Origin of the sequence: Ralstonia sp. Ralssp110, from assembly GCF_047325135.1 — a bacterium.
Classification (GTDB): Bacteria; Pseudomonadota; Gammaproteobacteria; order Burkholderiales; family Burkholderiaceae; genus Ralstonia; species Ralstonia mojiangensis.
This window is the reverse complement of record NZ_CP168609.1, coordinates 744,205-1,189,117: the sequence shown is the minus strand read 5'-3', so window position 1 is coordinate 1,189,117 and position 444,913 is coordinate 744,205. Positions and strand designations below refer to the sequence as shown.

Here is a 444,913-nt window from a genome sequence, read left to right as displayed (position 1 = left end):
TCGGGCGTTTCCGGCGTGCCGAAGCGCTTCACCAACGCGGGGGAAGCGCAGACAAAGCGTGCATTCGGCGCAATCGCATGGCCGACCAGGTTCGACACCTGCAGCGCGCCGATATGCACCACCACATCAAAGCGGTCCGCCGCCTCGACAAGGGGCGCGTCGGACAGCGCCAATTCAATGTCGACATCAGGATGCTGCTGCTGAAAATCGGCGATGACGGGCGCCACGTAGCGCCGCCCAAACCCGAGCGGCGCATTCACCTTGAGCGTGCCAACCAGGCCGCCACGGCGCGTGTGCAAATCCTCCGACAGTGCATCGAGCTGGCGGATCAGCTCTGCTCCACGCTCGCACAGCAGCGCGCCCTCTTGCGTAAACCGCAGGCTGCGTGCCGTGCGATCGACCAGCCGTGTGCCCAGCTTCTTCTCCAGCTGCTGCAGCCGCTGCGACACGGCGGATGGCGTCAGATCCAACGCCCGTGCAGTCGCCACCAGGCTGCCGTTGTCCTGGATGGCGAGCAGGAAGCGCAGGTCGGCGGAATCCGTCATGGGTTACTTGCCGACAAAGCGGTCCGTTGCGGCCAGCAGTTGATCGAGAATGCCCGGTTCCGACCACGCATGGCCGGCGCCTTCGATCAGGTGGAAGTCCGAATCCGGCCACGCCTGATGCAACGCATACGCATAGCGCGCGGGGCACGGCATGTCGTAGCGGCCATGCACGATCACGCCGGGAATGCCCGCCAGCCTGTGCGCCTCGCGCAGCAACTGGCCCTCTTCCAGCCAGCACTGATGCGTGAAGTAGTGATTCTCCAGCCGCGCGAAGGCCAGCGCGAAATGGTCGTCGGCGTGCTTGGCGCTATTGCTCGGGTCGGGCAGCAGCGTGATGGTCTCGCCTTCCCACACGCTCCAGGCGCGGGCGGCTTCGATCTGCCTGGCGGTGTCGTTGCCGGTCAGCACTTTGCGATAGGCCGCAATCATGTCACCGCGCTCGGCCTCCGGAATGGGCGCCTGGAAACGTGCCCATTTCTCGGGGAACATCTCTGACACGCCGTACTGGTAATACCAGCGCAGCTCGGCTTGCGTGACGGTGTAGATGCCACGCAGCACCAGTTCGCTCACGTACTGCGGATACTTCTGCGCGTAAGCGAGCGCCAACGTCGAGCCCCACGAGCCGCCGAAGACGAGCCAACGTTCCGCACCGGCAATTGCGCGCAGGCGTTCGATATCGGCCACAAGGTGCCACGTCGTGTTGGCCTCCAGGCCCGCGTGCGGCGTGGACCGCCCGCAGCCGCGCTGGTCGAACAGCATCACGTCGTAGCGTGCCGGATCGAACACGCGGCGGTGGTCTGCCGAAACACCACCGCCCGGCCCGCCGTGCAGGAACACCGCCGGCTTGGCACCGGGCGTGCCGACGCGCTCGTAGTAGATCGTGTGGCCATCGCCCACATCGAGCATGCCGGTTTCATACGGTTCGATTGGGGGATACAGCGTGCGCAGTGCAGGCATGGTCGGTCCTGTCGAAAGGTTGCCGGAAGAATGGGCTGATTCTACAGACGGGTTTCCGCTTGCACATATTTTTAAACGACGTATAAAATTGCACGTCGTTTAATAATAGCGAGCCCACCATGTCGTCCAGTCCGTCCCCGATCGAAGCCGGCCGCCGCGAACGCAAGCGCACCCAGACGCTGGACCACCTGGCGGCCACGGCCTTTTCCCTGTTCGAGCAGCACGGTTACGACGCCGTGACGATGGAGCAGATTGCCGCGCAGGCCGATGTGTCCAAGGGCACGCTGTACAACCACTTTCCAGTCAAGGAAGCGCTGCTGGCGCACCAGTTCCACGCCGAGCTGGCGGCTGGCGGCGCCCAATTGCGTGCGCAGATCGAGGCGCAGCCGGATTTCGCCTCCCGCCTGGCGGTGCTGCTTTCCGCCTCGGCCAATTGGTGCAACGTGCGCCGACCCTATCTGGCCGCGTATTTCCGCTACCGCTTTGCCAGCGCCGACCTGGCCGCCCGCAACCGCGACAGCGACAAGCGCAGCGGGCTCGAAGCGGTGTTCATGATGCTCATCGATGCGGCGCAGCGCTCGGGCGAACTCGATACCCGGCTTGATGCCGAGCACCTCGCTGGGCTCTTCGAGTACTTGTATCTCGGCGCGCTCATGCGCTGGCTGGCACGTCCCGAAACAGACCTGCACGCGGGCTTCTCCGCCGTCATCGACCTGTTCCTGCACGGCATGGCCCGCAAGGAGGCGTGATGAATCCGCTCGTGCTCGATTGGCCAGCTGCGGCGCAGGCCGGTGCCGCAGTGGCGGGTGGCAAGGGTTGGCAACTTGGCCGCATGGCGAGACTCGGCGTGCCGGTGCCCGATGGTTTCGTGCTGGCCGCAGAGGCCAGCCTCAGCCGAAAGCACGGAGATGCGGTGCCCGATACGGTGCTGGCTGCCATCGCGCAAGCGCTGGCCGCGCGCGGCTGGCAGAACACGCCGTTGGCCGTGCGCTCGTCCGCGCCGCAGGAAGATTCCGCGCAACGCTCGTTCGCGGGCATTCACGAGACGCGACTGAACGTGATTGGCGTGCAGGCGCTGTCGGAAGCGGTGCGCGCCGTGTGGGACTCCGCGCAGGCACCGCAGGCGCTGGCATACCGGGAGCGCTTCGGCATCGACACCACCGACCTGGCGATGGCCGTGGTCATCATGCCGATGCTGCCGGCGGTGGCCGCAGGCATCGCGTTCACGGGCGACCCGCTGACCGGCCGCGACGACCACATCGTCATCAACGCGCACTGGGGCCTGGGCGAAGCGCTGGTGGGCGGCCACGCCGACGGCGACGTCGACCGGCTGGAAATCGCGCCGCAGGACGACACGCTGCGCGTGGTCGAACGCCAGATCGGCACCAAACGCCGCATGACGCGCGCGCTGGCCGAAGGCGGTACCGTACTCGCGGACACCGCCACGGCAGACGCCCGCCGCGCCGTGCTGGACGACGCCAAACTCATCGCCCTTGCCACGGTGGCGCGCGACGCGGCACGCGCGCTGAACTTTGCGAAGCCGCGCTATGACATCGAATGGGTCTGGGACGGGCAGCGCTTCTGGATCGTGCAGGCTCGCCCGATCACCACGGCAGCCCGCCAGACTTACGCCGCCCTGCAAACCCAGCCGACGTTCTGGACGCGGGGCAACACGCGCGAGGTGTTTCCCGCGCCGCTGTCGCCCATCGACTGGGTGCTCTACGGCCACGCGGCCAACCGCATGCTGACGCTGGCGTACTCGCTGGCAGGCTACGCGCTGTTGCCAGGGCTGGAGCGTGCCAGTCTGCTTGGCGGCCATGTGTACCTCGATGTCTCGTTGATGCAGTGGGAGGCGTTTGACGCATTCGGCATTGCGCCGGAGGCCATCAATCGCATGCTGGGCGGCACGCAGCCTGAGATTGCGCTGCCGCGCGCCACATGGCCGCAGCGGCTGGCACGCGGTGTGCGGCTCGTGCGCTATCTGTGCAGTGCCGGGGCCGCACGCCGCCATGCACAGAGCGATCTGAATCGCGCCCGCAAGCAAGCCGCGCAATGGTGTGAAGACGCGTGGCCGGAAGCAACAGCGGAGTTGGCCACCTGCGTGCGTGAACGCTTCAACGTCGCGCGCAGCGCTGATGGCCTGTTCTTCCTCCAGGGCTCGGCGGGCGGCTCCGTTTCGGGCCTGGTCGACGTGATCGAAAAACAGTGCCCCGGCGAGGGCCACGCCTTGGCCGCCGCGCTCATGGCCGGCGCTGAACCCAGCGTTACCGCGCAGCAAAGCTACGAATTAATGGCCCTGGCGCAAACGGCCGCCGCCGATGCCGAAGCCCTCGCCTGGCTTCGCGCCGACAACCGCATCGGCGCGCAATGGGCGCAGCAGTTGCCGGCGCACAGCGCGTTCCGCCAGCACTTCTGCACATTTCTGGAGCGCTACGGGCACCGCGCCATTGAAGAGAGCTACTTCCGCCGCCCGCGCTGGCGCGAGCAACCCGACTATTTGCTCGATCTCGTCGTCGGCCTGATCGGCAGCGACGCGCAAGCTATGCGGCAACGGCAGTTGGCGGCCTCTGAGCGTGCGTGGGCGCGCCTGCCGTTCTGGCTGCGCCCGACTGTGCGGGGGATGCTCAAGAGTGCCGTGCGCGATAGCAACCAGCGCGAAGCCGCGCGCAGCGCGCTGGTGGCGTATCTGGAAGCACTGCGCATCGGTCTGCTAAGGCTGGCTGACAGGCTTGTCGGCGAAGAAGGACTCGATGTGCCCGAAGACATTTTCAACCTGACGTTGGACGAATGCGTGGCCGCCGCCACCGGCGCGTTACCGCTGCGCTTCGCCGCCCGGCGCGCGCGTGAACGCCGCCGGCAACTAGGCGAGTGGACCGTCTTGCAAGCGCCGGACATCGTCACCGAGCATGGCGAAGCGCCGGTCGCCTCCACCATGCCCATCGCCCTCACCGGAGATACCTGGAGCGGCACTGCCGTGGGCGCAGGCTCGGCACAGGGCCGAGCAAGGCTGGTCGATCATGCTGTTGCCGGCACGGCGCTTCAGGCTGGCGATATCCTCGTCGCCCCCAGCGCCGACCCCGCCTGGACGCCGCTGTTTCTGAAGGCCGGCGGGCTCGTCATGGAAACCGGCGGCTATCTCTCGCACGGTGCCATCGTGGCGCGGGAGTTCGGGATTCCGGCCGTGGTGAACCTCCCCGGCATCCGGGCCCAGTTGAAAGATGGCGAGACGATCTGTGTGGACGGCAACGCCGGCACGGTCAGTAGGGTGATGAATTAGGCGCCCATATGTGGCGATGACGCGACACGGGCAAATGCGGTTTGCTGCGCTGCAATATTCGGACTAACATTCGGGTATTCCCTACTAGGGTTATCCCTAAATCAGTCCTCAAAAGGAATCGCCATGAACACCGTCGCTCTCAAAGCCGCCCCCGCCTCGCGTTTCGCCCGTTTCTGGCAAATCGTGCGCCGTGAAGCCAGCCGCGCCATTGCGTTGCACGTGGAAAGCTGCGGCATGATGGCCGAGCTGTATCGCCGTTCGGGCCACTGAGCCGAAGCGCACAGCAGACTCACATCAGGTCTCGCTCCACTGCCGCATCAGGTTGTGATACACGCCGATGAGCGTGCGGCGTGCTGTGGCATCCGCGTCGGTCTGGTTGAGCGTCTGGATGGCGTTGTCCAGGTCGAACAGCATGGCGCGCTGCGCGTCATCGCGAATCAGGCTCTGGATCCAGAAGAAGCTCGCCACGCGCACACCGCGCGTGATGGGCGTCACCTGATGCAGGCTCGTTGCCGGATAGATCACCAAGTCACCGGCATTGAGCTTGACGCTGTGCATGCCATAGGTGTCTTCAATCTGCAGTTCGCCGCCGTCGTAGCTGGCGGGGTCTGACAGAAACAGCGTGGCCGAGATGTCGGTACGCAGCTTTGTGCCGTTGTGCGGATGGATACGCACGCTGCCATCGACATGCGCGCCGAAGGTCATGCCCTCGCCGTAGCGGTTGAACATCGGCGGGTACACCACGTTCGGCAACGCCGCACTGATGAAGCGCGGGTGCCGCTCCAGCACGCTCAGGATGAGCTGCTGGCACTGCAGGGCCACTTCCGCGCTCTCATCGAGTTGCTGGTTGACCTTGACCGGCGCGCCCGAGTACCCGGCTGACACGCGGCCATCGACCCAGGCATCGCCTGCGCTATCGAGCAGATCGCGTAGCGCAGACACCTGCGCGGCGTTGAAGACGTTGGGAATGCAGACGAGCATGGCGCTGGAAGGAAACGGGGATGCAGCCGAGGGCCCATCCCCCAGCCATTACATCCGATACACCACCGACAGCATCGCCGCACGGCCGGTGCCCGGCACAGCGCGACCGCCATCGGACGGAATCAGCGCATCGTAATACGTCTTGTTGAACACGTTGAACAGGTTCAGACGGACGTCGTATTTCGGCTGGTGGTAGGCCAGCATCGCATCCCAGCGCACGAAGCCGCCCACCTGCACCGTGTCGGTGTTGTTGGCGTAGCGCTGCGACATGTAGAACGCGCCTGCGCCCACTTCCCAGTTCGGCATGAAGGTGTAGCTCGTCCACACCGTCGCGGCGTGCTTGGGCGTGTTGGCCGGCGTCATGCCCTGCGTGCCCGCAGCAATGCCGTTGACGATCTGCGCATCCAGGTACGTATAGCCTGCAAAGATCTGCAGCTTGTCGGTCACGTGGCCGGTGGCACCCAGGCGCGCACCGCGCACGCGGATCTTGCCCGCCGAGGTGTACGTCGTGCTGTCGATCTGTGTGCGGGCGTTGTCCTTGGTGATCTGGAACAGCGCCGAGCTGACCGACAGGTCGCCGTTGAGCAGATCCCACTTGCCGCCGGCCTCATACGACTTGTTCTTCTCCGGGTCCAGACCCTGCTGGCCCGTGGTGCCCACGAGTTGTTCCAATGACGGGTTGAACGACGTGCCATACGACACGTAGTACGACTGCCAGTCCGTCGGTTGCCAGATACCGCCCAGGCGCGTGCTGACAAAGTTCACGGTCTGCTGCGCGTACGGCAGCGCGGTGATCTTGGCCGACGCCGGCGTATTCGCCGAATTCAGCGAGTTGGAAATGCTCGCCACGTAGCGGTCATAGCGCAGGCCGGCGACTGCCTTCCATTGCTTGGTGAATTCAATCGAATCGTTGAAGTACGCCGCCACCGTGTTGGCCGAGCCGCCCTGCAGGTTGCCCAGGCTCGACGGTGTGCTGGCCGGCGATGTGGTGTAGCTGGGGCTGACCAGCGGCTCGCACGAGACAAAACCGCTCGTCATGCTCGACTGCGCCAGCGGCGTGCCGTTGCACGAGCCGTTGCGGTAATAGTTCTGGTTGTCGTAACCGTCGTGGCCGAATTCGGTGCCGACCAGCAGCGTGTGCTTGACCGAACCCGTATCGAACTTGGCCGTCAACTCGGTCTGGTTGAACAGAGAGTAATCACGGATGCGGCGGTCATGGCTTTGCAAACGCACCGATAGCGCAGAGAGCGGCAGATTGCTGTTAGTCAGCGCCGTGAACACACCCGACGAATTGACCGTACCCACCGCGTTGGGCGCTGTCTCGCGCGCGTCGGTCTGCACGTAATTGAACTGTGTCTGGTTGCGCAGCCGCAGATTGGGCGAGAACTTGTGATCGATATTCGCCGAGAACGACGCCACGTCCTGCGTGGTGCGGTCGTCGGTGTAGCCGTAGTAGGTCTTCGGGCTGACGTTGACCGGGTGGCCGTTGAGGTTCGGCAGGCCGTAATCGGGCATGTCGCGGTTGTGCTGCAGCAGCGCGGACAGCGTCACCTCGGTCGGTGTGCCAATGCCGAAACGCCACGACGGCGCAATGCCGAAATCCTGCGCGGTCATCTCGTCGCGCGTGCTCGTCTTGCCGTTCTGCGCCATCGCGGCGATGCGGAAGGCCGAAGTGTCCGACGTCGGCGTGTTGACGTCGGCGGTGGCACGCACGAGGCCGTTGGTGGTGACCGAACCGGTGATTTCCGTGGCGGCCTTCAGCTTCGGCTTCTTCGTCACCTGGTTGATGACGCCGCCGGTGGAGCCGCGGCCGAACAACATCGACGACGGGCCCATCAACACTTCCACCGAATCGAGGGCGAACAGGTCACGGTAGTACTGGCCGCGATCCCGGAAGCCGTCGAGGTAGATGTCGGTGCGCGCAGAGAAACCGTTCAGGTTGATGTTGTTGCCGATCTGCCCGCCTTCGGCCGCACCGATGGTGATGCCGGGCACGTTGCGCAACGCATCGGCCAGCGAGCTACCGCCTTGCGCATCGGTCAGCGCCTTGGGCACGACCGTCACCGATTGCGGCACATCGCGCAGGTTCTCGGGCAGCTTGGAAATGGAGCTTTTGGCGGCGTTGTAGTCGTCGCGCGGGGCGGCGCCCTTCACAACGGCTTCCGGCAACGTGGCGGTGGCGGTGGCGGGTGCCTGTGCAAGCGTAGCCTGCTGGGCGAGTGCGACGGTGGGCGTGGCAAACAGGGCCAACAGGGCGCTGGCGACGGGCGTGCGGCGGTTCATTGCGTGGTTTCTCCGGCGGCGCTCTTCTATTGAGTGCCAGCCGGGACGGAACGCCCTCCTGCGCCCGTGCCGCCGTGCACGAGAGCGCACTACGTATTGCGGACGCAAATATAAATGATAACGATTCGCAACAGCAACAAATTGTCGCAGTATTTCTTGAAAGTTCCCCGGAGCGCACACTTTAAGGCGATCTATAGATCGCTTTTCCTTCTATTTAGCTGACAAGGCAAGCTTGTCACCACCAAATATTTCTAGGCGACACTCTGGAGCCGGCAAAGCGTACCTATTTCTGCGTGCTGTCTGATGGCGATGGAAGGTGCCTCGCGTCGTCGCCGGCATCCTGACGATTGCGCGCCAGCGCACGCGCATATACCGACGGCGCGCCCGCCGCATGTGCCGTCACATAGCCGGTAATGCATGCCAACATGAGCGGCAGCACCACCTGGTACGACAGCGTCATCTCGAAGATCATCAGGATCGACATGAGCGGCGCATGCGTGGTGGCCGCCAGCAGCGCGCCCATGCCGACCACCGCATAGCTGACTGGTACTGGCGCCGCATCTGGCAGCAGCGCGTGCATGCCCGTGCCGTACAGCAAACCCAGCGCAGCACCACAGAACAGCGTGGGGGTGAACACACCACCCACGGCGCCCGAGCCCGCGCTCGACGCCGTCGCCACCACTTTGCAGATCAGCACCAGCGCCACGGTCTGCCATAGCCACGGCTCATGCAGGAAGCCATTGACCACGCTGTAGCCGTTACCCCAGACCTCGGGCACGCCCGTGGACAGCGCACCGACAATCAACCCACCTGCGGCCAATCGCAGCGTGAGCGGCAGCTTGGTACGTGCAAACGCATCGCGCACGCGGTCGATCAAACCGAGCAGCAGCGGCCCCACCATCCCCGCGGCCAGACCCAGGCCCAGATACGTCAGCACTTCCCAGCCGGAAACGAAATCGAAGTGCGGCATCTCGTAGACCGCCCCGTACCCGAAGAATTGGCGCACTACGATGTCAGCTGTCACAGCCGCCACCAGCAGCGGCCCGAGCGTTGCCGTGGTGATGACGCCAAACACGATTTCGCAGACGAACACGGCGCCCGAGATAGGCGCGTTATAAGCGGAGGTGATGCCTGCGGCCGCACCGCACGCGACCAGTAGACGCAATTGCTCGATCGGCACGGGCGTCCAGCGCCGCAACACGCGGCCGACAAGCGAGCCGCACATTGCCGCCAATTGCACCATCGGCCCTTCGCGCCCGATCGACGCGCCACTGGCCACCGAGCACAACGACGACGCACTGCGTACCAAGCTCTGCCGCGCGCTGAGCACGCCATCGCCCACGGCAATGGCTTCCATATAGTCTTCCGAGCCCTTTCGAGGGATCCACTTCAGGCCCACCTGCAAGGTGATGCCTGCCAGCAGTCCACCCACGGTCGGCACCAGCAGTCGCGCCCACCACGGCAGCGCGCGCGCCGTGGCCACCAGGCCCTGGTCCGTACCCGAGAGCCACCATTGCAGATGACGCAGGCACTCGCGAAACAGGATCGTCGAGAGGGCGCCCGCGCAGCCGATCACTCCGGCAATCACAAACACCAGATGCTCGCGACCGAACGGCAGCCGGGCAATCGCGCGGCGCCACCATGGCTGGTGCGGCACATCAGGTTGAGGCGGCGGCGTGTCGGTCATGTCGATTCGCGCAAGGACAGATCGACATGATAGCGGCGGCGCCGCGCCAGTTTTAGGTCGATGCCGCGACCACGGCCTCTGGCAACCATGCCTGCGGTGTGTCAGCGCTGCGGCGATTCGGGCCCCAGGCAATGACGCGCACCTGTACGAGGTTTTCGATCACGAAAGGGTCGCGCGCAACGATGGCGTCGATTTCTTCGCGGGATTCGCCACGCGCGAGGATGCCACCGCCCTCCCGCGGGAAAAACGGTCCTGACATCAGAAAGTGGCCGCTCGCATAGTGGGCGTCCAGATGCGCGCGGTGCGCAGGCAGCACACGATCGAGAGCTTCCAGCGGTGCGGTGTAGTTGAAAAGAATCAGGTACAGCATGCGATGGCTCCTTGTGGGGTGAGGTAAAACCTTCGAAACGCGAGACCCGGCAGCGTGAAGCAACGACGATGAGTGTCCCGCAGAAATGGGTACGCTTTGCACGTAAACCCTTCGGCGCGCAGGGTTCTCAAGGGCGCAAGAGCAGTGCGCCCGAGGTCTGTCCGGCTTCGAGCGCGGTGTGGGCGGCAGCCGCATCTTCCAACGCATAGGTGCCGCCCAGCGGCACGCGCACGCCATCGAGCATGCGCTGCAATGCCGCCTGCGCTCCTGCCCGGTAGTTCGACAGATCGGCCATGTAGCGGAATACGCCTGGCCGCGCCAGCGCAATCGAGCGCGACGGTCCAAGCGCTGCAAGATCGACGACGTTCGTTTGAGTGTTACCGACATCGCCCGCCTGACCGATGCTGGCCACCATGCCGAATGGCCGCGTCACTGCCAACGACGTCTGCAGCATGGCGCCGCCAATGCCATCGACCACATAGTCGACGCCTTCTCCGCCAGTGAGCTGCAGCACGGCCTCGCGCACGTCCTGCTGGCGATGCAGCACAACGTGGTCTGCGCCATGGCCAAGCGCGACGGCGGCCTTGGCCTCGCTGCCAACCGTGCCGATCACGCGTGCACCCTGGCGCTTGGCCCACTGCACCAGCAATACGCCCAGGCCGCCGGCTGCCGCGTGCACGAGCACCGTTTCGCCGGCGCGCACCTGCCGTACCCGCGTCAGCAGCATGTGTGCGGTAATGCCGCGGACCAACGTGGCCGCAACGGTTTCGTCATCCAGCGCATCCGGCAACGCAATTGCCCGTTCGGCCGGAATGTTGCGATGGCTGGTGTACCCACCGGGCGCGCCATCCACCAGGCCGGCCCAGGCCACGCGCTGGCCAACCACAAAGCCGCGCACATCCGTACCCAATGCTTCCACCACGCCGACACCCTCCACCCCGAGCACCGCCGGGAATGCCGGCACCGGATACAACCCAGCACGGTGATACACGTCGACAAAGTTCACGCCGACGGCGGTGTGCCGCACCGTCAACGCATTCGGGCCGGGGGGCGCCAACATCAGGCTGGCGGGCCGCAAACCCAATGCTGGTCCGGGTTCGCGCAGTTGGATCACCTTGGCGTGCATGGCAAAAGTCCTCGCAGAAATGGGTACGCTTTTCGGTTTGGGCGATGACGGGTACTGCGTTCGTCACGTTGTGAAACAAGCGTAATCCGTTCAGAATCACACGGGAATTCACAAAAACTGATCAGCTTCTGTGCAAAAACGCCCAGATCGGCCAAAAAACGTGCGTGCCCTGGGGCGTGCGGCGGCGGCCGAACCTTCTTCTTCCTTGCAGTGGGATGACGTGCGCTACTTTCTCGTGCTGGCACGCGAGGGCAGCTTGTCGGCCGCTGCGCGACGGCTGGCGGTGGAACACACCACGGTGGCGCGGCGCGCAGACGCACTGGAGCAATCGTTGGGCGTGCGCCTGTTCGACCGCCTGCCGCGCGGCTGGCGCCTGACCGCCGAAGGCAACGCGCTGGCCGAGCGCGCTGAACGCATGGAGCAGGAAGCCGCGGGTTTTGCACGTGCAGCAGCGGGGGCGGGAAGCTTGCGTGGGACGGTGCGTATCTCTGCGCCGCCCACGGTGGCCAGCCACATCATTGCGCCAAACCTGGCGACATTGCGCCGGCAATGGCCCGGCATCGATCTCGTGCTGCTGGGCGAAAAGCGCAACGCCAACCTGATGGCGCACGAAGCTGATCTGGCGGTGCGCTTGTCGCGCCCGACGTCATCTGCGTTGGCGACGCGCCCGCTGGGCGACCTCGGCTACGGCCTGTACGCCACCGCAGAAGTGCTCGCCCGCCCCGAATCCGAATGGGAATTCATCGGCTACGACGAAAACCTGCGTCACGTCCCACAGCAGCGCTGGCTGGACAACTACGCAGGCGACCGTCGCGTGGTCTTACGCTGCAGCGATCTGGCAGCGATGCATCAGGCGGCGTTGGCCGGACTGGGTGTCGCGGCGCTGCCTCACCTACTTGGCGCGCCCGCAGAAACGGGTACGCTTTTGCGTCGATTGCCCGTCGACGACCCCGCGCTGCATCGAGAAATCTGGCTGGTGATCCACCCCGACGTTCGACGATCACCGCGCGTGCGGGCCGTGGCCGACGCATTGATCGCCTTGTTCGAGGCACAGCGACACGTCTTGGCGGGGATTTGAACGTACGCAGAAACGGGTACGCTTTTGGATGAAAATGAACCGCAAACCCAATGGATATGCGGTTCTTACACCTCGGCAATATTGCATGCCGAGGCGTGTTCTAAACACTCAGCCGCCAAGGTAGGCTTCGAGCACGCGCGGATTGCCCAGCAGATTTTTGCCGCTATCAGCCAACACGATCTCGCCAGTTTCCAACACGTAGCCGTGCTGCGCGATCTTCAACGCCTGGCGCACGTTCTGCTCGACCAGGAAAATCGTCAGGCCCTCGGCATTGATGGTGCGCAGGATGCGGAAGATCTCCTGGACGATGATCGGCGCAAGGCCCATCGAGGGTTCATCCAGCAGCAGCACGCGCGGGCGAGCCATCAACGCGCGGCCGATCGCCAGCATCTGCTGCTCGCCGCCCGAGAGGTTGCCCGCCAGACCATCGATACGCTCCTTCAGGCGCGGGAACAGGTGGAACACGCGCTCCAGGTCGGAGGCGATCTGGCCCTTGTCCTTGCGCGTATAGGCGCCCAGCTCCAGGTTTTCGCGCACCGTCATCGTGGTGAGCGTGGCGCGCCCTTCAGCCACCTGCACGATGCCGCGCTCCACACGCTTGTGGGCAGACAACAGCGTGACGTCTTCGCCCTCGAACAGGATCTGGCCGCGCACATCACCCTGCGACTTCGGAATCAGCCCCGACAGCGCCAGCAGCGTGGTCGATTTGCCCGCGCCGTTTGCGCCAACCAGCGAGGTGATCTCACCGGCCTTGAGCGCAAAGTCGATGCCCTTGACGGCTGCGATGTGCCCGTACGACACATCCAGCCCTTTGACTTCCAGCAAGGTGGTCATGCCGTCTCCTTCTGCGCGGCATCGCCGTTCGTTTCATCGTCATCATCGCGGCCCAGGTACGCCTCGATGACCTGTGGATCGTTGCGGATCGCTTCGGGCGGCCCTTCGGCAATGATGCGGCCGAAGTTGAGCACCGCGATGCGCTCGCACAAGCCCATCACAAAGCGCATGTCGTGCTCGATCATGAAGATCGTGTAGCCGCGCGCCTTGATGTTTTCGATTTCGGTCATCAGGTCGACCTTCTCGCCCGTGTTCATGCCGGCGACGGGCTCGTCGAGCAGCAGCAGTTTGGGCTCGGTCGCCAGCGCGCGCGCCAGTTCGAGCTTGCGCTGGTCGCCGTATGAGAGGTTGTCGGCAATGTCATGCGCCTTGTGGTCGAGCTTGACCCACGAGAGCAGTTCGAGCGCACGGTCGCGCGCGCGGCGCTCGGCGGCGCGGTACTTGGGCAGCGACAGCAGCAGGCCCGGCGCACCGTAGTCGAGATGTCGGTGCATGCCCACCACGACGTTTTCCAGCAGCGTCATCTCCTTGAAGATGCGGATGTTCTGGAACGTGCGCGCAATGCCCATCTGCGTGATCTGGTGGGGCTTCTTGCCGACCAGGTTCTCGCCATTGAACGTGAGCGAGCCACCGGTGGGTGCCAGCAGACCCGTGATCAGATTGAACACCGTCGTCTTGCCGGCGCCGTTCGGGCCGATCAAGCCAAAGATGCTGCCCTGCGGCACTTCAATATTGACGTCCTGCAAAACCGACAGGCCGCCAAAGCGCTTTGAAATGGAAGTGAGTTTCAGCATGGCGGCCTCAGTGCGATTCATTGGAAGCAGCCGGCGTGGTGCCCGTACCCGGCATGGTGCCGCCGCGCTTGATGCCGAACCAGCGCGCGAAACGCGCCGGATCCCAGATGCCCTTAGGCAGGAACAGCACGATCACCATCAGGATCACGCCGTTGACGACCAGGCGGAAATCCTTGAACGCACGCAGCAGCTCGGGCAGCAGCGACAGGATCAGGCTGCCGAGCACCGGGCCCGTCAGGCCATTCGTGCCGCCCAGAATCGTCATCGTGAGAATTTCAACGCCGCGGTCGAAGCCGAATTCGTTGGGGCCGATGAAGAACGTCAGGTGTGCATTGAGTGCGCCCGCGAGTCCGGCGATGGCCGCACCGAGCGTGAACGCCAGCAGCTTGGTACCGGCCACGTTGATGCCCATGAGGCCTGCGGCGGTTTCGTCTTCCTTGATGGCCTCGAATGCGCGGCCCACCTTCGACCGCCGCATGCGCGCCAGCACGAACAGCGTGGCCAATACGGCCAGCGCCACGTGCCACCACTGGGTCAATTGAGGAATGCCGTTCAGGCCCAGCGCGCCGCCGGTCCAGTTCTCGGTGTTCAGGATCAGCACGCGCACGACTTCGCCAAAACCAAGCGTGGCCATGGCCAGATACACACCGGAAAGACGCAGCGTCGGCCGGCCAATGACAACGGCCACCACGGCCGGTGCCACCATGCCGCCCAGCAGCGCGACCGAAAACGGCATATCGGCGTTCATCGTCAGCAGCGCGGAGGTATACGCGCCGATGCCCATAAAAGCCGCATTCGCCATCGCCAGCAGGCCGCACGACAGCGTGAGATAAATGGACAGCGCCAGCAACGCGTTGATGCCGAGCGTGAGCACCAGGTTGCTGTAGACCGACCAGAAGTTGTCGAACCATTCCATGTCGTCGGTCTCCTTATGCCTTGCGTTCGAGCACCTTGCCGAACAGCCCTTGCGGCCGCACCAGCAGGATCAGGAACAGCAGACCGAACGCCACCGCGTCGCGCATGGTCGAGCCGATGTAGGCCACCGACAGCACCTCGGCAAAGCCGAGGAACAGCCCGCCGAGCATCGCGCCGCGAATATCACCCAGGCCGCCCAGGATGATGACCGCGATGCCCTTGTGCAGCATCGGCTGGCCCATCAGCGGGAACACGGCGTTGGAGTACAGGCCGATCAGCACGCCCGACAACCCACCCAGCGCCGCCGCTGCAAACGAGGTCAGCAGGAACAGCCCTTCGACGTTGATGCCGAGCAGCGCCGCCGCCTTGGGCGACTCCGCAATCGCGCGCAGTGCGCGGCCGAGCTGCGTGCGCTTGAGCAGCAGCATGAGCGCCGCCATCAGCGCGAAGGACAGCACGATGATGCTCAGCTCCAACGGCGTGAGGTGAATGCCCCCCAGGTCCAGCGACGCATCGGACACGAGGCCTGCCGGGAAGCGCAGGTTCTCCGCCCCAAACACGCCCTGCATAGCGTTATTGATAGCGATGCCCGCACCGATGGTCCCGATCATCGGAATCAGGTGGGGCGCATTGCGGCGGCGCAGCGGGCGCAGCAGCAGCACATCGATGACGAGACCGGCCACGCCGCTCACGACGAAGCCGACGGCCAGCGCCGCCCACAGCGGCAGTTCGAAGTGGAGGACGACCTGCAGCGCCGCATAGGCGCCCAGCATGAAGACCGCGCCGTGCGACAGGTTGATCACGCCCAGGATGCCGAAAACCAGCGTGAATCCCAGGGCGAACAACGCATACACGCAGCCGAGCGACAGCGCATTGACGAGTTGCTGTTCCAGCATGATGAATCAGAGTAAGGTGCGGCCGAATGTCACCAAAGCAGCCGCAAAAAAAGCGATGGGGCGTAGGTTTAGCTACGCCCCGCCTGTCTCGTTCAAAGGGTTTCAACGAGAACCGAAGGTTACTTCTCGATCGTGTACTTGCCGTTCTTGGTTACGCTCACGATCGGCGTCTGCACGGCGTCGTAGCCGGCCGGCTTACCACGTGCCGTCACCTGACGGAAGGCAAACGCACCGGTCGCGCCGGTGTGCTTGACTGCCGGCAGTGCATCGCGGATCGCCTTGCGGTCGGCTTCGAGGTTGCCGCTGAACTTGACCGTCTTCAGCGCCTTGCTCGCGATGTACATGGCGTCGTACGCCTGCGCCGCAAACTGGTCCGGCGCTGCCTTGTACTTGGCGGTGTAGGCGGTGATGAACTTGCTGTTCTCGGCCGTGTGGTTCTCGATCGACCACGGGCTGCCCACCCACAGGTTGTCGGACTTGTCCTTGGCCAGGTCGAACACCTTGACCGAGTTCATCCCATTGCCGCCGATGATCGGCACGTTCAGGCCAAGCTGGCGCGCCTGCACCATGATCGGACCACCTTCGGCAATCAGCGCCGACAGCACGATCGCGTCCGGGTTCGTCGCCTTGATCTTGGTGAGCTGGGCCTTGAAGTCGACATCGCCCTTGGCGAAGGTCTCGGTGGTCGTCACCGGAATCTTCAGGTCTTCGAGCGCCTTCTTGAAGTTGTCGTAGCCGCTCTTGGTGAAGACGTCGTCGTTGCCGTAGAGCACGGCCACCTTCTTCACGCCGGCCTTCTTCACAACGGTCTGGATCGTGGCCGGCAGCACGTCGGCTTCGGTCACGGAATTGCGGAAGACGAAATCGCCGATGCTGGTGATGCCGTCTGCGGTGTTGGAGGTACCAAAGGCAACCGTCTTGGACGCCTGTGCGATCGGATCGGCCGCCTGTGCCGAGTTGGACAGCGTGGGGCCGAACACCATCGCCACCTTGTCTTGGAAGATCAGCTTCTTGAAGACGTTGATGGCCTCCTCCTTCTTGCCCTGCTCGTCTTCGATCACCAGCGCGATCTTGCTGCCGTTGATGCCGCCCGCAGCGTTGATCTCATCAGCAGCCAGCTGGAAGCCGTTGCGGATGGCCACGCCGTACTGGGCTGCGCCGCCCGACAGCGCTTCGGCCACACCGATCTTGATGTCCTGGGCCGCAGTTGCCGCGCCCGTTGCGATTGCCGCCCCCGCAGCCACTGCCGTCAACAGCAGCCGTTTGATCATTTTTTGCATGCGAACCTGCTCCTTGTTTGTCCGTCGCGATTGCTTGAATGCGATTCGTCTCGAAGATGCGCTGGCCCAACACCGTCGCTCCCCCCGCATGCGCCCTGCATCGCGTCCGGACGCTCGCCTGCCGGGTTTCGCGCCACAAAGACAAACAACGTTGGCGAAACGGCGGAAGACCTGCCGGGCGAGCGATGCCGGATCGGGCATGCGTGCGCCGGGAGTGCGTCGGAGTGTGAAGCGAAGGCGCCATGGGTACAGCGCTCTTGTGCGACGCGCCGGGGTGGCCGGCACGTGCAGTCAGTCGCCGGACTTTACCGGAAAGCGCACGACCGTGCGATAGGGGATTGTCCGCCGCCCGGCCTGGGGGACGGCTATTGCGGCGCAATATCGCCTGCGCGATACCGTCCAATCGACGTGGAGCGTACCCGTTTCTGCGTGACTTGCGGCACCGCGAAATTAGCCTGTCGAGAGCTCGTCGGCGCTCACAAACAACCCCTTGCCACGCGATTTGGCTTCGTACAGCGCCTCGTCGGCGGCTTCGAAGACGACGCTCTGCGCCAGCGTGCGCGCGTCGAAGGTCGCGATACCGATGCTCGCGCCAACCTGCACCATCGCCTCACGCAAGCGAAACGGCTTGTTGCAGGCGGCAAGAATATTGGCGGCGACCGTCTTCGCGTCGTCCGGGTGCGACAGGTGCTCCAGGATGACGGCGAACTCGTCACCGCCAAAACGCGCCACGCCGTCGTACGGGCGCACGGCGCGCGCCAGGCGCTGCGCGAAGGTACGCAGCAGCACATCGCCCACGGCGTGCCCGTGCGTGTCGTTGACCACCTTGAAGTGGTCGAGATCAATCAGCAGGAGCGCTCCGGTGGATCCGTTCACACGCGCCTGGTCCAGCGCCGCCAGCAAACGCTCTTCAAAGCCGGCCCGGTTGGCCAGACCGGTGAGGTGATCGGTGGTGGTCAACGCGCGCAGGTGCAGCTCCTGCTTCTTGCGCTCCGTGATATCGAGCGTGACCGAATGCACGCCCGTCACGCGGCCTTGCGCATCGAACTGCGGAAGGTAGCTGACCTCTTCGCACCGGTACAGATCGCGGCCGCGGAGCTCGCGCTCGAAGACCATCGTCTCGCCACCCAGCGCACGCCGCAACGCATCGCGAAGGCTGCTGTAAGCATCGTCACCCACGACTTCACGCAGGGTCTGTCCGAGCACGCTCGCGGCCGATCGCCCATACGCTTTCTCGTAAGCGGCATTCAGGAAGCGGAAGCGCTCGTCGATGTCGATGAAGGCCACCAGCGCGGGCAGCGCGTCGGTCACGGTCTGCAGCGTTTCGCGGCTGCGCTGCAGCGCTTCCTTGGCGGCCCTGTCCTGCGTGATGTCGCGCATGACCGACGAAAAGTACTCCATACGCCCGGCTGGATCGCGGTGCGCGATGATCATGTGGTTGATCGGCACGACCTGACCTTCAGCACCTCGCGCGGTGGTTTCGCCAATCCATACCCCATCGCGCGCGGCCGCAGGCACGGCCACCTCGCGCAGCCAGCCCATCGTCTCGGGTGGGTAGAAATCCGCAACGGTCAGGCCTTGGAGATTAGCATCCAGCGCAATGCCGGCAAACCGGCGGCCGGCCGGATTCATGTAGGTGATGTTGCCCTGTACGTCGCTCTGCGCAACGAAGTCGGTGGTGGAGTCGAGAATCTTGGTCAGCACGCGCGAAGCCTGTTGCGCCCGCGCCCGTATGGTGATGTCTTCCATGACACCAACGTGGCCGACCACCTCGTCGTCTACCCGCACCGGCGCCGTCGTGACCACCAGCAATCGCTCGCCGATGCCGGGCACGATCACACGCTGCTCGGCGTTGTAGCCGGCGCCTCGCGCGACCGCATCGCGCCAGCCGGCCATGGTGGCATCGCGGTCGTCCGGATGCAGGCGCGCGAGCCATACATCGGCCAGCGCCTCTTCATGCGTGGCACCAAGCAGGCGGCGGTACGCCTCGTTGGTATAGACGGTCCGGCCATCCGCATCCGAGCGAAACAGCCCGAGCGGCGAAGCATCGTTCACGGCTTCCAGCTCGGCACGCTGGCGCATGACCTCGCCCATCAGCCTATGGAACGCTGTCGATACGGCATCGATTTCCGCGGAAGCACCGTCCAACTGGAGCGGCGGCGCGTTGCGCAAGTCCGTGGCCGATAACTGCGTCATGGCGGCATGCAAGCGGCCAAGCGGGCGCAACAGCCACAGCATCGCCGCCCACACCGATACGCCAATCAGCGCCGCCAGCACCAGGAGCGACCAGCGAAAACGCTGACGCATGAGGAATAGCTGGCGGTTTGCCTCGGCGCCGGGCAGCACGGCAGCAAGCGTCCAGCCCGCCGCGATGATGTCTTGCGTGGTGACCACGTCACCGCCAGGCTCAGGCAGCGCATCCGGGTCCGCGCGGAAGGCCGCAGCCGCCACAGGATCGGCATCCAGCGGCGCAAGCGTCTTGTCGGCCTCGGGGTGCACGATATAGATAGGGTTGTCGCCTCGCGTGATCAGGTAGACGTGGCCGGTCTGGCCCACGCGCGTGTCGCGCAGGTCGCCCAGAAAGTTCGGCTTGAGGAGGTACAGCGACGCGCCGATCAGCCCGACGAGATTGCCGTCCGGATCGTGCACAGGCGCGGCCATGATGACGATGGGCTCTCCGCCCACGCGGTTGCGAAGCGGCGCGGAGATGGTCGGCTGATCGACGACCATGACCTGCTTGAAGTAATCCCGATCTGAAATATCGATGCCGACCACGCCCTCGCGGTGCGGCGAAGTGGCCGTCACCTTACCCTCGGCCGAGGCCAGGAACACGCCGTCGAACAGGCCGCTGACCGGCTGGATGGATCGGTAGAACGCCGCTTCCTGCGCGGGGCTGTCGAACCGCACGGTGCGCATCTGCTGCGCGGTGCGCTCGAGCACACCCAGGTAGGTGTCCAGCCGCTGCTTGAGATCTTCCGCCGACTCCTTGACCAGGGCCGTCTGTTGCACCTTGATCTGCGCCATCACCTCGCGGCGGATCGGCTCGCGCTGCGACCAGCCGAACAGGCTCACCACCGTCACGCTGATGACGGTCGCCATGATGGCCGCCTGCGACTTCAGGGTCAGTTTCATCGGACCGTCGGCTGGCACCGGCGCCCCTCGCGACCGGTGTCTTGTTGTGATGGGAGGGCAAACACCATAGTGCTATGCCCGCCGGTCAATGTCGAGTCGCCGCGGTGTCTAACGGCGGCTGCAGACGTACGCGGCGGAGCGCGCAGCGAGCGTACCGGAGCGGATGCGCATCCAGTGCGCGCCGGCGGCGGTATCGGTATCGAGCGTGGCGCCGTCGGGGCCGCGCACCACATAGTCGACCAGGCGGATGCGTTGGCGATGGCAGTCGATCTCCTGGCGCGAGAGGATCACGGTGCCGGGCCGGTAGCGGGCCCCATGGGCGCGGCGTTCGCTGCGCCTGAGCACCGTGCGCGCCAGAAAGGTCTTATGGCCGGTACGGTTGGAGCGCAGCGACGTGCGATCGATGGAAGCCACGACGGATGTCGTCGTCAGGTATTCGTGCCAGCGTCCAGCCTGGGCAGGCACCGCCATGCCAAAGGCGCCCACGCCGACACCGCATATCCAGATCCACCGCCACATCATGCGTTTCACGACCGTCCGTCCTGCCATATCAAGAAGCCAAGAAGCGGCACTGCTGCCGCAGGCACATATTGTAACAATCGGTCCGCAAGACTCGCGCCCGCGCCCTCAGGTAGCATGCGGCCACCTTCATTGCCTCAGCTGCGCCATCCGCCATGCCCACCGTCGCCGTGTCTGCCCTCGTTGCCCATGCCGTCGCCGCTTTGCTTATCGCAAGCGTGCCGGTCGTGGCGTGGTTCTGGTTGCGGCGGCGCTTTGACCTGGCGTGGCGCGACATCGGCGTGGGCGCGGCGGTGTTTGTCGTGTTTGCGCTGATACTGGAACGCACGCTGCACCTGTATCTGCTGCAGCTCAACCCGATCACCGCGCGCTGGCTGCGCATGCCCGTGCTGTTTGTCATCTACGGCGCGCTGATGGCCGGTTTGTTCGAGGAAAGCGGCCGCTGGCTTGGCCTGCGTTTTCTCGTGCGCAAGCCGGGGGGTGCCGCCACACCTGTGGCCTACGCGCTCGGTCACGCGGGCATCGAAGCGTGGCTGGTCGGTGCGGCATCGCAGGCGCAGATGGTGATGTTCGGCATTGCCGCCAACCGCGGCGAGCTGGAATCGCGCCTCGCGGCCAGCGGCGCCGATGCCATGGTCGGGACCATCCACGCCATGCTGGCGCAGCTCTCGCCGTGGCTGGCGCTCGGTGCGGTGAGCGAGCGCATTGCCGCGATGCTGATCCAGTTCACGCTCACGCTGGTGGTGTGGCACGCCGTGCGGCAGCGGCGGTTTGTGATTGTCGTGCTGGCGGTGCTGCTGCACGCGCTGGCGGACGTGCCCGCTGCGCTGTACCAGGTACGTGTGCTGCCCTTGGCAGTGACCGAAGCAATCTATGCCGTGGCGGCCGTGCTGCTGGCAGCAACGTGCTGGCCCCCGCAAGGCGGCCGCAAGATCGGCGAATCCTCGCTGCGCTAACTGCTGCGGAAGCGGTCCGGCTCGATCCCGTGCCGGTTGAGCTTGTCGTACAGCGTCTTGCGCGGCACGGCCAGCAGATCGGCCGCACGGGCAACGTTGCCCTCCGTCGCGCGCAGCGCTTCCTCGATGGTGGTGCGTTCGACCGCCATCATCCGGCCCGCCAGGGAATGCTGGCTCGCTTCTGAAACCACGAGGCCGTCGTCCAGGCCGAGGCAAAAGCGCTCGGCCACGTTCTTGAGCTCACGCACGTTGCCAGGCCAGTCGTGGTGTTGCCAGCGCATCATGTCCTGCGCAGACCAGTCGGGCGCCGCACGCTCGTAGCGCACCGCGGCCTGCTGCAGAAAGTGGGCCATCAGCAGCGGAATGTCTTCGGCACGCTGGCGCAACGCCGGTAGCGCAATCGACACGACATTCAGGCGGTAATACAAGTCCGCGCGGAACTGCCCGTGATCGGATGCATCCTTCAGGTCGACCTTGGCGGCAGCCACCACACGGCAATTGACCGGCACGCTCGCGTTGCTGCCCAGCCGTTCGATGCTGCGTTCCTGCAGCGCGCGCAGCAGCTTGGCCTGTAGCGACAGCGGCATCGATTCGATTTCATCCAGAAAAAGCGTGCCGCCATCCGCATATTCCATCTTGCCGATGCGGCGGCGGTTAGCCCCCGTAAATGCGCCCGCCTCGTGGCCGAACATCTCGCTCTCGAACACGGATTCCGGCAGCGCCGCGCAGTTGAGCGCGACGAACGGCCCGCGACGTCGGCTGCCTTCGTGAATGGCACGCGCGAGCACTTCCTTTCCCGAGCCGGTCTCGCCCGTGACGAGGATGTCCGCATCGGTCGGTGCCAGTGCGGTGACAAGCCGGCGCACGTTCTGCATGACGGCGCTCTGGCCGATCAACGGGTACGCCTGCCGGCCCTGCAGCGCTTCGCGCAGACGCAGGTTTTCGGACGTGAGCCGGCGTTTTTCCAACGCGCGCCGCACCACATCGACGAGGCGCTCGGAGTGGAACGGCTTCTCCATGAAGTCGTAGGCGCCGGCGCGCATGGCAGCCACCGCCATCGTCACATCGCCATGACCGGTGATGAGGATGACGGGCAACTGGCGGTCGTGCTGCAGCATCTCTCGCAGCACAGCAATGCCGTCGCGGCCGGGCAGGCGCACGTCGGTGACGACCACGGCGGGCGTTTGCGCGGCGAGTGCGGCCAGCGCGCTTTCCGCATCGGCAAAGGATTGCACGGGCACATCCGCCAGCGTGAGCGCTTGCTCGCAGCCCAGGCGCACCACGTCATCGTCTTCGATCAGGAAGACGGGCGCGTGGTCGATGGGGGAAGGGTCCGGCGTACCGTGTTCAGTCATGTCGGTTTCACAACGCGTTCAAGCTCGATGATGAATTCTGCGCCACCCGCATCGTCAGCCGCATTGCGACCTTCGAGCCGGCCGCCAAAGTCTTCGATGATCGCCAGCGAAATCGCCAAGCCGAGCCCCAGGCCCTGGCCATCGTCCTTGGTGGTGAAGAACGGCTCAAACAGGCGCGGCAGCACGTCGGCGGGAATGCCCGGGCCGAAGTCCCGCACGGTGATGCGTACCCATTTCTCGATGGGTTCGACGCTCACGCGCACGGTAGCCGAGTCGGCTGCGGGGGCCTCGGCGGTGGCATCAATGGCGTTGCGGATGAGGTTGACGAGCACCTGCTCGAGCCGCACAGCGTTGGCCCAGACCGCAAGATCGGCCGGCACCGGCTCGGCCATCACCGTCACGCCGGCCTGGCGGCGACGGGTCTCAACCAGCATCAGTGCTTGGCGGATGGCCTCGTCCACCGACACGACCGCGCGTGCCGCATCGCCCTTACGCGAGAACGCCTTGATGTGCGAAACGATACGCCCCATGCGCTCGGCAAGCTGGCTGATGTGTGTGAGGTTGCCGCGCACTTCGTCGATGCGGCCGCGCTCGGCAAGCTGGTTGGCGTTGTCGGATAACGTGGTCAGCGCGGTGAGCGGCTGGTTGAGTTCGTGCGTGATGCCGGCGGCCATCTGGCCGAGCACGGCGAGCTTGCCGGCCTGCACGGCGGCATCGCGCGTTTCGCGCAGGATGCGTTGCGCGGCATCGAGCGCTTCGACCTTGCCGGCCAGCGCGGTGTTGGCGGAGGTCAGCTCCGCAGTGCGCTGGGCGATGCGCGCTTCCAGATCACGCTGGATCTCGCGCAGCGCGGCGCGCGCGCGGTGCTGCTCTTCACGCCGGCGCGTACGCAAACGCAAAGCAACGAGTACGGCGAAGATCAGCGCCATCGCAAACGCGGCGCTTGCACCGGCCACCAGCGCGGTGCGCTGCTCGTCGCGCGGGTCGATCAACACGGCGACTTGCCAGCCGAGCAGGCCCACCGGGCGGTACTGCACACGCAGTGTCGATACCGATTTTCCGGGCAACGCCACGCGCACGGTCTGCGGCGGCTGGTCCGCAGAAAAGGGTACGCTCGCAGCTTGCCCATCGCTCATCCCGAGCGGCGTGAGGATGTGTGGGGCGTACTGGCGCGTCGCGTCGAGTGCGGCGCGCTGGTCCGCGCTCAAGGTGCCGAGCGTGCGGTATTTCCACTCGGGTACGGACGACAGGAAGATCACGCCGTGCCGATCCACCAGCAGCACCGTATCGCCGCTGCGCGACAACGTGGCCTCGAACGCATCGAGGTTGACCTTCACGACCACCACGCCGATCGGCTTGTTGTCTTCGCGCACGGGAGCGGCGACGAAATAGCCCGTCTCGCCCGTGGTGTTGCCGACGCCGTAAAAGCGACCGAGCCCTTCGCGCATGGCCTCGACAAAGTACGGGCGGAATGCGTAGTTCTGGCCGACGAACGAGGTCGGCAGATCCCAGTTGCTGGCCGCAATCGTGAGGCCGGTCGTATTGATCAGATGAGCGGCGGCCAAGTCGGTGGCCGCCTGGACTTCTTTCAGATAGGCGTTGGCCGCGCGACGCATGACGGCGTCGCCAGCCTGGGGATTCTCTTGCAGCGCGACGTGCAGCACATGCTCCAGCGCCGCCAGCCTCGGCAATGACTCATAGCGCGCCAGCGTGCTGCGTAGGTTCTGCGCATAGAAAGTGGTGCGCTGGCCGGCCTCTTCAGCACGCGTGGCGACGTAGCGCTGCAGGGCGACGGCGTACGCGCCCCACCCCGCTGCTGCGCAGCACGCCGCCATGGCCAGCGCGACGGCCACGCGCCAGCCACGCCCGCGTGCGGGTTGGGCAAGGTCGGCATGGCCGTCGGTTGGCGACATGGGTTCAATGTTCGATGCGGGAATGCTCGCGAGTATCGCGCATGAACACGTACACCAACAGCGACAGGAAGATCGTGCCCGTCACATACCAGTAGAACAGCGATTCGTGGCCCGCCTGCTTCAGCCACAGCGCAATGTACTCGGCCGTGCCGCCAAAGATCGACACCGTGAGTGCATACGGCAGACCCACGCCCAGGGCGCGGACCTCCGCGGGGAACAGTTCCGCCTTCACCACCGCGTTGATCGACGTGTAGCCCGAGACAATCACCAGCGCGGCCATGATCAGGAAGAAGGCCGTCCACACGTTGGTGGTCTGGCTGATGCCGGTCATGATGGGCACGGTGAACAGCGTACCCAGCACGCCGAACGCAATCAGGATCGGACGGCGGCCAATGCGGTCGGACAACCCGCCCACGATCGGCTGCAGCATCGCGAACAGCAGCAGCGTGGCACCGGACACCAGCGTCGCCGTGTCCTTTGACAATCCCACCGTGTTGGCCAGGAACTTCTGCATGTAGATCGAGTACGTGTAGAACGCCACCGTACCGCCCATCGTCAGTCCCACGACCGTTGCAACGGCGCGCGGATGCTTGGCCAGTTCCGACAGCGTGCCGCGCTTCTTGTTTGCCTTAGCGGCAGTAAAGGACTGCGTTTCCTCCATGTGCGAGCGCATGGCCATTGCCACCAGCGCACACAGCGCGCCGATGAAGAACGGAACGCGCCAGCCCCACGCCTCAAGCTGTGCCGGCGACAGCACGAACTGCTGCAGCACGATCAGCAGCGCCAGCGCCGTCAGTTGGCCGGCGATGAGCGTGACGTACTGGAAGCTTGAATAGAAGCCGCGGTTTTCCTTGTTGGCGACTTCGCTCAGGTACGTGGCCGAGGTGCCGTATTCCCCACCGACTGACAGGCCCTGCAGCAGACGGGCCAGCACCAGCATCACCGGTGCCGCAACGCCGATGGTCGCGTAGCTGGGCGTGAGCGCAATGATGAGCGAGCCCGCGCACATGAGCACCACCGAGAAGAACAGTGCGCGCTTGCGGCCGTAGCGATCGGCGTAGATGCCCATCAGCCAGCCGCCCACCGGACGCGCCAGGAAGCCCACCGCAAACACCGCCGCCGTATTGAGCAGCTGCGCGGTCTGGTCGCCCTTGGGGAAGAAAGACTTGGCAAAGTACAGCGCGAACGCCGAGTAGACATACCAGTCGTACCACTCGACCAGATTGCCAACCGAACCGGAGAAGATGGAACGCAGACGACGGCGTACGTCTGCGGGAGTGTCTTTGGTGGGGGCCTGCGCGGGCGAAAAATCGCCCGTGACCGCACCAGCCTGAGGCTGCGTCATGGTGTCTCCTTGGAGCGTTGGCGGCGGCCTTTGCTGGTGACATGTCGCACATAGAACTGCATGTGCGACGTCCGAGCGGTCCGCCGGTTTATGGGTGGTCGCTCTTACTCAAGAAGCATTCCATGCGAAAAGCAGACGCGCAGATCCGCCGCAAAAGCCCGTGGCGCAAGGCTTTGCAGGAAATCGACGGAACGGTGGACGACGGGAGGAGTGTGCGGTTTCTCAGAATCGACCGCGGCGACCTGTGCGGAAACCCGCACGATCGATTCTGAGAAAGGGAGAGGCGAAGCTCAGGCGGCCACGCTCAGCGGAATGGTGTCGCGGACCAACGAATCCAGTTCGGCGGACACCTCTTCATGCGTTGCGGACAGGCCTAGACGGTCATGCAGATACGCTTCAAAGTCAGCGCGCACTTCCGGATGGCGCAGCGCAAACTCGACCGTCGCCTGCAGGTAACCGAACTTGCTGCCGCAATCGAAACGCTGACCACGGTAGCGATAAGCCAGGATCTGCTCTTCAGCGAGCAGGCTCTGGATGGCGTCGGTCAATTGCAACTCGCCGCCTGCGCCCGGCTTCAGATTGCGCAGATGATCGAAGATGCGCGGCGTCAGGATGTAGCGGCCGACCACGCCCAGATTGGACGGCGCATCCTTGGGCGCCGGCTTTTCGACAATGGCATCGAGCTTGACCAGACGGTCATCCCATTCGCGGCCGGCGACCACGCCGTACGAACGCGAGGCTTCCGGCGCAATCGTCTCCACGCCCACGATGGAGCAACGATAGTGATCGTAAAGCTCCGTCATCTGCTGCATGACGGGCGGCTGGTTGTCCAGCAAGTCGTCCGCCAGGATCACGGCGAAGGGCTCATCGCGTACCAGTTTCTGCGCACAAAGCACGGCGTGGCCGAGACCCAGGGTCTCGGGCTGGCGGACATAAAAGCACTCGACGCCGGACGGTTTGATGGACTGCACCATCTCCAGCAATGCGTGCTTGTTCTTGGCGGCCAGCTCAGTTTCCAGTTCGTAGGCCTTGTCGAAATGGTCTTCGATAGCGCGCTTGGCGCGGCCCGTAATGAAGATCATCTCCGTAATACCCGCAGCGGCAGCCTCTTCCACCGCATATTGGATCAGCGGCTTATCGACGATCGGGAGCATCTCTTTCGGGCTCGCCTTGGTGGCGGGTAGAAAACGTGTACCGAGTCCTGCCACGGGAAACACGGCCTTGGTGATCTTCTCGTTCATGACAACTCCATTGGTGAGACGTAGCGTCATGAGCAAGTCATATGCCAGCGCAAGCCCAATGCCTCAACCCTTTGATGGAGCAACCATTTGGCGTGCCGCCCGCAGTATCGCGGGCACCGCATCGGCGCCATTCCTACAACCCGTTGCAACTCCGTCGCACCAACTTTCAGCGCCGAAAGTCGAAAAGCGTACCCAATTCTGCGTGCCGGTTTGTGCTCAATTTGCCGTCGGCCGGACCAATAAGCACCCGCCGACAAGACATTAGAAATCAGGAAGATGGCTTGACCCAGCCGCGCGAGACGGGCGCGTTGCGCTCCGGCGTGCGGCGGTAGGCATCAATCTGCGCGTTCAATTGCGCGACTTCGGCCTCCAGGGTGCGGATACGCTGGCGCAATTGATCGGCTTCGTTTTGCGTCTGCTGGCGCACCGCATCGTTCTGCAAACGCAGAAAGCGCTCCGTACCCGCCAGCGCGCTGGCCGCCCCTTCCAAGCGCGTCACGGTCTCCATGGTCTGCTCCAGGCGCTCAAGGGTCGCATCGGTCAACTTGGGCGGCACGGCAGGCGCGGTGGCAAGCGCCTCGCCAAGACGGCGCTCCAAGTCGGCCATGGCAGCCTGCAATTGCCGATTGCGGGCAGCTTCGTGCTCCAGAGCGCGCTCGGCCACCTCGGCGCGAATGCGCGCTTCCATCCATTCGGCGCCTGCACCGGGCGCGCCAATGGCGCGCGAGGCGATGCGGTTTCGCTCATCACGTGCCGAAAGCGTACCCGTTTCTGCGTGAGCCAACGGGATCGGCCACGTCTCAATCGCGTCCGCGGCGACACCGTTTGCAACCGGTCCGCGCCCCTGCGCGCGGTCTACCGCCTTCTGCAACGTCGTATTGCTCGGACGTCGGCGCACTCCCGCCTCTGCCAACCACTGTACGTAGCGCCGAACGCCGTAAATACGACGTGTCACGGCCTGAACGGCTTCGATCACCTCATCCAAGAACACCGCGTTGTCGTGCGGGAAGGCGATATCCAGCCTCCGGATCGCTTCAACGATCCGCTGCTGCTGCTCAGCCGAGAAATAGAGACCAGGGCGTGCCATAAGGGCTATCAGGTGTACTTGCAGTGTACATCAAGGGTTAAAAACCTCAAATACCTTGTTAAATGCTACATTATTTATTTATTGCTTAATTGTAGTTGCAGTCCAGTTCTGGATCGTCGGCTTGGCCTGCCGACATCAAATCTGCTCATTTCGGCGCACGTTGGGTGGTGCCGCGCACGGCTCTGCGTGGCATCTCCGAACCTGTCAGCCAACGCAGAAACGGGTACGGTCCACGCACTGACAAGCTTCTGAGCCGTCGAAAATTGAGGCAAAAAAAAGCGCCCCATTGGGCGCTTTCGGATGAGCAAAGCTGTGGCGGAACTACAGTAAAGCGACGTCCAGGCCGAAACGGCTCTTCAGTGCCTCAACCAACGATTCCCGGGCGCCACGATCCCCTAGCTTGACATCGAGCATCACGCGGCCGGAATCCCACTCCTTGATTGTGCCGAGAAGATCACCTTCAGCACTTCGAATCTTGTACTGGCGGCTGACTTCCTTGACCTTTCGGGTGCGCCCTTCCTGAGCCACTTTGCGGATCTGCTCCACATCGCGGCTGGAGAGTCCCTCTTCCAGTACGCGATGCACCAGCTCACGCGTGCGGTCTTCGCCGGCGCTCTTGAAGTACAGCGTCAACTCATATCCGGTCGCGATACCGATGCCAGCTGGTCGCTCCTTCATTACTTCCAGCACCGATTCCGGCAGCTTCAACAGTGCCAACGTCTTATTGACCGTTCCTGCGGAGACGCCGGTAATCTCACAAATATCTTCTTCTTTTTTAACTTTTCCTTCATCTAGTAACTGCCGCCAGGCGATAGCGTTGTCCAGCACAGATTGCCCGGAACGCTGCTCGTTCAAGACGAAGGACAGCCGGTAGAAATCGATGTCTGACAGGCCGTCTTCGATGAAGCAGTCCATCTCGACCTTCCCCGCAGCGGCCAAGGCGCGCTTACGGTAATGGCCATCGATCAGAACATACCAGCCTGGCCGCGCCGGATCTGGCGCCGCCAACCCTGGTGTCTGCTGACCGTGCGTAGCGATGGATGCCGCCCGTTCCTGAACGATCTGCGGATCGTAGATGCGACGGGCGTTGAGCGGATTTTCTTGCAGCCGTTCAAGCGGAACCTTGATCACCCGGCGTTCGGAAGTATTCGCAGGTGAGGGACTTTCAGCGCTGAAAGCGGGATCTGGGGCGGCTTGCCCGAGCAGACCGCGGGGGTGAGAGGTAATCGCTTTTTCTGCCAATGCAAAGCGATCGACCGGTGTCGTTTTGGTCTTTTCTGCGGCAATGCCGGCCAGCATGCCGTCTTTGAGCGATTTCAACTTCGCGCTCATACACGTTCCTCCTGCAACAACTGCAACACCTCGTCGATCAAGGTGTCGACTTCACTCACGGCTTCTCGGGCACCGTACACCCCGTGCACCGTCGCCCCGATCGCTTGGCACTCCCGAAATGCGGAGCGCGAACCGATCATGGATTCCATCAAAGGGATATCACCATCATCACCAAGAATTTCAATTGCTTGCTTCGCGAGCGAGACGCGCCGCTGAACCATGTTCGCCAGCACGCGAATACGCAGCGTTTCGTTGGTGACTTGTGCCTGCTGCGCAAGCGCTTTGGCAGCCACGGCAGCCCACAAATCAGGCGGCGACGGCACAACGGGGATCAACGCAATATCGGAGATAAGAAGTGCACTTGACGATGACGGCGAGTGAACCGCCGGCGGACAATCGACCACGATGTAATCGTAATCCGCCACAAACTTACGGACCTCTCGATGCATGGCGCCACCAGAGGGGGCTAGGCCGATCACCGAAGCCGGAAAGGGCTTGTCTTCCGGCGCTTGAGCGGCCCAGCGTGTGGCCGTTCCTTGCTCGTCCATATCGACAAGCAGCGTCTTACTCCCTCGCAAACCAAGGGTTCCGGCGATGTGCATGCTGACCGTGGTCTTGCCGCATCCGCCTTTCTGATTGAATACCGTTACGATCTTGGCGCTCACTGGGCCTCCACTTTCAGCGCTGAAAGTCAGCAGCGCTCATCTTAGGGAAGACCGCAAGAAAACACAAGATCGATAAAATTCAATTTATACAAATCGCATCGTTGAGACGGGTGGGCGATGCGTAGAACAAGCGATTTTCAATTCACCTAAATTGAGATGTAAATGCGGTCTTTAGCGCATAACTTCATGCGTTCGACCCTGCATTTACGGGCTTCCTAGGTGTTTACCAGTGAGATGCATAAAAGCGACATTTCGGAAAAATGCCGCCCATCGACACTGTGGCTCAAACTGGTTATGATGCTTAGACAGTCGTCTGAAGACTTTGTCTACGCAAGATTCGGAATCAGCCGGTTCTTCGTGCGATGTCCGGATCGGCTGGACGACGTGTTTTTTGTTTTTTAAAGGAATTTTTGCATGGCCACGGGTACTGTCAAATGGTTTAACGAAACCAAAGGCTTCGGCTTCATCACTCCGGACGGCGGCGGCGCAGATCTGTTCGCGCACTTCTCCGAAATTCAGGGTTCGGGCTTCAAGACCCTGAAGGACGGCCAGAAGGTCACCTTCGAGGTGAAGCAAGGCCCGAAGGGTCTGCAAGCCTCGGCGATCAAGCCGGAATAAGTTTCGGGCTGATCGCCTGAGATGAAAAAGGGGAGCTTCTGCTCCCCTTTCTTTTTGTCTGCCGCTTCCGCTGTGCTTCAGGCCAACTTCCGTACGCTGGTGCGCGACGGCTGCAGAATCAACGCCTTGGATGAATCAGCATCCACCTTCGCGTCCGGATAAACAACCAGCACGTCCTTCAGCGCCTTGCGGAACAACGCCCGGAATTTCCGCTCGCTTTCGGTCTCGGTGCCGAATTGCATCTGCAGCGCTTCCCAAGGGATCTCTGTACGCTTCTGGATCGTAAAGAAGCGGTATGTCAGCCACGAATACACATCCAGCGCAAACGGCGATTGTTTGAGCGCCTTCAACGCACGCATATCCACCGGCACAGGCCGATTCACAAGCTCGTTGAAGAATGGCTCAGACAGCACCACGAAGCTCTCGAACATCGAGCCCTGACCCGGCTGCATCGGATCCCACCAGGTCGATAGCTGATCGGCCAGCAAGTAGCCGATGCGATCGATCGACAGCGGTTCCTGATTCTGATTCTGGCTGCTGGGCGCCGACTTGTTCTGCACGATGGCAATCGTGGCAGAGAAGAGCCGAATCATCTGCTGGCGCACCAGCGTCATGGTGCCCCGCTTGCCGCCCGTGGCCATCGGGATGCCCAGGTTGTACATGAACTCGGACAACGAGTTGCCCAGGGAAATGCGCCGATCTTCCACTGTGCCCTGGAATTCGCCGCGCTTCTTTTTGGCCATGATCTCCTTGCCGATCCAGGCCAGCATCAGGCGCGGATACGAGCCATAGGGATAGCCAAAGGAGACGGTCTCGGAGACGATGCGCTGCCGGCCGTTGCTCGCCCGCTCGGAACGCTGTTGCGTGAAGTAGCCGGGCTGGATCATCAGCGAGATGTTACCGCTCGAGCGCGTCCAGACCGGCGGTGCACCTTTGGGAGCCCGATAGGGCAGGGTGACCTGCACGCTGGCACGACTGAGAAAGCCGACTTCGCCGCTCTGCCAGGCGTCTTCGCGCTCCATCGCCTGCGCTTCGTCGAACAGGCGCTGAAACTTCTCTGGCGCGGCAATGACTTGCCCTCCCGAGGGGACGATGATGCGGCCGGGCGAATTGTCGTCCGGTTTCCCATTGGGTGTGAGGCGTTTGGTGACCATGGTGGGCAAGAATTGTTCAGAGCCTTTGTACTAAAACGCCTTCGCCTTGTCACGCAGAATTGGGTACGTTTTCTGATTTTTACTCGTTGTCGCGGGAAGGGCATCGGTGGGCAACCGTTAAGGTTGTCCACGGAAGACCTTTCCTCACTACAAGCTATATATACCTTCTACGTTTACTACAGGTAAACCGTATACGCGGCCCGCAAAGCCTTGCCAGCATTGGGTTCAGTGGGGTAAACCGAACCAGATTCTGCGAGGGTGCGAACCAGATTCTGCGCAATGGCGTACCCGCTTCTGCGCGAAACCGTACCCGCTTCTGCGCATTGGGCGTACCGGAATCTGCGGGGACAACATCATGTTATCCACAGTGTTATCCACAGAAAACAGGGGGCTGGCCCGGCCGTTTCGATGTGTTTCCGCAAGTGCGTACCCGTTTCTGCGGCCGATCTTGCGATTTTGGGGGCTCGTGCAGCTAGTCGGCCACCGAAGCGTACCTGTTTCTGCGTGAATAAGGGCAAATTCCGCGTGTACCTGCGTACCCAAATCTGCGTGTGCGACGAAGCTCGTGATTTTCTTGTCCCAACTCTTGCGCCATTCCAACGAGAGCGAGTGCACGCTTCGAGCCGTCGGACCTGGCGCCATGCGTACCTGTTTCTGCGTGACGGTTCGCCAGCTGCGTACGGCTGGCATTTCAACTGGCCTTCGCACCGGACTGACGAATTCTGAACTTTCATCGCTGAAACCAACACGAGAGGATGCTGTTTGCCGGGGGCCTCGTGGCTCCGCGTTCTGATCCCCGTACCTGTTTCTGCGGGTAAAAAGCCTTATTGGCCAAGGGCTTGGCGAGGCGGCCTGCAGATAAAGCGTACCCGTTTCTGCGGAGCATCGCGCAGAAACGGGTACGGCCGATCCAAAGAGGTTTCCGCAGAAACGGGTTCGCTGTGAGTCGCGGCGTGGCGCCGTCATGCGCAGAAACGGGTACGGTGCGCACTTCAATGGCGCGCAGAAACGGGTACGCCTTTGCGCTTCATCACGCGCCCCTGCTCCTGCAGAAGCTTGTACCCATTTCTGCGGAAGCAAGCGCAGAAATGGGTACGCCAATCGCTAAGCACGCCGCATGGCTCCGGGTTTTCGCAGAAACGGGTACGGTTTGTTGGCCGGGCCCGGCCTCCCGTTGCCGAGGCGATGCGTCTTGCCGGGCGAGTGCACACGCCCGGCGTTTCGGGCATCATGCGCATCCCGCGCGCCGGCCTGGCACTTGGCTGGCGCGTTTTCCATCATTCGATTCGCATGAACAGTATTTCGACCGTGCCGCCTTGGGGCGCCGGAATCTTGCTAACAGTAGCCTCGCCCCGTGGTGGGCGTGCATCGGGGGAGCCACGCGCAAGACAGCGCCGGCCGGCGATGACACTTCACAACAAGAGGAGACAACCTGAATGACCTGGCTCGCGCGCACCTTCAAGCTCGAGGAACACCAGACCAACGTTCGCACGGAAGTGCTCGCGGGGCTGACGACGTTCCTCACGATGGCGTACATCATCTTCGTCAACCCGAACATCCTGGCTGACGCAGGCATGCCGCACGACGCGGTGTTTGTCGCCACCTGCATTGCCGCGGCGATCGGCACGATCATCATGGGGATGTATGCGAACTACCCGATCGCGATGGCGCCGGGCATGGGGTTGAACGCCTACTTTGCGTACGCGGTGGTCAAGGGCATGGGTTTTACGTGGCAGGCGGCACTGGGCGCGGTGTTCATTTCCGGCTGCCTGTTCTTGCTGGTGAGCGTGTTCCGCATCCGCGAGATGATCGTGAACGGTATTCCGCATTCGATTCGCGTGGCGATCACCGCGGGTATCGGCTTGTTCCTGGGCATCGTGTCGTTGCGCGGGGCCGGGCTGATCGTCGGGAATCCGGCGACGCTTGTGACGCTGGGCGACGTGCACCAGCCTTCGGTCATCCTGGCGGTGATCGGCTTCTTCTTGATCGTGGCACTGGACCACCTGCGCGTGAAAGGCGCCATCCTGATCGGCATTCTGGCCGTGACGGCGGCGAGCTTCTTCTTTGCGGGCAACACCTTCCACGGCGTGGTGTCGATGCCGCCGTCGCTCGCGCCTACGCTGATGCAGCTCGACATCATGGGCGCGCTTTCGGTGGGCATTCTGAACGTGGTGCTGGTGTTCTTCCTGGTGGAGCTGTTTGACGCAACCGGCACTCTGATGGGCGTGGCCAACCGCGCGGGCCTGCTCAAGCAGGGCAAGATGGACCGCCTGAACAAGGCGCTGCTGGCCGACAGCACGGCCATCATGGCTGGCTCACTGCTGGGCACCTCGTCGACCACCGCCTATATCGAAAGCGCTTCGGGTGTGCAGGCCGGCGGCCGTACCGGGCTGACGGCGCTGACGGTGGCGGTGCTATTCCTGCTGTGTCTGTTCTTCTCGCCGCTGGCTGGCGTGGTGCCGGCCTACGCGACGGCGCCCGCGCTGCTGTATGTGTCGTGCCTGATGTTGCGCGAACTGGTGGACCTGAACTGGGAAGACACCACCGAAGCGGTGCCGGCCGTGCTGACGGCGTTGATGATGCCGTTCACGTATTCGATCGCCAACGGCGTCGCGTTCGGCTTCATCACGTACTCGGGGCTGAAGCTGTTCACGGGGCGCATGCGCGAGGTGCCAATCATCGTGTGGATCATCTCGGCGGTGTTCCTGTTCCGCTTCTTCTATCTGTCGGGCGGTCACTGAACGCCAGAGTCTTCAGGCAACACACAATGAACGCGGACTCTCGGGTCCGCGTTTTTTTTTGGGAGCATTTGCGCCAAAGCGTACCCGTTTCTGCGTGCGATTTCAGGGCCGAACGTACCCGTTTCTGCGTGCCACTGTCGACGATTCAGTGGCTGAGCGTACCCAATTCTGCGGACGACGTAAGCGACAACTGTCACGCGAATCGTGCCAACAATTGCTTTTGACAATGCGTGAATGTGGTATCCGCGCAGGCGGTACGTACCCGTTTCTGCGCAATGTATGGAGGATTGTCAGGCGGACGGCAGGGCCAGTTTGCGGGCTGCGTCGGCAATGCTGGCGGCCAGATCGGCTTCACGTGCGCGTACGGCGATGCTCGGCAGGGCGGCCAGGCCAAGCGCATGGGCGACGTTTGCTGCGGCCTCACCTGCGGCAAGCCGCTCGCGTAAGTGAGCGCCGCGCACGCCGCGCAACGAGGCATTCGCCAGGCGGACGGCCGCATCGGCGTGGCCCGTGGCGCGAGCGTACTCAGCGGCTTCGCCGAGCATGGCCTTGACGATGAGCAGCAGTTGCGAACGCGAGGCGATGCCCTTGCGCTCGCCAAAGTCGCGACGCAGGGCAGGCGAGTCGATGATGGTGCCGTCCGCGCGTCGCGGCGAGCGCTTGCGCACCGACAGCAGCAGCGGCGTGGCTTCGTTCGGTAGCGGCAACGGTGACAGGCCAAAGGCCGCACGGTATTCGCGCAGCGCAGACATCAACGCATCGCATGGCAGCCAGCGCTGTGAGCGGCCTGTGCCGATCGCCAACAGCCAGACCGACGCCGGCAGCAGTGCGTCGGATGTTGCGTGCTCGGCCGGCACGGCGTGCAGCGCCACGTCGCCCATGCGTGCAGACACCAGCTCCGATACACGCATGCCCGCCTGTGCGAGCAGCACGGCGAGGAAGTGGTCGCGCGCCTGACGCAAGCGCGCTTCACGGCCCAAGGCGACACGGGCGCGAACGGCATCGATCATCAATGCCATGTCGGACGCGCCGAGTGCAGTGCCCGGTTCGGGTGTTGCGACGTACCTGGCTGCAGGCGCGCTTGGCGCCGGCACGGTAATGACCATCGCATCGTCATCGAGAAACGGGTTCACGCGCAGATAGCCCGCACGCTGCAGCCAGCCGCAGAGGTTCGCCGCGATGATGCCGCTCTGCCGTGTGGAGCGCGCCGAGAGCGGGCCCCGCAACGGCGTCCAGTTGGCATCGTCGCGTTCAATGCCGCGCGCACTGATCGCCCAAGCGGGCGGTTCTTGCAAAAAGCGCAGATAGGCCGACGCGTCCTCGCGCGCCCAGCTTGCGATCGGCTTACCGAATGTGCGCGCGTACCAGCACACGCGCTCGGCTTCCACGCGGTACTGCGACAGCGTGGAAGCGCTCACCGCGCGGGCGCCAGACGCCCGCGCAGCGAGCCACGCCTGCACGCGTTCGCGCTCTTGCGCGAAAGCCTGCAGATCGGCCTGGGAAGCGGCGTTATCGGGAAGGGGCACGGCATCGGCCGGGCGCGGTTCGAGCATGCGGAGCGTGTGTAGCGCACGAAGACAAAACAGATCGCGCAAGTATAGCGACCCGTATTCAAGCCCAGGCCGCGAGACCGGATTGGAGTGGTCATTCAACCGCTGTGGGCACGCGCCATGCTCAATGCGGGAACGTCGCTTCGTGTGTCGGACGCTTCCGACAAAACGATCGGAACCGGTTCGATAGGCGCGCCTGGATGTGCGCGGCTATCGTCGGCTCCACAAGTCGGCAACAACGTACACGGGCATGCGATGTATGCAGCCCGTTCATGACAGGACTCTCCCTCCGAGGTGGAAGAATGAAGATACAGATCAGGAAGATCGTCGCCGTGCTGGCGCTGGGTTCGTTGGGTGTGCTTGCCGGATGCGGCGGCGGTGACGACGACATCGGGCAGATCATCGGCACCAGCTCGCCGCAATACCGCACGGTGCACGCCAACCCGTTCATCGGCAACGTTGACTTTGGTGTGAACGGCACCACAAAGATCACCAATGTCGGTTTCAAGAACGTCAGCAACTATTTCGGAATTGACGCGACGGCGAGCACGGCCACGGTGTCGAACACGGGCAGCAGCACGCCGCTGGCCTCGACCAGCTTCACGCCCGCAAACGGCCACCGCTACACCGCACTCGCCATTGTGGGTGCCAACGGATCAGCGACGAGCCTGGCGCTCATCGATGATCCGTATAACAAGTCCATCCTCTCAGACAAGGCGCGCGTGCGCACCTTCAACGCTTCGTACAACGCCCCCAACGTCGACGTCTACGTGACCGCGCCGAATGTGGATCTTTCGGCCATTGCGCCGACCATGAGCGGTGCAGCGTATGGCGGTGCTGCACCGGCCAGCACGCAGGATTCGATCTACGTCGATGGCGGCACGTACCAAGTGCGGGTGGCGACGGCGGGGACGAAAAACATCATCTTCACGTCGCAGCCGTTCAGCTTGGCCAACAACGCCGACTGGCTGATCACCACGCTGCCGGCCGGCGGCGTCGGTGCCGTGACGCCCAACGCCATTCGCGTGCTCGTGGCCCAGGCCAACGGCGCTTCGCAAACGGCGTCTGAATTGCCCTCGCAGTAACTTCGCTCCACGCCCTATGATGCGGTGCTGCGGCACCGCATTTTTTTCGGCCACCTCGGGAATGAAAACTGCTAACGAAGGGCGCAATGAGTGAATCCGTAACGGGCTGGTCCGCACCGGTGCGCGCCGCGCGCGAGGCGCGTACCGCACTGGCCGCAAGGAAGCAGGTTGATGTGTTCTGGGTAGACGATCCGTTGACGGGAACACGTCTGCACGTAAGCGCCGGGGCGCAGACGTGGGGCGTGCAGCCCGATTCCTTGTGCGGCGTCCGTGACCGCTGGCTTGTCCATGTGCATCCGGATGATCATCGCGCGCTGCGTGCCGCCTGGGAGGGCTTGGCGCGCGGGCAGGAGTTCGTGCTCGAGTACCGCTGGCTCGGTGTCGACCACGGCGAAGCTCGCGAATATCGCGTTCGAGAACGTGGCTACCTTATGCCCAGCCTCGACGGTGCATCCCCTCATGCCGTGGGCGTGATCGAAGACGTGACCCAGGGCCAGCAGACCCTGGCAGCGCTCACCGAGTCGGAGTTCCAGTTGCAATGGCTGACCGAAAGCGTGCCGTTTCCGCTGGTGCAGATCGACCCTGAGCACCGCGTGCGCTTTGCCAACCGCGCTTACGCACAACGCTTTGGCTTGCGGTCTGAAGACGTTCTGGGCCGGCATCTGCGCGAACTGATGGGCGAGGCGGCGTATGCGCGCGTCCTGTCACGCCTGAACGACGCATTCGCTGGGCAGCGCATCGAGTTTGAAATGGATTTGCAGTATCCGGCCGATGTTGGCCGCCGCTTTGTGCACGCCGCGTATTCGCCGCAGCATGGGCCAGACGGTAGCGTACAGGCGCTCGTTTGCGTGGTGGAAGACATCACCGAGCGCAAGGAGGCTGAACACGAGCGCTTTCGCCATCAGCGCGAATTCGTCACGCTGGTGGAGAACGCGCCCGACGTGATTGCGCGGCTTGATCGCGAACTGCGTTGCGTGTATGTCAACCGCGCCGTAACCGAAGCCTTTGGCGTGACGCCTGCCGTGATGATCGGCCAGACGCTGGCGGCATCGTCCCTTTCCGCCGAGGTCACGCGCCCACTGGAGGACGCCGCACGCCGCGCGTTCGTCCTGGGCGCCGAACAGACACTTGCGTTGCATCTGGCCGTGCAGGAGGGGCGCCCGCGCATTGCGCATTACAACGCGCGCGTCATTCCGGAAGCAGATCGGAATGGCACGATGGAATCTGCGCTGCTCATCATCTACGACGTGACAGAGCGCACCGAGGCTGAGCGCGAACGCGATGCGCTGTTGCTGCGCGAACAGGCCGCGCGCGCGCAGGCGGAGGCCGCAGCGCTTGCGCGCGATGAGTTCCTGGCGGTGGTGTCGCACGAACTGCGCTCGCCGCTCAACGGTATCCAGAATTGGGCGTATGTACTGGAGAGCCAGATCGCGGGGGGCGCGCCGCTCATGCAGCGGGCGCTGGCGGGCATCAAGACCGGCGTCGAGCAACAGGTGCGCTTGATCGAAGACCTGCTGGATGCCACGCGCGTGATGAGCGGCAAGCTGCGGCTGACACGCGAACCATTCGTGCTGCGCGCGGCGCTGGAGAGCGCGCTCAACAGCGTGCACGCGCTGGCCGCCGAGCGCCACATCACCCTGCACACCTCCATCGAACTGGACGATCACGAGATTGACGGCGATGCCGATCGTGTCGAGCAGATCGTGTGGAACCTGCTGACCAATGCCATCAAGTTCACGCAGGAAGGTGGCGAGGTGTGGTTGTCGGCCGATCTGCTGGGCGAGGTGGCGCGCATTGTGGTGCGCGATAACGGCCGCGGGATTGCACCGGCGTTCTTGCCGTATCTGTTTGATCCATTCCGGCAGGCTGACGGCGCGCATACGCGGCGCACAGGCGGTCTCGGTCTAGGTCTGGCCCTGGTCAAACGGTTGACCGAGTTGCACGGCGGACGCGTGTATGCGCGCAGCGAGGGCGTCCAGCAAGGCGCCACGTTTACCGTGTATTTGCCGCTGCATGCCGGCGCCGATCTGATCGCGCCGCTGGCTGAAGACCCTGAACGCACTGGGCCCTTGCCGTCGCTGGCGGGTCTGCGCGTCCTGCTGGTCGACGATCAGGAAGATGCGCGCGATGCGCTGGCAACACTGCTGACGCAGGTCGGTGCCGAAGTCGGCAGCGTGGGCTCGGGGCACGAGACCATGGCGTTGCTCGACGTGTGGAGCGCACGGGGCGAGGCAGGCCGCTTGCAAGCGGTGGTGTGCGACATCGCGCTGCCCGATGAAGACGGTTACGCGATCCTGCAGAGAATTCGTGCGTGGGAACACGAACACCTGCCCGCCGGCGCTGCGCCGATGGCGGCCATTGCACTGACCGCATTTGCGCAGCCGCACGATCGCGCTCGGGCGCTGGCTACGGGTTTTCAGGAACACCTGATCAAGCCGGTGTCCCCGTACGATCTGGTGCGCACGTTGCGCATGCTTGCCATGCCTGTTTCCGCAAAGCCATAGCGCCCCGGCACAACTTTTGCGCAGAGAACGGTGAACCACATTCTCTGCCATGCCCGCCGAACTCAATCCATCCCCCACGCAGCCGGAACCCTTGCACGGCAGTCTGCTCGACGGGCTACGGCAACCGGCTTGGCGTGTGGCCATGGTGCTGGTGGCCATTGGCGGCACATTGGTCTTCTTGCAATGGGCGCGGGGGTTTCTGGTGCCGTTCACCCTTGGCGTGGTGCTGGCGTTTGCGCTGAACCCGGTGGTCGTGTGGCTGCGGCACTGCTATGTGCCGCGCACCATTGCGGCAGCCATCGTGGTGCTCGGCCTGTGGATTGCCGGTGCGGTGCTGGTCTTCGGGATGCAAGACGGCGTCTCGGCCATGGCAGACCGGTTGCCCGTTGCGGCGGAGCGCATGGCCGAAGCCATCGACGGTATGCGTGGGCATATGGGCGGCGCGTTCGACAAGATGCGCGATGTGACTGTCGCACTCGAACATGCCGCCGAAGGAGTGCAGGGCAAGCCGGCGCCGGCACTTGCCAAACGGCCGCCCGCGGTCGCGGCTCCTGCCGCGCAGCCGGTGCTGCCGCTGCGCGAGTTTCTATGGATGGGTTCCGCCAACCTCTTCGCGCTTGCGGGCCAACTCGTCGTGGTCTCGTTTCTCGTCTATTTCCTGCTCGCTTCAGGCCAGGCACTTAAACGCAAATGGGTGCGCGCGGTGGGCAACACGTTGAGCGAGAAGAAGCGCGCGGTGCGCATGATGGCGGTCATCGGCACGCAGATTCAGTATTCGCTGCTGGTGCTGTTTGCAACCAACATCGTGCTGGGCGTACTCACCACGGTGGCCTTCGTGCTGCTCGGCATGGAAGACGCAGCAGTCTGGGGGCTGGCGACGGCCGTGCTGCACTTCGTGCCGTATCTCGGTTCGGTGGTGATTGCCGTGGCCAGCGGCATCGGTGCGTACCTACAGATGGGCGCGTGGTCGGATGCGCTTGTCGTGGCAGGTGTCACGCTGCTGCTGGCCACCCTGGTCGGCACGCTGCTCGTGACGTGGCTGCAGAGCCGGGCATCCAAGCTCGATCCGTGCGTGGTCTACATCGGCCTGCTGCTGTGGGGCTGGCTGTGGGGCTTGTGGGGCTTGCTCCTTGGAACGTCGATCACGGCAATGATCAAGGTTGTATGTGATCACGTCGATCGATTGCGCCCGCTCGGTACGCTGCTTGGCACCACGGACGCGCCGGCAGGTGTGTCGCAGCGCTTGCTCGACCGACTGCGCGGCCGTCCCACACGGCGTCCGGAACGCGTACGTCTCCCGCGTTGATCGCTTTCGGATCACCTTGCGCAGCAAGCGTTACAAGCGCGCATGTAACCCTTACGCAACGATCACGTCGCGACGCGGGTGGATCCATTGGTACGTTGCCTTGTCTGCGTCGCGGTGTTGTGCAGGAGTGGTGCAGGTCTTGTCGATTGTGTGGAGCATGCGGGCGTCGTTGGCACGTCGGTTGCGGTGCGCAAGGCAACTAGATCACGTCCGCAGGAGGGCGCCATGAACCGACTACGCCCCACCTTACGTGGCCCGCATCAGCGCGGCGAACGACCGGCAGGGACTACGCCGCCGCGTGCGCCAGACACGGGTCGAAACGCTGAAAACATCGACAAAATGCTCGGCAAGCCGGAGTCGGGATCGCAAGAGCGGCTGCCTCACGAGCGCGATCAGAACCTTGAAGAGCAACGTTCCGAACCGCGAAGCAATGTCGAGCAGGCCGCACGCGACATCGAAAGCGGGCAGCTTGACACCGATCTGCACAACACCCCCGGCGTAGAACGCGTCGTGCGAGAACGCCATGCGGCCAACCGTAACGACAGCGATCGCCAGGTCGCCAATCGCAGCGCAGACGATCTTGCTCACAAGCGAGGCCAGACGGGCGGTCCTTCGCACAGCCGCGATAAGCACAAAGACTGATCGACCCATGCGCATCGCTTATGTGACTGAAACCTGGCCGCCGGAACTCAACGGCGTATCGCTCACTGCCGCGCGCACCGTGGCGTTTCTGCAGGCTCGCGGGCATGACGTGATGCTGGCGCGGCCGCGTCAGAGGGCCATCGACGCTGGCAAGCCTGCGTTGGCGGAAGACACGCTGCGGGTTCCTGGCGTGCCAATTCCGCTGTATCCGGATTTGCGCATGGGATTGCCTGCACGGCGGCGCCTGCTTCGCGCATGGGGCGCGTATCGGCCCGACCTCGTGCATGTCGCCACGGAAGGACCGCTCGGCTGGTCGGCCATTCGGGCCGCACGGCAACTCGGGGTGCCCGTGACTTCGGATTTCAGAACGCGCTTTGACGAGTACGGCCGGCACTACGCCTGGGAGGGCGCCGTAACGCTGGTGCGTGCCTACCTGCGCGCCTTTCACAATCGCACAGATCGCACCTTCGTCCCCACGCGCGAACTGCAGCGGCAGTTGAGCGACCTCGACTTCGAACGCCTCACGGTCAGTACGCGCGGCGTGGACGCACACAGGTTCACGCCGCAAGCCCGCAGTCACGCATTGCGTGCGCAATGGGGGGCTGGCGCTGACACGCCGGTCGTGCTCACAGTCGGGCGTCTTGCGTTGGAAAAGAACCTGGGTGTTGCGCTGGATGCGTTTGATGCCGTACGCGAGCGCGTGCCCGAGGCGCGCCTCGTCATGGTGGGCGATGGTCCGCAACGCAGCGCGCTGCGCCGTCGCTGTCCCGATGCCATCTTTGCAGGCACGCAGCATGGCGAGGCATTGGCCGCGCACTATGCATCGGCAGATGTGTTTCTCTTTCCAAGCGTGACCGAGACCTTCGGCAACGTGGTGGTCGAGGCGATGGCCAGTGGCTTGCCCGTGGTGGCGTTCGATACCGCCGCGGCCGGCATGCACGTGCGTAGCCACGAGAACGGTTGGCTCGCGCCCGTCGGCGATGCCGCGTCGTTCACGCAGGCTGCCGTCACGCTTGCCACGGATGCCGGCTTGCGCCAACGCTTGGGTCAAGCGGCGCGGTTGACCGCACAGGCTCTGGATTGGCCGCGCGTGCTCGAACGCTTTGAAGCGGCGCTCATCGCTGTGCACGACGCTGCCACCAACGGGGAGGCCTACCATGGCGACCCACGCGTGGCCTGACTGGAAGCGCTGGCGCGAGCGCGATCGGCAGCTCGCCGTGGCACTCAATCACGTGGCGGGCGACGCGTCGGCCATGCGCTTTTATCGTGGTGTCAGTCGCCTGGGCGACGGCATGCTTTGGTATGCGTTGATGGCGGCGTTGCCCGTGGTAGGCGGTGACACCGGCTGGGAATGCGCCAAGCAGATGGGGCTCACGGGGCTGCTGTCGCTGGTCATCTACATCCTGCTCAAGCGCGGCGTGTGCCGGCCTCGGCCTTACCTCTCTTGCGAAGAGATCCACCTGTGCGGGCGAGTGCTCGATCAGTTCAGCTTTCCGTCGGGCCACACGCTGCACGCGGTGTCGTTCAGCATCGTGATGGCCGCGTATTACCCGCGCATGGCGCTGGCGCTCGTGCCGTTTACGCTCATGGTGGCCGTCTCTCGCGTCGTGCTTGGCCTGCACTATCCGAGCGACGTGCTGGCAGGTGCCGGGCTCGGCATGCTGATCGGTGGATTGTCGGTGTGGTTGTTCTAGCGCTTGCGCTCAGTACGACGTTTGTGCGTGCCCGGCGACGGTGGTTTCCGGGCCGCCCATCCACGCCTGGGCCAGCACCTGCGCAAAGCCGTTCTTCGTGACGGGCGTGCGCGTCGCCAGGCATGCAGCGAGCAATTCCTGCCAATGGCGAATGACGTCGGGATGCGCCGCGTCGGCCGGATGCAGGCCCAGACGCAACAGCGGTGTCTCGGCGTGCCGCTGCGCCAGCCAGCGCAGGTAGTACCGTGACACCAGCCGGCGCGCCGGCGAACGCACGCTGTACGTCAGGCAGGGCGCCTTGAGCGGGCGCCGAGGGTGCAGTAGGTAGAAGCGTTGCAGCGTGGTCGTATAGCGCAGGGGCAGACCGTCCAGCGCCTCCCAGGTTGCCGGGTTCATCAGCCACGCCGGGGCGACAAAGCCATGCAACGGCCAGCCGTTGGCGGCAAACCATGCAGCTCCAGCTTCAATGCGCGCGCGCGCCGCCGCCAGCGGAATGGCAGAGAATTCGCCTTCGCCGGCGGTATAGCGCGTGCGGATCAGTTGGTTGATCACCCCGCCGGGGGGCTGGTCGTCCAGGTGCGCGTAGCCGTGCAGGACAAGCTCATCGCCTTCGGTCAGGCACTCGCTCATCACGCGGCAGAAGCGCTCGCTACTGCGTGCGGTCGGGCCGCGATAGAAGTTCGGAATGACCAGCAGCGACTTGGGTACGCGCGCCACCTCATCCAACGCAGAGAGCAACACCTTGCACGCAGGCCAGGTGGCGGGCGTGACGTCGTGCATGGCAAGAACGAGATAGCGCGACATGATGAACAGAATCGATCAGGGCTACCGGCCGCGCGAAGCACGCACGGGCTCGCGAGCCGGTTGTGGAGTTGTCTGCGCAGCGGCGCTGGTTTGCCGGCCGAGCAGCGCGCGGTAGCGTTGCAGAAGTTGCGGCAGGACGGCCTGCCAGTCGTACTGCATCGCATGGCGGCGCGCCGCGTGCGCCAGTGCGACCGGATCGCGTTGGCGCAGCGCCTGGAGTGCCTGCGCGAAATCGTCAGCGCGGCAGCGCGGCACGGCATAGCCGACACGCTCGTTCACCAACTCGCTTAAACCGCCGGCCGCGCAGGTGACGACCGGCACGCCGCTGGCCATCGCTTCCAATGCGACGAGGCCGAATGTTTCCTGATCGCCCGCATGCACAAACACATCGGCACTTGCCATGGCTGCGGCCAGGTGCTGCGTGTCGCCTTCATATGCGAGTGCGCGTACGTGCTTGCCACGTGGCGGTGTCGGGCCCGAACCAATGGTGACGAGCACGCTGCCGTCGTCCAGCTTGTCCACCGCGTCGCACAGCACGTGCAGATTCTTCTCAGGCGCATAGCGGCCGACGTACAGCAGCACGCGTGCATCGCGCGGCAGGTCGAGTTGTTCGCGCCAGCGCAGCGAGCGCCGCGCGGGATGGAACAAGCGCGTGTCTACGCCCAACGGCTGCAGTTCTATGCGTTGCACACCCAGGTCGGCCACTTTCTGCGCGATGTAGCGGCTGGGCACGAACACCGTATCGAAGTGCGGATACAGCTTGCGGGCGTACGCGGCAGCGGCCAGTTCGGCGGGCGGGCCGCCCAGGCGGCGGAAGAACGCGGGCAGATCGGAGTGATAGAACGCCGCCACCGGCACCTGCAGCTGCGCGCCGGCATGCACCGCCGCCCATGACAGCCGGTACGGGTCACCCGCTTCAATCAGATCCGGCGACAGCGCACACAGCGCCCGCATGGCTGGCCCGGTCCGCAAGGGAATGCGATAACCATGCGACAGCGGCAGCGGCACGCCCGGCACTACGGCGATCTCATTGGTAGCGTCGTCCGCTGTGCCGGGCACGACCAACGTGTGCCGCCAGTGCGTGGAGCGCAGGAAGTCGTGCTTGGCGCGCAGGTAGCGTTTGACGCCACCGCTTTCCGCCGCCCAGAACATCGTCACGTCAGCCAGATGCAAGGACGCGGTCGTCGCATCGCCGTCATCGCGGTGCGGGTAGTGATCGGTGGGCAGCTTGCGCACGGGGCTCCTGTCGGTAGCGGGCGCGTCAGACCTGGCGCCGCATTTCCGCCGGCGCAATGCGCATCAGCCCGCGATACTTGGCCACTGTGCGGCGCGCAACGATCACGCCCTGCTCGGCGAGCATCTTGGCGAGCGACACATCGGAGAGCGGTGCGTCCGAATCTTCAGCTTCGATCATCTCCTTGAGCAACGCCCGCACCGACGCGGCCGAGCACGCGCCGCCGGTGTCGGTTGCCAGTTGGCGCGAGAAGAAATACTTGAACTCGAAGATGCCGCGCGGCGTGGCCATGTACTTGTTGCCCGTTGCGCGCGAGATGGTCGATTCGTGCAGGCCGAGTTCTTCGGCCACGTCACGCAGCACCAGCGGCTTCATGGCCACCTCGCCGTATTCCAGGAAGTGCTTCTGGTGCGCGACGATCGCCTCGGCCACGCGCTGGATGGTGGCGAAGCGCTGCTGCGCGTTGCGGATCAGCCAGCGGGCTTCCTGCAGTTGGTGCGCCAGCGGCGTGCGATTGTGGCCGCGCGTCTGGGCAAACAACTCCGCGTAGACCTTGTTGACGCGCGCGCACGGTGCCACCGCAGGGTTGGTCACGGCAACCCACTTGCCCTTGATCTTGGCGACGATCACGTCGGGCACGATGTAGCCCGCATGCGCTTGCGAGAAGCGCAGCCCCGGGCGCGGGTCCAGCATGCGGATCAGTGCGCAGGCATCGCGCAACTCCTCTTCGGTACACCCCAGCGCGCGACGCATCTGCGTGAGTTCGCGTTTGGCCAAGCGCGGCAGGTGGCTACGCACGATGTCTTGCGCGATCTCCTGGATACGTTCTTCGGCTTCGGTGTCAGCGGGGCGCGCTTCAATCTGCAGGCGCAGGCACTCCGCCAGATCACGCGCCGCGACGCCCGGCGGATCCAGGCTTTGCACGAGCGCCAGCGCAATCTGCATTTCCTTCTCGGTCGGCGGCGGCTCCACTGGCGCCAGCGGAATCAACTCGGAGAGCAGCTGGCGCAGGTAACCGTCGTCATCCAGCGCTTCAATCAGCGTCTGTGCGAGGAGGCAGTCGCGGTCTGACAGGCGATAGCTGCGCAACTCCTGATGCAGATGTTCGCGCAGGCTCGGCGTGGAGTGCACCCATTCGCCGATGTCACTGTCTTCACCATCGCCATGGTGGGCACCACCGTGGCTGTAGTAGGTGCTGAAGTCGGTGGGGAAATCTTCCGATGCGGCCAGCGTCGGATCAGTCTCGATGGCGCTCGTGGTGGTTTCCAGCGGAGCGTCGTCTGCAGGCGTGTGGTCGGCCGCGGCGCCGTCCCGATCGGCAGCAGGAATGGCTATGTCGCCGGTGCGTGCAGCATCGGGCTGCGCACCCGCTTCTTGCTCGACCTCTTCCAGGAACGGATTGCTTGCGAGCGCTTCTTGCATTTCCTGCGCAAATTCGGTTGCAGACAACTGCAGCAGCTTGACGGATTGCTGCAGTCGCGGCGTTAGCGCGAGATGCTGCTTCGCACGCATTTCCAGAGCGGCCTTGACCATTCGCCTTGCCTCCTTTGGTGAGTGGGCGTCGACAATTACGTCGACCGGTCACCGCATCGATGCAAAGGATATGCCATGTCAAAAAAGCTAGCCGCCACAAGGCTTTACGGGCGGCTGGCACGCCGTTTCTACATGGTCATGTCGTTTTTATATGCCCATTGTTGCCGGCACATGACAGCGCCGACGGTGGTTGCGGGCTGCGTGCGCGGTGCAGATGGGTGGCACCGCAGGTACATGCGTTGCTGCGACGAAGGCGGGCGACGCGCCGCAGTGCGCTTCCATTGCCTTCTTTTCGAAGCATCACATTCCAGGAGAAACCACATGCGAACACGTTTCCTGACCGCTGCGCTCGCCAGCGTCATCTTCGGGCTTGGCATCGGCACGGCCGTCGCCCAGACGACGACCGCGCCGGTCGACAACCAGGAATCTAGCAACCCGACCAAGGCGCCGGGCAAGCGCACCGATCCGCCATCTTCAACTGCCGACCGCACGGCCAATACATCGATGCCAGGCAGCCAGGCGACACCGGCCGCGGGGAGTGACAGCGATACCAACAAGCCGATGCACAAGAAGCATCGTCATCACAAGAAATCGAAGTCGGACGCAACCGTGCCAGGCGGCACCAATAGCGCGGGCGACATGTCGCACTCGGGCGTGCAGGCCGGCGGCAACGATGCTGCAACGACCACCGGGAATTCGTACCCCGGCAGCTCGAAGCAAGGCCAGTAACGTTGAAAGGGAAGGGCTCGCCATGCCGATGACATTGACCACCGCCGTTCGCACGGGGCCGCGCGCCCGCGCGGAAACCGAACCCGCACCCCGTCGGCCGACACCGGAACCACAGGAGCGCCGCCGCCATGAGCATCCCGGCGAACGCGCGCACGCGCATCCGCGCTAGAACGTCAGCGCGGATGCAGCGGGGTATGGCAGGGTCGGAAGCGTCGAGCTTGGAGAAGCAGCGCCGTCAGGCCGCCATGGCGGCGGCCGCGGTGCTTTGGTAGAGGTCGAGGCGGTTGTACAGCGTCTTCAGGCTGACACCAAGCGTCTTGGCGGCCTGGCGCTTGTCGCCATGAAAATGCTCCAGCGTGGCCAGGATCATTGCGCGTTGCGCATCCGCCAGCGTCACGCCCACCGACAGGCTGAGCACGCCTTCCTTGACGGTTGGGCGCGCCGGGCCGCGTGCGGGCGCCAGCGGTGCGGCCAATTCGACAGTTTTCTCGCCGAGGATGTAGCCGCGCTGCACGGCGTTGCGCAACTCGCGCACATTGCCGGGCCACGGCTGGCCTCGTAGTGCCGCCAGGGCCTGGCGCGAGAACACCTTGTCGGTCTGGTGCGCAGCGTTGAACTGGGCAAGGAAGTGCAAGGCCAGCTCTTCGATGTCGTCTTCGCGATCGCGCAGCGGCGGTACCTGCAGCGGCACCACGGCCAGGCGATACATCAGATCTTCGCGGAAGGCGCCTTCACTCACCGCTTCCAGCAGGTTGCGGTTGGTGGCCGCGATGATGCGTGCGCGCGTCTGGATGGGCTCAGTGCCGCCCACCCGCATGAATACGCCGGTCTCCAGTACGCGCAGCAGCTTGACCTGCATCTCGACCGGCATCTCGGTAATTTCATCGAGGAAGATCGTGCCGCCGCAGGCATGTTCGAAATAGCCGATATGCCGCTGGGCCGCCCCAGTAAAGCTGCCCTTCTCGTGGCCGAACAGTTCCGACTCGATCAGGTTGGGCGAGATGGCGCCGCAGTTCACCGCGATGAAGGCCTGGTCTGCGCGCGGGCTCATGTCATGCACCGTGCGCGCGATCAACTCCTTGCCCGTACCCGATTCGCCCATGATGAGCACGGTGGCCAGCGTGCCCGACACCTTGCCGATCTGATCGTACAGCGCGCGCATCACGGGCGAGCGGCCGTAGAGGTGACCGAAATCCGGCTCGGCGATCGATTGGGTGGGGGATGTTTCGGCGTCGGACGGCACGCGTTCGGTGTCGTCAAAGTCGGCCAGGGCAGGGGGATAGCTCAGGCGCCCGACGGTCACTGCACGATCGTCGGCGAAGGCTTCGCTCAAGGACATGGCTCCCTCGTGGTTGGTCGCGACGGGGACGTCCTGGCGAGCGGCTGCATCTTCAGCGATGCAGTCTTCGAAAGGCAGGGTACGTCGTCATCCCGTCACATTGTGTTGAAAAGTTGAGCCATTATCAGGGCCGCCCAAGCGCGTTGTATGTCGGGCATGCGCTGACGTTTCTTCCATCCTGTCGGCCAAACGCTGACAAGAAACGGGCCTGAGACGCAGATGCCGCGCGGGTTTCACATTTGTCATGCGGCGTACGATGTCCATTTCGGCCCGCAGGTGGCGAAGCGCTGACCTTCTCAACTATGCTGACTGCTGCGTAGTACCCGAGGTGCTCCCTGGAGAGTGACGTATTCGATCCATTTCTTGCATGCGTGCGTGTAAAAATTACCGACGTCCACGTTGCCGACGTGGGCTTGCCCGCACGATGGCGCAGTTGTATTGGATGGAATACTTTTTGCACCTGCCGCCGCTTCTCCAGTCGAGCGCGTCGTTGCGCCCTGCATGACCGCCGGCACATACCGGCACATCCAACCAAATCGAGATGCCACATATCCTGATTGTCGAAGACGATGCCAATGCACGTGCCGCTCTGGGTGAGCTGGTGGGTGCCGAAGGCTTCACCACCGCGCTGGCCGGGTCGCTGCGCGATGCGCGCATTCAGATGTCGCGTCACAGCCCCGATGCCGTGCTCATCGATCTTGTCCTGCCCGACGGCAACGGCATGGATCTGATGGAAGACATCGCGCCGCACTCTGGCACCGAGATCATCGTCATGACAGGCCACGCCAGCGTGGAAACCGCCGTCGAGGCCCTGCGCATGGGCGCGGCCGACTACCTGGTCAAGCCCGTCAATTTCCAACGTTTGAAATCCGTACTGGCGCGCATCCCGCGCCCGGGCGATCTGAAAGCCGAGATCGGCAACCTGCGCGGCGAACTGCGGCGCCTGGGCCTCTTCGGGCAGATGCTCGGCAACTCGACGGTGATGCAGACGTTGTATGACCAGGTCAGCCGCGTGGCGCCCACCGAGGCGACTGTGCTGCTGATTGGCGAATCCGGCACCGGCAAGGAACTGGCCGCGCAGACCATCCACGACCTCAGCCTGCGTCGCAAGCAGCCGTTTCTGCCGGTCAACTGCGGTGCCATTTCGCCCAACCTGATCGAGTCGGAAATGTTCGGCCACGAGCGCGGCAGCTTTACCGGCGCCGACCGCCAGCACAAGGGCTATTTCGAACGTGCCAATGGCGGCACGCTGTTCCTCGATGAAATTACCGAGATGCCGATCGAGCTGCAGGTGAAACTGCTGCGTGTGCTGGAAACCGGCGTGTTCATGCGCGTGGGCACCAACCGCGAGATCGACTCCGATGTGCGCGTGATTGCCGCTACCAACCGCGACCCTGAAGAGGCCGTTGCCGACGGCAAGCTGCGCGCCGACCTGTATCACCGCCTGAACGTGTTCCCGCTGCAATTGCCGCCGCTGCGCGAGCGCGGCAAGGATGTCGAGCTGCTTGCTCAACATTTCCTCGACCAGCTCAACGCGCAGAGCAATACCAAGAAGGCATTCCTGCCGCCGGCCATGGAAACGCTGCGCGGCTATCACTGGCCGGGCAATGTGCGCGAACTGCGCAATTACGTGCAGCGCGCGTACATCCTGTCGGACGACGCCGGCATCGATACGGCCAATGTGCCGCTGCAGGTGTCGAGCACGCAGGTCTCGTCCGGTTCCACGCTGACGATTTCGGTCGGCACCTCACTGGCGAGCGCCGACAAGAAGATCATTCTTGCCACGCTGGAGCAGTGCGGTGGGGTGAAGAAGCGCGCGGCTGAACTGCTCGGTATCAGCCTCAAGACGCTTTACAACCGGCTGGAGGAATACGGCAACAGCAACGCCGACGACAGCGGCGATGGCAACAGCGCTGGCTCCGGCCGCGCACATGCCACCGAGGCATAACCAGATTTCCTGGCGCGGTACGCGGCTTGCTGGACCAGTGGGGCATCCGCCCCATGGCGGCAAGCTCACTCAACTGCACAGGAGGTCACCATGCTGCGTTATGCAGTCGTCTTTTTCATCATCGCCCTGATTGCGGCCGTGCTCGGGTTTGGCGGCATCGCTGCCGGTGCAGCGAGCATCGCCAAGATCCTCTTCATGATTTTCGTGGTGCTGTTTGTGGTCAGCCTCATCTGGGGTCTGGTCGCCGGCAGAGGATGACGCCGGGATGATGCGCACAGCTTTCAACCCGGCTCTCACGATGCCACGCAACTCCAGGAGCGCTGATTGATGGAACCGTCTCAAACCAACCCGTTTCCCAAATCCGATGCCAACGGCAACCTCATCCGCGGCGACGTGGCGCAAGCCGCCGAGCGTGTGAAGGCGACCACGGCACAGGCTATCGACCGCACTGCCGACGCAGCGGCCACCGCACTTGACGAGGCCGCTGCCAAGCGCGATCAATGGCGTGCCTCGCAGCAACGCTTGATGAGCGATGCGGCGGACTGCATGCGATCGCACCCGCTTGCGACGATCGGCCTGGCATTCGGCGCGGGCTTTCTCATCAGCCGGCTGCTGGGTAGCGGTAACGACTGAGGGCGCAAGCCCTCAAGATTCCTCGCAGCCACGGCCGCGCTTGCGTGCGTGCCGTGTGCTGACTAGGCTCAAGGTCGAGGCCGGCACTGCGCTGGCCGCATCGCCTTGCAAGGAACCTCCATGCGCCCGGCTGCCTGCTTCGACCGCGACCTGCTCAAGCGCTCCGCCCAGGTGCTGATGGGGGCGGTGCGGCAATGGTCTGCACATCGCGCCGCGAGCAAGGGCGCGGCGTTGTCGTTCTATACGTTGTTCTCAATGGCGCCAGTGTTGGTGCTGGTCATTTCCATTGCCGGCTTGTTCTTCGGCGAACAGACCGCGCGCGGCGAAATCTTTGGGCAGATCCAGGGTCTGGTGGGCGCGCAGGGTGCCTCCGCAGTGGAAGCGGTGCTCGCCGCTACCCGGCGCTCGGGCAGCGGCCTTTTCGCTGCAGCCACGGCCGTCGCGCTGTTGCTGGTGGGCGCCACCACGGCCTTCTCCGAACTCAAGGACAGCTTGGACGAACTGTGGGAAGTGCCGCCGCGCCAGCAGGCAGGGCTGTGGGGCCTGTTGCGTTCGCGTCTGCTGTCGTTCAGCCTGATCCTGGTGCTGGCGTTTCTGCTGCTGGTGTCGCTCACCATCAACGCAGCGCTGGCGGTGGTGGAGCGCTTCTGGGGGGCGTTGTGGGCGGGCTCCACCTCGGGCATCGCGTTGCTGGTGGCGCAGGTGTTGTCGTCGGCGTTTTCATTTGCGGTCGTATCGCTGCTGTTCGGCACCATTTTCAAAATGCTGCCGGAAACGCGTGTGGCTTGGCGCGACGTTGCCCTCGGGGCCGTCGTAACGGCGCTGCTTTTCACGCTGGGCAAACACCTCATCGGCCTGTATCTGGGCAACAGCGCCGTGGCGTCGTCTTACGGGGCGGCGGGTTCGGTGGTGGCGCTGATGCTGTGGATCTACTACTCCGCCCAGATCTTCTTCTTCGGCGCGCTGGTCACGCGGCAATACGCGCTGCGATTCGGCAGTCGCCAGTACGAAGCCTCGGGTCAAGCCGGTGCGGCCGCGCAGGCTGCGTTGCTCAACCCGACGCTGGCGGCAAATCTCTCCAGTGGTGGGGCCGGCGGCAACGCAAACGCGGCGCGCGGCAGCCGCTAAGCCCCAAGACGCCGGCTCAATCCCGCGTCAACTGTTCCAGCAGCATGCCTGCCACGAACGCCAGACCGATCGTAATGACCGGATGCTGACGCACGGAACCGCTTGCCTGCTCTGACACATTCGCGTGCAGGTTCTTCAACTGTTCGGTGCGTTTATCGAACTGTGTGAGCGCCGTGGAAAGAACGCTCGCCAGCCGGTCGATGCCTTCTGCCGTGGCATCTTTGACGCGCTGGGCAGTGTGATCGATCTGCGGATGGAGCGTGGTGATGGTCGCACCGTTGGCGCCATTTGTGCCGTTGGTGCCATTGCTGCTGCCGGGCGGCTTGGGGGTCAATTCGGTCATGTCGGCCTCCTGAACTGATGCATGTCAGCCAATTCATAAGCAACCGCCATGCCCCACCGTTGCGTGCCACCCAAAAGAAAAGGGCCACGACTGTGGCCCTCGACACGGTGAGGAACTGCGTGGCTAGCCGACCGTCACCACGGTCTTGCGCACAGCCCAGATTTCAGCTTGCAGGGCGAGTGCGGCGAGTGCCTGCAGGCTGTCCTGCGGCAAAGCCTTGATCCGTTTGCGGCGATTGGCGGCACGCTGCTGACGCGCCGCGCGCACGCTTTGCTCGTCGAGTTGCCACGCCTTGCGGGTGGTCTCGATGATGCGTTGCACTGCCGGATCGACAGGGATTCGACTACGCACGATGTTGGACTCCTTGCTTCTTTGCTTCTTTCAATGTCGCGGCGTACCCAAAGGCGGGTTTCGCGACGGACTCCACAATACGGGAGCTTCATGACAACTTCGATAACACCGACTCCGAAAGGGTTGTCAGTGCATTCCCACAACGGGTTGGTCTCCTCCGTCCGGGGGACGGTTCCTAGGGAGTTTCCCCCGCTTGCGGCTCGGATCAGTTGATCCTAAGCAAGGGCGCCGATCGCGTACAATCTCGGCTGCCCCGGATTGACAACTCCGTTCGGGCAGTCCATCGGCCGCCGGGATGACCCCGCCAGCCAGCGCCCACGCCATGGGCGCATTCATCACTTCTCCCTTTCGGTTTTTGCCCGTGAGTACGCTGCAGCAGGAGATCCGGCGCCGCCGGACGTTCGCCATCATTGCCCACCCGGATGCGGGTAAAACCACGCTCACCGAGAAACTGCTGTGGTTCGGCGGCGCCATTCAGATGGCCGGCGCCGTGCGTGCGCGCAAGGCCAACCGCCACGCCACCTCCGACTGGATGGAGATGGAAAAGCAGCGCGGCATCTCCGTCACGTCGTCGGTGATGCAGTTTCCGTACCGGAATGAGGGCGGCGACTACATCGTCAACCTGCTCGACACCCCGGGCCACGAAGACTTCTCGGAAGACACGTACCGCACGCTGACGGCCGTCGACTCTGCCGTGATGGTGATCGACTCCGTCAACGGCGTGGAAGCGCAGACCATCAAGCTGCTCAACGTCTGCCGCCTGCGCAGCACGCCCATTCTCACGTTCATCAACAAGCTCGACCGAGAAGGCCGCGCGCCCATCGAGCTGCTCGATGAAATCGAAAGCGTGCTGCAGATCCAGTGCGCGCCGATGACGTGGCCGATCGGCATGGGCAAGTCGTTCAAGGGCGTGTATCACCTCGTGAACGATACTGTCCAGCTGTTCGACCCGAATGCCGACAGCGAGAAGGGTGCCACCGCCGGCCTGATTCAAGGTCTGGACAACCCCGAGCTGGACCGCGTCCTGGGCTCGCAGGCGGAAGAACTGCGCATCGACATCGAACTCGTGCGTGGCGCATCGCACACGTTCGACAAAGAGGCCTTCCTGGCCGGCAAGCAGTGCCCGGTGTATTTCGGTTCGGCGGTGAACAACTTCGGCGTGCAGTCGCTGCTCGATGCGCTGGTTGACCAGTCGCCCGAGCCGCTGGCACGCCCCACCGAAACGCGCGAAGTCAAGCCGATGGAAGAGAAGTTCACCGGCTTCGTCTTCAAGATCCAGGCCAACATGGACCCGAAGCACCGTGACCGCATTGCCTTCGTGCGCGTGTGCTCGGGGCGCTTCGAGCGCGGCATGAAGCTGCTGCAGGTGTCGACCGGCAAGACGGTCGCCATCAACAACGCCATCACGTTCATGGCGCAGGATCGCAACACCACGGAAGAGGCATTTGCCGGCGACATCATCGGCGTGCCCAACCACGGCACGATCCGGCTAGGTGATGCCTTCACGGAAGGCGAGGCGCTCAAGTTCACGGGCATCCCGTCGTTTGCGCCGGAGTTCTTCCGCCGCGCGCGCCTGAACAACCCGCTTCGCCTGAAGCAGTTGCAGAAGGGTTTGCAGCAACTGGCCGAAGAAGGCGCCACGCAGATGTTCCGCCCGCTGGCATCGAACGATCTGGTGCTGGGCGCCGTCGGTATCCTGCAGTTCGACGTGGTGGCGCACCGCCTTGAGCACGAATACGGCGTCGATGCCATCTTCGAACCGCACGAATGTTCCACGGCCCGCTGGCTGCGCGGCAAGCAGGAAGATATCGACAAGCTGATCGACAAGGCTGGCCACAACGTGGCCCTGGATGGTGCGGGTGACTACGTGTACCTGGCGCCGAGCCAGGTGAACCTGCGTCTCACGCAGGAGCGTTTTCCGGATATCCAGTTCATGGAAACGCGGGAAATCGTCTAAGCGGCAAGCAGCAAAAGGAACGGGGCCATGTGCCCCGTTTTTTATTGACCTGTTCGGCGCGCCACCGGGCAAACCGCTTCAAGCTGGCGGGCACCGGTGTCGGCGTTTCGCGGTGAGAATTGCAGGAGCTGCTGCGTCTGCGGGTCTGCGCCGGCCACTTTGACCGTGATCGGCTTGCCTGTATGGAACAACGCGTAGAAGCGCGCCCGCGACTTCACGTCACCCCCGGCATACGCTTCCATGTCGGACACCTCAATGCGCGCGGGGATCGTCAAACGGAGGGGGCCGGAAGCCAATTGGATGCGGACGGCCTTTCCGTTTTGCTCCGGTTGCGCGTTCGTGAATACCGCCACGTGGAGCCGCTTGTCGTCGCAGTTGGCGTAAAAGCTCAGGCCTTCGGTTTCGTAGCCGCCGTAAGTCAATGACTGTGCGACGTAGGACCAGCTTGCGAGTTCTTCTTCGGCGGTTTCCGTGGTGGCAGCCAACGCGGAAGTGGTCAACAAGGTGGCGATGGCAGCAATGGACAGGACGCGCAATTCGGAGCCTCTCACGAGCGATGAAATCCGGCGCGCAACGATGCCGAAATGCCGCTGAAAAGTCCATGCAGCAGACAATTCAAAGGCCGTCCCCGCGGCGTTGTCGCTGTATCCGCACCCGTACCGCATCCAGTCCGCTGCCTGCATCCAGCACCGCATCGTCCGCAAACACACCTTTCGCCAGACGTGCCAGCGTGCCGCCGCCCGGCACCTCCACCGCCATGCGTGCGCCGCGTTCCAATGCATGCTGAAGCGTGTCATGCCACAACACCGGCCGCGCCATGTTCCACGCCAGGTCTTCAACGATGAGGTTCGCGCGGAAGAGCGCACGGGCGCGACTGCTGCTGACGTAGGTGAGTTGCGGCGTGTGGGCCGTGACCTTTGCGGCGGCGGTCGCCAACTCGCCGGCCTGTGCGTCAAGTAGCGGGCAGTGCGACGGCACTGCCATGCACAGCCGCGTTGCCGTTGATGCGCCCGCGCTTTGCGCGCGCGTCATGACTTGCGTGAGCGCCGCATCGCTGCCCGCCACGACAATCTGCCGTTCCGCATTCAGGTTGGCGACATAGGCTGGCGTGGCCGCCGAGTTGACCTGCGCAACGATGGCAGCGACCTCCGGTTCAGTCAGTCCGGCCGTGACGGCCATGCCGTAGCCGCTCGGATATGCGTCTTCCATCAGTTGGCCCCGCAGGCGAACCAAGCGCAGTGCATCGGAGAAATCAAGCACACCCGCTACGACCGCTGCAGGCCACGCGCCGATCGACAGGCCGGCCACCATGTCGGGCGCGGCGCCCTGACGTGCCAACGTACGCGCCACCGCAACACCGGCAATTAGCAGGCAGAGTTGGACGGCCACGGTCGACCGCAGCGCCTCTGCCGCATCCAGCGTGAGCGGATCCGTACCGAGCACGTCGCCCGCTTCGGCCAGGGTCTGCACGACGGCCGGATCGACAGGCAACGCGTGCAGCATGCCCACGCGCTGACTCCCCTGGCCAGGAAACATGAAGAGCACGCTCATGCGAGTTCGCTCCACGGGTCTGCCACGAGGTGGGGGCCGTGATCGGTCTTGAGCAAGGTCTGGCGGGGCGAGGTCAGCCAGTCGCGCCACGCGAATCCACCGCGCCCGGTGTCGATCTGCAGGTCGACGCGGCATTCGGTTTCGGCCAGTACGTGCAGGAGCTGATCGCGCTGCGCGGCTGACGGTGCGTGCGGCATGCGCACAACGAGGTCGAGATCGCTGTCCGCATGCAACACCGGCAAACCGCTGGCGAGCGCAAAGCCGGCGCCGCCCGTCGGCCCCCACCCCCAGCCGAGTGCATTGAGTCCGGGCGCCAGCGCGCGCAAAGTGCGCAGCGCAGCGAACGGTGCGTCGTGGGCGATGGAGACGGCTTGCGCTGCCAACCCCTCGGGCGAGACCACGCGCGTGACGCTGTTTGCGGCTACCGTCGCTGCGCAGCGTTCATGCCGCGCGCCGCCGCGCAGGCCGACCGGCACGGAACCATCGGTGCTGCGCGGGGCGCGTCGCACCACGACAGGCGCCCCTTGCCGGTATGCCGTGATGGCCCAGTCCGGCAAGGGTGCGCCATCCGCCGCCATGGGTGTCTCAGACACCCAAAGCAGATCGTGCGCGCGCAGTTGCGTCTGTGTCATCGCAGCAATGCCTGCGTGGCCAGGAACAGGATCGATGGTCCGAGCAGGCACCCGAGGCCCGTATGGAACGTCGCCACCAGGGAGCCGTACGGCACCAAGCGCCGATCCGTGGCGGCCAGACCCGCCGATACCCCGCTGACCGTACCCGCCAACCCGCCGAACACCATGGCAGCGCGCGGGTTGTTCAAGCCCAGCGCCTTGGCCGCGAACGGCGTGCCGACCATCACCAGGATCGCCTTGACGAGGCCTGTCGCAATCGACAGCGCCATCACATCGGAGGTGGCACCGAGCGCCGCACCGGTCACCGGCCCGACGATGTACGTGACGGCACCCGCGCCGATTGTGGTGACGCTCACCGGGTCGGTATAACCGAAGGCGTAGGCAACGCAGGCGCCGACGATGAACGGCAGCACCGTTCCCAGCAGCAGCGAGATGGCGCCGATCATGCCCGCCTTGCGGGCCTCGGTCACCTGCACTTCAAAGGCCGTGGCAACGATGGCGAAGTCGCGCAGCATTGCCCCGCCCATCAGGCCGATCCCCCCAAACAGCTTCAGGTCAGCCAGGCCGCGTTCGCCACCGGTCTGGATGCCGCCCCAATAGGCGAGCACCAGCCCGATCATGATGGCGATGGCCGAGCCGTGCACGCGCCCGAACGTCAGCTTCTTGGACACCCACATCGACAGGCCCATGACGATGCCGACCAGCGCGAACGCCGCGACCAGTCCGTTGTGCTGCAGAACTTTCTCTAGCATTGACAGCATGGTGGGGCTCCTTAGGCGCGGGCTTGTTCGGATTCAGGCAGTGGGGGCAGGGGGCGCCGGTCTTCCGCGTTGCCTGTGCGGTTGATGAGGGCAATGCAGACACCGCACACGAGCACCGCGCCGATGGCGCCCAGCAGTGCGACAGGGCCACCGCGCAGTGCCGTGACGACGTTCTGTGTGGCAGCCATCGCCACCACCACGGGGATGTACATCGCGCCCCAGAACGAGACGCCCGCCTCTGTGGCGGCAGGCATGAGCCCGTGCCTGTGCAGATAGAGCCGCGCGAAGATGAGCAGCAGCATGGCGATGCCCACGCCGCCCACATTGGCCTTCACGCCGATGGCCTGGCCGAGCAGGTCGCCCAGGAAGAGGCCGGCGATATGACATAGCGCCAGCAGGGTTGTACCGTAGATGATCACGTCTTTGTCTCCTGAAGGAACGGCGATGGGTCGCCTGTTGTGGTGTTTGGTGATCGAGGGTTGAGGACTTTGTTTTGCTTTGCTGGTGCATCCTTTGTTTCATCCCCCGCCGGGGCTGACTCACTTTCTTTGTCTTGCCAAAGAAAGTAGGCAAAGACAGGCGCGCTCGAGATGGCGAAAGACTCCTTGAATTTCTGTCGCAGGGAGGGAGAGGAGGCAAACTCGCTTCGCTCAAACAGCCTCCTCTCTTCTTCCTCCCTGCAACACAAATTCAAGGCGCCATCTAGGGCAGGTACGGCCAAACCATCTGGGCGCATGTGCTCGCGCCGCGATGTGCCTCCTATTTGTTATGCGCTTTCTGGCTGCGTGTTCCATTGCTCGCGCAGGCGTTTGCGTACCTCTGAGGACGCGCTGCGCAGCGGTGCGCCCAGGCGGCCTTCCAGCCCGCGCGAAGGGTCGGCTGCGATATTGACCAGCGCCGCTGCAAGCGCCGTCTGCACGGTATCGATGTCACTTGCATCTGGCGCGTCGGCGGACTTCACCTTCAGCAGTTTCCACAGCAACCCGAGCGATGCGAAGCTGGCAATGTCGTACGCCATGGGCGGAATCTCTTGCGCGAGGCGTTCCAGGTCGGCAACGGAGCGCAGCGTTACGCGCGCGGCAGCGGCCTTGCCCATCGCGTGCACCATCACGTCGGCATCGTCCAGGGCGAGTAGGCGGTTGGCCTGGTAGCCGTGCGCCAGCAAGGCGCCCGACATGGCACGACCGACGATAAGACCGATTACGGGGTGGCCGGCCAATCGGGCGGCCGCGTAGGCATCCGCCGCCGCAGCCAGTGCGAGGTGGATGCCGTAGGCCTCTTCCCGGCGCCCGTAGGCCTGGCTTGCTACATCGATGACGGCGACGATGGCGCGCTTCTTTTCCTGCCCCGCATCCGCAGTCATGGCATCGCGCACGGCACGCGCGAGCTGCCAGCCTTCGATGAGGCTGACTTCACCGTTGCGTGCGCGGGGGAAGCGGTTCTGGGCATCGGGCACCACGGCGATGTAGCGCGCGGGCTGACCTGCCAGCACGGCATCGACGACTTGCAGCGTGCTGCCGTAGCCCGCCACCGGCGTGCCGCCGGCAAGCGCGCGCATCCAGGTCGCGCCGCGCGTGGAAAGTTCGTTCTGGCTCATGCGGCGTCCTTTGCATAGTGCGTGCGCACATCTTCGGCCATGGCTTGGCGCGATGTGTCGACGGCGTTGAGACGTTCGAGGTAGTGATCGATCTGCTCGCTGCGCTGGTGCTTTGGCGCGCCGGCACGCAGCCACTCGATCACCTGCGCGCGGATCGTGACGGAATCGTCTTCAATGCAGACATCGGCCAGGCCGGTGGCGGCGCGTTGCTCTCCACCGGTGAGGCTCCAGATGAAAGGGCGATCGCGCGAGTCGTATTCTTCAATGCCGGCTTCCTGCTCGATCACCTGCGGGCCGTTCAGGCCGAGGCGTGCCTCACGTGTCATCAGCAGGTAGCTGCACAGGCCCGCGGCGATGCTCATGCCGCCAAAGCAGCCGACCACGCCCGCCGTGATGCCGATCACCGGCCCATACTCGCGCAGCGCACGGATGCCCGCGTGGATTTCAGCAATGGCGGCCAGGCCCAGGTTGGCTTCCTGCAGCCGCACGCCGCCGGTTTCGAAGACGATGACGGCGCGTGTGGGAATCCCGTTGCGATTGTCTTCTGCCGCCAGTTCCAGCGCGCCCGCAATCTTGGCGCCGGACACTTCGCCCATGCTGCCGCCCTGGAATGCGCCTTCAATGGCAAGCACCACGGCGGGCTGCCCGCCCAGCGTGCCGCGCGCCACCACGACGCCATCATCGGCCTGGGTGACGATGCCCTGACGCGGCAGCCACGGCGAGGTCAATTGTTCGAACGGGTCCAGTAGTTCACGGAAGGTGCCGGGGTCGAGCAGGGCGATGGCGCGTCGGCGCGCATCGCGTTCGATAAAGCTGTCGCGTTCAATCGGATTGCGTGACATGGCTTCTCCTCAAGATTGCGCGAGTGCTTCGAGCGCCTGCTCAAGCCGCAACCGCACCACGGCCGGTGTCGCGCCGAAATCGTTGATGATGATCTTGGCCGCCGGCCACGCGTGCGAGCCGAACACACGTGCAAGCTGCGCCTGCCATGTCGCGCTCATGCCATTGACGGACGTGGTGATGGCCACGTCGATCTGCCCGGCGCTGCCCGGGGTCAGCAGCACTTCAAGGTCGCCCGAGCCGACTACGCCGGCATACGCACGGCGCCCCGCGGGTGCACCGCCGGTGAACTGAAAATCAAGATGCTCCATGTTCGGTTTCCTGATGAGCGGATTCGATGTCGGACGCTGCGTGCGCGTTTGCGGGCAAGCGGTCAAGGAAGAGCGCGGCGGCCAGCAAGTCGGCTGCGCCGCCGGGCGACACGTGCAGCGCCAGCATGTCTTGTTCAAGCGTGCGGAAAGCGCGGCGGCCTTGTGCTGTTGCCAAGCCGCCTTCTGCACGCACGGTGGCGGCGCCCGTTTGCACGACGTGCAGTGCCTTGGCGCCGCCGCGTGCGAGCACACAGGTGTCGTCCAGCGCGGCCATGACGGCAAGCAATGCATCCACGCGTGCGTGGTCTTCGCGAATGCCGGCCGCACGCGCCTCGCGCAGCGCCGGCAGCGCCACCTTGATCACGTGCGGGAAGCCGGCACAGGCCTGGCCCTTGGCACCGCCGACGCCGTAATCGTTGCAGGCGCGCTCGCCTTTGTGGCCAGTCGAGACGGGGGCAAAGCGATCGGGAATGTTCGCCAGGCGCGCGGCGCGGCCCGCAACAGCGGCCGCGTTTAACGCATGCGGCGCCTGGCTCGCAGCCGTGACCAGCAGGCCGAGCGCCCAGATGGCGCCGCGGTGCGTGTTGATGCCGCCTGTGGCATCGAGCATGGCCGCTTCACCTTCGCGCCCCAGGCGGCCGATGCGCTCGCGCAGGGCAAGTTGCGCACCGGCCTGCATTTCGATTTGCGCGCCGGCCAGCGCCATGGCTTCAAACGCTGGGCGCAGCGTCTGCGCGGAATGCACCATCAGCGTCCAGTCCAGATCGTGATGTGCGCCGTTGCCACGCACATCCACAAGACCGGGCTTGGGCGACAGCGTCACCTCGTCGATGAGGGCGGACTCGACCAGCGCGGCTAACCGCTTCGCACGCGCTTTCTGGCTGGCCGGCAGAGGCCGTTGCAATGTCTTCTCCATTACCAGCTCCGGAAGCGTGCGGGCGGCTCGTACAGCCCGCCGGACCATTCGACCAGGTCGGCGATGCTCTTGGCGGCGAGCAATTCACGGCTGGCATCGCTGCGGCGCACGTCGAGGTCTTCGGGCAGGGCGATCAGGCCGTCGCGGCGCATCTGCGCGGTCTTGGACGTGTCGTGGCGCAGTCCAATCGACGTGACGCCCGCCACGGCGGCAATCATGGCGCGCCGCTCTTCCAGCGAGCGGGCCTTGTAGAGATACGCAATGCCGTCTTCGGTCAGCAGGTGCGTGACGTCGTCGCCGTAGATCATGATGGGCGCGAGCGGCATGCCGCTTTGCTTGGCCACGGCCACCGCGTCGAGCGTATCGACGAAGGTCGGTTTGCCGCCTTCCTGGAACGTCTCGACCATTTGCACGACGAGCTTCTTGCCGCGCTCCAGCATCGTCACGGGTTCGGTCATGTCCAGCCACGCCGGCGTGGCGTGACGGCGGCCGCGCGGGTCGTGACCCATGTTGGGCGCGCCGCCAAAACCGGCCAGCCGCCCGCGCGTGACGGTGGACGAATGCCCGTCGCCATCCACCTGCAGCGTCGCGCCAATGAACAGGTCCACCGCATATTGGCCGGCGAGCTGGCACAGCATGCGGTTCGAGCGCAGCGAGCCGTCGCGGCCGGTGAAGAACACATCGGGGCGCGCGGCCACGTAGCGCTCCATGCCCAGTTCGGTGCCGAAGCAATGCACGCTTTCCACCCAGCCGGATTCGATGGCGGGAATCAGCGTCGGATGCGGGTTCAGTGTCCAGTTGCGGCAGATCTTTCCCTTGAGGCCCAGGCGCTCGCCGTAGGTTGGCAGGATCAACTCGATGGCGGCCGTGTTGAAGCCGATGCCGTGATTGAGCGACTGCACGTTGTGGCGCTGGTAGATGCCACGAATCGCCATCATCGCCATCAGCACGTGCACGGGCTTGATGAGGCGCGGGTCGCGCGTGAAGAGCGGCTCGATGTAGAACGGCTTGTCGGCCTGCACGATGAAGTCGACCCACGAGCCCGGAATGTCCACGCGCGGCAGGTCGGCCGTGTCATCGACGATCTCGTTCACCTGCACGATCACGATGCCATCGGAAAACGCGGTGGGCTCCACCAGCGCGGGCGTGTCTTCGGTGCTCGGGCCAGTGTAGATGTTGCCGTCGCGGTCGGCCTTGAAACCGGCCACCAGCGATACGTTCGGAATCAGGTCCACCACCAGTCGTGCATACAGCTCGATGTAGGTGTGGATGGCGCCGACTTCCAGCAGCCCGTCTGCCAGCAACTGGCTGATGCGCAGGCTCTGCGGCCCGGCAAACGAGAAATCGAGCTTGTGCGCGATGCCGGCTTCGAAAATGTCGAGGTGTTCGGCCCGGCTCACGCTCGGCATGATCATGTGCAGATCGTGCAGGCGCTCGGGGTTCACCTTGGCCAGCGAGCGCGAGAGGAAATCCGCCTGCTTCTGGTTGTTACCTTCCAGCACGACGCGATCGCCCGGGGCGAGCAGCGCTTCGAGCGCGGCGACGATATCGCTGGTGGGAATGACCTTGCCGTTGGCAATGCGCCGGGCTGCAGTCAGGCGGCGTTCTTTCTCGTCGCGCCGGCGGCGCCATTGGGGCGGGATGGGTGCGTTGGCCCCGTTTGCCGATTGGGTGGGCATCGGTTGCATTGGGTGGCGTCTCCAGCCTTGATTGATTTGATGCCCTGTACCGTAGGCTGTAAAAAGGTGCACTTCAATCAACCTAGGCGCGGTTTCATTAACTTGAAGTTAATGAAAGAATGGCCAATTCTGATAGCAGCGCGCCGCCAGAACGCGCCCGGAGGAGCCCCTGCCATGGCAATCGATGAAGACATCACCCTGAAGAAGCTCGAGGTCTTCCAGTCGTTCATGACGCTGGGCAACATGGCCCGCGTGTCGGAAGCGCTCGGGCAAAGCACCGTGAGCGTGCACCGCGCGCTGCATTCGCTGGAAGAAGGGCTGCGCTGCCCGCTGTTCAAGCGCGACGGCCGGAAGCTGATTCCGCTGTCGACCGCCTATGTGTTTGCGGAACATGTGGAGCGCATCCTGGCTGAGTGTGAAGCTGGTGTGCGCCGCACGCGCGAAGCGGCCGGGTTTTCGTCAACGACGCTGAAGATCGGCGGGCTCTATTCGATGACGGTCGGCACGCTGCCGCGCATCTTTGCGGGCCTGAAGACGCGCCGCTCCGCGCTCGACATCGAACTCACGCTGGGCTCGAACCGCAGCCTGCTTGCCAAGCTGGAAGACGGCCAGCTCGACGCCATCGTCATCGCGCTGGGCGAGCCGCTGCGCAATCCCGATCTGCTGACCGTGCCGATGTTCGACGATGAGATTCTGTTTGCTGCACCGCTCGCCTCGCCGTATGCGTCGTCAGCGGAGATCGACTTGCAAACCGTGCGCAGCGAAAAGTTTGTCGCACTCGGCGACGATTTTGCGACGTATCACGATTTCATGGCCGCCTTCGACAAGGCCGGCTTTGCCCCGCAGATCGCGCTGCGCGTGGGCGACATCTTCTCGCTCATGAACCTCGTGAGCGGTGGCATCGGCTACGCGCTGCTGCCGCGCCGCGTGGCCGATTTCAGCCCCAAGGTGCAACTGATTCCCCTGGCCGCGCGCTATGCGATCAGCCAGCACATCGTGCTGGTGATGCAGCGCAATCGCGAGCGCGATCCGAACCTGCTGGCGTTATCGGCGGAGTGTCGGTTGCTGGGGGGCGAGGTAGCGCGGGTGTAAGGGTGGGCGAGCCCAGGCAAGCCGTGGCACCGATGCTGCAACATCGGCACGCAGACCTCATACGCCTGGGTCGCCCATGAAGTCAGCGTGGTTGGTCCGGATGTTCTGACGCAGGCGTCGCGCATGTATCGCACGTGTTGCCCGCGGCGTTGCGGCTGAACACTGCGCGCAGGAATTCACGCGCAGACAGCACGCCTTTCTGATATTCGCTAAGCGCGTCGCCAGCCGGTGAGTTGGTGGCGTGGGAGATCGAGCAGGTCACGGCATTCCTCTTCATGTGATGAACGGAACCGCGCCCAACCCTTGGGAGGGGTGGGCGAGCACAGGCAGGTTTGGAACACCGAGACATAACGATCGGCACGGCCGAAGCCGTACAAGCCTGGCTCGCCCCAGGAAGGAGACGAAGCCAAGCCATAGCGGTTGAGGACAAGCACCTATGCTCGGCGCTTGCCCGTTATGCCCGAGGGTTCCAAGCCTCGATCGCTTTCTCTATGGCACGGAAAACGATGGCGCAGAGTGTACCGATGGCTGCTTCGTCTGAGCAGGGGCGAAACTATAAATCAGAATTGGCGTATGACCAGCCGAGGCCCGTCACACTTGGAAGCGTTGGAATCGAACGGGACAGGCGATAGGTCTTTTCGCGTGATGAATTGGACCGCTGGTCAACGGTTTAGCCTGTCAGACATCTACGCTCACAGACCGCTCGACAGTAGCCATCCCGCCAGCCATCAACCGCGAAATCCTACCTTCCTCAATGTCGAGAATGACTTTGATCACACTTGGAGATGGGGGCTGCATCAATTGCCCTTGTTCTATTGTCATCGCCCGGTTCTTGACGCCCATCTTCTCGTATAGAAAGCAAGCCAAGGGGCCTGCTGCTGTTCCGGTTGCAGACTCTTCATCAATTCCGAATCTTGGCGCGAACATTCGCGTTCCCGCTTGGCGACCAGCAGTCCTCGTCGATGTCGAAAAGAGGTAATAACCGATCAGGTTGAGCTCCTCGCTGATCGCCTCGATAGCCCGTTGATCTGGGCGGACCGCAGCGACGGAGCGTTCGTCGGGCAATGCAAGAATAAGGAAGCTATTGCCCGTGTTGACCACCATCGGGTCTGCAGTGCGATAGATTTCCGCAGGCTCCACCCCGATCGATCTTGAAATTCTTGAGGCGAGATCGGATTCCCGCTTGATGGGGTGATACACGGGCGGCTGCTGCTCCATCAAGATGATGTCACCGTCAACGAGAATGGTCCTGCAGCCATCAATCGTTTCTTTCGACAGCGTCCCATTGCCGACCCTGGCGAGTTTCCTAAGCAGCGAGAAGGTGGCAATCGTTGCGTGCCCGCAATGGGCAATCTGGCGCGTTGGCGTGAAGAACTCCAGTTTGATCGTCGCTATGCTCGACTTCGACACGAAGGCTGTTTCTGACAACCCGACTTGCCGCGCAACCTCCAGCTTCTGGCTCACGTCAAGTGCATCAGCATCAATCACAACACCTGCCGGGTTCCCCCCGCTTTCTCTATCAGTCAACGACTTAACGATCTGCACATCGATTTGCATTGATTCTCCACACGCTCCAAGCACGCAATATCTGCCGAAATATCGTGCGGATTGTCGACCATCTGAGAGTAGGCGTCGAGCATCGAAAGCAGAGCGATTGCCGCTATCCGCAGCTACTGCCGCAGGCCAAACAGTCCCTGCCAGAACGTCTCGAACGCGCTTGAGTGCCGCTGGGGCGAAGTCGCTTCATCGGGTTGGACCGTCGTTTCACTGTCGGGCGTGTCAGCGGCGGCCACTGTGTTGCGCCGTGCTTCCTGCAAGGCCCACACGCTGTCGGCAATGCGCGCGGCAAGTTCTGCATCGCAGTCCCGCCCAAGCAGCACGCCGAATAGGACGTCGCGATTGTGGCCCTCGTCGGCAAAGCGCATTGCGATGGCGACCATCTTTTCGTAATGCTCCTGTGCAACGCGTTCGCGCTCGCGTTGCGCTTCCCGCTCCTGTGCTTCCTGCGCATCACGCTCGGCCTGCCAGCGCTGCATTTCCTGCGCGAAGACCTCGTCATAAACGCGGCGCTGTTCAGCGTCGGAGAGGATGGCGTAGGCTTCGCGAATTTCCTGGAACGCCGCATAGGCTTCGGCTTCGCGGCCGAGGTTGCGGTCGGGATGCCACTTCATCGTGGCGCGGCGGTAAGCGCGCTTGATTTCGTCCAGGGTCGCGTCGGGCTGCACGCCGAGTGTCGCGTAGATGGTCGTCATGTGCGGTGTGGCTGCTGCCGGGGGGAAGGTCATCCTAGCATGGGGGTGTGTGCGTGCTGACCGGCCACCCGCCTGCGTTACAACATGCTGTCGAACCCGGTTGCATCAACGCATTCTCACGTATATAGTTAGCCAAATGGATAACAATGGAATTGCGCTAGACGCGGTATTTCACGCGCTTTCTGACCCAACGCGCAGGGCAGTTATTCAGCGGCTCGGCAAAGGGCCCGCGACGGTGAGTGAACTGGCAGAGCCATTTGACATGGCGCTGCCATCGTTCATGAAGCACATGCGGGTGCTGGAAGGCGTCGGGCTGGTCCGCTCGGAAAAGAGCGGCCGAATCCGGACGTGCATGCTCGAGCGCAAGAAGCTGGCCGCAGCCGAGCGCTGGTTTGAGCAACAGCACGCGATCTGGGCGAGCAGGTACAGCAATCTGGACAACCTCTTAGAGAAACTCCAAGGAGAAAACAATGAAGGCTGATCTTCGGTTTGATTTCCTCGTCGACATGCAAAAGAGCAGCCTCACCGTGAGGCGAGAGTTCGCGGCAAAGCGCCAGCTTGTGTGGGATTGCCATACGAAGCGCGAACTGCTCGATCAGTGGTTTGCGCCCAAGCCGCTCACCACTAAGACCCAGCATATGGAATTCAAGGAAGGCGGCTACTGGCTCTACGCGATGATCACCCCCGATGGACAGTCGTTCTGGAGCCGTCTGGACTATCAGAAGATCAACCCGATCGATGGCTATGCGGCCCTTGATGCTTTTTCTGATGAAGCCGGCGCCGTGAATCCGGATATGCCCCGCGCCCGCTGGGATGTCACCTTTGCCGATGCGGACGAACGCACCCTCGTCACGACTGTGGTGCTGTACAACTCGCCGGAAGACGTGCAAAAAGTCATCGACATGGGGATGAAGGACGGCATGACCTCCACCATGGAGCGGCTCGACGAACTGCTGCTGACCCTGGCTGTGCCGGACGCGCTGGCTTAAGGCGGCACTCGCAGATGAAAACGCCCCGACTTGTTCGGGGCGTTTTGCGTTGGCCTCGGGCGGTGCGCTTCAGGTGACGGTCAATGTTCCATTCATCGTCTCGTGGCCCGAGCCGCAGAAGATGTCGCACAGGAAATCAAACGTGCCGGTCTTGTCGGGTGTGAGCGCCAGCCGCACGGTCTGCCCAGGCACGAACGCCGCAGGGGCGCACATTGCCTAGCGCGCCTGAATCTGCACCGCAGTCCCAAGCTTGCCGGACACCACCGGTGCAATCACAAGATACCGGCGCGTGTTGCCAGCGTCCGCGTTGCCAGGCGTGACCACCTGCCGAATCTGCCCGATCGAGTTGACGATGGCGCCACCGGCCGGGTTGGTCATGAAGCTCGCCAGGGTCTCAAGCGGGCCGCTGCCATCCGCATTCTGTGACAAGGCAATCGCATAGGGCTGCTTCGGCTGCAATCCGGTCACCGATGCCTGGAACACCTGGACGAGCCCCTGATCGAACAGCGCCACGCTGGTGGGGGCCGCCGATGCGTCGGACTTGTCTGCGGTGGCCGGCACGAGTGCGAGATGGCTGACCTGCCCCGCTGTGCCAAGCGGTTGCAGGTTCTCCGTGCCGTTGCCATCAGGCACAGCGTTCGGCACGTACGTCAGCGCCTGCGGTGCCTGCCCAATCGGAACAGTCGATACCACCTTGTTCGTCAGTGTGTCGATGACGGCCAGTGCGTCGTCATTCTCCAGGCCGACATAGATGCGGGTGCCGTCACCGGACGGCCATAGACCGTGCGGAAGCTTGCCGACGGGAATCGTCGCGACCCGTTCGAAATTGTCGGTCCGGAATACCTTGACCTGGTTCGTGCCGCCAATCGTCACATAGGCAAACGTGCCCTTGGCGTTATGCGCGAAGTTGACGTGGTTGGTGATGGGCCCGGTCTCGAACGACGTGATCGCATTGAACGGCGGGTGGGCGTTGAATACCTGCACCTTGCCGATGTCCTTCAATGTGAACCACACCTGCTTGCCATCCGGCGTGGCGGCAATGTTGGGGCAGAACGGCGATTCCTGTTTGATGTGTCCCACGATCTTGTGATCGGCCGTCGAGATCACGACCGTTTCCGGATTGAACGACGAGCACACGTAGCCGTACTTGCCGTCCGGCGAAAAGATCGTCATGCCGGGGCCCGCCGGTACGGTAACGCGCGCATTCTCTGCATAGGTATTGGCATCGAGCACGGCGATGTAGTTTTCGCCGCGCACGGTCACCCAGACCTCGCTGCCATCCGGTGTGTAGAACGCTTCGTGAGGCGAGCGGCCAACATACGTGGTGTGTTTGACGGCGTTGGTCTGCGTATCGATGAACGTGACTGAGTTGGAGCCGATGGAGACCACCGCCAAGGTCCGGTGATCTGGCGAGAAGCCCATGCCGTGCACCAGCACCTGTCCGCGATAGAGCGGGCTGAAGTTGCCGGGCGCAGGATCGCCCAGCTTGATCACACCCAGGATCGTGTTGCTGGCGGGGTCCGTGACGGACACCGTGTTCGAGAATTGCTCGGCCGCGTAGACGCGATCCCTGTGGCTGATGGGAATGTCAGGCGAGGCAAGGGATGCGGGCGCCTGCCCGGCGCTGGCGCTCGCGGCGCACGTGATGGCCGCTGCGGCAAGCGCCGTGGCAACAAACAGTCGGTTCTTCATCGGTCTTCCTGTTGAGGGGTGGCGGTGTGAGCGTGATGCGCCGCATGGGATGCGGGCGCAGTCGTTGCGGAGGCCGGGCGGAACTGCGTGGGGACCGGTGCCGACGGGGGCGGCGGCTGGCCAAGCGCCAAGCGCATCGCTGCAATCTCTTGCTGTTGCGCGACGACGATTTCCTGCGCGATGCGGCGCAGTTGTTCGTTCTGGCCGTAGCGCAGGTAGGCCACGGCCATGTCGATGGCGCCCTGGTGATGTGGCGTCATCATCGCGACGAAATCCTGGTCGATGTTGCCGCTGGGCTTCGGGACCATGCCGTCCATCATCTTTGTCATGGCGACATCGTTTTCGGCGAGGAAGGCCTGCTCGCGATTGGCCTGTGGCGGTGCTTCCTGCGCAACTGCAGCGTGCGCTCCGATGCCTGACATGAGTGTGAACACAGCAAACAGCAACGTACGTAGGCGACGCTGCGAACGTGACGACATATGGGTCCTCCAGAGTGCGGGTCGATGGCGTGCTAGTGGAGTAAACACCGCAGGCCGACGGTTTATTCCCGCGCGTCGTAAAGAATGTGTATGCCGCTGCAAGCACGTCATGCGTGCATCCTGTCAATGAAAACGCCCCGAACAGGTCGGGGCGTTTCACTTCGCTTTCTTCTTTGCTCTTTGCGCTTCAGGTGACGGTCAACGTTCCATTCATCGTCTCGTGGCCCGAGCCGCAGAAGATGTCGCACAGGAAATCGAACGTGCCCGTCTTGTCGGGCGTAAGCGCCAGCCGCACGGTCTGCCCCGGCACCACGTCGGCACGCACGTTGAAGTCCGGAATGGCAAAGCCCATCAGGATGTCTTGCCCAGTCAACTCGAACACCACAGGCACGCCGCGCTTGAGCGTGATCTTGTCTGGCGTGAAGGTGAACTTGCGTGCGTGCACGCGAATGACCGTGGGGCCTTCGCCGTGCGCAACACAGGCGAGGGCCGCACCCGCCGCGAGCACGGTGAACTGACGCAGCGCCAGTCGGCGCTTGGGGTTGTGTGCAATGGGAGGGCGCATGTCAGGTGGTCTCCGGCGTCTTGGCGGCAGTGGCTTCGCTGTTGGGTTGGATCGGCTGCTCGGCCAGCGCCCAGGTGGCGGCGTCCTGCTTGCCGTGCTCGGTGATGCTGCGCCAGCCCAGGCCGCGATAGGGCGCTGCGGCATCCCACGGGACCGGGTTGCGTTTTGCCTGCGATCCCGGTGCGGGGGGCGCGGGCAGCGGGAACATCAGCGAGCGCGCCGAGTGGTGGGCAATGTGCCCGGTCATGTGATGGTGTTCCTGGTGGATGTGGCCGTAGAACACGGTCACGTTCGGGTGCGGCATCAGCAAGTCGATGACCTGCTGGCCATCGCGCGTGGCCCAGTCCCATTGTGGGTACAGATCGAACAGCGGCCGATGCGTGAACACGACGATGGGCGTGTGCTCGGGCACGGAACGCACATCCGCCGCCAGCCACGCGAGCTGTGCCTCCCCCACGCGCGCGGACGGGTCCGACACGTTGTCGATGGCGATGAAGTGCACGCCCTTGTGATCGAATGAATAATGCGTGCGGCCGAAGAGTTCGATATAGGCCTCGCCGTTGTCGAGCGAGGCGTCGTGCTCGCCCGGCATGTAATGCACCACCGGCACCTTGATCTTGGCGGCAATGTCGCGAAACTCGGCCAGGCGCTTGCGGCGCTCGGCAGGGTCGTCGCTGATGTGACTGAGGTCGCCCGTGAAGATGACAAAGTCCGGCGCGGGCGACAACGCATTCACCGCCGCAATCGCCTTGGGCAGCGTGCCTTGCGAATCCGGATTGGGCGCGCCCTTGAAGCCCCAGTGGGTGTCGGATAACTGCACGAAGTAGAAATCGTCCTGCTTGGTGCCGGCGGCGCGCGTGGTGGCCGCCATCGCCTGCCAGCCGGGCAGGCCGGATGCGTACACCAGACCGCCGACCGCGGCCAGTTGCAGGAACTGGCGTCGTCCGGGTTGCTTGCTCATGGGTGTCCCCTGCAATAGATGACCGAGTTGGATAGCGGCCCAGCGCGATGGCAATGAAGGAAGCGCTGGTCCTGCCTGTCATACCGGCTGGGGTGCCCGCGTATTCCATAAGATTCGCGTTTTCACAAAATTTCTTCGGGGCGGGAATAAACTGAATTGCACCCCGGTATACGGAGGTCAACCGCCTCCAGGCCGCCATGCCCGACCTGCCAGACCCCACGCTCGATCTGCCCACCGACGCCCAGCGCTTTGCGCAGGCGGTGCTGCCGCATGTCGACGCCGCTTACAACCTGGCGCGCTGGCTCTCGGGCGACGCACAAGACGCCGACGACATCGTTCAGGAAGCCTGCCTGCGCGCGTTCCGGCTGTTTGGCGGGTTTCGCGGCGGGGACGGCCGCCCATGGCTGCTGGCCATCGTGCGCAACACGTGGTTCTCGGAATGCGCGCGCCGCAAACAGGCACCGGCCCAGCCGTGGGATGACGACGTGGCGGTCGGCCAAGCGAACGACGACAGCGCCACCTATGGCGTCGACCCCGCTGCGCTGCTCGCCCGCATCGACGATGTGCGCCGCGTGCATGTCGCGCTGGCGCAGTTGCCGGTGCCGTATCGCGAGGTGCTCGTGCTGCGCGAGCTGGAAGACCTGCCGTACCGCGACATTGCCGCCGTGGTGGACGCGCCCGTCGGCACGGTCATGTCGCGGCTGGCACGTGCGCGGCAGCAGCTCGCACGTCTGCTTACGGAAGACAACGCACCGCTGCGCACAAATGTGACACCCATCCGGGCGTCGGGCGGTCTGGGAAACAGCACCAAGGAGTTCCGCCATGAACTGTGACGACATCCGCGCGTTGCTGGCTGCCCGCGCCGATGGCGAACTCGGAGTGGCCGACAGCCTGCGCATGGAAACGCATCTGGCCACGTGTGCCGCATGTACCGACATTGCGGCGCGCCACGATGGCGTGGTGCGTGCGCTGCGGCAGGGGCTGCGTGCGCCGGCGCTCTACAGGAAGGCGCCGCCTGGTTTGAGCGAGCGTGTATTGCAGGCCGTGCAGGGGGAGGCTGGCGTGCGCCCCGAATCGCCCCGCCCGCGCGCGCCGCGCCAGTCGGAATCGCCATGGCAGCGCTTGGCTAATTGGTTGATCACGCCATCGCGGGGGCTCGGCTTGGGATTGGGCGCTGGCGCGCTCGCGGCCGTGGCACTCGGTGTGGGCGTGCTGGTGGGCCGGCCCGATACGGCTGCGCTCACCGCGCACGACATCACCGCCAGCCACGTGCGGGCGCTGCTGGGCGCGCGGGAGACCGATGTGCTGTCGTCCGATCGGCACACGGTCAAGCCGTGGTTCAACGGCCGCATCGACTATGCGCCGCCCGTTACCGACCTTGCAGCGCGCGGGTTCCCCCTCATCGGCGGCCGGTTGGACTACATCGACGGCCGCCCGGTGGCGGTGCTGGTCTACCGCTCAGCGCAGCATCCGGTGGACCTGTACGTACGCCCCGAGGCCGGCAGCGACACCGAACCCGCGCTGCGCACCGAGCGCGGCTACCAGTTGATGGCCTGGCGCAGCGCCGGCATGGGCTACTGGGCCATCACCGATGCGTCTGCCGACGTGGTGCAAGCGTTTGCGCGGGCAGTGCGCGGCCGCTGAGGGCTCCGGCGGGGAGGGCCCCGAGTGCTCGCCTGTGCTCAATCGGCGGCGCTTCACCCTTGACCAGGCAGGGGCTTACCCTTGTATTGACGCGGAATCACACAGGTTTCGGTTCCGGTGACCGATACGTTCCTTTACCATTCCAAACACTTCTGTGTGGCGCGCTTTGGGCCGCTTTCACGTCTTTTTCGCCACGGCTTTCTTGTCGGTTTCTTCTAGGTTTCAAACATGGTCTCTGCGACGCCCCGCATCAGCAACGCAACCCTGTCAGGCATGCTTCGCGGCGGCCGCTTTTCACTCGGCAACCGCATCGTCTTGAGCTTCGGTGTGCTGTTCATTTTGATGGTCATCATGGCGGCGGTGTCGTACACGCGGCTTCGCGCGATTGACGAAGAGGCCATGAGCCTGGAGCGCGATTCGGTACCGGGTTTGTATTTGTCCACATCGCTGCGCGCAGCGACGCGCAATAGCCAGGCGATGCTCGAACGTGCATTGTTTGTCGATACCGATGCGGATGTCGTGCGGCGCGACCTGGATCGCGCGGCCAAAAGCGTGCGAGAGCTGGATCAATACTCGGCCGCCTACGAGGCCACCATCTTCCGTGAGGATGACCGCCAGCGGTTCCGCACGTATCGCACCGCCATCGACAAATACCTGGCCATGTTCAACGACGCTGTGCAACAGGCAGCCAAATCCCGGCCGGCTGCGCAGGCTGTGGCGCAACATGCCATACCTGCCTGGGAAGAGGCCGTGAACCTTGCCGAACAGCTCGTGACGGATAACCGCGCGGTAGCCGACCAATCGGCGCAGCAGATTCGCAGCTCGGTACAGAGCACCGAGATCACGCTGGCCGTAGCGCTGGGTGTGGTGCTGCTGGCCGCGGTGGTGTTGGGCTATGCGCTGTTCAAGGCAATTACGGTGCCGATGGCCCGTGTGGTGGGTGCCCACGACGACATGCGCACCGGTAACCTGTCGGGCCGGCTCGATCTGCGCCGCAATGATGAGTTCGGCACGCTGGAAGAAGGTTTCAACCGCATGGCCGAAGAGCTGGCGAGCCTGGTGTCGCAGGCGCAGAAGTCGTCCCTGCAGGTGACGACGTCCGTGGCCGAGATTGCCGCCACTTCCAAGGAGCAGCAGGCCACCGCCGCCGAGACCGCCGCGACCACCACCGAGATCGGCGCAACGTCGCGCGAGATCTTTGCCACCTCGCGCGACCTGCTGCGCACGATGAACGAGGTATCGAGCGTGGCCGAGCAATCCGCCACGCTGGCCGGCGCCAGCCAGAGCGGCCTGACCCGCATGGAAGACACCATGCGCGGCGTGATGGAAGCTGCAGGTTCGGTCAACGCCAAGCTGGCCATCCTCAACGAGAAGGCGACCAACATCAACCAGGTGGTGTCGACCATCACCAAGGTGGCCGACCAGACGAACCTGCTGTCGCTCAACGCGGCCATCGAGGCGGAGAAGGCTGGCGAATACGGCCGCGGGTTTGCGGTGGTGGCCACGGAAATCCGCCGACTGGCTGACCAGACGGCAGTCGCCACCTACGACATCGAGCAGACGGTCAAGGAAATCCAATCGGCCGTCTCCGCTGGCGTGATGGGCATGGACAAGTTCTCGGAAGAGGTGCGGCGCGGTATGCGTGACGTGCAGCAGGTCGGCACGCAGCTCTCCCAGATCATTACCGAGGTGCAGACGCTGGCGCCCCGCTTCCAGATGGTGAACGAAGGCATGCAGACGCAGGCGACGGGTGCCGAGCAGATTACGCAGGCGCTGTCGCAGTTGTCCGAAGCTGCACAGCAGACGGCGGAATCGCTGCGCCAGTCGTCGCAGGCGATTGACGACCTGACGCTGGTGGCCAACCAGCTTCGTACCGGCGTGTCGCGCTTCAAGATCGAAGCCTGACCCGCAGCGCATCCGCATTGACGTGTTTTTGCCGTAGCGAGAATCGCCATGCTTTACCTCCTGTTCCAGCTCGATGGCGACCGCTATGCGCTCAACGTGGCGCAGATTGCTGAAGTGCTGCCCTTGGCCGCCACCAAGTCGATTCCGGGTGCGCCTGCGTGGGTGGCGGGCGTGATCGAACGGCATGGCGCACCTGTGCCGGTGATCGACGTGCCGCAGCTTGCCTTGGGCCGCCCTGCGCGGCCGTTGCGTTCCACGCGTCTGGTGCTGGTGCGCTATGAATCCGGTTCCCGCGGCGACGAAGCACCGCTGCTCGGCCTGATGCTCGAACACGCAACGCACACGCGACGTATCGACGATGCGCACTTTGCCGACAGCGGTGTCGCCACGCCCAATGCACGCTGGCTCGGCCCCGTGGCAAGCCTGGGCGATGGCCTCGTGCAGCGGGTCGATACCGAGGCGATGCTCGACGCGCAAGTGCGTGCATTGCTGTTTCCGGCTACCGTTGGCTGATCGTCATGGTGGCCGTCGATCCCCGCTTTGGAGCCTGGCTCTCGCACGAGACGGGCATTGATGCGCCGTCGCTCGGCACGAACGCGCTGGAGCGCGCCGTGCTGGACCGCACGCGCGCAATGCTGGCCGGGCGCGGCATGCCGACGACGCTGGACGCGGCGGCGCTCGACGCGTACTGGCTGCGCCTGAACACCGCACCCGAAGAACGGCAGTCGCTGATCGAAGCGCTGGTGGTGCCCGAGACTTGGTTTTTCCGAGACCGCGAAGCCTTCGTCACGCTGGCGCGCGTGGTGGGCGAAAAACTTGCGCGCGAGCCGATGCGGGTACTGCGCATCCTTAGTGCGCCATGCTCGACGGGCGAAGAGCCGTACTCTGCGGCGATGGCGTTGCTCGATGCCGGCATCGATCCCGCTCGGTTCACCATCGACGCCATCGATATCAGCGCGCGCGCCATTGAGCAGGCACGGCGCGCGGTGTATGGGCGCAATGCCTTCCGGGGCCATCCGCTGACCTTCCGCGATCGGCATTTCACCGAGGCCGACGGCATCTGGCAGTTGAGCGATACCGTGCGCGGACTGGTGCGCTTTGCGCAAGCCAACCTGGCTGACGCACCGGCGGACGACACACGTTACGACTTCATCTTCTGCCGCAACGTGCTGATCTACTTCCACCGCGACGCGCAGGACCAGGCGATTCGCCGGCTCGATTCACAACTGGCGGAAGACGGCATGATCTTCGTCGGCCCTGCTGAAACGGGCCTGATGATGCGTCACGCGATGAGTTCAGCGCGGATTCCGTTGGCGTTTGCATTTCAACGCACGGCCTCAAGTGAGACGGGTGCGCGGGCGCCGTTGCCGTTCCGTTTGCCGCTGCCGCCCGAGCATGCGGCTTCCGTGGTGGGATTGCCCGGCGTGGCGTTACCGTCGGTGCCGGTGCGCCCCGTGGCGGCGCGCCTGCAGACCCCGCCCCGGCCCAACCCAGCGCCCACTTTTGCGGTGCGGCCCTTGCCGCCCGTCATTCCCGAGGTGGAAGCCATGCTGCGCGAGCGGCCCACGGTGGCCGACGCACGGCGGCTGGCCGACGCCGGCAATCTTGACGAAGCCCAGCGCGTGGCGCTGGAGATCGCCAACCTGCGCGCACCCGAAGCCGATACGTTTTACCTGCTCGGCCTGATTGCCGATGCACGCGGGCGCCACGCGGATGCAGGCGACTTTTACCGCAAGGCGCTGTACCTGGAACCCGCGCACTACGAAGCGCTAACCCACCTTGCCGCGCTGCTCGACGTGGCCGGCGATACCGTGGCCGCACGCCAGCTGATGCTGCGTGCGGAGCGCGCGCTGGCACGCCAGGGCAAGACACCATCCGCATCATCCGAATCCGAAACACCGGAGCACACACGAGGAACGCATGGCGCACGCCGTCCATGACCACGCGGGCGTTACCACGCTCGTTGATGACTGCTGGAACCGCATCGGCACGCGCGGCGATCAATCCTGCCCGCGCCTGGCCGAGTATTCGCGCTGCCTGAATTGCCCAATCTTTGAAGACGGGGCCGCCGCGCTGCTGGATCGGGCGCTGACCGATGCCGACCTGGAAGCTGCCGCGCGGGCGCATCGCACGGCTGCTCCGCTGCGTACCCCGGAGCACGCGGGGACGGAGTTGGCCGTGCTCGTATTCCGTATCGCTGACGAATGGCTCGCACTGCCGGCCACCGCGTTGCGGCAGATCGACACGCCGCGCGCCATCCACACGTTGCCGCATCGGCGTAACCGGGTGGTGCTGGGGCTGGTCAACATCCGCGGGGCGCTTACGGTGGCGGTATCACTGGGCGAGCTGCTGGGCCTGGATCATGCGGGCAGCAAACACGCCGGGCGCAATGGTTATGCGCGGCTCTTGGTGGCTGCACACCGTGACGAATCGGCCGTCTTTCCGGTGGACGAGGTGGAAGGCGTGCTGCGCTTTCCAGCCACCGCGCTGCTGCCGGTGCCGTCCACACTCACGCACGCCACCACGGCCCACGCACGTGGCGTGCTGGCGTGGCGCGATGCCACCATTGGCCTGCTCGACACCGATCGCGTGTTCGACTCGATTGCCCGGAGTCTGCGATGAGCGTGGATGACGATCTGGGCCGCCAATCCTTGCTGGCGCTGTTCCATGAGGAAGCGCAGACGCAGACGCGTGTGCTGTCGACTGGCCTGCTGACGCTGGAGCGCGCACCCACCGATGCCGCCGCGCTGGAAGCCTGCATGCGCGCCGCGCATTCGCTCAAGGGCGCCGCGCGCATCGTCGGCCTGCAGGACGGCGTTGACGTCGCACACCGCATGGAGGAGTGGTTCGTGGCTGCACAGCGCGCCACGCTCGTGCTGACCGCCGCGCATATCGACGTGCTGTTGCGCGGCACGGATCTGTTGCTGCGCGTCGGCCAGCCCGGCACCGCAGGCCAGCTGCCGCGCGCCGAAGTAGAGGCCGTGCTGGCTGCGTTTTCTGCGCCGGAGCGTGCCGCCGCTGCGCCAGTCGCTGCAACGTTTGCCAATCCTGACGCGGCTGCCGAAGATGCCACGATGAAGGCGGCGATGGCGCTGTTGAACGCCGAGGTGGCCGCCTTGTCGACTGCGCCCGTACCAGCGCCAGAGCCGGCCGCCCCCGCACCGCATCGTGCGCCCATCGACAGTACGCGCGATCCGCACCGCATGCTGCGCGTGCGTGCCGATAACCTCGACCGTCTGCTCAGCCTGTCGGGCGAATCGCTGGTCGAATCACGTTGGCTCAAACCGTTCGGTGAATCGATGCTGCGCGTCAAACGCAGCCACCGCGCGGCCACGCTGGCGCTCGACGCACTCTACGAAACGCTGGTCGAACGGCTCGACCAGCATGCTGACGCCGACATGCACGCAGCACTCAACGACGTGCGCCAGATGCTCGGCCACATGCAGCAGACGCTGGGCGAGCACATCGACGACCTTGACCGCTTCGACCGTCGCAGCACCCACCTTGCACAGCAGTTGTACGACGAGGCATTGCAATGCCGCATGCGGCCGTTTGGCGACGCGACGCACGCCTATCCGCGCGTGGTGCGCGATCTGGCACGCTCGCTGGGCAAGCAGGTGCGCTTCAACATCGTCGGCGAAGCCACGCAGGTTGACCGCGACATCCTCGATATGCTCGACGCCCCGCTGGGCCATCTCCTGCGCAATGCCGTCGACCATGGCGTGGAAACGCCCGAAGCCCGCGAGGCGCAGGGCAAGCCGCCCGAAGCCACCATCACCCTGGAAGCGCGCCACAGTGCCGGCAAGCTGCTGATTACCGTGGCAGATGATGGCGCCGGCATTGATCTGGAAGCCGTGCGTGCTGCGGTGGTACGGCGCGGTCTGTCCGACGCCGACACCGCCACCCGTCTGTCGGATCACGAGTTGCTCGACTTCCTGCTGCTGCCGGGTTTTTCGATGCGCGAACACGTGACGGATGTGTCCGGCCGCGGTGTCGGGCTCGATGCTGTGCACGAGGTGGTCAAGGCGGTGCGCGGCACCGTTCGCATCCACAACGAGCCGGGGCGCGGCACGCGCTTCATGCTGCAGTTGCCGCTCACGCTGTCCGTCATCCGCAGCCTGCTGGTGGACGTGGGCGGCGAGGCCTATGCGTTTCCGCTGGCCTACGTGCGACGCACACTCGAGCTGGCCCGCCCCGAGATCGACATGCTCGAAGGGCAGCAGCATTTCAGCTTCGAAGGTCGTCCGGTGGGTTTGGTGACAGCGCATCAGTTGCTCGGCACGCAGCCGCCGGGCGAGGCGCGCGACAGCGTGCCGGTGGTCGTGATTGGGGAGGGCGCCGAAACTTACGGTATTGCCGTCGACCGCTTCCTGGGCGAGCGCATGCTGGTGGTGCAGCCGCTGGATGCGCGGCTTGGCAAGGTACGTGATATCGCCGCGGGTGCGCTGATGGAAAACGGCGACGCGGTGCTGATCGTTGATGTGGACGACCTGCTGCGTTCGGTCGATAAGCTCGTGCGCGGTGGCCAGCTCGACAAGGTGCAGCGCGCGCAGGGCGTGGCCGTGCAGCACCGCAAGCACGTGCTGGTGGTGGACGATTCGCTCACCGTGCGCGAGCTGGAACGCAAGCTGTTGGAAAAACGCGGCTACGCCGTCACCGTAGCGGTGGATGGCATGGATGGTTGGAACGCTTTGCGCGGCGCAGACTTTGACCTCGTCGTTACCGACATCGACATGCCGCGCATGGACGGCATCGAGCTGGTCACGCTCATCAAGCGCGACGCTGCACTGAAGGCGCTGCCGGTGATGGTGGTGTCCTACAAGGATCGCGAGGAAGACCGCCGTCGTGGCTTGGATGCCGGCGCGGATTATTACCTCGCCAAAGGCAGTTTCCACGATGAAGCGCTGCTGGACGCAGTGCGTGACCTGATTGGAGAAGCGCGGACATGAATATCGGCATCGTCAACGATATGCCGCTGGCGGTGGAAGCCATGCGCCGCACAATCGCACGTCGGCCCGAGCACCGTGTGCTGTGGGTGGCGACCGATGGGGCACAGGCAGTTGAATTTTGCGCCGCGCAGCCGCCCGACGTGGTGCTGATGGACCTGATCATGCCGCGCTTTGATGGCGTGGAAGCCACCCGGCGGATCATGGCGTCGCGCAATCCGTGCGCGATCCTGGTGGTGACCAGCAGCGTGGGCGCCAACGCGTGGCGTGTGTACGAGGCGATGGGCGCGGGCGCTCTGGATGCCGTAGATACGCCCACGCTCGGCGGTGGCTCGGATGCCGACGCCAACCATCCGTTGCTCACCAAGATTGACCAGATCGGCCGCCTGCTGGAAAAGCCCGTTGCGCCTAGGCCGCGCGTTTGCACCAACGCGCTGGACGGCGCGGTGTCGCTGGTGGCCATCGGCGCCTCTGCCGGCGGGCCCACGGCATTGGCCGCCGTGCTGGGCAAACTTCCGGCAGAGTTTGCCGCGGGCATTGCCGTGATCCAGCACGTTGACCAGGCCTTTGCAGCCGGGATGGCCGAATGGCTGAATGGCCAGACTGCGCTGACGGTGCGCGTGGCCGCGGAAGGCGACCGCCCGCGTGCAGGCGAGGTGCTGCTTGCCGCCACCAACGACCACATGCATGTGCTGCCCGGCGGCACCTTCGGCTACACGCCAGAGCCGGTCAGCACGCCATATCGCCCGTCGGTAGACGTGTTCTTCCACAGCGTGGTTGAACACTGGCGGGGTAGCGCCATCGGTGTACTGCTTACGGGCATGGGCCGCGACGGTGCCATCGGCCTGAAGGCCATGCGCGCCAAGGGTTATCACACCATCGCGCAGGACGCGGCGACCAGCGCGGTGTACGGCATGCCCAAGGCCGCGGCAGCACTCGATGCGGCGCGCGCCATCCTGCCGCTCGACCGCATCGCCGACGAACTCATCACGCTCGTGCATGCCTGAAGCACGCACGGCCACGACCATCACACATACATAACCAGAAACGGGGAGCATCACATGACCAACCACCCTTCTGAGATGCCGGATGATCCGGACGGTCCGGACGAAACCAAGCCCATCCCTGCAGCGGACGCCGCGCTGGAAGCCGCACGCGCGCTGCTGCGTACGCCGGCGGCCGCCGATGTTCCGGTGATGGTGTTGCTGGTAGATGACCAAGCCATCGTGGCCGAAGCCATTCGTCAGGCCCTGGGCGGTGAAGATCGCATCGATTTCCACTACTGCGCGCGCTCGGACGAAGCGATGATTGCCGCCATCCAGACGCGCCCCACCGTCATCCTGCAAGACCTGGTGATGCCGGGTACCGATGGCCTGACGCTGGTGCGCGACTACCGCGCCAACCCGGTGCTGCGCGACGTGCCCATCATCGTGCTGTCGACCAAGGAAGAGCCGGTCATCAAGAGCGCGGCGTTTGCTGCGGGCGCCAACGATTACCTCGTCAAGCTGCCGGACCGCATCGAGCTGCTTGCGCGCATCCGTTACCACTCGCGCTCATACGTCAACCTGCTGCAGCGTGACGAGGCGTACCGCGCGCTGCGCCAATCGCAGCAGCAGTTGCTCGAAGCCAATCTGGAACTGCGCCGCCTGACCAACTCCGATGGTCTGACTGGCTTGGCCAACCGCCGTTATCTCGACGAATATCTGAGCGCGGAATGGCGGCGCGGCGCGCGCGAGGGCACGGCGCTGTCCTTCCTGATGATCGATGTCGATAACTTCAAGCTCTACAACGACACCTACGGCCACGTGGCTGGGGACGAGGTGCTCAAGCGCATCGGCAGCACGGTGGAAGCATGCCTCGGCCGCCCCGGTGACCTGGCGGCGCGTTTTGGCGGCGAGGAATTTGCTGTCGTCCTGCCCGGCAACAGCGCCGAGGGGTTGACGCTGCTGGCGGAAAAGATCCGCAGCGCGATCGAGGCCCTGCAGGTGCCGCACATGCATTCGTCCACGGGCGGATATGTGACGGTCAGCATTGGCGGCGCGGTGGTGAGTCCGGTGCACGACGTGCCGACCACCACGTTGATCGAAGCCGCCGACATTGCGCTGTACCAGGCCAAGCACGAAGGCAAGAACCGCACAGTGGTGGGCACTGGCACCGGTGCTGGCCGCGGCGGCTAATTGATGGAAGCAAGATAGGCGCCGAATGAACGAAGTGGCGTGCCCTGCGCCGCCTAAGTCTCCGCAAGCTGGTTTTTGGCCACAAAGGCTTCAAACGCTGCCGGCGGCACCGGCGGGCAGAAGAGGTGGCCCTGGCCGTAGTCACACCCGGCCGCGACCAGAATCGCCTTCTGCTCTTCGGTCTCGATGCCCTCGGCAATGACCTTGATACGCAGTGCGTGCGCCATGCCCACGATAGCGCTGCACAGAGCGATGTCCTTCGGGTCATGCGCGAGGCTGCGCACGAACGACTGATCGATCTTGATGTAGTCGATGTCGAACCGCTTCAGGTATGAGAGCGACGAATACCCCGTGCCGAAATCATCGAGTGCGATGTCCACGCCCGCGCGCCGGAATTCGTGCAGGTGTTCGACCACCTCCGCGCTATCGGCCATCAATGAGCCTTCGGTAATTTCGACGACCAGGCTGTGCGGTGGAAGCCCTCGGCGCTCCACCACCTTGGGCCATGATTCGGTGCCCGACTGGTGCGCGCGGAATTCAAGCGGTGACTTGTTGACCGACACCTGCAGCGTGCTGTCGAGCGTGGTGTGCCATTCCGTGAGCTGATCCAGCGCTTTGTTCAGCACCCATTTGCCGATCTCGACGATCAGCCCGCTGTCTTCAGCCACCGGAATGAAGTCTGCCGGATCGATCTCGCCCCGCACGGGATGCCGCCAGCGGATCAGTGCCTCTGCCTTGCGGACCTTGCCCGTCAGCAGATCGACGATGGGCTGGTAATGCACCGTAAGCTGGCCCTGCGCCAGCGCCACGCGCAAGTCGCTTGTCACGCGCAGGCGCTCCTGTTCGGCGCGCTGCAATGCCGGGGTAAAAGCGGCCCATTGATTGCGTCCCGCGCTCTTGGCCGCAAACATGGCCTGGTCTGCGCGCACGAGCAACGATTCCGCGCTGTCGGCGTCGCGTGGGTACAGCGCCACCCCGATGCTGGCCGACACTTCCACGCTTTCCTCGCCAAGCTGCAGGGGTGCGGCAATGCGCGCGAGCAAGCTACGGATGATGGGCGTGGCCGCCGAGGCATCGGGCAGGTCCGGCAGGATGATGGTGAACTCGTCGCCGGCCAGCCGCGCGACCGTATCGGTGCCGCGCACGATGGCCGAGATGCGCCGCGCGATCTCCTTGAGCAGGATGTCGCCCTGGTCGTGGCCGAGCGTGTCGTTCACTTCCTTGAAACGGTCCAGATCGATGAACAGCAACGCCAGTTGTGTAGACGTCTGCCGCGCCCGCGCAATCTCTTGTCGCAGGCGGTTGTAGAACATGTGCCGGTTGGGCAGATCGGTGAGCGCATCGAAGTTGGCCTGCCGCCAGATGACCTCTTCAGCGCGCTTTTTCTCCGTCATGTCGTGGATGAGCGCCACCCGGCGCGGCTCGCCCAGCGTGCTGTCTGCAAACGTGTCGACGGTGAGCAGCGCAGGGAACTCGCTGCCGTCCTTGCGGCGGATCAGGTATTCGCCGCTCCACGAGCCCTTGGTTGAAACGCCGTCGCGCATCGCTTCAATCACGGCGCGCTCGTTGCATTCGGAGCGGATGGCGTCGCTCGACTGGCCCTTGAACTCCTGCGCCGAATAGCCCGTGGTGACCGTAAAAGCCGGGTTCACGTCGATCACGCGGCCGTCGAGCGTCGTCACCATCATCGCTTCGCTGCTCGATGCATAAACCATGGAGGCCAGGCGCATGTCTTCGATGTGCCGCTTGCGCTCGGCGCCCTGGTGGCGCAGCGTGAAATACAGCAGCGCGAGCAGTAAGGTGGAAGCGGTCGCCTCGACCAGCGCGGTGCGCCGATAGCCGTCGTAGGGCTCCAGCACCGATGCCACCGACTCGCCTACCAGGAAGTAGAGCCCGATCTCCGGTACGTGGTGATAGCCGATGAGGCGCTCGATGCCGTCGGTGCCCGACACCACCCGGTAGCTGCCTGTTTCCAGCGCGCCCGGCTTGTTGAACTGGCGGCGGCGCGGCGGTTTTTCGATGCCCGCGCTCGGGTTGGGTACGCGCGCCAGGATCTGGCCGGACTCGCGGATGATGGTGGCAGCCCCGTCCTTGCCAATCGCAAGCGTATTGGCAAAGCTGGCGAACTGTTCCGGGCTGACGGACACCACCACGACACCGGCAAATTGGCCAGCCTTGAGAATGGGGCGCGTGAACTGGATCGACCACTTTTTCGAGACCTTGCCCTGCACCGGGTCGCTGATGAACAGCACGTCGCGTCCGCCCGATTCCTTGTGCACGCGAAAGTGTTCGCGCTGGCTCAGGTCGACGCGTTCCGTGGTGGGGCCAATGCTGGAGTAGAGCAGCATCCCGTTCTCGTCGATCACGGCCACCTGGAAGGTCAGGTCACGCACCGCCTCCTGCCGTTCGTGGATGACCTGCTCAAACACGTCCCGACCGGATAACCAGCTCGCGCGCAGATCGAGCAGGAATTCCGATACGCGCCGCACGCTGCCGAGTGAGTACTCACCAAATGCCTGGGCTTCAACCTGCGTGCGCGCCTGCGCATCGCGGATCAGCCTGTCGCGCTCCTGGGTGAGTTGATGGAACGTGAACGTCCAGATGAACAACAGGATCAGCACCGCCCCGACATTCAGCGGCGATAGCAGCCTGCGCCGCCACCCTGGCTGCGGCGTGATATCAGTCGTACCACCAGAAGAAGCCTTCGATTGCTCTGCGGGCATCCCCACTCCAGCGTTTGCGTGTCCAGTCGTTTTGGGCACGCGCGCAGCGTGCCTGAATATCGGCCGTTTCATGTGCCTCTCACTCTATATCGGAGCGGAGCCCCTGTGTCTGAAGCCGAGCGAACGCGGTAATGACTGGACGCGCAATCGTTTGCTTTTTGGGGGGAACTCGGATTTACCCTCGGGTGCTGTTTGTGCGGCGCAACGCCTGTACGTTGCGAGGCGCCGCGCAAGGTTTACCCGCGCGGCGCCTGAGCGTCAGCGTTCGTAAAACGCGGTGTGTTTGTCTGCCATGTCACGCAACAGGGCGGGCGGCGCGAACCGGCGGCCGTGCTCCGCAGCCAGCCGGTCGCACAGGTCAATAAAGGCCCCCACCCCCATGCGATGGATGTGCGACACCGGCCCGCCCCGGAATGCCGGGAATCCCCAACCGAGCAGCGCGCCCACGTCGGCGTCGCACGGATCGGTCACCACGCCTTCATCCAGACAGCGCGCCGTTTCCACGGCCTGCACGGTGATGAGGCGATCGACCAGCGCCTGAACGTCAGGCTGCGCCGCGGCTTTTGGGTATTCGGTCGCCAGCCCGGGCCACAGCGTTTTCTTGCCGCTCTCCGGATAGTCGTAAAAGCCCTGGCCGGCTTTGCGGCCGATGCGGCCCAGCGTCACCATGCGCTCGGCCACGGCTTCACCCGGGCGCTCGATGTAGGCGACACCCAGGTCGGCGCGGGTCTGCTGGTTGACCTTGTGGATCAGCTCGCTCGAAACCTCGTCGATGAGCGCGAGCGGCCCGACCGGCATGCCGGCCAGTAGCCCGGCGTTTTCGATCAGCGCAGGCGCTACGCCTTCGGCGAGCATTGCCAGGCCTTCGAGCACGTAGGTCGAAAACACGCGGCTCGTATAAAAGCCGCGGCTGTCATTGACGACGATGGGCGTCATGCCGATGGCCTTCACGTAATCGAGCGCCTGCGCAAGCGTCGCCCGCGTGGTCTGCCGGGCGACGATCACCTCCACCAGCGGCATCTTGTCGACTGGCGAGAAGAAATGCAGCCCGATGAAGTTGCCCGGCCGCTGGCTTGCTTCGGCCAGCCCCGTGATCGGCAGCGTGGACGTGTTGGACGCGAAGATGGCATCGGGCGATAGCACCGCTTCGGCCTGGCGCGTGACGTCGGCCTTGATGTCGCGCTGCTCGAACACGGCTTCAACGACGAGCCCCGCGCCATCCAGGTCGGCGTAGGACGTGGTGGGCTGAATGCGCGCGAGCAGCGCTTCGGCCTGGTCAGCATGCAGGCGGCCGCGCTGTACCTGTTTCTCGACGAGCTTGCGGGAATAGTCTTTACCGCGTTCGGCGGCTTCTTGCGTGGTGTCGAGCAGCACGACCGGCAACCCCGCCTTGGCGGTGACGTAGGCGATGCCGGCGCCCATCATGCCCGCGCCCAGCACGCCGATCTTGGCGTAGCGACGCGTGGGCACATCGGCGGGGCGCGCGGCCAGTTTGTTGGCGGCGTTCAAGCTGAAGAAAAGGGTACGGATCATCGCGCGGGCCTCCGGCGACAGCACCGCCTGCACGAAGTAGCGCGCCTCGGTCTTGAGACCTGTATCGAGATCGGTGATGAGCCCTTCATACACGCACGACAGGATGCTGGCCGCGGCCGGATAGTTGCCGTAGGTTTTCTGCCGCAGCATGGCGTTGGCCGCAGTGAATAGCTGCTGCACGGCGGGGCTGGAGATACCGCCCCCGGGCACCTTGTAGCCCTTGATGTCCCACGGTTGCTGCGCGCGGATCTGGCCTTCGCCCAGCAGCCACGTGCGCGCAGCATCGGCTTCTTCCCCCGCGTTGACGACTGCATCGACAATGCCGAGCTTGAGCGCCTCAGCCTCCTTGATGCGCTTGCCTTCAAGCAGCATCGGCAATGCCTTCTGCACACCAATCAAGCGCGGCAAACGCTGCGTGCCGCCGCCGCCCGGCAAGAGGCCCAGTGTGACTTCCGGCAAGCCGAAGCGTGCGCGGGCGTTGTCGGCCGCCACGCGGTAGTGGCAGGCGAGGGCAATCTCCAGCCCGCCGCCCAGCGTGGAGCCCGGCAGCGCCGCGGCCACGGGTTTGCCGCAGGTTTCCAGCTTGCGCAGCATGCGGTGCAGCTCACACGTGCGTTCAAACAACGTGGCTGCGTCGTCGCTGGTCTGCAGCCATTCGAGGTCGCCGCCGGCAATGAAATCCGCTTTGGCGGAGGTGACCAGAATGCCTTTGACGCTTGCATCTGCGCACACGCGATCGATAGCGGCAAAGAAGGCGGCGCAGGTTTCGCCGTTGAGCACGTTCTGTGCACGGCCCGGCTGGTTCCACGTCAGCGTGGCGATGCCGTCGGTGTCGATGGTGATGTCGATCATGTCAGCACGCTCCTTAAACGCGTTCGATGATGGTGGCGGTGCCCATGCCGGCACCCACGCACAACGTGGCGAGGCCCGTGCTCGCCCCACGGCGCTCCAGCTCATCCAGCAGCGTGCCGAGAATCATGGCGCCCGTTGCACCCAGCGGATGGCCCATCGCAATGGCGCCGCCGTTGACGTTGATGCGGTCATGCGGCACGGCCAACACCTCCATGAAGCGCAGCACGACGGAGGCGAAGGCTTCGTTCAGTTCGTACAGGTCGATGTCGGTCGCCGACATGCCCGCGCGCTTGAGTGCCTTCTCGGCCGCGTACGAAGGGCCGGTCAACATGATCGACGGCTCCGAGCCGATGCTCGCAAAGCTGCGGATGCGCGCACGCGGTTTGAGGCCCGCGCGCTTGCCGGCCTCGCGGCTGCCGATCAGCACGGCTGCGGCGCCATCGACGATGCCCGAGCTGTTGCCCGCGTGATGCACGTGTTCGATGCGCTCCAGTTCCGGATAGCGCTGGCGGATCACGGCGTCAAAGCCGTATTGCTCGCCTAATTCCGCAAACGAGGGTTTGAGCTGCGCGAGTGTGTCCACGGTGGTCTGCGGGCGGATCATCTCGTCGCGGTCGAGGATGGTCAGGCCGTTCTGGTCGCGCACCGGCACGATGGAACCTGTGAACCAGCCAGCCGTGCTGGCCGCATGCGCACGGCGGTGGCTCTCGGCGGCGTAGGCGTCGACGTCATGGCGGCTGTAGCCCCACTTGGTGGCAATGGTGTCGGCCGACACGCCTTGCGGCACGAAGTACAGCGGGATGGCCGCGGCCGGGTCCACAGGCCATGCACCGCCGCTGGCACCCATCGGCACGCGCGACATGCTCTCCACGCCGCCGCCGATGGCGAAGTCGCTCTGCCCGGCCATCACCTGCGCGGCGGCCATGTTGCAGGCTTCCAAGCCCGAGGCGCAGAAGCGGTTGATCTGCACGCCGGCCGTCGTCTCGGCATAGCCGGCTGACAGCACTGCCACGCGGCCGATGCACGCGCCTTGTTCGCCCACGGGTTCCACGCAGCCGAGCACCACGTCATCCACGAGCGATGTGTCGAGCTGATTGCGGTCGCGGATGGCGCGCAGTGCGGTTGCGGCCAGGCGCAGCGGCGTGACACCGTGCAGGTTGCCGTCTTTCTTGCCCTTGCCGCGCGGGGTGCGAACGGCGTCGTAGATATAGGCTTCCATAGCGTTGCGTCCTGAAGGTCGTGCTGGTTAAAGGGTGCGGGCGATCAGTTCTTTCATGATCTCGTTGGTGCCGCCGTAGATCTGTTGCACGCGCGAATCGGCCCACGCGCGGGCGATGGGGTATTCCCACATGTAGCCATAGCCGCCGTGCAGCTGCACGCAGCGGTCCATCACCTTGAATTGCAGGTCGGTGGTCCAGTACTTGGCCATCGATGCGGTGGCGGCATCGAGCTTGCCAGCCAGCTTGAGCGCGATGCACTGGTCAACAAACACGCGCCCGATCTGCACTTCGGTTTTCAGTTCCGCCAGTGCGTGCCGCGCGGTCTGGAAATCGAGGATGGATTTGCCGAAGGCCTGGCGCTCGCGCACGTAGCGCAGCGTCCAATCAAGCGCGCCCTCGGCCGAAGCGATGGCACCGATGGCGATCTGCAGGCGCTCCCACGGCAGTTCCTGCATCAGGTAGGCAAAACCGCGATGTTCCTCGCCGAGCAGGTTCGCGGCAGGCACGCGCACGTTGTCGAAGAACAGCTCCGCGGTGTCCTGCGCCTTCATGCCGACCTTCTTCAGGCGCTTGCCTTTGCTGAAGCCCTCCATGGTGGTGTCGACGACAAAGAGGCTCGTGCCCTTGGCGCCGCCTTCCGGCGTGGTACGCGCCACGACGATCACCACATCTGCGTGCCAGCCGTTGGTGATGAAGATCTTTGAGCCGTTGAGCACGTAGTGGCTGCCGTCGCTGCTCCGCGTGGCGGTGGTGCGCACGCCTTGCAGGTCGGAGCCGGCTCCAGGCTCGGTCATGGCAATCGCGCCGATCATCTCTGCGCTCGCCAGCTTGGGCAGGTAGTGCTGTTTCAGCGCCTCGCTGCCGTAGTGCAGCAGATACGGCGCGACGATTTCCGAGTGCAGGCCGAAGCCCAGGCCCGTGGCACCCGCGCGGGCAATCTCTTCGATCAGCACGGTGCTGTAGCGGATGTCGGCACCCGCGCCGCCGTAGGCCTCGGGCATGCTGGCGCAGTGGTAGCCGGCGGCGGCCGCCTTTTCCCAGATGGCGCGGTCGACGTAGCCCTGGTCTTCCCAGCGCTCGTGGTGGGGCAGGACTTCGGCGTCGATAAAGCGGCGGACGGATTCACGGAAGGTGTCGTGTTCAGCGTCGAACAGCGTGCGGGCAATCATGGCGGCTCCAGAATGGGCGGCAGATGGGTTGCCGTATTTCAACAAGGCCGCGACAATTCCGGTTGATCTGGATCGCCACTTTATTGATATGAAGCGCCAGCCGAAAGCTGCCTCCAAACGCGCCGGTTTGCACACGCGGGCGCGCATTGGCATCCTGCTGCCGCCGCGCCTGTTTGCCGGTTACGTGTTTCTGACCCAGGAGATGTTGCTGGTGGCCGGCACCATGCAGGCGCGCAGCGTGGATGTGATGGGCAGCCGGCTCTTCGATATCGATGTGTTGTCAGCCGATGGGGCGGCCGTCCGAAGCTTTGGCGATATGCCTGTGCCCGCCACCGCCGCGTTGACCGATGCGCCCTACGACGTCGTGATCGTGCCCGCACAGTTCGCTCCGGAGGCGACATTGGATGCCGAAGAAGCGCACATCGCCGATTGGCTGCGCAGGCGTTATGAGGCCGGCGCCCTGGTGGTCGGCATGAACGCAGCGCCGCTGTTCGCCAAGGCGGGCCTGCTGGATGGTTGTAGAGCGACTGGGCTGGCGAGCGAGCGCGCCTGGTTCGCACGGCATTTTCCAAACGTGCATTACACGCCCGACCGGCCGCTTGCGGTGGATGGCCGCATCATCACCGTCAGCGGCATCAACCCCGCTGTGGACGCGTGCGCGTACGTCATCGATCACTGCCGCGGGGCAGGTGCGTCGCGGCGGATGCTGCGCACGGCGCTCACGCAATCCCTGCCGTCATACGAACACATGGCCGTGTGGACGGCTCAGTTCAAGCGCCACGGCGATGCGGCCATGCTCGCCATCCAGGACATCGTCGAACGGGAACTGGCAGCGCCTCCAACGCTGGCGGAGCTGGCCGCCCAGGCAGCAATGAGTGAGCGGACCTTGACGCGCCGGTTTGCCGCCGCCACCGGCAGTAACCTGCGGCGCTACGTGGCGACGCTGCGGCTGGAACTGGCGGCGTTTCTGCTGCGAACGGGCCGGCAGCCGCTCGATCACATTGCCGATGAATGCGGCTACGGCAGCGTCAGCGCACTCAGCCGCGCGTTCTCTGCCGGCCAGGGTTGCAGCCCCTTGCAGTACCGGGCGCAGCACCGCACCCGCTGAAGTTTCACGGACGCAGCAGATCGAAGCCGGCCAGCAACACCACACCCGACAGCGCGGTCAGCGGTAACGAATGTTGGCCAAAGTACAGCAACGCGGCGGCCAGCCAACTGGCCGCGAAGAAAGCGCTCATGCGGTTCATGATGTCACCTGTTCTTTAGTTGGTGGGAGAGACGCGATCGGCACATTTACGCGTGGTGGTAGCGGTACTCCTGCGTCTTGCCGCCGTAGCCGTAAGCTGCGGCGCGAACGTCCTGCACATAGATATAGCTCTCTTCGTGCAGATTGCCGAGCAGCTCGGCAAACGCCGTGAACGCCTCGGCGATGTACTGCGCCTTCTCCGCCTTGGTGTTCGTTTCGTCCGTCACCTTGATGTCGAAATAGACGCTGTTCTTGCCCTGTGCGGCCAGCGTCTGCCCGCCGACGATCCAGTCTTCCGGGTCGACATAGTCGATGGCAATGGCCGTGACCTTGGGGTCTTTGCCCAGGATGCGGGAGGTGAGTTCCAGCAAGGTGCTGGCGATCTTCTGCGTCATTTCTGCAGAACGTTTGGCGCTGACTTTGACGTTGAGGATGGGCATGATGGTTTCCCTTATTAGTTAGCAATGCAATTATTTAATCAAAAAAAAACGGACGCTCATGTCAGGGTGGAGCGCACACCTCGGATCTTCGTCACCGTATCGGTGAATTCGTTACTGCCAAGCACGCGCTTCAACCTTGCGGTGACGGCGCCGCTTGCCTCGTTCAACGCTGCACCGATCTTGACCGCTTCCCGCGTCGGAAAGATGGCGGTCTCGCGGCCGTCGGCTTCCGTTTTGCGGCGTTCGATCAAGCCCTTGGCTTCCAGGCCATCCAGCGCGCGCGTTGCCGTGGGACGCGTGACCGACATCGCTTCCGACAGCTCGCTTTGCAGCATGCCCGGGCGGTCTACGATCGCACGGAGCATGAAGCCTTGCGGCGGCGTGAGATCGAACGGCGCAAAGGCGTCTGCCCAGACGCGGTCGAGTTTGCGGGCCAGGGCGGTGGTGTTGAAGTAGAGGCAGTGGTCGAACATGGTGATGTGGATGGTAGGGGATGATGGTTAGATATGCAACTTGTTTTTTTGTGTGTTGGTGGTCCACCTCTGTTTCGTTCCCTGCCGGGACCGACCTACTTTTCTTTGTCTTGCCAAAGAAAAGTAGGCAAAAGAAAGGCGCGCCCGAGATGGCGAAAGACTCCTTGAATTTGCGTAACCGGGCGGCGGTGGGGAAAACTCGCTTCGCTCAGACAGTTCCCCACCTTTTTTCCGCCCGCTTACGAAAATTCAAGGCGCCATCAAGGGCTCAACGTCAAAAGAAAAAGGCCAACCCGTCGCGAGGCTGGCCTTTTCGTTTGGGCTTGTGCCCCGACGGTTTGGCTGTTGTCGTTTGACTTTCCCTGCCCTAGATGGCGCCTTGAATTTCTGTAAGCGGGCGGAAAAAGGAAGGAGGCTTGTCTGAGCGAAGCGAGTTTGCCTCCTTCCCCGCACGGTTACAGAAATTCAAGGAATGGGTCGCCATCTCGGGCGCGCATTTCTTTGCTTACTTTCTTTGGGCAAGACCAAAGAAAGTGAGTCAGCCCCGGCAGGGGATGAAACAAGGGGCGCACCAACAACACGAAACAAAAGCAAAAACAGAAAAATCAAAAATAAACCGTAGCACTAGCCCTAAACGTCCGAGGCGCCCCCTGCACCAGAATGAACCCCCAACTCGGCAACCAGTACTTCTCATTTGTCAGGTTGTCGACATTGAACCGCAGCGTCACCGGCTTGCCGCCCACCTTGGTCGAATACCGCGCCCCCACATCAAACGTGTGATACCCCGGCACGATGTTGCTGTTGTCGGCTTCAAGCGCCGAGTTGCCGACGTACTGGCCACCTGCCGACAGCACGAGCCCCGGCACCGGCGGCACGGCATATTCCACATATGCCGTCGCCTTGAAGCGTGGCGATCCATAGGCGCGTTTTCCCAGCACGGAGGCATCGGATTCCGTATTCTCGGAATTCATGAACAGCACCCCGCCCAGCAGCGTCCAGTCACGCGCGAGCTTGCCGCGTGCGCTCAATTCGAGCCCGCGATAACGCGTCATGCCGTCTTGCGTATAGACGTTGTCCGGCCGCAGATACGCCAGCCCGCGCTGCACCTGGAACAGCGCCGCGCCGAATGTCCAGTCGTGCAGTTCGGCCTTGGCACCTACCTCCACCTGCTTGCTCTTGAGCGGCCCGAATACCGTGCCCGCGTTGAGTGCTGTGATCGGTGCGCTGGCACCTGCCTCCAGCGATTCCACATAGCTCGTGTACAGCGTCACCGGCTGCACGGGTTTGAACATCACCGCCAGCGTGGGCGTGATCGGTTCACGGTCGTACTGGGCTGAGGTGCTGCCGTCGGTGTTGTAGCCGGTCTGGTTGAAACGCGTATAGCGCAACCCGCCAAGCACCGACCAGTGCTCGTTGAACTTGGCCGTGTCGCTGGCAAAGACGGCGGTCTGGTCGATCCTGGATGTGCGAGCCAGACCGTCGGACGAGGGCACCCGCATCGGTGTCGCCCCCGACGACACGAACGCGGACGTGTCGTACAGGTTTCCGGTGCCGAGAATCGTGGAAGCAAAGCCGCCCGTGGCTTGCGTGAGACTCTGCCATGACGTGCCGAAGACAAGTTCATGCTCGATCGGGCCCGCGCGCACCTTGCCGTTGGCCATCACCTGCGCCTGGCTGTATTGGTAGCGCTGGTACGAGCTGTACTGCAACTCGCTGAAGTTGCCCGCGTTGTCCGTCAGCTGGATCGCGCTGTCGGCATTGCCTCGGTTCTGCTGCGTGTAGCGATAGGCGGCGCGCACGTTCCAATCTGGCGTGGCGGCCCAGTTCAGTTCGGTGCCGACGGATTTGATCTCGGTCTCGTAATACGACCCGCGCGATGACACGCGTTGGCTGCCGTCAATGGCGCGCGGCGTGCGTACGAACTCCGTGACCGGCACACCAAAATCCTGGCCGGGGATGATGCCGTAGTAGGCGCCCTGTACGTTGCGCTGCATGTACAGGCCGTCGAACGACCACTGCAGATCAGGCGTGATGCGCGCATCGAGCGCGAGCGATGCGGAGTCGCGCTTGATATGGCCGCCGTCGACAAAGGTGTCGCCTTCTTCATGCACCACACCCAGGCGCGCGCCCAGGGCCTTGGTCGGGCCGAAGCGTCCGCCGACATCGAGCGATTCCTTGAGCGTGCCGCCGCTGGTAAAGCCGAACGTCGCGCTGCCGCCAAAGGTGTTGGTCGGGCGTTTGGTCACGAAATTGGCGATGCCGCCCGGGGTGCCGAAGCCATACATGAAACCCGATAGCCCCTTGAGCAGTTCCACACGTTCGAAGTGTTCGAGCGGAACATCGCTGCCCCAGTTGGGGACGGCCAGGCCGTCGACCTTGTAGCCCTCCAGCAGGTCGAGCTGCAAGCCGCGGATGGTGATGTTCGACGCCTCGCCGATGTAGCCGTCGTTGTTGGCGGTGACCGCCGGATCGCCCTTGAACACCTCCCCGATGGTCTGCGCCTGACGGTTCTGGATCAGCTCTTGCGTGGCAACGTTGACGGTGAACGGCGTGTCGAGCACGGCCTTGTCGCCCAGTGCGCCGGTGCTGGCCTGTTTCGCACCGTAGGCGGCGGGTTTGCCTGCGGTGACTTGCGTGGCGGGCAGGTCGACCTGCGTGGTTGTCTGCTGCGCGTAGGCCGATGCGGCTGCGCCCATGGCGGCGAAAGCCAGCGCGAGCCGGCGTGCCAGCGGCGTTGGACGAAGGCGGTTGATGGAACGGCGTGAAGCGGGTGGTAAGGCAGCGGCTCGCATGATCAAGCTCCCCTGGATCAATGTTGTGTGCAGGCGTGCGCAGTCGCGTGCGTGCCGGCGAGCGGCATGCGCGAGTCCTGTGCGGGTGGTTGTGGTTTCTTGGTGGCGGCGTGTAGAGCTATGGCTCTCTGGCGACGCTCGGATGCAGGTCGTTGCCCACGCGCGATTCACGCGCCGGCATCGCCCAGACAGAATCGGGCGCACCGTGGCGCGCCCGGCGCAGCGTCGCGCGCGCAAGGCCGACAAAGCCGCACGCGAGCGCTAGTGCGCCCAGGTCAAAACCGGCCACCATCCAGTCGCCGCGCGCCATCGTGCGCAGCAGGTGGTCGCCGGTCACGACGGCGTTGGTGATGGGCGCAAGCACAGCCGCGATGGCGGCAGCGCTCAGCAGTTCGACGGCGCCGCGTGCTGGCGGCCGCAGCATCGCCCAGGCAATCGCCGCGAAGAACACGGTGTAGTACGTCACGCCCACCGAACGCTCGGGCCACAGCAGCGCCGCCGGGAATGTCGCCATGACGCCGACGCAGCATCCGATGCACACGCCAACCGTGGCGCGCGCCAGCAGCTGATGCACGCGTGGCTGATCGGCCTTGCGTTGCTTGCGGCGCGATTCGATCCACAGCAGGTTGCCCGAGTAAAAGACGAACGCCCCCGCCAGCCCCATCACGAGATACGCGAGACGCAGGACGATGTCGCCGTAAGTGCCGAAGTGCAGGCCGTAGACAAGGCTGTAGACGGCGTGATTGGTGTCGCGCGCATCGGGCGTCTGGTTGCCGACGAGCTTGCCGCTGTCGGGCTGGTTGGCAGCCGCGCGAATCGCCAACGACCCGTAGTCGCCGACCGCTCGTGTGCTGCTGCCGCGCAGTTCCGCCACGGCATTTGCATCGCCAATGTGCTGGTAGTGGATCGACTTGACGGTGAAGTTCGGATCGGCCAATTCGCGTGCACGGGCGAGCAGTTGCTCAGCCGGCAACATCGGCGCCGCATGATTGGCCGCAACCACAGTGCCGGCCGCCGTCGTCACACGCGGCACCGCATCGAACAGCTTGCCGTTGAGCGCTACGGTGTTGAACACGGTCATCAGTACGATGCTCAGACACAGCACCGGCGCGGTGATCGCAAAGATCAGGTGGAAGGGCAGGCTGAACAGTCCGAGCACGTTGTGCATGTCCATCCAGAAGCGCTTGAGGTTGCGTCCCGGACGCACGGCCAGCAGATCCTTCTTCAGGCGGGGCAGGTGCAGTAGCACGCCCGATATGAGCGCCACGCCATAGAGCACCGAAATCGCGCCCATGAAGTACATACCCGGTTCTTCTAGACCCAGCGAGTAGTGCAGCCGATTCAGGAAATTGGCCAGCTCGCCCTTCGACGGCTCGATCGACAGGTCTTTCGGTGAGGTCTTGCCGGCAGCGAGCCCACTGCCGGTCGTCATTTGCCAATCGCCCTTGCTGTTCTGCCAATACGCGGAGAAATCCGGCTCGCCCTCGTTGGGGAATATGACGTACGCGCTCGCGGCAGCGGCCGGGTGCGTGCGCACCAGCGCGTTCACGAAGTGATCGATATCGGCCGGCTTGGTGGCAATGGCGGAATGGTCAGCGCGCAGCGGGTTCTGCCACGCATGCAGTTCTTCATGGAACACAGTGAGCGCGCCCGCAAAGAACGCGATGAACAGCGCCCAGCCCGCTATCAGGCCCATCCAGGTATGCAGCGTCTGATACAGACGTAAGGTCGTCGATTTCATGGCGAGGTCAGGCCACCAACAGGCGCGGCAGCCACAGCGCGCCGTATGACACGGCATTGGCGGCCGCCAGCACGGTCCACGCGCGGGCACTGGTCGGAAACAACACGCTTACGCTGATGATCACGGCCCACAGCGGCAGGCACACGAGCAGGGCGCCGATGACGCCGCTTTCCCAGCCGCCCGGCAGCCACAGGATCGCCAGCGTGCACAGCGCGACCGACAGCGGCAGCCCGAGCACGGTACCGGCCAGCCACTTGGTGCCCATGCCGGTCATGACCGTGCCCCAATGCCTGCACGCCGTTGATGTGTCCACGCACCCAACATGGGCCATAGCGACAAGGCCCCCGTCACCACCAGCACCACCGCGATGGTTGCCCCCGGCCAGCCGAGCGCGTCGTTCCACAGCGCGACGGCAATGACCGACAACGCAACGGCGGCGCTACACAGCGCGCGCCCACGCAGGCGCGAAGCGGGCGCGAGCAGCACTTGATTGGGCGCGGCCGCATACAGGCAGCCCGCCGCCAGCAGCCCGAGCAGGAGGGCAATACCGTGCATGGCAGTGTTCAGTTTTGTTGAGAATACAAATGATAATGATTCGTATTAAATTACACAAGCCAAGAGGATTCGCGGATTGGGATGGGGGAATTGACGTGCTACCGCGAGTGCGGACGTTGGCCATGCCGCGCCCGCGCCCTGGGTGGCGGGCGCGGCAGGTGTGACGGGTTACTGCTGCAGAACCTTGTATTCGATCTTCTTGAGCACGCCGTCCGCATCGTCGAAGTAGAACGACGCGATCTTCTTCGAACCAATCGGAATCCCGACAAACACCACGCCGATTGCCGCATTGCGCGCGTAGCGATAGTTCCAGATGTCGAGACCGCCGGCCGTAGCCTTGTCGCTTGGTGCACCCAGTTCGAGCGCTACGTCCTCGCGCTTGGCGACGCCCGGCACGAATTGCTTTTGCAGCGATTCCTGCGTGGCGTCGGCAATCTTGTCAACGCCCGTTCCACTGCCGACGCTGACCGCGCAGCCCGACAGGGCAAAAGAGAGCGCAATACCGGATGCGAAAATGCGAAACATGAAAGTCCTTTTTGTTGATTGGAGTTTGGAAAGCCGCTTCGATGCCACAGCGCACATGGCTGCTGCGCTGCCCCCGCACCGAATGCGCGCCCGCATCGTAGAGAGGACGCGCAGAAAGCGCATCCCCCAGAACGGCTCGTTCTCCAACAATCTGAGGTGAAACTTTCTAATGTCTCGTCTGATTGACGCTTAAGTCAGCGTCCGCGGGCGTCTACGCGAGTGCCGCTTCCACAAAGTGCAGACGATCCTGCCCCCAGAACATCTCGTCGCCGACAAAGAACGTGGGCGCACCGAACACGCCGCGCGCCACAGCTTCCTCGGTCGTTTTGCGCAGCGTCTGCTTGATGCGGTCGTCCTGCACAAGCTCCAGCATCAGCGCGGGTGAGATGCCGGCCGCTTCCAGCACCGCAGCGAGTTCCTGCAGATCACCGAGATTGCGGGGGTGCTCGAACATCGCGCTGAAGATGGCGGTGAGGTAGCGGTGGAATTCCGCATCGCTGCGCAACTGCATGCCCACCGCACCGCGCATCAATTGCAGCGTGTTGATCGGAAAATGCGGGTTCTGCTGGATCGGCACGCCAAAGTGTTTTGCCCAGCGTTCCAGATCCACATTGGAGTAGCGGCCCTTGGCGGGAATCGTCGCCGGGCTGCTGTTGCCAGTGGCTTGGAACACGCCGCCCAGCAGCATCGGCCGCCAGACAATGTCCGCGCCCTTGGCTTGCGCGATCTTCGGCAACTGGTGATACGCGAGGTAGCTGTAAGGGCTGCCCACATCGAAGAAGAATTCGACCTGCTTCATGCGTGTGTCTCCTGGTGTCGTGATGTTGCGATGGGCTTGGAACAGGCTTCTACCAGCGCTCGATCCAGGGCCGCAGGTCGAGTTCATGGGTCCACGCATCGCGGGGCTGCGTGTGCAGATACCAGTAGTTCTCGGCGATGTGCTCGGGGTTGAGGATGCCGTCCTGGTCTTTCAGCGCGTAGCGCTCGGGAAAGTTCTCGCGGATGAACGCCGTGTCGATCGCGCCGTCGACCACCACATGCGCCACATGTATCCCCTTGGGGCCCAGCTCGCGCGCCATGCTCTGGGCCAGCGCGCGCAACGCATGCTTGGCGCCCGCAAACGCCGCAAAGTTGGCCGCGCCGCGCATGCCGGCCGTCGCACCCGTGAAAAGGATCGTGCCGCGCCCGCGCGTGACCATGCGCCTGGCCACTTCGCGCCCCGCCAGAAAGCCCGAAAAACACGCCATCTCCCAGATCTTGAAGTACTTGCGGGCGGTCTCCTCCAGGATGCTGCTCGGTACGTTGGCGCCAATGTTGAAGACCATCACTTCGATGGCCCCGACGTCGCGTTCGATGTCGTCGATGAGCTTGATGACGTCGTCTTCCTTGCGCGCGTCGGATGCGAAGCCCTGCGCCTGCCCGCCTTCCGCGCGGATCGCCTCGACCAGCGGCTGCAGCTTGTCGGCCGAGCGACGCGTGACGCAGGCGATGTAGCCCTCGCGCGCAAAGCGTCTGGCGATGGCGCCGCCCGTGGCATCGCCCGCGCCGATGACGAGGGCCGCCTTGTTCTTGCTTGTCTCCATGTCCACCTCGTTTATAGAATAACGATCGTTACCGAAAACAAAATTATGCTACTGGTTGCATAGTGTCAAGCGGGGAAAAGCAGGGGAAAACATGCGATACCAGCCCGGTCACAAGGAAGAAAAGCGCAAGGAGCTGCTGAAGGCCACGGGCCGCAAGGTCAAGGTGAACGGCTTTGCCGCGACCGGCGTGGACGCGCTTGCGCAGGCGGCCGGCATGACCAGCGGCGCGTTCTACAGCCACTTCGGCTCCAAATCGGATTGGCTCAAGGCGTTGATCGAGGCCGAACTTGCCGCCAGTCGCGAAATGTGGGCCGGCAATCCGCACGATACGGCCGAAGATTGGCTGCGCTTCGAGCTGGATCGCTACCTGTGCCTTGCCCACGTGAAGCATCCCGAGGCGGGTTGCGCCGTGCCCGGCCTTGCAGCCGAGATCGCGCGCGCAGATGCCTCAGTGCGCAAGCTGTATCAGGAAGAGATGTGCAAAGGGCACGCGATCCTGGCGCGGCGCCTGGGCGACGACGATGCCGCGTGGGCGATGATTGCGCAGCTCGTGGGTGCCATCCATATCGCGCGTGCCATGCCGGAGGAGGCCATGCAGCGCACGATTGTCGAGGCGAGCAAGCGGTTTCTGCAGGACGCTGTGACGCGCCTTGCCGCCAGGTCCTGACGTACGAGGCGCGCTATTGCAGGTTGCCCCAGCGCGGCACGGCGGGTTCCGCGTTCGCCCATTGCCACGTGGTGCCGTTCTGGCACGCATAGATCGTGTAACCGGCGCCGGACGCATTTTTGGGAGCCAGGGCTTCCTGAACGGTCAGGACGGCCTCGCGGCACGTGGCCAGCGGTGTCGTGAACGTGCGCACCAGCACGACCTGCCCGTGCGCCTTGGTCAAGCCCATCATGCGTTCGAGCGACCAGTTGAGCGAAGGTGTGCTGTCGCTCAATCGCCCGACTGCCATCGCCAGCGCATCCTGCTCGCTGGCGGCCCATTTGCGCGTTGCGTATTTGATGGAGGCATCGGTCGCAGCGTTGACCGACACGGCCACGCCATAGGCCACCGCCGGGTTGCCCGTGACAGTGCCCGTGGCCACGCCCGCTGCCGCGCCGGTCAACGGCCCCACCGACGAGCAGCCGGCCATCAGGCCCGCACATCCTGCTACAAGCCAGCGCGCGCGGCTCATTGCAGCGAACCCCATCGCGCCGTGGCCGGTTCCGCGGTCGCCCACTTCCATTGCTTGCCGTCGTGGCAGATGGAGGCGACGAAGAAGTCGACCTTTGCGGCGCCATCTTCCATTCCGTCGACGGTAAAGAGGATTTCCTTGCAGTTGACGAGCGGCCCGTTGATCGAACGCGTGACCACCACGCGGCCGTGTTCGTCGGGCTCCAAGGGGATGCGGTGCTTCACCTGCCAGTTGCCGACGGTGTTGTCGGTCAGCGCGCCGGCAATCTGCGCGATGTGGTCTTGGGTTTCTGTGTGGACGACGCGCTGGCTGTGTTGCAACGCGGCCCGTGCGCCGGCTTGCACGCCCAGGCCGATGCCCGTGGCCACCGCCGCGTTGTCGGTCACCTTGGCAGCGAGAGCTGCCCCGCCGATACCCGCTGCGGCGGTCGTGCCTTCCGACATCAGTGAACTGCAACCGCTGAGTGCCAACGTGCTCAGGGCGAGCGCGCTGCCCAGCATCCGGGCAGATGCGAACCGAGGTGTGCGCATGTGTGGACTTCCAAATCTGCAACAGAGCGAATTCTAAAGGACACTGCGGCCCGCAAACGGCGTTGCGGCGCGGTTTCTCACAATTGTTTTTAGTCGCTGTGGCGCGGTATTGCCTCTGTTCAGCTGGGGCAAAGCGTTTTCAACTGCGTGGCCAACGCATCAAAGACCACCCGCACCCGCGTTGGCACCGGCCCTCGCTGGGGGCGATAGACGTGGAGCGTCCAAGGTGGGGGTTCGAACCGCCGCAGCACGCGTACCAGTTCGCCGCGCTCCACGTGCGAGCGAGCCAGGTACTCCGTGGTCTGCGTGAAGCCGAGGCCCGCACAGGCCGCTTGTATCTCAGTTTCCGGGTCATCAGTCACGAAGACGGTGCGGTGAGGCTGGAGCTGGGTGTCGTCGCGAAAAGCCCACGGCCAGGCGCGGCCGTCGCTGCGGTTAATGAGCGTGGTGACGGGCAATTCCAGCAGTGCATCGAGCGTCTTGGGTTCGCCTACGCGGGCAAGCAGCGCGGGCGCGGCCACCACCCACAGCGCTACGCTACCGGCCGAGCGCGCCACGAAGCGGTTGTCCCCGATGAAGCCAATGCGTACCCCCACGTCGATCTGCTCATCCACCACGGCGGAAGGCACGTCCGACAGGCGAAGGTCTGCGACAAGACCCGGGTGTTGCTGCATCAGCGCCGTCAGCACGGGCATGACATAGGTGCGCCCCATGTGCGCAGTCGCTGTGACACGTACGATGCCGCTCGCCTCCGTCGCCTTGGCGGAGGAACGCTCGAACAGGCCATCGACGGTCTGTAATGCGGCCTGGGCTTGCGCGGCAAGGTCTTGCCCGTAGCGGGTGATCTGCACACTGCGGGTGTTCCGATGAAAGAGCGTTTCGCCCAGCGTGTCTTCCAGCTCGCGCACCGCTCGCGTGACGGCCTGCGGAGACACGCCGAGCCGTGCAGCCGCCTCGCGGAATGTCGGTGTGCCGGCGGCCGTGGCAAAGATGCGCAGCAGTTCGAGACGGTCTTGCATGGCGTTGTTGAATTCCAGAAATGGGAATTTTGTTTGCCGAATTATTCCATTTATTTGCCGGGTTGGCCTATCCATACTTGGCTCCAAGTCTGGCAGCACGGAAGAACCGAGCGCCAGCTCACCCACTCACGGCAAGGAGCCGGCAATGAACGCAGCAACGCAAATCAACACGCAATCCGCGCAATCCGCACAACTCAAAGAGAAGGTTGCGCTCGTGACGGGCGCCAGCTCGGGCATCGGGCGCGCATCGGCAATTGAACTGGCCCGGCGCGGCGCCAAGGTGGTCGTGGCGGCACGGCGCAAGCCGGAACTCGACGCGCTCGTCGAGGCTATCCGCACGCAAGGCGGCGAGGCGGCCGCCGTTGAAGCCGATGTCACACGCGAAGACGACATCCGCAAGATGGTGGACTTCACCGTCGCCACGTATGGGCGCTTGGACATCGCCTTCAACAACGCAGGCACCGAAGGCGTATTCGCACCGCTCACCGAACAGACCGACGCCACCTACGACAAGGTGTTCGACCCCAACGTGCGCGGCGTCTTCCATTCGATGAAGTACGAGGCCGAGGTGATGCTGCGCCAAGGCTCGGGCAGCATCATCAACAATGCGTCGATGGGCGGTGTGATTGGCTTCGAGAACGCGGGCCTGTACATCGGCACCAAGCACGCGGTGATCGGCATGACGAAGACGGCATCGATCGAATGGTTTCGCCGAGGCGTGCGTGTCAACGCGCTGGCGCCGGGGCTGATCGAGACGCCGTTCCACCATCGCGGCATTTGGCCGTCTGCAGAAGCGATGTATGACTTTGCGGCGGGCACCCCGGCGGGCCGTGTCGGCAGCGCGCAGGAGATGGCGACCATCGTGGCCTTCCTCGCGTCGGACGATGCGAGTTTTGTCTCGGGCCACGCCTTGGTAGCCGACGGCGGCTATTCGGTCGCTTGATGCCAATGGTCTAGGCGGTGGGGCGTTCAGTCTCGCCGCACATCTGCCGGCGATAGCGCTCGGGCGAAAACCCGACCTGCTTGCGGAACATCGCAATAAATGCCGAAGGCGTTCCATACCCGAGCGCGAGCGCAATGTCCTGCACCGGGCGGTCTTCCTTGAGCCACACCAGCGCGCGCAGCAGGCGCACGCGGTTGCGCCATTGCAAGAAGCTCATGCCGAGTTCGGTCTGGAAGCGGCGCGCAAGTGTGCGTTCGGTGCTGTGCACGCGTTCGGCCCATTGCTGCAGCGTGGTGGTGTCGGCGGGGTCCAGGCGGATGGCTTGCAGGATGGGCTCAAGCTGGCGATCGGTGCTGTCTGGCAGGTAGCTGTCAGCGTGACCGGCGCGCACCAGCATTTCCACCAGCAATTCGAACTGACGCAAGTCCCACGCATCGGTCATGGCGGTGACGCGGCGCGTGGCGAAGTCTTCGAACAGTGCGCGCACCAGTGGCGTCTGCGGAATCAGGCAGGCCATGGGTGGCAGCCTCTGCGCAAGCGGTTCGGCCATGTACACAGAGAGGAAGTCCGTCGCCTGCCGGATCGATGCCGAATGTGGCTGATTGGCCGGCACCCAGATCACGTATTCGGCGGGCGCGGTCAGCCGGCGGCCATCGACCACCACTTCCATCAACCCCAGGCTGATGCGGTTGATCTGGCCCCACGGGTGCGTGTGCGGCTCGATATCGGTTTCGGGCTCGAAATGGTCGTAGCGAAAGTAGAACGGGGCGCCTTGCGGCACGCGTAGGTCGGCTTCGCGGTAGGCGGTGTACAGGGTGTCGGCCACGGTTGTCGCTTTCGAGGGGTGAAATTGTCTGGTTTGAAGTATATGTTTTGAACCGGACATTACTAAACTGCCTTCTTCCATTGTTCGAGGAGGCCGTCGTGCCTGTGCTGTATCCCTTGCTGGCGGTGCTGATCTGGGCTGCCAACACCATCGTGTCGAAGGCCGCGGCCGGCGTGGTGGACCCGGCGGCCATTTCGTTCTACCGGTGGTTGCTAGCGGCCATTGTGCTGACGCCTTTTTGCGTGCGGCCGCTGTGGCGCCAACGTCGGGCTGTGCTGGCGCAGTGGCGGCGCTTTGCGGCGCTCGCGCTGCTGGGCATGGTGATGTACCAATGCCTGGCGTATTACGCGGCGCACAGCACGAGCGCGACCAACATGGGCGTGATCGGGGCGCTGGTCCCGATGCTGGGGCTGATCCTGAACGTGGTGGTATTTCGTCAGCCTGTCGGCGCGCAGGCAGTGACGGGCGTGGTGGTGTCGCTCCTGGGCGTGCTGTATCTGCTGGGGCGCGGAGAACCTGCCAACCTGTTCGATGGCGGCATCAACCATGGCGACGTGCTGGTGCTTGCCGGCGCCACTGCATACGCGCTGTACAACATCCTCTATCGCCGTTGGGCGCTGCCGTTCGGGCAGTGGCTCAACCTGTACGTGCAGGTGCTGGTGGCCGTCGTGATGCTCGTGCCCCTGGCCATGACAGCACACAGCCTGGCCGTGCCGGCCAAGGGCATCGGGCTGGTGGTCTATGCGGGCATCGCCTCGTCGATCGCCGCGTCGTATTTGTGGATGCAGGGGCTCAAGCGCATCGGCAGCGAGCGTACGGCGGTGTTGATGAACCTGATGCCGGTCTTCACGGCGGGTATGGCTGCGGTGATGCTGGGCGAGACGGTGCACGGCTATCACTGGATCGGCGGCGGCCTCGTTCTGCTGGGCGTGAGCCTGGCGCAAGGCATCGTTCGGCTGCCGATTGGTCGTTCGGGGTTGAGCGCCCGTTAGTTTTTTTGGCCGCGCGGCTTGGGGGATGGCGGTAAAATCAAACACATTGGCGGGCGCGTGATAGCGCCCGTTCCGTGTTCCAGAACCACTCTCGCCAGACCATCGTCAGACCATGAAGCGCAACGCAGGAGCTGTCACCGTCGATGATGTTGCCGCGCATGCGGGCGTGTCCATCAAGACCGTCTCGCGCGTGCTGAACCACGAGCCCAACATCAGCGAGAAGACGCGCGCGAAGGTGGTCGAGGCGATGCAGACGCTCGACTATCGGCCCAACCCGGCTGCCCGTCGACTGGCCAGCAAGCGCGCCGACATCATCGCGCTGGTCTACGACAACCCCTCCGACAACTACATCGTCAACATTCAGCACGGCGCGCTCGAAGCCTGCCAGGCGCTCGATTACAGCCTGCTGCTGACCCCTTGCAACTACCGCGATCCGAACCTCGCCGAGCAGATCATCCAGAGTGCGCGCCAGCGTGCACTGGCCGGCATCATCCTGACGCCGCCGGTGTCGGATGTGCCGTCGCTCATCACAGCGCTGGATGAAGCTGGCATCGACTACGTGCGCCTTGCCCCCGCCGATCGCGAGCACAAAGGGCTGTCCGTCAATACCGAAGACCGCGCTGCCGCGCGTGACATGACACTGCACCTGATCGGGCTCGGGCATCGCCGCATCGGCTTCGTGGTGTGCGATCCCGCCCACGGCGCGGCGTATCAGCGCGTATTCGGCTATCGCGACGCGATGGCGCAGGCCGGTATCGAAGTCGACGAACGACTGGTCGAGCAGGGCGAGCATTCATTCGAGTCGGGCGTTGCCTGCGCTGAACGGTTGTTGTCCTGCGAGCCCCGTCCGACCGCCATCTTCGCAGGCAACGACGACATGGCTGCCGGCGTGCTGCGCGTGGCGCAGGCGCGCGGCATCAAGGTGCCGGAAGAGCTCTCCATTTGCGGCTACGACGACACGCCGCTCTCACGCCAGCTCTGGCCGGCGCTCACCACCGTGCGTCAGCCGATCCAGGCGATGGCGCATGCAGCGGTGGAGCAGCTCATTGCGATCCACCGCCCGCATCTACCGGGCCTGAAGCCGCATTCGGTGCACGAAAATTTGCAGTATGAGTTGGTGATTCGGGAATCGACTTGTGCGCCGGCGGCGCGTTGAGCAGTTCGGCCGCCGGTTAGGTGGTGATTAGGCCGGTTGCGTGATCAACGCATACAAATCATCCTGCGGCTCATACCCCAGCAGTTCGCGCCCGGTCTCCAGGCCCCAATCCATTCCGCGATTGTTCGACACGCCATTCACGACGATGGCCGGTGCGGGCCAGCGCGACGGGTCGGCCGTAATGGAGCAGAGGAACAGCCGGCGCAGATCCCCATTCGAGAGCCACATGTTGCGGAACCAGCGCAGCGCGACGCGGCTGGCTTCATCGGGCAGTTCGGTCGGCACGGGTGCGTCAGCGGTGCCGGAATAGTTGATGTCGTTGGGGTCGTTTTCGTCGGGCAATGCCCAGCCGATGCGCAGCGACACGATCGAGAGCTTGCCGCCGTTGGCTTCGGAGACGGCGCCCACTGCTTTGCAGAGCCTTTCGCCCATGGCCTTGGACGTTCCGTAGGCAAGCGAGTAGACGTCTTCTGTGCCGTTATTCCAGCGCGTTCCTGGGGCGGGGGGTAGTTCGGCGGTGAGTTTGCCGGGGCCGATGGTGCCGGCCAGGGGTTGATCCTTGTATGCGCCCATCGCGTGGTTGGACGAGGCAAACACGAAGCGGCGCACACCGTGCGTGGCCGCAGCCTGCAGCACGTTGAGCGTCATGCCGTAGGAGGCCAGCGCTTGCTCCCAGGTTGCGTCTGGCGTGGAGTGGATGGCGGCCAAGTGAATGACCGCATCGACGTCGCTCAGCAGATTCGTCCATGCGCCATCGGCTTGCGTGAGGTCGGCCTTGACCCATTGAAAACGTTGGGCCGCTTGCGGCGAAAACTCGAGGTTCTGTGCAACCCAATCGACGCCGATGATGGAGGTGCACCACGGGGCGGAGGCCAGCGCCTCGACGACCTTGCGGCCCAGGTTGCCAGCTACGCCGGTCACAAGAACGCGAGCAGGGGTTTGGTAGTCAGCCACGATGTGGAAGTCCGTTCGGGATGAAGGAAAGAAAGGCGCGACCGGCGGCTGGCGCTGCAACATCATCGCGCGCCGCCGTGTCGTTCCAGATCAGGAAGGGGGCCGGATGGGCCCAGAAGTTGTGTGGCGTTTGCCGACGGGTCAGCCGCCGAGGTCAGCCGCGATTGGAGCCCGACAGCACGTCGATCAGCACCGCGACCACCAGCACCACGCCCTTGACGATCATCTGCCACGAGGCGTCGACGTTCATTTGCTGCATGCCGTTGTCGAGGCTGGCCATGACAAGTGCGCCGATCAGCGCGCCGTACACCGTGCCCGATCCGCCGCGCATCGACGTGCCGCCGATGAAGCAGGCGGAGATGGCATCCAGTTCGCCGCCCACCCCGGCGGAGGGCGAACCTGCCGCCGAACGTGCGGTGGTGATGATGCCCGCGAAGGCGCACATTAGGCCCATCAGCACGAACACCAGCAGCTTGACGCGACCGACGTTCACGCCGGATAGGCGCGTGGCTTCCATGTTGCCGCCCACTGCGTAGACGTGACGGCCGAATACCGTTTGTGTCGCGACGTACGAGAAGATGGCCAGCAGCACGAGCAGGATCAGCACCGGCAGCGGCACACCGCTGGCGTCGTTGAGCACCGAGACGAAGCCAAACGAGGCGGCAGCGATGGCCAGCAGCTTCAGCCCATCAGCCCAAATCGGCGTGAGCGAGAGCGACAGGCGGGCACGCTCGCGACGTCGGCGCACGGTCAGCACAACCGAGCCGATAACGATGACAGCAGCCAGCGACCACGACAGCCATGCCGGCACGAAGCTTTGCGCGAGGTTGCCGAGGTCATCGGGCACCGGGGCAATCGTCACGCTGTCCGTGCTCCACTGCAGCAAGCCGCGGAAGGCCAGCATGCCGCCCAGGCCAACGATGAACGAGGGCACACGCAGCTTGGTCGTGATGAAGCCGTTGACCACACCGATGGCCGCGCCCGCCACGAGCACCGTGCCCACGGCCAGCCAGGTGTTCCACCCGAGGTTGACGGTGAGGATGGCAACCAGCCCGCCCAGCAGGCCAAGCAGCGAGCCGACCGAAAGATCGATCTCACCCGCGATGATGACGAACACCATGCCGCAGGCCAGCATGCCAGTCACCGACATCTGCAGGAACAGGTTGGAGATGCTGTTGGGCTTGAGGAACGTGCCGTTGGTCTGGAAGTAGAAGAAGATCCAGATGAGTGCGACGGCGAGCAGCAGCGCCAGCACCTTGTAGCGCACGAACAGTTGCTGGATGGCGCGACCATCCAGACGCGGGCCGCCATTGCCGCCGTTTTGGCGGGCGAGTTGGGATTGCAGGATATTGGACATGGCAATTCAAGCCGCTTGGCGGCCGGGTTCAGCGTTGATTGCAGCAGCCAGGATGCGCTCCTGGGTCAGGCCTTGATTGACGAAGTCGCCACGCAACTGGCCTTCGCCGATGACCAGGACACGATCGCTCATGCCAAGGATTTCCGGCATCTCGGAAGAGACCATGATGATCGCCACGCCGCTGGCGGCGAGGTCGGCAATCATCTTGTAGATGTCGTATTTAGAGCCAACGTCGACACCGCGCGTCGGCTCATCGAGGATGAGCACCTTCGGCATCGCCAGCACCATCTTCGTGACCACGGCCTTCTGCTGGTTGCCGCCGGATAGGCTGGCAATCGCCAGTGCGGGGCTTGCGGTCTTGATGCGCAGGCGTTTGATTTCGCGGTCGACGGTGGTGAGTTCGGCGCCCTTGTCGACACGCAAACCGCGCGCGTACTGAGCCAGCGTGGCAAGCGTGATGTTCTCGCCCACGGCCATCAGCGGGACGATGCCGTGGCGCTTGCGGTCTTCGGGCACCAGGCAGATACCGTTGGCAATCGCCTGTGCGGGCGTGCCGACCTTGACCGGCTTGCCGTCCATGATGATCTCGGCGCTGGAGCGGCCAGGGTAAGCGCCGAACAGCGCGGACACCATCTCCGTACGCCCGGCGCCCACCAGGCCGGCAATGCCGAGAATCTCACCGCGGCGCACGGCAAAACTCACGTTGTCGGTGCGCTTGCGGTTGGGGTTGGTGACATCCCAGCAGGTGACGTTGCGCGCTTCCATCACCACTTCGCCTACGGTGTGTTCCACCTTGGGGAAGAGCGATGTCATTTCGCGGCCGACCATCATCGTGATGATGTTGTCGATGGTCATGTCGGCGGCGGGGCGCGTGCCGATGTGCTTGCCGTCGCGGATGACGGTGACGGTATCGCACACGCGCTTGACCTCATCGAGCTTGTGCGAGATGTACACGCACGCCACGCCGCTGCGCTTGATGTCGTCAATGATCGACAGCAGCACCTCGATTTCCTTGGCGGACAGCGATGACGTCGGCTCGTCCAGGATCAGCAGGCGCGCGTTTTTGGCGAGCGCCTTGGCAATCTCGAAAAGCTGCTGGTGGCCGCTGCCGTAGTTCATCACGGGCGCGGCCACGTTCACATCGGTCAGACGCAGTCGGGCGAGCAGTTCTTCCGCTTTGGCGTGCATGGCGTCGTAGTCCATGCGGCCCCCCGGCTTGGTGATCTCGTTGCCGAGGAAGATGTTCTCCGTCACGGAGAGCTGCTGCACCAGCATCAGCTCCTGATGGATGATGACGATGCCGGCGCGCTCGCTGTCACGCACGGAATGCGCGTGCAGCGGCTCACCTTCCCACAGGATCTCGCCTTCGAAGGTGCCGTAGGGGTAGACCCCCGACAGCACCTTCATGAGGGTCGATTTCCCGGCGCCGTTCTCCCCGCACAAACCGACGCACTCGCCCGGCTTCACTGCCAGGCTGACGCCGTCGAGCGCGCGCACACCGGAGAATGACTTCACGATGTTGCGCATCTCGAACAGGGTGCCGTTACTGCTCATGGCGTTCTCCTACTGACTACGACTGACCACTGACCGCCGGTGACCGACGACCGACTGCTGCACCGGTTGCTTACTTGCCGAAAATCTGCTGATGCGTATAGAAGCCGTCCTTGACGACGGTGCTGTCCAGGTTGTCCTTGGTCAGCAGCGTCGGGGTCAGTAGCACGGTGTCGACATCCTTCTTGCCGTTGTTCAGCTTGGTATTGAACTTCGGCGCTGTGCCCTTCACGAAATCGACGGCCATCTCGGCTGCGGTGGAGGCAATTTCCTTGATCGGCTTGTACACCGTCATGGCTTGCGTACCTTCAGCCACGCGGCGCACGGCGGCCAGATCGGCGTCCTGGCCCGACACCGGCACTTTGCCCGCCAGCTTCTGGCGTGCCAGCGCCTGGATGGCGCCGCCGGCCGTGCCGTCGTTGGATGCGACGATGCCCTGGATGTTGTTGTTGTTTGCGGTCAACGCATTCTCAACAATGTTCTGCGCCTTGGAGGGGTCCCACTCCGGCGTCCACTGCTCGCCGACGATCTTGATGTCGCCCTTGTCGACGTACGGCTTGAGGACCTTCATCTGGCCTTCGCGCAGCAGGCGCGCGTTGTTGTCGGTCGCGGCGCCGCCCAGCAGGAAGTAGTTGCCCTTCGGCGCGATCTTCACCACGCCCTGCGCCTGCAGCTCGCCCACCTTCACGTTGTCGAAGGTGACGTAGCCGTCAACGTCGGCGTTCAGGATCAGGCGGTCATACGACACAACCTTGATGCCCTTCTTCTTGGCGCTGGCAATGGCGTTGCCCAGCACCTTGGAGTTGAACGGCACGATCACGAGCACGTCGACGTTCTGGGCGATCAGGTTTTCGATCTGGGCGATCTGCTTGGCTTCGTTGGCGTTGGCCGACTGCACGTTGACGGTCGCGCCCAGCTTCTTGGCCGATTCGACGAAGTAATCGCGGTCATGCGTCCAGCGCTCCACGCGCAGGTCGTCGATCGAGAAGCCGATCACCGGTGCTTCCTTGCTGGCGTGGGCCGAAGTGGCTGCGAAGGTGAGGACCGCGGCGGCGGCAATGGTGTTCAGTACGCGGGAAAGCATGAATGTCTCCTTCTTCATTGATGTTGTCGTTCAGAACGCTATGCCGGCTGTCAGCCCGATTACGAACGCGTTCTTGTTCTGGCTGGTGCCGTCCGGATGCAAGATGTACTGCAGATTAGGACGGAAGTACATCGACGGCTCTGTGGCTAGCCGCAGGACGGCTCGCGCACATGGAGGTTCGTCGCCATCACGCGCAAGGGCGTTTTGGCCGGCACCGGCATCCGGTTCACGGGCCGGTTGGGACTGCAGAATGGTCAAAATTGACAGCGCTGTCAATCTCGGGATTTGCCCTAGGTCCGAGCCATCACACGCGATCGTCTCCGGCGCCTTGCAGTGACGTGCCTTGGCTAAAAACTAGGGCAACTCCCTACATTGACAGCGCTGTCAATTCTCCTCATTCTCCTGTCCGGGCCCGCCAAGAGACTCGGCTCGAACGAACAAAGACAACGCCAAATTGAGGAGACGAAAGCTATGCGTATCAAGAACCCATCCCAGCGAATTGCCATCGCGGCCGCTGCAGCCCTGCTGGCAGCCACTAGCGGCCTGGCTGCCGCTCAGAGCAGTGTCACGCTGTATGGCCGCGTCGGCGGCGGCATCGACTACACGAACAAGATTGCGACGGCGAACGGCACCGCCAGCAACCTGCAGTACGGCGGCAACCAGTGGGGGACCAGCATGTGGGGCCTCAAGGGTTCTGAGGATCTGGGTGGCGGGCTGTCTGCTGTGATGAACCTCGAGAACGGCTTCAATTCCGGCTCGGGTTCATCGGATGCGCTGTTCAATCGTTTCGCTGTCGTGGGGCTGTCGAGCACCACATACGGCACGCTGTTGCTCGGCCGGGCCATGGGCATTCCCGATGGCGAGACATGGTCGATTGACCCGATGGGCCTGCAGAATATGGGCGCCGAGACGCTGCAGGCCAACCGTACCTGGGGCTCACGTCAAAAGGCGATCACCTATAACTCGCCGACCTGGGGTGGCTTCTCGTTCCGCGCGCAAGCCGGCCTGAACGGAACGGCGGGGCACTTCAACGCTGGCAGGCAGCTTGCCGGCGCCATGGCCTACCAGAATGGCCCGCTGATGCTTAAGGCCTTCTACGAAGAAATTCGCGACACCAACGGCGAGTTCACCAACCTCTATACCGCTTCCCGCTTGTTCACGGCAGGTGGCACGTATCAGATCGGCGACCTCAAGCTGTTCGGTGGCTACAGCCGTATCCAGTCGGGCGGCGCTACTGTTGCGGACGCGGACAACCCGAGCGGCGCGACCCACCAGCAAACCTACTGGCTGGGGGCCAACTATCAGGTCACCCCGGCTTTGACGCTGATCGGCGGTGCATACAGGGCGAACCGCAACCAGGGCGGCGGAAACGGCACGCTGCTGACGGTGGGCGCCAACTACTACTTCTCGAAGCGCACGTTGCTGTACGGCACCATCGGTACCGTGATGAACGGCAGCAATGCGTCCTTCTCGGTTGAGGCGGGTGGCGGCAAGCCGGCCCCGGGTTCTGGCCAGCAAGGCGTGTACACCGGGATCATGCACTGGTTCTGACGCGCTTCGCGTCGACGTCCGAAGCGCGATGGCGGCATGGCCGTCATTGCGCAACCCTTCAAGGGGCGGCGTTCCCGGGTTGGCATCGACCTTGCTCATGTCGCGTGCTGTTTTCTCACCCAACCCAGGGAGCCGCCATGCAACGCGAAGACGTAACTGATCTGATCGTCCTGCAGAAAATCAAAAAGAAACTGACGTGGACGCAATTGGCCGAGGTCATCGGCCACAGCAAGGAATGGAGCACCGCCGCGTTGCTCGGCCAGATGACGCTGACCGAAGCGCAGGCAAAGGCCATTGGCACAGCGCTGGATCTGCCCGAAGAGGCCATCGCGCTGTTGCAGGTGACGCCGTACAAGGGGTCGCTGCCCACAGCGGTGCCAACGGATCCGCTGATCTATCGCTTCTATGAACTCATCAGCGTGTACGGCACGACCTTCAAGGCGCTGATCCACGAAGAGTTTGGCGACGGCATCATGAGCGCGATCGACTTCAACATGGATCTCACGCGCGAGCCCGATCCCAAGGGCGATCGCGTTCGCATCGTCATGAGCGGGAAGTTTTTGCCCTACAAGACCTACTGAGCCGTCACGCGCTGTGGCCGCTGTCGTCGTGGTCGTCCAGCTGCGGTCGATTGCGGCGCGGCATCTCGGAGTCGAGCACAAGACGGCCGTGCACGCGGCCCTTCATGCGCGTGACGTGATGCGTGCAATCTTCCATGTGCGTGCTCATGAGTTCGCGTACAGTCTCGGCGTCGCGCGCGCGCGCTGCATCCAGAATCTGCCGGTGGAACTTGACGTTGGACGCGCCGAACTTGGCGTGGTCCTTCGGTGAGGTTTCATTGCCGAACACCACAAGCTGCCGAATCATTTCGTTGATCAGCTCGCAGCAGAACCGCAACATCGGGTTGGGATTGGCCGCAGCCAGAATGTCGTGAAAGCTCAGGTCTTCCTGTCGCTGATCGAGCGGTGCGGCGGCCTTGGCAGAAGCCGGGTCGCACAGATCGATGGTGTGCTCGAGCGCGCGGAAGTCGTCTTCGGTCAGATGCGGCACCGCACCGGCGGCAAGCTCCGGCTCCAGCAGCCGACGCACGGTGTACACGTCTGCAATCCCGATGTCTTTGAAGAACAGATAGTTCTGCATGAGCTGGAACGTGCGGTCCAACGGGACCTCGACGATGGTGCCGCCGCCGGCGGGCCCCGTGCTCACACTCACCAGACCCTGCACCTCCAATGATTTCAGCGCCTCGCGGATGGTGCCTTTGCTCACACCGAAGGTCTCCTGGAGCTTGATCTCCTGCGGGAGCTTGTCGCCGGGCTTGAGGTTGCGCTGCGTGATCAGCCGCTTGAGTTCTTCGGCCACGAGGTCGGCGCGCTTCTGCTTGCGGATGCCGATCGACGCCGTCTTGCCTGGTCCGAGTGTGGCCATGGATGTCCGTTCCTTGTTGCGCGCATTCTAACTTCAGGGGTGTGTCACCCGGCTGTCCGGCGTGGTGCATGCATGCCCTTCGATCGTGCGCACGCACCGCATTCCCGCATCGTCACCCGGCATCTTCATCACGCACACCTTGGCGTAAACACCGACCTCTTCGTCGTTGACGCGGCGTGGACGCGGCTTCTATGATGATTTCGCCTATTTATCATAACAAATATAAGAAACTGGTCTGGTTCTTGCTCGACGCTACCGTCGGCGAAAACCTCGCCGGTCAGGCTAGGAGGAAGCCGCCCCAGGTGGCTCCAGGCGCTTGTTGTGTCCCATACACGAACCCCAAGGAGTGCGCTTTGAATCGTCGAGACTTGCTCAAACTGGCGGCGCTGTCCGCCGTGCCCGCGTCGCTGCTGCAGGCCCGCCTTGCGTTGGCGGCGGATGCCATCGAACTGGGCTGCCCGGTGCCGATGTCTGGTCCGTTTGCTGCCAACGGCAAGTTCGCCGACCTGGGCATGAAGCTGGCCGTGGAGCAATACGGCAAGGTGCTCGGGCGGCCGCTGGCGTACAGCGTGCTCGACACCGAGGGCAAGCCGGCCACCGCTGTGCGCAAGGTGCAGGAACTCGCGCAGCAGAAGAACGCGCGCTACTTCGCGGGCGGCATCCTGTCGTCGGAGTCGCTGGCGATGGGCAAAGAGGCAGAGAAGTTTGGCGGCGTGTTCATCACCACCGCGGGCGCCGATGAAATCACCGGCAAGGACTGCAACCGCGCGACCTTCCGCTGGTCGGTGCCCACGTACGGCGCCATCGAGCGCACCGTGCGCCCGCTGATCGAATCGATGCCCAAAGCCAAGCGCTGGTACACCATCACGCCGCAATACGTCTTTGGCGATGGGCTGTTGTCAGCTGCCAAGAACATCTTCAAGGAAAAGGGCATCGAGCATGTGGGCAACAGCTATCACGCGCTCACCGAGAAGGAATTCAGCGGCTACCTGACCAACGCGATGGCCGCCAAGCCGGACGTGCTGCTGATCCTGAACTTCGGCTCGCAATCTTCCGACACGCTGCGCCAGGCGGTGAGCTTCGGCATGAAGAAGAACACGACGATCCTGGTGGCGTGGGCATCGGGCCTGGAGCAGTTCGAATCGCTGGGCGCCGACCTGTGCGACGGCGTGTACTTCGGTGCGCAGTACTGGCACGACGTCGATACGCCTGCGAACCGCGATCTGGTGAAACGCACGCAGGCCGCGTTCAAATCCAACCCGAACTACAGCCTTGCAGGCTCGTACACCTGCACGAAGATCTTGCTCGACGCGATGGCCAAGGCTGGCAGCGCCGATCCGAAGGCTGTGATCGCCGCGCTGCAGGGCATGAAGTATGACGGCCTGACGGGTCCGGAAGAGATTCGCGCGGCCGACCACCAAGTGCTCAAGAACTACTACCTGCTCAAGGGCAAGCCCAAGAGCCGCATGAAGGACAAGGACGACTTCGCTGAAGTGGTTGCCGTCGGCAAGGCGTTCCTGCCGATTGAACAGACGCAGTGCAAGCTGGCCTGAGGGTCTGATCTGCCTCTCGCCCGGCTTCAGTTGCTGAAGCACGGGCGCCTGTCTTCCTGAGTGCCATTTCGATCAACGCAATGAACGTCTACCTGCTCCAGGTCGTCAACGGCGTGGGGATCGGCATGCTCTACTTCCTGCTGGCGGTAGGGCTGTCGATCATCTTCGGGCTGTTGCGCTTCGTCAATTTCGCCCACGGCGCGTTCTATGCGCTGGGTGCGTATCTCTGCTTTCAGGCCCTGCAGATGGGCATGAATTTCTGGCTGGCGCTTGTGCTCGCGCCCATCGTCATCGGCGCGCTTGCCTGGGTGACGGAGAAGGTGCTGCTGCGCCATGTGTATGCGCAGGCGCACGAGTTCCACATCGTCATCACCGTGGGGCTGGCGCTGGTGGTGCAGGAACTGATCATTGTGGCGTGGGGGCCGCTGGGCGTGGATGTGCCGGCGCCCGATGCGCTGCAGGGCGTTGTGATGTGGGGCGATTTCGTCTATCCGAAGTACCGCCTCTTCGTGATCGGTTTTACCGCCGTGCTGGCGCTCGGGCTGTGGTGGCTGCTGGAAGGCACGCGGCTGGGCAGTGCGGTGCGCGCAGGTAGCGAATCGACCGAGATGGTGTCGCTGCTCGGTATCAACGTGTTCCGCCTGTTCAGTCTGATGTTCGCGCTGGGCGCGGCTACGGCGGCGGTGGCCGGTGTGCTGGCGGCGCCCATTCGTGGCGCGGAGCCCTTCATGGGCGTGGAGGCCCTCGGCGTTGCCTTCGTTGTGGTGGTGGTGGGTGGCATGGGCAGCTTCGCGGGCGCGCTGGTCGGCGGCCTGCTGGTGGGCATCGTGCAGAGCCTGATGAGCACGCTGTGGCCCGAGGGCGCGCGGTTGATGATCTACGTGGCGATGGCAGCCGTGCTGCTGCTGCGCCCGCATGGCCTGCTGGGGAGGGGATGATGCAAGCCGCATTCCATGGACTCTCGCGCTACCGCTTCTGGTGGCTGGCGCTGAGCGTGACGCTGTTGCTGCCGCTGGTGCTGACGTCAGGCACATTGGCCACCGAAGTGCTCGTCTATGCGATGGCCGTCATGGCCTGCAACCTGCTGCTCGGCTACACGGGGCTGCTGTCGTTCGGGCAGGGCATCTTCTTCGGGCTGGGCAGCTATGCCGTGGGCATCGGCCTCACGCAGCTGTCGCTCCCGATGCCTGTGGCGCTTGTTTTGGCCGTTGTGGTCGGTGCGATCGTGGCGGCGGTGGTCGGCTGGTTTGCCATCCGCCAGCGCGGCACCTACTTCGTCATGCTCACGCTGGCCTTCTCTCAGATGTTCTATTTCCTGGCCTACACCACGCCGTCACTCACGGGCGGGGATAACGGCCTGCTCGACATTCCGCGCCCGGCGTTTGCGGGCTCACCCTGGGCGTTCTACGCGTTTGTGGCGGTGCTGTTCCTTGTTGTGTTCTTCCTGGTGCAGCGCGTGACGGAATCGGTATTCGGCCGCACACTCCTGGCGATTCGCGACAACGAAGAACGTGCGCTTGCTGTCGGCTACAACGTGCGCGCGTTCAAGCTGCTGGCGTTCGTCATCTCGGGCGCGGTGACCGGGCTGGCCGGTGCACTGCACGCCATGCTCACGGGCATCGCGCCGCTGGCCAATATCGACTACCACGTCAGCGAGATGATTCTGGTGATGACCGTCATCGGCGGTACGGGCAACGTGTTTGCCTCGGTGCTGGGCGCGGCATTCTATGTGCTGCTTTCGGATTGGCTTTCTACGTTGTGGCCGCGCTGGCTCATGCTGCTCGGCTTCCTGCTGATTGCGGTGAGCTTGTTCATGCAGCGCGGGCTGTTCGGGCTCGGGCAGAAGCTGTGGCAACGCGTGCGTGCAACGCGTAATGCACCGGCGGTGCAGGAGGAACGCGCATGACCACCACGCCCATCCTGCAAGCCACCGGCATCGTCAAGCAGTACGGCAAGTTCACCGCACTGGGCGGCGTCGATCTACGTGTGATGCCCGGCACCGTGCACTCCGTCATCGGCCCGAACGGCGCGGGCAAGACCACGCTGTTCCACATGCTCACGGGCACGCGCATGATCACCAGCGGCACCATCGTCTTCGATGGCCACGACGTGACGCGCGAGGCCGACTTCCAGCGCGTGCAGCGCGGCATTGCGCGTTCGTTCCAGGTGACGAGCCTGTTCCCGAGCTTGTCCGTGCGCGAGAACCTGCGCCTCGCCGCACTCGGTACCACGCCGCGTCGTGCCATGCACGGCTGGCGCCTGCCACAGGGGGATCTGGCGTGCACCGATACGGTCGACCGCGTGCTTGATCGGCTTGAATTGCCGCGCCTGGCCGATACGCCGGCCGCCGCGCTCTCGCATGGCCAGCAACGCCGGCTGGAGGTCGGCATGGCACTGGCCGCCAACCCGCGCGCGATCTTCCTCGACGAACCCACCTCCGGCATGGGCGTAGACGATTTGCCCGCTATGAAGGCGCTCATTCGCGGTTTGGCGCAAGACCATACCGTCGTGCTGATCGAACACAACATGGACATCGTGATGGACATCTCCGACACGATCACCGTCATGCAACAGGGCAAGGTGCTGATGGAAGGCACGCCCGACGCCGTACGAGCGGACCCGCGCGTGCGTGCCGCATATCTCGGCAACATGATCACGGGAGGCAAGAAATGACGACAACGGCGATTCTCGACGTTGCAGACCTCCACGGCTATTACGGCAAGAGCCACGTGCTGCAGGGCGTGGCGCTATCGGTGGGCGAGGGCGAACTGGTGACACTGCTCGGCCGCAATGGCGCGGGCAAGTCGACCACGCTCAAGGCGGTCGCCGGTGTGGTGGCGCCGCGCGGACATGTGCGCTTTCGCGAGAGGGACATTGCCGGCCAGCCGGCGCATCGCATTGCCGCGCAGGGTTTGTGCCTCGTGCCCGAGCATCGCGGCATCTTCAAGCTGCTGACAGTGGAAGAGAACCTGAAGCTCGGCGCGCGGCGCGATTCTCCGTGGCAGCTGGCCGACATCTACCGCATCTTCCCGCGCCTGCACGAGCGGCGGCGCAACGGTGGTGCCAACCTCTCCGGTGGCGAACAGCAGATGCTGGCTATTGGCCGCGCGCTGATGAACCACCCGCGCCTGCTGATGTTGGACGAGCCGGTGGAGGGCCTGGCGCCCGTCATCGTCGAAGAGATCGTCGCGCAGCTGAAGGTCATCAAGCAGGCGGGCGTATCCATCCTGCTCGTCGAACAGAACCTCGAAGTCTGCACGCAGCTCGCCGATCGCCACGTGATCATCGAACAGGGCCGCGTGGTCTACACCGGCACCAACGAAGCCTTCCGCGCCGACGACGCCATCAAGGACCGCTACCTTGGCGTCGGCCTGGCCGCTTAAACGTACGCATCATGACGACCACCCAACTCGATACCACTTTGCGCATCAACGGCGCGCGCCTGTGGGACACGCTCATGCAGCAGGCCAGCATTGGCGCGACGCCCAAAGGTGGCGTGCGCCGCCTCGCACTGACCGATCTCGACCGGCAAGGCCGCGACTTCTTCGTTGCGCAGGCCGAAGCCGCAGGCTGCACCGTGCGTGTGGACGCCATCGGCAACCTCTTCGCGCGCCGGCCGGGGCGCAACAACGCGCTGCCACCCGTCATGACTGGCAGCCACATCGACACGCAGCCCACTGGCGGCAAATTCGACGGCAACTACGGCGTGTTCGCTGGCATCGAAGTCGTGCGCACGCTCAACGACGCGGGTGTTCAAACCGAAGCGCCCATTGAAGTGGCCGTGTGGACCAACGAAGAAGGTTCGCGCTTCGTGCCGGTGATGATGGGCTCCGGTGCGTTCATCGGCGAGTTCGCGCTGGACGCCGTGTTGGCCGCGCAGGACCGCGACGGCGTGGCTGTGGGCGAGGCGCTGCGCAGTATCGGTTACGCCGGCACCGAACCGGTTGGCGGCCGGGCCGTGGGAGCCTACTTCGAAGCGCATATCGAACAAGGGCCGGTGCTGGAGGCGCATGCCACGACGATCGGCGTGGTGACGGGCGCGCTTGGCCAGCGCTGGTACGACGTGGTCTTGACCGGCATGGAGGCGCACGCCGGGCCCACGCCGATGGAGCTGCGCCGCGATGCGTTGCTGCCCGCGGCGGAGCTGGTCGGCATTGCCAACCGCATCGCGCTGGAGCGCCCACCGCATGCGCGCGCCACGGTGGGCTGTCTGAGCGTGCATCCGGATTCGCGCAACGTGATTCCGGGCCAGGTATCGATGACGATCGACTTCCGCGCGGCCGACGACGCGGTGTTGTCCGACATGGATGCGGCACTGCATGAGGCGGTGGCGGAGTTGCGCACACGCAGCGGCATCGACATCGCATTGCGCCAGGTCGTCTACTTCCCGCCGCAGCCGTTCGACGCCGCGCTGGTGAATGCGGTGCGCAGGGGTGCGCGCCAACTCGGATTGTCGGAGATGGACGTGATCAGCGGGGCGGGCCATGACGCGGTCTACCTTGCGCGTGTGGCCCCCACGGCGATGATCTTCGTGCCGTGCAAGGACGGCATCAGCCACAACGAGATCGAAGACGCCCGCCCCGAACATCTGGAGGCCGGCTGCAACGTGCTGCTGCACGCGATGCTGCAGGCCGCCGGCCGCGTTTGACACCATCCCCCGACCGCCCATGCGCATCCTGATCGCTCGCTTCAATCACGAGACGAATACGTTCTCGCCGGTGCCGACGCCGCTGGCATCGTTCCATCCGCACTACGGTGCCGACGCGTACCGCGCCGCCAAGGGCACGCGCACGGCGGCCGGTGCGTTCATCGAACTGGCAGAGGCGGCGGGCGCGGAAATCGTCGTGCCCGTCGTTGCCGGGGCCAACCCCAGCGGACGCGTCGCTGCCGAGGCGTACACCACGTTGTGCGACGCCATCGTCGCGGCTGCGCCGGGGTGCGATGCGCTGCTGCTCGATCTGCATGGCGCGATGGTCGCGGAGAACAGCGACGACGGCGAAGGTGATCTGCTCGAACGCCTGCGCGCGGTCGTGCCCGATGTGCCGATTGCCGTCGCACTGGATCTGCACGGCAATCTCACACAGAAGTTCATCGACCTGGCCGACATCGCAGTCAGCTTCAAGACGTATCCGCACGTCGACATGTACGAAACCGGCGAGCACGCCGGCCGCTTGCTGTTCGACAAGCTGGCCGGCCGTGCGCGCCCCGTGCTCGCGTGGCGCCGCTTGCCGCTGGTCACGCACACGCTGCGCAGCCGCACCGATGAAGGCGCGATGCACCGCGCCCTGGCGTTGGCCAAGCAGGCGGAGAAGGACGGCATGCTGGCCGTGTCGATCCTGGCCGGGTTCGGGCTGGCGGACATTGCTGCGCCGTGCCTTTCCATCGTGGTGGTTGGCAACGGCGACAAGCACGCTGCGGACGCTGCGGCGCAACGCATTGCCGATGCCATCTGGGCCGACCGCGAAGGGTTCGTCTACCGCTCTGAACCGCTGACCGAATCGATCGCGCGCGCGGCCAAGTTGGCAGACGCTCCGGGCAGCGGCCCGGTGCTGCTGCTCGACCACGGCGACAACTGCATGTCCGGCGGCACGTGCGATGACATGCACGTCTTGCACGAAGCGTTGAAGCAAGGCTTGAGCGGCATCGCCGTCGGGCCGGTGTGCGACCCCGAGGCCGTCACCGCAATGATCGAGGCCGGCGTTGGCGCCACCGTCACGCTGCCCGTGGGCGACAAGGTGCCGCTTGCGCAGCTGGGCATCTACCCGGTGCCGCGTGCGCTGACGGGTAAGGTCGTCGCCATCAGCGACGGTGAATACACGATCACGGGGCCGACCTACACCGGGCAGCGCATCCGCATGGGGCGCACGGCGCTGCTGGACATTGGCGCGGCGCAGGTGGTCGTCACCGAGACGCCGCAGGAGCATTGGGACCTCGGCATCTTCACGCACATCGGCGTGGACCCGCATGCCGCGCGCTTCGTGCTGCTGAAGTCGCGCATGTATTGCCGTCCCGTGTTCGTGCCCATCGCAAAAGCCGTGGTGGAGTGCGATGGCGGCGGCGTGACGAGTTCGGACTACGCGCGCTTTCCGTTTGCGAAGGTGCAGCGGCCCGTGTTTCCGCTCGATGCGGAAGCGGCGTCTGCGTGAACGCTACGCGCTGTCGCGCTCAACGAGTGTGAAGCCCACGTCGACCGTGCGGCGTTCTTCATCGCCGTGTTCGATGCGATCGATCAGCAACGTTGCCGCCAGCTTGCCGATGCCCGTGCCGTCGATGCGGATTGTCGTAAGCGCAGGCGTGGTGTCCTTGGCGAACACCTGGTCGCCGTAGCCGACCACGCGGAGTTGCCCGGGCACGGCAACGCCGCGATGTTCCGCTTCCATCAGCACCCCGAGCGCGAGGATGTCGGCGCCGCAGAAGATGGCGTCGGTGTCCGGATGCTGCGCGAGCAATTCGCCCAACGCACGCCGGCCATCGCCCAGGTTGGCGGGGGATTCAGCGGCAATCACGGGAATGTCGATATCCGGGCCGAACGCCTTCACGAAGGCTTGCGCGCGTGCCTGTGCGCGGCGGTCGCTCGGCGTGACGACGGCGGGGTGCTTTGCGCCGCGCTGCTTCAGATAGCGCGCCGCCGCTTGCCCCACCTTCTGGTGTGAGAAGCCCACGAGCATGTCCAGCGGGTTGCGCGTGATGTCCCACGTTTCCACCACCGGCACGCCGGCGGCCAGCAGCTTTTGCCGTACGCTGGCCGAATGCACCACGCCGGTCAGCACGATGCCCGCAGGGCGCCGTCCGACGATGGCATCGAGCAGCGCATCTTCGCGTGATTCGTCATAGCCGCTCTGACCGATCAGCAATTGATAGCCCGCCGCCGCGAGTTCCGTGGTGAGTGCGGCAACCGTTTCCTGGAACACGCTGCCCGCAATCGTGGGGATGAGCGCGACGATCAACCGGCTGCGGTTGGACGCCAGTGATCCGGCCACCAGGTCCGGCGTATAGCCCGTCTGCCGCACCGCTGCGCGCACGCGTTCCAGCGTGTCGCTCGATACCAGCTCCGGCGTGTTCAGCGCGCGTGACACCGTCACCTTGGTCACGCCCACAAGCTTGGCAAGGTCGCTCAATGTGACGCGCCCGGTGTTCTTGCGCGCACGGCGTGCGGCGGCAGGCGCGGTTTCTAAGAGGGACACGGCGGGGGTCTTGGTCACGTGATCGAGAGGCCGATTAGGGAAACACAGGGGAACGAAGGGGCTAGCAATTATCGCAAAACCCGACTACGATTGCGCCAATGTTACCGGTTACATAAACCGGTAACATCAAAACTGGCGATAGACGGCGGCTGCACCAGAAGGCAGCCCGGAGGAGCAAAGGATGTTGCAGGCAACCCCAACGTACGCGGGGCCGCTGATTCAGCTGAACGCGGCAGACAACGTGCTGATTGCGCGCGAAGGGCTGTCGCTGGGGGCGAACCTGTCGATCAACGGCATCGCGGTGCGCCTGCGCGCGCAGGTGCCGGCCGGCCACAAGATCGCCGCGCGGCGGATCGCGCAGGGCCAAGCCATCCGCAAGTACGACACGATCATTGGCCGGGCAGCGCGCGATATCGAAGCGGGCGAGCACGTTCATACGCACAACGTGGAGCTGATCGACTATGCGCGCGACCCGGGTTTCGGCCTGGATGTGCGCCCGGTCGATTACATCCCGGAGGCGCAGCGCGCAACGTTCAATGGCATCGTCCGCCCCGACGGCCGTGTGGCCACGCGCAACTTCATCGGCATCCTCGCGTCGGTCAACTGCTCGTCCACCGTCATCAAGAACATTGCAGCGTGGTTCACGCCGGAGCGCTTGGCGCCGTTTCCCAATGTGGACGGCGTGGTGGCGTTTGCGCAGACGAGCGGTTGCGGGATGTCGTCGCCATCGGAGCATTTCGATGTGCTGCGCCGCACGCTGGCGGGCTATGCGCGGCATCCGAACCTGGCGGGTGTGCTGATCGTCGGCCTGGGCTGCGAGCGGAACCAGGTGGCGGATTTGATGGCGAGCCAAGGGCTGGAAACCGGCAAGCTGATGCACACGCTCGTGATGCAGGACACCGGCGGCACGCGCGCCACCATCGAGGCTGGCATCGCCGCCATCCAGAAGATGCTGCCGGCGGCCAATGACATCGTTCGCCGTCCGGTATCGGCCAGCCATATCAAGATCGGCCTGGAGTGCGGCGGCTCCGATGGTTTCTCGGGCATTACCGCCAACCCGGCGCTCGGTGCGGCAATGGATTTGCTGGTGCGCCACGGCGGCACGGCCATCCTGTCTGAAACGCCGGAGATCCACGGCGTGGAAACCATGCTCACGCGCCGTGCGGTGTCGCCGGAAGTCGGCCAGAAGCTGCTCGATCGGCTCGCGTGGTGGGAGAACTACACGCGCGGCCACAACGGCCAGTTCAACGGTGTGGTTGGCCCCGGCAACCAGCAGGGCGGTCTGGCCAACATCTTCGAAAAATCACTCGGCTCGGCCATGAAGGGCGGCAGCACGCCGCTGCAGGCCGTGTACGAATACGCCGAGCCCATCGACCGCGCCGGCTTCGTCTTCATGGATTCCCCCGGCTACGACCCCGTTGCCGTGACGGGCCAGATTGCCAGCGGCGCCAATCTGATCTGCTTCACCACGGGGCGCGGCTCGATGTTCGGCTCCAAGCCCGCACCGACGATCAAGCTCGCCAGCAACACGCCCATGTTCCGCCGGCTTGAAGAAGACATGGACATCAACTGCGGCCGCATTCTCGACGGCGAACGTTCGGTGGATGAAATGGGCCAGGATATCTTCGAGCACATCCTGCGCACCGCTTCGGGCGAGCGCACCAAGAGTGAGTTGCTTGGTCTTGGCGACCATGAATTCGTGCCCTGGCACATGGGCATCGTGAGTTAGCGCCTCGACTCGAAGGCACGCATCACCTATTACAAAACAGGAGACAAACCATGCAGGACACGTCACAGGGCGGCCCGCGCTCGAAAGTGCGCTGGGTCGTCGCCGGCCTCATGTGGGCGGCGATTGCCATCAACTACATCGACCGTACCGTGCTGTCGGCCGCCGCTCCGCACATCCAGAAAGAATTCCAGCTGAGCACCGTCGAAATGGGCGTCGTCATGTCGGCGTTCTTCTGGTCGTATGCGCTGCTGCAGTTGCCGGCCGGCATTCTGGCCGATCGTTTCGGGCAGAAGAAGGTGCTCGGGTTTGCGGTGCTGTGGTGGTCCGTTGCGACGGCGTTGACGGGCCTGGCAAACGGCTTCAAGTCGCTGGTGGGCTTGCGTGTGGCGTTGGGCATCGGTGAGGCAGGTGCGTACCCCAGCAGCGCGGGCATTACGGGGCGCTGGTTCCCCAAGCAGGAACGCGCCACGGTGGCCGCCATTTTCGATAGCGGCTCCAAGCTGGGTAGCGCTGTCGCCTTGCCGCTCATCGCGTGGCTGCTGGTGATGTTCGATTGGAAGATCACCTTTGCGGTGACGGGCGCGCTCGGCATCGTGTGGGCAGTGGTGTGGTGGGCGGTGTTCAAGGAAACGCCCGAAGCGCACCGGGGCGTGAACGCCGCCGAGCTTGCCCACATCCAACGCGGCCTGCCGCCAGCCCGCAAGGATGAACCCAAGGTGCCCTGGACGAAGCTGCTCACGCACCGGAACATCTGGGCGATGTGCATCGGCTTCTTCATGATCAACTACAACTCGTACTTCTTCATCACGTGGCTGCCGACGTACCTCGTCAAGGAGCGCGGCATGGGCCTGATGGAGATGGGCTTCATGGCGTCGCTGCCGCTGTTCGTGTCGATGTTCGTGGAGGTGTTTGCAGGCTGGGCGTCAGACCGCGTGTATGCATCGGGCAAGCTTTCGCTCACGGCCACGCGCAAGCTCTTCCTGGTGATCGGGCTGGTGATGGCGTCGAGCATCGGGCTCGCGGCGTTTGCACAATCCGAGGTGGTGGCGGTCATCCTGCTGTGCATCGCCAAGTCGGGCACGACCGTGGCGGCGTCGCAGGTGTGGGCGCTGCCGGCGGACGTGGCACCGGGCAACAACGTGTCGATGGTCGCGGGCCTGCAGAACAGCGTGTCGAACATGGGCGGCGTGGTTGGCCCGATCGTCACCGGCGCCATCGTGGGCGCCACGGGCTCGTTCATTCCGGCGCTGGTGTTTTCCGCCGCGCTCATCGGCCTGGCGATCCTGAATTACCTCTTCTTGCTCGGCAAGGTGGAACCCATCAGCTTCGAGCCCACTTCTGAAACACTCCATTCGCATGACCAACGCAATGCAAACGCCCGCGCTTAACCGCCCGAACAGGTTCAAGGCCGCGCTGGCCGCCAGGCAACGCCAGATCGGTTTCTGGCTGGCGATGAGCGATCCGTACCTGGCGGAGGTGAGCGCCACCGCTGGCTTCGACTGGCTGCTGATCGACAGCGAGCACGCCCCGAACGACGTGCGCACGATCCTCGCGCAACTGCAGGCCGTGGCGCCGTACCGCGCCGAGCCCGTCGTGCGCCCGTACAACGGCGATCCGTCGCTCATCAAGCGCCTGCTCGACATTGGCGCGCGCACGCTGCTCGTGCCGATGGTCGACACGGCGGAAGAGGCGCGCGAGCTGGTGCGCGCGGTGCGCTATCCCCCGCACGGCATTCGCGGCGTGGGCAGTGCAGTGGGCCGCGCATCGCGCTGGAGCGCCCGCACCGATTACCTGCAGACTGCCGACGACGAAGCCTGCCTGCTCGTCCAGGCGGAGACCGTTACCGCGCTGCAAAACCTTGAAGCCATCTGCGATGTGGATGGCGTGAACGGCGTGTTTATCGGCCCGGCGGATCTGGCTGCATCGATGGGCCACCGTGGCAATGCAGGCCACCCGGATGTGCAGGCTGCCATCGACAAGGCCGTGCGCACGATTGTTGCGTCGGGCAAGGCCGCCGGCACGTTGACGTCCGATGCGGCGCTGGCACGTCACTATCTGGAGCTGGGCTGCACCTTCGTCGCCACCGGCGTTGATATCCTGATGTTCGCCAACGGCGCTCGCAAGCTCGCCCGTGAGTTCATCGCGCCGCAAGGTGCCTGATTCTTCTTCCTCTTTCTACCGGATCTGACATGACCCGCAAGACCTACCGGATCGCCGTGATCCCCGGCGACGGCATCGGCCGCGAAGTGATGCCCGAAGGCCTGCGCGTGCTCGAAGCCGCCGCGCGCCGCTTCGGCATCAGCCTCGAAACGCAGCACATCGACTGGGCCAGCTGTGACTACTACCAGCAGCACGGCGCGATGATGCCGGATGACTGGAAGCAGCAACTGCAGGGCATGGACGCCATCCTGTTCGGCGCGGTCGGCTGGCCGGCCACGGTGCCCGATCACGTCTCGCTGTGGGGCTCGCTGCTCAAGTTCCGCCGCGAGTTTGATCAATACATCAACCTGCGCCCGGTGCGTTTGTTCGAAGGCGTGCCGTGCCCGCTCGCCAATCGCAAGCCCGGCGACATTGATTACTACGTCGTGCGCGAGAACACCGAGGGCGAATACACGTCGCTCGGCGGCATCATGTACGAAGGCACCGACCGCGAGATCGTCATCCAGGAATCGGTCTACTCGCGCAAGGGCGCTGAGCGGCTGCTCAAGTTCGCCTTCGACCTCGCACAAAGCCGTGAGCGAAAACACGTGACGCTTGCCACCAAGAGCAACGGCATCGCCATCAGCATGCCGTGGTGGGACAAGCGCGCTGAGGAAGTCGCGCAAAACTATCCCGACGTCACGCTCGACAAGCAGCACATCGACATCCTGACCGCGCGCTTCGTGCTGCAGCCGGGCCGTTTCGATGTGGTGGCCGCCACCAACCTGTTCGGCGACATCCTGTCCGATCTTGGCCCCGCGACGACGGGCACGATTGGCCTGGCGCCTTCCGCCAACCTGAACCCGGATCGCACCTTCCCTTCGCTGTTCGAGCCGGTGCACGGCTCGGCGCCGGACATCTACGGCAAGAACATCGCCAACCCGATTGCGATGATCTGGTCGGGTGCGCTGATGCTCGATTTTCTGACGCAGGGGCAGGGTGCCGGACGCGCCGCGCACGACGCCATTGTCGCGGCCATCGAGACCGTGTTGAAGGAAGGCCCCCGCACGCCAGACCTGGGCGGCACCGCCAACACCACGCAGGTGGGCGAGGCGATTGCCGCGCACCTCGGTTGAACGGCTTGAAGGACTCGACGATGGCTTTCAGCTTCGACCAACTCCGCCAGGCGGGGCTCGTGCGCACCGACAACCTGATCGACGGCCAGTGGGTTGCCGGCACCGACGGCGCGCGCTTTGCCGTGACGGACCCCGCCACCGGCAGCCTCATCGCCAACGTGCCCGACAGCAGCGCCGCTGATGCGCGCGCCGCCACCGACGCGGCCGCGCGCGCCTTTCCCGCGTGGCGCGACACGCTGCCGGCCGAGCGCGCGGCCGTCCTGCGCCGCTGGCACGCGGCCATCGTTGCCAATGCCGATGCGCTGGGGCGGCTGATTTCGCTGGAGCAGGGCAAGCCGTTTGCCGAAGGGCGCGGCGAGGTCATGTACGGCGCCTCGTACGTCGCGTGGTTTGCCGATGAGGCCACGCGCATCTACGGCGATCTGATCCCGCAACAGCAGCGCGGCAAGCGCATGAGCGCCGTCAAGGAGCCCGTGGGCATCGTGGCTGCCATCACACCGTGGAATTTCCCGCTGGCGATGATTGCGCGCAAGATCGCGCCGGCCCTGGCAGCGGGCTGCACCGTGGTCGCTAAGCCGGCGGAAGACACGCCGCTCACGGCGCTGGCACTGGCGCAGCTCGCGCAGGAAGCAGGGCTGCCCCCCGGCGTGCTGAACATGATTTCCGCCTCGCGTGATCGGGGTATCGAGGCCGTAGCCGATTGGCTGCACGACAGCCGCGTGCGCAAGATCACCTTCACGGGCTCGACGCCGGTAGGCAAGTATCTGGCGCGCGAGTCGGCGGGCACGCTGAAGAAGCTGTCGCTGGAGCTGGGCGGCAACGCGCCGTTCATCGTGTTTGACGACGCGGACCTCGATGCGGCCATCACGGGTTTGCTGGCGGCCAAGTTCCGCAACGGCGGCCAGACGTGCGTGTGCCCGAATCGCGTCTATGTGCAGGCCGGCGTGTATGAGCGCTTTGGCGCCATGCTGGCCGAGCGGGTTTCCGCGCTGAAAGTCGCACCCGCCACCGATCCGGATGCGCAGATCGGCCCGATGATCAACGCTCGCGCCGTCGACAAGATCGAACGCCACGTGCAGGACGCCGTCGCCAACGGTGCGCGCGTGCTGGCCGGTGGCAAGCGCTTGCCGGAAGTTGGCGAACACTTCTATGCGCCCACCGTGCTGGCCGACGCCAACAGCGGCATGGCCCTGTGCGGCGAAGAAACGTTCGGCCCCGTTGCGCCGCTGTTCCGTTTTGTCGATGAAGCCGAAGCCGTGCTGGCCGCCAACGACACGCCGTTCGGCCTCGCGTCGTACTTCTACACGCAGGACATCCGCCGCATCGAGCGGGTATCACGCGCGCTGGAAGCGGGCATTGTCGGCATCAACGAAGGCGCGCTTGCCAGCGAGGCGGCGCCCTTTGGCGGCGTGAAGGAGTCGGGCTACGGCCGTGAGGGCTCCAAGTACGGGCTCGACGACTATCTGTCGATCAAGTACCTGTGCCAGGGCGGGTTGAACTAGCGCGCTGAATCCCAGAAGCGTTGTGCACGGAACGGGCGAACATCCACGGTGGGTGTCTCGCCCGCCATCATTTCCGCAATTAATCGCCCAGTAATCGGCCCCAGCGTCAGGCCGTGGTGTGCATGGCCGAACGCGAACCACAGGCTTGGATGGTGGGGCGCCGGCCCGATGATCGGCAGCATGTCGGGCGTGCAGGGGCGAGCGCCCATCCACGGTTCCGCATCCACCCGTTCTGCCAGTGGAAAGAGCTTGCGGGCGACGGGCTCGACGGCGTTGAGTTGCACGGGCGTCTTGGGTGCATCGCGGTGCGCGAGTTCCGCGCCGGTGGTCAGGCGGATGCCCCGCGCCATTGGCGCCAGCACATACCCGCCGTCGGCATCAAGCACGGGATGGTTCAACTGCGCACCTTGCGCAGGCGCGTAGTGCATGTGGTATCCGCGCTTGACGGCCAGCGGCAGGCTGTAGCCCAGGCGTGAGGTGATGACGTCCGCCCAGGGGCCCATGGCGATGACGACGTTGTCGGCGCGCAGCTCGCCTACTTTGGTTTGCAGCAGCCACGGTGCGTTGGGCGTGAGCGTGTTGGCATCAGCCTCAAACAGGCGGCCGCCGAGTTGCTCGAAATACTTTGCGTAGGCCGTGACCAGCGCGTTTGGGTCGCTCACGGAATCCGCTTCCGTGTAGCGCAGGCCGCCCAGCAGCGATGTGTCCAGATGCGGTTCAACGCTGCGCAGGCGCGCCGGGTCGAGCGCTTCAAAGGCGACGCCGTATTCGCGCTGCCAGCGCTCGACGTTGCGCGTTTCCTTGTCCTGCGTGGCCGCATTGCGGAAGACCTTGATCCAGCCACTGGGGCGGATCAGATGCGTGGCGCCGGCGGCTTCGGCCAGCGCGCGGTGCTCGCTCACGCTATGCGCGATCAGCGGTGCATACGCACGTGCAATCGCTGCGTGCCGCGTGGGGTGCGAGTTGCGCCAGTACTGCCACAGAAACGGCAGCAGCCGGGGCAGATCGCCGGGGTGGTAATGCACGTCGGCCGACGTATTGCTCGCATAACGCAACAGCGTCGAGAGGTCGCGCGGGAACGCATACGGATACACACCCTCGCGCTGGATCAGCCCGGCATTGCCGAACGACGTCTCAAAGCCCGGCGCACGGCGGTCCACAAGGGCGACGGCGCGCCCGCGTTGCTGCAGATGCACCGCTACCGATACGCCGACAATGCCGGCGCCCAGCACAAGGGTGTCAAAGCGCATGGCGAGCCGCTCCTTAAGGCTTGGCCAATGCCGTGACGGCGATCTCGACGTCAATGCCCGGGCGCATCAGGCCCGACTGCACGCAGGCGCGCGTAGGCGCGTGGCCGACCGGCACCCAGGCTTCCCAGGCGGCGTTCAGCTCGGCAAAGTGCTTGGCGTCGGTCAGCCAGATGTTGGCGGAAATCAGTCGCGTCTTGTCCACGCCGGCTTCGGCCAGCAGGGCGTCGATGCGCTCGAGGATGTTGTTGGTCTGCTCCGTCACCGACTTGAAGTCGACGTCGGGCACTTGCCCGGCCAGATGCACGATGCCATTGGCGATCACGATCTGGCTCATGCGGGCGTTGGTGTGGAGGCGTTGGATATCGGTCATGTCGAGGAGGTTGTTATAGGTTCAGACGGCCGAGGTGCCCATGCCGCTCGTGGCGGCATCGAACACCGGCGGTGCGGTGACGATGGATTGGAGTGCCCGCGTCGGCTGCGTGAGCTTGGCGAGGTCCGGCCGCGGCCGCCGCAGCGTAGCAGACGCGTCGAAAGCCTGCTCGAGCGCATGCGCCACGGCAAGCGTCTTGCGGTCGCCGTGGAACGGCCCGACGATCTGCAGGCCGAACGGCATGCCAGCGTGGTCAACACCGCATGGCAATGAGATCGCCGGGTGCGTGGTCAGCGTGACGACGTACGTCAGCGCCAGCCAGCGGTAATAGTTCTCCTGCGCGCGGCCGTCGACGTGCGTGGCATACAGCTCGCTCCACGGAAACGGCGACACCGGCGTCGTCGGCGACAGGATCACGTCGTACTGGCCGAAGGCCGCCTGGAAGCGCTGGAGGATGCGTGTTTGCTCCGCCTGGGCCCACGCGCAGTCAGCGAGCGTCATGGCGGCGCCCAGCTCGTAGTTGGCGCGCGAGTTCGGCCCGATCGAAGCCGGGTCGCGCGTATAGGCATCGTGCAGGCCGGCCACAAAGCTCTCTGCGCGGATCACGTCAAAGCAGCGATGCACCTCGCCGAGGTCGAACTGCACGGGTTCGCACGATTGGAACATCGGCGCGATGGCGGCAATGCGCTCGCGGAAGACCGTGCGGATGCTGGCATCGACATCGCAGCAGCCGAAGTCTTCCGTCCAGCCGACGCGCAGCGAGGACAGGTCGATGGGCGCGAGCGTGGCAAAGCTCAGTGGATCGACGTGAAAGCTGAGCGGATCGCTTGCCGACAGACCCGCCGTGGCGGCCAGTTGCAGGCAGGCTTCGGCCACGGTGCGCCCCATCGGGCCGACCACCGAAATGGGTGTCCAGCCGAGTTTCTTGCGCGAATTCGGCACCAGCCCCGGCGATGGCCGAAAGCCGACCACACCGCATTTGGAGGCCGGAATGCGCAGCGAGCCGCCGGTGTCGGAGCCGGTGCAGACGGGCAGCATGTCGCACGCCAGCGCGGCTGCCGCGCCGCCGGACGAACCGCCCGCATTCAGCATCGGGTTGAACGGGTTGCCTGTTGCGCCCCACACCGGGTTGCGCGTGTTGGCGCCGGCACCGAACTCCGGCACGTTGGTCTTTGCCACCAGCACGGCGCCCGCAGCGCGCAGGCGCTCGACCAGCAACACATCCTGCATCGGCACATTGCTGCGCGCGGTGGGCGAGCCGTACGTCGTAAGCAGGCCGGCGGTGTCTTCCAGATCCTTCACGCCCAGCGGCAGGCCGTGCAGCAGGCCCAGCGGTTCGCCATTGAGCACGGCGCGCTCTGCGGCTTTTGCGGCTTCGCGTGCTTGCGGAAAGCACGTCGCTGTGACGGCATTCACGGCAGGGTTGATGGCTTCGATGCGGGCGATGCAGGCGTCGAGCAACTCGACGGGCGAGATTTCCTTGGCGCCGATCAGCCGGCGCAGTTCCACTGCAGAACGGCTGACGAGTGTGTCGTTGTGCGACATGAACATTCCCTTTAAAGCGCTTCGCCCGTGCGGTCACGCAGCCAGATCACCGGCACCAGTGACACCAGGCATGCTGCAGCCACATACCAGGCCGGTGCCAGCGGGTTGCCCGTGCGTTCCACCAGCCAGCTCGCGATGAACGGCGAGAACCCGCCGAAGAACGATGCGCTCACCACATACGTGAGTGCAATGCCGGTGGCGCGCACATGCTTGGGAAACAGCTCCGGGATCATCACCAGCACGGGCACGATCTGCGCGGCCACGAACACCGCCAGCAATGCGGATACCGCATACAGTGTCAGCGGCGTTGGATGCGCGCCCAGGAAGGCAAACGCCGGGTACACCGCCAGCAGCATGATGACGCGCGAGGTGACGAGCAAGCGCTTGCGGGTGTAGCGATCTGCCAGGCGCCCCGCAATCGGAGCGGCCACAAACAGGACGAGCGAACTGACCACGCCGGAAGCCACCGCCGCCGTGGGCGACATATGCAGCGTGCGCACCGCGTGGCTCGGCAGGAAGAACGCTGTGATGTACACCGACACCGAGCCGCCTAGCTCCGCAAAGGTGCCGAGAATGGTCAGCTTCAGATGTGTGGTCAGTGCGGCCTTGAGGGCACCCTGCGGTTTGACATGGCCGGGCGCCGCGTCACGGCGGTCGAGCGTTTCTTCCAGTCGGCGGCGGATCAACATACCGGCCGGGGCCGCAAAAATGCCCAGGAGGAACGGCAGCCGCCAGCCCCAGGCGAGTACCGCCTCTTTGGACAGCGTCACGTTGATGAGCGTGGCGACCGCCGCGCCCAGCGCGAGCCCCAATGCGGTTGCGGCAAAGTTCCAGCTCGCAAAGAACGCCCGCGTGCGGTCGCTGGCGTACTCGACCAGCAGCGTGGTGCCGGGCCCGAATTCGCCACCTGCTGCAAAGCCCTGCATCAGGCGCGCGGCCAGCACGATCATCGGCGCGAAGATGCCGGCCGTGGCGTAGGTGGGCGCCGTGGCGATCAGCGCGCACGACAGCGCCATCATCATGATGGTCAGCACCATCGCCTTCTTGCGGCCTGCACGGTCGGCATAGGCACCGATGATGACGCCGCCCAGCGGTCGCACCACAAAGCCCACGCCAAACACCCCGATCGACAGGAGGAACTGGTTCACCGGCGATGCCGATGGAAAGAACAGTTGCCCGATCTGGATGGCGAAGTAGCTGTAGATGGTGAAGTCGTAGAACTCCAGCGCTGTGCCGATGGTGGTAGCGGCAATGACTTGCGTGCGTGACAGCGCGGGGCGGCTGTCGAGGGCGAGTGTCGACACGGGCTGCTCTCCTAGGTTGGAGGCTGGGGAGGGTTTGAGTTATCGTATACGAGAAAAATCAAATTCTCGTATACGAGAAAACCCGGAGACATGCGTGGCATCGAGCGCAAAAGCGGCTATCCAGGCCCATCCACCCATTGAAGAGGCACCGGCGCAGCTCAATCACCAAGAGGTCGGCGCGCGCATTCGCGAGGCACGCAAGGCGCGCGGGCTGACGCTGCAAGAGCTGTCGGAGCGCTCTGGCGTGGCGCTGTCGACCATTTCCAAGGCCGAGCGCGGCGACATTGCACTGACGTATGAGAAGTTCGCCGGACTGGCGCAGGCGCTCGGGCTGGAGTTCGAGCAACTGCTCGGCCGGCGCCGCACGCCGGATGCCGGACCATTACGTCCGACCTTCACGCCCTCGGGCGGCCAAGTCATCTATGACACGCCGAATTACGAGTACGGCATGCTGGCCGACGCGTTGACCGGCAAACGCATGTTGCCGATGCGCGCGCACATCCGCGCACGCTCGGTCGATGATTTTCCGGATTACATCCGCCACCCCGGCGAAGAATTCGTCTTTGTGCTGGGCGGCGAGATCGAACTGCGCTTCGAAAACGGCGACACCTTCCGCCTGGCACCCGGCGACAGCCTGTACTTCGACAGCGCAGTCGGGCATGTCTATCTGTCCATCAGCGAAGAGCCTGCCGAGATACTCGCGTGCTGCACCGGCACCGACGTGCGCGAACTTGGCGACGTGATCTGAACGGCTGGCTTGCGTAGGGCCCGGCCCGCCAGAACATCCGGCACAGCCTTGCCGTCGGCCACCGCCACCGTGCCGTTGACCAGCACCCAGCGCACGCCCACGGGCGGCAGCCCCGGCTGTTCATAGCTCGCACGGTCGGCGTAGGTGGCGGGGTCGAAGATGACCAAGTCGGCAAACTTGCCTGCCTCCACAGTGCCGCGGTCTTTGATGCCGAAAATCTCAGCGGTGCGCGCGCTGGCCTGGCGAACGGCAAACGGCAGCGTCATCACGTGTTTGCGCGTCACGTATTCGCCGATGCGGCGTGCGAAGGTGCCGGCCTCGCGCGGGTGCCCGGCAATGCCGTCGGAGCCACCCACCACGAAATCCTCCTTCATGAAGGCTTCCAGATCGGCGTCGCTCATGTTGAACGACACGATGTTCGTGCCGCCGTGCTGGATCACGCTGATGGCCGCATCGACGGGGCTCACGCCCAGCTTCTTGCCCAGCGCTGCGAGCGATTGCCCGTTGTATTCGGGCTTGGTGGAAATCAGCACCTGCGCCGCCGGCCCGTTGCGCTGTTGCATGGCCTTTTCCATGTCGGCGGCAATGCGCGCACGCGTGGCGGGATCTTCCAGCCGCTTGAGCAGCGCATCGTTGCCGCCGTCGCGTGCCCAGCCCGGCACCAGCGCCGGAATGATGTGTGTGCTCGACGCTGTGTACGGATATTGGCTTGCCGATACGTTCATGCCGCCGGCCTGCGCTTCACGCATCAGCCCGATGACCTCCGCACTCTTGCCCCACGAATCCACACCCAGCGCCTTGATGTGCGAGATGTGGATCGGGATGCCCGACTGCCGGCCGATGTCCAGCGCCTCTTTCACCGCGTTGACAAGGCCAGTGCGGAAGTTGCCCTCATCGCGCAGGTGCGTGTCGTAGATGCCGCCACGCGCGGCCACCGTCTTGGCCAGCGCCACCACCTCGTCCGTTTTGGCGAACACGCCGGGCGTGTACACGAGGCCCGTCGACATGCCAAATGCGCCGTCGCGCATGCCGTCTTCCATCAGGCTCTGCATGGCTTTGAGTTCGTCAGCGGTGGGGGCGCGGTCCGCGTCGCCCATCACGCGGTGGCGCACGGCGTTGTGGCCCACCAGCATGGCTACGTTGGTGCCGATGCGATTGGCTTCCAGCGCCTTGAGCGTCGGCCCGATGCGATCGAGGTCCGGCCCGTCAGCTTCGAGCACGATGCCGTCGTTGCCGATCACCACCGTCGTCACGCCCTGCAGCAGATAGGGCAAGTTCTGGTGACGGTCTTTGGAGACGAGGTTGTGATAGGCGTGCGTATGCGGATCAATAAAACCCGGCGCCACCACCAGCCCGCGCGCATCGAGCACCGTCTTCGCCTGCACGCCCGCGGCGGAGGGCTGCACCAGCACGATGCGGTCATTGCGGATGCCAACGTCAGCTACGAACGGCGCGCCACCGCTGCCATCGACCACGGTGCCGTTGCGGATCAGGATGTCGACCGGTTCAGGCCCCGGCGCGGCACTGGCGGCGCCGGCGAGCGCAAGGCTCAGGGTGAGGGCGGACAGCAGGCACTGCGGCAGACGGTGTGGGCGCATATCGGCTTCCTTGTGGTTTGCAGCGAGTGTAAAGAGCCTGGTTGCCCACATGACATGCAAATGGTTCGGCCCGGTATGCGGAGCGGACATGCACGGGTTCACCGTGCTGGAGCGCTTGCGCGCAGGCGCCAATACAACACTCAGCGTTTTCAATATCTGAATTAAGAACAACTAATCACCCGCAAAGCCTTGCCAGCATTGGATGCGGCAAGACATTGGCGACAATGTGCGGCTGTCCCCACTTTGGAGGGGGGCAACTGACTTGCCCCGGTGACACAATCGCGAAAATTCCGAAGTCATGCTGCGCCACATGCGACGCATGGCAGACCCGGTCGGGGAGCTTCATGCAAGAGAGTTGGATGGCAATTTCGGCGGCGCGCGCACGGGCGCATCGCCTGTACGGCGTGCGCGGCTGGCTCGTGACGCTGCTGTGGCTGAACACGCTGCCAGCGCTGGCGATCGTGCTGGCGATGGGCATGATGCTCACGCTCGGCGAAGCCAATGGAGGGCCAATCGGGGCGGTACCGGCGCTCGCTGGGCTCGTTTTCCCGCTGGGGCTCGTTACCCTGGCTTTCTTGCGTGTGCGCTGGTTTCCGATGGTGTGGCTCGGATACGGCCTGCTCCAGTTGCTGGCTACGCTGGCCATGAGCGGCGGCATTCATGCGTGGACGACACAAGCCTCCGGCGGCACGGCAGGGCGCATGCCGATCACGCTGCTGCTGGCAGCGGAGGCGCTGCTGCTCATCGGCTCGGCAGCGTACATCTGGTTTTCGCGCCGCGTGCGTGTGACCTATCGGCATGAGGTGCGGCTGACCGATCCTGCTGCAGCACCGGCCGTGTTCGACAAGCCCGCCCCCAATGAAACGCCCTCTGACGCCACCGACCACGCACGCGAACGCGCGGCGCTACGGCGCGTTGCCCAAGAACTGAGTTCCGGTGTGCTCGACACCCGAACCTGGATGCACGTGATGCGGCATCACGCCGATGCCACCGACGGCACCCGCACGGCGGCCTATGTGCGGGCGCGCATGTCTGAGCTGTGTCCGCCGGCGCATGTCCATCCGCCGGTCGTGCGCACGTTGTCGACCGGGCTTGGTGCGTTGCTTGTGAGCGTGCTGGCTGCGGGCGTGCTGATGGCTGCGGTGATTGCGCTGGCGCTGCGCGTGCCTGGCGACGGCACCGATCTGCTTGAACTGCTCGTTGCCGTGGCGCTCACGCTGAGCTGGCTGGGCGGCCTCTTTGTTGGCGCGGGTTTCCTGCGCCGCGTTGCCTGACGCCTACCGCGTGGCCGCCGGCGCGGCTGCGGCGTGGTTCCAGTCGCCGCCCACCGCCTTGACGAGGAACACGCTCGTCGTCATCTGCTGGCCGAGAATCTGCACGGCCGTGCGCTGGTTGTTCAACAGCGATTGCTGCGCGGTGATCACGTCCAACGAGGTTGCGAGCCCGCCCTCGTAGCGCACGCTCGCAATGTCATAGACCTTGCGGGCGCTTTCCACGGCATGGCGCGCCTGGTTTGCCGCACGGTCCAGCGATTGCAGGCCGGCAAGGCCATCTTCCACTTCCTGCAACGCGCCCAGTACCGTCTGCCGGTAGTTGGCGATCGCGCCCTGGTAGGCCGCGTTGGCAAAGTCCACACGCGCCCGCGTGCGGCCGGCGTCGAACACCGTCTGGGCGATCTGCGTGCCGAACGACCACAACAGCGTGGGCGCAGAAAACAACAGCGCAAGATCGCGGCTTTCCCAACCGGCGCCGCCGTTGAGCATCACGCTCGGGAAGAACGCAGCGCGCGCCACGCCGACTTGCGCGTTGGCGGCAGCAGCGCCCCGTTCAGCGGCGGCGACGTCGGGGCGCCGTTCGATCACGTCGGAAGGCAGCGCCACCGGAATCTGCGGCGCGGTGCCCGCAAGCGGTGCAGGGTCCAGATGAAAGGCCGGTGCCGGTGTACCGACCAGCGTAGCCAGCGCGTGTTCGTACTGCGCGCGTTGCTTGGTCAGCAGTTCGGCCTGCGTGGCGGTGCTGTCCACCAGCGCCTGTTGCTGGGCCAGATCAAGCCCCGAGGCCACGCCGTCCTGATGCCGTGAGGTAACGAAATCGAGCGCCTTGCGCTGCAGCGCCAGACCTTCCTGCACCACGGCGATTTCCGCGTCGGTTTCGCGCAGGTTGTACCAGGTGGTAGCCACCTGTGCGGCGAGCAGCAGGCGGAAGTTCTCGAGATTGGCGCCGGCCTGCTCTTCACTGGCGGCAGCGTTGGCGACGGTGTTGCGCACGCGGCCGAACAGATCGGCTTCATAGCTCGCGTCGGCGCGCAGGACGAAATCGCTTTGCACCGTCGACATCGTCGGGCTCGTGTATGAAGAGAGCGGCCGTTCCGACGACGTGCGCGTACGCGTGTCGTTGCTGGTGGCTGTGATGGTCGGCAACAGGCTTGCGCGGGCCACGCGCGTCTGAGCCTGCGCCTGCACCAGGTTCGACAACGCGACCTTGAGCGATTGGTTGTGCGCCAGCGCCTGTGTGACGAGCTTGTCGAGCTGCGGATCGTTGAAGCGCTGCCACCATGGCCCTTTGGGCGCGGCGTCTGCGGGTTGCGCGGCGCGCCAGGGCGCTTCGGTTTGCCAGTGCGCGGGCACGTACATGGCCGGGCGCTCGTAGGTCGGCGCGAGCGAGCAGCCGACCAGCGCGGCGATCATCGATGTCGCCAGCGCGGTGGTACGCAGTCGCGGTCGGCCGATCATGATGCGTGCGGCGCGGAAGCCGCGGGCGTTGATGCCGGGGCCGGCGTGACGATGGTCACCGCTTCGCCCTGCTCGATGGAATCGGCCGGGTTCAGGATCAGCGCGTCCGTTGCTTTCAGGCCCGAGACGATTTCAACCGTACGGCCGTAGTCGCGTCCGATGGTGACGGGGCGCAGGTCGACGTGGCCGTTTTCCGCCACGGCAATGCGCGGGCCTTCCTTGCGGAAGAGCAGCGTGTTGGTCGGCACCGTGAAGGCAACCTGTGCATCTGGCTTCGCGCTGGCGCTGGCTTCGTCGCCGCTGGCTTTGCCCTTGATGGCAACCTGCACATAGGCGCCGGGCAGCAGACGCCCGTCCTTGTTGGGCAACTGCACTTCCACCTGCATGGTGCGCGTGGTGGCGTCGATAGCGCCCGAGGCGCGCGCGATGGTGCCGTGGAAGGTTTGGCCCGGCAGTTCCGCCAGCGTCACGGCCACGTCCTGCCCGACCTTCACCTGTTGCGAATATGCCTGCGGCACATAGAGGTAGATGCGCAGCGGATCGGTCTGCGCAAGCGTGAACAGCTCGCGATTGGCCCCCGCATTGCCGGCATTGACCAGCGTGCCCACATCGACATTGCGCTTGATCACCACACCCGCAAACGGGGCCACCACGCGGCGGAAACCTTGCAGTTCCTGCAGACGGCGCACGTTGGCTTCAGCAGCAGCCAGGTCGGCCTGGGCCTGATTGGCGGCGCTGGTGCGCTCGTCCAGTTCCTGTTGCGAGACGGCGTCTTTCTGGCGCAGGTTCTGCCAGCGCGTGAGCGAGGTCTGCGCCAATGCCTTGCGTGCGGCGGCCTGATTGCGTGTCGCCTGTGCCTGGTTCAGTTCCTGGTCGACTTCCGGCGTGTCGAGCAGCGCCAGCACTTCGCCCTTGTCGACGTGCGCACCGATGTCTTTGAACCACCGCAGCACGTAACCGCTGGTGCGCGCATAGATGGGCGACTCAACGTAGCCCTGCAGCGTGCCCGGCAGCGTCAGTTCGCGGTTGGCGCCGGCCGGTTTGGGGGCGATGGTGGTGACGTAGCGGCTGGTCTGCGCGTTCACCTGCCGTTCCAGCGCATGCGCGTTGTAGTACCGGCCGACCAGCGTGCGCGCGGCGCCCAGCGCGAGCACCACCCCGACGGCAATCACGACCCAGCGTGCCCGGCGCATGGCGGGGCCGCGGTCGACCTGTTCGATCGGGTCAACCGTGACGACGTGGTGGGGCGGGCCGTCCGCTGGATGCCCAGAATGCGGCCCAGAACGCGGCCCTGAATGGGCACCGGATGTTTGTTCAGACATGTCCTTCGCTTCCCCGCAAATCGTGACTACGCCGGGCGGCGCGCCGCTGCAATCTGTTGTGCACGCTGGCAAACACCACCGGAACAAAGAAGAGGGTCGAGACGGTCGCAAACAGTAGACCGCCGATCACCGCGCGCCCAAGCGGCGCGTTCTGTTCTGCGCCTTCGCCCAGGCCCAATGCCATGGGCACCATGCCGATGATCATCGCCAGGGCCGTCATCAGCACCGGGCGCAGGCGGGTGGCCCCCGCTTCCAGCGCAGCCTGCACAGGCGCGATGCCTTCGGCCAATCGCTCACGCGCAAACGAGATCAACAGAATCGAGTTGGCCGTCGCCACGCCCATCGTCATGATGGCGCCCGTGAGTGACGGCACCGACAGCGTGGTCCCCGTCACGAACAGCATCCACGCGATGCCCGCCAGCGCTGCCGGCAGGGCAGTCACGATGATGAGCGGGTCGATCCACGATTGGAAGTTCACGACGATCAGCAGGTACACCAGCACGATCGCCATCACCAGCCCCACACCCAGGCCGAGGAACGACGACTCCATCGTCTTCACTTGGCCGCGTACCGTGACCTGCGCGCCGCGCGGCAGCTTGGGGCGGATGTCGTCAACGGCTTTCTGCACTTCCTTGGCGACGGCGCCAAGGTCGCGGCCCTGCACGGCGGCGTACACATCCACCACGGGCGTGATGTCGTAATGCGAGACGACCTGCGGCTGCACCCCGGGGCTGACTTGTACGAGGTTGCCCAGCAACTGCGGACCGCCTGCCTGTGCAGCGCCACCGCGCGAGCCCGCCACCGGCGTGCGCAGCAGCGCGTCGAGCGAATCGACGCGGTACTGCGGGCTGGTGACGGCCACCTGGTACACCACACCGTTGATCGGGTTGAGCCAGAACGTGGGCGAGGTCTGGAAGCTGGAGCTGAGCGATACCAGCAGGTTCTGCGCTACGTCGCGCCCTTCCAGGCCGACCTGCTGGATGCGGGTGCGGTCCATGTTCAAGGCCAGCGTGGGCTGATCGAAGCGCTGGTGCACATGTGTATCCACCGCGCCCGGAATCTGCTTGATGCGGTTGGCCAGCACGCCCGCGAGCTGCTGGTTGGTGGCCACGTCGGCGCCGGAGAACTGCACGTCGATGGCCGACGGCAGGCCGAAGTTCAGGATCTGACTGACGATGTCCGCAGGCTGGAACGCGAACTCCACGCCGGGAAACCGCTTCGGCAATTCTTCGCGCAGGCGGCGGATGTATTCGGCGCTGGGTTTGCGCTCGCCTTCGTGCAGGGCGATCAGGATTTCGCCATCCAGCGTGCCGATGGTGCCCGCGTTGCTGTACGACAGGTTGATCCCCGAGTTCGGCACGCCCAGGTTGTCGAGAATGGTCGACAGCTCTTTCTTGGGAATGATCTGTCGGATGGCCGTTTCCACTTCGTCGGCCAGGCGCGCTGTCTCTTCAATGCGCATGCCCGACGGTGCACGCATGTGCAGGCGGATCTGGCCCGCATCCACATCCGGGAAGAAGTCGCGGCCGAGCACCAGGAACAGCGCGCACGATGCCACGCAGAAGCCCAGGAACGACAGCGCGAACACGCGGCGGTATTCCAGCAGGCCGCCCAGGATGGCGGCGTAGTTGCCGCGCATGTGCTCGAACTGTGTGTTGAACGCCCGATAGATGCGGCCGAACGTGCTCGGTTTTGCGTCGGCTTTCCCGGCGCCATGCGTGTGCCCGGTCATGAGCATCATCACCAGCGTCGGCACCAGCGTGCGCGACAGCACATACGACGCCAGCATCGCGAAGATCACTGCTTCGGCCATCGGCACGAACAGGTAGCGCGCCACGCCCGTGAGGAAGAACATCGGCACGAACACGATGCAGATGCAAAGGGTCGACACGAAGGCCGGCACGGCAATCTCGGCGGCGCCGTCCAGGATGGCGGTAACAGGCTCCTTGCCTTCGTGCAGGTGGCGCTCGATGTTCTCGATGGTGACGGTGGCATCGTCCACCAGAATCCCGACCGCGAGCGCCAGGCCGCCCAGTGTCATCAGGTTGATGGTCTCGCCAATCAGATGCAGCACGATGATCGACGAGAGGATCGACAGCGGAATCGACACCGCAATGATGGCCGTGCTGCGCCAGTTGCCGAGGAACAGCAGGATCATCGCGGCCGTCAGGCACGCGGCGATGATCGCCTCCCGGATCACCCCTTCGATGGCCGCCTTCACGAACAGCGACTGATCGAACAGTGGCGTGATCTTCAGGTCTTGAGGCAGCGCGGCGGCCGCGGCCGGCAGAAGCTTGTGGATGTTGTTGACGATATCCAGCGTTGATGCGCCGCCGTTCTTCAGGATGGACAGCAGCACGCCGCGCTGGCCATCCTGGCGCACCACGTTGGTCTGCGGCGAGAAACCGTCGCGCACATGGGCCACGTCGCCCAGGTAGAGCGTGGCGCCGTTGCTGGTCTTGACCGGAATGGCGTTGAGCGCGGCGATGCTGCCCGGCGTACCGTTGAGCGTGACACCGTATTCGGTGGCGTCGATCTTTTGCGTGCCGGCCGGCAGGATCAGGTTCTGCGCGCCCACCGCGTTGACGATGTCCACCGGTGTCAGGCCCTGCGCCAGCAGCTTCTGCGTGTCGAGATCGACCGTGATCTGCCGGCTCTTGCCGCCATACGGGAACGGCACGGCGATGCCAGGCACCGTAATCAGGCGCGGGCGCAGGAAGTTCAGTGCCGCATCATTGAGTTCCTGCTCCGACAGCGTGTTGCTCGACAGGCCGAGTTGCAGGATCGGAATGCTCGACGCTGAATACTTGATGATCAGCGGCGGAGTCGTCCCCGGTGGCAACTGCCGCACCTGCGCCTGCGACACCGAAACGATCTGCGCCAGCGCGGTCTGGATGTTGGCCGTCGGCTGGAAGAACACCTTGACGATCGAGATACCGTTCAACGATTGCGACTCGATGTGCTCTATGTCGTTGACGGTGGTCGTCAGGCTGCGCTCCGTGACTGACACGATGCGGTCGGCCATCTCCTTGGCGGGCAGGCCGTTGTAGTTCCAGATGATGCTGACGACCGGAATGTCGATTTCCGGAAAGATGTCCGTTGGCGTACGCATGAGCGTAAACGGCGTCGCCAGCAGGATCAGCAGCGCGAGGACGATGAACGTCAGCGGCCTTCGCAGCGCGAGTTGGACAATCCACATGGAGGCGTTTCAGAACCGCGGTGCGTTGATGGAGGGCGACGGTTGTTCGATCCGGCCCGACAGGCAGGGACCAGCCATTCTAGCGCCGGGGGCCGCCGATCAATATGTCGCTTTGATCTGACTTTATTACATTGCATAACGGCAACTGCCGTGGCAACTGAAGGCCCCGCTCAGCGCAGATTGCGCCCGCATTGCAGCAGCAGATCGTGCAGCAACGCAGCGTGCGCAGCGTCGATTCCCTGCAGCATTTCCTGCTCGAGCCGGCTCACGGCTTCATCGCACAGCGCCAGCAGCGCGAGCGCTTCGTCGGTCAGGCCCAGCATGACGATGCGGCCGTGCGTCGGATCGGGCGTGCGCGTCACCCAGCCCCGCGCCTCCATCGTCTTCACCACTTCATTGGCCGATTGCGGCGACATGAAAGAGCGCTCCGCCAGTTGCGCGTTCGACAGGCTACCGCGCGCGTGCAGCACGGACAGCGCCGTGAATTGCGGCACCGTCAGCCCGTGCGGGGCGAGCGCCTCGCCCAGGCGACGCTTGACGATGCGGTCGGTGCGCCCAATCAGGTAGGGCAGTCGTGCAGACGTTGCTGGTGCGCCGTCTTGTGTGGGCTGAGGTGTGTTGCGTTTGGTTCGGGTGGCCGCCATGGATGTGAGTGGGTGTGCACCTATGCAGATGCGCACATTCTGCTACGTGTCGTTCGGGTCAGGGTTTACGGCAATGATAATCTCCTTGTTATATCAGGTTACCTGATATTAAATTGGCACCAAGCTGAGACGCGCCGCACACAAGACGGCGGGCGTCTCAAGCAGCCGACAGATCAAGGAGACGGAAATGGCTGATTACCAAGGGCGCTGGCAAACCGTGGACGTAAAGGTGGACCAGGGCATTGCATGGGTGACGTTCAACCGCCCCGAGAAGCGCAATGCTATGAGCCCGACGCTCAACTCGGACATGATCCAGGTGCTCGAAGCGCTGGAGCTGGATGCCGATGCCAAGGTGCTGGTGTTGACCGGCGCCGGCGATGCGTGGACGGCAGGCATGGATTTGAAGGAGTACTTCCGCGAAGTCGACGCCGGCCCGGAAATCCTGCAGGAGAAGATCCGCCGCGACGCCTGCCAGTGGCAATGGAAGCTGCTGCGCATGTATGCCAAGCCGACCATCGCGATGGTCAACGGCTGGTGCTTCGGCGGTGGCTTCTCGCCGCTGGTGGCGTGCGATCTGGCGATTGCGGCGGACGAGGCCACCTTCGGCCTGTCGGAAATCAACTGGGGCATCCCGCCGGGCAACCTCGTCAGCAAGGCCATGGCGGATACCGTCGGCCACCGTCAGGCGCTCTACTACATCATGACCGGCGAGACCTTCACCGGCCAGCAGGCCGCCGCCATGGGCCTCGTCAACGAGAGCGTGCCGCGCGCTCACCTGCGTGCGCGCACCGTGGCGCTGGCCGAGAAGCTGCTCGAGAAGAACCCGGTGGTGCTGCGTGCCGCCAAGCACGGCTTCAAGCGCAGCCGCGAGCTGACGTGGGAGCAGAACGAGGACTACCTGTACGCCAAGCTCGACCAGGCCACGCTGCGCGATCCGGAGGGCGGCCGCGAGCAGGGCCTCAAGCAGTTCCTGGACGACAAGTCCATCAAGCCGGGTCTGCAGGCATACAAGCGCGCCTGATCCGCTCCCTCCAACGCCCCCGGAGACGAACCCATGCATGATGTGACCCTGCTCATCGGCGGTCAAAGCCGGCCAGCCGCAAACGGTGCCATCTTCGAGCGCCGCAATCCAGTCAACGACGCGGTCGCCTCGCGTGCGGCGGCTGCCACGCTGGAAGATGCCGACGCCGCCGTGCAGGCTGCCGCCGGTGCATTCCCCGCGTGGGCAGCGCTACCGCCGGGTGAGCGCCGCAAGCGCCTGCTCAAGGCGGCCGACTTGATGGACCAGCACACCGAGGCATTCATCCGCGCGGGCGCCGCCGAAACCGGTGCCAGCCCCAACTGGATCGGCTTCAACGTCATGCTGGCGGCCAACATGCTGCGCGAAGCCGCCTCCATGACCACGCAGATCGACGGCAGCGTCATCCCGTCGGATGTGCCGGGCAACTTTGCGATGGCCGTGCGCCAGCCGTGCGGTGTGGTGCTCGGCATCGCGCCGTGGAATGCGCCGGTGATCCTGGGCACGCGTGCGCTTGCGATGCCGCTGGCATGCGGCAACACGGTCGTGCTCAAGGCATCGGAGATGTGTCCGGGCGTGCATCGGCTCATCGGCACCGTACTGCAGGAGGCCGGCCTGGGCGATGGCGTGGTCAACGTGATAAGCAACGCCCCGGCCGACGCCGCCCAGGTGGTGGAACGCCTGATCGCGCATCCGGCCGTGCGCCGCGTGAACTTCACGGGTTCGACGCATGTGGGGCGCATCATTGCGCAGCACGCGGCGCGGCACCTGAAGCCCGCGCTGCTGGAGCTGGGCGGCAAGGCGCCGGTGCTGGTGCTGGACGATGCCGACCTCGATGCCGCGGTGGAAGCAATTGCATTTGGCGCATTCTTCAACCAGGGGCAGATCTGCATGTCGACCGAACGCGTCATCGTCGATCGCAAGATTGCCGATGCCCTCGTCGACAAGCTGGCCGCCAAGGCACGCACGCTTCGCGCAGGTGACCCGACCGACGCCACCGCGCAACTGGGCGCGATGGTGAGCGTGGATGCGGCCCGGCGCGTGCAGGCGCTGGTGGAAGACGCCCGCGCGCACGGCGCTGCGCTGCCCGTCGGCTTGCACATGGATGGCGCCATCGTGCAGCCGGCCATCGTGGATGGCGTGACGCCTGCCATGCGGTTGTACAACGAGGAATCGTTCGGCCCCGTGGTGACGGTGGCGTGCGTGGATGGCGATGAAGAGGCAATCTGCCTGGCAAACGACAGCGAATACGGCTTGTCGGCCGCCGTGTTCAGCCGCGATGTGTCGCGCGCCATGCGGGTCGCGCAACGTATCGAATCGGGCATCTGCCATATCAACGGCCCCACCGTGCACGACGAGGCGCAGATGCCGTTTGGCGGCGTGAAGAGCAGCGGCTATGGCCGGTTTGGCGGCAAGGCGTCGATTGCGGAATTTACCGAGCTGCGCTGGATCACCTTGCAGAATACGCCGCGCCACTATCCGATTTAACCGATCTGAAGTTCGGCAGCCGCCCACCACAACCATAAAACGGGCGGCGCATTCAGGAGACAAGACGTGAATCACGTCGAAATGCAGGCTCAAGGCCGGCAGGTTCAAACCGGGCATCACACGCCGCCCCCGGCAGGTATGCCAAATCACCCATACAGGCAGGTTGCCGTCAGCGATGCGCCTGCGCGTTGCGAGATGGACGCGCGCGACGGCGCTGTCTGGCACGTGCGCAATACCGAGGCGCTTGCCGAGCATCCGCAACGCATGACCGATTGCCTCGTGGCGGGCGCTCAGCGCCATCCGGATCGTGTGCTGGCTGCACGCCGCGGGGCAGACGGCGCGTGGATCAAGCTGACGTATCGCGAGATGCTGGAGCGCGCCCGCGCCATCGGCCAGGCGTTGCTGGATCGCGGTGTCTCCACGGAGCGCCCGCTGGCGATTCTTTCCGGCAACGATCTTGAGCACTTGCAGCTGGCGCTGGGCGCCATGTGGGCGGGTGTGCCGTATGCGCCGGTGTCGCCGCCGTATGCATTGGTCTCGACGGACTTCGGCAAGCTGCGGCACGTGTTCGACGTGCTCACGCCGGGGCTTGTCTATGCGGCAGATGGCGCGGCCTTCGCCAACGCCATCGATGCGGTGGTGCCGGAGGGCGTGGAGGTCATCACGCGCGATGGCGTACTGCCTGGCCGCACCGCCACGGCGTTCGACACATTGCTGCAGACGCCAGTGACGACGGCAGATGCCGCGCAGGGCGCAACGGGCCCCGATACGCTGGTGAAGGTGCTTTTCACCTCCGGCTCGACACGCGCACCGAAGGCCGTGCCGACCACGCACCGCATGCTGTGCAGCAACCAGCAGATGCTGCGCCAGACCATTCCCGAATTCGCCAAGGAGCCGCCGGTGCTGGTGGACTGGCTGCCCTGGAACCACACGTTCGGCGGCAGTCACAACGTCGGCATCGTGCTCTACAACGGCGGCACGCTTTACATCGATGACGGCCGGCCCGTGCCCGGCAAATTCGACGAGACCCTGCGCAACCTGCACGAGATCGCACCCACAGCGTATTTCAATGTGCCCAAGGGGTGGGAAGAACTCGCGCTGGCGCTGGAACGGGACCCGGCGTTGCGCGAGCGCTTTTTCTCGCGCGTGAAGCTCTACTTCTTTGGCGGTGCCGGGCTGTCGCAAGAGGCATGGGACCGGCTGGAGCGCGTGACCGGCCAGCACTGCGGCGAGCGCATCCGCATCATGGCCGGGCTGGGCATGACCGAGACCTCGCCGTGCTGCCTGTTTACGACCCGGCCAATCATGCGTTCGGGTTATGTCGGCACGCCGGCGCCGGGGTGCGAACTCAAGCTCGTGCCCGTGGGCGACAAGCTGGAGGCGCGCTTTCGCGGGCCGCACGTCATGCGTGGCTACTGGCGCCTCGGCGAAGAGCCTGCCGCGCCGGTCTTCGATGAAGACGGCTACTACTGCAGCGGCGACGCGCTGCGTTTCTACGATGCGGAGCACCCCGAGAAAGGCCTCGTCTTCGATGGCCGCATCGCGGAGGACTTCAAGCTCAGCTCCGGAACCTTCGTGAGCGTGGGGCCGTTGCGCGCCCGCGTAATCGCGTCGGGCGCGCCGTATGTGCAGGACGTGGTGATTGCCGGCATGAACCGTGACGACATCGGCTTGCTGGTGTTTCCGCAAGTGGAGCGATGCCGCAGCCTGTCTGGCCTGCCGCCCACCGCGGGCGTGGCCGAATTGTTGGATGCCCCCGCCGTGCGCGCCGCGTTTGCCGCGCTGCTGCACGAACTGAACGCCACAGCCACCGGCAGCGCCACGCGCGTGGCGCGACTGCTCTTGCTTGACGTGCCGCCATCGCTCGACCGCGGCGAGATCACCGACAAGGGCACGCTCAACCAGCGCGCCGTGCTGGCCCACCGTGCCGAGCAGGTCGACACGCTGTATCGCGATGGCGATCCCGCGGTGATTCGCGCGGGCTGATTCCAACGCAGCACTACGCCCAACCGGCAAAGACCGGTTCATCCACCCAGGAGGAGACTCATGAAGACCGTCATGTCACGGGGCATGGCGCTGGCCGCGCTCGCCCTCGCGCTGAGCTGCGCCGGCTGCAACGACGACAGCACAGGCGACACATCAACGTCGCAAGCATCGCAACTGCCCCAGCTCACGCCCGCCACCGGTTTGACGCTCGCCAGCGCGTGCGAGAGCTTTGCCGGCAAGCTGAGTTTTGCCAACACCAGCATCACTGCCATCTCCACCGTGGCGGCAGGCACGTTGAGCGTGGGCGGTAACGCCGTGCCCGAGCATTGCCTGATTACCGGAACCATGAACACGCGCGTGAGCCCGGTAGACGGCAAGACGTACGCCATTGGTTTTGAAATGCGCCTGCCCAAGGCGTGGAACGGTCGCTTCTATTACCAGGCCAACGGCGGGCTGGATGGCGCGGTGGCCACCGCGCTGGGCGCGTTGGGTGGCGGGCCCGTCAGCAGTGCGCTGGGCTCGGGGTTTGCCGTGATCAGTTCGGATGCGGGGCATAACGGCAGCCAGGTGCCGCTGTTCGGGCGCGACCCGCAGGCGCGCCTCGATTACGGCTATAACGCCGTCGCCACTCTCACGCCGATGGCCAAGTCGATGATCGCGCAGGTGTACGGCAAGACGCCGGACCGCAGCTACTTTGGCGGGTGCTCCAACGGCGGGCGCCACGCGATGGTGGCTGCCGCACGGTCGGCCAATGCGTATGACGGCATCGTGGCAGGCGACCCGGGCTTCCATCTACCCAAGGCGGCCATCAACGAGGTGTACAGCGCCCAGCAACTGGCGACGGTGGTCACGGCCAACACCAGCGCCGGCTTTCCGGACATCACCACGTCCCTGAGCGCGGCGGAGCGCGCCATGGTCGCCAGCCACGTGCTCGCCAAGTGCGACGCGTTGGATGGCACGACCGACGGCATGATCAACAACCTCAAGGCGTGCCAGACCGCCTTCAGCCTCGCCAACGATGTACCGACCTGCACCGGGGCACGCGACGGCACCTGCCTGACCGCCGCGCAGAAGACCGTGATGGCCAACCTGTTTGCCGGCGCGCGCAACAGTGCGGGGCAGGCGTTGTACTCGGGCTTTTCGTTTGACGCCGGCATCAGCGGCAGCAACTGGGCAGCCTGGAAGCAAGGCAACTCGATCCAGCTGGATCCCGCAGCCCTGGCGTTCGTGTTTACGACCACGCCGCAGCCGGCGTCCGCCATAACGTCGCTCACCGCGTATGGCCTGGCGTTCAACATGGACACCGACGCGCCGAAGATCTTCGCCACAGACGCCACGTACTCCGAATCCGCCTGGTCGTTCATGACGCCGCCGGATGAAACCAACCTCGGCACGCTCAAGGGGCGCGGCGCCAAGCTGATGGTCTATCACGGCACGAGCGACCCGGTGTTCTCGTCCGACGACACGACCGACTGGTACCAGCGCCTGGCTGCTGCCAACGGCGGCGACGCCAGCAACTTCGCGCGCTTCTATCCGGTGCCCGGCATGAACCACTGCGCGGGCGGCCCCACCGCTGACCAGTTCGACATGCTCACGCCGCTGGTGGCCTGGGTGGAACACGGCGTGGCGCCTGACAGTGTGGTCGCCACCGCGCGCGGCCCTGCCAACGCCGTGCCCAATGCCGAAGTGCCCAGCGACTGGAATGCCGCTGGCCACGACCGCACACGCCCCCTGTGCGCATACCCGAAGAACGCCCGCTATACGGGCACCGGCAACATCAACGACGCGTCGAGCTTCAGTTGCCAATGACGGCCGCCCAACATCCGGAAGGAGACGCCATGCAAACCACCACCACGACATTGACCCGGGAGAACGTTGGCCCTGGTGTCGCCATGACCCTCGGGCTGTGCTTCATCGTTGCACTGCTTGAAGGGCTCGATTTGCAATCCATCGGCGTGGCTGCGCCGCGCATGGCGCGTGAGTTCGGCCTGTCGGTCGGGCAGATGGGCCTGGCCTTCAGCGCCGGCACGTTCGGCCTGTTGCCGGGCGCCATGCTGGGCGGCCGGCTGGCCGACCGCATCGGCCGCAAGCGCGTGCTGATCCTGGCGACGGCGCTGTTCGGCATCTTTTCGATCGCCACCGCGCACGTGTGGGATTTCAACAGCCTGTTGGCGATCCGCGTGGCCACCGGCATCGGCCTGGGTGCCGCCATGCCCAACCTGATCGCGCTGTGTGCCGAAGCGGTACCCGTGCGCCTGCGCAACACCGCCGTGAGCGTCATGTACTGCGGCATCCCATTTGGAGGTGCCATCGCCGCGGTGGTCGGCATGTTGAGTGCAGGCGATTCCGGCTGGCGCCACATTTTCTACGTGGGCGGCTTCGGCCCGCTGGTGGTGGTGCCGTTGCTGCTGACGCTGCAGGAATCGCGCCGGTTTGACCGCAGTTTCGACGGTCAGCAGCGCGGCGCCATCCAACCGCCGCCGGTGTCTTGGGCGCTGTTTGGCGAGCGTCGCATGGCGGCCACGCTGTTCCTGTGGGTCAGCTATTTCTTCACGCTGATCGTGCTGTATTTCCTGCTCAACTGGCTGCCCTCCCTGATGGCCGCGCAGGGCCTGAGCCGGCCGCAGGTGGGCATGGTGCAGATCCTGTTCAACATCGGCGGCGGTGCGGGCGCGCTGGGTATTGGCATGCTGATGGACGCCGCGCGCCCGCGCTGGGTGGTGTCGGGCATGTATGTCGGCATCATCGCGGCGCTGTCGTTGCTGGCTGCGGCGGGCGGCATGGCGTCGATGTCGGCCGGCGCCTTCATGGCGGGGCTGTTCGTGATCGGCGCGCAGTCGGTGCTGTATGCGCTGGCGGCGGCGTACTACCCGACCGTCGTGCGCGGTACCGGCGTGGGCGCTGCGGTGGCGGTGGGCCGGTTGGGCTCGATCGCCGGGCCGCTGCTGGCCGGTCAACTGCTGGCGATGGGGCAGCACGCCACCACCATCATCGGCGCCAGCATCCCGGTCACCATCATCGCGGCGCTGGCTGCGCTGCTGCTGCTCAAGCGGCCGCGCGTGCAGGACTGACACAGCGGTTCTGTTTTTCGCGCCGTCCGGCCGGATGGCGCCTTCCACATCCACGTATTCCAAACTGCCGGCCCGCCAGACATGGGGGGCGGGACCGGCTCGACCCTAGGAGGGGCCCCACATGCAAACCACCACCTTGCGTACGCACTGTCTCGTGCTGGCCGCTGCCACGTGCGCGCTCGCCAGCGGCGCGGCCAATGCGCAGAGCGTCACGCTCTACGGCCTGATCGATACCGGCATCGAATACGTGAGCCATGCCAATACCAATGGCAACGGCCTCACGCGCATTCCGTCGGTCACGGGCACGCTGCCCTCGCGCTGGGGCCTGCGCGGCGCTGAAGACCTGGGCAACGGCATGAAGGCCGTGTTCACCCTGGAGAGTGGTTTCAACACCGACACCGGCACTTCCGGTCAGGGCGGTCGTCTCTTCGGCCGGCAGGCGTGGGTCGGGCTCGCAAGTGATTACGGCACCGTCACGCTGGGCCGGCAGTACAGCATGGTGTTTCTGTCGCTGGCCGATGCTGACATTCTCGGCCCCAGCCAGTACGCCATCGGGTCACTGGATGCCTACATTCCCAACGCCCGCACAGACAACACCATCGCCTACAAGGGCACCTTCAGCGGGCTGACAGTCGGCGCCACGTATTCGTTCGGCCGCGATGCGGCGGGCGGTGTGCCGGCGTCCGGCACCTGTGCGGGAGAGGTAGCGGGCAATGCATCGGCATGCCGCGCCATGTCGGCCATGGTGAAGTACGACGCCGCCACCTTTGGCGTGGCCGGCGCCTACGAAGAGCAACGCGGCGGCACGGGCGCCACCGCATCGTTCTTCAACGGCAGCGCGCCCATCGCGTTCACCGATGCGGGCGACAAGGACCGCCGCATCGTCGCCAACGGCTACGTGAAACTCGGCAACGCCAAGCTCGGCGTGGGCTGGATCGGTCGCCACGTGCAGGCCGTTGCCGGCGACGTCCGTTCCAACCTGTACTTCGTCAACGGCAGCTATCCGCTCACGGGTGCACTCACGCTTGATGCAGGCCTGATCCGCCTGGTCAATGCTGACCAGAGCCGTAGCGCTACGATGGCTGTGCTGCGCGGCGTCTATGCGTTGTCCAAGCGCACGGCGCTCTACGCGCAGACGGGCTATCTCTGGAACAGTGCCAACGCGCAGTATTCCGTCAGCGGCGGCGGTGGCGGCACCACGCCGGCCAAGGGCGTCAACCAGCTCGGCGCGATGGTGGGGATGCGGACGGCGTTTTGATGAGGTGGAAGGGGGAGAGCCCCGTCACCCATTGACGATCTCCCCCCCATTCGGATGCAGCGTTTGCCCCGTCATATAGCTCGCATCGGCAGACGCGAGAAAGATGTAGCAGGGCGCCACTTCATCCGGCTGGCCGGCCCGGCCCAATGGCTCCTGGCTGCCAAACTTGGCGACGTGCTCGGCATCGAAGGTGGACGGGATCAACGGTGTCCAGATCGGTCCCGGTGCCACGGCGTTCACGAGGATGCCCTTGTCCGCCAACTGCTGCGCCAGTGAGCGCGTGAACGCCACGATCGCGCCCTTGGTGGCGGCGTAGTCCACCAGATGCCCGCTGCCGCGAAACGCCGTGACTGACGTCGTGGTGATGATGCGCGCGCCTTCATGCAGGTGCGGCAGCGCCGCGCGAATCAAATAGAACATCGCAAAGACGTTCGTGCGGAACGTGCGTTCCAGCTGCGCGGCATCGATGTCGGCCAGGCTCTGCTGTGGATGCTGTTCTGCTGCATTGCTGACCACGATGTCGATCTTGCCGAACATGGCCGCCGCCTGCGTGACCACCGCGCGGGCATGCGCTTCGTCGCCCAGGTCGCCAGCAATGGCTTCGCAGCGGCGGCCGGTCGCGCGTACGAGGCGGCAGGTCTGGTTGGCATCGTCGTGTTCGTCCAGGTAGGCGATCAGCACGTCGGCGCCCTCCTTGGCAAAGCCGATGGCGACGGCGCGTCCGATGCCGCTGTCGCCGCCGGTGACGATGGCCACCTTGTCGGTCAGCTTGCCGCTGCCGCTGTAGTTTTCCATCTCGGCACGCGGGCGCGGCGTCATGTCGCCCTCGGTGCCGGGCTGACGGTCCTGATGCTGTGGCGGTTGCTGCTGTGGCTGGTCTGGCATGGTGGGCTCGCTATGAAAGGGTGGATACACCGTTTCAGCACGCCGCATGCCATTGCGCCTGAACGCGGCGTGAGGAGCACTCTCGCGCGCATGCCGTGCGGCACGCCGTTTGCTCTCCTGGTGGAACAGACTCCACATCGACGACGGGAGGCGCCATGGACACGCTGCTGTTCCTGTTTGGCGAAGGCAAGGATCTCAACGCGCTGCAAACCGCGATGCGCGCGGTGGTTGTGTTCGCCATCGGGCTGGCGCTGGTGCGTCTGTCGGGCCGGCGCTCGTTCGGGCAGCGTGCGCCGTTCGACTTCGTTGTCGCCGTGTTGCTGGGGGCGACGCTGAGTCGCGCGATTGTCGGGGCCTCGCCGTTTGTGGCCACGGTGTCGGCCTCGCTCGCGCTGGTGGCCGTGCATCGCCTGCTGGGCTGGGCGTGCGTGCGGCTGCCGAAGCTGGATCGGCTCATCGCGGGGCGCGAACGCGAGGTCTATCGCGAAGGACGCTTCGACCAAGGACAGATGGATGCGGCGCTCATCACCGTCGGCGACTTGCAAGAGAGCGTGCGCCAGACCTTGGGCTCGCGCACGCTCGATGATGTAGAGGCCGCCATCCTGGAACGCAACGGACAGGTCAGCCTGATCCGCAAACGCCGCTGATTTTGCACACCCGCACCCGCACACCGGAGCCAATCATGCGAGACAAGCAACAGAAGGAAAACCGAGACGCCGAACAACGCAAGGCTGATTGGGGACAGGCCGAATCGCACCGCAAGCCCGGCGACCGGCCGGCCATTGCGGAAGTGGGCCGCACGGGCAGCACGGCACCCAAGCCGCAAAGCCGGCACGACACGCTGCGCCGCATGCGCCAGGGCGAGGTGCCACCTGGCATCACACGCGACAAGCTGCACGACCCGGGCGACCAGACCACCGACGCGCCGCTCACAGACAATCGCAGCTGAGCGCAACGTGCCGGCCGCAGACGACGCCCCGTGGTACCGCCGGTTGGGGCCCGGCCTGATCACCGGCGCGGCCGATGACGATCCGAGCGGGATCGCTACCTATGCGCAGGCCGGCGCGCAGATGGGTACCGGCATGCTGTGGACGCTGTTGCTGACCCTGCCCCTGATGATTTCCATCCAGCTCGTCAGTGCCCGCTTGGGGCGCGTGTCCGGCCAGGGCGTGGTCGCCAACATCCGGCGGCATCAGTCGCCGTGGCTCGCCTATGCATTTGTGGCACTGGTGACGCTTGCCAACATCATCAACGTGGGGGCTGACATTGCGGCCATGGGCGACAGCGTGCGCCTGCTTCTGGGTGGTTCGACAGCGTGGTATGCCTGCCTGTTTGCCATCTTCACGCTCGCGCTGCAAGTCTGGATGCCGTACCGCCGCTATGCGCGCTATCTGCAGTGGACGGCGCTGTCACTGCTGGCATATGTGGCCACGGCGTTTGTCGTGAAGGTGGACTGGGCGCACGCGCTGCACGACACCGTGGTGCCCCGGCTGCATTGGTCGAAAGACTATGCAATGACGCTGGTGGCGGTGTTCGGCACCACCATCAGCCCCTATCTGTTTGTGTGGCAGGCCGCGGGCGAAGTCGAAGAGACGCGGCTGGCCGAAGACGAAGCGCCGCTCAAGAAAGCGCCTTGGCAGGCGAAGGATCAGCTTGCACGCATCCGTATCGACACCACGGTCGGGATGGTGGTATCGGCGCTGATCGCCTTTTGCATCATGCTGACGGCCGCTTACGCACTGCACACGCACGGCGTCACGCAAATCGAGACCTGCGCCCAGGCCGCCGAAGCGCTCAAGCCCGTGGCTGGCCCATTTGCGCAGGCATTGTTTGCCGTGGGCGTGATCGGCACGGGGCTGCTGGCGGTGCCGGTGCTGGCGGGCTCTGCCGCCTATGCCGCTGCTGAAGCCTTCCAGTGGCACAGCAGCCTGGAGGCCAAGGTGCACCGCGCGCCCAAGTTCTATCTGTTCCTGGCGCTTGTGATGGCGGTGGCCACGGTGATGGTGTTCCTGCCCATCGAGCCGTTCAAGCTGCTGTACTGGGCAGCCGTGCTCAATGGCGTGGCGGCCACGCCCGTCATGGTGATGTTGCAGTTGATGTCGCGCCGCAAGGCCGTGATGGGGCCGTTCCCTAGCTCCCGGCTGCTGCATGGCACTGCTTGGGTGGCGACCCTGTGCATGTGCGCCAGTACGTTGCTGTTCTTCGTGCTGGCCGCGCGAGGGTCTTAGGGAGACAAGGAAGACAGTTGGCGGCCGCGCAGGCACTGAGGTTGCGTGTCTAGGGCGAAACCGCGCACCAGGCGTGGAATCCGGTCAGTCTTGCAACGCGAGGTGTGACGCAAGCCACGTTCCACGCCTGCCGGGGCTTTGCTGGTCAGGCGGCCCCGGAATCGCGCGATAATGCAGGACTTTCCTGCCGTCCCCCCGCCTTTTCTGCTGCCCCCGCCATGACCGGACTGACCACCGCCCTCCTGCACGCCGACCGCGAAGCCGGCGTCGAGCACTACGCCATCCACAAGCCGCTGCACACGTCCACCACGTACGGTTATACCGATACGCGCGAGCTGATCGACGTGTTCCAGGGCAAGCCCGGCTACACCTACGCGCGCCAGGGCAACCCGACCACGGCGGCACTGGAAGCCAAGATCACGATGATGGAAGCCGGCGTGGCAACCGCGTGCTTTGCGACCGGCATGGCGGCCATCATGGCGGTGTTTTCCACCATGCTCCGTGCCGGCGACCACGTGGTCTCCAGCGCCTTCCTGTTCGGCAACACCAACAGCGTGTTCGAAACGCTGCGCAACCTGGGCGTGGACGTGACGTTCGTCGATGCCACGTCGGCCCAGGCGGTGGCCGACGCCGTGCAGCCGAATACGCGCCTCGTCTTCGTGGAAACCATTGCCAACCCGCGCACGCAAGTGGCGGATCTGAAGGGCATTGGCGACATCTGCAAGGCACGCGGCCTGATTTACGTGGTCGACAGCACGATGACGTCCCCATGGCTGTTCCGCGCGCGCGACGCGCAGGCCAGCTTGGTGGTGCATTCGCTCTCCAAGTACATCGGCGGGCACGGCAACGCGCTGGGCGGCGCGGTGGTGGATACGGGCCTGTTCGACTGGGCGGCCTATCCGAACATCTATCCGGCCTACCGCAAGGCCAAGCCGGAAATGCAGGGTATCCAGCAGATCCGCAAGAAGGGCCTGCGCGACCAGGGCGCCACGTTGATTGCTGATGCCGCGCACCGCATTGCCGTGGGCGCCGAAACAATGGCCCTGCGTGTCGACCGCACCTGCAGCAACGCGCTGGCGCTGGCCCGCACGCTGGCGGCGCACCCGAAGGTGGCACGTGTCTACTACCCCGGCCTGCCGGAGCACCCCCAGCACGCCCGCGCCACCGAGCTGTTCCGTCACTACGGCGGCCTGCTGAGCTTTGAGCTGGTAGACGGCGCTGATTACGTCGACATGCTCGACCACCTGCGCTACGCGGTGCGCGCCACGCACCTGGGCGACACGCGCACGCTGGTGATTCCGGTGGCGCCCACCATCTACTGGGAAATGGGCGCTGAGCGCCGCGCGTCGATGGGCATTGCCGATTCGCTCGTGCGCGTGTCGGTCGGCATCGAGGATGAAGCCGATCTGGTGGCGGACTTCACGCAGGCGCTGGACGCTACGGCCATCGGCTGAGCCGGCACCGTTCTGGCTTTGAAGTTCGAAGGCCCGCCCACTCGCACAGAGTGGCGGGCCTTTTTCATGGCAGGTCAGAACACGTGCCGGATGCCGACCATCGTGCCGAGCTGGTTTCCACCGGCGGCGGGTGCGGCGCCCGTGGCGGCACTGTCTACAGACAGCGCCAGGCTGCCGCGGTTGTCGATATAGCCGACCGTGGCATACACCGACGAGCGCTTGCTGAACGCGTAGCTGGCGCGCACCGCCCCCAGCCATGCCTTGTTGGCGCTGTTGTGGAACCGCAGGTTGAAGACCTCGCCGGTCAACGTGAGCGCAGGTGTCAGGTCGTATGCGGCGCCGGCGTAGAAGAGGTCGCTGCGCGGCGTGGTGGATGCGCCATTGCGGCGGCCGATCCAGCCCAGGCCGATCTTTGCGCGATCGAACAACGCATACCCACCGATGGCCAGGCGGTCATCCTTGAGCGAACTCGATGTCAAGCCGGCAAACGCACCCGGGCCGCCGCGCTGCGAGTCATACGCGGCGGACACCCCCCACTTGCCGGTCTCGTACATCAGCAGCGCAGACCACTCGCGACAGGCTCGCGTGTCGGCAGGGTTTTCGCCTGCGCAGTTGGTGCCGGACGGGCTGGGCCCGGCGTTGACGGCATCGCGGCCAAAGCTGTAGGTGGCACCGACCGTGAACCCGCCGAACTTGCCCTTGTAGGCAATGGCGTTGTCGGCGCGGGCGTTGGGCAAGTAGGTGTCGAGCGAACTCGAACCGTACGCGTTGGGGCCGAGCAGGTCGGCATCGAGCGTGGCCCAGAACAGCATCGTGTACTGACGCCCGAGGCTGATCTGCCCCCAGTTGTTGGACAGGCCCACCCACGCCTGCCGACCGAACAGGCGGCCGCCCTGGTTGCTCGTGCCGCTGTCGGGTGCGAAGCCCGATTCCAGGGTGAACAGTGCCTTGGCGCCGCCGCCCAGGTCTTCAGTGCCGCGCAGCCCCCAGCGCGAGGGCACCGTGCCGCTCAGGTTGGGCATGCGCACGACGCTATTGCCGGTCGAGCCGATGCGGTTGACGTATTCGACGCCCGTATCGATGACGCCGTACAGCGTCACGGACTGGGCTGCGGATTGTGCGGCGGCAAGCGCGGGCGCTGCCAGCAGCAAGGGGAACGCCAGGTGGCGCAGGTTCATGAGGTCTCCTCCGTTGTGATTGTTTTTCAGCGATGCGTGACGTGCATCAGGCGACGAAATCTGGTTGTTGTGCCGGCGCGGCAGCCTTGAAGGCCGGATGCGCACTGGCGTGTTGGTAGATCGCCATCGCGCGGTCGTACTGCCCCAGCGAACACCTCATGCGCAGCGCGTTGGCGACCTGCGGCACCAGCGCCGCGTCGGCCAGCGTCGGTGCATCTCCAAAGCACCATGGGCCGGTGCCGTACCGCGCGAGCAAACGCTCGACGGTGGCCATGCCTTCATTGATCCAGTGGCGATACCACGCGTCTTTCTGCTCGGGCGTGACCTTCAGCACGTCTTGCAGATAGCGCAGCACGCGCAGGTTGTTGATCGGGTGGATGTCGCAAGCGATGGCGTTGGCCAGTTCCAGCACGCGTGCCCGCCGCAATGGTTCGAGCGGAATGAGTCGTGGCTCGGGGTGGCGCGCATCGAGGTAATCGATGATCGCGAGCGACTGGCTCAATTGCATCTCGCCATCGATGAGCGCCGGTACGCCCGCCGACGGGTTGACGTGCTCCACATAGCCTGCCGCGCGATGCTCGCCGGTGCGGATGTTCACCGGCAGCGTCTCGTAAGGCAGCCCTTTGAGCGCCAGCGCAATGCGCACCCGATACGACGTCGAGCTGTTGAAGAAGCTGTAGAGCTGCATGGCGCGCCCGCTCAGACGATGCAGGCCTTCAGCTCGCCCAGGCCATCCACGCCCATGACGATGCTGTCGCCGGGCTTGACGGCCCCCACACCCTCCGGCGTGCCGGTAAAGATCACGTCGCCGGGTTCCAGGCGGAAGAACTGCGAGAGGTACGCGACCGTTTCCGCCACCGACCAGATCAGGTGCGATACATCGCTGCGCTGCTTGGTCTCGCCATTGACGGTCAGCCAGATGCCGGCTTGCTGCGGGTGCCCGATCTTGCTGACCGGATGGATGGGCCCCATCGGTGCGGACACATCGAATGCCTTGCCGATTTCCCACGGGCGGCCCATCTCACGCATCTTCATCTGCAGATCGCGGCGGGTCATGTCCAGCCCCACGGCGTAGCCCCACACATGGTCGAGCGCGGTGTCCACGGAGATGTCGGCGCCGGATTTTCCGATCACGGCCACCAACTCGGCTTCATAGTGGTAGTTCTGCGTTTGCGAGGGATACGGCAGTTCAAGTGTCTGACCATCCGCCACCGGCACGATGGCGTCGGTGGGCTTGCAGAAGAAGAACGGCGGTTCGCGGTCAGGGTCGTAGCCCATCTCGCGGGCGTGGGCGGCGTAGTTGCGGCCGACGCAATAGACGCGGCGGACGGCAAACTGGTTGCTGCTGCCTGCAACGGGCACGGCGGTGAGGGCAGGGGGCGTGAAGACGTAGGTCATGGTCGGTTCTGTCGGATGGTTCAAATCGTTCGGATGCGTGGGGCCAGCGGCGGTGCTGTCTGGCACGCCGCAAGAGCAATGGAGTGGGTTCTTGTCAGGTACGCGCTTCGCGCAGCAGATTCAGTGCAGACAGCACGGGCCGGTCGGAATAGCTGAACAGCACCGCATCCTCCGATGCGTTGAGTTGCACCGGCGCCCACGACGGCGCGACAAACACGTCGCGCGGCTCGAACTCGAATTGCGCCTCGCCAATGTGTGCCGTGCCGCGGCCTTCCACCACGCTGTAGACGGTGGCGTCGGTGCTGCGGTAGGTCTTGCCCGCAAAGTCCTTGGGCAGGAACTGCATGAAGGTGGCGATGGTCGGCATCGGCCAGCCGCCGGTGGCGGGATTCACATAACGCAGCTTCACGCCGTCCCAGGGGTCCAGTTCGCCGTGGCGGTAGAGCGTGTCGAGCGCTTCGAGCGAGCGCGCATACGGGTAGCTGAAGATCGGCGACGTGGGGTCGGTCACGCGATGGCGCACCGGCACCATGTTGTGGCCGAAACGTGCGTAGCTGTCGCCTTCCGGGCGCGTCACGGGTTGCTGCGCTTCCGGGTAGTTCTCGGCAAAGCCGCAGTCGAACTGCTGCACCAGCGGAATGTCGAGGCCGTCCAGCCAGACGACGGGTTCGCCACCATCCTCAAGCGTCGGGCAGCCGTGGTCGTGCCACGTCCACGAAGGCGTAATGATGAAATCTCCGGGGTGCATTGTGGTGCGTTCGCCGTTGACGGCCGTCCACGCGCCACGGCCTTCGACAATGAAGCGCAGCGCCGATTGCGTATGCCGGTGGCTCGGCGCGATCTCGCCAGGCAGGATCAACTGCAGCCCCGCGTACAGCGTGGATGTCACGCTGGCCTTGCCCGGCAGCCCCGGGTTCTCCAGAATCAGAACGCGGCGCACGGCCTCTTCGGCGCTGATGATGGTGCCGGCCTGCATGACCAGCGGGCGCACCTCGTTGTACTTCCAGATGGCGGGCACGATGCGCGGCTTGGGCTCGCGCGGCACCAGCGAGTGCAGCGATTCCCAGAGCGGCGCCAGTTGCTTGCCATCGAGTTGCGCGTAGTACGCGCCGCGCTCGGTCTGCAGCGTGGTTGATGTCATGGCCATCCCCTTACAGCTCGACAAAGACGTGGCCGTCTTCGATCTTGATCGGGAACGTGCGCACGTCGGTCGTGAGCGGTTCGCACATCGCCTTGCCCGAGCGCACGTCGAACTTGCCCTGGTGCAGCGGGCATTCGATCTCGTAGCCGTCGAGAAAACCGTCGCACAGGCGCGCGTGGCCGTGGGTGCAGACGTTGTCGGTGGCAAAGACTTCACCGGCAACGCGGTACACCGCGATCTCTGAGTCGCCCGCACTGACGGCAATCACGTCGTCGTCCGGCAGGTCGTCAATGCTGACGAGCTTGAGCCAGGTGGTGGTTGATGTATTGCTCATGGGCAGACCTCAGATCGGATAGATGATCGAGTTCGGGATCATTTCGCTGTCGAACACGCAGGTGCGCGACTTCAGCTTCAATCCCGCTTCGGTGCGGACGATGGTGTCGATGTAGCGGCCGACGTTGAACACCGTCGACAACGCATCGGGCTTGGTGCGGAATACGGCGTAGTTCGCCTGCGCTTCAATGCGGTCGCCTTCCACGTGCGTGACCTCGGGCAGCCCCACCACATGGCGCTGGTAGTACGGGTCGTGGAAGATCGTCTCTGTGATGCCGTAGATGCGGTCCTTCAACATGCCCTTGCTTTCGAACGACAGCGTGGCGAGCGGAAAGCCGCGTTCGTAGTTTTCGCGCGGCTGGACTTTGTAGGTGCAGTCGTCGACGAAGAGGTCCGTCCATTGGTCCCACGCTGCGTTGTCCACGGCGCTGGCGTAACGGGTATAGAGGGCCAGCAGTTGCTGGTAGGTCGAGAAATCGAGCGTGTTAGTCGCGTCCGCCATGTCAGATCTCCATCACCTTGCGCCAGTATTCGTACATGCCGCGGATAAGCGTTTCCGTGACCATGTGGTCGGTGTCGCCCACCTCGCGGCCGCCGAGTTCGGCCACGGTGCGGTGGCCAGGCTTCTGCTCGAAGCCTTCCTGTGAGAACTCGATGACCTCGCCGTCGTCTGCCGAGACAAAACCGGCGGGCCCGAACAGGTTGGCCTGGCGCAGGCGGCGCTGCGTCATCTCTTCGGTGTCGTCTTCAAAGCCGAAGTGGGTCCAGACGAAATCGAATGAGCCGTGGCCGTTGGGCTGGATGTGTCGTGTCGACACGGAATTGACCTGCTGCTGGATGATCACGCTCGGGAAGACGGTCATCATCACGGCCGTCGGGCCGCCCCACCAGGGTTCCTGCACGACATCGAGAAAGCGGTCGTCGTGCAGCGTCATCTTCTCTTTGAAGCTGGTGACGCCGCTGGTGACGGCGCCTTTACCGCCGGTGCCGCGCGTGGAGATCATCGCGGCGTGGCGATGCAGCGCATCCATCTTCAGCTCCGATTTGTTGTCCGCCCGCCAGAGCCCGAACGTGACGAACCATGTGTGCAGAAGCCCCGGGTGATACGGGTCTTTGATGTTCTCCTGCATCAGCTTCCAGTTGCCCGGAATGCGCTGCTTGTTGTAGCCAAGAATCTTCAGCTTGCGACCGTCGAACACGCGGTCGAAGTAACCGAGGATGGTGGGCCCAAGAAAGTCCTCCAAAGACGGCAGGTCATGGTCGAACGAGGCAAAGATGACCCCATTGCGCACGGCCACGCTGAGCTGCGTGAGGCCGTGTTCCTTCGGATCGAAGTCGGCAGGCATGCCGCCCTGCACCTTGCCTTCGGACTTCACGCCCCGCCGGAACGGCACGCCGATCAGGTTGCCTTTGAGGTCGTAGTTCCACTGGTGGTAGGGGCAGGTGAAGTCTTTGCGGTTGCCGGATCTCTCGCGGCAGAAGCGCACGCCGCGGTGCGCGCAGACGTTCTCCACCACGGCTATCGAGCCGTCTGGCGTGCGCGTGACGATCACTGAACGTTCGCCCACCACCGTGCGCTTGAAATCGCCCGCGTTGGGTATCTCCGCTTCCAGACCGACGTAGCACCAGTGCCCGTTGTAGAACAGGCGTTCCAGTTCGCGCTGGTGGATCTCGTCGTCGGTGTAGGCGCGGAATGGAATCCGGCTGGAGCCATCGTCCTTCCAGACGGGTCTGGAAAACGTGAGGGTCGACTCTTTCATGGGTGTCTCCGAGGCTTGTAATGGGCGTGCTGCTTCAGACGCCAACGGCGTAGAAGGCATCCGCGTAGATGTGTTCGGGCAGCACGCCGCGCTGGCGCAGCAGCAGGCTCGCGGCGTCCACCATGACGGGCGCGCCGGCCAGGTAGGCGCGCCAGCCGGTGAGGCTCGGCCAGTCGCTCGCCACGGCATCGGTGACGACGCCCGAGCGGTAGCGGCGGTTCGTATTCGACGTGGCAACAACGACGTGCGTGTGCAGGTTCGGTAGGCGCTCGCGCAGCGCATCCAGCCAATGCGTGCCGTACACGTCGATGGGTGAGCGCACGCCGAAGTACACGTGTACCGGGTTGGTCATACGCGCATCGGCCATACCGCGCAGGATGGAGAGGATGGGCGCGAGGCCGGTGCCGCCCGCAACGCAAAGGATCGGGTCTGCATTGCGGCGGCGCAGATACGCCGTGCCCAGCGGCCCGCTCACGCGCACGTCATCACCCACCTTGAGTTCGCGGGCGATGTACGAGGTGACACGGCCATCCGGCACCACACGCACATGGAACTCAAGCGTGTTCCCTTCGTTGGCAACGGCCATCGAATACGGCCGCACATGCTTGGGCGTGAACTGCAGCGTGGCGTACTGGCCGGGCGAGTAATCGAGCGGCTTGGCGAGGTCCAGACGTATGCGCTTGATGTCGTGGGTCATGTCCTCGATGGACGCGACCTTCGACTTGACGATCCGGGCGGCGTGCACGACAACCTCGTCCACTTCCGGCAATTCGATCGCGCAGTCTTCCACCAGCGTGGTCTGGCAGGCCAGCACGATCTGGCCCGAGGCCGAGGGGCTGTTCATGTCGGCACCACCCGTGACGGCCACATTGCCGGATACGACCCGGCAGCGGCACGTGCCGCAGCGGCCGGCCATGCAGCTGTACGAGATAGGGACTTCGTTGGTGCGAAGGACTTCGAGCAGGTTATCGCCCGAGCGCGCGCTGACGATGCGCTGCAGTGGGGTGACGGTGACGTCCATGCCGTGTCTCCGGGCTAGTCGTTTTTCTGTGTGGAAGCATCATGGTCCGCTTGACGACATACATAAATAGAAGCAACCTGATGTCTCATATCACTCGCAGTGATAATGCGAGAACACGAGGAGACACGCGGTGGAACTGCAGGACATCGACCTGAACCTGTTGGTCGTCTTCAATGAATTGCTTCGGCAACGTCGTGTCTCTGCCGTGGCGGAAACACTGGGCATCTCGCAACCGGCTATCAGCAATGCGCTGAACCGCATGCGCAAGTTGTTTGGAGATGAGCTGTTCATCCGCACATCCAAAGGCATGGTGCCGACGCCTTTTGCCGAGACGCTTGCCGAGCCCATCGCCTACGCGCTTGGAGCGATCTACAACTCGCTCAACGCCACGACCAAGTTCGACCCCAAGACGAGCACACGCGCCTTCACCATTGCGATGACGGACATCGGCGAGATCTACTTCCTGCCCAGTCTGATGCGCCGCTTGGAGAAGGACGCACCTGGGGTCACCATCAGCACGGTGCGCAACCATGCCGACACGCTGCGCGATGAGATGGAGGCCGGCCGTGTGGATCTCGCCATTGGTTTTCTGCCGGACCTGAAGGCGGGGTTCTTCCAGCGCAGGCTGTTCAAGCAGCGCTATGTGTGCCTCTTCCGAAAGGGCCATCCGCTCGCCAGGAACGGCATGACCATGAAGAGCTTCCTGGAAGCCGAGCACGTGTCGATCGTGGCCGAGGGAACGGGCCACGGCATGGTGGATTCAACCATCCTACGGGCGGGGATGTCGCGGCGGGTGAGCCTGCGTGTGCCGCACTTCGTGGCGCTGGGGCACATCCTGCAGTCGACCGACATGATTGCGGTGGTGCCCGAGGCCTATGCCACGCGCACGCTCAAACCGTTTGACCTCGCCACGGCACCGTGCCCGGCCAAGATTCCGGATATCACCATCAATGTGCTGTGGCACGGGCGCAATCACCGCGAGCCGGCCAACCAATGGCTGCGGCAGCTGTTGTTCGAGATGTTTGCTATCTAGGTGGGCAGTGGGGGGCGCGCCGCCTCGTTGCCTGCGAGTGCTGGAGCATCGCTCCACCGTCGAACATTCGAATTCCAACTGGGGATCGTCAGGACTGAGGCTCGAACACTGACGCTCCAACGTCCGAGGGTCGAGCATCGGGCTCGATCGCTCGACGATGGCGCTCTGATGGACAAGCTTCACCGTCTGGGTGGCGTGCCTCACTCTCGAACACTCGGCTGCCGCGTGCGGAGGCTGACGTTTCAGTCTCGAAGGCCCGAACGCGACTGTTGGAGGCTCGCGCTCCGCCCTGAAACATTCGACCCTTCCGTGCTCCGAGGCTCGCAATCCGCCTTCGGACCGTCGCGCTCGGCTGGTTGTGGCTGGCGTTCGGCTCTCGGACTGTCGAACGCCGCGCTCTGAGGTCGAAATGTTCGACCTCAAACAGTGACACTCCACTGTTTGAGGTCCGTAATCCGCCCGCAACAGGCCGAATGCTTACGTGCCTTCCGGGGCAATGGGCAATGCCTGCCCGCCGCCGGTACGTTTGGCTTGGCTGCCGCATAGGAAGATGGCCACCGCCGCAATTGCTGCCGGCACCGCCACGATCAGGAACAGCAACTGGAATCCGATGTTTGCCGTCAGCAATACGCCGCCCACCAGTGCACCGCACACCGAACCGAGACGGCCCACGCCCAATGCCCAACTGATTCCCGTCACACGGTTGGCGGTGGGGTAGAACTGGGCCGCGAATGCGTTCGCGCCGATTTGCGAGCCGCTGATGCAGAAGCCCACACCCGTGACGGCAAAAGCGAGCATCGTGCCTTGCGTCACGCCTGTCAGGGCAAGAAATATGGCACCCAGGCCGTAGGTGCCGCACAGCACGATCGTCGCGGGGTACCGATCCATCAACCGTCCGATGATGAGCGCGCCGATGGTGCCGCCCACTTGGTACATCACCGCAATGCGCGACGCCAGCGCGAGCGACACGCCCCCCGCGTGAATGAGCGTCGGCAGCCAGTTCGTCAGCAGATAGACGATCAGCAGGCTCATGAAGAACACCGTCCACAGCAGCAGCGTGCCCGTTCGGAAAGCCGGCAGGAAGAGCTGCCGCACCGGCGAGCCCGGCGCCTTGGCTTCATGCAGCGCGAAGCGCGTGTCGGACGTGACGGCCAATGGCGCAATGCGGTTGAGCAGCTTGCCGACCGTGGTGTTGTCTGCACCACTGGACACCAAGTAGCGTACCGACTCCGGCAGCGCAAAGGCCATCAACGGCACCAGCACCAGGGGCACGACGCCGCCAAACAGCAGCACGCTGCGCCAGCCAAAATCGGGCACCAGTTGCGCTGCGACGATGCCACCAAAGCCCGAGCCCAATGTAAAGCCGCAGAACATGACCGTGGTGAGGAAGGACCGTCGGCGCTCCGGGCAGTATTCGGACGTGAGAGCGATGGCGTTGGGCATGGCGCCACCCAGGCCAAGGCCCGTCAGGAACCGCAAGGCGATCAGCGCGCTCACGTTTGGTGCAAACGCCGATGCAACGGTGGCAAAGCCAAACGCCGCTACCGTGATCAGCAGCGTGCGTTTGCGCCCGATGCGGTCGGCCAGTGGGCCAAAGGCAAGCGCTCCAACCATCAGCCCCGCCAGGCCGGCACTGAACACGGTGCCCAACACGCCGGGGGTGACGTGCCAGTCCTGCACGAGCGCCGGCGCGATGAAGCCGACGCAGGCGGTGTCGAAGCCGTCAATGGCGACGATGAAGAAGCACAGCGCAACGACGCGCCACTGGAACGCGGAAAAGCGTTGGCCGTCGAGCCACGCTCGCACGTCGATGGTTGCAGGGTGGGGCAGCATGGTGTCTCCTCAGTTTTTTTGTAAGTGTGCGCTGAAGGTAGCGGGCACCGAGGAGGCACGCCAGTCGGCTGGTGAATGCGCGACATTCACCAGATTGATACTGGACGGAAAAGGTAGGTGTGGCCGGCCTGGGCCGGCAAGTCAAGCGACCGCCGAGAGGCGGCTCAGTGGAAGAACAACATGCGCATCCCGAACGTGTGATGCGCCTCCGCCGCCATCAGCACCATCAGCACCAGCAACGCCAGCGGCGGCAGCAGGATCGCGTACACCAGGGCCAGCCGCTCCCACATCATGTGCATGAACACAGAGACGATCAGCCCGGCCTTGGCGATCATGAACACGATGATCAGTGTCCAGCGCATCAGCCCCTGCACGTGGAAATAATCGACCAGGTACGACATCGTGCTCAGCACGAACAACAGGCCCCAGATCTTCAGGTAGATGCCGATGGGGTGTTGTTGCCCGTGGGCAGAAGGTTCTGTGTGGTCCATGACAGGCCTCACCACAGGTAGAACAACGCAAAGATGAACACCCAGACGAGATCGACGAAGTGCCAGTAGAGGCCCGCGATCTCCACGATCTGGAAATTGCCGTGTTCGGCAAAGCCCGGCTGCAGGATCTTGCGCGCGACCAGCAACAGGTAGATCACGCCGCACGTCACGTGAAAGCCGTGGAAGCCGGTGATCATGAAAAAGCATGCGCCAAACTGCGCCGCGCCCAGCGGGTTGCCCCACGGGCGGATGCCCTCATGCACGATCAGCTTGGTCCACTCGAACGCCTGCATCGACACGAACGCCGCGCCCAGGATGGCGGTCGCCAGCATGAGCAGCGCCGCCCGCTTTGCCTCGCGCCGGTAGCCGAAGTTCACCGCCATGGCCATCGTGCCGCTGCTGCTGATGAGCACGAACGTCATGATGGCGATCAGCAGGAGCGGCACTTCCACCCCGCCCACCGAGAGCCCGAACACCTTGGACGGGTCGGGCCACGGCACGGTGGTCGACATGCGCACCGTCATGTAGCCAACCAGGAAGCTGCTGAAGACAAAGGTGTCTGACAGCAGGAAGATCCACATCATGGCCTTGCCCCACGGCACCTTGAAGGTTTCGCGGTCGGCCGACCAGTCGTTGACGATGCCGGGCCAGCCTTTGGCGGCGTCTGCCGAGACTGCCGAGTCGGTTGGAAGCGTGGAGTGGCTCATGGCGTGGCTCCATACAGCGGCCCGCAGATGGCGCTGACGAATGCGGGCGTGATCCACCACATCGCGGCCAGCAGCACGAGCCACACGGCCAGCAGAAAGTGCCAGTACGTCGCGCAGAGGGCAACGGCGCGCTGGGTGCGCTCGGCGTTCTTGCGCAGGCGCGCGACCGTCACCGCCCAGACGACAAGGCCGCCGATCACATGCGCTGCATGCAAGCCGGTGAACACATACAGAAAGCTGTTGGACGGGTTGACCGCCACGCCTTGCCCGGTGGCAGACAGTTGCTGCCACGCTGCCCATTGCCCGAGCACGAACAGCGCGGCAAGCGCGCCACCGGCCAGCAGCCAGGGCGTGCGGCGCGCGTCGGAGCGCCTTGCCCTTTCCATGGCGACGCTCGCCAGCGCCAGCACGCCGGTGTTCCACCACAGCAGCACCGGGTGGGGAACCGGCATCCAATCCGGCTCGCGCATGCGCATGGCGTAGGCCAGGATCAGCAGCGAGAACAGCGCTGTCACCACGGCCATGAAGACGCGCAGGCCAATGCGTCCTGCGTGCGGCGGCAATGCAGGCGATGTGTCGGGCGCGAAGTGGCGGGGCAGGGTCGTCATGTGCGCACCCCGTTGGTGTGGAGGTGGCTGGTTCCCGGCTGCGCTTGCACCCCCGCTCCCATGTCGGGTGCGCCGGTGGGCGGTTCGTTCTGCGGCACGAAGTCATCCGCGCGGCCCGGCGGGCTGTACTCGTACGCCCAGCGATAGACCACCGGCAGTGTGGGCCCCCAGTTGCCGTGCACGGGCGGCGTCTGCGGCGTCTGCCACTCGAGCGTGGTTGCACGCCACGGGTTGGCCTCGGCCTTCCTGCCGCGCACGAGGCTCCACGCCAGGTTGAAGAGGAACAGCAACTGCGCCACGCCCACGATGATGGCGATGACGGTGATGAACGTATTCAGCGTCTGCGCCGAGGGCGGGATGAAGCTGTAACCCTCATATGCGTAATACCGGCGCGGCATGCCGAGCACACCCAGGTAGTGCATCGGGAAGTAGATCAGGTACGTGCCGATGAAGGTGATCCAGAAATGCGCGTGGCCGAGCGTGTCGTTCAGCATGCGGCCCGTCACCTTCGGGTACCAGTGATAGAGCCCGCCAAACACAACGAGGATCGGCGACACGCCCATCACCATGTGGAAGTGCGCCACCACGAAGTACGTGTTGGACAGCGGAATGTCCACGCTGACGTTGCCCAGGAACAGCCCCGTCAACCCGCCGATGACGAATGTGCTGATGAAGCCGATGGCAAACAGCATCGGTACGGTCAGGTGGATGTCGCCGCGCCAGAGCGTGAGCACCCAGTTGTAGACCTTGAGCGCCGTCGGGATGGCGATGATGAGCGTGGTGGTGGCAAAGAAGAACCCGAAGTACGGGTTCATGCCCGACACGAACATGTGGTGCGCCCAGACGACGAACGACAGCACACCGATGATCAGGATGGCCCACACCATCATCCGGTAGCCGAAGATGTTCTTGCGTGCGTGCGTGCTGATGAGGTCCGACACGATGCCGAAAGCGGGCAGCGCGACGATGTAGACCTCGGGGTGGCCGAAGAACCAGAACAGGTGCTGGAACAGCAGCGGGCTGCCGCCGCTGTGCTTGAGCTGTTGCCCCATCGACACCACCGCCGGCACGAAGAAGCTGGTGCCCAGCGTCTTGTCGAGCAGCATCATGATGGCCGACACGAACAGCGCCGGAAATGCCAGCAGGGCCAGCACCGTTGCCGTAAAGATGCCCCACACCGTGAGCGGCATGCGCATGAGCGTCATGCCGCGCGTGCGCGCCTGCAGCGTGGTGGTCACGTAGTTCAGCCCGCCCATGGTGGCCGCCACGATAAAGATCCCAAGCGACACCAGCATCAGCACGATGCCCCATTCGGTGCCAGGCGTGCCCGGCAGGATTGCCTGCGGCGGATACAACGTCCAGCCCGCACCGGTGGGCCCTCCCGGCACGAAAAAGCTCGCCACCAGCACCAGCACGGCCAGCAGATACACCCAGTAGCTGAGCATGTTCAGAAACGGAAACACCATGTCGCGCGCGCCCAGCATCAGCGGGATCAGGTAGTTGCCGAAGCCACCGAGGAACAGTGCCGTGAGCAGGTAGATCACCATGATCATTCCGTGCATGGTGACGAACTGGTAGTAGTGGTTTGCGTCGATAAAGGCGAACTTGCCCGGAAAGCCCAACTGCAGCCGCATCAGGTTCGACAGCACGAGCCCCACCAGCCCGATGGCGATGGCCGTGAGCGAATACTGCACCGCGATGACCTTGTGGTCCTGGCTCCAGACGTAGCGTGTCCAGAAGCTTTGAGGTGCGTGACCCTGGTCGTGGTCAGCGTGTCCGTAGGACATGGTTTCTCCTCGCTACGGTTTTGCGGCGGTCGCCGCAGCGTCGCCACCTTGCGCTTTGATGTACGCCACCAGCGCTGCGAGTTCCTGCTCGCTCAGGTCGAAGTTCGGCATGATGGGCGCGAAGCCTTTGACCACACGCGCTTTCGGATCGCGGATGAAGGCGCGCAGATAGGCTTCATCGGCCACTGCGGTCGAGCCGTCGGCCATGGTCTGTGTGGAGCGGTACAAGCCCTTCCATGTCGGGCCGACGCCAGGGGTGCCATTCACCGAGTGGCAGGCGACGCAGCCTTTGGCCTGGGCGAGCGCCTGGCCCTGATCGGCCAGCGCCTGCGCGCTTCCACCGGCCGCAGCCGGTGCGGCCAGGACTTTTGCTCGCTGGCTTTGTTCGAAGGTGGTCTGCTGGGCGAGCCAGCGTGCAAACGATGCCTCGTCTTCCACGACCACCACACCGCGCATGTTGGAGTGCCCGATGCCGCAGAGCTGCGCGCACAGGATGTCGTAACGCCCCGCCTTGGTGGGCGTGAACCAGAACGTGGTGATCATGCCCGGCACCATGTTCATGCGTGCACGGAACGGCGGCACGTAAAAGTCGTGCAGCACATCGCGCGAGCGCGCCAGCACCTGGATCGGGCGGTTGATCGGCAGGTGCAGTTCGGGGGTTTCGATCAGGACGTTGTCGCGTCCGTTCGGGTCAGCCGGGTTCATGCCGAACGGGTTGTCGTTGCTCATGTAGCGCACGTCGGTCGTGCCGAGCTTGCCGCCGGGGCCGGCAAAGCGGAAGCGCCATTGCCACTGCTGGCCGAGCACTTCCATCTGCAGGGCGTTCGGTGGTGGGCGTACGTAATCGGCATAGACGAACAGGCCGGGCGCGAGCAGCGCGGCCACACCCACGCTGGTGACGCCGATCAGCCACCATTCCAGTCGCGTGTTGTGCGGCTCGTAGGCGGCGCGTTGGTTGGGTTGGCCATCGCGATGGCGATAGCGCAGGAGCGCCGCGACGACGAAGAGGTTGATGGCGACAAACAGCACGCCGGTGATGACGATGGTGATCGTCAGCGTGTCGTCCATGCGCACCCAGTTGGAGGCGATCGGGGTGATCCACCACGGGCTGGCAAAGTGAAACCCCACCGCCAGCACGACGATCAGCACGAGCGCAATCGCAAGGGCCATGGGCACCTCCGGCGAGGGACTCCCTCAACACGCTAAAGACAGGCTAGGTCGCGCACTCGGATCGTGCAAGGCAACGTAAGGACGAGGCACACCCCGCGTACGGATCGCGCCGACGCGCCGTCTGCATGCTGCGCCGCAATGCAAAACGGCCGCCTCCGGCATGTGTTGCCAGAGGCGGCCGCCTCCTGATGACGCCGCTCAGCTTGCGGCGCCGCAGGAAAAAGGTTGTGTCAGCGCATCGGTTCGCGCACGCGCCGCTCCAGCATGCCGTAGGTGATGGCCGTTACCACCCCGAACAGCAGGTTCGCGAGCAGTGGCCCTGAGCCGCGCTCCGAAACAAACCACGGAAACACCGCCGTCATGCCATAGAAGTTCACCACGTACGCCACGATCCCGAAGGCCACGCCGACGGCCGTCAGCATGCCGGGGCTCGAATCGAAGTGAAACGGCGCGATGATGGCGCCAAGGATCATCCCCATGATGGCGCCCAGTACGAAGTGCAGCACGAGCGCCGTCGCCACGATGCTGTAGCTGAACAACGACATCTCTTCCAGTGCGCCCCGGCCCATGACCATGGCGGCGATCTTGTGGGTCGGGCGCCAGGGGCTTTCATTGAGCACCATGGTCGACCAGAAGAATTCGAGCACGATGACCAGTGCGCCGCCCACGAGGCCGGCCACGCTGGCGGCGAGCCAGTCGGGCATGCGGCGCTCCCAATGATGCGATTGCATGTGCAGTTCCATACGAACCTCCTGCTGATGTATCCACGCAAGCACTTAGGAATCGGAAGCGCCACTTACGGTGCTGCAAAGCGCTGTGCGCCAAGTGCCCTGTGCAGAATCAGTCTGGCAGATACGGGTGCCAACGCAAGGTACAAAATCCATGCGCATCGCACAGCACTACGGCGTTTTGCTCGAACGTGAGCATCAAGGTATCGGCAACCGAAGGGTCTTCGATGAACAGAAGCAGGCTCGGTTCGGATGACCACGCGTTCGCCGGGGCATCTTCCGGCGGGCCGCCTTCGCCCGAGAGCCAGGCCATGCCGCGTGCGATGGCCCAGGCAAGCAGCTCGGCCTGCCGCGCGGCGTTTTCATCGGCAGACACCGCGTGCGAAAACGGCTGATGCGCCGTCACGAAGACGGCCCACGGCACGTTGGCTTGCGCGAGCAATGCCGCCACGCACGGGTTGATGGCATCGACGCGCAACAGCACATCGCCCTCCGGTGCGCTGATGCGATACCGCGCGCTGCGATAAGCGGCAATCAATTCGGGCGTGGGGGCGGGCGGATGACGGTGCATTGTTGCGTCGCATGGTCGCGGCCATCTGATTTGGCGCAACGCAAAAGGGCGGTCGATGTCACAGAATAGCGTGTGGGTGGCCCAAGCGCTTCCCCAGCACAGTCAGCACAGTATTCCAACAACCACTCTCCTGCGAGGCTTGAACCATGTACAAGAAGATCCTGGTCGCCATTGATGGCAGCGAAACCAGCAAGCTGGCCCTGGCCGAGGCCGTGCGCCTTGCCAAGGCATTCCAGAGCACCATCCGCGCCGTCTATATCGTCGACAGCCCCGCCATGCTCTTCGACGTCGGCTATTACGACCCGACCGAGCTACGCAAGTCGTTTATCGAAGCCGGCACCGCGTTGCTGGCCGACACCGCCGCAACGCTCACCTCCGCGGGTTTGCAGCAGGAAACGGTGCTGGTGGAAACCCAGCACGTGGGTGAGGATGTGGCGGGTGCCCTGCAGGCCGAAGCGGTGCGAAGCGGCGCCGATGTGGTCGTGATCGGCACGCACGGCCGCCGTGGCCTGGCGCATGCGATGCTGGGCAGCGTGGCCGAGAAGTTCATCCGCCAGGCGACCACGCCGGTGTTGCTGGTACGCGGTCCGGCCAAGGGCTGAGCCTCGGTTGTCATTGCGCAGGCAGGGCTTCCTGCCTGCGGGTGCCGGATATGATGTCGGGATTCGATTTGCCCCAACCCAGCGTATCCGTCGCCGTCCCATCATGAATATCAATCCCGACGCTGTGCAGCGTCGCGCCATCCGTACTCTGACCGCCCTTGAGGGACGCGTGCTCGGCGTTCTGGTCGAAAAGCAGCACACGGTGCCCGACACTTATCCGCTGACGCTCAACGCGCTGGCGGCCGGCTGCAATCAGAAAACCGCACGTGCGCCGGTCATGTCCGTTACCGAAGCCGAGATCCTCACGGCCATCGACGGGCTGAAGTCCCTGAGCCTGGTCATGGAGGGCAGCAGCAGCCGCGTGCCGCGCTTCGAGCACAACATGAACCGCGTGCTGGGCGTGCCAAGTCAATCCGTCGCTTTGCTCACGGTGCTGTTGCTGCGCGGCCCGCAGACCGCAGCCGAGTTGCGACTGAACGCGGCGCGGTTCCACGCCTTTGCCGATATTTCATCCGTTGAAGCGTTTCTGGATGAACTGGCAGAGCACGATCCGCCCTATGTCGTGAAGCTGCCGCGCATGCCGGGCGAGCGTGAAAGCCGCTGGATGCACTTGCTGTGCGGTGAAGTTGCGCAGGCTGAGATTCGGCAGGCCGGCGCCGTTGACGACTCGATCGCGCCGTCGGAGTTCGAGGCGCTGAAAGCGGAGCAGAAGCAGTTGGCCGACAAGGTGGCCAGGCTGCAGGCACTTGTCGAGCAGATGGCCGGTGAGCTGGGCATCTCGATCGACAAGTCGATGCTGTAAACACAACCGGCCAAGGCATCGGGCCTCGGCCGGTTGGATCGGCCTGGCTTATGCGCCGGCCGATACGAACAACGTGCAGGCGCCTTCTTCCGCTGCCGACACATTGCGGCGGAAGCCCGAGAACAGATCCCGCCCAACGCCTGCGTGGTAGTGCGAGAGATCGGGCGCGGTGACCTCGCGGGCATTCCACTCCGCCTCCGGCACGCGCACTTGCAGCGTGCCCGCTTCGGCATCCAGCACGACGATGTCGCCATCGTGCACACGCGCCAGCGGCCCACCGTGGAGCGCTTCCGGCGTGATGTGAATGGCGGCCGGCACCTTGCCCGATGCGCCCGACATGCGGCCGTCCGTCACCAGCGCGACCTTGAAACCGCGCTCCTGCAGCACCGACAGCGTTGGCGTGAGCTTGTGCAGTTCGGGCATGCCGTTGGCGGCCGGGCCCTGATACGGCAGCACGGCCACGAAATCGCGCTCCAGTTCGCCGGCTTTGAACGCGTTGATCAGATCGTCCTGCGCCAGGAACACGCGCGCCGGCGCTTCCACAAAACGATGTTCCGGCTTGACCGCCGACACCTTGATGACCGAGCGCCCGATGTTGCCGTCCAGCACGCGCAGGCCGCCGTCCGGCGAGAACGGCTCGGCCACGCCGCGCACGATGTTGGTATCGAGCGAGGCGGCAGCGCCATCGCGCCACACGAGCTTGTCACCGTCAAGGAATGGCTCCTGCGAATGGCGGCGCAGGCCCTTGCCCATGATCGTCGTCACATCGTCGTGCAGCAGGCCCGCATCGATCAGCTCGCGAATCACGATGGAGAGGCCACCCGCGGCCTGGAATTCGTTCACGTCGGCCTTGCCGTTCGGGTACACACGCGCCAGCAGCGGAATCACGCCCGACAGGTCGTTGAAGTCGTCCCACGTGAGCAGGATGCCGGCCGCACGGGCCATCGCCACCAGATGCAGCGTGTGGTTGGTCGAGCCGCCCGTGGCCAGCAGGCCGACGATGCCATTGACGAAGGCGCGCTCATCCAGCACGTCGGCAATGGGGGTGTATTGGTCGCCGCTGAAGACAAGCTTGAGCGCCTGGCGCGCCGACTCACGCGTGAGCGCTTCGCGCAGCGGCGTGTTCGGGTTGATGAAGGCGGTGCCCGGCAGATGCAGGCCCATCACCTCCATCAGCATCTGGTTGGAGTTGGCCGTGCCGTAGAACGTGCAGGTGCCGGCGCCGTGGTACGACTTGGATTCGGCTTCGAGCAGGTCGGCGCGCGAGAGCTTGCCCTCGGCGTAAAGCTGCCGCGTGCGGGCTTTTTCATCATTGCTGATGCCGGTGGTCATCGGACCGGCCGGCACGAACACGGCGGGCAGGTGGCCGAACGACAGCGCGCCAATCACCAGCCCTGGCACGATCTTGTCGCACACGCCCAGGTACAGCGCCGCGTCGAACATCTGGTGCGACAACGCCACGGCCGTCGACAAGGCAATCGTGTCGCGCGAGAACAGCGACAGCTCCATCCCGTCCTGGCCCTGCGTGACGCCATCGCACATGGCCGGTACGCCACCGGCAAACTGCGCGGTGCCGCCGGCTTCCAGCGCAGCCTGCTTGAGCCACGCCGGAAACGCCTCCAGCGGCTGATGCGCCGACAGCATGTCGTTGTAGGCGGAGACGATGCCGAGGTTCGGCCGCTCCAGCGCTTTCAGGCGGATCTTCGCTTCGCCCGGCATGGCCGCAAAACCGTGCGCGAGGTTCGTGCACGAGAGCAGCGTACGCTCGACCTTGCGGCCGGCATTCTTGCGGGTGACATCCAGATAGGCCTGGCGGGGGCCGCGGCTGCGGTCGATGATGCGCTGTGTGACGGCGGCCAAAGTGCGGTGCAGGGCCATGCGGGTTCTCCTGGGGGGTAGGTCCGGGCAGGACGGAATGCTGTAATTTTCCTACAAATGCGCCGCATGTGGTGCAGGGTTTTCCACAGGTATCGCATCCGATGCAGCGCCGATAACACGGGCGAGCACGCGAATTGCGTGCCAGAAGTCGCGCCGAAGCCCACGCCCTGCGGCAAAAGTCTCGCCGGAAACGCTTGCCCGGGCAGTTTCACGAACGCCTTGCTCGCGATGTAGTAATACTACAAAATGAGCTTAAAAGACGTGGCTTTGCTAGTCAGCTAGGCTAGCCTAATCGATGGCTCACACACAGGAGATGACGATGTCGGTGCCCGCATTCGACATGGTGTTGTTCGGCGGTACGGGCGATCTTGCCCGCCGCAAGCTGATTCCGGCCTTGTTCGATGCGCATCAGGGCGGCGAACTGCACCCCCGTGGGCGGATATTCGCCATCGGCACGCAGCCGCTGGAGACAGCCGGCTACCTTGCCCTGCTGGAGCGCGAAACGCGCCCGACCATGCGCCTGTATTCCGGCGCGCCTGTCTCCGATGACGCCTGGGCCTCGTTTGCCGAGCGCATCGTTTATCAGCAGGTCGACGCCCGCAAGCCCGAGCAGTTCGACGGATTGGCCGCCGCGCTGGGTGAAGACCGCGCCCCGGTAACCGTGTGCTACTTGGCCACCGCCCCGGGCTTCTTCATCGACATCTGCGCGCAGCTCGCCCGTGTCGGGCTGAATACGCCGAATGTGCGGCTGGTGCTGGAAAAGCCGCTGGGCACCGATCTCGCATCAAACGAGCGCATCAACTCCGCCGTGGCCGAGTTCTTTGCCGAAGACCAGATCTACCGGATCGACCACTACCTCGGGAAAGAGTCTGTCCAGAACCTGATGGCGATCCGCTTTGGCAACGCGCTGTTCGAGCCGTTGTGGCGCCGCGAGTGGATCAAGGACGTGCAGATCACCATTGCCGAGCAGCTTGGCGTGGAAAAGCGCGGCGACTTCTACGACGGTGTCGGCGCGCTGCGCGACATGGTGCAGAACCACCTGCTGCAACTGCTATGTATCGTCGCCATGGAACCGCCGTCGAGCCTGTCGCAAGACGCCATCCGCGATGAGAAGCTGAAAATCCTCAAGGCGCTCAAGCCGATCCCGCTGCAGGAGGTGCCTGAGAAGACCGTGCGCGGCCAGTATCAGGAAGGCGCCATCGCGGGGCAGCCGGTGCAGGGCTACCTGCATGAGCAGGGCATTCCGCCGGACAGCCGTACGGAAACCTTCGTCGCCATCAAGGCCGAAATTGCCAACTGGCGCTGGGCCGGCGTGCCGTTCTACCTGCGCACGGGCAAGCGCATGCCGCAGCGCCTGGCGGAGATCGTGGTGCGTTTTCACGACGTGCCGCACGCGCTGTTTCCCAAGCCGCTGATCCAGTTTCCGGAAAACCGTCTCGTCATCCGCCTGCAGCCTGAAGAGAGCATCCGCCTGCAGTTCCTGACCAAGACGCCGGGCGCGGCGCTCGGCCTGCAGCCGTCCACGCTGGACCTGGACTTTACCGACCACGGCGGCGTGCGCCATGCCGGCGCGTATGAGCGGCTGTTGATGGACGCCGTCAACGGCAAGCTGGGCCTGTTCGTGCGCCGCGATGAACAGGCCGAAGCGTGGCGCTGGGTCGAACCGATCATTGAAGCGTGGAACGAAGCACGCATTCCGCCCAAGGGCTACACCGCGGGTAGCTGGGGCCCGGCGGCATCGAGCGCGCTGCTCTCGCGCGACAACGCTGCCTGGCACGAGGAGATGTAATGGCGATGCGCTGGCACGCAGTTCCAGACGCCGAGGCGCAGGTGCAAGCGTTGGCAGCGTCCATTGCCAACACGCTCACGCATGTGATCGAAGAACAGGGCAGCGTGTGCCTGGCCGTGTCGGGCGGGCGTTCGCCCATCGCGCTGTTTTCCGCGCTGCGTGTGTTGCCGCTGCGCTGGGCCGATGTGTCGATCACGCTGGTCGACGAGCGTGCCGTGCCGCCCGAGCACGCCGACAGCAACGCGCGCCTCGTCCGCGAGCACCTGTTGCAGGACGCCGCGGCTGCGGCGCGCTTTTTTCCGCTGGTGTTGCCACCGCACGTGCACGGTGAATCGGTTGACGTGGATGCATGCGTGGCGACTGCCAATGATCCGTTTCAGCAACCCGACGTAGTAATTCTCGGCATGGGCGACGACGGGCATACCGCATCGTTGTTTCCCGACGCGCCTGAATTGAACGAGGGCATCGATCGCACGCAGGCTCCGGCTTATCTGCCGGTGCGCCCGGGCACAGCGCCGCATCGGCGTATCAGCCTGAATCTGTCTGCGCTGTGTGCGGCGCGGCGATTGTTCCTTTCGATCTCAGGACCGGTCAAGCGCGGTGTGTTCGACGATGCCGCGCGAGGCGTGGCACAGCGTGCGCTGCCGGTGAGCTACGTCATTCATCAGCGGGAGGTACCGCTCGATGTCTATTGGACTACATGAGGTGAACGCGGGCACGGGGGCTGACCAATTGGCCGACATGCTGGCCTACCCGCGGCTGGTGGCCGATGTGGGCGGCACCAACGTGCGCTTTGCGGTGGAGATGGCGCCCATGCGCCTGGCCCACATCGGTGTGCTGGCCGGCGATGATTACCCTTCGCTCGAAGCGGCCATGCGTGCGTACCTGGCATCGTTGCCGCCGGAAATCGCCACCGCCGGCGTGCGCCATGCGGCCATCGGCATCGCCAATCCGGTGCTGGGTGACCAGATCCGCATGACCAACCGCGATTGGGCGTTCTCGATCGAGGCGATGCGCCAGTCGCTGGGCTTCGACACCTTCGTTGTGCTCAACGACTTTGCCGCGCTGGCGCATGCGTTGCCGTATCTGCCTGCAGAGGAGCTGGAACAGGTGGGTGGCGGTGCGAGCCTGGCCGATGCACCGCGGGCGCTGCTCGGCGCCGGCACCGGCTTGGGTGTTGCATCGCTGGTGCCGACGTCGGATGGCCGCTACATCGCCGTGGCAGGCGAGGGCGGCCATGTCGCCTTTCCGCCGATGAACGACGAGGAAGCGGTCATCTGGCGCTTCGCACGCGAGCGCTTCGGCCATGTGTCGGCCGAGCGGCTGATCTCCGGCATGGGTCTGGAGCTGATCTACGAGGCGCTGGGTGCATGCTTCGACCTCTGGCAGCAAGGCCCCACCTTGCGCCGCGCGGCGGACATCACCGCCATCGCATTGGGCGAGATGGAAGATGCCGCTGGCGACCACGCGCGCTGCCGCTATGCCGTCGATACGTTCTGCGCGTTTCTCGGCACCATCGCGGCCAACCTGGCGGTCACGCTGGGTGCGCGCGGCGGCGTGTACATCGGCGGCGGCATCGTCCCGCGTCTGGGGCCGGCGTTTGCCAACTCACCGTTCCGGCGCCGCTTTGAAGACAAGGGCCGCTTCTCGGCCTATGTGGCATCGATGCCGGTGTACGTGATTCATTCTCCGTACCCGGGGCTGATCGGCCTTTGCGCTGCCATGGACCACGCGGTGGCCCAGGGGCACTGACGCAACGCTCGCGTTACTCAGACTGATCGGCGTGATGGAGTGCGCTGCCCTTGCGCAGCGCCACTTCCAGCACCAGCGCGTCGAGCAGCGCCAGGTGCAACAGGCGAGCGACCATCGAGCGGTCGGCCACGGCATCGTCCACGCCGGCGGGCAGCACGACATCGGCCAGTGCCGCGAGCGGGCTGCCGGGCGCTGTCACGGCAATTACGTGCACGCCCAGTTCGCGCACGCGCTCCACCGCCGTTTGCAGTTCGGGCAACGCGCCCGATTTGGAGATGGCGATCACCACGTCGCCCGCCTGCAGCACATTCAACGACATCGACACGAGATACGGATCGCTATACGCATTCGCAGGAATGCCGTAGCGGAAGAATTTCGTCTGTGCATCGAGCGCCACCACGCCCGAGCTGCCGAAGCCGTACAGGTCGATGCGGTGCGCGTTGTCGACCAGCGCCACCGCTGCATCAAGCGTGCCCGGGTCGAAGCGGTCCTGCAGCGTGGTGAGCGAATCGATGGCGTTCTGCAGGACGCGCATGCCCGAGGGGGATGCGATGCGCGCCGGCGCGGTATCGCGAGCCACGTTGCCTTGCGCCAGCCGCAGCTTGAAATCCGACAGGCCATGGCAGCCCATCGAGCGGCAGAAGCGGATCACGGTCGGCTGGCTGACACCGGCCTCACGCGCGATGGCGGCTACTGGCAGGCTCAGCACCGTTCCGGGCTGGCGCAGCACCCAATCCGCCACTTGGCGTTCGGCCGGCGAGAGCGACGGGCGCGCCGCGCGAATGCGCTCGCGCAGGTCGGTCGGTGAATCCGGGGTGGCGGGGGAAGTGGCTTGCTGGGCGCTCATCTGCGCGCGGGTTCGAATGGCGGATCGCATCACGATAAAGGCAAGCGCTGCCTTGCGCAACCGCCCGGCGAGGGGTTGCTAGATGCAGCGCGCTCCGGATGCAACTGACTGTTTTCGCACTGTTGAGAGGGCGGTGCGTTGGATACGGTGAACGACGCCCACGTCGTCACAAGCGGCGTGGTCCTGCAACGTCGTACTCCTCAAAAGGACATCCGATGCTCCGTACTGCTCTCCCCTTGCAGCGCTTCTCCACCCTGTGCCGTCAGCTGGCGTATGCATGGCCGCTGGCGCTTGCAGCCGGCCCGATGCATGCCGCCACCGATTGGGTCGACACCCACACCAAGGCCTTCGTCACCGGCCCGCAACTCATGGCGCGCGGCGCCGCCAACGAGGTCGCACCCGGCCAGACCACCGATGTGCTGATCAGCCTCAAGCTGCGCAACGAGGCCACGCTGAAAGCGCTCGCGCACGATGTGAACGACCCGCGCAGCTCGCGTTATCGCAAGTACCTGACCAGCGAACAGTTCCTGGCCGACCACGCGCCCACGCAGGCGCAGGTGGATGCCGTGGTGCGCTATCTGCGGCAGAACGGCTTTATCGACATTGATGTGGCGCCCAACCGGCTGCTGGTGTCGGCGCGCGGCACGGCCGGCACGGTCAAGGCGGCGTTCAACACGCCGCTGGTGCATTACCAGCTGGCCGGCCGCAGCGGGTTTGCGAACAGCGGCAAGGCGCAGGTGCCGCGCGCGCTGGGCGGTATCGTCGGCTCGGTGCTGGGCCTGCAGAACGTGGCGCGTGCGCGTCCGCTGCTGCGTGTGGGCGATGTGGCCGAAGCGCGCACGCTGGTGGCGGGTACCGCGACGGGCCACTACCCGAAGGAATTTCCGGCACTGTACGGCGCGACCGGCGTGCCGACGGCGGCGGGCACCACCGTGGGCGTCATCACCATCGGCGGTGTATCGCAAACACTGCGCGACCTGCGCACGTTCACGAGCAACAACGGCTACGCCGCGGTGTCCACCTCCACCATCAAGACGAACGGCACCAGCGGAAACTACACCGATGACCAGGAAGGCCAGGGCGAGTGGAACCTCGACAGCCAGTCCATCGTGGGCGCGGCCGGCGGCGCGGTCGGCAAGCTGGCTTTCTACATGGCCGACCTGAATGCGCCGGGCAACACGGGCCTGACCAAGGCCTTCAACAAGGCGGTGACCGACAACACCGCCAAGATCATCAACGTGTCGCTCGGCTGGTGCGAGAACGACGCCAGCGCAGACGGCACGCTCGACGCAGAAGAGGCCATCTTCACCACAGCCGCCGCGCAGGGGCAGACGTTCTCCGTGTCTTCCGGCGACGAGGGCGTCTACGAGTGCAATAACCGCGGGTATCCGGACGGCGGCAACTACAGCGTGTCGTGGCCGGCATCGTCGCCGCACGTGCTGGCCATTGGAGGCACCACGCTCTACACGAGCGGCTCCAGCTTCGCCAGCGAGACCGTGTGGAACGAAGGCCTCGATGGCAACGGCAAGCTGTGGGCCACCGGCGGCGGCATCAGCCAGATCCTGCCGGCCCCGAGCTGGCAGGGCGGCAATGCGCGCCTATTGCCCGATGTGTCGTTCGACGCGGCGCAAAGCACCGGTGCCTACATCTATAACTACGGGCAACTGCAGCAGATTGGCGGAACGAGCTTGGCATCGCCCATCTTTGTCGGTTTCTGGGCACGGTTGCTGGCGGCCAACGGCAACCTGGGCTTCCCGGCGGCGCGTCTGTACAGCGCCATTCCGGCCAACGCGTCGCTGCTGCGCTATGACGTGGTCTCGGGCAACAACGGCTACCAGGGCTACGGTTACAGCGCCGCCAAGGGCTGGGACTACCCGACGGGTTGGGGCAGCCTGAACATCGGCGCGTTGAATCAACTGATCAAATCGGGCGGATTCTGATGCGGAGGTGAGTTTGCGGGCGGTTTCGCACAAAGCGTGAGCCGCCCGCGCGGCGGTTCTACAATGAGCCTTCCCCGGCTTATTTTTGATTCGTCATGCGCGTACTGCTCGTAGAAGACGACGACATGATCGGCGACAGCGTGCGCAAGGGTTTGCGCCACGACGGTTTCGCCATCGATTGGGTGCGCGACGGCGAGGCTGCCGTGCACGCTATCACGGCGCCTGGCGCCGCCGGCGCAGAGTCCGGCGCCACCATGTTCGATCTCATGCTGCTCGACCTCGGCCTGCCCAAGCGCGACGGGCTGGATGTGGTGCGCGAACTGCGCCAGCGCGGCATCGCCATCCCCATCCTGATCCTGACCGCGCGCGATGCGGTGGCCGACCGCGTAGCCGGCCTCAATGCCGGCGCAGACGACTACCTCGTCAAGCCCTTCGACCTTCAGGAACTGGCGGCACGCATGCACGCGCTGCTGCGCAGGCAAGGTGGCCGCGCCGATCCGCTCATGCGCCACGGCGAGGTGCTGCTCAACCCCGTCACCCGCGAGGTGCTGCGTGCGGGGGTGCCAGTCAAACTGTCGGGCCGCGAGTTTGCGGTGCTGCATGCGCTGCTCGCGCGGCCGGGCAAGGTGTGGTCGATCGCGCAGTTGCAGGACAACCTCTACGGCTGGGATGAGGAAGTCGGCAGCAACACGGTCGAGGTCTACATCCACGCGCTGCGCAAGAAGCTCGGCAGCCATTTCATCCAGAACATCCGCGGTGTGGGGTATGTGATTCCACGTGAGGCGTCGACGTCGCCTGCGGAACCTGCCGGCGGCGACGCGCACCAATAACCCATGCAATCGATCCGTAAAACCCTGCTGTGGTGGCTGGCCGGCGGCCTGCTGGCGGGCATTGTCATCGCCACCGGCCTGATCTACGCGCAGGCGCGCCAGGAAGCCAACGCGCTGTTCGACTACCAGATGCAGCAGGTGGCCGCCGCGCTGCCGAGCCAGTGGATCGACCCGCCGCCGCCGGCACTCGCGGGCATTGCGCGTGACGACGACGTCGTGATCCGCATCTGGGACGGCACCGGCCGCAGCCTGTATCTATCACACGCAAGGCCAGATCTGCCGGACCAGGCGGAGCTGGGCTTTTCCGATGCGAATACGCCGGAGGGCCCGTGGCGCATCTACAGCGTCGCGTTCGGGCCCGCCGTGGTGCAGATCGCGCAGCCATATAGCGCGCGGCACGAGGTAGCGGCGCGCATGGCGTTGCGTACGGTGGCGCCGCTGTTGATCCTGCTGCCGCTATTGGGATGGATCGTGTGGCTGGCGGTCGGGCGCGGTCTGGCGCCGCTGGGCTCCGTGGCCAAGCAGGTGCAGGCGCGCGATGCGGCAGCGCTGTCGCCGTTGCCCACGCAGGGGTTGCCCGACGAGATCCGCCCGCTGACGAACGCTCTGAATGACCTGCTTGCGCGACTCGGCACCGCTCTTGCGCACCAGCGTGCGTTCGTCGCCGACGCTGCACATGCGCTGCGCACGCCGCTGGCTGCGCTCAAGCTGCAGTTGCAGGTGGCCGACCGCGCCGAGAACGAAGACGAACGCCGCGCCGCGCATGCCGATCTGCATCGCGGTGTGGAACGCATGATCCGTCTCGTTGGCCAGTTGCTGACGCTCGCGCGGCAGGAGCCGGGCGCTGCCGATACGCAGCGCGCAACGGTTGCACTCGAGGCGGTGGCGGCCGACGTGGTTGCCGAACTGTCGCCGGCGGCGGTGCACAAGGGCATTGATCTGGGGATGGCGATGGAGTCGCAGCCGGCATCCGTCATCGGCAATCACGATGCGCTGCGCGTGCTGCTGGTCAACCTTGTCGACAACGCGCTGAACTACTGCCCGCGCGGCGCGCGCGTCGATGTGTTGACGGGGCACACGCCCGACGGTGGGGTGCAGTTGGTGGTGGAGGACAACGGCCCCGGCATTCCTGCGGAGGAACGCGAACGCGTGCTCGATCGATTTTATCGGCCAGCGCAGGCCCCCACGGGCGGCAGCGGCCTCGGCCTCGCCATCGTCCGGGAGATCGCGCAAGCGCATGACGCAACCCTGGCGCTGGAAGCGCGCGAGGGCGGCGGCTTGCGCGTGGTGCTGCGCTTTCCATTCAAGGCTAACGCGTAGAAACATTTTGTTTCGTGTGACGGCCGCGTGCGCCTTGCACCTTTAAGTCTCGTTTAAGTCTGCCCGCCTACGATGTCTTCAACCGATGGGCACGACAGGCGACTCCGCAGGCCGTGACCCTCGTGCAAAGCAAGAGAGGACACGACAATGACGCGTCAAACCCTGGCACGCAGTGCGGCTGGCCTGGCCGCTGTGATCGCCGTTGCAGGCGGCTATGCCTATCTGCAGAAAGACATGATTTCGCGCGCGGTGGCGGCGCCCGTGGCCACCGCGACGGCAACGACCGCGCCTGCTCCCGGTGCAGCTCCGGTGGCTGTGGCGGCGCCAATGGACTTCTCAGGCATCGTCGATCGCTACGGCCCGGCGGTGGTCAACATCAGCACCACCGCGCACGCGCAACGCACGAGCATGCAGGGCTTGCCGCCCGGCATGAGCCCGGATGATCCGTTCTCCGAATTCTTCAAGCGCTTCATGCCGCAGATGCCGCAACAACACGGCGACCAGATCGTGCGCGGTCTGGGCTCGGGCTTCATCGTCTCGGCCGATGGGCTGATCCTGACCAACGCCCACGTGGTGGACGGCGCCCAGGAGGTCAACGTCAAGCTGACGGACCGCCGCGAGTTCAAGGCCAAGGTGCTCGGCGTCGACAAGCAATCCGACGTGGCAGTGCTGCGCATCTCGGCCAAGAACCTGCCGGTGGTGCAGATTGGCAGCCCCGCCAACACCAAGGTGGGTGAGCCTGTGCTGGCCATTGGCTCGCCGTACGGTTTCGAGAACACCGTCACGGCGGGCATCGTGAGCGCCAAGTCGCGCTCGCTGCCGGACGATACCTATGTGCCGTTCATCCAGACCGATGTGGCCGTGAACCCGGGCAACTCCGGTGGCCCGCTGTTCAACCAGCGCGGCGAGGTGATCGGCATCAACTCGCAGATCTACAGCCAGACCGGTGGCTACCAGGGCCTGTCGTTTGCCGTGCCGATCGATGTGGCGATGAAGGTGGAGCAGCAGCTTGTGTCCACCGGCAAGGTCACGCGCGGCCGGCTTGGCATTGCGGTGCAGGAGGTCGACCAGTCGCTGGCCGATTCCTTCAAGCTGCCCAAGCCCGAAGGCGCATTGGTCAACTCGGTGGAAGACGGCGGCCCCGCAGCCAAGGCCGGCCTGCAACCGGGCGACGTGATCCTGCAGATTGGCGATGCGCGCATCGACCGGTCGGGCGATCTGCCCGAGCAGGTGGCCGACATCAAGCCGGGCTCCACTGTGCCGCTGCAGATCATTCGCCAGGGCAAGCCGACCACACTGACTGTGACCGTTGGCGCAGCGAAGGATGCGAAGGTGGCGTCCAGTGAAAAGGCGGCGCCGGACCAAGGCCGCCTGGGCCTGGCGGTGCGACCGCTGCAACCGGAAGAGAAGCGCCAGAACGGTCTGCCCGGCGGCCTCGTGGTGATGGATGTGACCGGCCCGGCCGCGAAGGTCGGCATCCAGCCGGGCGACGTGATCCTGTCGCTCAACGGCACGCCGGTGTCATCGGTGCAGGAGTTGCGCACGCTGGTGGACCGCGCCGGCAAGCATGTCGCGCTGCTGGTGCAGCGTGATGACACGAAGATCTTTGTGCCTGTGGATCTGGGCTGATATCTATCTCCGGCGCTGCCGCGCTGAAGACATTGCATCTGCTCAGACAGCCGGTCCGCTCGGGCCGGCCTTTCTTTTTATTTGCGCCCGCTACATACCTGCCGGCGCTATTTTTTATTGGATCAGCGGGTGGTGGTGCACAGCCGTGCGGTTGCACGGTCCAGTGCAATGCGATGCAAGCTGTCGAGCGATTTCTCCTGCGCCACACGGCCGATTTCGTTCGCCACCTGCATCGGGCAATCCGCGTGGCCGCGTGCCGGTGCAGCATCGCGCAAGGCTTGCAGGATGGATTTCTGCAGTCCGTCCAGCTTGGGCCGGATCACATCCGGCAGGCTCTGCCGCTGCGCGGTGGGCGCAGCACCGGCCCGTCGCCAGTCGTTCAGCAGGGCGTACTGCACTTCCTTGTTCGCCTCGATCTGGTCTGTGAATACATCGCTCACGTCTGGGGCCGCCAAGCCGTAAGCGGGCGCTTGCGCCGAAGCATTGGCGATGACCTTCGCTTCGCGCGCCGGGTCGTAGACCGACTGTCCGCTGTCCCATTTGCTCAGCGCAACCTGGTCAGCGGTGACCAGGCGATCGGCCAGATGGCGGAGCAGCGGGGCGAAGGCGCCTTCCTGAGCGTGAGCCTGGGTGGCGAAGCTTGCCGCCAACAACAGGGCGCAGGCGATTCGGGGTGTCATCAAGGTGTTAAAGGCGTTCTTCATGCTGGTACCGGTCGATTGCCGCGTGTCATGAGACTGGGAGCGGCCATCATACCGAAGCGTCTACTGTCTGGCGCGTGCAACGTTGTTCCGATGCGCGCCGTTAGGGCGTTTGCACGTGCCGTCTGCCATAAACCCAGGTATCATGCGGCCTACGCGCCGTTTTTGTCTGCAAAGCCTGCGGCGGCGCGGCTAGCTGAGCATACGACGATGGATTTTTACCCCGATCTGGAAGGTTTGCCGCTGTTCGCCAAACCCGCTTTCGGCTGGGAGGAACCACTGTCGGCATCACCAGCCGAAACTCCCCCCACCAAACCCCGCCGCTTGCGCCGATGGCGCGGCCCGATCACGCATTGGGAACGCGGCTACCGCTCCCACTACTACCGTGACAAGCGCGGCAAGAAGCTCGGTGAAATCCACCTGAGCCCGCGCGGTCAGGCTCCGCTGCTCTACCGCTGGCTGGCCGGTACGCTCTCAGGCATCGAAGGGTCGCTCACGCATGCCCGCATGCGGGTGGAAGAGGCCATCGGGTTTGGGGTGCGGCAGATGGCGCTGTTCTGAGGCAGTCGCCCGACGCATCGCCGGGCACGGCCGATGCGTCAACTCTGGGTTCACCACGACGAGGAGAACCCCCATGCCGACCATCGTCCGCATCTTCACAGACCATGCCGCTGCTGAGGCGGCCCGCCAAGCCGTGTTGAACACCGGCCTCACGCTGGAGCGCGTCGCGCTGTCACATCAAGGTGACGAAGCGGGTGCCGTGTGCGGCAACTTTCTTTGTGGCGACCACGAGGCCGGTGGCGAAAATGCCGAGACATACGAGCGCAAATTCCAGAACGTCGTGATCGGCGGGCGCTTTCTGCTGACCATCGAGGCCGAGCCCGCACAGGTGGACGCCGCCGAAGCCGCGTTGCAGGCCACCGGCGGACACGCCGTAGACGATCTCGGACCCAAACCCTGACCTAGCGCGGCGGTTCCTGCGTGCAAGGGCTGCCGTCACCATAGAAGCGACCAGCTGCAGTTGAATTGCGGCGTTCGGCCCAGGATTGAGTTTGGCTGTGATAAGGCGCGCCGTGCCCCACCACCCGGTGATGTCCGCAACGCGCCACTTTTCGTAGAATCCCCGCCACAGAAGATTTGCGGGAGTGCTCATGCTGGATCCAGGCGTCGCCATTGCCACGTCGGCGCTGATGAGCTTTGTGCTCCTGGGGCTGCTGGGTTCGTTGCTGCGCGCCAGCAAGCCTGGCATTGCCGAGTGGTTTGGTGCCAATCTGGCCGTGGTGCTAGCGCTGCCGTTGATCCTGCTGCGCGGGAAGATCCCCGACAGCCTTTCGGTTGTTGTGGCGAATGTCCTGTTGGCACTCGGTGGTGCTGCGTACTACGCGGGCTGCGCACGGTTTCTCGGACGGCGCCCGCAGTGGCCCATCCTACTGGCAGGCGTGACGGCGGTGGGAGTGGCGGTCATCTACTGGCGCTACGCCGTCGATAGCATCCCCATGCGGGTGTTTTCGACCACGCTGTTTTCGGCCGCCTTCTGCACGGCACTGGTGTGGATGCTGTTGCGGCATTCGCCCGCCGGTCGACCGACCTATCCGTACCGGGTAACGGCCGTCATTGCTTTCGTGTTCGGCGTCTGTCAGCTCGTACGCGGCATCTATTTCCTGACGCTGGGCGCGGCGTCCAGCCCGAGCATGTTTGCCACCGCCGGCAGCGTGCTGCTGCTCGTGGTGGCGGCGGCCATCATGCCCATCCTGTCGATGTCGGCCATGTTGATGGTGCATGACGCACTGCTGGCGGACGCGTGCGATGCCGCCAATCGTGATTTCCTGACCGGCGCGCTGTCGCGCCAGGGCTTCGAGGTGCTGGCACGCCGCCATGTCGGCCGTGTGCAGCGGCACGCCAAGCCGCTGGCATTGCTGATTCTCGATCTGGACCACTTCAAACGCATCAACGATACCCTCGGCCATGCCGCCGGCGATGCCGTGTTGCGCGCGTTTGTGCAGATGGCGCAAGCGCAGTTACGGCCGACCGACGTGCTCGGGCGTATCGGTGGCGAAGAGTTCGCGCTGCTGCTGCCCGACACAGACAGCGGCAACGCCATGCATCTCGCAGAACGCTTGCGCAAGGCAGCTGCCACGCACGTTGTCTCGGCCGGAGCGCAGTCTTGCTGCTACAGCGTCAGCGGTGGCGTGGCGGCGTGGCAACCCGGCGAATCGTTCGACCGGCTGAGCGCCCGCGCAGACCGTGCGCTGTACGACGCCAAACACCGGGGGCGCAACCGCATCTGCGCAGCCGATGTGGTCAACGTGGCTGCGGTGGCGTAGCGCTGTGCGCAAGGTCACGGCAATACGCAGCGCCGACTTGCGCCGTGCCGTAGAAGAACACCTTCGTGCAGGCGTGCTATGAGGCGGTGCGCGGGGCACCTGTGCCCGCAGCGTTGGTCGCTTCCACCATCCGCTTGCGCGTCTGCGCATCCAATAGCCCGCGCAACGTGGTGAACAACGGTGCGGCCTGCATGTAGCGCTGCCCATACCCGAGGTTGAATGCGTAATCGAAGTCCGGGGGGTTTGCGCCCTGGTTGTGCTGCAGGATGGTCTCCAGCTTGTCCAACGCCTTCACGGCCCGTGCTTCCGGCGTAGCCGCCGCTTCATATTCATCCCACAGCCTGACGAGGGTGTTGCGCACCTGGGTGTCCAGCATGTGTGTGAGCTGCAACAGGTCACAGCGCTCTTGCGCGCTCTTGTCTGGGTGCGCGTGTTGATGGATGGCCGGGACGTCGCCGTGGATGGCTTCACCCAGATCGTGCACCACGCACAGTTGAAGCACCTTCAAGAGATCGAGGTCTTGCAGCGCATCGGCAAAGACGATGGCCATCAGGCTCAGACGCCAGCTATGTTCTGCAGTGCTCTCGGGGCGGCCTACTGACGTGTGGCCGCTGCGCAGCACGTTCTTAAGACGCTCGGCTTCGCGCAGGAAATCAAGCCGGGCGACCAGGGTGTCGGTGGTCATGATGTGGGAGCGTTCGTTCATCGGCTGAGCCTAGGCGTTTGGCCAAGCGCTGTCCACGCATGAAACATGCGCGCAACCGGATTTAGTCCGATCGCAGTGTTTCCACAAGGCGTACGGCCGTGCCGTCAGAGAGCGTCATACGTGTCCAGCGGCACACGCTTGGGCGAATCGGCACGACAACGGAATCGTTGGCCCCGGTGCTGAACTCCACGCCCGGCGGGGCGAGATCGTCATACCAGCCCAGCGCATCCAACGACGCTTCCCGCTGGGCGATGGCCTCCGTTGCGTAGCGCCATAGTGAGTGTCCGATCAGTTGCACGATCGGCCGGCCGAATTCGGCTGCGCGTGCCGGTGAGCTTGCGAGCAGCCGGTGCGTGAGATCGCAGACGAGGTGCATCGCGCCTGTGTGTGTATCGATCAGTCTGGCCAGCGCATGATCGGCGGACGAACTGAGGCGCGCTCGTAGCAGCGATTCCGCCCGCAGGCGCTCGTCCGGCGCCATGTCTTGCATGCCGGCCTCCCACCGTGAGATGGTCGACTGCGTGACGCCAAACAGTTCAGCTGCGTGCAACTGCTTGATGCGGTGCAGGGTGCGCCAGCGCCGCAACATTGGCCCGAGCGGGCGTTGGGCAAGTGGAGAATTGACCATGTTGGCGAAGGCGCAGATGGACCGTCAAACTGCTGATGGTATGGGAGCTTGCGAACCGAGGTCATACGGCCGCGTCATGATCTCTAGAAAGTGCCCATCTGGATCGTCGAAGTACACCCCGCGCCCGCCGTTGTGCTCGTAGGTTTCGCCCTGCCGCTTCTTGGCTGGGTCCGCCCAGTACGTCAGCCCCTTCGCCTGGATGCGGGCGAACGCCTGCTCGAATTCGGTGTCGCTGACGAGAAAGGCGTAGTGCTGCATGGCGATGGGCGCATCGCTGTCGAAAAAGTCGAGCGACACGCCGTTCGATAGCGGGACGACCAGCATCTGTCCGAACGGGACCGGCTCGGGCAGGTCGAGGATGTCGCGTAGAAAGCGCGTGGACTTCTGCTTGTCGCGGCACCAGACGATGGTGTGGTTCAGTTCGATGCGCATGCGGGCTCCCCGGTGTAGCTTGCGATGCAAGCGTATGGTTAGACGATAGGCCACGCATGCCCGCCTGCAAAGCATCGCCGCACATCAGCAAGTTGCTTGCCCGCAGAGTCCAATACGGCGCCATTTCTTGCGCTTCGGTACGCCGCCGTTTTGCGCAAAACCTGTCGATTTGACAACGCTGTGGGCGTCTCCTTTTCTGGACTGGCTTTCCGTCCACCAGGCAGGAGATGACGATGCATCGACAGGCTCACTTTTTGATCCGGCGCCGTGCGGCCAATGTTGCTGCATGGCTGGCGTTCGGTTTTGCGGCGTCGTCCGCATTGGCCGATGTGGGCGTGGGTGCCGCGCTGCCGCCGTCGCCCGACAAGCTTTACGGCGACTTGTTCGTGGCCGTGCAGACCGCGCAGGTGTATCCGGATCAGAAGACGTTTGTCGATGCCGTGCCCAAAGCCGCACCGGCCGCGATCCTGCAGGCATACCAAGTACAGAAGAACGTGCCGGGTTTCTCGCTCAAGGCGTTTGTCGATCAGTACTTCACGCCGCCGGTGGAGACGCCCGTGACACCGCCCGCGGGGCAGTCCTTGCGCGCGCACATCGACTGGCTCTGGCCGGCGCTCACGCGCACGACGACCACCGCCCCTGACAACAGCTCGCTCATCCCGCTGCCCAAGCCTTACGTGGTGCCCGGCGGCCGCTTCCGCGAGGGCTACTACTGGGATACCTACTTCACCATGCTCGGCCTGCAGGAGGCCGGCCGCGAAGACCTGGTCGACAACATGCTCGACAACTTCGCCTATGCCATTGATCAGTTCGGCCACATTCCCAACGGCAATCGCACGTATTATCTGAGCCGCTCGCAGCCGCCGTTCTTTGCGTTCATGGTCGAGCTGGCCGCGCAGCAGGAGGGTGATACGGCGCTCAAGCGCTACCTGCCGCAACTGCGCAAGGAGTATGCGTACTGGATGCGCGGCGCCTCGACTACGCCCGCAGGGCAGGCGAGCAGCAACGTCGTCGTCATGCGCGACGGCACTGTCCTCAACCGCTACTGGGACGACCAGGACACCCCGCGCCCCGAGTCCTATCTGCAAGACGTGACCACAGCGCAGCAAACACCCGCGCGCCCTGCCAACGAAGTCTGGCGCGACCTGCGCGCAGCGGCTGAAAGCGGCTGGGATTTCAGCTCGCGCTGGTTTGGCGAAAACGCCACCCTAGGCACCATCCGCACCACGTCGATCGTGCCGGTGGATTTGAACAGCCTGATGTTCCAGCTGGAGAAGACCATCGCGCGCGGTTGCACAGCGGCGCGCGATTTTGCATGCACGGTCGAATATTCCGTGCGCGCCGGAAAACGTGCCGTCGCCATCGAGCGCTATCTATGGCACCCCGCTGGCTACTACGCAGACTACGATTGGCAGCTCGGCCGCATTCGCGACAACAAGTCTGCCGCGATGACGTATCCGCTGTTTGTGGGTGCCGCACGGCCGGACCGCGCGTGGAAGACATTGCAGTGGACGCAGCAGGCGCTGCTGCAGGTGGGTGGGCTGTCCACCACCACCTTCAAGACCGGCCAGCAATGGGATGCCCCCAACGGCTGGGCGCCGCTGCAATGGATCGCGCTGCGTGGTGCGCAGCGATACGGCTGGCAACCGCTCGCCCAGGCAATCGGCGAGCGCTTTCTCGGCAGCGTCGAGCAGCTCTACGCCAGCCAGCAGAAGCTCGTCGAGAAATACATCGTCGACGGAACGGGCACGGGCGGCGGCGGGGGTGAGTATCCGTTGCAGGATGGCTTCGGCTGGACCAACGGTGTCACTCTCAAGCTGCTGGATGCATATGGCCGTGGGCAGTAAGCTGGCGGTTTCATCCGCCACCACGAGCGCCTCGCATGCCCATCGAACTTGACCGCGACGTCCGCGAAGAGGCCGTTCAATCCATCCAGCGCTACTTCACCGAGCAGATGGACGAGCGCATCGGCAACATCCAGGCCGGTGCGCTGCTGAGTTTCTTTCTGGAAGAGATCGGCCCGGTGGTCTACAACCTCGCCGTGCAGGAGGCGCAGGAACGCCTGCACACGCGTGTGGCCGAGCTGGACTACGAGTGCCACCAGGAGCCGTTCGGATACTGGAAGAAATTCGACAAGCGCCGATAGTTCCCGGCTACCATGCCCGGATTCCATCGGGCAGCTTCGCTTCCATGTCTTCCTTGCGCGCATTCTTCGGCACGGCCTTCCGCTGGCAGCGCGGCCGCCAGGGCACCGGCTACGACAAGATGCTGCTGGCCACCGCGCTGTGGCCCATCCCGTTCGATAGCTACCTGATCCTCTATCCAGACGGTTCAGAAATTCCGCCGCATACCGACCCCGTAACGAACGGCCGGCACTATCGACTGAACATCGTGCTGAAGTCGCCGCGGGCGGGCGGCGAGTTCGTCTGCGCCAACCCGATCTTCCAGACCCGGCGCATCAAGCTGTTTCGCCCCGATGCGTGCGAGCACAGCGTGACGCGCGTGGTGGGCGGCAGCCGCTATGTGCTGTCGGTTGGGTGGGTGTTAGGGCGGCGGGCTCGAGGGCCAGGAACTGACTCATGACGCACGCATTTGCCGCCAACCCCTGGTTCCAGAGCCTGCCGCCGCACGCGGCCGATGCGCTGCTCGAAGCCGCGGTGCCCCTGCACATCGGAGCCGGCGCGTTTCTCTTTCGCCAGGGCGATCCGATGGACGCCGGTTCGCACGCGTTCTTTGGCGTGGCCAGCGGCGCGCTCAAGCTCTCCATCTTCAATGCTGACGGAGATGAGGCCATCCTCACGTTGGTGGAGCCTGGCAACTGGTTTGGCGGGGTGTCGACGCTTGATCAACAACCGCGCGGCCACTGCGCAATCGCGCTGGAAGATTCGGACGTGCTGGGGGTGAGCGTGGCGCGCTTTGAAGCACTGATGCGCGATGCCGCATTTGCCGGAGCGATTGCGCGGCTGGTGGCGACGCGCTTGCGCCTGGCGTATGGCTCGCTGGCGAGTGCGGCGCTGCACGGTACGCGGGCGCGTGTGGCACGGCGTATTGCTTCACTGGCGCACGGCGATGTGTCGCAATCGGCAGAAGGCCGCGCGAGCATCTCCACCTCGCAAGACGCGCTGGCGATGATGTTGGGCATCAGCCGGCAGACGCTGAGCAAGGAGCTGCAGGCGCTGGTCAAGCTCGGCGCGATCCGACTGCGCTATGGCCACATCGAGATTCAGGACATGGCGTTGTTGCTGGACGCGAGCGAAGCCGGCGCCGACTAACCCGCAGCCCGCAAGGCCGCCAGCAGATCAATGCCCGACCAGCTCGGGCGCGAGGCGGCAGATTCGGCGGCATGCACCATCGCGCACAGTTTCGCGTTCACGGGGGCGCGTTGCCCCAGGCGCTCGGCCAAGCGCACCACTTCGCCGTTGATCCAGTCGACTTCGGTCGTGCGCCCGGCGCCCAGATCGTCGGACATGGACGAACGCGCGAGCGGATCGATGGCGAGCATCTTGCCGGCGAGTCGCGCAAATACCGCATCGGGCGTGGTGAGCAGGCGCGGAATCCAGGCGGGCGGTATGGGCGTCAGCTTGGCGGGTTGGATGCCCGCACGCGACAGCAGCCGCAGTGCCTCCATTTGCGCCAGGGCGAGGCAGCGCCGGTACGCACGCTGCGATAGTTCTTCCTTCAGTGGCCGGTTGGCCAGTGCGTTGATGGCGTTGTTCAGGTTGAGCAGCAGCTTGGCCCATTGCACGGCTGCCATGTCGGTCCGTTCCGTGAGCGGCAGACCTGCGCGGAGAAAGTCACCCAGAAACGGCTGCAGCATGGGTGACGCTGCCACTTCCAGCTCACCGCCCGTGCCTTGATGGAAAGCGCCGGGGCCAGGCTGCATCACATTGAAGGGCACCATGCCCGCCAGCACGGTGTGCTGCGGCAGAGTGGCCCGCAGCACGTCGGCATTGCCAAGACCGTTCTGGAAGCTGATGACGATGGCACCCGTGCGCAGCACGGCCTGCAGCTCATCTGCCACGGATTGCGTGGCAGCAGATTTGACCGTGACGAGCACGAGATCGGCATCGGCAGCGGCGCCGGGGTCTGTCACGAAGCGCACCTCAGCCGGCGGTACCTGCCAGCTGCCGTTGCGGTAGTCCGTCAAGGTGAGACCGTGCTCGCGCAACTCGTTGCCGATGCGTGCGCGGCCGACCAGCGTGACGTGGGCACCGGCTGCCAGCAGGCGGCCTCCCAGATAGCAGCCGATCGAGCCGGCCCCCACGATGCAGATCTTCGCCATGCGTCTCCTTGTTGTTGCGCTGGCACCTCAAGCCAGGCGCGGCACCTCGTACACCAGCGCCGGCTGCAGTGTATCGATGGCTTCCACCGGCTCGGGCGGGCGCCACATGAACAGCGAGAAGGTCATCTTCTCGGGCGTCACGTCGATGATGGTAAAGCCGTTTTTCTCAGTCGGGCGTAACGCCTCCTGCATGGCGACGGACAGCGCCGGCGTGGTCTCGATGCTGCGGAATGCCGAGGGGAAGGCGAGGTCGCCGGTGCCGAGCGTGCCGGTCATGACCGTATGCACGGGATGTGCGAATGCCAGATCGCCCGAACGCGACATGGACCCAACTGCCGATGCATGGAAGTCGCCCTGCACGATCACGGCCGCGCGCTGTTTCTGCTGGGCAAGCGCAGCCACCAAGCGCTGGTGCTGCGCGTACCAACCGCTTTGCCAGCCAGCTTTGGGCTGGTTGGCCACGAGGCGGCCGGTCTTCCTGTCGAGCAGATCCGGATACCAGTCGCCCAGCTTGCCCGACGAATACGCAAACGGCAGCGACGGCACGTGGAAGAAATGCGCGGTGTCTTCAGCGCGCGTGCGTGCCACGAGCCAGTCTTCCACCCATTGCGGCACCACGCGTGCATGGATGCCCTTGTTGTCGAGAAAGCGCCGGCAGTCGTACAGCACCGCTTCGAGCAACGCGCCGTAACGCAGCGTGCCGAAGGCGCTGTTGGTGTCGACGGGCATGCCGGCCTTGTCGCCCCCGGGCAGCCACACGGGGCGGTTCGTGTCGGGCAGGAACTCGGGGTAGTAGCGATGTTGCGTCAGCTCTGCACCCACCAGGCCGTAAGGCTCCGGCGGCAGGGTGGCAACCTTGTCGTCAAACTCGTCGTTCTCGAACGTGTCGTGATCGTCGGTCAGGAAATACGCGGGCGTGGAGCGCAGCGTGGTGCCGTACAGCCCGCTGATCTGGTAGTCGCAAACGCGTGTGAAGATGGCTTCGTTCTTCGGGTGCGACATCGGCACAGCCGTGTCGAGCGCGCCGCCAAACTTCTCCCACATCAGTTCGCGCACCTGCCGTGCGAAGGGCTTGTTCTGCGAGGTCTGCAGATCCCAGTAGATGTGGTCGCCGTTGGCGATGACGGTGTCGGGCGCGAACGACATCCCGCGTGCGAGCAGGCGGCGGCGGGCGGTCATGTCCAGCCATGCGGTCTTGCCGGCCACCGGCGGCCCGTCAAAACCGCCAGCGCAGGTGTAGGCCAGGATGCGCAGCTGTGCGGGCGTGGCGTCGGGCGCGGGGAATGTACGCAGCGGCCACGCGTCGGCCAGCGGCTTGCCGCCTGCATCGACAATGCGCAGCGTGTATTGGGTGGCGGGCTGCAGGCCGCGCGCATCAAAGCGCCAGAAGCGACCGGCGGCATCGGTTCGTTCGCCGGCGACGCGCTTGCCGTTGACCACTAGCCATGGCGCACGTGCAAGCGGTGCCTGGAACGACGCCTTGATGAGAAAGCGGTCGTGGCTCGCCGCCGGAATCAGATGCGCGAGCTGGCCGGCATGCCAGTTGGCGTCGGCCGCTTGCGCGCCTTCCGGCAGGCTCAGGCCCAGCGCGCCAAGGCTGGCAGCGGCAGTGCCTAGCGTCAGGAAATCGCGCCGGCTCATGCCGTGCGCGGGGGTATGCGGCGATTTATGGGAGGGCATCGTCCATCCTCTGGCGTGGTGCGGAGACGCCATCGTGCCGAGCCCTGCGCAGGCTGAATGTTCAGCTTTTGACAATTTAGGGGTAGGCCCCAATGCGGTCGGCTCGTCGCACCAATGACAAACGCCCCGATGGCCGAAGCCACCGGGGCGTTTGTCATGTCAGGCGATGCTGATACTGGAGCTGCCGCTTAGTAGCCCCACACCTGCATTTCATCCAGCGAGTAACCCCACTGCGTAGCGCGCTGCGTGCCGTACATGCGCACATAGCGGCCGCTGCCCTTGAGGTTGGCCAGCGATGTGTGGCCCCACGAAGCGCCGCTCGAAGTCGAGTAGATGTTCGTCCACGTCACGCCGTCATTCGAGGTCTGGATGTAGTAGACCTTGGCGCCTGCGTCCCAATACAGGTCAACGCCGGTGATGGTGCGGGTCGAGCCCAGATCCACCATCAGCCATTGCGCGCCGGCAACGCCTTCCACCGAATCCCAGCGCGTGCTGGTGGTGTTGCCGTCAAACGCATAGGCCGGGCCGAGGCTGGCGCTGTAGCTGGTGGACGCGCTGGCGGGCTTGCCTTGCGAGAGCAGCGTGATGGCCTGTGCTGCGGCCGTCGGCGTGCCCGGGTAGTAGTTCGAGCCGAGCTTCGCCTTGGTCGTGTCCGAGTTCACGCCAAACTGCGACAGGCTCCAGCGCTGGCCATTGCTCGCATCGCCCAGGTAGAGCTGGTAGCCACCGGCGCTCGTCGACGAGAAGAACACGTAGTTCGTGCCGTTCACGGGCGACGGGTCGGAGTTGTTGCTGTTGCAGTCGTTGAGCGTGAGCTGGTTGGGCGTGTCGCTTGGGTTGACCTTGGTGTAGATCTGGTCGGCCTGGCTGGTAGCGTCGTGCCAGCGGGCATAGAAGACGGTGCCGTCCGCGCGCACGATCGGGTAGTACGTCGCCAGGCCCGCCGGCGTGTCAAACGCCACCTTGGTGGTGCTGCCCACGGTCTGCTTGTAAAGGCCCATGCCCGAGCCCGTGCCCGTGGTGTAGTAGACGGCCGTGCCGTCCGGCGTGGCAAACGGCATCGAGTTTTCCAATGTCGGTGCCGTGCGCGTGAGGTTCACAGTCGAGGTGAAGACGGGGCCTGAGCTGGTGTACGACAGCGCGGCCTGCATGACATCGCCGTTCTGCTTGAAGAACAGCGATTTTCCGTCGGTGCTGAACTTCGGATCTTCATTGCGCGTCTGGCCGGTGCTGTTGGTCAGGTTGATCGGCATGTTGGTCGAACCGACTTGCCAGAAGAACACGTTCCACGCATTGTTGATGATGCCCATGAAGGCGATCCACTTGCCGTCAGGGCTGAACACCGCGTTCATCGGGTCCTGGATGCCCCAGGCCGCCTTCGACACCTGCTGCAGCGTGCGTGCCGAAAAATCGTAGATGAAGAGTTGGCTGGTGCCATCGCCGTAGCTGACGTAGCTGTGATACGCGAGCTTGCCAGTCAGGCTGGCGGGGAACGTCGTGTTGGATTGCGTGGGCGGATTGGCAACGCAGTTGGCCTGGGCACCGGCAGAGAACAGACCGAGGGCCGCGGTGGCGACAAGGCCAAGAGAAATCAGAGTGGAGCGCATGAAACGGGACTTCCTATGCAAATGGGTCAGTGGGGCGGGGGCAGCCGCCGCATTAAGTCCACGTCACTTTTTTGAATTTGGGCAAAGCTCCGCCAATTCCGGGGCATCCGGATTTGAAAAAGCGCCACAAACCGGGGGAGTGACGAGGATGAAGACGCGCCAAAAAACCCTGTTGCTTCGTACCGTCGTGTTTCTTGTCGGGGTCTCGACTACATCGAGAGGGCGAGTCGCGGACCAGACTGTAAGGCTTTCGCTGACACTGCGAAACCCCAATAAGAAAGCCGTTCTTGCCCTAATTCTCTGCCGTGGTAGTGAATCGCCACATGTGCGTGTAAATCTGACACGTCAATTTTTTGCGACGTTGATCAAACTGCACGTGAAACGTCATTATTGTTATTTTTACTGCGACGTTTTGTCGCGTCACCGAGGTGCAATCCTTGCTGTGTGTCGCACCTCCGCATCACCGCAATGTGGCGTCGGCGCGCGCTTTGCGGCGTTGTCGGCACTGCAATCCGGCTATGCGCATGAAGATGCACCCGCGGCAGTGGAGGCAAGCGATGACGGAAGCCGACGATACGAATTCCGCCTACCCAGGCCCTGCAAGAAGGACGCGTCCCGTGGGGAGATGGCAATGCCGACGGCGACATGCCGAACATAAATAGCAGATTTAAATAATGGGTGTGTTTTTGCGCAAAGCCATTTGGCTATCAGATAATTTATTGCTGTATTGCGTTATTCCAATATTCGAGAAAATCTACTAATTGCATGCGCTATGCGGGGCGCGCAATTCGTTTCGGATTATGTATAGTTCCGGCACGCCAACGACTGCCTCAGCAAAACGCAAGGCTGATCGCGCTTTTCGCCAAATTTGAATTGAGGGAAGCCGGTTAGCTGGAGTGGGCACCGGTATGGCGATTCAGCGCGTGTTTTGGAGGCCGATGGGATGGGCGTTCACAACCAATTGCCGCTTGGCTATGCAACATCCTGGCGTGCGGCATTGCTGCGCGAGCTGAATGCACTGCGCGACGCCGATGCTGTCATCCGTAGCCTGCAACCGGCGGTGACTCTGCTCGGCTTCGACTATTGCGCCTACGCCCTGCGTGCAGCGATTCCGATCACGCGCTTCAACACCATCTGCTGGAGCACCTACCCGGAACATTGGCGCGAGCACTACCGGGTGTGCGGCTACTTGGCTATCGACCCCGTGTTGCAGTTTGGTCAGCGCTGCGTCAAGCCAATGCTGTGGTCCAGCATCGCCACGGCAGACGCGCCGTTCTGGATGGACGCGCGCCGCCACGGGCTCAACCACGGGTGGTCGCACACCATTCGCGATCACACCGGCATCTTCGGTACCTTCAGCCTGGTGCGCCGCGCCACGCCCATCACCGAAGACGAACTGGCCGCGAGCGAGCCTGAAATGATCTGGCTGAGCCAGCGCGCACACGCCAGCATCGGCACGCTGATGGCCGAAAAGGTGTTGCCCGATGCCGCCACGCGCCTGAAAGAGATTGAACGGCGGACACTGCACTGGACGGCCGAAGGTAAGACGGCGGCTGAAGTCGCGGCCATCCTGGAAATGACCGAGCGCAACGTGAACTTCCACATCCGCAACGCCATCACCAAGCTCAATGCCGCCAACAAGACGCATGCCGTGGTAAAGGCCGCGTTGCTCGGGCTGATTCCCGCGATGCTGTAGCGCAGGCGCAGAGATGTCAGGCCATGGCCCGCGCGGCAGGGGCGGGGTGCATGGCTTCCAGATGGAAACCGTTATCGCTTTGCTTGGCGCGCCGCTTGGCCAGGGCGGCGGCGGTGCCGATGTCATCGCTGTTGTGCGCGGCGCCGGGGTGCACGTGCAGCGCGCCCACCGCCATCGTCACGAAGCGGAAGAACGCCGGCAGGCCCTTGCGGTCTTCCGCATGGATGCCGCCTGCCGCGCGGTCAGCCGGCGTATACATGGCAAGCGCGTTGGCGTTGAACGCCGTCATCGCCTGCGTGATGCGTGCGTGCCAGTCGGCGCTCTGGAACAGGATCAGGAAATCGTCGCCACCCACATGGCCGAGAAAATCGCGCGTGGGCTCGCATGCGGTGGCCAGCACGGCGGCGGCCATCTTCAGCATCTCGTCGCCCTGCCAATAGCCGTACTGATCGTTGAAGGGCTTGAAGTGGTTCAGGTCCACGTAGCATGCATAGAATTCAGCGTGCGCTTCCAGCAAACGTTCAATGTGCAGGTTCAACGGAATGTTGCCCGGCAGGAATGTGAGCGGATTGGCGTAGCGTGCGGCCTCGATGCGGATTTCGGTCACGGTGCGCACCAGCTCTTCACCGGTGCCCAGGCCCAGGTAGCGGCCGTGCTCCGTGATGATGAAACCATCGGTCAGGTAGCGTTGGTCTTCGCTCATCAGCAGCGCCGACATGTCCTCCAGCGAGGCGGATTTTTCCACCAGCACAGGCTGCCGGTTGGCAAACGCCAACGCCGGTTTCTTGCCGTACAGCTCGCGGTGATACGGCATCGCATAGCGGTCGATGAACGCTCGGCGTGCGATGAGCGCGAGCGGGCGTTCGCCTTCGTCGAGCAGCGCCACGGCGTGCAGATCGGGGTGGCGGTTGAACAGGTGCAGCACGTCGTCGTTGCTGCTGCGCAAGGGCAGCGTGGGAGCGACGCGCAGCAGCTTGCTGGCCGTGATGGCGCGCCAGCCCACGCGAACCGCCTGCGGAAACACCGCAATCTGCGAAGACTGCAGCACGCGGGCTGCCTGGCTCGACATGTCGCTCGCGGGTTTGTCCTGCGGGCGCGCAAGAAAAAAGCCCTGGCCGAAACGGATGCCCAGGTCGCGCACCACGCCCAGTTCGTCCTCGGTCTCCAGCCCTTCGGCAATGATGCTGGTCGCGCCGCCCTTGAGCGTCTGTTGCAGCGTGCGCGCCATGTCCAGCTTGGCCGGATGCTTGGCAATGTCACGCAGGAAATACTTGTCGAGCTTGATGAAGTCGGGCGTGAGTTCGATCAGCAGGTTCAGGTTGGCATTGCCGGTGCCGAAATCGTCCAGCGCGCATTGCAGGCCAAAGTCGCGTGCTACCGACAGCGCCTCGGCAAAGCTCGCCAGATCATCGATGGGCGTTTGCTCGGTCAGTTCGATGACGATGCGCGAGGGGTGCAGGTCGTGATCGGCAATCGCGTGCAGCAGGCGGGCGTGGTCTTGCAGCAACTGGCGCACGCCTTGCGCGCTGAAGTTCAGGAACAGCTTGCCCGGCAAGCGCATGGCCGAGAAATTGGCGATGGCCAGACGCGCGGCGGTGGTCTCCAGGGCAATCGTGCCTGCCGTGTCCGAGGCTGCGGCAAACAGGGCCGCCGGCGATTCCATGGCCGAGCCCACCGGCCCGCGTAGCAGGGCTTCGTAGCCGAGCACCTCGGTGGTGGACAGGCGGAAAATCGGTTGGAACACCGTGCGCAGCATCTCGGGCGCAATGCCCGCGGGCAAGGGAAGCGGTGAGAAAGTCATGACGTTGGCGGCAGACGCAAGATCGGACATTCCGCTATACGACCCGCTGAACACAGAGTTGAATGAACTTTTTGTGACGCACGCAGCCGCGCGGGTTCGCGGGGCATGTTCCCCACCACAGAGGGGCCTGGTTCAGAATGCAGGATGCGCCTGCGTCTTCACGGGGCGCTGCCTATTGCCGTCCATTCACGCCGTGCTTGACCCTCACATTGTGTGAGGTCCTAGCCTGTGTCCAAGCCAGAAGACAGGAGCCACCATGTTGTTGAAAGTGGGCGATCTCGCCAAACGCTGCGGCCTCTCGGTGCGCATGCTGCATCACTACGACACCATCGGCCTGCTCACGCCTTCGGCCCGCTCCGACAGCGGTTACCGGCTGTACGACAAGGCTGACGTCGCCCGCCTGCACAAGATCCAGGCGTTGCGGCGCTTCGGCATGTCGCTGGCCGATGTCGGGGCTTTCCTGGCCAATCCGGACATCCCCTTTACCACGATCGTGGAACGGCAGATCGCGATGCTCGATCAGCAGATCACGCAGGCCAGCGTGCTGCGCGATCGGCTGTCGCGGCTGCACGGCCAGCTCGTGCGCAAGGAGGAGCCCGAATTGACCGAGTGGCTCACAACCTTGGAATGGATGACCATGTACGACAAATATCTTTCGCAGGAAGAACGTGCCCGCGCCGAACGCATGGACGCCGATACGGCGCGTCATGAACGGTGGGCGGCGCTGGTGTCGACCGTGCAGGATGCAATGACGCGCCAGGTGGCCTCACGCAGCAGCGAGGCGCAAGCGCTCGCCAAGCAATGGATGGCGCTGCTCGCGCAGGACGCGGCGCTGGACCCGGTCCTTACGGCCAAGCTGCACACGATGCACATCAACGAGCCGGCGTTGCAGGAGCGCACCGGAATCAGCCTGGAGATGCTCGACTTCATCATGGAGGCGGCCAACGAAAGCAAGCTGGCGATCTACGCGAAGTATCTGTCGGCGCAAGAGCTGCAGTTCATGCGCGAGAACTTCGGCAAACGCGCCAACGAGTGGCCGACCCTGATTGCAGAGGTGCGGCAGCATCTGGCCAAGGGCACGCCGGCGCATGCGCCTGCCACGCAGCAGCTTGCGCGGCGTTGGATCGAATTGTTCCGCTCATATGCGGGAGACGATCCGCAGACGCAGGCGAAGGTGCGCCTGGCGATGGAGCGGGAGCCCGAACTATCTGCCAGCCCGTGGATGGGCCCGGACCTCATCGCGTATGTGCGTGAGGCGATGGAAGGTTTGAAGGCGGCAGCGTAAGCCGCCGCTTGCGCAATCCGAGGCGTCTGCGGGTCAGGCAGGCGCCTTGGTCGCGCGATGTTGTGTATGCAAGAGGCCACCATCAGGCGCCAGCGTCTGGGCTCACACACCGCAGATCGAACAGTGCTTTCCGCCGCAGACATGGAGGACGCTGTTGCGGCGGCCAGAGCCACCCGCGCTGCCCGGCCCCGTAATCGGTTTGCCCGCCAACTGCTCATGCAGAGAACTGGGTTGCCAGCGTGAAACTGACTTCAATGCAACGCGCCCCCCGGTCGGCATTGGCGCGGCGGGCGTGTCTTCGTCGCAATAGGGGCAGGGTGTGGGCGCGTGCAGTTTCGCAGCCGGAATCAACCGTTCGAAAATGCCGTCGCAAGCGGTACAGCGGATGTCGTATAGCGGCATGCATGCCTCCGTGCAGCGCCGGCCGTAGCGGTGCGGCCATGGCCGGCGCATATTGACCCTCAGCGTCAGTCGGGCTTGCGGCCCCAGTGCGACTTGTCGTTCAGCATGCCCTTGGGGGTGATGTCCTGATCGAAGATCGCCGTGGGAATCGACACCGTGCAGGCGCAGTTCGGGATGTCGACAATGCCGCCGATGCGTCCCTCCACCGGCGCAGCCGTCAGCAGCATGTAGGCCTGGCTGGCGGTGAAGCCGAAGTGCGTGAGGTAGTCGATGGCCTTCAGGCACGCTTGCCGATAGGCGACGGTGGCATCCAGATAGTAGTTGGTGCCGTTTTCTACGCTGATGCCCTCGAAGGTCAGCCACTGGTCGTAGCGCGGCTTGACGGGGCTTGGCATGAAGATCGGCGCGCTCAGGTTGTACTTGGCCATGCCGCCCTTGATGAGGTCGAAGCCGACGCGCGTGGCGCCGTCCATTTCGATCGCGCCACAGAAGCCGATTTCGCCGTCGCCCTGGGAGAAATGCAGGTCGCCCATCGAGAAGCCGGCGCCCTTGACGTACACCGGGAAAAAAATGCGGGTGCCGATCGACAGGTCCTTGATGTCGGTGTTGCCGCCGTGCTCGCGTGGCGGCACCGTGCGCGCAGCCTCGCCTGCCATGCGATCGAATTCCGCGCCGGAAACGCCGCGCAGCACGGCGGTGCGCGGGTCGGGCGGCTGGGCCAGGCCCTTGGCGGCCAGCGGTGCTTCGCGGCGGTTCCATTCGTCCAACAGTTCGCGGGAGGGCAGGCAGCCCATCAACCCAGGGTGCGTCAGGCCGGCCAGCCGGACCCCGGGAATATGGCGCGACGTGGCATAGACGCCTTTCAAGTCCCAGATGGCCTTGTCGGCATCGGGAAAATAATCCGCAAGGAAGCCGCCGCCGTTGGATTTTGCGAACACGCCAGAAAAGCCGATCGGCGTGACGGGCTTGATGTCGAGCAAGTCCACCACCAGCAGGTCGCCCGGCTCCGCGCCTTCAATGTAGAAGGGCCCCGTGAGCGGATGCGCGCGGGTCAGGTCGACATTGCGCACGTCGTCGACCTTGTCGTCGTCGCGAATCTGCGCGTCGAGAAAATCCAGCGATTCGATGATGATCTCTTCACCGGGCTTGACCTTGGAAAGGAACGGGATGTCCGGATGCCAGCGGTTGTGGCCGAGTTCGGCCTGCTCTGCCAGCGGCTTGCCGGGCTGGATCTTGAAATGCTGCATGGTGGTTTCTCCTCAGGGAAGTGGCGTCAGGCGTGGGGGATGCCATCGATGGGGCATTCGGGCGTGCCGGCGGTGCGGCGGGTGAGGGCCTCGACCTGCGCGCGCGCGGCGGCCGGATCGTTCACCCAGGTCTTGTAGAAATCGAATGGGCAGGCGGCCACGCCTTCCGGTGTTTCACCGGAGTTGATGGTGCCGGTGTAGCCGCGGTGCAGCAGCTTATAAAGATGGTTTTGCGATTGCAGGTGCTTGCGCGCATCGCGGATCAGCCCGACCGACAGCTCGGCGTACTGGATGCCCATCTCTTCGGTGCCGCATTCGCCCAGCGTGCGGCCGTCGAATCCAACGATGGCCGAGTGCCCGAAATACGAATACACGCCGTCGAAACCGGCCGCATTGGCGACCGCCACGTAGACGTTGTTCATCCACGCCATGGCTTTGGACACCATCACCTGCTGCTCTTTGGCCGGGTACATGTATCCCTGGCAGCGGACGATCAGCTCAGCGCCCTTCATCGCGCAGTCGCGCCAGATCTCGGGGTAGTTGCCGTCGTCGCAGATGATCAGGCTGATCTTCAGGCCCTTGGGGCCTTCCGATACGTAGGTGCAGCCGCCGGGGTACCACCCCTCGATCGGGCACCACGGCATGATCTTGCGGTACTTCTGCACGATTTCGCCCTGGTCGTTCATCAGGATGAGCGTGTTGTAGGGCGCCTTGTTCGGGTGGTCTTCATGACGCTCGCCGGTGAGCGAGAACACGCCCCACACCTTCGCCTCGCGGCATGCCGCAGCGAAGATGGCGGTCTCGTCGCCGGGGATGGTGGCCGCCGTCTCATACATCTCGGCGTCGTCGTACATGATCCCGTGGGTGGAATATTCGGGAAACACCACGAGGTCCAGCCCGGGCAAACCTTGCTTCATGCCGACCAGCATCCGGCCGATGTTGCGCGCGTTCTCCAGCACCTCGGCGCGCGTGTGCAGGCGCGGCATCTTGTAGTTGACGACGGCCACGCCAACGCAGTCCTGGCTGCTTGAAATGTCCCCGTGACGCATGCTTGCTCCTATGGTGTGAGGTGAGTCAAACCGAGAGGTATCGGCTGATGGTGGCGGCATCGACCTTGTCGCGCGTTTCTTCGTAGACGAAGCGCCCTTTGTCGATGACGAGAAAGCGGTCGGCAACATCAAGGGTGAAGCTGAGCACCTGTTCCGACACGACGATGGTGAGCTGGCGCAGCTTGCGGATCTCCTTCAGCGCCCGTGCGATGTCCTTGATGATCGACGGCTGGATGCCCTCGGTCGGCTCGTCCAGCAGCAGGACCTTCGGGTTGGTGGCCAATGCACGCGCAATGGCGAGCTGCTGTTGCTGGCCGCCCGACAGGTTCCCGCTCTTGCGCCCGCGCATGTCGTAGAGAACGGGAAACAGCGCATACAGTTCGTCCGGGACGCGCCCGCCGGCAGACGCCGGCAGACCGGTCTGGATGTTCTCCAGCACCGTCATGCTCGAGAACATCATGCGGCCCTGCGGCACGTAGGCGATGCCGCGCGCCACGCGCTGGAACGAGGGCAGGGTCGTCAGTTCCTGGCCGTCGATCGACACGCTGCCCGAGCGCGTCGGAAGAATGCCCATCAGGGTCTTGAACAGCGTGGTCTTGCCCATGCCGTTGCGGCCCATCACGGCCACGATCTCCTGCGGTGCCACCTGCAGGTTGAGGGCATGGAGCACCTGGCTCTGGCCGTATCCGGAAACGAGGTCGGTCACGTTGAACATGTGCGGCTCCGGGGCTCAATGGCCCAGATAGACTTCAATGACTTTCGGGTCGGCCTGCACCGCATCCATGCTGCCTTCGGCCAGCACCTTGCCCTGGTGCAGCACGGTCACGCGGTGGGCGATGCTCTTGACGAACTCCATGTCGTGCTCGATGACGAGCACCGACCGCCCCTGGCTGATGCGGCCGAGCAGTTCGGCTGTCTTCTCGCGTTCCGACACGCTCATGCCGGCCACGGGTTCATCGAGCATCACGAGTTCCGGCTCCTGCATGAGCAGCATGCCGATCTCCAGCCACTGCTTTTGCCCGTGCGAGAGCAGGTCCGCCTGCTGGTGCAGCAGCTCGTTCAGGAAGATGTCGCGGGCCACCGCTTCCACGCGTTCCACCACGTCGGGCGTGCGGCGAAAGGCGAGTGCCCCGAGCACCTTGCGCCCGCGCGGGAACGACATCTCCAGGTTCTCGAACACCGTCAGGTTTTCGTAGATGGAGGGGGTCTGGAACTTGCGGCCGACACCCGAGCGCACGATGTCGTGCTCGCGCATCTTCGTCAGCTCCAGGTTGTTGAAGCGGATGCTGCCGGAGGTGGCGCGCGTCTTTCCGCAGATCAGGTCCAGCACCGTGGTCTTGCCCGCGCCGTTGGGGCCGATCACCACGCGCACTTCGTTGCGGTCGACATACAGGTTCAGGCTGTCCACCGCCTTGAAGCCATCGAACGACACCGTCAGGTCTTCGATCGCCAGCACGGGCTTGGGCATTTCCACGCCGATCGGTTGGGTCATGGTGGGCTCCTCGTTTAGCCTTGCGCGGTGGCGCTGGGCGCCGGTTTTGCCGCCGTGCGGCGGCCTTGCAGCAGCCGTGCGATCCATTTGCGGCCGTGGCTGTCGTACAGGCCGGCCAGGCCGTTGGGGAAGTACATGACCACTGCAATGAACAGGCCGCCCATCAGGAACAGCCACAGCTGCGGGAAGGACTCAGAGAAATACGTCTTGCCGAAATTGACGAGCAGCGTGCCGTACACCGCGCCCAGCAGCGACAGGCGGCCGCCCACCGCGGCATAGATGACCATCTCGATCGACGGCACGATGCCGACGAACGACGGCGACATGAAGCCCACCTGCAGCGTGAACATCGCCCCGCCGATGGCCGACATGGCCGCCGCCACGCAGAACACGAACACCTTGAAGCTGGCGACGTCGTAACCGGAAAAGCGCACGCGCTCTTCCTTGTCGCGCATCGCCATCAGCAGGCGGCCGAGTTTGGAACGCAGGATGAAGCGGCCGAGCACGATGCAGCCCACCAGCAGGCCGGCGGTGACGAAGTACAGGATCAGCTTGGCGGAGTCGGTGCGGATGTCCCAGCCGAGCAGCGTCTTCAGATCGGTGATGCCGTTGACGCCGCCCGTCCAGCCCTGCTGCCCGATGATGAGGATCGACAGGATCGCCGCGATGGCCTGCGTGACGATGGAGAAATACACGTCGCCCACGCGCCGCTTGAACATGGCGATGCCGATCAGCAGTGCAAGCAGCGTGGGCACCAACACCACGGCGACCACCGCGAAGCCGAAGTGGCGGAACGGCTCCCAGAACAACGGCAGGGCGGTCAGCTGGTTCCAGTCCATGAAGTCGGGAATGCCGGGCGTGGACTGGATCTTGGTGCTGACTGGGTCGGATGCTTCGAGCTTGAGGAACATCGCCATGCAATAGCCGCCGAGCCCGAAGAACACGCCCTGGCCAAGGCTCAGGATGCCGCCGTAGCCCCAGCACAGCACCAGGCCGACGGCCACGAAGGCGTAGCTGAGGTACTTGCCGATCAGGTTCAGGCGGAATACATCAAACGCCAGCGGCATGACGACGAAGATGACGGCGCAGAGTACGGCCAGGCCGAGCCAGTCGCGCTTGCGCTCTAGCCATGAATGAAGCGTGGGGTTCATGTCGGACTCCTTATTTGCGGACCTTGACCGAGAACAGCCCCTGGGGCCGCATCATCAGGATCAGGATCACGGCCGAGAGCGTCAGCACCTTGGCCATCGAGCCTGTGAGGAAGAACTCGGTGGTCGATTGCGTCTGGGCGATGGTGAAGGCCGACGCGATGGTGCCCAGCAGGCTTTGCGCGCCACCGAACACGACCACCAGGAAGGTGTCGACGATGTACAGCGACCCCGATGTCGGGCCGGTCGAACCGATGGTGGTGAACGCTGCGCCCGCCACCCCGGCCACGCCACAACCGAGTGCGAACGTCATGCGGTCCACGCGCCGCGTGTCAATGCCGACCGCACCGCTCATCACGCGGTTCTGCACCGTGGCACGCACCTGCAGGCCCCAGCGGGAGCGGAACAGCAGGAGGAACAGCGCACCGGTCAGCAGCGTGGTCAGGGCCATCACGAACAGGCCGTTGATCGGGATATCGATGCCGCCGCCTGGCGAGAACGATCCCATCAACCAGTCCGGCAGCGTGGGGCTGACCTCCTTGGCGCCAAAGATGGAGCGGAAAGCCTGCTGCATGGCCAGGCTCAGGCCCCAGGTGGCGAGCAGCGTGTCGAGCGGGCGGTTGTAGAGCCGCGAGATCATCAACCGCTCGACTACGTAACCGATAGCCGCTGCCAGGACGAACGACAGCACCACGGCCGCGAAGAAGTAGTAAGGCTGCAGTGCCGGCGCGTAGCTGGCGGTGAGCGTCGACAGCAGGTACGTGGTGTAGGCGCCGATGGTGAGGAACTCGCCATGGGCCATGTTGATCACGCCCATCTGCCCAAAGATGATGGCCAGGCCCAGTGCCATCAGCAGCAGCACGCAGAAGAACGACAGGCCGTTGAAGCCCTGCATGGCGAAGATCGCCCCGAATTCCGACAACGAGGTCATGGCGGCTCCACGAAGACGATGGATGCGGTGGGAAGCGGTCCGTCCGGCTTGCAAACCGTGCTGCGGCCGGACCGCGTCTACGGCGGGTTACTGGTAACCCTTCGGGAACGGATTCGGTTCGATCAGACCCGATTCGTAGACGACCTTGAACTGGCCGTCCGTCTGCACTTGCCCGATGCGCGTCTTGCTCCACAGGTGGTGGTTGGCGTGCACCTTCACGTAGCCTTCCGGCGCGGTGTTCAACTCGATGCCGGGCGAGGCCGCGACCACCTTGTCGACGTCAAAACTGCCGGCCTTTTCCACCGCCGCCTTCCACAGCCACGGGCCGAGGTAAGCCGCCTGCGTGACGTCGCCGATGACAGCCTTCGCGCCGTACTTGGCCTTGAAGGCCTCGACAAACTTCTTGTTGTTGGGGTTGTCCAGGCTCTGGAAGTACTTCATGGAGGCGTAGAAGCCGGCCATGTTCTCGCCGCCGATGCCGAGCAGCTCATCTTCCGTGACGGACAGCGTCAGCAGTGTCTGCTTGTCGGCGGTCACGCCCGCGGCCTTCATCTGCTTGTAGAAGGCTACGTTGGAACCACCCACCACGGCAGCGAAAATCACGTCGGGCTTCTTCAGCTTCATCTTGTTGATCAGCGAGCCGAACTGTGTGTTGCCCAGCGGGTAGTACTCCTCGCCGACCACCTCGCCGTGCAGCACGTTTTCGATGTGCTTGCGCGCGATCTTCATCGACGTGCGCGGCCAGATGTAATCGGAGCCGACCAGATAGAACGTCTTGGCCTTCTTCTCCTTGGCCACCCAATCCAGCCCGGCCAGGATCTGCTGCGTGGCTTCCTGCCCGGTGTAGATCACGTTCTTGGATTGCTCGAGCCCCTCGTAGAACGTGGGGTAGTACAGCAGGCCGTTGTCTTTCTCGAACACCGGCAGCACGGCCTTGCGCGAGGCCGAGGTCCAGCAGCCGAACACGGTGGCGACGCGGTCAGCTTCGAGCAGCTTCTTCGCCTTCTCGGCAAAGGTCGGCCAGTCCGATGCGCCGTCCTCCTGGATGATCTTGATCTTGCGGCCCAGCACGCCGCCCGCAGCGTTGATCTGGTCGATTGCCAGGCGCTCGGCCTGGATCGATCCGGTCTCGCTGATCGCCATGGTGCCGGTGGCCGAATGCAGTTGGCCGACCGTGACCTCGGTGTCGGTCACGGCAAGCTTGGTGGTGTTGACCTTGGCGGTCGGGTGCGACTGGGCGAGCGCGGCAAGCGGCGTCGCCAGCAGTGGCATGACGGCAAGACACAAGGCGAGGCGCCGAAGGCGCGAGGGGTGGCGTGACATCGTGGTTTCTCCCGGTTGCGGATGGTGGTCGTTGTGAGCAGGCATGGAGGCAAGCCTAGGCGGGAGCCCCGATTGCCGGAATACGTCAACCGACGTACAGCGCGGCCGCATTGCGCGGCGCAGCCATCCGCAATCAAAAACACGACGACATCACAAGGGTGGACCGGCCGAGTGCGAGGGCGGAACGGAACTTGCATCGCCCGCCGCGCCTTCTCGCCTAGAGCATGAAGCTCAGGCGCGGTTCACCGAAACGGGGAGCGTTCGTGCACCAATCCGGCACCCAGCGCATCGTCAAGATCCGTCGTGACTACAACACGTGGGTCGCCGACGAGACGCTGGAAGACTACGCATTGCGCTATACGCCGCGCGGATTCCGCAAATGGTCGGAATTCCGCGTGGCGAATACCGCGCTGGGAGCCACGTCGTTCCTGGCGCTGGAGGCCATTGGCGGCTCGCTCGCCATCAACTACGGCTTTACCAACGCGTTCTGGGCGATTGTGGTGGTGAGCGTGCTGATCTTCCTGACCGGCCTGCCGATCAGCTATTACGCAGCGCGCTTCGGTGTCGACATGGACCTGCTCACGCGCGGTGCCGGCTTCGGTTACATCGGCTCGACGGTCACCTCGCTCGTCTACGCCACCTTCACGTTCATCTTCCTGGCGCTGGAGGCGGCCATCATGGCGCTGGCCGTGCAGCTTTACGTCGGGTTGCCGCTGCCCATCGCCTATGTGCTCTGTTCGCTGGTGATCATCCCGCTGGTGACGCACGGCATCACGGCCATCAACAAGCTGCAGAGCTGGACCCAGTTGCTGTGGCTAGTGTTGCTGGTGCTGCCTTACGCTGCGGTGTTGTTGCGCAATCCGCGCGCCTTTGCCGACTGGCCGAGCTTTGGCGGCCTGTCGGAATCGGGCCGCGATTTCAACCTGCTGGCCTTTGGCGCGGGCTGCACCGTGGCCTTTGCGCTGATCGTGCAGATTGGCGAGCAGGTCGACTACCTGCGCTTTCTGCCCGAGAAGACGCGCGCCAACCGCGGCAAGTGGTGGCTGGCCCTGCTGGCGGCGGGGCCCGGTTGGGTGGTGCCGGGCGCGCTGAAGATGCTGGGCGGCTCCTTTCTCGTCTTCCTCGCCGTTCAGCACGAGGTGGGCACGGCGCGCGCCGTGGAGCCCACGCAGATGTACCTGGTGGCCTATCAGTACGTGTTCGGCTCACCTGCGTTGGCGATGGCGGCCATGGCGTTGTTCGTGGTGGTGTCGCAGATCAAGATCAACGTCACCAACGCCTACGCCGGTTCACTGGCGTGGTCCAACTTCTTTGCGCGCCTCACGCACAGTCATCCGGGGCGTGTGGTCTGGCTGGTCTTCAACGTGCTCATCGCGCTGCTGCTGATGGAGCTGGGCGTGTTCGAGGCACTGAACGAGGTACTGGCGCTGTATGCCAACGTGGCCATCGCATGGATCGGCGCGCTCGTAGCGGATCTTGTCATCAACAAGCCCTTGGGATACAGCCCCGCACACATCGAGTTCAAGCGCGCCTACCTGTACGACGTCAATCCGGTGGGCGTGGGCGCCATGCTGATCGCCTCGGTGGTCGCGACGCTCGCTCACCTCGGGTTGTTCGGTGCCGTGACGGAAGCGCTATCGCCGTTCGTCGCATTGGGCGTGGCGTTCCTTTGCGCGCCGCTCATCGCCGTGGCCACGCACGGGCGGTTCTACCTCGCCCGCAAGGTGCACGCGCCCGCCGACGCCGAACATGCGCACGCCGGCGCCATGCGCTGCGTGATCTGCGAGAACGTGTTCGAGCGGGAGGACATGGCGCAGTGCCCCGCCTACGCCGGCAGCATCTGCTCGCTATGTTGCTCGCTGGATGCGCGCTGCGGCGATGCCTGTAAGCCGCACGGCAGACTGTCTGCGCAAATCGCGCAGGCGTGGCGCCATTGGTTTCCAAACACCGAACTGCCGCGACTGCATGTGCGCGTGGCGCAGTACGCCGCCGTGCTGCTGATCGTGCTGGGCTTGCTGGCAGGCGTGTTGACGCTGATCTACTACCAGACCGCCGTCACCCTGAGCGCGGACCAATCGCCGTTGCAATTGCTGGCGCGCGGTTACATCAAGGCGTTCTTTGCGCTGGCGCTGGTCGGCTGCGTGGGCGCCTGGTGGCTGGTGCTGGCCAAGGAAAGCCGCAAGGTCGCGCAGGAAGAGTCCAACCGCCAGACCATGCTGCTGATGCGCGAGATCGAAGCGCACCGCAAGACCGACGCCATGCTGCAGCAGGCCAAGCAAGCCGCCGAGTCTGCCAACCGGGCCAAGAGCCGCTACGTGACGGGCTTGAGCCATGAACTGCGCACGCCGCTCAACAGCATCCTCGGCTATGCGCAACTGCTGATGCGCGACGCGTCGATTCCACCTGCGCGTCGCGAGGGCCTTGCCACCATCTTCCGCAGTGGCGAGCACCTCTTGGCCTTGGTCGACGGGCTGCTGGACGTTGCGCGCATCGAGGCCGGCAAGCTGCAACTCGACGTGAGCCAGGTGGCGTTTCCTGCGTTCCTGACGCAGATCGAAGCGATGATGGAACCGCACGCTTCCGAAAAAGGACTGGCCTTCCGCATGGAGCATGTGGGCCGCATTCCCGATGCGGTGCGCATGGACGAGAAGCGCGTGCGCCAGATCCTGATCAATCTGCTGGGCAACGCGGTGCGCTTTACGGACAGCGGTACGGTGTCGCTGCGCGTGGCCTACGCGCGTGAGATTGCCACGTTGGAGATTCTCGATACCGGCATCGGCATCGCCTCGGACGAACTGGAGCGCATTTTCCTGCCGTTCGAGCGGGGCGCCGCAGCGCACGCGCAGGACAACGGCGCTGGCCTCGGCTTGACCATCTGCCGCATGCTCACCACGCTGATGGGCGGCCAGCTGAGCGTGGACAGTGTGCCCGGCGAGGGCACGCGCTTCACCGTGCGACTGTTTCTGCCGGAGGTGCGCGAGCCTCGCGCGGTCGACCGCATCCGCCATGTCAGCGGCTATCGCGGTGCGCGGCGGACCGTGCTGGTGGTGGATGACCAACGCGAGCAGCGCCGTATCGTGGTGGGCGCGCTCGCGCCGCTGGGTTTCACGCTCGTCGAAGCCGCCAGCGGGCCCGAGGCGATGCGCCAGCTCGGCACATTGCAGGTCGACCTGATCGTGATGGATGTCTCGATGCCATCGATGGACGGCTTCGAGGCCAGCCGGCTGATCCGCAAGCAGGCGCTCAGTGTTGCGCCAATCCTGGTGTTGTCGGCCAATGCGTTTGCCGGTGACCGTGCACGCGGTGCCGCTGCCGGATGCGACGACTACCTTGCCAAGCCTGTGCACCTGCCGCAGCTGCTCGACAAAGTGGGCGAGCTGCTCAACCTCGAATGGATCGTCGACAGCGAAGCGGTTGAGGAAGCGCCGCCGCCGGCACGCTCGCATGCGCCGCTGCCGGCAGAGCTGGTCGCACAGTTACGGCCGCTGCTCGAGATCGGCTACATCCGCGGGCTCATCGAATTGCTGGATGAAGCCGAACATCGCGATCCTGATCTTGCCGGCGTGCTGCAACCTGTGCGTTCGGCCGCGCGGCGCTTCCGGTTGACGGAACTGGACATGTTGCTCAAAGGAGCCCCTTCAGATGAACACAGCGTGGATTGACCATGCCGGCGCTGCGGCGCTGCATATGCCATCGGCCTCGCAGGGGATCGGTGCGGCCGCTGCGGGCTCCGGCGTCGTGCTCATCGTTGACGATACGCCGGACAATCTGGCGCTGTTGTCCGATGCGCTCGACGCGGTCGGCTACACCGTTCTGGTGGCGCTGGACGGGCCCAGCGCGCTGGATCGCATCGAGCGCTTGACCCCCGACATCATCCTGCTGGACGCCGTCATGCCCGGCATCAGCGGCTTCGAGACCTGCGAGCACATCAAGGCCAATGCGCGCCACGCGCAGATTCCCGTGATCTTCATGACGGGACTGACGGAGAGCGAGCATGTTGTGCGCGGTTTCCGTGCCGGCGGAATCGACTACATCACCAAGCCGATCCGCCCGGAAGAGGTGCTTGCGCGCGTTGCCGCGCATCTGGAACGCGCCCGTGCGCACCGGCAGGCAGACGAAATCGTTGGCCTGGGCGGGCGTGCGGCGCTGGTGGCCGATGTGCACGGCGCGATCCACTGGCGCAGTTCGCGGGTCGCCCCGTTGTTTGCACGCTTTTATCCGGACCACGGCGACATGCAGCGGCTGCCCTCGGTATTGCAGCAGTGGCTGGCGCAGAGCGTGGGGCCCGTTGGCGCGCCTGAGGCCGGCCGGATGGCGGAAGACGGCGAGGGCGTGCGGCTGGTGGCAAGGTTGGCTGGCCCCGCGCCGCACAGCGCTTGGGTCATCCAGCTGGAAGAGCATGACGACCGCAAGGTGAGCGATCGCCTCTGCGCAAGGTTTCGTCTGACCGCGCGCGAGGCGGAGGTGCTGCTGTGGATTTCACGCGGCAAGACCAATCGCGACATCGGCGACATCCTCGGTATGCGCCCGCGTACGGTCAACAAGCACCTCGAGCACATCTTCGAGAAGCTTGGTGTGGAAACGCGCGCCGCGGCGGCCGCGCTTGCTTTGCAGTCTCAGCCGGGCTGAGGGTCCGTCAGGCTGCGCCGGTTTGTTGGCGGCACATCGCCAGCGCTGCTTCCACAAGCCCGTGGCGGGCACGCTTGTAGCGCTAGCCCTGCCCACGCACGTAGCGCCATTCGAAACCGTCTCCTGAACGCTGCACCTTGCCCGCGGACGTTTCCGGAAAATGGGCGGCGAAGACCGTCGCGTCGGTTTCTGCCGCCCGGTCCAAAAGCCAGCGGCGCGACTCACGCGCCTGCGCCTGATCCAGGCAGAACACGGAGTTCCATTCTGGCCGGTGCACCTGGATCGCGCTGTGCATGACGTCGCCGGAGAAGAGCGCCGTTTCGCCGCGCGATCGCACCTCGATCGCCATATGGCCGAAGCTGTGCCCGAACGTGGGCACGAAGCGGATGCCGTCAAGAATCTCTTCGCCCGCGTCGCGCACCGCTCGGGCCTGCCCGGCTTCAATCAGCGGCAGCACGCTGTCTTCAAACACGATCCGTCGCGGCTCGCCTTCCGGCATCGCGAAGAAGTCCTGCTCGCGCTGGCCGAACACATAGGTCGCGTTGGGAAACACCGGTACCCATCGCCCGTCCTGCCAATGCGTGTTCCAGCCGACATGGTCGACATGCAGGTGCGTCAGCAGGACGTAGTCGACCTGTTCCGGCCGAAACCCCGCAGCCGCAAACCGCTCGAGCACGGGATTGTCGAGCCGATCGAACAACGCGTTGAACGGCCGCGACTTGCCGTTGCCGATGCCGGTATCGACCACGATGGTGAGCCCGTCGACCTGCACGACCCACAGATGGGTTTTCAGCGGTACCCGGCGGTTGGTCAGGTCGATGCTGGCAGTGGCAAAGCGCGCTTCGAACGTACGGCCCGCGTCTTCATTCCAGAGCGGGAACAGGCGTTCCGGTGGCAGCGCAAAATCGGTCTCGTCGACGCGCGTGATGGTGGCGGCACCAACGTGATGGATGGGGGAAGCGGATGTCACCAGCATGACGGTTCTCCGAAAATCAGCGAGTGTTGGCGGCCGGCACCCGCCGTGTGGCGATCGTGTAAAGCACCGCGCTGGCAAGCGCAGACACGCCGCCGACCACCGCAAGTGCCATTCCCAGGCTGCTGCCAGTTTGCCCCAGGCGCTCATTCAGGTAACCGACCGACAGCGGACCGACCCCCCCGCTGATGGCGTTGGTCATGAACACCAGCAAGGCAAGCGACCGGCCGCGCATGCGGTTGGGCATGGCAATCTGTAGCGGTACGGGCGCCAGGCCCATCGCAATGCTGGCCGCAAACGCGCACGTGCCGTAGAGCAGCACCGCCACGCCGCTGTTGCTGACGAGCGGCATCGCAATGGCTGCGGGCACCAACACGGCAACAGCGCATGCCGAAAAGCCCAGTACGCGCCGCAAGGCCGTCTCGTCGGTGACGCGCGTGGCCAGCATGCCGGCACAGGCCACGCCCAGCATGCCACCGATCATGTAGGCGGGCGCGGCCATCTGGCCGACCACATTCGGCGCAAGATCAAACCGGCGCATCAGCAGCGTGGGAAACCACGCCGCGTGCGAATAGAACAGCGTGATGAGCGCAACGTACGCAGCAAAGTACGCGAGGCAGAAGCGGTTACGAACGAACAACTCGTTCAGCACGTCCCTGAGCGATGGCACTTCGTCTTCTGCGCGCGCAGTGTGGGCCAGCACTTCACGCCGCTGCGGCTCGCGCACGGTCAGCGCAACCAGCGCGGCCAGCCCCAGCCCGGGCAGGCCGACCGCAATGAACACCGCTTGCCACGGTGCGATGTCGTGCGCGGCAAGCCATGCATTTCCGCCACCGGCTGCTGCCGCTGAGAGCAGCATGCCGCCACCGAACAACGCCAGGCCGCCGCCCACGTACGGCCCAAGCATGAAGATGCTGCTAGCACGTGCGACCCGGCGCGGCGCAAAGATGTCGCTGAAGATCGATAGCGCAGCGGGGCTTAACGCCGCTTCGGCAATGGCAGTGCCCGCACGCGCGACCAGCAGCTCCGGAAAATTCGTCGCGAAACCGCACGCGGTGGTCGAGATGGCCCAGATGGCAATGCATGCGGCGATCAGCTTGACGCGATTGGACCGGTCGACGAGCCGGGCGACGAACACACCCGCCGTTGCGTAGCACATGGTGAACGAAAACCCTTGCAGCAGGCCGATCTGCGTATCGGTCAGAGAGAGCGATTGCTTGATCGGCTGCACGAGAATGCTGACGACCTGCCGATCGAGGTACGAGAACGCAAAGCACACGAAGAACAGCAGGACGATGTAGGCGGGGTGGCCGACATTGCCAGCAATGCTGCGCGGCGCAGCGTCCTCCGGCGGCTCTGTTGAAAGGGTTTGGCTGGGCATGATGGGTCTCCGTCTTGTCTTGTTATGTCGTGATGTGAATCGAATGGCAGCCAGCTCAGTCGAGACTGGCTTCCGTAGCGAGCAGTGCGATGCAGTCGCCCGGTTCGACGCGTGCAAACGTGCGCATGCACATGACCGTGCCGTCGCCGCGGAACGCGATGTCCTCGGGCGCCGCCCAGGGGCGGTGCGGGTCGAAGAGGCGGCCTGCCAATTGCCCGGCGCGAACCTGGTCGCCCAGCGCGAAGGTCGGTTCGAACACACCGGCATGCGGCGCGTACACGTAGTGGCGCGCACCTTCCACGCGCAGCAAGCGTGTCTGCTTCGGCGCCGACGCTGCGGGCTCCGGCATCACGCCGAGCCGATGCAGCACACGCTGCAAGCCGGCTTCGACGATTGCGAGGTTGCCGGCGTCGCAGCCGGCATGGCCGCCAAACTCTCCGCAGAAGAACAACGTGCCGTGGCGTTCAGCGGCAGCGGCGAAGGTCCGGTCTTCGCCAAGCAGATCCATGATCATGGTGTGCGGTGCGCCGAACTCGCGCACGAGGTCGAGGTACAGCGCGCGTTGTTCACCGTGCGCCGGCGGGGATGCCAGCAGCGTCGGCAGGTGATCGAACGATGCGCCGCCGGCATGAAGGTCGATCACGATATCTGCACGCGGCAGCAGTTCGGTCTCGACATAGTGCGCAATCATTTCGGTCGGCTGCCCGTTGCGCGCACCGGGAAACATGCGGTTCAGGTTGCCTCGGTCGATGGGGGACGTGCGCGAGCCGTTGATGAAGGCCGGGAAATTCAGCCCCGGAATCACGATCAGGCGCCCGCGCGTTGCCATGGACGGCAGCCGCTGGAGCAGCTTCATCAGGGCGACGGGGCCTTCATATTCGTCTCCATGATTTCCGCCGGTCAGCAGCACGGTCGGGCCGGTCCCTGCGCCGGCATTGCACACCGCAATGGGGATCGGAATATGCCCGTAGGCGGAGCGGTCATGTGACCACGGCAGGCGCAGCGTTCCGGTCTGGAAACCGACGCGTTCGAAGTCGATGTCGGTAGCGATGAGGGAGGCAGAATTTGTCATGGCGGCAAGCGTGAAGACGAGGTGTCTTCACTATCGCCGACGCCGGAAAGCGCGGCCAATGCCGATTTCTGCGGCGGCCGATGCCTTGCAGGCATCGCTCTTGGAACGCGCCGGGGGTCTACTGCAACTGCGCGATAAAACGCTGGAGTGCCGCGTTGGTGTGCGCCGAAAGGAAACAGAATTCCAGCGGCAGCGGCACCGACAGATCGCGCAGTTCGACAAAGCGCACGCGGGCGGGTGGCCGATGACGATTGGCGGCGTTGACGATGGCCGCACCCATGCCGGCAGATACGAGCGACAAGATAGCGGTTTCCGTCGATGCTTCCTGGCGGATATCGAGCGTGAGTCCGCGTTCGGCACAGACTGACAGGAGCCGGTCGTAGTAGGCAGGATAAATGCGGCGCGGAAACGCGATGAAAGGCGTGCCGGCAAGCTCGCTGGCGAGGACCGCATCCTCGCTGCCAAGAGACCACGACTGCGGCACCGCCAGCACGACGTTCTGTTCCAGCACGGGCACGCCCGCGATGCCCTGCGGCAACGTGCCGAGGCGGTAACAGAAGCCGCCGTCGAGCTGACCCGCTGCAATCGCCTCAAATTGCTCCGGCGTATTCATCGGCGTCAGTTCGAGCGCGACGTCGGGCGCGGTCTGCTGGAAGGCGCTGAATGCCTGCGAGACGATGCCGATCCACGCGGCGTTCTCGACAAAGCCGAGCCGCAGTTGGCCGTGCACACCTTCTGCAATGCGCCGCGCCAGACGGTTTGCCGCATCGACGCGCGCGAGGATGTCGCGCGCTTCATCAAGGTATGCAGTGCCTGCGGCCGTCAGCTTCAGGCCGCGTGGCGTGCGCTCGAACAGCGCTGCGCCGATGGCGTCTTCAAGATCCTGGATCTGGCGCGAAATGGCCGGCTGCGTGACGTGCAACTGCTCCGAAGCGGCCCGTACGCTGCGTAGCTCGGCAACAGCAATGAAATAGCGAAGATGCCGAAGCTCCATGATGGTCCCGCGCAGTCAGGTCGTCGGCAATGATAGTGCAGCACCTGAGCGGAATCGACAGGTGCTGCTGACATTGCGCGGTGCCGCCATGCGCAGAATCACGCCGCCTGGGGCGAGGCATGTGCAACGGCGTCGAGTTCGCGCATCGCATCTTCCGGCAACGTCATCGCCGCCGCGCCCAGGTTCTCGCGCAGGTGGGCGACCGACGAGGTGCCCGGGATCACCAGGATGTTGGGCGACCGGTGCAGCAGCCAGGCCAGTGCGGTCTGCATTGGTGTTGCACCCAGCCGCGCTGCGACATCGTTGAGCGTGGACGACTGCAGCGGGCTGAACCCGCCCAGCGGGAAATACGGGACATACGCAATGCCGTCGCGGGCAAGCGCGTCGATCAGGCCGTCGTCGTTTCGGTGGGCGAGGTTGTAATGGTTCTGCACGCAGACGATCTTGCACATCCGCCGTCCTTCTGCGATCTGGCTGGCTGTGACGTTGCTCAGCCCGATATGCCGCACCAGCCCCTGCCGTTGCAGTTCGGCCAGGGCCGTGAGCGGCGCCTCGATGGATCCTTCGGCGGGGCCGTGCGTGTCGAACATGATCCGCAGGTTCACCACGTCCAGCACATCCACGCCGAGGTTGCGCAGGTTGTCGTGCACGGCTTCGGTCAACGCCTGCGCAGAAAACGCAGGCAGCCACGCGCCCTGGGCGTCACGCCGAGCACCGATCTTGGTGACGATGAGCAGGTCGTCGCGATACGGACGCAAGGCTTCGCGAATCAACTGATTCGTGATGTGCGGGCCGTAGAAATCGCTTGTGTCGATATGGTTGACGCCCGAGGACACGGCCTCGCGCAATACGGCAAGCGCCGCGTCGCGATTCTTGGGCGGGCCGAAGACGCCCGGGCCGGCGAGCTGCATGGCGCCATAGCCGAGACGGTGCACCTGGTGGCCGCCGACGGAAAACGTGCCGGACTGAACGATGAGAGACATGGTCACACTCCTGTGTCGAAGATCGACGAAGAAAAAGGGCATGACGGCAGAGTAGGCGCAAGCGCGGTGCGCGATAAGCGGGCATAATCCGCACGGGTTGTACGAAAGGGCGAACAATGAAAGTCGATCTGGGTGATCTGAATGCCCTCGTGGCGGTGGCGCAGGCCAAGGGCTTCCGCGAAGGTGCAAGGCTGATGGGCGCGAGCGCATCCGGGCTCAGCGAGGCGGTGCGGCGGTTGGAAACGCAACTCGGTGTGCGCCTGCTGAACCGCACGACGCGCAGCGTCTCACCCACTGAAGCGGGGCAGCGTCTGCTGAGCCGTCTGCGGCCCGCATTGAGCGAGGTGGAAGCCGCGCTTGATGTCGTCAACAGCTTTCGCGAAAGACCCGCCGGCACGCTGAAGCTCAATGTGCCGATGAGCGCCGCGAGGCTTGTGCTGCCCACCATCATCCCGGGCTTTCTCGACGCTTATCCCGAGATACAGCTGGAGGTCGTGGCCGAAGAGAGCTTTGTCGACATCCTGGCTGCAGGTTTCGATGCAGGCATCCGTTATGACGAGCGGCTCGAACAGGACATGATCGCCGTCCCGATCGGGCCTCGGTCCCAGCGGTTCGCAACGGCAGCGGCACCCGGCTATCTCGATCGACGCGGCCGGCCCGCCCATCCGCGCGACCTGCTCGGCCACGCTTGCCTGCGCGGTAGGTTTGCAAGCGGTGCGATGCCGCCGTGGGAATACGAGCGTGATGGTGAAGTGGTTCGGGTGGAACCGTCCGGTCCGCTGCTCGTTCGCATTGGGGGTGCGACCGATCTTGTCGTGGACGCGGCCTTGGCCGGCGTGGGCATTGTCCATCTGTATGAAGACTGGCTGCGTCCCCACCTGGCGAGCCGTGCGCTCGAACCCGTGCTCGAGGGTTGGTGGCGGCCGTTCCCGGGGCCCTATCTCTACTATCCCGGGCGGCGCCTTGTTCCGGCGCCGCTCAGGGCGTTCATCGATTTCATCAAGGCCGCTTCGGACTAGCACGGCACTTCCAGCTCTTGCGGCAGAGCCGGCTTACTGCTCGCGCGCCCACCGCGGCACTGCTTGGGCAACGGGGTTCCATCGAGTTTCCGTGATGGCTTCGTAGGACGCGCGCGCCTTTTGCACAATCCACGTAGTACGCGGTGGCGGTCATGGCTCGCACACTTGGGGCCGTTGTCCACTTGGCCATCGGCCGTTCGCACCATGCAGCACGTTCGCCTCATGCTTGAGTACTTTCACCCGTGGACGAATGCTGCCGGGTTTTACCTCGCGCGTGCCAAGGGCTGGTTTGCGCGTGCAGGGCTGGACGTGGAAATCGTCGTGCGTGACGACGCCCGAGGCGACACGCTCGATCATGTCATGCGCGGCGACGTGCATCTGGGCGTGTGCCCGACCCGGCGCGTGCTGGGCCGTTTTGAGGCAGGGGAGCCGGTCTGCGGTGTGGCCGCCGTCAACCAGCGCAGCCTGGAAGCCATCCATTCGGTGAGCGGGCGCGGCATCACCCGCCCGCGCGATCTCTGTGGGCGCCGTGTGGCGCTCAACCCCACGGTGCGTGCGCGCGCCTTGCTGGCCGACATCGTTCGCGCAGATGGCGGCGACCCCGATGCCGTGAAGCTGGTCGACGCTGGTGTGCGCGAGCTGACCTTCGATGAACTGTGTGACGGCGCGGCCGATGCGAGCTTCGGCAGCTACTGGGCGTGGGAGGGCGTGATGCCTTCATCCCTGCCTGATGCGCAGCGCCAGGTCTGGCCGATCGATGAGATCGGCGCACCGTCGTATCACAGCTACCTGCTGGCTGCGGATGCGCGCTGGCTGGAGCGGAATGCAGGCGTGGTCAGCGGTTTGCTGACCGCCGCCTCGCGCGGGTTTGCCGCAGCCCATGCAGATCCGGCCAGTGCGCTGCTGCTGTTCGAGCGCGTGATCCCGTATTTCCCGCGAACCACGATTGCCCGATCGTTGCGCGCGGTGTCGACCACGTGGCTGAGTGATGGCGTTTGGGGCCGGCACGATGCGTCGCTCATGTCGGGCTACGCCGCGTGGCTGGCCCGGCACGGCATCGTCCGCCGGCCGCATGCATGGTCGGCCGCGGTGACGGATGCGTTCCTGCCGCCGCGCGCCACGCGTGTCCCCGAGAAGCCGTGCCTGCAGGCACCACCGGGCGCATTGGCATACGCCGGCCCGTAGTTGTCGGGTGCGATCGCGTTCCGATACTGAAGCGGCGGACGGTTTCCCCAACCGTTTTCATCCATCACTCATCACCCATCACCCAAGACGACGCCTGCGCGGCGTCAGGAGACGGTCATGACACTAGCGTCAGTGGCATCGGTATCGGTCAGCGGGCCGAGCTGGTCCGGCGATTTCCTGCGCACGCTGCAGGCCCCCGCAAGCGGTGTGAGGCGGGTGGGCGGCGATGCATGGTTGCGGGTCGAGCCAGGTCGCGCCGCTGCGCCGCGTGCCGACGAAATCGTCGTCAATGATGTGATGTTCGGGGTCGATGAGGTTGATGTCGCGCATCGCCGGGCAGTGCGTGCCGGCTCGGCCGATCTGGCACCGCCGCACTGGGGCGTTCTGCCCACGCCGCATGGGGAGCGCCCTGTGCGCATGGCACGCGTGGGCGGTATCGGCCATGTCACGCACACGTTTGTCGAGCGCGACCCTGTCGCCCGCGATGCCGCCTTCGATGGAAGGCAGGGGCTTGACCACCTCGCGCTGTGCCTGCCTTGCGGAACCATGGGCGCAACGGTTGCGCGTTACGAAGCGGGCTTTGGCCTGCATGTCACGCAAACCGAGCACATCCAGACGCGCAGTCTCGGCATGATCAACACGGTGCTGCAGAACGCCAGCGGCAGCGTGAAGCTCGTGCTCTCGGCGCCCACACCGACCAGCCAGACGACGCAACTGCACCGCTTTGTCGACGTGCACGGCGGCGCGGGCATTCAGCACCTGGCGCTGCGTGTGCCCGCATTGTTGGCGCATAGCCTTGCACTCAATCGCCACGAGGTGAACTTTGCGGGCTCCATGCCTGAAGTGTTCGACGCCATGCTGGCGCGGATCGGGCACTGCCCGGTCCCGCGCGACGCTGCCTTGGCGCTTGGCATCATGGCCGACCGCGATGCCGATGGTCTCTTGTTGCAGTCATTTCTTGCGCCGTCCCGAACGGCCGAGCCAGTGTTCTTTTTCGAACTGATCGAACGTCAGGGCGCACGCGGATTTGGCGCGGCAAACATCCGCGCCCTGTTCGAGGCGGTGGAGCGTGTGCAGGGTGCGCCCGTGGTGGCGGCTGAGTCGCAACGTCAGCCGGCCACGGTCTAGCGCCCCGCGCGATGGCTCATTGGGCTGTCTTGCGCTGGCGCCATTTGCGCCGCAGCTTGATGAACAGTGCCACCAATACCGACAGCACGATCCCCCACGGCAATAGATAAGCCACCGCTTCAATCACGCTCGCACTGGCGCGCACCAGTGAAGGCAGGAACTCGCGCAAGGCATTGCCGATGGGCGCCCATAGGCTGCGCGCTGCCGTCTGCCGCGTGCTCAGGTCGATTGACAGCAGCTCGCGGTTGACGCGGTCCATGAGGTGCGTGTTCTGGCCAGTGGCGGCCTCCAGTTCCGATTGCGTTTCCGCGAGCTTTTCTGCGATCAGGATCAGGTCTTCCACCTTGGTCGCCTTGCGCTGCAGGTCGAGCAGGCTTGCACGGTAATTCTTCAGCATCTCCAGGCGCTTGCCGACTTCGGCAATCGGCTGGCCGAGGTCGTCCACGTGGGTGCCCTGGCTGACAACGCCACCGCTATCGGTCAGGCGTTTGCGCATGGCTCGGACCCCCTCGGGGCTGGCGCGCAGGTTCAGATGGGCGGTGCCGCCGCGCTGGTCGCGTTCGAGCTGGATGCTGGCGTCCATGACCGTGCAGTGCCATGTGGCCTCATTCACGCAGGTGTCCTGCAGCTCGCGGTACAGGCGCGCGAGCTGCGGCGCGTCGACTTCCAATGAGACGCGGTGCTCGTAGGCGAGAAAGCGCTGCTCGGCGCGATCGGCCATCTTGGCGCTTTCGGCGGGCGCCGGCGCGGCAGCCGTCATCGCGGGCGATAGGCCGCCGCTGGGGCCGGATTCTTCTTTCTTGCTGCAAGCGCTCAGGGACAGCGCGATCAGGAGCAGGCCGAGGAGTCGAGTCATGGGCAAATGAAATGGCGTTGGGTTGTACGCAAAGTCCGGTGGGTTGCGGCGCAGTCTAGCGCACACAGCTGAGCAGATCCCGACAGCGCGCAGGCAAGAAAAAACGCCCGCCGGCAGAACCGGTCGGGCGTTTTTTCTTGCGAACAACAGCGGTGTCAGGCGCGTTGCGGCACGGCGCGCGGCGCACGCTTGGTGTCGTGCGCTGGCACGTCGTCATGTACGTGTTCGACCTCATCCAGATAGCGCGTGTGCCAGCCGCTGGCCACGCCCCAGTGGTAGAAGAACAGCGAGAGCACCGCCACGATGCCCATGTCCCAGCCGTAGGGGATGTAGCCGTGGCCGCCAAACTCCGTGCTGCCGCAGTACGACAGCGCAGCGATGGTCGGCAGGTAGGCGATCATCCACCACGCGCCTTTGAGTTCCGTCTTGAAGTCGGGCCAGCCGGCCTTGGCCTGGTAGTAGAAGTACACGGGCAGCGCCACCAGCATCAGCACGATGATCTCGCCCGTCAGCGGCCACTTGGCCCAGTACAGGATGAGCGACGCGCACACAAACGCGAACGGCGCGATGAGCAACAGCCCCGGCAGACGCAGCGGGCGATGCAGTTGCGGCGACGTGCGGCGCAGCGACATCACGCTGATCGGGCCAGTCAGGTACGAGATGACGGTGGCCACCGAGATGACGGCAGCCAGCGCGCCCCAGCCACGGAAGAAGAACAGGAAGATGAACGACACCGCCAGGTTGAACCACATGGCCGGACGCGACACGCCAAACAACGGGTGCACGCGGCCGAAGATGGCGGGCATGGTGTTGTTGCGCTCCATCGCGTAGATCATGCGCGTGGTGGTGGCCATGTACGTGCTGCCGGTGCCCGACGGGCTGACGAACGCATCGATGTACAGCACGATGGCCAGCCAGTTCAGGTTCAGCGCAATCGCCAGTTGGGCGAACGGCGAGTGGTAATCAATGCCATGCCAGCCATTGACAAGCGACTCAGGCGGCACTGCACCCAGGAATGCCACCTGCAGCGCCACGTAGATCACCGCGGCCAGCAGGATCGAACCGATCACCGCGATGGGCACGTTGCGGCCCGGGTTGCGCGCCTCGCCCGCGAGGTTGATCGGGCTCTGGAAACCGTTGAACGCGAACACGATGCCGCTGGTGGCGATGGCGGTCAGCACTGCGGACCAGCCGTACGGGGCGAACCCTTGACCTGCCACGTTCGTGCCCGCGCTCGAGCCAAAGTTGCCCGGGTGGAAGCCCGCTGCAACCAGCGCCACCGCCGTTGCGGCCGGAATGATGAACTTGAAGATCGTGATGGCGTTGTTCGCCTTGGCAAACACCTTCACGCCCCAGTAGTTCAGCAGGAAGTACACGACGACGAGCACCGCCGACAGGACCAGCCCCGGCGGCGTCAGCTCACCGTGCTGGAACAGCGACTGCGCCCAGGGCCACGGCCAACTGCTCATGTATTGGATGGAGGCCTCAGCCTCGATGGGGATGACGGTGACGATGGCGATCCAGTTGGCCCAGGCCGCCACGAAGCCCACCAGCGACCCGTGCGAGTAGCGCGCATAGCGCACCATGCCGCCGGATTCCGGGAACATCGCGCCCAGTTCGGAATACGTCAGGGCAATGGCCAGGATGACGACGGCGCCGATGATCCAGGTGAAGATGGCAGCGGGGCCCGCCACCTTTGCAGCGTGGCCGGCGCCGAACAGCCAGCCGGAGCCGATGATCGAGCCCAGCCCGGTCAGCATCAATGCCCAGGCGCCGAGATTGCGTTGTACGTTTTTTTCCAAGAGGAGTCTCCGCCCCGGCGAGTCGGAAGTTCGACAGGGCATCGCGGTTGCTTACCAGTCCGCTTAGTTCTACCGAGGCGACGCTGTTTGGGCGTCGCCCGCCGTCCCATGTGGTGGGTGTCACCAGCCTAGGACATGCGTGTGCCGGATGATGCGTAGCATCAACCGCACCCGTCCGGCCGCGATGAAAGGCAAAACACGGTGTCTGCCTTCCGGGGGGATTCGCGTATAGTCGTCGGCGACGTTGTGCGGGGTGCCGCACTTGCCGCCCGATTCCGGAGCCCGCAATGGGGCGCAATGATAGCGAAATCGTGAGCGGTTGCACCGCCTTTTTCATCGTTCCTCGCAGTTTTTTCTCCCCATGGAGTCCTCTTTCGCCACTTCGGTTGCACCTGCGTCACCTGCGCAGTGGCACCGGCGCGTGCTGACGCTGGCGTTTCCCATCGTGCTGGCCAACCTGACGCAGCCGATCCTCTCGGCGGTGGATACCGCCGTGGCTGGGCATCTGCCGGGCCCGGAATACATTGGCGGCGTGGCGCTGGGCGGGGTCTTCTTCAACTTCGTGTTCTGGGGGTTTGGCTTCCTGCGCATGGGCACCACGGGGCTGGTGTCGCAGGCGCACGGCGCGGGCGACACGCAAGCATTGCGCGCGAGTGTGGTGCGCGCGCTGCTGCTGGCATTTGCCATTGGAGCGACATTGCTGGTGCTGCAGGTGCCGGCGATCCGCATCACGCTGGCGCTGCTCGGTGCGAGCGAATCCGTCACCCGCATGGCCGAGGTGTATTGCCACACGCGCATCTGGTCGGCGCCGTTTGCGCTGGCCAACTACGTGGTGCTCGGCACGCTGCTTGGGCGCCAGCAGGTGCGGCGCGCTTTGCTGCTCCAGGTTTTCATCAACACCGTGAACATGGTGGCAGTGCTGACCTTGGTGCTGGGAGCCGGCATGGGCGTGGGAGGTATCGGCGCGGCAACGGCGCTGGCTGACATTGCCGGATTTGGGCTCGGCATGCTGCTGCTCTGGCTGCAACGGCCCGTGGGCTTGCCGCCGCTCACGCGCGCCGAACTGCTCGCCCGCGACGCCTGGCGCCGGCTGATGGGCTTGAACACCGACATCTTCCTGCGCACGCTGTGCCTGCTGGCCGCCTTCGGCTGGTTTGCCCACGCGGGCGCGAAGCAGGGCGATGTGGTGCTGGCGGCCAACGCACTGCTGCTCAACTTCCTGACCTTCATGGCCTACGGGCTGGACGGTTTCGCGCACGCCGCCGAAGCGCTGGTGGGCGCCGCCATGGGCGCCCGGGACCGCGCCGCGCTGCGCATGGCGATTCGCGTGTCGACGTTCTGGTCGGTGCTGGGGGCAGGGCTTTTTGCCGCTGTGTACGCGCTGGCGGGCGCCGGCATCATCGGCGTGCTGACCGATCAGCCTGCCGTGCGTGAAGCCGCACGTCACTATCTGGTGTGGGCGGCGCTGCTGCCCGTCGTGTCGGTATGGGGCTTCCAGTTTGACGGCGTGTTCATCGGCGCGACGCGCACACGTGAACTGCTGGTGACGATGGCCGTGGCGGCTGCCGCGTTCTGGGGCTTGTCTGTCACGCTGCAGCCGCTGTGGGGCAACCACGGGCTGTGGTTGTCGATGCTGGGGTTTATGGCGCTGCGCGGGCTGATGCTCGGGGTGCTGCTGCCGCGCGTGTGGCGAGCGCCTCAACTGCAGGCCGCCTAGGCAACGTCGAGCTGCAGCGCCTACTGCGCGTATTCGACCACCAGCAACGCCGTCGCCACCGTCTTGCCGGCGTTCGAGATGGCGTGCTGCACATCCACCGGATAGCGCGCCGATTCCCCATGCCGCACCTTCTTCTCGCTCGGGCCGGATTGCACCGTCACCGTGCCGCTGAGCACCGAGATGTGCTCCTTCGAGCCCAACTCGTGCGGCTCTGACGCGAGCACGCCGCCGGGCTGGATCGCCAGTTCATACCATTCAAAGCGCGCCGCCAAGTCCACAGGGCCAAGAATCTTCAATTCGCACTTGCCATCCGGGCTTTTGATGACTGGGATGGAGTGAGCGGGGATGACCGTCACAGCGGGCGCGGTGTCGGCCGCGCCTTCGGGCGACAGGAAATCGGCCAGCCCCACGCCAAGCGCGGTGGCCAGGCGCCACAGCACCGCGACGGTCGGGTTGGCCAGATTGCGCTCGACCTGCGAGAGCATGGATTTGGACACGCCTGCGCGCCGCGACAGTTCATCGAGCGACAGCCTGCGGGCCTGGCGCAGCGCTTGCAGCTTGGCACCAACGGCGGGCGGGCCGTCGGCGAGGACATCGGTGGCGGGGGCTTGTGCCATCGGTTGGTATCTTGTAAATTGAACGAATTATTCGATATATCGAACATGTTCGATTTATCGATCAACGCAGTCTACAGGAGCAGCACCATGGGGACAACGCAAGCCAATGCTTCCACCGACGCCTTCTACGCGCACATCCGGCGCGAATTGGAGGCGATCGAGGAAGCCGGTCTCTACAAGACCGAGCGCATCATCACCTCGCCGCAGGGCGCTGTGATCCGCACGGCTGACGGCAAGGAGGTCATCAACCTCTGCGCCAACAACTACCTCGGCTTGTCGTCGCACCCGGAGGTGCTGAAGGCCGCGCACGAGGCGCTCGACACGCACGGCTTTGGCCTCAGCTCGGTGCGCTTCATTTGCGGCACGCAGGATCTGCACAAGACGCTGGAAGCGCGGCTGGCGAAGTTTCTCGGCACGGAAGACACGATCCTCTACGGCTCGGCGTTCGATGCCAATGGCGGGTTGTTCGAGACGTTGCTCGGCGCGGAAGACGCCGTCATCAGCGACGAACTGAACCACGCGTCGATCATCGACGGCATCCGCCTGTGCAAGGCGCAGCGCTATCGCTACAAGCACAACGATCTGGACGATCTGCGCGCGCAATTGCAGGCCGCCGACGCGGCGGGCGCTCGCTTCAAGCTGGTGTTTACCGACGGCGTGTTTTCGATGGACGGCACCATCGCGCGGCTGGATGAGATCCGCGCCATCTGCGACGAATTCGGCGCGCTGCTCGGCATTGACGAATGCCATGCCACGGGCTTTCTCGGCAAGCGCGGCCGCGGCTCGCACGAGCACCGCGGCGTGTTCGGCAAGATCGACATCATTACCGGCACGCTGGGCAAGGGGCTGGGCGGCGCGTCGGGCGGCTTCACGAGCGCGCGCAAGGAAGTGGTGGCACTGCTGCGCCAGCGTTCACGGCCGTATCTGTTTTCGAACACGGTGGCGCCGTCCATTGTCGGGGCGACCATCAAGGTGCTCGACCTGCTGGAAGCCGACACCGCACTGCGCGACAAGCTGGAAGACAGCGCGCTGTATTTCCGCCGCAAGATCGTCGAGCTGGGTTTCGATATCAAGCCGGGCGACCATCCGATCGTGCCGATCATGGTGTACGACGCGCAGAAGGCGCAGGCGCTGTCCAAACGTCTGCTTGAGCTGGGCGTGTACGTGGTCGGCTTCTTTTATCCGGTGGTGCCCAAGGGGCAGGCGCGCATCCGCGTGCAGATCAGCGCGGTGCACGAGCGCGCACAGCTCGACGCGGCGCTCAAGGCGTTTGAAACCGCCGGCAAGGAACTGGGGATCATCTGATGAGCACGGGTACCAGCGCGAATATTGGAACGGCGCCGCGCATCCTCATCATCGGCGCCAACGGGCAACTGGGCACGGAGTTGGCGGCCGCGCTGGCCGAGCGCTACGGCACGGGCAACGTCGTGACCAGCGACATGGTGCCCCGGGGCCGCCACCCGCAGATTCGCCACGAAACGCTGGATGTGACCGATCGCGGCCAGTTGCGCGAGATCATCGAGCGCCACGGCATCACGCAGATCTATCACCTGGCGGCGGCGCTGTCGGCTGCAGCAGAGCAATCGCCGACATGGGGCTGGGCGCTCAATATGAATGGCCTGCTGAACGTGCTGGAAGCCGCGCGCAATCATCAGCTTGAGCGTATCTTCTGGCCCAGCTCGATTGCCGCGTTCGGGCCCACCACGCCTGCGGACAACACCCCGCAGAGCACGATCATGGAGCCCAAGACCGTCTACGGCATTTCCAAGCTGGCGGGCGAGGGCTGGTGCCGCTGGTACTTCGAGCACCACGGCGTGGATGTGCGCAGCCTGCGGTATCCGGGCCTGATCTCGTACAAGACCGCACCGGGCGGCGGCACGACCGACTACGCCATCGACATCTTCCATTCGGCCGTGAAGGGTGAGCGCTATACGTGCTTCCTTGATCACGACGAGGCGCTCCCCATGATGTATATGCCCGATGCCGTGCGCGCCACCATCGAGTTGATGGAGGCCCCGGCCGAGCGCATCACCGAGCGCGGCAGTTACAACCTGGCAGGCGTGAGCTTTACGCCGGAGCAGCTGGCAGCGGAGATCCGCCGGCATCGTCCGTCGTTCGAGGTGGCGTATGCGCCGGACTTCCGCCAGGCGATTGCGGCCAGCTGGCCGAACTCCATCGACGACTCGGTCGCCCGGCGTGACTGGGGCTGGAAGCCCGAATACGGTGTGGCGGAGATGACGACGGACATGCTGCAGAATCTTGCCCACTTGGCTGCACATCCAGCCTAGGCAGCTTCAGTTAGGGGAATTGCGGGCATTGCAGGGCGCTGTTTTGTGTTTCGCTTCGATCGGTTGTGTTCAACAATGCAGCATGGCCATCACATCTCGTCCCTGCCGCATGTCTTCTTCGACGCCTGATCCTGCGCCGCGCCATCGCGACGATCCGCCGCCAGCCAAGCGCACATGGTGGGTGCCGGTGCTGCGCATGTCGGTAGCGGCGGGCGCGGTGGCGGTCATTCCTCACACGTCCATCCAACTGCCGTTTGCCGACGGCGCCTGGATGCTGCATGCGGCTGCGGGGCTGATCTTCATGGTGGGCGCCATCGACAGCCTGTTCCTTTTTGCCATGCGCCATAGGCACTGAAGGGGCGCATCGGTCATCTACCCGCTGCCGGGCATGCCGGCAATGTGGCGCCTGCAGCGCCCGCTCGGTAAGTTTTAAAACAGGTTGTAAAAACGTTCAGTGGACAACCGATGGCATGATCGGGTCTGTCGCCACACACCGCGAATTCGTAACTAAATCGTTACAGAAATAGAGTGGATTTGCGGCATCGCACCAATCGAGGCCGCTGCCCGCTGATCCTTTGCCACTGCGGGTTTCGCCCGCCTTCTGCACGACGTCATTTGTGCCGCAAGTGTAAGCAGATGTTGCGCTGCACGGAGGTGGCCCGATGCTTGCTCTATGTCGTGCGGTCACTCTGGATGTGCAAGGCAGTTCCGCCACATCCAGAACATGTTTTTCCAATAAGCGAATCCGGAACCGGCTTGATCCTCACGGTCCACGGTCCCCACGGCATTCGCACTTCGCTTCTCCAGAACCGGCACTCCGCCGGCGGCAGGGCGCTTCTCTCGGACGGTCCCGGGGTTTCGACGGTCACATGCGTGCTCGCCCGCAGCGGCTGGCCTGCGCGCGCCTGACCGGAATCGCTTCACAAGAAAACGAGGAAACCATGAAAGCAGTCCTGCTGGAGAATCATCCGTTGCTACGAGCCGGACTTGCGCAGTTGCTCGCGCATCCCACCCTCGGCCTGGAGGTCGTCGCCCCGGCATTGCCCGCGGGCATTCCTGGCGAACTGCACGCGTTCGATGAGCGAGCCGATCTGCTCGTCATCGGCATGGACGAGGCCGAGGGCCCGATCAACGCCGGTGAATTCGCTGCCCAATTGCGCGAGGCTATCGACGCCAGCGAGGCCAGCCGTGTGGTGCTGCTGGCCGCCAGCCTGTCTGCCGAAGAAGCGCACGTCGCCATGACGTGCGGGGTGGACGCCTACTGCGCCAAGTCGCAATCGCCGGAAGTCTTGCTCGCCACGCTGCGGCTGGTACTCGCCGGCGGCCAGTCGTATCCGGCGCTGATGCCGCGTGCGGCCAATGCCGCCATGCCGATGCTCTCGCTGGATGCATCGGAAGCGGCGCAGCGGCTGAATGTTTCGCTGCGACAGTACGAAGTGCTGGTGCTGCTGTCACGAGGTCACTCCGTCAAGGGTGTCGGCCGCTTGCTGGGCATTTCGGAAGCCACCGTCAAGACGCACGCGTGCACGCTGTATCGACGCCTGAACGTGCGCAACAAGAGCGAAGCGGTGTATGCCGCCATGCGCCTGGGGATTCCACTGGAACTGCAAGGCGGGGCTGCCGCCACGATCAGCGCTGCATCTGCGCAGACATCGGTCCAGGTGTCTGGCGATGCGCAACACGCAGACGTGTTCGTGCAAACCGCTGCACGCACACCGACTCCGCTCCAGGCCACTGCACCGGCCCGAGACGCGGTGATGGCGTCTTCATCCCCCCAGCCGGGGGCGTCCGAGCGGACCGCGGCATCGGTGACCGCATCGGGCGCTGAACTGGGCGCCGAGTCTCGCTGGGCTGCCATGACGCGTGCCTTCGGTGGCGTGACGCCTGCCAAGCCAATGCGCGCCCCGGTGCGCGCCGCTAACGGTACGGCCCGCCTCGGCTGACTCAGCCCGGTCCGCCCTTCATGCAATTGCGGATGGCGTGCGCCCGCACGTCCCGCTCACTGGACATGACAACAATGACAACCCACGAGCCAATCTCTTGGAGCCTACCGGCCGAGCGCACCAGCGCGGCCGCGGCATGGCATCCCCGCCGCTGCGCGATTGCTGCTGCCACCGTTGTGGTGGTCGGCACGGTGCCGATGATCGCGCACGCCGCGACCGACGATGCTTCCAACGCGGCCACGCGCCGCTTGATCGATACGCAGCTGACCGACGCCGCGGCCAAGGGCCCGGCCGCGTTTGCATCCACGACCGTCATCGCCGGCGGTGATGACGTGCCGGCGTCTCCGGCCAACACGCTGCTCGTGGCGCAACAGGCGGTGCCGCCTGCAGATTCGTCCGTTATGAAATCGCCCGCGGCAACTGCGCCGGCCGCCACGTCGCCGATGCCTGCTGTTGAGGCAGCGCCTCCGCCTGCGCCGCCGTCGCCCACGGTGATCCTGCCCCCAGGCGCCCCCGCACCGGATACGGCTGCACAGGCGCCGGCCGTGCCTTCGGGCCCGAGCGCTCAAGGGCCCGGCGCGCTCGAACCGCTGCCGGTGTCGCCGGAAGCAGCCAATGCAGCGGCGACCCACGCCGCCGGCAATGCGCCCGACAACGCGCCCGTCGGCCCGATGCCGACCGACCGCCAGGCCTTTCACGACGAGGTCATGCGCGAGGCGCGCGAGGGTGCGGCCACGCTTGCGCAAGAAAACCTGCGCCAGCATCCGGACTGGTTCAAGGAAAGCGAATCGTGGCACGTTGACCATGCCGCCGCCGCACAGCGCATCCGCTGGGGGCGTCAGCAGTTGAAGGTCATCAACGGGCCGGAACGCTTTGTCATCATCGATCAGGCGGTGGCCGAGATCGAGGCGCTGCTCAAGAAGGTGCCCGATACGCCCGAGAACGCAGAATTTCGCCAGGAAATCGTGGCGGATGAAGTGGTGGCACTGGCTTCGCGTGGGCGCATGAAAGACGCCGTCAAACGCTACGAAGCCATGTCGCAGACGGGCAAGGTCCCCGCCTATACACGCGTAGCCGCAGGGGATGCCTATGCGTATCTCGATACGCCGGACAAGGCCGCTGCGGCGTACGCGCAAGCGCTCAAGGATGCGAGCCCGGGCGAGATCGAAACGGGCGACGTCCAGGAAGGCCTCTTCTACGCCATGCTCGACACGGGCCGCTTCGAAGACGCCCGCGCGCTGCTCGACAAGATGAAGGCCGACAACCCGGAATACGTGCGCCTGGCGCCCGAAGCCGGTACGCCCAATCCCGATTACTCGCGCATCAAGCGTCTGGAAGCGCAGTACCTGATCCTGACGGGCCGCACGCACCAGGGCATTGCCGAGCTGGACAAGTGGCGCCACGAAGCACCGTTCGCCGCATCGCTCGTCAGCGCGCGTGCCGATGGCGCGATGGTGCAGACCGAGCCGTATCGCTCGCGCGACATGTACAAGACGGCGCTTGCCGAGCACCCGGATGACCTGAGCGTTGTGGCGGGTTACGGCCGTGCGTCGTTGGCGGTAGACGATCTGAAGACCGCCAAGGATGTCGCCAACGGGCTGGACGAGCGCTTTCCGGAGAATGGCTCGGTGCATGCGCTGCGCAAGGATCTGGATGTTTATCAGAGCCCGCAGCTCATCATCCAGTCGACGGCGGACAAAGGCAATTCGGCGTTCGCCAACAACGAATACGGTATCGATACCAAAGCCTACACCGGCCCGTTTGCCGATCACTACCGCCTGTTCTTCCATAACTTTGCCGGCCGCGCGCAGTTTGACGGCGCATCGCAGAGCCGCGTGCGCAACGGCGCAGGCCTGCAGTGGTTCGACACCGGCGTCGAGGTGAACGGCGAGGTGCACCAGTCCGTCGGCGCGGTGGGCAAGACCGGCGGCACGCTGGATGCCACCTGGATTCCGAGCGACCACTGGAAGGTATCGGGCATGGTCACGAACGATGACCTGGAGGTGCCCTACAAGGCGTACCAGGTGGGCGTGACCGGCAAGACCGTCAGCGGCAACGTGCGCTACACCTGGGACGAAACGCGCTACGCCTCGCTCACGTACGGCGTGTCGCGCTACACCGACGACAACCTGCGCCAGCGCGTGGCAGCCAACTTCTACCAGCAGGTGTTCACCTCGCCGCGGCACACCATCGGCGTGCTGTTCGGGGCCGATACCAGCCGCAACACGATGACGGGCCTGAACTATTTCAGCCCATCGCGCGACTACAGCGGCCAGGCCACGGCCATCTGGTCGTGGACACCCTGGCGCTACGCCGACAAGTCGTTCACGCAGCGCGTGTACCTGACCGGCGGCATGTACAACCAGCAGTCGTTCGGCAACAGCCCGATGTACGAAGCGCGGCTGGAGCACGTGTGGCAAATCAATCGCAAGACGCAGGTGTCTTACGGCATCGGCTTTGGCCGCCATCGCTATGACGGCCAGCCTGAGAACCGCAAGTTCCTGTACCTGAACCTCAACATTCCGCTGTGATGCCCATGCAAGCTCTCCGACAACCGTCATTGCGACGATTCTTCGCCTGGATGGCACCGAGACTGGCGTTGGCCCTGACGTTGGCTTTTCTTGCCGCCGTCCGGCCTGCCGCTGCCGTTCAGGTGGACTTCCTGCCCAAGCCCGATCCGGACGACGGCAAGACGTTCCGCGTGCTGTGCTTTCACGACATTCGCGACAACCTGCGTGCCAGCTTTGAGACATTGCCCGACGGGTTTGCCGTCGACACCAAGATGCTGACGAATATGTTCAGCTGGATCCAGGCCAACGGCTACCACCCGGTCACGCTCGCGCAGATCGACGCGGCGCGCCATGGCGGCAAGCCGCTGCCCAAGCGCCCGATCCTGCTGACGTTTGATGACGGCTATGAAAGCCACTACACGAAGGTCTTCCCGCTGCTCAAGCAGTTCCGCTTTCCGGCGGTGTTCGGCCTGGTGACGGAATGGACCAACGCCCCCCCCGGTGCAAAGGTCAAGCTGTCGGACAAGCAGATCGTTCCGCGGGACTTCTTCATGAACTGGAACCAGATCCGCGAGATGCAGGCCTCGGGCCTGGCAGAGTTCGCCACCCACACGCAGGACATGCACCACGGCGCGCTAGGTAACCCGCAGGGCAACGAGATGCCGGCGGCCAGCACGCACGAATACCTGCGCAATCTCGGTCGGTACGAAACCGATGACGAGTACCGCAAGCGCGTGCGCGACGACCTGCAACGCAGCATCGACATCATCCAGAAGAACGTCGGCACCAAGGTGCAGACCGTGGTGTGGCCGTACGGCGCGCACAACCTGATGCTCGACCAGGAGGCCGCCAACGTGGGGTTGAAGTACATGCTCACGCTGGAGCCGGGCCCGAACACGCCGGATGTGCCGCTCACCGCCATCCGCCGAAGCCTGATGGGTTACGACACCAACACCGGCGATCTGGAGCGTTCGCTGCGCGAGCCCGTGACCCATCACGGCGAGATCAACCCCGTGCAGCGCGTGGTGCAGGTCGACATGGATTACATCTACGACCCGGACCCGAAGCAGCAGGAAGCCAACCTCGGCAAGCTGATCGACCGCATCAAGGACTTGGCGCCGCGTGTGGTCTACCTGCAGGCCTTCGCCGATCCGAAGGGCAACGGGGCCGTGGATGCCGTGTACTTCCCGAACCGCCACATGCCGATGCGCGCGGACCTGTTCTCGCGCGTGTCATGGCAGTTGAAGACGCGTGCAAAGGTGGAGGTGTACGCCTGGCTGCCGATGCTGTCGTACAAGCTGCCGGCCAACAATCCCGCCGCCACACACCTTGTGCAGTCGTTGCCGGGTGCGCCGCAGAAGCCGGGCTCCGTCAAGCCACCGCGCCTGTCGCCGTTCGATCCGCAGGCGCGCCAGATGATCCGCGACATCTATGAGGACCTGGCCAAGAACTCGGTCATCGACGGCGTGCTCTTCCACGACGACGGCGTGCTCGACGACTACGAAGATGCCAGCCCCGCCGCGCTCAAGGCTTACGAGGCCATGGGCCTGCCCGGCGACATCAACCAGATCCGCCAGTCGCCCGAGCTGATGCAGAAATGGTCGCGGGCCAAGACCGCTGCGCTGATCTCGTTCTCGAAAGAGCTGATCGCGGTGGCGCAGGGCTATCAGAACGGCCGCGACATGCTGACCGCGCGCAACATCTTTTCGGGCCCGGTGCTTGACCCGAAGGCCGAGGCCTGGACGGCGCAGAACTATGACGACTTCCTGGAGGCGTACGACTACGTGGCGCTCGAAGCCATGCCGTACATGGAAGAAGCCAAGGACCCGAAGGACTGGATGAAGAAGCTGACCGCCGCCGTGGCCAAGCACAAGGATGGGCTGAAGAAGACCATCTTCGAGCTGCAGGCGGTGGACTGGCGCAATCAGGACAAGCCGATCCCGACGACCGAACTGCGTGACCAGATGCGCGCGCTGCGCTCGGCAGGTGCTCTGAATTACGGCTACTACCCGGATGACTTCATTGCCGGCCGGCCCGATACCGAGGTGCTGCGTGATGTGATGTCGCTCAAGACGTATATCGAGACACGCAAGCCGCCCGGCGGCGACAAAGGCAGCGTTGAAAAGCTCAACAGCACCTCGCTGCCGCAGAGCCAGCCGCCGAATGCTGGCGTGGACAGGAAACCCGCGACGACCGAAGCGGCCACGTCGTCCAGCACCAAGGCGGGAGGCTGATATGGAAGTGGACTTCCTTCTGGCCAAGCGCTGGATCTCGGATTTCGTCTTCTACTATCCGTTCTTCATGTCGTATTTCTGGATGATCGGCGGGCTGCTGCACTACTTCCTGCTCGAACGGGGAACGGAGCACGTGCGGCACCCGCTGGCACTGCTGGGGGTGAAGAGTTACCCCAAGGTGTCGATCATCGTCCCTTGCTACAACGAAGAGGCGAACGTGCGGGAGGTGATCAGCCATCTCGCACGCATGCGGTATCCGAACTACGACATCATCGCCGTGAACGACGGCAGCTCCGACCGCACCGGCGAGCGGCTGAACGAACTGGCTGCGGAGTATCCGCAGTTGGTCGTGATTCACCAGTCGTCAAACCAGGGCAAGGCGATCGGCCTAACCACCGCTGCACAGGTGACCGACGCCGAGTACCTGATGTGCATCGATGGCGATTCGATCCTGGATGTGGATGCGATTGCCTGGATGATTCGCCACCTGATGGAGAACCCGACCATGGGCGCGGTGACGGGCAACCCGCGCATCCGCACACGCTCGACCTTGCTGGGGCGCATGCAGGTGGGCGAGTTCTCGTCGATCGTGGGGCTCATCAAACGCACGCAGCAGATCTATGGCCGGCTGCTGACGGTGTCGGGTGTGGTCGTGATGTTCCGCAAGCGCGCCATTGAAGATGTCGGCTACTGGAGCAATGACATGCTCACCGAAGACATCGACATCAGCTGGAAGCTGCAGGTGGGCGGCTGGCTGATCCGCTACGAGCCGCGCGCGCTGTCGTGGATCCTGATGCCCGAGACCTTCCGCGGCCTGTACAAGCAGCGCCTGCGCTGGGCCAAGGGCGGCATCCAGGCGATGATCAAATACGCGCCGGCGATGGCGAGCCTGCGGCAGTCGATGATGTGGCCCATCTTCTTCGAGTACGCGCTGTCGGTTGTGTGGGCCTACAACATGCTCATCGTCATCACGTGGTCGATGGTCAGCTTCTTCGTCGAGCTGCCCCCCGAGTGGCGCATGGAAGCGCTCCCACGCTGGCACGGCACGCTGCTCTTCATCACATGCGTGCTGCAGTTGCTGATCGGTTGCTTTATCGATCGCCGCTACGACGACAACATCCTGCGCTACTTCATCGACACCGTCTGGTATCCGGTTGCGTTCTGGATCCTGAACCTTGTCACCACGGTGGTCGGCTTTCCGGCTGTCGCCTTCCAGCGTACGCGTGCCCGTGCCCGCTGGACCAGCCCTGACCGGGGCATCCAACAACAACAGGGGAATTCGCCATGACCATGCTCGTCATTGATGTTTCGCGAAACTCGATCCGACAGTCGTTTTCGGACAAGGGTGTCGTCGGGACCTTGCACCATGTGCTGTGGTTCCGCATTTTCCGGCCGGTGCTCGTGATCTCGATCTGGGGCATGCTGGGCCTGTATGTGGGCTACTCCATCAGCAGCGTGGGGCCCAGCGGCCTGCCATTCGAACAACTGCGCATGTACGGCAACATCATCGCGGGCATGGGCGGCGTGCTCGTGGTGTGGATGGTCCTGTCGCGGCTGGACCGCGCCATTCGGCGCAAGCTCACACGTACGCCGGCAGCGACGGCTGCGTCCGCCGGGGCTTCTGCTCGCGCATCGCGTGCGGCGTTGCATGCGCAGCAACCCGCCTGGCACCGCCCGCGCAACACGCGCCTGCTGGTGGTCGACCACGACGATGACGGCGATATCACCCACGTGCGCTCTTGGCAGGAGTGGGCAGGCCGCCCAGCACCCGCCGGCACCGCCACGCCGCCCACGCCGTTCACCCGCAGCCCGGAATACGATCCGGAAGAGCCGGTACTGGGCTCTCGCCCCGTCAGCGAGGCGATCGTGCTGGCGAACCGCGATCGCGAAGAGCCTTCTCTGGCACGCGTTGATGCACCTGCACAAGAGCCGCGTGACGTTGTGAAGGCCGTGGAGGCGGTGACGGCTGATGCCGCGGGCTTCCACCGTTTTGGCTATCGGGGCCGTCTGGGCCGCAACGATTGGGTCGAGCCGCAATCGCCCCAATCGCCGGTCCAGACGTACGCGATGCGGCCCGGCATGGCCCGTCACTACGGCAGCGTGACCGCCGTGGTGCATGGCCGTGCTGCAGTGCACGCGGCGGACCGAACCACGGAACGCCATCGCGCCCTGCATGCATTTGGTGCGCATGCACAACTGGACGATCCGTACGTGCGACTCCCACGCGTCGAACGCATTGACCCGCTGCACGGCTTCGGCCGCCGCGCCAACATCGTCGCCGACGACATGTAAGGTCGCCTGCCGAGCGCAGCGCTCAGCGCCCCGGTGATGCGAGTCACCGGGGCGCATTCTTTTGCGCAATTGACTTAGCGCAAACGGAGGAGGACGGACTTTTCTGCGATGCGCAATCGTTGCCGCCGGTGCGCTGTACCGCACGGCAAACGCTTGGCGCACCATCCTTGACCCTGGGGCTGCAGAGCTCAGCGGACGATGCGCGGATTTGCCCCTCTTGAATGCGGCTGCGTGCGTGCCTATGCTGGCTTCTCCTGCAAGCCCAGCTACTCTCTCACGCTGTTCTTGGTGGCTCTTGCAGTGCTCATGGTGTCAGTGAAAACCAAGCCCACCCCTGTCACGAGTCGCGTGCCGTGACCAACAGAAAAGCTGGAGCCAACTGTGCTGAGTCCCCATGAATTTGCCGTCCTGCTGCTCGTCAACGACGGCGCTGAATCCGACGACCTGGATCGCGCCGATGTCGAAGCGCTCATCGAGCGACAGCTCGTGACGCTGGAACGCCGTGGCCCCGACCACAGCTATGCCCGGGTCACCCTCCAGGGCTACGTTCTGCTCAAGGCTTCCGGACACGTCCGCACCGGTGGCCGCCGTTCGATGGCTGTGTCTCACTAGGCGGTTCTTCCTCATTGCAGTGCAACCAGTCGCTGCCTGGGCGCTACGTCCAGGAGGGCGTGTGACGTGCCTGCGATCGATACAAACAGAAACACTCTGCTCGTGGCCCCGGCGTAGCTTGTGCGCTCGCCTGCGGGCCAGGGGGCCGGCTTCTTGCTGAATTGCAGAGGCCTATCCTGAATTTCGACGCACCAACGTCGGTGGGTAGGCACTCATGACAACTCAAGAGGAGCCACCCCATGAAAAACAAACACACCCTGCTTGCCGCGTTGTTTGCACTCGCCGGTACTGCTGCCCTTGCGCAGCCCATGCCGCCGCCACATCCGGAAGACCATGATCATGAACGTGCGGAGCGTATGGAGCATGAGCGACACATGGAGCGCCGCGAGGAACACCGTGAACTGCGCGCTGAGCACCGCGACATCAAGCGTGATCGCGAAGCCTTGAGGCACCGCGAACACGAGGCGCGCGAGCATGCGCACGAGGTTCATGAAGAGATGGAACACCGTTGATCGGGCGTGACCCGACGAGGGCGCCCGACCGCGCGCACACGGCAAACCAGCCGGTCGGGCGTCGTCTCAATGCACAGGGTCCGCTGACCGTGATGTCCGTGCCCTGCCGCGTGCGCTGAAGTGCAGGGAATCATCAGCCTCCACCAATCCCTTGGACGATCTTGCCGCTGCCTTCGCACATGGGGCAGGGGCTGCCGTCGTCGCGTTGACCGGTGCCGTTGCACGTGGGGCAGACTACTTCGCCGCTGCTGGGCGCTCCGGGCGCCGCTTCGTCGCCCGGAGCGGCCGGGGCAGGGGGCGTGCCGGGGATGGGGTTTTCATTGTTCATGAGGTGCTCCTGAATGCGCTCGAGGCGGTACGTGTTGCTTCAAGGGTGCGTGGCCGGAGTGTTTGGCGGGGACGTGGGCGGACGCTCGCGCCCCTGCGGGCTGCCGCCCGTTGATTTGTCCTTGACCACGCTGCCGTTCTTGTCTTGATGCGAAGTGGAGCCGGTGCGGGGAACGTATCCACCGGAAGGATTGGCGCTGTCGTTGCGGGTGCGGGTACGGTTGCGCGTGGCGTCACGGCCCGTGGGGCTGTCGCTGCGGTTTGTGGTGTCCGTTGCGGTGGTGCTGCTTCCATTGGGTGCTGCTGGCGCGTTGTCGCTGCTACCGGACTGTGCGCCTGTTGCTTGCGCGAATGCAGCGCCGCTGCAAAGTGCAATGAACGTTGCCGCCGCCGCGCAGAACGCACGTGCGGAATATGGGGTGCAAATCATCATGTGCTCCCGTAGGGTGTCGGTGTTCGCTCCAACGACGCAACTCGCGCGCCCGTGCCCCGGGGTCTCCTATTTGCCGGCAGCAAGCCGTCGCGCATGTTTGAGTGCAGTCACGATGTCGAGATAGGCGCTCTCGCGCGTTGCCGGGTCGGGAGCGCGAAGGGCATATGACGGATGCCATGTCGCCAACACCGTACGGCCTTCATGGCGCACTGGCTTGTTGAAATGCTCTTGCAAGCGCGCATGTGCATCGTCGAGCAGCGCCTTTAACGCAGTTGCCCCCAATGCCACCACCACCGCAGGCGCTTCCTGTTGCAGTTCGCGCTCCAGCCAGTACATGCAGGCTTGTACTTCGCGCTGGCCGGGTGTCTTGTGCAGGCGCCGCTTGCCGCGCAGTTCCCATTTGAAGTGTTTGACCGCGTTGGTGATGAACACCGTGTCGCGCGGGATGCCGGCGTCTTCCAGCGCGCGGTCGAGCAGTTTCCCAGCGGGTCCCACGAATGGTTTGCCGGCCAGGTCTTCGCCGTCGCCCGGCTGCTCGCCGACGAGCATGATGCGCGCGCGCCGCCTGCCATCACCGGGTACAGCTTGCGTGGCGTGGCGCCAGAGATCGCAGCGGCGACACGTGTCAAGCGATTCCGGCTCTTGGTCGGGGTTAGTCTCGTCGTCGGGGGAAGAGGGTGTGGTTTTTTTCATGGGCAGGCAGGTGAGAACAGCAGAGGCAAAGCAACCCGAATGCCACCGTACCCATGTGGAACGCACGTTGCTTGGTGTCCGGCATTGACCAGGAGACCACTTTGGAAGCTGCATCGAATGTTCCGTTGGACCGACGCCGCCGGCTGGGCAACTGGCTGCCGGAAGGCGAAGCGCAACTGGCGGCGTTCCGCACCGAGCTGGTTGCGCAAGCGCTGTCTCGTCCGTCAAAGACGCCGTCCGTGGCCGCCGTGCGCGCACTTGCCAACCTGATCGACGGCGAGCCCGCATTGCGCATGCACCTTGCACGCGCTATCGACGAAGCGAAGGAGCGCGGATACGAACTCGGCTACAAGGAGAGCGCAGAACTGCTGCTCGCCATTGACCACGTCGTCACGTGCGCGCCTCGCTTCAGCGAGAAGGCGCTGGTGATCTGTCCGCTCAACGCCCTGCTTGATTGGCCGATGTGCATGCCATCCGGCTACGCGCTGTTCCGTGACCGGCGCTTCAACGATGCGCTCGAGGCGGTGCTCAATGGCTGGAGCGCTTTCCTCAGCGGCCCGCATTCGCGCGCCTATCTGAACACGCGCGAGCCGGACGGCTGGTTCAGCCGCGAAGCGACAAGGCGTATCGGCATGGAGCAGTTCCTGTGCGACCCGTCGCAACCGTACTGGGGCTTTACCTCGTGGAACGACTTCTTCACGCGCCGATTTCGTGACGGCTTGCGGCCGGTCGCGGGCAAGGACGACAACAAGTTGATTGTCAGCGCTTGCGAGGCCGCACCCTACAACATCAGCCACGATGCGCGCTATGAAGACGCGTTCTGGATCAAGGCGCAGCCGTACTCATTGCGCGACGTCTTCGGACCGGGGAAGGCCCACCTCGCAGAGCGGTTTGCAGGCGGCAGCGTTTACCAGGCTTTCCTGAGCGCCTACAACTACCACCGCTGGCATGCGCCCGTCGCAGGCACCATCGTCGATACCTTCCACGTAGACGGCACGTACTACTCGTGCGTGGAATCCGAGGGTACCGACCCCGAAGGGCTGAATGATTCGCAAGGCTACAGCGCAGCGATGGCCGCACGCGCGATCATCACCATCGCCTGCGACGACCCGGCCGTGGGCACCGTGGGTTGCGTGTTCATCGGCATGGCGGAGGTGTCGTCATGCATGGTCGACGTGACGCCGGGCCAGCATGTCTGCAAGGGCGAGGAGCTTGGCTATTTCCAGTACGGCGGATCGACGTACTGCATGTTCTTTGAGCCAGGCGTGGTGGATGCCTTCGTCGTGCAGCCGCCGTTTTCGCACGACACGCCGCCAGTGCGCGTTAACGCCGCACTGGCGCGTGCCCGATAGCGGCGTTGATCAAGCGTCGACTTCGGCAAGCGCCTTGAGGCCCACCGACAGCATCGCCAGATCTGCCGAACCGGCTGCGACCTGATCGGCAATCACGCGGTTGTAGCGCGCCAGTGCGTCCTGCCGTGTGCCGCGCCACGTGTCGATGAGGCCATCCGCGCTGGCGCCGGGCGTCGCACCCTGCAAAACGGATTGCGTGAGCCGCCGCCGCAGTTGTCCCAGTTCTTCGAGCAGCGTTGCGCGCGCCAGCATCTGCCAATGCGTTTGCGTCGGCAGGCCGAGGATGCCGCCTTGCAGCCACCCGTAACCCAGCGGCTGGTCGAGGGCGAAGTACACGCGTGCGGCAAGCCGTGCATCGCAGCCGCCGGCGGTCGCAACCTCGGCAATGTCGAGCAACGACACGCGTGCCGGCACGCCGGTCGCCACGCGCGCCAGTGCTTCCGGCACGCCGGCTTCGGTAAAGACCTGCCGCTGCTGTGCGGCAGCCTGCGCAGATTCCTCGGGTTGCAGCGCGTCAATCTCGGGTGCCAGCGCATCGACCGCAGACCGGAAGTGCTCGACTGCGGTCGGCACATCGGCCACGCGCCGCCGCAGGAACCACAACGTCGCGCGCTCGTGCAACTGCGCGAGCGCCGTAAACAGGGTAGTTTGCGTTTCGTGCGGCACTTGAGCGTCCAGGGCATCGACTTGTTGCCAGAGCGCGTCGAGCCGGTAGACCGCGCGTGCGACGAGGCTTGCCCACACCACGGCAAGCGGCTCTGCGCCGGTCTCTTCGGCCATCCGGTGCACGAAGGTCACACCCGCTCGGTTGACGAGCGCGTTGGCGTGCATCGTCGCCAGAATCTCGCGACGCAGCGTGTGCCGGGGGATCGACGTAGCGCAACGCGTGTGCAGCGGCTGCGGGAAATACGCCGGCAGACCATCGGCCACGAAAGGCTGGTCGGGCAGGTCGCTGCCGAGCAGTACGTCGTACAGCCACATCTTGCTGTAGGCCATCAGCACGGCGCGCTCGGGTGTCGTCAGGCCGCCGCCGCTTGCGCGGCGGGCGTCGATGTCTTCATCTGCGGGCAGGAACTCGATGGCGCGATTCAGGCGCCCGCCGCGCTCCAGATACCGCATCAGCCGCGCCTCGGGGTCGAGCCACAGCGCCGTGCGCGTGCGTGCAAGTGACAACGCCTGCGTCTGGAAGTAGTTGTCGCGCAGCACCAGTTCGCCCACCTCGTCGGTCATTTCGGCCAGCAGCGTGTTGCGCTGCTTGAGCGTCATCTCGCCGTCGGCCACGACAAGCCCCAGCAGGATCTTGATGTTGACCTCGTGGTCGGAACAATCCACCCCGGCAGAGTTGTCGATGGCGTCGGTGTTGATGCGCCCGCCATGCTGCGCGTATTCGATGCGGCCGAGCTGCGTGCAACCCAGGTTGCCGCCCTCGGCCACGACCTTGCAGCGCAGCTCGGCGCCGTTCACGCGCAGGCCATCGTTGGCGCGGTCGCCCACCTGGGCATGCGTTTCGGTGCTGGCCTTGATGTAGGTGCCGATCCCGCCGTTGTAGAGCAGATCGGCGGGCGCCTTGAGGATGGCGTGCAGCAGGTCGTTCGGCGCCATCTCGGTGGCCGTCACATCCAGCATGGCGCGCACCTCCGGCGTGAGCGCGATCGACTTGACCGTGCGCGGGAATATGCCGCCGCCGGGGCTGATCAGCGCACGGTCGTAATCGGCCCAGCTTGAACGCGGCAGGTTGAATAGCCGCTCGCGCTCCGCAAAGCTTGTGGCCGCATCGGGCGACGGGTCGAGAAAGATATGCCGATGATCGAACGCTGCGAGCAGGCGGATATGGCGCGAGAGCAGCATGCCGTTGCCGAACACATCGCCCGACATGTCGCCCACGCCCACGACCGTGAAGTCCTGCGTCTGCGTATCGACACCCATCTCGCTGAAGTGCCGCTTGACCGATTCCCATGCGCCACGCGCGGTGATGGCCATCTTCTTGTGGTCGTAGCCCACTGACCCGCCCGAAGCAAAGGCGTCGCCGAGCCAGAAGCCATATTCGGCCGAGATGGCGTTGGCGTAGTCGGAGAACGTGGCCGTGCCCTTGTCGGCGGCAACGACCAGATAGGGATCGTCTTCGTCGTACCGCACGACATCGCGCGGCGGCACGACGCGGCCGTCGACGTAGTTGTCGGTCAGGTCGAGCAGCCCGCGCAGGAAGGTCTGGTAGCACGCCACGCCTTCGGCCAGATACGCATCGCGGTCGCTGGCCGGCGGCGGTTGCTTGACGACAAAGCCGCCCTTGGAGCCCACCGGTACGATGACCGTGTTCTTGACCATCTGCGCTTTGACCAGGCCCAGCACCTCGGTACGGAAATCCTCGCGCCGGTCAGACCAGCGCAAGCCGCCGCGCGCAACCTTGCCGCCGCGCAGGTGCACACCTTCCACGCGCGGTGAATACACCCAGATCTCGAACATCGGTTTGGGCTCGGGCAGGCCTGGCACGCGGGCCGGGTCGAACTTGAACGAGAGGTACGGCTTGGGCTGCCCCTGTCCGGCATCCGGCAGGTTTTGGAAATAGTTCGTGCGCAACGTGGCTTCCACCACGCCCAGGAACTGCCGCAGGATGCGGTCTTCATCCAGGTTGGGTACGTCTTCGAGTGCCTCGTCGATCTGCTTGCGCAGTGTTTCGCTTGCACGCGAGCGCTCGGCCTCGGCCAGCGCGGGGTCGAAGCGCACCAGGAACAGCCGCACCAGCGCCCGCGCAATCGACGGATTGCCGTTCAGCGCGCTCTCCATATACGCATTGCTGAAGGTCGAACCGATCTGGCGGATGTAGCGCGCATACGCACGCAAGATGCGCACCTCGCGCCAGGTCAGGCCGGCCTGCAGCACGAGTCGGTTGAGATCGTCGTTCTCCAGCTCGCCGCTCCAGATGCGCGCGAAGGCGTCTTCAAAGCGTGCGCGGGCTTCGTCGAGATCGACTTCGCTGCCGTCGGTGGTCTCCATGCCGAAGTCGTGCATCCAGATCGGGGCGGCGTCGGCGGGTTCGATGCAGTAGGGGCGCTCTTCGTTGACGCGCACGCCCAGGTGTTCAAGCATCGGCAGGCTGTGCGACAGCGAAGTCGGCTGGCCGGCGCGGTAGATCTTGAAACGCAGCGCACCAGGCGGCGCTTCGAGCGGCCGATAGAGCTGCATGCTGAGCACGTTGCCGGTGGCGTTGGCGCCAATCAGCGGCTCCATCAGTTCAATGTCGCGCACCGCAAGGCGCGCGGCGTAGTCCTCGCGGAAGCCCGCAGGAAACGCGCCGGCATAGCGGCGCAGCAGGCGGTTGCCGCGCTCTTCGCCGCCGCGTTCGAGCAGCGCGTCGGCCAGGTCGTCCTGCCAGCGCCGGGCGGCCTGCACGATGCGGTCTTCGAGTTCGGCAACGTCCACCTCAGGCACGTTGCCCGGCAGCGTGCGCACGGTGATGTGGATGCGCGCCAGCATCGATTCCGACAGCAATGGCGTGAACTCCACAGCGGTGCCGTTATACGCTGCCTGCAGCAGGCCCTGGATACGCACGCGCAGATCAGTATTGAACTTCTCGCGCGGCACGAACACGAGGCACGACACGAAGCGGTCAAACGGATCACGGCGCACGAACAGGCGCGTGCGCTGGCGCTCTTGCAACCGCAGGATGCCGAGCGCGATGTCGTGCAGCGCTTCGGTGTCCATCTGGAACAGCTCGTCGCGCGGATATTGCTCCAGGATCGTCACCAGCGTCTTGGCCAGATGCCCGTCGGGAAGGAAGCCCGTGCGTCGGATGACGTCGGCCACCTTGCGACGCACCAGCGGAATGTCTTCAGCGGGCACCATGTAGACGTTCGACGTGTACATGCCCAGGAAGCGCCGCTGCCCACAGACACGGCCTTCGGCGTCGAACAGTTTGATGCCGATGTAGTCGAGATACCCGGGCCGGTGCACGGTCGCCCGCGAATTGGCTTTGGTGAGGAAGATGGGCTCAGGCGCGTCGATAAACTTGGCCGCGCCCGGTGCCAGGCGCGTCGTGTCCGGCGTGGACGTGTCGCGCAGCGCTTCTCGCAGCACCCCCAGGCCCGTGCCCGGTATGCCGCGCAGGTAATGGCCATCGTCTTGCGTGATCAGTTCGTAGTCACGATAGCCAAGGAAGGTGAAATGCCGCTCGAGCATCCAGGTAAGGAAGGCCTGCGTTTCGGCAATCTCGGCGCGTTCCACGTCACCGGCGGAGGGCTGGGCGGCGCGAACGGCCAGCGCCTCGATGGCGGCGTGGGCGGCGGCCTGCATGGGCTTCCAGTCTTCCACGGTGGCACGCACGTCGCCCAGCACACGCATCAGGCCGTCGTGCAGCGCCTGCAGGCGTTCGGGCTCGGAAAAACGGTCGACCTCGATGTGGATGGTCGATTCGAAGCGGGCAGCGCCGTGGGTTTCCGTATCCGCGTCGGCGGGTGTATCGGGCATGTCGCCCGCAAGGGCCGCCGGGCGCTGGACACCGCCACCGGCCGATACCGCCACGCGCATGCCTGCGGCATCGCGCTGTACGCGGTAGACCGGGTGGAAGGCGGAATGCAGTGCCAGCCCCTGCCGGTTGATCTCCATGGTCACGGAGTCGAACAGGAACGGCATATCGTCGTTGACGATTTCAACGACCGTGTGACCGCAGTACCAGCCGTGCTGTTCGAGGCTTGGGTTGTAGACCCGTACGCGCGGTTGCCCGGACACGAATTTCTGACCGAGCTGCCAGTGCGCCATCGCAGCGCCGTAGAGGTCGGCAACGCTGCGCGAGATCACGTCTTCGGGGTCTGCCAGACCGTAGTAATGCCGCAGGAACGGTTCGAACAGGTCAACAATATCGGGCGCACGTTCGCGCGCCAGGGCCACTGCATCCGCCATATGCTGGCGGACCTTGTCTTCGTGCTGGGCAGGCATGAGGCGGCTCCCGAAGAAGGGCTGCCTCATGCTACGCCGCGTGCCCATGGCTGGCAATCAGCGTGCGCGGCGCACGGCTTTTCAGATGCCGCTGTGTGCAGTGCAGCGAGAGAAGAGGTGGTTCACTCGCTACTTGCCGCGTGCATCAGCGATGCGTCATCCAGCCTTTACGACGTTGATGCGCAGGGCCGGCTCACCCGCCGCGATGGCCAGCAGGCGGTCCACATTCGGGTGGGCGCCAGGGCGGTTGCGTGCGTCGATGGTGTGCTCGGCAAACACGGCCAGGCCGTGCTCGGCGGCCTTGATATCGAGCTGGCCGAACGTCTGCTGCAGGTAGTGATACACCGCCACCGAACCTTGCTTACCCGGCTTGTTTTCGATATCGGCCACCACGGCGCCCTGGCCGTCGATCAGATCGATGCGTTCGATGCCGTCAATGGCGGGCAGTTGGGCGAGATTGTCCTTGAATACGCTGGTCGGTTGAATCACTGCGGTTGCTCCGTTGGTTGATCAGGCGGGCCGTATGTTAACGGCTCCGGCCCGACCCGCGCGAGCTTGCACGTTCTTCAACGCTTGGCGCCGGCCTTGTTCACCGCGATGGCTGCCTGGATGAGCGCTTTCAACGCCTTCTCGTTCACCTTGTCGCCCTCACGGAAGTCGATGGCGCGGCGCGTGTTGCCGTCCAGGCTGGAATTGAACAGGCCGGAAGGGTCAGGCACGGAGGCGCCCTTGGCAAACGTCATCTTCACCGTCTGCTTGTAGGCCTCGCCGGTGCAGATCAAGCCATGGTGAGACCACACGGGCACGCTCCATTTCCATTCCTCTACAACGTCGGGGTCGGCCGCGCGGATGACGGCGCGCAGGCGGGCGAGCATCTCGCCGCGCCAGTCGTTCAGCTCTGCAATGCGTGCGTCGATCAGCTCGGATGCGGGTGCGGCGGTGTCCTGCGTGCTTTTCTTCATGTGTCTGCCTCCGTGGTGGGCCTAAGCAAAACATTCTGGCAGGAACAACGGCCGGTAGCCACTCGGCAACGGTGGGCGAGATACCCCATCAGGCTGCGCGCCGGGAAGCTGACAAACCCCTTTTTTCTGCTTATGGAATCAGTGCGAAAAATAATTTGCGAAATAAAAGAGAAAATAAAACGGCGGTGAGTTAACGGCGACGAGAAAAATAACTTTAGCGATTTCGTGCAATTCCCCTGCTTGAGTAGGGATGTCAAACGATTTCGCCGGGAATCCAAGTTCCGCGCGGGTATGCGGCGCAATACCTGCGCACGGAAATTCAATACCGCAATGCCCGGATGGTCGATGTGGCGGTCATCGATTGGTCATCTTTCGACTTCAATAATTGCGCCTCCGATGTTCAGGAAAACATATTGAGGCATCCCTTCTTTCAGGGGGTGACTGAATCGAGAGAATTTCAAATGACCATTCGTCATCGCATTACATTGCTGGTGGTGCTGATGTTTGCCGCGCTGGCGGCCATCGGCGGATACGCGGTCTACCAGACCCGCGGCAGCGCGGCGGAGGTCCGCCAGGTGACGGAGGGCGTGGTGCCGAGCGCGCTGGCATCGGCTGACCTCGTATCGCTCGTCAAGGACGTGCAACTTGCGACGATGGTGCTGGTGTATGCGCCCGACGGCAACATCGTCGCGCAGGCCTCGGACGACCTGAAAACCAAGGAAGCGGCGCTGCGGGCGGCATTGGACGTGCAGGCCAAGCGCGCCAACAGCCACGCGCAGGAAGGCCTGGTTGCGCAGGCCAAGGAAAGCGTCGACAGCTACGTCGAGGCCATCCAGCAGACCACCGACATGAAGCTCGCGGGCAAGGACGAGCTGGCGCAGGCCTTCCTGTTTGCCAACGTGGCCAGCTATCGAGACGTGCTGGAAAAGATTGTCGAGACGCTGCGCATCGAGAAAAACCGTGAGAAAGACGAGGCCATTGCCGGCCTGAACGGCAAGCTCGCGAGCACGGCCACCACCATTGGCGTGGTGAGCGGCGTGGCCATCGTGCTGCTGACCGCCGTCGGCATGCTGCTGTATCGCCAGATCACCCGCCCGCTCACGCGCATGCAGGCCGAGATGAGCGAGATCGCCACCAGCCAGGATTTCACGCGCCGTGTGCCGGTGGGCCGCATGGACGAGATCGGCCACTCGGTCGTCGCGTTCAACCAGATGATCGAGAAGATCCAGGAGAACGCCGCGCTGCTCAAGCAGAAGACGGCCGACATCCAGGCGATGCTGCAGAACATGCAGCAGGGCATCCTGACCGTGGTCGATGGCGGCGTGGTGCACGAGGAATACTCGATCTACCTCGAATCAATCTTTGAGACGCAGGAGATCGCCGGCCGCAAGCTGATGGAACTGATCTTTGCCGATACCAGCCTTGGCGCCGATGCGCTGTCGCAGGTGGAAGCGGCGGTCGATGCCTGCCTCGGGCAGGACATCATCAACTTCGCGTTCAACCAGCATCTGCTTGCGAGCGAGGTGGAAAAGCGCATGCCGGACGGACGCACGAAGACGCTCGATTTGTCGTGGTCGGCCATTACCGACGAGAGCGACACGATCCTGCGCCTGATGCTGTGCGTGCGCGATGTGACCGAGCTGCGCAAGCTGGCCGCCGAGGCCAGCGAGCAGCGCCGCAACCTGGAGATGATTGGCGAGATCCTGGCGGTGAGCCAGGAGAAGTTCCAGCACTTCATCGACAGCTCCACGACCTTTGTGCACGAGAACGAACGGATCATCCGTCAGTATTCGCAGGCGGACAGCGCGGCCATTGCGGCGCTGTTTCGCAACATGCACACCATCAAGGGTAATGCGCGCACGTACAACCTGCAGCATCTGACCAACGTGGTGCACGAGACCGAGCAGACCTACCACGCGCTGCGCGAACCTGACACCGAACACACCTGGGATCAGGACTGGCTGATGGAAGAGCTGACGCGTGTGCGCGAGGCCATCGAAAACTACGCTCGCATCAACGAGGTGAAGCTGGGCCGCAAGGGCGATGCAGCGTCAGGCCATGCCACGCAAGTCGCCCCCGATGTGATGGCGCGCATTCAGGAAAGCCTGCGCTTGCTGGAGTCGGCCAACCCATGCAGCCTGCACGAACTGGTTGCGATGCGCGATTCCATTTATGAGCAGCTGCGCCTCCTGGGCAGCGAAACGGTGGACGAACTGTTATCCGGTGCGCTGCAATCGCTGCCGTCGCTGGCGCAGGAACTGGGCAAGGAGCCTGTGGCCGTGCGCATCGACGACAACGGCTACCGCTTGCGTACGGAGGCCCGCGGCATCCTCCAGAACGTGTTCATGCACCTGCTGCGCAACTCGATCGACCACGGCATTGAACCCGCAGACGAACGCATCGCCCACGGCAAGCCGGCGGCAGGCACGATCGACGTTGAAGTGGGTGTGGACCAGGGCATGCTGCAGATCACGCTGTGCGACGATGGCCGTGGCCTGGCGCTTGACCGCATCCGCAGTATCGCCATGGAGCGCGGCTGGATCGGCGCAGACCAACAGGCGACCGACGAAGACATCGCGCAGTGCATCTTCCGCCCGGGCTTTTCGACCGCAAACAAGGTGACAGAAGTGTCCGGACGCGGCGTCGGCATGGACGCCGTGCTGGAGTTCCTCAAGCGCGAGCATGGCCGCATCGAGCTGCGCTTCACCGACGATCACAAGGGCGCGGCGTTCCGCCAGTTCCAGACGGTGGTGTGCCTGCCTGAACGGTTTGCGGTCGACAGCGTGAACGCCGAGCTAGGCGCGCAACGGGCAGTGCGCATGGACCTGGATAAGGAAGCATCGTGATGGGGTCGATTGTTTTGGCCGTGATGACTGGCGGCTTGGTCGCTGGCGTGCTGATGTGGCTGATCCGGCAGCGGAAAGTGAATGCGATGGCGCGCACCTTGGGCGATGCCGATCGCCGTATCGCCGATCTGTCGGCCGATCTGGGCCGGCAAGCCGCACGGGTGGAAACGGGCATGCATGAGGTTGCCGCACTGGAAACCACCGTTGCCCAGATGCGTGACGCTGCTGCCGATCAACTGGAAGTCATCGAGCACCTGCGTACCGAGTTGCAGTCGGCCACAGCCGCGAAGGAGCAGTGGGCGAGCCGCGCCGGGCAGATTGCCGAAGAAGCGGCGCGCCTGCGCGGCCTGGCGCTGACGTTCGAGCGCTGGCATGAACAGATGATCTCGCTCATGGAGCAGAACCACGATATGCACGCGAAGAACCAGGAGCTGCAATCCATCGTGCGGCATGTCGTGATCGTCTCGCTCAATGCATCCATCGAGGCGGCGCGTGCGGGCACGGCGGGCCGGGGTTTTGCCGTGGTGGCCAGTGAGGTGCGCGCGCTCGCCGCGCGTTCGGAAGAACTGTCGAAGAGCTATCGCAACAGCCTGCACCTGAACGATCTGACTACCACCGCCACGTTCCAGGACATCCAGGCGGGCGGCAAGATGATCACCGCGTCGCTGTCGAGCGTCGAGGCGCTGGCCAGCCAGTTTCAACACCAGCTTCACTAGGCAGGCCCGACGTGATCCGCAGCAACGCACAAGACAGTTTCGAGCGCATCTTCCGCAAGGCCGCACGTACGCGGCTCACGCGGCAGCCGGAGGACACCTGCCATATCAGCACCGCGGCCGAAGCTGGCACCCTGAATGGCGAGGACGCTCTCATCCTCACCATTTCGTCCATCGCATTCCGCCTCTTGCTGGTGCTGCGCTTTGATGACTCCGACGCCACGCGCGCCTACTTCACTGGTGAAGGCACGGGGCGTTCTTTTGAAGAGGCGCGTCTGGAGATCGGCAACCTGTGCTGCGGCGCGCTGAACCAGGAGCTGCTGCAGGTGTTTCCCGACCTTGGCATGTCCACGCCTTATGTGGTGAGCGCACGCTGCCTGCCGTATCTGCACGTGCTCAAGCCCGGTTACGTGGCCGCCTACGCGGTCACCATCAACGACACCGTGCGTGTGGACGCTACCGTGTGCGTGTGTGCCCATGCCCCGCTGGATTTCGTGGCCGATGTGAGCGATGGGGTGGAATCCGGCGGCGAGTTGGAATTGTTTTGATTGGATAGATTGAGAACGAGGAAAGCGTCATGAGCAAGATTCTGGTTGTGGACGATTCAAGCACCGTCCGCGATGAGGTGGCCGGTTTTCTGAAGAAGCACGGTCTGGCGGTGGACACCGCCGTGGACGGCAAGGACGGCCTGGCCAAGATCAAGGCCAACCCCGGCGTCAGACTCGTCATCAGTGATGTGAACATGCCCAACATGGACGGCCTGACCATGGTCGAAAAGGTGCGCGGTGAGCTGGGCAACAAGACGGTCAACGTCATCATGCTCACCACCGAAAGCAGCCCTGCCATGAAAGACCGCGGCAAGGCCGCTGGCGTGAAGGGCTGGATCGTCAAGCCGTTCAAAGGCGACGCAGTGCTGGAGACCTTCAAGAAGCTGGCAAGCTGAAAGACGGGGCGGCACGGCCGGGTGCTTCATGATCAACCCGGCGCTGGAGGGCATGGCGCCCGCGCGATTTTGGAGCCAAACTTGCTTGCCTGAAGTTGGTTTGGCCGAGGGAGCCATCATGCAAGAGCTCGCCTTTCGCACGCTGCTGTACCGCTACTTCTTCTTCGGCTGGCTGTTCAAAGACGCCAGCCGCGGCAACCTGTTCGAGCGCTCGGCCGCGTGGCGTTTCAACCAGGCGCACGCGCACTGGCTGCTGGCCTATATGCGGCGCTGGCTCTGGTGCGGGTTGCTTTTCTACGCCCTGGGCGGCGTGCTGGAACTGGGGCTCAACACGCCGGGCCTGTCGGTGCTGTTCTATGTGCCCAGCGCGTTGAGCGTGCCCGTCAACGTAGTCATTGGGGTGCTGTGGATTGGCCTGAAGGCACTGCCCGGGCCGCTGCGCGAGCGGTAGACGCGTGCGCGGCTAGATTGTGGCCAAGAGCAGCTCTTCGGCATTGCGCGGGGGGTGCAGGCCGTCGGCGCGGCCTGCAAAATAGCGCTCCGTCAACATGTCTGCCGAAATGTGCTGGGCGTCGCGAAAGCCGTTTTCGCGGGCCAGCGCGAGTATTTCGGGCGGCGTGAAGAAGCTGATGAACGGCGTGCCGCTCGCGCGTGCACCTTTCTCCGCCATCTCAAGGCCGGGCCGGACGTCCGGGTCTGCCATCTCCAGCGGCAGCAGGAACGTCATCGCGAGCATCGAACCCGGCGCAAGCGACGCCACCTGCCGCAGCGTGGCCGCATTCGCTGCCTTTGACAGATACATGCTCACGCCCGTGGACACCACAATGGCCGGCCTGCCCGTATCAAACCCGGCCGCGACCAGCGCATCCTGCCAGGATTCGCGTGCCTCAAAATCCACCGGAACGAAGCGCAGCCAATGCGGAACGCCGAAGCCCAGCGCTTCCAGGCGCTGCCGCTTCCAGGCCTGCGGCTCCGGCTGATCGACCTCAAACACTGTCATGCGCGATGCCACCTCGGGCCGGCGTTGTGCAAAGCTGTCCAATCCCGCCCCCAGAATCACGTACTGGCTCAAGCCACGGCCCGCTTGTTCGATGACGAGGTCTTCGATAAAACGTGCGCGCGCCACAATGGACGCGCGAAACGGACGTGTGAACTGCGGATCCATGTCGCCGCGTTGTTGCCAGCCGGGTTCCGGGGCCAGCAACTTCAGGCCTACCTCGTCTTCCAGCACATGCGGCGGTGCATCGCTGTGCACATGCAAGGCGCGCCACAACGCGACGCGCGCTGCAGTGCTGTCGGGGGATGCAGTTTGCGGTTCGTTCATCGCACACACGCCTTCATCGATGGATCGGTCGATCAATTGATCAATTCGGATGCTGATACTCGGGAAATACGGCAACGGCCTGTACGGGCTGTTTTGTCATGCAGACCTCGAACAGGCGGCTGCTGAGCCACTCGGCAAGCCAGGCCTGCACCGCCGGCAAAGGCTGACCGGCAAACCAGTCCGGCTCCACCGCTGCAAACTGCCGCACGAACGGGAAGATCGCCAGATCGGTCGCGCACGGTGTCGAGCCGCCAAGATAGCGTTGATCCAGCAAGCGTGATTCCAGTGGTATCAGCAGGGTTTCTGTTGCCCGGGCACGGGCTGTCTCGCGCGGAGCGGTCTCTTGCGGATAGCGGTCGGGGTATTTGTAGCGATCGAGCTGGCGTTTGAACTCCCCGTCGTTGGTGCGCAGCAGGGCGAGGTTGTCGGCGGATTGCGCGCGGCTCCACCAGCCTTCGGGGTCGCGTGCCTCGAAGGCCCAGCGCATGATGTCGAGGCTCTCTTCCAGCACGTCGCCGTCTGTCAGGTGCAAGACAGGAACGGTGCCTTTCGGGGACAGCGCCAGGAGTTCGGTAGGCTTGTCACGCATGATGATCTCAAACGTCTGGAAGCGCCGATTGGCTTGCAGCATCGCCAGGCGCGCACGCATGGCGTAGGGGCAGCGGCGATAGCTGTAGAGCAGGGGCAAGTCTTGATTGTCGGACATCGGTGCGAATTCGAGGCTACGGATTTCAGGCGCGCCAGGGTAGCGGATTCATGGGCGCGGCGCGTTAGGCCATCAGGCGTGAGTGCACTGATCGTCCTGACCGCCCGGAGCGCCGCACCGATTGCGGCGGCTGCCCGAACACGCGGATGAACGCGCGCCGCATGCGTTCCGGATCGGCAAAGCCCACGGCGCGCGCGACCTGTTCCAGCGATTCATCACCGGCTTCCACGCGCGGCCGGGCGATTTCTGCACGGAGCTTTTCGATGGCCTTGGCCGGCGTCTGGCCGGTCTCGGCCACGAAGGCGCGATCGAACTGGCGGCGGCTCAGGTGGGCGACTTCGGCCAGGCGGTCGACGTCCAGCGCTTCATGCAGGTGCTCGCGCGCATAGCCCAGGGCACGTGCAATGCGGCTCGATGCCGGGTCCAGCTCCAGCAAGGTCGAGAACTGCGATTGCCCGCCGGGCCGCCGGTGGTAGACCACCAGCTCGCGGGCCACGGCGCGCGATACGTCGACGCCCAGGTCTTCCTCAATGAGCGCCAGCCCCAGGTCGATGCCCGACGAGATGCCGGCCGACGTCCAGACCGGCCCGTCGTGAATGAAGATGTGGTCGCTCTGCACCTGCACGCGCGGATAGCGCCGCTGCAGCAGCGCCGCCATGCGCCAGTGCGTGGTTGCGCGGCGCCCATCGAGCAGGCCCGCCGCCGCCAGCGCAAACGCGCCGGAACACACGCTCGTCATGCGCCGCGAGTGCTCTGCCGCTTCCCGTACGAAGGTGATCAGCCGCGGCGAAAACGCGTCTTCGCGCGGGCCGTTGCCGCCCGAGATGATCAACGTATCGAAGGCGGGATCGTCCAGGCCCTGCGTCTGCATGACGAGGCCGGGCGCGCTTTGCACCAGCGTGCCGCTTTCGGACAGCACGTCGATGCGATATGCCGGCTGTGGTGCGAGCCGGTTCGCCACGTCAAAGGCCGTCAGCGGGCCAGTGAAATCGAGCAGGCTGCAGCCCGGAAACACCAAAAAGCCGATTCTGCGCATGATGTCTTGAAATGAGGGATTAACGTCATTTGGGCCTGATGTTGCTCCGCCAGACTGCTGCTGTCAAACGCATTTCTGGAGAAACGATCATGACAACCGCGATGTGCTTACCGGCCACTTCGACGCCCATGTCGCGCCATCACCGCTGGAAGGTGCTGGGTGTGGGGGTGGCGGCCAATGCGAGCTTTTCGGCAGCGTTCTCAGGCATCCCGACAACGGCCGTGTTCATTCGCTCGGCGTATCACCTGGGCAATGCCGAACTGGGCGTGGCACTGGGCGCGTTGGGACTGGGCATCGCTATCAGCGAATTGCCGTGGGGCTTGCTGACCGACCGCTGGGGCGACCGCGCGGTGCTGCTGACGGGGCTGGGGCTGACCGCGCTGGCGCTGTTCGTGATGGCATGTTGCGTGGTGCCGCTGCATGGAAACGTGCCGCCGCTGGCGTGGCTGGTGGGCGGCATGCTGAGCGTCGGCCTGCTGGGCGGCAGCGTGAATGGATCGAGCGGCCGCGCCGTCATGGGCTGGTTTCGCGAAGGCGAGCGCGGATTGGCCATGAGCATCCGCCAGACCGCCGTACCGCTGGGCGGCGGCATTGGTGCCCTCGTGCTGCCGAGCCTGGCCGCGCATGCCGGGTTTGCCGCCGTGTATGGGGTACTGGCGGCGGCGTGTGCGTTGACTGCGGCGCTGACGTGGCTGTGGGTGCATGACGCACCGGACACGGTGAATGCAGTTGCACACACTGCGGCGCCTGGCGGTACGGGTCCGTTGCGCGATCCAACGCTGTTGCGCATGGCCTTGGCCATTGGGCTGCTGTGCGTGCCGCAAGGCGCGGTCGTCGCTTTTGCCACGGTGTTCCTGCGCGACTTTGCGCACGCCAATGTGCTCACGCTCAGCCTGACCATGGCAGCGGTGCAGGGCGGGGCGGCCGTCATGCGCGTGTGGAGCGGCCGCTGGACCGACCGTCACGGCAATCGCCGCGCCTATCTGCTTACCTGCGCGCGGTCGAGCGCCGCGCTGTTTGCGGTGCTGGCCGGGGTGGCGTGGATGACGTCGGCGCTGTCGATCGATCTGTCGGTCATGCGCATCGCGCTGGTGGCGGCCGTGGTGGCGGGCGGCATCTGCGTATCGGCGTGGCATGGCGTGGGCTATACCGAACTGGCCACCTTGGCCGGTGCGCAGCGTGCCGGCACGGCGCTGGGTCTGGGCAACACGGGCGCGTTTGCGGCGCTCGGTCTCACGTCGCTGTGCCTGCCGCAGGTGCTGGCGTGGTCGTCATGGCCCGTGGTGTGGCTGATGGCGGCGGGCAGCGCGCTGATTGCGTGGCGTGTGCTGCCGGCGGTACGTCCGTAGACGCGCGTAACGCCAATCCCCCTCGTTTCTTCCTATAGTGACCCGCAGGGCGCCGCCCCGCGCGGGCCCGCAAAACGAAGCAACGAAAACGAAACGAGGGGGCCACCATGGCAGGCCTGGATGTAATCGAGCACGTAGTCGTGCTGATGTTGGAGAACCGGTCGTTCGACAACCTGTTCGGCACGCTGTATTCAAAGAGCGCGGAGTTCGACGGCCTGTCGGGCGAAGAGACCAATCCCGACGGCGGCGGTCAGCCGATCCGCGTATGGACGACGCCTGCGCCGCCCAACGTGATGACGCTGCCCAATCCCGACCCGGGCGAGCTGTTCACCGACATCAACCAGCAGCTCTTCGGCCAGCAGATGCCGCTGGGGCAGACGCCCACCATGCAGGGTTTCACCACCAACTACGCCAAGAACGGTGGTGACCCGCGCGACATCATGCATTTCTTCACGTCGGACCAGGTGCCTGCACTCAGCACGCTGGCGCGCAACTACGCCGTGTGCGATGCGTGGTTTGCCTCGGCGCCGTGCCAGACGTGGCCCAACCGGTTTTTCGTGCACACCGGCACCGCGCACGGTTATCCGAACAACTCGCCGGTGCACTTTCCGTATCTCATGCCGACGCTGTTCAACGCGCTTGACGGCGTGGTGCCCGACGATTGGGCGGTTTATTACCACGACTTCGCGCACTCGCTCACGCTGACGCGGCTGTGGCTGCATCTGGACCACTTTCACCTGTTCGACGATTTTCTCGACGATGCGTCCAGCGGCAAGTTGCCCTCGTACACCTTTATCGAGCCGCGCTACTTTGCTGATGTCGATTGGCCCAACGATATGCACCCGCCGCACGACGTCGGCTACGGCGATGCGCTCGTCGCGCAGGTGTACAACGCGCTGCGCAGTTCGCCGCAGTGGCATCAGACCATGCTCGTCATCACCTTCGACGAGCACGGTGGCTGTTTCGACCACGTGCCGCCGCCCGCCGTGGTGCCGCCCAGCCCGCCGCAACCGGGGCAGCTTTTCGCGTTCGACAGGCTGGGCGTGCGCGTGCCGGCGGTGGTGGTGTCACCGTGGATTCCCAAAGGCACCATCTTCCGCTCGACCGTGGCGCAGCCGTACGACCACACCGCCATCATCAAGACGCTGCGCATGCGCTACAACATCCGGACGCCGCTCACTGCCCGCGATGCCAGCGCACCCGACCTGGGGCAGGTCTTGGAATTGAGTGCGCCGGACGATAACCGCGACCCAGTCGCCGCCCGCGCCATGGCAGCGAACCCCGCTGGTTTGCAGGCCGCCCGCAACGCGCCGCTCAATGACTTCCAATGGGCCATGCACGAATCGGCGGCGATGCTGGCCCCGCTGGGCACCGGTATCAGCATTGACGACCACGTGCGCAACTTGTCGACCGATCAGCAACCGCCCGTGCCCGCCGCGCAGAATGCCCAGCAGGCGGCGCAGCACATCAAGGACGTGCTGGCATCGATGGATCTGCCGCACGCGGGGCAATGATCATGAACGCGCCACTTCAGCACCCGCCCGTCGTCATACGCGCTTTCAGACCCGGCGACGAGCCGCTCCTGCACGCCGTCTTTCGTTCTGCAGTGCACGGCATCGCCGCCCGCCGATACACGCCCGAACAATGCGAAGCCTGGGCGCCGACCGACTACGACGTCGCCCAGTGGAATGAGCGCATCCGCCGCATCCAGCCGTTCGTGGCGGAAGTCGACGGGCAGCCCGTCGCTTATGCCGATTTGCAGGCAAACGGCTATATCGATCACTTCTTCGTATCGGCCGCGCATGCGCGAAGAGGCATCGGCCAACAACTCATGAGCCACATTCTCGGGTTGGCAGCGCAGCGCGACGTGCCGCGTGTGCAAGCCCACGTGAGCTTGAGCGCCGAGCCGTTCTTTGCCTGCAATGGTTTTCGTGTGGTCGTACGCCAAACGGTGACGGTGCGCGGTGTTCCGCTGGATAACGCGTTGATGGAGCGGACGCAAGCGTGAGCCAAGAGTCGCATGGGGCTTTGTTCTTCGGGCAAACCCTCGGAATGTAGTTAAAGATTATTGAGGATCTGTCGTTAGTTTCGTTGAATTCAGTTCCCTCAGAGGAACGACTTCACGCTCCCCCAACTTCGCGCGACAGATATGAAGACGCTCTCCATCAAGGCACGGCTGGCGCTGGTGCTATTTGTTCTGGCTGTATTCCTGACGGGCGTCGGCGCGCTGGGGCTGGTCGGTAACCTGCGCTCCAACGCGGCGCTCAAGGAAACCTTCTCCAATAACCTTCCGTCCACGCGCGCGCTGGGGCAGGCCGAATCCAAGCTTGCGCAAGCACGCACCGCGCTGGACCGCGCCATCTTCGATCCTGATACCGCCAAGAGCGCGGACGCACTCGGCCGCGTCGCAATGCAGATTCAAAACAGCGAGAAGGCGTGGAAAGACTATCTGGCCCTGCCGTTCTCGACGCCGGAGGAAGAGCGCATTGCGGGCGAGGCCGGGAAGCAGCGCAGCCTCATCATCAAGGATGGGATCGGCGGCGCAATCGATGCGCTGCGGCGTGGTGACAAGGATGCCGCGCGCGTGCTGGCGCTGGAAAAAATCCCGACGCAGTTCCGCGCCTATGCGGAACAGTCCGATCGCTTGAATGCGATCCAAGAAGAAGTGTCCTCGGTTGCCTACGCGGCATCGCAGTCGTTCTTCAACGGGCTGCTGTGGACCTTCGGTATCGTGATTGCCATCGGGCTGGTGCTGGCGGCCGGTTGCTATTTCGTGCTCTCGCGCGCCATTTCGCGCCCGCTCGCAGAGATGCTCGTGCACTTCCATGAGATTTCGGGCGGCAACCTGACCACCGACGTTCGCATCCACTCGCGTGACGAGATGGGCCTGCTGATGGAAGGCCTGCAGCAGATGCAAGCCAAGCTGAAGGAGACCGTGGTGACGGTGCGTCGCGGCAGCGAGTCGATCGCATCGGCCACGCAGCAGATTGCAGCAGGCAACACCAATCTGTCGCAGCGCACGGAAGAGCAGGCCAGCTCGCTGGAGGAAACCGCATCGAGCATGGAAGAGCTGACGAGCATTGTGAAGCAGAATGCCGACAACGCGCGCCAGGCGAGCACGCTGGCCGTCAACGCCTCCGAGATTGCCGTGCAGGGCGGTGCCGTGGTGCAGGACGTGGTGACGACCATGGGCGAGATCAGCGAATCGTCGCGCAAGATCACCGACATCATCGCCGTGATCGAAGGCATTGCGTTCCAGACCAACATCCTGGCGCTCAACGCTGCGGTGGAAGCGGCGCGTGCCGGCGAACAGGGCCGCGGTTTTGCCGTGGTGGCCGGCGAAGTGCGCACGCTGGCACAGCGCAGCGCAGGTGCTGCCAAGGAAATCAAATCGCTGATCGAAGACTCGGCCACGCGTGTGGAATCCGGCTCGACGCTGGTGGCACGTGCCGGCAAGACGATGGAAGAGATCGTCGTGGCCGTGAAGCGCGTGACCGACATCATGGGCGAGATCAGCGCGGGCTCGGCTGAGCAAAGCACCGGCATCGAGCAGATCAACGAAGCCGTCACGCAGATGGATGACGTGACGCAGCAGAACGCCGCACTGGTGGAAGAAGCCGCTGCCGCTGCCCAGGCACTGGAAGAACAGGCGGACGAGTTGCGCCGCGCTGTGGCGGTGTTCCGCGTGGCGATGTAAAGCACGCTTCCTGATGGGTTGCCCTGGCAGCGAAATGGCTGCCGCGGCGCTACACTGCGGGGTCGGCCTTCGGGTCGGCCCCGCCTTGTTTTATGCGGTGCACTCAGAAGCCGCTCATGGCCTTGCTCCGCCCCTCGAGCCGCTCGCGAAGAGCCATGAGCCGGTTCACATAACGATTATCCGGAGGTGTCATGCGTTTCCAGTGTCGTCGTGTTCCCGTTCGCGCCTTGGTGTCTGCAGCTGTGTTGGCATGCAGCGCCGGCGCGTTCGCACAGACCATCCCCGCCAGCAAGCCCGCGCCCACCACGCTCACGCCCGAGCAGCAGCGCTATCACGATATCTACAAAGAGCTGGTCGAGATCAACACGACGCATTCGGCAGGTGACACGACCAAGGCCGCGCATGCGATGGAAAGGCGCCTGCGCGATGCGGGTTTTGCCTCTGCCGACATGCAGGTGCTTGAGCCGTTCCCGAAGAAGGGCAACCTTGTGCTGCGCTTCAAGGGCACCGGTGCCAAGAAGCCGATGCTGCTGCTTGCCCACATTGACGTGGTGGAAGCCAAGCGCGAAGACTGGAAGACCGACCCCTTCAAGCTGCAAGAGACTGACGGCTATTTCACGGCGCGCGGCGCGATCGACGACAAGGCGATGGCCTCGGCCTTTGTGTCGGTGCTGGGGCAGCTCAAGCAGGAAGGCTTCAAACCGTCGCGCGACATCATCCTCGCATTGACCACCGACGAGGAGCGCGGCGATGTGCCGACCAACGGCGCGTACTGGATCGTCAACAACAAGCCGGAGCTGGTGAAAGCCGAATTCGGTATCAATGAAGGCGGTGGCGGCGAGCTGCGCAACGGCAAGCCGGTGCTCCACCGCATTCAGGTGGCCGAGAAGATGTACACGACGTACGAGCTGGAAGTGCGCGACGTGGGCGGACACAGTTCGGTGCCGACAAAGACGAACCCGATCTATGCGTTGTCAGCCGCGCTGGATCGGTTGGGGGCGTATCAGTTTCCGGTCAAGCTGGCCGACGTGACGCAGACTTACTTCGCACGCAGCGCGCCGCTGGCCACGGGGCAACTGGCGGACGACATGCGCTCGGTGGGCACCGGCAAGCCGGACCAGGCTGCAATCGATCGGCTTTCGGCCATTCCGTTCTACAACGCGCAGTTGCGCACCACCTGCGTGGCCACGATGGTCAATGCCGGCCATGCCGAGAACGCGCTGCCGCAATCGGCCAAGGCCACCATCAATTGCCGCATCCTGCCGCACGATGATCCGGCCGATATCGATCGTCAGTTGAAGCAGGTGATCGGCAACGAAAAGATCAGCGTGCGCTACGTCAACAAGCCGCTTGCAAGCCCCGCGTCGCCGCTCAATGGCGACTTGGTGAAGACGGTGGAGGCGCTGACGCAGCAGATGTGGAATGTGCCGGTGATTCCGGCGATGAGCACGGGGGCGACGGACAGCCGGTTCATGCGCAATGCGGGCATTCCCATGTATGGCGTGTCGGGGTTGTTTACCGAGCCGGCTGATTTGCGCACGCATGGTCTGGATGAGCGTATCGAGATTGCGCGGTTGTATGACGGGCGGGAGTTTCTTTATCGGCTTGTGAAGCAACTGGCTGAGTGAGGTGTTGGGTGCTGCGCTTGTATTTGTATTCGGGCGCGGCTTGTTGGTGCTGGTTTTCTGTTGGGTTTCGGCCCCTGGCGAGGCCGACTTACTTTCTTTGTCTTGCCAAAGAAAGGTAAGCAAAGAAAGGCGCGCCCGAGATGGCGACTTCCCCTTGTATTTGTGTCACGGGGAGGGAGGGGAGGCAAACTCGCTGCGCTCAGACAGCCTCCCCTCTTTTTCCTCCCCGCGACAAGAATCCAAGGCGCCATCTAGGGCAGGGTACGGCCACACCCTCTGCGTGCCGGAGTTGGCGGCGTTGCACACGTTTTGGGTGGTTACTTTCTCAGATGAAGCCGCCGTCGGTCATCAAGGTGCGGCCGGTGATCCAGCGGGCGTCGTCCGAGGCCAGGAAGGCGATGGCGTCGGCGATGTCATCGGGTTCGGCCAGGCGTCCCATCGGTGTCGATTCGCGCATGCGTGCTTTCACCTCATCGGGAATCGGCGCGGTCATGTCGGTGCGCGTGAGGGCGGGGGCCACGGCGTTGACGGTGATGTTGCGCGGGCCCAGTTCTATGGCAAACGCGTGGGTGAGGGCGCTGACCGCGGCCTTGCTTGCCGCATACACCGCCAGCCCTGCGCGGGGCCGGTACACCAGGCTGGAAGACACGTTCACGATATGCCCGCCGCGAGCCGGCACATGTGGCAGCACCGCTTGCGTGACGAGAATCGTCGAGAAGGCATTGGTCCGGAACTGCGCGTCGAACGATGCGAGATCGATGCTGCCCACCGGCTGGCTTTCCAGGATGCCCGCATTGTTCACGAGGATGTCGATGGCGCCGAAGGTCTCGCGCACGGTGCTCACCATCGCGTTAACGGATACGGCATCGCCCACGTCGGCCTGCACGGCAATGGCTTGCGCGCCGGTGCCGCGAATGCTGTTGACCACGGCGTCGGCCTCTGCGGCGTTGCTTCGATAGACCACGGCCACGCGTGCGCCGTCGGCGGCCAGTCGATGCGCCACGGCAGCGCCAATGCCGCGCGAGCCCCCGGTGACGATAGCGGTGCGGCCTGCCAGGCGTTGGGGCGTGGACGGGGTGGTTTGAGTTGCGGACATGCTGTTCTCCTGAATGGGTGCGATGTTTCGGGAGAACAGGTTACGAACGAGCGGGCTTGTGCGCAGCCCGTTCGGCCGCGACGCGGCGTTCCAGCATTGGAACGACCGAGCTGCGATCAGCCCTGCTGGCGTTTGCGGTATTCCGCCACCTTGTGCCGGTTGCCGCAGACAGCCATGCTGCACCAGCGGCGCTTGTGCGACTTGGTGCGGTCGTAAAACCACAGCGTGCATTCCGGGTGTTCGCACACGCGCACGAGCTGGAAATCGCCCTCGGCGAGCAGATGCGCGGCGGCTTCGGCCAGCGGTGCCAGACACTGCTCAACTGAATCGGTTGGGCGCAGGCGCTCGACGCGGGGGGGGCCGTTTTCCCAGACCAACATGGGATGGCTTGGCGCCTGCCGCAGGAACACGTTGAGCGCATCGGCGCTGGCTGCACGGCCCGACTTGCGCGCCTCCACCAAGGTGCGAATCACCTCGCGAAGGTGCCGCGCCACGGCCAGCAGCACGCCGGGTGGATAGCGACCTGCCACGGGCTCGACGAGCCAGCCGGCGCGCACCAGCCAATCGGAGACATCGACGTCGTTTTGCCAGAAATCGTGGGGCTGGCCGTTGACGTTGGCCACGGTGTTGAGCATGTCCAGCACAGGGTCGTCGGCGATCAGCAGGGGCGCATCGGTGGCAGCAGCGGGTGCGGGCATGGCGGCTTTCAAAAAGGCGGTGGATTGAATTGTAACCGATTTAATTGGCTATGCAGGTTACTCATTGCACGCGTGTTTCAACGGGTCAGTCCGATGAAAAGCGCGCCGCATTACCATGTCTCATCCAAGTAACTCGCCGGAGACGATCATGAGCGCATGGCCCGATGCACGCGTGCTGGAGTTGTTCAACATCGAAGTGCCCATCGTACTGGGGCCGATGGCGGGGGTGGCTGGCGTGGAGCTGGCGATTGCCGTGGCGCGGGGAGGGGGCCTCGGTTCGCTGCCGTGCGCGATGCTCAGCGTCGAGCAGATCCGTCAGCAAGTCGAGCAGTTCCGGGCGGCCGTGCGTGGACCCATCAACCTGAACTTCTTCTGCCACACGCCGCCACAGTCAGATCCCGAGCGCGATGCCAAATGGCGCGCCCATCTGGCACCGTACTACGCAGAGTTCGGTATCGACTTGAACGCGCAAGCGCCAGCCGTCAACCGCGCGCCGTTCGACGAAGCGACCTGCGCGCTGGTGGAGGAATTGAAGCCGGAAGTGGTGAGTTTCCACTTCGGCCTGCCCTCGCCGGAATTGCAGGCCCGCGTAAAGGCTACGGGGGCGAAGGTCATCTCCGCTGCCACCACGGTGGAAGAGGCGCGCTGGCTGGAAGCGCGCGGCGTAGACGCCATCATCGCCATGGGCAACGAGGCGGGCGGCCATCGTGGCATGTTCCTCGCCAAGACGATCGAATCGCAGGTCGGCACGTTCGCGCTGGTGCCGCAGGTGGCGGATGCGGTGAAGGTGCCCATCATTGCAGCGGGCGGCATTGGCGATGCGCGCGGTGTGGTGGCGGCGTTGGCGCTGGGGGCATCGGCGGTGCAGATCGGCACGGCCTATATGTTGTCGCCGGAGGCCAAGACATCGGCCATTCATCGCGCGGCGCTCAAGCAGGCAACGGACGCCGACACCGCGCTCACCAACCTGTTCACCGGCCGCCCGGCGCGTGGCATCGTCAACCGGCTGATGCGTGAGATTGGCCCGATGAGTGCGTTTGCCCCGGCCTTCCCCACGGCCGGCGGTGCTTTGGCGCCGCTGCGCGCCAAGACCGAACCGACCGGCTCGGGCGATTTCATCAACCTGTGGTCGGGACAGGCCGGCCGGCTGGCCACGGAAGAATCGGCAGAAACCATCACGCGGCGCATTGCCGCCCAGGCGCTCGAACGGCTCACCTGAGTTTTTCTGCTGCATCGCTTCCCGCGCGGGCACGCCAGACGGCGTGCCCGTTTTATTTGGCATCACAAATCGGCATGCGAGCGATGGGAAAATTTTATGTAACTTGTGAAATGTAATTTCAAAGGTTACGATGGCTTCACTGCTGTTTCCCGAAACCCATCCGGAGCCTTGCCATGAACGCCCCTGCCCGAACCGCTGATCTGGTTGTCGATGCGTATGCCCCCAGTGCTGTGCGCCACCGCACGGTGGATGTCGAAGGTGTGCGCGTGTTCTATCGGGAGGCTGGCCCAGCCGATGCGCCCACCGTGCTGTTGCTGCACGGCTTTCCCAGCGCGTCGCATATGTTCCGCAACCTGATCCCTCAGTTGGCCGCGCGCTATCACGTGGTGGCGCCGGACTTTCCCGGTTTTGGCCTGACGCAGGTGCCAAGCGGCTTCCGCTACACGTTCGACAACCTGGCGCGCGTGGTAGACGGCTTTACGCAAGCGATCGGCCTGTCGCGTTACGCAATCTACGTGTTTGACTACGGCGCGCCGGTCGGCTGGCGTCTGGCGATGGCGCATCCGGAGCGGATCAGCGCCATCGTCACGCAGAACGGCAACGGTTATGAGGAAGGCCTGGGCGAGGGGCCGTGGGCGCCAGTCAAGGCTTATTGGAGCAACCCGGACCAAGCGCATCGCCGTGAGTTGCATGCGATCGTTTCGGATGAGATGACGCAGTGGCAATACCTGGATGGCGTGCCGGACCCGACGCGCGTGGCGCCGGATGGCTACCTGCTCGACCAGTATTTTCTGAGCCGTCCGGGCCAGCTCGACATCCAGATGGATCTGTTCCTGGATTACGCGAGCAATGTGGCGCTGTATCCGGCGCTGCATGCGTATTTCCGCGCGCATCGGCCGCCGCTGCTCGCGGTGTGGGGTCGCAATGACACCATCTTCATTCCGCCCGGCGCAGAGGCCTTCAAGCGTGACCTGCCAGATGCAGAGGTGCACTTTGTCGACAGCGGCCACTTTGCGCTGGAGACGCACCACACGGAAATTGGCCGACGCATGCTCGACTTTCTTGGCCGCGTGGTGAAGTAGCGGAACCTGCGGTTCAAGCCAGCGGTTGCATGGTGGATTCCGCAGCAAAGCGCTCGCGCAGGAACGCCACCAGCGCCTTCACCGAAGGCGGTACGCCGGCACGCGATGGATAGAGCGCGTGCAGGTCGGCCGGCTCGGGCGTCCAGCCGGGCAGCACCGTGCGCAGGCGGCCGCTGCCGAGCGCCGCATGACAGCAGTGCAGCGGCAGGATGGCCAAGCCGAGCCCGGCAATGGCCGCTTCGCGCAGGGCGATGATGTTGTCGCTGGCAAAGCGCGGGCGAAGCGGTAGCGCCAGCCGATGGCCGCGCGCATCCTGCAGCACCCAATCGCGGCTGCGTGTGAGCGAGCCCTGTCCCAGGCACGGAAAGTCTTCCAGCGCGGCGGGCGTCTCCGGTTCTCCTACACGGGCAACCAACACGGGGCTGCCGACCAGCACGCGCGGCGAGATAGCCAGATGCCGCGCCACCACATCGCGCGAGGGCAGTGGCCCCGTGGCCGCGCGGATCGCCACGTCAATGCGCTGCTCGATCAGGTCGACGTAGGTGTTGGACAGGTCCAGCTCGATGCGCAGCTTCGGATGCGCATCGGCAAATTCGGCCAGCCAACCTGCCACCAGTGTTTCCGCCAGCAACGGCGATGTGCCGACGCGCAGCACGCCGGCCGGTTCGCTGCGTGCCGCCCCAGCCAGTGCTTCAATGGCCGCCGACGCATCGGCCATGTCGCGCGCGTGCCGATAGACCGCTTCGCCCACGGGCGTGACCGATACGCGATGGCTTGAGCGTTGCAGCAGCCGCGTGCCGAGCTGCACCTCCAGCTCGGCAATGCGCCGGCTCAGACGTGACTTGGGGATGCCCGTGGCGCGCTCGGCAGCGGAAAAGCCCCCGGCTTCCACTACGCGCGTGAAGAGGTAAAGGTCGTCGAAGCGCTTCATGTTGGTACTGGGTTGCGGTCGAACCGCATTGAAGCATAGGCGCGGGCCGGGCATTGTCGCGGGCAATGGATCAGCGCTGTACAGTGTCGCTGGGCGGGGCTGCGCGCGTCGGAATACCGCGCAGACCGGTTCGGAGTCTGGCACGCCTGCGCCCTCGCGCGGGCATCAATGCAAGGAGACGGCATGGACAGGCAAGGCACGCAAACGCAGGGGATGTCCCGCGATCGGCTCGCACGGGTCGAGCACTTCATCGATGACGCTTACATTGCGACGGGCAAGCTGCCCGGCGCGCTCGTCCAGGTGTGGCGGCGCGGCGAACTGGCCTTGAACTCCGTGCTGGGCCTGGCCGACCGCGAGCGCCAGGTGCCGCTGGCCGAAGACTCGCTTTTCCGCATCTACTCGATGACCAAGCCCATCACATCGGTGGCGTTCATGATGCTGGTGGAGGAATGCAAGGTTGCGCTGGACGATCCGGTCAGCAAGTTCATCCCCGCATGGGCGAACCTGGGCGTGCACGCCGGCGGCTTCATGGAGGGCTTCCAGTCGCGCCCGGTCAAACGCCCCATGCGCATGGTCGACCTGCTGCGCCACACCTCCGGGCTGACCTATGGCTTCCACCAGAACACGAATGTCGACGCGGCGTACCGCCGGCTGAAGCTGGGCGATATTGCTACCGATGGCACGCTCGACGAGATGATCGAAAAGCTGGCCGGCGTGCCGCTGGAGTTCTCTCCGGGCGAGGCGTGGAACTACTCCGTTTCCACCGATGTGCTCGGCTACCTGGTCGGCAAGATCAGCGGCATCCCATTCGAGACGTTCCTGAAGGAGCGGATTTTCGACCCGCTGGGCATGGTCGATACGGCGTTTCACGTGCCGGAAGAGAAGGCCTCGCGCTTCTGTGCGTGCTACGCCGTGGGGGCGATGGGATCGAAGGCGGTGTCCGATCGTGGGCCGGTCTTGCAGGACGATCCGCGCGCCAGCCCATACCTGAAACCACCCAGCTTCATTTCCGGCGGCGGTGGTTTGGTTTCCACCGCGGCGGATTACCTGCGCTTCTCACGCATGTTGCTGCAGGGCGGCGAGTTGGATGGCGTACGCCTGCTGGGGCCGAAAACGCTGGCGCTGATGACGGCCAACCATCTGCCGGGCGGGCGCGACATGTCGAGCCTGTCGTCGCCTTCGATGTTCAGCGAGGCAGCTTATGACGGCGTGGGATTCGGGCTGGGCTTTGCGACCACGATCTCCCAGGCGGCCACGTTGATTCCCGGCAGCACGGGCGATTTCTTCTGGGGCGGCGCGGCCGGCACCTTCTTCTGGGTGGACCCGCAGGAGGATCTGATCGGCCTGTTCCTGACGCAGGTCCTGCCGTCGTCTGCCTACCCAGTGCGTCGGCAATTGCGCACGCTTGTCTATAGCGCGATCACGGATGTGGGTGGTCCGGCGCGTTGAGCACGCGTTGACCATCAAGGCGGCGGAGCATGCTGCGCCACCGCCCTGATCATCACGTCGCTCAAGCGCCGATCAAACGTCGAACCGGACGCCCTGCGCCAACGGCAGCGCGCCGCTGTAGTTGACGGTGTTGGTGGCGCGGCGCATGTAGCCCTTCCATGCGTCCGAACCCGATTCCCGCCCGCCGCCGGTTTCCTTCTCGCCGCCAAATGCCCCGCCGATTTCGGCGCCCGATGTGCCGATGTTGATATTGGCGATGCCGCAATCGCTGCCCGCCGACGACATGAAGCGCTCGGCATCGTTCAGGTTTGCCGTGAAGATGGCAGACGACAGGCCCTGCGGCACGCCGTTCTGGATGGCGATGGCCTGTTCGGTGTCGCCGTCATACGTCACGACATAGAGGATGGGCGCGAAGGTCTCGCTTTCCATCACCTTCGTCGGCTTCGGCATCTTGACCAGCGCGGGGCGCACGTACCAGGCGTCGGTGCCCAGGTCTTCGCGTACGCGCTCGCCGCCCAGCACTTCGCCACCTTCGGCGCGGGCCTGCGCCAGTGCCTGCTGCATGCCGTCGAAGGCGGCCTGGTCGATCAACGGGCCGACCAGCGTGCCGTCAGCCAGAGGGTCACCAATCGCAATGCTCTGGTAGATCTTTTCCAGACGGGCCAGCAGCGTATCGGCCACCGAGCGATGCACGATCAAACGTCGCAGCGACGTGCAGCGTTGGCCCGCCGTGCCGACGGCGGCAAACGTGATGGCGCGCGCCGCCAATTCCAGATCCGCCGATGGCGTGACGATCATCGCGTTGTTGCCGCCCAGCTCCAGGATCGAGCGGCCGAAGCGCTCGGCCACCTTCACGCCCACCTGGCGGCCCATGCGCGTCGAGCCCGTGGCGCTGACCACGGGCACAAGGTGGCTGGCGACCAGCGCTTCGCCCACGTCGCGCCCGCCGATCAGCAGCTGGCTCAGCCCGGCAGGAATGGCCCCCGGCTTCTCTGCGTTGAACGCGTCGACAACCTGCTGCATCAGGTGCTGGCAGGCGATGGCCGTGAGCGGCGTTTTCTCCGACGGCTTCCACACGATGGCGTTGCCGCACACCAGGGCGAGCGCGGCGTTCCACGACCACACCGCCACCGGAAAGTTGAACGCCGAAATGATGCCCACCACGCCCATCGGATGCCACGTTTCCATCATGCGGTGCCCAGGGCGCTCGCTGGCGATGGTCAGGCCATGCAGTTGCCGCGACAGGCCGACAGCGAAGTCGCAGATGTCGATCATCTCCTGCACTTCGCCCAGCCCCTCGGAGGTGATCTTGCCGGCCTCCAGCGACACCAGTTCACCCAGTGCCGCCTTGTGCGTGCGCAGCACTTCGCCCAGGCGGCGCACCAGCTCTCCGCGCACGGGTGCCGGCACGACGCGCCACGCCAGATACGCCTGATGCGCGCTCTGGATGGCAGCCTCGGCCTCGCTGGCGGTATGCGATTTCACGGTCGCCAAGACCGTGCCATCGCGCGGGGCGCGGCTCGTCCAGTCCGTGCCTTCATAGGCCTTCAGGTCCAGGCCGAGGGCCTTCAGTACGGTCTGCAATCGTGTTCGTGAATCTGACATGGCGTGAATCCTTGCTCTTCTCTCGTGTTCAATCGAAAAACTGTTGCGATGCGGTGATGCGTAACGCTCAACGCTCGACGATGCGGTTCCAGCGCTTGCTCCACTCGGGGCGCTCGGCGTTGATCACATCCCAGTCCAGCGCAACGGCCGTCTTCAGGATGGTGTTCATCTTGTTTTGCTCTTCCGCCGCCTTGCCCTTGAGCGGCGCCTTGGGGTTGACTGGATTGTAGGAGCCGTTTTCCATGGCGAGTGCCTGCGCCTCGGGGCTGATCAGGTAGTCCGCCAGCTTCTGCGCCAGCTCGGCATCCGGATTGTTGGCCAGCACGCACTGCGCGGTGAGCAGAACGACGGCGCCTTCCTTAGGTGCGACGAATTCCATCGGGATGCCCTTGGACTTCATCAGCTCCACCTGCGTGAGCGTGTACGGGAACAGCGCCGCATCGCCGGCCTGCATCATCTCCACCACCTTCGACGAGTTGGGGATGTACTCGACCACGTTCGGGCCGATGGTGGTGGGCCATGCCTTGAAGGCCGGGTCGACGTTCTTTTCCGTGCCGCCCTTGAGCCGGTTGAACATCAGGAAGGCATCCAGCCCGAACGACGAAGCCGGCATGGATTGCACGACCACCTTGCCCTTGTATTTCGGGTCCGCCAGATCACCCCACGAGGTGGGCGGCGTCCAGCCCTTGTCGGCAAAGATCTTGGTGCTGTAGGCGAGGCCCGTCAGGCCCATCGACAAGCCGACCGCGTAGTCACCCTTGAGGTGCGCAATGGCGGGCACAGCCGCCAGATTGGCCGATGGCTTGAGTTTTTCGCACAGCCCCATGCCGATGGCGCGGAACATGACACCGTCGTCCAGCGTCATCACGTGCATCTGTGCCTTGCCCTTGGTCGCCTGGGCCTTGGCGAGGATGTCGGTGGAGGTGCCGGGCACGACGACGACCTTGACGTTGTTGGCTTTCTCGAACGGCGGGAACACGAACTGCGTGTAGGTGCGTTCCATGTTGCCGCCGTTCATGCCGATGTACAGCGTCTTGGTGTCGGCGTGGGCGGCGCCCGCGGCGAGCAGCGCCATACCGGCAGCCGCAGCAATGACGGACGTGAACGATGTTTTCGCGTGTTTCACAAGCATGGTGATCTCCTGGGGCATCAAGTGCATCAAGCTGCCGGTGGCAGAAAGCGTTGGATGGAAAAGGGCTCGATCGGCGTGGTGGTGCGGCCTTCGGCAATCAGCTCGGCCATGACATCGCCCACGCCGGGGCCGAGCTGGAAGCCGGCACCGGCAAAGCCAAAGGCGTGGAACAGGCCGGGACGGCGGGCACTGGGGCCAATCACGGGCTGGTCGTCTGGCAGGTTGCCTTCCGTGCCACTCCAGGTGCGGATGATGTGGGCGCCTGTGAGTTGCGGCAGCAGCGCCGCCAGTTGCGGCAACTGGCGCAGGATCGCCACGTGCGAAGAGCGTGCGCGCTGGTCGTCCAGCACGTAGCCGCGCCCGCCGCCGAACACCACATTGCCGCGCCGAACCTGGCGGCAGTAAATGCCGCCGCCTTCCACGCCCAGGCTCCAGGGCAGGAAGAATGGCAGCGGCTCGGTCACGCCCATGGTGGGCGGGATGGTGAACATCGGTACGGGTTCGCCCCATTGCGCCGCAAACTGGGCCGCCCAGGCCCCGGCGCAGTTGACCAGCGCGGAGGCTTTGACTTCCAGATCGCGGTCATGCTGCCGGGCATGGACGACGAAGCGCGCGCCATCGTGCTCGACCGATTGCACTGGCGCGTGCTCGCGCACATCAGCGCCTGCCGCCTGCGCCGCGTGCGCAAATGCGGGCGACAGCAGGCGCGGGTTGGCCTGTCCGTCTTCCGGGCACAGCGAGCCGCCGACGACCTGGTCGCCGCCCATCGGAAAGACCTTTTGCAGTGCAGCCCGGCCGTCGATGAGCTGCAACCCAAGGCCGTAGCCCTCGCTTCGGGCCGCATAGCTGGCCAGGGATTCCATGTCGGCCACGCTACGGGCGATCTTGAAGTGCCCGCTGCGCTCGTACTCGGCCTCGGTGCCGATCAGCTCGGTCAGACGCCCCCAGATCTGGTGCGAACGCTGGGCCAGCGGCAATTGCTCAATGGAGCGCCCCTGGCGGCGCACACCGCCAAAGTTGACGCCGCTGGAGCGCGATCCACAGAGGTCACGCTCGAGCAACGTGACGGCCAGCCCGCGCCGTCGCAGGAACAGCGCGGTGGCGCTGCCCATGATGCCCCCGCCGATGATGGCCACGTCGCATGCAAGCTGCTCACGCATGGTGGCCCTCCGGTTCGATCACCTCGGTCACATCCAGCGGCAGCGGCTTGATCGGTGCCTGCCCGCGCAATCGGCCCACCTGTGCCAGCGGAACGGACTGCGCGTGCGCCAGGATTTCCGCTGCCGCTGCGCCGCACATCCGACCCTGGCAGCGGCCCATGCCGACCCGGCACAGCGCCTTGAGCCGATTCAGTTCATGCACGCCGCATTCGACCGCCGTCTGGCGCAGGGTGCCCGCTGTGACGTTTTCGCAGCGGCACACGACCAAGTCGTCGCTGGCGTGCGCGGCCCAGTCGTCGGGAAAGGGGAAGGCGACTTCCAGCGCGTGGCGGAACTGCTCGATCTTCCGCAGGCGCCGGCGCAGCGCGGCCAAGCGATCGGCATCGACGGTGATTTGCCGATCCTGCAACAGGGCGAGCGCGGCCAGTTCGCCGGAGTACTCGGCTGCGTCGGCACCCGTGATGCCCGCGCCATCGCCCGCCAGATAGACGCCCGCGACGGAGCTGCGCCGCATCGCATCGATGCGCGGTACATGGCAACGGTGCAGCGCAGAAAACTCGAACGCGCAGCCCAGCAGATCGGCGAGTTGTGTTTCGGGCCGCAGCGCGTAGCCCATACCCACCGCGGAGCAAGCCGTGCGTTGTTCGCGGCCGGCGCTGTCTTGCCAGACGAGTTGTTCGACCGCCGCGTCGCCTTCGGCGCGAAGCAGTCGCACGCCGTGATGCATGGGAATGCCGTGCAGCTTGAGCCAGCCCACCAGCGCCATGCCCTTGGCCATGACGGCAGGCTGGCCCAACATTGCCGGCGCCGCCTTGTAGCGCGCGGTGGCCGGGGCAGTGTCGAGCACCGCCACGACGTTTGCGCCGGCCTTCGCGTACTGGCAGGCCACCAGATACAGCAGCGGGCCGGTGCCAGCAAACACCACGGCATCGCCAATCGCGCAGCCCTGGTATTTGAGTGCGACTTGCGCGCCGCCCAGCGTATAGACGCCCGGCAGTGTCCAACCCGGGATCGGCAGCACACGGTCTGTGGCGCCGGTGGCGACGATCACATCGCGCCACGGCAGGCTGCTGACCGCGCGCGTCGGCATATGCAGCAGGTCGAGCAGATCAGGCTGGGCATTCCAGACCAGGGTCTGCGGGTGGTAATCGATCTGGGGTTGGAGGCGGTCGAAGGTGGCGTGTACGGCCTGCGCACGTTCGGCTTCGGTGCCATACAGATCTGCGGCGCTCCGGGCAAAGCCGTCCGGCTGGCGGCGATAGATCTGGCCGCCGGCGCGCGGCGCTTCATCCAGCACGATGGGTTTGAGGCCGTGCGCCAGCAGCGTCTGCGCCGCACGCACACCTGCCGGCCCGGCACCGATGATGACGGGCTGCAGATCCTCTTGCGACTGCCGCTGCAGTGTGGGGGCGGGTTGCGTCATCACGCGGCTCCCTCGTTGCCGGCCGGTTGCGTGCAGATGTGCATGCCGGGTTCGATCATGGTCTGGCAGGCACGCAGCGATTTGCCGTCGGCCAGACGTACCCAGCAGTCCTGGCATGCGCCCATCAGGCAGAAGCCGGCGCGCGGCTGCTGGCTGAATTCATTGATGCGCAGCTGGCGCGTGTGTGTGAGCACGGCCGTCAGGATGGTGTCCCCGGCGAGGGCTTCAGCGGGCTGGCCATCCAGCACAAAGGCCACCGTGGGGCGATTGCGCTCTTTGAGGCGCTGGAGTTGCGCGCGGGCAGAGCGGTTTGCAGGAGCATTCATCGTGATCTTTGTCTCAATGCTTGCCGATCAGAATCCGGTCCAGGCCGTAGACCTTGTCCAGCAGCAGCATCAGCGCGAGCGTGAGGAAGACGATCAGCGCCGACACGGCGGCCATCATCGGGTCGAGCGATTCCGTGGCGTACATGTACATGCGCACCGGCAGCGTGACGGTGGCGGGCGACACCACGAAGATCGACATCGTCAGTTCATCAAAGCTGTTGATGAAGGCCAGCAGCCAGCCGCCCGTGATGCCCGGCAGGATCATCGGCAGCGTCATGCGCCGGAACACCGTGAAGCTGCTCGCACCCAGCGAATAGGCGGCGTGCTCGACCGAGTGGTCAAAGCCGACCAGCGCCGCCATCACCAGCCGCATCGTGTATGGCGTGACGATCAGCGCGTGCGCGAAGATCAGCCAGCCGAAGCTGCCTTGCCCGCCCACCAGCGAGAACATGCGCAGCAATGCCACGCCCAGCACAAGGTGCGGAATGATCAGCGGCGAGAGAAACACGCCTTGCAGATACTGCAGCCCCGGCGCGCGATAGCGCACGATGGCCATGGCGGCAGGCACCGCCAGTGCGGTCGACAGCGTGGCCGCCGCCAGGCCCAGCCAGAGGCTGTTCCAGAACGATTGCACGAAGTCGGGGTGATGCAGCACCTGGTCGAACCAGCGCAGCGAGAAATGACTGGTGGGCAGCGTGAGTGTTTCTTCGGGCGTGAAGGCGACGATGCACACGATCACGAGCGGTGCCAGCATGAAGGTGATGACGAGCGCGTTGAAGATGAGCGCGAGCGGTCCGTTCTTTTGCATGTGCGCTCCTTCAGCCCAACGTTTTCTTGTAGCGGCCTTCGATCATGCGGTTCCAGCCCAGCATGATGACGAGGTTGGCCGCCAGCAGAATCAGCGCGATGGCTGCACCCAGCGGCCAGTTCAGTTCGTTCAGGTATTCGTCGTAGATGAGTGTGGCGACCATCTTCACGCGGCGCCCGCCCAGCAGGCCCGGAATGGCGAATGAGCTGGCCGCCAGGCCGAACACGATCAGGCTGCCCGACAGAATGCCCGGCATGACCTGCGGCAGCACCACGCGGCGCAACGTGGTGAAGTGCGATGCGGACAGCGACAGCGCGGCGTTTTCCACCCACGGGTCGAGCTTTTGCAGTGATGTCCACACCGGAATCACCATGAACGGCAGCATCACGTGCACTAGCGCAATCACGACGGCCGTCTCGTTGTAGAGCAGCTTGACCGGGCCGATGCCGACCGCCTTGAACGCGGCGTTGATCAGGCCTTCGGGCCCGAGCAGCATGCTCCAGCCGAATGCGCGCACCACGACCGAGATCAGCAGTGGCGCCAGGATGATGAGCAGGAAAATCGAGCGCCACGGCTTGCGCATCCGGCTCAGGATGTAGGCCTCGGGCGCGCCGATCAGGATGCAGATCAGCGTCACGAGCGCCGAGACGCGCAGCGTGCGCCAGAAGATTTCGTAGTAGTACGGGTCTTGCACCACGTGCAGGTAGTGCGCAAACGTGAAGGTGCCCGCAATCGGTCCTTTGTCGGCGTCGAATGCGTTGAACGACAGCATCACGCTCAGCGCGAGCGGCACGAACAGCATCACGCCGAAGAGCGCCAGCGCCGGGCCGGTCATGCTCCACGGCACCCAGATCGGTCTGCGGCTCATGCTGCGGTCCCCTCGGTGCCGATCACGCGCACATAGCGGTCTTCCCAATCCACGCCGACGGTCTGACCCACTTCGCGCGGGGCGTCGCCATCGTTCACGGCAGAGACCAGCATCGCGCCCAGCGGCGTGTCGACGGTGTACATCCACTGGTTGCCGAGGAAGAAGCGTTCGGTCACGCGGCCTTCGCAGCGGCCGGTGCCGTCGGTGTTGCACGTCATTTTTTCGGGGCGCAGCGCCAGCACGACCTTGCTGGCCGCGGGCGTGCCAGGCGGCAGTGCCAGTTGCACGGCGCCGACCGTTGCGCGGCGTTCGCCATCGGCACCGGACACCACGGCCGCATGCAGCAGGTTGGCCTTGCCGACAAAGGTGGAGATGAACGCATTGCGCGGATGCTCATACACCGCCAGCGGCGTATCCACCTGCGTGATGCGGCCCGCTTCCATGACGACGACGCGATCGCTGATCGACATGGCTTCCGCCTGGTCGTGCGTGACCATGATGGTGGTCGTGCCGACCTTGCGCTGGATTTCACGCAGCTCGAACTGCATCTCTTCGCGCAGCTTGGCGTCCAGGTTCGACAGCGGCTCGTCCAGCAGCAGCACCGGCGGTCTGATGACCAGCGCGCGTGCCAGGGCCACGCGCTGGCGCTGGCCGCCCGACAGCTCGCGCGGGTAGCGGTCGATATGTTTGTCCAGATGCACGAGCGCCAGCGTCTGCAGGGCGCGCTCGCGGCGTTCCGCTGCCGGGCACTTGCGCATCTCCAGCCCGAACTCCACGTTCTCGCGCACCGTCATGTGCGGAAACAGCGCGTAGGTCTGGAACACGATGCCCAGGCCGCGCGCGTTGGCTTTCGCACGGGTGATGTCCTTGCCGTCCAGCTCGATCGAGCCCTCGGTCACCTCTGCGAAGCCCGCAATCATCTGCAGCGTCGTCGTCTTGCCGCAGCCCGACGGGCCCAGCAGCGAGACGAATTCGCCCTTGTGCACGTTCAGGTTGAAGTCCTGGACGACCCGGAGGTCGCCGTACTGCTTGGAGACATGGTTCAGGCGCAGAAAACTCATCGGTGATCCTTTGCGATTGGGGGCGTCGCCAGATTCTTCCAATTGAACAATATGAATATGCTATTGCAACAGGTGTGCCAAAACATCGATTTCGCCTAGGTGTATACGCTGTAGTTGGAATTTTTCTCGTATTTATTCCGTTCATCGGAATACAATCGATCCACCAAATTCAGTCCATTCCAGCTTTATGTCTGTCGATTCCGAAGACGACGCGCATCAGCGCAGCGCCATGCACCGCACCTTCCAGATCCTGCGCACCATGGCGGAGCAGCAGCACCAAGGTGTGCGCGTCACCTACCTGGCCAAGACCCTGGGAATGACCCCCGCCACCACGCACCGCCTGCTGCAGGGCCTGACGCAGGAGGGCATGGTCGAGCAGGATCAGCAGAACAAGCTGTACCGCCTGAGCCTGGATCTTTTCTGCCTGGCGGCCCAGGCGGGCGCGGTGAACGACTTGCGCTCCGTCGCCCGGCCGGCCCTGCTGCGGCTGAATGCAAGCCTGGGCGACACGGTGTTGCTGCTGGTTCGCTCGGGCTTCGATGCGGTGTGCCTGGATCGCGTAGAGGGGCAATACCCGATTCGCACCTTCACCGGCGATGTGGGCGGGCGGATCGAACTCGGTGTGGGCCAGGGCGCGCTGGTGATCCTGGCGCACCTGCCCGATGCCGAGCAGGAGGAGGTGCTGCGCTACAACCTGCCGCGCATCCGGCACTACAGCGTGTACGACGAGGTCTATCTGCGCTCCGAGGTCAGAAAGGCACGCGAGCGCGGCTACAGCGCCAAGACGGACGGGCTGCTTGAAGGCATGGCCGGCATTGCCGTGCCGGTGTTCGATCGCAATGGCAATGTCGTCGCCGCGCTTTCCGTGGGGACGCTCGCCAACCGCCTGAGCGCCGAGCGCCTGCCCATCGTCTACGACATGCTGCTGCGCGAGGCCAATCGGCTGACCACGCAGATCAATCCGTTTGATCCGACGCTGCGTCGTCCGATGCAGTCGATGGCCGTGAGCGATACCTATCGCGCCATCTGATCTGACCGGGCGATCATGCGAGCACGCGCCCCGGGTTCAGCAGGCATTGTGGGTCGAGCGCCTGCTTGATGGTTCGCATCAATTGCAGGGCGATCGGCGCCTTGTAATGCGGAAGGTGATCGCGCTTGAGCGCGCCGATGCCGTGCTCGGCCGAGATAGAGCCGCCAAAGCGGTGGACGGACTGGTACACCGCATCGCCAATCGCGGCCTCGTGCGCGGCAACGAACGCCGCAGCGTCCGCCCCGGCCGGCGGCTGTACGTTGTAGTGCAGGTTGCCGTCGCCCAGGTGCCCGAAGTTGATGAGCCGCAGCCCGGGCGCGAGCGCCTGCAGTTGTGCATCGGTCTGCGCCACGAACTCGGGGATGCGCGAGATCGGCACCGAGACATCGTGTTTGATGTTGGGCCCTTCGGCGGCCTGGGCCAGGGTGATGCTTTCGCGGATGTGCCACAGCTCGTGCGCCTGCCGGATGTTCTCGGCGATGATCGCGTCGGTCACGATGCCGTCTTCCATCGCGGTTTCCAGAAGGTGTTCAAACTGCGCCCGGGCGTGCGCCTCTGACTCACTGTCGGAGGCTTCCAGCAAGACGCACCACATCGTGTCGCGCCACATCGGCACGCGCAGATGCGGATAGTGCGTGTCGACCAGCTTCAGCCCTTCCTGGCTCATCACTTCAAAGCCGGTGAGTGCGGCAGACAGATGCCGGTGCGACAAGGCCAGCAACGCCGTGGCGGCTTGCAGCGAAGGCACGGCGGCCCACGCTGTCAATTGCGCGGCAGGTTGCGGATGCAGCCGCAGCGTGGCTGCCGTGATGATGCCCAGCGTGCCCTCGCTGCCGATGAACAGATTGCGCAGGTCATAGCCGGTGTTGTCCTTGCGCAGGCCTTGCAGGCTCTCCCAGATTTGCCCGTCGGCCAGGACGACTTCCAGCCCCAAGCACAGCTCGCGCGCATTGCCATAGCGCAGCACTTGCGTGCCGCCCGCGTTGGTCGCCAGGTTGCCGCCGATCGTGCAACTGCCTTCCGCGCCCAGGCTCAACGGGAACAGCATGCCCGCCTCGCTTGCCACGTCCTGCAACGACTGGAGGACGCAACCGGCGTCCACTGTCATCGTCATGTTGGCGGCGTCGATGGCGCGCACGGTCTGCATGCGGCGCAGGCTCACGATGATCTGCTTGCCGCTGGCATCGGGCACCGAGCCTTCCACCAGGCCCGTATTGCCACCCTGCGGCACGATGGACGCACCAGCTTGCGCACACGCGCGCACGACCGCAGCCACTTCGGCCGTGCAGCCGGGCCGCACCACGCACAGCGCCTTGCCGCGCACGCGCTGGCGCCAATCGGATTCGTATTCGGCGCAGTCGTCGCCGGTTAAAACATTGGCGGGCCCAACGATGTCGCGCAAGGCCGGAATCAGGTTGTCGGGTGTCATGGCAATGCGATGAAGGTTGTCTCTATTTGAGGAAACGTCAATGCATGGCCAGCGCCACGGCTGCGGCCAGCCGCTGCACGGCCTGTTCGATCTGCGGCACCTCGGGCGCGGCAAACGACAGGCGCATCGTGTTGAGTTGCGCGTTGTCCGGGTAGAACGCCTTGCCCGGCACATAGAGCACCTGCTGCGACACAGCGGCATCAAAGAGCGCTTGCGGGTCGATCGACTGTGCGAACGTTGCCCAGACAAACATGCCGCCTGCCGGCGCCGCGCACTGCACACGGCCATCCAGCCGCGTGGCGATGCCTTGCACCAGGGCCTGCATGCGCCGTTGATACTCGATGCGCGCGCGCTGCACCGTGGCCGGATAGCGGCCGCTTTCCAGATAGCGCGCCGCTACCATCTGCGCCAGCGGAGACGTGCACAGATCCACCGTCTGTTTGGCAATGGCGCACCGGCGCAGCAGGCTGCTGTCGGCCAGCATCCAGCCGATCCGCAGCGCGGGAGCGACGGTCTTGGACAGACTGGAGAGATACACCACCGGGTTCGTGCCGCCTGCGGCCAACCGGTCGCCCTCCGCACGCAGGGTTGCTGGCATGGCAGCGGGGTTGCCCTCCGGCGCATCAAAGCGCAGCTCGCCGTACGGATCGTCTTCCACCACCCAGAAGCCGTGGGTGCAGGCCAACTGCACCAGGGCTTCGCGCCGCTGGGCAGCCAGCAGCGTGCCGCGCGGGTTGGAAAAGTTCGGCACGGTGTAGAGCAGCTTGGGGCGCTGCGTGGCAGGCAACCGGTGCAGCAGGTCGGCCAGCGCATCGGTTTGCAGGCCGTGTTCGTCCATCGGCACGGGCACGATGCGGGCCTGTGCCAGGCGCAAGGCTTGCAGCGTGGCAGGGTAGGCGGGCACTTCCACCAGCACCGTATCCCCCGGCTCGATCAACGCACGCACCAGCAGGTCAAACGCTTGCTGCGAGCCCGTGGTCACCATCATCTGCTCGGCGCTGGCCTGGATGCCCCGTGCGCCCATCAGCGCGGCAAGCGCCGTGCGAAGGACGGGCAGCCCTTCAGTCGCGCCGTACTGCAAGGCCTGCGCATCGCCCGTCATGGCCTGGGCGGCGGCGTGCGCCAGCCCTTCGGCATCGAACAGACTGGGCGACGGATACCCGCCCGCCAGCGAGATCATCCCCGGCTGGCTGAGGTACGGAAACAGTTCGCGGATGGGTGAGCCGGCGGGGTTCGCAAACGGGGCGGCAAAGCCCGGCATGGCGGCTGGTGTGTGCAGGCCGGTCATGCGGCATCCACCACAGGCGTGCCGCGCAGCACGGCGCGCACCTGATCGATCGAGCGCTGCTGCGCCGCCTCGTACAACGCGATTTCGTCATGCACGCGTGCGCCCAGCGCAGCCTCAAACACTTGCTGTGCGGCGTTGGCTTGATACTGCTTCTGCTCCTCGCCGCCCAGGTTGGACTGGAAGATGCCCGCCGCGCTCACCGGCAAGAAATCTTCATACGTGATGGGATCGGCTTGCACCCAGCCCTTGGTCAGAAGTTCCTCTAACGATGCATCGGCCGCCGTTGCGGTGTCGGTGTCGGCGTGGGCATGGCCTGACGGCGTGAGGCTGTAGCGATAGAACGCCAACTCTTGCGCTCGCAATGCCTCATGAGTATCCGGAAAGGCGCGGAACGCCTGGGCCAGCTGACTTCCGTAGTTGGGCGCTGCGCTGCCGGCACTGCCCATGCTGCGCACCTCGGCCAGCAGTTGGTCGTACAGCGCGCGGCCTTTGCGCGTGAGCGCCACGCCGCGCTGCTCGATTTCGCCAAAGCGCGCCGTGTGGGCGCCGGCGTCGTCGGTAAAGCGCACCGCTTCTTGCAGCGCCTTGAAGCTCGTCTGACGCAGCAGGATGGGGCAGCGCCGGCGCGGCGGACCTTCCACCACATCCTTGGCGTCCATGCCGCGTGCGGGCATGGCGGCCTGCGCGGCGTCGATGTCGAGCGTGCGCGGCGTCAGGTGATTGATGTGGGGGCCGCGGAAGCACACCACGTCGGCCACAAGACGGTGAGCGGCTTGCAGCGCACGATACGTCTCGGCATCGACCGTGGCGGTGCTGTGCCAGCGGAAGGTCTCCAGCGCCTCGCGTACGAACGCGTCGGCATCTGCGTCGGCCAAGCCGCCGTCGGCCTCGCATTGGGCAATCAATTCCAGTACGCGCGGCGTAAAGATCTGCCGGCGCGCCAGGATGGCAGCGGCCTTGTCGCGCAGGGCGGCGTCGGCAATCAGTTCAAGCCGCAACAGCGAGGTGAACACGCGAAACGGATTGGCCAGCAACGCGGCATCGCCCACCGGGCGAAACGCCGTCGAATGCACGGGCACGCCAGCCACCGACAGATCGTAGTAACCCACCGGCTCCATGCCCATGACGGCAAACAGCCGGCGCAGCGTCGCCAGCTCGGCTGCCGTGCCGACGCGGATGGCGCCGTGGCGCTCGACGTCCAGCCGCTCCAGCTCGCCCGACAGCGCCATCTGCGCGTGCAGGGCGGGGTCGGCGTCCAGCGTGCGAGCGTTGATGTCGGATACCAGCTCGACCAGAGTGCCGTATTGGGGCACTTCTTCGCGGTACATGGCGGACATGGCGCGCGAAAAGCGGGAGCGGATTTCGTTGGCGTGGATGAAGTTCGACGCCGAGGGTTGATGCGTAGCGCTCATGACTGAATGGGGTTTGGCAGGGACGAGGCCATGCTAGGTTGGCCAAGGAACGCCGGTCAAACGATAATCCGGCCCTAGGTCATTCCAAACTAGAATGACTGAGCGACTTCTGCACCGCACAACTCCTGCGCCCCATGTTCCTGTCCCGCCGCTTTCTGCCGCCGATGTCCCTGCTCTGCGCGTTCGAGTCCGCCGCGCGCCACCAGAGCTTCACGGCTGCCGCTGCTGAACTGCATCTGACGCAAAGTGCCGTCAGTCGCCAGATCCGCGCGCTGGAAGATCGCCTGGGTGCTGAGCTGTTCGTGCGTGAACGCCAGACCGTACGGCTAAGCGCGGCGGGGCAGGCGTATGCGGAGGAAATCCGCGGCGCGTTGATGCGCATCTCCAGCGCCACGGTCGGGTTTCGAGCCAATCCGCAAGGCGGCAGCTTGAATCTGGCCATCCTGCCGACGTTCGGCACCCGCTGGCTGGCGCCGCGCCTGCCGGCGTTTTTTGACGCGAACCCCGGCATCACTATCAATCTGACGACGCGGCTGTCGCAGTTCGACTTTCAACTGGAAGCGGTGGACGCGGCCATCCATTTCGGTACGCCGCATTGGCCGGGGGCGGAACTGGCCTTGCTGATGAGCGAAACCGTCGTGCCTGCCTGCAGCCCGGCATTGCTGGCGCGGTACGACTTTGCGCAGCCGCGCGATCTGCTGCATGCGCCGCTGTTGCACCTGGCCTCGCGCCCCGATGCCTGGCCGCGCTGGCTGGCCAGCCATCAGGTGACGGGGGCAGAACCCCAGGGCATGCTGTTCGACCAATTTGCCACGGCCGCGCAAGCGGCGGTTGCCGGCCTGGGCGTGGCGTTACTGCCGCGCTTTCTGATCACCCACGAGCTGCAGCAAGGCGACCTCGTGCGGGCGTTGCCGCATGTGCCCGAGATGGAGAGCACCGAGCGTTACTACCTCGCCTGGCCCACGAGCCGTGCCGACTATCCGCCGCTGCAAGCCCTGCGGACATGGCTGGTGAAAGCGGCGCGAGACTTCATGCCCACGCAGTCCGCAGAGCGAGGCGCTGCGCTTTCGTAAAAGCGCAGAAACACGCGAGGCGCTTAGCACCGCGACGTTCTTAACGTGTGGCGGCCGTATAAACAGCTGTATCGGCTCTGATGCCGAGGTCACGGCGGAACGTTTCCGGATCGAACCCCTCCTGAACCTGCTGCGCCTCAATCGCGGATCTGGCGGTCTCCATGGCTTGCAGACTGGCCCATTCGACGATGGACACCACGTTGAACTCGGCGGTGCCAGCGGTGTGCGTCAGCACTGAGCTTTTCAAGCAGCCTGGTTGGGCTGCAAGCAGGCTTCTCGCTTGCTGGATGCGCTCCATGAAAGCCGGCATCGCGGCCGACGGTACGGCAAAGCGGCCGATGCGGAAAACCACCGTGTGTGAGTCGTCGGAAGCTTGTACGGATGTCATGCGGAACCTCGTCATGAGGAGTGGGTGGGTGATACCGCCGTACTCTAGAATCTCAAGTAAGATTGAGGTCAAGAGGTTCGCGCATGAAAAAACATCCCTTGGAAGAAATGGGTATTTCGCTCACGTTGAGCGTGGGAGAGGTATCCCGCCGCAGCGGCGTGCCTGTATCGACACTGCATTTCTACGAAGCCAAGGGCCTCATCGAGAGTCACCGGACGAGCGGCAACCAGCGCCGATATTCGCGCGACGTTTTGCGCCGCGTAGCGTTTGTGCGTGTGGCGCAGCGTGTCGGAATTTCGTTGGCTGAGATAGCGGCCGGGCTGGATAAACTGCCGAAGGGCAGCATTCCCGACCGCGAAGCTTGGTCGCGATTGTCGACGACATGGCGCGGTGACCTGGACGAGCGCATCGCTCAACTCAAGAAGCTGCGCGACACATTGGATGATTGCATCGGCTGTGGCTGCTTGTCGATCGACCGGTGCCGCCTGCGCAATCCGCTGGACAAGTTAGCCCAGGAGGGGGCCGGGCCGCGACGACTGATGATCAAACCTCTGAAATCGTAACGGCGGCAACTTGCAGTGGTGTTCCGCAGGGTGGGTAACGCCGGGCTTTGCTCACGTGGCTGCTGGATGCACGTAATACGGCCGCAGGGGCCCCCCAAGTGGGAACGTCGCACTAATGTTGGTGGCGAGGGACTGCCAAATACGTCCTATCCGTGCGAAGAGTCCGAGCGTGAGCGGAGGCGCAATCAGCGCTCAAAACGCCGTGGCAAGTCATTGATTTTATTACCAAGGAAAGCCCGGATCTGGTGGGAAAAAATCTTCCACCTGAGGGGCGCTCTGCATTTAGAATCAACGGCTTACATAAAAAATCCACCATGTCCATCCAACACGCACTGCTGACATCCTTGCTGGAAAAGCCCTCGTCGGGCTACGAGCTTGCTCGACGCTTTGACAAATCGATGGGCTATTTCTGGAGCGCCACGCATCAGCAGATCTACCGTGAGCTTGGCCGCATGGCCGAAGCCGGCTGGGTGAGCGTGGAAGAAGAGGAAGACAGCCGCAAGAAGACGTACACCGTGCTGCCGCCAGGCCAGGCCGAACTCGCCCGCTGGGTACTGGAGCCGACCGTGTCGTCGGACAACCGAGAGGAAGTGCTGGTGAAGCTGCGCGCCGAGGCGGTGATCGGCCCGCTCGGTTTTGCCGACGAGATGCAGCGCCTGATCGAGCAGCACCGCACGCGCCTGAACACCTTCCGCGAGATCGAGAAGCGCGATTTTTCGCGGTCTGATCTCACACGTGCGCAGCGGTTGCAGCACGCAGTGCTTCAGCGCGGCATCGTTTACGAAGAAGGCTGGCTCGCGTGGGCAGACGATGTGCTGCCGTTGCTGGAGCCAGCCTCTGTGACGGCCTGATGGCCTGTTGATCTAAGGGCCTGGCCGCTTACACCGTCGCTTTGTCACCCGCCGGAGCGCGCAGCGCTTCGATGTTGTTCAGGCGACGGCGTGCCACCTCGAACTCTTCGGCAAAGCGCTTGACGAGTTCTGCCGCCGGTACCACGCGCTTGACCGCGCCCACGCCCTGACCGGCGCCCCAGATGTCCTTCCATGCCTTGGCCTTGGCACCGCCGCCCGAGCCGAAGTTCATCTTGCTCGGGTCCGATTCCGGCAGCGCGTCCGGGTCCAGGCCGGCGCCTTCGATGCTCTTGCGCAGGTAGTTGCCGTGCACGCCGGTGAACAGGTTCGTGTAGACGATATCGCTGGCGGTGCTTTCCACGATCGCTTGCTTGTAGCCCTCGATCGCGTTGGCTTCTTCGGTGGCGATGAACGCGGATCCGACGTAGGCCAGGTCTGCACCAGCTGCCAATGCTGCCAGGATCGCATTGCCATTGGCGATGGCGCCCGACAGCAGCAGCGGGCCGTCAAACCATTCGCGAATTTCATGGATCAACGCAAACGGCGAGGTGGTGCCCGCATGGCCGCCCGCGCCCGCCGCCACGGCGATCAGGCCATCCGCGCCTTTCTCGATCGCCTTCTTGGCAAATTTATTGTTGATGACATCGTGCAGCACGATGCCGCCGTAGCTGTGCACCGCCTGGTTCACATCTTCACGCGCACCCAGCGAGGTGATGACGATGGGCACCTTGTACTTCACGCACAGTTCCAGGTCGTGCTCCAGACGGTCGTTCGATTTGTGCACGATCTGGTTAACGGCAAACGGTGCCGACGGCTTGTCGGGATGCTGCGCGTCGTATTCGGCCAGCTCCGTGGTGATGCGCTGCAGCCAGGTTTCCAGCAGCTCTGCCGGCCGCGCATTGAGCGCCGGAAACGAGCCAACCACGCCCGCCTTGCACTGCGCGATCACGAGGTCGGGGTTGGAAATGATGAACAGCGGCGAGCCCACCACGGGCACGGACAGGCGGTTTTGCAGGATCGGCGGCAGCGACATGGCAGTCTCCGTTGGTCTTGGTATGGAATTGAGGTCTTAAATCAGGGAAAGGCGTTCAGGCGCCGGCCTTGAGCAGGCCGATCTTGTCGCCCAACTTGGCGCCCATGGCCGCGCCGAGTGCCTGCAAACCAGTGGCCGGGCGGACCATGACTTCGAACTCGACGATCTTGCCTTCAGCGTTGAAGCGCACCATGTCGATGCCCTTCAGCGCCTTGCCGCTCACGTTGGCGCTGAATTCCAGCACCACGCTGGCGCCATCGTCGGTGGCGAAGCTGCGGTGGTATTTGAAGTCTTCGAAGACAGTGTTGACGGTGCGCAGCACCAGCGTGGTCGCCGTGCGGCCCGGGTAAGGCGTATGCGCCACGGGTGAGCGGAAGACCACTTCGTCGGCAAACAGCCGGTCGAGATCGTCCATGTTGCCGCTGTCGAGCATGGCATGCCAGGCCTCGAGCGTGGCTTGCGCGGGGGCGTTCAATGTCTGGGGAATCGGCTGCGGCATGCTGGCTCCTGGGCAGAAAGTGCAACGGATTGCATCAACGTGGGATGCAACATAGCACAGCCGTCTTTTTCTATGCAACAAGTTGCATAGTGGGGCTATTCGACTTCAGACGAGATCAGCCGGCATCATGGTCCGGGTGCTGGGCACGTACCACGATGACGGTGCGGTGCGACAGGCGCGCCGTGCGTTCGGCCACGCTGCCCAGCAAAAGGCGCGCGAGCCCGTGCTTGCCGTGCGAGCCCACCACGATGGTGTCGGCCTGCCAGCGCTCGGCCTCGTGCTCGAGCGCGTGGCCGATGTCGTCGTCGGTGGAGTCGAGCATCAGCACGCCGGTTTCAGCAGCGGTGCCGTCAGCGTCGAACAGGCGTTGCCATTCGACCAGCGATGCGCTGGCCGTCCGGTGTGCCTCTTCGCGCAATTTGTCGATGCTGTAAATTTCGCGCGACTCCGGCATGCTCGGCGAGCCGATCGCCCACACGACCCGGACCCGGCCGTTGAATGCACGGGCAAGGGCGGCGGCTTCTTCCACCGCCAGGTGGGCTTCATGGGTGCCGTCGAAAGCGGCAAGAATGCGTTGATGCATGGGGCGCTCCGCAGAATCGGAATGGAATGCCTCACTGTAGCAGCGCAGGTGGGCGATGCTGCACCCGGATGTGCCCGGGTTGCGCCGCATCAAACGGGCGCTGTCGTGCGCGCGGGGTGCGCCAGCAGCAGGTCCAGCAGCCCTTGCGCCGCCACCGACAGGCTGCGCCCGTCGCGCCGGACGACATACAGCGTGCGTACGAGCCCCGGCAGCGGCAACGGCCGCACCACCAGCTCCGGCAAACGGAACTGGAACAGCGCCAGCGCGGGAATGACGGTGATGCCCAGGTTGGCCGCCGCCAGCGCGGCCGCCGTGGCCAGGTGTTCGACTTCCATGCCGCTGCGCAGCTTGGTCGGGTGCAACGCCGCATCGAGGTATTGCCGGATGCTCGTGTTGCGCGCGAGGTGGATGAACGGCGTGTCGACGAGATCGCCCACGGCCAGCGCCGGCTTTTGTGCGAGCGGGTGATCCTCGTGACAGACGAGGTGGAAATCGTCGGTGCAGAACGGTTGTGCGGCCAGACCCGCCATGTCGGCGCCCATGGCCGCGATGGCGAAGTCCGCCGCGCCGCGCCGGACCATGTCGATGCACGGGTCCGACAGTTGATCGTGCAGCGCCAGTTGAATGCCCGGATGCTGGGCAGAGAACGCGGCCAGCACGCCCGGCAGAATGCCCGCCGCGATCGACGGCAAGGCGGCCACCGTCACGCGCCCCGTGCGTGCGGCGGCGCGATCGCGCAGCTCCGAGAACGTCGCCTCGAAATCGGCCAGCAGGCGCAGCGCCGATTCGGCAAAAGCTTCGCCCTCGGGGGTCAGTTCAACATGGCGCGTGTTGCGGTCGAACAGGCGCACGCCGGCATCAGCCTCCAGGTTCTGGATCAGCGCGCTGAAGGCCGATTGCGACAAGTGGCACGTCTGTGCGGCTTGCGTGAAGTTCTTGTGCTCGCGCAGCGCGGCAAAGGCGCGGAGTTGCTTGACGGAGAGGTTCATGGCGATGCCGGGCGTGGTCCGCCAGCTTAGCCTGGAATCTCCAGCGTGAGCAGGGCGCTTGCGAGCGACTTGCCATGCGCATCCAGCGCCAGCGAGCGTGTGACGCCGCCGGCCAGGGCGCCGCGGAGCACGAAGTTGAGCGCGCCAAGCTGCGGCAGCACGTAGCGCTCGACATCGCCGCGGACGAGTTCAGCGAAATGCGCGCGCACGCGCTCGGCCGTGACGTGCTGTTCAAGCATGGCGAAGTCTTCCGCGCATTCCGGACGAAGCGCGATGACGGAGATGCACGAGATGTCGCCCTTGTCGCCGGCGCGGGTGTGGGCGAGGTCGCGGAGGGTGCGGGGCATGTCAGCTCTCCAGAATGTGCACGGCGTGCGGGGCGAGTTCAGCGGGAATCAACGTCGATGCCACGGCGATGATCTCGCGCGCGCTCTTGGTCGCGCCGCCGCCGCCGGACGGGCCGCACGTCAGCAGGGTTTCCACTTCGTTGCCGATGCGCACGGCTTCGGCCATCGACTCGGTGCGCACGGCCACGCGCACGCGCACTTCGTACGGTTCGGCGTCGGTGCGGGAAAGGGCTGCGCCGTGCAGAGCATCCACGCCGATCAGCTCGAAGCGCGTTTCCGTCATCTGCACGCCGGTGAGCGCCAATCGCTCGCGCACGATGTCGAGCGCCAGCTTGCCGCGGGCGACCGCGTTCGGGCCGGCATAGCTGATCTGGCCTTCGCCGATGTAGCTGTCGAGATAGCCGATCGACACCTTCAACTGGCCCGTGCGCGGGGTGCCGGTGGCGCCTTCAATGACGACGCGGTCTTTGCCGCTGCCGCGCATGCGCACGTTGGAGAAGTCCGCCACCACGTCAGGCGTGAGGTACCGCGCAGGGTCATGGATCTCGTACAGCAACTGCTCCTTGCACGTGGCTTCGGTGACAAGCCCGCCGGCCGTGGCGACCTTGGTGATGAGCACCGAGCCGTCTTCACCGACTTCGCCAATGGGGAAGCCCAGACGTGCGAGATCGGGCACGTCCTTGATGCCGGGGTCGGCAAAGTAGCCGCCGGTGATTTGCCCCGCGCATTCGAGCAGATGCCCGGCGAGCGTGCCGCAGCCAAGGCGATGCCAGTCGTCCATGCGCCATCCAAAGGCGTGGATGAGCGGCCCGAGCGCGAGCGCCGGATCGGCCACGCGCCCGGTGATGACGACGTCCGCACCTTGCGCCAGCGCATCGACAATGCCCTGCGCGCCGAGGTACGCATTGGCCGACACCATACTTGCCTGCAGCGATGCGACTGGCGCGCCGCCATCCATCAGCGTGAAATCCTGGCCGCGGGCTTGCAGCAGGTCGAACACGTCGTCGCCCGTCACGGCCGCCACGCGCAGCTTGAGGCCCAGCTCGCGGGCGATGTCGCGCGTGCGCTCGGCAGCCGCCTGCGGGTTGGCCGCGCCCATGTTGGTGACGATGCGGATGCCGCGCGCCGCGCAGGCCGGTAGCACGGCGCGCATGCGCGCTTCGAGCAGCGGGTCGTAGCCGTGCGATGGGTCTTTGCGGCGCACCTGCTGCGCGAGCGCGATGGTGCGCTCGGCCAGGCATTCAAACATCAGCACATCGATGTTGCCGTGCTCTGCCAGTTCCAGCGCCGGTTCGATGCGGTCGCCCGAATAACCGGCGCCGCCGCCGATGCGCAGTGTTTTCAACTCGGTCTTCATGCCATCACCATCACCACGGAAGCACGCCCAGTACCACGGCCACTGCGGTCATCAGCAGCGAGGCACCGAACAGGAAGGGGATCGAGAATTTCTGGTGGTCTGCCAGTTCGATACCGCACAGGCCGACCACGAGAAAGGTCGCAGGAGTGAGCGGGCTGACCGGGAAGCCGGTGGTCATTTGGCCGAGGACGGCCGCCTGTGCCACATGCACGGGCGCAACGCCCAGCATCTTCGATGCTTCGGCCACGACGGGCAGCACACCGAAGTAGAACGAATCCGGATCGAACAGCAGCGACAGCGGCATCGACAGCACGCCCAGCACCACCGGAATGTGGTGCGCCATCCCGGGCGGAATGAAGTCGACCGCCGTCTTCGCCATCGCGGTGAGCATGCCGGACTTGCTCATGATGCCGGTGAACACGCCGGCGGCCAGCAGAATGCTCGCCATCATCAACGCGGCCTTGGCGTGGGCGTCCACGCGCTGGCGTTGTTGATCGACGTTCGGGTAGTTGATCAGCAGCGCGGCCACCACGCCGAGCATGAACATCACCACCGGGTCGACCTTGCCGCTCACCATCACGCCCATCACCACAACGGTGAGGATGAGGTTGATCCAGAAATTGCGGGGGCGACGCAGCGCTTGTTCCGCGTCTGACAGCGGGCGCGCAACGACTTGCGCGCCGCCGGCGTGGTTGGCCAGGCCCAGCCGTCTTTCTTCACGCTTGCCCAGCAGCCATGCGCAGGCAAACACGAAGATGAGCCCCGCAATCTGCACCGGGATCAGCGGGTTGAAGATGTCCGTGACGGGCATATGCAGCGATGCGGATGCGCGGATCATCGGCCCGGTCCACGGCAGGAAGTTCACGCCGCACGCCATCGACGTTACGCACGCGAGGATGCGGCGGTCCATGCCGAGCCGGTCGTACAGCGGCAGCATGGCGGGAATGGTGATCAGAAACGCCACCGCGCCCGAGCCATCCAGGTGAATGAGCAGCGCCAGCAGCGCCGAGCCCACCACGATGCGCGGCGGGCGGCTGCCCACGGTGCGCAGGATGCGATCGATGATCGGGTCGAGCATGCCGGCGTCGGTGACGATGCCGAAGTACAGGATGGCGAAGATGAACATCCCCGCCACAGGCGCGACGTCTTTGATGCCGCCGATGATGAACTTGCTGGTGTTGAGCCCGAAGCCGCCCACAAGCGCGGCGATGACGGGAATGGCGATGAGCGCGACCAGCGGCGACATGCGTTTGGTCAGGATCACGACAAACAGCGCAACGATGGTCAGCAGCCCGAGCAGTGCGAGCATGGTCTCCTCCGAGTGAGGGGTCGATGGACCCTAGGATTCGGAATCCCTGTTGGCGGGATTTAGGAGCGACTGTAGAAGTTGGTGATCTGCCTGTGAAACAGAATATTTGGATCGATTGTGCGGATTTGTGGATGAGTGGTGCCGACGCCGCCCGCCAAATCGCGGCAGAATGTCTCGCATCCCAATCCAACCATCCAACGCCGGAGCCCTCGTGAGCGCTACCCCGACCGTCCTGATCCTGCCCGGCTGGCAGAACTCCGGCCCTGAGCATTGGCAATCGCGCTGGGAACGCCTGCATGGCGATCGCCGTGTTGAACAGCGCGACTGGTTTGTCCCCAAGCGGGCGGATTGGGTGGCCGCGCTGGAAGCCGAAGTCAGCGCAGCGCCCGGCGATGTCGTTTTGGTGGCGCACAGCCTCGGCTGCGTGCTGACGGCACATTGGGCGGCCACGTCGGCGCGTGCCGTGCGGGTGCGCGGGGCCTTGCTGGTGGCACCGCCACAGCTCGATCGCGCCGACATGCCATTCGAGGTGGCCGACTTCCGCCCCATTCCGCAGCAGCGTTTGCCGTTTCCCGCTGTGCTCGTTTTCAGCACCGACGATCCATTCAGCGACGCCGCCTGGAGCCACAGCCAAGCCGAAACGTGGGGTGCGGAGCCCGTCAACCTAGGCGCGCGCGGCCATATCAATGCCGAATCGGGCCTCGGTGACTGGCCAGAAGCCCGCGCGATCGTCACCAAGTGGACGAAAGACCTCATCTGAAATCAGCGGGATGCGGGGCTTGACCCTGAAGCTTCTTCAGGGTTTTGAATGGAGGCATGAAACCCGATCTCGCCTCCATCCTGCCTGTCCACGACCACGCCAAGCCGGAAGCTTCCGGTTGCGGCGGTTGCTGCGGTCATGCGCAACCGGTCGCAAGGGACGCCGCCCACCCTGCGCGTGATCATGGCCACGACCATCACGATCACGACGATCATGATCACGGCCACGCGCCCGAAGCCGCTGCTCCCGTCGATGCCGAAGCGCGCGCAGCCGCCACCGGCCGCACCGTCGTGCGTATCGAGCAGATGGATTGCCCGACCGAAGAGCGCATGATCCGCGCGAAGCTGGGCAACGCGGATGGCGTTGTCGCGCTGGATTTCAACTTGCTGGAGCGTCATCTCACCATCCACCACACCGTTGACGATGTGGCGCCCTTCCTGGAGGCGCTGCGCGCCATCGGCATGGACGGCGAGGTGCTTGAACAGCGCGATCGCCTGGCCGCAGTCCCTGCGGAGCCGTCCCATATCTCGCGCCGCACGTGGCTGCTGGGTATTGGAGGCGTGGCCGCGTTCGGCGCTGAAGCCATCGCCTGGTCGCTTGGCGATCATGCGTGGCCGGTGCTGGCCTTGGCGTTAGCCTCCATTGCATTGGCCGGCGGGCCGACGCTGCGCAAGGGCTGGATTGCCGTGCGCGCGCTCACGTTCAATATCAACTTCCTGATGGCGGTGGCCGTCATTGGCGCGCTGCTGATCGGCAAGTGGGCTGAAGCGGCCATGGTGATCTTCCTGTTTGCCGTGGCAGAAGCCATCGAAGCCCGCGCGCTGGTGCGGGCCCGCGATGCCGTGCGCGCCCTGACGGCCATCGCGCCGGACACCGCAGAGTTAGCCGATGGTGCAGGCGGTTGGCGCGATGTGGCGGTCGACAGTGTTGCCGTCGGCGCGCGCCTGCGTGTGCGCACCGGCAGCCGCGTGCCGGTCGACGCCCGCATCGTGAGCGGCCGCGCCGCACTGGACGAATCGCCCGTCACCGGCGAAAGCCTGCCGGTGGAAAAAGCCGTTGGAGACAGGATCCTCGCCGGCACGATCGTCACCGACGGCGTGGTCGAGGCGCAAGCCACGGCGCTGGCCGCGGACAGCACGCTGGCGCGTATCGCCGGGGCCATCCAGCAAGCGCAGTCGCAGCGCGCGCCCACGCAGCGCTTTGTCGATAAGTTCTCTTCCATCTACACGCCCGCGATGATGTTGCTGGCGTTGGCGGTGGCCGTCATCGGCCCGCTCGTCACGGCCGACGGTTGGCTGGCTTGGACCTATCGCGCGCTCGTGCTGCTGGTGATCGCCTGCCCGTGCGCGCTGGTGATCTCCACGCCGGTGACGGTCGTCAGCGGTCTCGCCGCCGCCGCACGCCGCGGCATCGTCGTCAAGGGCGGCGTGTATCTGGAAAGCGGGCGGCGCCTGCGTGCGCTCGCGCTGGACAAGACCGGCACGCTCACCGCAGGTCGCCCGGTGCTCGACGCGGTGAAGTTGCCCGACGGCGCACGCCGCGCCGTCGCGGATCTGAACGCCGCGACCGACGCGACACAGCTGCATGCGCTGGCAGTGGCAGCGGCGCTCGATGCCAACACCACGCACCCGATTGCCGTGGCCATCGTGCAGGCCGCTGCGGCGCACGGCGCGGTCGATGCGAATTCAGTGGAAGACCTGTCTGTGCTGCCGGGTCGTGGCGTGGCGGGCACGCTCAACGGTGTGCGCTGGCATCTTGGCAACGCGGCGCTCGTCGCAGAGCGTGGCTTCGACACGTCCGCCTGGCGTGCTGCTGCCGAGTCGCTGCAAGCGGAGGGCATGTCCGCCGTCACGCTGTGCGACGCGAACGGTGTCGTGGCGCTGTTCGGCGTGCGTGACCGCGAGCGTGCCGAAAGCGCCGAGGCCATCGCCGCATTGCGCGCGCTGGACGTGACGCCCGTCATGCTCACCGGCGATGACCGCCGCGCTGCACAGGCCATCGCCAAGACGGTCGGCATCGACAACGTGCACGCAGAGCAGCTCCCCACTGACAAGCAACGCGTGGTGGGTGAGCTTGCCGCACAGCACGGCTTCGTCGGCATGGTGGGCGATGGCATCAACGATGCCCCCGCACTTGCGCGGGCCGATATCGGTTTCGCCATGGGCGCCGCCGGTACCGCCACCGCGCTGGAAGCGGCCGACGTGGCCATCATGGACGACGACCCGCGCAAGCTCGCCAGCTTCATCCGCATCAGCCGTCGCACGGTGGCCGTGCTGCGTCAGAACATTGTGCTGGCGCTGGGCATCAAGGCGGTGTTTCTGGCGCTGGCCGTGATGGGCGACGCCACGTTGTGGATGGCGATCTTCGCCGACGTGGGCGCGAGCCTGCTGGTGGTGTTCAACGGCCTGCGCGTGATGCGCACGCGCGCCTGAGTTGCCGGCGCGCGCGGGGCAACGCGATCAGCGCAAGCCGGTGATGCGCGCGTCTTTCGGGTAGGTGATCTGGTAGTCGGCAGAAAAGCGCGCGCTTTCGCCGGCCGGGATCGTCTGCTCCCACGCGATCACGCCGGGGCGGCGTTCCCAGTTGCGCTTGGCAGGTTCCGGCGAGAAAGTGGAGCGCACCTTGATGTCGTCGGACTGGCTGACCGGCGTGGCTTCCAGGATCTGCACGTCGATCGCGTCACGGTGGCGGTTGCGCACCGTGTAGAGCGCGGCCAACTGGCGCTCGTTGCGGTTGTCGAGCAGGCCCACACTGCGCTGGAAGGTCTTGGGCGTTTCCACCACCACGTTTACGAGATCGTCGCGGCCAAAGGGCAGCGTGACCTTCTGGTCTTCGCCTGCCGGATTCCACTGTGTGCTGCCAACTACCGCGCCATCGCGGCGCAACTGCATGTTGCCGGCGGGCCAGATGCCTTGCGGGCGGTCCACGGTGGCGACCAGGTAGGCGGTGGCGTCCATGCGCGGCGTGCTGCGCGCCGAAAGCTTTGCGGGCAGCGTTTCGCTCGCCAACGTGAGCGTGACCTTCTGGGCGTCGGAGGGCAGCTCAGTGGCGCCTTGCACGTCGAACTCCGTGGCAAACGCGGTCTGGACGGCGTTCACTTCGAATAGCGGCTCGCTGTCTGCCTCACGTTGCTCATTGTTCCGGCCGAATCTGGCCTTGGGTGCTGGCGCCATCGCCGCTGCAGGCGCGGCGGGGTAGGGCATCGCCTGCGGCGGCGGCTGAATATCCAATTGCCACGCATACGGCTCCGGCCCGCGTGGCGTGTTGCGCGGCTGGCCGGTCGACAGGCGCAGATGCACGCCGCGCCAGTCCTCGCCGGTGGACTGCGCAAGCGTGGCCTGCCGCTCGATGACAACGTTCGAACGCACCGAGTCCACGCTTGCCTGATATGCCGGCCGCCAGCCCGCACGCGAGGTCTGATAGCTGACGCGTAATTCACCGCCGCGCGGTGCCGCCACGGCAATGCGCACCGTGCGCAGCGTGCTGGACGCCGAGCCCTGCGTGCGTTGCAGCGCGTCAAGCTGCGCCTTCAGTTCAGCATCGCGCTTCTTCAGTTGTTCCTGGCGGGTAAAGACGTCTTGCGCGTTGCGGGCCAGCGCGTCGGTCGCGCGGCCGAGCGTGGAAAAATCGGTGGCCGGCGCGCGGCCATCGCCGCCCGTGCGTTCGCTCACAGCCTTCAGGTAGCTGGCCGACAGCGCATTCGCCTGGATCTGCACGCCAAGCGCGGCGCGCTGGTCTTCCAGTGCGCGGATTTGTGTGTCGAGTGCCGTTCTGTCGCAGCCGCTGCCTTCGCTGGGAACGCTTTCCACGCGCACATCCCCAACGCGGATGCTGCTGTCGCCTTCCACGCGCAGACTGTCGGCGTCGAACGTCATGGGCAGGCAGGCCAGCTCTACGCTGCGGGCGCCCGCAGCCACAGTGGCCGTGCGCACGACCGTGGCGCTATCCGGATACAACGTGACATCGGTGATGCGCGAAGGCGTCGCTGCCTGCGCCGTGACGGCCGCGGCAGACGCAATCGCGCCAAGCGCCGCGCATGCCACACGTTGTCGATGCTGGAATCGTGCTGCTGCAGCCGGTTTCGTCTTCATCCGCCTCACCCACGTGTCGTGAAATGCGGCGAGTATCGCACGTCAAAGCGCACGTCAAAGTGATGTGCCCGGCATGGAGAAAGACAGCTCAGCGATGCACGCCGCGAATATGCCGATACGCGTGTTCGCCCTCGCCATGTTCATGGCTGTGGCCGTGATGATTGCCGGCAACAGGCTCTTCGTGCAGCGATTGCAGCACGCCGCACTCAGCCACCGAAGCCGCCGTCGTGCAGCGTTGCCCGATCGCCTCGATCTGGCCTTTGAGATCGGTCAGCTCGGCGATGCGCGCTTCAACGTGACGCAGGTGTTCGTCCAGTAGGTTATTGATCTCTTCGCACGACGCCTGCGGGTTGGCCTGCAACTCAAGCAGCCGGCGGATTTCGGTGTGCGCCATATCGAGCGACCGGCACTTCGCAATGAAGGCCAGCAGCTCGACATGCTCAGGCGTGTAGACGCGGTAATTGTTGGCGGCCCGTGCCGGCGGGGGCAGCAAGCCCTGCGCTTCATAGAAGCGGATGGTCTCGATGCTGATGCCCGTGCGCTGGGCGAGTTCGCCAATTTTCATACGCGTTGAAAAAAGAATCAGAAAACAGTCGGCTCAGCGGTCACGGCTTCAACGCCGGCGACTTTCAGGCAGGCGTCCAGGCAGGCGCGGCAGGCAGTTGCACAGGCGCTGCAATGGCCCTGGCCGTGATGATCGCATTCTTCAGCGCACTGAGAACAGATCTCGGCGCAGTCTTCCAGCAGCAGTTCTGCGAATTCGCTGTTGCGCTCGAGGAATTTGCGCGTGAGAGCGCAGTATTCCGCGCAATCCGTGCACACGCCGATGCAGCGCGCCATGGCTTCGGCGTGGCCATTCTTGCCGGATTCCGTCGCGCAATGAGTGCAAGCGGCCTCGCATGCCTGCAGCGCCTGGATCACACTGGCAAATCGCTTGGCATTCTCTTTCGCGGTCGGACGAGTGGTCATGTCGGTTCTCCTGTGGCAGTGGATGTGCACGCGCGCGCGCTTGGGAAAGGATGAGCCCGGGCGCCGCCCGAAACCCATCTCTCCAATTTAGCAACTCGCGCTCCACTGCGTGAGCCAGACTTGTGCGTTACACCGCTTCCGCCTCGCTCTTGCCGCTGCGCAGCATGCCGTTGCCCGCCCGTGCGATCAGGCGATTCACGCCCCCCACGACGGCCCGGATCGACGCCGTTGTCAGGTTGGCATCCACGCCCACGCCGAATACGCTGCCCGCCATGCCCGGCGCGGCCATTTCTGCAAATGCGATGGCATCGGCGTTGGCGCCCTGACCCAGCGCACGTTCCTCGTAGTGATGGATCGACACGGGCGCCGCCAGCACGTGCGACAGCGCATGCACCAGCGCATCCAGTGGCCCGTTGCCGGTGCCTTCGCAGATGTGCTCGCGGTCAGCAATGTTCACCACCAGGCGGATGTGCTGGCTGCCGTCGTCGCGCTCGGTCAGGCGGTGCGATACGTAGCCGATCGCGCCATCGCCGCGCAGATAGGTCTGCTGGAACAGTGCCCAGATGTCGGCGCCCGTGGCTTCGCGGCCGCTTTCATCGGTCAGCTGTTGCACGGTGCTGCTGAATTCCACCTGCAGGCGGCGCGGCATGGCAACGCCATAGCCGGATTCCAGCAAATAGGCGATGCCGCCTTTGCCCGACTGGCTGTTCACGCGAATGATCGAGTCATACGTGCGGCCCACGTCGGCCGGGTCGATTGGCAAGTAGGGCATTTCCCACAGCGCATCGGGCTTCTGCACCGCAAAGCCTTTCTTGATTGCATCCTGGTGCGAACCCGAGAACGCCGTGAACACCAGGTCGCCCACGTACGGATGGCGAGGATGCACCGGCAGTTGCGTGCAGTCTTCGCAGGTCCGTGCCACGTCATTGACGTGCGAGAAATCCAACTCCGGATCAACGCCCTGCGAGTACAGGTTCAACGCAAGCGTGACGAGATCCACGTTGCCGGTGCGCTCGCCGTTGCCGAACAGGCAACCTTCCACGCGATCGGCGCCGGCCATCACGGCCAGTTCAGCCGCAGCCACGGCCGTGCCGCGGTCGTTGTGCGGATGCACGGACAGGATGATTGAATCGCGGCGCGCCAGGTTGCGGTGCATCCATTCGATCTGGTCGGCGTAGATGTTTGGTGTGGCCATCTCCACCGTGGCCGGCAGGTTGAAGATGATCTTGTGCTCGGGCGTCGGCTCCCAAACCTCGGTCACCGCGTTGCAAACCTCCAGCGCGAAATCCAGTTCGGTGCCGCTGAAGACTTCGGGGCTGTATTGATACGTCCACTGCGTCTCGGGCATCGTTTCCGCGATCTCGCGGATCAGCTTGGCGCTTTGCACGGCAATGCGCTTGACGCCCTCGCGGTCAGTGTTGAACACCGTGCGGCGGAACACCGGCGCCGTTGCGTTGTAGACGTGGATGATCGCGCGCTTGGCGCCGCGAAGTGATTCCATCGTGCGGCGGATGAGGTCTTCGCGCGCCTGCGTGAGCACTTCGATGGCCACGCCGTCGGGGATGTGTCCACCCTCGATCAGCTCGCGCACAAAATCAAAATCGGTTTGGGATGCAGCGGGGAAAGCGGCTTCGATTTCCTTGAAGCCAATCTGCACGAGCATCTTGAACATGCGCATCTTGCGCTCGGCGTTCATGGGCTCGAACAGGGCCTGGTTGCCATCGCGCAAATCCGTGCTCATCCAAATGGGTGCACGGGTGATGGTCTTGTTGGGCCAGGTGCGATCGGCGAGGGCGATGGCGGGGAAGGGGCGGTATTTGGTGCTGGGGTTCTTCAACATGGTGTGTGCGTCCTGTGAGATCGAGATCGGTTTCGTACAACGGGGACAGCCGCGCGGGCGGCGTCCGGGGTGGCCGGAATCGGGTTCGGGATGTGGCGGCCAGACAGCCACGGGCGCGTGGTCTGGCAACCGATCGGTAGTCGTAGCGAAAGCGGGATCGAGGCAGGCATGAGAGGCTCCAACGATTTGGCGCACAGATTGCGCCACACACAAGGCCCGTCGCCGGTTAAGGCACGGACCGATCAAATATCGGAACGAGGGGGAAAGAGAGATCTACGCGCTTACACGCGTAGTAGAGAAGCGGATAGCAGACCGCGCACGCACGAGAGGGTGCGGGCAGGAGCGGTACGGAGGGTGGTCTGCTGAGAGTGCATTTGGCGATAGTGATGGTGACGGCGGGGTGTTGTCAAGTTGGCTGGGCGGATTCCGGACGGTTTTTTGGGGCAGATGAAACACCAGATCCAGAGGCAACGAAAACGTGTGCTGCCCGCCAGAAACCATGTGACGTGGGCGCCAGCAGAACCCATCCGAACCTGCTTTAATACACCCCGTCCATGCCGACAGCCCGCTATATCAAAGGGTCTATAACGGCAAGACCCCTTCACGCCCCACAAGGAGAATCCCCCAATGGTCACGTTGAACATCAACGGCAAACCGGTGGAAGTTGATGCTGATCCGTCGACGCCGCTGCTCTGGGCGTTGCGCGACAACCTCGGTCTGACTGGCACGAAATTCGGTTGTGGTGTCGCTTCGTGCGGCGCCTGCACGGTGCACCTGAACGGTCAGCCCACGCGCAGTTGCGTGCTGCCGATCTCTGCGGTGGCCGGCCAACAGATCACCACGTCCGAACACATCGCCGATGACAAGGTCGGCAAGGCGGTGCTCGATGCGTGGGTCAAACACGATGTGGCGCAATGCGGCTACTGCCAGAGCGGCCAGATGATGAGCGCGGTGGGTTTGCTGCGCACCAAGAAGAAGCCGACCGACGCCGATATCGATAGCGCGATGGCCGGTAACCTGTGCCGCTGCGCGACGTACCAACGCATTCGCGCGGCCATTCACGACGCAGCGAAATCGCTGGCCTGAGCCCCACCGGAGAATTCACGATGCGTATTCGAAATCTTGAAGCGCTGGCCGGTGGCGGCGCGCAACATCAACCGGCGTCTGCGGATGCTGGTACGGCAACGCTTGATCGCCGCAGCTTTCTGAAACTCACGACGCTGGCCGGCAGCGGCCTGGCGCTGGGTGTGGCGCCGATGCTGGCCGGCGCGCAGGACGCCAAGGCCAAGCCGCCATCGCCGCCCCAGGCGTTCATCATCATTGCGCCGGACAACACTGTCACCGTGGCGGTGAATCGGCTGGAATTCGGTCAGGGCGTGCACACGGCATTGCCGATGGCGCTGGCCGAAGAACTCGACGTGGATTGGCGCAACGTGCGCGGCATGTTGGCGCCTGCGGGCGATCCGTACAAGGACCCGGGCTTCGGTATCCAGATGACGGGCGGTTCGACCGCGCTGAACCACTCGTTCCAGCAGTACCGCGAGTTGGGCGGCCGGGCGCGTGCCATGTTGATCTCGGCGGCGGCGGAGCGCTGGAAGGTCGATCCGTCAACATGCCGCACCGCCAATGGCGTGGTCACGTCGGGCAGCCACCGCGCCACGTATGGCGAACTGGCCCAGGCGGCGATGGCGCAGCCCGTGCCTGCGCAGGTCACGCTGAAGAACCCGTCGCAGTTCCGCATTGTCGGCAAGCCGACGCCACGTCTGGATGCACGTGCGAAGCTCGACAGCTCGCTCAAGTTTGGCCTCGACACGCGCCTGCCCAACATGAAGGTGGCCGTGCTTGCTCGCCCGCCGCGCTTTGGCGGTAAGGTGGCCAAGTACGACGCGGCTGCGGCCAAGGCGGTGAAGGGCGTGGTCGATGTGCTGCAGATCCCGACCGATCGTGGCGGCGCGGGCGTTGCCGTTATCGCCGACGGCTACTGGCCCGCCAAGCAGGGCCGTGACGCGCTGCAAGTCACGTGGGAAGACGCCGGCTCGACGGTGTCTACACCCGCGCTGATGGCCGAGTACAAGAAGCTCGCCGGCCAGCCCGGCACGGTGGCCAAGGCTGCCGACATGAGCGCAATCCAGTCTGCCGCCACGCGCATCCAGGCCGATTACGAGTTCCCGTACCTCGCGCACGCGCCAATGGAGCCGCTGAACTGCACGATCGATCTGCAGAAAGACGGTGGCAAGACCACGGGGGCGAAGGTGTGGGTCGGCTCGCAGTTCCAGACCATCGACCAAGGAGCGATCGCCAAGGTGCTCGGCGTATCGCCCGAGAAGATCGAGCTGAACACGATGATGGCGGGTGGCGGTTTTGGCCGGCGCGCGATCACCACGTCGGACTACGTGGTGGAAGCGGCCAACGTGGCCAAGGCCTATGCGGCAGCCGGGCACAACGGCCCCGTCAAGGTGATCTGGAGCCGCGAAGACGACATCCGCGGCGGCTACTACCGCCCGATGCATCTGCACCGCGTCAACGTGGGCGTGGACAGCGGCGGCAAGGTCGTCGGCTGGGACCACGTGATCGTCGGTCAGTCGATCCTCAAGGGCACGCCGTTCGAGGCCTTCATGGTCAAGAACGGTGTGGACGAAACGATGGTCGAGGGCGTGGTTGAAAACGACTACGGCTTCCCGCTGCAACTGACGGTGCATCACCCGGACGTGAACGTGCCGGTGCTGTGGTGGCGTTCGGTGGGCCACACGCATACGGCCTACGTGATGGAAACGATGGTCGACGAGGTTGCGCATGCGGCCAAGCAGGATCCGGTCGCTTTCCGCCTCGCGCGCTTTACCGGCAAGGAGCACGAACGCCATCGTGCGGCACTGCAGCTCGCTGTCGACAAGTCCGGCTACGGCAAGCGCAAACTGCCCAAGGGCCAGGCCTGGGGGGTGGCGGTGCATGCGTCGTTCGAATCGGTGGTGGCGTATGTGGTTGAGGTGTCGGTCGACCAGGGCAAGCCGCGCGTGCATCGCGTCACGGCCGGTGTGCATGCCAACCGTGTCGTCAACCCGATGGGCGCGGAAGCGCAGATCCAGGGTGCCTGCGTGTTCGGTCTGGCGATGATTCAACCCGGCTTTGCCATCGACATCGAGAACGGCGCCACCAAGAACAGCAACTTCACCGATTTCCCGCCCGTGCGCATGCCCGACGCGCCGCCGGTGAACGTGTTCTTCGTGCCGTCGGAAGACAACCCGACCGGCCTGGGCGAGCCCGGCACGCCGCCGATTGCACCGGCGGTAGCCAACGCGTTGTTCACCCTGACCGGCAAGCGTCAGCGCAAGCTGCCGTTCGATACGGTGTGAGTGTCATCGTCGCGTGATGTGATCGAAGCCGGCATGCAGTCATGTGTGCCGGCTTTCTTATTCTTGCAGCCCTATCCATCGAGTTTTGCGGACTGATTCTTGCGTCCGCGATTGCGTTGTTCACCCTCCGGAGGAGCATGTCATGGCATTGAATATCCTGTACACCGCCCACGCCAAGGCCACAGGCGGCCGCAACGGCCACACGCAGACCGAAGACGGCCAGGTCTCGCACGACTTGTCGGTGCCCAAGGCCATGGGCGGCCCCGGCAAGCCCAACACCACCACGCCCGAAGACCTGTTTGCCGCCGGCTATGCCGCGTGCTTTGGCTCGGCGTGCGACTTCGTTGCGAAGAGCATGCTCAAGCTCAATCCGAGCAACATCGAGATCCACTGCGATGTGGGTATCGGTACGCGCGAGGAGGGCGGTTTCGGTCTGAAGGTGGGCCTGACCGCACGGATCAGCGGTCTGTCGCAAGCCGATGCCGAGAAACTGGTGGCCCAGGCGCATCAGGTGTGCCCGTATTCGAACGCCACCCGTAACAACGTGGAAGTCACGCTCAAGACCGAGGTGGTCTGATGCAGCAGCGGCCTGTTGTTGGCGTGTTGCTGGCCGCAGGCCGCGGCTGCCGGTTTGATGCGGCGGGCGTGGCCAACAAGCTGCTTGCCTTGCTGCCCGACGGCACCCCCGTTGCGGTCCAGGCCGCGCGCCACTTGAAGCAGGCATTGGGTGACGTGGTGGCAGTGGTGCCCGCCGCTGCCACGCATGGCGCGCAGGTCGATCAATTGGCCGCGCTCTTGGGCGAAGCAGGCTGCGAAGTCCTGCGGTGTGCCGATGCCGCTCGTGGCATGGGCGCCAGCCTGGCAGCCGGTGTGGCCGCGCGCCCGCAAGCCGGCGGCTGGGTCATCGCCCTGGCCGACATGCCGTGGATTGCGCCCGAGACGATCACTCAAGTTGCCAACGCACTCGACTCGCACGCTTGCGTTGCGCCCTTTCACGCCGGGCAGCGGGGTCACCCCATTGGCTTCGGCGCCGACTTCTTCGCAGGGCTGACATCGCTTGACGGCGACGAGGGCGCGCGGCGGCTGATCGACCCCACCAAGCTCGTCCGCATTGAGTCGGATGACGCGGGCATCCTGCGCGACGTCGACACGCCCGCGGATCTGGCCCCGTGATCTGACGGGATTGGCTTACAACGAAGCGCCGCCGTACTCGCCTGCAGGAAAAAGCTCCAGACACCGCGCACGCACGGCGCTCGTCGGTTCTATGTATGCGGTGATCGGGCCTCGGCTGAGTGCCGCAGTTTTCGGCGCGTGTGCCGATCTCAAGCATTTGATTTCGACAGTGTGAGGGGCCGGGTTTTGAGGCCGGGTGCATGTGATGCTGCTGCGACTGGTCAACAAACTCTGAGACGCTTGATTCGTTCCCGATACCGGCTTGTCCAGTGGCTTTGGACGTTGAGCAGCGGTACCTCGACCGCGCCAGAGAATTGATACTTTGCGCCTGCAGTGGCGGCGTGTAAGGTACTGACTGGTTTCGGATACAGCGACCACAGCAAGACTTCTCGCGCGAGCTGAATCGAGAACAACAATACGGATGGCGCCTTCCACACATGACACGCGATTTGCGCGCCGCACACGCTAACTCCCACCGCGAGATGCTCAAGGTCGTCATTGCGACGTCGCTGGTCACGTGTCTTGAGCTGTTCGACTTCACGGTGTTCAGCTACTTCGCTGTGATGATCGGAGACCAGTTCTTTCCGGCCACGGATCCGATGACGTCGCTGTTGCTGGCAGTCGGTACTTTTGGCGTCGGCTTCTTCATGCGACCGCTCGGCGCCATGGTGATCGGCGCTTACGCCGACCGGGTCAGCCGCCGAGCCGCCATGACAACCACTATCTGGCTGACGGCCATCGGGACGGCCGCGATTGCCGTATGTCCACCGTTTGCAGTGATTGGCGCGGCGGCACCGTTCATCATCATCGTCGGGCGGTTGCTGCAAGGCTTTGCCGCCGGCGGTGAGGTGGGGACGGCCGTGACGTTCGCGATGGAAGCTGCGCCTCCAGCACAAAGCGGGATTCTGGTCAGTTGGCAATACGCCAGTCAGGCTGCGGCCGCGTTGCTCGGCGCGTTGCTCGGCACACTGCTCACGAGCACGATGTCGCCGGCAAGCCTGACGCAGTGGGGTTGGCGCATTCCTTTTCTGATCGGGTTGTCGATTGTGCCCGCTGGTCTGTACCTGCGTCGTCAGCTTGCCGATCGTCCTGTTCCTCGCGCCTCCAATCGCCGCACCTCCATACCGGTTGTCGAACTGTGCCGGGAGCACGGCGGCACGCTGGCGCTGGCCACATTGTCGAAAATCTGGAGCACGGTGCCGGTCTACGCGGTCATTACCTATATGCCGAGCTACGTGACGCGGGTGTTGCACATGCCCGCCATCATCGGGTTCATGTCGTCGACGCTATCGACATTGCTGCTGGTGGTGGTGTCGCCGCTGTCGGGCCTGCTGGCAGACCGATTACCACGGCGCAAGCCAATCGTGCTCATCACATCGGGCACGACTGCGGTCCTGGCATACCCGGTCTTCGCGATGATGACGCATGCACAAAGCCCGCTGGCCGTCCTGCTTGGCTCTGCGGTGATCAGCGTCTTGCTGGCGCTTGGTACCAGCATCGGCGCGTTGCTTGTTCTTGAGGCGTTTCCGGCGCGGGTGCGTGCCAGCGGCTTCGCGATCTCGCATGCCCTGGGCATCACGCTGTTTGGCGGCACCGCGCAATTCATCATCACCGGGCTGATCAAGTGGACGGGTGACCCGGTATCCGCTGCCTGGTATGTGGCGCCCGCATGCCTGGTGAGCTTCTTTGCCGTGCTCGCGTTCAAGGAGCGCCGCGCTGCGGCCTGAAACCGCTGCTCATGTGCTGACTGCGATCGGCTCGTTGCGCGAAACTTGTGGCCGCGCGTAAGACGTTTTGCCGGACAGCGCCCGGAAGTCTTGGGGTGCCATGTCGTATGCACGACGGAACGCGCGCGTGAAATCGGACGAACTCTTGAAGCCAAGCCCGAACGCGATGTCTGTCACGGTCAGGTTGGGGTGGCGGACCAGTTCGCCTGCCGCTTCGCGCAGACGCAGGTGGCGGATGTAGGCACCCAGGCCGCCCTCGTGCTGAAACAGGCGATACAACGTCTGGCGAGGCAGTTGTAGCGCCTGCAGCACGCTCTCTGGCGACAGGTCTTCCTGGCGCAGATGGGCTTGAATGTAGCGCCGCACGCGACCGAACATGGCAGCCCGCGCCGCGGCGCGCGCATTGCCGCTCAGTTGGGCTTGCTTGCCGAACGCAGAGACCATGAGTTGTGTGCTCGCACGAATGGCGTTGCCCGCCGCGTGCGCGCTCATGTCTGCAATGTCCTGACTGAGTGCCGTCACCGTCTCGACGATCAGTTGCGTAAGCGGCGTCGTGTTCGCGATCAAGCGGCCGTGCAGGGCTTCGGGGTCGGGAAAAATGTCTCCGGCCAGTGCGCCCGGCACAAAGATGGTGGCGACCCGGCAAGCGCTGCGTTGCATGCGCACAGGCTGGCCCATGTGCAGTGCGAGGATGCTGCCAGCTGTCAGCAAGTTGTTGCGCGACGAAGACGAACGCACGGCGAGATCAGTGACACCGCCTTCCAGAAACACGTGGAAGGCGTAGTCGCGTATCGGGTCGGTCGAGATGCGCGCGAGCGAGCGGTCCAGCGCCATCGCATCGGACCGGCAATCGGAGAACATCAGATCGTCGATCTTGTAGCGATCGATGGCAGCGTGAAACGGCCTTTCAAGATCGGCTCGCGACGGAAGAACGTCGATGATGTGGCCGACCCTCTCTCGCCACGCCAGCAACGGCGGCTGATGCGTTTGCGTCCGCACGTCGAAGTGGCTGTGAACGATGGAAGATTCACCCGGCGAGCGAACGTCAGCCGTGAACGTGCACTGTTCCATGCAAGAGAGTTCCGCCCCGTGAGTATTCTGCAGTGCTGCTTTTATGTACTGCTTCTTATGGTTGGGACTGTATCGAAGAAACCGCGTGCAGCGCGGCGCCCCCCACCAAAGGGTGAGGCCCAGGACCAACACAGTGGGCACAAAGTGACCTTGTCGGCGTTTTATCGCACTGACGATGCTTCCTATGTGAAGCGCGCTTCTTGTGTGTGATCGCGCCGGAGCAACGGTGCATATTCGTGCAATTCGCGCGGCGCAATATCAAACGCGCGACGGAATGCACGCGTAAAGCTCGACGCATCGTTGAACCCCAATCCCGAGGCAATGTCCTGTATGCCCCGATGCGGCAAGCGCACCAGCTCGTCGGCCGCCATCCGCAGCCTGCGATTGCGGATATACGCGGCCAGGCCACCTTCATGCTCGAAGAGTCGATAGACGCTGGCGCGTGAGAAATGCAGCGATGCCAATACGCTTTCAGGCGACAGGCCCGGATCACGCAGATGCATTTCCACATGCCGCCGCACCTTGCCATAGACGGCAGCGCGTACCGCCGCGCGGGCGTTGCCGGCAAAGCCCGCCTGCTGGGCGAAGGCTGCAAGGATCAGCTCCACCGCCGTGAGAAAAGACTGATGCGCTTCTTCCTTACTCAGCCCAACGATTTGTCGCCTGAGCGCGATGACATGCTCGATCAGCAGGCACGTTATCGGGGTGGCGGCATGAATCCAGCGGCCATGCAGCGACGCCGCGTCAGGGAACAACAGTTCCACCAGCGCGCGCGGCACAAATAGAAGAAGGAGCCTGCCCTCAAAGCTTCGGATGGTGCAGGGCTGATCCATGTCCAGCGCGAGGATGCTAGGCACGCGCGGATTGGGCTGCGCTTCAGTGCGCGGCTTGTTGCCCAGAAACTGCGACGGCGGCCCTTCAAGAAAGATGCTGAACGTGACATCGCGAACGCTCTCGGTCGAGACCCGACCCAGCGATCGCACGGCCAGATTTGGCGCGGTGAGAAAGTCGATGAGGCTCAGGTTGTCGATCGTGTAGCGGGACAATGACGCATTGAACGTATCCTCGGCTTGTTTGCCCGGAGGCCGTATGTCGTAGACGGGGCTCATCCGCTCCTGCCAGGCTAGAAAGCTCTTTCGCGCGTCGCCTTGAACGCTGAAATCGCTGTGCACGATGCCGGGCGCGAGCGTCGGTTGCTCGGGCAACAACAGGCGGCTGAGTGGCGGCGCAGTATGGAGCGCATCGTCGTTCATTGCTGTGCGCATCGCGGAGTCTCGAAATCGGTCCGCCGTGGTGGCGCGTCACACGGCGGGCCAACGCCGGCCGCGAGCGGGCAATGTTTCATGCAAGAGCGTTCCCGTCCCGTGAATAATTTTTGTGATGCGACTTTCATGCACCGCTTCTTATCGCCGGGACTGTATCGAACAAATGGCGTGCGACACAGCACTCCCCCACAAAGGGTGAGGCACGGGACCAACACTCCGCAGCGCTTTTGGCGGCACCTAACGGCGCTGCGCCAGCGCGTCCTCCATCAATCCCGTCACCTCTTCCAAGGCGCGATCGCGCGGCACGCTGTGGTGGCGCACTGCAATGGTGCGCGCCGCGTTCCGGTATTTGGGGTTGCCCAACAGATCGTGGAGCACCGCGTGGAATCCGGTCTCCACATACGCCGGCAGGATGCCAAGGCCGGCGCCCATGGCGGCTACGCGCTCGGTGATCATCAGTTGCTCGATATGCTGCGGGAGCAGCAGCATCGGCACACCGGCCAACAAGCAGTTCAATGCCGTGCCGTGGCCCGCGTGGGTGATGGCCAGCGTGCAGCCGGCAAGCAAGGGGAGCAGCCGGACGGGCTGCCGATAGAGCCGCAGGCCGCGGTGGCGGTTTGCCGTCTCCCAGCTGAGGTCGGGGATGACCGCAATCACTTCGGCGCCGGAGGCTTCCAGCGCTGTCAGCACGGTATCCAGCCAGGGCTGCACTTGCAGATACACGAAGACGTGTGGCTTGTCGGGTTGCTGCCATTGCACGAGTTCGCCCGTGTCCGGCTCGGGTACCGGGCCAAGAAAGGTGGTGCTAGGCGGCCGCAACGGCGCGTAGTGGTCCAGCTCCGGCAGCGTCAACAGTCGGGTGTGGTCGGCGGTGAGTAACGTCGTAAGCGGTTGTGGCGAATCGAACAACGCTTGGATGTTGCGCTCCACGGCGGCCTGTGTTTGCGCGCGCGCTTCAGCGTTACTCGCCTCCCAGGGGCGAAAACACGGTGCCGGGGAGAGCGTGGGCGGGATGGTAAAGCCGGTGCCGACCTGGACAGTGCCGATGCCCGCGCGCTTGGCGGCCAAGAGTGCAAGCGGCGCGTGGTCGATCACGACGAGATCCGGTTGGAGTGTGGCATACAGGTGCTGCCAGGCTTGCACCATGCCCCCCAGCAGATCGGGCTGCGTGGCGCCATAGGTGGCAAGAATGTCGGCGTAGGTCGCAATCTCGCGGCCCAGCGTTGCGACGTTTGTTGGCGTTGGGCAGGCAAACCAGCGGATGCCGTGAGGCGCCAGATAGCGCTGGGCCGCGGCCATCGATTTCAGCCCGAACACCACCTCGTGCCCACGCGCTTGCAGCGCTAGGGCAATAGGCAGCAGGCGCCACAGGTGCCCGTGGTTTTCACCCAGTTCCCACGCAAAAACGATCCGGCTCATGCACGGTCCTGGTGCGTGGTGGTGCGCGTCGCGGGAGTACGTGGGTACATGCAAAGGGTTCCGGGCGATGGGCACGGATCTTATCGATATTTCTACGCCGCGCGGAACTTTCCAAAAACTGAGACGCACGGTCAAGACTGGCCCAAAAAAAATCGTCACTATCGGGCCCGACACACATGTGTCAGCAGTCCGGGGGGAGTTGGTAGCGGCTCAGGACTGTCGGTCAAACGCTCGCTTGCGGCATCCGGTGCCGCATCAAAACAGAGTCAGCCGGCAGGTTTGCCTGATCCAAGAACGTGCTTGCAGAGGCGCGCAGAACATAACAGCGCCATTTGCCAGAACGTACCGGATTGCGAAACGGGGAAGTCGTTCGACGCAAGCAAACCGCACGGTGTTGAGGCTCGGGGGAAACCGACAGGCAGACCTTGAGCCTCAACACCTGTGGCGGGGCGCCGCTCGGATTGGCCGTTCAACCGCCTATCTCAGGTACGAAAACAATGGCTCAACGCAATCAGTTTCCTAAACAGAGCACCTTGGCGCTGGCAATCGCGGCTGCGCTCTCCAGCATGGTCCCGGCCATCGCTGCGGCCGATACGACTGTCAGCACTGCGCTCACCACCTCGCAGTTCTGGGGCGCCGGCAACTACACGGTCACCAGCAGCGGCAGCGTTTCGAGCGCTGGCACTGCGCTGGGCACCGATGGCACGCTCGGCACGCTCAGCAACAGCGGCTCGATCGTCGGGAGCAATGCCGGAATTTCCTCTTACGGTGGCTCGATCGATACGTTGAACAACGCGGCCGGCGGCGTTATCGGTGCGATCGGCCAGGCGGGGGGCAACGGCAAGGCCGGCGGCATCATGATGCCGCCTCCCATGCCGCCAATGCCGGGGCCCGGCGGGCCAGGGAGTGGGGGCGAAAACGCGTTTGGCCTGGCGGCAAGCAACATCACGACGCTGAACAACAACGGCACGATCATGGGCGTCGGCGGTAACGGCGGCGCCGGCGGTTCTGGCGTGCCCGGCGGTGTAGGCGGCGCTGGCGGTAGCGGCACGGCCCTGATCAACAGTGCGCTGATCACGACGCTGAACAACGGCGGCACCATCCGTGGCCAGGGTGGCAACGGTGGCGCTGGCGGCACGGGCGCTGCCGGCGGCGTCGGCGGCAACGGCTTCGGCATTCAGAACCAAGGGACCATCGTCTCGCTCAGCAACACCGGCGCCATCAGCGGAACCGGTGGCAATAACGGAACCGGCACCAATGGCGCGGGTACGGGCAGCGGCTTTGGCATCTTCAACAGCGGTGCAATCACCACGCTGAACAACGCTGGGAGCGGCACCATCCAAGGTGGTGTGAACGGCATCCTCAACGGTGCCGCGATCGGTACGTTGACGAACAGCGGCACCATCAGTGGCACCGGTGGCAACTCCGTTGGCATCGCAAACTACGGCGGTACGATCGGCGGCTTGACCAACAACGCGGGTGGCGTCATTAGCGGTAGCGTCGCAGGTGTCAACAACTTCGGCACGATCCAGACGCTGAACAACAGCGGCACCATTCTTGGCCTCCCCTCGGGTACCGGCCCGCAGAATGCGGGCGTTGTCAACGGCGGCTCGATCGGCACGCTCACCAATAGCGGCAGCATTAGCGGCGGCGGCGTCGGTATCACCAACCAAGGAACGATCAACGCGCTGACCAACAGCGGTGTGATCAGCGGCCGCGCCCCAGGCCTCTACAACACCAGCACGATCGGCACGCTGGTCAACCGCGGAACGATCAGCGGCGGAACGGTGGGCACCATGCCTTTTGTTGCCGGCATTCTCAACGCCGGAACGATCGGCGCGCTGGATAACAGCGGCACCATCACCGGCGCCGGCAATGCCATCAACAGCACCGGGTCGATTGGCCCGATCACCAACTCAGGCGTGATCGCCGGCAATATTACGAGCCAGAGCCATCAAGATCTGACCATCAATGGCGGCACGGGCACGACATTCGGCACCCTGACCGGCTTTGGCGGAACGATCGGCACGATCGTCAGCCCCAACGGGGGCGTCGTATTCGGCTCGGGCAACCTGGTGCTGAACGACAACATCGGTGTCGCGACGACCTCCCCTAACCTAGCCAGCGTCAGCGCTGCCTCTGCTGCCCCGACCTCCACCGGCGCGGTGGCAGTGAGCAACACGGGCGCGGTTCTGCAGGTCAACAACACGATCAGTGTTTTCGGCACCTACAACCAGAGCGCGGCCGGTACGCTGCAGATTGGCGTGAACACCGGTGCGGTCGCCAACGGTTCCCTGACGGGCGACACCGGCTATGGCCGTCTGGTAGTTTCGGGCGCGGTGAACATCGCTTCGGGCTCGGCCGTTTCGTTTGCGCAGGTCAATCCGTATCCGTTTGCGGCGGGTCAGCGTTATGTGATCGTTGATGCGTCCAGCACCGGCACCAACTACAACGAAGGCACCCTGCGGTATGGGATTCGCGGCTACAACAGTGTCCTGACAGGCGCCAACGTTACGGCCAACGGCCGCAGCGATCTGGTGGTGACCGTGGTCAGCGCAGATCTGATCCCGACCACGAGCCCCACGCCGGCACCTGCGCCGGCACCTGCTCCGGCTCCCGCGCCTGCACCGCTCCCCAGCCCGGCGACTGTGCCGAACGCCCAAGCGGCGCTCACGGGTCTGTCGCAGTACACGGGCATCAGCGATCCGGCCCTGCTGAACCTGTACAACGCCTCGATGGCGCTGAACCTGGGCAGCAGCGACGCCGCCAACCACGCCGGCAAGCAACTGAACCCGGTGTCGCAGGGGTCTACGGCCCAGGCCGCACTGGCACCGACGCTGGATGTGCTCAATATCATCTCCACACATGCCGACAACGTGCGCCTTGCCCAGGCCGGTGGCCTGAGCGGTGTTTCGACCGGTGAAGCGGCTCCGGCATGGGGAGTGTGGGGCCAGGCATTTGGCGGCCACGCACACCAGGGCCAGCGCGATCAGGTGGACGGCTACAGCGCCAACTTCGGCGGCCTGCTGTTCGGCGTCGATCACGCGGTCAGCGACGCATGGCGTGCGGGCGGAGTGTTCAGCTACAGCAACGCCAAGATCAGCAACACGGGCGACACCGACGGCAACTCGACGCGTGTGAATTCGTTCGGCCTGATGGGCTACGCCAGCTACTCGGGCAGCCCGTGGTACGCGAACTTGTCGGCCGGCGCCGTGCAGCAGCACTACGACACCACCCGCGCCGTCAACTTCCCCGGCTTCTCGGGCAACGCCAACGGCAGCTTCAGCGGTACGCAGTACGTGGCCCGCGCCGAAGCCGGCTACCCGTTCGCCACGGCTGTTGCCACGGTCACGCCGCTGGCAAGCCTGACATATGGCTACCTGCGCCAGAACGGCTACACCGAATCGGGTGGCAATGGCGCGGCGCTATCGGTGGGCGCGTCGCACACGACGTCGGTCACCAGCGACCTTGGCGTGAAGCTCTCGCGCGAGCTCGCAACCTCGTACGGCACGCTCGTGCCGGAACTGCAGGTTGCATGGCGCCATGAGTACAACAACACGCGTACTCAGACGCACGCCAGCTTTGCGGCAGACCCGACGGGCCAGACCAGCTTCACGTCGTTGGGTGCCAGCCCGGTGACGGATTCGGCTGTTCTCTCTGCCGGTGTCAAGTTGCTGCGTGCGAACAACCTGAGCATCAGTGCGCGCTACTCGCTGCAAGTGGGTAGCGGGTACATGTCGCATGCCGGCAGTCTTCAACTGCGTCAGTTGTTCTAACGACTTGTAGTGATGTGCCAATGGCGCGCCTCCCGAAAGGGAGAGCGCGCTCATTGTTTTATGGGGTGGTAGATGCGCCCCCATAAAACAATGAGCACCCTGTTGCTTCAACGCTCTCGCTCGGTGGGCGCCGACTCTTTTCGATAACCCACTGAGCGCGCTATCAGCTGCAGGCAGGGTTCGTTTCGCAGACGGGCAGCGTGCCGTCTGCGCCAGTTGTTCTAAGCAAAGAAAAGAAGTACCGAAGAGCGCGTTTTCTTGCGGGAAGGCACGCCTTTCCTTCTAGTACGATCACGCTCCTACTCTCATCGAGTGAGCCCTTGGAGTCCCGCATGTCGAGCGCGTCCAATCCAGATCCAATCAGCATTCCCGAAGCGCTCAACCGTGCACATGCGCACTGGAACGCAGGCCAGGCGGCGGAAGCGGGAATCTATTGCCAGCATGTGCTGGCCGCATGGCCGGGCCAGGCCGATGCCCTGCATCTGCTCGGCCTCATGGCGCATGCCTATGGCAACCTGGATCTGGCCATTGCCCACCTGCACCAGGCTTGCATGGCACCACGTGCACCCGCCGTCTACTCCAGCAACCTCGCGGAGATGTATCGCCAGAAGGGCATGCTGGCTGAAGGTCAGGAAGCTGCCCAACGCGCGGTGGCGCTGGACCCATCGCTTGTTCCGGGCTGGAGCAATCTTGGCATCCTGTTGCAGGAGGCAGGCAAGCTGGAGCAGAGCCTCGCATGTCTGGAACGGGTCGTGACGCTCACACCTGATGCACCCGAGGCGCACAACAATCTGGCCAATACGTATCGACGGTTGGACAGGCTCGGCCAAGCCGAGCAGCACTACCGCCAGGCGTTGGCCCTGAACCCGCACTATGCCGAGGCGTACAGCAACCTCGCTTTCCTGCTGACCGCGCAAGGACAGTACGACCAGGCTGCCGCAGAAGCGCGCATGGCCATCGAACTCAACCCGCGTCTGGTCGATGCCTACTTGAACCTGGCCGATGTGGAGGTGACGCGCCATCGGCATGCCGCGGCGCTGCAGGTGCTGGACGCGTTGCAGGCCTTCGCGCCACAGCATCCCGCCGGTTTGACCGCCCGTGCGAAGGCGCTGGCGCAACTGGAGCGCCTGGACGACGCCCTCGCTTGCGCGCAGCAAGCGACGACATTGGCGCCGCGTAGTGCTGAAGCCCATCATGCACTGGCGCAGGTACTTCAGGCGCTTGGCAAAACCGATGAGGCGCTCGCGCATTTCGAGCAGGCCGCAACGTTGCCTGGCACGGTGGCCGAAGAGGCGCTGGTGGGAAGCGCCACGCTTTGGATGGAATCCGGTCAGAAGGAGGCCGCTCGGGCAGCCTTCGATCGAGCGCTGTCGATGTATCCCGGTTCCATACGGGTGCTCACGGCTCGCGCCGAGGCTAAGATATTCCGTGCTGACGATCCGGATGTTGGGGCCATTGAAGGCTGGCTTGCCAACGAAGCACCGAAGCCGATAAACGAACGCATCTCGGCGCATTTCGCGTTGGGCAAGGCCTATCTCGACCTAGACGATGCGCCGCGCGCCTTCGTGCACCTGCATACCGCAAACCAGCGCAAGCGTGCGACGTTTGCCTACGATGCCAAGGCGACCCAGCAATGGATGCAGCGCATCTCTGAAGTCTTCACCGCCGAGCGGATGAAGCGCCTGGCTGCCGCTGGCACGCAGTCTGATCTGCCGGTATTCATCATCGGCATGCCGCGCTCTGGTACCACGCTGGTCGAGCAGATCCTGTCATCGCACTCGCAGGTCATGGGCGCGGGCGAGCTTTCAGCGCTGCGCCAGATAGTGGAGGGCGCCGGTCTGTTCCCCGACATCGCGCAGGTGCTGACCCCGGCGGACGCGCAGCGCCTGGGCCAAACCTACCTGAGCCGTACCGAACCGTTGGCACAAGGGCGGCGACGCCTGATTGACAAGATGCCGGGCAATTTCATCTATGCGGGGCTGATTCCGCTGATCCTGCCAGGCGCCCGCATCATCCATTGCCGGCGCAATCCGGTGGACACGTGCCTATCGTGCTACACCAAGCAATTCGGCGGTGAACAGCCGTTCGCCTACGATTTGGCCGAGCTTGGTGCGTTCTACATCGACTATCAGAAGCTGATGGCCCATTGGGCCCAGGTCCTGCCAACCGATCGATTCATCGAAGTGGACTACGAGCACGTGGTCGATGACCTGGAAGGCGAGGCAAAACGCCTGGTCAGCTTCCTCGGGCTGCCTTGGGAAGACGCTTGCCTGCAGTTCCACGCAAATGACCGCGTCGTGCGCACCGCCAGCGTCAACCAGGTGCGCCAACCGATCTACACCACATCCAAGGGGCGCTGGCAGAAGTACGCCGATCATCTGGGCCCCTTGCTCGCCGCACTCGGGATGAGCGCACCGTGAATGACGTCGATGTCGCCACGATAGAACGCCAGGGCCGCGCCCTGCTGGCCGACGGGCGCCTGAACGAAGCCGAGGCGCTGGTGCGGCCATGGCTGGCATCCGGCACCGGACCGTTGATCTTGTGGCAGGTGCTGGCGGACGCGATTCGCCCGCAAGGCAAGATTGCCGAGACGCAGGCCATTCAAGAGATGCTGGTGGCCAACATGCCCGGCAATCTCACCGCGCGCTTCAACTTGGCAGAAACGCTGCTGCTGCAGGGCGACTTTGATCGCGGCTGGCGCGAGTACCACCATCGCTACGGCATGCCGCACACCGCGGCCATTGAGCGCAAAGTCCAACGTCCGCGCTGGGACGGCCGGCCCATCCCCGGCAAGACGCTGTTGATCCATGACGAGCAGGGTTACGGCGATACGTTCCAGTTCCTGCGCATGGTGCGCTGGGCAAAGGAGCGCAGCGGCGCACGCGTCATCCTGGAGGTGAACGCGGAAAGCGCATCGCTGGCCAGCCGTTACCAAGGCTTCGATGCACTGACGGTGCGCGGCCAATTGCCGCCTGCATTCGACGTGCATTGTGAGCTGATGAGCCTGCCGATGGTGATGGGCCTGAAGCTGTCTGATTTGCCTGGCGTCACTCCGTATCTGTCGGCGGACCGGCAACGCGTCGCCAAGTGGCAGGCGCGCCTGGCCGGGTTGCCACGCCCGCTGGTGGCGCTGGTCTGGGCCGGGCGCCCCACACACGTCAACGATGCGAATCGCTCGATGAAGCTGACGGACCTCGCTCCGCTCTGCCGGCCCGATGTCACGTTCCTCGCCATCCAGAAAGGACCGGCCGCACAGCAGGCCGCGTCGCCGCTGCCCGGTATGTCGATGGTGTCGCTCAGCGACGAGATTCAGGACTTTGAAGACACTGCCGCCATCCTCGCCGTGGCCGATCTGCTGATCTCGGTGGATTCGTCGCCGGTGCATCTGGCGGGCGCCCTGGGTCGCCCCGCATGGGTGATGCTGCCGCTTGTGCCGGACTGGCGCTGGCTGCTCAATCGCAACGACACGCCGTGGTACCCGAGCGTGCGTTTGTTCCGCCAGCCGTCTCGCGGTGAGTGGGGCGGCGTCATGGGTGCCATGGCGCAGGAGTTGGCGCAGTTCGCGGGCGTACGCGCATGACAGCTCTGTCGCCTCTCACATCAAAGGTTTTGACGGCGCTGTTCGCTGGGCTTCTGGTTGTGCTTTGCAGCCTGCTGTCCGACTGCACGACACTGGACCGCGATGCCCACGCCGATGCGCTGGCGGCGCCGTTCCAACTGCATCGTGAGCAAGTGAAGACGGAACACTTCGTGTTGACCGCTTTCGTGCGCATGACGCGTGCAGACCAGCCGCTCACTGTCTACATCGAGGGCGATGGCCTGGCCTGGATTTCCCGCACGGAGCCATCGGCCGATCCGACCCCGCGCAGGGCCACCGCTCTTGCCCTGGCTGCAGCGGACCCGGCACCAAACGTCGTGTATCTCGCCCGGCCCTGCCAGTTCACCCCGATGGCGTTGAACCCGCTGTGTGCTGTGCCGTACTGGACCAGCAAGCGCTTCGCACCGGAAGTCGTGGCATCCATGAACGAGGCCGTGAGCCGGTTCGCAGCGAAGGTGCCTGGCCAGCCCGTTCACCTCGTCGGCTATTCAGGTGGAGGGGCGGTGGCTGTGCTGGTTGCTGCACGGCGCGCGGACATCGCATCCATCCGCACTGTGGCAGGCAACCTCGATACAGAGTTCGTCAACCGCCTGCACGACGTCTCGGCGATGCCGGAATCGCTGAACCCGATCGATGCGGCGCCGCGTGTGGCAATGGTCCCGCAACTGCATTTCAGCGGCGCAGACGACACCGTGGTGCCACCGGACGTGGCGCAGCGTTTCGTGCGGGCGACCGGTGGTCGATGCGCGCAGGCCAACATCGTGCCGGGCCTGGACCACAGCGGCGATTGGGCCGGGCAATGGCCGGCGCTGCTGCCGTTGGCACCCGCCTGCAAAGCACGCTAAGGAGCACGACATGCAACCGATTCCCTCCACGCTCTGGCTGACGGGGCTCAGCGCCGCCGGCAAGACCACGGTGGCCCTGGCCGTGGCCGAATCGCTCACAGCCCAAGGCGTGCCGTGCCGCGTGCTGGACGGCGATGCCGTGCGCAAGCAGCTCTGCCCGGATCTTGGATTCTCCAGGGCCGATCGCAGCGAGAACGTGCGCCGCGTGGCGCAATGGTGTGCGCAGATCAACAACACCGGCACGTGGGCAATTGCCGCCCTGATCTCGCCCTACCGCGATGACCGCGAGCGTGCCCGGCAGATTGTCGGTGCGTCGCGCTTTCATGAAGTGCATGTCGCGACGCCGCTGTCCGTGTGCGAGGCGCGTGACCCAAAGGGGCTATACAGGAGTGCTCGCACTGGAGTGGTCTCCAGCTTTACCGGCATCAGCGATGTCTATGAGCCGCCACTGGCTCCAGCGTTGTCGATTGATACCGGTTGGCAATCGACGCAGGCATGTGTCGCAGCCACACTGGCGTTGCTTGGGATGACCAGCGCAAGCGACAGGCCCCCGGCGTGCCTCGCGTAGGCGCGCAACCTTGTTTGGCGGACGAGTTCGCCAATGCCGTGAGGCGCTGATTCCGGCGTAGGGTCAAACTCAATCCGTCTCGTCGTCGATAGACAAGCCCTGGCTGCGGAACGTGCTGGGCGCCACGCCGTACCAGCGCCTGAAGGCCTGCGAGAACGTGGACAAGTCGGCGAAGCCAAGCCGCTCCGCGATCTCGCCGAGCGCAAGTTCACCTTCCCTTAGCAGCGCCTCGGCCATCGCGCCGCGTGATTCGGCCAGCAACGCCCTGAAGGTTGTGCCTTCATCGTGCAGCCGACGCTTGAGCGTGCGTTCGCTGGTGTTCATCAGGCGCGCCATGCTGCTTAGCGTAGAGAGCGTGTTGCCTGGCGCTGCGCTCAAGTAATGGCGGATTATCGCCGCCGTGCCCACACGTAAGCGCCGCTCTTCTATGAGGCGGCTGCACATCTGCTCGCACATCGATGCCGTGATGGGGTTGGCGTGTGGCAGTGGCCGGCTCAGAAATGATCGGTCGAACGCAAGACTGTTGACGTGCGCTGAATATTCCGGCTCCGCGGCGAAGAGCTTCCGGCGCATCGGAGAAGGTCCACGCGTGAGCGGAGGGCTGGCCCTGAGCGTAAAACGAGAGAGTGCAAAGTCGTCTCCTCCGATTTCCTTCAGCAAGATCGCGGCGGCGGCCATGTCGCGCTCCACAACAAACCGCTTCACCTCATCGGCCAGCTCCGGCTCGCCAAAACTCAGCACGGCGAGGTGGCCTTCTTCGTGATACGTGATCACGGTAAATGCGTAGGTGAGCGGCAGGAAACGCAGGGCTAACGCCATGGCATCGCCCGCCGTGGCACTGCTGATCAGGCCGTAGCCCCACACCCCATACGCCGAAAAGTGGTAGCGCAGCCCCAGCTCCAGTCCGAGCCCTGGCGGATGCTTCAACAGGCGCAGCAGGTTGCCAACCACGCGCAGCTCCTGCGCAGCGGTCAGCTCCACATTCGGGTCGGACAGTTGGGCCAGCGACAGCTGCGTGCCGGCCAGCAGCTTTACCGGCGAAAGCCCACGCTCCTGCCCGAAATCGACCAGCAAGCGCGCGCTGGCCGGGCTCCGAGTGAACTCCCAGAAACGCATACGGAGAAACCCTTGGGACGTGCCATTTGGCCCAAATACTAAAACAGTTGTCCCCGCGCGCCATTGGTGTTTTCCCATGCCGGAAGCAACATCAAGCGCATCCGATATGCCGCTCCGGTGGTGTTTGCAACCCCCGCTTCCAGGAAGACCCAGATCTTCCCGAGCCCGTGGCGCCAGCCTTGCACGTCGGCTTGCCAAGCGGCTGGCGGCTTACAGCGCTTGGTTCAAAAAAACATTGTGGAGACAACAACATGGGCAACATCTTCGACTACGTCATTGTGGGCGGCGGGTCCGCCGGCAGCGTCGTGGCAGGGCGACTCACTGAAGACCCGGCGGTGACGGTCTGCGTTTTGGAGGCAGGCGGTGGCGGGAGTGCACCCGTCATCAATATCCCGACCGGCGCCGTTGCGATGCTGCCGACCAAGCTCAACAACTGGGCATTCGAGACCGTGCCTCAGCCCGGGCTTGGCGGCCGCAGGGGATATCAACCGCGTGGCAAGGCATTGGGTGGTTCATCGGCGATCAACGCGATGGTCTACATACGCGGGCATCGCAATGACTACGACGACTGGGCCGCGCGCGGCAATGTCGGTTGGTCCTATGAAGACGTGCTGCCGTATTTTCGGCTCAGCGAGCACAACGAGTGGCTCGATAACGCATGGCATGGCCGGGATGGCCCGCTTTGGGTCAGCGACCTGCGCTCCGACAACCCTTTCCAAGCACGCTACCTGGAAGCCGCACGCCAAGCGGGATTGCCGCTTACGGATGACTTCAACGGTGCAGAACAGGAAGGCGTTGGCATTTACCAGGTGACGCAAAAGCACGGTGAGCGGTGGAGCGCAGCACGCGCTTACCTGTTGCCGCACATCGGGCGGCGAGACAACCTGAGCGTCAAGACGCATGCCCAAGTGCAGCGCATCCTGTTCGAGGGCAAGCGGGCCGTGGGCGTTGAAATGCTGCAAGGCGGCCAGCTTCATACGGTGCGGGCACGCCGCGAAGTGGTGCTGGCGGCCGGCGCATTCCAGACACCCCAGTTGCTGATGCTCTCCGGCATCGGCCCTTCTGATGAACTGGATCGCTTCGGTATTCAGACGCGCGCGCATCTGCCGGGGGTGGGCAAGAACTTGCAAGACCATCCGGACTTCATCTTCGGTTACCGGGCGCGCAGCCTCGACACGATGGGCGTGTCGCTCGGTGGCGGCCTGCGCATGCTGAAAGAGATCCGACGATTCCGCCAGGAACGGCGAGGCGCGCTCACGTCAAACTTTGCCGAAGGCGGCGGCTTTCTCAAGACCCGTGCCGGGCTCGCGATGCCCGACGTCCAGCTCCATTTTGTCGTCGCGCTGGTGGACGACCATGCGCGGTCGTTTCATCTGGGTCATGGGCTGTCTTGCCATGTCTGCCTGCTGCGTCCGCGCAGCCGCGGCTCCGTCACCCTGCAGAGCAACAACCCCCAGGACGCGCCGCAGATCGACCCCGCGTTCTTTCAGGATCCGCAGGATCTCGAAGACATGGTGGCGGGCTTCAAACTCACGCGCAGGCTGATGCAGGCACCGGCGCTGGCTGAATGGATCACGAAGGATGTGTTCACCGCCAACGTGAGCACCGACGACGAGATTCGCGAGGTCCTGCGGCAGCGCACCGACACCGTCTACCACCCGGTCGGCACATGCCGGATGGGCAACGACCCGCACGCCGTCGTGGACGCTCAACTGCGCGTGCGAGGTCTGGAGGGTCTACGCATTGTTGATGCTTCTGTCATGCCCACGCTCATCGGCGGCAACACCAACGCGCCAACGATCATGATTGCCGAGAAGGCGGTCGACATGATGCGGGGCCGCAGCCGGGTCCAGCCAGCGCCACGCGAAGCGGTCTCCGTGCCCGCGCAGTCCCAATTCAATGCCTTGGAGGAAAGCAGCCATGCTTTCAGCTAACCCCAACCGCTCTTCCGACGCGGCAACACCGCACGCAGCCATCATCATCGGATCGGGCTTTGCCGGCATTGGCATGGCCGTGGCGCTCAAGCGGGCCGGGCTGCACGACTTCGTCATCCTGGAGCGGTCACATGACGTTGGCGGTGTCTGGCGCGACAACAGTTATCCGGGGGCGGCGTGCGACGTGCCCTCACACCTGTATTCCTTCTCTTTCGAGCCCAACCCGAACTGGTCGCGCATCTTTGCGCCCCAAGCGGAAATCCACGCGTACCTGCAGCATTGCGCGCGCAAATACGCCGTCGAGCCGCACATCAGATTCGGCGCGGAAGTCGCGCGTGCGAAGTATGACGAACAGCATTCGGTCTGGCAGGTCACGCTACAGGATGGGACAACGCTCAGCGCCACGCTGCTCATCAGCGGCACTGGGCAGTTGAGCCGCCCCGCCTTCCCGCAATTGCCGGGCATGGAAACCTTCAAGGGGCACACCTTCCACTCCGCGCACTGGGATCACGGCTATGCGCTCTCAGGCAAGCGCGTGGCGGTGGTGGGAACGGGCGCATCGGCCATCCAGTTCGTGCCGGCCATCGCGGATACCGTGCAGCAACTCACGGTCTTCCAGCGCTCGCCGGCCTACATCATGCCTCGCCCTGATCGCGCTTATCGGCCCTGGGAGAAGGCAGTGTTCCGGGCGCTGCCATGGGCGATGAAGCTGCACCGCGCGATGATCTACGCGCGCTATGAGTCTCGCGCGCTGGCGTTCACGCGCTTCAAGGGGCTCATGCAACTGGCGGTGGGCGTGCCCTTCCGGCGACTGCTCTCAAAGCAGGTTCCTGACGCCGCGCTGCGCGCCAAGCTCCAGCCCGACTATCCGATCGGCTGCAAGCGCATCCTGCTCTCAAGCGAATACCTCGCGGCCATGAGCAAGCCCAACGTTCACCTGGTGACCGAAGGCATCCGCAGGGTGACCCCAGGCGGCATCGAAACCATTGACGGCACGCGCCACCAGGTCGACGCCATCATCTACGGCACAGGTTTTGCCGCCACTGAATTCCTTTCGCCCATGCGGATTACCGGACGCGCGGGCCTGGACCTGAACGATGCCTGGCGACGCGGTGCTGAGGCATACCTGGGCTTGACCGTACCGGGCTTTCCCAACTTCTTCATGCTGTACGGCCCGAACACGAATCTTGGGCATAACTCCATCGTCTACATGCTGGAGAGCCAGATCGCCCACGTCATCCGCTGCTGCAAAGCGATGACAGCAACCCATACGACCAGCATCGAAACGGATGCGCGACGCTACCGGCGTTTCAATGCGCATATTCAGCAGCGCCTGGCGAAAACCGTCTGGAGCGGGTGCAAGAGCTGGTACGTGGATGCAAGCGGCCACAACAGCACCAATTGGCCTGGCTTCACGTTGACCTACCGCTGGCTGACCCGGTTTTCGAGCCTGCAGGCATACCGCCTGACGCGAGCGCTGCCAGGATCGGTGGGCTTGACCGCCGGCGTTGCCGTGGCCGAACCGCAAGGGTGGTGGGAAGCGGCCAATGCATGGTTCCTGCGCAACTTCCTGCGTATCGGTTTTCGCTCGCTCATCGGGCCGCCTTTCGGTGCTGCCGTTCAGCGCAGCGTCGTGCGCGTGCTGTCTCCGCTCATGCCGGGCGTGATCGGAGTGATCCGCTACCGGGACTTGGTCGGCGACGTGCCGGTTGAAGTGGTGGCGCCCAAACGTGGCGAGACCGACGGCGCCATGCTCTACCTGCACGGAGGTGCCTTCTGCCTCGGAGGCTCGGGCACGCACCGCAGCATTACGACCCGCCTGGCGGTGGAATCTGGCATGCCGATCTGCGTGCCCAACTACCGGCTTGCGCCCGAGCACCCTTACCCTGCCGCGCTGCACGATGCACTGGCGTGCTACGACGCGCTGCGCAGCCAGGGCTATGCGGCAGAGAAGATCGTCGTCGCGGGCGACTCTGCCGGAGGCGCACTGGCCCTGGCCCTGGCGCTTGCATTGCGGGAGCGCGGCGATACCGCTCCTGCATGCCTGCTGCTGATCTCACCCGTGACCGATGCCACGTTGAGCGGCGACACGCTGGTGTCTGAGCGGACCCACGATCCAATGATCCGCCGCGGCTGGCTCGAACAAGGGCTGCGCTGGTACCAGGCACCCGCCGGAGCCGCTGAGCACACGCCGCTCGAGGTCGACTTACGTGGACTGCCGCCCATGTTGATCCAGGTTGGCGAGCACGAAGTGCTGCGATCGGATGCCACCCGGCTGGCAGAGCACGCTACGAGCTGCGACGTGCCGTGCCGCATTGAGGTTCACGCTGCGCGTTGGCATGTCTTCCACCTTCAATCGTTTTATCTACGCTCCGCGGTTGAGGCACTGCGCACGCTTGCCGATTTTGCCCGCGAGCGGATAGCGAGCGGGGCAAGCGTCGCACGTGCCGACGTGCCGCCGCTTGGATGACCAGGCATGAGGCGTATCACACCGAAACCGCCACACGGCGCACCGATCTGCGGCGACCAAGCAAGTCAAACACGCGAGCGGATCGTGGCTTACGCCTTGAAGACCTTTAACGAGGTCGGCGTGGCAAGCGTCACGACCACCGGCCTCTGTGCGGGGCTCGACATGAGCCCCGGCCATTTTTACTACTACTTTCGCGGCAAGCAAGCGGTCGTGATGCATCTCTTCGACTACTTCAAACGCGACATGCAGGCGCAACTCCGTGGTCGTCCGGGCGGCGCCCTGTCGGGCGAGCGCCTATCCGAACGCCTTCTCAAGGTGCTCGAGTGCGTCTGGGAATACCGGTTTCTTTACCGGGACATGAATGGGCTGATTGCATCAAGCCGGACGCTTGAGCAAGGGTTCAAGGAACTGGTCGACCAAAGCGTGCATGCTCTGAGCACCGCGCTCTGCGTAGACCGATCTGAGCATCAGGGCGGGCCGCGCCTGGCTCAACTGGAAACTGCTTGCCGCTGTGCGGTCATCGTGGCGACGTATTGGCCTTCGTTCCAGTTTCTGCACAACGCCAGGCAGCTCAATGACCGGAATCCTACGACGCATGCGGTTCACAAGGTACGCGACCAGATACTGGCATTGTTGCGGCCGTTTCTAGAGACACCGTCGGACGACGCCTGCGCAGCAGCGTTGGACTGTGCACGGCGCCCGCGAGAAGTCGAAGCGTCAGTCTTACCGGCATGATCGAAGCGGCCTGATATTGCGCGTGTAGTCCTAGCGCCCTGGGTTCGAACTGATCGAGCGCTTCAGCCGTTTTTGAGGGTGGTGCGACTTGTCCACAGCAATGCGCACACCGCTTGCAGAACCTCGCGCAAGCGCTTGACGCACAAGGGTTTGTTGCACGATGTAACAGCGCCCGTCGATGTGGATAACTTGCCCTGCACGCACACGTTTTATGTGATCTGCACGTTTGCCGAAACCCGTCAAGCCCTTTTGTGACTTGGGTCTCGGCGGGCGAGGCGGGTTATGCACAGAACATGTGGATAAGTCTGTGGGAAACACCACCCGACCCGCGTGGCGACGGGTTTGGATCGGCGCTGCTCGCGAATGTGGCACGGACTTGTCGGCGAGGATGGCCAGCACATTGCAACGATTGATTACAACTTGAAACAGCAAGTCGAACGCCCGTTGCCCAGACTTTCGTTACGCGATGGCTTGATCGCGACCGACGCATTCAAGGAGAAGAACATGGTTCGGGTACTGACGATTCTGCTGGCCGGTGCCACGCTGCTGACGGCAACCGGCTGTGCCGACATGACGGCACGTCAACGCAATACCGCTATTGGCGCGGGTGTGGGCGGGTTAGCCGGCGCTGCTTTGATTGGTGGTCCGGGTGCCACGCTTGGTGGTGCCGCATTGGGCGGCCTGGTGGGCAACGTATCGACGCGTTGATTTCCGTTCGACACTAGCGTCGACCTAAAAGAAACGGACCCGAGGTTAAAACTTTGGGTCCGTTTTTTTATGCCTGTGCGCGGCTTCGACTGCGCAGCAACTCTTCCAGCGCCGACACTTCCAGCGGCCGCCCAAACAGGAAACCCTGCACCTCGTCGCACGCATGTGCAGACAAGAAAGCCGATTGCTCTGGGGTCTCCACACCCTCGGCCGTGACCGTCATGTTCAGTGCGCGGGCCATCGCGATGATGGTCTTGGTGAGCGCCACGCAGTCGGCCACCCCGGGTACGCCGCTGATGAACGATCGATCGATCTTGATGTTGTGGATCGGCAAGCTGCGCAGGTATGACAGCGACGAGAACCCGATGCCGAAATCATCGAGCGAGATGCGCACGCCCCGCGCGGCCAGACTCATCAGCAAACGCTGTGTCGATTGCCGGTCGGCCAGCAGCACGCTTTCCGTCAACTCCAGCTCCAGCCGGCCCGGCGCCATGCCCGACGCCTTGAGCGCCTCGTCGACGTCGCGCTCGATCACGCCGGCATCGCACTGCCGCGCGGACACATTCACCGCCATACGCCCCGTGAAGCCGAATTTGCGCGCCCATGCCTCGCCCTGCGCGCAGGCTTGCATGAGCGCCCAGCGGCCAAGTTCGAGGATGTAGCCCGACTCTTCCGCCACGTCGATGAACTCGGTGGGCGACACCGCGCCCAGCTCGGGGTCGGACCACCGCATCAGCGCCTCGACCGCCACCAGTTCGCCAGAGTCCAGCGCGTACTTGGGCTGATACACCAGCCGCACCTGACCGCGCCCGAGCGCACGCCGCATGCGCTCGTTGAGTGTGAAGCGGCGCAGCATCTGTGTTTCCAGCGTGCGCGAATACCGGGTGATGCGGTTGCGGCCGCTTTCCTTGGCGCGGTACATGGCGGCTTCAGCATGGCTGACCAGCGAAGCCGCATCGGCGCCATCTTCCGGGTAGGCCGCTACGCCAATGCTGGCTGACAGATGCACCTCGCGCTCGCCGCCGGTAAACGGGCGGGCCAGCGCGTTGAGCACCTGTTGCGCGAGTGTGTCGGCGGCGCTCGGATCATCGATGGCCACGCAGAACTGATCGCCCCCCAGGCGTGCCAGCAAGGCGCGCTGGCCCGCCTGGCTGCGGATGCGCTGCGCCGCCATGTTGAGCACCTGGTTGCCCACGTGGTGCCCCATCGCCTCGTTCACGGTTTTGAAGTGGTCGAGCCCGATATACAGCAGCGCGGATTCGCCCGTGGACGGCAGCGTCAGCCGCGCATCGAGCCGCTCGATGAACGCCGCCCGATTGGGCAGACCCGTGAGCGAATCTTTGGTCTCCAGCAGACGAAGTTGCTCGTAAGCGGAGCGCTCGGCCGTGATATCGGCAAAGATGACCAGCACCGCATGCGGTGAGGCACTGTCCGGTGAGAACATCGGCAACACCGATTCACGCAGCCACACGATCTGCCCATTGCCGGCCGGCACACCCACAACGACGTTGCTGATTGCGCGCCCCGTGCGGGCGGCCAGCGTGGAGGGCCATGCGGCGCGCGGCAGGATGGCGCCGTCTTCGCCCAGCATCATGTCGTTCAGTGCCACACGGGGGCGGCCTTTCCATGATGCGCCGGACATGCGCAGAATCTCGGCCGCGCTGCGGTTGTACGACAGCACGCGGCCATCGGTGGACAGCGTCAGCACGCCCTCGCTCAAATGATTGACGACCAGCCGGTACTGATCGCGCAGCTCGCGGGCCTGGCGATATTCATTCTCCAGGCGCAGCAGCTTGACCAACGCGGCGATGTAGCGGCCGCACTCCGCGCGCAACGTTGAGTCGTCGGGCGGGTTGGCAGTTGGGAAGAAGAGGCAGAGCAGATCATCGGCGACGGCCATGCCGCCATGCTGGGCCGGGATGCGGCACAGCCATGTCGGCTGCGCGGTATCCAACACGCGGACGACCGCTTCGCGCAAAGCCGCGGGCGCATTGGTTTCGCGAATCAGTTCGATGGGCGCCAGCTCATTGAGCAGCGGTGCGATGCGGGCCAGTTCGATATCGAACTCACCCTGTGCTGCGGTGGGCAGGTGCGCTGCGTGATCGTCGCGCAATGCCAACTTGGCCCGGGCACGCTGCGTGCCATAGAGCCTCGCGCGCCCCGAGACGACGCGCACCACCACGCACAGCGCCGACGGCAAGGCCGCTTCCAGCGCCCGCAGCGCGGCATGCAACCGCTCGCCCAGCGACGCGGCGGACGGCAGCGTGGAAAGCAGATGATCGAGATGCTCGTGCGGCAGCGCTGCACCAATGGCCTCGGCGCTCAGCACGCGTTCGCCGGCCTTGCCAGGCAGCTGCGCATCGAGCGGCAGCGGCAATCCGTGCACGACAACCTGCTGCGCCGGCAGCCCGTCAAAGCGGGTCGGCGTGACCGTCAGCCGAACGCTGACCACCTCGTTGGAATCGCCTGCGGAAAGGGCTGAGACAAGTTGTGCTGGCGATATGGCCCCAGCATCGGGCTGGCTTACATCGGCGTCTTCGCCGGTATGCGTCTCCAGCCACGTGGGCATGTCCTGGAAGAAGCGCGAGAAGGGCTCGCCAAGCAGTTGATCGGCCGACAGCGCCCGCACCATGCAGACGCCCGCCGCATTGGCAAAGACGATGCGGCCTTCGAGCACCACATAGAGCGGAACCGGAAGGCTCTGCGCCGACAACGGGTAGGAAATTTCGTCTGGCATCCCGCGCTCCAACCTGAGGTATCGCCCGTCCTCTCTCATTAAGCGTGGACTTCGGAGGCGCGCAATAAGAACGCGCCGTCTACCGGAAGTCGGGGGCAGTGCTGTTCATGATGCGCAAAACTCGTGCGCGGCGCAAAGTCTAGTTTGTGGTCGATACAACACATTCCGGATTCGCTTTGTCGGCCCCGCTGTTGTTCTTATGGGTTGCGGGTTTCAAAACGGCTTGCTGCGGCTGGGCTGAGGGCGCTGGTCCTATTTCAGTATCCACGCCATTTCTACCTTGCTGCGTGGCGAAATGCTGATCTATCCAGCAATGCGTCAGTGCCAACCCGATTGCACACATCAAAACGCATGTTCCCATTGTCAGGATGAAATAAGCGCTGATCCGTTCGACTGAACGTTCGGGAAAGAAAAAGGTCGCGGCGGCAAAGAGGATGCCTGCCAGTACGCCAACAAGCAAAGGCAGATAGTAAAAACGACGCGGCAAGGGCGTATTCATTGTTGTCTCGTCCAACTGCAACCATGAGGGTGGTGCTTTGAATCGATTTACTGACAAACCCGAATGGGCATGCCATGGCGGATCCAATCGCGTTGCATGGCAGACGCGCACGCTGCGGCCTGCGTATGAGTTGATATTGCGTTTGCTGTACTGCTGCGGATTGCTGCTTGCGGCAAAAGCCGGAATTGCGGGACCCGGCTGCGCTTGCTATGGTGGTGGCACTGAAATGCAGCGCGATACCAGCCTGCGGCTTTGCATGATCGCGTACGCTAATCCGATGCGTCAATCCGGTTTTCCGGTTGAAACTGAGCATCCGGTGTGCCACGAGTTGATTCCTTGCTGAGTGGAGCCGTTTGAAGGGGAACGATCAAAAACGTTGAAATTTGATTTCAGTTATGAATACAATTGATCTAATATCTGATCCACACCAGACTTCACACCAGAATTTATTGGGAGCGCATATGGCGACATACAAGGAATTGATTGCACAAAAGGCCAAACTGGAAGAGCAGATCGAAACTGCGCGCGCCAAGGAACTGGAAGCGGTGATCCAGCAAGTGCGCCAGACGGTTGCCGAATATGGCCTGACGGCTGAAGACCTGGGCTTGGCTCAGCGTCGCGGCCGCCGTGCCGGTGCGAAGGCGCCGGTGCCGGCCAAGTATCGTGACCCGAAGACGGGTGCAACGTGGTCCGGCCGCGGCCGTGCTCCGGCCTGGATTGGCAAGAACCGCGATAAATTCCTGATCGCCTGATCTGCCAGGCCTGCCTGCTTGGCGCGCGTGCAAGCGTGCAACGCGAATGGCCCACCTGTCCGGTGGGCCTTTTGCATTGCTGCGCACGATGATCGTTCCTGTATAACGACGGCATGACGCCCCGCCTGCCCAAATATCTCGAACTGGCCGACCGCATTCGGCTCGACATCCTGCACGGAACCTTGCCGGCCGGCAGCATTGCGCCCAGCGAGAACGAAGTCGCCCAGCGCTACGGCGTATCGCGCTTGACGGCGCGCCGCACGCTGAATGAGCTGGCGGCGCGCGGGCTGCTCCGGCGCTCGCGAGGGCAGCGGAGCGTGGTGCTCGATCGCGTGGGGCCGCATCGGCCGGTGCTGTACGCGCCGGGCCAGTCCGACGCCGCGCTGGAATACGTCCCGGGCGCCGTCTATACGGTCAGTGCATTTCAACTGGAGGCGGCCGACGAGACCGTGGCTGCCGCGCTTGACCTGGCGGTGGGCGCGCAGGTGGCGTTTGTCGAGCGCCGCGCCCAGGTGGATGGGCAGCCCATCATGCTGCTGCGTACGTGGCTCACGTCCAGGCTTGCGGCGATGCTCGAGGCGCGCGACTTTGAAGATCGCCTGTTCGTGCAAGTCTTTCAGCGCGCCAACCTGACCATTGTGCGCTCTCGCGAGGCTCCGCTGGCCTGTGTGGCCGATGCTTACCAGGCCGCGCAGCTCGGCGTGGAAGCCGGCGTGCCGCTGGTCCGTGTGCGTCGTATCGGCTACAGCGTGGCTGATGTACCGATCTCCCTCACGTACTGCGATTTTTCCCCCGAGCGCTACACGCGCGAAGTCGACATCCGCGTGCTCCAAAACGACTGAAAGCGCACTGCGCCAGACCGGTGCAGAAACGGCGCCACACACCCCGCGATGGGGACTTGTCCGCCTAAAGTATTCAAGCTAGTCTGCGCCCCTTCCCCCGAAAACATATTTATTTGTGAAGCGACGCTTTGCCGACAGCGTATTGGCACGGCAGTTGCATTCACGGCGCCATCTCAGCGGCGGCGGGTTGAGCCACCTGCCGCCCCAATGCTGATTCAGTCGATTCAACACACCGGAACCACAAGAGGGAGAAATCAATAATGCAACTCAAGCGACGTTTTTCGCTGGCCGTGCTGGCCGCCGCCGCTGGTCTGACCGCAGGCGCGGCGCAGGCTCAATCGTCTGTGACGCTGTACGGTCAGGTGGATGCCTGGGCGGGCGCCACCAAAAACCTGGGTCAGGACCGCGCCTGGGGCGTCAACTCGGGCGGTATGTCGACGTCGTACTGGGGTCTCAAGGGCAGCGAAGATCTGGGCAACGGCCTGAAGGCAATCTTCACCCTGGAAGCGTTCTTCCGCCCCGATACGGGCAAGTCCGGCCGCTTTGATGGCGACCACTTCTTCGCACGTAATTCGTTTGTCGGTCTGCAGTCGAACAGCTGGGGCTCGATCAAGCTCGGTCGTAACACCCCGCCGTACTTCGTTTCGACGATCCTGTTTAATCCGTTCATCGATTCATACACGTTCTCGCCGATGGTGTTCCACACCTACCTCGGCAACGGCCGTTCGGGCGCCGCGGGCATCTCGGGTCTGGTGGGGGATTCGGGCTGGGACAACTCGATCATGTATTCCACGCCGGACATGGGCGGCCTGACGGCTAACCTGATCTACGGCGCGGGCGAGCAAGCCGGCCACAACGGTCAGAACAAGTGGGGCGGCAGCCTGCTGTACTTCCGCGGCAACTTTGCAGCTACGGCGGCGTTCCAGCAGGTGCGCTACGACGGCGCGCCTGGCGACCTGAACAGCCTGGTGGCAGGCTTTGCGCGCCAGACGGCGGGGCAGCTGGGTGCCACGTATGACTTTGGCGTGGTCAAGGTGTACGGCCAATACCAGTACATCAAGAACACGATCAGCACCGGCGACGCGAAGAGCAACGGCGGCCAACTGGGCGTGTCGGTGCCGGTGGGCCCGGGCAGCATCCTGGCGTCGTACGCGTACACGAAGACCTCGGGTGCGGCTGACGTGAAACGCAACACCTGGGCGGTCGGTTACGACTATTCGCTGTCCAAGCGCACCGATGTGTATGCGGCGTACTTCCGCGACAAGGTGTCGGACCTTTCGACGGCCGACACCTTCGGTGTAGGCATCCGCGCAAAGTTCTAAGCCTTTCGCGTTCTGCTTTCCTTGTCACCGTCCGCGTCTCGACACCGCGGGCGGGCATTTACAACGGCGTCCGGATTCCGGGCGCCGTTTTTTGTTATGCGGAAGACGGGTAAGAGCTGAGCGTCAGCCCGTGCGCGCCAGGCGCAGCGGCGGTGAGGGCTGCGAAGAGGACTCCGCCCCAATGTTCGGCTGATTCAGCAGCATGGCGCCGCGTTGCGTGGCGACGAAGACGGCCTCGGTACGGCTGCGCACTTCCAGCCGGCGATACAGCGCGTTGATATGCGCCTTGGTTGTCGCCTCGGAAATACTCAGCATGCGGCTGATGGTTTTGACCGGATGCCCGCGCGAGAGCAAGACGAGAATCTCATATTGACGCTGCGTCAGGCCGAGCAATGCGCCATCGTCATTACCGTTGGCAGAACCTGCCGCAATGGCTTCAGGCCGTGTCAGCACGATCGACGCCGGCACATAACGGCCGCCGGCGAGCACCAATTCCAATGCCGCTGCAATCAATTTGCCGGAATAGCTTTTCAGCAGATAGGCCGAGACATTCAATTGCATCAGCGTCCGCACGTGCGCAGCGGAGTCGGTTTCGCCCAGTACGGCGACATGCCGGGGATGCGGCTGTTGCAACAGTCGGGAGAGGGCTGGCAGATCGTCGATGCCGGGTAAGGGCAGGCCGATCAGGGCCAGTTCGGCGTCCGCATGCGCCGCGAGGTTTTCAAAGAGAGCTTCGTCTGGCTCGACGCTGACCACTTCTGTGATGGCCGGCAAGGATTGCAACACATGGGTCGCGCCGGCACGCACCAAAGGGTGTGCCTCCACTACGATTGATTTCACTGCGCCGCCTGTCTGGTTATGGTTTGTTTGCCCATTTCCGGAATCAGCTTGTTGCCGCGTCTATTTGAACCCAGCAGGTCCAAAATCAATATGGCCGTGCTTGTGGAAATGCTTCTGGCGTGCGGTCTCGGTATATTTCCCCGTTCAACCGGCGGTCACCGCAATGCGGTGCCACCGGGCCGAAACCTTGGCACGCCATTCAGGCGCAAATTCCTTCCGGTTTTTCTTGTTTATGTCGCCAGGCGCGGAGGATTAACCCCGCCAAAATCGCAGAATAAATCCCCAGCATGCTTGTTGCACCCATCAATGGGATGTAAACCTTTTTGTTTACCCCGATCGGTGGTGTGCTAGACCCCCTATAGATAGCAGGATCAGGCAGCAGCAGCTAGCCCCACTTCACGCCCATTGACGTGAGCGTAAAGCGGGGCTTTTGTACCCAAAAAACGTGTTGTGGTGGCTTATTGCGCGACGACCGAGAAGCGTGGCATCGACAGCGGTTGCTTGCCGTCGCGGCCATAAGGGGTGCCGCCGCCATTGTTGGCAGCATGCAGCACGGACAGCGCGTTCTGCGTGGCGCGCAGGCGCAGGTCGATCAGCGTGCCGTTGTCGATGTTGCGCTGGCGCAGCAGGCGGGCCAGGGCCAGGTTTTCGTCGAACAGGCGGCTGGCGGTTTCATCGGTACGCAGGTATTTGACCAGCCCGTACGGATCGGCGCCGCCGTGCTGGGCCCACCACAGGCGGCGATCACGGTCGGCTTCGCCCAGGGCGGCGAGCTGTTTTTGCTTGGTCTGGGTGATGCGCTCGAGTTCGACCATGTCGCCATCGCGCAACGCCTGCGCTTCGGCATCCAGGGTGAGGGTGGCGGCGCGCAGCAGTTCCTGCTCGTCGGCAAGGGTGCGGATCAGCAGTGTGTTATCCATGGTGACTACCTCAGGCTCAGGCTTGGAAGCTTGGGCAGCCGCCGGCTGGCACACCGCCCCGCCGCGATCGGTCCGAACGGACCGGCGGCGTCAGAAAATACAGGGGACGGACGACGGGAACCCCCCGTCAGACCTTCTTGGATCGCGTGGAGAGCAGCGATTGCGCGTCGGAAAGCGCCGCATCGGCGATCTTGCCGGCGTCCATCTTGAGCGTGCCATTCTGAATGGCACTGCGGATCTGCTCGACGCGCGCGGCATCGAAGTCGCCGCTGCCCACTTGGCGCGAGACTTGTTGGACCGACAGCGACGGCGCATCGCCGGTGTGGCGCGTAGTGCCCGAAGCCGTCGTAGCGGCCGGGGACGAACCGGTCGCGCGCGTCGACCCGGACGCAGCGTCCTTGGTCGGCGCAACGGCCGGCGTGTTGTTCACGATATGGTTGATTTTCACGGGTGTCTCCGAAGAGCGCGTTCATCCTAACACCCATATCGGCCAACCCCGGCCCAAACTTTAGCGGCAGGTAACGATAACGCATCACAGTGTGAAAGTGATCTATCGTTATCAATTTGGTATCAAAATTGGATCGCCACGACGCCGGCGGACTGTGCGATACCGGAGACGACATTGCCGTTGGCAGTGCGCACCTGCGCCACTTGGCCCACGGCAGCCTGGTTCATGGCTCGGCCGTCGCTGCTGACCTGGAAGCCGCCGCCCTCGGCGATGAGCTTGACGGTCTGGCCGGCTTGCACGGCAACCGGCAGGCGTAGGCTTTCGGCGCGCAGCGGCTGGTTGGCGGCCACGCTTGTGAGCAGTACACGCCCCACCACATCGGCCGGCTGTTGCACGACCGAGGCCGGCAGCATCGACAGGTCGCCCGTGCGGGCTTCCAGATCCCCCATATCAAGCGTCTTGCCCGGCGGGAGCTGGTGCGAGGCGACGTAATACGTCCCCGTAATCTGAATCGTGGCCGGCACCCAGGCCGCCCAGGCGTGAGGCGTGCGGCAGCGCACGCCCACTTGTATACGGCCGCGCAGGCGGTTGGCCGCGGGCAGCATCAGGTCGATCTGGTCGCAAGGCTGGTTGGCCACGCGTGCATCCACGGGGCCCACTTCCACCGACGCACGTGGCGCTCCCGTTTCATTCGTGCCGCCCAGGATGTCCAGTTGCGACTGCAGTTGCTGCTGAATCTGCATCTGGATGGCGTTCGGGCCCTGGATGGTGGTGGGCTGCGCGGGCTGTTGCACGGCTTGGGCCGGCGGATAGCCGACGCGCACCATGCCCTGTGCGTGCGCCAGGATCGGGTGCGTGATGCTCGCCAGCAGGCCCAGCGCCAGGATCAACAACAGCTGGCGCTTGCGCCCAGCCAGCGGCATGGCCGTGGCGGCAGGTCGGTTCTGGTGGTGCGCGCTGCGTGCAAACCGCGTGGACATGGAGAGCCCCTTCATCAAAAGTCCGGTGAAGTTTAGCCACGCGTGCGCGAACGCCAAATGCGGAAATGTCGGCCAATCCCCCCCTTATTCGGACGAATGGTCTTGCACACCGGCCCCTAGACTTTGCAACGTGGTGAAGTCCCTGGCGTTGTGCGGTTCCTGGCCGTACAGCCTGCCCCGGTAGACGGCCAGGTTGCGCATTCTTCGGCCAGATATCGGATTCGCAGACAGGTCTTTTCCACTGAGGTTGCATGACGGCAACTCAGCATGACAAGCGGTTCAGCGGTTTTGGAGACGGCATCGGCGGTTTTGAAGGGGCCGCTGATGCCGAGTTCTCCGGCCGAAGGGAACGCGCAACACGCAAACGCAACACAGAACGCAACCCAGGCGGGTGGCAGCAGTAACCAGGGCGCCACGCGCAAGGAATGACAGACATGGTCGACAAGCTGGATCAGTTGTTCGGTTTTCAGGAGCAGGCGCTGCACTTGCGCTCGCAGCGTCACCAGATCCTGGCCTCGAACATCGCCAACGCCGATACGCCCAATTACAAGGCGCGCGACTTCGATTTTCAGTCGGCCCTGCAGAAGGCGGTCGGCCAGCAAAGCGGTAACAGCCTGCCGATGACGGCAACGGCTGCAGGCCACCTGAGCGTGGATGGCGCACCGGCCGGCGATGTCTCGCTGATGCAGGCGTCGCTGTCGCAGCAGACCAAGGCGCTGCAGGGCGAAGTGCAGTACCGCACGTCGCAGCAGCCGTCCATCGACGGCAACACGGTGGACATGGATGGCGAGCGCATGCGCTTTGCCGATAACACCGTGCGCTACGAGGCCGATCTGAGCATCGTGACGCAGAAGATCAAGTCGATGCTGGCGGCCATTCAGAACAGCTAGCGCGCGATGTAGCACCAGCAGCAAGAGCAGCAAGAGCAGCAGACAGGCATTAAGACGACCGCGCTGCAATCACGCGCGGCGAAAGAGGGGCGGGAACTGTGTGGCGCTCCGGGCCGAGAAAGATCGGTCCGGAGCAAGCCGCCATACAGAACAACCGGATCGGTTCGGCAGCAATGCCGGCAACAGTATTTGAAGACATCGGAATCAACATGTCGCTATTCAAGGTGATGGATGTAGCTGGCAGCGCGCTCACCGCGCAGTCCAAGCGCATGAACGTGGTCGCCTCCAACCTGGCCAACGCCGAAAGCGTGACGGGCCCGGACGGCAAGGCATACCGCGCCAAGCAGGTGGTGTTCTCGCCCGCGCAGGAGTCTGACGACTACGCCACCGGCGTGTCGGTCGACCGCGTGGTGGAAGACACCGTCACCCCCATGAAGCGCATGCACCAGCCGGGCAACCCGCTGGCCGATGCCGACGGCTACGTGACCATGCCGAACGTCGATGTGGTGGACGAAATGGTCAACATGATTTCTGCGTCGCGCTCGTACCAGGCCAACGTGGAAGTCGCCAACACCACCAAGACGATGGCCTCCAAGGCTCTGACCCTGGGCCAGTAAGCGGCACCTTCCTAGCGAGACACGAACATGACCGTCAGCTCAACGACCAACACCACCAGCACCGCGGGTACGACCTCCGGCAACCAGCTCGCCATCACCAGCGGCAACGACCTGCAAAACACGTTCATGCAACTGCTCGTGGCGCAGTTGAAGAACCAGGATCCGCTCAACCCGATGGACAACTCGCAGATGACCTCGCAACTTGCGCAGATCAACACTGTGAACGGCATCCAGCAGTTGAACACCACGATGTCGAGCATGCTCACGCAGAACGCGACCACGCAGGCGTCGTCGATGATCGGCCGCACCGTGCAGGTGCCGACCAACAACCTGACGCTGGCTTCGGGCGCCGCCAACTTCGGCGTCTCGGTGCCCACCGGTGCCGACGATGTCGTCGTCACGATCACGAACGCTGCGGGTGTGGCTGTGCGCACCGTCGACCTCGGCCAGATGGCAGCCGGCAGTGGCAACTACACGTGGAACGGCAAAGACGACAAGGGCAACCAGCTCGCCGACGGCGCCTATTCCATCAAGGTGACGGCCACGCAGGGTGGGAAGGTCGTCACGGCAAACGCGCTCGGCACCGACAAGGTGGCTGGCGTCACCATCAACAACGGCACGATGCAGCTGGCGTTGGCGTCTGGCGGAACCGCCAAGCTGTCCGACGTTGCATCGATTCAGTAATTACCGGTCAACTGCGGGCAGACCCCGCGCTTTTATCTTCTACGGGAGAACACTATGGGATTCCAGCAAGGCCTGAGCGGTCTCGACGCCGCCTCTGCAAACCTCGACGTGATCGGCAGCAACGTGGCAAACGCCAACACTGTCGGCTACAAGAAATCGACCGCCGAGTTTGGCGACGTGTACGCACGCTCGCTCGTGGGTGCGTCCGATAACCAGATCGGCCAGGGCGTGAGTGTGACCAAGGTGTCGCAGTCGTTCACGCAGGGCAACGTGACCAACACCGGCAACCCGCTGGATATCGCCATCAACGGCACGGGCTTCTACCGCATGGTCGACCCGTCCAGCGGCCAGGTGTCGTACACGCGTAACGGCCAGTTCCAGACCGACAAGAACGGTTTCATCATCTCGGCCACCGGCCAGAACCTGACCGGCTACGGCGTGGATTCCACCGGCAAGGTCAACACCGCCGTGCTGACCAACCTGAAGATTCCCGTCAACGACCTGGCGCCGCTGGCGACCACCAACACCGCGTTCGGCGTGAACCTGGATGCTGCCGCCACGGTGCCGACCACCACGCCGTTCTCGGCCACCAACTCGGCCACGTTCAACCACTCCGTTTCGGAACAGGTGTACGACGGCACGGGCACGGCCCACATGCTGACCAACTACTACGTGCGCACCGCCGCAGGCTGGGATGTGTACTCGCAAGTTGACGGCAACAACCCGACCGGCGGCAACCCGGTGACGTCGCTGACGTTCAACAGCAGCGGCCAGCTGACTTCCACGCCGAGCAAGATCGCCACGGCCTTCGCCGGCATGAGCATCGCCAGCATGGATTTCACGGGCACCACGCAGTACGGCGGCGGCTATAACGACACCGCCCCGGGCGTGACGCAAGACGGTTACGCCACCGGCCGCCTGGCCAGCTACGCGGTCGGTACCGATGGCACCGTCACCGCGCGCTACTCCAATGGCCGCACGTCGACGCTGGGCCAGGTTGCCATGGCCAACTTCAAGTCGCCCGAAGGTCTGCAGAACATCGGCGGCAACCAATGGGTGGAAACGTCCAACTCGGGCGCCCCCAACCTGGGCACGCCGGGCATGGGTTCGTTCGGCCTGCTGCAATCGTCGGCGGTGGAGCAATCTAACGTGGACCTGTCTGCCGAGCTGGTCAACATGATCATTGCCCAGCGCTCGTATCAAGCCAACGCGCAGACCATCAAGACGCAGGACACCATCCTGCAGACCCTGGTGACGATGTAATCGTCGTTGCCCGAAGCTGACTGACCGCACACCAAGGACACTCGCATGGACCGCTCGATCTACGTGTCGATGACTGGCGTAAAGCACCTGTTCGATCAACAGGCTGCCAGTGCCAACAACCTCGCCAACGCCAGCACCACCGGCTTCAAGGCGCAGATCGACGCGTTCCATACGGTGGGTGTGCAAGGCGATGGCTCGCCCACGCGCAGCTACGTGATGGCCTCGGCCATCGGTACGGACCTCGCGCCCGGCCCGATCGAGACCACCGGCCGCAGCCTGGATGTGGCCATCGACGGGCAAGGCTTCTTTGCCGTGCAGACGCCCGATGGCGGCGAGGCTTACACCCGCGCCGGTACGTTCCAGCTCGGTCCTGACGGCACGATCCAGACGCTCTCCGGCCAGCCGGTGCTGGGCGATGGCGGCCCGATCACGCTGCCGCCCGACACCACGGTGCAGTTTGCCAAGGACGGCACGGTCAACGCGATCAGCGCCGACAGCCGTACGCCGCCCGTGTCGCTGGGCCGTCTGAAGCTGGTGAGCATCGACCCGTCGAACATCGACCGCGGCGCCGATGGCCTGTTCCGCCAGCGCGACGGCCAGGATGCCGATGTGGATGAGAAAGTCCGTGTGACCGGCGGGGCGCTTGAAGGCAGCAACGTCAACCTGACCGATTCGCTGGTCAACATGATCGAAATTTCGCGCCAACTGGAAATGCAGATGAAGTCGCTGCACACGAGCGACACGAACGCCCAGTCGGCCAATGAACTGCTGCGCCACGCCTGAACGGCCGGCGCAATGAATTGAATCAACCAAGGACTCGAACATGATTCGCTCCCTGTGGATTTCCAAAACCGGGATGGACGCCCAGCAATCGCAGCTGGATGTCATCTCGAACAACCTGGCGAACGTCAACACGACGGGCTTCAAGCGCTCGCGCGCCGTGTTCGAAGACTTGCTGTATCAGAACGTGCGCGAGCCGGGTGCGCAGTCGTCGCAACAGACCACGCTGCCTTCGGGCATGCAGATCGGTACCGGTACGCGCATCGTCGCCACCGAGCGTCTGCACACGCAGGGCAACCTGCAGCAGACGGGCAACTCGACCGACGTGGCCATCAACGGCAACGGCTTCTTCCAGGTGCAGATGCCCGACGGCACGCTGGCCTACACGCGTGACGGTAGCTTCCAGATCAACGCGCAGGGGCAGCTTGTGACCTCCAGCGGCTACCCGGTCCAGCCGGCCGTGACGGTGCCGCAGAACGCCACCAGCCTGACCATCGGCAAGGACGGCGTTGTGACGGTCACTACGCCGGGCACGGTCAACAACACGCAGGTGGGCACGTTCCAGCTGGCCAACTTCATCAACCCGGCCGGCCTGCGCAGCATGGGCGAAAACCTGTACGCCGAAACCGAAGCGTCGGGCACGGCCAACCTGGCCAACCCGGGCTCGAACGGCGTGGGCGCGCTCAATCAGAACTACGTTGAAACGTCCAACGTGAACGTGGTGGAAGAAATGGTCAACATGATCCAGACGCAGCGCGCGTATGAGATCAACAGCAAGTCGGTCCAGACGTCGGACCAGATGCTGGAGAAGCTGTCTCAGCTTTGAGCTGACGGCGCAGTTTTTGAGGATGTAGTGCGATGCATACCCCCCCGGTTTACTCGCTCCAGAATGGCAAGCACAGCGGCCGCGCTGTGTCTGCTGTTCGAGTCGTTCGATTGGCCGTGCTTGGCACGGCCGCCTTGCTCGCTACGGCGTGCGGCATGCTGCCGCCGCCGGCCCCGATCGTGCAGGGTCCGACAACCGCGCGCCCACCGATGCCGGTGATGGCACCGCGCCAGAACGGGGCGATCTACCAGGAAGTGGCATCGGGCAGCGGCGGGTTCCGCGGCATGTTTGAAGACCGCCGCGCCCACATGGTGGGCGACACGATCACGATCGTGATCACCGAGAACACGGCGGCCAGCAAGCAGACCTCCGGCAGCGTCAACCGCACGGGCAGCATGAGCGCTTCGGTGCCGACGTTTGCCGGCATGAACCCGGGCGTGCTGTCGCTGCTGGGTGTGTCGGCCAGCGACGCCAACAAGTTCGACAGCAAGGGCGCCAACGGTGCGCAGAACAACTTCACGGCCACGATTACCGTCACAGTGGTGGAAGTGCTCGGCAACGGCAACCTGGTGGTCAGCGGCGAGAAGCAGATGGCCGTGGGCCAGGGCACCGAGTCGATCAAGTTCTCCGGCGTGGTCAACCCGACCACCGTCAACAATCAAAACACCGTGTTGTCTACCCAGGTGGCGGACGCACGCATGGAATACCGCGGCACGGGCTATGTGGCCGAAGCCCAGCAGATGGGCTGGCTGTCGCGGTTCTTCCTGACCGTGTCACCGTTCTGAGGGATCTGCCATGACTTTGCATCGAACGAGGTTGTATCGAACCCTTGGCGCGGCCCTGGTGGCACTGAGCGCAATTTCCGCAGTTGTTCCGACAACGGCACACGCTGATCGCATCAAGGATCTGACCACCGTTGCCGGCGTGCGCGACAACGCGCTGATCGGCTACGGCCTTGTCGTCGGCCTGGACGGCAGCGGCGACCAAACCACGCAAACCCCGTTCACGGTCCAGAGCTTCAACAACATGCTCACGCAGTTCGGCATCAATGTGCCGGCCGGCGCGAGCATCCAGCTCAAGAACACCGCCGCCGTGGTGGTGACGGCTACGCTGCCTGCCTTTGTGCGGCCGGGTCAGACCATCGACGTGACGGTGTCGTCCATCGGTAACGCCAAGAGCCTGCGTGGCGGCACGCTGCTCCTCACGCCGCTCAAGGGCGTGGACGGCCAGCTCTACGCATTGGCACAAGGCAACGTGGTGATTGGCGGCGCAGGCGCATCGGCCAATGGCAGCAAGGTGCAGATCAACCAGCTCGGCGCCGGGCGTATCGCCAATGGCGCCACGGTGGAGCGTGCCGTGCAGGCCACGGTGGGCGAGGCGGGCAGTATCCAGCTCGATACCGGCACGACAGATTTCGGCACGGTGCAGAACATCGTCACCGCCATCAACAAGCAGTTCGGCACGGACACGGCGCAAGCCGCGGACGGCCGCACGATCAACGTGCGCGCACCGGCCCTGGCGTCGGACCGCGTGGGCTTTCTGGCCAAGCTGCAGAACATCGACGTGACACCGGCGCTGGCCGCCGCACGTGTGGTGGTCAACGCCCGCACGGGCTCGGTGGTCATGAACCAGCTCGTCAAGCTCGAGCCCTGCGCGGTGGCGCACGGCAGCCTGTCGGTCACCATCAGCACAGATCCGGTCGTCAGCCAGCCGGCGCCGTTCTCGCAGGGGCAGACGGTGGCCGCAGCGCGCTCGAACATCGAGGTCAAGCAGCAAGGCGGCAGCCTCATCAACGTGAAGGGCGGCACCAACCTGGCGGACGTGGTCAAGGCCATCAACGCGATTGGCGCCAACCCGCAAGACCTGATCTCGATCCTGCAGGCGATGAAGGCGGCCAACGCGCTGCGCGCCGATCTGGAAATCATCTGACGCTGGGGAGGCCACGATGAACCAAACCGACCTCACCAGCCGCCTGGCGCTCGATTCCCGAGGATTCGAGTCGCTCAAGCAAACGGCACGTACCGATCCGACTGGCGCCGCCAAGACCGTCGCCAAGCAGTTCGATGCGATCTTCGTGAACATGATGCTCAAGCAGATGCGCGATGCATCGCCGCAGAACGGGCCGCTCGATTCGTCGTCGAGCAAGATGTACACGTCGATGCTCGACCAGCAGCTTTCGCAGACCATGGCCTCACGCGGCGTGGGCGTGGCAGACCAGCTTCTGAAACAGATGCTGCGTCAGGCCAACCATGTGAACCCGGATGCGGGTGGCAAGGTGAATACCGCGCTGTCCAACACGACGGCGACCAATACCGCGCTGCCGGGTGCCGCAGGTGCCACCAACGATGCCGCGAAGGCCATCGCCCGTTCGTCGCTCAACAGCATGGCCGCAGCCGTTGCGCCGGGCACGGAAGACGACGGCTCGGGCATCAGCACCGTGCCGCGCCCGGGCCTGGAAGAACGCGTGCAGCGTGCGCTGGCCGCCCTGCGCAAGCAGGCGGATGCCCAGGCGCAGGCCCCCAGCGCGCCGCCAGAAGTCGACCTGTCGACGGTGGCATCGGAGCCGCGCGGCGAGCGCATGAGCAGTTTCTACAACAAGCTGATCGGCCACGCATCGCAGGCGGCGCAGGAAACCGGCATTCCCGCCAACTTCATGATCGGCCATGCCGCACTGGAGTCCGGCTGGGGCCGCCGCGAGATCAAGGCAAAGGACGGCACGAACACGCACAACCTGTTCGGCATCAAGGCGGGCGGCTCGTGGGCAGGCAAGACCGCCACGGTGACCACCACCGAATACATCGGCGGCGTGGCCCATAAGGTCCAGGAGAAATTCCGCGCGTACAGCTCATATGCCGAGGCGTTCAAGGACTACGCCAACCTGCTGGCCAACAACCCGCGCTACAGCAACGTCGTGGCAGCGGGCAACGGCAACGATGCGGCGTCGTTTGCCAAGGGCTTGCAGCGCGCAGGCTACGCCACGGATCCGAACTACGCCCACAAGATCATGGCGGTGCTCAAACAGATCGTTTGAGTGATCTAAGGGCCATATTTTGGCGACGACGGCCGGCTCAAGTTTGCGCTTGTCCGGCCGATGTTGTTTCTAGAGCTTATTCCGGCGGCTTCGTGCTGCCCGCACCGAGACAACTATGAGCAGCTCCCTTCTGAATATTGGCGCGTCCGGCCTGCGGGTTGCCGATATCAACCTGCAAGTGACCGGCAACAACATTGCCAACGCCAGCACGCCCGGCTATTCGCGCCAGGAAGCCGTGCAGACGGAAAACATTCCGCTGTATGCCGGCGTGGGCTATCTCGGCCAGGGCGCCAATGTCACGACCGTCAAGCGCATCTACGACCAGTTCCTGACTGCACAGGTGCAAAGCGGCCAGGCCTCGACCAGCGCGGCCGACCAGCTCAATAGCCTGGTGTCGGGCTTGAGCCAGTACATGTCGGACAGCAACAGTGGCCTGACTTCGTCGCTCACCAGTTTCTTCAACGCCGCCGATGGCCTGGCCTCCAAGCCGTCGGACACCACCGCGCGCCAGGTTTTCCTGAACGCCGCCGCTGGCCTGCAAAGCCGCTTCAATTCGATTGCCGGCCAGTTGAGTTCGCTCAACAGCCAGGTCAACACGCAGGTGCAGACGCAGATCAGCGCGGTCAACGGCACGGCGCAGCAGATCGCTTCGCTGAACGACCAGATTTCCAAGGCGGAAGCGTCGACCGGCCAGCCGGCCAACGACCTGCGTGACCAGCGCGACCAGCTTGTCCAGACGCTCAATCAGTCGATCAAGGCGAGCGTGGTGCAGACCGGCGACGGCCAGTTCAACATCTACGTGGGCAACGGCCAGGCGCTGGTGCAGGGCAACAAGAGCTACCAGTTGACGGCGGTGCCATCGCAGTACGACCCGACGCAACTGTCGGTCGGCTACAAGAGCCCGGGCGGTACGGTCAACATCGACGACAGCCAGCTCGGCGGCGGTGCGCTCGGCGGCCTGATGGACTTCCGCAACAACACGCTTATTCCGGCGCAGAACAGCCTGGGCCGCCTGGCCACCGCCGTGGCGGCCGACGTGAACGCGCAGAACAAGCTTGGCATGGACGCCAACGGCAAGATGGGCACGGACCTCTTCTCCGTGGCCAGCCCGAGCGTTGCGCCCAGCACGAGCAACACCGGCAGCGGCTCGCTGACTGCCAGCATCACCAACGCCAATGCGGGGCAGGGCTACGACTACCAGGTCAAATACCAGGGCGGCGCCTACACCGTTTCGCACTATCCGGACGGCTCCGCCTCTGTAACGGTGTCGAGCTGGCCGACCACGATTGACGGCGTCACGCTGAACCTGTCGGGCACGATGAACAGCGGCGATTCCTTCCTGGTGCGCCCGACCGCCAACGCGGCGGCCACCATGCAGACGCTCACGACCGATTACCACAACGTGGCCGCGGCCTCGCCCGTGGTGCTCAACCAGGGCAGCAACAACACGGGCAGCGCCACGGTGTCGTCGCTGGGGGTGGACAGCACGTATGCCGGTTCGCCGCTCGCCTCGCCGGTCAACCTGACGTATAGCTCGGCCGTGGGTGGTTCGCTGTCGGGGTTCCCGGGCAGTGTGACGGTCACGGTGGGCGGCACGTCCACCACGTACACGGGCGGCACGGCGCCGTACACGCAGGGCGCGACGTACGCGTTCAACGGCGTGCAGATGACGCTTTCGGGCTTGCCCGGCAACGGCGACACGTTCGCCATTTCAGCCAACACCGCCAACAGCACGGACAACCGCAACGCCAGCGCGCTGGCCAAGCTGCGCAACAGCAATCTGCTGGACGGCGGCACGACCTCGATCGGTTCGGCATGGAACAACCTCGTCACCCAAGTGGGTGTGCAGGCCAACCGCGCCAGCACCAACCTGACCTCGCAGAAGGCGCTGCTGGCCAGCTCTACGCAACAGCAGCAGTCGGTGTCGGGGGTGAACCTCGATGACGAGGCGATGAACCTGATGAAGTACCAGCAGGCGTACCAGGCCTCGGCCAAGGTGATGCAGACGGCCAATTCGCTGTTCGACAGCTTGCTGTCGATTGCCGGCGGCTGATCGGGGCAACTGAAGAAACCGCGCCGCCTGCCGATAACGTCCTAAAGCCCTACCGTCCGGACCGATCATGCGAGTCAGTACCGCCCAATTCTTTGCAGCGTCTTCCGCTTCGATGCAGAACACGCAATCGAACCTGCTCACGCTGCAGCAGCAGATTGCGAGCGGCATCGCGCTCAACAGCGCGGGCGACAACCCCAGCGCGTTTGGTCAAATGGCGCAACTGCAGCAAACGCAGGATGCCAACGATCAATACCAAGCCAATCGCGACGCCACCGACGCGCGTCTGACCAACGTGTCTTCCGCGCTGACCAACCTGGTGACCACGCTGCAGCAGGGCAAGCAGACATTGGTGGGTGCCAACACCTCGCTGATGACGGATTCGCAACGCATTGGTGTGCTGGCGCAGGTCAAGCAGCAGTACCAGCAGCTGCTGTCGACGGCCAACCAGCGCGATGCCTCGGGCGTGGCCCTATTTGGCGGCGCCAATGGCACGACCGATCCTTTCACCAATACCAGCGGTTCGGTGCAGTACGTTGGCAGCGGCCAGCCGCCCACGGTGCAGGTATCCCAGAACATTTCGATGCCGAATTCGGTGTCGGGTGATTCGGTGTTTGTGCGCATCCCCAACTCGGATCCGTCCAACCCGAACACCAACCAGAGCATCTTCAAGACGTACGAGAACCTGATCTCGGCGCTGTCGACCCCGATCAGCGCGGCCACCCAGGCCACGGACGTCGCGAACCTGCAAAAGGCCGTGCAAACGGCGCAGGGCAATCTGGACAATGCTTATCAGGTCGCCCTGCAAGCGCAGGTGACGGTGGGCACGCAGCAAGCGCAGATCACCACGCTCAACAGCAGCGGCTCGAACTACGGCGAGCAGTTGAAGGAGCAGATCTCGAAGCTCCAATCGGTGGATTACACCACCGCCATTTCGCAGTTTTCTCAGCAGCAGGTGTCGCTGCAGGCCGCGCAGAAGACGTTCACGGCCATGCAGGGCATGTCGCTGTTCCAGTACATCAATCCTTGATGCGGCGCGGTCGGGCGGGCGGAGGGCGCGGCGTATCATGTCGGCTCACCTACCGTCAGGACTGGTCATGCCCATCCAGTATCTTCGCCGCCTGACCAGCCCGGAACGCTCAGAGGATGCCAACCGGCGCCTCGGTCAGTCGCTGGCCTTCGTGGCGGGCGCCGCCAACGCAGGCGGATTCCTCGCAGTCAAGCAGTACACCTCCCACATGTCCGGCATCGTCTCGGCGATGGCCGACTCGCTTGTGCTGGGCGATATCGTCCTCGTGCTTGCCGGCTTTGCTTCGCTGCTGGCATTCCTTTGCGGTGCCGCCTGCACGGCGGTGCTCGTCAACTGGGGCCGCCGGCGCAGCACGCAGAGCGAATTCGCGTTGCCGCTCATGCTCGAGGCCGCGCTGCTGTTGCTCTTCGGCCTGATGGGCACGTCGCTTGGGCAATACCGGGTCGTGTTCGTGCCGGCCACCGTGGCACTGCTGTGTTTCCTGATGGGGCTGCAGAACGCCATCATCACCAAGATTTCGAAAGCGGAAATCCGCACCACGCACGTGACTGGCCTGGCCACCGATATCGGCATCGAAATCGGCAAGGCGATCTACTGGAACCACGGGCACCGCAACCTGCCGGCCGTTGTGGCCAATCGGCCCAAGCTGCGACTGCTGGCGTCATTGCTGGGGATGTTCTTCGTGGGCGGCGTGGCGGGCGCGTTGGGCTTCAAGCATCTGGGCTATGCCGCCACGATTCCGCTGGCGTCCATCCTGATGCTATTGGCCGTTGTGCCGGTGGTGGATGATCTGCTGGCGCGCCGTCGGTGAGCGGGGCCCGGCTGCATAGGCCTGGGCGCGGGCGGCGCTTCCCTCAGGCCATTTCCCGCCGGCATACCTCGTGCAGCGTATTGAGGCGCCGCTCCGGATTGACCACGAATGGATTCGTTTCGTCCCAGGCGTAGCCCGCCAGGATGGCGCTGATCATGCGGCGAATGCCTGGCGAGTGGCGCGGGTGGAAGATGATGTCCTGTAACTCGCCCGAGTACCACCGGTCAACGAAGGCCCGGAACGTATCGACACCCTTGCGTAGCGGCTTGTCGTAATCGGCAAGCCAATCGACGGTTTCGCCGTTGAGTTGGCGTACGAGTGCGCGCGCCGCCAGGTCTGCCGAGCGCAATGCGATCGTTACGCCTGACGAGAACACCGGGTCCAGGAACTCGCCCGCATTGCCCAGCAACGCATAGCCTGGTCCATAGAGGCGCTCTACATTGGCCGCGTAGCCACCGATCTGTCGTACGGGCATGAGGAACGGCGCGTCGCCAATCAGCGCTGCAATATTCGGTTCGGCCTGGATCAGCTTGCGCAAGGTCGCTTCGCGCTCTGCCTCTGGCACATCGAGGAAACTCGCTTCGGCTACGCAGCCGACTGACGAGCGGCCGTTGGCCAGCGGGATCATCCAGTACCAGACGTCGCGCCGCTCCGGGTGAACGGCGATGCAGATCTTGTCGCGATCGGTGCTACCGGCAGGCAAGGCGTCGCGCACGTGTGTGAACAGCGCGGCACGCGTTGGCATGCGGGTCGGCGCTTCAAGATTGAGCAGGCGTGGTAGCACACGGCCAAAACCGCTGGCGTCTAGCACGAAGCGGGCGTGTACGGCATACGCGTTTCCAGCTTCGTCTTCTACCTCCAGCACAGGCGCATCGCCCGGCTGCATCGTGCGCACAGTGTGACCAAAGCGAACGTCGGCGCCTTGTTCGGCGGCGCTTTTAATCAATGTTTGATCAAACACCGCACGTTCAACCTGATACGTCGTGCCCCAGCCAGCGGAATGCTTGTCTCGGAAATCGAAGGACGCGTGCTTGTCCTGATGTACGAAATACGCCCCGTTCTTGTACTGGAATCCTGCTTCCACAACGGCTTGCAGCATGCCCGCCGCTTCAAGGTAGGCCATGCTTTGGGGCAGCAAGCTTTCGCCAATGGAGAAGCGCGGGAAATGCTGGCGTTCGAGCACCAGCACGTTGTGGCCGGCGCGCTGCAGCAAGGCTGCCGCCACTGCGCCTGAAGGGCCCGCGCCAATGATGGCGACGTCAACATGTTCGTGCTTTTCGATTGCTTGGGTAGTTGTGTGCATTATCGGTTGTGATTTTCGCTGTCTTTTCGCGGCCGGCCGAGATAACGCACGAGATTACGTCTTCCCAAACGCTTTGAAAACCGGTCTTCGATGTCGGTACAATGCGCCAGCCTTGAAAACCCGTTTTGATTTTCAGACCGACACCATTCATCCATGGATACCACTTCAACGCCTGCGCATATCGGATCTTTTGTTCCGGAAACCGCTTTCGGCATCTGGTTTCTGCGCACGTATACGTGGGAGCATCATGTGCTGCGTGTTGCCATCAATGATCTCAAACGTCTGATCACCCAACCGCTGCCTGCCGCGCCGATCCTGGTGGATGTGGGGTGCGGACAGGGCATTTCCTTTCGGTTGTTGGAGCAAGCGTTTGCCCCGCAACGGATTGTCGGTGTGGACTGCCATGCTCCTTCGCTGGAGGCTTCGCGCGGGGCGGCCCGTGCCATCGGCACACCGGTCGACATCCTGCATGCCGATTGCGCGGCGCTGCCCTTGCCTGATGCCAGCTCAGATATCGTGTTCTGCCACCAGACGTTTCATCATCTTGTCGAACAGGAGCGCGCACTGGCGGAGTTCCACCGCGTATTGAAGCCGGGCGGCGTACTTCTGTTCGCTGAATCGACCGACGCGTATATCAAGTCGTGGGTCATCCGGTTGCTGTTCCGCCACCCGATGCATGTGCAAAAGAGTGCGGACGGGTATCTGCAAATGCTGCGTGCAGGTGGTTTCGATTTTGACCAACGCAATGTGTCGCTACCGTATCTATGGTGGAGCAGGGCGGCAGATTTCGGCTTGTTTGAACGCCTGGGCTTGCATCATCCGAAACCGGGCAAGCGGCGCGAGACGCTCGTCAATGTCGCCGCCACCAAGTTGGCTGCCTGAGGGGCCGCCGACCGATCTCTCTGGCCGACGGCGCCCCGTTGGCCTTACTTCTTCAGGGTCACAACCTCGCCCTTCAGTGCAACGCCCGACATGAGGGCGCCCGACCCGCAGGTGAACTCCGTGGCGCTTTCGGTCAGCTTGTTCTTGTAGTTGCTCTTGATATTGATGACCGCGTTGCCACCGAGCTGGCGCGCACGTTCCTGCAGCGCCAGCACGGCAGACAGGAACACATACTGGCACGCCGCTTCATCGCTGCGGCCGACGCCATTGGTCTTCTTGTTGGTGGCAATCTCGCCCATCGATTTCTCGACCGCCGCATGCTTCTGGCCGGCGAAGACGAGCGCGATATCGCTGCCCACCTTGTCGGAGCCTTCGCTCTTAAAGGCCGCATCGAGTGAGTACGCCTCGACATCGTTGCGGGCAAACGCGGCGGTGCTCACCGTGGCAACGCATAGCACGGCCAGCATCAGGTGACGCTTCATTCCAGACTCCTGTAACGAGTGTGAGTAGGTGGGGACGATGAACGCCGATTACTTGGCCGCTTCGACCGTGACCAGCTCGCCGCTCACGCGCAATGCCGCTGATACGCCACTGACACCGCAGGTGTAGTTGTTCTCGTCCTTGCTCTCGGTCGAGTGGAACCACGTCTTGATGTTGATGACGGCATTGGCGCCACGGTCGTGCGCGGCGCTTGCGAGCTGGCGCAGGGCATCGGCCAGCGTGGCGTTGCAGATTTCGACCTCGGTGGCGGTCTTTCGCGCCGGGTGGGACGACTTCGTGACTTCACCCAGGCTGGACACCACTGCCGGGTGCGCCTGGTTGCCGAAGTAGAGCGCCACGCCGGGAGCGAATTGCTGCGCTTGCAGCACGGGCTGGATCGGGAACGTCATGACTTCTGTGCGCGCGTGCGCAACCTGGGTCAGCATGGCAAGCGCGCTGGCGGCCAGCAGCAGTTGTTTCTTCATTGAGAGCACTCCTGTCTTCTTATTGCGTTGAGAAAATCGCCGAGGATGGTGTCAGACCACGGCGTCGAACATCAGTCCGGCGCAACTGCCGCCGAACCCAAAGGAAATCGATAGCGCCCGCTCGATGCGAGCGGCACGCGACTGGCGCACCAGCGGCAGGCCGACAACCGCGGGGTCGAGTGTTTCGATACCGGCCGAACCCGCAATGAAGCCGTCCCGCATCATCAGCAAGGTATAGATGGCTTCCTGCGCGCCCGCCGCCCCCGGGGGATGTCCGGTGAGGGCCTTGGTGGATGAGAACGGCGGCACCGCGGTACCAAATACGGTTTGCAGAGCGAGCAGCTCCTCCACGTCGCCCGAGGATGTGGATGGGCCGTGCGTATTGATGTAGTCAGGACGGGTGCCGGCATCATCTACCGCGCTCTGGATTGCACGCGCAATGCCAGGTGCACGCGGCGAGACCATCGAGCCGACGTCGGTGCTCTGCCCGAAGCCGGTCAGTTCCGCATAGATCCGGGCGCCACGGGCGCGTGCGTGCGTAAGCGATTCCAGCACCAGCATGCCAGCGCCGGAAGCCAGCACGAAGCCATCGCGCGCAACATCGTAGGGGCGTGACGCGCGCTCGGGCGCGTGCGCCGGTGCACGCGAGAGCGCGCCCATGGCATCGAAGAACATGGCATAGCTGTCGTGTAGTTCTTCTGCACCACCGGCCAGCATGATGTCTTGCTGCCCTGAGCGGATCCATTGCGCAGCCTGACCAATCGCCAGCGCCGACGTAGTGCATGCCGATGACGGTGAGTAGCTGATGCCGCCAAACCCGAACACCTGCGCAAGGTTGGCCGACACCGTACTGCTCATCACCTGCGGCACGACATAGGGCGATGCCCGTTCCACGCCGCGCGCGCGTACGGCGTCCAGCGCGATGTCATACGCGGCCAACGCGCCGCTGCCGGAGCCTGCCACCAAGCCCGCACGCGGCGTTTGCAGAGCCGTTGAGTCCAGACCAGCATCGTCGATGGCGTTGCGTGCCGCGTGGCACGCCATACGCGCGGTCTCGCCCATGAAGCGTTCGAACTTGCGTGCAAACGGCGGAGCGCCCTCAACTGAGGCCAAGCCTGCGACCTGGCTCGACAGCCCCAACGCCTGCCAGGCCGGAACGTGCGAGAGGCCCGAGCGGCCGTCGCGCAGCGCCGCAGAAACCCCATCCAGCGTGTTACCCAGGCAACTTACGATACCCAGGCCCGTCACGACCACGCGTTCCGGTGCGGCCAAGGGGCGCGAAGTGCTAAGCGACATCAGGCGGCGCGCTTGAAGATCAGCGACGTGTTGATGCCGCCAAACGCGAAGTTGTTGCTCATCACGTGCTCGGTATCAAGGGCGCGCGCAGTGCCAGCGATGTAGTCCAGCGGTGCACAGGCCGGGTCGACGTTTTCAAGGTTGAGCGTGGGCGCGTACCAGTTGCGCTTCATCATCTCGATGGTCCACCACGCTTCAATGGCGCCGCATGCGCCCAGCGTATGACCGATATAGCTCTTGAGCGAGCTGATCGGCATCGTGGGGCGGAAGACCTCGGCCGTGGCATGGCTCTCGGCTACGTCCCCCAGGTCTGTGGATGTGCCGTGCGCGTTGACGTAGCCGATAGCGTCCTGCGGCAGGCGTGCATCCTGCAGCGCCAGGCGCATGGCCTGGCTCATGGTGGCCGCGGTAGGTTGCGTCATGTGCGCACCGTCGGAATTGCAGCCGAAACCGATGACCTCGGCATGGATGCGCGCGCCGCGCGCGCGGGCGTGGTCGTAGTCTTCCAGCACCAGCGTGGCTGCGCCTTCGCCCACGACCAAACCATCGCGGGCTTTGTCGAACGGGCGAGGCGTGAGGTGCGGCTCGTCATTGCGCGTGCTGGTGGCGTACAGGGTGTCGAACACGGCCACGGCTGGGGCGGACAGTTCCTCGGCGCCGCCGGCCAGCATCATCGTCTGTTTGCCGGTTGCGATGGCTTCATAGGCATAACCGATCGCCTGGCTACCCGATGCGCACGCGCACGACGTGGGAATGACCCGGCCCTTCAGATCCCAGAACAGCCCGACGTTGACCGCAGTCGTGTGCGGCATCATCTGCACGTAACTGTTGGATGTGACGCCCTGCATCGAGCCCGTGTCCAGCATGCTGCCGAACGCGCGGATGGGTTGCACCGAGCCTGACGACGAGCCATACGCCACGCCCATGCGGCCATCGGCGATGGAGGTGTCTCCCGCCAAGCCCGCATCGGCCAGGGCCAGCTCGCTTGCTCGCACGGCGTACACCGACACCGGACCCATTGAACGCGTCTTCTTGCGCGGGTAGTCCGCCGGCGTCGTGAACGCCGGCAGCGGGCACGCCAGCCGAGCGTGCAGCGTGTCGAAGTAATCCCACTCCGGCATACGCCGAACGGCATTGCGGCCCTGCGCGAGGGCCGACTGGATTTCGCTCCACTCAGAGCCGAGGGCGGTAACGCCGCCCATGCCGGTGACGACAACCCGCTTCATCAGATCATCCCGCCGTTGACACCGATGACCTGGCGCGTGACGTACGACGCCGCATCCGACATCAAAAAGCCCACCACCGCAGCCACCTCGGCTGGCTGGCCGACGCGCTGCATCGGTACCGTCTGGAGTGCATGGTCCAGATGTTCGACGTTGGACAGCATCTCGGTTTCGACCAGACCCGGGGCGACGCAGTTGACGGTGATGTTGCGTGAAGCCAGTTCTACTGCCAGGGCCTTCGTTGCACCAATCAGCCCGGCCTTGGCCGCGCTGTAATTGACCTGCCCTCGATTGCCCATCACGCCCGAGACCGATGCGATGGTGACGATGCGCCCCCCCTTGCGTGCACGCACCATTGGCATGGTGAGTGGGTGCAGGACGTTGTAGAAACCGTCCAGGCCGGTTTCGAGCACGATGTCCCAGTCTTCGTCCGTCAGGGCGGGGAAGGCGGCATCGCGGGTGACACCCGCGCACAAAACGATGCCGTAGTAGGCACCGTGCGCCTCAACGTCGGCCTCGAGCTGCGTACGACAGGCATTGCGGTCGCGTACATCGAACTGGAGCACGCGGGCCTTACCTGCATTCGCACCCTGCGCCTGGATACCGGCGACAACGGCATCGGCCTCGTTGCGGCCACTGCGGCAATGCACCGAGACGTCAAACCCGTCGGATGCGAGCTGATAGGCGATCGCGCGACCGATGCCACGGCTCGCGCCCGTCACAAGAACACGGCGGCTCATATCGTGAGACTCCCTTCGATGAATGCTTGAAAATTGGTCGGCTGGTAAACCTTGATGATGGCGTTGGCCAAGCGCTGTCCGCCGGCGCTGATTGTGCACTCGTACGCGCCATGACCCTCGGCACCGCGCAACAGCTCGCGTGCCTCCACGCGCAACGGCTGGCCCTGTTCAAACGCGGGAACGATAGCCTCGTACTTGCGCGAACCTAGCAGCACGCCGGGCCGCGCCGGTTGTCCAGCGTGCGCCGACAGCAGACCGACATGCGCGGCAATGGCCTGCGCCATCAGCTCGATGCCGATCCACGCAGGCATGTTGCCGCGAGTGTCGGCATACCAGGCGGCTGGGTTGACATGTGCAACTGCCGCAAGACATTCGTCATCCCAGGATTCGACGCCTGCGAGCAGCAACATCGTGCCGCGATGCGGCAGGATCGATTCGATGGGAGCCAGAGGGAAAACAGTGCTCGCTGCGGTATTGGTCATGCTCATCCCTGCCCCAGGATCAGGCTGGCGTTACTGCCGCCGAAAGCGAACGAGTTGCTCATTACGTACCGGCCGGTGCCCAGACGACGGGTGTCTTCGATCAGATCGAGCGTGGGCAGAGCGGGGTCGGCTTCACCATCCCAGATGTGGCGCGGCAGGGTGATGCCTTCATCGGCGAGCGTCAGCCATGCGAAGCCGAGTTCGGTTGCGCCTGCGGCGCCCAGCGTGTGTCCCGTCAGCGGCTTGGTGCCGCTGGTCGGCACACCCGTTGGAAAGACGCGCGCCATCAGATGCGCTTCCATCTCGTCGTTCTTGCGGGTGGCGGTGGCGTGCAGGTTGACGTAACCGATGGCGCTGGCATCGATGCCAGCATCCGCCAAAGCGGCACGCAGGGCGCGCTCAGCGCCGGCGCCGGTCGGGTCGGGCGCAGAAATGTGGTGGGCATCGCTTGATTCCCCCACACCCGCCAGCCGTACGGGGCCGCGTTCACGTGTCATCAGGAATACGGCCGCCCCTTCACCGATGTTGATACCGGCACGGTTGCGGCTCATGGGGTTGGTGCGCGCGGCGCTGGTCGATTCCAACGAGGCAAAGCCCTGCAGCGTCAATTCGCACAGCGAATCCGCACCCCCCACGACCACTGCGTCACACAGGCCTAGTTGCAGCAACCGGCGGGCCGAGGCGAAAGCCTTGGCGCTCGATGTGCAAGCGGTGGATACCGTATAAGCCGGACCAGTTGTGCCCAGCGCCGCAGCGGCGAACGGTGCCAGCGTGCCGATTTCCATCTGGCGATAGTCGAACGCGCGGGGAAGATTGCCGTGTTCCTCTGCATGGCGCAGCGCCGCCTCGGCGGCGTCGATGCCCGACGTGCTAGTCCCGAGGACAATGCCAATCCGGTGCGGGCCATATCGGGTGCGGGCCCGCTCCACCGCCGATTGAATCTGCGCGAGCGCGACAAGCAGCAGTCGGTTGTTGCGACAGTCGTAGGCAGACAAGTGCGCGGGCGGTTCGAGCGCGAGGGCCGACAAGGCGCGTCCGACCATGCCCGTTGAGCCATCCGGCCGGTCAATCACGCCCATGCCAGGAGCATGCCCGGTTGCCAAGTTGCGGCGGATGGCATTCACGTCATCACCCAGCGCATTGACCATGCCGAGCGCGTGCAGGTAAAAAGGAGAAGCGGTCATGGTGATCGATGTCTGACAATGGGCATTCCCAGCGGCGCCAAGGCAACCGCAATGACAATGCCCAGGGCTAGCGTCATGCCGAAGCTGCGCAGCACCGGCATGGCACTGGTGCCCAACAGGCCGAACGAAAGCAGGGTGGTAGACGCCGACAGCAACACGCCCACCCATACGCCACCGATATCCGCGCGCTGGCGCGCACAACCTTCGCGCAGGAACACAGCGTAGTTGGCCCCGACGCCCAGCACCAGCATCAGGGCCAGCCAATGGAATAGGTTCAGCGGAATGCCCGCGTAGCCATACACAGCAAACGTGATGCCGACAGCGCAGACGACCGGCAAGGTCACGCGCACACCGGCGGCGACGCCATAGCGCAGGCAGAACAGCATGAGGATCAGGCTGAGCGCCCCAGCCAGCCACCAACCGCTATCGACGCGGTAAGTGGCGAACAGGCGCGCGACGCTGGCGGGTTTATCGACGAAGCGGATACCGGGGGTGGCATCGGCCAACGCTGCCAACGCGGGCAACTGCGCCGTCGTGACACCGGTCGGGATGACGATGGCGGCAAACATGCGCGGCGCACCGGCGCTCGACACTTGGCCTAACCAGAGGTGGCGATAGGGCTGAGACCAAGGCATCGCCAGCCATGCGTCCACCGTAAGCGGGCTGCCAGGCGCGGCTTCAACCGCCGCCACGTATTTGGCGGCGATCTCGGGCCGAAAGCCAGCGTCCGTCAAGGTCGCGCGCAGGGCTTGCGGGTCAGCAGATACGCGCTTGCTCAGGCGGGCGCGGTCTTCCGCTAGTTGATGAGCGGAAGGTACGAACTGGGCGACTGATTGCACGCCCTTGAGCGAGGCACCCGCAATCGGCAGCTCCAGCTTGCGTTGCAGTGTTTCGGCGCGTTGCAACACTTGCTCGGCGGAGTCGCCCTTCACAACGAAAAATTGGGTGCTGTTTTCTACGCCGATGGCTTCGCGCACGAAAGCTTCTTGTTGTTCCAGATCGGGGTCGCGCTGGATCAGCAGGTGGATGTCGTCGTCGCTGGTCAGGCGTAGCCATCCGGGCACGGCGGCCGCCGCAATGAGTGCCAGGCAAACCCGGGCCCCCCGTCGCGTCAGTGCTACCTGCCAGCGGCCCAGCCAACGCGCGGCGCGATCGTAGGTGCGGTATGGCTGTCGCGGCGCATTCGTCAGCAGTGCAGGCAACAGCGATGCCACTGACAAGAAGGCTACTCCGATCCCTGCGATGGCAAAGCACGCAATTTGGCGTAACGCCGGAAATGGCACGCCGACCAGGATCGCGTAGCCGAGCAGGCTTGTTGCAAGCGCCACCAGCAGTGCCGGCCGCACCTCGCGCGCGCTGCGCCGTGCGTCTTGCCCCTGGGCACCGAGGTGACCGACGAAGTACTGAATGGAGTAATCCACCGCCTCGCCGATCAGGCTGGCGCCGAATACGAGCGTCAGGAGGTGCAGCTTTCCAAAGGCCAGCATCGTTGCCGCCAACGCAAACACGATCCCAATGCCCGTGGACAGGAACCCGAGCAGCAGAAAGCGCGGCGAGCGGAAGACCCACAACATCAGCAAGGCGATACCGAGCGTCGAGATGATGCCGATGCGATGCAGTTCCTGTTCCGAAGCGCTGCGCGCAGCGGCGGCATAGAACACTGCGCCGGTGCGTACCAGCGTGACGTCCGGAAAGGTACGTGCCAATGATTGCTCAGCCTGTGCGACAGCGGTGCGGACGTCGGCCTGGGTTTGCCCATCGTAGGCAGAAGCGGCCAGCGTGCTGGTGACCAAGACGCTCGTGGTGTCACCGCGCCGGGTGATCAGGAGGTTGTCTTCCAGTTCAAGCCGCGTGGCGGCCAGCGGCAGGCCCGCCAGCCAGTGGCTGAGCCAGCCGAATGGGTCGTCGGCCAGCGGAGCGTTCAGCCCGGCTTCGACCGGCGCGTACAGCCTTTGCGCGAGCAGCGTGGGCAGCGCGGTGGATGTGTCATCCAGCATCGCGCGGTCTGCGGCGCTTAGGAGGCCGAATCGGTAAGGCAGATAGAAGCGGGTGATCTGCGCGGTATCGAATGGTGGCAACTGGGCAACCACGGTGCGGAAAGCCTTGCTGCGCTTGAGTTGCGAACCAAACTGCATGGCTGCCGCTTTTGCATGGTCACCGTTGCCGCTACTGAGCAGGAAGACCGCGCGGTCCCCCAGTGATGTCGCCAGCGTGTCGACAGCCTTTTCCGCAACCGGGTCGGCCTCGGTATCTGGCAGCAGCGACAGCAGGTTCGTTTGCAACGCCGTACCGTCGTGCAGGCGCACGCCGCAATAGAGCAGGGCAGCCAGCACGACCGCCAGCCAGCCGAGCCGGATGCCCCACATTCGTCGGACAGAGAGGGCCGGCCGATGCAACCCCAGCTCCTGCGTCATCAGGGCGCTCCCAGGAGCGTGCGCTCGGCAGCGCTGGGCGCTTCCACACGCGTGTTGCCCGTGAACTCGATGCGTGTTTCATCACCATTGGCCGACTGGATGCGGATGCTTCGCACATAAGTGTCGCCAGATAGATCCAGTCCGCGCAGTGCCTGCGCCAATTGCGGCTGGGCGGGGGTCAGCGTCAGATGCCAGCGGCTGACGTTGCCTTGTGCATTGACGTTGAACTGGGAATACAGCGCGGACAGGTCGCCCGTGAGCATCGCGCGCATCATGCGCGAGACCTGCGCTACACCAGCGGCGTTGCGCGCGCCTCGCGTCGGCTTGTCGTTGGCATCCAGCACGGTGACGCCGGAATCGGTCATCACATACGTCATGCGAGTCGGCTGCTCGATGCGCCAGACTGCGCCCAGATCACGCAAGAACAGCAGCGTGCCGCTGCTTACCAGCGGCCTCTGCATGGCCTGCAACGATTGTGTCTGTACGAACTGCGCGCGTACGCCACGTGCCTGTGCCAATTGCGCAGCGACTTGCGAGACCAGTGTGCTGCCCTGTGGTACTTCGGTCGATGCCGCGCCGGTAAGTGTGTACGCCCACAGCATCAGAGCGGCAATCCACGCGCGCACGATAGCGTTTAGCCCAACCATGCACGCTCCACACGTTCGACCATCACGGGCGGCGAGACGAACTGCAATTCGCCGGTGCGAGCGCATACCGCTACCTGCGTGGTGGTTCCCTTGGTCAGCCGGATGCCGGATCCGCAATCGACGATCTCGTAGCCGATCTTCAGGCGGTTCTCATATTCCAGCAGCGTTGCGCGCACCTCGATCTGCTGGCCGTAGGTCGCCGGCTTGATGTACTTCAGGTGCGCTTCGACGACGGGCCATAGGTAGCCGGAGTCACGCATCTCGCGGTAGTCGTAGTCGAAGCGGCGCAGCAGCGCGGCGCGGCCGATCTCGAAATACTTCAGGTAGTGACCATGCCAGCAGACGTCCATGGCGTCGACGTCGTGAAACGGCACTTCAACCTGGGCGCTGGCGGCCAGTGGCGGCAGGTCGCGGGAAGTCATGCTGGCATTTCCTCTTGGTTGTCTGCGTTGGTGAGCAGGCCACGCTCGATGGCGAGCGTCAGTGAGCGCAGATCGGCTTCCAGTGGACGGTCTTCGCTCACGAATGCCGACATGGCGCTGATACGCTCCACAAACGCCTTTACGGGTGGCGGCACCTGCGTGGACGGGTCAAGCTGACAGCGCAATCGCACTGCCTGCACAGCAGCGAGCGTATGCGCGGCTGCCACCTGTTCCGTTAGCTCCAGCACGCGCAGGCAATCACGCGCCGCAATCGTGCCCATGCTGACCTTGTCCTGGTTATGCGCTTCCGTTGATCGCGAGAAGACGCTCGCCGGCATGGTGTGCTTGAGCGCTTCTGCCGTCCAGGCTGATGACGAGATCTGCACGGCTTTGAAACCGTGGTTGATCGGTGCGCGCTCGGCGGTGGCGCCCGACAGGTTGCGCGGCAAGCCGTTGTTGAATTTGTCGTCCACCAGGAGCGCCAACTGGCGGTCCATCAGGTCGGCCACGTTGGCAACGGCTGTTTTGAGCGCGTCCATCGCGAACGCGATGTGCCCGCCATAGAAGTTGCCGCCGTGCAGGATCTCCTGCGCGTCGGGATCGACCAGCGGGTTGTCGTTGGCGCTGTTGAGTTCGTTCTCGATGTCACGGCGGATCCACGACTGCGCGTCGCGCGCCACGCCGATCACGTGCGGGGCGCAGCGGATCGAATAGCGATCTTGTACGCGGTGCGCCGAAGCGTCATCCCAGTCGGCCAGATCCGCGCGAATCCATCCGGCAACTTCCGCCTGCCCCGCATGTGGCTTGGCCGCGAAGATTGTCGGGTGGAAGTGCGCAGCACGCCCGTCGAGTGCCACCGTGGCCAGGGCCGTCAGTCGAGAAGACAGGCGAATCAGTTGTTCAGCGCGGGCGTAGGCGAGACACGCGAGGCCAGTCATGACCGCAGTGCCATTCATCAGCGCAAGCCCCTCTTTTGGAGCCAGGGTGATGGGCGCGTGGCCGATCTGTTGCCACACGCCGGCAGCGGGCTGCACATGGTTGTTGAAAAGCACGTCGCGCTCGCCGACCAGCGTGGCGGCGACGTACGACAGGGGTGTCAGGTCACCGCTTGCGCCCACCGATCCCTCGGCCGGAATGCGCGGCAGGATGCGATGGTTGATCAGGTCGGCCAGGCGCTGCAGAAGCACATACCGCACACCCGAATAGCCGTGGGCCAGCGAGTTCAGCCGTGCAGCCACCACGGCCAGCGTTTCAGCGGGCTCCAGATGGCGGCCCATGCCGCAACCGTGATAGCGCGTGAGCTGCAGCGGCAGGGCTTCAACCAGCGCCATCGGCACGTTAACCTGGCAAGCATCGCCGTAGCCTGTGTTGACGCCGTAGATGGTTGCGCCTTCGGCCAGCCGTTGGGATAGGAACCGCGCACCACGTTCGATGCGATCGCGCCACGCGGCATCGGCGCTGAGCAAAACCGGCTGCTGGTCGCGCGCAATGGCAACAACATCTTCAATCGTCAGATGACGGTTGCCGATGACAACGCCGAGCCGCTGGGCGGGTGCATTGACTTGCGCGGGCACGTTCAAATCGTGTTCAGCCATGGGCGTCCATGTTCTTGGTGGTGTTGGGGCGCGCCCAAAAATCGAAGAAATTGAACCATTGGAAAGGGGCCTTGCGGCAATAGTGTTCCAGCCGCTCGGCGTAACGCTGGGCCAATGCACCAAGGTGGCGCGCGCGCTCAGCACGCGGTAGCGCCACGTGCTCGGCAAATGGCTCGAAATACAGGGTATGGTCCTGCCCCGTCTTTAGGCAAAAAAACAGGTACACCGGGCAGCCCAGCGCGTGTGCCAGCACGTAAGGGCCCTGTGCGAATTGCGCGGGCGCGCCCAGAAAGCTGGCCTCCACCGTGCGGCCGGACTCGTGTGCGGGCACACGGTCGCCCACAATCACCAGCAGCTCGCCTGCGTCGATGCGCTCTTGCATCAGCATGGCTGTGGCCGGGCCGAAGTCGGTCACTTGCATCAGGTGCGAGACGACATCCGGATGCGCCTGCGCCAGCACGTGGTTAAAGCGCTGCGCATGCTCGGTGTAGACCACCGCCGTTACCTTGGCGAGGCCATGACGGGTAGCCAGCGCGCGGGTCATCTCCAGATTGCCCAGGTGCGCGCCGATGACCAGCGCACCGCGACCGCTGGCAACAAGCGCTTCGAATGCGGTCGGGTCATCAAAGCGCACGCGTTCATTTTTGACCTGCCCCGACCATGCGGCCAGCTTGTCCAGCCCCGACTGCGCGAACGCGATCATGTGGAGGTACGCACTGAGCCAACCCGGTTGCGGCATACCCGCGCCCGGCGACACCGAATGCAAGCGGGTGAAGTACTGCCGAGATGCCTCTCGCGCCACACGGCTGGTGATCAGGAAATACGCGACGATCGGGTATAGCCACAATGAAGTGAAGCGTGTACCGAAGAGGCGGCAGCTCAGCGCAAGAAGCTGCATGCCGAACCGGCTGCCACGCTCGGCCACGCGCCACCAACCTTGCGTCGTGTTTGATGCCGAAGAATGACGCCAGCGCGGCAAGCATCTTCCGACCAGCAGCATCGGAAAACGCAGCAGCATGCCGGCCACCAGCCGCGTGTGGCTCTTGCTGATGCGGATGTTGTCCCACAGCACGTCAAAGTGCGACAGCCCGCCGCGTTCATACGTCACGCGCGTGGGCAGCGTGACGATGCGCGCCCGGCGCCAATGCAGGCGTACCAGAATCTCGATATCGAAATCCATGCGGGTGGGCAGCGCCACGTCATCCATCAGCTTGCACGCCAGCGCCAAGGGGTAGATGCGGAAGCCACACATCGAATCCCGGATGTCGAATGACAGCGTTTCGATCCACACCCACACGTGCGTGAGGTAGCGGCCGTATAGACGCGACTTGGGCACGCTTTCGTCGTAGACCGGGCGGCCGAGGATGATGGCGTCGGGCGCGGAGATGGCGGCGGCAAGAAAGCGCGGTACGTCGCCCGCATTGTGCTGGCCGTCGGCGTCGATCTGCAGGGCGTGGGTATAGCCGGCAGCGTGGGCCGCACGCAGACCGGCCATCACGGCTGCGCCCTTGCCGCCGTTTTCCGGCAGCCGCAGCAGCGTGACCTGTTGTGCGTACTGCTGTGCAAGCGCGGCCAGCACGGATTGCGTGGCTGCATTGCTGCCGTCGTCGACGATGAGGATCGGCAACCCGTGGACCAACAGGTTTGCGACGGTGTTGCCGATCGCATCCTTGTGGTTGTAGATCGGGATGACGATGACCGTGTTCGGGCTCACACAGCCTCCCCATGGACCAGTACGCCCGAGGCGCAATCACGGGGTCCCAGTCGGGCAGTGAAGCGTACGCGGCTGCGATCCGGCTCGTGCACGAGGCGCAGCGACACCACGGCTCCAGGCAGTACTGGCGCCAAGAACTTCAGTTGGTCGATTGACGTAATCGTACGTATCGCGCTGTTACGGGCAGCGGCCAGGCCCACAGTCCAGTCGATGAGCACCACACCGGGCAGAATCGGGAGGCCAGGAAAGTGGCCCGCGAAATGGACGAGATCGTGGCTGACGCGTAACTCGTAGTGATCGCTGTCGGCATCGCCGACATGGGAGAGCGTTTCGAAGCCCTCGGCGCCCGGCCGGAACGCAGCCGCCACGGTTGCTGCGGGCAATTTGCCGCGCGCGTCTACCGGCATGGCCATGCAGAAGCGCCAGCGGCGCGGGATCAACGTGGGCTCGGTGTAGGCGGACAGGTGCCGGCGCAGCGTCTTGGCCAGCGCCACGCGGCCCTGTGCGTGCAGCGTCTGCGCGCCAGCCGGGGTGAGCGCGACCAGCGCGCCCAATCGGTCGCGCGACCCCCCCGTTAGCAGCGTTGCCGCGGCCCGCGCCACAAACGGATGCGCACCCAACCACGCTTCGACTTCTGGCAGCGAGACACGCTTGCCGTCAACCTTGACGACGCGGTCTAACCTGCCACGCAGGAGGAAGCGGCCACTGTCGTCAAACGCGATCGCGTCATCGGTGCGGTGCCAGTCGCGGTGTGGCAGATGCGGTGAGCGTACGGCAAGCGCGCCGTCGTCTTCCTGGCGGACTTCGATGCTGCCGAACGGCTGCCATGCGTGGGAGCGGTCCTGGCGGCGCCAGGCGATGCCGCCGGTTTCCGTGCTGCCAAACACTTCGATGGGTGCACTTCCATGTGCGTCTGCAAACGCCGTTGCTGCAGCCGCATCCAACGGGCCACCAGACGAAAACACGGTTGGGAGCGCAGGCAACGCATCGAAACCCGAAAGCAACGGCCATCGTGCCAGTTGGGTCGGGCTGGAGACCAACGCGGCAGCGGGTTGCAACATCAGGGCACGCTGCAATGCGGAGGGTTCGGTGACGGTCTGTCGGCTGAATGCGCGCCCGGCAGCCAACGGCCAGAACACCCGGAACAGCAGCCCATAAATATGGTGATGGGGCACGCTGGCCAGCACCACGCCGGTGCCCATCTGCACACCCCACTGCCGTTCAAGTGTCAAGACTTCCGCATCGAATTGCGCGAGCGTCTTACGGATAGGCTTGGGTGCGCCGGCGCTACCCGAGGTGTACAGCGTGATAGGGGCATCCGGATGGATCGCGCCGAGTGTCACGCCTTCGGCATGCGTGCCGATGGTCGAGAGGTCGGTATCGGTGATGAGCGCGTCGTATGCGTCCGCCAGCGTACCGAGATAGGCAGGCGCGGCGCTGGCGGGAATCACGACGTGCTTGCCGCAAGCAAACAACGCAAAAAGCGCGCATGTGAAATCGAACGGATCGTCGACACACAGCGCGTAGCGTGTCGCCTGCTGGCCAGCGAACACCGCTGAGCAGGCTGCTACACGGGCACGGAAGACGCCGGACGTTATGGATTGCCGGCCATCGGCACAGACGACAGTGTCATCAGGCTGCGCAGCCGACAGTAAATCGTGGAGGGCAATCATGTCGCCTCCGACGGCAGGGCGTGCGGGCGCACAATCCAATGACGGAACGCCATTTCCGCTACAACCAACACACCGACCAGGACGTAAGCGATCACGCCGTTGTACAGCGCCCACGCACCGCGCGACCAGTACACGGCCGCAATCATTGCCGTCACTCCGTTGAGTGCGAAGAAAACGCACCACACCTGCGTGACGCGCCGCGTATAGCAAACGGCGCGCGGCTGCAGGTCGGGCAGGCGCATGCGCGCAAACTTTTCGATCATGGAAGGGCCCGAGCGAAGGGTGGCTGCAAAGCTCAGCAATAGCCCAGCATTGACCAGCGCCGGATACAGGCGCAGCAGCAATTCGCTATCCGTGATGGCGACAGCGGCGGACATGCATGTCAGCGTTCCCGCAGTCAGCCAATCCAGCGGCGTGAGCTGGCGCAGCAGTGTCGATACGTTGCCCGCGCCGATCCACCGCTGCATCCAGAGCAACGCCAGCAGCGCGATGCCGGCGTAGCGCGGTGTGCCGAAATGCCATGCCCCGATCAGCACCAGCGGATACGCGATCTTCAGCGCCGCTTGAGCGGCGCCACGCGCCCACTTGGGCAGTGCCTGGGGTTGGCGTGCAGGTTGCGCCTGCATCCGCTTATGCCGCGAGCAGCGATTCGACTGCGCCGATGACGTCGCCCACCGTGCGTACCGTCTTGAACTCCTCGGGCTTGATGCGGCGCCCCGTCATTTCCTGCAGCTTGATTGCCAGATCGACCGCATCGATGCTGTCCAGATCCAGCTCTTCGAATAGATGCGCTTCGGGCGTGACGCGCGCCGGATCGATATCGAAGTTCTCTTTGAAAATGACGCGAATGCGCTCGAGGATCTCAGTGTCCGTCATGATGTTTTTCTCTCCCTGTGCCTGCCGGTGCCAATGCCCGGGCGATTATTGTTGGCTCTTCACCAGTGCGGCGAGTGTGTTAATCGAGCGGAAATGCTCGCGCGTATGTTCATCATTGGCGGCAATCGTCAATTGGTAACGCTTGCGCAGCACGATGCCGATTTCCAGTGCGTCAATGGAATCCAAGCCGATACCGTTCGTATCAAAGAGCGGCGCATCGTCGTCGATGTCCGCTGGCGTCATATCTTCCAGATCGAGCGCTTCGATAAGAAGTTGCTTAATTTCGAGCTTCAAAGAATCCATGTTGCAGAAGATGATCGGTGATGTGGGTTTCGACGCCAGCGGTAAGCGCGCGTGCGGCGAGCGCTGGCGGCGCGCCATCCGGCACGTATTGCGCGACGCTGATGGGCGGCAGCACGGCGACCTTCATGCAGAAGGCGCGTGGTGGCACGTCGTACCACCGCATGGTTTTGGTAAAGGCGGGCGGGTCGCAATCCATCAGCACGGGCACGATGGGGGCCCCCACGTTAAGCGCCATGTGCGCGAAGCCGCGCGAGAACGGATGTAAGCGATCCTTGGCCGGACTGCGTGTGCCTTCCGGGAAGATGATCATGGTGTACCCCGCGGCCAACTGGCGCGCGCTCGCCTCTACCAGTTCGGTCGGGTCTGCGTTGCTGATGTATTCGGCGGCACGCACGATGCCCCAGAAGCAAGGGTTACCCCAGTGGGCGTTCTTCACCACGCAGCAGGCTGACGGAGTCAGCGCCAGGAGCACCATCACGTCCAGGTAGGTCGGGTGGTTGGCCACCACGATGGCGGGTCGGCGCGCACGCAGCTCCTCCGCACCTTGCACATCCAGCCTCATCACACCGAGCCATTGGAGCGCGCGAACCAGCGTACGGAAGAACCAATGGATAACGAACGTGATAGTGCGTTGGCGCGACGCCCGGTGCGGCCACAGCCAAGCCAAGGGAAATACGACGACGGAGAACAGCACCCCGCAGACGCCGAAGACGGTAAAGGCCAGCCCCGTTGCCACCAAGCGCCATGCCAAGTTGAGACGGGCGCTCAGTGTGCTTGCCATGGGCCCTCGCGCCATTGCCACGTCCAGCTGCCGTCTGCGTGGTGCCAGACGCCGGAGGTACGGGATGACAGGCAGTGCAGAACGGCCTGGCTTTGCGTTGTCGTGACATTTGCCGCTTGCCCGCCCGCTGTCGCGGGGCCATGCGAACACACCAACGAGGCACTGGCCGAACCGTCCAGCAGTACGGCTAGCGCGCACGTATCTACCTCATCGGCCACGGAGCCGAAGCGCGCATCGGCGGGTTCATCGGCGTAGACCAGCAGCACCGGTGAAGCCGGGTCCGATGCGTACTGTGCATGCGCTTCCAGCAGAGCGAGCCCCAGCGTAGCGGGGCCGGCCGACACGGCGATGGCAGGCGAGGTGTCGCCGCGCGCAATGCCAAATACGCCGCTCATGGCGTTGAGTACAGACAGGCTGAATGCGGTGGGAGAAACCGGGTCGGCGTTTTCGATGTCGGCCAGAATGCCGGCCGTGCGGCGCAATTCGCCATGCCGGGAGGCAAAGACGATACGCGCGCGTGGGACATCGGCCGCGCAATCGTGTGCGACCTTCAGCGCGCTTTTAGAGAGCGAGCTCAGACGCCGCCGAACCATCGGTTCAATAAAACCGATTTCCGGAGACGATATTGAATCAGCACCAATGGCAGGCCAGCAGGACCAGCGAGCAACCGGGATTGTCCAGTGCAAATCGGGCATATCGGTGTTCGCATGTGGAGCACTGCCAGTGGCCGCAGTGTGTGCGGCGCCCGGCGCGGGGCCGGCTGTCGCGCATCAACGCAACACTTGCCTCACCCGATTCGCTCTCATTGTTTTCGATTGATCTGGGTGAATGCGCAGGCCGTTATTCTCGGCCGATTTTGTCTTTCAAAGCGCTTGCTATTCCCCAACCCTGGGGCCGAATCATACTGAAAAGTCCCCTAGGAAAACAACCGCTTGCGTGACTTCGTGTCACATGCGCGACGCCGGCGAGAATGCGCGAGGAATGTGACAAACAGGATGGTGTCGTTCGCGCGGTTATTGAAGCGATGGTGCCTGAATGGATTCCCTCATATAGAGGGGTATTGAAACTGTCGTTTAAATTCGTGCGGACTATGGACGGGGCTGGCCCGATACCTGGGGTGTACTGAACTGGCTGAACGCCCGCCCGCCCAAATCCAGCGCATCCATCACAGACCGCTCCACCACCGGCGCCAGCGACGTCATCATCACCATGACCAGCATCAGCCCCACCACGAGCGTGGCGGCGATGCCCACGGCAAACGGGTTGAGCGCCTGTGCCGTGCGGGAGAGCACGGCAAAGCCGAGGTTGACGATCATCATGATCGCGATGATGGGCAGGGCGATGCGCAGGGCCAGCGCGAAGACGATCGTGCCGCCCCCGGCCAGCGTCTGCCAGCCCGAATTGGCCAGCGGCGACGCTGAGACGGGCAGGGCGGTGAAGCTGTCGAACAGGGCGTGCAGCAGCACGAGATGGCCGTCACCTGCAATGAACGCGGTAACGGCCGTGAGGCTGAGGAAGCGGCCGAGGAGCATGCTGCTCTCGGTTTGCGTTGGGTCGAGCAGCGAGGCGAAACCCAGGCCTATCTGCACCGACATCACTTCGCCGGCACCGCTGATGGCCGAGAACACAAGCTGCACGCAAAAGCCCAGCGCCAGCCCGATCAACACCTGCACCAGCGTGATCCACAGCCCTTCGTATGAGCCCACCGACACGCCTGCGGGCACCGGCAGCATGGGCGCCAGCGCCACCGTGATGACCACGCCAAATGCCACCTTGATCGACGTCGGGATCTCGGTGTTGGCAAACGGGGGTGCAATGGCGATAAACGCCAGCACGCGCACCAGCGGCCACCAGTACATGGCGATCCAGCCATTGAGCTGCGTGGCGGTGAATTGGATCATCGTTGATTTGGCGGCTGCGTCAGCTAGGTGTCGTCAATTCACGTAGTTGGGGATATTGGTCAGCACGCCGCGCGTGTAGTCGACGATCACGGCGACGATCCACGGGCCGGCCAGCACCATCGTGGCCGCGACGGCCAGCAGCTTGGGGATGAACGACAGCGTCTGCTCGTTGAGCTGCGTGGCGGCCTGGAACACGGCCACCAGCAGGCCGACGACGAGCGACACCAGCAACATCGGCGCGCCCACCATCATCGCGACCTGCATGGCCTGACGGGCCATATCGAGAACGTACTCGGGTGTCATGTCGGTTTCCTATCGGCGCTCATTGCACAAAGCTCTGCGCCAGCGAGCCCAGCAGCAGGTGCCAGCCATCCACCAGCACGAACAGCATGATCTTGAACGGCAGCGAGAAGATCGACGGCGTCACCATCATCATCCCCATCGACATCAGAACGGCTGCCACCACGATGTCGATCACCAGGAACGGGATGAAGATGGCAAAGCCGATCTGGAACGCGCTCTTCAGCTCGCTGGTGACGAAGGCTGGAATGAGCGCGCGCATGGGCGTCTGCTCGGGCGATGCAATGGCCGGCATGTTGCCCATCTTGACGAACAGGGCGAGGTCCGGCTCGCGCGTCTGCTTGAGCATGAACTGGCGCAGCGGCGTGGCGGCCGTATCCATGGCCTGTTCAACGGTGATCTTGTTGTCACGCAGCGGCACGTAGGCGTCGGTGTAGACCTTGTCGAGCACCGGCGACATGACGAAGAACGTGAGGAACAGCGCCAGCCCGATCAGCACTTGATTGGGCGGCGTGGTTTGCGTGCCCAGCGCGTGGCGCAGCAATGACAGCACGATGATGATGCGGGTGAAGCTGCTCATCATCAGAATGATCGCTGGCAGAAACCCGAGTGACGTCAGGAAGACCAGCGTCTGGACGGGCAGCGAATAGCTTTGGCCCCCAGCGGTGCCCGTGAGCAGCGGCAGGCCGGGTTGCGCCTGCGCGAATACGGCGGGCGCGGCGCCTAGCAGGGCCATTGCTATCAGGCAGCGGAAGAAGGTGCGCGCGTTCATTCCGACTTCCCCGTCAGATGACGCTTGAGCTGGATGGACAGCGCGTCGGCAAAGCGGGGCGGCTTGCCGGAGCCCGAAGTGCCGTCACCGGAATGATCGTCCGGCGTGGAGGCGGCTTCAGCGGGGCGCGGCAGCGTGTGGAGCGTCTGCACGTGCTGCTGAGTGACGCCCAACACGAGCCATGTGCCCTCCACATCGACGACGACGATCTTCTCGCGGGCGCCCAGCATCTGCTGCGCGACCACGGTGATCACCTGGCTGCGGCGCCGGCCTAAACCTGCGGGGCCCATGCCCGCGCGCTGCTGCAGACGGCGCAGCAGCCAGCCGGCCGCCACGATCATCGCCAACACTACAAACAGCCCGCCTAGCGTGCGGGCCCAATCAACTGCATGGTTCATTTCAACACCTTGCCCGGGGGGAGCACTGGTTGCTGTCAGGGTGCCGATTGACGGCGTACTTGTGTGGCTTATCGGTTCAACTTACGGATACGTTCCGACGGCGTAATGATGTCGGTGAGGCGGATACCGAACTTCTCGTTGACCACCACCACTTCACCTTGGGCGATCAGGTAGCCGTTGACAAGTACATCCATCGGCTCACCGGCCAGTGCGTCGAGTTCTACCACCGAACCTTGCGCGAGCTGCAGCAGGTTCTTGATGGGCACCTTGGTGCGACCCAGCTCCACCGTCAACTGCACGGGGATGTCCAGGATCATGTCGATGTCGTTGCGTTGGGCGCCGCCCAGGCCGTCTGCCGTCAGGGGCTTGAACACCGGGTTGGATTCGGCGGCGGGCGCAGCGGCCGGCGGGTTTGCCGCGGCACGCTGCGCGGCTTCCAGGGCCATGGCCTCTTCCATCGTCATCTCGACATCGATGTCGTCGGCGTTGGCTTCGGGGTTCATGGTCGGTTCAGTTGTCATCGTCAGACTCCGTGGCAGCCTCGCTGCCGCTCATATTCAGCATGCGGTTGACCCGCAGTGCGTATTGGCCGTTGAACGTGCCGTAGTTGCATTCCATGACGGGCACACCGTCTACCTTGGCGGTCACGCAGTCATCCAGCTCCAGCGGAATGACGTCGCCGACCTTCATGTTCAGGATGTCTGACACCTGCACCTTGGCCGTAGCGAGGTCGGCAATCAGCTCCACCTCAGCGGTCTGCACCTGTTGCGACAGCAGCCGCAGCCAGCGCTTGTCCACTTCCAGCGCTTCGCCCTGGATGGCGGAGGTGAGCCGGTCGCGGATCGGCTCGATCATGGTGTACGGCATGCAGATGTGCACGTCGCCGCCGTTGTTGCCAAGCTCAATGCTGAAACTGGTGGTGATCACCACTTCATTGGGCGTGGCCACGTTGGCGAACTCGGTGTGCATTTCCATGCGCAGGAATTCGAAATCGATCGGATAGACCGGCTGCCACGCCTTGGCGTAGTGCTCGAAGACGAGGTGCAGCATGCGCTGGATGATGCGCTGCTCCACGTCGGTAAAGTCGCGGCCTTCCACGCGCATGTGGAAGCGCCCGTCGCCACCGAACAGGTTGTCGACCACCAGGAAGATCAGGTTGGGGTCGAACACGAACAGCGCCGTGCCACGCAGCGGCTTGACGTGCACAAGGTTGAGCGAAGTCGGCACCACCAGGTTGCGGATGAACTCGCTGTACTTCTGCACCTTCACCGGCCCGACGGAAATCTCCGCATTGCGCCGCATGAAGTTGAACAGCCCGATGCGCCAGTTGCGCGCAAACCGCTCGTTGATGATTTCCAGCGTGGGCATGCGCCCACGGACGATGCGCTCCTGCGAGCCCAGGTTGTACGAGCGTATGCCCGAGGGGTCGGCGGCTTCGACGGGGTCGTCGTCCGCGTCATCGGACACGCCCTTCAGGAGCGCGTCGATTTCCTCCTGGGAAAGAAACTCTTCCTTGAGCATGTCACTGGATCACAAAGTTGGTGAACAAGACGTCTGCGACGGGTGATTCCTTGCCGACAGCCTTGAAGACGTGTTCGCACAGTTCAACGATTTCCTTGGACAGCTTGACCTTGCCCTCCGCCGGGTACAGCTCGGTGGGCGTCTTGCTGGCCAGCAGCATCAGGACCTTGCTGCGCAGCTCAGGCGTGTAGGCCTTGATCTCTTCTTCGGCATGCTTGTCGAAGCTCTTGAATGTGATGCCGATCTGCAGATAACGGTCGTTGCCTTCCTCGGGCTGCAGATTGACGGTCAGGGTTTCCATGGCCACGAACACCGGCTCTTTGGGCTTGGGCGGTGCAGCGGGGCCGGATGCGGCGTGGTTGCCGCCTCCGAGAAAGAACCAGGCAGCGCCGCCGCCCATGCCGACGAGCAGGAGCACGATCAGGATGATCAGCAGCAGCTTGGTAGAGCCGCCCTTTGCTGGGGCGGGGGCGGTAGTGGCGGCAGCGGCTTCGGCCATGGGGATCACTCGGGGACTAAGGGGGGGGTGGGCTTTCCCGGCTCGCATCGCGCAACACACCGTAAAACAACGCAAAGCACAGAGTCGGGTTCTCGGATGGCATTCTTCCCCACCTGTGTCCAGCTCATTCCAGCAAGAAACGCGGTCAATCCCGCTTATCTCGGGCGTTTGCGATGTGCAGGGTCGGGCGGTGCGTACACAAAAAGTGGTTTTTAAAGCACTTTCATGTGCCAATGATGTTGCATCGCGCGCCTTGGCGCCCGCCCCGGGTGGCCAGTTCCGCCGCAAAAGTGACGTTGGCCCGAAAGATTTGCCCGTGCGTGCCGTTGTAATGGAGGAACGCGCCGGCACGTCCCGGCCCTGCATACCTGCGTTGCCTTGCCGGAAGCCGCCTTGAATTCCTTGCCCTTTTCCACCCGTATTGACCTTGCACTTGTCGATGCCGATGGTTTGCCGGCCGACTGTCCTGCGCGCGGAGAGCCGCCGGGCTTCTGCCCGAAGCTGGACCTGCTGTCGATGGTCAACGCGCTGACAGAGGGCATCCTCGTCTGTGGGGCAGACCGCCGCGTCACCTACGCCAATCCGAGCGCCGCACGGCTGCTGGGTTTGCCGGTGGAAGCGCTGGTGGGGCGCTTGCTGCCCACGGTTGTCAACGCCGCGGTGGATGAATTCGATGCGTCCATCCACGAGGCCGACTGGCCCGATCAGGACGTGATCGCCGAAGGTCAGCCGCAGTTGAACCAGATTTTCGGGATGCACTGCGTGGATGGCCGCACCGTGTGGGTTTCCAGCAACTGGACGCCGCTGTATGCCGACGGCGGTCATTCGATGACGGCCTCCCCACGGGCGTCGGAAGCCGGCGCGACGCCATACTCGGTGCTGGTGTCTCTAGTCGACATCACGCAGATCCGCGAAGCGCAGCAGCGCATCCGGCATCTGGCCACGCACGACACGCTCACGGGCCTACTGAACCGCTCCGCGCTGGAAGATCGCCTGGAGCACGCGCTGGCAATCGCGCGCCGCAACCAGTCGCGCGTTTCGGTCATGTTCCTCGACCTGGATCGTTTCAAGAACGTCAACGACACGCTGGGCCACCAGTTTGGCGACATGCTGCTGCGCGAGGTCGCTGCCCGCCTGCAGGCCTGCGCGCGCGAAGCCGATACCGTGGCCCGCCTGGGCGGCGATGAATTCGTGGTCATGCTCGAAGCGCTCGATGGCCTGGGCACGCGGCGTGTGGCCGAGCGCATTCTCTCGGCCATCAGTGCGCCGTTCTATATCGAAGGGCAGGAGTTGTACCTGGGCGTGTCAATCGGGATTGCCGTGGCGCCGCACGACGGCGACGACCCGAACACGCTGCTGCGCAAGGCCGATGCCGCCATGTACCTGGCAAAGGAGCGCGGCCGCAACAACTTCCAGACTTTTACGAGTGACCTCGACGACCGCGTCTCGCGCCGCTTCCGCATTGAATCGGGCTTGCGCCGCGCAAGCGATCGCAACGAGTTCTATGCCGACTACCAGCCGCGCGTTGACGTCAGGAGCGGCCGCATCGTCGGCGTGGAAGCGCTGATCCGCTGGAACTCGGCCGATTTCGGCCGCATGATGCCTGGCCAGTTTATTCAGGACGCCGAAGAAACCGGCCTGATCGTCGAGATCGACCGCTGGATTCTGCGTGCCGCCTGCGACCAGCTTGCGCGCTGGCGCCGCATCGGGCTGCCGGACTTGCGCATGTCGATCAACCTCTCGGGCCAGGCATTCAGCTCGGGGCAGCTGAGTGCGATGGTGCGTGGCGCGCTATCGACCAGCGGCTTGCCCGGCAACGCGGTGGAACTGGAGATGACCGAAGGCATTCTGATTCGCGACGATCCGTCATTGCATGCGTTGCTCACCGAGCTGCGCGCGATGGGCGTATCGCTGGCCCTGGACGATTTCGGTACCGGATATTCATCGCTGTCGTATCTGCACCGCTTCCCGATCGATACGCTGAAGATCGACCGCTCGTTCGTTCAAGACCTGCCGCACGTGGCAGAGCGCGCGGCCATCACGCGGGCCATCATCATGATGGCGCAGGCCATGGGCATGAAGACCGTGGCCGAAGGCGTGGAGACCACCGGGCAACTTGAATTTCTGCGCGAAGTCGGTTGCGACGAATTTCAGGGCTATCTGCTCACGCGGCCGCTGGAGCCGGCAGCGGTGCAGGACCTGGTGCGCGAGAACGCGCGCCGCTACGGCGAGCGTGTTCCCAGATTCTTGTAGATCCAGAGTTTTTTAGGGTGCCCTGAAAAGCGTAGCGAGCGCCCCGAGGTTGGCGTGAGAAGCGCAGCCGTACATGGGTATGGCGAGCATCGCACCGCCAAGATCGGCTCGCGCAGTAGCTTTACGGGACACCCTAGAGTTGCAGGCCGTTGCTGACTACGTACATGGTCAGCTCGGCGTTGTTGCGCAGCTTCATCTTCGAGAGCACCCGCCCCCGGTACACGCTGACCGTCTTGACGCTGATCTGCAGCGCCTCGGCGATCTCGCCCAGCGTGCGGCCAGAGCCGAGCATGCGCAGCGTCTGGAATTCGCGGTCGGAAAGGATGTCGTGGCGCGGCTTGTCCCAGTCGACGTTCAGGTTGTCGGCCAGGACTTCCACGAGGTCCGAAGGCAGGTATTTCTTGCCCTTGGAGATGGCGTTGACGGCGGCCAGCAGCTGCGGCTGGCTGGCGTCCATCGGCAGATAGCCAGAGGCGCCCGCCTTCAGCGCCCGTACGGCAAGCAGCGCTTCAGGGTGGCGGCCCAGTGCCAGCACGGCCAGGCGCGCATGCTGCTGGCGCACGGTCTTGATGGTCTGGAATTCGTCTCCGGTGGCCGATTCCACCGAGAAGAGCATGACGTCCCACTCGCGCTGGGCAAGCAGGTCGTTATTGGCATCGCGCAGGTCCGGCACGGCCTCGATCTGCCGGGCCAGGCGCGAATCCTTGAGGATCTGGCGCAGGCCGACACGGGCAATATCGTGCGGTTCGACGATCAGGACATTGAGCATGGTGGGTGTTGCGGGTCAAACGCGGGCTCGCATCGAGCTCTTCTTTCCGTCCGCAGGCCTTCCGGCCGAACTGGCGGGCTTGCAACTCCCCATCTGTGCACTGTGTGGCGCTCTATATATAGAGGGATGCTGGCGCCTATGAACCGGTCGAACGAGTATAGCCGAGGGCCTGCAGGCCAAGAAGCAGGCTCGCCGCCTCTTTTGGAGGGGTGCCGCAAGTCAGGCGGCCGCAAGCCCAAACCGCCGCCGACGCACAAATTTGTCAAGGTGACCCTAAACTTTCCTCAGAGGCCACCGATAACCTGAGTACAACGCAGACCTGATCCCCTTCAAGTTGCAGGTCACGTTGCCCGGCCTAGCCGGAATTAGCAAACACGGGCAACAAACCATCGGGAAACTTAGGAGCCGTCATGTCCCTCAGCCTCAATACCAACATCTCGTCCCTGCAAACGCAGCAAGCACTGTCGGCATCGAAGGATGCCCTGCAGACCTCGCTGCAACGTCTGTCGACCGGCCTGCGCGTGAACAGCGCGAAGGACGATGCCGCTGCTTACGCTGTGGCCTCCAGCCTGACGACCACGCTGAACTCGCAAACCCAAGGTATCCAGAACGCCAACAACGCACAGTCGTACCTGCAAACGGCTGACTCGTACCTGGGCCAGGTTGAAAACAACCTGCAACGTATGCGCCAACTGGCTGTGGAAGCCAACAACGGCGGTCTGTCGACCACCGACCAGGCCAACCTGGACAAGGAATACCAACAGCTGGCCACGGCCAACAAGAACATCGAGACGAACGCCAACTACAACGGCGCCAAGCTGTTCGATGGTTCGGTGACGTCGACCACGTTCCAATACGGTCAGAACGCATCGACCGACGTCGCTACCGTCACCAACGCCAACCTGGCAAGCTTCGGCACGCTGAGCGGCACGAGCGTGACGTCGACGGCCAACGCAACGGCAGCCCAGGCCAAGATCGACACCGATCTGGCAAGCCTGAAGGCAGCCCGCGCTGACCTGGGTGCACAGCAAAGCGGTCTGACCTCGACCATCAACACGCTGACCTCGTCGAACACGGCGCTGTCTGCCGCCAAGTCGGTGATGATCGATACGGACTATGCGTCGGAAACATCGAACATGACTCGCCAGAACATCCTGCAGCAAGCGGGTACGGCGATGCTGGCGCAAGCCAACTCGGCACCGAACAGCATCCTGAGCCTGCTGAAGGGCTAATCGGTAAGCTGAATGCCACCCTGCCGCCTGGCGGCTGGGCCAAGGGCCGGCGCTCCTCGGGGCGTCGGCCTTTTTTCTTTTGTCGGATACCCCTCCTTTTCGTGGGTGGCGCCTGCATAACCTGCCCTAAAGAAGCTGCGGCCCGTGCCGTTGTGTAGAGAGACTTCCGCCGGCGCAGACGCTTATCAGACCCGATCATGGCGACTACCACTACCACCTCCTCGACCAGCACCTACGTTCCGCCGATCTCGATTCCCGGTATCGGGACGAGCATCGACGTCAACTCGCTGGTGTCCAGCCTCATGAAGGTGGAAAGCCTGCCACTGACACAGCTGCAGACGCAGCAAAGCTCGTACCAGACCCAGTTGTCGGCTGTGGGGTCGCTCAAGAGTGCGCTGTCGACCTTCCAGACCACGCTGTCGAACCTGACGAGCGCGTCGAACTACAGCGCGATGAAGGCCAGCGGCTACGACACTTCGATGCTGAGTGCGTCGGTGACGGGTTCGGCGCCTGCGGGTTCCTACGCGGTCAATGTCACGCAGCTTGCGCAATCGCAGGTGCTGGCGGCGCAGGGGCAGACGTCCACCACGACCGCCATCGGCAGCGGCGCGTCGACCACGATTTCGTTTTCGTTCGGCTCGGTGTCGGGCGGCTCGCTTTCGGGTGGCAAGTACACCGGTTCGACGTTCACCCAGAACGGCAACCTGGCGGGTGGCTCGATCACGATCGATTCGTCCAACAACACGCTCGCGGGTATCCGTGATGCGATCAACTCGGCCAACGTGGGTGTCTCGGCCAGCATCGTGAACGACGGCAGCGGCAGCCCGTACCGCCTGGTGCTGACGTCCACCGCGGGCGGTTCCAGCTCGGAGATGAAGATTTCAGTGTCGGGCGACTCGACGCTGCAATCGCTGCTCTCGCAAGACCCGGCCGGCACGCAAAACATGACCGAGGTGACCACGGGCCAGAATGCCCTGGGTACGATCAACGGCATTGCCGTGCAGAGCCCGACCAACACGTTGTCGAACGTGGTGGATGGCACATCGTTCACGCTGTCCAAGACGGGCAGCACCAACGTGACGGTGGCCAACGACCCGACCGCCACCACCACCGCCGTCACCAACTTCGTGAACGGCTATAACGCGCTGCGTACGCAACTGAACGCGCTCACCAACATCGACACCACCAACAAGGCTAACAACGGCCCGCTGGCTGGCGACGTGAGTACCAAGACGCTCATCAACCAGATTACCGACGTGCTGGGCCAAGCGGTGGGCAACGGCAATTACCAGTCGCTGGGCAGTGTGGGCGTAACGATGAATTCCGACGGCACGCTGTCGGTGGACAACACCAAGCTGTCGGCTGCCATTGCAAAGTCGCCCAGCCAGGTTGCCGGTTTGTTTGCCGGTACCGGCACGGCCACCGATTCGCTGGTCAGCGTGCCGACGTTCTCCGATTCCACGCAGGCCGGCAGCTACGCCGTCAACGTGACGCAGTTGGCCACGCAGGGCACGCTTACGGGTTCGGCGGCCGCTAACACGACCATCACGGCGGGTGTGAACGACACGCTCGCGTTCAACATCAGCGGGATGTCCGTCAACGTGACGTTGGCGGCCGGCAGCTACACCGCGGCGACGCTGGCTGCGCAAATCCAGAGCCAGATCAACGCATCGACCACGCTGCAGAACGCCAAGGTCAACGCATCTGTGTCGGCCAATGCCAGTGGCGTGCTGAGCATCACCGATAGCCAGTTCGGCTCGGTGTCGGCGGTCTCGGTATCGGGCGCGGGGGCTTCGTCGCTCTTCGGCGCGAGCCCCACGGCCGCCAACGGTGTGGATGTGCAGGGCACCATCAACGGCGCGGCAGCGACCGGCTCGGGGCAGAACCTGTATGGGATCGCCGGTTCCGCCACCGACGGCTTGAGCGTGCAGATTGCCGGTGGTCCGCTGGGCGCCCGTGGCACGGTCACGGTGCAGCGCGGTTACGCTGCCCAGCTCAACACGGTGATGACCAACCTGCTGTCGTCCAGCGGCATGGTGCAGAACGAGACGGACTCGATCAACAGTTCGCTCACCTCCCTTGCCAGCCAGATCACCGCCATGCAGACGCGGCTGGATAACAAGCAGGCGCTGTACTACACGCAGTTCAACGCGTTGTCGGCAGCGGTGGCGAGCATGACGAACACAAGCAATTACCTGACGACGCAGCTCGCGGCCATTACAAAGCAGACTTCGAGCAGCAACTAAGCCAGGTTCAGGTTTAGAGCACAACCCAAAATAAAACAGACTACAGCGAGGACCTTTTCCATGTACGCTGCACGCCGTGCCATCGGTGCCTATGCGCAAGTCGGCATCGAGACGTCCGTGGTAGACGCCAATCCGCACCGCCTGATCGCCATGTTGTTTGAAGGCGCGCGCGCCGCCATCAACCTGGCCAGCGCCGCCATCCAGCGTGGCGACGTGCTGGCCAAGGTGCGGGCGTTCGACAAGGCCATCTCGATCATCGGCCAGGGCCTGCAGGCCAGCCTTGATCACCAGCGCGGCGGCGACATCGCCGTGCAACTGAACAATCTGTACGACTACATGCTGCGCCGCCTGCTGGTGGCCCACGGCAACAACGATCTGACGATCCTCGCCGAAGTGGACGCGTTGCTTGTCCCGCTGCAGGATGCGTGGCTCGCCATTGGCCAGATGGGCCAGCCTGGCACCGCCGTGGCGAACAGCCACCTGAGCGTTGTGAGCTGATTGCCGGTCGTTTGTAGTAAGCGACCTTTGACTGAATTCGGCCCAACTGGAGCCAATATGCAACGCAACATCCCGATCAAGGACAGCGAAAGTCTGTTCACCTGCTACGAAGCCATCGCACGCCTGACCGCCGAAATGGTGAGCGCGGCCGAAGTGGGGAACTGGGAAGTCGTCAGTACGCTTGAACGCGAGAGCGCCGCCTATGTGGATGCACTGCGCCGTTCCGAGCCGCATCCGCAACTCTCGCGCGCAGACGTGGAGCGCAAGCGCACGCTGCTCGTACGTATTCTCGAAGATGACGCCCGCGTGCGCGCCATGGTGTATCCGCGCCTGGACCGCCTGCAAAAGCGTATCGACACGGCGCGCCGCGCCACTACCGCAAGCAACGCTTACGGCAGCATGGCGCGTTACTGAGACGAAGCGTCCTGCAGTTGTTTTGACAGCGTCAGATAGTGCTCGGACTTGCGTGCGAGCGCGTGGCTCTGCATCTGGTACACGATGGCCAGTTGCTGGGCAGCGAGGAAGCTGCCCCGACCGACGACGCTGCCGTCCATCTCCGGCTGATCACCGATCTCAAGGCAGCGGTTGAAGACCTGTTCTGCCAGCGGTAGCCACCGGCTGCCCGCCTCATCAGGGTGCTTGGCGGCCGCATCCAGCAAAACCAATCCCAACGCAAAGCAAAGGTCCGGAAAATCTGGCCACGTCTGGATGGCGACATCGCCTTGCGCCAGTGCTTCTTCAATGCGGTCGGCCTTGCCCAGGCTGTACACATAGCGCAGCGTCAGGTTGCGGCGGTACGGCGCATCAGGCGGCGCAAGGCTGAAGGCGCGCGCGTAGTAATTCACGGCCTTTGCGTAGTCTTCGTGATGCAGCTCGGTTTCCTTGCCGAGCTGATACAGCACATACGGGTCGTCCGGCCTGTGCGTGAGTTCATCGAGCAGCAGTTGTGTGTTGCGCTCGCCTTTTATCTGCATCCTGACCGCGGTATAGCCGTCATGGCGCACCACGATTGGCACGCGCGCCGCAGGCAATGACGACACGGGCTGCTCGTGAATGCGCCCGGTGTAGTGCACGCCGCGTGGCAGCACACGCGGGATCCACGCAATCAGTTGGCTGGCGGATTCGGCCGCGTCGGTATCGTTCTTGACGCACACCACGCCCACTGCCGGTTCTGCACCGCAGAGTGTGCGCAGATGGTCGCCGCCGCTTTCCAGCCATTCGTCAGCGTCGAGGATGAGGTTCCAGTCGGCGTTGGCTGCCTGCAGCGCCGTGTTGCGCGCGGCGGAGAAATCGTTCGTCCAGGCCATGTGGCTGACAAGTGCGCCGCACGACTGCGCAATGGCGACGGTGTCGTCAGTCGACCCCGTATCCAACACCACCATGCGATCGACAAATGGCTTCGCGCTGAGCAGGCAGCGCGCAATGCTGGCGGCTTCATTGCGGGCGATGACGACCAGCGCCACATCGGCAGAAGCGGACGGGGCGCTCATTCGCGTTCCTCCGCCGTGGCGAGGGCGTCGAGCAGCTTGCGCAGCACGTTGCGCGTAGCGCCAATTTCATCGCGTTCCAGCGGAATCTTGCACGCAAGCGCTTCGGGCACCTTGGCGGCGCGTTCGCGTAGCGTGCGGCCGGCATCGGTCAACTCAATGACGACGCGGCGCTGGTCATCGGGATCGCGCGTGCGGGTGACCAGGCCTTGTTCTTCCAGGCGCTTGAGCAGCGGCGTAAGCGTGCCCGTATCGAGGTACAGCGTGCGCCCGAGGTCACCCACGGCACACGGCGCCTGCTGCCAGCACGCCAGCATCACCAGGTATTGCGGATAGGTCAGGCCCAGTTCATCCAGCAGCGGGCGGTAGAGGCGCGTCAGCAGATGGCCGGCGGCATACAAAGGAAAGCAGAGCTGCTGATCGAGCGCCAGCACGTCGTTCACGGAAAACTCCCGGGGGGACGGTCTGGCGCCCGAGCGACGAGTGCCGCATCGGCCCGAAAAGGGCTAGCAAGGCTCAGCGCGTGACCGTGTTCAATTGGACGTCAATATTGCCACGGACGGCATGCGAATAGGGGCATACACCGTGTGCGGCAGTCACAAGCGCCTCCGCCGTCGCCTGATCCACGCCGCCCAGCGTGGCTGCCAGCGACACTGTCAACGCAAACCCGCCATCTTCGCGCGGGCCAATGCCCACCGTGGCCGTCACCGATGTCGACGCCAGCTTGATCTGCTTGCCACGTGCAACATGCAGCACAGCGTTTTCAAAGCAGGCGGCATAACCGGCGGCAAACAGTTGCTCCGGGTTCGTGGCCGCACCGCCTGCGCCGCCGAGTTCGCGCGGCAGCGACAGGGGCAGATCCAGCGTGCCATCGGCGCTGCGAACATGGCCGGCACGGCCGCCTTCAGCGGTGACTTGGGTCTGGTAGAGCGTCTTCATGGTCGGGTCCTCTTATTTAGGAAGCCCGGTCGGCGACATGTCGGCCGGGAGCTCGATCTTGAAATCGATGACGCAATTATATTGCACGCAATATAAATAGCAAGGGCGACCAGAAAGCCTTTTCCGGAACGTGGAAAAGGGCGGGGCAGCGTGATCTCAGATCGACATGCTCATGACGCTTTGGTATGCCGAGACCAGCTTGTTGCGCACCTGCACGGCAGTCTGCATGTCGATGTTGGCTTTCTGCAGCGAGAGCATTACGTCGTGCAGATCCACGTCGTTGTTGCCCATCTCAAAGCTGCGCGAAATGGATTCAGCCTTCTGCTGTGAAGCGTCGACACGGTCCAGCGACGACTTGAGCACGGAGCCGAAGTCGACACTGGGTTTGCTGGCATCGCCGCTGGCGGTGCTGCCGCCGACGGCGCTTGACGGTGCCAGCACGCTGTTCATCAGCGAGACCACGGAATTGGCGTTGGAGAGGTCCATGTTGGCGTGACCAGTGACTCAGGGAAATTTGGCGAGCGTCTCGAGCTCCGACACGAAGCGGACTTCACGGCCGGCCGGCACCGCAATGTCCATCGGAATTGGCGTCACGACGATGGTGTGATGCGGAATGGCGGCATCGTCGTCGAGCACCAGAAACTCGGTTTCGGCAAAGCCGTGCGCATGGTGAAACACCTGAAGCGGCGCGCGGCGCAGGGTTGCGTACTTGGGCGGCTCGGGCTTGAACGGATCGAGCTTCGTCACGTATTCGAACGCCGCGTTGACGCGGTACAGGTCATACGGCGCCGGCAGATCGGACACTTCGCCCAGCGCGCGGATGCGGTTGGCGATGTAATAGTTGTCGATCCAGTTGCCGCCTTCATGCGTGCGCAGGCGCAGCGCCACCTTCATGCGCGCCAGCACAAATTGATTGATGGCGTTCAGCCATTCGGGGCGCTCGGCAGCCGGCAGCGTGTGCGAGAACTTGCCGAACAGGTATTCCAGGCCACCGCGATAGCGGTCCCACGCGTGTTTCACTTCTTCGTTGCCGGCCTGGGCGCGGGTCTCATCGGCAAAGTAGCGCGAGACCGAGCGATAGAACGGCGTCTTGCTGAAGTACACCGCGCTGGAGCCGATCATTTCTGCCGCGTGCACGAAGGCGTAGAACGCAGGTTCGGGCGCGCTGAAATAGATGCGATCCATCACCTCGCGGCGTGCCAGGTAGATCTCCGGAAAGAGGTGGTGCGACAACACCAGCGCCAGCAGCTTGGCGTAATCGTGCTGCTCGATCAGGTAGTTGTCGTCCTGGCGATAGAACATGGTGACGTCCTGCCGCGTCGGCAAGTCGTGAATGAACCACGGCGCAAAGATGACATCCACGCCCGGGTTGCGCTCGAAGATGTCGATGTTCTTGTTAATCTCGGCCAGGATCGGCAGATCGTCGTCGGCGTGATAGAGCACGTACTTGCCCTGCGCGCTGCGATAGAGCTGGTTCAGGTTTTCTGCCGAGCCGAGGTTCGACGGGCGGCGGAAATACCGGATGTTCAGCTTGTCCTGATAACGACCCACGACCTCTTCGGTGGCATCGGTCGAGCAGTTGTCGCCGATCAGCAATTCGTAGCTGAACTTCAGTTCGCCGATCTGCGAGACCAGTTCTGCGAGCAGGTTGTCGAGATAGCGGGCGCGGTTGTAGGTCGGGATGCAGACGCTCAGCGCCACCTGCTGGATGGCCTCCGCCTGCTTCACGGGCGCCACGTCTTGCGGCGCTTCGGGTTGGATTGCTTCGATTTCACTCATTGGATGAACTCGCGCCAGTGGAGGGTCTGAGGGCACATGTACTGCTTGCCGGCCGGGCCATGATTGGCAATCAGGTCCAGGCTGCTGACAAACGGGGTGAACGCGCCATGCAGTTGCGGATACGGCCGCATGGCGTAGTTCATGTATTCGACGGCAACGCCTTGCTGCTCGAACTCGGCGTGGGCCAGGTAGTTTTTGGCGCCGTGTCCGGTGATGTAGGTGTCGCCTTGCAGCTTCTTCACGATGGCGAGCACACGGTCGGTATTGCGACCGGGAATGTCCAGTTCAGGCGCGTCGACAAACTTGCGGTCCAGCTCGATGCCCAGGTAGCGGCACAGCGCACGCATGGATGCCAGTGCCAGTTCGCCCATGTTCGGGTAGTCGGCTTCGTACACGGAGCGCACCAGCGCCAGCATGTCGCTTGCATGCGGCGCGGCCTCGTAGGCCTGCTCCAGCATGCGCAGATGCTGCGCTCGCCAGTCGACGTTGGCAGCCGGTTTGACTTCATCAATGCGCGCGCCGAGGTGGAACTTCTCCAGCGGCACCGTCATCCAGCGCGTGCCGGCCGGCTCCTTGATCTGCACGCGGTTGGTGAAGCTGCCCTTGGAGAACTGCACGTCGGCGTAATTGACGAGCACGTCGGCCAGCAGTATCTGCTCAAGCAGCCCGACCCACGGGAACAGCATCGGTTGTGTGATCACGACCTTCATGACGCCAGCATCCGTTCCATGAGAACAACGTCGTGCCAGCGGTTGTCTTGCAGGTAGTGACCGGCCAACGTGCCGACGGTCCGGAAGTCGAGTTTCTCGTACAGCGCGATGGCGCGCGTGTTTTCGGCCAGCACTTCCAGCGTGATCTTGCGCAAGCACAGCGTTTCGCTGGCGTAGGCAAATGCGGCTTCGCATGCGGCGCGCCCGTGGCCCTTGCCTTGCGCAGACGACGCCAGGCAGATGCCGAGCGAAGCGTGCCTGTTCACCGCATCGATGTGGTTCAACTGCAGGTAGCCCAGCACGCTGTCATCTGCCTGGCTGGCAATGACGAAGAGCACCAGGTCGCTCTGTTTCGATTTTGCGATCAACCAGTCGCGCACACTCGCGGCCGAGTTGGGCCGCGGGCGCGTCATGAGTTGCAACTGCGTCGGCACATCGTTGCGCAGTGGCAGCAGTTGCGCGATGTCGCCCTCGCGCCATTCCCGAAGGACGAGTGAGCCGCGCGCGATCATGGCTGGAAGCGAAAATAGCGGAAGCGATTCGGATACGCCGCTTCCACGGTGTGCCGCACTTCGTCCGCAATGACGGGGTTGACGGCGAGGTACACCACCTCAACCTCATCCGGAATGCTGTCCAGCGCCACAACCGGCTTACCCGCCAGGGAAGACCCTTGCAGATACGGGTTCTGATCAACAAACGCCCGCAGGGCATGCGGCTGTTGCAAGTTGCTTGCGGTGTAGGCGCCATAGAAACCGGCGCCATAGATCACGGCGGGCGCGCTGCCGTGCTGCGTTTCAAAGTCGGTCAGGTGGCTAGAGGCTTGCTGCCAGAAGCGGGCAAGCTTGCTGGCGGCGCTCTGTGTGTCGGCCAACGCTTGTGCATCGAGCACCGGCGCGACTTTGCTGTCACCAGGACGGCGCACGGCGGTCACGACGAACGCGCCACGGTGGCTTTGCGCGTCGGCCTCGAGCAGGTCAAACCCGTGGTTGGCCAGCAGCGTCTGCAGCGACGGCTGCGTGAAATGGTTGACGTGATCAGCCACCAGAAAATCCACCGAATTGGTGAACGTATTCGGCACGATCGCGTACAGCACGCCGCCGTCGCGCAGCAGGCCGTGAATGTTGCGCAGTGCGGTCGTCAGGTCGGGGATGTGTTCGAGCGAGAAGAACGAGCTGACGACATCGAACGAACGCTGCCATGTCGGCGGGATCGTGTACGTCGCCCATTGTTCGGGGCTCAGGAATTTTTCCCAGAAGCCGACGTAGCGGTCGCTGATGTCGAACAGGTGGACGTTCACGTCAGGGCGTTGCTGCTTCAGCAGGCGCATGGTCGCGCTCTTTGCGCAGCCGAAGTCGACCACGCGCGCACCTTCCGGTAAGGCGAGCTTGCGCTGGAACGTGGCGACCTGGTGATCGGCGCGGAAGATTTTCTGGCCGTTCTCCACGGCGTAAATCTGGTCTTCTTCCTCGCTGCCCACGAGGATGTCGTACTCGGTGTCGTAGAAGCTGCCGTTGTCACACAGTTCGACGGTCTGGATATGGCCGCACGCGGCGCAGCAGAAGACCTCGAGCGTGCCGTCCATGGCGCGGCGCAGGGAAGACAGCGAGCTTTGCGGCGCGGCGCGATAAATCGGTTCTGGCAGCGGTTGCTGGCAGACGTTGCAGGGCAGTGCACCTTGGATCATGGTCAGGCTTCCACGGAGAGTTCGGGGTGAACGGTACGGAAGTCGACGCCATTGGCGTACGAGCCCTTCCAACCGTGCGAGCGCCCGGTCGGCTCGCAGAAATTGAAGTAGCGGAACTGCATCGACCAGCGCGAGCGCTGGCTCGTGTTGTGGCCGGAGGCGTGCAGCACCAGGAAGTCGACCATCACCAGGTCACCCGGCTTGGTGAGCGGTTGCACGTGCGGATAGCGCGCGAGGTAGCTCGCCTCGTCCTTGATCAGCAATGCATAGGCGCCTTGCTTGCCGGCGTTGTCCGGGTCGGCGCTGAAGACGGGCAGCGGGCCTTCTACGTGCGAGCCGGGGCAGAACTCCACCGGCCCGATCTCGGGCGTGATTTCCACCAGCGGGCTCCAGAACACCACGCCGTCCAGGCTGCGCAACTGGGCCGGATATTCCTGATGCCAGTTGGCGCGAAATTTCTCTTCGCGCGGGTTGTCGATGCGAATGCCGGAGCCGGCGTGCGCAATGCCCGGCAGCGCGCCGGGGCGCACGCTGCGGACGAGCTGCTCATGGCGCTCGTCGCCCAGCAGGCGGACAAAAGCGGGGATCTGCTTGACGGCGTCGTACACCTCGGCGCCGTACTTGCGATTGGCCTTGATGACCGCCTGATAACCGTCGTCGAACCGTTCCGGCGCAAACGGTGCGCGCTCGATGCCGAGACGGTACTTGTCGATCACCAGACCGATGATGTCGTAGATCGCCCGCTGAATCGGCTCCACCTGCGACGGCGCGTAAAAGTCGCGCAGGATCAGCAGGCCGTCGCGCTGGAAGGTCTCGATCTGATCGGGGCTCAGGATGCCAGGCATGTCAGCGTCTCCTGATGTTCGCGCACGAGATCGAGCACCACGTTGCACACCGTCGCGATGTTCTCGCTCGACATGTCGTGATACGACGGCAGGTTGATGGCGCGCTCGGCAATCGCGTAGCTGTTGGGCGCGTTGTGGCGCGCGGCGGCGGCGGACGTGCCGAACAGCTCGGTTTCGCTCAGCGGATAGAAGAACACGCGTGCGTCGATGCCGCGGCGCGAGAACGCAGCCAACAGGCCATCGCGCGTAATGCCCAGCGCTTCGTCAAACACCACGGTGGGCATCCAGTAGCTGTTGAGCGTGCCGGGCGCCTCGGGGTTCAGCGCAAGGCCGGCGACGCCGCCAAGGTGCGCCTGATACTCGGCAAAGATCTCGCGCTTGCGTGCAATCAGTGCGTCGATGCGCTCCAGCTGCGCGCAGCCGATGGCGGCCTGCACGTTGGAAATACGGTACTTGAAGCCGATGAAGTCGGACCAGAACTGCTTGCCGCCCGGCACGCGGCCATGGTTGTTCAGTGTCATCACGCGGTCGTACAGCGCGCGGTCGTTCGTGACGAACATGCCGCCTTCGCCCGTCGTCATGGTCTTGGTGCCATGGAACGAGAACGTGCCGAAGATGCCTTGCGCGCCCGTTGCATGCCCGTGCCAGCGCGAGCCAATGGCCTCGGCTGCATCTTCGATGACAGGAATGCCGTGGCGCTTGCCGATGTCCAGCAGGCGGTCCATCTCGCATAGGTTGCCGTAGAGGTGCGTGGCAATGATCGCTTTCGTGCGCGGTGTGATGGCCGCCTCCACGAGCGCCGGGTCCAGGCACCACGTGTCCGGCAGGATGTCGACAAACACCGGCGTGGCGCCCACGTAGGTGATGGGCGACGCTGTGGCGATCCAGTTCGTGTCGGCCAGGATCACCTCATCGCCGGCGCCGATGCCGAGCGCTGCCAGGCCCATGTGCATGGCACCGGTGCAGCTTGATGTGGCAATGGCGTATTGCGTGCCGACAAACGCGGCAAACTGCTTTTCGAAGCGGTTGATGTAGGCGTAGCACTGGTCGCCCCAGCCGTTGCGTGCGGCGTCGGTGGCGTATTCGACTTCCAGCTCGGTGATCGACGGCTTGGAGTACAGAATCTTTTGGGTCATGGCTGTTCCTGCAGTTCAGGATTCAGGGCGCGCAGCGTGATGCCCGCAAACGCGTCTGTCAGCGGCGGATGGTTGCGGTCCCGGTCGGAGCATTCGGTCATGTCGAGCGGCCAAGCGATGCCTAAGCGGCTGTCGGTCGGGTTGAGCCCGTCTTCAGCGGCTTGTGCGTATGGCGTCGAGGTCAGATACAGCAGTTCGCAATCGTCTTCCAGCGCCTGGAAGCCGTGGGCAAACCCGCGCGGCACCAGCAGGCTGTTGTGCCGTTCGGCAGACAACTCCACCGCATGCCATTGCAGGAACGTTGGCGAGCCCGCACGCAGGTCAACGGCCACGTCGAACACACGGCCGCGCACGCAACTCACCAGCTTGATCTCGGCATGCGGCGGGTATTGAAAGTGCATCCCACGCACGGTGCCGCGCTTGGCGGAATACGAGTGATTGATTTGCGCGATCGGGCTATCGAAGCCGGCGGCGGCGAGTTCATCTGCACAGAAGAAGCGCGTGAAGTAGCCGCGATGGTCACCGATTACCTTGCGGTTGATTTCGACCACGCCGGCCAGCGGCGTCGGTTGGATGGCGAAGCGGCTCATGCGGCGCTCCTGGATGTGGCAGCAGACGCGACGGCGGTAAAGCGGTCGATCTGCTGGTCACAGAGCGCGCGTGCGCCCGCTGTCTTTTCATGCAGATGCCGATACCACGCGGCGGTCTGTTCCAGCGCGGTCTCGAACGGCCATGCTGTCTGCCAGCCTAGTTGCTGGCGTGCCCGGCTCGCGTCCAGATGCAACATGCCGGCCTCGTGCTTGCCGGTGGCGGCATTGGCGTCCAGTTGCCAGATCAGCGTGGGCCAATGGTGTTGCAAGCCTTGCAAGACCTGTTCGACCGTGCGGGTGGCGGCGCTGTCCGGGCCGAAGTTCCAGGCGGTGGCGCAGGCTGCGTCACCGGCCAGCAGCCGTTGCGCGAGCAACAGGTACCCATGCAGGCAATCCAGAACGTGCTGCCAGGGCCGCGTAGCGTGCGGCGAACGGATGATCAGCGGGGTACCGGCACGCATCGCGCGCTCGGCGTCGGGGATGAGCCGGTCTTCTGACCAGTCGCCGCCGCCGATCACATTGCCTGCGCGGCCCGTGGCCAGCAGCGGGCCGTTGGCGAAGAAGGCGCGCCGGTAGCTTGCGGCGACCAGTTCCGCGCAGGCTTTGGATGCGCTGTACGGGTCATGGCCGCCAAGGGCATCGGTCTCGCGATAGCCCCAGGCCCACTCGCGGTTGTCGTAGCACTTGTCGGTGGTAGCCACCACGATGGCCGACAGGTTCGTGCAGCCGCGCGCAGCTTCCAACACGTTCACGGTGCCCATCACATTGGTGGCGTAGGTGCCAACCGGGTCGTTGTACGAGGCACGCACCAGCGGTTGCGCCGCGAGATGGAACACCACATCGGGCCGCGCCGCTGTCATCGCGGTACGCAGGGCCTCCGCATCGCGGATATCCGCCAGCGTATGACCGGCCAATGCGGGTTCCACGTCAGCAGCGGTGAACAGATTCGGCGTTGTTTCCGGTGCCAGGCTGTAGCCGTACACCTCGGCGCCAAGCTGGCGCAGCCAGAGCGCAAGCCAGCTGCCCTTGAAACCGGTATGCCCGGTCAGGAAGACGCGCTTGCCGGCCCACGCACGCGAGTCGAGCGTCACCACTTTTTCCATGGTGCACTCCCCGCCTGCCAAAGGGCTTCCAGACTGTTCTTGTCGCGCAGCGTGTCCATCGGCTGCCAGAAGCCGTGGTGCTCGAACGTGTTCAGTTCGCCCATCTCGGCCAGGCGTGCCATTGGCGCGCCTTCCCACGGCGTGTCTTCGCTCGCGATGTATTCGATCACCGATGGATTGAGCACGAAGAAGCCGCCGTTGATCCAACTGCCGCCGTCGCCGGGTGGCTTTTCAGTAAAGCCGGTCACGCGTGCGCCGTCGCGCTGGAGCATGCCGTAGCGGCCCGGCGGCTGCACGGCCGTCACGGTGGCCATCTTGCCGTGTGCGCGGTGGAAGGCGATCTTGCTCGTGATGTCGATGTCCGACACGCCATCGCCGTAGGTGAAGCAGAACGGCTCGTTCGGGTCCAGGTACGCTGCCACGCGCTTCAGGCGCCCGCCGGTCTGCGATTGTTCGCCCGTGTCGACCAGCGTGATGCGCCACGGCTCGGCATGGCGCTCGTGCACGGTCACTTCGTTCTTCGACATATCGAACGTCACGTCCGACATGTGCAGGAAGTAATTGGCGAAGTACTCCTTGATCACGTAGCCCTTGTAACCGAGGCAGATGATGAAATCGTTGATGCCGTGGGCGGCATAGATCTTCATGATGTGCCACAGGATCGGGCGGCCACCAATCTCGATCATCGGCTTGGGCCGCAGGTGCGATTCCTCGCTGATGCGCGTGCCGAGGCCCCCGGCCAGGATGACTGTCTTCATGATTGCGTGCTCATGCGGCGACGGCTGCGCTGCGTTCCTGCATCTGCCGCGCGAGGTCCGAATATTGGTTCGACTTGATGGCCAGCGTGTCGGCCAGGGCGCGGTAGGTCAGCGCCAGGTACTTTGCGGCGGCAAAGCTGCCGCGCCCGAACACGGCAGCGTCCAGCTTGGGCTGCTCGCCAATCTCCAGGCACTTCAGGAAGGCGTTTTCCGCCATTGGCAGCCACTGTTTCTCGGCCTGCGCGGGGTCTTGCGCCGCTGCCTCGAACATCAGGTGGCCCAGCATGTAGAAGTAGTCGGGCGAGCCGGACCACTCTTCCATCCATTCACCCGCCAGTGTGATGGCCGCGTCGAGTTGCTTCGATTTGGAGAGACACGCCAGCAGGCAGATGCACAGGTCATGCCGATATGGCGCCGCCTTGGGTGCCGTTGCCAGTGCGCGCTGGTAATGCGCGGCGGCCTCGGCCGGGTCTTTCTGGTTGATCTCGAAATCTTTGCCGAGCTGGTAAAGCACATACGGGTCATCCGGATGCGCGGCCAACTCCAGTTGCAACAGGGTGTGGTTGCGCCCGCGCTTCTGGTCCAGCTTGGCGTTCATATAGCCGTCGTGGCCAATCACGAGCGGCAGACGCACGCGCTGCAGGTTGGCTGCAGTTGCGACCGGTTGCTCGTGGATGCGGCCCTTGTAGCGCACGCCGCGCGGCAAGAGGCGGGCGATCCAGCTATTGGAATGCTCCACATGGCCGGAAATGTCGTATTCGCTCCGGATGCAAACCACGCCGAGCAGCGGGCCAAAGGTGCAAGCGTTGCGCAACTCTTCCGTGCCGGCCTCGATCCACTCGTCGGCGTCCAGCACGAGGTTCCAGTCCGCATTGGCGGCGGCCAGCGCGGCATTGCGTGCGGCGGAAAAATCATCCACCCACGTGAAATGGTGCACCTGCGCGCCGCACGCCTTGGCGATCGCCACGGTGTCGTCGGTCGAGCCGGTATCCAGCACGATCATGCGGTCGACGTGCGGCTTGGCGCTCATCAGGCAGCGCTCGATGCAGGCGGCCTCGTCGCGGGCGATGACGACCAGCGCAAGACTGCCCCGGGCGGGCTTGGCGTGGTGCTTGGCGTGTTTGGACATGCGGCGCGAAGAAAAAGAAGCGTAGAAAAAGTGACGTTAGATCGACATGCTCATGATGCTCTGGTACGCCGAGACGAACTTGTTGCGCACCTGCACCGCGGTCTGCATGTCGATGTTGGCCTTCTGCAGCGAGAGCATCACGTCGTGCAGATCCACGTCGTTGTTGCCCATTTCGAAGCTGCGCGAAACGGATTCAGCCTTCTGCTGCGACGCGTCAACCCGGTCCAGCGACGACTTGAGCACCGCCCCGAAGTCAACGCTGACCTTGGCGCCGTCCCCCGTGGCCGAACCGACACCCCCGCCAATGCCACCCACCGTGCTGGACGGCGCCAGCACGCTGTTCATCAGCGAGACCACTGAATTGGCGTTCGTAATATCCATGTGAAAAAAGCTCCTCTTTTCTTTGTCTTGCTTGTGGTGCTGTTGATTAGCTGCCTGGGCCGGCATTCCTGGAGCGCTTTCCGCCCTGGCCGGTTGGTCGCTATGGCGCCACGGTGATGCAAAGGTAGCCGCCCGGCCGCCGTTCCCAAGCGCCCAAAAGAACGGGAAAAGGCCCTCTTCTTGCCGATTTGCTTGCGCACCCACTGCCGATAATGGCAACCACGGAGCCATGCCCAGACATTGGGTGAGCGCTCAAGCAACGTAGTCAGTCAGGAGATTTGGGATGCCAACGACAGCCGATTCGGTTGCTGTCGCCGACACGCTCGGTACGGTCGATATGCCGGCGGTGGGCCAGGGCGCGATTACGCGCCAGAAAGCGGGAGGTGCAGGTGCGCTGGGCGCCCTGGGCCCGCTCGGCCGTCTGTCGCCGCGACTGCTGCTGATGATCGGCGGTGCCGCGCTGGTGGCCGTCATTGCCGCCGCGATGCTGTGGAGCCGCGCTCCGGACTACCGCGTCCTGTACAGCAATGTGTCCGACAGCGACGGCGGGGCGATCATCGCTGCGCTGCAGCAAATGAATGTGCCGTATCGCTTTGCCGAAGGCGGCACCGCCATCATGGTGCCCGAGACGAGCGTGCATGAAGCCCGTCTGAAGCTCGCTTCGCAAGGTCTGCCCAAGGGCGGCCAGGCCGGTTTCGAGCTGATGGAGAACCAGAAATTCGGCACCAGCCAGTTTGCCGAGCAAGTCAATTACCAGCGCGCCCTGGAAGGCGAGCTGGCCCGCACCATCCAGGCCATGCAGGAGGTGCAGTCTGCCCGCGTGCATCTGGCGATGACCAAGCCGTCGGTGTTCGTGCGCGAGCAGGCTAAGCCCAGCGCGTCGGTGCTGCTCAAGCTGTATCCGGGCCGCATGCTCGACCGCTCGCAGGTGCAGGCCATTGGCCACCTGGTGTCGAGCAGCGTGCCGAACCTGCCGCTGGCCAACGTGACGGTGGTCGACCAATCGGGCCGCTTGCTGTCGTCGTCGTTCCAGGACAACGCCTCGGGCCTTGACCCGACGCAGTTGAGCTACGTGCGCGACGTCGAGCAGGGTTATATCAAGCGCATCGAAGCCATCCTCGGCCCCGTGGTGGGCGAAGACAACGTGCGTGCGCAGGTGACGGCCGACGTCGATCTGGACAACACCGAGCAGATGGCCGAGACGTATCGTCCGAACCAGGACCCGGCCAACGCAGCCGTGCGCAGCACCCACACCGCTGAAGCCACGCAGAACAAGGCCGACGCACAGGGCGGTGTGCCGGGCGCGCTGTCCAACCAACCGCCGACCGCGCCGCGCATGTTGCCGACCGCACCGGCTCCGGCCTCGGCGTCGCAACCGGCTGCAAACGGCCCGAATGGCCAACCGCAACAAGCGGCGGCTGCCAACACGAGCGGCAGCACAACCACCGGCAATTCGTCGAGCACCCGCGACACCACGACCAATTACGAAGTCGACAAGACCGTGCGCCGCACCCGCGCCGCAGTGGGCACCGTGCGCCGCCTGTCGGTGGCCGTGGTGGTCAACTACCGTGGCGACGGCAAGACCTGGAAGCCGTTGTCGGAAGCCGAAATGGCCAACCTCAACGCGCTGGTCAAGGATGCCGTGGGCTTTGACGCCAAGCGTGGCGACTCCGTGAACGTGGTCAACAGCCAGTTCTCGGGCTCGATGCCGATCGCCAAGGATGACCTGCCGCTGTGGAAGCAGCCGGAGATGATCCAGTACGCCATCCAGGCCGCCAAGTATCTGGCGCTGGCAATCGGCTTCCTGATCCTGGTGTTCGCGGTGATCCGTCCGGCGATCCGCTCGATGGGCAAGAAGGACGAGGCGGCCACGCCCACCTTTGTTGGCCGCGAAGGCGAAGATCCGAACGCCCCGATCATCACCGGTGCCGCGGCTTCGGCCGGGCCGGAGCTGGAAGGCCCGGCGGCTGCCGGCGCCGATTCCGAAGAGCTGCCGGACGCGCTGCCGCAACTCAAGAACAACGACTTCGAGAAGAAGCTCGAGACCATGCGCCGCGTGGCGCAGAGCAACCCGCGCGCAGTCGCGGCCGTCATCAAACAATGGGTGAGTAACGAATGAGCGCCGAAGGACTCCAACGCAGCGCCATCCTCATGATGTCGCTGGGCGAAAGCGAAGCCGCCGAAGTGCTCAAGCACCTGGGCCCGCGTGAAGTGCAGAAGCTGGGCGCGACCATGGCCGCGCTGAAGAACGTGTCGCGCGAGCGTGTGCTCGACGCCTTTGACGCGTTCTTCATCGAAGCCGAAGACCTGCCGCTGGATGTGGATTCGAACGAGTACATCCGCACCGTCTTCCGCAAGGCACTGGGCGACGACCGCGCCGCCAACATCATCGACCGCATTCTGTCGGGCGGCGACACCAGCGGCATTGAAGGCCTGAAGTGGATGGATGCCTCGTCGGTGGCGGAACTGATCCGTAACGAACACCCGCAGATCATCGCCACGATCCTGGTCCACCTGGATCGCGATCAGGCATCGGAAATCCTGACCTATTTCACCGAGCGCCTGCGCAACGACACCATCCTGCGTATCGCCACGCTCGACGGCATTCAGCCCAGCGCCCTGCGCGAGCTGAACGACGTGCTGACCAAGCTGCTGCAAGGCAACGACCATCGCAAGAAGAACGCGATGGGCGGCGTGCTCACGGCAGCGGAAATCCTCAACCTGGTGCCGAGCGCCGTAGAAAGCTCCGTCATCGAAGGCGTGCGCTCGCGCGATCCGGAACTGGCCGATGCCATCGTCGAGAAGATGTTCGTGTTCGACAACCTGATCGATCTGGACGGCCGTGCGCTGCAGACGCTGCTGCGCGAGATCAGCCAGGACGTTCTGGTGGTCGCCCTCAAGGGCGCCAAGCAGGAGTTCCGCGACAAGGTGTTCGCCAACATGTCGCAGCGTGCCGGCACGATGCTCAAGGAAGAGCTGGAAGTGCTGGGCCCGGTCAAGGTGTCGGAAGTCGAAGCGCAGCAGAAGGAAATCCTGGTGGTTGCGCGCCGCCTGGCCGACGAAGGCGAAATCACGATCGGCCGCAAGGCGGAGGACGCTTATGTCTGACCGTGCTGGCCGCTTTGCTGTGATGGGGCGCTGAGATGCCGCGTCCGCCGATCATCCCGCGCGACACGCTGGTCGAATACCAGGCGTGGGAGCCGACCGACTTCCGGCGGCAGGCCGCAGAGGCTGCTGCTGCAGCCGCGCCGCCGCCTCCGCCGCCCGAGCCTGAAGAGCCGCCGATTTCCGAAGAGGAATGGCAGGCTGCGCTTGACGCCGAGCTTGCCACCGCCCGCGACGAAGGTCGTCGCGATGGTTTCGCGCAAGGTTTTCAGGATGGCTTTGAACAAGGCCGCCGCCAGGGCGAGGAAGATTCCAAACACATCGCCGCGCTCATGCAATCCGTGCGCGAGGCGATCGACCAACTGAACGGCAGCGTTGCCGAAGAGCTGGTCGATCTGGCGCTGCAACTGGCGCAGCAGTTTCTGCACGGCGCGCTGCATGCGCAGCCCGAACGCATCCTGCCGATGGTTCGCGAAGTACTGGGCGATGCGCCGACCGCACCCGCGCCCGCCATGCTGCGCGTGCATGCCGATGACGCAGAACTGATTCGCCAGACGCTGGGCACCGAGCTGGCCGCCGCCGGCTGGACGCTCATCGTCGATGCCGCCATCGAGCGCGGCGGCTGCCGCGTGCAGACCCGCTTTGGCGAAACCGATGCCACGCTGCAAACCCGCTGGGCCGAATTGACCCGCGCGCTGGGCCGCGATACCGCATGGCTTGCCAGCGAACGCTCGGAAGCCGAACGCGTTGCAGGAGGGGCACTCCATGTCGCCTGAGACTGTGCAGCCCGCCGCCAACAATCCCAACCTGCGCGTGTGGCAAGCCCACCTGCAGCAGACCGCGCAGCGTGCGCGCCTGGCGCGCCCGGTGGTGACGTGCGGCAAGCTCACGCGTGTGGCCGGCCTGGTCATGGAAGCCGTTGGCCTGAAGCTGCCGGTGGGCAGTGCCTGCCGCGTGGAACTGCCGCACGGCAGGCACGTGCTGGCCGAAGTGGTGGGCTTTGCCGAAGAGCGCGCCTTCCTGATGCCGCAAACGGATCTGGTGGGCGTGGTGCCCGGCGCGCGCGTGTTCCCGCTGGAGCCGCAACGCCTGCCGGTGACGAGCGAAGACGGCGCCAACCCGACGATTTCACACAGCAAGTTCCTGCCTGTGGGTCCGCGCCTGCTGGGCCGTGTGGTGGACGCCAACGGCGAGCCGCTCGACGGCAAGGGGCCGCTGGGCGCGCATGAAGACCTGGCCTGGGGCACATTGAACCCGGCACCGCTGAACCCGCTCAAGCGCAAGCCGATCGAGCATGTGCTCGACGTGGGCGTGCGCGCCATCAACGGTCTGCTGACCGTCGGCCAGGGCCAGCGTCTGGGTCTGTTCGCCGGCTCCGGCGTGGGTAAGAGCGTGCTGCTGGGCATGATGGCCCGCTACACCGAAGCCGACGTGGTGGTGGTAGGGCTGATCGGCGAGCGCGGCCGCGAAGTAAAGGAATTCATTGACGAGATTCTTGGCGACGAAGGCATGGCACGCTCGGCCGTGGTGGCCGCACCGGCCGACACCTCGCCGCTGATGCGCTTGCAGGGCGCCGCTTACGCCCACACGATTGCCGAGTACTTCCGCGACCGCGGCTGCAACGTGCTGCTGATCGTTGATTCACTCACGCGCTATGCGATGGCGCAGCGCGAGATCGCCCTGGCTATCGGCGAGCCGCCGGCCACCAAGGGCTATCCGCCCTCGGCGTTTGCCAAGCTGCCCGCGCTGGTTGAGCGTGCCGGCAACGGCATGGTGGATGCCAATGGGCGCGGCGGCTCCATCACCGCGTTTTACACCGTGCTGGCCGAAGGCGATGACCAGCAGGATCCGATTGCCGATGCGGCGCGGGCCATTTTGGACGGCCACTTCGTGCTTTCGCGCAAGCTGGCCGAGCAGGGCCACTACCCCGCCATCGATATCGAACAGTCGATCAGCCGCGTGATGTCGGCCATCGTGCCGCGCGAGCAGCTCGACACGGCCCGCCGCTTCAAGCAGCTCTACGCCCGCTATCAGCGCAACCGCGACCTGATTGCCGTGGGCGCCTACGCGCGTGGCAGCGACCCGGTGACCGACCAGGCCATCGCGCGCTACCCCGACATGGAAGCGTTCCTGCAGCAGGGCATGTTCGAGAACGAAAGCCGCGAGCACACGCTGGAGAAGATGCAGGGAGTGCTGGCGTGATGTGCCCGCTTGACACTGTGAAGCCGCAAGCGTTGCGCAAGCCGGAGGCTAAAGCCGCCGGGTTTGCGTCCGATGGGTTGATGTAACGGGAAGCTGGAGGGTCTACCGATGACCACCATGAACAAGCCGTTCCGCCTCGAAACCGTGCTGGAACTGGCGCAGAAGGACACCGAGAAAGCCACGCAGGAAGTCGGCCGCCTGATGAACACGCGCGAGGCCGCCACGCAAAAGCTGGCCCTGCTGTCCGACTACCGCAACAACTACCACCAGCAGATGCTGAGCACCGCCGAAGGCGGTATGGACGTCACGCGCTTGCGCAACTACGCGGCCTTTATCGACCGCCTGGGCAATGCCGTGCACCAGCAGAAGGGCACCATCAACGCGCTCGAGCAGCAGCTTGCGATGAGCCGTGCCAACTGGCTCGAAAAGCAGCGCCGCGAGCAGTCGTTCGACATCCTGCGCCAGCGCCACATTGAAGAGCAGCGCCTGGACGAAGAACGCCGTGCCCAGCGCGACAACGACGAACACGCCGCCAAGGTGATCCGCATGCGTGCGGCACAGGGCGGCAATTGAAGACCAACGCGAACACGCAGTCGCAAGATGGAGTCAACGTGGGCTTGAGTGCCACCCCCAACGCCGCTGCCAAGGACCTGGGCGCCATGCTGGCGGCCGGCAATACTGCCGCCGCCGATAAGACACAGGCCTCTTCGTCGGGCACCGATACCTTCGGCAACCTGTTGTCGGACCGCCTGGCCCAAGACGCCGCGCGCCGACGCGCCGACGCACAATCCACCGCCGACGATGCCAGCCGCCGTGCCGATATCGCCCGCAAGGATGTCGCACGCACCGGCGCCGCACGCACCGATCAGGACGCCAAACCGGCCGATGCCAACGCGCCGGTGCAGGCTGTCACCACGCCGGCCAGCACCACCGCCGATACGGCCAACGCCAAGCCGGCGCAGCCTGCCAATGCAAAGGATCTCGATACCGCTGCGCAGCAGGCCGTGGTTGACCCCGCTGCACAACTGGCTGCCCAGATCGAGGCCGCACGACAGGCCGCACAGCAAGCCGCTGCCGCCCAACAGCCGATCGCCCAGCCCGCTGCCCAATCGAATCCCGCCGCCGATACCGACGCGACGACGCAGGCGGCTGGCAAATCGTCCGCAAATGACGCCGCCGCACTGGCCGCCGCAACTGCGGCTGCCAACAGTACGCAGGGCGCCGCAGACCCGGCTACGACGGCACAAGCGGGCCAAGCCGGATTGCCCGCCGCCAAGGACGCCAAAGCCAACGCCGCAAACACGCCGACGCCGCCCGCCACCGCGCTGCCCGACAGCGGCACGCTGACCCAGACCATGGCCCGCACGCGCGCCGTTGCCGACAACACGCCGGCTGCCGTGCGCCAACTCGGCAGCACGTCGTCTGCACAGGGCGCCAATGCCGACCGCGGCTTGCCGCGCCGCACCGACCTGAATGCGCACAGCACCGTCGCGCAACCGGCAACCGCCGCCGTGACCGATGCCGCCAGCCACGCCAGCAATGGCGGTAACACCGGCAATTCGGATAACGCCGGCACGCAGGCCAATGCGCAGGGCAGCGGAATGCAGTTCCAGGGCGTGCCGTCGCGCGCCAATGGCGACGCGGGCATGGCCGCACCGACTTTTGCGGTGGCTGGCGCCAACACAACCGCTGCAGCAGGAACGTCGATCACGCCGCAGCAAATCCATACGCTGCCCACGTTTGGCGATGCCGCGTGGCCGCAGAGCATGGCCAGCCAGCTCGCCTTCATGCAGGTGCATCGCCAATCGTCAGCCGAGCTGCAGTTGAACCCGGCCGAGCTGGGCGGCATGCACGTGAAGCTGGAAGTGGACAACGGCGCGGTCAACGCAAGCTTTGTCTGCCAGCACCAAGCCGTGGCCGAACTCGTCCAGGACGCCATGCCGCGCTTGCGCGACGCCATGCAGCAAGGCGGGATGCAGCTTGCGCAAACGTCGGTCAGCACGGGTGACTTCAGCCAGCAGCAGAGCGCATCGCAAGGCTCGTCGGCGCAAAGCCAGGGCGGCGGTTCCGGCAACGGGAATAGCGGCAGCCGTTATGGCGGCGGCTCGCAAGACCGCACCGATGCGCTGGCGGTGGCACCGCGCCGTGTGTCCACCCACGAAGGCGCCATCGACACGTTTGCTTGACCGCACGCTGGCCTCGCAGCGTCTAAAGTTCGGTGCAACTCTGCCGTTAATACGCAGGAGTGCCATGCATAAATGGCCAGCCGCAAGGCAACGAAAGAAGGACGGGAAATAACAACGTGAGCACGCCGCGCATACGTTTGATGCGGCAGCGTTGCGAATGAATAACAAGGGGGTCAAGTCCGACTGGCGAAGAAGGGATCAAACGGGGATCATTTCGCCACATCCGTCCTCGGGCGGATGCACACGGACCGATGCGGGGTGTCCGAGCCGGGGGGCTGGCGCACCGCATGTTTGCCGTACTTACGGGAGAGCGCACCGCGAGGTGCGCTTTTTGTTTTTGTGCGCTCGCTTTGTCGGTGCGGCGCACATGCGTCGCGAGCTTCAGGCGCCCGCCTCGGCCGTTGCGAGTGTGGCGGGGGTGACCGATACGACGTGTTCCACGCCGTAGCCGCGCTCCACCCATGCATCGATACCGCCATGTAGCGGACGCACGCGCTTGAAACCACGTCCCATCAGCGTGCGTGCCAGCATCACGGCAGACGCCTCGTTGGGGCAGGCGCAGTAGATGATGATCTCGCGGTCGGGGCCGTCGATCTCGATCGCGCGGTGGCTGGTGGACATGTCGTACAGCATCGCCCCCGGAATGCGTTGCGGCTGCAGCATGCGCGAGCTGTCGGCGCGCACGTCGATGATGACGGGGGCCGCGCCCGATTCGATCAGCGCGTGCAGCTCATCGGGCGAGATGCGCGCCATCTCCAGCATCTTGCGAAAGCGCCAGCGCTGCAGCCAGCGCGCCGCCACATACACGGCGGCCAGCAATGCGATCAGCAACACGGCGCGCGTGCCGAGCTGGTCGAGCTGGCGCAGCGCCTGGTCGATGCTGTCATGCGCCACGCGGCCCAGCAGCAGCCAGAGCGTTGCCCAAACTGCCGAGCCCACCAGGTTGTACAGCGCAAACGTGCTGAACGGTGTGCGCATCGTGCCCAGCAGCGCCGACGATACCGTCGACAAACCCGGAACGAACTTCGCAATCAGCAGCATCGGCGCGCCCCAGCGCTCGAACTGTGTGCGCGTGCGCCGCACGCAGGAATCGGGCGACAGCGACACGCGGCACAGCAATGCCATGACGTGCCGGCCATAGCGCTTGCCTGCGAAGTACCACAGGCCGTCGCCGAGCAGCGCGCCGGACACGGCGGCTGGCGCAAGCTCCATGAAGTAGAGCGGCCCGTGGAACGTGAGCGCGCCGGCCACCAGCAGTGTCGGCACGGCCGGCAGCGGTGCGCCGGCTTGCGTCAGCAGCACATTGAGGAACACGGCAAACGCGCCGTATTCGGCGATCAGGGGAAACAGGTCATGCATGGCAGGAAGGGCGCGGCGGGGGCGAAAGCGTCTGCCAAGTTACCGCATTCCGGCGCTGCCCGATAGCCATGTCACCGGAATGCGCTCGGCGATATGCGGTTCGTGTGGAATTGGCGTGACAATGAACGCTTCATACCGCTTCTGAATCCTGTCGCCATGTCTTCTGCAATGCCCATCGACGCTGCCGTTTCCGTGCACGAATCTGGTGCCATCGCTATTCGTCCGGCTACCGTGGCGGATTTGCCGACCATCGTCGGCATCTACGCACATCACGTGCAGACCGGCACCGCCAGCTTTGAGATCGACGCCCCCGATCTGGCCGAGATGACGCGCCGCTTTCACGCGCTACAAGACGCCGGCATGCCTTACGTAGTGGCTGAAGCGGGTGGTGCGCTGCTTGGCTACGCGTATGCGGGGCCGCATCGTGCGCGGCCAGCGTATCGGCATACGGTCGAAGACTCCATCTACCTTGACGGCGCTGCACAGGGGCGGGGCGTGGGGACGTTGCTGCTGGAGGCGCTCATCCGTGAATGCCAGGCGCGCGGTTTCAAGCAGATGGTGGCGGTGGTGGGCGGCGGCAGCGAGAACCCGGGGTCAGCCAAGCTGCACGCGCGCTGCGGGTTTCGCGAGGTGGGCGTGCTGGAGGCGGTGGGCTACAAGTTTGGACGCTGGCTGGATTGTTTGCTGATGCAGCGCGCCTTGAGAGGTGAGGGCGCTAGCTGAACCAATCAAAGAGGTTCAGCGAAAAACCAGAGTAATCGAGAAGGCCAGCGTTGACTTCTCCGGAACGCATCAAAGTTCTGAGCCCAATTCAGAGGCTATTGGTCATTGCGCTCAATCGATGATGTCGGCGCAGGCGTCAGTGGGCGCGGCCGCCACATGCCCAACCAGCGGCACCATCTTCAGGCCCGCAGATGCCACGCGGCACGGCGCGGCCACCACGCCGCAGCCGGAAAGAAGTGCAGCACCAAGCAGGGACACAGCGAGCAGAAGGTGTTTCATCGTGGATGGGTTTGAAAGCGAATGCCGGGCAGTGTGACACAGAGTCTTTCGCCAACCTGTGCGCGTTTGTGTCGGGAGATGACAATCTGTGTGGGTCTCAACACCATGACGCGATGCGTCAGAGCGCAACAATAAAGCTCGTTCGAAAGCCGCACAACGCTGACTTTGGGTGAAAAAGTCACATTCTGACTTTGCGCAAATTAACCCGCCAGCCTTTGCTGCAGGCCGCAAAACCAATGTTGATGCGGGTTTTCCCGCAATTCCACATATCGCAACAATAAATTGTCTGTCGCGACATTTATTGTCTGAACAGGCTCGCCTACGATGACTCCATCGAATGCGGCGCCGCAGCGAAAAAGAAGATCCGGGAAATGCCCGGATCACCTGCCCGACGCGCTGCGCCCATCTGGAGAAGACATCATGAAAGCCCAACGTACCCTGATTGCTGCCCTGATCGCCCTGGCAACTGTGCCGGCCCTGGCAGCAGCCAAGTTTGACGTGTACACGCAAGGTGCTGCGCAAGTCAGCCAACGTTTCGACGTGTACTCGGACGGCGCCAAGGTTGGCGACAAGTTTGATTCGTACACCCAAGGCGCCAAGGCTGGCGACAAGTTCGATCCGTACACCCAAGGCGCCAAGGCTGGCAGCAAGTTCGACCCGTACACCGAAGGCGCACTGGCCCGTGCCGGCAAGTTCGATACCTATACCGAAGGCGCCAAGGTTGGCAGCAAGTTCGATCCGTACACCGAAGGCGCGCTGGCCCGTGCCGGTAAGTTCGATACCTATACCGAAGGCGCCAAGGCTGGCAGCAAGTTTGATCCGTACACCGAAGGCGCACTGGCCTGAGCCTGGTTTCTCCCGAAAAGACGCCCGCGCACCGCGGGCGTTTTTGTTTGTGTCACCGGAGCGCGATGATTTCGAACCGAGTCGCCATTGCGGCGTCTCACTCTCATCGCAACCAGGAAGCCATGATGATCCGTTTCCGTCGTCCGACCCGCTCCCTTCTGTACCTGACGCTGGCCTCGGCCGCCATGCTGGCTGGCTGTGCGACCGTCACGCCGGGCCCATTCCAGATTACCGTGCGTGATGCCGATGACACGGTGCTCGAGCAATTCCAGTTCCAGGCCGGCTCGCAGGGGTCGCTGGAGACCGCCATGATCGGTATGTGCCGCGTGTATCCAGAGGCCACCGTCATCGCAGAGCAGCTCTCAACGCACGAGCGACTGCAAGAACGCTGTAAGCGTTCGTTTGCCTCAATGCTCTCGCCGTCCTGATGCTGCGCTGAAGCGGCTACCATGTCGCCTCATCGGCTGGCGGTGCCGGCCTTGTGTGAATATCCCGAGCACGCACCTGAGGCGCATGTGAACCCGCAAGACAAGTCCTCTGAGATTTCCCAGGTTTCCCGCTTTGCGGCGACACGGCCGCGCCTGCTGTCTGCGTTTGCGCTGGGCGCCGTTGCGGTCGCTGTTGTGCCAGCGCACGGGTGGCTTACGCGCCTGCTGCTCGGCTGGGATATCGCCGTGTGGGCGTACCTGATCCTGATCACAGTGATGATGCTGCGCGCAGACCCACGCCGTATCCGCGCCGTCGCCCGCCGTGAAGACGAGCGTACGTCGGCCGTGCTGGCGGTGGTCTGCCTCGGTGTCGTGGCCAGCATGGTGGCAATTGCGTTTGAGCTTGCGACAGCCAAGTCGGCGGGGCATGCGCAGACGTCGCACTACGTGTTCACCGGTATCACGGTGCTCGGCGCGTGGCTCATGGTGCCGATGATGTTTACGGTGCACTACGCGCATCTGTATTACCGTTCGCCCCACGAACCGCCGCTGCAGTTTCCCGACGAGCAGCTCGACCCCGATTACTGGGATTTCCTCTACTTCTCCTTTACGATCGCGGTCGCCAGCCAGACGGCCGATATCAGCATTCGTTCGCGTGCAATGCGGCGAGCGGTGCTAGGGCAATCGCTGCTGTCGTTCTTCTTCAATACGAGCATCCTCGCGCTCTCCATCAACATTGCTGCCGGCCTGTTTTCATGACGATGCTGCCTCCCGAGCTTTCTCCCAGCGCACCCACTCGCTCCATCAACGCTGTCAGCTACGTGCTGGTGGCGGCCATGATTGCGGCAGTGCTGTGGCTGCATCTGTTGCCGGCCGCGATTGCCGGCTTCCTCGTCTATGCGTTGGCGCGCAAGCTGGAGGCGCGCTTGCGTGAGCGCAGCAGGCTGTCCCAGCGCGCGAAGGCGATTGCGGTGATCTGCGTGTCCATGATCGCCGCGCTCATTCTTGCAGGGCTTGGCATCGGGATCGGCCGCCTAGTGGAGCACGGACATGGGCTCGAAGGCATGCTCACGCGCATTGCCGACGTGCTCGACAACGTGCGGGAATCGTTGCCGGCGGCGGTGGTCAATTACGTTCCGCAGTCGGTGACTGAGCTGCGCGTCCAGCTCGTGCAGATGATCAAGGAGCACGGCCATCAGGTGTCGACGCTCGGTATCGACGGGTTGCGTGCAAGCGCATTGATGCTGGTTGGGCTGATCCTGGGGGCGATGGTGGCCTGGTCGGATACGCTTGATCCCGAGGACCACAAGCCGCTGGCCGCAGCACTGGTGAATCGGCTGAGCCGGTTGACCGATGCATTCGAGGCGGTGGTGTTTGCGCAGGTCAAGATCTCGGCGCTCAACACGGCGCTCGCGGCCATCTACCTGCTGGGCGCGCTGCCGCTGTTCGGGCAGCACGTGCCGTATTCCAAATCGCTGATCCTGCTGACCTTTGTGGCCGGGCTGATTCCTGTGGCGGGCAACCTCATCTCCAACACGGCCATCGTGGTGATGAGCGTGACCGCCTCATTGGAACTTGCGGTGGCATCGCTCATCTTTCTGGTGGTGGTGCACAAGCTGGAGTACTTCGTGAACGCACGCATCATCGGCAGCCGCATCGATGCGCGGGCGTGGGAACTGATCCTCGCACTGATCGTGATGGAAGCGCTGTTTGGCGTGGGCGGCGTGATTGCTGCGCCGGTGCTTTATGCCTATATGAAGCGTGAGTTGACGGACGCCGGGCTGATCGGCTGAGCCATCTCTTGGGTTGAGGTGCGGGGTGACCCGCCAGCGCCCCCGCGCTGACGGCATCGGCAGAAAAGAGCGCGCCCTACGGGACGAGGGGCGCGCAATAACTCGCTGACCGAGAGACGTCAGCGAGCCGAGGGTCGGTACAGGGGGACGAAGCGAGCGGCGGGCGCGTGGCGTTGCCAGTGACATCCACGGCTTCGGACGTGACGAAGCAGCAGACGACCCGGTCGTCGAGCAGGGCCTGATAGAAAAGGGCTCCCATCGCGCGGCATAGCGTTCCCGTTAGCAGGATCATCATGGCTCCCCTCCCATGTCGGCCGATGTGCAGCATCCTCGATGCTGGTCATCGGTTCGGTTTGCGGATCGTTGTGCGTGTGAAGTTGGTCACGCAGCGGGTTCCGTCAGGCTGTCGGCACTGGCGCCTTGCGCTTGTTTCTGGCGTCGTGCTGCAGTCCATGCTGCCGAGTATAGAAAGCGTCTCCTGAGCGGCCATGCTCCGAACGGAGTAGCCCCGCGCGAGAAAATGGCTAACACGTTAGCTGCCTGCCAGGGCAAGCTGGGCAAGGGTTTGCGGGAAGATGGCCGGTATCTGGGTGGAAACGGCGCCGCGCGGGCTGACGCTTTTGCCCTAACAGTAAATTGTCCGGTTTGCGTTAATCGTTGTCGAATTTGCGGTAACACGCCTGCACCGTTTAGGCGCAAGATTGAGCGCTTCCTCGCCTCAACACCGTTACCTCAAACCATCATGCAAACCACCGCAAACGGCACGGCCGCTGCATCGGCCGCCCCCGCCGCGCAGGCCGACAAGACCGGCTTTGGCGTGATCGGCGCCATCAGCTTCGCGCACTTCCTCAACGACATGATGCAGTCGTTGATCCTGGCGATCTATCCGCTGCTCAAGGGCAACTTCCACCTCGATTTTTCACAGATTGGGCTGATCACGCTTACGTACCAGATCACGGCGTCGCTGCTGCAGCCGATGGTCGGGCTGTATACCGACAAGCATCCGAAGCCGTATTCGCTGTCGGTGGGCATGGGCTTCACGCTGGTGGGGCTGGTGCTGCTGTCGGTGGCGCCCAACTTTGGCACGGTGCTGCTGGCGGCGGCGCTGGTGGGCACGGGCTCGTCGATCTTCCATCCGGAATCGTCGCGCGTGGCGCGTATGGCCTCGGGTGGCCGTCATGGGCTGGCGCAGTCGTTGTTCCAGGTGGGCGGCAATGTGGGCAGCGCGATGGGTCCGTTGCTGGCTGCAATCATCATCATGCCGTATGGGCAGCACAGCCTTGCGTGGTTTTCGATCGCGGCGCTGATCGCTATCTTCGTGCTCTATCACGTGGGCGGCTGGTACAAGCGTGAACGCGCCGCGGGCCATGGCCGCAAGGCAGGTGGCCGGGCGCATGCCGCGGTTCAGCTGTCCGGCAAGCAGGTGGCGTTTGCGATGACGCTGCTGGTCGTGCTGCTGTTCTCCAAGTACTTCTACCTGGCGAGCCTGAACAGCTATTACACGTTTTTCCTGATCACCAAGTTCCAGCTGTCGGCGCAGACGTCGCAGCTGTTCCTGTTCCTCTTCCTGTTCTCGGTGGCGGTCGGCACGATCGTGGGCGGGCCGATTGGTGACCGCGTGGGCCGCAAGGTCGTGATCTGGGTGTCGATCCTGGGCGTAGCACCGTTCACGCTGTTGCTGCCGTACGCCAACCTGTTCTGGACCGCCGTGCTGACGGTGATCATCGGGCTGGTGCTGGCCTCGGCGTTCTCGGCCATCCTCGTGTATGCGCAGGAGCTGATTCCCGGCAAGGTGGGGATGGTGTCGGGCCTGTTCTTCGGATTTGCGTTCGGGCTGGGCGGCATTGGCGCCGCGGTGCTCGGCAAGCTGGCTGACGCAACCGACATCTACAACGTCTATCACCTCTGCTCGTTCCTGCCGCTCATCGGTTTGCTGACGGTGTTCCTGCCGGATATCGAACGCAAGCGCCAACAGGCGGCGTAACGCGACGCACCCTGTATACGGATGCAGCGCGGCGGACGTCTCCTCCCGGACGATCCGCCGCTTTGCTTTCGGCGTTACTTCTCGATGGCGTGGGTCGGGCCCGGCCACACGCCGGTCATCTCGATCTCGCGCCGGCCGGTCAGCCATTGGCCTAGCGGGCTGGGCCAGCTGAACGAATAGTTGTCGCTGTTCACCACGCCCTGGAACTTCACGTCCACCCGGATATCGGTGGCGTTGAGCGGGATGTTCGCGACCGTCTTGGAGATGCCGCCGCTGAGCGAAAACTCGTCGCTGCGCGGGCCTTGCTGCGTGTTGTAGCGCAGCTGGATGTGCGTAACGTAGGTGCAGCCCGGCTTGTTGTTGAAGTAGATCTCGAAGCCGCCCAGACGCGTGATCCAGTTCGGGATCAGCAGGTTGCCGTCGAACGAAGCAAACGTGTAAGCCACCGGAATGGGCGCAGGCGCCTGCTTGCCCGGCTCGAACGGCCACAGGTGCTGATCGACGCTCTTGGTCTGGTTGACCGACACGAACGACCCCTTGCCCGTGGCGCTGCCCAGCATGTCATGCACGGCGCCCGCCGAGCCCGTGATCGAGAACGACGAGTTGTTGTCTTGCGAGCCCACGTTGAGCCCGCTGTTGGCCAGGATCACGCTGGTCACCACGCCAAAGCCCTGCGCGATATTGCCGCCCGAGCCCATGCTGACGGACTGCGCCTGCTCGGCCAGCCACTTGATCGTTTCGGGCCGCGTGAGCTGCGTCAGGTCGTTGATGTACGACTCCGAGGCAATGCCGAATTCCGAGGCGATCGAGCCGACCGCCGAGAACTCCCATTTCACTTCTACGCCGGCATTGACTTTGGTGCCCGTGTCCGGGTCGGTGACCGAGCCGTCGAGTTTGACGTTGCTCTCGGTGCGGTGCACGTTGTTGGTCGACAGCTTCCATTGGTTCGGTACGGTGCGCGTGCTGATCGCCACGCCCGGCGTCTCCGGCTTGACGGGCGTGAAGTCGCCGGAGTCGGGCGAAACAAAACCCACGGCGCCAGGTTTGATGGTGGGGGCCAGCGTCCAGTTGCCCCAGTAAGCGGCTCGGCCGTTGCGGATCAGGTCAGTGAAGGCGCGATTCCATTGCATGGTTGCACTCCAGGTGTGAGGTTGTGCTGCGAGTCAGCGGGTTTGCGCGGTGGCCTCCATCGCCACGCGGCGACGGGGAGGGCGCGAGGGCACTGTCTCAAACGGGCTGACGCCTGTTAATGCAGCAGAAGACCTGGGGCAGACGGCATGGGCGCAGGCACGGGCAGGCCGCTCTGCGTGACATCACGCAAGCCGCGCGAGCCCTAGCGCCAATCCCAACCCGATCAGGGTCACGCCGATCACACGGTCTACGATGCGTTGCCGTGCCAGCAGCGAACGTCGCAACGCACCTGACGCAAACACCGCCGCCACCAACGCAAACCACACCGCGTGCGCCGCCGACATGAACACGCCATAGCCAAACTGCGCGACCAGCGGTGTGCCAGCGTGAACAACCTGCGTGTACGTGCTGACCACGAACAGCGTCGTTTTTGGATTAAGGGCATTGGTGAGAAAGCCCATGCGCAGCGCTGCGAGCGTCGATAGCGGCGCGGTGCCGCCACCGTGGGCGGCTGTCTCGCCCCCGGGCAACGCTTTGGCCGACAGTGTCTTCCAGCCAATCCACACCAGGTACGCCGCGCCTATCAGCTTGATGCCCTGCAGAAGCGCCGGAGCATGCGCAATCAGCAGCCCCACGCCGAACATCGTGTAGAACACGTGCACCTGTACGCCCAGCGCAATGCCCAGCGCGCAGAGCACGCCGGCGCGGCGCCCATGCAGCAGGCTGTTGCGCGTGACCATGGCAAAGTCCGCGCCCGGACTGATGACGGCCAGGATGGTGATGAGGGCAACAGCAAAAAGTTCGGTCATGACGGGCGCAATCGCAAAGTGCGGATGCGCCGATTCTGGATGCCTCCGCCATCGCCGAAAATCGATTTATGATGCCGTCTTTCGGTGAGAAAAACTGACAGATGGCGCTGCCTCCGCTGAATACTCTGCGCGTGTTTGAAGCTGCTGCCCGGCATGGCAGCTTCGTGCGTGCGGCGCAAGAATTGCACGTTACGCATGGCGCTGTAAGCCGACAGATACGGCTATTGGAAGCATCGTTAGGGGTGGATTTGTTTGAGCGGCGCAACCGCGCGGTCTTCCTGACGCCTGCGGGTGAACAGTTGCATGCGGCTGCGACTGATGCGTTCGCCATTCTCACGGATAGCATCGACCAGATTGCTCGTCGGGCCACGTCTTCAGCGCTGGTCGTATCGTGCGAGCCGACGCTGGCGATGCGGTGGCTGATCCCGCGGCTGTCGCGTTTTCAGGTGCGGCATCCGTCCACCCAGGTGCATCTGTTTGCTGCGGGCGGCCCCATCGATTTCGCCCGCACGGGCGTGGACGTCGCATTGCGCCGTGATGACTTTGCGTGGCCCGCGCACGTGCATGCGGCGCCCATTTGCGATGAGTGGATTGGCCCGGTGCACGCCCCGCAAGCGGATATCGCCGCGCGCCGACGGCTGCTGCATACCGCCACGCGCCCAGATGCATGGCAGGCGTGGTGGCGGGCCAGCAGCACGGCACGGCCGCGCGGTCGGTTGCCCGAGGCGCGCTACGAACATTTCTATCTGAGCTTGCAGGCGGCCCTGGCGGGGCAGGGCACCGCCATCGCGTCGAAGCTGATGGCTGGTGATGACCTGAAAGATGGGCGGCTGATTGCGCCCGACGGCTTTCGACGCGACGGGTCGGCCTACTACCTGCTGGCCGATGCGCCTATTGCGGCCGACAGCGCGGCCGGCGCGTGGCTCGCCTGGTTGCGCGAAGAGACGGCCGCCACGCTTGCGGACTAGCGCACGCCGGCTTACGCCGCTGCGTGCCCGCCGCCAAGGATGCCGCGAATAGTGGCCAGATAGGCCTCGCCCACGGCCCGGTTGAATGGTCGCGCACGCGGTGTCGCCCGCTTGCGCGGCGGCGGCGTCAGGCCCAGCGTGCGGCAGACTTCCGACGCATACGGCCGCCCGCGCACATTCATGCGCAACACGACTTCGTTCAGCGCCTGTTCACCCAGGCGCTCGCGCAGCCAGAGCACCGTCTGGCGGTCGTACTCGTTTTCGATGCGGATCAGGTCGTCCATGGTGAGTGCTGTATAAATTTACAGTTACTGTAAATATATACAGGTATCCACAGATTTCAAGGGCGATGTTGCAGTCGCGCCGCACTACCGCGACGGGCGCCTCAGTCGACCCGGTACATGCCGTATCCGTCCACCTGCACCCGCCCATCTGCCTGCAGTTCGGCCAGGTGCTGGGAAATCGTGCGGGTTTCCGCGCTGACGACCCACAACGCCTCGTAGCCCGGCGGATACAGCAGGCGCTGCTCCACCAATTGCGCCAGTGTCTTGGGGGATTCGCGCAGCATGGCCAGCAGACGCTGTTCGCGTTCGTCCAGCTTGGCCGTATACGCCGCTAAGTCGCGCAGAAAGTGCGCGCGGTCCGTGTAGATGCCGCGATGGTGCGACGTGACCCAGACCTTGGCCGGAATGTCCGGCAGGCGCGCCAGACTGCGGCGGAAATCACGCAGGCTTGAGCAGGCGTCGCCGTAGTAGGGGCCGAAGCCGGTCAGGTCGATGTCGCCGATGAACGCCACGCCTTCGGGCTCGACCAGCAGAACCGTGTGGCCGGCGGTGTGGCCTGGCATGTGAAACGCGCGGACGTGCGTATCGCCCAGGTCCCACCGCGCACCGTTTTCATAGCCCAGCGCATCGGGGCGGGGGGCGTAAAAGAACTCGCGCTGCAGTTTGTCCAGCATGGCCGGAGCGGTGGCATCGTCCAGGCCGTATGTGGCGACCATGCCGTCCCAGCTTTGGACGGCGGCCAGATCGGCTTCATGCACGTACACCGTCGCGCGGGGCAGCCGATGCAGACCAGCCATGTGGTCTTCATGCACATGCCCCATTACCACCAGCTCGGTCGCGTCGAACTCGGGGCCGATGTGGTTGGAGACGAGCGGCGTGTCGAACGCGGCCAACGTGTCCGAGCCGCGGATGACGACCTGGTTGCCGTCGGGATATTTCCCGCTTTTCTCACCGAAGAACACCGACACGCGGCCGAAGTCGGCACGCGCCGTGGTTGCGTGGGGTAGGGTCGTCATCTTGGATGCTACGCGTGGCCGGGCCAGCGTCACACCGTCATGCCGCCATCGACGACGATGCACTCGCCATTGGTGTAGCTCGCCGCATCAGACACGAGGTAAAGCACCGTGCCGGCCATCTCGCGCGGCTCGGCGTGGCGGCGCATCGGGATCTCGCTGATCCAGCGGTCGTACGTGGCTTTGTCTTCAAACAGGGCGCCTGCGAACTTGGTCTTGGTCAGACCCGGCAGCAGCGCATTGACGCGAATGCCGAACGGCCCGCATTCCTTGGCGAAGGCGCGCGTCATGTGGGCCACGGCGGCCTTGGTGATGGAGTAGATGCCCTGTTTGTCGCCCGGGTGCAGCGCATTGACCGACGCGGTATTGACGATCGCGCCGCCGCCCTGCGCCTTCATCATCTTGCCGGCTTCGACCGACATGAAGAAGTAGCCCCGGATATTCACCTCCACGGTCTTCTCATAGGCCGCCAAATCTGTGTCGAGGATATGGCCGAAGTGCGGGTTTGCCGCCGCGTTGTTGATGAGGATGTCGAGCCGGCCGTGCTTGCGGCGGATGGTGTCGAACGCCGCCGCAATGTCTTCCATGCGGCCGACGTGGCAGGCGAGGGCTTCTGCTTTGCCGCCGGCTTCGCGGATGCGTTCTGCCACGACTTCGCAGTCGGCCAGCTTGCGGCTCGACACGATCACGTGCGCGCCTTGTTCTGCAAGCAGCTTGGCAATCTCTTCGCCAATGCCGCGGCTGGCGCCAGTGACCAGGGCGATCTTTCCGGTCAGGTCGAACAGGTTCGTGCTCATGGGGTGCTCCTCCAATGGTTTTGTGTTTTGGTCGTCCGCCTGGGCGATCAACCGTATGTCTGGAATGCGCGTCGCGCCGGGTCGTCCAGATGCGGGACGCCGTTGAAAGTGGCCAACTGGAACGATTCAGCGTTGAAGAAATACTGCGAGACGCTGCTGTTGCGGATCTGCAGGTTCAACGCAATGGCGCTGGTGGGCGGAGCGGCCAGCACCTGCTGCGCGGTCACTGCAATGGGGCCGCCGGAACTGACCGCCAGCACACGCTGCCCGCCGCCAGCCTGGATGGCCGCGCGCGCGTCGCCTACGCGCTGCTGGAAGGCGGCCCAGGTCTCGGGCAGCGGACCGCGAATCTTGTCGTCCGACCACAGATGCAGCACCTGCTTGAGCGCCCGGTAGTGATCGCGCATCGAGCCCGAAGCCAGTTGCGTCAGCTCCGGAAAATCTTCGCCGAGCGCGGCAAAGAGCCCCTGGAAGTCGTATTCGTTCAGCCCGGCGTGCTGCTCATACGCCGCGCCCGAAACGCCCATGCCTCGCAGGATGCCGTCGACGGTCTGCTCATGGCGGCGCAATGTGCCGCAGATGACGCGATCAAAAACAATGTCCTGCCGCGCGAAATATTCGCCGAGCCAGACGCTCTGCTGCTCGCCGCGCTCGGAGAGCCGGTCGTAATCTGCCGCGCCAAACGAGGCCTGTCCGTGCCGTACGAGATAAAGCTCCGCCATCGTCTGCTCGCCAAATCAAAGGGGATCAGATTAGCGGGGCGTGCATTATTTGTGAAATTTATTCTTTGAATGACCGGTAATGCATGCAATGAATAGTTGCGCCAGTGCCTGATCGTGCCACCCGCCGCCCCTGCATGACTTGTCTGCCAGGACAAGCTGCGGGTGACACCCGTGCGCCTCGCGCAACATCACTGCCCCCGCAAGCACCGATCTTGTGTGTAATGGCCGTTTTGTCACTCCGCTACAAAGGTCCCGTATGAAACCATCCCGCCTTGCCGTTGCTGCATTGCTGCTGTGTGCGTCAGGTCTGTCCTGCGCTGCCGATGCCAATCCCAAGGTGCTGTCCGCCGCACAGGGTTACCGTGGCGACGCACTGCACCTGCTTGAGCGCTTGGTGAATATCGATTCGGGAACGGGCAACGAAGCCGGGCTCAGCCAGATGAGCAGCATCGTCACCGACGAACTGCGCAAGGCCGGCGCCCAGGTGGAAACGGTGTCCGCCGCGCCAGCAGTCGGCAACAACATCCTCGCCACCTGGAAGGGCACTGGCAAAACGCGCATTCTGTTGATGGCCCACATGGACACCGTCTTCAAGGACGGCACGGCCCGCGCCAAGCCGTTCTCCATCAAGGACAAGCGCGCCTACGGCCCCGGCGTGATGGACGACAAGGGCGGCGTGGTGGCGGGTTTGTACGCGATGAAGATTCTTCAGCAGCTCGACTTCAAGCAATACGGGCAAGTCACGCTGCTGCTCAACACCAACGAGGAAACCGGCTCAAAGGGCACGCGCGCGTTGATCGAGCGCGAGGCCAAGCAGCATGACGTGACGCTCAATCTGGAGCCTGGTCGACCCGCCGATGGGCTGGTCGTGTGGCGCAAGGGCAGCGGCACTGCGGAGATCGACATCAAAGGCAAGGCCGCGCACGCCGGTGTGGCGCCCGAATCCGGTCGCAACGCCGCAAACGAACTGGCGCACCAGGTGCTGCAAGTCGGCAAGCTGGGCGACAGCGCCAAGCAGACAACCTTCAACGTGACGGTGCTCAAGGCGGGCGACGCAACCAACGTCATTCCCGACCATGCAACGGCCTATGCAGACGTGCGCGTGGCTGTGCCGGAGGAATTCGACCGCGTGGAGCGCGATCTGACGCGCGTGTCGGCCAACAAGCTGATCGCCGAGACGGAAGTGAAGACCTCGCTGGTGCGCAGCTTCCCTCCGATGCCGCGCAATGCAGCGTCCGACCAACTGGCCGCCAAGGCGCAAGCCATCTACGGCGAGATCGGCCGCAAGCTCACGCTCGAGGGTAGCGGCGGCGCGGCCGATTCCAGCCTGTCGGCGGGTGTCGGCACGCCCACGCTCGATGGTTTCGGGATTGTCGGCGGCGGCATCCACACGCCGGAGGAATACGCAGAAGTGGAGAGCGTCGTGCCGCGTCTCTATCTGCTGTCGCGCATGATCATGGAGCTTGCGGCGAACAAGTAAGCGCCGCGCCGGCGGTACGCAACAACGAACGGGTGATGGCGCGGCGCTGTCACCCGTTTTGTTTTGTTGACCGCGCGGGCCGCTAAGCAGGCACCGGCGAAAGCAAGCCCAGCCAAGCCACAAGCACGAGGATGAGCATGGCAAGGCAGGTCTCCGCCTGCAGGCTTCTATGCAGCGCCTTCACTGCGCCCGTGGAATCGCCCGTGCGGAGGGCGGCCGCAAGCCCCGGGCTCAGCCGATAGCGATTGCCTGCCGCCAGCGCGAGCATCAACACAAACAGCGTGAGCTTGCCAAGCAGCAACCATCCATACGGCGTGGTGAAGAGCGCATCGAACGTTGGGCCGGCGATAAGCACGTAGTTGACGACACCCGTGGCGATCAACATCCCCACGATGCACGTGCCGATGATCGCGAAGCCGTTGGAGGCACGGCTGAGCGTTTGTACCGAATCCGGCGTGCGGGCCCGCGCGGCCAACGACAGCAACACGAAGGCGACCAGCGCTCCCACCCACGTGCCAGCCGCGAGCAGATGTGCGATGTCGGCGGCGAGATGGAGCATGCCGCGCACGCCGTCGTCCATGGCGCCGTGCCCGGCCCACGCAAGCGTGGCCAGCGCGATGGCACCCGACGCCGCAAGCCCGATCCGTTGGCGGCGCATATTTCGGCGCCATGCGATTCCTACGACGAGACTGGCCGCAAGCACCGCTGTGCGCACCAGCCATGCCGCACCGACTGCCGTGCCGGTCAAAATCATGTCGAAGACATGGCCGGTCAACTGGCTGTAGTGCGTGGCGCCTGTCATCGACTCGGCCATCGCCACCACGTCCCAGATCGACAGCACGATGCCGGCCGATGCCGATGCCTCGGTCACCCTGGCGTACAGCCGAGAGATGTCCGACGATGGATCGATTGGGCCGAGCGCGTAAAGGCTGAAAAGCGATACGCCAAAGAGCACCATCAAATCCAGATACAGCGCAAGGCGCAGGGTGATGGCCAGCCAGTCCTCCGGCATCGCGTTACTTCACCTGGAACGTCAGGTTGCCGGCCACGCGGTGCGTGTCTGCGGCCACAACGTGCCAGTCAACGCGATACGCCCCAGGCGCGAGCTGCTGCGTGGGCGATACGGTCAGCGTGCGCCCGTCGCTGCTGGTGGCAACCTTGGCGGCCACATTGGTGGGCCCGGATGCTGCCGTCATGACAAGCGTGGCGTCGCAGAACTGTGCAACCAGTTTTTCCGAGAAATGGAGCGCAATCTGGGCCGGCGCCGGGCCCGTGGATTTGTCGGCGGGATTGGCCGAGAGCAGCTTCGGATGGGCCAGCGCCAGCGTGGTGACGAGGGCGGCACCGACGGCCACGCACGCTTGGGCAAGTCGGGAGGGGCTGAGCATAGGCATGCGGGTTTCCTGCAAAGTTCGGGGATGGCGGCTAGCGTAACGCATTGTTTTCCGCTCAGGCGCGGAGTCGCGAGCGGCCGCCTGCCCATGTGCGCGCGGCAGCGCAAGGCCAAACTAGATGTAAACGACCACATCCCGCAACCCGCATTGCCGGGCCGATGTGCTATCGTCGCCGCCACGAAAAATTCACAAATTCCGGGTATGCACGACGTCGTCATCAGCGGCACGGGCCTGTGGGTCGCGCCCGAGGTCATCACGAACGAGGAGCTGGTCGCCTCCTACAACGCCTACACCCAGCGCTACAACGCGCAGCATGCCGCGGCGATTGCGGCGGGCGAGCTGACGGCGCTGGCGGAGTCGTCGGCGGAGTTCATCGAGAAGGCTTCGGGTATTCGACAGCGCTACGTGATCGACAAGGCCGGCGTGCTGGACCCGACGCGCATGCGCCCGCATCTGACGCCGCGCCCCGACGATGCGCTATCGCTGCAAGCAGAGATTGGCGTGGCCGCCGCGCGCGATGCATTGGCCGCTGCCGGCCGCGACGCCGCCGACGTCGACATGCTGCTCTGCGCGACGTCCAACTTCCAACGTCCGTATCCGGCGTTGGGCGTGGAAATTCAGAACGGCATTGGCGCGGGCGGTTATGCGTTCGACATGAACGTCGCGTGCTCGTCGGCCACGTTCGGGCTGGAGCAGGCCATCAACGCCGTGCGCAGCGGCACGGCGCGCGCCGCGCTGGTCGTGAGCCCGGAAATCACCTCCGGCCACCTCGATTGGAAAGACCGCGATTGCCACTTCATCTTCGGTGACGTGTGCACGGCCGTGCTGGTCGAGCGCGCGGAAGACACACGCTCCGCCGACGCCTGGCGTGTGCTCGGCACCAAATGCGCGACGAGCTTTTCCAACAACATCCGCAACAACGCCGGCTACCTTTCGCGCAGCGAAGACCGCAACCCGGACGACCGCGATCAGCTCTTCCGCCAGGAAGGCCGCAAGGTCTTCAAGGAAGTCTGCCCGATGGCCGCCGAGCACATTGCCGGCCATCTGCAGCAACTGGGCCACGCCCCGGCCGACGTGCGCCGCTTCTGGCTGCATCAGGCCAACCTGGCGATGAACCAGCTGATCGGCAAACGCCTGCTTGGGCACGACGCATCGGCGGACGAGTCGCCGGTCATTCTGGATGAGTTCGCCAACACCGCATCGGCGGGTTCCATCATTGCGTTCCACCGTCATCGTGCCGACCTGAAGTCGGGTGACCTGGGCATGATCTGCTCGTTTGGCGCGGGCTATTCGATCGGCAGCGTGGCGGTGCAGAAGCAGTAATCGATCTGCACCGAATCGCGGGCGACGCTCAGGTCTGACCGGGCAGCGTCGCCGCGAAAAAATCCAGCGCCCGGCGCACGGCCTGGGCATGCACCGCATCGCGATCGACGCCGGCGTTATCCTTGCACAGCAGCGGCACATGGGGTGCGGCACCCGGCAGGCACGCGTCCACGAACGTGTAGTGCGACGCCCCCGGCACCAGCAGCAGATCGGCCTTGGGCAGCATCTTGGCGACGCGTCGCACGTTGGTGTCGATGGGCACGGTGACATCCGCGTCTCCGGCCATCAGCGAGACCGGGATGCTGATGTTGCCAAGCGACGTCGCGTCCATCGCCATGCCCAGTGCGGGCGCCATCGCAAAGACGGCTTTGATGCGTGCGTCGCGGTAGGACGCACCGGAGCGGGCGAGGGAGGCTTCCGTCTGCGGTGACCTCGTTGTGTCGGCAGCCGGGTTGATCTGCGCGCGGGCCATCTCCGGCGGATGGCAGATGGCGTCTGCCTGTGGCGAGCCGCAGAACGCCATGAAGGCCGCGACATCCGTGCGTGCGCCGGCCAGTTCCAGCACCGTATAGCCGCCCAACGAAAAGCCCACGGCGCCGATGCGCGTGCGATCGACATGCGCGCCCAATACGGGATCGGCGAGCACGCCATCCAACACTTCGCTCACATCGGTGGCGCGCTCCCACCAGAGCATGAAGCCTTCGCGCGTTAGCGGTTCCAGCGCCGTGTTGCCCGGATGGTTCACGCCCACGACGATGTAGCCGTGCGCGGCCAGGGCAGCGGCCATCCAATCGAGGCTTCCGGCCGTGCCGCCCGTGCCATGCGAAAGCAGAAGCAGCGGATATTGCCCCTGCGTTGACGCAAAGGGCGCCTCGCGCGCAGATGGCTGCATGCGGAACGGCGACCGGCCCGGCGCATCGATGTTGTGCGAAACCTCCGGCACGAAAATATCAATCGGATACCAGACGTTGGTGATGAGCGCCTGCGTGCGCGCCCCGCGCCAATGGCGCTCAGCCTGCGGGTGAAACGCGCGGGTGGTTTCGCCCACGTGATAAGGCGTAGCGGGCTCGTCTGCGGCACCGGCATACGCGGCGCCCATGACTAAGGCCGCCAGCGCGGCGGCAAGGCAACGATGCAGCATCTTTACTCCTTGCGGATGGGGATCATCAGGTCGGTCACGCAGGCGCGCGGCGGGCGATGTCGCCCGGGGCTGCGATACAGCTCAAGCGCCGGGCGGTCGTCTGGTTCGAAGCCGTAGCTCGGGAGGCAGCCGCCGTAGAGCGCCTGCATGGTGGGCGCGATCAGCGCGTAAGGGCCGATCAGCCGGTGGCAGGCGTAGAGGCCGCCTTCGATGCGCATCGGTTGCAGGCGGCCGGTGATTGCGCGCGGCGTATCGAGGATCACGCCCGCGAAGTATTCGAACGAGCCCGGCGTTTCCGGATCGCCATAGCAGATGCCAATGCGGTCAGGCGCATCTGCCGACTCCATATCGATGCCGAGCAGTTGCCGCAGCATGACAAACGTCTGGCGAATGGTCGCAACGGGGCCGTCGTGGCGCAGGCAGAGCGCGTGCAGAGGCGGCTGTTCGATCAGTTCGATGGGCGGCAGGTCTGCGGTCTCGGTGCTGCGCACATTCAGTGCCTGCTGCCGGGTCTGGAACGCGCGCGGGCTTACGCCGGTGAATTCACGGAAAGCGCGGGCGAAGGCCTGCGGGCTGCCATAGCCGACATTGAGTGCGACATCGGTGACGGAATCTTCTGCGCCGCTCAAACGGTGCGCGGCCTGCGCCAGCCGCATGCGCTGGACGGTCTCGAACACGCCTTCGCCGGTGAGCGCCCGGTAGATGCGATGAAAGTGAAACGGCGACAGGTGCGCTACCGCCGCCAGGCTCTGCACCGTGTGCGGGGCGGCAGGGTCGGCCAGGATCGCTTCGATCACGCGGGCGATGCGGCGGTGATAGTCGTGTTCTGTGCGCGGTTTCATGGGGCAAAGCATAGTCGCCCCGCAGGCGCCGCGCGGTGCAGCGATTGCGCAAATCTGCGCGCAGGGCTATCGCCCGGCCGACGCCCGCAGGGCGGAAGCGAACGTGCGCAGCGCCTTTTTTGCCACAGGATCGGTCAAGCGCGAATGCAGTACCACGCTGCGTGGTGGAAGCGGAGGCAGGCCGAGCGCAGCGCCCATGTCCACCGTGCCGGGCGGCGCCACCCGGCGGCTGAGTGCAGCCACGGCCAGGCCTGCTGCAGCGGCTGCGCCGATGGTGGCCACGCCGCCGCCCACAAATACCTCCTGCCAGGCAATGCCCGCGCCTTCCAGCGTGGCGACTGCCATCTGGCGTATGCGGCATGTGTCCGCTTGATTCGCCAAGCGAATGGGCTCGCCGGCGCGGTGCTCGAAGTCGGGCGCGGCCATCCAGCCGAACGGTTCTTCCATGAGGACTTCACCATCGGTGCGACGGTTGTCGTGGCGCAGCACGATGGCCGCATCCAACGCGCCGCTCTCGAAAATGTCGAGAATCTCCCACGAACTGCCGATGCGGATTTCCAGCGTCAATGCGGGTTCGGCCAAGCCCATCTGGCGGAGCAGCCGTGGCAGTTCCGCGCCGACGATGTGGTGGCTCATCCCGACCGACAAGCGCCGCCGTTCCACGCCAAACGCGCCCAGCGCCCCTTCGTGCGCGGCCACCAGCTCGCGCGCCGCCACCAGAAAGGCCGCGCCATCCTGAGACAGCCGCACGAGACGCGGCGTGCGCTCCAGAAGCCGGCGGCCCAGCGCATCTTCCAGCCTCTTGATCTTCAGGCTCACGGCGGATTGCGTGGAATCCATGGCCTCGGCCGCGCGCGTGAAGCTCTTCAGATCGGCGGTCAGCACGAACGCCTGGACGGCCTCCAGATCCAGCATCTTCATGGTTCAATCATTTTGGAATCGAATGATTGAAATACCTTAGGATGTATTTTTTCAATGATCAATGTGAGGCATGCTGTGGTCACTGCAAACCAAGGAGTGGACCATGCCCCTCGTTCAAGTGTCGCTGCGGCGCGGCAAGCCTGCCGCTTATCACCAGGCCATTTTCGATGGCGTCTATCGCGCCATGCGCGAGACGTTCAACGTGCCGGAAGATGATCGCTTCATGACGCTCACCGAGCACGACGCGAGCACCTTCAGCGTCAGTCCGACCTACTTTGGCATTGCGCGCAGCGACGACGTTGTGATCATCCAGATCACCGCCAACAACACGCGCAACCGTGAGCAGAAGCAGGCGCTCTATCGCCGCATCGTCGAACTGCTGGGCGACAAGCCCGGCGTGCGGTCCGAAGATGTATTCATCAATCTGGTGGAGGTGCTACCCGAGAACTGGTCGTTCGGCAACGGTATCGCGCAGTACGCGCAATGACGCCGCGCCAGGCGCTTCTGGCGCACCTGGGCGGCGTGTTGTGGGCGGCAGTGTTGATCGTCGGCGCGGCGGTCACCTTGGCGGCCGTCACGCGCGACGTATTGCAGATGCTCAGTCCTTGAGCGAATTGCCGAGCATGTCGAGCAGGAATTGCGTGCCGCGCTCACGCGATCCGGAATCGTCGTAGCCATCCAGGAAGGCGCCTTGCTCGGTCATCACGAGGTGCGTGCCGTCCGAACCGTCCTTCGGCTCACGCAATTCCAGCGTGGCGAGCGAGGCGGAGATCTTGCGGTCGTCCAGGTGCATCACGTACGAATAGACGACCCGCTCGTTGGGGATGACGTCGTGATACAGCGCTTCAAAACTGGAGACGACACCGCTGTCCCACCGGCCCTTGACGACTTCGCGGCCGCCGGGCGTGGCATCCATCTCACGCACGAGCAACGTGTAGCCGTTGCCGCCGGCAAACCACTTGGCCTTGGCAGCCGGGTCTGTGAGGGCCTTGAACACGCGCGAGCGCGGCGCGTCGTACGTGCGCTCCACCGTGAAGGTGGCATGCACCACCGAGCGCTGGATGCCATCGGCCACCGGCACGCTTGCGGCTTCGCGCTCCAGCTTGTCCAGCGTCTGCTTCCAGCCTTCGGACGCGCCCTTGATCATCATCTCGGCAATCGGCGCGAGCGGCGTGTGGGTCTGCGTGACTTCCATGCGCGTGCCCCCGCATTCTTCGGCAAATGTGACGACGGTGTGGGCGTTCATCAGCGGGCGGTTGTCGCCGTCAACGACGTTCATGTCGATAACGAGGCGCGCGTTGGGCACGATCTCCAGAAAGTGTCCGCGCGACCAGTGGTCTTGCCCCTCGGGCGAGCGCATGCACACATCGAACTTGCCGCCCACGCGAAACTCCACTGTCGCGTGGGGCACCGTGTAGTGCGTGGGGCAGAACCAGCGCTTGATGTGATCGGCGGTGCTCCAGGCCTTGAAGACCCAGTCGCGGGATACCGGGAAGGTGCGCGAGATCACGAGGGGGCGCAGGGTCGTGCCGGCGGGGCTGTCAATGGTCGTCGTCATGCAAGTCTCCTTGGGTTTTGAGGGTGTCCAGATAGGCGCCCAGGCGGTCGAAGTGCTGTTCCCACTCCAGGCGTCGTTGGTTGATCCACTGCTCTGCGAGGCTCAGTGCCTCGGGTTCGATACGGCAAGTCCGCACGCGGCCCACCTTTTCCGATCGCACGAGACCGGAGTTCTCCAGCACTGAGAGGTGCTGCATCACCGCAGGCAGCGAGATATCGAGGGGTTGAGCGAGTTCGCTCACCGACGCCGGCCCGCGCACGAGCTGCACCAGCATCGCGCGCCGGTTGCCGTCTGCCAGCGCCTGGAAGGCGAGATCGAGGGAGGTGTCATGGTTAAGCATGTGGTTAACTATAGCGACTCTGAATAGTTAAGCAAGTACTTTATCTTTCCGTCGTTGACACGCCGATTTACTTCGCATACAAAGTAAAACACTTCGCATACGAACTAAATCGACGTCATGGACAGCACACTGCACACCATTCCCGCCACGGACGGCTACCCGCTGGGCGCCATGCTCTGGAGGGCCGCCGGCACGCCGCAGGGCGTGGTGGTCATGCATCCGGCCACGGGCGTGCCGCAACGCATCTACCAAGCGTTCGCCAAGTTTCTCGCCGAACGCGGCTTCCACACCATCACGTATGACTACCGCGGGATCGGCGCATCCCGGCCCAAGAGCCTGCGCCGCTTTGCTGCGCGCATGCGCGACTGGGCCCTGCTCGACGCCGAAGGCGTGATGCGATGGGCAAGGACACGTTACCCGGAGTTGCCGCAACTGGCGATCGGGCACTCCGTCGGCGGTCACGCCATCGGCCTGTGCTGCGCCGACTGGGATGTCGCGGGCGTGGTGCAAGTGGCCTGCCACACGGGCAACTCGCGCTTTATCCGTCAACGCGGCGAACGCTGGCGCGTGGAGTTGATCCTGCGCGGCATTGGCCCCTTGATGGCGCGCCTGATCGGCTACGTGCCCGGCAAACGCATGGGCCTGGGCGAAGACCTGCCGGGCGGTGTCGCCATCGAATGGGGCGCATGGGCCGGCATGCAGCGTTACTTTTTCGATGATCCGACGCTGGGTGCCATCGAGCGCTTCAACCGCGTCACGCACCCCGTGCTCGTCTACGGCTTTGACGACGACCCGTGGGCCACGCCCGCCGCCATCAACGCGTTGACGATGCACTTCACCAACACGTGGGTCGAGCGCCGGCAAATCACGCCTGCGCAGGCCGGCGGCGCAGTGGGGCACATGGGCTTCTTCCGCTCGCAGTTCGCCACCACGCTGTGGCCAGGTCTGGCGGATTGGCTACGCGAACGTGCCGCCGCCACACGCAACGAAGCGGAGGCTGCATGACGGCACCCGACCGCCGCCTTGTCTATCTGATCAGCGTCGGACAACGCCGCTTGCAGCGCTGGATTCAATCGCGCACCGGCGAGGGCGTGACCGCCGCGCAATCCGGCCTGCTGTTCTTCCTGGAAAAGAACGACGGCGCGTTGATGCGCGAAGCCGGCGCCGCGTTGGACCTCGGCCCCTCTGCGATGAGCGGGCTGGTCGATCGCACCGCCGACGCCGGCCTCATCGAGCGCCGCGCCGATGCCAAGGATGGCCGCGCCTGGCAGCTCTGGATCACGTCCGCCGGACATGAAGCCTTGGCAGAAACACGCAACGGCCTGGCCGAGCTGAATGTGCGGCTGACCGAAGGCTTTACCGACGCCGAGATCGATGTTGTCGCACGCTGGCTCGCCAGCCTGCAAACCAAGTTCCCCAACGGAGACGAGCAATGAGTGAACACATCCAGAGCCGCAACGCCGATGGCGTGCTGACGCTCACCCTGGCACGTGCCGACAAGAAGAACGCCATGACCGACGCGATGTACGGCGCGCTGGCCGATGCGCTGGACGCCGCCGAGCGCGACAATACCGTGCGCGTGGTGCTGCTGCGCGCTGAAGGCGACATGTTCTCCGCCGGCAACGACATCGGCGAATTCGCATCGATTGCCATGACCGGCGGCAAGGCCGATGGCGAACGCAACGTCATCCGTTTCCTGCATGCGCTGGCACGTGCCACGCGCCCGCTGGTGGCGGCAGTGCAGGGCCGCGCGGTCGGTATCGGCACGACCATGCTGCTCCATTGCGACTTCGTGCTCTTGGCGGACAACGCACAGCTTTCTACGCCGTTCGTCAATCTGGCGCTGGTGCCGGAAGCGGCGTCGAGCCTGCTGATGCCCGCGCGCCTGGGCCACGTGCGCGCGTTCGAGATGTTCGCGCTGGGCGATGCGGTGAGCGCGGAATCGGCGCTCGCATGGGGCTTGGCGAATCGGGTGGTGCCGTTGTATCAGCTCGGCACGGAGGCGGAGGCGATTGCGGCGCGGTTGGCGCGCCAGCCGCTGGGCGCCCTGACCGAAACCAAGCGGCTGATGCGCGATGCCGAACTGCTCAAGCAGCAGATGGATGCCGAGAGCGCCTGCTTTGCGCAGCGCCTGAAGTCTCCGGAGGCGCATGAAGCCTTCCGGGCGTTCGTCGATCGACGGCCGCCCAATTTCAACGCCGTGGCGCACTGAGCGCGGCGGTGTCTCCTTCGGCGGCCCTGGTTCGGCCGCCTTTTTTCATTCAAACCGCCAATCGCCCCTGTGTTGCCGCCACGGAAATCGTCGCTTCCATGCCAGCGGTGAACCGCAGGTAATCCGCTTCCATGCCGTCGGAAAAAATCACGCCGTTCTCGGGCATGCGCGAGCGCAGCTTGAGCGGTTGGTCCGCATCCACATGCCCGAACACGAGCGTGGCCTGCGATGCGCGACTCGGAAACGGCTCGCGCACGGCGAACGTCAGTTGCGGGGTGTCCCACGGTTCGGGCTCATAGTGGAAGCCATCGCCGCCGGCATGCATGGCGCGTGCGACGCCCATCGAACCCGTCACGATGCTCTTCAGCCACGCTGTCGAACCCAGCCCCGTGGCGACGATGATGCCCGACGACGATTGCGCTTCGCGCCGGTCGCCCACCTCGATTTCATACAACGCAGATGCATGCGTGCGCGGCCCGATGAAGAGGTCGTTGACGGCGCGCAGCACCTGCCCGTCGGAAAGCCGCGCTTCGGCCATCGTCACCGCTTTGGTGGGGCGCTTGTCGCGCGCCACGTCGGCCAGCACGGTGCCGAGGTCTTTCGGCTCGAAGGGCAGCAGCACGCCGTCCCAGCGGCCGGGCTCTGGGTTCAGGCCAATCAGCGGCTGGCCGTCGAGATACTTCATCGAGTTGGCGACCAGTCCGTCTTGCCCGAGCGCTACGACGATATCGTCCGGCGCAAAGATGAAGTTGGGCAGGTAGCTGCGGTCCACCACCTGATAGCGGCCCCAGGCTTCCAGCGCGCGCACGGTGATTTCGAGGCTGCGCGCGTAGGCGGCGTTCTCGGTCAGGTAGTCGGAAAAATCGGCGCCCAGGTGTTCGAGGTAGAACTTCGCCTGCGCCAGGGTGTGGTGGCGCGCCACCAGCTCTTCAAGCCGGGTGCGGCGCGTCACCAGCACGACCTTGCGGCCATCGGTGCTCATGATGCGGCCCTGCCGGTTGTGCCGGTGGAGGCATTCATCAGCCCTTGCAGCAGGTCTGGCGACACGTTGAGCTGGCCGATGCGTTCGGCACGTTCGGCAATGCCGCCAAAGGCCTGGGCGATGAGCTGGCCGGGTTGCATGCCGGCTGCTGCAAGCGCGTTGACGATGCGCGGGTCGGCCTTTTCCAGTGCCTGCATGACGGCGGCCACGCGGTAGGCCTCGGCTTCTGCCAGCGTGCGGCTGTTCTCGGCCTGCCCGGCTACGAAGGCCTTGCGCTGGCCTTCGAGCTCCACATCGGCGGCCATCTGTTCGTTGCGCAGGGCATTCTCCTTGCGCATCAAGGTGGCCTTGGCTTCCATCTGTGTCTCGCGGATCTGGCGCTTCTTCTGCTCAACCGCAATGTCGGTGTCCAGCTCGTTCTGGCGGATGGCGCGCTCGTTTTCCACGGCCGACATGCGGCGCAAATAGACGGCGTCGTCCGCGGCCTTGAGGTTGGATTCGCGTGCTTCAGCTTCCAGCGCGCGGGCGATGTCGGGCGTCGGCTTGACCGCCATGACCGACACGCCCAGGATTGCCAGCCCCAACGCGGCAATTTCAGGCTGCGCCGCCAGTTCGGCTTGTGCAGTGCGCGCGATTGCCGCCGATGCGCGCAGCGCTGCCTTCAGCTCCATCGCTTGCACGGCCTGCTGCACGATCACTTCGACCTGCTGAGCGACGCGATCGCCCAAACGCTTCGGGTCTTCCGACACGTAGCTCTGGCCATTTTTGGCGAGCGAGAAATCCATCATCGCCGCGGTGCGGCGCGGATCGCTGATGCGGTATGTCACCTGACCCTGCACAGTCACGCTCTGGAAGTCGGCCGTCACCAGTTCAAGGATGAAAGGGCGGTCCTGGCTGGCCACCGGCACGGCCACCAGCGTGGTCGTCGGGCCGTAATAGAAGAACGACAGGCCCGAGCCTTCGCGCACCACCTTGCCGGCGCGGAACTGCATGAGGTGAACGGTGGGCTGCGACTTGATGAAGCGGATGCCGAACATGGTGACCTCCCTTTTTGTGCTTAAGTTGTACAGTACAACTTGTATGGGTTGGACAATACAACTTACTATTGAGGCCGTCAAGAAATTTGTGACCCGCCATGGCCACCCGATCGTCTGCAAAGTCCTTCCCGCTACCGCTCACCACCGTGGATGTCGTCATCTTCACGGTGCTGGATGACGTATTGCGCGTGCTGCTCGTGCAGCGCTCCAACGCCGAAGGCGAGCCTTTTCCCGGCGCATGGGCGCTGCCCGGCGGGTTTGTCGATACGGCTGTCGATGCCACGCTGGAAGACTGCGCACGCCGCAAGCTGCTGGAGAAGACCGGCGTGGGGAGCCCATATCTTGAGCAGCTCGGCAGCTGGGGCGGGGCCACACGCGACCCGCGCGGCTGGTCGGCCACGCACGTCTACTTTGCGTTGATACCGGCGCAGGGCGTGGTGCTTGCCAAGGGCGCCAATGCGGCCGACGTGGCGTGGTATGCGGTGGACGATGTACTGGGTGCGCCAGAACTTGCCTTTGACCACGCGGAAATCCTGCGCACTGCCGTCGCGCGTTTGCGCAGCAAGGTCGAATACACGTCGTTGCCGGCGTTTCTGCTGGCCGAGCCGTTCTCGCTGCCGCAGTTGCAGCGCATGTACGAGATCGTGCTCGGTCGCCCGGTCGATAAAAGCGGCTTCCGCACCCGAATGCTGTCGGCCAATTTTCTGGAAGAGGCGGGGGTGGCGGAAGGCGATTCGTACCGCCCCGCCAAAGGCTACCGTGTGGTTGACCGCAGCGCGCCGGTCGTCTTCCCGCGCACCTTCAGCCCACGCGGGGGGGATTCAAATACCTGAGCGGGGTAACAGGTGCCGTGACGGAAGGGGGTGCAGCGCACCAAGCTAAGCTCGCTCGTCGTCTTCCAAAGAAAATCGCTGTGCCGCGCGCGTGCCGTTGCGCACGGTTTCCTCAACCACCCCGCGGTGCACCAGCTTGTGTCCGGCGTCGGGCGCTACCGTTGGCTGCCCGTGGCTGCGGCGGCTGTCGATGCCCGCAATCGGCCCTTCCGGATAAGGCTCGGGGTTGGTGTTGACCAGCGACGCGTTGGAATAGATGACGTTGTCTTGCCACAGCGACGAGTCCTTGATCGCCTCTCGGCTTTTGCCGTCGGTGTCGACCGTGCTGCCAGAGGCCTCGGTGCCGCAGGCGTCTACAGAGCGGATGCGCTGTGACGCCTGCTGCACGGGGTCGGCTGGGCTGGCGCCTGCAGCGTAGGTGGTGCCGCTGTGCAGCGGCGGGCGGGCAGTATGGAACTTGTCGGAGTGCATGATGGGACTCCTAAGTGAGAGCAGACGGCAGATACGCCGCAAATGCCATGCCTGCGAGCAGCGTCTATGCGCGCTTGCGGGTGGCCCGTTTGCCTGCCTCCTGCAGGAACGCCACCGCACGCGGTTCCGTTGCGTATGCGCTATTGATGCGCACCCATGGCGATACCTCCAGGTTCGGGCGGAAGTAATGCCCGGGCGCCAATGTCACGCCGTGCTTCTCTGCGGTGGCGGCCAGATCGCGCGAATCCTCCACGTGCGGCACACGCGCCCACAGGAAGTTGCCACCCGACGGATGGTGAAACACTTCCCAGCCGGCATCGGCCAGCACATCGAGCGACGCGATGACGGAGTCACCCGCGCGCTGGCGCAGCCGCTCTACATATTTGCGATAGGCGCCGCGCTCCAGCAGCGTGCTCACCACGGCTTCGGCAAAACGCGAGCCGCCAACGCTCGTGAGCATCTTCACGTTGGTCAGGTCGTGCACCAGCTCACGCTTGGCGATCAGGTAACCCACCGGCAGCGATGCCGACACCGTCTTCGAAAACCCGCCCACGTAGATCACTTGGTCGAGTTGGTCCAGCGTTGCCAGCCGCGCGGTCGGATCGGCCTGCAGGTCGGCAAAGATGTCGTCTTCCAGAAACGTGAAGCCGTGGCGCCGCGCCAGCTCAAGCAGCCGAAACGCGACCGGTGGCGACACGACCGAGCCGGTCGGGTTCTGCAGCACGCTGTTGATGAAGAACAGCTTGGGCCGGTGTTCGCGCAGCATCGCTTCCGTGACTTCCACGTCGGGCCCATCGCTCCTGCGCGGAATGCCGACCAGCTTCACACCATGCAAACGCAGCAGGCCGAACACGGTGTAATAGCCGGGGTCTTCCACAAACACCGTGTCACCGGGTTTGAGCAGGTGCCGCATCACAAGGTCGATCGCCTGGCTCGTGCCGGCGGTGATCAACACATTGGGCAGTTCCGCCTGGATACCAAGCTGGCGTGCTCGCATCATGACCTGATGGCGCAGCGCCATGTTGCCAAGCGGCGAGGAGTAGTCGATCACCGCGTGTGTGTCGGTGCGAGAGACCTGGCGGATGGCCTGCGTCAGGCCGTCGACATCGCGCCAGTCGGCCGGCACAAAGCCGCCGCCCAGTTTGAGCATGCCGTCGGGGTAACTGAACTGCTCGAAGATGTGTTTGGACTCGGCCTCTGCCCGGCGCGGGTCTGACCAGCCGCGCCCGTCGCGCCCAGTGAGGTTGCTCTCGGCCACATAGAAGCCGGAGCCGTGGCGCGAATCCAGCAGGCCCAGCGAGACCAATCGGTCATACGCCTCGATGACGGGGAAGCGGCTGATGCCGTAATCGGCTGCAAGTTGCCGAATCGACGGCAGCTTGGCGCCGGGGCGCACGTCGTTGTCGCGGATCCATGCCTGCACGCCAGCCACGATCTGGTCGGCAATCGGCACGCGGGTGGTGGCATCGATGATGAGTTTCATGGGCGCGAAGGCTGATCTGGAAGCCTCTGAACAGATACGAGGAACTGTTCAGTACTGTTCAGGCATTGTAGCCAAACGCGCCGGAACGCGATGGTGCGGATTGCCAAGCGGCGGCCCGCATTCTCCTCGGGACGATGCGCCGGGCTGGCTCCGTGAAAAAGGGGGGGCGGCCCTTTCTTTCGAGCGTTTTGAGGCCGCATTCGGAAGCCCACCGAATACAAGCGACTGCGGCGATACTGGCGCCTTACGCCCGGCGCATACAAATCGGGCGAAGGCCATGCACCTTCAAAGGAGAGGAGACAAATGCGTACGTCGTTCAAGCGTCGTGGAGCCGTCATCGGGCGGCTGTTGCGCGTGGCCATTGCGGTTGTGGTGTTGGTGGCCGCTTACGTGGCGTTCAACACGTGGCGGCACAGCTCGCGCCAGCTCGATGTGCCCGCTGTCACGCCGGTCGCAGTAGATGGCCCGGCCGCCGCGGCGCACCTGGCCGAAGCCGTACGCGCACGCACCGTATCGAGCGCGACCGATGCGCAACTGAACGCCGATCAGTTCCGCCAGTTGCACGCCATGCTCGAGGCGCGCTATCCCAAGGCACATGCCGTGCTGCAGCGTGAGCAAGTGGGCGACTTTGCGTTGCTCTACACCTGGAAGGGCTCCGACCCGTCGCTAAAGCCCGTCATGCTGATGGCGCACCAGGACGTCGTGCCCATCGCCCCCGGCACCGAAGGCGACTGGACCCAGCCGCCCTTCGACGGCGTGGTGAAAGACGGCATGGTCTGGGGCCGTGGCGCGTGGGACGACAAGGGCAACCTGATCTCGCAGATGGAGGCCATCGAGTTGCTGGCCGCCGGCGGCTTCAAGCCGCGCCGCACCATCCACCTGGCCTTTGGCGCCGACGAGGAGGTGGGCGGCGAGCGCGGCGCCAAGCAGATCGCCGCGCTGCTCAAATCGCGCGGCGAGCGTCTCGAGTTCGTGATCGACGAAGGTCTGCTCATTACCGAAGGCGTGCTGCCGGGGCTGACCAAGCCGGCGGCGCTGATCGGCGTGGCGGAGAAGGGCTTTCTCTCCGTGCAACTCAAGGTCGGGGCCACGCCCGGGCATTCGTCGATGCCGCCGCCGCACGGGCAGAGCGCCATCGCCATGATGAGCGCCACGCTCAAGCGGCTGGATGACGATCAGTTGCCCGCCGGCATTCGCGGTGTAGCGCAGGAGATGTTTGCAACGCTGGCGCCCGAGATGCAGGGCTTCAGCCGCGTGGCACTGTCCAACCTGTGGCTGTTCGGGCCACTGGTGCAGAAGCAACTGGAGGCGTCAGGCAGCTCCAACGCCATGCTGCGCACCACTACTGCGCTGACCATCGTGCAGGCCGGCAACAAGGACAACGTGCTGCCCGGCCGCGCCGAGGCCACGGTCAACTTCCGCCTGCTGCCCGGCGACACCATCGCCTCCGTCACAGCGCACGTGGAAGACGCCGCCAAGGCGGCCGCGCCCCACGGCAAGTTCGAACTGAGCCGACTGCCCGGCTCGAGCGAAGCCTCGCCGGTGTCGCCCACGCAGTCGGCGTCGTATCAGTTGATCAACAAGACGGTGCGCGAGCTGTTCCCGGGCACGGTCGTGGCACCCGGGCTGATGATCGGTGCGACCGATTCACGCCACATGATCGAGATTGCCGACCATGTCTATCGGTTCTCGCCGGTGCGCGCCAAGCCGGAAGACTTGCCGCGCTTTCACGGCACCAACGAGCGGATCACCGAAGCCAATCTGGTGGAGCTGATCCGGTTCTACCACCGGTTGGTGCAGCAGGCGGCCGGGGCTTGATATCAGTGGGTCAGTGGGCGTTGGCCAGCAGCGTGTCGATATGCGCGTCGTTGGTCGCTTCGGGGCGGCGCAGTTGCGTGCTGCGGCTGCCGTCCACTGAGATGGCCGTGTCGCCATGCACGGTCACGCGGCGCACCAGGCGCGGCTGGTTGCCGTAATCGTTGATGGCGTAGTGCTGCGTGGCGCGGTTGTCCCAGATGGCGACGTCGTGCTGGCGCCATTGCCAGCGCACGGTGTTGTCCAGCCGCGTCACGCGGTTCTGCAGGAGTTCGAACAGCCGCGTCGATTCGCTGCCCGACAGGCCAGTGAAGCGTTTGACGAAATGGCCGAGCAGCAGGGCGCGTTCACTGGTCTCCGGATGCACGTGCACCACGGGGTGCGAGGCTTCATACACCGAGGCGCTAAACACCTCCCGATGATGCCGCAGGCGTGCGCTCTCGATCTGCGTGCGCTCGGCACCGTAGTCGTAATCGTTGGTGTGCACTGCCCAGAGCTGCTCGGCAAGCTGCTTGAGCGGGTCGGGCAACTGTTCGTAGGCGCGGGCGGTGTTGGCCCAGACGGTGTCGCCGCCGTAAGCGGGAATCGTCACCGCGCGCAGGATCGATACCTTCGGAAACGCATCGAGAAACGTCACATCGGTGTGCCAGGAATCGGCACGGCCGCCGCCCTTTGACGCATCGAGTTCAAACAGCTGCGTGCCGCTGGGTGCCGGCACGGTCGGGTGGGCCACGATGCGGCCGAAGCGCTTGCCAAATGCCTGGTGCGTGTCATCGTCCAGATGTTGCTGGTCGCGAAAGAACAACACCTTGTATTTGAGCAGCGCAGCATACAGGCTCGCAAACGCGTCTTCTGTCAGGTCCGCGCCGAGCTTGAGATCGAGAACCTCCCCGCCGATGTGTCCGGCCACCCGGCGTACGCGCAAGGTGCCGAACGTGGTGTCGATGGTGGCGTTTTGGTCATGTGGCATGGCGGCTCCGGCGAGAATGGCGATGGACCATGCTAGCCAGCCGGCACCCCGTGGAAAACGAACGGTTTGACATATCCAAATGCAATTCTGTCCGTCGTCCCACGAAACTGTTCGCGAAAGATGCTGAACAGTTCAGCAAAACTGTTCACAACTGTTCATGTCAACGGCGTGCGCTGCCGCGCAAGATGGAACCGTGCCGATCCGCAGTTCCTATAAAAATCCACCACGAACCCCGGCACAGGAGTCTCAATCATGCGCGAAATCAGGATCTTCGAACTGGACCGGCCGGGCGTGCCGGTGAGCTGGCGGTCGGCACGGGCCCAAACCATTGCCGCACAAGCCGGGCTGTTGTGGATCACGCAAGAGCATCAGCAGCAGGACATCTGGCTCAGGCCAGGCCAATCGATCGACGTGCCGCCGGGCGTGCGCTTCTGGCTGTCCGGTGAACCGGTTGAGGGCACGCCGGCGCGCTTTGCCGTCACTGAAGATGTCAATGCACCGCGCCGCCTGCTGCGCTTCATCGGCTTGCTGGTGGTGGCCGCGTATCGGCAGGTTCTGCGCGACGACGGCCAGGATGCGACCCGTACGCCGTCGGCACAGCGGATCGGCACCTAAGCCTTGTATCAAGCCGGAAACACGAGCCGGAACTCGGTCCGCCCACCCGGCGGGCTGCTGGCCTGCACGCTACCACCGTGCAGGTCCATGATGGTTTTGACGATGGCCAGTCCCAACCCGGTGGACTGGCTTGGTTGCGCGCCAGATTGCGCCCGCGAGGGGTCGCCCCGGTAGAACCGCTCGAACAGCAGCGGCAGGGCGGGGGCCGGAATGGCCGGTCCGGGGTTGCCCACGGCAATTGCGATGCCCTGCGGCATCAACTCGATCGCTACGTCGATGCACGCTCCAGCGGGTGTGTGACGCAGCGCGTTGTCGAGCAGGTTGTTGATCGCCCGGCGCAGCAACGTCGCATCTGCGCGCAATTGCGCATCGCCGCGCACGTCGATGGTGATGTCACGATCAGCGGCTACCGCCTCGAAGTAGTCGACCAGCACTTGCACCTCGTGGCGCGCATCCAGCGCCGCGATGGACAGCGCCACACGGGCATGGTCGGCGCGTGCCAGGAACAGCATGTCCTCGATCATGTGCGACAGGCGCGCGTATTCCTCCAGGTTGGATTCGAGCACGCTGCGGTATTCCTCGCCCGTGCGCGGGTGTGCGAGCGTGACTTCAGTCTGGCCCACCAGATTGGCCAGCGGCGTGCGGAAATCATGCGCCAGGTCTGCTGAGAACTGCGAGAGCCGCGCAAAGCCATCCTGCAGGCGCGTGAGCATGGCGTTGAGTGAAGCCAGCAAGTCGGCCAACTCACGCGGCGCGCCCTGCAGCGTGAGACGTGTGTCGAGCTGGCTCGGCACCACGGCCGCAGCCTGATTGCCGATGCGTGCCAACCCGCGCAGCGTGCTCCGCACGAGCAGCAGGCTCAGCAGCGCCACCGCCGCCACGCCGCCAAGTACGGCAAACACGATGTGGCGCTGGTACTGGGTCAGCAATGCTGCGCGGCTGTCGCCATCCTGCGCGACGAGCACAATCACTTTCGCGTTGTTCTTGCCCAGCCACGCCTCGGCTGCCGCGGCGCGCGAGGCCATGCCGGTCATCGATATCCATGTCTGTACGGAAGACTCCGACGGCGGCACCGCAGCCGCAACCACGGGCGGCATCGTCACGTGTTCGCCCTCGGGGTTCACTTCCACCAGCGTGCGGCCTTCGGGCGTGGCGATGCGCAGGATCAATCCATCGTGGCCCGACACCACATCGGTATAGCGGTGTGCGGTGCGTGCCAGATCGTCGGCGCTGGGTGCCTCGCTGGCCAGGTGGCGCAGCTGCGTGATCTTGCCGAGCAGCATCGCATCGTCAGCCACGCGCAGTTGCGCGTTGAGCGCGAAGTAAAGATACGTACCAGCCGCAGTGAGCGTGACCGATGCCACCACCACAAACGCCAGCACGAGTCTGCCTGCAAGCGATGCGGGCCAGCGCATCAGCGGCCTCATCAGCGATCAACCGCGTCCAACACGTAGCCCATGCCGCGCAACGTGTGGATCAGCTTGTGCTCGAACGGGTCGTCCACCTTGGCGCGCAGGCGTCGGATCGACACATCCACCACGTTGGTGTTGCTGTCGAAGTTCACATCCCACACCTGCGAGGCGATCAGCGAGCGCGATAGCACCTCCCCCGTGCGGCGCGCCAGCAGATGCAGCAGCGCGTATTCCTTGGCGGTCAGGTCGATGCGTTGTCCTGCACGCGTGACGCGGCGCTTGATCGTGTCGATGGTCAGGTCGGCAATTTCGAGGATCTCACTTTCGCGCAGCGGGCCGCGCCGCAGGATGGTCCGCACACGCGCTACCAGCTCGGCAAAGGCGAAGGGTTTGACGAGGTAATCGTCTGCGCCGAGTTCCAAACCTTTCAGGCGGTCGGCCAGTTCGTCGCGCGCGGTCAGGCACAGCACCGGCGTGCTCTTGCGGCGGCGCAGTTCCTGCAGCACCTGCCAGCCGTCCATGCCGGGCAGCATGACGTCCAGCACGATCAGGTCGTAATCGTGTTCCATGGCCTGGAAAAGGCCATCGGGGCCGGTGCGGGCGAGGTCAGCCACAAAGCCGGATTCCGTCAGGCCCTTGAGGAGGTAATCGCCCGCCTTGGGCTCGTCTTCAACAATCAGCAGTCGCATGGTGAAAGGTGGCGCGCGTTTGATGTATCCGCCAGTGCCGCCACGATATGCCAAAACCCCCGACGGAGGCACAAAGATGACAAGTTTGTCATCTTCGAGTCATGCCCGCGTGGCGCACCGCTCCCTAGACTGGCCCCACTGACATCGCCCCCCTTCCTGTTTGCTGATGTCAGGCCTTTTGAAGGAGATCCTCATGGCGATTCGATTCCAACGCGTGCTTCCTCTGGCGGCACTGGCCGCATTGCTGGCAACCGGCACGGCCGTGGCCGCGCAAGGCGATCACGAAGCGTGCTGCGCGCCGCAGGCCAAGTCGACGCTCGCGCCGCTGGCCAAGGCCGACGCGCGTGACCCGTACACCGATGGCGCCAAGTCCGGTACGCGTGACCCTTACACCGATGGCGGCAAGGCCGGCGCCCGCGATCCCTACACCGATGGTGCAAAGACTGGCGCACGCGATCCGTACACCGACGGCGCGATTGCGTAATGCGCTGTTTCCAGCCCGCCGGGGCGGTCCTTTTGTGTCTTCTGGCTGCCCCGTTGGCCACCGCAGCGGCGACTGAGCCCGTCGCTCCGGTGGCGCTTTCCATGCCAACTGCGGCATCTGAACGCGTGACCCTGCAGCAAGCCGTTGACCGTGCGGTGCAGACACATCCCGCCCTGGCGGCTGCGGGCTATGAAGTGGCCGCCAGCGAAGGCGCACTCGACAAAGCCCGCCGGCTGCGCAATCCCGAAGCCGCCTTCACGACAGAAGACGTTCGTCGCGACCGCGCTACGATGACGGCGCAACTGAATATCCCATTGGAACTCGGCGGCAAACGCGGTGCCCGCACGCACGCCGCAGAAATCGCCCGAGACGCCACGGCGCAAGATGCCGCCGTGCTGCAGGCCCAGCTGCGTGCGGATGTCACGCGGGCCTTTTTCGATCTGGTGATTGCGCAGGAGCGCTTGGCGCTCGCGCAGGCGTCGGATGCGTTGGCCGCTCAGGCCGAATCTGCCGCTGCGCGGCGTGTGCAGGCGGGAAAGGTGTCGCCGGTGGAGCAAACCAAGGCCGGTGTGGCCCGTGCCAGTGCCGCCATCGAACTGCGTGACGCGAATGCTGAACTGCTGATCGCCCAGCGCGCATTGGCGGCCTTCTGGGGCACCGCGTCCGCCGCGCCTGAGGCCGACGGCAGTGCGGAGACGCTGCCCGTCGTGCCGCCCGAAGCGCGCCAAGCTACCGGAGCGCTGGAAAACTCGCCCCGCGCCATCCGCGCCCGTCTGGAGATCGACCGGCGCCAGGCGCTCGCCAACTTGGAGCGCAGCAAGCGCGTGCCCGATGTGATGCTCTCGGTGGGCGCCAAGCGCGACAGCGCCGCGAACAACAACATGGCGGTGCTCGGCATTGCCGTGCCGCTGCCGCTGTTTGATCGCAACCAGGGCAGCCAGCTCGAAGCACAGCGTTTGGCCGACAAGGCGTTTGAAGACTATCGCGCCCTGCAGCTTGAGCAGAACGCCACGCTCGCGCAAGACGTAGCGCGGCTCGACGCGGCCCGCGCCGCCGTGCAGTCGCTGCGGCAAGACGTGTTGCCCGGCGCGGAGCGCGCGTATGACGCGGCACGCATCGGCTTTGATGCCGGCAAGTTCAATTTTCTCGATGTGCTGGACGCCCAACGCACGCTCTTCCAGGCGCGCGCGCAATACCTGGCTGCGCTGTCTCGCGCGCACCAGGCGGCCGCCGGTATCGATCGCATCCTCGGCCGGTAGTGCGGCCTCTCTCCTTCCGCTGACATGACACTTCCACCGAAACAACGGCGCGCCATCGCGCTCATCGTCGTGCTTGGCGCGCTGGCCGCTGCCGGGCTGTGGTTCGGCATGGGCGCGCGCCAGGCTCCGACGTCCGAGGCCGAGGCGGCACCTGCACCGGCCGCCACTGGGCAGGCCGAGGCGCCCCACGCCGAAACGCTCGCCATGTCGGCCGACGCCATCGCCAATGCAAAGATCGGCGTGGAAACCGCAGGTGCCGCCGAGCTGCGAACGGAGGTTGTCCTGCCCGGTGAAATTCGCCTGAACGAAGACCGCACCGCCCACGTGGTCCCCCGTGTGGCAGGCGTGGCGGAGAAGGTAGCGGTGGAGCTTGGCCAACCAGTAGCGCGCGGCCAACTGCTGGCCGTGCTCTCCAGCCCCGCGCTGTCGGATCAGCGCAGCGAATTGCAGGCGGCCCAGCAACGTCTCGCGCTTGCGCAGGAAACACACGCACGCGAAAAGCGCCTGTGGGAGCAGGGCATCGCCGCTGAACAGGATTACCAGCAGGCGCGCACCTCGCTGCAGGAAGCGCGCATTGCGGCGGACAACGCCCGCCAGAAACTGACGGCTATTGGCGCGGCGCCGGCGGGGTCGGCGCTGAATCGCTTCGAGTTGCGTGCGCCTTTTGACGGCGTGGTGGTCGCCAAACACCTGTCGCAGGGTGAAGCGGTGCAGGCGGAAACGGCAGTCTTTACCGTGGCTGATCTGCGCACCGTGTGGGCGGATTTCTCCGTTACTGCCAAGGACCTGGAAGCGGTCACGACCAACGCTGCCGCCACCGTGCGCGCGACCGCCACGGGCACCGCCGTGCAAGGCAAGGTCTCGTACGTTGGCACCTTGCTGGGCGAACAGACCCGCACCGCGCCCGCGCGCGTCACGCTCGACAACCCCAAGCTCGCTTGGCGGCCCGGCATGTTCGTCAACGTGTCGGTCGAATCGGGGCGCGTGCAGGTGCCCGTGGCCGTGCGCGCCGATGCCGTGCAGACCGTCGACGAGAAGCCCTCGGTGTTTGTGCCCGTGCCGGCCGGCTTTGAAGTGCGCCCCGTCAAAACGGGCCGCACTGACGGCACCTGGACGGAGATCCTCGAAGGGCTTCCCGCCGGCACGCGCTACGCCGCAGCCAACAGCTACGTGCTGAAGGCCGAAGCCGGCAAGTCCGCCGACCACGGTCATTGAAAGGAGGCGCTATGTTTGAACGCCTCTTGCGCACCGTCATCGCCCAGCGCTGGCTGGTGCTGCTGGCTGTGCTGGCCGCCGCCGCGTTCGGCGCGTACAGCTATACGCGCCTGTCGATCGATGCGGTGCCCGACATCACCAACGTGCAGGTGCAGATCAATACCCCGGCACCGGGGTACTCGCCGTTGGAGACCGAACAGCGCATCACCTATGCGCTGGAAACTGCCATGGCCGGCTTGCCGAAGCTGGAGCAGACGCGCTCGCTCTCGCGCTACGGCCTGTCGCAGGTGACGGTGATCTTCAAGGAAGGCACCGACATCTATTTCGCGCGCCAGTTGGTGAGTGAACGCTTGCAGGCCGCGAAGGAGCAATTGCCCGATGGCATTTCGCCAAGCATGGGGCCCGTTTCCACTGGCCTGGGCGAAATCTACCTGTGGACTGTGGAGGCCGACGCCAACGCGCGCAAGCCCGACGGCACCGCCTACACCCCCGCCGACTTGCGCGAGCTGCAGGACTGGGTGATCCGCCCGCAGATCCGCAATGTTCCGGGCGTGACGGAGGTGAACACCATCGGCGGTTTCGCCAAGGAATTCCTGGTGGCGACGAGCCCCGAACGCCTGGCGTCATACAAGCTCACGCTGGCCGATGTGTTGACCTCGCTTGAGCGCAACAACGCCAACGTCGGCGCCGGTTATATCGAGCGCAAGGGCGAGCAATACCTCGTGCGTGCGCCCGGTCAGTTGCGCGATGCGGCTGACATCGGCAACGTCGTGCTCGCCAGCCCGAACGGCACACCTGTGCGCTTGCGGGACGTCGCCAGCATCGAAAGCGGCAGCGAACTGCGTACGGGCGCCGCTACCAGCAATGGGCGCGAGGTGGTGCTTGGCACGGCGTTTCTGTTGATGGGCGAGAACAGCCGCACTGTTTCGCAGGCCGTGGACAAGCGCATGCAGGAGATTCGCAAGACGCTGCCGGCGGGCATTCGCGTGGAGTCGGTGTACGACCGCACGGTGCTCGTCGACAAGGCCATCGCCACGGTCAAGAAGAATCTGCTGGAAGGCGCCATTCTCGTCATGGCGGTGCTGTTCCTCTTCTTGGGCAACCTGCGTGCAGCCGTGCTGACCGCGCTGGTGATTCCGCTGTCGATGCTGATGACGTTCAGCGGCATGGTGTCGGCCAAGGTGAGCGCCAACTTGATGAGTTTGGGCGCGCTCGATTTCGGCATCATCGTAGACGGCGCCGTGGTGATCGTCGAAAACTGCGTGCGGCGCCTTGCGCATGCGCAGGAGCTGCGCGGTCGACCGCTCACGCGCGCCGAGCGTTTCGACGAGGTGTTTGAAGCCGCCCGCGAAGCGCGCCGTCCGTTGCTGTATGGCCAGCTCATCATCATGGTGGTGTACCTGCCGATCTTTGCGCTCTCGGGTGTGGAAGGGAAGATGTTCCATCCGATGGCGATCACGGTGGTGCTGGCGCTGGCCGCAGCCATGATTCTTTCCATCACGTTTGTACCGGCCGCCGTGGCCTTGTTCATTGGCGAGCGCGTAGCCGAGAAAGAGAACCGCCTGATGGGTTGGGCGCGCCGCATGTATGCGCCGCTGCTCGAACGCGTGCTGGCTGCGCCGGCCGTGGTGTTGACGTTTGCCGCGGTGGCGGTGTCGGTCTCGCTGGTGGCAGCCACGCGCCTGGGCGCCGAGTTCGTGCCCAACCTGAACGAAGGCGATCTTTCCATCCAGGCCATGCGCGTTCCGGGCACGGGGCTGGTGCAATCGCTGGACATGCAGATGCAGATCGAGCGCACGCTCAAGGCGAAGTTTCCCGAGATCGAGCGTGTCTTTGCGCGCACCGGCACCGCAGAAGTCGCGACCGACGTGATGCCGCCAAGCATCTCCGACGGCTACATCATGCTCAAGCCCGAGCGCGACTGGCCCGCCGGCGCGGATGGAAAACGTCGCAACCGGGAGCAGTTGCTGGCCGACATTCGCACCACGGTTGAAGCGCTCCCCGGCAACGCGTACGAGTTCTCACAGCCGATTCAGTTGCGCTTCAATGAGCTGATTTCGGGCGTACGCAGCGATGTGGCCGTCAAGCTCTTCGGCGACGACATGGGCGTGCTGGAAGCCCAGGCCAAGCGTATTGCGGCGCAGCTCGGTAAGCTGGCCGGCGCGACCGAGGTGAAGATCGAACAGACTGGCGGACTGCCTTTTTTGAACGTCGATATCGATCGCGACAAGGCTGCACGTTACGGCCTCTCCAGCGGGGCGATTCAGGACACGGTGTCCGCGGCCATCGGCGGTAAGGATGCGGGCACGGTGTTCCAGGGCGACCGCCGTTTTGGCATTGTCGTGCGGCTGCCGGAAACGGCGCGAAGCGACCCGGCAGCGCTGGGCCGCCTGCCGCTGGCATTGCCCAACGGACAGGGTTACGTGCCCCTGTCCGATGTGGCCACGCTTAACGAGGTCACCGGCCCCAACCAGGTCAGCCGCGAAGACGGCAAGCGCCGCATCGTCGTCAGCGCCAATGTGCGCGGGCGCGATATTGCCTCGTTTGTGGAAGAAGCGCAGGCAGTGCTCGATGCGCAGGTGCGTCTGCCGGCCGGTTACTGGATGGCGTGGGGCGGGCAGTTCGAGCAGTTGCAGTCGGCTACCGAGCGCCTGCAGATCGTGGTGCCGCTGGCGCTGGCCATGGTGCTCACGCTGCTGTTCATGATGTTCGGCAACCTGAAGGATGGTTTGCTCGTGTTCTCGGGCATTCCGTTCGCGCTGTCGGGCGGCATTCTGGCGCTGGCGCTGCGCGGCATTCCGCTGTCGATTTCAGCGGCAGTGGGCTTTATCGCGCTGTCTGGCGTGGCGGTGCTCAACGGGCTGGTGATGCTGAGCTTCATCCGCAGCCTGCGCGAGAGCGGCCAGTCGGTCGACATGGCCGTGCGTGAGGGTGCGCTCACACGCTTGCGGCCGGTGCTGATGACGGCTCTGGTGGCGTCGCTCGGCTTCGTACCGATGGCGCTGGCAACCGGCACGGGTGCGGAAGTGCAGCGGCCGCTGGCGACGGTGGTGATCGGTGGGATTCTGTCGTCGACGGCGCTGACGCTGCTGGTGTTGCCGGTGTTGTATCGGCTGGCCTATCGGCGGGAGGATGGGCGAGAAGGCGCCACGGCGCAGGCAGATTCGGCAGTGCCGTCCGCTGCGCCGTAACGGCGGTGCTTACTCCGCTTGCAGTGCGGCGATGATTTTCTCGGCGTGGGCCTTGAGCTTGTCGCTGTCGGCCTGCACGCGGGCGTGCGGTTGCAGCGGGGTATCGCTGTAGCGCGGCAGCACGTGAAAGTGCACGTGCGGCACCGTCTGCCCGGCAGCACTGCCGTTGAGCTGGAAGACTGCGATACCCGGCGGCGTGAACGCAGCACGCACGGCGCGCGCCAGCTTGCGCGTGGTGCGGATGGCAGCCGATGCGGCATCGTCGGACAGGTCGAACAGCTCGGCCGCGCCTTCCTTGGGCAGCACCAGCACGTGGCCATCGGCCTGCGGCATGATGTCCATGAAAGCGATGGTGTGGTCGTCTTCGTACACCTTGATGCAGGGCAGCTCGCCGCGCAGGATCTTGGCGAAGATGTTCTGGTTGTCGTAAGTCGCGTCAGGCATGGGTGTCTCCAATAAGCGGGAAATGCACGGGAAAGCGCTGCGCGAAAGTATATAGGCGACCGGCGACGGCGCGCATGGCGCAGGTTTGGCGCAGATCAAGCCGGGCTGTCGTCAACCGACAGCGGCGCAGCCACGTGTTCTAGCGGTTTGCGTTCGGCCGCTGTCCCCCAGCAAGCCTGCACAGCGGCTGCCAGTAGCATCAGCACCGTGCCGAACGCATAGCCACCGAACACGGCACCGCGCGAGTGCGTATCAATCAGCCAGCCGAACAGCGCAGGCCCTGCCACGCCACCAAGCCCCGTGCCCACGGCATAGAACAGCGCGATGGCCAGCGCGCGCACCTCGAGCGGAAAGGTTTCGCTCACCGTCAGGTACGCCGAGCTGGCGGCGGCCGACGCAAAGAAGAACACCACGGTCCACGCGATGGTCTGCGTGGCGCCATCGAGCACACCCGCCTTGAACAGCGCCCCACTCACCAGCAACAGCACGCCGCTGATTGCATAGGTCGCGGCAATCATCGTGCGCCGGCCTACCACGTCAAACAGCCGCCCAAGCAGCAGTGGCCCGAGAAAATTACCCAGTGCGAACGGCAGCAGGTACGTGCCGACCTTCGTTGCGGGCACCTCATAGAAATCCGTCAGCACCAGCGCGTAGGTGAAGAAAATCGCGTTGTAGAAAAACGCCTGCGCCGCCATCAGCGCGAGGCCCACCAGCGCGCGCTGCCGGTGCTGCACGAACAGCACGCGCCCGACTTCCATCAAGCGTGGATGGCTACGGCTGCGCATGCGCAATGCTGGCAGCGGCGCGGTATCGAAGCGATGGCCGCGCGCCACGATTTCGTTCTCGATATCGCCCACGATGGCCTGCGCTTCTTCGTGCCGGCCGCGCGTGATGAGCCAGCGCGGGCTTTCCGGAATCCAGAAACGCATCACCAGAATGATGAGCCCCAGCAGGGCGCCGATGAAGAAGCACAGCCGCCAGCCTGTATCGAGGCTCATGTGCGCTGGGTCCAGCAGCCACAACGATGCCCCCGCGCCCAACGCGGCACCAACCCAGAACGTGCCGTTGATGGCGAGATCCGTCCAGCCGCGCACGCGCGCCGGCGTCAGCTCCTGGATAGTCGAGTTGATGGCCGCGTATTCGCCGCCGATCCCTGCGCCAGTGAGCACGCGAAACACGACGAGGCTGGCGAAGCTCCACGAAAACGCTGTCGCCAGCGTGGCCAGGATGTAGACGCCCAACGTGATGAAGAACAGCTTGCGGCGGCCCAGTCGATCCGTCATCCAGCCGAACAGCAGTGCGCCGAACACCGCACCGACCAGGTATGCGCTGCTGGCAATGCCAACCTGCGCGTTGGTCAGATGCAGCGAGGGGCTTTGCTTGAGCGCACCGGCCACGGCGCCGGCCAGCGTCACCTCCAGGCCGTCGAGCAACCACGTAATGCCCAGCGCAATGACCACGCGCGTGTGAAAGCGGCTCCACGGCAGGCGATCGAGCCGGCTGGGCAGGTCGGATGTGTGTAAGGCTGGCGATTCGGGCATCGCGGCGCACTCGGACAGGAATGCGCACGACGCAGCACGAATTATTCCCGCGCAGTTGCGCCTGTATCTTCTTGCGGCGCGCCGGCGAGCAGCGTGTCTTCAAAGAAGCGGCGGCGCGCATCCTTGTCGGGCTTGCTGCCTTGGTGCCAGAGCGTGGCTTCGGAAAGCTGGTAGGCGTACAGCATGAAGGCGCGCGCCTTGGCATCCTTGCGCGCAAAGCCGATCGCCTGGAAATGCTGGACGTAGTAATCCATGCGATGCTCGTCGACGGCTTCGACAGCTTCTTGCGCCATCGGGTCGCGCCGCGCCCAGGCGCGGATGGCGAATTCGATCATGGCGGTGCGACGCGCGCTGCGTCCGCGAAACGGCAGTGCGAGCAGATCGCGCACCAGGCCCTGCACTGATGGATTCTGCCGCTCCAGCTTGGGGCCCACGCGCGTGCGCTCGCTCCAGTCTTGCAGCACCTGATGCAGCAGGTCGTCGCGGTTCTTGAAGTGCCAGTAGAAACTGCCGCGCGTGACGTCCAGCTGCTTGGCGAGCACGTCCACGCGCACCGCATCGATGCTCTTGGTGACGAGCAGATCGGTGGCGGCGCGAACCCAGTCGTCGGGCGTGAGCTGTACACGCGGCGTGGCAGGGGAGGCGGAATCGGCATCGACGGCTTCGTCGTGTTCGTCGATCAGCGGGGATGGCTTGGGCATGAAGGCGGATTCTAGCCGCGCTGACGGGGCTGTCCAGCGCTTAAATCGTGCTGAGGCCCCCAGGTTTGCGCGGGTTGACACGGCAACAAACGCACTCCTACCATGCACATACGTTTGTGTATGGAAGGATCGAGCTGCTGCAAGCCTCGGTTTGCGGTTTTGTGCAAAACCATGCTCGACGATGCCTTCTGCACGGCGTCTAACGATAAGACATCAGGAGACATTTGCATGAAGGCATTCCGACTCGCGCTGTGCGCGGCGGCAGCAGTTGGCACATTCGCAGGCGCATTTTGCCCGAGCACCGTCCACGCCGAGACCGTCAAGATCGCGTGGATCGATCCGCTGTCCGGGTTGATGGGCGCGTTGGGCCAGAACCAGCTGCGCAGCTGGCAATATGCGGCCGATCTGGCCAACCAGCAGAACTGGAGCGGCAACGGCACCAAGTTCGAAGTCGTCGGTTTTGACAACAAGGTATCGCCGCAAGAAAGCCTGACGATCCTCAAGCAGATCACCGACCAGGGCATCCGCTATGTCGCGCAGGGCGACGGCTCCAGCGTGGGCATGGCGCTGCAGGACGCGATCGCCAAGTACAACGACCGCAACCCGGGCAAGGAGATCATCTATCTCAATTACGCCGCGGTGGATCCGGATATGACCAACAGCAAGTGCAACTACTGGCACTTCCGCCTGGACGCCAACTCCGACATGAAGATGGAGGCCCTGACCAGCTACCTGGCCAAGGACCCGAACATCAAGAAGGTCTATCTGCTGAACCAGAACTATTCGTTCGGGCACCAGGTGGCACGCGCCGCCAAGGAATATCTCAAGCGCAAGCGCCCGGACATCCAGGTGGTGGGTGAAGACCTGCACCCGCTGGCACAGGTGAAGGACTTCTCGCCGTATGTCGCGAAGATTCGTGCGTCTGGCGCCGATACGGTCATCACGGGCAACTGGGGTAGCGATCTGGCACTGCTGATCCGCGCGTCGAAAGATGCGGGCCTGACCACCAATTTCTATACGTACTACGCCGGCACCACCGGTGTGCCCACGGCGATGGGGGCCTCTGGCGCAGACCGCGTGAAGGTCATCAGCTACTTCGCGCCGAACGACGGCAACCCGAAAACGAGCGCCGTGCTCGACGGCTTCAAGAAGAAGTACAACGACGACTTCTTCAACGCTGACGTTTACACCGGCATCGCCTTCCTGGCCAAAGCCATTAAGACCAGCGGTTCAGCCGAGCCTGCCAAGGTGGCCAAGGTGATGGAAGGCATGACGGTCGACGGCCTCAACGGCCCGATCGAGATGCGCAAGACCGATCACCAGGCGCAGCAGACGCTGTACGTGACCACCTGGGTGAAGGCCGACGGCAAGAAGATCAAGTACGACCAGGAAAACACCGGCTACGGCTGGCGTACCGACGTCACGCTGGAACCGCACCTTGCGGCCCAGCCGACGTCTTGCCAGATGAAGCGTCCGGCGTCGTAATCGCGTGATTGACGTGTCCCCGGCTTACACCGGGGACACCACGCCTGTGCCCGCCAGGTGCCCGCGGGCGTTCTCCAGAAAGCGATCCA

General features: G+C 64.4%; 418 protein-coding genes and 1 pseudogene (2 of these 419 running past the window's edge). 180 read left to right on the top strand and 239 right to left on the bottom strand.

What is annotated here, in order from left to right:
- Positions 1 to 545: the 5' portion of a LysR family transcriptional regulator gene (locus ACEN9T_RS06020; RefSeq protein WP_413705792.1), read on the bottom strand. It extends 361 nt beyond the left edge of the window; 545 of the gene's 906 nt are visible here — the first part of the coding sequence; its start codon is at positions 543 to 545; its stop codon lies beyond the left edge, outside the window.
- Between the two features lie 3 nt (positions 546 to 548).
- Positions 549 to 1,502 (bottom strand): prolyl aminopeptidase, encoded by a 954-nt coding sequence (pip, locus tag ACEN9T_RS06015; RefSeq protein ID WP_092970793.1) that lies wholly within the window; start codon positions 1,500 to 1,502, stop codon positions 549 to 551.
- A 119-nt stretch (positions 1,503 to 1,621) separates the two neighbouring features.
- On the opposite strand from pip, the gene ACEN9T_RS06010 reads away from it, so the two are divergent.
- From ACEN9T_RS06010 to ACEN9T_RS06000, 3 genes are all read left to right on the top strand, one after another.
- Complete coding sequence (locus ACEN9T_RS06010) at positions 1,622 to 2,251, top strand: TetR/AcrR family transcriptional regulator (RefSeq protein ID WP_413705791.1); 630 nt, start codon at positions 1,622 to 1,624, stop codon at positions 2,249 to 2,251.
- Positions 2,251 to 4,779 carry a PEP/pyruvate-binding domain-containing protein gene (locus ACEN9T_RS06005; RefSeq protein ID WP_413705790.1) on the top strand — a complete coding sequence of 843 codons (2,529 nt, stop codon included), beginning with the start codon at positions 2,251 to 2,253 and terminating at the stop codon, positions 4,777 to 4,779. Before ACEN9T_RS06010 ends, ACEN9T_RS06005 begins: the two co-directional genes overlap by 1 nt.
- Positions 4,780 to 4,902: 123 nt before the next feature.
- Positions 4,903 to 5,049, top strand: a complete 147-nt coding sequence (locus ACEN9T_RS06000) for a hypothetical protein (RefSeq protein WP_413705789.1) — start codon at positions 4,903 to 4,905, stop codon at positions 5,047 to 5,049.
- Between the two features lie 24 nt (positions 5,050 to 5,073).
- Here the strand turns inward: ACEN9T_RS06000 and ACEN9T_RS05995 are convergent, their stop codons facing one another.
- The 5 genes from ACEN9T_RS05995 to ACEN9T_RS05975 all read right to left on the bottom strand — a co-directional run bounded on the left by ACEN9T_RS05995 (position 5,074) and on the right by ACEN9T_RS05975 (position 11,226).
- Positions 5,074 to 5,760: a Fe2+-dependent dioxygenase gene (locus ACEN9T_RS05995; protein WP_413705788.1), complete on the bottom strand. Its 687-nt coding sequence runs from the start codon at positions 5,758 to 5,760 to the stop codon at positions 5,074 to 5,076.
- A gap of 48 nt (positions 5,761 to 5,808) precedes the next feature.
- Entirely contained in the window at positions 5,809 to 8,043 is a 2,235-nt protein-coding gene (locus tag ACEN9T_RS05990; RefSeq protein WP_413705787.1) for a TonB-dependent receptor, read from the bottom strand.
- Between the two features lie 283 nt (positions 8,044 to 8,326).
- Positions 8,327 to 9,730, bottom strand: coding sequence for a ClcB-like voltage-gated chloride channel protein (locus ACEN9T_RS05985; protein WP_413705786.1), 1,404 nt, complete (start codon positions 9,728 to 9,730; stop codon positions 8,327 to 8,329).
- 52 nt (positions 9,731 to 9,782) lie between these two features.
- On the bottom strand, positions 9,783 to 10,100 hold the full coding sequence (locus ACEN9T_RS05980) for a YciI family protein (RefSeq protein WP_092970799.1): 318 nt from the start codon (positions 10,098 to 10,100) through the stop codon (positions 9,783 to 9,785).
- 127 nt (positions 10,101 to 10,227) lie between these two features.
- A complete protein-coding gene (locus ACEN9T_RS05975; protein ID WP_092970800.1) occupies positions 10,228 to 11,226 on the bottom strand; it encodes a quinone oxidoreductase family protein in 999 nt (332 codons plus the stop codon).
- A gap of 205 nt (positions 11,227 to 11,431) precedes the next feature.
- Between ACEN9T_RS05975 and ACEN9T_RS05970 the strand changes: the two genes are divergently transcribed.
- Positions 11,432 to 12,304 carry a LysR family transcriptional regulator gene (locus ACEN9T_RS05970; protein ID WP_175537100.1) on the top strand — a complete coding sequence of 291 codons (873 nt, stop codon included), beginning with the start codon at positions 11,432 to 11,434 and terminating at the stop codon, positions 12,302 to 12,304.
- Positions 12,305 to 12,412: 108 nt separating this feature from the next.
- Here the strand turns inward: ACEN9T_RS05970 and ACEN9T_RS05965 are convergent, their stop codons facing one another.
- The 7 genes from ACEN9T_RS05965 to ACEN9T_RS05935 form a co-directional block, all read right to left on the bottom strand.
- The gene (locus ACEN9T_RS05965) at positions 12,413 to 13,138 is read right to left on the bottom strand and encodes an ABC transporter ATP-binding protein (protein WP_413705785.1); all 726 of its coding nucleotides are present in this window, start codon (positions 13,136 to 13,138) and stop codon (positions 12,413 to 12,415) included.
- A complete protein-coding gene (locus ACEN9T_RS05960) occupies positions 13,135 to 13,932 on the bottom strand; it encodes an ABC transporter ATP-binding protein (RefSeq protein ID WP_092970803.1) in 798 nt (265 codons plus the stop codon). The genes ACEN9T_RS05965 and ACEN9T_RS05960 overlap by 4 nt, the downstream gene beginning before the upstream one ends.
- A gap of 7 nt (positions 13,933 to 13,939) precedes the next feature.
- Positions 13,940 to 14,848, bottom strand: coding sequence for a branched-chain amino acid ABC transporter permease (locus ACEN9T_RS05955; protein ID WP_413705784.1), 909 nt, complete (start codon positions 14,846 to 14,848; stop codon positions 13,940 to 13,942).
- Positions 14,849 to 14,861: 13 nt separating this feature from the next.
- The gene (locus tag ACEN9T_RS05950; protein ID WP_092970805.1) at positions 14,862 to 15,743 is read right to left on the bottom strand and encodes a branched-chain amino acid ABC transporter permease; all 882 of its coding nucleotides are present in this window, start codon (positions 15,741 to 15,743) and stop codon (positions 14,862 to 14,864) included.
- Positions 15,744 to 15,862: 119 nt separating this feature from the next.
- Positions 15,863 to 17,023, bottom strand: a complete 1,161-nt coding sequence (locus ACEN9T_RS05945) for an ABC transporter substrate-binding protein (protein ID WP_092970806.1) — start codon at positions 17,021 to 17,023, stop codon at positions 15,863 to 15,865.
- A gap of 450 nt (positions 17,024 to 17,473) precedes the next feature.
- Positions 17,474 to 20,155, bottom strand: coding sequence for a diguanylate cyclase domain-containing protein (locus ACEN9T_RS05940; protein ID WP_413705783.1), 2,682 nt, complete (start codon positions 20,153 to 20,155; stop codon positions 17,474 to 17,476).
- 108 nt (positions 20,156 to 20,263) lie between these two features.
- Positions 20,264 to 20,704, bottom strand: coding sequence for a surface-adhesin E family protein (locus tag ACEN9T_RS05935; RefSeq protein WP_092970808.1), 441 nt, complete (start codon positions 20,702 to 20,704; stop codon positions 20,264 to 20,266).
- A gap of 125 nt (positions 20,705 to 20,829) precedes the next feature.
- Here ACEN9T_RS05935 and ACEN9T_RS05930 point away from each other — a divergent pair, with 125 nt between their 5' ends.
- Positions 20,830 to 21,630 carry a YhfC family intramembrane metalloprotease gene (locus ACEN9T_RS05930; protein WP_413705782.1) on the top strand — a complete coding sequence of 267 codons (801 nt, stop codon included), beginning with the start codon at positions 20,830 to 20,832 and terminating at the stop codon, positions 21,628 to 21,630.
- Here ACEN9T_RS05930 and ACEN9T_RS05925 read toward each other — a convergent pair.
- Genes ACEN9T_RS05925 through ACEN9T_RS05915 form a run of 3 tightly spaced genes read right to left on the bottom strand, consistent with a single transcriptional unit; the run spans position 21,627 to position 26,243 of the window.
- The gene (locus tag ACEN9T_RS05925) at positions 21,627 to 22,985 is read right to left on the bottom strand and encodes a sigma-54-dependent transcriptional regulator (RefSeq protein WP_092970810.1); all 1,359 of its coding nucleotides are present in this window, start codon (positions 22,983 to 22,985) and stop codon (positions 21,627 to 21,629) included. The two genes, ACEN9T_RS05930 and ACEN9T_RS05925, sit on opposite strands and share 4 nt — an antisense overlap.
- Positions 22,982 to 24,898, bottom strand: a complete 1,917-nt coding sequence (locus ACEN9T_RS05920) for a sensor histidine kinase (protein ID WP_413705781.1) — start codon at positions 24,896 to 24,898, stop codon at positions 22,982 to 22,984. Before ACEN9T_RS05920 ends, ACEN9T_RS05925 begins: the two co-directional genes overlap by 4 nt.
- Positions 24,899 to 24,902: 4 nt before the next feature.
- Positions 24,903 to 26,243, bottom strand: coding sequence for an MFS transporter (locus ACEN9T_RS05915; protein WP_092970812.1), 1,341 nt, complete (start codon positions 26,241 to 26,243; stop codon positions 24,903 to 24,905).
- Positions 26,244 to 26,365: 122 nt separating this feature from the next.
- On the opposite strand from ACEN9T_RS05915, the gene ACEN9T_RS05910 reads away from it, so the two are divergent.
- Positions 26,366 to 26,515 carry a hypothetical protein gene (locus ACEN9T_RS05910; RefSeq protein WP_413705780.1) on the top strand — a complete coding sequence of 50 codons (150 nt, stop codon included), beginning with the start codon at positions 26,366 to 26,368 and terminating at the stop codon, positions 26,513 to 26,515.
- An 18-nt stretch (positions 26,516 to 26,533) separates the two neighbouring features.
- Here the strand turns inward: ACEN9T_RS05910 and galU are convergent, their stop codons facing one another.
- From galU to ACEN9T_RS05890, 4 genes are all read right to left on the bottom strand, one after another.
- The gene (galU, locus tag ACEN9T_RS05905; RefSeq protein WP_092970813.1) at positions 26,534 to 27,484 is read right to left on the bottom strand and encodes a UTP--glucose-1-phosphate uridylyltransferase GalU; all 951 of its coding nucleotides are present in this window, start codon (positions 27,482 to 27,484) and stop codon (positions 26,534 to 26,536) included.
- Between the two features lie 268 nt (positions 27,485 to 27,752).
- Positions 27,753 to 28,571: a DNA-binding protein gene (locus tag ACEN9T_RS05900; protein ID WP_092970814.1), complete on the bottom strand. Its 819-nt coding sequence runs from the start codon at positions 28,569 to 28,571 to the stop codon at positions 27,753 to 27,755.
- Positions 28,572 to 28,892: 321 nt separating this feature from the next.
- Positions 28,893 to 29,903 (bottom strand): ParB/RepB/Spo0J family partition protein, encoded by a 1,011-nt coding sequence (locus ACEN9T_RS05895; protein WP_092970815.1) that lies wholly within the window; start codon positions 29,901 to 29,903, stop codon positions 28,893 to 28,895.
- A complete protein-coding gene (locus ACEN9T_RS05890; RefSeq protein ID WP_092970816.1) occupies positions 29,900 to 30,568 on the bottom strand; it encodes a ParA family protein in 669 nt (222 codons plus the stop codon). Before ACEN9T_RS05890 ends, ACEN9T_RS05895 begins: the two co-directional genes overlap by 4 nt.
- 414 nt (positions 30,569 to 30,982) lie before the next feature.
- Between ACEN9T_RS05890 and ACEN9T_RS05885 the strand changes: the two genes are divergently transcribed.
- Complete coding sequence (locus ACEN9T_RS05885; protein ID WP_004632415.1) at positions 30,983 to 31,186, top strand: cold-shock protein; 204 nt, start codon at positions 30,983 to 30,985, stop codon at positions 31,184 to 31,186.
- 77 nt (positions 31,187 to 31,263) lie between these two features.
- Here ACEN9T_RS05885 and ACEN9T_RS05880 read toward each other — a convergent pair whose 3' ends face one another.
- A complete protein-coding gene (locus tag ACEN9T_RS05880) occupies positions 31,264 to 32,340 on the bottom strand; it encodes a replication protein RepA (RefSeq protein ID WP_004632417.1) in 1,077 nt (358 codons plus the stop codon).
- A gap of 1,436 nt (positions 32,341 to 33,776) precedes the next feature.
- Between ACEN9T_RS05880 and ACEN9T_RS05875 the strand changes: the two genes are divergently transcribed.
- Positions 33,777 to 35,081, top strand: coding sequence for an NCS2 family permease (locus tag ACEN9T_RS05875; protein ID WP_092970817.1), 1,305 nt, complete (start codon positions 33,777 to 33,779; stop codon positions 35,079 to 35,081).
- A 290-nt stretch (positions 35,082 to 35,371) separates the two neighbouring features.
- Here the strand turns inward: ACEN9T_RS05875 and ACEN9T_RS05870 are convergent, their stop codons facing one another.
- Positions 35,372 to 36,634 (bottom strand): integrase, encoded by a 1,263-nt coding sequence (locus ACEN9T_RS05870; protein ID WP_092970818.1) that lies wholly within the window; start codon positions 36,632 to 36,634, stop codon positions 35,372 to 35,374.
- Positions 36,635 to 36,933: 299 nt separating this feature from the next.
- Between ACEN9T_RS05870 and ACEN9T_RS05865 the strand changes: the two genes are divergently transcribed.
- The 3 genes from ACEN9T_RS05865 (at position 36,934) to ACEN9T_RS05855 (ending at position 41,526) form a co-directional block, all read left to right on the top strand.
- Positions 36,934 to 37,716, top strand: a complete 783-nt coding sequence (locus ACEN9T_RS05865) for a DUF4397 domain-containing protein (protein WP_413705779.1) — start codon at positions 36,934 to 36,936, stop codon at positions 37,714 to 37,716.
- Positions 37,717 to 37,802: 86 nt separating this feature from the next.
- Positions 37,803 to 40,220, top strand: a complete 2,418-nt coding sequence (locus ACEN9T_RS05860) for a PAS domain-containing protein (protein ID WP_413705778.1) — start codon at positions 37,803 to 37,805, stop codon at positions 40,218 to 40,220.
- A gap of 49 nt (positions 40,221 to 40,269) precedes the next feature.
- Positions 40,270 to 41,526 (top strand): AI-2E family transporter, encoded by a 1,257-nt coding sequence (locus tag ACEN9T_RS05855; RefSeq protein WP_092970821.1) that lies wholly within the window; start codon positions 40,270 to 40,272, stop codon positions 41,524 to 41,526.
- Between the two features lie 246 nt (positions 41,527 to 41,772).
- On the opposite strand, the gene ACEN9T_RS05850 is transcribed toward ACEN9T_RS05855, so the two are convergent.
- Entirely contained in the window at positions 41,773 to 42,114 is a 342-nt protein-coding gene (locus ACEN9T_RS05850; protein ID WP_175537081.1) for a hypothetical protein, read from the bottom strand.
- Positions 42,115 to 42,175: 61 nt separating this feature from the next.
- Between ACEN9T_RS05850 and ACEN9T_RS05845 the strand changes: the two genes are divergently transcribed.
- Positions 42,176 to 43,348 carry a glycosyltransferase family 4 protein gene (locus tag ACEN9T_RS05845; protein ID WP_413705777.1) on the top strand — a complete coding sequence of 391 codons (1,173 nt, stop codon included), beginning with the start codon at positions 42,176 to 42,178 and terminating at the stop codon, positions 43,346 to 43,348.
- The gene (locus tag ACEN9T_RS05840; RefSeq protein ID WP_024978053.1) at positions 43,326 to 43,862 is read left to right on the top strand and encodes a phosphatase PAP2 family protein; all 537 of its coding nucleotides are present in this window, start codon (positions 43,326 to 43,328) and stop codon (positions 43,860 to 43,862) included. The genes ACEN9T_RS05845 and ACEN9T_RS05840 overlap by 23 nt, the downstream gene beginning before the upstream one ends.
- A 9-nt stretch (positions 43,863 to 43,871) precedes the next feature.
- Here the strand turns inward: ACEN9T_RS05840 and ACEN9T_RS05835 are convergent, their stop codons facing one another.
- The 3 genes from ACEN9T_RS05835 to ACEN9T_RS05825 are packed head-to-tail and all read right to left on the bottom strand — an operon-like array spanning position 43,872 to position 47,433.
- Positions 43,872 to 44,666 (bottom strand): DUF2334 domain-containing protein, encoded by a 795-nt coding sequence (locus ACEN9T_RS05835; RefSeq protein WP_092970824.1) that lies wholly within the window; start codon positions 44,664 to 44,666, stop codon positions 43,872 to 43,874.
- Positions 44,667 to 44,687: 21 nt separating this feature from the next.
- Entirely contained in the window at positions 44,688 to 45,902 is a 1,215-nt protein-coding gene (locus ACEN9T_RS05830) for a glycosyltransferase family 4 protein (RefSeq protein ID WP_092970825.1), read from the bottom strand.
- Between the two features lie 25 nt (positions 45,903 to 45,927).
- Positions 45,928 to 47,433, bottom strand: a complete 1,506-nt coding sequence (locus ACEN9T_RS05825) for an RNA polymerase factor sigma-54 (protein WP_092970826.1) — start codon at positions 47,431 to 47,433, stop codon at positions 45,928 to 45,930.
- A gap of 321 nt (positions 47,434 to 47,754) precedes the next feature.
- Here ACEN9T_RS05825 and ACEN9T_RS05820 point away from each other — a divergent pair, with 321 nt between their 5' ends.
- On the top strand, positions 47,755 to 48,162 hold the full coding sequence (locus ACEN9T_RS05820; RefSeq protein ID WP_413705776.1) for a hypothetical protein: 408 nt from the start codon (positions 47,755 to 47,757) through the stop codon (positions 48,160 to 48,162).
- A 235-nt stretch (positions 48,163 to 48,397) separates the two neighbouring features.
- Here ACEN9T_RS05820 and ACEN9T_RS05815 read toward each other — a convergent pair whose 3' ends face one another.
- Positions 48,398 to 49,501: a sigma-54 interaction domain-containing protein gene (locus tag ACEN9T_RS05815; protein ID WP_413705775.1), complete on the bottom strand. Its 1,104-nt coding sequence runs from the start codon at positions 49,499 to 49,501 to the stop codon at positions 48,398 to 48,400.
- Between the two features lie 541 nt (positions 49,502 to 50,042).
- Here ACEN9T_RS05815 and ACEN9T_RS05810 point away from each other — a divergent pair.
- From ACEN9T_RS05810 to ACEN9T_RS05795, 4 genes are all read left to right on the top strand, one after another.
- Positions 50,043 to 51,449, top strand: coding sequence for a sigma-54-dependent transcriptional regulator (locus ACEN9T_RS05810; protein ID WP_092970829.1), 1,407 nt, complete (start codon positions 50,043 to 50,045; stop codon positions 51,447 to 51,449).
- 90 nt (positions 51,450 to 51,539) lie between these two features.
- A complete protein-coding gene (locus ACEN9T_RS05805) occupies positions 51,540 to 51,707 on the top strand; it encodes a DUF1328 domain-containing protein (RefSeq protein WP_004632450.1) in 168 nt (55 codons plus the stop codon).
- A 69-nt stretch (positions 51,708 to 51,776) separates the two neighbouring features.
- The gene (locus tag ACEN9T_RS05800) at positions 51,777 to 52,082 is read left to right on the top strand and encodes a hypothetical protein (protein ID WP_045205628.1); all 306 of its coding nucleotides are present in this window, start codon (positions 51,777 to 51,779) and stop codon (positions 52,080 to 52,082) included.
- Positions 52,083 to 52,202: 120 nt separating this feature from the next.
- Complete coding sequence (locus ACEN9T_RS05795) at positions 52,203 to 53,210, top strand: YihY/virulence factor BrkB family protein (RefSeq protein WP_413705774.1); 1,008 nt, start codon at positions 52,203 to 52,205, stop codon at positions 53,208 to 53,210.
- A 16-nt stretch (positions 53,211 to 53,226) separates the two neighbouring features.
- On the opposite strand, the gene ACEN9T_RS05790 is transcribed toward ACEN9T_RS05795, so the two are convergent.
- Positions 53,227 to 53,553, bottom strand: a complete 327-nt coding sequence (locus ACEN9T_RS05790; RefSeq protein ID WP_092970831.1) for a hypothetical protein — start codon at positions 53,551 to 53,553, stop codon at positions 53,227 to 53,229.
- A gap of 123 nt (positions 53,554 to 53,676) precedes the next feature.
- A complete protein-coding gene (locus ACEN9T_RS05785; protein WP_004632457.1) occupies positions 53,677 to 53,904 on the bottom strand; it encodes a hypothetical protein in 228 nt (75 codons plus the stop codon).
- Between the two features lie 361 nt (positions 53,905 to 54,265).
- Here ACEN9T_RS05785 and ACEN9T_RS05780 point away from each other — a divergent pair, with 361 nt between their 5' ends.
- Positions 54,266 to 55,861 carry a peptide chain release factor 3 gene (locus ACEN9T_RS05780; protein WP_004632461.1) on the top strand — a complete coding sequence of 532 codons (1,596 nt, stop codon included), beginning with the start codon at positions 54,266 to 54,268 and terminating at the stop codon, positions 55,859 to 55,861.
- 41 nt (positions 55,862 to 55,902) lie between these two features.
- Here the strand turns inward: ACEN9T_RS05780 and ACEN9T_RS05775 are convergent, their stop codons facing one another.
- The 10 genes from ACEN9T_RS05775 to mdcA form a co-directional block, all read right to left on the bottom strand.
- Complete coding sequence (locus ACEN9T_RS05775) at positions 55,903 to 56,544, bottom strand: hypothetical protein (protein ID WP_254775614.1); 642 nt, start codon at positions 56,542 to 56,544, stop codon at positions 55,903 to 55,905.
- Positions 56,477 to 57,412: a malonate decarboxylase subunit epsilon gene (gene mdcH / locus ACEN9T_RS05770; RefSeq protein WP_413705773.1), complete on the bottom strand. Its 936-nt coding sequence runs from the start codon at positions 57,410 to 57,412 to the stop codon at positions 56,477 to 56,479. Before mdcH ends, ACEN9T_RS05775 begins: the two co-directional genes overlap by 68 nt.
- Complete coding sequence (locus ACEN9T_RS05765) at positions 57,409 to 58,044, bottom strand: malonate decarboxylase holo-ACP synthase (protein WP_092970833.1); 636 nt, start codon at positions 58,042 to 58,044, stop codon at positions 57,409 to 57,411. Before ACEN9T_RS05765 ends, mdcH begins: the two co-directional genes overlap by 4 nt.
- Positions 58,041 to 58,805 carry a malonate transporter subunit MadM gene (gene madM, locus ACEN9T_RS05760; RefSeq protein ID WP_413705772.1) on the bottom strand — a complete coding sequence of 255 codons (765 nt, stop codon included), beginning with the start codon at positions 58,803 to 58,805 and terminating at the stop codon, positions 58,041 to 58,043. The genes ACEN9T_RS05765 and madM overlap by 4 nt, the downstream gene beginning before the upstream one ends.
- A gap of 11 nt (positions 58,806 to 58,816) precedes the next feature.
- Positions 58,817 to 59,224: a malonate transporter subunit MadL gene (madL, locus tag ACEN9T_RS05755; RefSeq protein ID WP_092970835.1), complete on the bottom strand. Its 408-nt coding sequence runs from the start codon at positions 59,222 to 59,224 to the stop codon at positions 58,817 to 58,819.
- Between the two features lie 347 nt (positions 59,225 to 59,571).
- Positions 59,572 to 60,402, bottom strand: coding sequence for a biotin-independent malonate decarboxylase subunit gamma (gene mdcE, locus ACEN9T_RS05750; protein ID WP_092970836.1), 831 nt, complete (start codon positions 60,400 to 60,402; stop codon positions 59,572 to 59,574).
- Entirely contained in the window at positions 60,399 to 61,244 is an 846-nt protein-coding gene (locus tag ACEN9T_RS05745; protein WP_413705771.1) for a biotin-independent malonate decarboxylase subunit beta, read from the bottom strand. Before ACEN9T_RS05745 ends, mdcE begins: the two co-directional genes overlap by 4 nt.
- Before the next feature lie 9 nt (positions 61,245 to 61,253).
- The gene (locus ACEN9T_RS05740; RefSeq protein ID WP_092970838.1) at positions 61,254 to 61,553 is read right to left on the bottom strand and encodes a malonate decarboxylase subunit delta; all 300 of its coding nucleotides are present in this window, start codon (positions 61,551 to 61,553) and stop codon (positions 61,254 to 61,256) included.
- Positions 61,540 to 62,469 (bottom strand): triphosphoribosyl-dephospho-CoA synthase, encoded by a 930-nt coding sequence (locus ACEN9T_RS05735; protein ID WP_413705770.1) that lies wholly within the window; start codon positions 62,467 to 62,469, stop codon positions 61,540 to 61,542. The genes ACEN9T_RS05740 and ACEN9T_RS05735 overlap by 14 nt, the downstream gene beginning before the upstream one ends.
- Complete coding sequence (mdcA, locus tag ACEN9T_RS05730) at positions 62,469 to 64,157, bottom strand: malonate decarboxylase subunit alpha (protein WP_413705769.1); 1,689 nt, start codon at positions 64,155 to 64,157, stop codon at positions 62,469 to 62,471. Before mdcA ends, ACEN9T_RS05735 begins: the two co-directional genes overlap by 1 nt.
- A 165-nt stretch (positions 64,158 to 64,322) precedes the next feature.
- Between mdcA and ACEN9T_RS05725 the strand changes: the two genes are divergently transcribed.
- Positions 64,323 to 65,240 (top strand): LysR substrate-binding domain-containing protein, encoded by a 918-nt coding sequence (locus ACEN9T_RS05725; protein WP_092970841.1) that lies wholly within the window; start codon positions 64,323 to 64,325, stop codon positions 65,238 to 65,240.
- A gap of 82 nt (positions 65,241 to 65,322) precedes the next feature.
- Here the strand turns inward: ACEN9T_RS05725 and ACEN9T_RS05720 are convergent, their stop codons facing one another.
- From ACEN9T_RS05720 to ACEN9T_RS05710, 3 genes are all read right to left on the bottom strand, one after another.
- On the bottom strand, positions 65,323 to 65,517 hold the full coding sequence (locus ACEN9T_RS05720; protein WP_092970842.1) for a hypothetical protein: 195 nt from the start codon (positions 65,515 to 65,517) through the stop codon (positions 65,323 to 65,325).
- A 401-nt stretch (positions 65,518 to 65,918) separates the two neighbouring features.
- Positions 65,919 to 66,797, bottom strand: a complete 879-nt coding sequence (locus tag ACEN9T_RS05715) for a PhzF family phenazine biosynthesis protein (protein ID WP_413705768.1) — start codon at positions 66,795 to 66,797, stop codon at positions 65,919 to 65,921.
- Between the two features lie 113 nt (positions 66,798 to 66,910).
- Positions 66,911 to 67,492, bottom strand: coding sequence for a J domain-containing protein (locus tag ACEN9T_RS05710; protein WP_413705767.1), 582 nt, complete (start codon positions 67,490 to 67,492; stop codon positions 66,911 to 66,913).
- 136 nt (positions 67,493 to 67,628) lie between these two features.
- Between ACEN9T_RS05710 and ACEN9T_RS05705 the strand changes: the two genes are divergently transcribed.
- Both ACEN9T_RS05705 and ACEN9T_RS05700 read left to right on the top strand, forming a co-directional pair.
- A complete protein-coding gene (locus ACEN9T_RS05705) occupies positions 67,629 to 67,973 on the top strand; it encodes an ArsR/SmtB family transcription factor (RefSeq protein ID WP_413705766.1) in 345 nt (114 codons plus the stop codon).
- Complete coding sequence (locus ACEN9T_RS05700; RefSeq protein ID WP_413705765.1) at positions 67,963 to 68,481, top strand: SRPBCC family protein; 519 nt, start codon at positions 67,963 to 67,965, stop codon at positions 68,479 to 68,481. Before ACEN9T_RS05705 ends, ACEN9T_RS05700 begins: the two co-directional genes overlap by 11 nt.
- A gap of 69 nt (positions 68,482 to 68,550) precedes the next feature.
- On the opposite strand, the pseudogene ACEN9T_RS05695 reads toward ACEN9T_RS05700, so the two are convergent.
- The 5 genes and pseudogenes from ACEN9T_RS05695 to ACEN9T_RS05675 form a co-directional block, all read right to left on the bottom strand.
- Positions 68,551 to 68,682 (bottom strand): annotated as a pseudogene (locus ACEN9T_RS05695) (cytochrome c oxidase subunit II); the annotation flags it as partial.
- A gap of 15 nt (positions 68,683 to 68,697) precedes the next feature.
- On the bottom strand, positions 68,698 to 70,173 hold the full coding sequence (locus tag ACEN9T_RS05690) for a YncE family protein (RefSeq protein WP_413705764.1): 1,476 nt from the start codon (positions 70,171 to 70,173) through the stop codon (positions 68,698 to 68,700).
- Complete coding sequence (locus ACEN9T_RS05685) at positions 70,170 to 70,652, bottom strand: DUF305 domain-containing protein (RefSeq protein WP_413705763.1); 483 nt, start codon at positions 70,650 to 70,652, stop codon at positions 70,170 to 70,172. The genes ACEN9T_RS05690 and ACEN9T_RS05685 overlap by 4 nt, the downstream gene beginning before the upstream one ends.
- A gap of 187 nt (positions 70,653 to 70,839) precedes the next feature.
- The gene (locus tag ACEN9T_RS05680; protein ID WP_413705762.1) at positions 70,840 to 71,217 is read right to left on the bottom strand and encodes a cupredoxin domain-containing protein; all 378 of its coding nucleotides are present in this window, start codon (positions 71,215 to 71,217) and stop codon (positions 70,840 to 70,842) included.
- Between the two features lies 1 nt (position 71,218).
- Complete coding sequence (locus ACEN9T_RS05675; RefSeq protein ID WP_413705761.1) at positions 71,219 to 72,178, bottom strand: metallophosphoesterase family protein; 960 nt, start codon at positions 72,176 to 72,178, stop codon at positions 71,219 to 71,221.
- 197 nt (positions 72,179 to 72,375) lie between these two features.
- On the opposite strand from ACEN9T_RS05675, the gene ACEN9T_RS05670 reads away from it, so the two are divergent.
- The 9 genes from ACEN9T_RS05670 to ACEN9T_RS05630 all read left to right on the top strand — a co-directional run bounded on the left by ACEN9T_RS05670 (position 72,376) and on the right by ACEN9T_RS05630 (position 82,850).
- Positions 72,376 to 73,011 (top strand): RNA polymerase sigma factor, encoded by a 636-nt coding sequence (locus ACEN9T_RS05670; RefSeq protein ID WP_413705760.1) that lies wholly within the window; start codon positions 72,376 to 72,378, stop codon positions 73,009 to 73,011.
- Positions 73,001 to 73,822 (top strand): anti-sigma factor family protein, encoded by an 822-nt coding sequence (locus ACEN9T_RS05665; RefSeq protein ID WP_092970853.1) that lies wholly within the window; start codon positions 73,001 to 73,003, stop codon positions 73,820 to 73,822. The genes ACEN9T_RS05670 and ACEN9T_RS05665 overlap by 11 nt, the downstream gene beginning before the upstream one ends.
- Before the next feature lie 228 nt (positions 73,823 to 74,050).
- On the top strand, positions 74,051 to 75,727 hold the full coding sequence (locus tag ACEN9T_RS05660; protein ID WP_413705759.1) for a methyl-accepting chemotaxis protein: 1,677 nt from the start codon (positions 74,051 to 74,053) through the stop codon (positions 75,725 to 75,727).
- Positions 75,728 to 75,775: 48 nt separating this feature from the next.
- Positions 75,776 to 76,240, top strand: coding sequence for a chemotaxis protein CheW (locus tag ACEN9T_RS05655; RefSeq protein ID WP_092970855.1), 465 nt, complete (start codon positions 75,776 to 75,778; stop codon positions 76,238 to 76,240).
- A gap of 5 nt (positions 76,241 to 76,245) precedes the next feature.
- Positions 76,246 to 77,667: a CheR family methyltransferase gene (locus ACEN9T_RS05650; RefSeq protein ID WP_413705758.1), complete on the top strand. Its 1,422-nt coding sequence runs from the start codon at positions 76,246 to 76,248 to the stop codon at positions 77,665 to 77,667.
- Positions 77,648 to 78,349, top strand: a complete 702-nt coding sequence (locus ACEN9T_RS05645) for a chemotaxis protein CheW (protein WP_413705757.1) — start codon at positions 77,648 to 77,650, stop codon at positions 78,347 to 78,349. Before ACEN9T_RS05650 ends, ACEN9T_RS05645 begins: the two co-directional genes overlap by 20 nt.
- Positions 78,346 to 80,676, top strand: a complete 2,331-nt coding sequence (locus ACEN9T_RS05640) for a hybrid sensor histidine kinase/response regulator (RefSeq protein WP_413705756.1) — start codon at positions 78,346 to 78,348, stop codon at positions 80,674 to 80,676. The genes ACEN9T_RS05645 and ACEN9T_RS05640 overlap by 4 nt, the downstream gene beginning before the upstream one ends.
- Positions 80,673 to 81,680 (top strand): chemotaxis response regulator protein-glutamate methylesterase, encoded by a 1,008-nt coding sequence (locus tag ACEN9T_RS05635; RefSeq protein ID WP_092970859.1) that lies wholly within the window; start codon positions 80,673 to 80,675, stop codon positions 81,678 to 81,680. Before ACEN9T_RS05640 ends, ACEN9T_RS05635 begins: the two co-directional genes overlap by 4 nt.
- Positions 81,681 to 81,734: 54 nt before the next feature.
- Positions 81,735 to 82,850 (top strand): diguanylate cyclase domain-containing protein, encoded by a 1,116-nt coding sequence (locus ACEN9T_RS05630; RefSeq protein WP_092970860.1) that lies wholly within the window; start codon positions 81,735 to 81,737, stop codon positions 82,848 to 82,850.
- A gap of 53 nt (positions 82,851 to 82,903) precedes the next feature.
- Here ACEN9T_RS05630 and ACEN9T_RS05625 read toward each other — a convergent pair whose 3' ends face one another.
- The 4 genes from ACEN9T_RS05625 to ACEN9T_RS05610 all read right to left on the bottom strand — a co-directional run bounded on the left by ACEN9T_RS05625 (position 82,904) and on the right by ACEN9T_RS05610 (position 90,347).
- Positions 82,904 to 85,573 carry an EAL domain-containing protein gene (locus tag ACEN9T_RS05625; RefSeq protein WP_092970861.1) on the bottom strand — a complete coding sequence of 890 codons (2,670 nt, stop codon included), beginning with the start codon at positions 85,571 to 85,573 and terminating at the stop codon, positions 82,904 to 82,906.
- Between the two features lie 258 nt (positions 85,574 to 85,831).
- The gene (locus ACEN9T_RS05620) at positions 85,832 to 87,958 is read right to left on the bottom strand and encodes a 3-hydroxyacyl-CoA dehydrogenase NAD-binding domain-containing protein (protein ID WP_413705755.1); all 2,127 of its coding nucleotides are present in this window, start codon (positions 87,956 to 87,958) and stop codon (positions 85,832 to 85,834) included.
- A gap of 13 nt (positions 87,959 to 87,971) precedes the next feature.
- Entirely contained in the window at positions 87,972 to 89,177 is a 1,206-nt protein-coding gene (locus ACEN9T_RS05615; RefSeq protein ID WP_413705754.1) for an acetyl-CoA C-acetyltransferase, read from the bottom strand.
- 27 nt (positions 89,178 to 89,204) lie between these two features.
- Complete coding sequence (locus tag ACEN9T_RS05610; protein ID WP_316882571.1) at positions 89,205 to 90,347, bottom strand: acyl-CoA dehydrogenase family protein; 1,143 nt, start codon at positions 90,345 to 90,347, stop codon at positions 89,205 to 89,207.
- 88 nt (positions 90,348 to 90,435) lie between these two features.
- Here ACEN9T_RS05610 and ACEN9T_RS05605 point away from each other — a divergent pair, with 88 nt between their 5' ends.
- On the top strand, positions 90,436 to 91,455 hold the full coding sequence (locus ACEN9T_RS05605) for a GlxA family transcriptional regulator (RefSeq protein ID WP_413706602.1): 1,020 nt from the start codon (positions 90,436 to 90,438) through the stop codon (positions 91,453 to 91,455).
- Positions 91,456 to 91,459: 4 nt separating this feature from the next.
- Here the strand turns inward: ACEN9T_RS05605 and ACEN9T_RS05600 are convergent, their stop codons facing one another.
- The 10 genes from ACEN9T_RS05600 to ACEN9T_RS05555 form a co-directional block, all read right to left on the bottom strand.
- Positions 91,460 to 91,594, bottom strand: a complete 135-nt coding sequence (locus tag ACEN9T_RS05600; protein WP_004632518.1) for a hypothetical protein — start codon at positions 91,592 to 91,594, stop codon at positions 91,460 to 91,462.
- Positions 91,595 to 91,640: 46 nt separating this feature from the next.
- On the bottom strand, positions 91,641 to 92,033 hold the full coding sequence (locus ACEN9T_RS05595; protein ID WP_316882572.1) for a 4-oxalocrotonate tautomerase family protein: 393 nt from the start codon (positions 92,031 to 92,033) through the stop codon (positions 91,641 to 91,643).
- A gap of 56 nt (positions 92,034 to 92,089) precedes the next feature.
- Positions 92,090 to 92,506 carry a MarR family winged helix-turn-helix transcriptional regulator gene (locus ACEN9T_RS05590; RefSeq protein WP_045205663.1) on the bottom strand — a complete coding sequence of 139 codons (417 nt, stop codon included), beginning with the start codon at positions 92,504 to 92,506 and terminating at the stop codon, positions 92,090 to 92,092.
- A 605-nt stretch (positions 92,507 to 93,111) separates the two neighbouring features.
- Positions 93,112 to 95,298: a TonB-dependent siderophore receptor gene (locus tag ACEN9T_RS05585; protein ID WP_413705753.1), complete on the bottom strand. Its 2,187-nt coding sequence runs from the start codon at positions 95,296 to 95,298 to the stop codon at positions 93,112 to 93,114.
- 118 nt (positions 95,299 to 95,416) lie between these two features.
- The gene (locus ACEN9T_RS05580; protein ID WP_413705752.1) at positions 95,417 to 97,039 is read right to left on the bottom strand and encodes a PepSY-associated TM helix domain-containing protein; all 1,623 of its coding nucleotides are present in this window, start codon (positions 97,037 to 97,039) and stop codon (positions 95,417 to 95,419) included.
- 7 nt (positions 97,040 to 97,046) lie between these two features.
- Positions 97,047 to 97,313 carry a hypothetical protein gene (locus ACEN9T_RS05575; protein WP_092970868.1) on the bottom strand — a complete coding sequence of 89 codons (267 nt, stop codon included), beginning with the start codon at positions 97,311 to 97,313 and terminating at the stop codon, positions 97,047 to 97,049.
- A complete protein-coding gene (locus tag ACEN9T_RS05570; RefSeq protein ID WP_413705751.1) occupies positions 97,310 to 97,594 on the bottom strand; it encodes a hypothetical protein in 285 nt (94 codons plus the stop codon). The genes ACEN9T_RS05575 and ACEN9T_RS05570 overlap by 4 nt, the downstream gene beginning before the upstream one ends.
- Positions 97,595 to 97,762: 168 nt before the next feature.
- Positions 97,763 to 98,119 carry a hypothetical protein gene (locus ACEN9T_RS05565; protein ID WP_413705750.1) on the bottom strand — a complete coding sequence of 119 codons (357 nt, stop codon included), beginning with the start codon at positions 98,117 to 98,119 and terminating at the stop codon, positions 97,763 to 97,765.
- Positions 98,120 to 98,330: 211 nt separating this feature from the next.
- Positions 98,331 to 98,918: a 2-hydroxychromene-2-carboxylate isomerase gene (locus ACEN9T_RS05560; protein WP_092970871.1), complete on the bottom strand. Its 588-nt coding sequence runs from the start codon at positions 98,916 to 98,918 to the stop codon at positions 98,331 to 98,333.
- A gap of 49 nt (positions 98,919 to 98,967) precedes the next feature.
- Positions 98,968 to 99,702, bottom strand: coding sequence for an SDR family oxidoreductase (locus ACEN9T_RS05555; RefSeq protein ID WP_413705749.1), 735 nt, complete (start codon positions 99,700 to 99,702; stop codon positions 98,968 to 98,970).
- Between the two features lie 91 nt (positions 99,703 to 99,793).
- Here ACEN9T_RS05555 and ACEN9T_RS05550 point away from each other — a divergent pair, with 91 nt between their 5' ends.
- A complete protein-coding gene (locus ACEN9T_RS05550; RefSeq protein WP_413705748.1) occupies positions 99,794 to 100,369 on the top strand; it encodes a TetR/AcrR family transcriptional regulator in 576 nt (191 codons plus the stop codon).
- A 13-nt stretch (positions 100,370 to 100,382) separates the two neighbouring features.
- Here ACEN9T_RS05550 and ACEN9T_RS05545 read toward each other — a convergent pair whose 3' ends face one another.
- The 3 genes from ACEN9T_RS05545 to ACEN9T_RS05535 all read right to left on the bottom strand — a co-directional run bounded on the left by ACEN9T_RS05545 (position 100,383) and on the right by ACEN9T_RS05535 (position 102,429).
- Positions 100,383 to 100,838, bottom strand: a complete 456-nt coding sequence (locus ACEN9T_RS05545; RefSeq protein ID WP_413705747.1) for a hypothetical protein — start codon at positions 100,836 to 100,838, stop codon at positions 100,383 to 100,385.
- Positions 100,839 to 100,876: 38 nt separating this feature from the next.
- The gene (locus tag ACEN9T_RS05540) at positions 100,877 to 101,410 is read right to left on the bottom strand and encodes a hypothetical protein (RefSeq protein ID WP_413705746.1); all 534 of its coding nucleotides are present in this window, start codon (positions 101,408 to 101,410) and stop codon (positions 100,877 to 100,879) included.
- A gap of 119 nt (positions 101,411 to 101,529) precedes the next feature.
- Entirely contained in the window at positions 101,530 to 102,429 is a 900-nt protein-coding gene (locus ACEN9T_RS05535) for a LysR family transcriptional regulator (protein ID WP_413705745.1), read from the bottom strand.
- A gap of 145 nt (positions 102,430 to 102,574) precedes the next feature.
- Between ACEN9T_RS05535 and ACEN9T_RS05530 the strand changes: the two genes are divergently transcribed.
- Entirely contained in the window at positions 102,575 to 103,372 is a 798-nt protein-coding gene (locus tag ACEN9T_RS05530; protein WP_413705744.1) for an SDR family NAD(P)-dependent oxidoreductase, read from the top strand.
- A gap of 10 nt (positions 103,373 to 103,382) precedes the next feature.
- Here ACEN9T_RS05530 and ACEN9T_RS05525 read toward each other — a convergent pair whose 3' ends face one another.
- Positions 103,383 to 104,198 carry an AraC family transcriptional regulator gene (locus tag ACEN9T_RS05525; RefSeq protein WP_413705743.1) on the bottom strand — a complete coding sequence of 272 codons (816 nt, stop codon included), beginning with the start codon at positions 104,196 to 104,198 and terminating at the stop codon, positions 103,383 to 103,385.
- 98 nt (positions 104,199 to 104,296) lie between these two features.
- Here ACEN9T_RS05525 and ACEN9T_RS05520 point away from each other — a divergent pair, with 98 nt between their 5' ends.
- Together ACEN9T_RS05520 and ACEN9T_RS05515 are read left to right on the top strand one after the other, a co-directional pair.
- Positions 104,297 to 105,190, top strand: a complete 894-nt coding sequence (locus ACEN9T_RS05520) for a DMT family transporter (RefSeq protein WP_092971328.1) — start codon at positions 104,297 to 104,299, stop codon at positions 105,188 to 105,190.
- A 112-nt stretch (positions 105,191 to 105,302) separates the two neighbouring features.
- A complete protein-coding gene (locus ACEN9T_RS05515) occupies positions 105,303 to 106,346 on the top strand; it encodes a LacI family DNA-binding transcriptional regulator (RefSeq protein ID WP_092970879.1) in 1,044 nt (347 codons plus the stop codon).
- 27 nt (positions 106,347 to 106,373) lie between these two features.
- Here ACEN9T_RS05515 and ACEN9T_RS05510 read toward each other — a convergent pair whose 3' ends face one another.
- The 5 genes from ACEN9T_RS05510 to ACEN9T_RS05490 form a co-directional block, all read right to left on the bottom strand.
- Positions 106,374 to 107,300 carry an NAD-dependent epimerase/dehydratase family protein gene (locus tag ACEN9T_RS05510; RefSeq protein WP_413705742.1) on the bottom strand — a complete coding sequence of 309 codons (927 nt, stop codon included), beginning with the start codon at positions 107,298 to 107,300 and terminating at the stop codon, positions 106,374 to 106,376.
- Between the two features lie 154 nt (positions 107,301 to 107,454).
- Positions 107,455 to 108,657, bottom strand: coding sequence for a sugar ABC transporter permease (locus ACEN9T_RS05505; RefSeq protein ID WP_413705741.1), 1,203 nt, complete (start codon positions 108,655 to 108,657; stop codon positions 107,455 to 107,457).
- 6 nt (positions 108,658 to 108,663) lie between these two features.
- Positions 108,664 to 110,211: a xylose ABC transporter ATP-binding protein gene (locus ACEN9T_RS05500; protein ID WP_413705740.1), complete on the bottom strand. Its 1,548-nt coding sequence runs from the start codon at positions 110,209 to 110,211 to the stop codon at positions 108,664 to 108,666.
- A 70-nt stretch (positions 110,212 to 110,281) separates the two neighbouring features.
- Positions 110,282 to 111,292, bottom strand: a complete 1,011-nt coding sequence (xylF, locus tag ACEN9T_RS05495; RefSeq protein ID WP_024977997.1) for a D-xylose ABC transporter substrate-binding protein — start codon at positions 111,290 to 111,292, stop codon at positions 110,282 to 110,284.
- 30 nt (positions 111,293 to 111,322) lie between these two features.
- On the bottom strand, positions 111,323 to 111,424 hold the full coding sequence (locus tag ACEN9T_RS05490) for a carbohydrate porin (protein WP_139219350.1): 102 nt from the start codon (positions 111,422 to 111,424) through the stop codon (positions 111,323 to 111,325).
- Positions 111,425 to 111,763: 339 nt separating this feature from the next.
- Between ACEN9T_RS05490 and ACEN9T_RS05485 the strand changes: the two genes are divergently transcribed.
- Together ACEN9T_RS05485 and cynS are read left to right on the top strand one after the other, a co-directional pair.
- Entirely contained in the window at positions 111,764 to 112,843 is a 1,080-nt protein-coding gene (locus ACEN9T_RS05485; protein WP_045205679.1) for a porin, read from the top strand.
- A gap of 137 nt (positions 112,844 to 112,980) precedes the next feature.
- Positions 112,981 to 113,424 (top strand): cyanase, encoded by a 444-nt coding sequence (cynS, locus tag ACEN9T_RS05480; protein ID WP_092970885.1) that lies wholly within the window; start codon positions 112,981 to 112,983, stop codon positions 113,422 to 113,424.
- A gap of 4 nt (positions 113,425 to 113,428) precedes the next feature.
- Here the strand turns inward: cynS and ACEN9T_RS05475 are convergent, their stop codons facing one another.
- A complete protein-coding gene (locus ACEN9T_RS05475) occupies positions 113,429 to 114,268 on the bottom strand; it encodes a FadR/GntR family transcriptional regulator (RefSeq protein WP_092970886.1) in 840 nt (279 codons plus the stop codon).
- Positions 114,269 to 114,621: 353 nt separating this feature from the next.
- On the opposite strand from ACEN9T_RS05475, the gene ACEN9T_RS05470 reads away from it, so the two are divergent.
- From ACEN9T_RS05470 to ACEN9T_RS05440, 7 genes are all read left to right on the top strand, one after another.
- The gene (locus ACEN9T_RS05470) at positions 114,622 to 115,821 is read left to right on the top strand and encodes an ABC transporter substrate-binding protein (RefSeq protein WP_092970887.1); all 1,200 of its coding nucleotides are present in this window, start codon (positions 114,622 to 114,624) and stop codon (positions 115,819 to 115,821) included.
- Positions 115,822 to 115,901: 80 nt separating this feature from the next.
- Positions 115,902 to 116,759, top strand: a complete 858-nt coding sequence (locus ACEN9T_RS05465; protein ID WP_092970888.1) for a branched-chain amino acid ABC transporter permease — start codon at positions 115,902 to 115,904, stop codon at positions 116,757 to 116,759.
- The gene (locus ACEN9T_RS05460; protein ID WP_413706601.1) at positions 116,759 to 117,727 is read left to right on the top strand and encodes a branched-chain amino acid ABC transporter permease; all 969 of its coding nucleotides are present in this window, start codon (positions 116,759 to 116,761) and stop codon (positions 117,725 to 117,727) included. Before ACEN9T_RS05465 ends, ACEN9T_RS05460 begins: the two co-directional genes overlap by 1 nt.
- Positions 117,724 to 118,494 carry an ABC transporter ATP-binding protein gene (locus ACEN9T_RS05455; protein WP_092970890.1) on the top strand — a complete coding sequence of 257 codons (771 nt, stop codon included), beginning with the start codon at positions 117,724 to 117,726 and terminating at the stop codon, positions 118,492 to 118,494. Before ACEN9T_RS05460 ends, ACEN9T_RS05455 begins: the two co-directional genes overlap by 4 nt.
- A complete protein-coding gene (locus ACEN9T_RS05450; RefSeq protein ID WP_413705739.1) occupies positions 118,491 to 119,204 on the top strand; it encodes an ABC transporter ATP-binding protein in 714 nt (237 codons plus the stop codon). Before ACEN9T_RS05455 ends, ACEN9T_RS05450 begins: the two co-directional genes overlap by 4 nt.
- An 11-nt stretch (positions 119,205 to 119,215) precedes the next feature.
- Positions 119,216 to 120,469, top strand: a complete 1,254-nt coding sequence (locus ACEN9T_RS05445; RefSeq protein WP_413705738.1) for a Zn-dependent hydrolase — start codon at positions 119,216 to 119,218, stop codon at positions 120,467 to 120,469.
- A 19-nt stretch (positions 120,470 to 120,488) separates the two neighbouring features.
- Complete coding sequence (locus ACEN9T_RS05440; protein ID WP_413705737.1) at positions 120,489 to 121,967, top strand: M81 family metallopeptidase; 1,479 nt, start codon at positions 120,489 to 120,491, stop codon at positions 121,965 to 121,967.
- A 3-nt stretch (positions 121,968 to 121,970) separates the two neighbouring features.
- Here the strand turns inward: ACEN9T_RS05440 and ACEN9T_RS05435 are convergent, their stop codons facing one another.
- Positions 121,971 to 123,023, bottom strand: a complete 1,053-nt coding sequence (locus ACEN9T_RS05435; protein WP_092970894.1) for a LacI family DNA-binding transcriptional regulator — start codon at positions 123,021 to 123,023, stop codon at positions 121,971 to 121,973.
- 163 nt (positions 123,024 to 123,186) lie between these two features.
- On the opposite strand from ACEN9T_RS05435, the gene ACEN9T_RS05430 reads away from it, so the two are divergent.
- From ACEN9T_RS05430 to ACEN9T_RS05410, 5 genes are read left to right on the top strand one after another with little or no spacing between them, the layout of a single operon-like run.
- Positions 123,187 to 124,734 (top strand): UxaA family hydrolase, encoded by a 1,548-nt coding sequence (locus ACEN9T_RS05430; RefSeq protein ID WP_413705736.1) that lies wholly within the window; start codon positions 123,187 to 123,189, stop codon positions 124,732 to 124,734.
- A 50-nt stretch (positions 124,735 to 124,784) separates the two neighbouring features.
- A complete protein-coding gene (locus ACEN9T_RS05425) occupies positions 124,785 to 126,122 on the top strand; it encodes an MFS transporter (protein WP_413705735.1) in 1,338 nt (445 codons plus the stop codon).
- The gene (gene hpaI / locus ACEN9T_RS05420; protein WP_413705734.1) at positions 126,091 to 126,894 is read left to right on the top strand and encodes a 4-hydroxy-2-oxoheptanedioate aldolase; all 804 of its coding nucleotides are present in this window, start codon (positions 126,091 to 126,093) and stop codon (positions 126,892 to 126,894) included. Before ACEN9T_RS05425 ends, hpaI begins: the two co-directional genes overlap by 32 nt.
- A 29-nt stretch (positions 126,895 to 126,923) precedes the next feature.
- Positions 126,924 to 128,009, top strand: coding sequence for a tartrate dehydrogenase (locus ACEN9T_RS05415; RefSeq protein ID WP_413705733.1), 1,086 nt, complete (start codon positions 126,924 to 126,926; stop codon positions 128,007 to 128,009).
- Between the two features lie 20 nt (positions 128,010 to 128,029).
- Positions 128,030 to 129,511, top strand: coding sequence for an NAD-dependent succinate-semialdehyde dehydrogenase (locus ACEN9T_RS05410; protein ID WP_092971330.1), 1,482 nt, complete (start codon positions 128,030 to 128,032; stop codon positions 129,509 to 129,511).
- On the opposite strand, the gene ACEN9T_RS05405 is transcribed toward ACEN9T_RS05410, so the two are convergent.
- Genes ACEN9T_RS05405 through ACEN9T_RS05390 form a run of 4 tightly spaced genes read right to left on the bottom strand, consistent with a single transcriptional unit; the run spans position 129,508 to position 133,980 of the window.
- On the bottom strand, positions 129,508 to 130,761 hold the full coding sequence (locus tag ACEN9T_RS05405; protein ID WP_413705732.1) for an NAD(P)/FAD-dependent oxidoreductase: 1,254 nt from the start codon (positions 130,759 to 130,761) through the stop codon (positions 129,508 to 129,510). The two genes, ACEN9T_RS05410 and ACEN9T_RS05405, sit on opposite strands and share 4 nt — an antisense overlap.
- A 13-nt stretch (positions 130,762 to 130,774) precedes the next feature.
- The gene (locus tag ACEN9T_RS05400; RefSeq protein WP_413705731.1) at positions 130,775 to 131,131 is read right to left on the bottom strand and encodes a RidA family protein; all 357 of its coding nucleotides are present in this window, start codon (positions 131,129 to 131,131) and stop codon (positions 130,775 to 130,777) included.
- A gap of 21 nt (positions 131,132 to 131,152) precedes the next feature.
- The gene (locus ACEN9T_RS05395) at positions 131,153 to 132,676 is read right to left on the bottom strand and encodes an amidase (RefSeq protein ID WP_413705730.1); all 1,524 of its coding nucleotides are present in this window, start codon (positions 132,674 to 132,676) and stop codon (positions 131,153 to 131,155) included.
- A gap of 11 nt (positions 132,677 to 132,687) precedes the next feature.
- The gene (locus tag ACEN9T_RS05390; RefSeq protein ID WP_413705729.1) at positions 132,688 to 133,980 is read right to left on the bottom strand and encodes an MFS transporter; all 1,293 of its coding nucleotides are present in this window, start codon (positions 133,978 to 133,980) and stop codon (positions 132,688 to 132,690) included.
- 94 nt (positions 133,981 to 134,074) lie between these two features.
- Here ACEN9T_RS05390 and ACEN9T_RS05385 point away from each other — a divergent pair, with 94 nt between their 5' ends.
- Positions 134,075 to 134,728 (top strand): helix-turn-helix domain-containing protein, encoded by a 654-nt coding sequence (locus tag ACEN9T_RS05385; protein ID WP_413705728.1) that lies wholly within the window; start codon positions 134,075 to 134,077, stop codon positions 134,726 to 134,728.
- Here ACEN9T_RS05385 and ACEN9T_RS05380 read toward each other — a convergent pair.
- Positions 134,644 to 136,326, bottom strand: coding sequence for an N-acyl-D-amino-acid deacylase family protein (locus ACEN9T_RS05380; protein ID WP_413705727.1), 1,683 nt, complete (start codon positions 136,324 to 136,326; stop codon positions 134,644 to 134,646). The two genes, ACEN9T_RS05385 and ACEN9T_RS05380, sit on opposite strands and share 85 nt — an antisense overlap.
- A gap of 359 nt (positions 136,327 to 136,685) precedes the next feature.
- Between ACEN9T_RS05380 and ACEN9T_RS05375 the strand changes: the two genes are divergently transcribed.
- Entirely contained in the window at positions 136,686 to 137,600 is a 915-nt protein-coding gene (locus ACEN9T_RS05375; protein ID WP_254775618.1) for a hypothetical protein, read from the top strand.
- Positions 137,601 to 137,603: 3 nt separating this feature from the next.
- Here the strand turns inward: ACEN9T_RS05375 and ACEN9T_RS05370 are convergent, their stop codons facing one another.
- The 4 genes from ACEN9T_RS05370 to ACEN9T_RS05355 form a co-directional block, all read right to left on the bottom strand.
- On the bottom strand, positions 137,604 to 139,058 hold the full coding sequence (locus ACEN9T_RS05370) for an efflux transporter outer membrane subunit (protein ID WP_413705726.1): 1,455 nt from the start codon (positions 139,056 to 139,058) through the stop codon (positions 137,604 to 137,606).
- On the bottom strand, positions 139,055 to 140,380 hold the full coding sequence (locus tag ACEN9T_RS05365; RefSeq protein WP_413705725.1) for an efflux RND transporter periplasmic adaptor subunit: 1,326 nt from the start codon (positions 140,378 to 140,380) through the stop codon (positions 139,055 to 139,057). The genes ACEN9T_RS05370 and ACEN9T_RS05365 overlap by 4 nt, the downstream gene beginning before the upstream one ends.
- Complete coding sequence (locus ACEN9T_RS05360) at positions 140,373 to 143,579, bottom strand: efflux RND transporter permease subunit (protein ID WP_092970906.1); 3,207 nt, start codon at positions 143,577 to 143,579, stop codon at positions 140,373 to 140,375. Before ACEN9T_RS05360 ends, ACEN9T_RS05365 begins: the two co-directional genes overlap by 8 nt.
- Before the next feature lie 170 nt (positions 143,580 to 143,749).
- Complete coding sequence (locus tag ACEN9T_RS05355; RefSeq protein WP_092970907.1) at positions 143,750 to 144,223, bottom strand: MarR family winged helix-turn-helix transcriptional regulator; 474 nt, start codon at positions 144,221 to 144,223, stop codon at positions 143,750 to 143,752.
- A gap of 187 nt (positions 144,224 to 144,410) precedes the next feature.
- On the opposite strand from ACEN9T_RS05355, the gene ACEN9T_RS05350 reads away from it, so the two are divergent.
- The 6 genes from ACEN9T_RS05350 to ACEN9T_RS05325 all read left to right on the top strand — a co-directional run bounded on the left by ACEN9T_RS05350 (position 144,411) and on the right by ACEN9T_RS05325 (position 153,044).
- Positions 144,411 to 145,244, top strand: a complete 834-nt coding sequence (locus ACEN9T_RS05350; RefSeq protein WP_027679713.1) for a p-hydroxycinnamoyl CoA hydratase/lyase — start codon at positions 144,411 to 144,413, stop codon at positions 145,242 to 145,244.
- Positions 145,245 to 145,277: 33 nt separating this feature from the next.
- Positions 145,278 to 146,729 carry an aldehyde dehydrogenase gene (locus tag ACEN9T_RS05345; RefSeq protein ID WP_413705724.1) on the top strand — a complete coding sequence of 484 codons (1,452 nt, stop codon included), beginning with the start codon at positions 145,278 to 145,280 and terminating at the stop codon, positions 146,727 to 146,729.
- 81 nt (positions 146,730 to 146,810) lie between these two features.
- Positions 146,811 to 148,715: a feruloyl-CoA synthase gene (locus ACEN9T_RS05340; RefSeq protein WP_413706600.1), complete on the top strand. Its 1,905-nt coding sequence runs from the start codon at positions 146,811 to 146,813 to the stop codon at positions 148,713 to 148,715.
- Positions 148,716 to 148,775: 60 nt separating this feature from the next.
- On the top strand, positions 148,776 to 150,524 hold the full coding sequence (locus ACEN9T_RS05335; protein ID WP_413705723.1) for a tannase/feruloyl esterase family alpha/beta hydrolase: 1,749 nt from the start codon (positions 148,776 to 148,778) through the stop codon (positions 150,522 to 150,524).
- Between the two features lie 29 nt (positions 150,525 to 150,553).
- Complete coding sequence (gene mhpT, locus ACEN9T_RS05330) at positions 150,554 to 151,786, top strand: 3-(3-hydroxy-phenyl)propionate transporter MhpT (protein ID WP_413705722.1); 1,233 nt, start codon at positions 150,554 to 150,556, stop codon at positions 151,784 to 151,786.
- Between the two features lie 121 nt (positions 151,787 to 151,907).
- Positions 151,908 to 153,044 (top strand): porin, encoded by a 1,137-nt coding sequence (locus tag ACEN9T_RS05325; RefSeq protein WP_413705721.1) that lies wholly within the window; start codon positions 151,908 to 151,910, stop codon positions 153,042 to 153,044.
- A gap of 24 nt (positions 153,045 to 153,068) precedes the next feature.
- Here ACEN9T_RS05325 and ACEN9T_RS05320 read toward each other — a convergent pair whose 3' ends face one another.
- A complete protein-coding gene (locus tag ACEN9T_RS05320) occupies positions 153,069 to 153,929 on the bottom strand; it encodes an SDR family oxidoreductase (protein WP_413705720.1) in 861 nt (286 codons plus the stop codon).
- A gap of 155 nt (positions 153,930 to 154,084) precedes the next feature.
- Here ACEN9T_RS05320 and ACEN9T_RS05315 point away from each other — a divergent pair, with 155 nt between their 5' ends.
- From ACEN9T_RS05315 to ACEN9T_RS05300, 4 genes are all read left to right on the top strand, one after another.
- Positions 154,085 to 154,576 (top strand): DUF421 domain-containing protein, encoded by a 492-nt coding sequence (locus ACEN9T_RS05315; protein ID WP_413705719.1) that lies wholly within the window; start codon positions 154,085 to 154,087, stop codon positions 154,574 to 154,576.
- A 35-nt stretch (positions 154,577 to 154,611) separates the two neighbouring features.
- On the top strand, positions 154,612 to 154,878 hold the full coding sequence (locus ACEN9T_RS05310) for a hypothetical protein (protein WP_413705718.1): 267 nt from the start codon (positions 154,612 to 154,614) through the stop codon (positions 154,876 to 154,878).
- A gap of 7 nt (positions 154,879 to 154,885) precedes the next feature.
- Positions 154,886 to 156,157, top strand: a complete 1,272-nt coding sequence (locus tag ACEN9T_RS05305) for an Nramp family divalent metal transporter (RefSeq protein WP_413705717.1) — start codon at positions 154,886 to 154,888, stop codon at positions 156,155 to 156,157.
- A 218-nt stretch (positions 156,158 to 156,375) separates the two neighbouring features.
- Positions 156,376 to 157,611: a cystathionine gamma-synthase family protein gene (locus ACEN9T_RS05300; RefSeq protein WP_413705716.1), complete on the top strand. Its 1,236-nt coding sequence runs from the start codon at positions 156,376 to 156,378 to the stop codon at positions 157,609 to 157,611.
- A 74-nt stretch (positions 157,612 to 157,685) separates the two neighbouring features.
- Here the strand turns inward: ACEN9T_RS05300 and ACEN9T_RS05295 are convergent, their stop codons facing one another.
- The 8 genes from ACEN9T_RS05295 to ACEN9T_RS05260 form a co-directional block, all read right to left on the bottom strand.
- The gene (locus tag ACEN9T_RS05295) at positions 157,686 to 158,789 is read right to left on the bottom strand and encodes a porin (RefSeq protein WP_413705715.1); all 1,104 of its coding nucleotides are present in this window, start codon (positions 158,787 to 158,789) and stop codon (positions 157,686 to 157,688) included.
- A 46-nt stretch (positions 158,790 to 158,835) separates the two neighbouring features.
- Positions 158,836 to 159,477: a maleylacetoacetate isomerase gene (gene maiA / locus ACEN9T_RS05290; protein WP_413705714.1), complete on the bottom strand. Its 642-nt coding sequence runs from the start codon at positions 159,475 to 159,477 to the stop codon at positions 158,836 to 158,838.
- A gap of 11 nt (positions 159,478 to 159,488) precedes the next feature.
- Positions 159,489 to 160,187 (bottom strand): fumarylacetoacetate hydrolase family protein, encoded by a 699-nt coding sequence (locus tag ACEN9T_RS05285; RefSeq protein WP_413705713.1) that lies wholly within the window; start codon positions 160,185 to 160,187, stop codon positions 159,489 to 159,491.
- A gap of 94 nt (positions 160,188 to 160,281) precedes the next feature.
- Positions 160,282 to 161,328: a gentisate 1,2-dioxygenase gene (gene gtdA / locus ACEN9T_RS05280; protein WP_413705712.1), complete on the bottom strand. Its 1,047-nt coding sequence runs from the start codon at positions 161,326 to 161,328 to the stop codon at positions 160,282 to 160,284.
- Between the two features lie 10 nt (positions 161,329 to 161,338).
- Positions 161,339 to 161,662, bottom strand: coding sequence for a non-heme iron oxygenase ferredoxin subunit (locus tag ACEN9T_RS05275; RefSeq protein ID WP_413705711.1), 324 nt, complete (start codon positions 161,660 to 161,662; stop codon positions 161,339 to 161,341).
- A gap of 9 nt (positions 161,663 to 161,671) precedes the next feature.
- Positions 161,672 to 162,163 carry an aromatic-ring-hydroxylating dioxygenase subunit beta gene (locus ACEN9T_RS05270; RefSeq protein ID WP_413705710.1) on the bottom strand — a complete coding sequence of 164 codons (492 nt, stop codon included), beginning with the start codon at positions 162,161 to 162,163 and terminating at the stop codon, positions 161,672 to 161,674.
- 1 nt (position 162,164) lies between these two features.
- On the bottom strand, positions 162,165 to 163,421 hold the full coding sequence (locus ACEN9T_RS05265) for an aromatic ring-hydroxylating dioxygenase subunit alpha (RefSeq protein ID WP_413705709.1): 1,257 nt from the start codon (positions 163,419 to 163,421) through the stop codon (positions 162,165 to 162,167).
- 34 nt (positions 163,422 to 163,455) lie between these two features.
- Positions 163,456 to 164,442: an FAD-binding oxidoreductase gene (locus tag ACEN9T_RS05260; RefSeq protein ID WP_413705708.1), complete on the bottom strand. Its 987-nt coding sequence runs from the start codon at positions 164,440 to 164,442 to the stop codon at positions 163,456 to 163,458.
- Between the two features lie 130 nt (positions 164,443 to 164,572).
- On the opposite strand from ACEN9T_RS05260, the gene ACEN9T_RS05255 reads away from it, so the two are divergent.
- Entirely contained in the window at positions 164,573 to 165,475 is a 903-nt protein-coding gene (locus ACEN9T_RS05255) for a LysR family transcriptional regulator (protein ID WP_260803474.1), read from the top strand.
- A 477-nt stretch (positions 165,476 to 165,952) separates the two neighbouring features.
- On the opposite strand, the gene ACEN9T_RS05250 is transcribed toward ACEN9T_RS05255, so the two are convergent.
- From ACEN9T_RS05250 to ACEN9T_RS05215, 8 genes are all read right to left on the bottom strand, one after another.
- Entirely contained in the window at positions 165,953 to 167,308 is a 1,356-nt protein-coding gene (locus tag ACEN9T_RS05250) for an MFS transporter (protein ID WP_413705707.1), read from the bottom strand.
- 164 nt (positions 167,309 to 167,472) lie between these two features.
- Positions 167,473 to 167,799 (bottom strand): cytochrome C oxidase subunit IV family protein, encoded by a 327-nt coding sequence (locus ACEN9T_RS05245; protein ID WP_252693959.1) that lies wholly within the window; start codon positions 167,797 to 167,799, stop codon positions 167,473 to 167,475.
- 8 nt (positions 167,800 to 167,807) lie between these two features.
- Entirely contained in the window at positions 167,808 to 168,506 is a 699-nt protein-coding gene (locus ACEN9T_RS05240; RefSeq protein WP_092970931.1) for a heme-copper oxidase subunit III family protein, read from the bottom strand.
- Positions 168,503 to 169,114, bottom strand: a complete 612-nt coding sequence (locus ACEN9T_RS05235) for a cytochrome c oxidase subunit 3 (RefSeq protein WP_413705706.1) — start codon at positions 169,112 to 169,114, stop codon at positions 168,503 to 168,505. Before ACEN9T_RS05235 ends, ACEN9T_RS05240 begins: the two co-directional genes overlap by 4 nt.
- Positions 169,111 to 170,901 carry a cytochrome c oxidase subunit I gene (gene ctaD, locus ACEN9T_RS05230; protein ID WP_413705705.1) on the bottom strand — a complete coding sequence of 597 codons (1,791 nt, stop codon included), beginning with the start codon at positions 170,899 to 170,901 and terminating at the stop codon, positions 169,111 to 169,113. Before ctaD ends, ACEN9T_RS05235 begins: the two co-directional genes overlap by 4 nt.
- 12 nt (positions 170,902 to 170,913) lie before the next feature.
- Positions 170,914 to 172,071: a c-type cytochrome gene (locus ACEN9T_RS05225; protein ID WP_413705704.1), complete on the bottom strand. Its 1,158-nt coding sequence runs from the start codon at positions 172,069 to 172,071 to the stop codon at positions 170,914 to 170,916.
- A gap of 230 nt (positions 172,072 to 172,301) precedes the next feature.
- Positions 172,302 to 172,814, bottom strand: a complete 513-nt coding sequence (locus ACEN9T_RS05220; protein WP_413705703.1) for a hypothetical protein — start codon at positions 172,812 to 172,814, stop codon at positions 172,302 to 172,304.
- Between the two features lie 97 nt (positions 172,815 to 172,911).
- Complete coding sequence (locus ACEN9T_RS05215; RefSeq protein WP_027679742.1) at positions 172,912 to 173,370, bottom strand: DUF3293 domain-containing protein; 459 nt, start codon at positions 173,368 to 173,370, stop codon at positions 172,912 to 172,914.
- Between the two features lie 146 nt (positions 173,371 to 173,516).
- Here ACEN9T_RS05215 and ACEN9T_RS05210 point away from each other — a divergent pair, with 146 nt between their 5' ends.
- Complete coding sequence (locus tag ACEN9T_RS05210; protein WP_027679743.1) at positions 173,517 to 173,972, top strand: universal stress protein; 456 nt, start codon at positions 173,517 to 173,519, stop codon at positions 173,970 to 173,972.
- A gap of 103 nt (positions 173,973 to 174,075) precedes the next feature.
- On the top strand, positions 174,076 to 174,774 hold the full coding sequence (locus ACEN9T_RS05205; RefSeq protein ID WP_413705702.1) for a YceH family protein: 699 nt from the start codon (positions 174,076 to 174,078) through the stop codon (positions 174,772 to 174,774).
- A gap of 48 nt (positions 174,775 to 174,822) precedes the next feature.
- Here ACEN9T_RS05205 and edd read toward each other — a convergent pair whose 3' ends face one another.
- Entirely contained in the window at positions 174,823 to 176,652 is a 1,830-nt protein-coding gene (gene edd, locus ACEN9T_RS05200; protein WP_413705701.1) for a phosphogluconate dehydratase, read from the bottom strand.
- Between the two features lie 319 nt (positions 176,653 to 176,971).
- Here edd and zwf point away from each other — a divergent pair, with 319 nt between their 5' ends.
- From zwf to ACEN9T_RS05185, 3 genes are read left to right on the top strand one after another with little or no spacing between them, the layout of a single operon-like run.
- Positions 176,972 to 178,441, top strand: a complete 1,470-nt coding sequence (gene zwf, locus ACEN9T_RS05195) for a glucose-6-phosphate dehydrogenase (protein ID WP_092970937.1) — start codon at positions 176,972 to 176,974, stop codon at positions 178,439 to 178,441.
- Positions 178,441 to 179,145, top strand: a complete 705-nt coding sequence (gene pgl, locus ACEN9T_RS05190; protein WP_092970938.1) for a 6-phosphogluconolactonase — start codon at positions 178,441 to 178,443, stop codon at positions 179,143 to 179,145. The genes zwf and pgl overlap by 1 nt, the downstream gene beginning before the upstream one ends.
- A complete protein-coding gene (locus ACEN9T_RS05185; protein WP_092970939.1) occupies positions 179,126 to 180,193 on the top strand; it encodes a glucokinase in 1,068 nt (355 codons plus the stop codon). The genes pgl and ACEN9T_RS05185 overlap by 20 nt, the downstream gene beginning before the upstream one ends.
- 13 nt (positions 180,194 to 180,206) lie before the next feature.
- On the opposite strand, the gene ACEN9T_RS05180 is transcribed toward ACEN9T_RS05185, so the two are convergent.
- Positions 180,207 to 181,040, bottom strand: coding sequence for a MurR/RpiR family transcriptional regulator (locus tag ACEN9T_RS05180; RefSeq protein ID WP_092971334.1), 834 nt, complete (start codon positions 181,038 to 181,040; stop codon positions 180,207 to 180,209).
- A gap of 215 nt (positions 181,041 to 181,255) precedes the next feature.
- Here ACEN9T_RS05180 and ACEN9T_RS05175 point away from each other — a divergent pair, with 215 nt between their 5' ends.
- The 4 genes from ACEN9T_RS05175 to ACEN9T_RS05160 all read left to right on the top strand — a co-directional run bounded on the left by ACEN9T_RS05175 (position 181,256) and on the right by ACEN9T_RS05160 (position 186,759).
- The gene (locus tag ACEN9T_RS05175; protein ID WP_413705700.1) at positions 181,256 to 182,980 is read left to right on the top strand and encodes a protease pro-enzyme activation domain-containing protein; all 1,725 of its coding nucleotides are present in this window, start codon (positions 181,256 to 181,258) and stop codon (positions 182,978 to 182,980) included.
- 95 nt (positions 182,981 to 183,075) lie between these two features.
- Positions 183,076 to 183,810: a response regulator transcription factor gene (locus ACEN9T_RS05170; protein WP_092970940.1), complete on the top strand. Its 735-nt coding sequence runs from the start codon at positions 183,076 to 183,078 to the stop codon at positions 183,808 to 183,810.
- Between the two features lie 3 nt (positions 183,811 to 183,813).
- Positions 183,814 to 185,130, top strand: coding sequence for an ATP-binding protein (locus ACEN9T_RS05165; protein ID WP_092970941.1), 1,317 nt, complete (start codon positions 183,814 to 183,816; stop codon positions 185,128 to 185,130).
- A gap of 147 nt (positions 185,131 to 185,277) precedes the next feature.
- Positions 185,278 to 186,759 carry a DegQ family serine endoprotease gene (locus ACEN9T_RS05160; RefSeq protein ID WP_413705699.1) on the top strand — a complete coding sequence of 494 codons (1,482 nt, stop codon included), beginning with the start codon at positions 185,278 to 185,280 and terminating at the stop codon, positions 186,757 to 186,759.
- Between the two features lie 122 nt (positions 186,760 to 186,881).
- Here ACEN9T_RS05160 and ACEN9T_RS05155 read toward each other — a convergent pair whose 3' ends face one another.
- Positions 186,882 to 187,439, bottom strand: a complete 558-nt coding sequence (locus tag ACEN9T_RS05155; protein WP_254775619.1) for a chorismate mutase — start codon at positions 187,437 to 187,439, stop codon at positions 186,882 to 186,884.
- Between the two features lie 231 nt (positions 187,440 to 187,670).
- On the opposite strand from ACEN9T_RS05155, the gene ACEN9T_RS05150 reads away from it, so the two are divergent.
- From ACEN9T_RS05150 to ACEN9T_RS05140, 3 genes are all read left to right on the top strand, one after another.
- Positions 187,671 to 188,021 (top strand): hypothetical protein, encoded by a 351-nt coding sequence (locus ACEN9T_RS05150; protein WP_092970943.1) that lies wholly within the window; start codon positions 187,671 to 187,673, stop codon positions 188,019 to 188,021.
- 73 nt (positions 188,022 to 188,094) lie between these two features.
- A complete protein-coding gene (locus ACEN9T_RS05145) occupies positions 188,095 to 188,421 on the top strand; it encodes a hypothetical protein (RefSeq protein ID WP_175537084.1) in 327 nt (108 codons plus the stop codon).
- A 190-nt stretch (positions 188,422 to 188,611) separates the two neighbouring features.
- The gene (locus ACEN9T_RS05140) at positions 188,612 to 189,784 is read left to right on the top strand and encodes a GGDEF domain-containing protein (protein ID WP_413705698.1); all 1,173 of its coding nucleotides are present in this window, start codon (positions 188,612 to 188,614) and stop codon (positions 189,782 to 189,784) included.
- Between the two features lie 76 nt (positions 189,785 to 189,860).
- Here the strand turns inward: ACEN9T_RS05140 and ACEN9T_RS05135 are convergent, their stop codons facing one another.
- The 3 genes from ACEN9T_RS05135 to ACEN9T_RS05125 all read right to left on the bottom strand — a co-directional run bounded on the left by ACEN9T_RS05135 (position 189,861) and on the right by ACEN9T_RS05125 (position 191,550).
- A complete protein-coding gene (locus ACEN9T_RS05135) occupies positions 189,861 to 190,469 on the bottom strand; it encodes an HD domain-containing protein (RefSeq protein WP_413706599.1) in 609 nt (202 codons plus the stop codon).
- An 82-nt stretch (positions 190,470 to 190,551) separates the two neighbouring features.
- Positions 190,552 to 191,118 carry a helix-turn-helix domain-containing protein gene (locus ACEN9T_RS05130; RefSeq protein WP_413705697.1) on the bottom strand — a complete coding sequence of 189 codons (567 nt, stop codon included), beginning with the start codon at positions 191,116 to 191,118 and terminating at the stop codon, positions 190,552 to 190,554.
- A 24-nt stretch (positions 191,119 to 191,142) separates the two neighbouring features.
- Complete coding sequence (locus tag ACEN9T_RS05125) at positions 191,143 to 191,550, bottom strand: VOC family protein (RefSeq protein WP_092970946.1); 408 nt, start codon at positions 191,548 to 191,550, stop codon at positions 191,143 to 191,145.
- Positions 191,551 to 191,783: 233 nt separating this feature from the next.
- On the opposite strand from ACEN9T_RS05125, the gene treA reads away from it, so the two are divergent.
- The 4 genes from treA to ACEN9T_RS05105 are packed head-to-tail and all read left to right on the top strand — an operon-like array spanning position 191,784 to position 194,822.
- The gene (treA, locus tag ACEN9T_RS05120; protein WP_413705696.1) at positions 191,784 to 193,397 is read left to right on the top strand and encodes an alpha,alpha-trehalase TreA; all 1,614 of its coding nucleotides are present in this window, start codon (positions 191,784 to 191,786) and stop codon (positions 193,395 to 193,397) included.
- 35 nt (positions 193,398 to 193,432) lie between these two features.
- Positions 193,433 to 193,696 carry a DUF2164 domain-containing protein gene (locus ACEN9T_RS05115; RefSeq protein WP_092970948.1) on the top strand — a complete coding sequence of 88 codons (264 nt, stop codon included), beginning with the start codon at positions 193,433 to 193,435 and terminating at the stop codon, positions 193,694 to 193,696.
- Between the two features lie 44 nt (positions 193,697 to 193,740).
- Entirely contained in the window at positions 193,741 to 194,133 is a 393-nt protein-coding gene (locus ACEN9T_RS05110; RefSeq protein ID WP_413705695.1) for a 2OG-Fe(II) oxygenase, read from the top strand.
- Positions 194,130 to 194,822 (top strand): Crp/Fnr family transcriptional regulator, encoded by a 693-nt coding sequence (locus ACEN9T_RS05105; protein ID WP_413705694.1) that lies wholly within the window; start codon positions 194,130 to 194,132, stop codon positions 194,820 to 194,822. The genes ACEN9T_RS05110 and ACEN9T_RS05105 overlap by 4 nt, the downstream gene beginning before the upstream one ends.
- On the opposite strand, the gene ACEN9T_RS05100 is transcribed toward ACEN9T_RS05105, so the two are convergent.
- From ACEN9T_RS05100 to ACEN9T_RS05090, 3 genes are all read right to left on the bottom strand, one after another.
- On the bottom strand, positions 194,819 to 195,832 hold the full coding sequence (locus ACEN9T_RS05100) for a 2-dehydropantoate 2-reductase (protein WP_413705693.1): 1,014 nt from the start codon (positions 195,830 to 195,832) through the stop codon (positions 194,819 to 194,821). The genes ACEN9T_RS05105 and ACEN9T_RS05100 overlap by 4 nt on opposite strands.
- A gap of 27 nt (positions 195,833 to 195,859) precedes the next feature.
- Positions 195,860 to 197,512 carry an alkaline phosphatase D family protein gene (locus ACEN9T_RS05095; protein ID WP_413705692.1) on the bottom strand — a complete coding sequence of 551 codons (1,653 nt, stop codon included), beginning with the start codon at positions 197,510 to 197,512 and terminating at the stop codon, positions 195,860 to 195,862.
- A 188-nt stretch (positions 197,513 to 197,700) separates the two neighbouring features.
- Positions 197,701 to 199,119, bottom strand: coding sequence for a discoidin domain-containing protein (locus ACEN9T_RS05090; RefSeq protein WP_413705691.1), 1,419 nt, complete (start codon positions 199,117 to 199,119; stop codon positions 197,701 to 197,703).
- A gap of 943 nt (positions 199,120 to 200,062) precedes the next feature.
- Here ACEN9T_RS05090 and ACEN9T_RS05085 point away from each other — a divergent pair.
- Positions 200,063 to 200,815: an autoinducer binding domain-containing protein gene (locus ACEN9T_RS05085; RefSeq protein WP_092970954.1), complete on the top strand. Its 753-nt coding sequence runs from the start codon at positions 200,063 to 200,065 to the stop codon at positions 200,813 to 200,815.
- A 16-nt stretch (positions 200,816 to 200,831) separates the two neighbouring features.
- On the opposite strand, the gene ACEN9T_RS05080 is transcribed toward ACEN9T_RS05085, so the two are convergent.
- Positions 200,832 to 202,646, bottom strand: a complete 1,815-nt coding sequence (locus tag ACEN9T_RS05080; RefSeq protein WP_092970955.1) for an EAL domain-containing protein — start codon at positions 202,644 to 202,646, stop codon at positions 200,832 to 200,834.
- A 226-nt stretch (positions 202,647 to 202,872) separates the two neighbouring features.
- Between ACEN9T_RS05080 and ACEN9T_RS05075 the strand changes: the two genes are divergently transcribed.
- Positions 202,873 to 203,901 carry a MerR family transcriptional regulator gene (locus ACEN9T_RS05075; protein WP_413705690.1) on the top strand — a complete coding sequence of 343 codons (1,029 nt, stop codon included), beginning with the start codon at positions 202,873 to 202,875 and terminating at the stop codon, positions 203,899 to 203,901.
- Between the two features lie 102 nt (positions 203,902 to 204,003).
- On the opposite strand, the gene ACEN9T_RS05070 is transcribed toward ACEN9T_RS05075, so the two are convergent.
- The 8 genes from ACEN9T_RS05070 to urtA form a co-directional block, all read right to left on the bottom strand.
- Positions 204,004 to 204,303 (bottom strand): FmdB family zinc ribbon protein, encoded by a 300-nt coding sequence (locus ACEN9T_RS05070; RefSeq protein ID WP_092970957.1) that lies wholly within the window; start codon positions 204,301 to 204,303, stop codon positions 204,004 to 204,006.
- A 65-nt stretch (positions 204,304 to 204,368) separates the two neighbouring features.
- Entirely contained in the window at positions 204,369 to 205,550 is a 1,182-nt protein-coding gene (fmdA, locus tag ACEN9T_RS05065; RefSeq protein ID WP_092970958.1) for a formamidase, read from the bottom strand.
- Positions 205,551 to 205,576: 26 nt separating this feature from the next.
- Entirely contained in the window at positions 205,577 to 206,599 is a 1,023-nt protein-coding gene (locus ACEN9T_RS05060; protein ID WP_413705689.1) for an aliphatic amidase, read from the bottom strand.
- A gap of 25 nt (positions 206,600 to 206,624) precedes the next feature.
- Positions 206,625 to 207,314: an urea ABC transporter ATP-binding subunit UrtE gene (gene urtE, locus ACEN9T_RS05055; protein WP_413705688.1), complete on the bottom strand. Its 690-nt coding sequence runs from the start codon at positions 207,312 to 207,314 to the stop codon at positions 206,625 to 206,627.
- Between the two features lie 15 nt (positions 207,315 to 207,329).
- Entirely contained in the window at positions 207,330 to 208,091 is a 762-nt protein-coding gene (urtD, locus tag ACEN9T_RS05050; RefSeq protein ID WP_092970960.1) for an urea ABC transporter ATP-binding protein UrtD, read from the bottom strand.
- A gap of 14 nt (positions 208,092 to 208,105) precedes the next feature.
- Positions 208,106 to 209,242, bottom strand: a complete 1,137-nt coding sequence (gene urtC / locus ACEN9T_RS05045; RefSeq protein WP_092970961.1) for an urea ABC transporter permease subunit UrtC — start codon at positions 209,240 to 209,242, stop codon at positions 208,106 to 208,108.
- A 10-nt stretch (positions 209,243 to 209,252) separates the two neighbouring features.
- A complete protein-coding gene (urtB, locus tag ACEN9T_RS05040; RefSeq protein WP_092970962.1) occupies positions 209,253 to 210,170 on the bottom strand; it encodes an urea ABC transporter permease subunit UrtB in 918 nt (305 codons plus the stop codon).
- 87 nt (positions 210,171 to 210,257) lie between these two features.
- Complete coding sequence (gene urtA / locus ACEN9T_RS05035) at positions 210,258 to 211,493, bottom strand: urea ABC transporter substrate-binding protein (RefSeq protein ID WP_413705687.1); 1,236 nt, start codon at positions 211,491 to 211,493, stop codon at positions 210,258 to 210,260.
- A 224-nt stretch (positions 211,494 to 211,717) separates the two neighbouring features.
- Here urtA and ACEN9T_RS05030 point away from each other — a divergent pair, with 224 nt between their 5' ends.
- Both ACEN9T_RS05030 and ACEN9T_RS05025 read left to right on the top strand, forming a co-directional pair.
- Positions 211,718 to 215,155: an ATP-binding protein gene (locus tag ACEN9T_RS05030; RefSeq protein WP_413705686.1), complete on the top strand. Its 3,438-nt coding sequence runs from the start codon at positions 211,718 to 211,720 to the stop codon at positions 215,153 to 215,155.
- The gene (locus ACEN9T_RS05025) at positions 215,136 to 216,122 is read left to right on the top strand and encodes a response regulator (protein ID WP_413705685.1); all 987 of its coding nucleotides are present in this window, start codon (positions 215,136 to 215,138) and stop codon (positions 216,120 to 216,122) included. The genes ACEN9T_RS05030 and ACEN9T_RS05025 overlap by 20 nt, the downstream gene beginning before the upstream one ends.
- A gap of 82 nt (positions 216,123 to 216,204) precedes the next feature.
- Here ACEN9T_RS05025 and ACEN9T_RS05020 read toward each other — a convergent pair whose 3' ends face one another.
- From ACEN9T_RS05020 to ACEN9T_RS05000, 5 genes are all read right to left on the bottom strand, one after another.
- Positions 216,205 to 217,098: an MBL fold metallo-hydrolase gene (locus ACEN9T_RS05020; protein ID WP_413705684.1), complete on the bottom strand. Its 894-nt coding sequence runs from the start codon at positions 217,096 to 217,098 to the stop codon at positions 216,205 to 216,207.
- 16 nt (positions 217,099 to 217,114) lie between these two features.
- Positions 217,115 to 218,476 carry an MFS transporter gene (locus ACEN9T_RS05015; protein ID WP_413705683.1) on the bottom strand — a complete coding sequence of 454 codons (1,362 nt, stop codon included), beginning with the start codon at positions 218,474 to 218,476 and terminating at the stop codon, positions 217,115 to 217,117.
- Positions 218,477 to 218,531: 55 nt separating this feature from the next.
- Positions 218,532 to 219,548, bottom strand: coding sequence for a succinylglutamate desuccinylase/aspartoacylase family protein (locus tag ACEN9T_RS05010; protein ID WP_413705682.1), 1,017 nt, complete (start codon positions 219,546 to 219,548; stop codon positions 218,532 to 218,534).
- Positions 219,549 to 219,666: 118 nt separating this feature from the next.
- A complete protein-coding gene (locus tag ACEN9T_RS05005) occupies positions 219,667 to 220,542 on the bottom strand; it encodes a LysR family transcriptional regulator (RefSeq protein ID WP_413705681.1) in 876 nt (291 codons plus the stop codon).
- 98 nt (positions 220,543 to 220,640) lie between these two features.
- Complete coding sequence (locus tag ACEN9T_RS05000) at positions 220,641 to 221,525, bottom strand: aldo/keto reductase family oxidoreductase (RefSeq protein ID WP_413705680.1); 885 nt, start codon at positions 221,523 to 221,525, stop codon at positions 220,641 to 220,643.
- Positions 221,526 to 221,641: 116 nt separating this feature from the next.
- Between ACEN9T_RS05000 and ACEN9T_RS04995 the strand changes: the two genes are divergently transcribed.
- From ACEN9T_RS04995 to ACEN9T_RS04985, 3 genes are all read left to right on the top strand, one after another.
- Positions 221,642 to 222,544, top strand: coding sequence for a LysR family transcriptional regulator (locus ACEN9T_RS04995; RefSeq protein ID WP_413705679.1), 903 nt, complete (start codon positions 221,642 to 221,644; stop codon positions 222,542 to 222,544).
- A gap of 204 nt (positions 222,545 to 222,748) precedes the next feature.
- Positions 222,749 to 223,729, top strand: coding sequence for an ABC transporter substrate-binding protein (locus ACEN9T_RS04990; RefSeq protein ID WP_413705678.1), 981 nt, complete (start codon positions 222,749 to 222,751; stop codon positions 223,727 to 223,729).
- A gap of 117 nt (positions 223,730 to 223,846) precedes the next feature.
- Positions 223,847 to 224,857 (top strand): VOC family protein, encoded by a 1,011-nt coding sequence (locus ACEN9T_RS04985; RefSeq protein ID WP_413705677.1) that lies wholly within the window; start codon positions 223,847 to 223,849, stop codon positions 224,855 to 224,857.
- A gap of 16 nt (positions 224,858 to 224,873) precedes the next feature.
- Here ACEN9T_RS04985 and ACEN9T_RS04980 read toward each other — a convergent pair whose 3' ends face one another.
- A complete protein-coding gene (locus tag ACEN9T_RS04980; RefSeq protein WP_413705676.1) occupies positions 224,874 to 225,713 on the bottom strand; it encodes a DUF4349 domain-containing protein in 840 nt (279 codons plus the stop codon).
- Positions 225,714 to 225,868: 155 nt separating this feature from the next.
- Positions 225,869 to 227,557 (bottom strand): APC family permease, encoded by a 1,689-nt coding sequence (locus ACEN9T_RS04975; protein WP_413705675.1) that lies wholly within the window; start codon positions 227,555 to 227,557, stop codon positions 225,869 to 225,871.
- 319 nt (positions 227,558 to 227,876) lie between these two features.
- On the opposite strand from ACEN9T_RS04975, the gene ACEN9T_RS04970 reads away from it, so the two are divergent.
- Positions 227,877 to 229,232, top strand: a complete 1,356-nt coding sequence (locus tag ACEN9T_RS04970; RefSeq protein WP_413705674.1) for an MATE family efflux transporter — start codon at positions 227,877 to 227,879, stop codon at positions 229,230 to 229,232.
- 20 nt (positions 229,233 to 229,252) lie between these two features.
- Here the strand turns inward: ACEN9T_RS04970 and ACEN9T_RS04965 are convergent, their stop codons facing one another.
- On the bottom strand, positions 229,253 to 229,849 hold the full coding sequence (locus ACEN9T_RS04965; protein WP_413705673.1) for a helix-turn-helix domain-containing protein: 597 nt from the start codon (positions 229,847 to 229,849) through the stop codon (positions 229,253 to 229,255).
- 87 nt (positions 229,850 to 229,936) lie between these two features.
- Between ACEN9T_RS04965 and kbl the strand changes: the two genes are divergently transcribed.
- The 9 genes from kbl (at position 229,937) to ACEN9T_RS04920 (ending at position 241,728) form a co-directional block, all read left to right on the top strand.
- The gene (kbl, locus tag ACEN9T_RS04960; RefSeq protein ID WP_092970977.1) at positions 229,937 to 231,154 is read left to right on the top strand and encodes a glycine C-acetyltransferase; all 1,218 of its coding nucleotides are present in this window, start codon (positions 229,937 to 229,939) and stop codon (positions 231,152 to 231,154) included.
- A complete protein-coding gene (locus ACEN9T_RS04955; RefSeq protein WP_413705672.1) occupies positions 231,154 to 232,137 on the top strand; it encodes an NAD-dependent epimerase/dehydratase family protein in 984 nt (327 codons plus the stop codon). Before kbl ends, ACEN9T_RS04955 begins: the two co-directional genes overlap by 1 nt.
- A 109-nt stretch (positions 232,138 to 232,246) precedes the next feature.
- The gene (locus tag ACEN9T_RS04950; RefSeq protein ID WP_092970979.1) at positions 232,247 to 232,492 is read left to right on the top strand and encodes a hypothetical protein; all 246 of its coding nucleotides are present in this window, start codon (positions 232,247 to 232,249) and stop codon (positions 232,490 to 232,492) included.
- A 586-nt stretch (positions 232,493 to 233,078) separates the two neighbouring features.
- The gene (locus ACEN9T_RS04945; RefSeq protein WP_092971339.1) at positions 233,079 to 234,080 is read left to right on the top strand and encodes a LuxR C-terminal-related transcriptional regulator; all 1,002 of its coding nucleotides are present in this window, start codon (positions 233,079 to 233,081) and stop codon (positions 234,078 to 234,080) included.
- 74 nt (positions 234,081 to 234,154) lie between these two features.
- Entirely contained in the window at positions 234,155 to 236,611 is a 2,457-nt protein-coding gene (pgaA, locus tag ACEN9T_RS04940; RefSeq protein ID WP_413705671.1) for a poly-beta-1,6 N-acetyl-D-glucosamine export porin PgaA, read from the top strand.
- 50 nt (positions 236,612 to 236,661) lie between these two features.
- On the top strand, positions 236,662 to 238,824 hold the full coding sequence (gene pgaB / locus ACEN9T_RS04935; RefSeq protein WP_254775642.1) for a poly-beta-1,6-N-acetyl-D-glucosamine N-deacetylase PgaB: 2,163 nt from the start codon (positions 236,662 to 236,664) through the stop codon (positions 238,822 to 238,824).
- Position 238,825: 1 nt separating this feature from the next.
- Positions 238,826 to 240,112, top strand: a complete 1,287-nt coding sequence (pgaC, locus tag ACEN9T_RS04930) for a poly-beta-1,6-N-acetyl-D-glucosamine synthase (protein WP_175537088.1) — start codon at positions 238,826 to 238,828, stop codon at positions 240,110 to 240,112.
- Positions 240,109 to 241,116 carry a poly-beta-1,6-N-acetyl-D-glucosamine biosynthesis protein PgaD gene (locus tag ACEN9T_RS04925; protein ID WP_413705670.1) on the top strand — a complete coding sequence of 336 codons (1,008 nt, stop codon included), beginning with the start codon at positions 240,109 to 240,111 and terminating at the stop codon, positions 241,114 to 241,116. Before pgaC ends, ACEN9T_RS04925 begins: the two co-directional genes overlap by 4 nt.
- 381 nt (positions 241,117 to 241,497) lie before the next feature.
- On the top strand, positions 241,498 to 241,728 hold the full coding sequence (locus ACEN9T_RS04920) for a hypothetical protein (protein WP_092970982.1): 231 nt from the start codon (positions 241,498 to 241,500) through the stop codon (positions 241,726 to 241,728).
- Between the two features lie 212 nt (positions 241,729 to 241,940).
- Here ACEN9T_RS04920 and ACEN9T_RS04915 read toward each other — a convergent pair whose 3' ends face one another.
- From ACEN9T_RS04915 to ACEN9T_RS04900, 4 genes are all read right to left on the bottom strand, one after another.
- Positions 241,941 to 242,219, bottom strand: coding sequence for a hypothetical protein (locus ACEN9T_RS04915; protein ID WP_413705669.1), 279 nt, complete (start codon positions 242,217 to 242,219; stop codon positions 241,941 to 241,943).
- A 154-nt stretch (positions 242,220 to 242,373) separates the two neighbouring features.
- Entirely contained in the window at positions 242,374 to 242,568 is a 195-nt protein-coding gene (locus ACEN9T_RS04910) for a hypothetical protein (protein WP_413705668.1), read from the bottom strand.
- 39 nt (positions 242,569 to 242,607) lie between these two features.
- The gene (locus ACEN9T_RS04905; protein ID WP_413705667.1) at positions 242,608 to 243,000 is read right to left on the bottom strand and encodes a hypothetical protein; all 393 of its coding nucleotides are present in this window, start codon (positions 242,998 to 243,000) and stop codon (positions 242,608 to 242,610) included.
- Between the two features lie 66 nt (positions 243,001 to 243,066).
- Complete coding sequence (locus ACEN9T_RS04900) at positions 243,067 to 243,693, bottom strand: UdgX family uracil-DNA binding protein (RefSeq protein WP_413705666.1); 627 nt, start codon at positions 243,691 to 243,693, stop codon at positions 243,067 to 243,069.
- A 101-nt stretch (positions 243,694 to 243,794) separates the two neighbouring features.
- On the opposite strand from ACEN9T_RS04900, the gene ACEN9T_RS04895 reads away from it, so the two are divergent.
- Positions 243,795 to 245,045, top strand: a complete 1,251-nt coding sequence (locus ACEN9T_RS04895) for a phosphatidylserine decarboxylase family protein (RefSeq protein ID WP_413705665.1) — start codon at positions 243,795 to 243,797, stop codon at positions 245,043 to 245,045.
- A gap of 9 nt (positions 245,046 to 245,054) precedes the next feature.
- On the opposite strand, the gene ACEN9T_RS04890 is transcribed toward ACEN9T_RS04895, so the two are convergent.
- The 3 genes from ACEN9T_RS04890 to ACEN9T_RS04880 all read right to left on the bottom strand — a co-directional run bounded on the left by ACEN9T_RS04890 (position 245,055) and on the right by ACEN9T_RS04880 (position 250,939).
- Complete coding sequence (locus tag ACEN9T_RS04890) at positions 245,055 to 249,977, bottom strand: NAD-glutamate dehydrogenase (protein ID WP_413705664.1); 4,923 nt, start codon at positions 249,975 to 249,977, stop codon at positions 245,055 to 245,057.
- A 156-nt stretch (positions 249,978 to 250,133) separates the two neighbouring features.
- Positions 250,134 to 250,466, bottom strand: coding sequence for a DUF2322 family protein (locus ACEN9T_RS04885; protein WP_092970988.1), 333 nt, complete (start codon positions 250,464 to 250,466; stop codon positions 250,134 to 250,136).
- A 77-nt stretch (positions 250,467 to 250,543) separates the two neighbouring features.
- Positions 250,544 to 250,939, bottom strand: coding sequence for a DUF1801 domain-containing protein (locus ACEN9T_RS04880; RefSeq protein ID WP_092970989.1), 396 nt, complete (start codon positions 250,937 to 250,939; stop codon positions 250,544 to 250,546).
- A gap of 461 nt (positions 250,940 to 251,400) precedes the next feature.
- On the opposite strand from ACEN9T_RS04880, the gene ACEN9T_RS04875 reads away from it, so the two are divergent.
- The 5 genes from ACEN9T_RS04875 to ACEN9T_RS04855 all read left to right on the top strand — a co-directional run bounded on the left by ACEN9T_RS04875 (position 251,401) and on the right by ACEN9T_RS04855 (position 255,892).
- Positions 251,401 to 253,785: a HAMP domain-containing protein gene (locus ACEN9T_RS04875; RefSeq protein WP_413705663.1), complete on the top strand. Its 2,385-nt coding sequence runs from the start codon at positions 251,401 to 251,403 to the stop codon at positions 253,783 to 253,785.
- Positions 253,785 to 254,501: a methyl-accepting chemotaxis protein gene (locus ACEN9T_RS04870; RefSeq protein ID WP_092970991.1), complete on the top strand. Its 717-nt coding sequence runs from the start codon at positions 253,785 to 253,787 to the stop codon at positions 254,499 to 254,501. The genes ACEN9T_RS04875 and ACEN9T_RS04870 overlap by 1 nt, the downstream gene beginning before the upstream one ends.
- Positions 254,502 to 254,512: 11 nt before the next feature.
- Positions 254,513 to 255,046: a hypothetical protein gene (locus ACEN9T_RS04865; RefSeq protein WP_413705662.1), complete on the top strand. Its 534-nt coding sequence runs from the start codon at positions 254,513 to 254,515 to the stop codon at positions 255,044 to 255,046.
- A 29-nt stretch (positions 255,047 to 255,075) separates the two neighbouring features.
- Positions 255,076 to 255,441, top strand: coding sequence for a response regulator (locus ACEN9T_RS04860; RefSeq protein WP_024977498.1), 366 nt, complete (start codon positions 255,076 to 255,078; stop codon positions 255,439 to 255,441).
- 118 nt (positions 255,442 to 255,559) lie between these two features.
- A complete protein-coding gene (locus tag ACEN9T_RS04855; protein WP_024977499.1) occupies positions 255,560 to 255,892 on the top strand; it encodes a hypothetical protein in 333 nt (110 codons plus the stop codon).
- A gap of 12 nt (positions 255,893 to 255,904) precedes the next feature.
- Here ACEN9T_RS04855 and ACEN9T_RS04850 read toward each other — a convergent pair whose 3' ends face one another.
- From ACEN9T_RS04850 to ACEN9T_RS04840, 3 genes are all read right to left on the bottom strand, one after another.
- Entirely contained in the window at positions 255,905 to 256,765 is an 861-nt protein-coding gene (locus ACEN9T_RS04850; RefSeq protein ID WP_413705661.1) for a class I SAM-dependent methyltransferase, read from the bottom strand.
- Between the two features lie 40 nt (positions 256,766 to 256,805).
- A complete protein-coding gene (locus tag ACEN9T_RS04845) occupies positions 256,806 to 257,471 on the bottom strand; it encodes a glutathione S-transferase (protein WP_413705660.1) in 666 nt (221 codons plus the stop codon).
- Positions 257,472 to 257,535: 64 nt separating this feature from the next.
- Entirely contained in the window at positions 257,536 to 258,507 is a 972-nt protein-coding gene (locus tag ACEN9T_RS04840; RefSeq protein ID WP_413705659.1) for a GlxA family transcriptional regulator, read from the bottom strand.
- 89 nt (positions 258,508 to 258,596) lie between these two features.
- Between ACEN9T_RS04840 and ACEN9T_RS04835 the strand changes: the two genes are divergently transcribed.
- The 5 genes from ACEN9T_RS04835 (at position 258,597) to ACEN9T_RS04815 (ending at position 265,181) form a co-directional block, all read left to right on the top strand.
- Positions 258,597 to 259,856 carry an MFS transporter gene (locus ACEN9T_RS04835; protein ID WP_413705658.1) on the top strand — a complete coding sequence of 420 codons (1,260 nt, stop codon included), beginning with the start codon at positions 258,597 to 258,599 and terminating at the stop codon, positions 259,854 to 259,856.
- A 107-nt stretch (positions 259,857 to 259,963) separates the two neighbouring features.
- A complete protein-coding gene (locus ACEN9T_RS04830) occupies positions 259,964 to 261,370 on the top strand; it encodes an alkaline phosphatase family protein (protein ID WP_413705657.1) in 1,407 nt (468 codons plus the stop codon).
- Positions 261,371 to 261,372: 2 nt separating this feature from the next.
- Positions 261,373 to 261,864 (top strand): GNAT family N-acetyltransferase, encoded by a 492-nt coding sequence (locus ACEN9T_RS04825; protein ID WP_413705656.1) that lies wholly within the window; start codon positions 261,373 to 261,375, stop codon positions 261,862 to 261,864.
- 141 nt (positions 261,865 to 262,005) lie between these two features.
- Positions 262,006 to 263,553: a methyl-accepting chemotaxis protein gene (locus ACEN9T_RS04820; protein WP_413705655.1), complete on the top strand. Its 1,548-nt coding sequence runs from the start codon at positions 262,006 to 262,008 to the stop codon at positions 263,551 to 263,553.
- A 191-nt stretch (positions 263,554 to 263,744) separates the two neighbouring features.
- Complete coding sequence (locus tag ACEN9T_RS04815; protein WP_413705654.1) at positions 263,745 to 265,181, top strand: M20/M25/M40 family metallo-hydrolase; 1,437 nt, start codon at positions 263,745 to 263,747, stop codon at positions 265,179 to 265,181.
- Positions 265,182 to 265,506: 325 nt separating this feature from the next.
- On the opposite strand, the gene ACEN9T_RS04810 is transcribed toward ACEN9T_RS04815, so the two are convergent.
- Both ACEN9T_RS04810 and ACEN9T_RS04805 read right to left on the bottom strand, forming a co-directional pair.
- Positions 265,507 to 266,277, bottom strand: a complete 771-nt coding sequence (locus tag ACEN9T_RS04810) for an SDR family NAD(P)-dependent oxidoreductase (RefSeq protein ID WP_413705653.1) — start codon at positions 266,275 to 266,277, stop codon at positions 265,507 to 265,509.
- A gap of 116 nt (positions 266,278 to 266,393) precedes the next feature.
- Positions 266,394 to 266,975: a CGNR zinc finger domain-containing protein gene (locus ACEN9T_RS04805; protein ID WP_413705652.1), complete on the bottom strand. Its 582-nt coding sequence runs from the start codon at positions 266,973 to 266,975 to the stop codon at positions 266,394 to 266,396.
- 148 nt (positions 266,976 to 267,123) lie between these two features.
- Here ACEN9T_RS04805 and ACEN9T_RS04800 point away from each other — a divergent pair, with 148 nt between their 5' ends.
- Both ACEN9T_RS04800 and ACEN9T_RS04795 read left to right on the top strand, forming a co-directional pair.
- A complete protein-coding gene (locus ACEN9T_RS04800; protein ID WP_413705651.1) occupies positions 267,124 to 268,194 on the top strand; it encodes an NAD(P)H-dependent flavin oxidoreductase in 1,071 nt (356 codons plus the stop codon).
- A 173-nt stretch (positions 268,195 to 268,367) separates the two neighbouring features.
- Entirely contained in the window at positions 268,368 to 269,276 is a 909-nt protein-coding gene (locus ACEN9T_RS04795) for an alpha/beta fold hydrolase (RefSeq protein ID WP_413705650.1), read from the top strand.
- Between the two features lie 13 nt (positions 269,277 to 269,289).
- Here the strand turns inward: ACEN9T_RS04795 and ACEN9T_RS04790 are convergent, their stop codons facing one another.
- Positions 269,290 to 270,207: a LysR substrate-binding domain-containing protein gene (locus ACEN9T_RS04790; protein ID WP_413705649.1), complete on the bottom strand. Its 918-nt coding sequence runs from the start codon at positions 270,205 to 270,207 to the stop codon at positions 269,290 to 269,292.
- Between the two features lie 183 nt (positions 270,208 to 270,390).
- Between ACEN9T_RS04790 and ACEN9T_RS04785 the strand changes: the two genes are divergently transcribed.
- A complete protein-coding gene (locus ACEN9T_RS04785) occupies positions 270,391 to 271,656 on the top strand; it encodes a serine hydrolase domain-containing protein (RefSeq protein WP_413705648.1) in 1,266 nt (421 codons plus the stop codon).
- Positions 271,657 to 271,728: 72 nt separating this feature from the next.
- Here the strand turns inward: ACEN9T_RS04785 and ACEN9T_RS04780 are convergent, their stop codons facing one another.
- The 8 genes from ACEN9T_RS04780 to ACEN9T_RS04745 form a co-directional block, all read right to left on the bottom strand.
- On the bottom strand, positions 271,729 to 273,261 hold the full coding sequence (locus tag ACEN9T_RS04780; protein WP_413705647.1) for an aldehyde dehydrogenase family protein: 1,533 nt from the start codon (positions 273,259 to 273,261) through the stop codon (positions 271,729 to 271,731).
- Positions 273,262 to 273,328: 67 nt separating this feature from the next.
- Complete coding sequence (locus ACEN9T_RS04775; protein WP_092971344.1) at positions 273,329 to 274,393, bottom strand: ABC transporter substrate-binding protein; 1,065 nt, start codon at positions 274,391 to 274,393, stop codon at positions 273,329 to 273,331.
- A 26-nt stretch (positions 274,394 to 274,419) separates the two neighbouring features.
- The gene (locus ACEN9T_RS04770; RefSeq protein ID WP_413705646.1) at positions 274,420 to 275,553 is read right to left on the bottom strand and encodes an NAD(P)/FAD-dependent oxidoreductase; all 1,134 of its coding nucleotides are present in this window, start codon (positions 275,551 to 275,553) and stop codon (positions 274,420 to 274,422) included.
- The gene (locus tag ACEN9T_RS04765; protein WP_413705645.1) at positions 275,546 to 276,976 is read right to left on the bottom strand and encodes an FAD-dependent oxidoreductase; all 1,431 of its coding nucleotides are present in this window, start codon (positions 276,974 to 276,976) and stop codon (positions 275,546 to 275,548) included. Before ACEN9T_RS04765 ends, ACEN9T_RS04770 begins: the two co-directional genes overlap by 8 nt.
- Entirely contained in the window at positions 276,976 to 277,302 is a 327-nt protein-coding gene (locus ACEN9T_RS04760) for a (2Fe-2S)-binding protein (RefSeq protein ID WP_092971009.1), read from the bottom strand. The genes ACEN9T_RS04765 and ACEN9T_RS04760 overlap by 1 nt, the downstream gene beginning before the upstream one ends.
- A gap of 13 nt (positions 277,303 to 277,315) precedes the next feature.
- Positions 277,316 to 278,110 (bottom strand): ABC transporter permease, encoded by a 795-nt coding sequence (locus tag ACEN9T_RS04755; RefSeq protein ID WP_092971010.1) that lies wholly within the window; start codon positions 278,108 to 278,110, stop codon positions 277,316 to 277,318.
- 10 nt (positions 278,111 to 278,120) lie between these two features.
- Positions 278,121 to 278,978, bottom strand: a complete 858-nt coding sequence (locus tag ACEN9T_RS04750; protein ID WP_092971011.1) for an ABC transporter permease — start codon at positions 278,976 to 278,978, stop codon at positions 278,121 to 278,123.
- On the bottom strand, positions 278,975 to 280,039 hold the full coding sequence (locus ACEN9T_RS04745) for an ABC transporter ATP-binding protein (protein ID WP_092971012.1): 1,065 nt from the start codon (positions 280,037 to 280,039) through the stop codon (positions 278,975 to 278,977). The genes ACEN9T_RS04750 and ACEN9T_RS04745 overlap by 4 nt, the downstream gene beginning before the upstream one ends.
- A gap of 187 nt (positions 280,040 to 280,226) precedes the next feature.
- On the opposite strand from ACEN9T_RS04745, the gene ACEN9T_RS04740 reads away from it, so the two are divergent.
- Complete coding sequence (locus ACEN9T_RS04740) at positions 280,227 to 281,069, top strand: IclR family transcriptional regulator (protein WP_092971013.1); 843 nt, start codon at positions 280,227 to 280,229, stop codon at positions 281,067 to 281,069.
- A 13-nt stretch (positions 281,070 to 281,082) separates the two neighbouring features.
- Here ACEN9T_RS04740 and ACEN9T_RS04735 read toward each other — a convergent pair whose 3' ends face one another.
- From ACEN9T_RS04735 to ACEN9T_RS04725, 3 genes are read right to left on the bottom strand one after another with little or no spacing between them, the layout of a single operon-like run.
- The gene (locus ACEN9T_RS04735) at positions 281,083 to 282,498 is read right to left on the bottom strand and encodes an FAD-binding oxidoreductase (RefSeq protein ID WP_413705644.1); all 1,416 of its coding nucleotides are present in this window, start codon (positions 282,496 to 282,498) and stop codon (positions 281,083 to 281,085) included.
- Between the two features lie 37 nt (positions 282,499 to 282,535).
- Complete coding sequence (locus tag ACEN9T_RS04730) at positions 282,536 to 283,786, bottom strand: PLP-dependent aminotransferase family protein (protein WP_413706581.1); 1,251 nt, start codon at positions 283,784 to 283,786, stop codon at positions 282,536 to 282,538.
- Complete coding sequence (locus ACEN9T_RS04725; RefSeq protein ID WP_413706580.1) at positions 283,783 to 285,198, bottom strand: VOC family protein; 1,416 nt, start codon at positions 285,196 to 285,198, stop codon at positions 283,783 to 283,785. Before ACEN9T_RS04725 ends, ACEN9T_RS04730 begins: the two co-directional genes overlap by 4 nt.
- A gap of 134 nt (positions 285,199 to 285,332) precedes the next feature.
- Between ACEN9T_RS04725 and ACEN9T_RS04720 the strand changes: the two genes are divergently transcribed.
- Entirely contained in the window at positions 285,333 to 286,271 is a 939-nt protein-coding gene (locus ACEN9T_RS04720; protein ID WP_413706579.1) for a LysR substrate-binding domain-containing protein, read from the top strand.
- Positions 286,272 to 286,311: 40 nt separating this feature from the next.
- Here ACEN9T_RS04720 and ACEN9T_RS04715 read toward each other — a convergent pair whose 3' ends face one another.
- Positions 286,312 to 286,659, bottom strand: a complete 348-nt coding sequence (locus ACEN9T_RS04715; protein WP_413706578.1) for an antibiotic biosynthesis monooxygenase family protein — start codon at positions 286,657 to 286,659, stop codon at positions 286,312 to 286,314.
- 83 nt (positions 286,660 to 286,742) lie between these two features.
- Here ACEN9T_RS04715 and soxR point away from each other — a divergent pair, with 83 nt between their 5' ends.
- Together soxR and ACEN9T_RS04705 are read left to right on the top strand one after the other, a co-directional pair.
- Positions 286,743 to 287,222: a redox-sensitive transcriptional activator SoxR gene (gene soxR / locus ACEN9T_RS04710; protein ID WP_413706577.1), complete on the top strand. Its 480-nt coding sequence runs from the start codon at positions 286,743 to 286,745 to the stop codon at positions 287,220 to 287,222.
- 314 nt (positions 287,223 to 287,536) lie between these two features.
- Complete coding sequence (locus ACEN9T_RS04705) at positions 287,537 to 288,073, top strand: PadR family transcriptional regulator (RefSeq protein WP_092971019.1); 537 nt, start codon at positions 287,537 to 287,539, stop codon at positions 288,071 to 288,073.
- A 28-nt stretch (positions 288,074 to 288,101) separates the two neighbouring features.
- On the opposite strand, the gene ACEN9T_RS04700 is transcribed toward ACEN9T_RS04705, so the two are convergent.
- The 7 genes from ACEN9T_RS04700 to ACEN9T_RS04670 form a co-directional block, all read right to left on the bottom strand.
- The gene (locus ACEN9T_RS04700) at positions 288,102 to 289,106 is read right to left on the bottom strand and encodes an NAD(P)H-dependent flavin oxidoreductase (RefSeq protein ID WP_092971020.1); all 1,005 of its coding nucleotides are present in this window, start codon (positions 289,104 to 289,106) and stop codon (positions 288,102 to 288,104) included.
- A 55-nt stretch (positions 289,107 to 289,161) separates the two neighbouring features.
- Entirely contained in the window at positions 289,162 to 289,605 is a 444-nt protein-coding gene (locus ACEN9T_RS04695; protein ID WP_092971021.1) for a nuclear transport factor 2 family protein, read from the bottom strand.
- A gap of 115 nt (positions 289,606 to 289,720) precedes the next feature.
- Entirely contained in the window at positions 289,721 to 290,188 is a 468-nt protein-coding gene (locus tag ACEN9T_RS04690) for a universal stress protein (RefSeq protein WP_413706576.1), read from the bottom strand.
- A gap of 89 nt (positions 290,189 to 290,277) precedes the next feature.
- Positions 290,278 to 291,177: a LysR family transcriptional regulator gene (locus tag ACEN9T_RS04685; RefSeq protein ID WP_413706575.1), complete on the bottom strand. Its 900-nt coding sequence runs from the start codon at positions 291,175 to 291,177 to the stop codon at positions 290,278 to 290,280.
- A 26-nt stretch (positions 291,178 to 291,203) separates the two neighbouring features.
- A complete protein-coding gene (locus tag ACEN9T_RS04680; protein WP_413706574.1) occupies positions 291,204 to 291,524 on the bottom strand; it encodes a hypothetical protein in 321 nt (106 codons plus the stop codon).
- Position 291,525: 1 nt separating this feature from the next.
- Positions 291,526 to 292,881: an acyclic terpene utilization AtuA family protein gene (locus ACEN9T_RS04675; protein WP_413706573.1), complete on the bottom strand. Its 1,356-nt coding sequence runs from the start codon at positions 292,879 to 292,881 to the stop codon at positions 291,526 to 291,528.
- Between the two features lie 10 nt (positions 292,882 to 292,891).
- Positions 292,892 to 294,190 carry a CitMHS family transporter gene (locus ACEN9T_RS04670; RefSeq protein WP_092971026.1) on the bottom strand — a complete coding sequence of 433 codons (1,299 nt, stop codon included), beginning with the start codon at positions 294,188 to 294,190 and terminating at the stop codon, positions 292,892 to 292,894.
- 211 nt (positions 294,191 to 294,401) lie between these two features.
- On the opposite strand from ACEN9T_RS04670, the gene ACEN9T_RS04665 reads away from it, so the two are divergent.
- Both ACEN9T_RS04665 and ACEN9T_RS04660 read left to right on the top strand, forming a co-directional pair.
- On the top strand, positions 294,402 to 294,950 hold the full coding sequence (locus tag ACEN9T_RS04665) for an RBBP9/YdeN family alpha/beta hydrolase (protein WP_092971027.1): 549 nt from the start codon (positions 294,402 to 294,404) through the stop codon (positions 294,948 to 294,950).
- Between the two features lie 56 nt (positions 294,951 to 295,006).
- Entirely contained in the window at positions 295,007 to 297,382 is a 2,376-nt protein-coding gene (locus tag ACEN9T_RS04660; protein ID WP_413706572.1) for a heavy metal translocating P-type ATPase, read from the top strand.
- A gap of 27 nt (positions 297,383 to 297,409) precedes the next feature.
- On the opposite strand, the gene ACEN9T_RS04655 is transcribed toward ACEN9T_RS04660, so the two are convergent.
- The 4 genes from ACEN9T_RS04655 to leuA form a co-directional block, all read right to left on the bottom strand.
- Positions 297,410 to 299,041, bottom strand: coding sequence for a mucoidy inhibitor MuiA family protein (locus ACEN9T_RS04655; RefSeq protein ID WP_413706571.1), 1,632 nt, complete (start codon positions 299,039 to 299,041; stop codon positions 297,410 to 297,412).
- A gap of 88 nt (positions 299,042 to 299,129) precedes the next feature.
- Positions 299,130 to 299,606 carry a Cd(II)/Pb(II)-responsive transcriptional regulator gene (gene cadR / locus ACEN9T_RS04650; RefSeq protein WP_092971029.1) on the bottom strand — a complete coding sequence of 159 codons (477 nt, stop codon included), beginning with the start codon at positions 299,604 to 299,606 and terminating at the stop codon, positions 299,130 to 299,132.
- A 17-nt stretch (positions 299,607 to 299,623) separates the two neighbouring features.
- Positions 299,624 to 300,010, bottom strand: coding sequence for a four-helix bundle copper-binding protein (locus ACEN9T_RS04645; RefSeq protein WP_092971030.1), 387 nt, complete (start codon positions 300,008 to 300,010; stop codon positions 299,624 to 299,626).
- Positions 300,011 to 300,137: 127 nt separating this feature from the next.
- Entirely contained in the window at positions 300,138 to 301,850 is a 1,713-nt protein-coding gene (gene leuA, locus ACEN9T_RS04640) for a 2-isopropylmalate synthase (protein ID WP_413706570.1), read from the bottom strand.
- 627 nt (positions 301,851 to 302,477) lie between these two features.
- Here leuA and ACEN9T_RS04635 point away from each other — a divergent pair.
- From ACEN9T_RS04635 to ACEN9T_RS04615, 5 genes are all read left to right on the top strand, one after another.
- Positions 302,478 to 302,936, top strand: coding sequence for a (2Fe-2S)-binding protein (locus ACEN9T_RS04635; RefSeq protein WP_004631388.1), 459 nt, complete (start codon positions 302,478 to 302,480; stop codon positions 302,934 to 302,936).
- Positions 302,937 to 302,956: 20 nt separating this feature from the next.
- Entirely contained in the window at positions 302,957 to 305,200 is a 2,244-nt protein-coding gene (locus ACEN9T_RS04630) for a molybdopterin cofactor-binding domain-containing protein (protein WP_413706569.1), read from the top strand.
- Between the two features lie 142 nt (positions 305,201 to 305,342).
- The gene (locus tag ACEN9T_RS04625) at positions 305,343 to 305,777 is read left to right on the top strand and encodes an organic hydroperoxide resistance protein (RefSeq protein WP_009240025.1); all 435 of its coding nucleotides are present in this window, start codon (positions 305,343 to 305,345) and stop codon (positions 305,775 to 305,777) included.
- Positions 305,777 to 306,373, top strand: coding sequence for a nucleotidyltransferase family protein (locus tag ACEN9T_RS04620; RefSeq protein ID WP_413706568.1), 597 nt, complete (start codon positions 305,777 to 305,779; stop codon positions 306,371 to 306,373). Before ACEN9T_RS04625 ends, ACEN9T_RS04620 begins: the two co-directional genes overlap by 1 nt.
- A 437-nt stretch (positions 306,374 to 306,810) precedes the next feature.
- Positions 306,811 to 308,100 carry an MFS transporter gene (locus tag ACEN9T_RS04615; RefSeq protein WP_413706567.1) on the top strand — a complete coding sequence of 430 codons (1,290 nt, stop codon included), beginning with the start codon at positions 306,811 to 306,813 and terminating at the stop codon, positions 308,098 to 308,100.
- 9 nt (positions 308,101 to 308,109) lie between these two features.
- Here the strand turns inward: ACEN9T_RS04615 and ACEN9T_RS04610 are convergent, their stop codons facing one another.
- From ACEN9T_RS04610 to ACEN9T_RS04600, 3 genes are all read right to left on the bottom strand, one after another.
- Positions 308,110 to 309,171, bottom strand: coding sequence for an AraC family transcriptional regulator (locus tag ACEN9T_RS04610; RefSeq protein WP_092971036.1), 1,062 nt, complete (start codon positions 309,169 to 309,171; stop codon positions 308,110 to 308,112).
- 182 nt (positions 309,172 to 309,353) lie between these two features.
- Positions 309,354 to 310,424, bottom strand: coding sequence for a helix-turn-helix domain-containing protein (locus tag ACEN9T_RS04605; protein ID WP_413706566.1), 1,071 nt, complete (start codon positions 310,422 to 310,424; stop codon positions 309,354 to 309,356).
- Between the two features lie 249 nt (positions 310,425 to 310,673).
- The gene (locus ACEN9T_RS04600) at positions 310,674 to 311,855 is read right to left on the bottom strand and encodes a glycosyltransferase (protein WP_413706565.1); all 1,182 of its coding nucleotides are present in this window, start codon (positions 311,853 to 311,855) and stop codon (positions 310,674 to 310,676) included.
- A 497-nt stretch (positions 311,856 to 312,352) separates the two neighbouring features.
- Between ACEN9T_RS04600 and ACEN9T_RS04595 the strand changes: the two genes are divergently transcribed.
- The 5 genes from ACEN9T_RS04595 to cysC all read left to right on the top strand — a co-directional run bounded on the left by ACEN9T_RS04595 (position 312,353) and on the right by cysC (position 320,642).
- The gene (locus tag ACEN9T_RS04595) at positions 312,353 to 315,631 is read left to right on the top strand and encodes an autotransporter domain-containing protein (RefSeq protein ID WP_413706564.1); all 3,279 of its coding nucleotides are present in this window, start codon (positions 312,353 to 312,355) and stop codon (positions 315,629 to 315,631) included.
- Positions 315,632 to 315,963: 332 nt separating this feature from the next.
- Positions 315,964 to 318,051: a sulfotransferase gene (locus tag ACEN9T_RS04590; RefSeq protein WP_413706563.1), complete on the top strand. Its 2,088-nt coding sequence runs from the start codon at positions 315,964 to 315,966 to the stop codon at positions 318,049 to 318,051.
- Positions 318,048 to 319,211, top strand: coding sequence for a glycosyltransferase family 9 protein (locus ACEN9T_RS04585; protein WP_413706562.1), 1,164 nt, complete (start codon positions 318,048 to 318,050; stop codon positions 319,209 to 319,211). The genes ACEN9T_RS04590 and ACEN9T_RS04585 overlap by 4 nt, the downstream gene beginning before the upstream one ends.
- Positions 319,208 to 320,074, top strand: coding sequence for an alpha/beta hydrolase (locus ACEN9T_RS04580; protein WP_413706561.1), 867 nt, complete (start codon positions 319,208 to 319,210; stop codon positions 320,072 to 320,074). Before ACEN9T_RS04585 ends, ACEN9T_RS04580 begins: the two co-directional genes overlap by 4 nt.
- Before the next feature lie 10 nt (positions 320,075 to 320,084).
- A complete protein-coding gene (gene cysC / locus ACEN9T_RS04575; RefSeq protein ID WP_413706560.1) occupies positions 320,085 to 320,642 on the top strand; it encodes an adenylyl-sulfate kinase in 558 nt (185 codons plus the stop codon).
- Positions 320,643 to 320,711: 69 nt separating this feature from the next.
- On the opposite strand, the gene ACEN9T_RS04570 is transcribed toward cysC, so the two are convergent.
- Positions 320,712 to 321,758 carry an AraC family transcriptional regulator gene (locus tag ACEN9T_RS04570; RefSeq protein WP_413706559.1) on the bottom strand — a complete coding sequence of 349 codons (1,047 nt, stop codon included), beginning with the start codon at positions 321,756 to 321,758 and terminating at the stop codon, positions 320,712 to 320,714.
- 251 nt (positions 321,759 to 322,009) lie between these two features.
- Here ACEN9T_RS04570 and ACEN9T_RS04565 point away from each other — a divergent pair, with 251 nt between their 5' ends.
- The 4 genes from ACEN9T_RS04565 to ACEN9T_RS04550 all read left to right on the top strand — a co-directional run bounded on the left by ACEN9T_RS04565 (position 322,010) and on the right by ACEN9T_RS04550 (position 327,605).
- Positions 322,010 to 323,692: a GMC family oxidoreductase gene (locus ACEN9T_RS04565; RefSeq protein ID WP_413706558.1), complete on the top strand. Its 1,683-nt coding sequence runs from the start codon at positions 322,010 to 322,012 to the stop codon at positions 323,690 to 323,692.
- Entirely contained in the window at positions 323,679 to 326,162 is a 2,484-nt protein-coding gene (locus ACEN9T_RS04560) for a flavin-containing monooxygenase (protein ID WP_413706557.1), read from the top strand. The genes ACEN9T_RS04565 and ACEN9T_RS04560 overlap by 14 nt, the downstream gene beginning before the upstream one ends.
- Before the next feature lie 96 nt (positions 326,163 to 326,258).
- Positions 326,259 to 326,897, top strand: coding sequence for a TetR/AcrR family transcriptional regulator (locus tag ACEN9T_RS04555; protein ID WP_413706556.1), 639 nt, complete (start codon positions 326,259 to 326,261; stop codon positions 326,895 to 326,897).
- 504 nt (positions 326,898 to 327,401) lie between these two features.
- Positions 327,402 to 327,605: a hypothetical protein gene (locus ACEN9T_RS04550; RefSeq protein WP_009277078.1), complete on the top strand. Its 204-nt coding sequence runs from the start codon at positions 327,402 to 327,404 to the stop codon at positions 327,603 to 327,605.
- A gap of 67 nt (positions 327,606 to 327,672) precedes the next feature.
- Here the strand turns inward: ACEN9T_RS04550 and ACEN9T_RS04545 are convergent, their stop codons facing one another.
- Together ACEN9T_RS04545 and ACEN9T_RS04540 are read right to left on the bottom strand one after the other, a co-directional pair.
- Positions 327,673 to 330,342 carry a putative bifunctional diguanylate cyclase/phosphodiesterase gene (locus ACEN9T_RS04545; RefSeq protein WP_413706555.1) on the bottom strand — a complete coding sequence of 890 codons (2,670 nt, stop codon included), beginning with the start codon at positions 330,340 to 330,342 and terminating at the stop codon, positions 327,673 to 327,675.
- A gap of 139 nt (positions 330,343 to 330,481) precedes the next feature.
- On the bottom strand, positions 330,482 to 330,841 hold the full coding sequence (locus ACEN9T_RS04540; RefSeq protein WP_413706554.1) for a hypothetical protein: 360 nt from the start codon (positions 330,839 to 330,841) through the stop codon (positions 330,482 to 330,484).
- Positions 330,842 to 330,878: 37 nt separating this feature from the next.
- Between ACEN9T_RS04540 and ACEN9T_RS04535 the strand changes: the two genes are divergently transcribed.
- From ACEN9T_RS04535 to ACEN9T_RS04520, 4 genes are all read left to right on the top strand, one after another.
- Positions 330,879 to 331,184: a hypothetical protein gene (locus tag ACEN9T_RS04535; protein ID WP_139219352.1), complete on the top strand. Its 306-nt coding sequence runs from the start codon at positions 330,879 to 330,881 to the stop codon at positions 331,182 to 331,184.
- A gap of 118 nt (positions 331,185 to 331,302) precedes the next feature.
- Positions 331,303 to 331,593 (top strand): H-NS family nucleoid-associated regulatory protein, encoded by a 291-nt coding sequence (locus ACEN9T_RS04530; protein WP_009240021.1) that lies wholly within the window; start codon positions 331,303 to 331,305, stop codon positions 331,591 to 331,593.
- Positions 331,594 to 331,706: 113 nt separating this feature from the next.
- On the top strand, positions 331,707 to 332,435 hold the full coding sequence (locus ACEN9T_RS04525) for a GntR family transcriptional regulator (protein ID WP_413706553.1): 729 nt from the start codon (positions 331,707 to 331,709) through the stop codon (positions 332,433 to 332,435).
- Between the two features lie 260 nt (positions 332,436 to 332,695).
- The gene (locus ACEN9T_RS04520) at positions 332,696 to 333,757 is read left to right on the top strand and encodes a porin (RefSeq protein WP_092971049.1); all 1,062 of its coding nucleotides are present in this window, start codon (positions 332,696 to 332,698) and stop codon (positions 333,755 to 333,757) included.
- A 123-nt stretch (positions 333,758 to 333,880) separates the two neighbouring features.
- On the opposite strand, the gene ACEN9T_RS04515 is transcribed toward ACEN9T_RS04520, so the two are convergent.
- The 4 genes from ACEN9T_RS04515 to flgA form a co-directional block, all read right to left on the bottom strand.
- Positions 333,881 to 334,597 (bottom strand): LuxR C-terminal-related transcriptional regulator, encoded by a 717-nt coding sequence (locus tag ACEN9T_RS04515; RefSeq protein ID WP_092971050.1) that lies wholly within the window; start codon positions 334,595 to 334,597, stop codon positions 333,881 to 333,883.
- A gap of 458 nt (positions 334,598 to 335,055) precedes the next feature.
- On the bottom strand, positions 335,056 to 335,517 hold the full coding sequence (locus ACEN9T_RS04510) for a flagella synthesis protein FlgN (RefSeq protein ID WP_004631399.1): 462 nt from the start codon (positions 335,515 to 335,517) through the stop codon (positions 335,056 to 335,058).
- Positions 335,518 to 335,644: 127 nt separating this feature from the next.
- Positions 335,645 to 335,965, bottom strand: coding sequence for a flagellar biosynthesis anti-sigma factor FlgM (gene flgM / locus ACEN9T_RS04505; RefSeq protein WP_092971051.1), 321 nt, complete (start codon positions 335,963 to 335,965; stop codon positions 335,645 to 335,647).
- 122 nt (positions 335,966 to 336,087) lie between these two features.
- Positions 336,088 to 336,945: a flagellar basal body P-ring formation chaperone FlgA gene (gene flgA / locus ACEN9T_RS04500; protein ID WP_413706552.1), complete on the bottom strand. Its 858-nt coding sequence runs from the start codon at positions 336,943 to 336,945 to the stop codon at positions 336,088 to 336,090.
- 434 nt (positions 336,946 to 337,379) lie between these two features.
- Between flgA and flgB the strand changes: the two genes are divergently transcribed.
- The 12 genes from flgB to ACEN9T_RS04440 all read left to right on the top strand — a co-directional run bounded on the left by flgB (position 337,380) and on the right by ACEN9T_RS04440 (position 348,927).
- Positions 337,380 to 337,835, top strand: coding sequence for a flagellar basal body rod protein FlgB (gene flgB, locus ACEN9T_RS04495; RefSeq protein ID WP_024542108.1), 456 nt, complete (start codon positions 337,380 to 337,382; stop codon positions 337,833 to 337,835).
- A 209-nt stretch (positions 337,836 to 338,044) separates the two neighbouring features.
- Positions 338,045 to 338,452 (top strand): flagellar basal body rod protein FlgC, encoded by a 408-nt coding sequence (gene flgC, locus ACEN9T_RS04490; protein WP_004631403.1) that lies wholly within the window; start codon positions 338,045 to 338,047, stop codon positions 338,450 to 338,452.
- A 27-nt stretch (positions 338,453 to 338,479) separates the two neighbouring features.
- Complete coding sequence (locus ACEN9T_RS04485; RefSeq protein ID WP_413706551.1) at positions 338,480 to 339,136, top strand: flagellar hook assembly protein FlgD; 657 nt, start codon at positions 338,480 to 338,482, stop codon at positions 339,134 to 339,136.
- Between the two features lie 54 nt (positions 339,137 to 339,190).
- Positions 339,191 to 340,399, top strand: a complete 1,209-nt coding sequence (gene flgE / locus ACEN9T_RS04480; RefSeq protein ID WP_092971053.1) for a flagellar hook protein FlgE — start codon at positions 339,191 to 339,193, stop codon at positions 340,397 to 340,399.
- Positions 340,400 to 340,444: 45 nt separating this feature from the next.
- Positions 340,445 to 341,182 carry a flagellar basal-body rod protein FlgF gene (gene flgF, locus ACEN9T_RS04475; protein ID WP_024977569.1) on the top strand — a complete coding sequence of 246 codons (738 nt, stop codon included), beginning with the start codon at positions 340,445 to 340,447 and terminating at the stop codon, positions 341,180 to 341,182.
- Positions 341,183 to 341,222: 40 nt separating this feature from the next.
- Positions 341,223 to 342,005 (top strand): flagellar basal-body rod protein FlgG, encoded by a 783-nt coding sequence (gene flgG, locus ACEN9T_RS04470; RefSeq protein ID WP_009240010.1) that lies wholly within the window; start codon positions 341,223 to 341,225, stop codon positions 342,003 to 342,005.
- Positions 342,006 to 342,037: 32 nt separating this feature from the next.
- Entirely contained in the window at positions 342,038 to 342,790 is a 753-nt protein-coding gene (locus ACEN9T_RS04465; RefSeq protein ID WP_092971054.1) for a flagellar basal body L-ring protein FlgH, read from the top strand.
- 10 nt (positions 342,791 to 342,800) lie between these two features.
- Positions 342,801 to 343,934, top strand: a complete 1,134-nt coding sequence (locus ACEN9T_RS04460) for a flagellar basal body P-ring protein FlgI (protein ID WP_092971055.1) — start codon at positions 342,801 to 342,803, stop codon at positions 343,932 to 343,934.
- Between the two features lie 16 nt (positions 343,935 to 343,950).
- Positions 343,951 to 345,036: a flagellar assembly peptidoglycan hydrolase FlgJ gene (gene flgJ / locus ACEN9T_RS04455; protein ID WP_092971056.1), complete on the top strand. Its 1,086-nt coding sequence runs from the start codon at positions 343,951 to 343,953 to the stop codon at positions 345,034 to 345,036.
- A 115-nt stretch (positions 345,037 to 345,151) separates the two neighbouring features.
- Entirely contained in the window at positions 345,152 to 347,089 is a 1,938-nt protein-coding gene (gene flgK, locus ACEN9T_RS04450) for a flagellar hook-associated protein FlgK (protein WP_413706550.1), read from the top strand.
- A 67-nt stretch (positions 347,090 to 347,156) separates the two neighbouring features.
- On the top strand, positions 347,157 to 348,116 hold the full coding sequence (flgL, locus tag ACEN9T_RS04445; RefSeq protein ID WP_413706549.1) for a flagellar hook-associated protein FlgL: 960 nt from the start codon (positions 347,157 to 347,159) through the stop codon (positions 348,114 to 348,116).
- Between the two features lie 67 nt (positions 348,117 to 348,183).
- Positions 348,184 to 348,927, top strand: coding sequence for a YoaK family protein (locus tag ACEN9T_RS04440; RefSeq protein WP_092971059.1), 744 nt, complete (start codon positions 348,184 to 348,186; stop codon positions 348,925 to 348,927).
- Between the two features lie 43 nt (positions 348,928 to 348,970).
- On the opposite strand, the gene ACEN9T_RS04435 is transcribed toward ACEN9T_RS04440, so the two are convergent.
- Entirely contained in the window at positions 348,971 to 350,230 is a 1,260-nt protein-coding gene (locus ACEN9T_RS04435; protein ID WP_413706548.1) for an NAD(P)/FAD-dependent oxidoreductase, read from the bottom strand.
- Positions 350,231 to 350,383: 153 nt separating this feature from the next.
- On the opposite strand from ACEN9T_RS04435, the gene ACEN9T_RS04430 reads away from it, so the two are divergent.
- On the top strand, positions 350,384 to 351,112 hold the full coding sequence (locus ACEN9T_RS04430) for a class I SAM-dependent methyltransferase (protein ID WP_413706547.1): 729 nt from the start codon (positions 350,384 to 350,386) through the stop codon (positions 351,110 to 351,112).
- A gap of 44 nt (positions 351,113 to 351,156) precedes the next feature.
- Here the strand turns inward: ACEN9T_RS04430 and ACEN9T_RS04425 are convergent, their stop codons facing one another.
- The 25 genes from ACEN9T_RS04425 to fliL form a co-directional block, all read right to left on the bottom strand.
- Positions 351,157 to 351,594, bottom strand: a complete 438-nt coding sequence (locus tag ACEN9T_RS04425; RefSeq protein ID WP_413706546.1) for an excinuclease ABC subunit A — start codon at positions 351,592 to 351,594, stop codon at positions 351,157 to 351,159.
- Between the two features lie 48 nt (positions 351,595 to 351,642).
- A complete protein-coding gene (locus ACEN9T_RS04420; RefSeq protein WP_413706545.1) occupies positions 351,643 to 352,077 on the bottom strand; it encodes a hypothetical protein in 435 nt (144 codons plus the stop codon).
- 51 nt (positions 352,078 to 352,128) lie between these two features.
- Positions 352,129 to 353,373 carry a beta-ketoacyl synthase N-terminal-like domain-containing protein gene (locus tag ACEN9T_RS04415; protein WP_413706544.1) on the bottom strand — a complete coding sequence of 415 codons (1,245 nt, stop codon included), beginning with the start codon at positions 353,371 to 353,373 and terminating at the stop codon, positions 352,129 to 352,131.
- Entirely contained in the window at positions 353,373 to 354,599 is a 1,227-nt protein-coding gene (locus tag ACEN9T_RS04410; RefSeq protein ID WP_413706543.1) for a beta-ketoacyl-ACP synthase, read from the bottom strand. The genes ACEN9T_RS04415 and ACEN9T_RS04410 overlap by 1 nt, the downstream gene beginning before the upstream one ends.
- Positions 354,599 to 355,336 carry a 3-ketoacyl-ACP reductase FabG2 gene (locus tag ACEN9T_RS04405; protein ID WP_413706542.1) on the bottom strand — a complete coding sequence of 246 codons (738 nt, stop codon included), beginning with the start codon at positions 355,334 to 355,336 and terminating at the stop codon, positions 354,599 to 354,601. Before ACEN9T_RS04405 ends, ACEN9T_RS04410 begins: the two co-directional genes overlap by 1 nt.
- Positions 355,333 to 355,818 carry a hotdog family protein gene (locus ACEN9T_RS04400; RefSeq protein ID WP_413706541.1) on the bottom strand — a complete coding sequence of 162 codons (486 nt, stop codon included), beginning with the start codon at positions 355,816 to 355,818 and terminating at the stop codon, positions 355,333 to 355,335. Before ACEN9T_RS04400 ends, ACEN9T_RS04405 begins: the two co-directional genes overlap by 4 nt.
- Before the next feature lie 2 nt (positions 355,819 to 355,820).
- The gene (locus tag ACEN9T_RS04395) at positions 355,821 to 357,002 is read right to left on the bottom strand and encodes a beta-ketoacyl-[acyl-carrier-protein] synthase family protein (protein ID WP_413706540.1); all 1,182 of its coding nucleotides are present in this window, start codon (positions 357,000 to 357,002) and stop codon (positions 355,821 to 355,823) included.
- Positions 356,999 to 359,416, bottom strand: a complete 2,418-nt coding sequence (locus ACEN9T_RS04390) for an MMPL family transporter (protein ID WP_413706539.1) — start codon at positions 359,414 to 359,416, stop codon at positions 356,999 to 357,001. The genes ACEN9T_RS04395 and ACEN9T_RS04390 overlap by 4 nt, the downstream gene beginning before the upstream one ends.
- A complete protein-coding gene (locus tag ACEN9T_RS04385; RefSeq protein WP_413706538.1) occupies positions 359,416 to 360,063 on the bottom strand; it encodes a LolA family protein in 648 nt (215 codons plus the stop codon). The genes ACEN9T_RS04390 and ACEN9T_RS04385 overlap by 1 nt, the downstream gene beginning before the upstream one ends.
- Positions 360,051 to 360,485 (bottom strand): acyl-CoA thioesterase, encoded by a 435-nt coding sequence (locus tag ACEN9T_RS04380; protein ID WP_413706537.1) that lies wholly within the window; start codon positions 360,483 to 360,485, stop codon positions 360,051 to 360,053. Before ACEN9T_RS04380 ends, ACEN9T_RS04385 begins: the two co-directional genes overlap by 13 nt.
- Positions 360,482 to 362,080 carry an HAL/PAL/TAL family ammonia-lyase gene (locus ACEN9T_RS04375; protein WP_413706536.1) on the bottom strand — a complete coding sequence of 533 codons (1,599 nt, stop codon included), beginning with the start codon at positions 362,078 to 362,080 and terminating at the stop codon, positions 360,482 to 360,484. Before ACEN9T_RS04375 ends, ACEN9T_RS04380 begins: the two co-directional genes overlap by 4 nt.
- The gene (locus ACEN9T_RS04370; RefSeq protein ID WP_413706535.1) at positions 362,073 to 363,794 is read right to left on the bottom strand and encodes a glycosyltransferase family 2 protein; all 1,722 of its coding nucleotides are present in this window, start codon (positions 363,792 to 363,794) and stop codon (positions 362,073 to 362,075) included. The genes ACEN9T_RS04375 and ACEN9T_RS04370 overlap by 8 nt, the downstream gene beginning before the upstream one ends.
- Entirely contained in the window at positions 363,791 to 365,467 is a 1,677-nt protein-coding gene (locus ACEN9T_RS04365) for an AMP-binding protein (protein WP_413706534.1), read from the bottom strand. The genes ACEN9T_RS04370 and ACEN9T_RS04365 overlap by 4 nt, the downstream gene beginning before the upstream one ends.
- Positions 365,464 to 366,093 (bottom strand): hypothetical protein, encoded by a 630-nt coding sequence (locus ACEN9T_RS04360; protein WP_413706533.1) that lies wholly within the window; start codon positions 366,091 to 366,093, stop codon positions 365,464 to 365,466. Before ACEN9T_RS04360 ends, ACEN9T_RS04365 begins: the two co-directional genes overlap by 4 nt.
- A gap of 4 nt (positions 366,094 to 366,097) precedes the next feature.
- The gene (locus ACEN9T_RS04355; protein WP_024977592.1) at positions 366,098 to 366,343 is read right to left on the bottom strand and encodes an acyl carrier protein; all 246 of its coding nucleotides are present in this window, start codon (positions 366,341 to 366,343) and stop codon (positions 366,098 to 366,100) included.
- 45 nt (positions 366,344 to 366,388) lie between these two features.
- Positions 366,389 to 366,646 (bottom strand): phosphopantetheine-binding protein, encoded by a 258-nt coding sequence (locus ACEN9T_RS04350; protein WP_004631431.1) that lies wholly within the window; start codon positions 366,644 to 366,646, stop codon positions 366,389 to 366,391.
- A complete protein-coding gene (locus ACEN9T_RS04345; protein WP_413706532.1) occupies positions 366,621 to 367,427 on the bottom strand; it encodes a lysophospholipid acyltransferase family protein in 807 nt (268 codons plus the stop codon). Before ACEN9T_RS04345 ends, ACEN9T_RS04350 begins: the two co-directional genes overlap by 26 nt.
- A complete protein-coding gene (locus ACEN9T_RS04340) occupies positions 367,412 to 368,122 on the bottom strand; it encodes a beta-ketoacyl synthase chain length factor (RefSeq protein ID WP_413706531.1) in 711 nt (236 codons plus the stop codon). Before ACEN9T_RS04340 ends, ACEN9T_RS04345 begins: the two co-directional genes overlap by 16 nt.
- Before the next feature lie 393 nt (positions 368,123 to 368,515).
- Positions 368,516 to 369,328, bottom strand: coding sequence for a flagellar biosynthetic protein FliR (gene fliR, locus ACEN9T_RS04335; protein WP_413706530.1), 813 nt, complete (start codon positions 369,326 to 369,328; stop codon positions 368,516 to 368,518).
- A 33-nt stretch (positions 369,329 to 369,361) separates the two neighbouring features.
- On the bottom strand, positions 369,362 to 369,631 hold the full coding sequence (fliQ, locus tag ACEN9T_RS04330; RefSeq protein WP_004631435.1) for a flagellar biosynthesis protein FliQ: 270 nt from the start codon (positions 369,629 to 369,631) through the stop codon (positions 369,362 to 369,364).
- Between the two features lie 19 nt (positions 369,632 to 369,650).
- Positions 369,651 to 370,400, bottom strand: a complete 750-nt coding sequence (fliP, locus tag ACEN9T_RS04325) for a flagellar type III secretion system pore protein FliP (protein ID WP_092971063.1) — start codon at positions 370,398 to 370,400, stop codon at positions 369,651 to 369,653.
- Positions 370,397 to 370,798 carry a flagellar biosynthetic protein FliO gene (gene fliO, locus ACEN9T_RS04320; RefSeq protein ID WP_092971064.1) on the bottom strand — a complete coding sequence of 134 codons (402 nt, stop codon included), beginning with the start codon at positions 370,796 to 370,798 and terminating at the stop codon, positions 370,397 to 370,399. The genes fliP and fliO overlap by 4 nt, the downstream gene beginning before the upstream one ends.
- A gap of 68 nt (positions 370,799 to 370,866) precedes the next feature.
- Entirely contained in the window at positions 370,867 to 371,319 is a 453-nt protein-coding gene (gene fliN, locus ACEN9T_RS04315) for a flagellar motor switch protein FliN (RefSeq protein ID WP_092971065.1), read from the bottom strand.
- Positions 371,309 to 372,319: a flagellar motor switch protein FliM gene (gene fliM, locus ACEN9T_RS04310; RefSeq protein WP_092971066.1), complete on the bottom strand. Its 1,011-nt coding sequence runs from the start codon at positions 372,317 to 372,319 to the stop codon at positions 371,309 to 371,311. Before fliM ends, fliN begins: the two co-directional genes overlap by 11 nt.
- Position 372,320: 1 nt before the next feature.
- The gene (fliL, locus tag ACEN9T_RS04305) at positions 372,321 to 372,818 is read right to left on the bottom strand and encodes a flagellar basal body-associated protein FliL (RefSeq protein ID WP_092971067.1); all 498 of its coding nucleotides are present in this window, start codon (positions 372,816 to 372,818) and stop codon (positions 372,321 to 372,323) included.
- A gap of 516 nt (positions 372,819 to 373,334) precedes the next feature.
- Here fliL and ACEN9T_RS04300 point away from each other — a divergent pair.
- Complete coding sequence (locus ACEN9T_RS04300; protein WP_092971347.1) at positions 373,335 to 375,071, top strand: EAL domain-containing protein; 1,737 nt, start codon at positions 373,335 to 373,337, stop codon at positions 375,069 to 375,071.
- A 133-nt stretch (positions 375,072 to 375,204) separates the two neighbouring features.
- Here the strand turns inward: ACEN9T_RS04300 and ACEN9T_RS04295 are convergent, their stop codons facing one another.
- Positions 375,205 to 375,840 (bottom strand): response regulator transcription factor, encoded by a 636-nt coding sequence (locus tag ACEN9T_RS04295; protein ID WP_092971068.1) that lies wholly within the window; start codon positions 375,838 to 375,840, stop codon positions 375,205 to 375,207.
- 410 nt (positions 375,841 to 376,250) lie between these two features.
- Between ACEN9T_RS04295 and ACEN9T_RS04290 the strand changes: the two genes are divergently transcribed.
- The 4 genes from ACEN9T_RS04290 (at position 376,251) to ACEN9T_RS04275 (ending at position 380,230) form a co-directional block, all read left to right on the top strand.
- Complete coding sequence (locus tag ACEN9T_RS04290; protein ID WP_092971069.1) at positions 376,251 to 377,072, top strand: flagellin; 822 nt, start codon at positions 376,251 to 376,253, stop codon at positions 377,070 to 377,072.
- Positions 377,073 to 377,269: 197 nt separating this feature from the next.
- Positions 377,270 to 379,318, top strand: a complete 2,049-nt coding sequence (gene fliD / locus ACEN9T_RS04285) for a flagellar filament capping protein FliD (protein ID WP_413706529.1) — start codon at positions 377,270 to 377,272, stop codon at positions 379,316 to 379,318.
- Positions 379,319 to 379,378: 60 nt separating this feature from the next.
- Entirely contained in the window at positions 379,379 to 379,816 is a 438-nt protein-coding gene (fliS, locus tag ACEN9T_RS04280; RefSeq protein WP_092971071.1) for a flagellar export chaperone FliS, read from the top strand.
- A gap of 57 nt (positions 379,817 to 379,873) precedes the next feature.
- A complete protein-coding gene (locus tag ACEN9T_RS04275; protein ID WP_092971072.1) occupies positions 379,874 to 380,230 on the top strand; it encodes a flagellar protein FliT in 357 nt (118 codons plus the stop codon).
- Here the strand turns inward: ACEN9T_RS04275 and ACEN9T_RS04270 are convergent.
- The 15 genes from ACEN9T_RS04270 to fliE (ACEN9T_RS04200) form a co-directional block, all read right to left on the bottom strand.
- Positions 380,224 to 381,306, bottom strand: coding sequence for a glycosyltransferase family 2 protein (locus ACEN9T_RS04270; RefSeq protein ID WP_092971073.1), 1,083 nt, complete (start codon positions 381,304 to 381,306; stop codon positions 380,224 to 380,226). The two genes, ACEN9T_RS04275 and ACEN9T_RS04270, sit on opposite strands and share 7 nt — an antisense overlap.
- Positions 381,303 to 381,746, bottom strand: a complete 444-nt coding sequence (locus ACEN9T_RS04265) for a MarR family winged helix-turn-helix transcriptional regulator (RefSeq protein ID WP_413706528.1) — start codon at positions 381,744 to 381,746, stop codon at positions 381,303 to 381,305. The genes ACEN9T_RS04270 and ACEN9T_RS04265 overlap by 4 nt, the downstream gene beginning before the upstream one ends.
- A 73-nt stretch (positions 381,747 to 381,819) precedes the next feature.
- Complete coding sequence (locus ACEN9T_RS04260; RefSeq protein WP_092971075.1) at positions 381,820 to 382,242, bottom strand: organic hydroperoxide resistance protein; 423 nt, start codon at positions 382,240 to 382,242, stop codon at positions 381,820 to 381,822.
- A gap of 156 nt (positions 382,243 to 382,398) precedes the next feature.
- Positions 382,399 to 382,728, bottom strand: coding sequence for a flagellar hook-basal body complex protein FliE (gene fliE / locus ACEN9T_RS04255; RefSeq protein ID WP_092971076.1), 330 nt, complete (start codon positions 382,726 to 382,728; stop codon positions 382,399 to 382,401).
- Between the two features lie 18 nt (positions 382,729 to 382,746).
- Positions 382,747 to 384,021, bottom strand: coding sequence for a glycosyltransferase family 2 protein (locus ACEN9T_RS04250; RefSeq protein ID WP_413706527.1), 1,275 nt, complete (start codon positions 384,019 to 384,021; stop codon positions 382,747 to 382,749).
- The gene (locus ACEN9T_RS04245) at positions 384,018 to 384,731 is read right to left on the bottom strand and encodes a WbqC family protein (RefSeq protein WP_413706526.1); all 714 of its coding nucleotides are present in this window, start codon (positions 384,729 to 384,731) and stop codon (positions 384,018 to 384,020) included. The genes ACEN9T_RS04250 and ACEN9T_RS04245 overlap by 4 nt, the downstream gene beginning before the upstream one ends.
- Positions 384,728 to 385,243 carry a GNAT family N-acetyltransferase gene (locus ACEN9T_RS04240; protein WP_413706525.1) on the bottom strand — a complete coding sequence of 172 codons (516 nt, stop codon included), beginning with the start codon at positions 385,241 to 385,243 and terminating at the stop codon, positions 384,728 to 384,730. Before ACEN9T_RS04240 ends, ACEN9T_RS04245 begins: the two co-directional genes overlap by 4 nt.
- Positions 385,240 to 386,415 carry a class I SAM-dependent methyltransferase gene (locus ACEN9T_RS04235; RefSeq protein ID WP_092971080.1) on the bottom strand — a complete coding sequence of 392 codons (1,176 nt, stop codon included), beginning with the start codon at positions 386,413 to 386,415 and terminating at the stop codon, positions 385,240 to 385,242. Before ACEN9T_RS04235 ends, ACEN9T_RS04240 begins: the two co-directional genes overlap by 4 nt.
- Positions 386,416 to 386,417: 2 nt before the next feature.
- Complete coding sequence (locus tag ACEN9T_RS04230; RefSeq protein WP_092971081.1) at positions 386,418 to 387,260, bottom strand: phytanoyl-CoA dioxygenase family protein; 843 nt, start codon at positions 387,258 to 387,260, stop codon at positions 386,418 to 386,420.
- Complete coding sequence (locus ACEN9T_RS04225) at positions 387,245 to 388,396, bottom strand: DegT/DnrJ/EryC1/StrS family aminotransferase (protein ID WP_413706524.1); 1,152 nt, start codon at positions 388,394 to 388,396, stop codon at positions 387,245 to 387,247. The genes ACEN9T_RS04230 and ACEN9T_RS04225 overlap by 16 nt, the downstream gene beginning before the upstream one ends.
- On the bottom strand, positions 388,393 to 388,986 hold the full coding sequence (gene rfbC / locus ACEN9T_RS04220; protein WP_413706523.1) for a dTDP-4-dehydrorhamnose 3,5-epimerase: 594 nt from the start codon (positions 388,984 to 388,986) through the stop codon (positions 388,393 to 388,395). Before rfbC ends, ACEN9T_RS04225 begins: the two co-directional genes overlap by 4 nt.
- A complete protein-coding gene (rfbG, locus tag ACEN9T_RS04215; protein WP_413706522.1) occupies positions 388,983 to 390,089 on the bottom strand; it encodes a CDP-glucose 4,6-dehydratase in 1,107 nt (368 codons plus the stop codon). The genes rfbC and rfbG overlap by 4 nt, the downstream gene beginning before the upstream one ends.
- Positions 390,074 to 390,847, bottom strand: a complete 774-nt coding sequence (gene rfbF, locus ACEN9T_RS04210) for a glucose-1-phosphate cytidylyltransferase (RefSeq protein WP_027679896.1) — start codon at positions 390,845 to 390,847, stop codon at positions 390,074 to 390,076. Before rfbF ends, rfbG begins: the two co-directional genes overlap by 16 nt.
- A gap of 10 nt (positions 390,848 to 390,857) precedes the next feature.
- Positions 390,858 to 391,976: a glycosyltransferase family 2 protein gene (locus tag ACEN9T_RS04205; protein WP_092971085.1), complete on the bottom strand. Its 1,119-nt coding sequence runs from the start codon at positions 391,974 to 391,976 to the stop codon at positions 390,858 to 390,860.
- 36 nt (positions 391,977 to 392,012) lie between these two features.
- Positions 392,013 to 392,357 (bottom strand): flagellar hook-basal body complex protein FliE, encoded by a 345-nt coding sequence (gene fliE / locus ACEN9T_RS04200; protein ID WP_045203479.1) that lies wholly within the window; start codon positions 392,355 to 392,357, stop codon positions 392,013 to 392,015.
- Between the two features lie 283 nt (positions 392,358 to 392,640).
- Between fliE (ACEN9T_RS04200) and fliF the strand changes: the two genes are divergently transcribed.
- The 6 genes from fliF to ACEN9T_RS04170 all read left to right on the top strand — a co-directional run bounded on the left by fliF (position 392,641) and on the right by ACEN9T_RS04170 (position 399,850).
- Positions 392,641 to 394,476: a flagellar basal-body MS-ring/collar protein FliF gene (gene fliF / locus ACEN9T_RS04195; protein ID WP_413706521.1), complete on the top strand. Its 1,836-nt coding sequence runs from the start codon at positions 392,641 to 392,643 to the stop codon at positions 394,474 to 394,476.
- Entirely contained in the window at positions 394,473 to 395,465 is a 993-nt protein-coding gene (fliG, locus tag ACEN9T_RS04190; RefSeq protein ID WP_024977623.1) for a flagellar motor switch protein FliG, read from the top strand. The genes fliF and fliG overlap by 4 nt, the downstream gene beginning before the upstream one ends.
- Before the next feature lie 35 nt (positions 395,466 to 395,500).
- Positions 395,501 to 396,238 (top strand): flagellar assembly protein FliH, encoded by a 738-nt coding sequence (gene fliH / locus ACEN9T_RS04185; RefSeq protein ID WP_027679901.1) that lies wholly within the window; start codon positions 395,501 to 395,503, stop codon positions 396,236 to 396,238.
- Positions 396,228 to 397,664, top strand: coding sequence for a flagellar protein export ATPase FliI (gene fliI, locus ACEN9T_RS04180; protein WP_092971087.1), 1,437 nt, complete (start codon positions 396,228 to 396,230; stop codon positions 397,662 to 397,664). Before fliH ends, fliI begins: the two co-directional genes overlap by 11 nt.
- Before the next feature lie 108 nt (positions 397,665 to 397,772).
- Positions 397,773 to 398,237, top strand: a complete 465-nt coding sequence (gene fliJ, locus ACEN9T_RS04175; protein ID WP_004631467.1) for a flagellar export protein FliJ — start codon at positions 397,773 to 397,775, stop codon at positions 398,235 to 398,237.
- A gap of 38 nt (positions 398,238 to 398,275) precedes the next feature.
- The gene (locus ACEN9T_RS04170) at positions 398,276 to 399,850 is read left to right on the top strand and encodes a flagellar hook-length control protein FliK (RefSeq protein WP_413706520.1); all 1,575 of its coding nucleotides are present in this window, start codon (positions 398,276 to 398,278) and stop codon (positions 399,848 to 399,850) included.
- A 381-nt stretch (positions 399,851 to 400,231) separates the two neighbouring features.
- Here ACEN9T_RS04170 and ACEN9T_RS04165 read toward each other — a convergent pair whose 3' ends face one another.
- Complete coding sequence (locus ACEN9T_RS04165) at positions 400,232 to 401,209, bottom strand: DedA family protein/thiosulfate sulfurtransferase GlpE (RefSeq protein WP_413706519.1); 978 nt, start codon at positions 401,207 to 401,209, stop codon at positions 400,232 to 400,234.
- 168 nt (positions 401,210 to 401,377) lie between these two features.
- On the opposite strand from ACEN9T_RS04165, the gene ACEN9T_RS04160 reads away from it, so the two are divergent.
- A complete protein-coding gene (locus tag ACEN9T_RS04160) occupies positions 401,378 to 401,932 on the top strand; it encodes an N-acetyltransferase family protein (protein ID WP_413706598.1) in 555 nt (184 codons plus the stop codon).
- 111 nt (positions 401,933 to 402,043) lie between these two features.
- On the opposite strand, the gene ACEN9T_RS04155 is transcribed toward ACEN9T_RS04160, so the two are convergent.
- Positions 402,044 to 402,211: a DUF6726 family protein gene (locus ACEN9T_RS04155; protein WP_175537095.1), complete on the bottom strand. Its 168-nt coding sequence runs from the start codon at positions 402,209 to 402,211 to the stop codon at positions 402,044 to 402,046.
- A gap of 420 nt (positions 402,212 to 402,631) precedes the next feature.
- Here ACEN9T_RS04155 and ACEN9T_RS04150 point away from each other — a divergent pair, with 420 nt between their 5' ends.
- The 5 genes from ACEN9T_RS04150 to ACEN9T_RS04130 all read left to right on the top strand — a co-directional run bounded on the left by ACEN9T_RS04150 (position 402,632) and on the right by ACEN9T_RS04130 (position 407,262).
- The gene (locus ACEN9T_RS04150; protein WP_413706518.1) at positions 402,632 to 403,057 is read left to right on the top strand and encodes a hypothetical protein; all 426 of its coding nucleotides are present in this window, start codon (positions 402,632 to 402,634) and stop codon (positions 403,055 to 403,057) included.
- Between the two features lie 125 nt (positions 403,058 to 403,182).
- On the top strand, positions 403,183 to 403,485 hold the full coding sequence (locus ACEN9T_RS04145; protein ID WP_413706597.1) for a hypothetical protein: 303 nt from the start codon (positions 403,183 to 403,185) through the stop codon (positions 403,483 to 403,485).
- A gap of 114 nt (positions 403,486 to 403,599) precedes the next feature.
- Positions 403,600 to 404,244: a DUF1345 domain-containing protein gene (locus ACEN9T_RS04140; RefSeq protein WP_392397887.1), complete on the top strand. Its 645-nt coding sequence runs from the start codon at positions 403,600 to 403,602 to the stop codon at positions 404,242 to 404,244.
- Positions 404,241 to 405,278: an AI-2E family transporter gene (locus ACEN9T_RS04135; protein ID WP_413706517.1), complete on the top strand. Its 1,038-nt coding sequence runs from the start codon at positions 404,241 to 404,243 to the stop codon at positions 405,276 to 405,278. Before ACEN9T_RS04140 ends, ACEN9T_RS04135 begins: the two co-directional genes overlap by 4 nt.
- 742 nt (positions 405,279 to 406,020) lie before the next feature.
- The gene (locus ACEN9T_RS04130) at positions 406,021 to 407,262 is read left to right on the top strand and encodes an MFS transporter (RefSeq protein ID WP_092971112.1); all 1,242 of its coding nucleotides are present in this window, start codon (positions 406,021 to 406,023) and stop codon (positions 407,260 to 407,262) included.
- Between the two features lie 74 nt (positions 407,263 to 407,336).
- On the opposite strand, the gene ACEN9T_RS04125 is transcribed toward ACEN9T_RS04130, so the two are convergent.
- Together ACEN9T_RS04125 and ACEN9T_RS04120 are read right to left on the bottom strand one after the other, a co-directional pair.
- A complete protein-coding gene (locus ACEN9T_RS04125) occupies positions 407,337 to 408,392 on the bottom strand; it encodes a hypothetical protein (protein ID WP_092971113.1) in 1,056 nt (351 codons plus the stop codon).
- Between the two features lie 183 nt (positions 408,393 to 408,575).
- Complete coding sequence (locus tag ACEN9T_RS04120; RefSeq protein WP_413706516.1) at positions 408,576 to 409,202, bottom strand: LysE family translocator; 627 nt, start codon at positions 409,200 to 409,202, stop codon at positions 408,576 to 408,578.
- Positions 409,203 to 409,303: 101 nt separating this feature from the next.
- Here ACEN9T_RS04120 and ACEN9T_RS04115 point away from each other — a divergent pair, with 101 nt between their 5' ends.
- Entirely contained in the window at positions 409,304 to 410,170 is an 867-nt protein-coding gene (locus ACEN9T_RS04115; RefSeq protein ID WP_092971115.1) for a LysR family transcriptional regulator, read from the top strand.
- Positions 410,171 to 410,181: 11 nt separating this feature from the next.
- On the opposite strand, the gene ACEN9T_RS04110 is transcribed toward ACEN9T_RS04115, so the two are convergent.
- From ACEN9T_RS04110 to ACEN9T_RS04095, 4 genes are all read right to left on the bottom strand, one after another.
- Complete coding sequence (locus ACEN9T_RS04110; protein WP_413706515.1) at positions 410,182 to 410,454, bottom strand: hypothetical protein; 273 nt, start codon at positions 410,452 to 410,454, stop codon at positions 410,182 to 410,184.
- Between the two features lie 101 nt (positions 410,455 to 410,555).
- The gene (locus ACEN9T_RS04105; protein ID WP_413706514.1) at positions 410,556 to 411,470 is read right to left on the bottom strand and encodes an MBL fold metallo-hydrolase; all 915 of its coding nucleotides are present in this window, start codon (positions 411,468 to 411,470) and stop codon (positions 410,556 to 410,558) included.
- Between the two features lie 29 nt (positions 411,471 to 411,499).
- Positions 411,500 to 412,264: an SDR family oxidoreductase gene (locus ACEN9T_RS04100; RefSeq protein ID WP_024977639.1), complete on the bottom strand. Its 765-nt coding sequence runs from the start codon at positions 412,262 to 412,264 to the stop codon at positions 411,500 to 411,502.
- Between the two features lie 47 nt (positions 412,265 to 412,311).
- Positions 412,312 to 412,986: a histidine phosphatase family protein gene (locus ACEN9T_RS04095; RefSeq protein WP_413706513.1), complete on the bottom strand. Its 675-nt coding sequence runs from the start codon at positions 412,984 to 412,986 to the stop codon at positions 412,312 to 412,314.
- A 256-nt stretch (positions 412,987 to 413,242) separates the two neighbouring features.
- Between ACEN9T_RS04095 and ACEN9T_RS04090 the strand changes: the two genes are divergently transcribed.
- Positions 413,243 to 414,466 (top strand): M20/M25/M40 family metallo-hydrolase, encoded by a 1,224-nt coding sequence (locus tag ACEN9T_RS04090; RefSeq protein ID WP_413706512.1) that lies wholly within the window; start codon positions 413,243 to 413,245, stop codon positions 414,464 to 414,466.
- An 82-nt stretch (positions 414,467 to 414,548) separates the two neighbouring features.
- On the opposite strand, the gene copD is transcribed toward ACEN9T_RS04090, so the two are convergent.
- Positions 414,549 to 415,478 carry a copper homeostasis membrane protein CopD gene (copD, locus tag ACEN9T_RS04085; protein WP_413706511.1) on the bottom strand — a complete coding sequence of 310 codons (930 nt, stop codon included), beginning with the start codon at positions 415,476 to 415,478 and terminating at the stop codon, positions 414,549 to 414,551.
- A gap of 4 nt (positions 415,479 to 415,482) precedes the next feature.
- Positions 415,483 to 415,860, bottom strand: a complete 378-nt coding sequence (copC, locus tag ACEN9T_RS04080) for a copper homeostasis periplasmic binding protein CopC (protein WP_413706510.1) — start codon at positions 415,858 to 415,860, stop codon at positions 415,483 to 415,485.
- Between the two features lie 201 nt (positions 415,861 to 416,061).
- Between copC and ACEN9T_RS04075 the strand changes: the two genes are divergently transcribed.
- Positions 416,062 to 417,183 (top strand): beta-ketoacyl-ACP synthase III, encoded by a 1,122-nt coding sequence (locus ACEN9T_RS04075; protein ID WP_413706509.1) that lies wholly within the window; start codon positions 416,062 to 416,064, stop codon positions 417,181 to 417,183.
- 28 nt (positions 417,184 to 417,211) lie between these two features.
- Here the strand turns inward: ACEN9T_RS04075 and ACEN9T_RS04070 are convergent, their stop codons facing one another.
- The 3 genes from ACEN9T_RS04070 to ACEN9T_RS04060 form a co-directional block, all read right to left on the bottom strand.
- The gene (locus tag ACEN9T_RS04070) at positions 417,212 to 418,324 is read right to left on the bottom strand and encodes an alpha/beta hydrolase family protein (protein WP_413706508.1); all 1,113 of its coding nucleotides are present in this window, start codon (positions 418,322 to 418,324) and stop codon (positions 417,212 to 417,214) included.
- A gap of 2 nt (positions 418,325 to 418,326) precedes the next feature.
- Positions 418,327 to 419,166, bottom strand: coding sequence for an AraC family transcriptional regulator (locus tag ACEN9T_RS04065; protein ID WP_413706507.1), 840 nt, complete (start codon positions 419,164 to 419,166; stop codon positions 418,327 to 418,329).
- A gap of 66 nt (positions 419,167 to 419,232) precedes the next feature.
- Positions 419,233 to 420,087, bottom strand: coding sequence for a LysR family transcriptional regulator (locus ACEN9T_RS04060; RefSeq protein WP_092971124.1), 855 nt, complete (start codon positions 420,085 to 420,087; stop codon positions 419,233 to 419,235).
- Between the two features lie 103 nt (positions 420,088 to 420,190).
- Between ACEN9T_RS04060 and ACEN9T_RS04055 the strand changes: the two genes are divergently transcribed.
- Positions 420,191 to 420,574, top strand: a complete 384-nt coding sequence (locus ACEN9T_RS04055) for a tautomerase family protein (RefSeq protein WP_316882817.1) — start codon at positions 420,191 to 420,193, stop codon at positions 420,572 to 420,574.
- On the top strand, positions 420,571 to 420,696 hold the full coding sequence (locus ACEN9T_RS04050; RefSeq protein WP_260773637.1) for a hypothetical protein: 126 nt from the start codon (positions 420,571 to 420,573) through the stop codon (positions 420,694 to 420,696). Before ACEN9T_RS04055 ends, ACEN9T_RS04050 begins: the two co-directional genes overlap by 4 nt.
- Here the strand turns inward: ACEN9T_RS04050 and ACEN9T_RS04045 are convergent.
- Entirely contained in the window at positions 420,686 to 421,645 is a 960-nt protein-coding gene (locus ACEN9T_RS04045) for an SRPBCC family protein (RefSeq protein WP_413706506.1), read from the bottom strand. The two genes, ACEN9T_RS04050 and ACEN9T_RS04045, sit on opposite strands and share 11 nt — an antisense overlap.
- Complete coding sequence (locus tag ACEN9T_RS04040) at positions 421,629 to 421,985, bottom strand: ArsR/SmtB family transcription factor (RefSeq protein ID WP_092971126.1); 357 nt, start codon at positions 421,983 to 421,985, stop codon at positions 421,629 to 421,631. The genes ACEN9T_RS04045 and ACEN9T_RS04040 overlap by 17 nt, the downstream gene beginning before the upstream one ends.
- Positions 421,986 to 422,102: 117 nt before the next feature.
- Between ACEN9T_RS04040 and ACEN9T_RS04035 the strand changes: the two genes are divergently transcribed.
- From ACEN9T_RS04035 to ACEN9T_RS04025, 3 genes are read left to right on the top strand one after another with little or no spacing between them, the layout of a single operon-like run.
- On the top strand, positions 422,103 to 422,990 hold the full coding sequence (locus ACEN9T_RS04035; RefSeq protein ID WP_413706505.1) for an alpha/beta fold hydrolase: 888 nt from the start codon (positions 422,103 to 422,105) through the stop codon (positions 422,988 to 422,990).
- Entirely contained in the window at positions 422,987 to 423,421 is a 435-nt protein-coding gene (locus ACEN9T_RS04030; protein WP_413706504.1) for a MarR family winged helix-turn-helix transcriptional regulator, read from the top strand. The genes ACEN9T_RS04035 and ACEN9T_RS04030 overlap by 4 nt, the downstream gene beginning before the upstream one ends.
- The gene (locus ACEN9T_RS04025; protein ID WP_413706503.1) at positions 423,418 to 424,197 is read left to right on the top strand and encodes an enoyl-CoA hydratase-related protein; all 780 of its coding nucleotides are present in this window, start codon (positions 423,418 to 423,420) and stop codon (positions 424,195 to 424,197) included. Before ACEN9T_RS04030 ends, ACEN9T_RS04025 begins: the two co-directional genes overlap by 4 nt.
- 49 nt (positions 424,198 to 424,246) lie before the next feature.
- On the opposite strand, the gene ACEN9T_RS04020 is transcribed toward ACEN9T_RS04025, so the two are convergent.
- Both ACEN9T_RS04020 and ACEN9T_RS04015 read right to left on the bottom strand, forming a co-directional pair.
- Positions 424,247 to 425,179, bottom strand: coding sequence for a sugar kinase (locus ACEN9T_RS04020; protein WP_413706502.1), 933 nt, complete (start codon positions 425,177 to 425,179; stop codon positions 424,247 to 424,249).
- Positions 425,176 to 426,216 (bottom strand): SPFH domain-containing protein, encoded by a 1,041-nt coding sequence (locus tag ACEN9T_RS04015; protein ID WP_092971131.1) that lies wholly within the window; start codon positions 426,214 to 426,216, stop codon positions 425,176 to 425,178. Before ACEN9T_RS04015 ends, ACEN9T_RS04020 begins: the two co-directional genes overlap by 4 nt.
- 98 nt (positions 426,217 to 426,314) lie before the next feature.
- Here ACEN9T_RS04015 and ACEN9T_RS04010 point away from each other — a divergent pair, with 98 nt between their 5' ends.
- Positions 426,315 to 427,049 (top strand): NUDIX hydrolase, encoded by a 735-nt coding sequence (locus ACEN9T_RS04010; protein ID WP_413706501.1) that lies wholly within the window; start codon positions 426,315 to 426,317, stop codon positions 427,047 to 427,049.
- A 45-nt stretch (positions 427,050 to 427,094) separates the two neighbouring features.
- On the opposite strand, the gene ACEN9T_RS04005 is transcribed toward ACEN9T_RS04010, so the two are convergent.
- Positions 427,095 to 427,520 carry a DUF3005 domain-containing protein gene (locus ACEN9T_RS04005; protein ID WP_092971133.1) on the bottom strand — a complete coding sequence of 142 codons (426 nt, stop codon included), beginning with the start codon at positions 427,518 to 427,520 and terminating at the stop codon, positions 427,095 to 427,097.
- Between the two features lie 64 nt (positions 427,521 to 427,584).
- Entirely contained in the window at positions 427,585 to 429,003 is a 1,419-nt protein-coding gene (locus tag ACEN9T_RS04000) for a PLP-dependent aminotransferase family protein (protein ID WP_092971134.1), read from the bottom strand.
- A 303-nt stretch (positions 429,004 to 429,306) separates the two neighbouring features.
- Here ACEN9T_RS04000 and ACEN9T_RS03995 point away from each other — a divergent pair, with 303 nt between their 5' ends.
- Entirely contained in the window at positions 429,307 to 430,821 is a 1,515-nt protein-coding gene (locus ACEN9T_RS03995) for a M20 family peptidase (RefSeq protein WP_413706500.1), read from the top strand.
- Between the two features lie 10 nt (positions 430,822 to 430,831).
- On the opposite strand, the gene ACEN9T_RS03990 is transcribed toward ACEN9T_RS03995, so the two are convergent.
- Positions 430,832 to 431,788 (bottom strand): TauD/TfdA dioxygenase family protein, encoded by a 957-nt coding sequence (locus ACEN9T_RS03990; RefSeq protein ID WP_413706499.1) that lies wholly within the window; start codon positions 431,786 to 431,788, stop codon positions 430,832 to 430,834.
- Between the two features lie 252 nt (positions 431,789 to 432,040).
- On the opposite strand from ACEN9T_RS03990, the gene ACEN9T_RS03985 reads away from it, so the two are divergent.
- Entirely contained in the window at positions 432,041 to 432,403 is a 363-nt protein-coding gene (locus ACEN9T_RS03985) for a DUF2917 domain-containing protein (protein WP_092971137.1), read from the top strand.
- Between the two features lie 8 nt (positions 432,404 to 432,411).
- Here the strand turns inward: ACEN9T_RS03985 and ACEN9T_RS03980 are convergent, their stop codons facing one another.
- Together ACEN9T_RS03980 and ACEN9T_RS03975 are read right to left on the bottom strand one after the other, a co-directional pair.
- Positions 432,412 to 433,821, bottom strand: coding sequence for a heavy metal sensor histidine kinase (locus ACEN9T_RS03980; RefSeq protein WP_092971353.1), 1,410 nt, complete (start codon positions 433,819 to 433,821; stop codon positions 432,412 to 432,414).
- 8 nt (positions 433,822 to 433,829) lie between these two features.
- Positions 433,830 to 434,504: a heavy metal response regulator transcription factor gene (locus tag ACEN9T_RS03975; RefSeq protein WP_024977661.1), complete on the bottom strand. Its 675-nt coding sequence runs from the start codon at positions 434,502 to 434,504 to the stop codon at positions 433,830 to 433,832.
- Positions 434,505 to 434,697: 193 nt separating this feature from the next.
- On the opposite strand from ACEN9T_RS03975, the gene ACEN9T_RS03970 reads away from it, so the two are divergent.
- The 4 genes from ACEN9T_RS03970 (at position 434,698) to ACEN9T_RS03955 (ending at position 440,653) form a co-directional block, all read left to right on the top strand.
- Positions 434,698 to 434,988 (top strand): hypothetical protein, encoded by a 291-nt coding sequence (locus tag ACEN9T_RS03970; protein WP_092971138.1) that lies wholly within the window; start codon positions 434,698 to 434,700, stop codon positions 434,986 to 434,988.
- 101 nt (positions 434,989 to 435,089) lie between these two features.
- The gene (locus ACEN9T_RS03965) at positions 435,090 to 436,247 is read left to right on the top strand and encodes a TolC family protein (protein ID WP_413706498.1); all 1,158 of its coding nucleotides are present in this window, start codon (positions 435,090 to 435,092) and stop codon (positions 436,245 to 436,247) included.
- 24 nt (positions 436,248 to 436,271) lie between these two features.
- Entirely contained in the window at positions 436,272 to 437,462 is a 1,191-nt protein-coding gene (locus ACEN9T_RS03960; RefSeq protein WP_092971140.1) for an efflux RND transporter periplasmic adaptor subunit, read from the top strand.
- 11 nt (positions 437,463 to 437,473) lie between these two features.
- Positions 437,474 to 440,653, top strand: a complete 3,180-nt coding sequence (locus tag ACEN9T_RS03955; protein WP_413706497.1) for an efflux RND transporter permease subunit — start codon at positions 437,474 to 437,476, stop codon at positions 440,651 to 440,653.
- A gap of 9 nt (positions 440,654 to 440,662) precedes the next feature.
- On the opposite strand, the gene ACEN9T_RS03950 is transcribed toward ACEN9T_RS03955, so the two are convergent.
- The 3 genes from ACEN9T_RS03950 to ACEN9T_RS03940 form a co-directional block, all read right to left on the bottom strand.
- On the bottom strand, positions 440,663 to 441,097 hold the full coding sequence (locus tag ACEN9T_RS03950) for an HIT family protein (protein WP_092971142.1): 435 nt from the start codon (positions 441,095 to 441,097) through the stop codon (positions 440,663 to 440,665).
- A gap of 95 nt (positions 441,098 to 441,192) precedes the next feature.
- Entirely contained in the window at positions 441,193 to 442,638 is a 1,446-nt protein-coding gene (locus ACEN9T_RS03945; RefSeq protein WP_413706496.1) for an MFS transporter, read from the bottom strand.
- Positions 442,639 to 442,679: 41 nt separating this feature from the next.
- Positions 442,680 to 443,339, bottom strand: coding sequence for a TetR/AcrR family transcriptional regulator (locus ACEN9T_RS03940; RefSeq protein WP_413706495.1), 660 nt, complete (start codon positions 443,337 to 443,339; stop codon positions 442,680 to 442,682).
- 228 nt (positions 443,340 to 443,567) lie between these two features.
- Between ACEN9T_RS03940 and ACEN9T_RS03935 the strand changes: the two genes are divergently transcribed.
- A complete protein-coding gene (locus ACEN9T_RS03935; RefSeq protein ID WP_413706494.1) occupies positions 443,568 to 444,824 on the top strand; it encodes a branched-chain amino acid ABC transporter substrate-binding protein in 1,257 nt (418 codons plus the stop codon).
- A gap of 24 nt (positions 444,825 to 444,848) precedes the next feature.
- Here ACEN9T_RS03935 and ACEN9T_RS03930 read toward each other — a convergent pair whose 3' ends face one another.
- Positions 444,849 to 444,913: the 3' portion of a 2-hydroxyacid dehydrogenase gene (locus tag ACEN9T_RS03930; RefSeq protein ID WP_092971354.1), read on the bottom strand. 868 nt of this gene lie beyond the right edge of the window; 65 of the gene's 933 nt are visible here — the last part of the coding sequence; the start codon falls outside the window, past its right edge — the gene reads right to left on this strand; it ends in the stop codon at positions 444,849 to 444,851.

What these genes read in the sequence shown, in the direction of transcription:
- ACEN9T_RS04545 (WP_413706555.1), bottom strand. Translation starts at nt 330,342, where the DNA reads ATGCCAGACGAAATTTCCTACCCGTTGTCGGCGCAGAGCCTTCCGGTT.
- ACEN9T_RS04120 (WP_413706516.1), bottom strand. Translation starts at nt 409,202, where the DNA reads ATGACCGAACTTTTTGCTGTTGCCCTCATCACCATCCTGGCCGTCATC.
- ACEN9T_RS04690 (WP_413706576.1), bottom strand. Translation starts at nt 290,188, where the DNA reads ATGCATCAACGCATTCTTGCCGCTTTCGACGGCACCCATGAAGCCCAC.
- fliS (WP_092971071.1), top strand. Translation starts at nt 379,379, where the DNA reads ATGTACGCTGCACGCCGTGCCATCGGTGCCTATGCGCAAGTCGGCATC.
- ACEN9T_RS04790 (WP_413705649.1), bottom strand. Translation starts at nt 270,207, where the DNA reads ATGAAGCGCTTCGACGACCTTTACCTCTTCACGCGCGTAGTGGAAGCC.
- ACEN9T_RS04785 (WP_413705648.1), top strand. Translation starts at nt 270,391, where the DNA reads ATGGACAGGCAAGGCACGCAAACGCAGGGGATGTCCCGCGATCGGCTC.
- ACEN9T_RS05215 (WP_027679742.1), bottom strand. Translation starts at nt 173,370, where the DNA reads ATGCACCGTCATCCGCCCGCCCCCACGCCCGAATTGATTGCCGCTTAT.
- ACEN9T_RS04155 (WP_175537095.1), bottom strand. Translation starts at nt 402,211, where the DNA reads ATGAAACACCTTCTGCTCGCTGTGTCCCTGCTTGGTGCTGCACTTCTT.
- ACEN9T_RS04530 (WP_009240021.1), top strand. Translation starts at nt 331,303, where the DNA reads ATGGCGACATACAAGGAATTGATTGCACAAAAGGCCAAACTGGAAGAG.
- ACEN9T_RS05920 (WP_413705781.1), bottom strand. Translation starts at nt 24,898, where the DNA reads ATGTCGCCAACCGACGGCCATGCCGACCTTGCCCAACCCGCACGCGGG.
- ACEN9T_RS04905 (WP_413705667.1), bottom strand. Translation starts at nt 243,000, where the DNA reads ATGATGATTTGCACCCCATATTCCGCACGTGCGTTCTGCGCGGCGGCG.
- ACEN9T_RS04100 (WP_024977639.1), bottom strand. Translation starts at nt 412,264, where the DNA reads ATGAGCACGAACCTGTTCGACCTGACCGGAAAGATCGCCCTGGTCACT.
- pgl (WP_092970938.1), top strand. Translation starts at nt 178,441, where the DNA reads ATGGCGATGCGCTGGCACGCAGTTCCAGACGCCGAGGCGCAGGTGCAA.
- ACEN9T_RS04825 (WP_413705656.1), top strand. Translation starts at nt 261,373, where the DNA reads ATGAACGCGCCACTTCAGCACCCGCCCGTCGTCATACGCGCTTTCAGA.
- ACEN9T_RS05630 (WP_092970860.1), top strand. Translation starts at nt 81,735, where the DNA reads ATGACCAACCACCCTTCTGAGATGCCGGATGATCCGGACGGTCCGGAC.
- ACEN9T_RS05165 (WP_092970941.1), top strand. Translation starts at nt 183,814, where the DNA reads ATGCAATCGATCCGTAAAACCCTGCTGTGGTGGCTGGCCGGCGGCCTG.
- ACEN9T_RS05615 (WP_413705754.1), bottom strand. Translation starts at nt 89,177, where the DNA reads ATGGAAGCCTATATCTACGACGCCGTTCGCACCCCGCGCGGCAAGGGC.
- ACEN9T_RS04980 (WP_413705676.1), bottom strand. Translation starts at nt 225,713, where the DNA reads ATGACTCGACTCCTCGGCCTGCTCCTGATCGCGCTGTCCCTGAGCGCT.
- ACEN9T_RS04970 (WP_413705674.1), top strand. Translation starts at nt 227,877, where the DNA reads ATGGAGTCCTCTTTCGCCACTTCGGTTGCACCTGCGTCACCTGCGCAG.
- ACEN9T_RS05125 (WP_092970946.1), bottom strand. Translation starts at nt 191,550, where the DNA reads ATGCGCATCGAACTGAACCACACCATCGTCTGGTGCCGCGACAAGCAG.
- ACEN9T_RS05430 (WP_413705736.1), top strand. Translation starts at nt 123,187, where the DNA reads ATGTTGCAGGCAACCCCAACGTACGCGGGGCCGCTGATTCAGCTGAAC.
- ACEN9T_RS04730 (WP_413706581.1), bottom strand. Translation starts at nt 283,786, where the DNA reads ATGACCGGCCTGCACACACCAGCCGCCATGCCGGGCTTTGCCGCCCCG.
- ACEN9T_RS05005 (WP_413705681.1), bottom strand. Translation starts at nt 220,542, where the DNA reads ATGGAGCTTCGGCATCTTCGCTATTTCATTGCTGTTGCCGAGCTACGC.
- ACEN9T_RS04115 (WP_092971115.1), top strand. Translation starts at nt 409,304, where the DNA reads ATGGCGCTGCCTCCGCTGAATACTCTGCGCGTGTTTGAAGCTGCTGCC.
- ACEN9T_RS05265 (WP_413705709.1), bottom strand. Translation starts at nt 163,421, where the DNA reads ATGAAAGAGTCGACCCTCACGTTTTCCAGACCCGTCTGGAAGGACGAT.
- ACEN9T_RS04440 (WP_092971059.1), top strand. Translation starts at nt 348,184, where the DNA reads ATGCCCATCCAGTATCTTCGCCGCCTGACCAGCCCGGAACGCTCAGAG.
- ACEN9T_RS05815 (WP_413705775.1), bottom strand. Translation starts at nt 49,501, where the DNA reads ATGTCCTTGAGCGAAGCCTTCGCCGACGATCGTGCAGTGACCGTCGGG.
- ACEN9T_RS03935 (WP_413706494.1), top strand. Translation starts at nt 443,568, where the DNA reads ATGAAGGCATTCCGACTCGCGCTGTGCGCGGCGGCAGCAGTTGGCACA.
- ACEN9T_RS05450 (WP_413705739.1), top strand. Translation starts at nt 118,491, where the DNA reads ATGACGACAACGGCGATTCTCGACGTTGCAGACCTCCACGGCTATTAC.
- ctaD (WP_413705705.1), bottom strand. Translation starts at nt 170,901, where the DNA reads ATGTCCTACGGACACGCTGACCACGACCAGGGTCACGCACCTCAAAGC.
- ACEN9T_RS04875 (WP_413705663.1), top strand. Translation starts at nt 251,401, where the DNA reads ATGACCATTCGTCATCGCATTACATTGCTGGTGGTGCTGATGTTTGCC.
- ACEN9T_RS04125 (WP_092971113.1), bottom strand. Translation starts at nt 408,392, where the DNA reads ATGCAATGGAATCGCGCCTTCACTGACCTGATCCGCAACGGCCGAGCC.
- ACEN9T_RS05335 (WP_413705723.1), top strand. Translation starts at nt 148,776, where the DNA reads ATGAAGACCGTCATGTCACGGGGCATGGCGCTGGCCGCGCTCGCCCTC.
- ACEN9T_RS05455 (WP_092970890.1), top strand. Translation starts at nt 117,724, where the DNA reads ATGACCACCACGCCCATCCTGCAAGCCACCGGCATCGTCAAGCAGTAC.
- fliF (WP_413706521.1), top strand. Translation starts at nt 392,641, where the DNA reads ATGCCAACGACAGCCGATTCGGTTGCTGTCGCCGACACGCTCGGTACG.
- ACEN9T_RS04995 (WP_413705679.1), top strand. Translation starts at nt 221,642, where the DNA reads ATGAAAGTCGATCTGGGTGATCTGAATGCCCTCGTGGCGGTGGCGCAG.
- ACEN9T_RS05845 (WP_413705777.1), top strand. Translation starts at nt 42,176, where the DNA reads ATGCGCATCGCTTATGTGACTGAAACCTGGCCGCCGGAACTCAACGGC.
- ACEN9T_RS05570 (WP_413705751.1), bottom strand. Translation starts at nt 97,594, where the DNA reads ATGCACGGTATTGCCCTCCTGCTCGGGCTGCTGGCGGCGGGCTGCCTG.
- ACEN9T_RS04240 (WP_413706525.1), bottom strand. Translation starts at nt 385,243, where the DNA reads ATGATCGCGCGCGGCTCACTCGTCCTTCGGGAATGGCGCGAGGGCGAC.
- ACEN9T_RS05775 (WP_254775614.1), bottom strand. Translation starts at nt 56,544, where the DNA reads ATGCAGGCAGCGGACTGGATGCGGTACGGGTGCGGATACAGCGACAAC.
- ACEN9T_RS03945 (WP_413706496.1), bottom strand. Translation starts at nt 442,638, where the DNA reads ATGCCCGAATCGCCAGCCTTACACACATCCGACCTGCCCAGCCGGCTC.
- fliG (WP_024977623.1), top strand. Translation starts at nt 394,473, where the DNA reads ATGAGCGCCGAAGGACTCCAACGCAGCGCCATCCTCATGATGTCGCTG.
- ACEN9T_RS05650 (WP_413705758.1), top strand. Translation starts at nt 76,246, where the DNA reads ATGGTGGCCGTCGATCCCCGCTTTGGAGCCTGGCTCTCGCACGAGACG.
- ACEN9T_RS05835 (WP_092970824.1), bottom strand. Translation starts at nt 44,666, where the DNA reads ATGTCGCGCTATCTCGTTCTTGCCATGCACGACGTCACGCCCGCCACC.
- ACEN9T_RS05205 (WP_413705702.1), top strand. Translation starts at nt 174,076, where the DNA reads ATGAATATCAATCCCGACGCTGTGCAGCGTCGCGCCATCCGTACTCTG.
- ACEN9T_RS05250 (WP_413705707.1), bottom strand. Translation starts at nt 167,308, where the DNA reads ATGCTGCCCCACCCTGCAACCATCGACGTGCGAGCGTGGCTCGACGGC.
- ACEN9T_RS04465 (WP_092971054.1), top strand. Translation starts at nt 342,038, where the DNA reads ATGCATACCCCCCCGGTTTACTCGCTCCAGAATGGCAAGCACAGCGGC.
- ACEN9T_RS05945 (WP_092970806.1), bottom strand. Translation starts at nt 17,023, where the DNA reads ATGCAAAAAATGATCAAACGGCTGCTGTTGACGGCAGTGGCTGCGGGG.
- rfbG (WP_413706522.1), bottom strand. Translation starts at nt 390,089, where the DNA reads ATGGAAAAAGTGGTGACGCTCGACTCGCGTGCGTGGGCCGGCAAGCGC.
- ACEN9T_RS04815 (WP_413705654.1), top strand. Translation starts at nt 263,745, where the DNA reads ATGCGTTTCCAGTGTCGTCGTGTTCCCGTTCGCGCCTTGGTGTCTGCA.
- ACEN9T_RS04955 (WP_413705672.1), top strand. Translation starts at nt 231,154, where the DNA reads ATGAGCACGGGTACCAGCGCGAATATTGGAACGGCGCCGCGCATCCTC.
- ACEN9T_RS05500 (WP_413705740.1), bottom strand. Translation starts at nt 110,211, where the DNA reads ATGAGCAGTAACGGCACCCTGTTCGAGATGCGCAACATCGTGAAGTCA.
- ACEN9T_RS05710 (WP_413705767.1), bottom strand. Translation starts at nt 67,492, where the DNA reads ATGACGACCATCTACGCGACACTCGGCGTGCAGCCCGACGCGACCCTG.
- ACEN9T_RS04775 (WP_092971344.1), bottom strand. Translation starts at nt 274,393, where the DNA reads ATGCTTGTGAAACACGCGAAAACATCGTTCACGTCCGTCATTGCTGCG.
- ACEN9T_RS04965 (WP_413705673.1), bottom strand. Translation starts at nt 229,849, where the DNA reads ATGGCACAAGCCCCCGCCACCGATGTCCTCGCCGACGGCCCGCCCGCC.
- fliJ (WP_004631467.1), top strand. Translation starts at nt 397,773, where the DNA reads ATGACCACCATGAACAAGCCGTTCCGCCTCGAAACCGTGCTGGAACTG.
- galU (WP_092970813.1), bottom strand. Translation starts at nt 27,484, where the DNA reads ATGAACGAGAAGATCACCAAGGCCGTGTTTCCCGTGGCAGGACTCGGT.
- ACEN9T_RS04150 (WP_413706518.1), top strand. Translation starts at nt 402,632, where the DNA reads ATGAAAGCCCAACGTACCCTGATTGCTGCCCTGATCGCCCTGGCAACT.
- ACEN9T_RS05110 (WP_413705695.1), top strand. Translation starts at nt 193,741, where the DNA reads ATGTCTTCCTTGCGCGCATTCTTCGGCACGGCCTTCCGCTGGCAGCGC.
- ACEN9T_RS05705 (WP_413705766.1), top strand. Translation starts at nt 67,629, where the DNA reads ATGGATAACAATGGAATTGCGCTAGACGCGGTATTTCACGCGCTTTCT.
- ACEN9T_RS05635 (WP_092970859.1), top strand. Translation starts at nt 80,673, where the DNA reads ATGAATATCGGCATCGTCAACGATATGCCGCTGGCGGTGGAAGCCATG.
- ACEN9T_RS05275 (WP_413705711.1), bottom strand. Translation starts at nt 161,662, where the DNA reads ATGAGCAATACATCAACCACCACCTGGCTCAAGCTCGTCAGCATTGAC.
- ACEN9T_RS04060 (WP_092971124.1), bottom strand. Translation starts at nt 420,087, where the DNA reads ATGAAGATGCTGGATCTGGAGGCCGTCCAGGCGTTCGTGCTGACCGCC.
- ACEN9T_RS03960 (WP_092971140.1), top strand. Translation starts at nt 436,272, where the DNA reads ATGACACTTCCACCGAAACAACGGCGCGCCATCGCGCTCATCGTCGTG.
- ACEN9T_RS05605 (WP_413706602.1), top strand. Translation starts at nt 90,436, where the DNA reads ATGAAGCGCCAGCCGAAAGCTGCCTCCAAACGCGCCGGTTTGCACACG.
- ACEN9T_RS05690 (WP_413705764.1), bottom strand. Translation starts at nt 70,173, where the DNA reads ATGAAGAACCGACTGTTTGTTGCCACGGCGCTTGCCGCAGCGGCCATC.
- ACEN9T_RS04745 (WP_092971012.1), bottom strand. Translation starts at nt 280,039, where the DNA reads ATGAGTTTTCTGCGCCTGAACCATGTCTCCAAGCAGTACGGCGACCTC.
- ACEN9T_RS04275 (WP_092971072.1), top strand. Translation starts at nt 379,874, where the DNA reads ATGCAACGCAACATCCCGATCAAGGACAGCGAAAGTCTGTTCACCTGC.
- ACEN9T_RS04020 (WP_413706502.1), bottom strand. Translation starts at nt 425,179, where the DNA reads ATGAGCACCGATGGCCGCAAGGTCGTGCTGGTGACGCGCCGCACCCGG.
- ACEN9T_RS05995 (WP_413705788.1), bottom strand. Translation starts at nt 5,760, where the DNA reads ATGCTCGTCTGCATTCCCAACGTCTTCAACGCCGCGCAGGTGTCTGCG.
- ACEN9T_RS04380 (WP_413706537.1), bottom strand. Translation starts at nt 360,485, where the DNA reads ATGACTTCCCGCGACCTGCCGCCACTGGCCGCCAGCGCCCAGGTTGAA.
- ACEN9T_RS04850 (WP_413705661.1), bottom strand. Translation starts at nt 256,765, where the DNA reads ATGAACGAACCGCAAACTGCATCCCCCGACAGCACTGCAGCGCGCGTC.
- ACEN9T_RS04360 (WP_413706533.1), bottom strand. Translation starts at nt 366,093, where the DNA reads ATGCAGGCGCAACCTGCACGCCAACCCCAGGCACTGCCCAAGTGGGCG.
- ACEN9T_RS06010 (WP_413705791.1), top strand. Translation starts at nt 1,622, where the DNA reads ATGTCGTCCAGTCCGTCCCCGATCGAAGCCGGCCGCCGCGAACGCAAG.
- ACEN9T_RS05560 (WP_092970871.1), bottom strand. Translation starts at nt 98,918, where the DNA reads ATGAAGCAGGTCGAATTCTTCTTCGATGTGGGCAGCCCTTACAGCTAC.
- ACEN9T_RS04260 (WP_092971075.1), bottom strand. Translation starts at nt 382,242, where the DNA reads ATGAAGACGCTCTACCAGACCCAAGTCACCGCTGAAGGCGGCCGTGCC.
- ACEN9T_RS05345 (WP_413705724.1), top strand. Translation starts at nt 145,278, where the DNA reads ATGCATGATGTGACCCTGCTCATCGGCGGTCAAAGCCGGCCAGCCGCA.
- ACEN9T_RS05175 (WP_413705700.1), top strand. Translation starts at nt 181,256, where the DNA reads ATGCTCCGTACTGCTCTCCCCTTGCAGCGCTTCTCCACCCTGTGCCGT.
- ACEN9T_RS05010 (WP_413705682.1), bottom strand. Translation starts at nt 219,548, where the DNA reads ATGACAAATTCTGCCTCCCTCATCGCTACCGACATCGACTTCGAACGC.
- ACEN9T_RS05990 (WP_413705787.1), bottom strand. Translation starts at nt 8,043, where the DNA reads ATGAACCGCCGCACGCCCGTCGCCAGCGCCCTGTTGGCCCTGTTTGCC.
- ACEN9T_RS04805 (WP_413705652.1), bottom strand. Translation starts at nt 266,975, where the DNA reads ATGCCCGCACCCGCTGCTGCCACCGATGCGCCCCTGCTGATCGCCGAC.
- ACEN9T_RS05910 (WP_413705780.1), top strand. Translation starts at nt 26,366, where the DNA reads ATGCGAAAAGCAGACGCGCAGATCCGCCGCAAAAGCCCGTGGCGCAAG.
- ACEN9T_RS04075 (WP_413706509.1), top strand. Translation starts at nt 416,062, where the DNA reads ATGCACGACGTCGTCATCAGCGGCACGGGCCTGTGGGTCGCGCCCGAG.
- ACEN9T_RS04720 (WP_413706579.1), top strand. Translation starts at nt 285,333, where the DNA reads ATGTTCCTGTCCCGCCGCTTTCTGCCGCCGATGTCCCTGCTCTGCGCG.
- ACEN9T_RS04580 (WP_413706561.1), top strand. Translation starts at nt 319,208, where the DNA reads ATGACAGCTCTGTCGCCTCTCACATCAAAGGTTTTGACGGCGCTGTTC.
- ACEN9T_RS05840 (WP_024978053.1), top strand. Translation starts at nt 43,326, where the DNA reads ATGGCGACCCACGCGTGGCCTGACTGGAAGCGCTGGCGCGAGCGCGAT.
- ACEN9T_RS04810 (WP_413705653.1), bottom strand. Translation starts at nt 266,277, where the DNA reads ATGTCCGCAACTCAAACCACCCCGTCCACGCCCCAACGCCTGGCAGGC.
- mdcH (WP_413705773.1), bottom strand. Translation starts at nt 57,412, where the DNA reads ATGAGCGTGCTCTTCATGTTTCCTGGCCAGGGGAGTCAGCGCGTGGGC.
- ACEN9T_RS04610 (WP_092971036.1), bottom strand. Translation starts at nt 309,171, where the DNA reads ATGGAACAGTGCACGTTCACGGCTGACGTTCGCTCGCCGGGTGAATCT.
- ACEN9T_RS05170 (WP_092970940.1), top strand. Translation starts at nt 183,076, where the DNA reads ATGCGCGTACTGCTCGTAGAAGACGACGACATGATCGGCGACAGCGTG.
- ACEN9T_RS04420 (WP_413706545.1), bottom strand. Translation starts at nt 352,077, where the DNA reads ATGAAGAAACAACTGCTGCTGGCCGCCAGCGCGCTTGCCATGCTGACC.
- ACEN9T_RS05370 (WP_413705726.1), bottom strand. Translation starts at nt 139,058, where the DNA reads ATGATCGGCCGACCGCGACTGCGTACCACCGCGCTGGCGACATCGATG.
- ACEN9T_RS04620 (WP_413706568.1), top strand. Translation starts at nt 305,777, where the DNA reads ATGCAGCAGCGGCCTGTTGTTGGCGTGTTGCTGGCCGCAGGCCGCGGC.
- ACEN9T_RS03940 (WP_413706495.1), bottom strand. Translation starts at nt 443,339, where the DNA reads ATGCCCAAGCCATCCCCGCTGATCGACGAACACGACGAAGCCGTCGAT.
- ACEN9T_RS05640 (WP_413705756.1), top strand. Translation starts at nt 78,346, where the DNA reads ATGAGCGTGGATGACGATCTGGGCCGCCAATCCTTGCTGGCGCTGTTC.
- ACEN9T_RS05925 (WP_092970810.1), bottom strand. Translation starts at nt 22,985, where the DNA reads ATGACTGAACACGGTACGCCGGACCCTTCCCCCATCGACCACGCGCCC.
- ACEN9T_RS05965 (WP_413705785.1), bottom strand. Translation starts at nt 13,138, where the DNA reads ATGACCACCTTGCTGGAAGTCAAAGGGCTGGATGTGTCGTACGGGCAC.
- ACEN9T_RS05460 (WP_413706601.1), top strand. Translation starts at nt 116,759, where the DNA reads ATGCAAGCCGCATTCCATGGACTCTCGCGCTACCGCTTCTGGTGGCTG.
- ACEN9T_RS04385 (WP_413706538.1), bottom strand. Translation starts at nt 360,063, where the DNA reads ATGGTTGGGCTAAACGCTATCGTGCGCGCGTGGATTGCCGCTCTGATG.
- ACEN9T_RS05445 (WP_413705738.1), top strand. Translation starts at nt 119,216, where the DNA reads ATGACGACCACCCAACTCGATACCACTTTGCGCATCAACGGCGCGCGC.
- ACEN9T_RS05860 (WP_413705778.1), top strand. Translation starts at nt 37,803, where the DNA reads ATGAGTGAATCCGTAACGGGCTGGTCCGCACCGGTGCGCGCCGCGCGC.
- ACEN9T_RS03955 (WP_413706497.1), top strand. Translation starts at nt 437,474, where the DNA reads ATGTTTGAACGCCTCTTGCGCACCGTCATCGCCCAGCGCTGGCTGGTG.
- flgB (WP_024542108.1), top strand. Translation starts at nt 337,380, where the DNA reads ATGGTCGACAAGCTGGATCAGTTGTTCGGTTTTCAGGAGCAGGCGCTG.
- ACEN9T_RS05610 (WP_316882571.1), bottom strand. Translation starts at nt 90,347, where the DNA reads ATGATTGCCCGCACGCTGTTCGACGCTGAACACGACACCTTCCGTGAA.
- ACEN9T_RS05080 (WP_092970955.1), bottom strand. Translation starts at nt 202,646, where the DNA reads ATGTCCGATCTTGCGTCTGCCGCCAACGTCATGACTTTCTCACCGCTT.
- ACEN9T_RS05790 (WP_092970831.1), bottom strand. Translation starts at nt 53,553, where the DNA reads ATGACCGAATTGACCCCCAAGCCGCCCGGCAGCAGCAATGGCACCAAC.
- ACEN9T_RS04560 (WP_413706557.1), top strand. Translation starts at nt 323,679, where the DNA reads ATGCTTTCAGCTAACCCCAACCGCTCTTCCGACGCGGCAACACCGCAC.
- ACEN9T_RS05220 (WP_413705703.1), bottom strand. Translation starts at nt 172,814, where the DNA reads ATGGAACTGCACATGCAATCGCATCATTGGGAGCGCCGCATGCCCGAC.
- ACEN9T_RS04460 (WP_092971055.1), top strand. Translation starts at nt 342,801, where the DNA reads ATGACTTTGCATCGAACGAGGTTGTATCGAACCCTTGGCGCGGCCCTG.
- ACEN9T_RS04065 (WP_413706507.1), bottom strand. Translation starts at nt 419,166, where the DNA reads ATGAAACCGCGCACAGAACACGACTATCACCGCCGCATCGCCCGCGTG.
- fliE (WP_045203479.1), bottom strand. Translation starts at nt 392,357, where the DNA reads ATGGATATTACGAACGCCAATTCAGTGGTCTCGCTGATGAACAGCGTG.
- ACEN9T_RS05465 (WP_092970888.1), top strand. Translation starts at nt 115,902, where the DNA reads ATGAACGTCTACCTGCTCCAGGTCGTCAACGGCGTGGGGATCGGCATG.
- urtB (WP_092970962.1), bottom strand. Translation starts at nt 210,170, where the DNA reads ATGACCTCGTTGTCGGAATTCGGGGCGATCTTCGCCATGCAGGGCTTC.
- ACEN9T_RS05270 (WP_413705710.1), bottom strand. Translation starts at nt 162,163, where the DNA reads ATGGCGGACGCGACTAACACGCTCGATTTCTCGACCTACCAGCAACTG.
- treA (WP_413705696.1), top strand. Translation starts at nt 191,784, where the DNA reads ATGCATCGACAGGCTCACTTTTTGATCCGGCGCCGTGCGGCCAATGTT.
- ACEN9T_RS05660 (WP_413705759.1), top strand. Translation starts at nt 74,051, where the DNA reads ATGGTCTCTGCGACGCCCCGCATCAGCAACGCAACCCTGTCAGGCATG.
- ACEN9T_RS04390 (WP_413706539.1), bottom strand. Translation starts at nt 359,416, where the DNA reads ATGACGCAGGAGCTGGGGTTGCATCGGCCGGCCCTCTCTGTCCGACGA.
- urtE (WP_413705688.1), bottom strand. Translation starts at nt 207,314, where the DNA reads ATGTTCAACGTGACCGACCTCGTTTCCGGATACGGCCAGAGCCAGGTG.
- ACEN9T_RS03970 (WP_092971138.1), top strand. Translation starts at nt 434,698, where the DNA reads ATGGCGATTCGATTCCAACGCGTGCTTCCTCTGGCGGCACTGGCCGCA.
- ACEN9T_RS04750 (WP_092971011.1), bottom strand. Translation starts at nt 278,978, where the DNA reads ATGAGCCGCAGACCGATCTGGGTGCCGTGGAGCATGACCGGCCCGGCG.
- ACEN9T_RS05410 (WP_092971330.1), top strand. Translation starts at nt 128,030, where the DNA reads ATGGCTTTCAGCTTCGACCAACTCCGCCAGGCGGGGCTCGTGCGCACC.
- ACEN9T_RS04510 (WP_004631399.1), bottom strand. Translation starts at nt 335,517, where the DNA reads ATGGATAACACACTGCTGATCCGCACCCTTGCCGACGAGCAGGAACTG.
- flgG (WP_009240010.1), top strand. Translation starts at nt 341,223, where the DNA reads ATGATTCGCTCCCTGTGGATTTCCAAAACCGGGATGGACGCCCAGCAA.
- ACEN9T_RS04435 (WP_413706548.1), bottom strand. Translation starts at nt 350,230, where the DNA reads ATGCACACAACTACCCAAGCAATCGAAAAGCACGAACATGTTGACGTC.
- ACEN9T_RS05740 (WP_092970838.1), bottom strand. Translation starts at nt 61,553, where the DNA reads ATGGAGCATCTTGATTTTCAGTTCACCGGCGGTGCACCCGCGGGGCGC.
- ACEN9T_RS05160 (WP_413705699.1), top strand. Translation starts at nt 185,278, where the DNA reads ATGACGCGTCAAACCCTGGCACGCAGTGCGGCTGGCCTGGCCGCTGTG.
- ACEN9T_RS04540 (WP_413706554.1), bottom strand. Translation starts at nt 330,841, where the DNA reads ATGAATACGCCCTTGCCGCGTCGTTTTTACTATCTGCCTTTGCTTGTT.
- urtD (WP_092970960.1), bottom strand. Translation starts at nt 208,091, where the DNA reads ATGACCCAACCGATCGGCGTGGAAATGCCCAAGCCCGTGCTGGCGATC.
- ACEN9T_RS05585 (WP_413705753.1), bottom strand. Translation starts at nt 95,298, where the DNA reads ATGCGAGCCGCTGCCTTACCACCCGCTTCACGCCGTTCCATCAACCGC.
- fliE (WP_092971076.1), bottom strand. Translation starts at nt 382,728, where the DNA reads ATGGACCTCTCCAACGCCAATTCCGTGGTCTCGCTGATGAACAGCGTG.
- xylF (WP_024977997.1), bottom strand. Translation starts at nt 111,292, where the DNA reads ATGCTTTCCCGCGTACTGAACACCATTGCCGCCGCCGCGGTCCTCACC.
- ACEN9T_RS03990 (WP_413706499.1), bottom strand. Translation starts at nt 431,788, where the DNA reads ATGCCACATGACCAAAACGCCACCATCGACACCACGTTCGGCACCTTG.
- urtA (WP_413705687.1), bottom strand. Translation starts at nt 211,493, where the DNA reads ATGTCACGCCACCCCTCGCGCCTTCGGCGCCTCGCCTTGTGTCTTGCC.
- ACEN9T_RS04550 (WP_009277078.1), top strand. Translation starts at nt 327,402, where the DNA reads ATGGTTCGGGTACTGACGATTCTGCTGGCCGGTGCCACGCTGCTGACG.
- ACEN9T_RS04600 (WP_413706565.1), bottom strand. Translation starts at nt 311,855, where the DNA reads ATGAGCCGGATCGTTTTTGCGTGGGAACTGGGTGAAAACCACGGGCAC.
- ACEN9T_RS04295 (WP_092971068.1), bottom strand. Translation starts at nt 375,840, where the DNA reads ATGCTCAATGTCCTGATCGTCGAACCGCACGATATTGCCCGTGTCGGC.
- ACEN9T_RS05975 (WP_092970800.1), bottom strand. Translation starts at nt 11,226, where the DNA reads ATGCACGCCAAGGTGATCCAACTGCGCGAACCCGGACCAGCATTGGGT.
- ACEN9T_RS04135 (WP_413706517.1), top strand. Translation starts at nt 404,241, where the DNA reads ATGACGATGCTGCCTCCCGAGCTTTCTCCCAGCGCACCCACTCGCTCC.
- ACEN9T_RS05310 (WP_413705718.1), top strand. Translation starts at nt 154,612, where the DNA reads ATGCGAGACAAGCAACAGAAGGAAAACCGAGACGCCGAACAACGCAAG.
- ACEN9T_RS04725 (WP_413706580.1), bottom strand. Translation starts at nt 285,198, where the DNA reads ATGAGCGCTACGCATCAACCCTCGGCGTCGAACTTCATCCACGCCAAC.
- ACEN9T_RS04945 (WP_092971339.1), top strand. Translation starts at nt 233,079, where the DNA reads ATGAAAGCAGTCCTGCTGGAGAATCATCCGTTGCTACGAGCCGGACTT.
- ACEN9T_RS04425 (WP_413706546.1), bottom strand. Translation starts at nt 351,594, where the DNA reads ATGAAGCGTCACCTGATGCTGGCCGTGCTATGCGTTGCCACGGTGAGC.
- ACEN9T_RS06005 (WP_413705790.1), top strand. Translation starts at nt 2,251, where the DNA reads ATGAATCCGCTCGTGCTCGATTGGCCAGCTGCGGCGCAGGCCGGTGCC.
- ACEN9T_RS05130 (WP_413705697.1), bottom strand. Translation starts at nt 191,118, where the DNA reads ATGGTCAATTCTCCACTTGCCCAACGCCCGCTCGGGCCAATGTTGCGG.
- ACEN9T_RS05365 (WP_413705725.1), bottom strand. Translation starts at nt 140,380, where the DNA reads ATGTCTGAACAAACATCCGGTGCCCATTCAGGGCCGCGTTCTGGGCCG.
- ACEN9T_RS05405 (WP_413705732.1), bottom strand. Translation starts at nt 130,761, where the DNA reads ATGCGCTTTGACACCCTTGTGCTGGGCGCCGGCATTGTCGGCGTATCG.
- ACEN9T_RS04230 (WP_092971081.1), bottom strand. Translation starts at nt 387,260, where the DNA reads ATGCCTGGCATCCTGAGCCCCGATCAGATCGAGACCTTCCAGCGCGAC.
- ACEN9T_RS04660 (WP_413706572.1), top strand. Translation starts at nt 295,007, where the DNA reads ATGAAACCCGATCTCGCCTCCATCCTGCCTGTCCACGACCACGCCAAG.
- ACEN9T_RS04830 (WP_413705657.1), top strand. Translation starts at nt 259,964, where the DNA reads ATGGCAGGCCTGGATGTAATCGAGCACGTAGTCGTGCTGATGTTGGAG.
- ACEN9T_RS05415 (WP_413705733.1), top strand. Translation starts at nt 126,924, where the DNA reads ATGACCCGCAAGACCTACCGGATCGCCGTGATCCCCGGCGACGGCATC.
- fliR (WP_413706530.1), bottom strand. Translation starts at nt 369,328, where the DNA reads ATGATCCAATTCACCGCCACGCAGCTCAATGGCTGGATCGCCATGTAC.
- ACEN9T_RS04630 (WP_413706569.1), top strand. Translation starts at nt 302,957, where the DNA reads ATGCGTATTCGAAATCTTGAAGCGCTGGCCGGTGGCGGCGCGCAACAT.
- fliM (WP_092971066.1), bottom strand. Translation starts at nt 372,319, where the DNA reads ATGCTCAAGGAAGAGTTTCTTTCCCAGGAGGAAATCGACGCGCTCCTG.
- ACEN9T_RS05670 (WP_413705760.1), top strand. Translation starts at nt 72,376, where the DNA reads ATGCCCGACCTGCCAGACCCCACGCTCGATCTGCCCACCGACGCCCAG.
- ACEN9T_RS04835 (WP_413705658.1), top strand. Translation starts at nt 258,597, where the DNA reads ATGACAACCGCGATGTGCTTACCGGCCACTTCGACGCCCATGTCGCGC.
- ACEN9T_RS05360 (WP_092970906.1), bottom strand. Translation starts at nt 143,579, where the DNA reads ATGTGGATTGTCCAACTCGCGCTGCGAAGGCCGCTGACGTTCATCGTC.
- leuA (WP_413706570.1), bottom strand. Translation starts at nt 301,850, where the DNA reads ATGTTGAAGAACCCCAGCACCAAATACCGCCCCTTCCCCGCCATCGCC.
- ACEN9T_RS04925 (WP_413705670.1), top strand. Translation starts at nt 240,109, where the DNA reads ATGACCATGCTCGTCATTGATGTTTCGCGAAACTCGATCCGACAGTCG.
- ACEN9T_RS04410 (WP_413706543.1), bottom strand. Translation starts at nt 354,599, where the DNA reads ATGAAGCGGGTTGTCGTCACCGGCATGGGCGGCGTTACCGCCCTCGGC.
- fmdA (WP_092970958.1), bottom strand. Translation starts at nt 205,550, where the DNA reads ATGCAGCATTTCAAGATCCAGCCCGGCAAGCCGCTGGCAGAGCAGGCC.
- ACEN9T_RS04015 (WP_092971131.1), bottom strand. Translation starts at nt 426,216, where the DNA reads ATGTTCGGCATCCGCTTCATCAAGTCGCAGCCCACCGTTCACCTCATG.
- mdcE (WP_092970836.1), bottom strand. Translation starts at nt 60,402, where the DNA reads ATGAGCCAGAACGAACTTTCCACGCGCGGCGCGACCTGGATGCGCGCG.
- ACEN9T_RS04605 (WP_413706566.1), bottom strand. Translation starts at nt 310,424, where the DNA reads ATGAACGACGATGCGCTCCATACTGCGCCGCCACTCAGCCGCCTGTTG.
- zwf (WP_092970937.1), top strand. Translation starts at nt 176,972, where the DNA reads ATGTCGGTGCCCGCATTCGACATGGTGTTGTTCGGCGGTACGGGCGAT.
- ACEN9T_RS04715 (WP_413706578.1), bottom strand. Translation starts at nt 286,659, where the DNA reads ATGACATCCGTACAAGCTTCCGACGACTCACACACGGTGGTTTTCCGC.
- soxR (WP_413706577.1), top strand. Translation starts at nt 286,743, where the DNA reads ATGAAAAAACATCCCTTGGAAGAAATGGGTATTTCGCTCACGTTGAGC.
- ACEN9T_RS05540 (WP_413705746.1), bottom strand. Translation starts at nt 101,410, where the DNA reads ATGCGCACACCTCGGTTCGCATCTGCCCGGATGCTGGGCAGCGCGCTC.
- ACEN9T_RS05545 (WP_413705747.1), bottom strand. Translation starts at nt 100,838, where the DNA reads ATGGCCGGCTGCTCGTCGGTGGGGCCGTTGACCGGCGCGGCAGCGGGC.
- ACEN9T_RS05825 (WP_092970826.1), bottom strand. Translation starts at nt 47,433, where the DNA reads ATGGTCAAGGCCGCTCTGGAAATGCGTGCGAAGCAGCATCTCGCGCTA.
- ACEN9T_RS05150 (WP_092970943.1), top strand. Translation starts at nt 187,671, where the DNA reads ATGGATTTTTACCCCGATCTGGAAGGTTTGCCGCTGTTCGCCAAACCC.
- ACEN9T_RS05625 (WP_092970861.1), bottom strand. Translation starts at nt 85,573, where the DNA reads ATGCCCGCAGAGCAATCGAAGGCTTCTTCTGGTGGTACGACTGATATC.
- ACEN9T_RS05680 (WP_413705762.1), bottom strand. Translation starts at nt 71,217, where the DNA reads ATGCGCCCTCCCATTGCACACAACCCCAAGCGCCGACTGGCGCTGCGT.
- ACEN9T_RS05900 (WP_092970814.1), bottom strand. Translation starts at nt 28,571, where the DNA reads ATGGCACGCCCTGGTCTCTATTTCTCGGCTGAGCAGCAGCAGCGGATC.
- ACEN9T_RS04235 (WP_092971080.1), bottom strand. Translation starts at nt 386,415, where the DNA reads ATGATCCAAGGTGCACTGCCCTGCAACGTCTGCCAGCAACCGCTGCCA.
- ACEN9T_RS05675 (WP_413705761.1), bottom strand. Translation starts at nt 72,178, where the DNA reads ATGAGCAAGCAACCCGGACGACGCCAGTTCCTGCAACTGGCCGCGGTC.
- ACEN9T_RS05105 (WP_413705694.1), top strand. Translation starts at nt 194,130, where the DNA reads ATGACGCACGCATTTGCCGCCAACCCCTGGTTCCAGAGCCTGCCGCCG.
- ACEN9T_RS04615 (WP_413706567.1), top strand. Translation starts at nt 306,811, where the DNA reads ATGACACGCGATTTGCGCGCCGCACACGCTAACTCCCACCGCGAGATG.
- ACEN9T_RS05805 (WP_004632450.1), top strand. Translation starts at nt 51,540, where the DNA reads ATGCTGCGTTATGCAGTCGTCTTTTTCATCATCGCCCTGATTGCGGCC.
- ACEN9T_RS03965 (WP_413706498.1), top strand. Translation starts at nt 435,090, where the DNA reads ATGCCAACTGCGGCATCTGAACGCGTGACCCTGCAGCAAGCCGTTGAC.
- ACEN9T_RS04570 (WP_413706559.1), bottom strand. Translation starts at nt 321,758, where the DNA reads ATGCGTTTCTGGGAGTTCACTCGGAGCCCGGCCAGCGCGCGCTTGCTG.
- ACEN9T_RS04430 (WP_413706547.1), top strand. Translation starts at nt 350,384, where the DNA reads ATGGATACCACTTCAACGCCTGCGCATATCGGATCTTTTGTTCCGGAA.
- ACEN9T_RS04565 (WP_413706558.1), top strand. Translation starts at nt 322,010, where the DNA reads ATGGGCAACATCTTCGACTACGTCATTGTGGGCGGCGGGTCCGCCGGC.
- ACEN9T_RS05765 (WP_092970833.1), bottom strand. Translation starts at nt 58,044, where the DNA reads ATGACACAGACGCAACTGCGCGCGCACGATCTGCTTTGGGTGTCTGAG.
- pgaC (WP_175537088.1), top strand. Translation starts at nt 238,826, where the DNA reads ATGGAAGTGGACTTCCTTCTGGCCAAGCGCTGGATCTCGGATTTCGTC.
- ACEN9T_RS05565 (WP_413705750.1), bottom strand. Translation starts at nt 98,119, where the DNA reads ATGTTTCGCATTTTCGCATCCGGTATTGCGCTCTCTTTTGCCCTGTCG.
- ACEN9T_RS04635 (WP_004631388.1), top strand. Translation starts at nt 302,478, where the DNA reads ATGGTCACGTTGAACATCAACGGCAAACCGGTGGAAGTTGATGCTGAT.
- ACEN9T_RS05955 (WP_413705784.1), bottom strand. Translation starts at nt 14,848, where the DNA reads ATGGAATGGTTCGACAACTTCTGGTCGGTCTACAGCAACCTGGTGCTC.
- ACEN9T_RS05030 (WP_413705686.1), top strand. Translation starts at nt 211,718, where the DNA reads ATGAAGCTCAGGCGCGGTTCACCGAAACGGGGAGCGTTCGTGCACCAA.
- ACEN9T_RS04130 (WP_092971112.1), top strand. Translation starts at nt 406,021, where the DNA reads ATGCAAACCACCGCAAACGGCACGGCCGCTGCATCGGCCGCCCCCGCC.
- ACEN9T_RS05665 (WP_092970853.1), top strand. Translation starts at nt 73,001, where the DNA reads ATGAACTGTGACGACATCCGCGCGTTGCTGGCTGCCCGCGCCGATGGC.
- ACEN9T_RS03995 (WP_413706500.1), top strand. Translation starts at nt 429,307, where the DNA reads ATGCGTACGTCGTTCAAGCGTCGTGGAGCCGTCATCGGGCGGCTGTTG.
- flgE (WP_092971053.1), top strand. Translation starts at nt 339,191, where the DNA reads ATGGGATTCCAGCAAGGCCTGAGCGGTCTCGACGCCGCCTCTGCAAAC.
- ACEN9T_RS05600 (WP_004632518.1), bottom strand. Translation starts at nt 91,594, where the DNA reads ATGAACCGCATGAGCGCTTTCTTCGCGGCCAGTTGGCTGGCCGCCGCG.
- ACEN9T_RS04050 (WP_260773637.1), top strand. Translation starts at nt 420,571, where the DNA reads ATGACGCCGCGCCAGGCGCTTCTGGCGCACCTGGGCGGCGTGTTGTGG.
- flgL (WP_413706549.1), top strand. Translation starts at nt 347,157, where the DNA reads ATGCGAGTCAGTACCGCCCAATTCTTTGCAGCGTCTTCCGCTTCGATG.
- ACEN9T_RS04735 (WP_413705644.1), bottom strand. Translation starts at nt 282,498, where the DNA reads ATGACACCCGACAACCTGATTCCGGCCTTGCGCGACATCGTTGGGCCC.
- ACEN9T_RS05700 (WP_413705765.1), top strand. Translation starts at nt 67,963, where the DNA reads ATGAAGGCTGATCTTCGGTTTGATTTCCTCGTCGACATGCAAAAGAGC.
- cadR (WP_092971029.1), bottom strand. Translation starts at nt 299,606, where the DNA reads ATGAAAATTGGCGAACTCGCCCAGCGCACGGGCATCAGCATCGAGACC.
- ACEN9T_RS05645 (WP_413705757.1), top strand. Translation starts at nt 77,648, where the DNA reads ATGGCGCACGCCGTCCATGACCACGCGGGCGTTACCACGCTCGTTGAT.
- ACEN9T_RS05505 (WP_413705741.1), bottom strand. Translation starts at nt 108,657, where the DNA reads ATGTCCAATATCCTGCAATCCCAACTCGCCCGCCAAAACGGCGGCAAT.
- flgK (WP_413706550.1), top strand. Translation starts at nt 345,152, where the DNA reads ATGAGCAGCTCCCTTCTGAATATTGGCGCGTCCGGCCTGCGGGTTGCC.
- fliO (WP_092971064.1), bottom strand. Translation starts at nt 370,798, where the DNA reads ATGAACCATGCAGTTGATTGGGCCCGCACGCTAGGCGGGCTGTTTGTA.
- ACEN9T_RS04245 (WP_413706526.1), bottom strand. Translation starts at nt 384,731, where the DNA reads ATGAAGGTCGTGATCACACAACCGATGCTGTTCCCGTGGGTCGGGCTG.
- ACEN9T_RS05225 (WP_413705704.1), bottom strand. Translation starts at nt 172,071, where the DNA reads ATGGCCCTTGCGATTGCGCTCGTGCTGATCGTCGTGCTGGCGGTGGGG.
- ACEN9T_RS04990 (WP_413705678.1), top strand. Translation starts at nt 222,749, where the DNA reads ATGCAGCACGTTCGCCTCATGCTTGAGTACTTTCACCCGTGGACGAAT.
- ACEN9T_RS05060 (WP_413705689.1), bottom strand. Translation starts at nt 206,599, where the DNA reads ATGCGTCACGGGGACATTTCAAGCAGCCAGGACTGCGTTGGCGTGGCC.
- copC (WP_413706510.1), bottom strand. Translation starts at nt 415,860, where the DNA reads ATGCCTATGCTCAGCCCCTCCCGACTTGCCCAAGCGTGCGTGGCCGTC.
- rfbF (WP_027679896.1), bottom strand. Translation starts at nt 390,847, where the DNA reads ATGAAGACAGTCATCCTGGCCGGGGGCCTCGGCACGCGCATCAGCGAG.
- ACEN9T_RS05880 (WP_004632417.1), bottom strand. Translation starts at nt 32,340, where the DNA reads ATGGTCACCAAACGCCTCACACCCAATGGGAAACCGGACGACAATTCG.
- ACEN9T_RS04010 (WP_413706501.1), top strand. Translation starts at nt 426,315, where the DNA reads ATGGCCACCCGATCGTCTGCAAAGTCCTTCCCGCTACCGCTCACCACC.
- ACEN9T_RS04845 (WP_413705660.1), bottom strand. Translation starts at nt 257,471, where the DNA reads ATGTCCGACAATCAAGACTTGCCCCTGCTCTACAGCTATCGCCGCTGC.
- flgC (WP_004631403.1), top strand. Translation starts at nt 338,045, where the DNA reads ATGTCGCTATTCAAGGTGATGGATGTAGCTGGCAGCGCGCTCACCGCG.
- ACEN9T_RS05440 (WP_413705737.1), top strand. Translation starts at nt 120,489, where the DNA reads ATGCGCATCCTGATCGCTCGCTTCAATCACGAGACGAATACGTTCTCG.
- ACEN9T_RS04405 (WP_413706542.1), bottom strand. Translation starts at nt 355,336, where the DNA reads ATGAGCCGCCGTGTTCTTGTGACGGGCGCGAGCCGTGGCATCGGTCGC.
- copD (WP_413706511.1), bottom strand. Translation starts at nt 415,478, where the DNA reads ATGCCGGAGGACTGGCTGGCCATCACCCTGCGCCTTGCGCTGTATCTG.
- ACEN9T_RS04290 (WP_092971069.1), top strand. Translation starts at nt 376,251, where the DNA reads ATGTCCCTCAGCCTCAATACCAACATCTCGTCCCTGCAAACGCAGCAA.
- ACEN9T_RS05020 (WP_413705684.1), bottom strand. Translation starts at nt 217,098, where the DNA reads ATGCTGGTGACATCCGCTTCCCCCATCCATCACGTTGGTGCCGCCACC.
- ACEN9T_RS05015 (WP_413705683.1), bottom strand. Translation starts at nt 218,476, where the DNA reads ATGCCCAGCCAAACCCTTTCAACAGAGCCGCCGGAGGACGCTGCGCCG.
- ACEN9T_RS05075 (WP_413705690.1), top strand. Translation starts at nt 202,873, where the DNA reads ATGTTGTTGAAAGTGGGCGATCTCGCCAAACGCTGCGGCCTCTCGGTG.
- ACEN9T_RS05535 (WP_413705745.1), bottom strand. Translation starts at nt 102,429, where the DNA reads ATGCAAGACCGTCTCGAACTGCTGCGCATCTTTGCCACGGCCGCCGGC.
- ACEN9T_RS05025 (WP_413705685.1), top strand. Translation starts at nt 215,136, where the DNA reads ATGAACACAGCGTGGATTGACCATGCCGGCGCTGCGGCGCTGCATATG.
- maiA (WP_413705714.1), bottom strand. Translation starts at nt 159,477, where the DNA reads ATGCAGCTCTACAGCTTCTTCAACAGCTCGACGTCGTATCGGGTGCGC.
- ACEN9T_RS05180 (WP_092971334.1), bottom strand. Translation starts at nt 181,040, where the DNA reads ATGAGCGCCCAGCAAGCCACTTCCCCCGCCACCCCGGATTCACCGACC.
- ACEN9T_RS04770 (WP_413705646.1), bottom strand. Translation starts at nt 275,553, where the DNA reads ATGCGTGAGCAGCTTGCATGCGACGTGGCCATCATCGGCGGGGGCATC.
- ACEN9T_RS04915 (WP_413705669.1), bottom strand. Translation starts at nt 242,219, where the DNA reads ATGAACCTCGTGCGCATGCTCGCGCGCCTCGTGTTCGCGGTGCCTCAA.
- gtdA (WP_413705712.1), bottom strand. Translation starts at nt 161,328, where the DNA reads ATGACATCAACCACGCTGCAGACCGAGCGCGGCGCGTACTACGCGCAA.
- ACEN9T_RS04090 (WP_413706512.1), top strand. Translation starts at nt 413,243, where the DNA reads ATGAAACCATCCCGCCTTGCCGTTGCTGCATTGCTGCTGTGTGCGTCA.
- ACEN9T_RS05145 (WP_175537084.1), top strand. Translation starts at nt 188,095, where the DNA reads ATGCCGACCATCGTCCGCATCTTCACAGACCATGCCGCTGCTGAGGCG.
- ACEN9T_RS05380 (WP_413705727.1), bottom strand. Translation starts at nt 136,326, where the DNA reads ATGCGCCCACACCGTCTGCCGCAGTGCCTGCTGTCCGCCCTCACCCTG.
- ACEN9T_RS04680 (WP_413706574.1), bottom strand. Translation starts at nt 291,524, where the DNA reads ATGCCCCGCACCCTCCGCGACCTCGCCCACACCCGCGCCGGCGACAAG.
- ACEN9T_RS03950 (WP_092971142.1), bottom strand. Translation starts at nt 441,097, where the DNA reads ATGCCTGACGCGACTTACGACAACCAGAACATCTTCGCCAAGATCCTG.
- ACEN9T_RS05090 (WP_413705691.1), bottom strand. Translation starts at nt 199,119, where the DNA reads ATGCGCTCCACTCTGATTTCTCTTGGCCTTGTCGCCACCGCGGCCCTC.
- ACEN9T_RS04525 (WP_413706553.1), top strand. Translation starts at nt 331,707, where the DNA reads ATGACGCCCCGCCTGCCCAAATATCTCGAACTGGCCGACCGCATTCGG.
- ACEN9T_RS05355 (WP_092970907.1), bottom strand. Translation starts at nt 144,223, where the DNA reads ATGGCGGCCACCCGAACCAAACGCAACACACCTCAGCCCACACAAGAC.
- ACEN9T_RS05855 (WP_092970821.1), top strand. Translation starts at nt 40,270, where the DNA reads ATGCCCGCCGAACTCAATCCATCCCCCACGCAGCCGGAACCCTTGCAC.
- ACEN9T_RS04860 (WP_024977498.1), top strand. Translation starts at nt 255,076, where the DNA reads ATGAGCAAGATTCTGGTTGTGGACGATTCAAGCACCGTCCGCGATGAG.
- ACEN9T_RS05555 (WP_413705749.1), bottom strand. Translation starts at nt 99,702, where the DNA reads ATGGAGACAAGCAAGAACAAGGCGGCCCTCGTCATCGGCGCGGGCGAT.
- ACEN9T_RS04160 (WP_413706598.1), top strand. Translation starts at nt 401,378, where the DNA reads ATGCCCATCGACGCTGCCGTTTCCGTGCACGAATCTGGTGCCATCGCT.
- ACEN9T_RS04975 (WP_413705675.1), bottom strand. Translation starts at nt 227,557, where the DNA reads ATGCCCTGTCGAACTTCCGACTCGCCGGGGCGGAGACTCCTCTTGGAA.
- ACEN9T_RS05155 (WP_254775619.1), bottom strand. Translation starts at nt 187,439, where the DNA reads ATGACACCCCGAATCGCCTGCGCCCTGTTGTTGGCGGCAAGCTTCGCC.
- ACEN9T_RS05140 (WP_413705698.1), top strand. Translation starts at nt 188,612, where the DNA reads ATGCTGGATCCAGGCGTCGCCATTGCCACGTCGGCGCTGATGAGCTTT.
- ACEN9T_RS05795 (WP_413705774.1), top strand. Translation starts at nt 52,203, where the DNA reads ATGCGCCCGGCTGCCTGCTTCGACCGCGACCTGCTCAAGCGCTCCGCC.
- ACEN9T_RS04105 (WP_413706514.1), bottom strand. Translation starts at nt 411,470, where the DNA reads ATGACGACCCTACCCCACGCAACCACGGCGCGTGCCGACTTCGGCCGC.
- ACEN9T_RS04880 (WP_092970989.1), bottom strand. Translation starts at nt 250,939, where the DNA reads ATGAAGAAAAGCACGCAGGACACCGCCGCACCCGCATCCGAGCTGATC.
- fliL (WP_092971067.1), bottom strand. Translation starts at nt 372,818, where the DNA reads ATGGCCGAAGCCGCTGCCGCCACTACCGCCCCCGCCCCAGCAAAGGGC.
- fliD (WP_413706529.1), top strand. Translation starts at nt 377,270, where the DNA reads ATGGCGACTACCACTACCACCTCCTCGACCAGCACCTACGTTCCGCCG.
- ACEN9T_RS05580 (WP_413705752.1), bottom strand. Translation starts at nt 97,039, where the DNA reads ATGAAATCGACGACCTTACGTCTGTATCAGACGCTGCATACCTGGATG.
- ACEN9T_RS05895 (WP_092970815.1), bottom strand. Translation starts at nt 29,903, where the DNA reads ATGAGCGCGAAGTTGAAATCGCTCAAAGACGGCATGCTGGCCGGCATT.
- mdcA (WP_413705769.1), bottom strand. Translation starts at nt 64,157, where the DNA reads ATGCAACCGATGCCCACCCAATCGGCAAACGGGGCCAACGCACCCATC.
- ACEN9T_RS04095 (WP_413706513.1), bottom strand. Translation starts at nt 412,986, where the DNA reads ATGGCGGAGCTTTATCTCGTACGGCACGGACAGGCCTCGTTTGGCGCG.
- ACEN9T_RS05960 (WP_092970803.1), bottom strand. Translation starts at nt 13,932, where the DNA reads ATGCTGAAACTCACTTCCATTTCAAAGCGCTTTGGCGGCCTGTCGGTT.
- ACEN9T_RS04890 (WP_413705664.1), bottom strand. Translation starts at nt 249,977, where the DNA reads ATGCCTGCCCAGCACGAAGACAAGGTCCGCCAGCATATGGCGGATGCA.
- ACEN9T_RS05725 (WP_092970841.1), top strand. Translation starts at nt 64,323, where the DNA reads ATGGCAATCGATGAAGACATCACCCTGAAGAAGCTCGAGGTCTTCCAG.
- ACEN9T_RS05550 (WP_413705748.1), top strand. Translation starts at nt 99,794, where the DNA reads ATGCGATACCAGCCCGGTCACAAGGAAGAAAAGCGCAAGGAGCTGCTG.
- ACEN9T_RS05595 (WP_316882572.1), bottom strand. Translation starts at nt 92,033, where the DNA reads ATGCCCATCCTCAACGTCAAAGTCAGCGCCAAACGTTCTGCAGAAATG.
- ACEN9T_RS05135 (WP_413706599.1), bottom strand. Translation starts at nt 190,469, where the DNA reads ATGACCACCGACACCCTGGTCGCCCGGCTTGATTTCCTGCGCGAAGCC.
- ACEN9T_RS04695 (WP_092971021.1), bottom strand. Translation starts at nt 289,605, where the DNA reads ATGCCGCAGCCGATTCCCCAGACATTGAACGCCCCCGCGCAAGCCACG.
- ACEN9T_RS04005 (WP_092971133.1), bottom strand. Translation starts at nt 427,520, where the DNA reads ATGCACTCCGACAAGTTCCATACTGCCCGCCCGCCGCTGCACAGCGGC.
- ACEN9T_RS05115 (WP_092970948.1), top strand. Translation starts at nt 193,433, where the DNA reads ATGCCCATCGAACTTGACCGCGACGTCCGCGAAGAGGCCGTTCAATCC.
- ACEN9T_RS05820 (WP_413705776.1), top strand. Translation starts at nt 47,755, where the DNA reads ATGCGAACACGTTTCCTGACCGCTGCGCTCGCCAGCGTCATCTTCGGG.
- ACEN9T_RS04740 (WP_092971013.1), top strand. Translation starts at nt 280,227, where the DNA reads ATGTCTGTCGATTCCGAAGACGACGCGCATCAGCGCAGCGCCATGCAC.
- ACEN9T_RS05575 (WP_092970868.1), bottom strand. Translation starts at nt 97,313, where the DNA reads ATGACCGGCATGGGCACCAAGTGGCTGGCCGGTACCGTGCTCGGGCTG.
- ACEN9T_RS05085 (WP_092970954.1), top strand. Translation starts at nt 200,063, where the DNA reads ATGGGCGTTCACAACCAATTGCCGCTTGGCTATGCAACATCCTGGCGT.
- ACEN9T_RS05100 (WP_413705693.1), bottom strand. Translation starts at nt 195,832, where the DNA reads ATGGCGAAGATCTGCATCGTGGGGGCCGGCTCGATCGGCTGCTATCTG.
- ACEN9T_RS04655 (WP_413706571.1), bottom strand. Translation starts at nt 299,041, where the DNA reads ATGAAGACGAAACCGGCTGCAGCAGCACGATTCCAGCATCGACAACGT.
- ACEN9T_RS05950 (WP_092970805.1), bottom strand. Translation starts at nt 15,743, where the DNA reads ATGCTGGAACAGCAACTCGTCAATGCGCTGTCGCTCGGCTGCGTGTAT.
- cynS (WP_092970885.1), top strand. Translation starts at nt 112,981, where the DNA reads ATGCAACGCGAAGACGTAACTGATCTGATCGTCCTGCAGAAAATCAAA.
- ACEN9T_RS04025 (WP_413706503.1), top strand. Translation starts at nt 423,418, where the DNA reads ATGAGTGAACACATCCAGAGCCGCAACGCCGATGGCGTGCTGACGCTC.
- fliI (WP_092971087.1), top strand. Translation starts at nt 396,228, where the DNA reads ATGTCGCCTGAGACTGTGCAGCCCGCCGCCAACAATCCCAACCTGCGC.
- flgA (WP_413706552.1), bottom strand. Translation starts at nt 336,945, where the DNA reads ATGTCCACGCGGTTTGCACGCAGCGCGCACCACCAGAACCGACCTGCC.
- hpaI (WP_413705734.1), top strand. Translation starts at nt 126,091, where the DNA reads ATGACCAACGCAATGCAAACGCCCGCGCTTAACCGCCCGAACAGGTTC.
- ACEN9T_RS05235 (WP_413705706.1), bottom strand. Translation starts at nt 169,114, where the DNA reads ATGACGACCCTGCCCCGCCACTTCGCGCCCGACACATCGCCTGCATTG.
- ACEN9T_RS05870 (WP_092970818.1), bottom strand. Translation starts at nt 36,634, where the DNA reads ATGCTCGAACCGCGCCCGGCCGATGCCGTGCCCCTTCCCGATAACGCC.
- ACEN9T_RS05350 (WP_027679713.1), top strand. Translation starts at nt 144,411, where the DNA reads ATGGCTGATTACCAAGGGCGCTGGCAAACCGTGGACGTAAAGGTGGAC.
- ACEN9T_RS04165 (WP_413706519.1), bottom strand. Translation starts at nt 401,209, where the DNA reads ATGCATGACCTGTTTCCCCTGATCGCCGAATACGGCGCGTTTGCCGTG.
- ACEN9T_RS05980 (WP_092970799.1), bottom strand. Translation starts at nt 10,100, where the DNA reads ATGCTGTACCTGATTCTTTTCAACTACACCGCACCGCTGGAAGCTCTC.
- ACEN9T_RS05800 (WP_045205628.1), top strand. Translation starts at nt 51,777, where the DNA reads ATGGAACCGTCTCAAACCAACCCGTTTCCCAAATCCGATGCCAACGGC.
- ACEN9T_RS04685 (WP_413706575.1), bottom strand. Translation starts at nt 291,177, where the DNA reads ATGAACCTCTCCGTCAAGCAACTCCGCGCCTTTGCCGCGCTGCGCGAG.
- ACEN9T_RS05715 (WP_413705768.1), bottom strand. Translation starts at nt 66,797, where the DNA reads ATGCAAATCGATGTGCAGATCGTTAAGTCGTTGACTGATAGAGAAAGC.
- ACEN9T_RS04625 (WP_009240025.1), top strand. Translation starts at nt 305,343, where the DNA reads ATGGCATTGAATATCCTGTACACCGCCCACGCCAAGGCCACAGGCGGC.
- ACEN9T_RS05285 (WP_413705713.1), bottom strand. Translation starts at nt 160,187, where the DNA reads ATGACCTACGTCTTCACGCCCCCTGCCCTCACCGCCGTGCCCGTTGCA.
- edd (WP_413705701.1), bottom strand. Translation starts at nt 176,652, where the DNA reads ATGGCCCTGCACCGCACTTTGGCCGCCGTCACACAGCGCATCATCGAC.
- ACEN9T_RS04645 (WP_092971030.1), bottom strand. Translation starts at nt 300,010, where the DNA reads ATGACCACTCGTCCGACCGCGAAAGAGAATGCCAAGCGATTTGCCAGT.
- ACEN9T_RS04355 (WP_024977592.1), bottom strand. Translation starts at nt 366,343, where the DNA reads ATGACGGACACTGAGATCCTCGAGCGCATTCGCGTCATTTTCAAAGAG.
- ACEN9T_RS04205 (WP_092971085.1), bottom strand. Translation starts at nt 391,976, where the DNA reads ATGTCCAAACACGCCAAGCACCACGCCAAGCCCGCCCGGGGCAGTCTT.
- ACEN9T_RS04365 (WP_413706534.1), bottom strand. Translation starts at nt 365,467, where the DNA reads ATGATTGCCCTCCACGATTTACTGTCGGCTGCGCAGCCTGATGACACT.
- ACEN9T_RS04485 (WP_413706551.1), top strand. Translation starts at nt 338,480, where the DNA reads ATGACCGTCAGCTCAACGACCAACACCACCAGCACCGCGGGTACGACC.
- fliP (WP_092971063.1), bottom strand. Translation starts at nt 370,400, where the DNA reads ATGAACGCGCGCACCTTCTTCCGCTGCCTGATAGCAATGGCCCTGCTA.
- rfbC (WP_413706523.1), bottom strand. Translation starts at nt 388,986, where the DNA reads ATGAGCCGCTTCGCCATCCAACCGACGCCGCTGGCCGGCGTGGTCGAA.
- ACEN9T_RS05915 (WP_092970812.1), bottom strand. Translation starts at nt 26,243, where the DNA reads ATGACGCAGCCTCAGGCTGGTGCGGTCACGGGCGATTTTTCGCCCGCG.
- ACEN9T_RS04400 (WP_413706541.1), bottom strand. Translation starts at nt 355,818, where the DNA reads ATGACCAATACCGCAGCGAGCACTGTTTTCCCTCTGGCTCCCATCGAA.
- ACEN9T_RS05875 (WP_092970817.1), top strand. Translation starts at nt 33,777, where the DNA reads ATGACCTGGCTCGCGCGCACCTTCAAGCTCGAGGAACACCAGACCAAC.
- ACEN9T_RS05210 (WP_027679743.1), top strand. Translation starts at nt 173,517, where the DNA reads ATGTACAAGAAGATCCTGGTCGCCATTGATGGCAGCGAAACCAGCAAG.
- ACEN9T_RS04950 (WP_092970979.1), top strand. Translation starts at nt 232,247, where the DNA reads ATGTCTTCTTCGACGCCTGATCCTGCGCCGCGCCATCGCGACGATCCG.
- ACEN9T_RS05530 (WP_413705744.1), top strand. Translation starts at nt 102,575, where the DNA reads ATGAACGCAGCAACGCAAATCAACACGCAATCCGCGCAATCCGCACAA.
- ACEN9T_RS04590 (WP_413706563.1), top strand. Translation starts at nt 315,964, where the DNA reads ATGTCGAGCGCGTCCAATCCAGATCCAATCAGCATTCCCGAAGCGCTC.
- ACEN9T_RS04225 (WP_413706524.1), bottom strand. Translation starts at nt 388,396, where the DNA reads ATGACCCAAAAGATTCTGTACTCCAAGCCGTCGATCACCGAGCTGGAA.
- fliH (WP_027679901.1), top strand. Translation starts at nt 395,501, where the DNA reads ATGCCGCGTCCGCCGATCATCCCGCGCGACACGCTGGTCGAATACCAG.
- ACEN9T_RS05720 (WP_092970842.1), bottom strand. Translation starts at nt 65,517, where the DNA reads ATGAAGAGGAATGCCGTGACCTGCTCGATCTCCCACGCCACCAACTCA.
- kbl (WP_092970977.1), top strand. Translation starts at nt 229,937, where the DNA reads ATGGGGACAACGCAAGCCAATGCTTCCACCGACGCCTTCTACGCGCAC.
- ACEN9T_RS04765 (WP_413705645.1), bottom strand. Translation starts at nt 276,976, where the DNA reads ATGACGCAACCCGCCCCCACACTGCAGCGGCAGTCGCAAGAGGATCTG.
- ACEN9T_RS05300 (WP_413705716.1), top strand. Translation starts at nt 156,376, where the DNA reads ATGACCGGACTGACCACCGCCCTCCTGCACGCCGACCGCGAAGCCGGC.
- ACEN9T_RS05320 (WP_413705720.1), bottom strand. Translation starts at nt 153,929, where the DNA reads ATGCCAGACCAGCCACAGCAGCAACCGCCACAGCATCAGGACCGTCAG.
- ACEN9T_RS05475 (WP_092970886.1), bottom strand. Translation starts at nt 114,268, where the DNA reads ATGGCCACACTCGGACCAGGCAAGACGGCGTCGATCGGCATCCGCAAG.
- ACEN9T_RS04855 (WP_024977499.1), top strand. Translation starts at nt 255,560, where the DNA reads ATGCAAGAGCTCGCCTTTCGCACGCTGCTGTACCGCTACTTCTTCTTC.
- ACEN9T_RS04250 (WP_413706527.1), bottom strand. Translation starts at nt 384,021, where the DNA reads ATGAGTGAAATCGAAGCAATCCAACCCGAAGCGCCGCAAGACGTGGCG.
- ACEN9T_RS05810 (WP_092970829.1), top strand. Translation starts at nt 50,043, where the DNA reads ATGCCACATATCCTGATTGTCGAAGACGATGCCAATGCACGTGCCGCT.
- ACEN9T_RS04675 (WP_413706573.1), bottom strand. Translation starts at nt 292,881, where the DNA reads ATGAAGACCGAGTTGAAAACACTGCGCATCGGCGGCGGCGCCGGTTAT.
- ACEN9T_RS05000 (WP_413705680.1), bottom strand. Translation starts at nt 221,525, where the DNA reads ATGTCTCTCATCGTTCAGTCCGGCACGTTTTCCGTCGGCGGCCACCAG.
- ACEN9T_RS05095 (WP_413705692.1), bottom strand. Translation starts at nt 197,512, where the DNA reads ATGCCCTCCCATAAATCGCCGCATACCCCCGCGCACGGCATGAGCCGG.
- ACEN9T_RS04840 (WP_413705659.1), bottom strand. Translation starts at nt 258,507, where the DNA reads ATGCGCAGAATCGGCTTTTTGGTGTTTCCGGGCTGCAGCCTGCTCGAT.
- pip (WP_092970793.1), bottom strand. Translation starts at nt 1,502, where the DNA reads ATGCCTGCACTGCGCACGCTGTATCCCCCAATCGAACCGTATGAAACC.
- ACEN9T_RS04000 (WP_092971134.1), bottom strand. Translation starts at nt 429,003, where the DNA reads ATGAAACTCATCATCGATGCCACCACCCGCGTGCCGATTGCCGACCAG.
- ACEN9T_RS04350 (WP_004631431.1), bottom strand. Translation starts at nt 366,646, where the DNA reads ATGGATTCTTTGAAGCTCGAAATTAAGCAACTTCTTATCGAAGCGCTC.
- ACEN9T_RS03985 (WP_092971137.1), top strand. Translation starts at nt 432,041, where the DNA reads ATGCGCGAAATCAGGATCTTCGAACTGGACCGGCCGGGCGTGCCGGTG.
- urtC (WP_092970961.1), bottom strand. Translation starts at nt 209,242, where the DNA reads ATGAACCCCACGCTTCATTCATGGCTAGAGCGCAAGCGCGACTGGCTC.
- ACEN9T_RS05940 (WP_413705783.1), bottom strand. Translation starts at nt 20,155, where the DNA reads ATGAAACTGACCCTGAAGTCGCAGGCGGCCATCATGGCGACCGTCATC.
- ACEN9T_RS04030 (WP_413706504.1), top strand. Translation starts at nt 422,987, where the DNA reads ATGACGGCACCCGACCGCCGCCTTGTCTATCTGATCAGCGTCGGACAA.
- ACEN9T_RS05885 (WP_004632415.1), top strand. Translation starts at nt 30,983, where the DNA reads ATGGCCACGGGTACTGTCAAATGGTTTAACGAAACCAAAGGCTTCGGC.
- ACEN9T_RS05985 (WP_413705786.1), bottom strand. Translation starts at nt 9,730, where the DNA reads ATGACCGACACGCCGCCGCCTCAACCTGATGTGCCGCACCAGCCATGG.
- fliN (WP_092971065.1), bottom strand. Translation starts at nt 371,319, where the DNA reads ATGACAACTGAACCGACCATGAACCCCGAAGCCAACGCCGACGACATC.
- ACEN9T_RS05245 (WP_252693959.1), bottom strand. Translation starts at nt 167,799, where the DNA reads ATGGACCACACAGAACCTTCTGCCCACGGGCAACAACACCCCATCGGC.
- ACEN9T_RS04055 (WP_316882817.1), top strand. Translation starts at nt 420,191, where the DNA reads ATGCCCCTCGTTCAAGTGTCGCTGCGGCGCGGCAAGCCTGCCGCTTAT.
- cysC (WP_413706560.1), top strand. Translation starts at nt 320,085, where the DNA reads ATGCAACCGATTCCCTCCACGCTCTGGCTGACGGGGCTCAGCGCCGCC.
- pgaB (WP_254775642.1), top strand. Translation starts at nt 236,662, where the DNA reads ATGGCACCGAGACTGGCGTTGGCCCTGACGTTGGCTTTTCTTGCCGCC.
- ACEN9T_RS04110 (WP_413706515.1), bottom strand. Translation starts at nt 410,454, where the DNA reads ATGGACGACCTGATCCGCATCGAAAACGAGTACGACCGCCAGACGGTG.
- ACEN9T_RS05340 (WP_413706600.1), top strand. Translation starts at nt 146,811, where the DNA reads ATGCAGGCTCAAGGCCGGCAGGTTCAAACCGGGCATCACACGCCGCCC.
- ACEN9T_RS04045 (WP_413706506.1), bottom strand. Translation starts at nt 421,645, where the DNA reads ATGACGACGACCATTGACAGCCCCGCCGGCACGACCCTGCGCCCCCTC.
- ACEN9T_RS05425 (WP_413705735.1), top strand. Translation starts at nt 124,785, where the DNA reads ATGCAGGACACGTCACAGGGCGGCCCGCGCTCGAAAGTGCGCTGGGTC.
- ACEN9T_RS05590 (WP_045205663.1), bottom strand. Translation starts at nt 92,506, where the DNA reads ATGTTCGACCACTGCCTCTACTTCAACACCACCGCCCTGGCCCGCAAA.
- pgaA (WP_413705671.1), top strand. Translation starts at nt 234,155, where the DNA reads ATGACAACCCACGAGCCAATCTCTTGGAGCCTACCGGCCGAGCGCACC.
- ACEN9T_RS05400 (WP_413705731.1), bottom strand. Translation starts at nt 131,131, where the DNA reads ATGACCGATATCCAACGCCTCCACACCAACGCCCGCATGAGCCAGATC.
- ACEN9T_RS04520 (WP_092971049.1), top strand. Translation starts at nt 332,696, where the DNA reads ATGCAACTCAAGCGACGTTTTTCGCTGGCCGTGCTGGCCGCCGCCGCT.
- ACEN9T_RS04395 (WP_413706540.1), bottom strand. Translation starts at nt 357,002, where the DNA reads ATGACCGCTTCTCCTTTTTACCTGCACGCGCTCGGCATGGTCAATGCG.
- ACEN9T_RS05375 (WP_254775618.1), top strand. Translation starts at nt 136,686, where the DNA reads ATGGCAATTTCGGCGGCGCGCGCACGGGCGCATCGCCTGTACGGCGTG.
- ACEN9T_RS05685 (WP_413705763.1), bottom strand. Translation starts at nt 70,652, where the DNA reads ATGTCGTCACGTTCGCAGCGTCGCCTACGTACGTTGCTGTTTGCTGTG.
- ACEN9T_RS04340 (WP_413706531.1), bottom strand. Translation starts at nt 368,122, where the DNA reads ATGCCCGATTTGCACTGGACAATCCCGGTTGCTCGCTGGTCCTGCTGG.
- ACEN9T_RS04705 (WP_092971019.1), top strand. Translation starts at nt 287,537, where the DNA reads ATGTCCATCCAACACGCACTGCTGACATCCTTGCTGGAAAAGCCCTCG.
- ACEN9T_RS05185 (WP_092970939.1), top strand. Translation starts at nt 179,126, where the DNA reads ATGTCTATTGGACTACATGAGGTGAACGCGGGCACGGGGGCTGACCAA.
- ACEN9T_RS04375 (WP_413706536.1), bottom strand. Translation starts at nt 362,080, where the DNA reads ATGGCTGAACACGATTTGAACGTGCCCGCGCAAGTCAATGCACCCGCC.
- ACEN9T_RS04755 (WP_092971010.1), bottom strand. Translation starts at nt 278,110, where the DNA reads ATGCAAAAGAACGGACCGCTCGCGCTCATCTTCAACGCGCTCGTCATC.
- ACEN9T_RS04760 (WP_092971009.1), bottom strand. Translation starts at nt 277,302, where the DNA reads ATGAATGCTCCTGCAAACCGCTCTGCCCGCGCGCAACTCCAGCGCCTC.
- ACEN9T_RS04910 (WP_413705668.1), bottom strand. Translation starts at nt 242,568, where the DNA reads ATGAACAATGAAAACCCCATCCCCGGCACGCCCCCTGCCCCGGCCGCT.
- ACEN9T_RS04820 (WP_413705655.1), top strand. Translation starts at nt 262,006, where the DNA reads ATGAAGACGCTCTCCATCAAGGCACGGCTGGCGCTGGTGCTATTTGTT.
- ACEN9T_RS05930 (WP_413705782.1), top strand. Translation starts at nt 20,830, where the DNA reads ATGCCCACCGTCGCCGTGTCTGCCCTCGTTGCCCATGCCGTCGCCGCT.
- ACEN9T_RS04700 (WP_092971020.1), bottom strand. Translation starts at nt 289,106, where the DNA reads ATGTCGCTGCCGCCGATCCTGCAAAACCGCCTGTCCGTGCCCGTGGTG.
- ACEN9T_RS04985 (WP_413705677.1), top strand. Translation starts at nt 223,847, where the DNA reads ATGACACTAGCGTCAGTGGCATCGGTATCGGTCAGCGGGCCGAGCTGG.
- ACEN9T_RS04870 (WP_092970991.1), top strand. Translation starts at nt 253,785, where the DNA reads ATGGGGTCGATTGTTTTGGCCGTGATGACTGGCGGCTTGGTCGCTGGC.
- ACEN9T_RS05620 (WP_413705755.1), bottom strand. Translation starts at nt 87,958, where the DNA reads ATGATCGACATCACCATCGACACCGACGGCATCGCCACGCTGACGTGG.
- fliQ (WP_004631435.1), bottom strand. Translation starts at nt 369,631, where the DNA reads ATGACACCCGAGTACGTTCTCGATATGGCCCGTCAGGCCATGCAGGTC.
- ACEN9T_RS04415 (WP_413706544.1), bottom strand. Translation starts at nt 353,373, where the DNA reads ATGTCGCTTAGCACTTCGCGCCCCTTGGCCGCACCGGAACGCGTGGTC.
- ACEN9T_RS04595 (WP_413706564.1), top strand. Translation starts at nt 312,353, where the DNA reads ATGGCTCAACGCAATCAGTTTCCTAAACAGAGCACCTTGGCGCTGGCA.
- ACEN9T_RS05515 (WP_092970879.1), top strand. Translation starts at nt 105,303, where the DNA reads ATGAAGCGCAACGCAGGAGCTGTCACCGTCGATGATGTTGCCGCGCAT.
- ACEN9T_RS05865 (WP_413705779.1), top strand. Translation starts at nt 36,934, where the DNA reads ATGAAGATACAGATCAGGAAGATCGTCGCCGTGCTGGCGCTGGGTTCG.
- ACEN9T_RS05745 (WP_413705771.1), bottom strand. Translation starts at nt 61,244, where the DNA reads ATGTCACGCAATCCGATTGAACGCGACAGCTTTATCGAACGCGATGCG.
- ACEN9T_RS05735 (WP_413705770.1), bottom strand. Translation starts at nt 62,469, where the DNA reads ATGGAGAAGACATTGCAACGGCCTCTGCCGGCCAGCCAGAAAGCGCGT.
- ACEN9T_RS05070 (WP_092970957.1), bottom strand. Translation starts at nt 204,303, where the DNA reads ATGCCGCTATACGACATCCGCTGTACCGCTTGCGACGGCATTTTCGAA.
- ACEN9T_RS04035 (WP_413706505.1), top strand. Translation starts at nt 422,103, where the DNA reads ATGGACAGCACACTGCACACCATTCCCGCCACGGACGGCTACCCGCTG.
- ACEN9T_RS04345 (WP_413706532.1), bottom strand. Translation starts at nt 367,427, where the DNA reads ATGGCAAGCACACTGAGCGCCCGTCTCAACTTGGCATGGCGCTTGGTG.
- ACEN9T_RS05655 (WP_092970855.1), top strand. Translation starts at nt 75,776, where the DNA reads ATGCTTTACCTCCTGTTCCAGCTCGATGGCGACCGCTATGCGCTCAAC.
- ACEN9T_RS05315 (WP_413705719.1), top strand. Translation starts at nt 154,085, where the DNA reads ATGGACACGCTGCTGTTCCTGTTTGGCGAAGGCAAGGATCTCAACGCG.
- ACEN9T_RS04795 (WP_413705650.1), top strand. Translation starts at nt 268,368, where the DNA reads ATGAACGCCCCTGCCCGAACCGCTGATCTGGTTGTCGATGCGTATGCC.
- ACEN9T_RS05935 (WP_092970808.1), bottom strand. Translation starts at nt 20,704, where the DNA reads ATGGCAGGACGGACGGTCGTGAAACGCATGATGTGGCGGTGGATCTGG.
- ACEN9T_RS04270 (WP_092971073.1), bottom strand. Translation starts at nt 381,306, where the DNA reads ATGAGCGCCCCGTCCGCTTCTGCCGATGTGGCGCTGGTCGTCATCGCC.
- ACEN9T_RS05325 (WP_413705721.1), top strand. Translation starts at nt 151,908, where the DNA reads ATGCAAACCACCACCTTGCGTACGCACTGTCTCGTGCTGGCCGCTGCC.
- ACEN9T_RS04145 (WP_413706597.1), top strand. Translation starts at nt 403,183, where the DNA reads ATGATCCGTTTCCGTCGTCCGACCCGCTCCCTTCTGTACCTGACGCTG.
- ACEN9T_RS06000 (WP_413705789.1), top strand. Translation starts at nt 4,903, where the DNA reads ATGAACACCGTCGCTCTCAAAGCCGCCCCCGCCTCGCGTTTCGCCCGT.
- ACEN9T_RS05295 (WP_413705715.1), bottom strand. Translation starts at nt 158,789, where the DNA reads ATGAACCTGCGCCACCTGGCGTTCCCCTTGCTGCTGGCAGCGCCCGCG.
- ACEN9T_RS04300 (WP_092971347.1), top strand. Translation starts at nt 373,335, where the DNA reads ATGGTCAACGCGCTGACAGAGGGCATCCTCGTCTGTGGGGCAGACCGC.
- ACEN9T_RS05240 (WP_092970931.1), bottom strand. Translation starts at nt 168,506, where the DNA reads ATGAGCCACTCCACGCTTCCAACCGACTCGGCAGTCTCGGCAGACGCC.
- ACEN9T_RS04900 (WP_413705666.1), bottom strand. Translation starts at nt 243,693, where the DNA reads ATGAAAAAAACCACACCCTCTTCCCCCGACGACGAGACTAACCCCGAC.
- flgF (WP_024977569.1), top strand. Translation starts at nt 340,445, where the DNA reads ATGGACCGCTCGATCTACGTGTCGATGACTGGCGTAAAGCACCTGTTC.
- mhpT (WP_413705722.1), top strand. Translation starts at nt 150,554, where the DNA reads ATGCAAACCACCACCACGACATTGACCCGGGAGAACGTTGGCCCTGGT.
- flgJ (WP_092971056.1), top strand. Translation starts at nt 343,951, where the DNA reads ATGAACCAAACCGACCTCACCAGCCGCCTGGCGCTCGATTCCCGAGGA.
- ACEN9T_RS05490 (WP_139219350.1), bottom strand. Translation starts at nt 111,424, where the DNA reads ATGTACTTCCGTCCTAATCTGCAGTACATCTTGCATCCGGACGGCACC.
- ACEN9T_RS04800 (WP_413705651.1), top strand. Translation starts at nt 267,124, where the DNA reads ATGAGCGCATGGCCCGATGCACGCGTGCTGGAGTTGTTCAACATCGAA.
- ACEN9T_RS05485 (WP_045205679.1), top strand. Translation starts at nt 111,764, where the DNA reads ATGCGTATCAAGAACCCATCCCAGCGAATTGCCATCGCGGCCGCTGCA.
- ACEN9T_RS04670 (WP_092971026.1), bottom strand. Translation starts at nt 294,190, where the DNA reads ATGCTCGCACTGCTCGGGCTGCTGACCATCGTTGCGCTGTTTGTCGTG.
- ACEN9T_RS04070 (WP_413706508.1), bottom strand. Translation starts at nt 418,324, where the DNA reads ATGCTGCATCGTTGCCTTGCCGCCGCGCTGGCGGCCTTAGTCATGGGC.
- ACEN9T_RS04040 (WP_092971126.1), bottom strand. Translation starts at nt 421,985, where the DNA reads ATGCTTAACCATGACACCTCCCTCGATCTCGCCTTCCAGGCGCTGGCA.
- ACEN9T_RS05260 (WP_413705708.1), bottom strand. Translation starts at nt 164,442, where the DNA reads ATGGACGTCACCGTCACCCCACTGCAGCGCATCGTCAGCGCGCGCTCG.
- ACEN9T_RS05395 (WP_413705730.1), bottom strand. Translation starts at nt 132,676, where the DNA reads ATGTCGCACAACGACACACTCGTCAGCCGTTCTGCAGTGGAACTGCGC.
- madM (WP_413705772.1), bottom strand. Translation starts at nt 58,805, where the DNA reads ATGCTGTCAATGCTAGAGAAAGTTCTGCAGCACAACGGACTGGTCGCG.
- ACEN9T_RS04780 (WP_413705647.1), bottom strand. Translation starts at nt 273,261, where the DNA reads ATGTCAGATTCACGAACACGATTGCAGACCGTACTGAAGGCCCTCGGC.
- ACEN9T_RS03975 (WP_024977661.1), bottom strand. Translation starts at nt 434,504, where the DNA reads ATGCGACTGCTGATTGTTGAAGACGAGCCCAAGGCGGGCGATTACCTC.